At 72.1% G+C, this 455,834-nt stretch carries 445 protein-coding genes, 8 tRNA genes and 1 other RNA gene (2 of these 454 only partly in view); 293 read left to right on the top strand and 161 right to left on the bottom strand.

Going from position 1 to position 455,834, the window contains the following annotated elements:
* On the top strand, positions 1–279 hold the end of the coding sequence (locus tag FB382_RS15030; RefSeq protein WP_182540416.1) for an extracellular solute-binding protein. Its footprint begins 1,071 nt before the window's first position; 279 of the gene's 1,350 nt are visible here — the last part of the coding sequence; its start codon lies off the left edge, out of view; its stop codon occupies positions 277–279.
* Between the two features lie 6 nt (positions 280–285).
* Here FB382_RS15030 and FB382_RS15025 read toward each other — a convergent pair whose 3' ends face one another.
* Both FB382_RS15025 and FB382_RS15020 read right to left on the bottom strand, forming a co-directional pair.
* The gene (locus FB382_RS15025) at positions 286–1,650 is read right to left on the bottom strand and encodes an HRDC domain-containing protein (protein WP_182540414.1); all 1,365 of its coding nucleotides are present in this window, start codon (positions 1,648–1,650) and stop codon (positions 286–288) included.
* Between the two features lie 3 nt (positions 1,651–1,653).
* A complete protein-coding gene (locus FB382_RS15020; RefSeq protein WP_182540412.1) occupies positions 1,654–2,292 on the bottom strand; it encodes a DUF3000 domain-containing protein in 639 nt (212 codons plus the stop codon).
* 70 nt (positions 2,293–2,362) lie between these two features.
* On the opposite strand from FB382_RS15020, the gene hemE reads away from it, so the two are divergent.
* On the top strand, positions 2,363–3,412 hold the full coding sequence (gene hemE / locus FB382_RS15015) for a uroporphyrinogen decarboxylase (protein WP_182540410.1): 1,050 nt from the start codon (positions 2,363–2,365) through the stop codon (positions 3,410–3,412).
* On the opposite strand, the gene FB382_RS15010 is transcribed toward hemE, so the two are convergent.
* Genes FB382_RS15010 through FB382_RS15000 form a run of 3 tightly spaced genes read right to left on the bottom strand, consistent with a single transcriptional unit; the run spans position 3,400 to position 6,224 of the window.
* Positions 3,400–4,209, bottom strand: a complete 810-nt coding sequence (locus tag FB382_RS15010; protein WP_182540408.1) for an NYN domain-containing protein — start codon at positions 4,207–4,209, stop codon at positions 3,400–3,402. The genes hemE and FB382_RS15010 overlap by 13 nt on opposite strands.
* A gap of 41 nt (positions 4,210–4,250) precedes the next feature.
* On the bottom strand, positions 4,251–5,267 hold the full coding sequence (locus tag FB382_RS15005) for a DUF4349 domain-containing protein (protein ID WP_182540406.1): 1,017 nt from the start codon (positions 5,265–5,267) through the stop codon (positions 4,251–4,253).
* 42 nt (positions 5,268–5,309) lie between these two features.
* Positions 5,310–6,224 carry a LysR substrate-binding domain-containing protein gene (locus FB382_RS15000; RefSeq protein ID WP_182540403.1) on the bottom strand — a complete coding sequence of 305 codons (915 nt, stop codon included), beginning with the start codon at positions 6,222–6,224 and terminating at the stop codon, positions 5,310–5,312.
* A 214-nt stretch (positions 6,225–6,438) separates the two neighbouring features.
* Between FB382_RS15000 and FB382_RS14995 the strand changes: the two genes are divergently transcribed.
* The 10 genes from FB382_RS14995 (at position 6,439) to FB382_RS14950 (ending at position 16,483) form a co-directional block, all read left to right on the top strand.
* Complete coding sequence (locus FB382_RS14995) at positions 6,439–7,707, top strand: SfnB family sulfur acquisition oxidoreductase (protein ID WP_182540401.1); 1,269 nt, start codon at positions 6,439–6,441, stop codon at positions 7,705–7,707.
* Between the two features lie 13 nt (positions 7,708–7,720).
* Positions 7,721–8,881 (top strand): LLM class flavin-dependent oxidoreductase, encoded by a 1,161-nt coding sequence (locus FB382_RS14990; RefSeq protein WP_182540399.1) that lies wholly within the window; start codon positions 7,721–7,723, stop codon positions 8,879–8,881.
* Positions 8,878–9,390, top strand: a complete 513-nt coding sequence (locus tag FB382_RS14985) for an NAD(P)H-dependent oxidoreductase (protein WP_182540397.1) — start codon at positions 8,878–8,880, stop codon at positions 9,388–9,390. Before FB382_RS14990 ends, FB382_RS14985 begins: the two co-directional genes overlap by 4 nt.
* On the top strand, positions 9,387–9,911 hold the full coding sequence (locus FB382_RS14980; protein ID WP_182540395.1) for a flavin reductase family protein: 525 nt from the start codon (positions 9,387–9,389) through the stop codon (positions 9,909–9,911). Before FB382_RS14985 ends, FB382_RS14980 begins: the two co-directional genes overlap by 4 nt.
* A gap of 69 nt (positions 9,912–9,980) precedes the next feature.
* On the top strand, positions 9,981–11,423 hold the full coding sequence (gene hemG / locus FB382_RS14975; RefSeq protein WP_182540393.1) for a protoporphyrinogen oxidase: 1,443 nt from the start codon (positions 9,981–9,983) through the stop codon (positions 11,421–11,423).
* A gap of 128 nt (positions 11,424–11,551) precedes the next feature.
* Positions 11,552–12,283 carry a hypothetical protein gene (locus FB382_RS14970; RefSeq protein ID WP_182540391.1) on the top strand — a complete coding sequence of 244 codons (732 nt, stop codon included), beginning with the start codon at positions 11,552–11,554 and terminating at the stop codon, positions 12,281–12,283.
* Between the two features lie 89 nt (positions 12,284–12,372).
* Positions 12,373–14,436, top strand: a complete 2,064-nt coding sequence (locus FB382_RS22940; RefSeq protein WP_182540389.1) for a histidine kinase — start codon at positions 12,373–12,375, stop codon at positions 14,434–14,436.
* Complete coding sequence (locus tag FB382_RS14960; RefSeq protein ID WP_182540387.1) at positions 14,433–15,083, top strand: response regulator transcription factor; 651 nt, start codon at positions 14,433–14,435, stop codon at positions 15,081–15,083. Before FB382_RS22940 ends, FB382_RS14960 begins: the two co-directional genes overlap by 4 nt.
* Before the next feature lie 12 nt (positions 15,084–15,095).
* Positions 15,096–15,812, top strand: coding sequence for a hydrogen peroxide-dependent heme synthase (hemQ, locus tag FB382_RS14955; RefSeq protein ID WP_182540385.1), 717 nt, complete (start codon positions 15,096–15,098; stop codon positions 15,810–15,812).
* Positions 15,813–15,853: 41 nt separating this feature from the next.
* The gene (locus tag FB382_RS14950) at positions 15,854–16,483 is read left to right on the top strand and encodes a hypothetical protein (RefSeq protein ID WP_182540383.1); all 630 of its coding nucleotides are present in this window, start codon (positions 15,854–15,856) and stop codon (positions 16,481–16,483) included.
* Position 16,484: 1 nt separating this feature from the next.
* Here the strand turns inward: FB382_RS14950 and msrB are convergent, their stop codons facing one another.
* Positions 16,485–16,886 (bottom strand): peptide-methionine (R)-S-oxide reductase MsrB, encoded by a 402-nt coding sequence (msrB, locus tag FB382_RS14945; RefSeq protein WP_125038269.1) that lies wholly within the window; start codon positions 16,884–16,886, stop codon positions 16,485–16,487.
* Between the two features lie 47 nt (positions 16,887–16,933).
* Positions 16,934–17,809, bottom strand: a complete 876-nt coding sequence (locus tag FB382_RS22935) for an adenylate/guanylate cyclase domain-containing protein (RefSeq protein WP_220481366.1) — start codon at positions 17,807–17,809, stop codon at positions 16,934–16,936.
* 104 nt (positions 17,810–17,913) lie between these two features.
* Between FB382_RS22935 and FB382_RS14935 the strand changes: the two genes are divergently transcribed.
* Genes FB382_RS14935 through FB382_RS14915 form a run of 5 tightly spaced genes read left to right on the top strand, consistent with a single transcriptional unit; the run spans position 17,914 to position 22,197 of the window.
* Complete coding sequence (locus tag FB382_RS14935) at positions 17,914–18,990, top strand: ferredoxin reductase (protein ID WP_182540381.1); 1,077 nt, start codon at positions 17,914–17,916, stop codon at positions 18,988–18,990.
* A gap of 50 nt (positions 18,991–19,040) precedes the next feature.
* Positions 19,041–20,258 (top strand): fatty acid desaturase family protein, encoded by a 1,218-nt coding sequence (locus FB382_RS14930; protein ID WP_182540379.1) that lies wholly within the window; start codon positions 19,041–19,043, stop codon positions 20,256–20,258.
* Complete coding sequence (locus FB382_RS14925) at positions 20,255–20,584, top strand: hypothetical protein (RefSeq protein ID WP_182540377.1); 330 nt, start codon at positions 20,255–20,257, stop codon at positions 20,582–20,584. The genes FB382_RS14930 and FB382_RS14925 overlap by 4 nt, the downstream gene beginning before the upstream one ends.
* 18 nt (positions 20,585–20,602) lie before the next feature.
* Complete coding sequence (locus tag FB382_RS14920) at positions 20,603–21,685, top strand: DNA polymerase domain-containing protein (protein ID WP_182540375.1); 1,083 nt, start codon at positions 20,603–20,605, stop codon at positions 21,683–21,685.
* On the top strand, positions 21,682–22,197 hold the full coding sequence (locus tag FB382_RS14915; RefSeq protein ID WP_182540374.1) for a mycothiol transferase: 516 nt from the start codon (positions 21,682–21,684) through the stop codon (positions 22,195–22,197). Before FB382_RS14920 ends, FB382_RS14915 begins: the two co-directional genes overlap by 4 nt.
* 7 nt (positions 22,198–22,204) lie before the next feature.
* Here FB382_RS14915 and FB382_RS14910 read toward each other — a convergent pair whose 3' ends face one another.
* Positions 22,205–22,756, bottom strand: coding sequence for a hypothetical protein (locus FB382_RS14910; RefSeq protein WP_125038263.1), 552 nt, complete (start codon positions 22,754–22,756; stop codon positions 22,205–22,207).
* Positions 22,749–23,885, bottom strand: coding sequence for an ATP-dependent DNA ligase (locus FB382_RS14905; RefSeq protein ID WP_182540372.1), 1,137 nt, complete (start codon positions 23,883–23,885; stop codon positions 22,749–22,751). Before FB382_RS14905 ends, FB382_RS14910 begins: the two co-directional genes overlap by 8 nt.
* Before the next feature lie 127 nt (positions 23,886–24,012).
* On the opposite strand from FB382_RS14905, the gene FB382_RS14900 reads away from it, so the two are divergent.
* The 7 genes from FB382_RS14900 (at position 24,013) to FB382_RS14870 (ending at position 29,580) form a co-directional block, all read left to right on the top strand.
* A complete protein-coding gene (locus FB382_RS14900) occupies positions 24,013–24,447 on the top strand; it encodes an adenylyltransferase/cytidyltransferase family protein (protein WP_182540370.1) in 435 nt (144 codons plus the stop codon).
* Positions 24,444–26,021, top strand: coding sequence for a class I SAM-dependent methyltransferase (locus tag FB382_RS14895; RefSeq protein WP_182540368.1), 1,578 nt, complete (start codon positions 24,444–24,446; stop codon positions 26,019–26,021). Before FB382_RS14900 ends, FB382_RS14895 begins: the two co-directional genes overlap by 4 nt.
* Complete coding sequence (locus tag FB382_RS14890) at positions 26,018–26,272, top strand: DUF6752 domain-containing protein (protein WP_125038259.1); 255 nt, start codon at positions 26,018–26,020, stop codon at positions 26,270–26,272. Before FB382_RS14895 ends, FB382_RS14890 begins: the two co-directional genes overlap by 4 nt.
* A gap of 35 nt (positions 26,273–26,307) precedes the next feature.
* Positions 26,308–26,386 (top strand) — tRNA-Gln (locus FB382_RS14885).
* Between the two features lie 46 nt (positions 26,387–26,432).
* Positions 26,433–27,032: a uridine kinase family protein gene (locus FB382_RS14880; RefSeq protein WP_182540366.1), complete on the top strand. Its 600-nt coding sequence runs from the start codon at positions 26,433–26,435 to the stop codon at positions 27,030–27,032.
* 36 nt (positions 27,033–27,068) lie between these two features.
* On the top strand, positions 27,069–28,565 hold the full coding sequence (gene glmU / locus FB382_RS14875; protein ID WP_182540364.1) for a bifunctional UDP-N-acetylglucosamine diphosphorylase/glucosamine-1-phosphate N-acetyltransferase GlmU: 1,497 nt from the start codon (positions 27,069–27,071) through the stop codon (positions 28,563–28,565).
* Between the two features lie 34 nt (positions 28,566–28,599).
* A complete protein-coding gene (locus tag FB382_RS14870; RefSeq protein ID WP_425490092.1) occupies positions 28,600–29,580 on the top strand; it encodes a ribose-phosphate diphosphokinase in 981 nt (326 codons plus the stop codon).
* A 42-nt stretch (positions 29,581–29,622) separates the two neighbouring features.
* On the opposite strand, the gene pepN (FB382_RS14865) is transcribed toward FB382_RS14870, so the two are convergent.
* Positions 29,623–32,037 (bottom strand): aminopeptidase N, encoded by a 2,415-nt coding sequence (gene pepN / locus FB382_RS14865; protein WP_182540360.1) that lies wholly within the window; start codon positions 32,035–32,037, stop codon positions 29,623–29,625.
* 275 nt (positions 32,038–32,312) lie between these two features.
* Here pepN (FB382_RS14865) and FB382_RS14860 point away from each other — a divergent pair, with 275 nt between their 5' ends.
* The 13 genes from FB382_RS14860 to FB382_RS14800 all read left to right on the top strand — a co-directional run bounded on the left by FB382_RS14860 (position 32,313) and on the right by FB382_RS14800 (position 46,605).
* Positions 32,313–32,987, top strand: coding sequence for a 50S ribosomal protein L25/general stress protein Ctc (locus FB382_RS14860; RefSeq protein ID WP_182540358.1), 675 nt, complete (start codon positions 32,313–32,315; stop codon positions 32,985–32,987).
* Positions 32,988–33,037: 50 nt separating this feature from the next.
* Positions 33,038–33,640: an aminoacyl-tRNA hydrolase gene (gene pth, locus FB382_RS14855; protein ID WP_182540356.1), complete on the top strand. Its 603-nt coding sequence runs from the start codon at positions 33,038–33,040 to the stop codon at positions 33,638–33,640.
* 25 nt (positions 33,641–33,665) lie between these two features.
* Positions 33,666–34,448, top strand: coding sequence for an inositol monophosphatase family protein (locus tag FB382_RS14850; RefSeq protein ID WP_182540354.1), 783 nt, complete (start codon positions 33,666–33,668; stop codon positions 34,446–34,448).
* Positions 34,449–34,450: 2 nt separating this feature from the next.
* The gene (locus tag FB382_RS14845) at positions 34,451–35,056 is read left to right on the top strand and encodes an HAD family hydrolase (RefSeq protein WP_220481364.1); all 606 of its coding nucleotides are present in this window, start codon (positions 34,451–34,453) and stop codon (positions 35,054–35,056) included.
* Between the two features lie 216 nt (positions 35,057–35,272).
* Complete coding sequence (locus tag FB382_RS14840) at positions 35,273–35,689, top strand: VOC family protein (RefSeq protein ID WP_182540352.1); 417 nt, start codon at positions 35,273–35,275, stop codon at positions 35,687–35,689.
* A gap of 208 nt (positions 35,690–35,897) precedes the next feature.
* On the top strand, positions 35,898–36,905 hold the full coding sequence (gene pstC, locus FB382_RS14835; protein WP_182540350.1) for a phosphate ABC transporter permease subunit PstC: 1,008 nt from the start codon (positions 35,898–35,900) through the stop codon (positions 36,903–36,905).
* A 1-nt stretch (position 36,906) separates the two neighbouring features.
* A complete protein-coding gene (gene pstA, locus FB382_RS14830) occupies positions 36,907–38,082 on the top strand; it encodes a phosphate ABC transporter permease PstA (protein ID WP_182540348.1) in 1,176 nt (391 codons plus the stop codon).
* Positions 38,082–39,710 (top strand): phosphate ABC transporter substrate-binding protein PstS, encoded by a 1,629-nt coding sequence (locus tag FB382_RS14825; protein WP_182540345.1) that lies wholly within the window; start codon positions 38,082–38,084, stop codon positions 39,708–39,710. Before pstA ends, FB382_RS14825 begins: the two co-directional genes overlap by 1 nt.
* Positions 39,707–42,289, top strand: coding sequence for a hypothetical protein (locus tag FB382_RS14820; RefSeq protein WP_182540343.1), 2,583 nt, complete (start codon positions 39,707–39,709; stop codon positions 42,287–42,289). Before FB382_RS14825 ends, FB382_RS14820 begins: the two co-directional genes overlap by 4 nt.
* The gene (locus FB382_RS14815) at positions 42,286–43,278 is read left to right on the top strand and encodes a class E sortase (RefSeq protein WP_182540341.1); all 993 of its coding nucleotides are present in this window, start codon (positions 42,286–42,288) and stop codon (positions 43,276–43,278) included. The genes FB382_RS14820 and FB382_RS14815 overlap by 4 nt, the downstream gene beginning before the upstream one ends.
* A 145-nt stretch (positions 43,279–43,423) precedes the next feature.
* Entirely contained in the window at positions 43,424–44,962 is a 1,539-nt protein-coding gene (locus FB382_RS14810) for an Ig-like domain repeat protein (RefSeq protein WP_182540339.1), read from the top strand.
* Positions 44,963–45,031: 69 nt separating this feature from the next.
* The gene (locus tag FB382_RS14805; RefSeq protein WP_182540337.1) at positions 45,032–45,862 is read left to right on the top strand and encodes a phosphate ABC transporter ATP-binding protein; all 831 of its coding nucleotides are present in this window, start codon (positions 45,032–45,034) and stop codon (positions 45,860–45,862) included.
* Complete coding sequence (locus FB382_RS14800; RefSeq protein ID WP_343055621.1) at positions 45,859–46,605, top strand: lytic murein transglycosylase; 747 nt, start codon at positions 45,859–45,861, stop codon at positions 46,603–46,605. Before FB382_RS14805 ends, FB382_RS14800 begins: the two co-directional genes overlap by 4 nt.
* 12 nt (positions 46,606–46,617) lie before the next feature.
* Here the strand turns inward: FB382_RS14800 and FB382_RS14795 are convergent, their stop codons facing one another.
* The 7 genes from FB382_RS14795 to FB382_RS14765 form a co-directional block, all read right to left on the bottom strand.
* Positions 46,618–47,376 (bottom strand): AfsR/SARP family transcriptional regulator, encoded by a 759-nt coding sequence (locus tag FB382_RS14795; protein ID WP_182540334.1) that lies wholly within the window; start codon positions 47,374–47,376, stop codon positions 46,618–46,620.
* Between the two features lie 451 nt (positions 47,377–47,827).
* Positions 47,828–49,273, bottom strand: coding sequence for an exopolysaccharide biosynthesis polyprenyl glycosylphosphotransferase (locus FB382_RS14790; RefSeq protein WP_220481363.1), 1,446 nt, complete (start codon positions 49,271–49,273; stop codon positions 47,828–47,830).
* A gap of 188 nt (positions 49,274–49,461) precedes the next feature.
* Positions 49,462–50,139 carry a LuxR C-terminal-related transcriptional regulator gene (locus FB382_RS14785; RefSeq protein WP_246377192.1) on the bottom strand — a complete coding sequence of 226 codons (678 nt, stop codon included), beginning with the start codon at positions 50,137–50,139 and terminating at the stop codon, positions 49,462–49,464.
* A complete protein-coding gene (locus FB382_RS14780; protein WP_182540328.1) occupies positions 50,136–51,086 on the bottom strand; it encodes an ATP-binding protein in 951 nt (316 codons plus the stop codon). The genes FB382_RS14785 and FB382_RS14780 overlap by 4 nt, the downstream gene beginning before the upstream one ends.
* Positions 51,087–51,339: 253 nt before the next feature.
* Positions 51,340–52,041 (bottom strand): ANTAR domain-containing protein, encoded by a 702-nt coding sequence (locus FB382_RS14775; RefSeq protein WP_182540326.1) that lies wholly within the window; start codon positions 52,039–52,041, stop codon positions 51,340–51,342.
* Positions 52,042–52,069: 28 nt separating this feature from the next.
* The gene (locus FB382_RS14770) at positions 52,070–53,128 is read right to left on the bottom strand and encodes an LCP family glycopolymer transferase (RefSeq protein ID WP_220481362.1); all 1,059 of its coding nucleotides are present in this window, start codon (positions 53,126–53,128) and stop codon (positions 52,070–52,072) included.
* Positions 53,125–53,739, bottom strand: a complete 615-nt coding sequence (locus FB382_RS14765; protein WP_182540324.1) for an acyltransferase — start codon at positions 53,737–53,739, stop codon at positions 53,125–53,127. Before FB382_RS14765 ends, FB382_RS14770 begins: the two co-directional genes overlap by 4 nt.
* Before the next feature lie 298 nt (positions 53,740–54,037).
* Here FB382_RS14765 and FB382_RS14760 point away from each other — a divergent pair, with 298 nt between their 5' ends.
* Genes FB382_RS14760 through FB382_RS14720 form a run of 9 tightly spaced genes read left to right on the top strand, consistent with a single transcriptional unit; the run spans position 54,038 to position 67,255 of the window.
* The gene (locus FB382_RS14760; protein WP_220481361.1) at positions 54,038–54,892 is read left to right on the top strand and encodes a glycosyltransferase; all 855 of its coding nucleotides are present in this window, start codon (positions 54,038–54,040) and stop codon (positions 54,890–54,892) included.
* Positions 54,893–54,923: 31 nt separating this feature from the next.
* Positions 54,924–59,660, top strand: a complete 4,737-nt coding sequence (locus tag FB382_RS14755; RefSeq protein WP_182540322.1) for a DUF4082 domain-containing protein — start codon at positions 54,924–54,926, stop codon at positions 59,658–59,660.
* A gap of 20 nt (positions 59,661–59,680) precedes the next feature.
* The gene (locus tag FB382_RS14750) at positions 59,681–60,748 is read left to right on the top strand and encodes a Gfo/Idh/MocA family protein (RefSeq protein ID WP_182540319.1); all 1,068 of its coding nucleotides are present in this window, start codon (positions 59,681–59,683) and stop codon (positions 60,746–60,748) included.
* Entirely contained in the window at positions 60,745–61,746 is a 1,002-nt protein-coding gene (locus tag FB382_RS14745) for an SDR family NAD(P)-dependent oxidoreductase (RefSeq protein WP_182540316.1), read from the top strand. The genes FB382_RS14750 and FB382_RS14745 overlap by 4 nt, the downstream gene beginning before the upstream one ends.
* Entirely contained in the window at positions 61,743–62,885 is a 1,143-nt protein-coding gene (locus FB382_RS14740) for a DegT/DnrJ/EryC1/StrS family aminotransferase (protein WP_182540314.1), read from the top strand. Before FB382_RS14745 ends, FB382_RS14740 begins: the two co-directional genes overlap by 4 nt.
* Positions 62,882–63,544, top strand: a complete 663-nt coding sequence (locus FB382_RS14735) for a NeuD/PglB/VioB family sugar acetyltransferase (RefSeq protein WP_182540312.1) — start codon at positions 62,882–62,884, stop codon at positions 63,542–63,544. Before FB382_RS14740 ends, FB382_RS14735 begins: the two co-directional genes overlap by 4 nt.
* Positions 63,541–64,653, top strand: coding sequence for a DegT/DnrJ/EryC1/StrS family aminotransferase (locus FB382_RS14730; RefSeq protein ID WP_182540310.1), 1,113 nt, complete (start codon positions 63,541–63,543; stop codon positions 64,651–64,653). The genes FB382_RS14735 and FB382_RS14730 overlap by 4 nt, the downstream gene beginning before the upstream one ends.
* On the top strand, positions 64,653–65,765 hold the full coding sequence (locus tag FB382_RS14725) for a glycosyltransferase family 2 protein (RefSeq protein WP_220481804.1): 1,113 nt from the start codon (positions 64,653–64,655) through the stop codon (positions 65,763–65,765). Before FB382_RS14730 ends, FB382_RS14725 begins: the two co-directional genes overlap by 1 nt.
* Positions 65,762–67,255 (top strand): oligosaccharide flippase family protein, encoded by a 1,494-nt coding sequence (locus FB382_RS14720; RefSeq protein WP_182540307.1) that lies wholly within the window; start codon positions 65,762–65,764, stop codon positions 67,253–67,255. The genes FB382_RS14725 and FB382_RS14720 overlap by 4 nt, the downstream gene beginning before the upstream one ends.
* A gap of 17 nt (positions 67,256–67,272) precedes the next feature.
* Here the strand turns inward: FB382_RS14720 and FB382_RS14715 are convergent, their stop codons facing one another.
* The 4 genes from FB382_RS14715 to FB382_RS14700 are packed head-to-tail and all read right to left on the bottom strand — an operon-like array spanning position 67,273 to position 71,521.
* Complete coding sequence (locus FB382_RS14715; RefSeq protein WP_182540304.1) at positions 67,273–68,436, bottom strand: glycosyltransferase; 1,164 nt, start codon at positions 68,434–68,436, stop codon at positions 67,273–67,275.
* Positions 68,433–69,437 (bottom strand): right-handed parallel beta-helix repeat-containing protein, encoded by a 1,005-nt coding sequence (locus tag FB382_RS14710; protein ID WP_182540302.1) that lies wholly within the window; start codon positions 69,435–69,437, stop codon positions 68,433–68,435. The genes FB382_RS14715 and FB382_RS14710 overlap by 4 nt, the downstream gene beginning before the upstream one ends.
* Positions 69,430–70,752 (bottom strand): O-antigen ligase family protein, encoded by a 1,323-nt coding sequence (locus FB382_RS22930; RefSeq protein ID WP_182540300.1) that lies wholly within the window; start codon positions 70,750–70,752, stop codon positions 69,430–69,432. Before FB382_RS22930 ends, FB382_RS14710 begins: the two co-directional genes overlap by 8 nt.
* A complete protein-coding gene (locus FB382_RS14700; RefSeq protein ID WP_182540298.1) occupies positions 70,745–71,521 on the bottom strand; it encodes a YveK family protein in 777 nt (258 codons plus the stop codon). The genes FB382_RS22930 and FB382_RS14700 overlap by 8 nt, the downstream gene beginning before the upstream one ends.
* Positions 71,522–71,709: 188 nt before the next feature.
* Between FB382_RS14700 and FB382_RS14695 the strand changes: the two genes are divergently transcribed.
* Positions 71,710–72,357, top strand: a complete 648-nt coding sequence (locus tag FB382_RS14695; protein WP_182540296.1) for a hypothetical protein — start codon at positions 71,710–71,712, stop codon at positions 72,355–72,357.
* Positions 72,358–72,381: 24 nt separating this feature from the next.
* Here FB382_RS14695 and FB382_RS14690 read toward each other — a convergent pair whose 3' ends face one another.
* Entirely contained in the window at positions 72,382–73,278 is an 897-nt protein-coding gene (locus tag FB382_RS14690; RefSeq protein ID WP_182540293.1) for a glycosyltransferase family 2 protein, read from the bottom strand.
* Between the two features lie 62 nt (positions 73,279–73,340).
* Between FB382_RS14690 and FB382_RS14685 the strand changes: the two genes are divergently transcribed.
* Positions 73,341–74,549, top strand: coding sequence for a glycosyltransferase (locus tag FB382_RS14685; protein WP_182540291.1), 1,209 nt, complete (start codon positions 73,341–73,343; stop codon positions 74,547–74,549).
* On the opposite strand, the gene FB382_RS14680 is transcribed toward FB382_RS14685, so the two are convergent.
* Positions 74,539–75,600: a nucleotide-diphospho-sugar transferase gene (locus tag FB382_RS14680; RefSeq protein ID WP_182540289.1), complete on the bottom strand. Its 1,062-nt coding sequence runs from the start codon at positions 75,598–75,600 to the stop codon at positions 74,539–74,541. The two genes, FB382_RS14685 and FB382_RS14680, sit on opposite strands and share 11 nt — an antisense overlap.
* Positions 75,601–75,670: 70 nt before the next feature.
* Complete coding sequence (locus FB382_RS14675) at positions 75,671–76,912, bottom strand: right-handed parallel beta-helix repeat-containing protein (protein WP_182540287.1); 1,242 nt, start codon at positions 76,910–76,912, stop codon at positions 75,671–75,673.
* A 139-nt stretch (positions 76,913–77,051) separates the two neighbouring features.
* Here FB382_RS14675 and FB382_RS14670 point away from each other — a divergent pair, with 139 nt between their 5' ends.
* On the top strand, positions 77,052–77,969 hold the full coding sequence (locus tag FB382_RS14670) for an FkbM family methyltransferase (RefSeq protein WP_182540285.1): 918 nt from the start codon (positions 77,052–77,054) through the stop codon (positions 77,967–77,969).
* Positions 77,970–77,977: 8 nt separating this feature from the next.
* Here FB382_RS14670 and wecB read toward each other — a convergent pair whose 3' ends face one another.
* From wecB to FB382_RS14635, 7 genes are all read right to left on the bottom strand, one after another.
* Positions 77,978–79,123, bottom strand: coding sequence for a non-hydrolyzing UDP-N-acetylglucosamine 2-epimerase (gene wecB / locus FB382_RS14665; protein WP_182540283.1), 1,146 nt, complete (start codon positions 79,121–79,123; stop codon positions 77,978–77,980).
* Between the two features lie 2 nt (positions 79,124–79,125).
* Positions 79,126–80,382 carry a UDP-N-acetyl-D-mannosamine dehydrogenase gene (gene wecC / locus FB382_RS14660; protein ID WP_182540281.1) on the bottom strand — a complete coding sequence of 419 codons (1,257 nt, stop codon included), beginning with the start codon at positions 80,380–80,382 and terminating at the stop codon, positions 79,126–79,128.
* Complete coding sequence (locus tag FB382_RS14655; RefSeq protein ID WP_182540279.1) at positions 80,379–81,185, bottom strand: WecB/TagA/CpsF family glycosyltransferase; 807 nt, start codon at positions 81,183–81,185, stop codon at positions 80,379–80,381. Before FB382_RS14655 ends, wecC begins: the two co-directional genes overlap by 4 nt.
* Positions 81,178–82,326 carry a hypothetical protein gene (locus tag FB382_RS14650; protein ID WP_182540277.1) on the bottom strand — a complete coding sequence of 383 codons (1,149 nt, stop codon included), beginning with the start codon at positions 82,324–82,326 and terminating at the stop codon, positions 81,178–81,180. The genes FB382_RS14655 and FB382_RS14650 overlap by 8 nt, the downstream gene beginning before the upstream one ends.
* A complete protein-coding gene (locus tag FB382_RS14645) occupies positions 82,323–83,363 on the bottom strand; it encodes a TolB-like translocation protein (protein ID WP_182540274.1) in 1,041 nt (346 codons plus the stop codon). The genes FB382_RS14650 and FB382_RS14645 overlap by 4 nt, the downstream gene beginning before the upstream one ends.
* Complete coding sequence (locus FB382_RS14640) at positions 83,360–84,547, bottom strand: MFS transporter (protein WP_343055620.1); 1,188 nt, start codon at positions 84,545–84,547, stop codon at positions 83,360–83,362. Before FB382_RS14640 ends, FB382_RS14645 begins: the two co-directional genes overlap by 4 nt.
* Positions 84,548–84,621: 74 nt before the next feature.
* Positions 84,622–85,305: a hypothetical protein gene (locus FB382_RS14635; protein WP_182540270.1), complete on the bottom strand. Its 684-nt coding sequence runs from the start codon at positions 85,303–85,305 to the stop codon at positions 84,622–84,624.
* 239 nt (positions 85,306–85,544) lie between these two features.
* On the opposite strand from FB382_RS14635, the gene mfd reads away from it, so the two are divergent.
* The 15 genes from mfd to FB382_RS14560 all read left to right on the top strand — a co-directional run bounded on the left by mfd (position 85,545) and on the right by FB382_RS14560 (position 98,046).
* Entirely contained in the window at positions 85,545–89,165 is a 3,621-nt protein-coding gene (gene mfd, locus FB382_RS14630) for a transcription-repair coupling factor (protein ID WP_182540268.1), read from the top strand.
* 16 nt (positions 89,166–89,181) lie between these two features.
* Complete coding sequence (locus FB382_RS14625) at positions 89,182–89,877, top strand: hypothetical protein (protein ID WP_182540266.1); 696 nt, start codon at positions 89,182–89,184, stop codon at positions 89,875–89,877.
* A 10-nt stretch (positions 89,878–89,887) separates the two neighbouring features.
* Positions 89,888–90,547: a MazG nucleotide pyrophosphohydrolase domain-containing protein gene (locus FB382_RS14620; protein ID WP_343055619.1), complete on the top strand. Its 660-nt coding sequence runs from the start codon at positions 89,888–89,890 to the stop codon at positions 90,545–90,547.
* A gap of 97 nt (positions 90,548–90,644) precedes the next feature.
* Positions 90,645–91,937, top strand: a complete 1,293-nt coding sequence (gene eno / locus FB382_RS14615; protein ID WP_182540264.1) for a phosphopyruvate hydratase — start codon at positions 90,645–90,647, stop codon at positions 91,935–91,937.
* Between the two features lie 18 nt (positions 91,938–91,955).
* On the top strand, positions 91,956–92,516 hold the full coding sequence (locus FB382_RS14610; protein ID WP_343055618.1) for an FtsB family cell division protein: 561 nt from the start codon (positions 91,956–91,958) through the stop codon (positions 92,514–92,516).
* Between the two features lie 7 nt (positions 92,517–92,523).
* The gene (locus tag FB382_RS14605) at positions 92,524–93,036 is read left to right on the top strand and encodes a DUF501 domain-containing protein (protein WP_182540262.1); all 513 of its coding nucleotides are present in this window, start codon (positions 92,524–92,526) and stop codon (positions 93,034–93,036) included.
* Entirely contained in the window at positions 93,029–93,964 is a 936-nt protein-coding gene (locus FB382_RS14600) for a Ppx/GppA phosphatase family protein (protein WP_343055617.1), read from the top strand. Before FB382_RS14605 ends, FB382_RS14600 begins: the two co-directional genes overlap by 8 nt.
* A 46-nt stretch (positions 93,965–94,010) precedes the next feature.
* The gene (locus FB382_RS14595; RefSeq protein WP_182540260.1) at positions 94,011–94,415 is read left to right on the top strand and encodes a phage holin family protein; all 405 of its coding nucleotides are present in this window, start codon (positions 94,011–94,013) and stop codon (positions 94,413–94,415) included.
* Complete coding sequence (locus FB382_RS14590; RefSeq protein WP_182540258.1) at positions 94,412–94,624, top strand: DUF3618 domain-containing protein; 213 nt, start codon at positions 94,412–94,414, stop codon at positions 94,622–94,624. The genes FB382_RS14595 and FB382_RS14590 overlap by 4 nt, the downstream gene beginning before the upstream one ends.
* A 22-nt stretch (positions 94,625–94,646) precedes the next feature.
* Positions 94,647–94,913: a hypothetical protein gene (locus tag FB382_RS14585; RefSeq protein WP_182540256.1), complete on the top strand. Its 267-nt coding sequence runs from the start codon at positions 94,647–94,649 to the stop codon at positions 94,911–94,913.
* 21 nt (positions 94,914–94,934) lie between these two features.
* Positions 94,935–95,831 (top strand): uracil-DNA glycosylase family protein, encoded by an 897-nt coding sequence (locus tag FB382_RS14580; RefSeq protein WP_182540254.1) that lies wholly within the window; start codon positions 94,935–94,937, stop codon positions 95,829–95,831.
* Positions 95,828–96,352 (top strand): ACT domain-containing protein, encoded by a 525-nt coding sequence (locus tag FB382_RS14575; RefSeq protein ID WP_182540252.1) that lies wholly within the window; start codon positions 95,828–95,830, stop codon positions 96,350–96,352. The genes FB382_RS14580 and FB382_RS14575 overlap by 4 nt, the downstream gene beginning before the upstream one ends.
* Complete coding sequence (gene def / locus FB382_RS14570; RefSeq protein WP_182540250.1) at positions 96,349–96,897, top strand: peptide deformylase; 549 nt, start codon at positions 96,349–96,351, stop codon at positions 96,895–96,897. Before FB382_RS14575 ends, def begins: the two co-directional genes overlap by 4 nt.
* Positions 96,898–96,952: 55 nt before the next feature.
* Positions 96,953–97,026 (top strand) — tRNA-Leu (locus FB382_RS14565).
* 144 nt (positions 97,027–97,170) lie between these two features.
* A complete protein-coding gene (locus tag FB382_RS14560; RefSeq protein WP_182540248.1) occupies positions 97,171–98,046 on the top strand; it encodes a Bax inhibitor-1/YccA family protein in 876 nt (291 codons plus the stop codon).
* 42 nt (positions 98,047–98,088) lie between these two features.
* Here FB382_RS14560 and FB382_RS14555 read toward each other — a convergent pair whose 3' ends face one another.
* Positions 98,089–99,135 carry a GDSL-type esterase/lipase family protein gene (locus FB382_RS14555; RefSeq protein ID WP_182540246.1) on the bottom strand — a complete coding sequence of 349 codons (1,047 nt, stop codon included), beginning with the start codon at positions 99,133–99,135 and terminating at the stop codon, positions 98,089–98,091.
* A gap of 73 nt (positions 99,136–99,208) precedes the next feature.
* On the opposite strand from FB382_RS14555, the gene FB382_RS14550 reads away from it, so the two are divergent.
* The 5 genes from FB382_RS14550 to FB382_RS14530 all read left to right on the top strand — a co-directional run bounded on the left by FB382_RS14550 (position 99,209) and on the right by FB382_RS14530 (position 103,887).
* Positions 99,209–100,630, top strand: coding sequence for a cystathionine beta-synthase (locus FB382_RS14550; RefSeq protein WP_182540244.1), 1,422 nt, complete (start codon positions 99,209–99,211; stop codon positions 100,628–100,630).
* A 156-nt stretch (positions 100,631–100,786) separates the two neighbouring features.
* Positions 100,787–101,521 carry a DUF559 domain-containing protein gene (locus tag FB382_RS22925; RefSeq protein ID WP_182540242.1) on the top strand — a complete coding sequence of 245 codons (735 nt, stop codon included), beginning with the start codon at positions 100,787–100,789 and terminating at the stop codon, positions 101,519–101,521.
* Between the two features lie 63 nt (positions 101,522–101,584).
* Complete coding sequence (locus FB382_RS14540) at positions 101,585–102,022, top strand: Zn-ribbon domain-containing OB-fold protein (RefSeq protein ID WP_182540240.1); 438 nt, start codon at positions 101,585–101,587, stop codon at positions 102,020–102,022.
* Positions 102,019–103,203 (top strand): lipid-transfer protein, encoded by a 1,185-nt coding sequence (locus FB382_RS14535; protein WP_182540238.1) that lies wholly within the window; start codon positions 102,019–102,021, stop codon positions 103,201–103,203. The genes FB382_RS14540 and FB382_RS14535 overlap by 4 nt, the downstream gene beginning before the upstream one ends.
* Before the next feature lie 33 nt (positions 103,204–103,236).
* Positions 103,237–103,887 carry a response regulator gene (locus FB382_RS14530; protein ID WP_182540236.1) on the top strand — a complete coding sequence of 217 codons (651 nt, stop codon included), beginning with the start codon at positions 103,237–103,239 and terminating at the stop codon, positions 103,885–103,887.
* A 42-nt stretch (positions 103,888–103,929) separates the two neighbouring features.
* Here FB382_RS14530 and FB382_RS14525 read toward each other — a convergent pair whose 3' ends face one another.
* Together FB382_RS14525 and FB382_RS14520 are read right to left on the bottom strand one after the other, a co-directional pair.
* Positions 103,930–105,501, bottom strand: coding sequence for a GAF domain-containing protein (locus FB382_RS14525; protein WP_182540234.1), 1,572 nt, complete (start codon positions 105,499–105,501; stop codon positions 103,930–103,932).
* Positions 105,502–105,570: 69 nt separating this feature from the next.
* Positions 105,571–106,011 carry a pyridoxamine 5'-phosphate oxidase family protein gene (locus FB382_RS14520; protein ID WP_182540232.1) on the bottom strand — a complete coding sequence of 147 codons (441 nt, stop codon included), beginning with the start codon at positions 106,009–106,011 and terminating at the stop codon, positions 105,571–105,573.
* Positions 106,012–106,185: 174 nt separating this feature from the next.
* Between FB382_RS14520 and FB382_RS14515 the strand changes: the two genes are divergently transcribed.
* On the top strand, positions 106,186–107,085 hold the full coding sequence (locus FB382_RS14515; RefSeq protein WP_182540229.1) for a universal stress protein: 900 nt from the start codon (positions 106,186–106,188) through the stop codon (positions 107,083–107,085).
* Positions 107,086–107,109: 24 nt separating this feature from the next.
* On the opposite strand, the gene FB382_RS14510 is transcribed toward FB382_RS14515, so the two are convergent.
* The gene (locus tag FB382_RS14510; RefSeq protein ID WP_182540227.1) at positions 107,110–107,556 is read right to left on the bottom strand and encodes a CBS domain-containing protein; all 447 of its coding nucleotides are present in this window, start codon (positions 107,554–107,556) and stop codon (positions 107,110–107,112) included.
* A 58-nt stretch (positions 107,557–107,614) separates the two neighbouring features.
* Here FB382_RS14510 and FB382_RS14505 point away from each other — a divergent pair, with 58 nt between their 5' ends.
* Positions 107,615–108,448, top strand: a complete 834-nt coding sequence (locus tag FB382_RS14505; RefSeq protein ID WP_220481360.1) for a hypothetical protein — start codon at positions 107,615–107,617, stop codon at positions 108,446–108,448.
* On the opposite strand, the gene FB382_RS14500 is transcribed toward FB382_RS14505, so the two are convergent.
* Complete coding sequence (locus FB382_RS14500; protein WP_182540225.1) at positions 108,445–108,825, bottom strand: YchJ family protein; 381 nt, start codon at positions 108,823–108,825, stop codon at positions 108,445–108,447. The genes FB382_RS14505 and FB382_RS14500 overlap by 4 nt on opposite strands.
* A 69-nt stretch (positions 108,826–108,894) precedes the next feature.
* Between FB382_RS14500 and FB382_RS14495 the strand changes: the two genes are divergently transcribed.
* The 7 genes from FB382_RS14495 (at position 108,895) to FB382_RS14460 (ending at position 116,947) form a co-directional block, all read left to right on the top strand.
* A complete protein-coding gene (locus FB382_RS14495; RefSeq protein ID WP_182540222.1) occupies positions 108,895–110,319 on the top strand; it encodes a magnesium chelatase ATPase subunit I in 1,425 nt (474 codons plus the stop codon).
* Positions 110,312–112,351, top strand: a complete 2,040-nt coding sequence (locus FB382_RS14490; protein ID WP_182540221.1) for a vWA domain-containing protein — start codon at positions 110,312–110,314, stop codon at positions 112,349–112,351. Before FB382_RS14495 ends, FB382_RS14490 begins: the two co-directional genes overlap by 8 nt.
* A gap of 163 nt (positions 112,352–112,514) precedes the next feature.
* Positions 112,515–113,288, top strand: a complete 774-nt coding sequence (locus FB382_RS14485) for a TSUP family transporter (RefSeq protein ID WP_182540219.1) — start codon at positions 112,515–112,517, stop codon at positions 113,286–113,288.
* Entirely contained in the window at positions 113,285–114,679 is a 1,395-nt protein-coding gene (locus FB382_RS22245) for a YigZ family protein (RefSeq protein WP_343055615.1), read from the top strand. Before FB382_RS14485 ends, FB382_RS22245 begins: the two co-directional genes overlap by 4 nt.
* A 24-nt stretch (positions 114,680–114,703) precedes the next feature.
* Positions 114,704–115,234 (top strand): DinB family protein, encoded by a 531-nt coding sequence (locus tag FB382_RS14470; RefSeq protein WP_343055614.1) that lies wholly within the window; start codon positions 114,704–114,706, stop codon positions 115,232–115,234.
* Positions 115,231–115,725 carry a GNAT family N-acetyltransferase gene (locus tag FB382_RS14465; RefSeq protein WP_182540217.1) on the top strand — a complete coding sequence of 165 codons (495 nt, stop codon included), beginning with the start codon at positions 115,231–115,233 and terminating at the stop codon, positions 115,723–115,725. The genes FB382_RS14470 and FB382_RS14465 overlap by 4 nt, the downstream gene beginning before the upstream one ends.
* Before the next feature lie 7 nt (positions 115,726–115,732).
* Positions 115,733–116,947 carry an MFS transporter gene (locus FB382_RS14460; RefSeq protein ID WP_220481359.1) on the top strand — a complete coding sequence of 405 codons (1,215 nt, stop codon included), beginning with the start codon at positions 115,733–115,735 and terminating at the stop codon, positions 116,945–116,947.
* Here FB382_RS14460 and FB382_RS14455 read toward each other — a convergent pair.
* Both FB382_RS14455 and FB382_RS14450 read right to left on the bottom strand, forming a co-directional pair.
* Positions 116,859–118,208 (bottom strand): ABC1 kinase family protein, encoded by a 1,350-nt coding sequence (locus FB382_RS14455; protein WP_182540215.1) that lies wholly within the window; start codon positions 118,206–118,208, stop codon positions 116,859–116,861. The genes FB382_RS14460 and FB382_RS14455 overlap by 89 nt on opposite strands.
* The gene (locus tag FB382_RS14450; protein WP_182540213.1) at positions 118,205–119,164 is read right to left on the bottom strand and encodes a helix-turn-helix transcriptional regulator; all 960 of its coding nucleotides are present in this window, start codon (positions 119,162–119,164) and stop codon (positions 118,205–118,207) included. The genes FB382_RS14455 and FB382_RS14450 overlap by 4 nt, the downstream gene beginning before the upstream one ends.
* Before the next feature lie 61 nt (positions 119,165–119,225).
* Here FB382_RS14450 and FB382_RS14445 point away from each other — a divergent pair, with 61 nt between their 5' ends.
* Positions 119,226–119,789, top strand: a complete 564-nt coding sequence (locus tag FB382_RS14445) for a mycothiol transferase (protein ID WP_182540211.1) — start codon at positions 119,226–119,228, stop codon at positions 119,787–119,789.
* An 11-nt stretch (positions 119,790–119,800) separates the two neighbouring features.
* Here the strand turns inward: FB382_RS14445 and FB382_RS14440 are convergent, their stop codons facing one another.
* Both FB382_RS14440 and FB382_RS14435 read right to left on the bottom strand, forming a co-directional pair.
* A complete protein-coding gene (locus FB382_RS14440) occupies positions 119,801–120,904 on the bottom strand; it encodes a ScyD/ScyE family protein (RefSeq protein WP_182540209.1) in 1,104 nt (367 codons plus the stop codon).
* Between the two features lie 87 nt (positions 120,905–120,991).
* On the bottom strand, positions 120,992–123,577 hold the full coding sequence (locus FB382_RS14435) for a CHAT domain-containing protein (RefSeq protein ID WP_182540207.1): 2,586 nt from the start codon (positions 123,575–123,577) through the stop codon (positions 120,992–120,994).
* Positions 123,578–123,663: 86 nt separating this feature from the next.
* Between FB382_RS14435 and FB382_RS22920 the strand changes: the two genes are divergently transcribed.
* Positions 123,664–124,968, top strand: coding sequence for a S8 family serine peptidase (locus FB382_RS22920; RefSeq protein ID WP_182540205.1), 1,305 nt, complete (start codon positions 123,664–123,666; stop codon positions 124,966–124,968).
* A 13-nt stretch (positions 124,969–124,981) separates the two neighbouring features.
* On the opposite strand, the gene FB382_RS14425 is transcribed toward FB382_RS22920, so the two are convergent.
* Both FB382_RS14425 and FB382_RS14420 read right to left on the bottom strand, forming a co-directional pair.
* Positions 124,982–125,437: an SH3 domain-containing protein gene (locus tag FB382_RS14425; protein WP_182540203.1), complete on the bottom strand. Its 456-nt coding sequence runs from the start codon at positions 125,435–125,437 to the stop codon at positions 124,982–124,984.
* Positions 125,421–126,053, bottom strand: a complete 633-nt coding sequence (locus FB382_RS14420; RefSeq protein ID WP_182540201.1) for an RNA polymerase sigma factor — start codon at positions 126,051–126,053, stop codon at positions 125,421–125,423. The genes FB382_RS14425 and FB382_RS14420 overlap by 17 nt, the downstream gene beginning before the upstream one ends.
* A gap of 280 nt (positions 126,054–126,333) precedes the next feature.
* Between FB382_RS14420 and FB382_RS14415 the strand changes: the two genes are divergently transcribed.
* On the top strand, positions 126,334–126,597 hold the full coding sequence (locus FB382_RS14415) for a hypothetical protein (protein WP_182540199.1): 264 nt from the start codon (positions 126,334–126,336) through the stop codon (positions 126,595–126,597).
* A 36-nt stretch (positions 126,598–126,633) separates the two neighbouring features.
* Complete coding sequence (locus FB382_RS14410) at positions 126,634–126,894, top strand: hypothetical protein (protein ID WP_182540197.1); 261 nt, start codon at positions 126,634–126,636, stop codon at positions 126,892–126,894.
* Positions 126,895–126,982: 88 nt separating this feature from the next.
* Here FB382_RS14410 and FB382_RS14405 read toward each other — a convergent pair whose 3' ends face one another.
* From FB382_RS14405 to FB382_RS14395, 3 genes are all read right to left on the bottom strand, one after another.
* Positions 126,983–127,342 (bottom strand): YciI family protein, encoded by a 360-nt coding sequence (locus FB382_RS14405; RefSeq protein WP_182540194.1) that lies wholly within the window; start codon positions 127,340–127,342, stop codon positions 126,983–126,985.
* Between the two features lie 104 nt (positions 127,343–127,446).
* Positions 127,447–127,788 carry a hypothetical protein gene (locus tag FB382_RS14400; protein ID WP_220481358.1) on the bottom strand — a complete coding sequence of 114 codons (342 nt, stop codon included), beginning with the start codon at positions 127,786–127,788 and terminating at the stop codon, positions 127,447–127,449.
* Between the two features lie 122 nt (positions 127,789–127,910).
* On the bottom strand, positions 127,911–128,354 hold the full coding sequence (locus FB382_RS14395; RefSeq protein ID WP_182540192.1) for a hypothetical protein: 444 nt from the start codon (positions 128,352–128,354) through the stop codon (positions 127,911–127,913).
* 241 nt (positions 128,355–128,595) lie between these two features.
* On the opposite strand from FB382_RS14395, the gene FB382_RS14390 reads away from it, so the two are divergent.
* Positions 128,596–128,790 carry a hypothetical protein gene (locus FB382_RS14390; RefSeq protein WP_182540190.1) on the top strand — a complete coding sequence of 65 codons (195 nt, stop codon included), beginning with the start codon at positions 128,596–128,598 and terminating at the stop codon, positions 128,788–128,790.
* Between the two features lie 120 nt (positions 128,791–128,910).
* Here FB382_RS14390 and msrA read toward each other — a convergent pair whose 3' ends face one another.
* Entirely contained in the window at positions 128,911–129,555 is a 645-nt protein-coding gene (gene msrA, locus FB382_RS14385; RefSeq protein WP_425490087.1) for a peptide-methionine (S)-S-oxide reductase MsrA, read from the bottom strand.
* A gap of 115 nt (positions 129,556–129,670) precedes the next feature.
* Between msrA and FB382_RS14380 the strand changes: the two genes are divergently transcribed.
* The 4 genes from FB382_RS14380 to ilvA are packed head-to-tail and all read left to right on the top strand — an operon-like array spanning position 129,671 to position 134,790.
* On the top strand, positions 129,671–130,834 hold the full coding sequence (locus FB382_RS14380; RefSeq protein ID WP_182540188.1) for a cystathionine gamma-synthase: 1,164 nt from the start codon (positions 129,671–129,673) through the stop codon (positions 130,832–130,834).
* Entirely contained in the window at positions 130,821–132,200 is a 1,380-nt protein-coding gene (locus tag FB382_RS14375) for a glutamate mutase L (protein WP_182540186.1), read from the top strand. The genes FB382_RS14380 and FB382_RS14375 overlap by 14 nt, the downstream gene beginning before the upstream one ends.
* Positions 132,201–132,209: 9 nt before the next feature.
* The gene (locus tag FB382_RS14370; protein ID WP_343055613.1) at positions 132,210–133,583 is read left to right on the top strand and encodes an AI-2E family transporter; all 1,374 of its coding nucleotides are present in this window, start codon (positions 132,210–132,212) and stop codon (positions 133,581–133,583) included.
* Positions 133,576–134,790 (top strand): threonine ammonia-lyase, encoded by a 1,215-nt coding sequence (gene ilvA / locus FB382_RS14365; RefSeq protein ID WP_182540184.1) that lies wholly within the window; start codon positions 133,576–133,578, stop codon positions 134,788–134,790. The genes FB382_RS14370 and ilvA overlap by 8 nt, the downstream gene beginning before the upstream one ends.
* Positions 134,791–134,793: 3 nt before the next feature.
* On the opposite strand, the gene greA is transcribed toward ilvA, so the two are convergent.
* The gene (greA, locus tag FB382_RS14360) at positions 134,794–135,303 is read right to left on the bottom strand and encodes a transcription elongation factor GreA (RefSeq protein WP_182540182.1); all 510 of its coding nucleotides are present in this window, start codon (positions 135,301–135,303) and stop codon (positions 134,794–134,796) included.
* A gap of 192 nt (positions 135,304–135,495) precedes the next feature.
* On the bottom strand, positions 135,496–135,897 hold the full coding sequence (locus FB382_RS14355) for a DUF4307 domain-containing protein (protein ID WP_182540180.1): 402 nt from the start codon (positions 135,895–135,897) through the stop codon (positions 135,496–135,498).
* A 29-nt stretch (positions 135,898–135,926) separates the two neighbouring features.
* On the opposite strand from FB382_RS14355, the gene mca reads away from it, so the two are divergent.
* From mca to FB382_RS22915, 6 genes are all read left to right on the top strand, one after another.
* Complete coding sequence (gene mca / locus FB382_RS14350) at positions 135,927–136,820, top strand: mycothiol conjugate amidase Mca (RefSeq protein WP_125038161.1); 894 nt, start codon at positions 135,927–135,929, stop codon at positions 136,818–136,820.
* Between the two features lie 86 nt (positions 136,821–136,906).
* The gene (locus FB382_RS14345; RefSeq protein ID WP_182540178.1) at positions 136,907–137,773 is read left to right on the top strand and encodes an endonuclease/exonuclease/phosphatase family protein; all 867 of its coding nucleotides are present in this window, start codon (positions 136,907–136,909) and stop codon (positions 137,771–137,773) included.
* A 41-nt stretch (positions 137,774–137,814) separates the two neighbouring features.
* A complete protein-coding gene (locus FB382_RS14340; RefSeq protein ID WP_125038158.1) occupies positions 137,815–138,045 on the top strand; it encodes a hypothetical protein in 231 nt (76 codons plus the stop codon).
* A gap of 86 nt (positions 138,046–138,131) precedes the next feature.
* Positions 138,132–139,085, top strand: coding sequence for an endonuclease/exonuclease/phosphatase family protein (locus FB382_RS14335; RefSeq protein WP_182540176.1), 954 nt, complete (start codon positions 138,132–138,134; stop codon positions 139,083–139,085).
* Positions 139,086–139,175: 90 nt separating this feature from the next.
* A complete protein-coding gene (locus tag FB382_RS14330; protein ID WP_182540174.1) occupies positions 139,176–140,087 on the top strand; it encodes an endonuclease/exonuclease/phosphatase family protein in 912 nt (303 codons plus the stop codon).
* Between the two features lie 101 nt (positions 140,088–140,188).
* The gene (locus tag FB382_RS22915; protein WP_182540172.1) at positions 140,189–141,256 is read left to right on the top strand and encodes an endonuclease/exonuclease/phosphatase family protein; all 1,068 of its coding nucleotides are present in this window, start codon (positions 140,189–140,191) and stop codon (positions 141,254–141,256) included.
* Positions 141,257–141,259: 3 nt separating this feature from the next.
* Here the strand turns inward: FB382_RS22915 and FB382_RS14320 are convergent, their stop codons facing one another.
* Positions 141,260–141,859 (bottom strand): class I SAM-dependent methyltransferase, encoded by a 600-nt coding sequence (locus FB382_RS14320; protein ID WP_182540170.1) that lies wholly within the window; start codon positions 141,857–141,859, stop codon positions 141,260–141,262.
* Positions 141,860–141,952: 93 nt separating this feature from the next.
* Here FB382_RS14320 and FB382_RS14315 point away from each other — a divergent pair, with 93 nt between their 5' ends.
* The 3 genes from FB382_RS14315 to FB382_RS14305 are packed head-to-tail and all read left to right on the top strand — an operon-like array spanning position 141,953 to position 145,580.
* On the top strand, positions 141,953–142,399 hold the full coding sequence (locus tag FB382_RS14315) for a hypothetical protein (protein WP_182540168.1): 447 nt from the start codon (positions 141,953–141,955) through the stop codon (positions 142,397–142,399).
* Between the two features lie 50 nt (positions 142,400–142,449).
* Positions 142,450–144,030 carry a GMC family oxidoreductase N-terminal domain-containing protein gene (locus FB382_RS22910; RefSeq protein WP_182540165.1) on the top strand — a complete coding sequence of 527 codons (1,581 nt, stop codon included), beginning with the start codon at positions 142,450–142,452 and terminating at the stop codon, positions 144,028–144,030.
* Positions 144,027–145,580: an aldehyde dehydrogenase family protein gene (locus FB382_RS14305; RefSeq protein ID WP_182540163.1), complete on the top strand. Its 1,554-nt coding sequence runs from the start codon at positions 144,027–144,029 to the stop codon at positions 145,578–145,580. Before FB382_RS22910 ends, FB382_RS14305 begins: the two co-directional genes overlap by 4 nt.
* Positions 145,581–145,583: 3 nt before the next feature.
* On the opposite strand, the gene trhA is transcribed toward FB382_RS14305, so the two are convergent.
* Complete coding sequence (trhA, locus tag FB382_RS14300; protein WP_182540161.1) at positions 145,584–146,306, bottom strand: PAQR family membrane homeostasis protein TrhA; 723 nt, start codon at positions 146,304–146,306, stop codon at positions 145,584–145,586.
* Between the two features lie 105 nt (positions 146,307–146,411).
* On the opposite strand from trhA, the gene FB382_RS14295 reads away from it, so the two are divergent.
* The 4 genes from FB382_RS14295 to FB382_RS14280 all read left to right on the top strand — a co-directional run bounded on the left by FB382_RS14295 (position 146,412) and on the right by FB382_RS14280 (position 151,285).
* Entirely contained in the window at positions 146,412–147,188 is a 777-nt protein-coding gene (locus FB382_RS14295; RefSeq protein WP_182540159.1) for an isoprenyl transferase, read from the top strand.
* Between the two features lie 265 nt (positions 147,189–147,453).
* Positions 147,454–148,797 (top strand): RNA 5'-3' helicase PhoH2, encoded by a 1,344-nt coding sequence (gene phoH2, locus FB382_RS14290; protein WP_373994732.1) that lies wholly within the window; start codon positions 147,454–147,456, stop codon positions 148,795–148,797.
* A gap of 270 nt (positions 148,798–149,067) precedes the next feature.
* Positions 149,068–149,739: an aggregation-promoting factor C-terminal-like domain-containing protein gene (locus FB382_RS14285; RefSeq protein ID WP_220481357.1), complete on the top strand. Its 672-nt coding sequence runs from the start codon at positions 149,068–149,070 to the stop codon at positions 149,737–149,739.
* A 220-nt stretch (positions 149,740–149,959) separates the two neighbouring features.
* Complete coding sequence (locus FB382_RS14280) at positions 149,960–151,285, top strand: hypothetical protein (RefSeq protein WP_182540157.1); 1,326 nt, start codon at positions 149,960–149,962, stop codon at positions 151,283–151,285.
* Between the two features lie 28 nt (positions 151,286–151,313).
* Here the strand turns inward: FB382_RS14280 and FB382_RS14275 are convergent, their stop codons facing one another.
* Both FB382_RS14275 and FB382_RS14270 read right to left on the bottom strand, forming a co-directional pair.
* Complete coding sequence (locus tag FB382_RS14275; protein ID WP_246378091.1) at positions 151,314–152,012, bottom strand: class I SAM-dependent methyltransferase; 699 nt, start codon at positions 152,010–152,012, stop codon at positions 151,314–151,316.
* Between the two features lie 5 nt (positions 152,013–152,017).
* On the bottom strand, positions 152,018–153,400 hold the full coding sequence (locus tag FB382_RS14270; protein WP_182540153.1) for a class II fumarate hydratase: 1,383 nt from the start codon (positions 153,398–153,400) through the stop codon (positions 152,018–152,020).
* Positions 153,401–153,426: 26 nt separating this feature from the next.
* On the opposite strand from FB382_RS14270, the gene FB382_RS14265 reads away from it, so the two are divergent.
* A complete protein-coding gene (locus tag FB382_RS14265; protein ID WP_182540150.1) occupies positions 153,427–153,990 on the top strand; it encodes a hypothetical protein in 564 nt (187 codons plus the stop codon).
* 6 nt (positions 153,991–153,996) lie between these two features.
* On the opposite strand, the gene FB382_RS14260 is transcribed toward FB382_RS14265, so the two are convergent.
* On the bottom strand, positions 153,997–154,674 hold the full coding sequence (locus tag FB382_RS14260; protein ID WP_182540148.1) for a spermine/spermidine synthase domain-containing protein: 678 nt from the start codon (positions 154,672–154,674) through the stop codon (positions 153,997–153,999).
* A gap of 138 nt (positions 154,675–154,812) precedes the next feature.
* Positions 154,813–156,501 (bottom strand): FumA C-terminus/TtdB family hydratase beta subunit, encoded by a 1,689-nt coding sequence (locus FB382_RS14255; RefSeq protein WP_182540146.1) that lies wholly within the window; start codon positions 156,499–156,501, stop codon positions 154,813–154,815.
* Between the two features lie 53 nt (positions 156,502–156,554).
* On the opposite strand from FB382_RS14255, the gene FB382_RS14250 reads away from it, so the two are divergent.
* Positions 156,555–157,190 carry a DUF1707 SHOCT-like domain-containing protein gene (locus FB382_RS14250; RefSeq protein WP_182540144.1) on the top strand — a complete coding sequence of 212 codons (636 nt, stop codon included), beginning with the start codon at positions 156,555–156,557 and terminating at the stop codon, positions 157,188–157,190.
* Here FB382_RS14250 and FB382_RS14245 read toward each other — a convergent pair.
* The 4 genes from FB382_RS14245 to FB382_RS14230 form a co-directional block, all read right to left on the bottom strand.
* A complete protein-coding gene (locus FB382_RS14245; RefSeq protein WP_182540142.1) occupies positions 157,184–159,316 on the bottom strand; it encodes an alpha-galactosidase in 2,133 nt (710 codons plus the stop codon). The genes FB382_RS14250 and FB382_RS14245 overlap by 7 nt on opposite strands.
* A 123-nt stretch (positions 159,317–159,439) precedes the next feature.
* Positions 159,440–160,357, bottom strand: coding sequence for a carbohydrate ABC transporter permease (locus FB382_RS14240; RefSeq protein WP_182540140.1), 918 nt, complete (start codon positions 160,355–160,357; stop codon positions 159,440–159,442).
* Positions 160,354–161,337, bottom strand: coding sequence for a carbohydrate ABC transporter permease (locus tag FB382_RS14235; RefSeq protein ID WP_182540137.1), 984 nt, complete (start codon positions 161,335–161,337; stop codon positions 160,354–160,356). Before FB382_RS14235 ends, FB382_RS14240 begins: the two co-directional genes overlap by 4 nt.
* Before the next feature lie 115 nt (positions 161,338–161,452).
* Positions 161,453–162,754: an ABC transporter substrate-binding protein gene (locus FB382_RS14230; protein WP_182540135.1), complete on the bottom strand. Its 1,302-nt coding sequence runs from the start codon at positions 162,752–162,754 to the stop codon at positions 161,453–161,455.
* Between the two features lie 170 nt (positions 162,755–162,924).
* Between FB382_RS14230 and FB382_RS14225 the strand changes: the two genes are divergently transcribed.
* Both FB382_RS14225 and FB382_RS14220 read left to right on the top strand, forming a co-directional pair.
* Entirely contained in the window at positions 162,925–163,956 is a 1,032-nt protein-coding gene (locus tag FB382_RS14225) for a LacI family DNA-binding transcriptional regulator (protein WP_220481356.1), read from the top strand.
* Between the two features lie 130 nt (positions 163,957–164,086).
* Complete coding sequence (locus FB382_RS14220) at positions 164,087–165,169, top strand: ABC transporter ATP-binding protein (protein ID WP_182540133.1); 1,083 nt, start codon at positions 164,087–164,089, stop codon at positions 165,167–165,169.
* Here the strand turns inward: FB382_RS14220 and FB382_RS14215 are convergent.
* On the bottom strand, positions 165,159–166,067 hold the full coding sequence (locus FB382_RS14215) for an alpha/beta fold hydrolase (RefSeq protein ID WP_182540131.1): 909 nt from the start codon (positions 166,065–166,067) through the stop codon (positions 165,159–165,161). The genes FB382_RS14220 and FB382_RS14215 overlap by 11 nt on opposite strands.
* 88 nt (positions 166,068–166,155) lie before the next feature.
* Between FB382_RS14215 and FB382_RS22220 the strand changes: the two genes are divergently transcribed.
* Positions 166,156–166,992: an alpha/beta fold hydrolase gene (locus FB382_RS22220; RefSeq protein WP_182540129.1), complete on the top strand. Its 837-nt coding sequence runs from the start codon at positions 166,156–166,158 to the stop codon at positions 166,990–166,992.
* Here the strand turns inward: FB382_RS22220 and glpX are convergent.
* Genes glpX through FB382_RS14180 form a run of 6 tightly spaced genes read right to left on the bottom strand, consistent with a single transcriptional unit; the run spans position 166,957 to position 172,211 of the window.
* Positions 166,957–167,973: a class II fructose-bisphosphatase gene (glpX, locus tag FB382_RS14205; protein ID WP_125038121.1), complete on the bottom strand. Its 1,017-nt coding sequence runs from the start codon at positions 167,971–167,973 to the stop codon at positions 166,957–166,959. The two genes, FB382_RS22220 and glpX, sit on opposite strands and share 36 nt — an antisense overlap.
* 16 nt (positions 167,974–167,989) lie before the next feature.
* Complete coding sequence (locus FB382_RS14200) at positions 167,990–168,982, bottom strand: ABC transporter ATP-binding protein (protein ID WP_246377189.1); 993 nt, start codon at positions 168,980–168,982, stop codon at positions 167,990–167,992.
* Positions 168,964–169,761: an ABC transporter permease gene (locus FB382_RS14195; RefSeq protein WP_182540128.1), complete on the bottom strand. Its 798-nt coding sequence runs from the start codon at positions 169,759–169,761 to the stop codon at positions 168,964–168,966. The genes FB382_RS14200 and FB382_RS14195 overlap by 19 nt, the downstream gene beginning before the upstream one ends.
* A gap of 7 nt (positions 169,762–169,768) precedes the next feature.
* The gene (modA, locus tag FB382_RS14190; protein ID WP_182540125.1) at positions 169,769–170,515 is read right to left on the bottom strand and encodes a molybdate ABC transporter substrate-binding protein; all 747 of its coding nucleotides are present in this window, start codon (positions 170,513–170,515) and stop codon (positions 169,769–169,771) included.
* Entirely contained in the window at positions 170,512–170,907 is a 396-nt protein-coding gene (locus FB382_RS14185; RefSeq protein ID WP_182540123.1) for a TOBE domain-containing protein, read from the bottom strand. Before FB382_RS14185 ends, modA begins: the two co-directional genes overlap by 4 nt.
* Positions 170,908–170,963: 56 nt before the next feature.
* Positions 170,964–172,211 (bottom strand): SLC13 family permease, encoded by a 1,248-nt coding sequence (locus tag FB382_RS14180; protein WP_182540121.1) that lies wholly within the window; start codon positions 172,209–172,211, stop codon positions 170,964–170,966.
* 34 nt (positions 172,212–172,245) lie between these two features.
* Here FB382_RS14180 and FB382_RS14175 point away from each other — a divergent pair, with 34 nt between their 5' ends.
* On the top strand, positions 172,246–172,812 hold the full coding sequence (locus FB382_RS14175) for a DUF4245 family protein (RefSeq protein ID WP_182540119.1): 567 nt from the start codon (positions 172,246–172,248) through the stop codon (positions 172,810–172,812).
* Position 172,813: 1 nt separating this feature from the next.
* Here FB382_RS14175 and FB382_RS14170 read toward each other — a convergent pair whose 3' ends face one another.
* Positions 172,814–173,035, bottom strand: coding sequence for an exodeoxyribonuclease VII small subunit (locus FB382_RS14170; protein WP_182540117.1), 222 nt, complete (start codon positions 173,033–173,035; stop codon positions 172,814–172,816).
* Positions 173,035–174,261 carry an exodeoxyribonuclease VII large subunit gene (gene xseA / locus FB382_RS14165; RefSeq protein WP_182540115.1) on the bottom strand — a complete coding sequence of 409 codons (1,227 nt, stop codon included), beginning with the start codon at positions 174,259–174,261 and terminating at the stop codon, positions 173,035–173,037. Before xseA ends, FB382_RS14170 begins: the two co-directional genes overlap by 1 nt.
* Positions 174,262–174,307: 46 nt before the next feature.
* Here xseA and FB382_RS14160 point away from each other — a divergent pair, with 46 nt between their 5' ends.
* The gene (locus FB382_RS14160) at positions 174,308–175,306 is read left to right on the top strand and encodes a 4-hydroxy-3-methylbut-2-enyl diphosphate reductase (protein WP_182540113.1); all 999 of its coding nucleotides are present in this window, start codon (positions 174,308–174,310) and stop codon (positions 175,304–175,306) included.
* 3 nt (positions 175,307–175,309) lie between these two features.
* On the opposite strand, the gene FB382_RS14155 is transcribed toward FB382_RS14160, so the two are convergent.
* A complete protein-coding gene (locus FB382_RS14155; RefSeq protein ID WP_182540110.1) occupies positions 175,310–176,266 on the bottom strand; it encodes a glycosyltransferase family 2 protein in 957 nt (318 codons plus the stop codon).
* Between the two features lie 88 nt (positions 176,267–176,354).
* Here FB382_RS14155 and FB382_RS14150 point away from each other — a divergent pair, with 88 nt between their 5' ends.
* Positions 176,355–176,975 carry an L-threonylcarbamoyladenylate synthase gene (locus FB382_RS14150; RefSeq protein WP_125038112.1) on the top strand — a complete coding sequence of 207 codons (621 nt, stop codon included), beginning with the start codon at positions 176,355–176,357 and terminating at the stop codon, positions 176,973–176,975.
* Positions 176,976–176,978: 3 nt separating this feature from the next.
* Here the strand turns inward: FB382_RS14150 and FB382_RS14145 are convergent, their stop codons facing one another.
* The 4 genes from FB382_RS14145 to FB382_RS14130 are packed head-to-tail and all read right to left on the bottom strand — an operon-like array spanning position 176,979 to position 180,552.
* Entirely contained in the window at positions 176,979–177,401 is a 423-nt protein-coding gene (locus tag FB382_RS14145) for a DUF6542 domain-containing protein (protein ID WP_182540108.1), read from the bottom strand.
* Positions 177,398–178,537: a DNA recombination protein RmuC gene (locus FB382_RS14140; protein ID WP_343055612.1), complete on the bottom strand. Its 1,140-nt coding sequence runs from the start codon at positions 178,535–178,537 to the stop codon at positions 177,398–177,400. Before FB382_RS14140 ends, FB382_RS14145 begins: the two co-directional genes overlap by 4 nt.
* A 26-nt stretch (positions 178,538–178,563) precedes the next feature.
* Positions 178,564–179,331, bottom strand: coding sequence for an exodeoxyribonuclease III (locus tag FB382_RS14135; protein WP_182540106.1), 768 nt, complete (start codon positions 179,329–179,331; stop codon positions 178,564–178,566).
* Positions 179,332–179,340: 9 nt separating this feature from the next.
* Positions 179,341–180,552: a cysteine desulfurase-like protein gene (locus FB382_RS14130; protein WP_182540104.1), complete on the bottom strand. Its 1,212-nt coding sequence runs from the start codon at positions 180,550–180,552 to the stop codon at positions 179,341–179,343.
* Between the two features lie 46 nt (positions 180,553–180,598).
* Between FB382_RS14130 and FB382_RS14125 the strand changes: the two genes are divergently transcribed.
* On the top strand, positions 180,599–180,925 hold the full coding sequence (locus FB382_RS14125; RefSeq protein WP_182540102.1) for a TraR/DksA family transcriptional regulator: 327 nt from the start codon (positions 180,599–180,601) through the stop codon (positions 180,923–180,925).
* Between the two features lie 45 nt (positions 180,926–180,970).
* On the top strand, positions 180,971–182,047 hold the full coding sequence (ychF, locus tag FB382_RS14120) for a redox-regulated ATPase YchF (RefSeq protein WP_182540100.1): 1,077 nt from the start codon (positions 180,971–180,973) through the stop codon (positions 182,045–182,047).
* Positions 182,048–182,070: 23 nt separating this feature from the next.
* On the opposite strand, the gene FB382_RS14115 is transcribed toward ychF, so the two are convergent.
* Complete coding sequence (locus FB382_RS14115) at positions 182,071–182,715, bottom strand: dihydrofolate reductase family protein (protein ID WP_182540098.1); 645 nt, start codon at positions 182,713–182,715, stop codon at positions 182,071–182,073.
* A 160-nt stretch (positions 182,716–182,875) separates the two neighbouring features.
* Between FB382_RS14115 and FB382_RS14110 the strand changes: the two genes are divergently transcribed.
* Positions 182,876–183,085: a hypothetical protein gene (locus FB382_RS14110; protein WP_182540096.1), complete on the top strand. Its 210-nt coding sequence runs from the start codon at positions 182,876–182,878 to the stop codon at positions 183,083–183,085.
* Positions 183,086–183,093: 8 nt separating this feature from the next.
* Here FB382_RS14110 and FB382_RS14105 read toward each other — a convergent pair whose 3' ends face one another.
* Positions 183,094–183,480 carry a VOC family protein gene (locus FB382_RS14105; protein ID WP_182540094.1) on the bottom strand — a complete coding sequence of 129 codons (387 nt, stop codon included), beginning with the start codon at positions 183,478–183,480 and terminating at the stop codon, positions 183,094–183,096.
* A 103-nt stretch (positions 183,481–183,583) separates the two neighbouring features.
* On the opposite strand from FB382_RS14105, the gene FB382_RS14100 reads away from it, so the two are divergent.
* Positions 183,584–184,180 carry a DUF4240 domain-containing protein gene (locus FB382_RS14100; RefSeq protein WP_182540092.1) on the top strand — a complete coding sequence of 199 codons (597 nt, stop codon included), beginning with the start codon at positions 183,584–183,586 and terminating at the stop codon, positions 184,178–184,180.
* An 8-nt stretch (positions 184,181–184,188) separates the two neighbouring features.
* On the opposite strand, the gene FB382_RS14095 is transcribed toward FB382_RS14100, so the two are convergent.
* Complete coding sequence (locus FB382_RS14095) at positions 184,189–184,449, bottom strand: GlsB/YeaQ/YmgE family stress response membrane protein (protein WP_182540089.1); 261 nt, start codon at positions 184,447–184,449, stop codon at positions 184,189–184,191.
* Positions 184,450–184,515: 66 nt separating this feature from the next.
* On the opposite strand from FB382_RS14095, the gene FB382_RS14090 reads away from it, so the two are divergent.
* The 3 genes from FB382_RS14090 (at position 184,516) to FB382_RS14080 (ending at position 187,618) form a co-directional block, all read left to right on the top strand.
* Positions 184,516–184,965, top strand: coding sequence for a globin domain-containing protein (locus FB382_RS14090; protein ID WP_182540087.1), 450 nt, complete (start codon positions 184,516–184,518; stop codon positions 184,963–184,965).
* Positions 184,966–185,005: 40 nt separating this feature from the next.
* Entirely contained in the window at positions 185,006–186,052 is a 1,047-nt protein-coding gene (locus tag FB382_RS14085) for an MBL fold metallo-hydrolase (protein WP_182540084.1), read from the top strand.
* Between the two features lie 78 nt (positions 186,053–186,130).
* Entirely contained in the window at positions 186,131–187,618 is a 1,488-nt protein-coding gene (locus tag FB382_RS14080) for a serine/threonine-protein kinase (RefSeq protein ID WP_182540082.1), read from the top strand.
* A gap of 7 nt (positions 187,619–187,625) precedes the next feature.
* Here FB382_RS14080 and FB382_RS14075 read toward each other — a convergent pair whose 3' ends face one another.
* On the bottom strand, positions 187,626–190,157 hold the full coding sequence (locus FB382_RS14075) for a hybrid sensor histidine kinase/response regulator (RefSeq protein ID WP_182540080.1): 2,532 nt from the start codon (positions 190,155–190,157) through the stop codon (positions 187,626–187,628).
* 58 nt (positions 190,158–190,215) lie between these two features.
* Between FB382_RS14075 and FB382_RS14070 the strand changes: the two genes are divergently transcribed.
* From FB382_RS14070 to FB382_RS14055, 4 genes are all read left to right on the top strand, one after another.
* Complete coding sequence (locus tag FB382_RS14070; RefSeq protein WP_182540078.1) at positions 190,216–192,789, top strand: tetratricopeptide repeat protein; 2,574 nt, start codon at positions 190,216–190,218, stop codon at positions 192,787–192,789.
* A gap of 39 nt (positions 192,790–192,828) precedes the next feature.
* The gene (locus FB382_RS14065) at positions 192,829–194,481 is read left to right on the top strand and encodes an FAD-binding dehydrogenase (protein ID WP_182540075.1); all 1,653 of its coding nucleotides are present in this window, start codon (positions 192,829–192,831) and stop codon (positions 194,479–194,481) included.
* A gap of 328 nt (positions 194,482–194,809) precedes the next feature.
* A complete protein-coding gene (locus tag FB382_RS14060) occupies positions 194,810–195,805 on the top strand; it encodes an SGNH/GDSL hydrolase family protein (protein ID WP_182540073.1) in 996 nt (331 codons plus the stop codon).
* Between the two features lie 59 nt (positions 195,806–195,864).
* Entirely contained in the window at positions 195,865–196,248 is a 384-nt protein-coding gene (locus FB382_RS14055) for a hypothetical protein (protein WP_182540071.1), read from the top strand.
* Here FB382_RS14055 and FB382_RS14050 read toward each other — a convergent pair.
* Together FB382_RS14050 and FB382_RS14045 are read right to left on the bottom strand one after the other, a co-directional pair.
* Entirely contained in the window at positions 196,245–196,607 is a 363-nt protein-coding gene (locus FB382_RS14050) for a YidH family protein (RefSeq protein ID WP_343055611.1), read from the bottom strand. The genes FB382_RS14055 and FB382_RS14050 overlap by 4 nt on opposite strands.
* Before the next feature lie 22 nt (positions 196,608–196,629).
* A complete protein-coding gene (locus FB382_RS14045) occupies positions 196,630–197,202 on the bottom strand; it encodes a hypothetical protein (protein ID WP_182540069.1) in 573 nt (190 codons plus the stop codon).
* A 56-nt stretch (positions 197,203–197,258) separates the two neighbouring features.
* On the opposite strand from FB382_RS14045, the gene FB382_RS14040 reads away from it, so the two are divergent.
* The 5 genes from FB382_RS14040 (at position 197,259) to FB382_RS14020 (ending at position 205,925) form a co-directional block, all read left to right on the top strand.
* A complete protein-coding gene (locus tag FB382_RS14040) occupies positions 197,259–198,062 on the top strand; it encodes a thioesterase family protein (protein ID WP_182540067.1) in 804 nt (267 codons plus the stop codon).
* Between the two features lie 372 nt (positions 198,063–198,434).
* Complete coding sequence (locus FB382_RS14035) at positions 198,435–200,066, top strand: hypothetical protein (protein WP_182540065.1); 1,632 nt, start codon at positions 198,435–198,437, stop codon at positions 200,064–200,066.
* A gap of 548 nt (positions 200,067–200,614) precedes the next feature.
* Positions 200,615–203,032 (top strand): Calx-beta domain-containing protein, encoded by a 2,418-nt coding sequence (locus FB382_RS14030; protein WP_182540063.1) that lies wholly within the window; start codon positions 200,615–200,617, stop codon positions 203,030–203,032.
* Positions 203,033–203,196: 164 nt separating this feature from the next.
* Complete coding sequence (locus FB382_RS14025; protein ID WP_182540061.1) at positions 203,197–204,288, top strand: flavin-containing monooxygenase; 1,092 nt, start codon at positions 203,197–203,199, stop codon at positions 204,286–204,288.
* 284 nt (positions 204,289–204,572) lie between these two features.
* Entirely contained in the window at positions 204,573–205,925 is a 1,353-nt protein-coding gene (locus tag FB382_RS14020; RefSeq protein WP_220481355.1) for a LuxR C-terminal-related transcriptional regulator, read from the top strand.
* Between the two features lie 13 nt (positions 205,926–205,938).
* On the opposite strand, the gene FB382_RS14015 is transcribed toward FB382_RS14020, so the two are convergent.
* Positions 205,939–207,267, bottom strand: a complete 1,329-nt coding sequence (locus tag FB382_RS14015; protein WP_220481354.1) for a 13E12 repeat family protein — start codon at positions 207,265–207,267, stop codon at positions 205,939–205,941.
* Positions 207,268–207,277: 10 nt separating this feature from the next.
* A complete protein-coding gene (locus FB382_RS14010) occupies positions 207,278–208,831 on the bottom strand; it encodes a hypothetical protein (RefSeq protein WP_182540058.1) in 1,554 nt (517 codons plus the stop codon).
* On the opposite strand from FB382_RS14010, the gene FB382_RS14005 reads away from it, so the two are divergent.
* Complete coding sequence (locus tag FB382_RS14005; protein ID WP_220481353.1) at positions 208,782–212,516, top strand: Ig-like domain-containing protein; 3,735 nt, start codon at positions 208,782–208,784, stop codon at positions 212,514–212,516. The two genes, FB382_RS14010 and FB382_RS14005, sit on opposite strands and share 50 nt — an antisense overlap.
* Positions 212,517–212,800: 284 nt before the next feature.
* Here the strand turns inward: FB382_RS14005 and FB382_RS14000 are convergent, their stop codons facing one another.
* Positions 212,801–213,856, bottom strand: a complete 1,056-nt coding sequence (locus FB382_RS14000; protein ID WP_182540054.1) for a hypothetical protein — start codon at positions 213,854–213,856, stop codon at positions 212,801–212,803.
* 382 nt (positions 213,857–214,238) lie between these two features.
* Here FB382_RS14000 and FB382_RS13995 point away from each other — a divergent pair, with 382 nt between their 5' ends.
* The 7 genes from FB382_RS13995 to FB382_RS13965 are packed head-to-tail and all read left to right on the top strand — an operon-like array spanning position 214,239 to position 219,880.
* Positions 214,239–215,330, top strand: coding sequence for a hypothetical protein (locus tag FB382_RS13995; RefSeq protein ID WP_182540052.1), 1,092 nt, complete (start codon positions 214,239–214,241; stop codon positions 215,328–215,330).
* 13 nt (positions 215,331–215,343) lie between these two features.
* Positions 215,344–215,727, top strand: a complete 384-nt coding sequence (locus tag FB382_RS13990; RefSeq protein WP_343055610.1) for a (deoxy)nucleoside triphosphate pyrophosphohydrolase — start codon at positions 215,344–215,346, stop codon at positions 215,725–215,727.
* Positions 215,727–216,005, top strand: coding sequence for a hypothetical protein (locus FB382_RS13985; RefSeq protein ID WP_125037995.1), 279 nt, complete (start codon positions 215,727–215,729; stop codon positions 216,003–216,005). The genes FB382_RS13990 and FB382_RS13985 overlap by 1 nt, the downstream gene beginning before the upstream one ends.
* Before the next feature lie 23 nt (positions 216,006–216,028).
* Entirely contained in the window at positions 216,029–216,937 is a 909-nt protein-coding gene (gene mshB / locus FB382_RS13980; protein WP_182540050.1) for an N-acetyl-1-D-myo-inositol-2-amino-2-deoxy-alpha-D-glucopyranoside deacetylase, read from the top strand.
* Positions 216,937–217,287: a hypothetical protein gene (locus FB382_RS13975; RefSeq protein WP_182540048.1), complete on the top strand. Its 351-nt coding sequence runs from the start codon at positions 216,937–216,939 to the stop codon at positions 217,285–217,287. Before mshB ends, FB382_RS13975 begins: the two co-directional genes overlap by 1 nt.
* A gap of 9 nt (positions 217,288–217,296) precedes the next feature.
* Positions 217,297–219,009, top strand: a complete 1,713-nt coding sequence (locus tag FB382_RS13970; RefSeq protein WP_182540046.1) for a VanW family protein — start codon at positions 217,297–217,299, stop codon at positions 219,007–219,009.
* A 37-nt stretch (positions 219,010–219,046) separates the two neighbouring features.
* Positions 219,047–219,880, top strand: coding sequence for an esterase/lipase family protein (locus tag FB382_RS13965; RefSeq protein ID WP_182540044.1), 834 nt, complete (start codon positions 219,047–219,049; stop codon positions 219,878–219,880).
* Here FB382_RS13965 and FB382_RS13960 read toward each other — a convergent pair.
* A complete protein-coding gene (locus FB382_RS13960; protein ID WP_182540043.1) occupies positions 219,858–220,967 on the bottom strand; it encodes a sulfite oxidase in 1,110 nt (369 codons plus the stop codon). The two genes, FB382_RS13965 and FB382_RS13960, sit on opposite strands and share 23 nt — an antisense overlap.
* A 144-nt stretch (positions 220,968–221,111) precedes the next feature.
* Here FB382_RS13960 and FB382_RS13955 point away from each other — a divergent pair, with 144 nt between their 5' ends.
* On the top strand, positions 221,112–222,263 hold the full coding sequence (locus FB382_RS13955; RefSeq protein WP_182540041.1) for a glycoside hydrolase family 6 protein: 1,152 nt from the start codon (positions 221,112–221,114) through the stop codon (positions 222,261–222,263).
* 10 nt (positions 222,264–222,273) lie between these two features.
* Here the strand turns inward: FB382_RS13955 and aspS are convergent, their stop codons facing one another.
* Complete coding sequence (aspS, locus tag FB382_RS13950; RefSeq protein WP_182540039.1) at positions 222,274–223,596, bottom strand: aspartate--tRNA(Asn) ligase; 1,323 nt, start codon at positions 223,594–223,596, stop codon at positions 222,274–222,276.
* 181 nt (positions 223,597–223,777) lie between these two features.
* Here aspS and FB382_RS13945 point away from each other — a divergent pair, with 181 nt between their 5' ends.
* A complete protein-coding gene (locus FB382_RS13945; protein ID WP_182540036.1) occupies positions 223,778–224,746 on the top strand; it encodes a DUF389 domain-containing protein in 969 nt (322 codons plus the stop codon).
* Here FB382_RS13945 and FB382_RS13940 read toward each other — a convergent pair.
* On the bottom strand, positions 224,743–225,651 hold the full coding sequence (locus FB382_RS13940; RefSeq protein WP_182540034.1) for a GNAT family N-acetyltransferase: 909 nt from the start codon (positions 225,649–225,651) through the stop codon (positions 224,743–224,745). The two genes, FB382_RS13945 and FB382_RS13940, sit on opposite strands and share 4 nt — an antisense overlap.
* Positions 225,652–225,727: 76 nt before the next feature.
* On the opposite strand from FB382_RS13940, the gene fdxA reads away from it, so the two are divergent.
* The 5 genes from fdxA (at position 225,728) to FB382_RS22900 (ending at position 230,452) form a co-directional block, all read left to right on the top strand.
* Positions 225,728–226,054: a ferredoxin gene (fdxA, locus tag FB382_RS13935; protein ID WP_125037985.1), complete on the top strand. Its 327-nt coding sequence runs from the start codon at positions 225,728–225,730 to the stop codon at positions 226,052–226,054.
* Entirely contained in the window at positions 226,051–227,151 is a 1,101-nt protein-coding gene (dapC, locus tag FB382_RS13930; RefSeq protein ID WP_182540033.1) for a succinyldiaminopimelate transaminase, read from the top strand. Before fdxA ends, dapC begins: the two co-directional genes overlap by 4 nt.
* Before the next feature lie 161 nt (positions 227,152–227,312).
* A complete protein-coding gene (locus tag FB382_RS13925) occupies positions 227,313–227,765 on the top strand; it encodes a response regulator (RefSeq protein WP_182540031.1) in 453 nt (150 codons plus the stop codon).
* 160 nt (positions 227,766–227,925) lie between these two features.
* The gene (locus tag FB382_RS22905) at positions 227,926–229,077 is read left to right on the top strand and encodes a cytochrome P450 (RefSeq protein ID WP_182540029.1); all 1,152 of its coding nucleotides are present in this window, start codon (positions 227,926–227,928) and stop codon (positions 229,075–229,077) included.
* Positions 229,070–230,452 (top strand): ATP-binding protein, encoded by a 1,383-nt coding sequence (locus tag FB382_RS22900; RefSeq protein WP_182540027.1) that lies wholly within the window; start codon positions 229,070–229,072, stop codon positions 230,450–230,452. The genes FB382_RS22905 and FB382_RS22900 overlap by 8 nt, the downstream gene beginning before the upstream one ends.
* A 214-nt stretch (positions 230,453–230,666) precedes the next feature.
* Here the strand turns inward: FB382_RS22900 and FB382_RS13910 are convergent, their stop codons facing one another.
* From FB382_RS13910 to FB382_RS13895, 4 genes are all read right to left on the bottom strand, one after another.
* Positions 230,667–232,172, bottom strand: coding sequence for a helix-turn-helix transcriptional regulator (locus FB382_RS13910; RefSeq protein ID WP_182540025.1), 1,506 nt, complete (start codon positions 232,170–232,172; stop codon positions 230,667–230,669).
* Between the two features lie 270 nt (positions 232,173–232,442).
* The gene (locus FB382_RS13905) at positions 232,443–233,315 is read right to left on the bottom strand and encodes a VldE C-terminal domain-containing protein (protein ID WP_182540023.1); all 873 of its coding nucleotides are present in this window, start codon (positions 233,313–233,315) and stop codon (positions 232,443–232,445) included.
* Positions 233,316–233,342: 27 nt separating this feature from the next.
* Complete coding sequence (gene dapD / locus FB382_RS13900) at positions 233,343–234,284, bottom strand: 2,3,4,5-tetrahydropyridine-2,6-dicarboxylate N-succinyltransferase (RefSeq protein WP_182540021.1); 942 nt, start codon at positions 234,282–234,284, stop codon at positions 233,343–233,345.
* A gap of 34 nt (positions 234,285–234,318) precedes the next feature.
* A complete protein-coding gene (locus FB382_RS13895) occupies positions 234,319–234,849 on the bottom strand; it encodes a DinB family protein (protein WP_246377187.1) in 531 nt (176 codons plus the stop codon).
* Positions 234,850–234,903: 54 nt separating this feature from the next.
* Between FB382_RS13895 and FB382_RS13890 the strand changes: the two genes are divergently transcribed.
* From FB382_RS13890 to ileS, 3 genes are all read left to right on the top strand, one after another.
* Positions 234,904–235,500 (top strand): AAA family ATPase, encoded by a 597-nt coding sequence (locus FB382_RS13890; RefSeq protein WP_182540018.1) that lies wholly within the window; start codon positions 234,904–234,906, stop codon positions 235,498–235,500.
* 121 nt (positions 235,501–235,621) lie between these two features.
* Entirely contained in the window at positions 235,622–236,668 is a 1,047-nt protein-coding gene (locus FB382_RS13885; RefSeq protein WP_343055609.1) for a hypothetical protein, read from the top strand.
* A gap of 392 nt (positions 236,669–237,060) precedes the next feature.
* Positions 237,061–240,324: an isoleucine--tRNA ligase gene (ileS, locus tag FB382_RS13880; protein WP_182540016.1), complete on the top strand. Its 3,264-nt coding sequence runs from the start codon at positions 237,061–237,063 to the stop codon at positions 240,322–240,324.
* Here ileS and FB382_RS13875 read toward each other — a convergent pair.
* Positions 240,311–241,165: an LLM class F420-dependent oxidoreductase gene (locus FB382_RS13875; protein WP_182540014.1), complete on the bottom strand. Its 855-nt coding sequence runs from the start codon at positions 241,163–241,165 to the stop codon at positions 240,311–240,313. The two genes, ileS and FB382_RS13875, sit on opposite strands and share 14 nt — an antisense overlap.
* Positions 241,166–241,216: 51 nt before the next feature.
* Here FB382_RS13875 and dapE point away from each other — a divergent pair, with 51 nt between their 5' ends.
* Genes dapE through FB382_RS13850 form a run of 5 tightly spaced genes read left to right on the top strand, consistent with a single transcriptional unit; the run spans position 241,217 to position 244,550 of the window.
* Positions 241,217–242,284 (top strand): succinyl-diaminopimelate desuccinylase, encoded by a 1,068-nt coding sequence (gene dapE / locus FB382_RS13870; protein ID WP_182540011.1) that lies wholly within the window; start codon positions 241,217–241,219, stop codon positions 242,282–242,284.
* Entirely contained in the window at positions 242,281–243,015 is a 735-nt protein-coding gene (locus FB382_RS13865; RefSeq protein WP_343055608.1) for an LOG family protein, read from the top strand. Before dapE ends, FB382_RS13865 begins: the two co-directional genes overlap by 4 nt.
* Positions 243,015–243,323 carry a DivIVA domain-containing protein gene (locus FB382_RS13860; RefSeq protein WP_125038433.1) on the top strand — a complete coding sequence of 103 codons (309 nt, stop codon included), beginning with the start codon at positions 243,015–243,017 and terminating at the stop codon, positions 243,321–243,323. The genes FB382_RS13865 and FB382_RS13860 overlap by 1 nt, the downstream gene beginning before the upstream one ends.
* Positions 243,324–243,338: 15 nt before the next feature.
* Positions 243,339–243,764 (top strand): hypothetical protein, encoded by a 426-nt coding sequence (locus tag FB382_RS13855; protein WP_182540007.1) that lies wholly within the window; start codon positions 243,339–243,341, stop codon positions 243,762–243,764.
* A gap of 6 nt (positions 243,765–243,770) precedes the next feature.
* Entirely contained in the window at positions 243,771–244,550 is a 780-nt protein-coding gene (locus FB382_RS13850; RefSeq protein WP_182540005.1) for a M14 family zinc carboxypeptidase, read from the top strand.
* A 6-nt stretch (positions 244,551–244,556) separates the two neighbouring features.
* On the opposite strand, the gene FB382_RS13845 is transcribed toward FB382_RS13850, so the two are convergent.
* Both FB382_RS13845 and FB382_RS13840 read right to left on the bottom strand, forming a co-directional pair.
* Positions 244,557–245,381 carry an enoyl-CoA hydratase/isomerase family protein gene (locus FB382_RS13845; protein WP_182540003.1) on the bottom strand — a complete coding sequence of 275 codons (825 nt, stop codon included), beginning with the start codon at positions 245,379–245,381 and terminating at the stop codon, positions 244,557–244,559.
* 26 nt (positions 245,382–245,407) lie between these two features.
* Positions 245,408–246,184 carry a PaaX family transcriptional regulator gene (locus FB382_RS13840; protein ID WP_182540001.1) on the bottom strand — a complete coding sequence of 259 codons (777 nt, stop codon included), beginning with the start codon at positions 246,182–246,184 and terminating at the stop codon, positions 245,408–245,410.
* 174 nt (positions 246,185–246,358) lie between these two features.
* On the opposite strand from FB382_RS13840, the gene FB382_RS13835 reads away from it, so the two are divergent.
* The 3 genes from FB382_RS13835 to FB382_RS13825 are packed head-to-tail and all read left to right on the top strand — an operon-like array spanning position 246,359 to position 248,450.
* Positions 246,359–246,526 (top strand): DUF3117 domain-containing protein, encoded by a 168-nt coding sequence (locus FB382_RS13835; RefSeq protein WP_182540000.1) that lies wholly within the window; start codon positions 246,359–246,361, stop codon positions 246,524–246,526.
* A gap of 29 nt (positions 246,527–246,555) precedes the next feature.
* Positions 246,556–248,115: a leucyl aminopeptidase family protein gene (locus FB382_RS13830; protein ID WP_343055607.1), complete on the top strand. Its 1,560-nt coding sequence runs from the start codon at positions 246,556–246,558 to the stop codon at positions 248,113–248,115.
* A complete protein-coding gene (locus FB382_RS13825; protein WP_182539995.1) occupies positions 248,112–248,450 on the top strand; it encodes a hypothetical protein in 339 nt (112 codons plus the stop codon). Before FB382_RS13830 ends, FB382_RS13825 begins: the two co-directional genes overlap by 4 nt.
* Positions 248,451–248,466: 16 nt before the next feature.
* On the opposite strand, the gene FB382_RS13820 is transcribed toward FB382_RS13825, so the two are convergent.
* Positions 248,467–249,105 (bottom strand): O-methyltransferase, encoded by a 639-nt coding sequence (locus FB382_RS13820; RefSeq protein ID WP_373994730.1) that lies wholly within the window; start codon positions 249,103–249,105, stop codon positions 248,467–248,469.
* A gap of 265 nt (positions 249,106–249,370) precedes the next feature.
* Between FB382_RS13820 and sigE the strand changes: the two genes are divergently transcribed.
* Genes sigE through FB382_RS13805 form a run of 3 tightly spaced genes read left to right on the top strand, consistent with a single transcriptional unit; the run spans position 249,371 to position 251,786 of the window.
* The gene (gene sigE, locus FB382_RS13815; RefSeq protein ID WP_343055606.1) at positions 249,371–249,973 is read left to right on the top strand and encodes an RNA polymerase sigma factor SigE; all 603 of its coding nucleotides are present in this window, start codon (positions 249,371–249,373) and stop codon (positions 249,971–249,973) included.
* Positions 249,970–250,461, top strand: coding sequence for a zf-HC2 domain-containing protein (locus tag FB382_RS13810; RefSeq protein WP_182539991.1), 492 nt, complete (start codon positions 249,970–249,972; stop codon positions 250,459–250,461). The genes sigE and FB382_RS13810 overlap by 4 nt, the downstream gene beginning before the upstream one ends.
* Before the next feature lie 35 nt (positions 250,462–250,496).
* A complete protein-coding gene (locus FB382_RS13805; RefSeq protein ID WP_182539989.1) occupies positions 250,497–251,786 on the top strand; it encodes a trypsin-like peptidase domain-containing protein in 1,290 nt (429 codons plus the stop codon).
* A gap of 6 nt (positions 251,787–251,792) precedes the next feature.
* Here the strand turns inward: FB382_RS13805 and FB382_RS13800 are convergent, their stop codons facing one another.
* Positions 251,793–252,035, bottom strand: a complete 243-nt coding sequence (locus FB382_RS13800; protein WP_125037964.1) for a helix-turn-helix domain-containing protein — start codon at positions 252,033–252,035, stop codon at positions 251,793–251,795.
* 99 nt (positions 252,036–252,134) lie between these two features.
* Between FB382_RS13800 and FB382_RS13795 the strand changes: the two genes are divergently transcribed.
* Both FB382_RS13795 and FB382_RS13790 read left to right on the top strand, forming a co-directional pair.
* Positions 252,135–252,785 carry a hypothetical protein gene (locus tag FB382_RS13795; RefSeq protein WP_182539987.1) on the top strand — a complete coding sequence of 217 codons (651 nt, stop codon included), beginning with the start codon at positions 252,135–252,137 and terminating at the stop codon, positions 252,783–252,785.
* A 3-nt stretch (positions 252,786–252,788) separates the two neighbouring features.
* On the top strand, positions 252,789–254,045 hold the full coding sequence (locus tag FB382_RS13790; RefSeq protein WP_182539986.1) for a CpaE/TadZ family protein: 1,257 nt from the start codon (positions 252,789–252,791) through the stop codon (positions 254,043–254,045).
* Here FB382_RS13790 and FB382_RS13785 read toward each other — a convergent pair.
* Together FB382_RS13785 and FB382_RS13780 are read right to left on the bottom strand one after the other, a co-directional pair.
* Positions 254,008–255,345 carry a hypothetical protein gene (locus FB382_RS13785; protein ID WP_343055605.1) on the bottom strand — a complete coding sequence of 446 codons (1,338 nt, stop codon included), beginning with the start codon at positions 255,343–255,345 and terminating at the stop codon, positions 254,008–254,010. The genes FB382_RS13790 and FB382_RS13785 overlap by 38 nt on opposite strands.
* 13 nt (positions 255,346–255,358) lie before the next feature.
* Positions 255,359–255,715 carry a hypothetical protein gene (locus tag FB382_RS13780; RefSeq protein WP_182539984.1) on the bottom strand — a complete coding sequence of 119 codons (357 nt, stop codon included), beginning with the start codon at positions 255,713–255,715 and terminating at the stop codon, positions 255,359–255,361.
* Positions 255,716–255,875: 160 nt separating this feature from the next.
* Here FB382_RS13780 and FB382_RS13775 point away from each other — a divergent pair, with 160 nt between their 5' ends.
* From FB382_RS13775 to pruA, 3 genes are read left to right on the top strand one after another with little or no spacing between them, the layout of a single operon-like run.
* Positions 255,876–257,333: a WS/DGAT/MGAT family O-acyltransferase gene (locus FB382_RS13775; RefSeq protein ID WP_182539982.1), complete on the top strand. Its 1,458-nt coding sequence runs from the start codon at positions 255,876–255,878 to the stop codon at positions 257,331–257,333.
* On the top strand, positions 257,330–257,743 hold the full coding sequence (locus tag FB382_RS13770) for a DUF6912 family protein (RefSeq protein WP_182539980.1): 414 nt from the start codon (positions 257,330–257,332) through the stop codon (positions 257,741–257,743). The genes FB382_RS13775 and FB382_RS13770 overlap by 4 nt, the downstream gene beginning before the upstream one ends.
* Positions 257,744–257,794: 51 nt before the next feature.
* The gene (gene pruA, locus FB382_RS13765) at positions 257,795–259,423 is read left to right on the top strand and encodes an L-glutamate gamma-semialdehyde dehydrogenase (protein ID WP_182539979.1); all 1,629 of its coding nucleotides are present in this window, start codon (positions 257,795–257,797) and stop codon (positions 259,421–259,423) included.
* A 319-nt stretch (positions 259,424–259,742) separates the two neighbouring features.
* Here the strand turns inward: pruA and FB382_RS13760 are convergent, their stop codons facing one another.
* Together FB382_RS13760 and FB382_RS13755 are read right to left on the bottom strand one after the other, a co-directional pair.
* Positions 259,743–260,813 carry an alkene reductase gene (locus tag FB382_RS13760; RefSeq protein ID WP_182539977.1) on the bottom strand — a complete coding sequence of 357 codons (1,071 nt, stop codon included), beginning with the start codon at positions 260,811–260,813 and terminating at the stop codon, positions 259,743–259,745.
* A 144-nt stretch (positions 260,814–260,957) separates the two neighbouring features.
* Positions 260,958–261,107, bottom strand: coding sequence for a hypothetical protein (locus FB382_RS13755; RefSeq protein WP_182539975.1), 150 nt, complete (start codon positions 261,105–261,107; stop codon positions 260,958–260,960).
* 134 nt (positions 261,108–261,241) lie between these two features.
* Between FB382_RS13755 and FB382_RS13750 the strand changes: the two genes are divergently transcribed.
* On the top strand, positions 261,242–261,436 hold the full coding sequence (locus FB382_RS13750) for a hypothetical protein (protein WP_182539972.1): 195 nt from the start codon (positions 261,242–261,244) through the stop codon (positions 261,434–261,436).
* Here FB382_RS13750 and FB382_RS13745 read toward each other — a convergent pair.
* The gene (locus FB382_RS13745) at positions 261,421–261,900 is read right to left on the bottom strand and encodes a DUF2505 domain-containing protein (protein ID WP_182539970.1); all 480 of its coding nucleotides are present in this window, start codon (positions 261,898–261,900) and stop codon (positions 261,421–261,423) included. The genes FB382_RS13750 and FB382_RS13745 overlap by 16 nt on opposite strands.
* Positions 261,897–262,379 carry a DUF2505 domain-containing protein gene (locus FB382_RS13740; protein WP_182539968.1) on the bottom strand — a complete coding sequence of 161 codons (483 nt, stop codon included), beginning with the start codon at positions 262,377–262,379 and terminating at the stop codon, positions 261,897–261,899. Before FB382_RS13740 ends, FB382_RS13745 begins: the two co-directional genes overlap by 4 nt.
* Positions 262,380–262,453: 74 nt before the next feature.
* Between FB382_RS13740 and FB382_RS13735 the strand changes: the two genes are divergently transcribed.
* The 6 genes from FB382_RS13735 to FB382_RS13710 all read left to right on the top strand — a co-directional run bounded on the left by FB382_RS13735 (position 262,454) and on the right by FB382_RS13710 (position 274,776).
* Positions 262,454–263,245: a tryptophan 2,3-dioxygenase family protein gene (locus FB382_RS13735; RefSeq protein ID WP_182539966.1), complete on the top strand. Its 792-nt coding sequence runs from the start codon at positions 262,454–262,456 to the stop codon at positions 263,243–263,245.
* Between the two features lie 141 nt (positions 263,246–263,386).
* The gene (locus tag FB382_RS13730) at positions 263,387–268,213 is read left to right on the top strand and encodes an NAD-glutamate dehydrogenase (protein WP_182541524.1); all 4,827 of its coding nucleotides are present in this window, start codon (positions 263,387–263,389) and stop codon (positions 268,211–268,213) included.
* 711 nt (positions 268,214–268,924) lie between these two features.
* Complete coding sequence (locus FB382_RS13725) at positions 268,925–270,688, top strand: ABC transporter ATP-binding protein (RefSeq protein WP_182539964.1); 1,764 nt, start codon at positions 268,925–268,927, stop codon at positions 270,686–270,688.
* The gene (locus FB382_RS13720; protein ID WP_182539962.1) at positions 270,685–272,538 is read left to right on the top strand and encodes an ABC transporter ATP-binding protein; all 1,854 of its coding nucleotides are present in this window, start codon (positions 270,685–270,687) and stop codon (positions 272,536–272,538) included. The genes FB382_RS13725 and FB382_RS13720 overlap by 4 nt, the downstream gene beginning before the upstream one ends.
* A gap of 16 nt (positions 272,539–272,554) precedes the next feature.
* On the top strand, positions 272,555–273,955 hold the full coding sequence (locus FB382_RS13715; protein ID WP_182539960.1) for an amidase: 1,401 nt from the start codon (positions 272,555–272,557) through the stop codon (positions 273,953–273,955).
* The gene (locus tag FB382_RS13710; RefSeq protein WP_260430885.1) at positions 273,952–274,776 is read left to right on the top strand and encodes an SDR family NAD(P)-dependent oxidoreductase; all 825 of its coding nucleotides are present in this window, start codon (positions 273,952–273,954) and stop codon (positions 274,774–274,776) included. Before FB382_RS13715 ends, FB382_RS13710 begins: the two co-directional genes overlap by 4 nt.
* On the opposite strand, the gene FB382_RS13705 is transcribed toward FB382_RS13710, so the two are convergent.
* Positions 274,773–275,540, bottom strand: a complete 768-nt coding sequence (locus FB382_RS13705; protein WP_182539958.1) for a VOC family protein — start codon at positions 275,538–275,540, stop codon at positions 274,773–274,775. The two genes, FB382_RS13710 and FB382_RS13705, sit on opposite strands and share 4 nt — an antisense overlap.
* Positions 275,540–276,436, bottom strand: coding sequence for a non-homologous end joining protein Ku (gene ku, locus FB382_RS13700; protein ID WP_182539956.1), 897 nt, complete (start codon positions 276,434–276,436; stop codon positions 275,540–275,542). Before ku ends, FB382_RS13705 begins: the two co-directional genes overlap by 1 nt.
* Positions 276,437–276,467: 31 nt before the next feature.
* Here ku and ligD (FB382_RS13695) point away from each other — a divergent pair, with 31 nt between their 5' ends.
* The 9 genes from ligD (FB382_RS13695) to FB382_RS13655 all read left to right on the top strand — a co-directional run bounded on the left by ligD (FB382_RS13695) (position 276,468) and on the right by FB382_RS13655 (position 285,159).
* Positions 276,468–277,394, top strand: a complete 927-nt coding sequence (gene ligD / locus FB382_RS13695) for a non-homologous end-joining DNA ligase (protein WP_182539954.1) — start codon at positions 276,468–276,470, stop codon at positions 277,392–277,394.
* Entirely contained in the window at positions 277,391–278,098 is a 708-nt protein-coding gene (locus FB382_RS13690; RefSeq protein WP_182539952.1) for a L,D-transpeptidase family protein, read from the top strand. Before ligD (FB382_RS13695) ends, FB382_RS13690 begins: the two co-directional genes overlap by 4 nt.
* A 125-nt stretch (positions 278,099–278,223) precedes the next feature.
* On the top strand, positions 278,224–279,957 hold the full coding sequence (locus FB382_RS13685; protein ID WP_182539949.1) for a lamin tail domain-containing protein: 1,734 nt from the start codon (positions 278,224–278,226) through the stop codon (positions 279,955–279,957).
* Positions 279,954–280,532, top strand: a complete 579-nt coding sequence (locus tag FB382_RS13680) for an SH3 domain-containing protein (RefSeq protein ID WP_182539948.1) — start codon at positions 279,954–279,956, stop codon at positions 280,530–280,532. Before FB382_RS13685 ends, FB382_RS13680 begins: the two co-directional genes overlap by 4 nt.
* A gap of 19 nt (positions 280,533–280,551) precedes the next feature.
* Entirely contained in the window at positions 280,552–281,466 is a 915-nt protein-coding gene (ligD, locus tag FB382_RS13675) for a non-homologous end-joining DNA ligase (RefSeq protein WP_182539947.1), read from the top strand.
* A 359-nt stretch (positions 281,467–281,825) separates the two neighbouring features.
* Positions 281,826–282,356, top strand: coding sequence for a S24/S26 family peptidase (locus tag FB382_RS13670; protein WP_182539946.1), 531 nt, complete (start codon positions 281,826–281,828; stop codon positions 282,354–282,356).
* A 53-nt stretch (positions 282,357–282,409) separates the two neighbouring features.
* Entirely contained in the window at positions 282,410–283,111 is a 702-nt protein-coding gene (locus FB382_RS13665) for a response regulator transcription factor (RefSeq protein WP_246377186.1), read from the top strand.
* On the top strand, positions 283,104–284,321 hold the full coding sequence (locus tag FB382_RS13660; protein WP_182539945.1) for a histidine kinase dimerization/phospho-acceptor domain-containing protein: 1,218 nt from the start codon (positions 283,104–283,106) through the stop codon (positions 284,319–284,321). Before FB382_RS13665 ends, FB382_RS13660 begins: the two co-directional genes overlap by 8 nt.
* Positions 284,322–284,343: 22 nt before the next feature.
* On the top strand, positions 284,344–285,159 hold the full coding sequence (locus tag FB382_RS13655) for an HAD-IIA family hydrolase (protein ID WP_182539944.1): 816 nt from the start codon (positions 284,344–284,346) through the stop codon (positions 285,157–285,159).
* 4 nt (positions 285,160–285,163) lie between these two features.
* On the opposite strand, the gene FB382_RS13650 is transcribed toward FB382_RS13655, so the two are convergent.
* The gene (locus FB382_RS13650) at positions 285,164–286,258 is read right to left on the bottom strand and encodes an IS110 family RNA-guided transposase (RefSeq protein WP_182536692.1); all 1,095 of its coding nucleotides are present in this window, start codon (positions 286,256–286,258) and stop codon (positions 285,164–285,166) included.
* A 515-nt stretch (positions 286,259–286,773) separates the two neighbouring features.
* Positions 286,774–287,400, bottom strand: a complete 627-nt coding sequence (locus tag FB382_RS13645; protein WP_182539942.1) for a TetR family transcriptional regulator — start codon at positions 287,398–287,400, stop codon at positions 286,774–286,776.
* Positions 287,401–287,480: 80 nt separating this feature from the next.
* Here FB382_RS13645 and FB382_RS13640 point away from each other — a divergent pair, with 80 nt between their 5' ends.
* Positions 287,481–288,893 carry a cytochrome P450 gene (locus FB382_RS13640; RefSeq protein WP_182539941.1) on the top strand — a complete coding sequence of 471 codons (1,413 nt, stop codon included), beginning with the start codon at positions 287,481–287,483 and terminating at the stop codon, positions 288,891–288,893.
* A gap of 3 nt (positions 288,894–288,896) precedes the next feature.
* Here the strand turns inward: FB382_RS13640 and FB382_RS13635 are convergent, their stop codons facing one another.
* Positions 288,897–289,301, bottom strand: a complete 405-nt coding sequence (locus FB382_RS13635; protein WP_182539939.1) for a hypothetical protein — start codon at positions 289,299–289,301, stop codon at positions 288,897–288,899.
* A gap of 169 nt (positions 289,302–289,470) precedes the next feature.
* On the opposite strand from FB382_RS13635, the gene FB382_RS13630 reads away from it, so the two are divergent.
* Entirely contained in the window at positions 289,471–289,923 is a 453-nt protein-coding gene (locus tag FB382_RS13630) for an ester cyclase (protein WP_182539937.1), read from the top strand.
* Here the strand turns inward: FB382_RS13630 and FB382_RS13625 are convergent.
* Positions 289,889–292,564, bottom strand: a complete 2,676-nt coding sequence (locus tag FB382_RS13625; protein WP_182539935.1) for an adenylate/guanylate cyclase domain-containing protein — start codon at positions 292,562–292,564, stop codon at positions 289,889–289,891. The two genes, FB382_RS13630 and FB382_RS13625, sit on opposite strands and share 35 nt — an antisense overlap.
* Positions 292,565–294,346, bottom strand: a complete 1,782-nt coding sequence (locus FB382_RS13620) for a protein kinase domain-containing protein (protein WP_220481348.1) — start codon at positions 294,344–294,346, stop codon at positions 292,565–292,567.
* 265 nt (positions 294,347–294,611) lie between these two features.
* Between FB382_RS13620 and FB382_RS13615 the strand changes: the two genes are divergently transcribed.
* From FB382_RS13615 to FB382_RS13585, 7 genes are read left to right on the top strand one after another with little or no spacing between them, the layout of a single operon-like run.
* The gene (locus tag FB382_RS13615) at positions 294,612–295,877 is read left to right on the top strand and encodes a TadA family conjugal transfer-associated ATPase (protein WP_182539932.1); all 1,266 of its coding nucleotides are present in this window, start codon (positions 294,612–294,614) and stop codon (positions 295,875–295,877) included.
* Positions 295,877–296,731 (top strand): type II secretion system F family protein, encoded by an 855-nt coding sequence (locus tag FB382_RS13610; protein ID WP_182539929.1) that lies wholly within the window; start codon positions 295,877–295,879, stop codon positions 296,729–296,731. Before FB382_RS13615 ends, FB382_RS13610 begins: the two co-directional genes overlap by 1 nt.
* Positions 296,728–297,669 (top strand): type II secretion system F family protein, encoded by a 942-nt coding sequence (locus tag FB382_RS13605; protein WP_182539927.1) that lies wholly within the window; start codon positions 296,728–296,730, stop codon positions 297,667–297,669. Before FB382_RS13610 ends, FB382_RS13605 begins: the two co-directional genes overlap by 4 nt.
* Positions 297,670–297,693: 24 nt before the next feature.
* On the top strand, positions 297,694–297,900 hold the full coding sequence (locus tag FB382_RS13600; RefSeq protein WP_182539926.1) for a hypothetical protein: 207 nt from the start codon (positions 297,694–297,696) through the stop codon (positions 297,898–297,900).
* A 9-nt stretch (positions 297,901–297,909) separates the two neighbouring features.
* The gene (locus FB382_RS13595; protein WP_182539925.1) at positions 297,910–298,296 is read left to right on the top strand and encodes a TadE/TadG family type IV pilus assembly protein; all 387 of its coding nucleotides are present in this window, start codon (positions 297,910–297,912) and stop codon (positions 298,294–298,296) included.
* Positions 298,293–298,724 (top strand): hypothetical protein, encoded by a 432-nt coding sequence (locus tag FB382_RS13590; RefSeq protein WP_343055603.1) that lies wholly within the window; start codon positions 298,293–298,295, stop codon positions 298,722–298,724. Before FB382_RS13595 ends, FB382_RS13590 begins: the two co-directional genes overlap by 4 nt.
* Positions 298,721–299,161 carry a pilus assembly protein TadG-related protein gene (locus FB382_RS13585; protein WP_182539924.1) on the top strand — a complete coding sequence of 147 codons (441 nt, stop codon included), beginning with the start codon at positions 298,721–298,723 and terminating at the stop codon, positions 299,159–299,161. The genes FB382_RS13590 and FB382_RS13585 overlap by 4 nt, the downstream gene beginning before the upstream one ends.
* Here FB382_RS13585 and FB382_RS13580 read toward each other — a convergent pair.
* Complete coding sequence (locus tag FB382_RS13580; RefSeq protein WP_182539923.1) at positions 299,113–299,751, bottom strand: TetR family transcriptional regulator; 639 nt, start codon at positions 299,749–299,751, stop codon at positions 299,113–299,115. The genes FB382_RS13585 and FB382_RS13580 overlap by 49 nt on opposite strands.
* A gap of 47 nt (positions 299,752–299,798) precedes the next feature.
* Between FB382_RS13580 and FB382_RS13575 the strand changes: the two genes are divergently transcribed.
* Entirely contained in the window at positions 299,799–300,722 is a 924-nt protein-coding gene (locus tag FB382_RS13575; RefSeq protein ID WP_182539922.1) for an oxygenase MpaB family protein, read from the top strand.
* Between the two features lie 11 nt (positions 300,723–300,733).
* On the top strand, positions 300,734–301,852 hold the full coding sequence (gene prfB / locus FB382_RS13570; RefSeq protein WP_182539921.1) for a peptide chain release factor 2: 1,119 nt from the start codon (positions 300,734–300,736) through the stop codon (positions 301,850–301,852).
* Between the two features lie 18 nt (positions 301,853–301,870).
* On the opposite strand, the gene FB382_RS13565 is transcribed toward prfB, so the two are convergent.
* Positions 301,871–303,208, bottom strand: coding sequence for a zinc metalloprotease (locus FB382_RS13565; protein WP_182539920.1), 1,338 nt, complete (start codon positions 303,206–303,208; stop codon positions 301,871–301,873).
* A gap of 100 nt (positions 303,209–303,308) precedes the next feature.
* Entirely contained in the window at positions 303,309–303,938 is a 630-nt protein-coding gene (locus FB382_RS13560) for a hypothetical protein (RefSeq protein ID WP_182539919.1), read from the bottom strand.
* A gap of 42 nt (positions 303,939–303,980) precedes the next feature.
* Between FB382_RS13560 and FB382_RS13555 the strand changes: the two genes are divergently transcribed.
* The 9 genes from FB382_RS13555 to FB382_RS13515 all read left to right on the top strand — a co-directional run bounded on the left by FB382_RS13555 (position 303,981) and on the right by FB382_RS13515 (position 312,353).
* Positions 303,981–305,885, top strand: a complete 1,905-nt coding sequence (locus tag FB382_RS13555; protein ID WP_246377184.1) for an alpha-amylase family protein — start codon at positions 303,981–303,983, stop codon at positions 305,883–305,885.
* Between the two features lie 84 nt (positions 305,886–305,969).
* A complete protein-coding gene (ftsE, locus tag FB382_RS13550; RefSeq protein WP_125037917.1) occupies positions 305,970–306,659 on the top strand; it encodes a cell division ATP-binding protein FtsE in 690 nt (229 codons plus the stop codon).
* Positions 306,660–306,689: 30 nt separating this feature from the next.
* Positions 306,690–307,601, top strand: coding sequence for a permease-like cell division protein FtsX (ftsX, locus tag FB382_RS13545; RefSeq protein ID WP_182539914.1), 912 nt, complete (start codon positions 306,690–306,692; stop codon positions 307,599–307,601).
* Between the two features lie 129 nt (positions 307,602–307,730).
* Positions 307,731–308,906, top strand: coding sequence for a peptidoglycan DD-metalloendopeptidase family protein (locus tag FB382_RS22895; protein WP_182539912.1), 1,176 nt, complete (start codon positions 307,731–307,733; stop codon positions 308,904–308,906).
* A gap of 228 nt (positions 308,907–309,134) precedes the next feature.
* On the top strand, positions 309,135–309,626 hold the full coding sequence (gene smpB, locus FB382_RS13535; RefSeq protein ID WP_182539909.1) for an SsrA-binding protein SmpB: 492 nt from the start codon (positions 309,135–309,137) through the stop codon (positions 309,624–309,626).
* On the top strand, positions 309,619–310,488 hold the full coding sequence (locus FB382_RS13530) for an amidohydrolase family protein (RefSeq protein ID WP_182539907.1): 870 nt from the start codon (positions 309,619–309,621) through the stop codon (positions 310,486–310,488). Before smpB ends, FB382_RS13530 begins: the two co-directional genes overlap by 8 nt.
* Before the next feature lie 72 nt (positions 310,489–310,560).
* A complete protein-coding gene (locus FB382_RS13525) occupies positions 310,561–311,250 on the top strand; it encodes a hypothetical protein (RefSeq protein ID WP_182539905.1) in 690 nt (229 codons plus the stop codon).
* 37 nt (positions 311,251–311,287) lie between these two features.
* Positions 311,288–311,658, top strand: a transfer-messenger RNA (tmRNA) gene (gene ssrA / locus FB382_RS13520).
* A gap of 134 nt (positions 311,659–311,792) precedes the next feature.
* A complete protein-coding gene (locus FB382_RS13515; RefSeq protein WP_182539903.1) occupies positions 311,793–312,353 on the top strand; it encodes a hypothetical protein in 561 nt (186 codons plus the stop codon).
* A gap of 3 nt (positions 312,354–312,356) precedes the next feature.
* On the opposite strand, the gene FB382_RS13510 is transcribed toward FB382_RS13515, so the two are convergent.
* Positions 312,357–312,806 carry an SRPBCC family protein gene (locus FB382_RS13510; protein WP_125037911.1) on the bottom strand — a complete coding sequence of 150 codons (450 nt, stop codon included), beginning with the start codon at positions 312,804–312,806 and terminating at the stop codon, positions 312,357–312,359.
* Positions 312,803–313,129, bottom strand: a complete 327-nt coding sequence (locus FB382_RS13505; RefSeq protein WP_246377182.1) for an ArsR/SmtB family transcription factor — start codon at positions 313,127–313,129, stop codon at positions 312,803–312,805. Before FB382_RS13505 ends, FB382_RS13510 begins: the two co-directional genes overlap by 4 nt.
* Positions 313,130–313,212: 83 nt before the next feature.
* On the opposite strand from FB382_RS13505, the gene FB382_RS13500 reads away from it, so the two are divergent.
* On the top strand, positions 313,213–313,554 hold the full coding sequence (locus tag FB382_RS13500; RefSeq protein ID WP_182539901.1) for a hypothetical protein: 342 nt from the start codon (positions 313,213–313,215) through the stop codon (positions 313,552–313,554).
* Positions 313,555–313,562: 8 nt separating this feature from the next.
* Here the strand turns inward: FB382_RS13500 and FB382_RS13495 are convergent, their stop codons facing one another.
* The gene (locus tag FB382_RS13495; protein ID WP_182539899.1) at positions 313,563–314,618 is read right to left on the bottom strand and encodes an SLAC1 family transporter; all 1,056 of its coding nucleotides are present in this window, start codon (positions 314,616–314,618) and stop codon (positions 313,563–313,565) included.
* 93 nt (positions 314,619–314,711) lie between these two features.
* Here FB382_RS13495 and FB382_RS13490 point away from each other — a divergent pair, with 93 nt between their 5' ends.
* The gene (locus FB382_RS13490; protein WP_182539896.1) at positions 314,712–315,641 is read left to right on the top strand and encodes a LysR substrate-binding domain-containing protein; all 930 of its coding nucleotides are present in this window, start codon (positions 314,712–314,714) and stop codon (positions 315,639–315,641) included.
* An 11-nt stretch (positions 315,642–315,652) separates the two neighbouring features.
* Here the strand turns inward: FB382_RS13490 and FB382_RS13485 are convergent, their stop codons facing one another.
* Together FB382_RS13485 and FB382_RS13480 are read right to left on the bottom strand one after the other, a co-directional pair.
* Entirely contained in the window at positions 315,653–316,309 is a 657-nt protein-coding gene (locus tag FB382_RS13485) for a response regulator (protein ID WP_182541518.1), read from the bottom strand.
* Positions 316,306–322,083: a HAMP domain-containing protein gene (locus tag FB382_RS13480; RefSeq protein WP_182539894.1), complete on the bottom strand. Its 5,778-nt coding sequence runs from the start codon at positions 322,081–322,083 to the stop codon at positions 316,306–316,308. Before FB382_RS13480 ends, FB382_RS13485 begins: the two co-directional genes overlap by 4 nt.
* Positions 322,084–322,167: 84 nt before the next feature.
* Between FB382_RS13480 and FB382_RS13475 the strand changes: the two genes are divergently transcribed.
* The 5 genes from FB382_RS13475 (at position 322,168) to FB382_RS13455 (ending at position 327,573) form a co-directional block, all read left to right on the top strand.
* Complete coding sequence (locus tag FB382_RS13475) at positions 322,168–324,591, top strand: SpoIIE family protein phosphatase (RefSeq protein WP_182539892.1); 2,424 nt, start codon at positions 322,168–322,170, stop codon at positions 324,589–324,591.
* 10 nt (positions 324,592–324,601) lie between these two features.
* Positions 324,602–325,015: an HIT family protein gene (locus tag FB382_RS13470; RefSeq protein ID WP_182539890.1), complete on the top strand. Its 414-nt coding sequence runs from the start codon at positions 324,602–324,604 to the stop codon at positions 325,013–325,015.
* 49 nt (positions 325,016–325,064) lie between these two features.
* Complete coding sequence (locus FB382_RS13465; RefSeq protein ID WP_182539888.1) at positions 325,065–325,823, top strand: SDR family NAD(P)-dependent oxidoreductase; 759 nt, start codon at positions 325,065–325,067, stop codon at positions 325,821–325,823.
* A 94-nt stretch (positions 325,824–325,917) separates the two neighbouring features.
* Positions 325,918–326,424, top strand: coding sequence for a C40 family peptidase (locus tag FB382_RS13460; RefSeq protein WP_182539886.1), 507 nt, complete (start codon positions 325,918–325,920; stop codon positions 326,422–326,424).
* Positions 326,425–326,559: 135 nt separating this feature from the next.
* Positions 326,560–327,573: a DUF3048 domain-containing protein gene (locus FB382_RS13455; protein ID WP_182539884.1), complete on the top strand. Its 1,014-nt coding sequence runs from the start codon at positions 326,560–326,562 to the stop codon at positions 327,571–327,573.
* A 54-nt stretch (positions 327,574–327,627) separates the two neighbouring features.
* Here the strand turns inward: FB382_RS13455 and FB382_RS13450 are convergent, their stop codons facing one another.
* The gene (locus tag FB382_RS13450) at positions 327,628–328,320 is read right to left on the bottom strand and encodes a TetR/AcrR family transcriptional regulator (RefSeq protein ID WP_182539882.1); all 693 of its coding nucleotides are present in this window, start codon (positions 328,318–328,320) and stop codon (positions 327,628–327,630) included.
* 130 nt (positions 328,321–328,450) lie between these two features.
* On the opposite strand from FB382_RS13450, the gene FB382_RS13445 reads away from it, so the two are divergent.
* The 5 genes from FB382_RS13445 (at position 328,451) to FB382_RS13425 (ending at position 332,494) form a co-directional block, all read left to right on the top strand.
* Positions 328,451–328,981 carry a hypothetical protein gene (locus FB382_RS13445; protein ID WP_182539880.1) on the top strand — a complete coding sequence of 177 codons (531 nt, stop codon included), beginning with the start codon at positions 328,451–328,453 and terminating at the stop codon, positions 328,979–328,981.
* 149 nt (positions 328,982–329,130) lie between these two features.
* Positions 329,131–329,697 (top strand): YqgE/AlgH family protein, encoded by a 567-nt coding sequence (locus tag FB382_RS13440; protein ID WP_125037898.1) that lies wholly within the window; start codon positions 329,131–329,133, stop codon positions 329,695–329,697.
* A gap of 37 nt (positions 329,698–329,734) precedes the next feature.
* Positions 329,735–329,983 carry a DUF3039 domain-containing protein gene (locus tag FB382_RS13435; protein ID WP_125038424.1) on the top strand — a complete coding sequence of 83 codons (249 nt, stop codon included), beginning with the start codon at positions 329,735–329,737 and terminating at the stop codon, positions 329,981–329,983.
* Positions 329,984–330,129: 146 nt separating this feature from the next.
* Positions 330,130–331,812 (top strand): DEAD/DEAH box helicase, encoded by a 1,683-nt coding sequence (locus FB382_RS13430; RefSeq protein WP_246378052.1) that lies wholly within the window; start codon positions 330,130–330,132, stop codon positions 331,810–331,812.
* Between the two features lie 46 nt (positions 331,813–331,858).
* Entirely contained in the window at positions 331,859–332,494 is a 636-nt protein-coding gene (locus FB382_RS13425; RefSeq protein ID WP_125037896.1) for an IclR family transcriptional regulator, read from the top strand.
* A 12-nt stretch (positions 332,495–332,506) separates the two neighbouring features.
* On the opposite strand, the gene FB382_RS13420 is transcribed toward FB382_RS13425, so the two are convergent.
* On the bottom strand, positions 332,507–332,995 hold the full coding sequence (locus tag FB382_RS13420) for an Lrp/AsnC family transcriptional regulator (RefSeq protein WP_182539876.1): 489 nt from the start codon (positions 332,993–332,995) through the stop codon (positions 332,507–332,509).
* Between the two features lie 81 nt (positions 332,996–333,076).
* On the opposite strand from FB382_RS13420, the gene hppD reads away from it, so the two are divergent.
* Positions 333,077–334,303 carry a 4-hydroxyphenylpyruvate dioxygenase gene (gene hppD / locus FB382_RS13415; protein WP_125037894.1) on the top strand — a complete coding sequence of 409 codons (1,227 nt, stop codon included), beginning with the start codon at positions 333,077–333,079 and terminating at the stop codon, positions 334,301–334,303.
* Positions 334,304–334,327: 24 nt separating this feature from the next.
* Here the strand turns inward: hppD and FB382_RS13410 are convergent, their stop codons facing one another.
* Positions 334,328–335,296 carry a helix-turn-helix domain-containing protein gene (locus tag FB382_RS13410; protein WP_220481345.1) on the bottom strand — a complete coding sequence of 323 codons (969 nt, stop codon included), beginning with the start codon at positions 335,294–335,296 and terminating at the stop codon, positions 334,328–334,330.
* Positions 335,297–335,379: 83 nt separating this feature from the next.
* On the opposite strand from FB382_RS13410, the gene FB382_RS13405 reads away from it, so the two are divergent.
* A complete protein-coding gene (locus tag FB382_RS13405) occupies positions 335,380–335,553 on the top strand; it encodes a hypothetical protein (RefSeq protein WP_182539872.1) in 174 nt (57 codons plus the stop codon).
* Between the two features lie 4 nt (positions 335,554–335,557).
* On the opposite strand, the gene FB382_RS22890 is transcribed toward FB382_RS13405, so the two are convergent.
* Positions 335,558–336,811, bottom strand: a complete 1,254-nt coding sequence (locus tag FB382_RS22890; protein ID WP_343055602.1) for an MFS transporter — start codon at positions 336,809–336,811, stop codon at positions 335,558–335,560.
* Positions 336,808–337,257, bottom strand: a complete 450-nt coding sequence (locus tag FB382_RS13395) for a MarR family transcriptional regulator (RefSeq protein ID WP_182539870.1) — start codon at positions 337,255–337,257, stop codon at positions 336,808–336,810. Before FB382_RS13395 ends, FB382_RS22890 begins: the two co-directional genes overlap by 4 nt.
* A gap of 85 nt (positions 337,258–337,342) precedes the next feature.
* Between FB382_RS13395 and FB382_RS13390 the strand changes: the two genes are divergently transcribed.
* The gene (locus FB382_RS13390; protein ID WP_182539868.1) at positions 337,343–337,867 is read left to right on the top strand and encodes a DUF1697 domain-containing protein; all 525 of its coding nucleotides are present in this window, start codon (positions 337,343–337,345) and stop codon (positions 337,865–337,867) included.
* A 15-nt stretch (positions 337,868–337,882) separates the two neighbouring features.
* Here FB382_RS13390 and FB382_RS13385 read toward each other — a convergent pair whose 3' ends face one another.
* The 4 genes from FB382_RS13385 to FB382_RS13370 are packed head-to-tail and all read right to left on the bottom strand — an operon-like array spanning position 337,883 to position 341,250.
* Positions 337,883–338,653: an enoyl-CoA hydratase gene (locus FB382_RS13385; protein WP_182539866.1), complete on the bottom strand. Its 771-nt coding sequence runs from the start codon at positions 338,651–338,653 to the stop codon at positions 337,883–337,885.
* Positions 338,646–339,221 (bottom strand): isochorismatase family protein, encoded by a 576-nt coding sequence (locus FB382_RS13380; protein ID WP_182539864.1) that lies wholly within the window; start codon positions 339,219–339,221, stop codon positions 338,646–338,648. The genes FB382_RS13385 and FB382_RS13380 overlap by 8 nt, the downstream gene beginning before the upstream one ends.
* A 9-nt stretch (positions 339,222–339,230) precedes the next feature.
* Positions 339,231–340,004 carry an alpha/beta hydrolase gene (locus FB382_RS13375; RefSeq protein WP_182539862.1) on the bottom strand — a complete coding sequence of 258 codons (774 nt, stop codon included), beginning with the start codon at positions 340,002–340,004 and terminating at the stop codon, positions 339,231–339,233.
* 1 nt (position 340,005) lies between these two features.
* Entirely contained in the window at positions 340,006–341,250 is a 1,245-nt protein-coding gene (locus FB382_RS13370; protein ID WP_220481763.1) for a nicotinate phosphoribosyltransferase, read from the bottom strand.
* Between the two features lie 63 nt (positions 341,251–341,313).
* Between FB382_RS13370 and clpS the strand changes: the two genes are divergently transcribed.
* From clpS to FB382_RS13340, 6 genes are all read left to right on the top strand, one after another.
* Positions 341,314–341,619 carry an ATP-dependent Clp protease adapter ClpS gene (gene clpS, locus FB382_RS13365; RefSeq protein ID WP_182539858.1) on the top strand — a complete coding sequence of 102 codons (306 nt, stop codon included), beginning with the start codon at positions 341,314–341,316 and terminating at the stop codon, positions 341,617–341,619.
* Positions 341,616–342,209: a DUF2017 domain-containing protein gene (locus FB382_RS13360; protein ID WP_220481344.1), complete on the top strand. Its 594-nt coding sequence runs from the start codon at positions 341,616–341,618 to the stop codon at positions 342,207–342,209. The genes clpS and FB382_RS13360 overlap by 4 nt, the downstream gene beginning before the upstream one ends.
* A 9-nt stretch (positions 342,210–342,218) precedes the next feature.
* Positions 342,219–342,698 (top strand): NUDIX hydrolase, encoded by a 480-nt coding sequence (locus FB382_RS13355; RefSeq protein ID WP_182539854.1) that lies wholly within the window; start codon positions 342,219–342,221, stop codon positions 342,696–342,698.
* Positions 342,699–342,762: 64 nt separating this feature from the next.
* The gene (locus FB382_RS13350; protein WP_343055601.1) at positions 342,763–343,197 is read left to right on the top strand and encodes a M67 family metallopeptidase; all 435 of its coding nucleotides are present in this window, start codon (positions 342,763–342,765) and stop codon (positions 343,195–343,197) included.
* Positions 343,198–343,243: 46 nt separating this feature from the next.
* Positions 343,244–343,516, top strand: a complete 273-nt coding sequence (locus FB382_RS13345) for a MoaD/ThiS family protein (protein WP_125037881.1) — start codon at positions 343,244–343,246, stop codon at positions 343,514–343,516.
* Positions 343,517–343,521: 5 nt separating this feature from the next.
* Positions 343,522–344,472 carry a PLP-dependent cysteine synthase family protein gene (locus FB382_RS13340; protein WP_182539850.1) on the top strand — a complete coding sequence of 317 codons (951 nt, stop codon included), beginning with the start codon at positions 343,522–343,524 and terminating at the stop codon, positions 344,470–344,472.
* Here FB382_RS13340 and FB382_RS13335 read toward each other — a convergent pair.
* The 4 genes from FB382_RS13335 to FB382_RS13320 form a co-directional block, all read right to left on the bottom strand.
* Positions 344,469–345,308, bottom strand: a complete 840-nt coding sequence (locus FB382_RS13335; protein ID WP_182539848.1) for a hypothetical protein — start codon at positions 345,306–345,308, stop codon at positions 344,469–344,471. The two genes, FB382_RS13340 and FB382_RS13335, sit on opposite strands and share 4 nt — an antisense overlap.
* A 25-nt stretch (positions 345,309–345,333) precedes the next feature.
* Entirely contained in the window at positions 345,334–345,591 is a 258-nt protein-coding gene (locus tag FB382_RS13330; protein WP_182539847.1) for a hypothetical protein, read from the bottom strand.
* A complete protein-coding gene (locus FB382_RS13325; RefSeq protein ID WP_182539845.1) occupies positions 345,588–346,007 on the bottom strand; it encodes a hypothetical protein in 420 nt (139 codons plus the stop codon). The genes FB382_RS13330 and FB382_RS13325 overlap by 4 nt, the downstream gene beginning before the upstream one ends.
* 359 nt (positions 346,008–346,366) lie before the next feature.
* Positions 346,367–347,239: a PAS domain-containing protein gene (locus FB382_RS13320; protein WP_182539844.1), complete on the bottom strand. Its 873-nt coding sequence runs from the start codon at positions 347,237–347,239 to the stop codon at positions 346,367–346,369.
* 80 nt (positions 347,240–347,319) lie between these two features.
* On the opposite strand from FB382_RS13320, the gene murI reads away from it, so the two are divergent.
* The 8 genes from murI to FB382_RS13280 all read left to right on the top strand — a co-directional run bounded on the left by murI (position 347,320) and on the right by FB382_RS13280 (position 353,457).
* Positions 347,320–348,135 carry a glutamate racemase gene (gene murI, locus FB382_RS13315; protein WP_182539841.1) on the top strand — a complete coding sequence of 272 codons (816 nt, stop codon included), beginning with the start codon at positions 347,320–347,322 and terminating at the stop codon, positions 348,133–348,135.
* Between the two features lie 7 nt (positions 348,136–348,142).
* Positions 348,143–348,898 (top strand): MBL fold metallo-hydrolase, encoded by a 756-nt coding sequence (locus tag FB382_RS13310; RefSeq protein WP_182539838.1) that lies wholly within the window; start codon positions 348,143–348,145, stop codon positions 348,896–348,898.
* Between the two features lie 63 nt (positions 348,899–348,961).
* Positions 348,962–349,876, top strand: a complete 915-nt coding sequence (locus tag FB382_RS13305; protein ID WP_182539835.1) for an ABC transporter ATP-binding protein — start codon at positions 348,962–348,964, stop codon at positions 349,874–349,876.
* Complete coding sequence (locus FB382_RS13300) at positions 349,873–350,682, top strand: ABC transporter permease (protein ID WP_182539833.1); 810 nt, start codon at positions 349,873–349,875, stop codon at positions 350,680–350,682. Before FB382_RS13305 ends, FB382_RS13300 begins: the two co-directional genes overlap by 4 nt.
* A 73-nt stretch (positions 350,683–350,755) precedes the next feature.
* Positions 350,756–351,514 carry an SGNH/GDSL hydrolase family protein gene (locus tag FB382_RS13295; RefSeq protein WP_182539831.1) on the top strand — a complete coding sequence of 253 codons (759 nt, stop codon included), beginning with the start codon at positions 350,756–350,758 and terminating at the stop codon, positions 351,512–351,514.
* Between the two features lie 10 nt (positions 351,515–351,524).
* Positions 351,525–352,250 carry a ribonuclease PH gene (rph, locus tag FB382_RS13290; RefSeq protein ID WP_182539829.1) on the top strand — a complete coding sequence of 242 codons (726 nt, stop codon included), beginning with the start codon at positions 351,525–351,527 and terminating at the stop codon, positions 352,248–352,250.
* A complete protein-coding gene (locus FB382_RS13285; RefSeq protein ID WP_246377178.1) occupies positions 352,250–352,879 on the top strand; it encodes a non-canonical purine NTP pyrophosphatase in 630 nt (209 codons plus the stop codon). The genes rph and FB382_RS13285 overlap by 1 nt, the downstream gene beginning before the upstream one ends.
* A complete protein-coding gene (locus tag FB382_RS13280; protein WP_182539827.1) occupies positions 352,876–353,457 on the top strand; it encodes a 1-acyl-sn-glycerol-3-phosphate acyltransferase in 582 nt (193 codons plus the stop codon). The genes FB382_RS13285 and FB382_RS13280 overlap by 4 nt, the downstream gene beginning before the upstream one ends.
* Before the next feature lie 12 nt (positions 353,458–353,469).
* Here FB382_RS13280 and FB382_RS13275 read toward each other — a convergent pair whose 3' ends face one another.
* The 3 genes from FB382_RS13275 to bcp all read right to left on the bottom strand — a co-directional run bounded on the left by FB382_RS13275 (position 353,470) and on the right by bcp (position 354,772).
* Positions 353,470–354,060, bottom strand: coding sequence for a TMEM175 family protein (locus tag FB382_RS13275; RefSeq protein ID WP_125037871.1), 591 nt, complete (start codon positions 354,058–354,060; stop codon positions 353,470–353,472).
* A gap of 19 nt (positions 354,061–354,079) precedes the next feature.
* A tRNA-Leu gene (locus FB382_RS13270) sits at positions 354,080–354,153 on the bottom strand.
* Positions 354,154–354,301: 148 nt separating this feature from the next.
* Positions 354,302–354,772 (bottom strand): thioredoxin-dependent thiol peroxidase, encoded by a 471-nt coding sequence (bcp, locus tag FB382_RS13265; protein WP_182539825.1) that lies wholly within the window; start codon positions 354,770–354,772, stop codon positions 354,302–354,304.
* 44 nt (positions 354,773–354,816) lie between these two features.
* Here bcp and FB382_RS13260 point away from each other — a divergent pair, with 44 nt between their 5' ends.
* The 3 genes from FB382_RS13260 to FB382_RS13250 are packed head-to-tail and all read left to right on the top strand — an operon-like array spanning position 354,817 to position 357,869.
* Positions 354,817–355,065 carry a DUF3618 domain-containing protein gene (locus FB382_RS13260; RefSeq protein WP_343055600.1) on the top strand — a complete coding sequence of 83 codons (249 nt, stop codon included), beginning with the start codon at positions 354,817–354,819 and terminating at the stop codon, positions 355,063–355,065.
* 20 nt (positions 355,066–355,085) lie between these two features.
* Positions 355,086–355,409: a GroES family chaperonin gene (locus tag FB382_RS13255; protein WP_182539823.1), complete on the top strand. Its 324-nt coding sequence runs from the start codon at positions 355,086–355,088 to the stop codon at positions 355,407–355,409.
* 51 nt (positions 355,410–355,460) lie between these two features.
* Positions 355,461–357,869 (top strand): penicillin acylase family protein, encoded by a 2,409-nt coding sequence (locus tag FB382_RS13250; protein ID WP_281379860.1) that lies wholly within the window; start codon positions 355,461–355,463, stop codon positions 357,867–357,869.
* 71 nt (positions 357,870–357,940) lie between these two features.
* Here the strand turns inward: FB382_RS13250 and FB382_RS13245 are convergent, their stop codons facing one another.
* From FB382_RS13245 to FB382_RS13235, 3 genes are all read right to left on the bottom strand, one after another.
* Entirely contained in the window at positions 357,941–359,146 is a 1,206-nt protein-coding gene (locus tag FB382_RS13245) for a hypothetical protein (RefSeq protein WP_182539821.1), read from the bottom strand.
* Positions 359,147–359,263: 117 nt separating this feature from the next.
* Positions 359,264–359,683, bottom strand: a complete 420-nt coding sequence (locus FB382_RS13240; RefSeq protein WP_182539819.1) for a PPOX class F420-dependent oxidoreductase — start codon at positions 359,681–359,683, stop codon at positions 359,264–359,266.
* Between the two features lie 16 nt (positions 359,684–359,699).
* Positions 359,700–361,166, bottom strand: a complete 1,467-nt coding sequence (locus FB382_RS13235; RefSeq protein WP_220481343.1) for an MFS transporter — start codon at positions 361,164–361,166, stop codon at positions 359,700–359,702.
* Positions 361,167–361,256: 90 nt separating this feature from the next.
* Between FB382_RS13235 and FB382_RS13230 the strand changes: the two genes are divergently transcribed.
* A complete protein-coding gene (locus FB382_RS13230; protein WP_182539817.1) occupies positions 361,257–362,084 on the top strand; it encodes a hypothetical protein in 828 nt (275 codons plus the stop codon).
* On the opposite strand, the gene FB382_RS13225 is transcribed toward FB382_RS13230, so the two are convergent.
* A complete protein-coding gene (locus FB382_RS13225; protein ID WP_182539815.1) occupies positions 361,965–362,945 on the bottom strand; it encodes an EamA family transporter in 981 nt (326 codons plus the stop codon). The genes FB382_RS13230 and FB382_RS13225 overlap by 120 nt on opposite strands.
* Positions 362,946–363,028: 83 nt before the next feature.
* Between FB382_RS13225 and FB382_RS13220 the strand changes: the two genes are divergently transcribed.
* The 3 genes from FB382_RS13220 to FB382_RS13210 all read left to right on the top strand — a co-directional run bounded on the left by FB382_RS13220 (position 363,029) and on the right by FB382_RS13210 (position 365,712).
* Positions 363,029–363,916, top strand: coding sequence for a LysR family transcriptional regulator (locus tag FB382_RS13220; protein WP_182539813.1), 888 nt, complete (start codon positions 363,029–363,031; stop codon positions 363,914–363,916).
* Positions 363,917–363,985: 69 nt separating this feature from the next.
* A complete protein-coding gene (locus FB382_RS13215) occupies positions 363,986–364,507 on the top strand; it encodes a hypothetical protein (protein ID WP_182539811.1) in 522 nt (173 codons plus the stop codon).
* A 35-nt stretch (positions 364,508–364,542) separates the two neighbouring features.
* Entirely contained in the window at positions 364,543–365,712 is a 1,170-nt protein-coding gene (locus FB382_RS13210; RefSeq protein WP_182539809.1) for a VOC family protein, read from the top strand.
* On the opposite strand, the gene FB382_RS13205 is transcribed toward FB382_RS13210, so the two are convergent.
* The 3 genes from FB382_RS13205 to FB382_RS13195 all read right to left on the bottom strand — a co-directional run bounded on the left by FB382_RS13205 (position 365,702) and on the right by FB382_RS13195 (position 368,579).
* Positions 365,702–366,700, bottom strand: a complete 999-nt coding sequence (locus tag FB382_RS13205; RefSeq protein WP_182539807.1) for a cupredoxin domain-containing protein — start codon at positions 366,698–366,700, stop codon at positions 365,702–365,704. The two genes, FB382_RS13210 and FB382_RS13205, sit on opposite strands and share 11 nt — an antisense overlap.
* Positions 366,701–366,871: 171 nt before the next feature.
* A tRNA-Lys gene (locus FB382_RS13200) sits at positions 366,872–366,947 on the bottom strand.
* A gap of 60 nt (positions 366,948–367,007) precedes the next feature.
* Positions 367,008–368,579, bottom strand: coding sequence for an FAD-dependent oxidoreductase (locus FB382_RS13195; protein ID WP_182539805.1), 1,572 nt, complete (start codon positions 368,577–368,579; stop codon positions 367,008–367,010).
* Positions 368,580–368,684: 105 nt separating this feature from the next.
* On the opposite strand from FB382_RS13195, the gene FB382_RS22885 reads away from it, so the two are divergent.
* The 5 genes from FB382_RS22885 (at position 368,685) to FB382_RS13170 (ending at position 375,073) form a co-directional block, all read left to right on the top strand.
* Positions 368,685–370,706: an ATP-binding protein gene (locus tag FB382_RS22885; RefSeq protein ID WP_182539803.1), complete on the top strand. Its 2,022-nt coding sequence runs from the start codon at positions 368,685–368,687 to the stop codon at positions 370,704–370,706.
* A gap of 83 nt (positions 370,707–370,789) precedes the next feature.
* Positions 370,790–371,737 (top strand): pirin family protein, encoded by a 948-nt coding sequence (locus FB382_RS13185; protein WP_182539801.1) that lies wholly within the window; start codon positions 370,790–370,792, stop codon positions 371,735–371,737.
* A 30-nt stretch (positions 371,738–371,767) separates the two neighbouring features.
* A complete protein-coding gene (locus FB382_RS13180; protein ID WP_182539799.1) occupies positions 371,768–373,816 on the top strand; it encodes a penicillin acylase family protein in 2,049 nt (682 codons plus the stop codon).
* A 65-nt stretch (positions 373,817–373,881) separates the two neighbouring features.
* A complete protein-coding gene (locus FB382_RS13175) occupies positions 373,882–374,439 on the top strand; it encodes an RNA polymerase sigma factor (protein ID WP_182539797.1) in 558 nt (185 codons plus the stop codon).
* Positions 374,429–375,073: a hypothetical protein gene (locus FB382_RS13170; RefSeq protein WP_182539795.1), complete on the top strand. Its 645-nt coding sequence runs from the start codon at positions 374,429–374,431 to the stop codon at positions 375,071–375,073. The genes FB382_RS13175 and FB382_RS13170 overlap by 11 nt, the downstream gene beginning before the upstream one ends.
* A gap of 56 nt (positions 375,074–375,129) precedes the next feature.
* Here the strand turns inward: FB382_RS13170 and FB382_RS13165 are convergent.
* A tRNA-His gene (locus FB382_RS13165) sits at positions 375,130–375,205 on the bottom strand.
* A gap of 41 nt (positions 375,206–375,246) precedes the next feature.
* Positions 375,247–375,861 (bottom strand): oligoribonuclease, encoded by a 615-nt coding sequence (gene orn / locus FB382_RS13160; protein ID WP_220481760.1) that lies wholly within the window; start codon positions 375,859–375,861, stop codon positions 375,247–375,249.
* Between the two features lie 113 nt (positions 375,862–375,974).
* Between orn and FB382_RS13155 the strand changes: the two genes are divergently transcribed.
* From FB382_RS13155 to FB382_RS13145, 3 genes are read left to right on the top strand one after another with little or no spacing between them, the layout of a single operon-like run.
* Entirely contained in the window at positions 375,975–376,457 is a 483-nt protein-coding gene (locus tag FB382_RS13155) for a MauE/DoxX family redox-associated membrane protein (protein WP_182541512.1), read from the top strand.
* 3 nt (positions 376,458–376,460) lie between these two features.
* Entirely contained in the window at positions 376,461–377,198 is a 738-nt protein-coding gene (locus tag FB382_RS13150; RefSeq protein ID WP_182539793.1) for a DsbA family protein, read from the top strand.
* A gap of 54 nt (positions 377,199–377,252) precedes the next feature.
* On the top strand, positions 377,253–378,290 hold the full coding sequence (locus FB382_RS13145; RefSeq protein ID WP_343055599.1) for an adenosine deaminase: 1,038 nt from the start codon (positions 377,253–377,255) through the stop codon (positions 378,288–378,290).
* Between the two features lie 61 nt (positions 378,291–378,351).
* Here FB382_RS13145 and FB382_RS13140 read toward each other — a convergent pair whose 3' ends face one another.
* Genes FB382_RS13140 through FB382_RS13130 form a run of 3 tightly spaced genes read right to left on the bottom strand, consistent with a single transcriptional unit; the run spans position 378,352 to position 381,505 of the window.
* Positions 378,352–379,113 carry a glycosyltransferase family 2 protein gene (locus FB382_RS13140; RefSeq protein ID WP_182539791.1) on the bottom strand — a complete coding sequence of 254 codons (762 nt, stop codon included), beginning with the start codon at positions 379,111–379,113 and terminating at the stop codon, positions 378,352–378,354.
* On the bottom strand, positions 379,110–380,459 hold the full coding sequence (locus FB382_RS13135; protein WP_182539789.1) for a PIG-L family deacetylase: 1,350 nt from the start codon (positions 380,457–380,459) through the stop codon (positions 379,110–379,112). The genes FB382_RS13140 and FB382_RS13135 overlap by 4 nt, the downstream gene beginning before the upstream one ends.
* Positions 380,456–381,505 carry an acyl-CoA dehydrogenase family protein gene (locus tag FB382_RS13130; protein WP_343055598.1) on the bottom strand — a complete coding sequence of 350 codons (1,050 nt, stop codon included), beginning with the start codon at positions 381,503–381,505 and terminating at the stop codon, positions 380,456–380,458. The genes FB382_RS13135 and FB382_RS13130 overlap by 4 nt, the downstream gene beginning before the upstream one ends.
* Positions 381,506–381,612: 107 nt before the next feature.
* On the opposite strand from FB382_RS13130, the gene FB382_RS13125 reads away from it, so the two are divergent.
* On the top strand, positions 381,613–382,263 hold the full coding sequence (locus FB382_RS13125) for a response regulator transcription factor (protein WP_182539787.1): 651 nt from the start codon (positions 381,613–381,615) through the stop codon (positions 382,261–382,263).
* 17 nt (positions 382,264–382,280) lie between these two features.
* On the opposite strand, the gene FB382_RS13120 is transcribed toward FB382_RS13125, so the two are convergent.
* Positions 382,281–382,357, bottom strand: a tRNA-Arg gene (locus FB382_RS13120).
* 38 nt (positions 382,358–382,395) lie between these two features.
* Positions 382,396–383,829, bottom strand: a complete 1,434-nt coding sequence (locus FB382_RS13115; RefSeq protein WP_343055597.1) for an aminopeptidase P family protein — start codon at positions 383,827–383,829, stop codon at positions 382,396–382,398.
* 58 nt (positions 383,830–383,887) lie between these two features.
* Here FB382_RS13115 and FB382_RS13110 point away from each other — a divergent pair, with 58 nt between their 5' ends.
* The 4 genes from FB382_RS13110 to FB382_RS13095 all read left to right on the top strand — a co-directional run bounded on the left by FB382_RS13110 (position 383,888) and on the right by FB382_RS13095 (position 389,038).
* Positions 383,888–385,009 (top strand): PrsW family intramembrane metalloprotease, encoded by a 1,122-nt coding sequence (locus FB382_RS13110; protein ID WP_182539783.1) that lies wholly within the window; start codon positions 383,888–383,890, stop codon positions 385,007–385,009.
* On the top strand, positions 385,006–386,748 hold the full coding sequence (locus tag FB382_RS13105; RefSeq protein WP_246377175.1) for a dynamin family protein: 1,743 nt from the start codon (positions 385,006–385,008) through the stop codon (positions 386,746–386,748). The genes FB382_RS13110 and FB382_RS13105 overlap by 4 nt, the downstream gene beginning before the upstream one ends.
* A gap of 55 nt (positions 386,749–386,803) precedes the next feature.
* Entirely contained in the window at positions 386,804–388,459 is a 1,656-nt protein-coding gene (locus FB382_RS13100; protein WP_182539781.1) for a GTPase family protein, read from the top strand.
* A gap of 126 nt (positions 388,460–388,585) precedes the next feature.
* On the top strand, positions 388,586–389,038 hold the full coding sequence (locus FB382_RS13095; RefSeq protein ID WP_182539779.1) for a single-stranded DNA-binding protein: 453 nt from the start codon (positions 388,586–388,588) through the stop codon (positions 389,036–389,038).
* Between the two features lie 18 nt (positions 389,039–389,056).
* On the opposite strand, the gene FB382_RS13090 is transcribed toward FB382_RS13095, so the two are convergent.
* A complete protein-coding gene (locus FB382_RS13090) occupies positions 389,057–389,845 on the bottom strand; it encodes a hypothetical protein (RefSeq protein ID WP_182539777.1) in 789 nt (262 codons plus the stop codon).
* Positions 389,842–390,369, bottom strand: a complete 528-nt coding sequence (locus FB382_RS13085) for a SigE family RNA polymerase sigma factor (protein WP_182539775.1) — start codon at positions 390,367–390,369, stop codon at positions 389,842–389,844. The genes FB382_RS13090 and FB382_RS13085 overlap by 4 nt, the downstream gene beginning before the upstream one ends.
* Before the next feature lie 109 nt (positions 390,370–390,478).
* On the opposite strand from FB382_RS13085, the gene ettA reads away from it, so the two are divergent.
* Positions 390,479–392,161 carry an energy-dependent translational throttle protein EttA gene (gene ettA, locus FB382_RS13080; protein WP_182539773.1) on the top strand — a complete coding sequence of 561 codons (1,683 nt, stop codon included), beginning with the start codon at positions 390,479–390,481 and terminating at the stop codon, positions 392,159–392,161.
* 115 nt (positions 392,162–392,276) lie between these two features.
* On the opposite strand, the gene FB382_RS13075 is transcribed toward ettA, so the two are convergent.
* The 3 genes from FB382_RS13075 to FB382_RS13065 all read right to left on the bottom strand — a co-directional run bounded on the left by FB382_RS13075 (position 392,277) and on the right by FB382_RS13065 (position 394,719).
* Positions 392,277–392,768 carry a MarR family winged helix-turn-helix transcriptional regulator gene (locus FB382_RS13075; RefSeq protein ID WP_182539770.1) on the bottom strand — a complete coding sequence of 164 codons (492 nt, stop codon included), beginning with the start codon at positions 392,766–392,768 and terminating at the stop codon, positions 392,277–392,279.
* A 47-nt stretch (positions 392,769–392,815) separates the two neighbouring features.
* Positions 392,816–394,033, bottom strand: coding sequence for an acetyl-CoA C-acetyltransferase (locus FB382_RS13070; protein ID WP_125037840.1), 1,218 nt, complete (start codon positions 394,031–394,033; stop codon positions 392,816–392,818).
* A gap of 80 nt (positions 394,034–394,113) precedes the next feature.
* Positions 394,114–394,719: a TetR/AcrR family transcriptional regulator gene (locus FB382_RS13065; protein WP_125037839.1), complete on the bottom strand. Its 606-nt coding sequence runs from the start codon at positions 394,717–394,719 to the stop codon at positions 394,114–394,116.
* A gap of 114 nt (positions 394,720–394,833) precedes the next feature.
* On the opposite strand from FB382_RS13065, the gene FB382_RS13060 reads away from it, so the two are divergent.
* Together FB382_RS13060 and FB382_RS13055 are read left to right on the top strand one after the other, a co-directional pair.
* The gene (locus FB382_RS13060; RefSeq protein WP_182539768.1) at positions 394,834–395,019 is read left to right on the top strand and encodes a hypothetical protein; all 186 of its coding nucleotides are present in this window, start codon (positions 394,834–394,836) and stop codon (positions 395,017–395,019) included.
* A gap of 37 nt (positions 395,020–395,056) precedes the next feature.
* Positions 395,057–395,932 (top strand): thioesterase family protein, encoded by an 876-nt coding sequence (locus FB382_RS13055; protein ID WP_182539766.1) that lies wholly within the window; start codon positions 395,057–395,059, stop codon positions 395,930–395,932.
* A 312-nt stretch (positions 395,933–396,244) separates the two neighbouring features.
* Here the strand turns inward: FB382_RS13055 and FB382_RS13050 are convergent, their stop codons facing one another.
* Complete coding sequence (locus FB382_RS13050; RefSeq protein ID WP_182539764.1) at positions 396,245–396,628, bottom strand: globin; 384 nt, start codon at positions 396,626–396,628, stop codon at positions 396,245–396,247.
* A gap of 94 nt (positions 396,629–396,722) precedes the next feature.
* On the opposite strand from FB382_RS13050, the gene FB382_RS13045 reads away from it, so the two are divergent.
* Positions 396,723–397,148 (top strand): OsmC family protein, encoded by a 426-nt coding sequence (locus FB382_RS13045; protein WP_182539762.1) that lies wholly within the window; start codon positions 396,723–396,725, stop codon positions 397,146–397,148.
* A 62-nt stretch (positions 397,149–397,210) separates the two neighbouring features.
* On the opposite strand, the gene FB382_RS13040 is transcribed toward FB382_RS13045, so the two are convergent.
* Positions 397,211–398,245, bottom strand: coding sequence for a mechanosensitive ion channel family protein (locus FB382_RS13040; RefSeq protein ID WP_182539760.1), 1,035 nt, complete (start codon positions 398,243–398,245; stop codon positions 397,211–397,213).
* Between the two features lie 124 nt (positions 398,246–398,369).
* On the opposite strand from FB382_RS13040, the gene FB382_RS22195 reads away from it, so the two are divergent.
* Together FB382_RS22195 and FB382_RS13030 are read left to right on the top strand one after the other, a co-directional pair.
* On the top strand, positions 398,370–398,723 hold the full coding sequence (locus tag FB382_RS22195; RefSeq protein WP_182539758.1) for a hypothetical protein: 354 nt from the start codon (positions 398,370–398,372) through the stop codon (positions 398,721–398,723).
* Positions 398,710–399,093, top strand: coding sequence for a DUF5130 family protein (locus FB382_RS13030; RefSeq protein ID WP_182539756.1), 384 nt, complete (start codon positions 398,710–398,712; stop codon positions 399,091–399,093). The genes FB382_RS22195 and FB382_RS13030 overlap by 14 nt, the downstream gene beginning before the upstream one ends.
* A gap of 70 nt (positions 399,094–399,163) precedes the next feature.
* Here FB382_RS13030 and pepN (FB382_RS13025) read toward each other — a convergent pair whose 3' ends face one another.
* The gene (gene pepN / locus FB382_RS13025) at positions 399,164–401,710 is read right to left on the bottom strand and encodes an aminopeptidase N (RefSeq protein WP_182539754.1); all 2,547 of its coding nucleotides are present in this window, start codon (positions 401,708–401,710) and stop codon (positions 399,164–399,166) included.
* A gap of 63 nt (positions 401,711–401,773) precedes the next feature.
* Between pepN (FB382_RS13025) and chrA the strand changes: the two genes are divergently transcribed.
* From chrA to FB382_RS13000, 5 genes are read left to right on the top strand one after another with little or no spacing between them, the layout of a single operon-like run.
* Positions 401,774–403,132, top strand: a complete 1,359-nt coding sequence (gene chrA / locus FB382_RS13020) for a chromate efflux transporter (RefSeq protein WP_343055596.1) — start codon at positions 401,774–401,776, stop codon at positions 403,130–403,132.
* Positions 403,133–403,186: 54 nt separating this feature from the next.
* Positions 403,187–403,786: a mycothiol-dependent nitroreductase Rv2466c family protein gene (locus FB382_RS13015; protein ID WP_182539752.1), complete on the top strand. Its 600-nt coding sequence runs from the start codon at positions 403,187–403,189 to the stop codon at positions 403,784–403,786.
* A 60-nt stretch (positions 403,787–403,846) separates the two neighbouring features.
* A complete protein-coding gene (locus tag FB382_RS13010) occupies positions 403,847–405,019 on the top strand; it encodes a peptidoglycan recognition protein family protein (protein ID WP_182539750.1) in 1,173 nt (390 codons plus the stop codon).
* Between the two features lie 23 nt (positions 405,020–405,042).
* A complete protein-coding gene (gene metG, locus FB382_RS13005; RefSeq protein WP_182539748.1) occupies positions 405,043–406,845 on the top strand; it encodes a methionine--tRNA ligase in 1,803 nt (600 codons plus the stop codon).
* Entirely contained in the window at positions 406,838–407,590 is a 753-nt protein-coding gene (locus tag FB382_RS13000; RefSeq protein ID WP_182539746.1) for a DUF3626 domain-containing protein, read from the top strand. Before metG ends, FB382_RS13000 begins: the two co-directional genes overlap by 8 nt.
* 6 nt (positions 407,591–407,596) lie before the next feature.
* Here the strand turns inward: FB382_RS13000 and FB382_RS12995 are convergent, their stop codons facing one another.
* On the bottom strand, positions 407,597–409,108 hold the full coding sequence (locus tag FB382_RS12995) for an MFS transporter (protein ID WP_182539744.1): 1,512 nt from the start codon (positions 409,106–409,108) through the stop codon (positions 407,597–407,599).
* A 112-nt stretch (positions 409,109–409,220) separates the two neighbouring features.
* On the opposite strand from FB382_RS12995, the gene FB382_RS12990 reads away from it, so the two are divergent.
* Positions 409,221–409,814 (top strand): TetR/AcrR family transcriptional regulator, encoded by a 594-nt coding sequence (locus FB382_RS12990; RefSeq protein ID WP_182539741.1) that lies wholly within the window; start codon positions 409,221–409,223, stop codon positions 409,812–409,814.
* Here FB382_RS12990 and FB382_RS12985 read toward each other — a convergent pair.
* Positions 409,804–410,163: a DUF2568 domain-containing protein gene (locus FB382_RS12985; RefSeq protein ID WP_182539739.1), complete on the bottom strand. Its 360-nt coding sequence runs from the start codon at positions 410,161–410,163 to the stop codon at positions 409,804–409,806. The two genes, FB382_RS12990 and FB382_RS12985, sit on opposite strands and share 11 nt — an antisense overlap.
* 33 nt (positions 410,164–410,196) lie before the next feature.
* Between FB382_RS12985 and FB382_RS12980 the strand changes: the two genes are divergently transcribed.
* From FB382_RS12980 to clpX, 13 genes are all read left to right on the top strand, one after another.
* A complete protein-coding gene (locus tag FB382_RS12980; RefSeq protein ID WP_182539737.1) occupies positions 410,197–410,766 on the top strand; it encodes an LURP-one-related family protein in 570 nt (189 codons plus the stop codon).
* A gap of 16 nt (positions 410,767–410,782) precedes the next feature.
* Positions 410,783–411,715 (top strand): alpha/beta hydrolase, encoded by a 933-nt coding sequence (locus FB382_RS12975; RefSeq protein WP_343055595.1) that lies wholly within the window; start codon positions 410,783–410,785, stop codon positions 411,713–411,715.
* 25 nt (positions 411,716–411,740) lie between these two features.
* Complete coding sequence (locus FB382_RS12970; RefSeq protein ID WP_182539734.1) at positions 411,741–412,256, top strand: ribose-5-phosphate isomerase; 516 nt, start codon at positions 411,741–411,743, stop codon at positions 412,254–412,256.
* Positions 412,249–413,100: an Fpg/Nei family DNA glycosylase gene (locus FB382_RS12965; protein ID WP_182539732.1), complete on the top strand. Its 852-nt coding sequence runs from the start codon at positions 412,249–412,251 to the stop codon at positions 413,098–413,100. The genes FB382_RS12970 and FB382_RS12965 overlap by 8 nt, the downstream gene beginning before the upstream one ends.
* Before the next feature lie 25 nt (positions 413,101–413,125).
* Complete coding sequence (locus tag FB382_RS12960) at positions 413,126–414,229, top strand: PP2C family protein-serine/threonine phosphatase (protein WP_182539730.1); 1,104 nt, start codon at positions 413,126–413,128, stop codon at positions 414,227–414,229.
* A 116-nt stretch (positions 414,230–414,345) separates the two neighbouring features.
* Positions 414,346–414,419 (top strand) — tRNA-Gly (locus FB382_RS12955).
* 45 nt (positions 414,420–414,464) lie between these two features.
* Positions 414,465–414,537: transfer RNA gene (locus FB382_RS12950), tRNA-Pro, on the top strand.
* A gap of 39 nt (positions 414,538–414,576) precedes the next feature.
* Positions 414,577–415,968 carry a trigger factor gene (gene tig, locus FB382_RS12945; RefSeq protein ID WP_125037823.1) on the top strand — a complete coding sequence of 464 codons (1,392 nt, stop codon included), beginning with the start codon at positions 414,577–414,579 and terminating at the stop codon, positions 415,966–415,968.
* Positions 415,969–416,197: 229 nt separating this feature from the next.
* Entirely contained in the window at positions 416,198–417,376 is a 1,179-nt protein-coding gene (locus tag FB382_RS12940) for a lipase family alpha/beta hydrolase (RefSeq protein ID WP_182539728.1), read from the top strand.
* Positions 417,377–417,383: 7 nt separating this feature from the next.
* Positions 417,384–417,854 (top strand): SRPBCC family protein, encoded by a 471-nt coding sequence (locus tag FB382_RS12935; protein WP_125037821.1) that lies wholly within the window; start codon positions 417,384–417,386, stop codon positions 417,852–417,854.
* Between the two features lie 125 nt (positions 417,855–417,979).
* A complete protein-coding gene (locus tag FB382_RS12930) occupies positions 417,980–418,585 on the top strand; it encodes an ATP-dependent Clp protease proteolytic subunit (RefSeq protein ID WP_125038411.1) in 606 nt (201 codons plus the stop codon).
* 2 nt (positions 418,586–418,587) lie between these two features.
* Positions 418,588–419,199, top strand: coding sequence for an ATP-dependent Clp protease proteolytic subunit (locus FB382_RS12925; RefSeq protein ID WP_182539726.1), 612 nt, complete (start codon positions 418,588–418,590; stop codon positions 419,197–419,199).
* 102 nt (positions 419,200–419,301) lie between these two features.
* Positions 419,302–420,585 (top strand): ATP-dependent Clp protease ATP-binding subunit ClpX, encoded by a 1,284-nt coding sequence (clpX, locus tag FB382_RS12920; protein ID WP_125037819.1) that lies wholly within the window; start codon positions 419,302–419,304, stop codon positions 420,583–420,585.
* Positions 420,586–420,655: 70 nt separating this feature from the next.
* Here clpX and FB382_RS12915 read toward each other — a convergent pair whose 3' ends face one another.
* Both FB382_RS12915 and valS read right to left on the bottom strand, forming a co-directional pair.
* A complete protein-coding gene (locus FB382_RS12915) occupies positions 420,656–420,820 on the bottom strand; it encodes a hypothetical protein (protein ID WP_182539724.1) in 165 nt (54 codons plus the stop codon).
* A gap of 188 nt (positions 420,821–421,008) precedes the next feature.
* Positions 421,009–423,639 carry a valine--tRNA ligase gene (gene valS / locus FB382_RS12910; protein WP_182539722.1) on the bottom strand — a complete coding sequence of 877 codons (2,631 nt, stop codon included), beginning with the start codon at positions 423,637–423,639 and terminating at the stop codon, positions 421,009–421,011.
* Between the two features lie 78 nt (positions 423,640–423,717).
* On the opposite strand from valS, the gene FB382_RS12905 reads away from it, so the two are divergent.
* The 5 genes from FB382_RS12905 to FB382_RS12885 all read left to right on the top strand — a co-directional run bounded on the left by FB382_RS12905 (position 423,718) and on the right by FB382_RS12885 (position 429,850).
* Positions 423,718–424,659: a GNAT family N-acetyltransferase gene (locus FB382_RS12905; protein ID WP_182539720.1), complete on the top strand. Its 942-nt coding sequence runs from the start codon at positions 423,718–423,720 to the stop codon at positions 424,657–424,659.
* Positions 424,660–424,690: 31 nt separating this feature from the next.
* The gene (locus FB382_RS12900) at positions 424,691–426,061 is read left to right on the top strand and encodes a bifunctional folylpolyglutamate synthase/dihydrofolate synthase (RefSeq protein WP_182539718.1); all 1,371 of its coding nucleotides are present in this window, start codon (positions 424,691–424,693) and stop codon (positions 426,059–426,061) included.
* Positions 426,058–426,432, top strand: a complete 375-nt coding sequence (locus FB382_RS12895; RefSeq protein WP_260431009.1) for a DUF4233 domain-containing protein — start codon at positions 426,058–426,060, stop codon at positions 426,430–426,432. Before FB382_RS12900 ends, FB382_RS12895 begins: the two co-directional genes overlap by 4 nt.
* Before the next feature lie 127 nt (positions 426,433–426,559).
* Positions 426,560–427,372 carry a peptidoglycan-binding protein gene (locus FB382_RS12890; RefSeq protein WP_182539716.1) on the top strand — a complete coding sequence of 271 codons (813 nt, stop codon included), beginning with the start codon at positions 426,560–426,562 and terminating at the stop codon, positions 427,370–427,372.
* Positions 427,373–427,378: 6 nt separating this feature from the next.
* Complete coding sequence (locus tag FB382_RS12885; protein WP_220481340.1) at positions 427,379–429,850, top strand: hypothetical protein; 2,472 nt, start codon at positions 427,379–427,381, stop codon at positions 429,848–429,850.
* 6 nt (positions 429,851–429,856) lie between these two features.
* Here FB382_RS12885 and FB382_RS12880 read toward each other — a convergent pair whose 3' ends face one another.
* A complete protein-coding gene (locus tag FB382_RS12880) occupies positions 429,857–431,029 on the bottom strand; it encodes an aminotransferase-like domain-containing protein (RefSeq protein ID WP_182539714.1) in 1,173 nt (390 codons plus the stop codon).
* Positions 431,030–431,099: 70 nt separating this feature from the next.
* Between FB382_RS12880 and FB382_RS12875 the strand changes: the two genes are divergently transcribed.
* From FB382_RS12875 to FB382_RS12830, 10 genes are all read left to right on the top strand, one after another.
* Complete coding sequence (locus FB382_RS12875; protein WP_343055594.1) at positions 431,100–431,783, top strand: pyridoxamine 5'-phosphate oxidase family protein; 684 nt, start codon at positions 431,100–431,102, stop codon at positions 431,781–431,783.
* 10 nt (positions 431,784–431,793) lie between these two features.
* Positions 431,794–432,216 carry a nucleoside-diphosphate kinase gene (gene ndk / locus FB382_RS12870; protein ID WP_125039269.1) on the top strand — a complete coding sequence of 141 codons (423 nt, stop codon included), beginning with the start codon at positions 431,794–431,796 and terminating at the stop codon, positions 432,214–432,216.
* A gap of 231 nt (positions 432,217–432,447) precedes the next feature.
* A complete protein-coding gene (locus FB382_RS12865; RefSeq protein ID WP_182539710.1) occupies positions 432,448–433,476 on the top strand; it encodes a rod shape-determining protein in 1,029 nt (342 codons plus the stop codon).
* Positions 433,476–434,417, top strand: coding sequence for a rod shape-determining protein MreC (gene mreC, locus FB382_RS12860; RefSeq protein ID WP_182539708.1), 942 nt, complete (start codon positions 433,476–433,478; stop codon positions 434,415–434,417). Before FB382_RS12865 ends, mreC begins: the two co-directional genes overlap by 1 nt.
* Positions 434,414–434,923, top strand: coding sequence for a rod shape-determining protein MreD (gene mreD / locus FB382_RS12855; RefSeq protein ID WP_182539706.1), 510 nt, complete (start codon positions 434,414–434,416; stop codon positions 434,921–434,923). The genes mreC and mreD overlap by 4 nt, the downstream gene beginning before the upstream one ends.
* Positions 434,923–437,046 carry a penicillin-binding protein 2 gene (gene mrdA, locus FB382_RS12850; protein WP_182539704.1) on the top strand — a complete coding sequence of 708 codons (2,124 nt, stop codon included), beginning with the start codon at positions 434,923–434,925 and terminating at the stop codon, positions 437,044–437,046. The genes mreD and mrdA overlap by 1 nt, the downstream gene beginning before the upstream one ends.
* A 2-nt stretch (positions 437,047–437,048) precedes the next feature.
* Positions 437,049–438,233 (top strand): rod shape-determining protein RodA, encoded by a 1,185-nt coding sequence (gene rodA, locus FB382_RS12845; RefSeq protein ID WP_343055593.1) that lies wholly within the window; start codon positions 437,049–437,051, stop codon positions 438,231–438,233.
* A 75-nt stretch (positions 438,234–438,308) separates the two neighbouring features.
* Positions 438,309–439,286 (top strand): protein kinase family protein, encoded by a 978-nt coding sequence (locus FB382_RS12840; RefSeq protein ID WP_182539702.1) that lies wholly within the window; start codon positions 438,309–438,311, stop codon positions 439,284–439,286.
* The gene (locus FB382_RS12835; protein ID WP_182539700.1) at positions 439,286–440,203 is read left to right on the top strand and encodes a TIGR03086 family metal-binding protein; all 918 of its coding nucleotides are present in this window, start codon (positions 439,286–439,288) and stop codon (positions 440,201–440,203) included. The genes FB382_RS12840 and FB382_RS12835 overlap by 1 nt, the downstream gene beginning before the upstream one ends.
* Positions 440,204–440,223: 20 nt before the next feature.
* Positions 440,224–440,382 carry a hypothetical protein gene (locus FB382_RS12830; protein ID WP_182539698.1) on the top strand — a complete coding sequence of 53 codons (159 nt, stop codon included), beginning with the start codon at positions 440,224–440,226 and terminating at the stop codon, positions 440,380–440,382.
* A gap of 14 nt (positions 440,383–440,396) precedes the next feature.
* On the opposite strand, the gene FB382_RS12825 is transcribed toward FB382_RS12830, so the two are convergent.
* Positions 440,397–440,873 carry a DUF4188 domain-containing protein gene (locus FB382_RS12825; RefSeq protein ID WP_182539696.1) on the bottom strand — a complete coding sequence of 159 codons (477 nt, stop codon included), beginning with the start codon at positions 440,871–440,873 and terminating at the stop codon, positions 440,397–440,399.
* Between the two features lie 140 nt (positions 440,874–441,013).
* Between FB382_RS12825 and FB382_RS12820 the strand changes: the two genes are divergently transcribed.
* Together FB382_RS12820 and FB382_RS12815 are read left to right on the top strand one after the other, a co-directional pair.
* Complete coding sequence (locus FB382_RS12820; RefSeq protein ID WP_343055592.1) at positions 441,014–442,966, top strand: TIGR03960 family B12-binding radical SAM protein; 1,953 nt, start codon at positions 441,014–441,016, stop codon at positions 442,964–442,966.
* Position 442,967: 1 nt separating this feature from the next.
* Entirely contained in the window at positions 442,968–443,429 is a 462-nt protein-coding gene (locus tag FB382_RS12815) for a GNAT family N-acetyltransferase (RefSeq protein ID WP_182539692.1), read from the top strand.
* Here the strand turns inward: FB382_RS12815 and FB382_RS12810 are convergent.
* From FB382_RS12810 to FB382_RS12800, 3 genes are read right to left on the bottom strand one after another with little or no spacing between them, the layout of a single operon-like run.
* Complete coding sequence (locus FB382_RS12810) at positions 443,369–444,595, bottom strand: MFS transporter (protein WP_343055591.1); 1,227 nt, start codon at positions 444,593–444,595, stop codon at positions 443,369–443,371. The genes FB382_RS12815 and FB382_RS12810 overlap by 61 nt on opposite strands.
* A 13-nt stretch (positions 444,596–444,608) precedes the next feature.
* Entirely contained in the window at positions 444,609–445,496 is an 888-nt protein-coding gene (locus FB382_RS12805; RefSeq protein ID WP_182539690.1) for an FkbM family methyltransferase, read from the bottom strand.
* Between the two features lie 29 nt (positions 445,497–445,525).
* Positions 445,526–446,467, bottom strand: coding sequence for an endonuclease/exonuclease/phosphatase family protein (locus tag FB382_RS12800; protein ID WP_182539688.1), 942 nt, complete (start codon positions 446,465–446,467; stop codon positions 445,526–445,528).
* A gap of 59 nt (positions 446,468–446,526) precedes the next feature.
* On the opposite strand from FB382_RS12800, the gene FB382_RS12795 reads away from it, so the two are divergent.
* The 8 genes from FB382_RS12795 to FB382_RS12760 all read left to right on the top strand — a co-directional run.
* Positions 446,527–447,711, top strand: a complete 1,185-nt coding sequence (locus FB382_RS12795) for a winged helix DNA-binding domain-containing protein (RefSeq protein WP_182539686.1) — start codon at positions 446,527–446,529, stop codon at positions 447,709–447,711.
* 9 nt (positions 447,712–447,720) lie between these two features.
* Entirely contained in the window at positions 447,721–448,437 is a 717-nt protein-coding gene (locus tag FB382_RS12790) for a TIGR03936 family radical SAM-associated protein (protein ID WP_182539683.1), read from the top strand.
* 355 nt (positions 448,438–448,792) lie between these two features.
* Positions 448,793–452,095 carry an Rne/Rng family ribonuclease gene (locus tag FB382_RS12785; RefSeq protein ID WP_182539681.1) on the top strand — a complete coding sequence of 1,101 codons (3,303 nt, stop codon included), beginning with the start codon at positions 448,793–448,795 and terminating at the stop codon, positions 452,093–452,095.
* Between the two features lie 283 nt (positions 452,096–452,378).
* A complete protein-coding gene (rplU, locus tag FB382_RS12780; protein WP_125039259.1) occupies positions 452,379–452,687 on the top strand; it encodes a 50S ribosomal protein L21 in 309 nt (102 codons plus the stop codon).
* Positions 452,688–452,733: 46 nt separating this feature from the next.
* Positions 452,734–452,988, top strand: a complete 255-nt coding sequence (gene rpmA, locus FB382_RS12775) for a 50S ribosomal protein L27 (protein WP_125039258.1) — start codon at positions 452,734–452,736, stop codon at positions 452,986–452,988.
* A 116-nt stretch (positions 452,989–453,104) separates the two neighbouring features.
* Positions 453,105–454,640 carry a GTPase ObgE gene (obgE, locus tag FB382_RS12770; protein ID WP_182539679.1) on the top strand — a complete coding sequence of 512 codons (1,536 nt, stop codon included), beginning with the start codon at positions 453,105–453,107 and terminating at the stop codon, positions 454,638–454,640.
* Positions 454,641–454,647: 7 nt separating this feature from the next.
* Positions 454,648–455,763 carry a glutamate 5-kinase gene (gene proB, locus FB382_RS12765; RefSeq protein WP_182539676.1) on the top strand — a complete coding sequence of 372 codons (1,116 nt, stop codon included), beginning with the start codon at positions 454,648–454,650 and terminating at the stop codon, positions 455,761–455,763.
* 21 nt (positions 455,764–455,784) lie between these two features.
* Positions 455,785–455,834 carry the start of a nucleotidyltransferase domain-containing protein gene (locus FB382_RS12760; protein WP_182539674.1) on the top strand. The gene runs 604 nt beyond the window's last position, so the window shows 50 of its 654 coding nt (coding positions 1–50); its start codon is at positions 455,785–455,787; the stop codon falls past the right edge of the window.

Here is a 455,834-nt window from a genome sequence, read left to right as displayed (position 1 = left end):
CCGGCCAACCTCGACGTCGCCCTGTCCGACGTCTTCCTCCAGCCGGGCCGGCTCCCCGCGCACAGCAACGTCTTCAACACCGCCGTGCGCTCCATGCAGGTCCCGCCGCTGCTCGACTCCTACTCCGACCTGGAGCGCGCCGTCAGCGGCACCCTGCAGGAGATGCTCAACATCCCGGTCCTCGACGACCTCCTGGGCCTGAGCGAGGAGGTCGACGCGGAGTCCAGGACGGTGCTCGACCCCGAGAGCGCCTCGCCGAGCGCGACGCCCTCGGGCTGAGGCCGCTCAGGCCTCGGCGGCCTGCTCGTCGTCGTCGTCGTCGTTGTCGGCCGCCGCCGGTGCCGACGTCTCGGCCCTCGCGGCCGCCTCGGCGTCGGCGTCCAGGATCGCCTGGGTCAGCAGCGGCGAGGTCAGCGCGATCTGCCAGCTGCGGGCGCCGTACGCCGCGAGCTGCCCGGCGACCTCGTCGAGGAGCGTCCCGGGCTCACGCGTGTGCGGCGGGGTCCACAGGGTCCGGCGGAGGTAGTCGGGGGTGAGGACGTTCTCGACCGGCATGCCGTGCTGCTCGGCCAGCGCGGCCATCGCCTCGCGGGCGATCGCGAGGCGCCGGGCGGCGACGGGGTCCTTCTCGGCCCAGGCGCGGGGGAGCGGCGGCCCGTCGCCGCGGGGGGCGCGGGTCGGGAGGTCGGACTCGTCCATCGCGGCCACGTCGCGCAGCGCGGCGATCCAGCGGGTGGAGTAGCGCTCGGCGCCGCGGCCGTGGAAGCCCTTGGTGGCCAGCAAGGCGCCGCGCTCACTGGGCATCGCGGTGGCGGCGGCGATGATGGCGGCGTCGGGGATGATCCGGCCGGGCGTCACGTCGCGCTGCTCGGCGATCTCGTCGCGGGTCTCCCACAGCGCCTTGACCGCGCCGAGGTGGCGCCGGCCGCGGACCCGGTGCAGCCCCGAGGTGCGCCGCCAGGCGTCCACGCGCGGGGCCTGCTCGAAGGTGCGCAGGTTGTCGAACTCCTGGCGCGCCCACTCGTCCTTGCCGGCCGCGACCAGCTCGGCCGCGAGCTTGTCGCGCAGCTCGACGAGGACCTCCACGTCGAGGGCGGCGTACTCGAGCCAGGGCTCGGGCAGCGGACGGGTCGACCAGTCGACCGCGGAGTGCTCCTTGGCGAGCCGGAAGCCGAGCAGCGTCTCGACCAGCGTGGCCAGGCCCACCCGGGGGTAGCCCAGCAGGCGGCCCGCCAGCTCGGTGTCGAAGAGCGCGGTCGGAGTGAGGCCGACCTCGTTGAGGCACGGGAGGTCCTGGGTCGCCGCGTGGAGGATCCACTCGGCGTCGCCGATCGCCTCCTGGAGCGGGGCGAGGTCGTCGAAGGCGATCGGGTCGACCAGGTGGCTGCCGGAGCCCTCGCGCCGCAGCTGGATCAGGTAGGCGCGGGAGGAGTAGCGGTAGCCCGAGGCCCGCTCGGCGTCCACGGCGACCGGGCCGGTGCCGGCCTTGATCGCCGCGCAGACCTCGCGCAGCGCGGACTCGGTCTCCACGACGGGACCGAGTCCGTCACGCAGGGTGAGGAGGGGCTTGGGCGGCTCCGGGGCCTCGCGGGCCTCGTCGGCGGTCGCCTCGGTCTCCACGGATTCGTCGGCGTCGGGTGTGGAGGGCATGGATCAGCGTACCGAGCCCCGCTGGCCGCGGCGGCTCGGCATCACCGCAACACCCTCGGGGACCGGCGGGAGCCCGACGGCAGTGCACAGCAGCTCGCCCCACGCCTCGACGTGCGGGGCCAGGTCGAGCGGGGTGCCGGGCTCGGCGGTGAGCGGCACGACGGGGGTCCAGGAGGCGCGGATCTCGATCTGGGCGGTGCCGCCCTCGTCGGCCATGCCGCCGAAGCTCTCGGTGGCCACCCGGGTGACGGTGCCCGACGCGGCGAGGTACGTCGCCGCGTGGGCCTCCAGCGCCTCGGTCAGCCACGACCAGCCGACGCTGGCCAGCATCGGGTCGGTGATCAGGTCCAGCTCGATCTCGGCGCGGGCGTAGGCCACGCAGCGGAAGGTGCCCTCCCACGCGTCGTTGCCCGAGGGGTCGTGCAGCAGGATGATCCGGCCGGTGCCGACGTCGGTCTCGTCGACGGTCACGTCGGCCGACAGCGCGGAGGCGAAGGGCGCGATCCGCTGGGGCGCCGGCATCTCCTCGCAGAAGACCTCGGGGCGCAGCCGGGCAGCATGCATGCTGGCCACGGCCTCCCGGAACTCCGGGGGGCTCGCGCCCGCACCCGTTCCGGGGTGCGTCTCCTGACGGACGACCATGCGCTCACAGTAGGCCCGTGCCACCCGACCGATGTGCGAACACGCCGCTTGACCTGCGAGGATTCGCCTCGTGGCAGCCACCGAAACGACCCGTCCCGACCTCTCCGGAAGCGCCTTCCTCCGGGCCGCCAGGGGCGAGCCGGTGCCGCACACCCCGGTGTGGTTCATGCGCCAGGCCGGCCGGTCGCTGCCGGAGTACCTCAAGGTCCGCGAGGGCACCGGGATGCTGGAGTCCTGCATGGACCCCGGCCTCGTCGTCGAGATCACCCTCCAGCCGGTCCGCCGCTACGGCGTCGACGCGGCCATCTTCTTCTCCGACATCGTGCTGCCGCTCAAGGCCGTCGGCGTCGACCTGGACATCAAGCCCGGGGTCGGCCCGGTCGTGGCCCGGCCGGTGCGGACCCTCGCCGACGTCGAGGCCATCCCCGACCTGACCCCCGAGCACGTCCCGTTCATCAGCCAGGCGGTCCGGGGCCTGGTCGGCGAGCTCGGCAGCACCCCGCTGATCGGCTTCGCCGGTGCGCCGTTCACCGTGGCGTCGTACCTCGTCGAGGGCGGTCCGTCCAAGGAGCACGCGAAGACCAAGGCGATGATGTTCGGCGCCCCCGACGTGTGGGACGCCCTGATGCGCAAGATCGCCGGCATCTCCGCGGCCTACCTCGACGTGCAGGTGGCGGCCGGCGCCAGCGCCGTCCAGCTCTTCGACTCGTGGGCCGGAGCGCTCACCCCCGCCGACTACGCCGCCCACGTGATGCCGCACTCCGCGCGGGTGCTGGCCGCGGCCGGCGAGCTCGGCGTCCCGCGGATCCACTTCGGTGTCGGCACCAGCAACCTGCTCACGCTCATGGGCGAGGCCGGCGCCGACGTCGTCGGCGTCGACTGGCGCACCCCGCTGGCGTCCGCGATCCCGCAGGTCGGCGACCGCGGCGTCCAGGGCAACCTCGACCCGACCCTGGTCTTCGCGCCGACCGACGTGATGACCGCGCGCGCCGCCGAGGTGATCGAGGCCGGCCGTGCGGCGAAGGGCCACATCTTCAACCTCGGCCACGGCGTCATCCCCAGCACCGACCCCGACCAGCTCAAGCGGCTGACGGAGTTCGTGCAGTCCTACCCGGTCTGAGGCTTCCCCGCGGTCTTCTTCGCGGTCTTCTTCGCGGTCGCCCTCCGGTTGGTGGTCTTCCTGGCCGGGCGGGCCGACCGCAGCCGGATCCGCACCGGGTGGCCGGGCTCCTGCTCGACGTCGACGTAGTTCTGCGCGCGGGCGAGCTCGACCAGCTTCGGGAAGCCGTAGTTGCGGGAGTCGAACGACGGGTCGTTCTTGCTGATGTGGCTGCCGACGGCCGAGAGCGACGTCCAGCCGTCGTCCTGCGAGGTCGAGCCGATGGCCGCGCGGATCAGCGGCTCGAGCGGCGGCAGGGGAGCCCCCGGCTCGTCGCCGTTGGTCTCGTCGTCGTGCGCCGCCGGCGGCTGCTGGCCGGTCTGGGTGCCGAGCACCTCGAGGTAGATGAAGCGGTCGACCGCCGCCACGAGCGAGCCGGGGGTGCGCCGCCGGCCCAGGCCGTAGACGGTCTTGCCGGCCTCGCGGAGCCGGGTCGCCAGCCGGGTGAAGTCGCTGTCGGAGGAGACGATCGCGAAGGCGTCGAGGTGGCCGGTGTAGAGCAGGTCCATCGCGTCGATGATCAGCGCGGAGTCCGTGGAGTTCTTGCCGGTCGTGTAGGCGAACTGCTGGACCGGCTGGATCGCGTGGCGGTGGAGCTCGTCCTTCCAGCGCACCAGCCCCTGGGTCGTCCAGTCGCCGTAGGCGCGCTTGACCGTCGGGACGCCGTACCGCGCGAGCTCCTCGAGGATCGCGGAGGCGTGGGTGGCGGAGGTGTTGTCGGCGTCGATGAGGACGGCGAGGCGGCTGCTGTCGGGCACGTCCGACAGCGTGGCAGGTCGGTGGCGGCGAGGGGTAGGGATCAGCCCTCGGTCGGTACGGCGAGGTCGGGGCCGCCGGGGTCGCCCGGGTGCCGGCGCCGGAGCGTGCGCAGCACCGGCCAGGCGAGCAGCGCCAGCAGGAGCAGCACGACGGTGAACGGCAGCGCCGCGCCGGCCGCGGTGGCGACGGCCACGGCGATGGCGGTCAAGCCGCTCCAGCCGGCCTTGAGGCCGGGCACGAACCCGGTGTGGTCCACGTGCTTCTTGTGGGCGGCGGCGACCGACGCCTTCTCGATGTCGACGGTGATCGTGGACTGGCTGGTCTGGTCGGCGAGGTAGGCCGCCCGCCGCTCGAGCGAGTCCAGCGTCGCCTGGCGCCGCGAGAGCTGGCTCTCGATCAGCACGATGTCGCGGAGGTTCTGCGCCCGGGCGAGCAGGGTGGTGATCCGGGCGATCGAGGCGCGCTGGACCTTGAGCCGGCTGCGGGTGTCGATCACCTGGGTCGTGACGTCCTCGCTCTTGGCCGAGGCGTACTCCAGGTCGGCGACCCCCTTGAGGTCGGCCATCGCCTTCTCGAAGTCCGCGGACGGGATCCGGATCACCAGGTGCGACGTGGCGACGTGCCCGTCGTCGTCGGTGTCGGTCTGCTCGTCGCTGATCTCCCCGGCGTACTTGTCCACGACCTTCTGCACGTCGAAGCGGGCGCCGGCCACGTCCTTGGAGGACAGGGACACGGTGCCGGTCGAGATCAGCGCCTGCTCGGTGCCGTCCGGCGCCGGCTGCTCCGCCTTCCCCGCGGGGGTCCTTGCTGCTGCGTAGCTCTCGGAGCTGGCCATGTCGCGGGCCGAGGCGAGGGAGTCGACCATCCCGCCACCGGCCACGGACCCGTCCGCCGCCGGGGCGGGGGCGTCGGCCGCGCTGGTGTCGCCCGAGCCACCGCTCCCGCCGGCCGAGCACGCGGCCAGGGCGGGCGCGAGCCCGAGACCCAGGACGAGGGCGGCGGCCGTGGAGGGGACACGGCGGCGGGTCGTCGGGCGGCGGGGAGCGGTGGTCGTCATGGGTCTGGGACGCAGCACGCGACCGCGCGGTTCCCGGCAGGGTCAGCCGGCCTGCGCCTCCCGGTAGGCCCGCGCCCGGGTGACCAGGGCGGCCGCCATCGAGCGGACCGGCGCCGGGACGTGCTCGAGCCGTCGCTGGCGCAGCACGAGCGTGACCGCGGTCCGGTCGCCGGCGATGGGGCGGTGCGTGATGATCCCGGCGCGCTGGAGCGGGTCGCCGAGCACGCTGTAGTCGGGCAGCACGGTCAGGCCGAGCCCCTCGGCCACCATCACCTTGCCCATCTCCGCACCGTCGGTGGAGTACGTCGTCCCGGGCATCTCCGGCCCGAAGAGCCGGTGCGCGAAGCGGTGCATGACGTAGCCGGCGCGCATCGCCACGAACCGCTCGGCGCGCAGGTCGTCGATCGTGACGGCCTCCTGCTCCGCCAGCGGGTGGTCGGCCGGCATCACCACGACGGGGCGGCCGTGCACCAGGTCGGTGCCGACCAGGCCGACCGGCGGGTCGTCCCCGGCCAGCACGTTGACCAGACCGAGGTCCAGTGCGCCCTCCGCCAGGCCCTGGTGGATCTCGCCCTGCTGCATGTTGAGGACCTCGACGGTGGTCCCGGAGCGCGCCTCCTGGAAGCCGCGCACGGCCGGCACCAGCAGGGTCGAGGTGGCCGCGTCGACGGTGCCGACCCGGACCAGTCGGCTGCCGGCGCTCTGGTCCCCGGCGGCGGTGCGCAGCCGGTCCACGGCCTCGAGCACCTCGACCATGTTCGGCAGCAGGTGCCGGCCCTGGCGGCTGATCCGGGCACCGGAACGGCGGCGGTCGAGCAGGGTGACGCCGAGCTCGCGCTCGAGCTTGCTGACCGCCTCGCTCAGGGCGGGCTGCGAGATGTGCAGGCGCTCGCTGGCGCGGCGCAGCGACCCGTGCTGGGTCACGGCGGCGAAGTACTCGAGCTGTTCGATCCGCACGGGGGCGTCCTTCCGGTGGCTCTTGAGCCGGCGTCATTGTCCAGTAATCTTGTAGAGATTGAGCAGATCCTAGCCGCAGGCACCCCGGTGGGTGCAAGGCGGCGCCTATCGCCGGTTCGCCGGAATCTGACGCCTGATGACCCGTTTCGCTTTGCATCGGCGCTCAAAGTCAAGCAATCTAGTCAACATAAGAGTCCAACGAGGAGTGCACACCATGAGCACAACCCCCGCCCTGACCCTGGTCGAGGACGCCGCCGAGCGACCCGCCGGCGACGCCGTCCCGGTGCTCACCGAGAGCGGCGCCGTCCTCGTGGCGGCGCAGCTCGCGGCCGAGCTGGCCGAGGGAGCTTCCGAGCGCGACGCCCAGCGCCGGCTGCCGGGCGCCGAGCTCGACGCGGTCACGGCGTCCGGACTGCTCGCGATCACCGTCCCGAGCCGGTTCGGCGGCGCCGACCTGCCGGCCGAGACCGTGGCCGAGGTGTTCCGGATCCTGGCCTCGGGCGACCCGTCCCTGGCACAGATCCCGCACAGCCACTTCGTCTACGTCAACGCGCTGCGCCACCAGGGCACGCCGGCCCAGCAGGGCTTCTTCTTCGGCGAGGTGCTGGCGGGCAAGCGCTTCGGCAACGCCCAGTCCGAGGTGGGCAGCAAGCACGTCCGCGACATCCGGACCCGGCTGACCCGAAACGGCCGCGGTTGGCTGCTCAACGGCGTGAAGGGCTACAGCACCGGCGCGCTCTTCGCCGACTGGATCCCGGTCCTCGCGCACCTCGACACGCTCGTCGATCCCGGGCACGGCCCCCTCCATGTCGCGTGGGTCGAGCGCACCGCGCCGGGCGTCACCGTCGTCGACGACTGGGACGGCCTCGGTCAGCGCACGACCGCCTCCGGCACCGTCACGCTCGACGAGGTCGACGTGGCCGAGGCCCGGATCATGCCCTACCACCTCACCTTCGAGGGACCGCAGACCTACGGCGCCTTCGCCCAGCTGCTGCACGCGGCGCTGGACGCGGGCATCGCCCGCGCCGCGATCACCGAGGCGGCGCAGTTCGTCACCACCAAGAGCCGGCCCTACCCCGACGCCGGGGTGGACCGGGCCGCGGAGGACCCCCTGGTCGTGCACGCCTTCGGCCAGATGGAGCTCCAGGTCCGCGCCGCCGAGGCGCTGGTCCGCGAGGCCGGCCGCGCCGTCGACCGGGCCACGGCGCTATTTGAGGCGGGCGACCTCAACGAGGAGACCGCCGCGCAGGCCAGCCTCGCGGTCGCCGCGGCCCGTGCCGCCAGCACGCAGGCATCGGTCGACGTGGCGAGCCGCCTCTTCGAGGTCGCCGGCACCCGCTCGGCGCTGGCCAGCCTCAACCTCGACCGGCACTGGCGCAACGCCCGCACCCACACGCTCCACGACCCGGCGGCGTGGAAGGTCCAGCACCTGGGCCGCTACGCCGTGGACGGCACCCTGCCGCCCAACCACGGGCAGCTCTGAGGAAAGGACTTTCATGACCTCCCCCCTGAAGTTCCACTGGTTCCTGCCGACCAACGGCGGTGACGGTCGCCAGGTCGTCGGCGGCGGGCACGGCGTCGACGCGATCCCGTCCGGCCGTCCGGCCTCCGTGGCCTACCTCGGCCAGGTCGCACGCGGCGCCGAGGACATGGGCTTCGACGCCGCCCTCACCCCGGCCGGCGCCTGGTGCGAGGACGCCTGGCTCTCGACCGCGATGCTCAGCCAGGTCTCCGAGCGGCTGAAGTTCCTGGTGGCGTTCCGCCCGGGCCTGGTCTCGCCGTTCCTGGCCGCCCAGATGGCCGGCACCTTCCAGAACCTCACCGGCGGGCGGCTCCTGCTCAACGTCGTGACCGGCGGCGAGAGCCACGAGCAGCGGATGTTCGGCGACTTCCTCGACAAGGAGGAGCGCTACGAGCGCTGCGACGAGTTCCTCACCATCGTGCGCCGCCTGTGGGCGGGGGAGACCGTCGACTTCCGGGGCAAGCACCTGCAGGTCGAGAACGCCACCCTCGGCCAGATCCCCGACCCGAAGCCGGCGATCTACTTCGGCGGCTCGTCCCCGGCGGCCGGCAACGTGGCCGCCAAGCACGCGGACGTCTACTTGACGTGGGGCGAGCCGCCGGAGGCCGTGGCCGAGAAGGTCAAGTGGATCCGTCGCCTCGCCGAGGAGCAGGGCCGCGAGATCACCTTCGGCATCCGGATGCACACCATCACCCGCGACACCTCCGAGGAGGCGTGGGCCGAGGCCGACCGCCTCATCGCCGGCATCGACGACGAGGCCATCGCCAAGGTCCAGGCCGGGCTGAGGAAGTCGGAGTCCGAGGGCCAGCGCCGGATGCTCGACCTCAACGGCGGCAGCAAGGACGACCTCGAGATCTACCCCAACGTCTGGGCCGGGGTCGGCCTGGTCCGCGGCGGCGCCGGCACCGCCCTGGTGGGCAGCCACTACGAGGTCGCCGACCGGATCGAGGAGTACCACTCGGTCGGCATCGACGAGTTCGTGCTCTCGGCCTACCCGCACCTCGAGGGCGCCTACTGGTTCGGGGAGGGTGTGCTGCCGATCCTCGCCCGGCGCGGCCTCTGGGAGCACCCGCACCCGACCGCCGTCAACGCCCAGGTGCCGTTTGCGGCCGAGGGTCGCAGGGCCGCCTCGTGAGCGGCACCCGACGCGTCGCGGTCGTCGTGGGCAACCCCAAGCCGGAGTCCCGGACGCTGGCCGCGGCCACCTACGTCGCCCGCGAGCTGACCGGGCAGGACCCCGACCTCGTCGTGGACCTGGCCGTCCTCGGGACCGCCCTGCTCGACTGGACCGACCCGACCGTGGCCGGCCTCGTCGAGGAGGTGGGCGATGCCGACCTCGTGGTGGTCGCGTCGCCGACGTACAAGGCGACCTACACCGGGCTGCTCAAGCTCTTCCTGGACCGGTTCGCGACCGACGGGCTGTCCGGCGTCGCCGTGCCGCTGATGCTCGGCGCCGGCTCGGCGCACGCGCTGGCCCCCGAGCTGACGCTCCGGCCGGTCCTCACCGAGATCGGCGCCATCGTGGTGACGCCCGGGCTCTACGTCCTCGACGCCGCCCACGACGACCCCACGGCGTACGTCGCGTGGCTGGACCGCGTCCGGCCGGCCGTCCGCCACCTCCACCCGACAGGAGCGAACGCATGACACTGAGCCCCATTCTCTCGGCCCAGCTGACCACCAACCAGGACATCGACCCGAAGCGGCTCCGTGAGGCGTTCGGGGTGTTCCCCAGCGGCGTCGTCGCCGCGGCGGCCGAGGTCGACGGCCAGCTCGTCGGTCTCGCCGCCAGCTCCTTCACCTCCATCAGCCTCGAGCCGGCCCTCGTGTCGTTCTCCGTGGCCCGGACGTCGCGGACCTGGCCGACCCTGCGGCGGGCCGGCCACCTCGGCCTCACCGTGCTGGCCGACCACCACGGCGGCGTCTGCCGCCAGCTCGCCGGCGACGTCGAGCACCGCTTCGACGGCCTCGAGGTCACCGTCACCGAGGACGGCGCCGTGACGCTCGACGACGGGCTCGCGATGTTCGACTGCTCGATCTACCGCGAGGTCGAGGCCGGGGACCACGTGATCGTGATCCTCCAGCTGCACGCCGTCGAGCACGCCGACACCTCGCTGCCGCTGGTCTTCCACCGCAGCGCCTTCGGCCGGATGGCCGACAGCGCGTGACGCGCTGACCCAGACTCCCGGTCCCAGCCGTGTGCACCCGCGGCTGGGCCCGGGGCTTAACCTGACGTCGTGGATCCCGCCCCCGACCGCGCCCCGGACCGGGCACGCAGGGTCGTCGTGGTGGGCGGCGGCATCGCCGGCCTCACGGCCGCCCACGACCTGGCTGCGCGCGGGTGCGACGTACTCCTCCTGGAGGGCTCGCCCGAGGTCGGCGGCAAGCTCCGTCGGCGCCCCGTCGCCGGCGTGACCGTCGACGTCGGTGCCGAGGCGATGCTCAACCGGCGCCCCGAGGGCGTGGCCCTGGCCGGGTCGCTCGGCCTGGCCGTGACCCACCCGACCACGGCCACCTCGACCATCTGGACCCGCGGCGCGCTGCGGCCGCTGCCGCGCTCGCTGATGGGCGTGCCGCTCGACCTGGCCCAGCTGGCCGCCTCCGGCGTGCTGTCGGACGAGGGCCTGGCCCGGGTCCGGCAGGAGCCCACCCTGCCGCCCACCCGGATCGACGGGGACGTCTCCGTCGGCGACCTCGTGGCCGCCCGGCTCGGCGACGAGGTCGTCGACCGGCTGGTGGAGCCGCTGCTGGGCGGCGTGTACGCCGGCCACGCCCGGGAGCTCTCCGCCCGCGCCACCGTGCCGCAGCTGGTCGCGATGCTCGAGCGCGGCTCGCTGCTCGAGTCCGCCGCGGCCCTCCCGACCTCCGACGTCCCGGTGTTCGCCGGCCTGGCCGGAGGCATGGCCGGGCTCGCGGACGCCCTCGTCGATGGCACCTTCACCGTCCGCACCGGGGCGACGGTGCGGGAGCTGCGCCGGGTCTCGGCAGGCTCGACCACCGCGGCAGGCTCGACCACCGAAAGCCGGTTCGCGCTGACCGTGGGCTCCGCCGCGGATCCGGAGCTGGTCGAGACCGACGCGGTCGTGCTCGCCACCCCGGCGGCGCCGACCGCCCGGCTGCTGGCCGACATGGTGCCCGTGGCGTCCGCCGAGCTGACCGCGATCGACTCCGCCTCGATGGCCGTGGTGACCCTGGCCTTCCGTGCCTCCGACGTGCTCGGCGCCCTTGGCGAGACCACGTCCGGCTTCCTGGTCCCGCCGGTCGAGGGCCGCCGGATCAAGGCGTCGACGTTCTCGTTCGCCAAGTGGGGCTGGGTCCGCGAGGCCGGCCGCGGCGCCCTCGACGGCGAGGACCTGCTGCTCCTGCGCACCTCCCTGGGCCGGCACCGCGAGGAGGTCGCCCTCCAGGCCACCGACGACGAGCTCGTCGCCTCCTCCCTCGCCGACCTCGCCGACGCCACCGGCCTCGCCGCCCGCCCCGTCGACACGCACGTGCAGCGCTGGGGCGGCGGCCTGCCGCAGTACGCCGTCGGCCACCTCGACCGGGTCGCGCGGATCCGCCTCGCCGTCGCCGAGGTCCCCGGCCTGGCCGTCTGCGGCGCGGCGTACGACGGCGTGGGCATCCCCGCCGTCATCGCCTCCGCCCACCGTGCCGTCGAGTCGGCGCTCCTGCAGGCCTGAGACCCCTCGAGCCGGCGCAACTGCCGGGACGGCGACCCGCCGACGTTGCCCCGTTGTCCCTGTCGGCCGGGACATCCGGCCCGGCACCGTCAGGTCATCGAACACCTGACCTGAAGGGAAGCAACGCCATGAGCACCTCCGTCACGACCCACAACCCGGTCCGCTCCGACCTGCTCGAGAGCCACCCGGTCCGCACCCGGCCGGCCAGCCGCACCTCCCGGGCCTGGGCCGTCGCCGGCATCGGCTCGGCGGTCGCCGGGATCGGCACGATCGTGACCTCGTCGATGGTCGACGTGGTCTACCGGCCCGAGTTCAACGGCACGACCGACGGCGTGACCGCGGCCCTGACCGACAAGGCGCCGGTCATGTTCGCCTTCCACTCGATCACGGTGATCGGTGCGCTGCTCATGGTCGTCTTCGCGGCCGGCCTGGTCCGCCGGCTGCGCTCGGTCCTGCCGGACGGCCTCGCCCCGACCGTCGCGTTCAGCGGCCTGCTCGGCACCGCGGTCGTCTCCGTCCTGGGCAGCGGCCTGGACACCGAGTTCATGATGGGCATGAGCCAGTCGGACGTGCAGATCCCGGACAGCAGCGCGTCCTTCTACAACAACTGGATCGGCACGATCCCGTGGGTGTGGGTGCTCGCCGGCCTCGCCGGCCTGGCTCTGTTCACGGCGTACCGCCAGGGCGTCGTCCCGCGCTGGATCGGCCTCGTCGGCCTCGTGCTCGGCGGCCTCACGGTCCTGCTCGGCGTCTCGCCGCTGGAGTACATGGCCGGCGTGACCGGCGCCCTCTGGCTGCTCGCCACCTCGATCGGGTTCCTCGTCGGGGACCGTCAGCACCGTGCGGCGGCGGCTCGCTGACACCCGTGTCCGACGCCATGTCCGACATGACGCGGGACCAATCTGCCGGTCCGGCCCTCTCGGGGCCGGACCGGCATCACAATGTGCCGGTGGACATCAGGGGAGGTCTCCGCCGGCACGGCAGCGTGCTCGTGCTGCCCCTGCTGACCGGGGCCGGCCTGGTCGCCACCGTCGCCCTCGACCTCGGCACGCCGGCGACGGGGCCCGGCGTCGAGCTCGCCCCCGGCTACGGCTGGGGGTACGCCGTGCTCGGCCTCCTGCTCGCGGTCCTGGCCACCGTCATCCTGCTGCGCGACGTGCGGCAGCGCTGGGGGTGGACCCTGGCCTGGCTGGGCGTCTTCTGGGTGCTGGACGCGCTCGCGCAGTCCTACGTCCGGTACGGCGTCGGCCCGGGCTCGGCGCTGGCAGGGGAGAACCTCGCCCTGTGGTTCCTCAACCGGGTCGGGGCGTTCCTGCCGGTGACCGTGGCCGCGCTCCTGATGATCTTCCCCAGCGGACGCTTCGTCGCCGGCTGGTGGGGGCGGGTGTCCCGCGCGGCCCTCGCCCTGATGGTGCTGGCGGCGCTGGTCGTCCTGGTCGCCCCCTCCGGGGTTCGCGCCCCCGACGTTGCGCTGCCGCCCGGCGTGGACCTCGACCTGTGGACCGTGCCGCTCCCGCCGGGCGTCGCCGACCGGTCCACGGCCGTCGGCGTCGCCGTCACCGTCGCGGGCCTGCTGGTCGCGATGGCCTCGGTCGTCGTACGGCACCGCCGCTCCCGCGGCCTCGAGCGCGACCAGATGCGCTGGCTGCTGTGGTCCGTGGTCGCGATGGCGATCGTGGTCGGTCTGGGCCTCCTCTCCGACCTGCGGGCCGTGCAGGACCTCGTCGTCTTCCTCGTCGCCGCCCTGCCCGCAGTCGCGATGACCGTCGCGATCGTCCACCCCGGCGTGGTGCCGGTCGAGGAGCTGGTCGGCCGCACCCTGGTCTACGGCCTGCTCTCGCTCGTGCTCGTCGGCACCGACCTCGCGGTCCTGGCCCTGCTGACCGCGGCCCTCGGCGACACCCTCGGTCAGCGGCAGGTCGTGCTCACCGTGCTGCTCCTGACCGCCGTCCTCTACGGACCACTGCGCCAGCGCCTCTCCCGCGGCGTGCGCCGGCTGATGCTCGGCGACCGCGCCGACCCCTACGACGTCGTCGCCGGCCTGGCCTCCACGCTGGAGACCGCGGACGAGGGCGCCGGCCAGCTCGCCGCCGTCGCCCGCGCCGTCGCGTCGGCGTTCGGCGTCGGCTACGTCTCGGTCGAGGTGGACCGCAGCGGCGGCGAGCGCCTCACCGCGACGTACGGCGAGCCGCCGGCCGAGACCCGCACGCTGCCCATCACCTACCGCGACGCACCGGTGGGCCGCCTCGTCCTGCCGGCTCGCGGGCTGCGCAGCCGACTCTCCCGCCGCGACGAGCAGCTGCTGGGCGACCTCGTCCGGCAGGCGGCCACCGCGGCCCGCTCCAGCCGGATGGCCGACGAGCTGCAGGACAGCCGCGAACGCCTCGTCGTGGCCCGGGAGGAGGAGCGCCGCCGGATCCGCCGCGACCTGCACGACGGGCTCGGTCCGGCGCTGTCCGGGGTGGTGTTCCGGGTCGAGTCCGCGCGACTGCTGGTCGACCGCGACCCCGAGGCCGCGAAGGGCCACCTCGCCGCCACCAGCGACCACGTCAAGGAGGTCGTCGCCGACGTGCGGCGGCTGGTCCACGAGCTCCGCCCGCCGGCCCTGGACGACCGCGGCCTGGTCGGCGCCCTCGGGCAGCTCGCCGAGTCGCTGGGGGTGCCGGTCCAGATCGACTCCGAGGTCGACGGGTCGGTCGGCACCCTGCCCGCGGCCGTCGAGGTCGCGGCCTACCGCATCGCCGCGGAGGCGCTGACCAACGTGGTCCGGCACGCCGACGCCACCCGGGCGCGTGTCGGGCTCGCCCTCGAGGACGGCCACCTGGTCGTCGAGGTCGCCGACGACGGACGCGGCATCCCGGCCGAGGCCCAGGCCGGCGTGGGCCTGGTCGGCCTCCGAGAGCGGGCCGCCGAGCTGGGTGGCCGCAGCGAAGTCACGTGTCCGCCCCGGGGTGGCACGACCGTCCGCGCGTGGCTGCCCACGCGCCTCACCGACGTGGGGGAGCCCGCATGACCCAGCCCATCCGCGTCGTCGTCGCCGACGACCACCAGATCGTCCGCGACGGGCTCGTCGCGCTGCTCGGCGCCCTCGACGACACCGAGGTCGTGGGGACCGCCGCGGACGGCCGCGACGTGCTGCACGTCGTCGCGGAGGTCGCACCCGACGTCGTCGTCATGGACATCCAGATGCCCGAGCTCGACGGCATCGAGGCGACCCGGCGCGTCACCGCGCGGCACCCGGGCGTCCGGGTCGTGATGCTGACGATGACCGAGGACGACGACACCGTCCTCAGCGCGATCCGTGCCGGCGCCAGCGGCTACCTGCTCAAGGGGTCGGGGGCCGAGGAGGTGCACGGCGCGATCCGGGCCGCGCACGCGGGCGGGATGGTCTTCGGGGCCAGCCTCGCCGGGCGGGTGGCCGGGCTGTTCGCGGGGCGCCGGGAGCCGGAGCAGGTGGCCTTCCCGGACCTCACCGATCGCGAGCGCGGCGTGCTCGAGCTGCTCGCCGCCGGCCGCTCCAACGACGCCATCGCCCGCGAGCTCTACGTCTCCTCCAAGACCGTGCGCAACGCCGTCTCCTCGATCTACGCCAAGCTGCACGCCGCCGGGCGGGCCGAGGCGATCATCAAGGCGCGGGAGGCGGGCTTCGGCCGCTCATGAGCGGGCGGCACAATGGGGGGCATGACCAGCAAGGCAGCCAAGGTTCGCGAGATCAACGACTCCATCCGCTACACGATGTGGTCGGTGTTCCGGCTGGAGCAGGTCTTCGGTGACCTCGGCGACGCCGACCGCACCGCCGAGGGCGCCGAGGTCGAGAAGCTCCTCGCCGAGCTCGCCGAGGCCGACGTCGTCACCCGCGGCCTCTACGACGTCGCCGGCCTGCGCGCCGACGCCGACGTCATGGTCTGGTGGCACGCCAGCACGTCCGAGGAGCTGCAGGACGCCTACCACCGCTTCCGCCGTACGGCGTTCGGCCGGCGCCTCGCGCCCGTCTGGTCGCAGATGGCGCTGCACCGCCCGGCGGAGTTCAACAAGAGCCACGTGCCGGCGTTCCTCAGCGACGAGGAGCCCAAGCGGCACGTCAGCGTCTACCCCTTCGTGCGCTCCTACGAGTGGTACCTCCTCGAGGAGTCCGAGCGCCGCACCATGCTCGCCGACCACGGCAAGATGGCCCGCGACTACCCCGACGTCCGCGCCAACACCGTCGCCAGCTTCTCGCTCGGCGACTACGAGTGGATCCTGGCCTTCGAGGCCGACGAGCTCTACCGCATCGTCGACCTGATGCGGCACCTGCGCGGCTCCGAGGCGCGCCGGCACGTTCGCGAGGAGGTGCCGTTCTACACCGGTGCGCGGGTCGAGGTCGGCGAGCTGGTGGGTCGGCTGCCGTAGGGGAGCCGGAACCCTCCTGGTCGGCCGCCCGTCCCACCCGCATGCTGATCCGGATCGCCGCCGTCGCCGTGCTGCTCGCCGCCCTGGCGGGCTGCGGCGGTGGCACCCCCGTCGCGCACGACCCCGGGAGCGACCCGAGCGGGCCGCCCACCGCGATCCCGGCCGCCGACGGCCCGGTCCGGACCCGCAACCTGGTCACGGTCATGGACACCGGCACCGGTTCGCCGGTGGTCTGCCTCGGCGCCGTCGCGGAGTCCTGGCCGCCGCAGTGCTCGGGCCCGGCGCTCGTCGACTGGGACTGGTCGCAGCACCAGGCCTTCGAGCGGTCCGGCGACGTGCGGTGGGGGAGCTTCGCGCTGACCGGCACCTTCGACGGCTCGTCGATGACGGTCACGCAGGCGATCGCGGCCGCGCTCTACGACCCGATGGCACCCGACGACACCGACGAGCCCGGCTTCCCGGGCGACAACGGCACCCTCGACCCCAAGGCCGCCGACGTCCAGCGCCGCCTCGAGGCCGAGCCACTGCCGGGGACGCTGACCGTCACGACCACGCCCGCGGGCGTGACCGTCGAGGTCGTCCACGACGACGGCACCCTCCAGCAGTACGTCGACCGCCGCTACGGCACCGGCACCGTCACGGTGCTCTCCGCGCTGGTCCCGGTCGGGTAGCTCAGGAGTCCGCGGGCTTGAGCGTCAGGCTCACCGAGTTGATGCAGTAGCGGTCGCCGGTGGGCGTGCCGTAGCCGTCGGGGAACACGTGGCCGAGGTGCGAGCCGCAGTTGGCGCAGCGGACCTCGACCCGCTTCATGCCGTGGGAGGTGTCCTCGATGTACTCCACCGTGTCGGTCATCGGCTGGTAGAACGACGGCCACCCGCAGCCGGAGTGGAACTTCGTGTCCGACTCGAACAGCGTGGCCTGGCAGGCCTTGCAGGCGTAGACGCCCTTGGTCTCGGTGTCGGTGTACTCACCGGTGAACGCGCGCTCCGTGCCGGCCTTGCGCAGCACGGCGTACTCCTCCGGCGAGAGCTCGGCGCGCCACTGCTCATCGGTCTTCTCCACGTTGTAGCCCATGGCCGCCACGGTAGTCGCGCCGACAAGGCAGACCGAGGGTCCAGCCCTTACCGATCGGTGACGGCTGCCGGGTCCGGGTCGTCCCACGCCACGACGTGCACCGCGTGCACCCCGGCCAGCCCCTTCAGCTCCGCCTCGCGCGACTCCACGACCGGCAGGTCCGGCGTGGCCGCGGCCACGGCCTCGCTGACCAGGATCTCGCCGCCCTGCGCGAGCCCGGCGACGCGGGCTGCGTAGGCGACGTTCCGGCCGAAGAGGTCGTTCTCGCGCCGCACCGCCTCGCCGCGGTGGATGCCGATCCGGACGCGGACGTCGGGGTCCAACGGCCGCTTCCGCCGCCCGGCCAGCGCACGTTGCACGTCGACCGCGCAGGCGACCGCGTCCGCCGCCGGCCCGAACGCGACCATGAACCCGTCGCCCTGGGTCTTGATGACGTGCCCGTCCCGGGCGGCCACGCAGCGGCGTACGACGGCGTCGTGCCGCTCCAGCACCCGCATCCACGCCTCGTCCCCGAGCTCCTCGTTGAGCGCGGTCGACCCCTCGATGTCGGAGAACAGGACCGTCACCGACCCGTCGCCCGCGGCCAGCCGGACCAGGTCGGGCCGCTCCACCTGTGCCCACCCGGCGAGGTCCTCGACCGAGCTGCGCAGCGCCCCGCCCACGCCCTTCTCGCGCACCAGCGCCGCCGTCTCCCAGACCGCCTTCACCGCCTCGCGGGTGGTCGGGACCCGCGGCGGCGCGAGCCGGGGACGCCGACGGCCACGCTCCAGGTCGCGCTCGATGCGCTCGTCCAGCTCCCGCTCGAGGCGTACGGCGCGCCGCGTCACCCGGCGCCACAGCACCAGGACGGTCACGAGCGCGGCCAGCTCGCCCGCGGCCACGACGGCCAGGGCGACCACCAGCAGGACCACGGGGGTGCTCACGAGAGGCGATGGTGCCAGTCGCGTCTCACCCGTGGGGAGGGTTGACCATCTCAGTAGACAAGTGTTCACTGAGCAGTTCCGGGCAACCACAGCAGGGGGAACGCATGGCGACAGGCACGATCTCGTGGCAGAAGGTCCGCGAGGCCGGCTCCAAGCTGACCACGCCGCTGCACCCCGACGACTACCTGCGCCTGGTCAACCCGCTGTGGAGCGCCCGCGAGCTGCGCGGCCGGGTCGAGGAGGTCATCCCCGAGACCGAGGACGCCGCCACCCTGGTGATCCGCCCCGGGTGGGGCTGGCGCTACGACCACCGCCCCGGCCAGTACGTCGGCATCGGGGTCCAGGTCGAGGGCCGCTTCCAGTGGCGCTCCTACTCCGTGAGCTCGCCACCGCGCCGCCGCGGCCGGACCATCTCGATCACCGTGCGGGCGATGCCGGAGGGCAAGCTCTCCGCCCACCTGGTCAACGGCCTCGCGCCGGGCACCATCGTGCGGCTGGCCCTGCCCGAGGGCGACTTCGTGCTGCCCGACCCGCCCCCCGCCCGGATGCTCTTCCTCGTGGGCGGCAGCGGGATCACGCCCGTGATGGCGATGCTGCGCACCCTCGACCGGCGAGGCTCGATGCCGGACGTCGTCCTGCACTACTCCTCACCGACCCCGGAGCGGATGATCTTCCGCGACGAGCTGGCGGCCCTCGAGGAGCGGCACCCGCGCCTGGCCGTGCACCGGCTGCACACCGACACCGACGGCATGCTCGAGATGGGCAAGCTCGACGCGATCTGCCCCGACTGGCGCGACCGCGACACCTGGGCCTGCGGCCCCGGCCCCATGCTCGACGCGATCCACGAGCACTTCGAGGAGGCCGGGCTGGAGGATCGGCTGCACCTCGAGCGGTTCTCCCTCGAGCTCGGCGGCGACGGCGGCGAGGGCGGCACCGTCACCTTCCGCAACTCCGGCAAGAGCGTCGACGTCGACGGCGCCACCACCGTCCTCGAGGCGGGGGAGCAGGCCGGCGTCGGGATGCCCTACGGCTGCCGGATGGGCATCTGCCACACCTGCACGCTCACCCTCGTCTCCGGCCGGGTCCGCGACCTGCGCAACGGCGACGAGTACGACCAGCCCAACGAACAGGTGCAGACCTGCGTCACCGCCGCCGTCGGCGACTGCACCCTCGACATCTGAGTTTCGAGACGGTTGCCAGCGCAACCTCCTCAACCACCGAAAGGCGACACATGGCCATCGCAGACGTCCAGGAGTACACCCACCTCACCGACGACGAGGTCGAGCAGCTCGGCCGGGAGCTCGATGCGATCCGGGCCGAGGTCGAGGAGTCGCGCGGCGCCGCCGACGCGGCGTACATCAACCGGATCATCAAGCTCCAGCGCGGGCTCGCGGCCGCGGGCCGGGTCACGCTGATGGCCGGCACGCAGTCCCGCCGCACCCGCAAGGCGGCCCTCGCGACCGGCGCCACCCTGCTCGGCGTGGCCAAGATCCTCGAGAACATGGAGATCGGCCACAACGTCATGCACGGCCAGTGGGACTGGATGAACGACCCCGAGATCCACTCCAGCAACTGGGAGTGGGACACCGCCCAGCCGGCCGAGCAGTGGAAGCACTCGCACAACTACGTCCACCACCAGTTCACCAACGTGCTCGGCCACGACAACGACATCGGCTACGGCATCCTGCGGATGGCGCGCGAGCAGAAGTGGCACCCCGCCAACCTCGGCCAGCCGGTCTACAACGCGCTGCTCGCCGGGCTGTTCCAGTGGGGCGTCGCGCTCCACGACCTCGACCTCGAGGCGATCCGCAAGGGCAGGAAGGACCCGAAGGAGATGAAGCGGCAGCTGCGCCAGATCGCGCGCAAGGGCCGCAACCAGATCCTCAAGGACTACGTCGTCTACCCGGCGCTGTCCGGTCCGCAGTGGAAGTCCACGCTCAAGGCCAATGCGACCGCCAACCTCGCGCGCAACCTGTGGTCCTACATGATCATCTTCTGCGGCCACTTCCCCGACGGGGCGCTGCACTTCACCGAGGAGGAGCTCGAGGACGAGACCCGCGCGGAGTGGTACCTCCGCCAGATGCTCGGCTCGGCCAACTTCGAGGGCGGCACGGCGCTGCACATCCTGAGCGGCAGCCTCGGCTTCCAGATCGAGCACCACCTCTTCCCCGACCTGCCGAGCAACCGCTACCCCGAGATCGCGGTCAAGGTCCGGGCGCTCTGCGAGAAGTACGACATCCCCTACACGACCGGCCCGCTGCACCGGCAGTACGGCCAGGCCCTGCGCACGATCATGAAGCTGTCGCTGCCCAACGGCATGACCGGCAGCGACCAGCCCGAGCCGCCCTCGCCGTCCGTGGACCGCTCGCGCAAGACCGACGCCGAGAGGCCCGTACGCCGCAAGGAGCTCGGCGGCTGGTCGCGGGGCTCGTCGCGGGAGGCCTCGTGACCGTGACCCAGCTGCCGTTCGCCTGGGCCGGGTCGCTGGCCACGCTGGACGGCCGGCGGGTCACCCAGTGCGCGCTGTCGCGGATCTGCGGCGGGTGCGGCCAGTCGCTCGGCCGGCCGATCGCCTTCGTCGGCACGCCGGACGAGGTCGGCCGCAACGCCTTCCACGCGCCGCCGCTGCACGTGGCCTGCGCCGAGTCGCTGCTGGCCCTGCGCGGTGCCGACCCGCACTGGCAGATCGTGACCACCGCGGGCTTCGAGTTCGTCCGCCCGGCGAAGGAGGACGAGGACCGGCGACCCACGTTCCGGCCCAACTCCCTGCTCTGACCCGGCTAGCGTGTCCCCATGCCGAAAGCTGCCGCAGCGGAGGTCGACGCGGGGGGACGCGCGGTCCGCGTCTCCAGCCCCGACCGGGTGATCTACGAGGCCACCGACACGACGCCCGGGGTCACCAAGCTGATGGTGGCGGAGTACTTCGCCTCCGTCGGCGACGGCCTGATGCGCGCGCTCCGCGACCGGCCGACGGCGCTCGAGCGCTGGACGTCCGGGGTCCGGCCGGGCATGAAGCTGGCCACCGGCCCGATGGACAAGGGCGCCGACGCGTTCTACCAGAAGCGCGTCCCCCAGGGGGCTCCCGACTACCTCGAGTCCGTCGAGGTGACCTTCCCCTCGGGGCGCACCGCCGACGAGATCTGCCCGACCGAGATCGCGGTGCCCGTCTGGTGCGCGCACATGGGCACGCTCACCTTCCACCCCTGGCCCGTACGTCGCTCCGACGTCGACCGCCCCGACGAGCTCCGCATCGACCTGGACCCCCAGCCCGGGACGTCCTTCACCGACGCCGTCCGCGTGGCCGGCGTGGCGCGGGAGCTGCTCGAGGAGCTCGGCATCACCGGCTACCCCAAGACGTCGGGCAACCGCGGCATCCACGTCTTCGTCCGGATCAAGCCGGAGTGGGACTTCGCCGACGTGCGGCACGCCGCGATCGGCTTCGGCCGGGCGCTCGAGCAACGCGACCCCGGCGTCACCACGGCCTGGTGGAAGGAGGAGCGAGGCGAGCGCATCTTCGTCGACTTCAACCAGAACTGCCGCGACCGCACCATCGCCTCGGCCTACTCGCTGAGGCCGATCCCCGGCGCGCCCGTGTCCACGCCGATGACGTGGGACGAGCTGGCCGGCGTCACGGACCCGCGTGCCTTCAACCTGTTCACCGTGCCCGAGAGACTGGCCGACGGCGACCCGTGGGCCGGTATCGACGACGTCCATCACGACCTGACCCCGCTGCTCGAGCTCTGGGAGGAGCTGCCGGGCGGCGAGCTGAACTACCCGCCGGACTACCCCAAGATGCCGGGCGAGCCGCCGCGCGTGCAGCCGAGCAAGAAGGTCGAGTCGCACTGGGACGCCGACGGCAATCGAGTGGAGCCGTGAGCGGCGAGCCGCCGCCGGGCACCGGCGACGAGGCCGCGCACCACGCGGCGTACCTCTCCTACTACCGCGAGGACCTCATCGCCGGCGTCCTCGCGCTGTCCCGCGACGAGCAGCGACGCGCGCGCGTGCCCTCGGGCTGGACCCCGCTGCAGCTGCTGGTGCACGTGCAGCACATGGAGCAGCGCTGGTTCGTCTGGCGGTTCCTCGGCGAGGACGTGGCCGACCCGTTCGGTGACTGGGAGGGCGGCGACCCGGCCGACGACTCGACCTGGGCGGTCGACGACTCCCGTGACTCGGCCACGCACGCCGCGGCGCTGCGGGCAGTCGGCGAGCGGACGACGGCCATCCTGCGCGAGCACGCGCTCGACGAGAAGGTGGCGGAGTTCCGCGGCGCCGAGCACGACGCCCTGGACCTGCGGTGGATCTGCTTCCACGTGCTGCAGGAGTACGCCCGGCACGCCGGGCACCTCGACATCGTCAGCGAGCTCGGCGGCGGGCCGCCGCGCGACTGAGTGAGGCTCAGAGGCCGGAGACGCCCTCGCCGGCGCCGGACTGCTCGTCGAAGTTCTCGTGCTCGAGCAGGTGCAGCACCGGGACGCCGATCTTGCGCCGGGCCCGCGAGGTCCAGTCGACGTGGAAGAACTCCGCGACGACGTGGGACCGGGTCAGGATGATCGCCTCGCGGCCGTCGACGGCGGTCACCATCGTGGCCAGCGCGTCGATCGGCGGCTCGGACACGACGCAGCCCTCGGCGGTCGCGCCGGCGCCGCGCAGGGCGGCGAGCGTGGCGTCGAGCTCGGCCGAGGAGCGCTCGGCACAGTCCTTGCGCACCGCCTCGAGGTCGACGTCGTTCATGGCCAGGGCGGGGGAGCCCAGCACCTCGCCGGCCGACAGCGAGCCCATGGCCGACTCGATGCGGGCCGCGGCGTCCTCCATCGGCATCAGCACGTGGTAGGTCACCGGCTCGTCCAGTCCCTCGTGCAGGGAGCGCACCTGGGCCGCGTCGGCGGGCGTCAACGCCTGCTCGACCAGCAGCACGACGTGGTAGGTCTCGGCGTTGGTCTCACTCATGGCGGTCGCCTCCTGCGATCGGGGTCACACCCAGAATTTTAGCCAGGTCATAGCTGACCGGCTCCTCGAGCTGCTCGTAGCCGCACGACTCCGGGTCGCGGTCGGGCCGCCACCGCTTGAACTGCGCGGTGTGGCGGAAGCGGCGGCCCTCCATGTGGTCGTACTTCACCTCGAGCACGCGCTCGGGACGCAGCGGCGTGAACGAGAGGTCCTTGCCGGCGCTCCACCGGCTCTGCGTGCCGGGCACCCGGTCGGGGTTGGCGATCGCCCATTCGGCCGCGGCCATCCAGCTGCCCCACGGGTGCTCCTCGATCGGGCACACCAGCGGCGCGAGCTCCTCGACGAGCTCGGCGCGCCGCTTCTCGGTGAAGCTCGCACTGACCCCGATGTGCTGGAGCTTGCCCTCGGAGTAGAGCCCGAGCAGCAGGCTGCCGAGCAGCGGCCGCCCCGGGGTGCTGTTCTTGTGCTCGCGGTAGCCGGCGACGACGACGTCGGCGGTGCGCTCGTGCTTGATCTTCAGCATCGTGCGCGCGTTCTGCTGGTACGGCGCCCCCAGCGGCTTGGCCACGACGCCGTCGAGCCCGGCCCCCTCGAACTCCGTGAACCACTGCGCGGCCTCGGCCGGGTCGGTGGTGGTGCGGCTGAGGTAGCAGGGCCCGTCGAGCCCCGCCAGGGCCTCCTCCATCGCCGCGCGGCGCTCGGACAGCGGGCGGTCGACGTACGAGGTGTCGCCGAGCGCCAGCAGGTCGAAGGCCACGAAGCCCGCCGGCGTCTTCTCCGCGAGCATGTCGACGCGCGACTTCGCGGGGTGGATGCGCTCCTGCAGGGTCTCGAACTCCAGCCGGTCGCCGCCGTCGTCGGTGCGCAGCGCGACGAAGACCTCGCCGTCGAGGACGCAGCGCTCGGGCAGCTGCTCGCGGATCGCGGCCACGAGCTCGGGGAAGTAGCGGGTCAGCGGCTTGGTGTTGCGGCTGGTCAGCTCCACCTCGTCGCCGTCGCGGAAGACGATGCAGCGGAAGCCGTCCCACTTGGGCTCGAAGCTCAGGCCGCCGTGCTTCGCCGGGTCGGGGATGCCGGCCACGGCCTTGGCGAGCATCGGTTGCACGGGCGGCATCACGGGCAGGTCCACGGGACCGACAGTAGTGGTGCGGTCCCTGTCGTGGAGGTCACGCGGTTCGCGTGGCCCGGAGGGTCGTCGATGTATTAAAGTCCAGTAAATCAGTTGAGAAACACATGAGAACGGAAGGTGGCGGCTCGTGACGGGTCCCTCGATCGGCTACGTGCCCGGCGTCTTCGACCTCTTCCACGTCGGCCACCTCAACGTCCTCACCCAGGCGCGCGCCCTGTGCGACGTGCTCGTGGCGGGCGTCGTCTCCGACGAGATGTGCGAGCGGGCCAAGGGGATCCGGCCGTTCGTGCCGCTGGAGGAGCGGCTCGCGATCGTCGACGGGCTACGGATCGTCGACGCGACCTACGCCGAGACCACGCCCGACAAGCTGGACGCCTGGCGGCAGGTGGGCTTCCACCAGCTGTTCAAGGGCGACGACTGGCGCGGCACGGCCAAGGGCCAGGCCCTCGAGGAGCGGCTCGCGACGGTGGGGGCGACGGTCGTCTACTTCCCCTACACCGTCCACACCTCCAGCACGGCGCTGCGCCGCGCGATCGACCGGGCTGAGGGGCGGGCCTCGTGACGGGGACCGTGACCGAGCAGGGGATCACCCTCGCCTCGCCGGGCGTCGAGCCGCTCGTGCTCAGCCTCGACGGCCGCTACGTCTGGTCGTTCTCCCCGGGGCGCGACGGCGTCCCCGCCCGCGGCGGCACGTTCGTGGCGTGGCCGGACCAGCTGCGGCGGTTCCTGCGCGGCACGGCTGTCGTGCGCGTGAGCGACGTGCCGGGGACGCGGGTGCTGCTGGAGGACGAGGTCACCCTGGGCGGTGCGCCCGGGCGGCGGATCGGGGTGGTCGACCCGCAGGGGCTGCCGCTCGCGATCGACAAGGTCGGCCACCTGTGTCGCGCCTTCTCCGCGACCGAGGACGCCGTCCGTGACGAGATCCTCGCCGGCACCCGCCGCGCCCTCGACGACCTGACCGAGGGCTGCGGCGTCCGTGCCTACCTCAACTACGGCGCGCTGCTGGGTGCGGTCCGCGACGGCGCGATGATCGCGCACGACTCCGACACCGACGTCTGCTACCTCTCCGAGGCCGCGTCGCCGGCCGAGCTGATCCTGGAGAGCTACCGGATCGAGCGGACCCTGCGCGAGCGCGGGTGGAACGTCCTGCGGATGTCCGGCGGCGACGTGAAGCTGCTGCTCCCGCTCTCGGACGGGCGGCAGTGCCACATCGACGTGTTCGTGGCGTTTCGCGTGGCCGGCACGTTCTACCAGCTCGGCAACCGCAGCGGCCGGCTGCCGGAGTCGGCGATCCTGCCGCTGTCGACGATCACCCTGCACGGCCACGAGTTCCCGGCGCCGGCGGACCCGGAGGCCATGCTGGCCTTCGTGTACGGCGCGGGCTGGCGGGTGCCGGACCCGTCGTTCCGCTACGCCGACCCGGTGGCCGGCGTGCGCCGCCTCGACGGCTGGCTGCGCGGCTACCGCACCGACATGGGCCGCTGGACCGAGTTCTACCGCAGCCCGGACGCCAAGCGGATCTCGCAGAGCGGCTCGGCCTTCGCACGCTGGGCGCACCAGCAGGTCCGCAGCACCGGCGCGATCGCCGACCTCGGCTGCGGCAACGGCCGGGACGCGGTCTACTTCGCCAAGCGCGGGCGGCCGGTCGTCGCCTACGAGTTCTCCCGCGCCGCCCGCGGCACGGCCCGGCGACGCATCGCGAGCAAGGGCCACGGGATCGACGTACGCCTGCTGGTGCTGGGGGAGCTGCGCTCGGTGCTGCTCGCCGGGGCCGAGCTGGCCCGCACCCGCCACCACCTCTACGCCCGGCAGCTGCTCGGCTGCCTCGACGCTCAGGCCCGCGCCAACCTGTGGCTGCTGTCCCGGATGGCGCTGCGCCACGGCGGCTCGCTGCTGCTGGAGTTCAGCGCCGCGACCGGCGAGCAGGACCCCGGGCAGGACCCCGGGCCGGCCGGCCTGGTCCGGCGCCTCGACGTCGACGCCGTACGCCGTGAGATCGAGGCGGCCGGCGGCGTGATCGCCCGCGAGGAGCTTGCCGAGGGCGTCGACATGCTCGGCGATCCCGACCCGCTCGTCTGTCGTATGCGCGTGCTCTGGCCGCGCCCCACACCCAGCAACCCCAGGAGAACCGGATGACCGCCACCTCGCTCGACCGGGCCCGCGCCCGCGCCGCCTTCCTGCGCGAGCGCTACCAGCGCGCCCGTCGCCACCCCCTGACCGTGCACGCGCGGCTCGTCGCGCTGGAGGAGGAGGTCCAGGAGCAGCGGCAGCTCAACCGCCGGCTCGCCGAGCTGACCGACGTGGTCGCCGAGCTCCTGATCCCGATCCAGGACCGCGACGCCGACCGGGCCGCCGAGGTCCTCGCGGCCTACCGCACCAGCATGTGACCCGACCCTTAGGCTGTGCGGGTCCGCATGGACGTTCCCCGGTTGGTCTGCCGGCAGGGCCCGCCTGACTTTGAATCAGGACTAGCGACGTAGGTTCGACTCCTACCCGGGGAGCAATTCGCTGGCGCGCGTCCGCCGACCTGCACCACGATGGCCCGCGATGCCCACCGAGACGACGTACGACGACCTGCTGGGGCGGATCCGCACCCTGGTCGCCACCTCGGACCGCGTCCCGGTCGTCGGGATCTCCGGGCACGGCGGGGCGGGCAAGTCGACCCTGGCCCGGGCGCTCGGCGCCGACCTCGGCCTCGGGGCGGACGGGGTCGTCCCGACCGACCGCTTCTACGCCGAGACGTGCGGGCCGGACGCCGGGATGTGGGAGCAGCACGACTGGGCGCTCCTCGAGGCGCTGGTGCGGGGTGCGCGCACGACCCCGCCGCCGGACCGGCTGGCCTACGCCTACCGCTGGTGGACCGGCGAGACCGGCGTGCGCGACGACCCGATGCCGCCGGTGCTGATCGTCGAGGGGATCCGCCTGTTCAGCGACCGCACGAGCGACTGGTTCGACCTGTCGGTGTGGATAGACGTGGACCCCGACACCGCCGGTGCCCGCGCGAAGGTCCGCAACCTGCTGCAGGGCGACGACGCGGCCGAGCTCGGGCTGTGGGACACCAAGTGGATCCCCGAGGGGCACGCGTACGCCGCCACGGTGCGCCCCGAGCTGCGTGCGGACCTGGTGGTGCCCGCCCGGACCCAGTGACTTCGGGCTGTCACGCGCCGGTGACAGACTGCGGCCATGACCAAGGACCTGACCGTCATCGTCCTGGCCGCCGGCGGCGGCACCCGCATGAAGTCCAAGACCATGAAGGTGCTGCACCCCCTCGGCGGCCGCACCATGATCGGGCACGTCCTGGCTGCCGTGCGCGACATCGAGCCGCGCCACGTCGTCGCCGTGGTCGGCCACCAGCGCGAGCAGGTCGGTCCGCACATCCAGGAGCTGATGCCCGACGCCGTGCTCGCGGTCCAGGAGACCCAGGACGGCACGGGGCACGCGGTCCGGATCGCGGTCGAGGCGGCCGGGCAGATCGATGGCACCGTGCTCGTGGCCTACGGCGACACCCCGCTGCTCACCGGCGAGAGCCTCAAGGCCTTCGCGGCCGACCACGAGGCCGCCCAGCGCGCGGTCAGCATCCTGTCCGGGATCGTGGCCGACCCCTTCGGCTACGGCCGGATCGTCCGCAACCACGAGGGTGACGTCGAGGCGATCGTCGAGGAGAAGGACGCGACCCGCGAGCAGCGCGAGATCACCGAGATCAACTCCGGGATCCTGGCCTTCGACGCGGAGTTCCTCCTCGAGGCGCTGCCCCGGATCGGCAACGACAACGCCAAGGGCGAGTACTACCTGACCGACACCGTCCAGATCGCGCGCGACGCCGGCCTGACCGTGGGCGCCTGGGCGATCGACGACGTCCGGCAGACGGAGGGCGCCAACGACCGCGCCCAGCTCGCCGACCTCGGCCGGGAGCTCAACCAGCGGATCGTGACCCGCTGGATGCGCGAGGGCGTCACGGTCATGGACCCCCAGACCACCTGGATCGACTCCGACGTCGTGCTCGCCCGCGACGTCACGATCCTGCCCGGCACCCAGCTGCTCGGCGCGACCCTCGTCGGCGAGGACGCCGTGATCGGCCCCGACACGACCCTCAAGGACTGCGAGGTCGGCGCCGGCGCGCGCGTCGTCCGCGCGCACGGCGAGCTCGCCGTGATCGGCGAGGGCGCCTCCGTCGGGCCGTTCGCCTACCTCCGCCCCGGCACCCAGCTCGGCACGAAGGGCAAGATCGGCACGTTCGTGGAGACCAAGAACGCCACGATCGGCGACGGCGCGAAGGTGCCCCACCTGTCCTACGTCGGCGACGCCGAGATCGGCGAGGGCACCAACATCGGCGCCGGCACGATCTTCGCCAACTACGACGGGGTCGCCAAGCACCGCACCACCGTCGGCCGGCACGCCCGGACGGGCTCCAACAACACGTTCGTCGCGCCGATCACGATCGGCGACGGTGCCGGGACCGCGGGCGGCACGGTCGTGCGCCGCGACGTACCTCCTGGCGCCCTGGCGGTCTCGAGCGGCCCGCAGCGCAACCTCGAGGGCTGGGCGCAGAAGAAGCGCGCCGGCACCGCGCAGGGCGACGCCGCTGCGGCGGCTGCCGCCGTAACGGAGGGTGAACGAGACCTGTCTCACCCCGGCGGTGCCGGAGTTGGGCAGACCGACGCCGGTGGTGGAGAATCCTGACCGAACCCCGCCGGCGATCCAGGAGCTGCCCACCGTGACCGGAATGAAGCGGACCACCGAGAAGAACCTCATGGTCTTCAGCGGCCGGGCTCACCCCGAGCTCAGCGCCGAAGTCGCCTCGCTGCTCGGCACGGGCCTCGTCCCGCAGTCGGCCTACGAGTTCGCCAACTCCGAGATCTACATCCGCTACGAGGAGTCGGTCCGCGGCTGTGACGCCTTCGTGATCCAGAGCCACACGGCTCCGATCAACGAGTGGATCATGGAGCACCTGATCATGGTCGACGCGCTCAAGCGCGCCTCCGCCAAGCGGATCACCGTGGTCATGCCGTTCTACGGCTACGCCCGCCAGGACAAGAAGCACCGCGGCCGCGAGCCGATCTCGGCCCGCCTGATGGCCGACCTGTTCAAGACCGCCGGCGCCGACCGCCTCATCACGGTCGACCTGCACGCCGACCAGATCCAGGGCTTCTTCGACGGTCCCGTCGACCACCTGATGGCGCTGCCGATCCTGGCCGACTACGTCAAGGAGAAGTACGGCGACCAGCGGCTCGCCGTCGTCTCCCCGGACGCCGGCCGGATCAAGGTCGCCGAGCGCTGGTCGGCCCGTCTCGGCGGTGCCCCGCTGGCCTTCATCCACAAGACCCGCAACATCGACCGGCCCAACGAGACCATGGCCAACCGCGTCGTCGGCCAGGTCGAGGGCCGGATCTGCGTCCTCGTCGACGACATGATCGACACCGGCGGCACGATCGTGAAGGCCGCCGAGGCCCTGATGGCCGACGGTGCCGCGGGCGTGGTCATCGCCGCGACCCACGCGATCCTGTCCGACCCCGCCGTCGACCGGCTCAAGAACAGCCCGGCGACCGAGGTCATCGTGACCAACACGCTGCCGATCGGGAGCGACCGGAAGTTCGACAAGCTCACCGAGCTGTCGATCGCGCCGCTCCTCGCCCGGGCCATCCGCGAGGTCTTCGAGGACGGGTCCGTGACGTCGATGTTCGACGGTCACGCGTGATCGGCGTCTGACCGAGGGACTACCTCCCCGCCGCCGACCACGTCAGCCCAGGTCGTCGAGTCGGTCCTCCCACTGCCGCCGCAGCACGGTCGGCAGGTCGCCCTCGAGGGCGTTGCGGAGCCGGCCGGTCTGCTCCTCGGTGAGCAGCAGGGCCGGGAACGCACGGCCGACGACCTGCGCGAACGCCTGGCCTCGGGCGGCCCAGGTGGGGGCCTCGGCGAGGTAGCGGTCGACGTACGGCGCGAGCAGGTCCGCCTGCCCGGGCGACCACAGCCCCTCCATGGCGGCGGTGAAGAGCCGGTTGTCGACGTCCGGGTCGGAGACGACGGCCCAGGCGTCGGCCTTGGCCTGCGCGGTCGGCCGGGCGGCCAGGGCGGCGGCCGCGCCCACCCGGCCGTCGCTGCCGGCGTCGCGGGCACCTTCGGCCGCGATGGCCTCCTCGTCGAGCGTCCCGAGGGCGGCCAGCCGGCGCACGGCGCGCCAGCGCAGGGCGGGCGCCAGCGGCAGCTCGCCGACCGCGTCGGAGGCGAGCCAGCCGAGCAACGGCTCGGGGTCGTCGCAGGTGTCGGCGTAGCCGCTGGCGAAGGCGCGCGCCAGGTCGGGGCTGGTGGCGTGCTCGAGCCCCGTCGAGCAGGCCGAGGCCAGCGTCGCGAGGACCGCGGGCGCCTCGGCGGCTGGAACACGCAGCGGCAGCACCCGGCCGAGCGTCCGGTTGAGCACCGACGACACCATCGTCGCGCTGCGCTCGCCGGGGAGGTTGCGGGCGACCAGGTCGACGAACTCGTCCGGCCCGAGCTCACGGGTCTGCACCCGGTCGAACAGCATCGTCCACAGCACCGCCCGCGTCAGGTCGTCGTCGACCCGGCACAGCCCGGTCGCGACCACGGTGGCCGAGACGTCGTCGAGGGTGATGCGCGCGAACGTCTCGCCGTGGCTGTTGGGCACCACCGCGAGGCCGGCATACGACGGCAGCGGCACCGGCTCGTCGGCCACGTCGACCAGCTCGCTGGCGACCTCCCGCGCCCCGTCGTCGTACGCCGTGACGCGGATGCGGTGCGGCCGGGTCCCGTCGCGGTGCAGCACCGGCACGCCGGCCGCGTCGCGCTCGACCCGGATCGTGTCGAAGCCGGTGGTGCGCAGCCACAGCTCGACCCACGAGCGGACATCCCGGTCGGAGGCCTCGTCGAGCGCGGCCACGAAGTCGTCGAGCGTGGCGTTGGCGAAGCGGAAGCGGGTCAGGTAGGTGTTCACGCCGCGCAGGAAGGTCTCGTCACCCAGCCAGGTGACCAGCTGGCGCAGCACGGAGTTGCCCTTGGAGTAGGAGATCGCGTCGAAGATCGTCGCGGCGGAGTCGACGTCGGGCACGTCCTCGGCCTCGGGGGCGACCGGGTGGGTCGAGCGGCGCCGGTCGGCGTCGTACGCGTTGGGCTTGCGGCCCACCTCGTGCCCGAGCAGCGCGCCGTGGAAGCCCGCGCCGTCGGCGGCCACGCGGTAGCCCATGTAGTCGGCGAAGCTCTCCTGCAGCCAGGTGTCCTCCCACCACGTCATGGTGGCGAGGTCGCCGAACCACATGTGCGACATCTCGTGGGCGATCACGGCCGCGCGGAACAGGCGCAGGTCCTCGGGGACGGCGCCGCGGGGGAGGTACTCGTCGCGGTAGGTCACGCAGCCGGGCATCTCCTGCGCGCCCCAGTTGAGCCCGGGGACCAGCACCTGGTCGTAGGAGTCGAAGGGATAGGGCTCCTCGAAGAGCTCGGCGAAGTGGTCGTAGCAGCCCTCGGTGATCGCGCGCAGCTCGGCGGCGTCGCGGTCGAGCTCGGCGGCCAGCGAGGCGCGTGCGTGCCACCCGAACGGCAGGCCCGCGTGCTCCCAGCGGTACGACGCCCAGGGCCCGGCCGCGACGACGAAGAGTGCCGGCGGGATCCGCAGGGTCGTCGCGAAGCGCCAACGGCCGTCGGTCGACTCGAGGGTGGCGCCGTTGGCCAGCACGGTCCAGGCCGGGGGTGCGGTGACGGTCAGGGCGATCGTGGCCTTGAGGTCGTTCTGGTCGAAGCAGGCGAAGATCTTCTGGGCGATGTCCATGCCGCAGTAGGCGCCGACGTAGCGCTCGCCGTCGGCCGGGTCGGTCATCGTGTGCATGCCGTCGCCGTCGGTGACGTAGGGGACCCGGGCGTCGACCACGATCTCGTGCGCCCCGGCCGCGAGACCCGTCAGCGGCACCCGCCGCCCGTCGTACCCTCCGTCGCCGCGGTCCTCGCCGTCGACCGTCACGCGGACCTCGCGGCCGTGGGCCAGCTCGAGGAAGGTGTCGGCGGTCGGGGGGAGCACGGTGAAGCGGACGGTGGTGCGCACCCCGAACGTGGTGGTGTCGGTCAGGTCGAGGTCGAGGTCGACGTCGTAGGAGACGTCGGAGACGACGGCGGCGCGGTCACGGGCTTCGGTCAGCGTCAGGCTCACGGGTCCACCCAACCAGTCCACCTGTCCACGCCGTCAACGGGGATTCGCCTCGCCCCTCGACCGCGGCTAGACTGCTGCGGTTGCCTCGGCGAGGGAACGCCCGGAGTCCGGGTGGTCCGTGATCGACAGGGCTGGCTGACCACAGGTGCGCCGCGCTGCTCGATGTCGACTCCGACCGGGTGCGCGGCGTTTCGTTTGCGGCGCCGGGTCCGAGGCAGCCATCGACCTTTGCAGCACCCCGCTTCCAGAACAGCAGTACGTACGAGGAGATTCGCATGTCCGCCGAGAAGATCACCGCTGAGTCCCGCACCGAGTTCGGCAAGGGCGCGGCTCGCCGCATCCGCCGCGAGCACAAGGTGCCCGCCGTCGTCTACGGCCACGGCAACGACCCGATCCACATCACCCTGCCGGGCCACGACACGATGATGGCCCTCAAGCACGGCGGCGCCAACGCCCTGCTCGAGCTCGACATCGACGGCAAGAGCACCCTCGCCCTGACCAAGCAGGTCCAGGTCGACCCGATCAAGCGCCACCTCGAGCACATCGACTTCGTCGTCGTCCGCAAGGGCGAGAAGGTCACCGTCGAGGTCCCCGTGCACCTCAACGGCGAGGCCGCCAAGGAGACGCTGGTCGTCGTCGGCACCGCGACCATTCAGCTCGAGGCCGAGGCCACGCACATCCCCGAGTACGTCGAGGTCGACATCGAGGGCCTCGAGGCCGGCACCCAGATCCTCGCCTCCGACCTCACCCTCCCGAAGGGCTCCACGCTGCTGCTCGACGGTGAGACCCTCATCGTCAACATCACCGAGGCGCAGACCGCCGAGGCGCTGGAGGCGGAGCTGGAGGAGGCCGAGGCCGAGGCCGGCATCGAGCGCGACGAGTCCGACGCCGAGGCCGCCGAGGCTGCCGAGGGCGACGCCGAGAGCACCGAGGCCGCCGACGAGGAGTGATCCTCCGCAGTCTGCTTCACAGGTTCCGTAGAGAGGGCCGGGATTCAGCCGTGACCGCTGCCACCACCACCGACGTGTGGCTCGTGGTGGGTCTGGGGAATCCCGGCCCTTCCTATGCCGGGCACCGCCACAACGTGGGGTACCTCGTCACCGACGAGCTCGCCTCCCGCATGGGCGGGACCTTCCGCGCGCACAAGTCCGGCCGCGCCGACGTGGTCGAGGGCCGGCTCGGTGCGCCCGGCACGCCCGGGCCACGCGTCGTGCTCGCCCGGCCGCGGTGCTACATGAACGAGACCGGCGGGCCGGTCAAGGCGCTCGCCACCTTCTACAAGGTGCCGCCGGAGCGGATCATCGCGATCCACGACGAGCTCGACATCGCCTTCGGCACGCTGCGCACCAAGCTCGGCGGCGGCGACAACGGCCACAACGGGCTGCGCTCGATGCGCTCCTCCCTGGGCACCGGCGACTTCTACCGGGTGCGCGCCGGCATCGGCCGCCCGCCGGGCCGCCAGGACGTCGCGGACTTCGTGCTGTCCAACTACTCCCGCGTCGAGACCAAGGAGCTGCCGTTCCAGGTCGACCACGCGGCCGACGCGGTGGAGACGCTCATCACCGAGGGTCTCGAGAAGACCCAGCAGCGGTTCAACAGCTGAGCGGCTCGCTCGCTAGGGTGACCGGGTGACTTTCGATCCCGGCACCCCGCCCGCTGCAGCCGCCACCGACGACCACGTCCTCGCCACCTGGCTGGCCGAGGCCGCGGGCCGCCGCCTCCTCGAGGTCCGCACCGAGGGCCTGGAGGGCAAGGAGCTCAAGGACGCCGGCGACGCCGCCGCCCACGACCTCCTCATGGCCCTGCTCGCCGAGCACCGGCCGGGCGACGCCGTGCTGTCGGAGGAGGGCAAGGACGACAAGGCCCGCCTCGAGGCCAGCCGCGTCTGGATCGTCGACCCGCTCGACGGCACCCGCGAGTTCTCCGAGCCGCCGCGCGACGACTGGGCCGTGCACGTCGCCCTGTGGCAGGACGGCGAGCTGACCGTCGGTGCCGTCGCGCAGCCGGCGCTGGGGGAGACCTTCAACACCGGGCAGGTCCCGGTCGTCCCGCCGCGCACCTCGGAGCGGCCGCGTATCGCGGTCTCCCGCAGCCGCCCGCCAGCCTTCGTCAACGCGCTCGCCGAGGAGATCGGTGCCGAGCTGGTCCCGATGGGGTCGGCCGGCGTGAAGATGATGTCGGTCGTCCGCGACGTCACCGACGCCTACGTGCACGCCGGCGGCCAGTACGAATGGGACTCCGCCGCCCCCGTCGCGGTCGCCGCGGCCGCCGGTCTCTTCACCTCCCGTGTCGACGGCACCCCGCTGCGCTACAACCAGGAGGACGTCTACCTCCCGGACCTCATCGTGTGCCGCCCCGAGCTCGCCGAGCGGATCGTCGCCTTCGTCAAGGAGCACGGCACGGAGGCCTGACCGTGGTCGGCCACGTCCTGCTCGACGCCGATGGGGTGCTGCAACGCCATCCCGTCGGCTGGGTCGAGGCCGCCGCGGCGTACGTCGGTGACGACGCCGCGACCTTCTTCGCCGACGTCACCGCACACGAACGTGACCTGCTCGCCGGCGGCGACGGCTTCGCGGCCGTCCTGGCCGCCGTGCTCGAGAAGTACGGCGTCGCCGCCTCCGCCGACGAGGTCTACCGCGCCGTCTGGCTGACCATCGAGCCGGTCGCCGGGACCGTCGCGCTCGTCCACCGGCTGCGCGGGCTCGGCCTGGGCGTCCACCTCGCGACCAACCAGCAGGCCGGCCGCGCCGCCCACATGCGCGCCGAGCTGGGCTACGACGACCTCTTCGACGAGTCGTTCTACTCCTGCGAGATCGGGGCCGCCAAGCCGGACCCTGCCTTCTTCGGCGCCGCCCTGGACCGGCTGGGCGTGCCCGCCCCCGCCGTCCTCTTCGTCGACGACAGCGCCGCCAACGTGACCGCGGCCCGCGAGGTCGGCCTCGCCGCCGAGTGCTGGCACCTCGACGAGGGCATGGACGTCCTGGGGGAGCGGCTCGCCGCCCACGGCGTCCTCGTCTGAGGGCTCGAGAGGGCACTTCGTGCGACTCCGAGGGGGTCGAGGGGGCACTTCGTGCGGCTCGAGCGGGTGGGACGGTGGCTGCTGGACCGTTTCCGCGACTGGTTCGGTCCGGGGCTCACCGCCGACGCTGTGCGGGGCGCGGACATCGGCCCGCTGAGTCGCCCGCCCCACCCAAACCCGTTGCAGGGCGCCGCCGGGCTGGGAAGAGTGCGCGGCATGACTTCGTTCATCTCGCACACGACCATCGACTGCGCCAACGCCTACGAGCTCTCGGAGTGGTGGAAGCCCGTCCTGGGGTACGTCGATCTCGAGGGTGACCCGAACCTCCCGGGCCACGAGGAGTGCCTGATCCGCGACCCCGAGACCGGTCACATGCTGCTGTTCATCGAGGTCCCGGACACCAAGACGGTCAAGAACCGGATCCACTTCGACATCCAGCCGCGGCCCGGGACCACCCGCGACGAGGAGGTCGAGCGGCTGCTGGCGCTCGGCGCGGCCTGGGTCGAGGACCACCGCAACATCCGGGGCCCCGGCATCGGCTGGGCGACCCTCGCGGACCCGGCCGGCAACGAGTTCTGCGTGCTGCGCAGCCAGGCCGAGCGGGACGCCAACCCGCAGCCGCAGCCGAGCTGAGGGAACACCCGAGGGCGGTTCGGACTACCCCGGAAATAGTTCGCATAGCCCGAAGTGGCTACGTCGAGATCGTTGGCATGGCCTGTTGGAGAAAGGCCGTGCTGACGTTCTTTCCTCGTTCACCTGTGAGGGGATCTCTCGTTCCCGCGCCCTCCTGAGACTTCTGCCGACTCAGCGCCCGCTGAGCCTCCTGGCCAGAAATCCCACGGTGACGACCCTCCACGCTCCGGACGCCCCCCTCGAGGTGCGCCCCCGCAAGATCTCCCGCAAGGCCACCGGTGCCGACGCGATCTTCGAACACGCCTCCCGCGCGGTGGGCGCCTCGGTGCTCGTCATCACCGGGGGTGTCGGCCTCTTCCTGGCCTGGCAGGCCTACCCGACGCTCCAGCGCTACGGCTTCGGCTTCTTCACCGAGACGCAGTGGCAGCCGGAGACCGACACGCTCGGCATCGCCGCGGTGCTGCTCGGCACCGTCGAGGTCGCGATGGTCGCGATGACGATCGCCTTCCCGCTGGCCCTGCTCACCGCGCTCTACATCAGCGAGTACGCGCCGGCCGCGATCAGGTCGACCCTCGTCAGCCTCGTCGACCTGATGGCCGCCGTGCCGTCGATCGTCTACGGCCTGTGGGGCTTCTTCCTGATCATGCCGCACGCGGCGGAGTTCGCCCTGTGGCTGCAGAAGCACTTCGGCTGGATCCCGATCTTCCAGGTCCACGCCGACCCCGACGCCGCCGTCTGGGACGCCAGCCGCTACATCGCCAGCGCCTTCTGCGCCGGCATCGCCGTGGCGATGATGGTGCTCCCGATGTCCTGCGCGGTCATGCGCCAGGTCTTCTCCCAGACCCCCGCCGGTGAGAAGGAAGCCGCCCTCGCGCTCGGCTCGACCCGCTGGGGCATGATCCGCGCGGTCGTCCTGCCCTTCGGCCGCGGCGGCATCATCGGCGGCACGATGCTCGGCCTGGGCCGCGCGCTCGGCGAGACCATCGCCGTCGTCCTCATCGTCTCGCCCGCCTTCGAGATCAAGCCCCGCATCCTCGAGGTCGGCACCGTCACGGTGTCCTCGCTGATCGCCGGCCGCTTCGGCGAGGCGAGCACCGCCCAGCTCTCTGCGCTCCTCGCCGCCGGCTTCGTGCTGTTCGTGATCACGCTGATCGTCAACACGGTGGCCGCGATCATCGTCAACCGCAGCCGCTCCGGCGCCGGGACGGACGCCTGAGATGACGATGACCGAGAGCGCGCCCGAGACCACCCCGGTGGCCGGCCAGACCCACCTGCCGACGTACGACGCCACGGCGGCGCCGGCCGTCCCGCGCACCTCGCTGGGCCGGCTGAGCCCCGACGAGAAGTTCACCCTGTTCGGCTCCTGGGCCGCGGGCCTCGGGCTGGCGTGGCTCATCACGCAGCGGCTGGTGCCGATGCCCGGCCCGCCCTGGTTCCTCGTCACGTGGTTCGTCATGGGCCTGCTCGTCACGGCCGTCACCGCGGCGATGACGGGCGGGATGACCGAGGTGCGCGACCGGGTCGCCGGCGCGGTCGTCACGGCGGGCGCCGCGATCGTCGGGGCGGTGCTGGTCAGCGTCGTCGCCTTCGTCGTGCTGCGCGGCTGGCGCCCGCTGGTGCACCCCAACTTCTTCACGCACGACATGTCGGGCGTCGGCCCGAAGGACCCCTTCGATCGCGGCGGTGTCGCGCACGCCATCCTCGGCTCGGGCATCGAGCTCGGCATCGGCCTGCTCATCACGCTGCCGCTGGGCATCGGCACCGCGGTCTTCATGACCGAGGTCGGCGGCCGCTTCGCCAGGGTGGTGCGCACCATCGTCGAGGCGATGACGGCGCTGCCCTCGATCGTGGCCGGCCTGTTCGTCTACACCGTCTTCATCGTCGCGCTGGGCTATCCCCGCTCCGGTCTCGCCGCCTCGCTGGCGATCGCCGTGATGATGCTGCCGATCATCGCCCGCGCCGCCGACGTCGTCCTGCGCGTCGTCCCCGGTGGTCTCCGCGAGGCCAGCCTGGCCCTCGGCGCCAGCCGGTGGCGCACGGTCTGGCACGTCGTGCTGCCCACGGCCCGCCCGGGCCTGGCGACCGCCGTCATCCTCGGCGTCGCGCGCGGCGTCGGCGAGACCAGCCCGGTGCTGCTCACCTCCGGCGCCGCGGCGTTCATGGTCCAGAACCCCACCGGCGGCGTCATGAACTCCCTGCCGCTCTTCATCTACTCCACGGTCCGCAGCGGCGAGCCGGTGGCGATCACCCGCGCGTTCGCGGCCGCCACCGTCCTGCTCGGCCTCGTGCTGCTGCTCTTCGTCACCGCACGCCTGCTGGCGCGACCGCGCTCGGCCAAGCCCTCCGTCGTACGCCGGCTCCTGCGCCGGCCCACCCCGAAGCGAGCCTCCTGATGTCCCGGTTGCGTGTCCTGTCCGCCGTGCTGGCCGCCCTGGCCTGCGTGCTGACCCTGCCCGGTGCGGCCAGCGCCACGGTCTACGCCCAGATCGAGGGCACCGGATCCACGTGGTCCGAGCTCATCGTCCAGCAGTGGATCTCCGACGTGGACGCCAACGGCATGAAGGTCGTCTACACCGGCGGCGGCTCGTCGAAGGGCCGCAAGGACTTCAGCCAGGACAGCACCGACTTCGCCATCTCCGAGATCCCCTACCAGGGCGTCGACGAGCAGGGCAACGCCGACACCAGCAACGGCCGTGAGTTCGCCTACCTGCCGATCGTCGCGGGCGGCACGGCCTTCACCTACCAGCTGAAGATCGGCAACGACCTGGTCCGCAACCTCCGCCTGTCCGGCGAGACGCTCTCCAGGATCTTCACCAACCAGATCACCAACTGGGACGACCCGGCGATCACCAGGGACAACAACGGTCGCAAGTTCCCGTCGCTGCCGATCACGCCGGTCGTGCGCTCCGACGGCTCGGGCACGACCGCGCAGTTCACGACGTGGATGGACAAGATGTACCCGTCGATCTGGCGGCCCTACTTCGGCCGCTCCGGCCTGACGTCGTACTACCCCCGCAAGGGCCGGATGATCGGCCAGGCCGGCTCCGACCAGGTGATGAACACGATCGCGGGCTTCGCGGGCAACGGCACGATCGGGTACGTCGAGTACTCCTACCCGGTCAACAAGGACTATCCGGTCGTCAAGGTCCTCAACAAGGCCGGCTACTTCGTCGAGCCGACGCAGTACAACGTGGCTGTCGCGCTGACCAGGGCACGCATCAACCAGGACAAGAGCTCGCAGCTCTACCTCACGCAGATCCTCGACGGCGTCTACAGCAACCCGGACCCGCGGGCCTACCCGATCTCGTCCTACAGCTACATGATCATCCCGACCGGCGCCGACGACCCGCGGATGACGACGGCCAAGCGTCAGACGCTCGCCGACTTCATGTACTACTCGCTGTGCGCCGGGCAGACGAAGGCCGGGCCCTACGGCTACTCGCCGCTGCCGCTCAACCTGGTGCAGGCCGGCTTCGACCAGATCGCCAAGCTCAAGAAGGCCGACCCGGACGTCGACCTCACCGACCGCGACGTCACGCAGTGCAACAACCCGACCTTCGACGGCAAGCACCTCGACCAGAACAAGCTGGCCGCGATCGCGCCCCAGCCCGCCGCGTGCGACAAGCTGGGCGAGGGTCCCTGCGGCACCGAGACCGGCAACAACCAGCCGTCCACCGACGACAACAGCGGCGGTACGACGGGTGGCACGACCGGCGGCTCGACCGGCTCGACCGGGGGCGGCGGAGGTGGCTCCGTCGGACAGGCGCCCGGCAGCACCGACCCGGGGGCGACGACCATCGACCCGGTCACGGGTGCCGTGGTGGGTGCGCCCGACGGCACGACCACCTCGGCCGGCGCGATCTACGCCAACCCGACCGAGCTCGTCTCCTCCCGCCCGGCCGACACCAACACCTTCGGGCTGCTCGCGGTGCTCGAGCTGATCGCGCTGATCCTCCTGCCCGGTCTCTACGTCGCGGCCCTCGGCCGCCGGCGCAACGCCAACCGGCTCGGTGGCCGATGAGCAGGCGCCTGGTCGCCGGCCTGCTGCTGGCGCTGGTCGGCGGCGGCCTGCTCGCCGACGTACCCGCCGAGGCCGGCCCGACGATCGTGCACGCGGACCGGAAGGGCGACGACTCGTTCACGGCGACCAAGACGCTGACCCGCGTCTTCACCAACGCCGACGGCTCGACCTACGAGTTCCCCAGCCACACGGTCACGGTGAGCGCGAACCACACGAAGGACCTGCGCGGCCGCCAGCGCATCCTGATCAGCTGGAAGGGTGCCCAGCCCAGCGGCGGCCGGGCGTCCAACCCCTACGGCGAGAACGGCCTGCTCCAGGAGTACCCCGTCGTCATCCTCCAGTGCCGCGGCACCGACGACGCGTCCCTCCCGGCGAAGAAGCAGGTGACCCCGCAGACCTGCTGGACCGGCTCGGTCGCGCAGCGCTCGCAGATCACGCGCTCCGACAGCGAGGCGTCCTGGCGCCACGACCTGGTCGCGGCCGAGGCGGACAAGGTTCGCGTCTCGGGCCTGGACCCCTTCCCCAGCGCCGAGGAGTGCCCCGGCGTCGACACCAACCCTTACTCAACGCGCCTGACGCCCTTCGTGTCGGCCAAGGGCGAGGTCTTCTCCGCCTGCAACGCCGCCCACATGCCGCCGGAGGCCGCGGTGGGCGCGGCCTTCCCGTCCGCCGAGCTGGCCGCGTTCACCGACAAGGACGGCACCGGGTCGGTGCAGTTCGAGGTTCGCAGCGACGTCGAGAACGAGTCGCTCGGGTGCAACCACACGACCGCGTGCACGATCGAGGTCATCCCGATCGTCGGCCTGTCCTGCGACCAGCCGTCGTCCCCCTCGACCGGGTCCGACCAGGCCTGCCGCAAGGGCGGTCGCTTCGCACCGGGCTCGAGCAACTTCGCCAACGATGGTGTCGACCAGGCCGTCTCGCCGTCGCTCTGGTGGGCCGCGTCGAACTGGCAGAACCGCTTCTCGATCCCGATCAGCTTCGGCCTCCCGCCGGACGCCTGCGACATCCTCGACCCGCGGGCCCCGACCGGCTTCTACGGCTCCGAGCTCCTCGCGCAGGCGGCCCTGCAGTGGACGCCGGCGTACTGCCTGCGCAAGGACCGCTTCAAGTTCCAGCTCAACCAGATGTCCGACGAGGCAGGCTGGAACCTCATGGAGAGCGGGGGCGGCGCCGCCGCCGAGGTGTCCTCCCAGCACGACCTGCGCGGCACCGACCCCGTGGGCTACGCCCCGACGGCGGTCACCGGCTTCTCGATCGGCTACGTCATGGACAAGCCCGACAACGCGGGGGAGTACGACGACCTGAAGCTGGACCCGCGCCTGATCGCCAAGCTGATGACGGAGTCCTACCTCGGCTCCGACCTCGGTCGCGGCCACCCCGGCATCGGCGGCAACCCGCTCGGGATCATGAACGACCCGGAGTTCCAGAAGCTCAATCCCGGGCTGACCCGGATCTCCCAGGAGGCGGGCGCGGCCCTGCTCTCGCTGTCCAACGACTCGGACGTGATCGAGCAGCTGACCGACTACATCGCCCACGACCCGGACGCGATGGCCTTCATCGGCGGCCAGCCCGACCCGTGGGGGATGAAGGTCAACCCGGCGTACAAGGACATCACCGTCCCGACCGCAGAGTGGCCGCTGCTCGACTCCTACATCCCCGAGACCGAGAACACCTGCCGGCAGAAGAACCCGGCCGTCTACTTCAGCCAGCTCGCGGCGCCGGTGACGACGCTGCGCAAGATCGCCGAGGCGCTCCTCGACGCGTGGCCGAACGTGCAGACCCGCTGTGACTTCGACCAGTCCACCCAGCAGTACAAGCTCGGCCGCATCGACCGGCAGTCGTTCGGGTCGCGCTTCATGCTCGGCGTCGTCAGCCTCGGCGACGTGCACCGCTACGGCCTGCGGTCGGCCGCCCTCGAGACCAGGCCGGGCACGTTCGTCGAGCCCGACGACGCCTCGCTGGCCGCCGCGGTCGACCTGATGACCCAGAAGAAGGACGACCTCCCGTTCGCCCTCGACCAGGCCGACGTGAAGAAGTCGGGCTCGGCCTACCCCGGCACGATGGTCGTCTACACCGCCGCCCGCCTGCAGCACCTCGACCAGGCCGACGCCGCCAAGGTCAGCCAGTTCATCAAGGTCTCGACCACCGAGGGCCAGGAAGTGGGCTCCGGCAACGGCGAGCTGCCCGCCGGTTTCCTGCCCATCCGCGACAGCGGGTCGACCCGCAAGCTGTACGCCTCCGCCCAGGCCGTCGCCGCCAAGGTGGCCTCCCAGAAGGTGCCGCCGACGGCGACGCCGGCCCCGACCCAGGAGCCGACGAGCAGCGGCGGAGGCACCGGCTCCGGCCCGATCGACGCGCCCGGCACGATCCCGTCCGACCCCGTCCCGTCGGCCGCACCGAGCACGTCGGCGTCGCCGTCGAGGCCGCCCGCTGCGGTCGAGATGCCGGCCACCTCTCCGGTCGGGTCGCGCGTCGCGAGCGGCCTGCTGCCCGCGCTCCTGCTGGTCGGCTTCGCCGGCCTGATGATCGCCAGCGGCCTGCGCTTCTTCGTGAGCCCGCCGAGGAGCCGTCCATGACCACGACGATGACCGGCACCGCCCAGCGCAGCCGGCCCGCTCGCCGGATGCCGGCACGCGTGCCGTCCCTCTCGGGGGTGCTCTCCGGCCTCCGCGCGTCCGGCTGGCGGTTGGGGCGTCCGGGTCAGCCGGCGCCGACCCGGCCGCCGACGCCCACCGAGTCGGCCGTCTCGGTCGCGTCGACGGCGTTCACGATGGTCGCCCTCGTCTGCCTGTGGACCGTCGCGCAGCTGCTGTTCCTCGGCAACCTGAGCCACGAGCGCGCGCAGAGCCTGCTGTACGGCGAGTTCCGCACCGAGCTCGCCAGCGCCACCGCCCCGATCGGTCCCATCGTCCCGGTCGGCGACCCGGTCGCGCTGCTGACGATCCCGAGCCTGGGCCTGCAGGAGGTCGTCACGGAGGGCACCGCCTCCGGTGACACCCTCGACGGCCCCGGCCACCGCCGGGACACGCCGCTGCCGGGCCAGGAGGGCATCTCGGTCGTCTACGGCCGCGCGGCGACCTACGGTGGTCCGTTCGGGAGGCTCTCCGAGCTCCAGCCCGGCGACCCGATCAGCGTCGTCGACGCGCAGGGCAGGATCACCTTCCACGTGCTGTCCGTGCGCCGGACCGGGGACCCGCTCCCGCAACCGCTGGCCGCGGGCAAGGCCCGGCTCACCCTGGTCACCGCCGAGGGCACCGGCCGCTACTCCGCGATCGCCCCCAACGCGGTGATCTACGTCGACGCCGACGCCAAGAAGTCCTTCCCGGCGCCGCCCGGCCGCCCGCTGGCCGTCCCGGAGCCGGAGAGGCCGATGGCGACCGACACGGGCGCGATGCCCCTGCTGGCGCTGTTCCTGGCCCTGCTGGTGGCGCTGACCCTCGGCGTCGTCGCCGCGCGCCAGAAGTGGTCGGGCCCGCTCGTCTGGGTGGTCGCGGCACCGCTCGCGATCGCCCTGTCCTGGGCCACCACCGACGCGGTGATGCGCCTCTTGCCCAACGTGATCTGAACGCTTGCCGAACGGCCGACGGTTCCGCCGCGGAACCCCACCGATGTTCCAAGACTCGACCCTGCACCACCTCTCGGGAATGAAGCACCGGCACCACCACCATCACGCAGTTCCGAGCAGCACCCACTCCGAAGGAAACTCCGCAATGTTCGTACGCAAGTCCCTCGCGTGCCTCGTCGCCGCGGCCCTGACCGGTTCCGTCGTCGCCCTGACGGCCGTCCCGGCCCTCGCGGCGACCGACGCCGACGACCCCATGTTCACCCCCGTCGCCGCCGACCTCATCGGCGTCGGATCTGACACCAGCCAGCACGCGCTCACGCTGCTCGCGGACGGGTGGAACGCCCAGACGCCCGCCCCGGCGTTCAAGGTGGCGTCCTTCGCCGCCACCAGCGGCGGCACCATCACCCTCCCGGGCGGCGCGATCAACCGCCCCAACGGCTCGGGTGCCGGCAAGGCCCTGCTCTACGGCTCGGGCAACAACGCCGACGTCGACTTCGCCCGCTCCTCCTCGGCGGTCAGCGCCACCGAGGCGCAGGCCGGTCTCCAGGCCTTCCCCTTCGCCCTCGACACCCTGGTGATGGCGGTCTCCAACTCGGTGCCGTCCAACGCGCCGACCTCGCTGACCCCGGCCCAGATCGTCAGCATCTACAAGGGCGACATCACCAACTGGTCGCAGATCGACTCCTCGAAGTCGGGCGTCATCGCGCCGAAGATCCCGCAGGCCGGCTCCGGCACCCGCTCCTTCTTCGTGGCCCAGCTCAAGGCCATGAACGGCGGCGTCGACGTCACGCTGGCCAGCTCGGTCGCCGAGGTCCAGGAGCACGACGACACGCTGATCAAGAACGACCCCAACGCGATCGCCCCGTTCTCGAAGGGCCGTGCCGGCCTGCTCGGCACCACCCTGCGCCTCGAGGACGGCTGGAAGGCCGACCGCGCGCTGTACAACGTCGTCCGCCAGGCCGACCTGGCCCGCGCCGACATCCAGTCGGTCTTCGGTGAGAACGGCTACGTCTGCTCCACCGCGGCCCGCTCCGCGATCGAGGCCGCCGGCTTCCAGCAGCTCGCCACCTCGGCCCACGGCGGCGTCTGCGGCGCTCCGACCCAGTCCGCGACCAGCAACTTCACCCTGAACCAGCAGGTCACCACGACCACCGCGCTGTCCGGCACCAGCACCAAGGGCGGCGCCGCCACCCTGGTCGCTGCGGTCTCGGGCTCCTCGGCCCCCGACGGCACCGTGACCTTCAGGGAGGGCGACGTCGTCCTGCAGTCCGGCGTCCCGCTGGTCTCGGGCCAGGCGACGTACGACCTGACCGGCGCCACCCCGGGCTCGCACAGCTACAGGGCGGAGTTCGTCCCGGCCTCGGGCTCGCAGTTCGACCCGTCGACCGGTGCCGCCGACGTGCTGGTCAAGGCCGCCTCGTCCCTGTCCGAGTCCTTCCCGGCCAGCGTCCAGGCCGGCAAGCGCGCCCAGGGCACGATCACCGTCGCCTCGGCGGTGGCCCCCACCGGCAAGGTGACCATCTTCAAGGGCACCAAGAAGCTCGTGTCGGGCTCGCTGGTCGGTAGCAAGCTCACCGTCAAGCTCCCGGCGCTGGCGAAGGGCAAGAACACCCTCAGGGCCGTGTACGCCGGCAGCAGCACGGTGGCCGGCTCCACCAAGAAGTTCACCATCACCCAGAAGTGATCCGGTGCCGGCCCGCCCGGGAACGGGTGGGCCGGCTCTCCACGTCCAGCAACGATGCAAGGAACGACGATGAGTGCAGTGACCGACGAGACCACGGTCCTCCCGGCCGTCCCGGAGCCCACGGCCCTGGCCACGATCGAGGCCCGCGACATCACCGCCTGGTTCGGCCAGCACAAGGTGCTCGACCGGGTCTCCCTGACCATGCCGGCCGGCGGCATCACCGCGCTCATCGGCCCGTCCGGCTGTGGCAAGTCGACGTTCCTGCGCATCCTCAACCGGATGCACGAGCTCGTGCCGTCGGCCGCGCTGGCGGGCGAGGTGCTGCTCGACGGCCAGGACATCTACGACCCCGCCAAGCGGCTGATCGACGCCCGGCGCGCGATCGGCATGGTCTTCCAGAAGCCCAACCCGTTCCCCGCGATGTCCATCCGCGAGAACGTCCTGGCCGGGCTCAGGCTCACCGGGACCCGCGCCTCCCAGGGCGTCAAGGACGAGCTCGTCGAGTCCTGCCTGACGAAGGGCGGCCTGTGGAACGAGGTGAAGGACCGGCTCGACGCCCCCGGCGGCGGCCTGTCGGGCGGCCAGCAGCAGCGCCTGTGCATCGCGCGCTCCCTGGCGATCAAGCCCCGCGTGCTCCTCATGGACGAGCCCTGCTCGGCGCTGGACCCGACGTCGACCCGCGTCATCGAGGAGACGATGATTGACCTGGCCAGGGAGGTGACCATCGTGATCGTGACCCACAACATGCAGCAGGCGGCACGCGTGTCGACCCAGTGCGCCTTCTTCCTGGCCTCGCAGGGGACCCCGGGCGTCATCGTCGAGCACGGCGACACCGCCGCGATGTTCCAGCACCCGCGCGACCAGCGCACGTCCGACTACGTCAACGGTCGTTTCGGGTGAGCCCTGCACGCCTCATCGCGGCCCTGGCCGTGACGCTCGTGATCGTCTCCGGGCTCGGCTACCTCGCCGCCCACACGGTCATGGCCCGACCGCCCCTGGACCTCTCCTCCCCGCAGTACGTCTCCGCCCCGGTGCCCGCCGAGGCCGAGCCGACGGCGGCCGCCGGCCAGCCGCTGGGCGCCACGCAGGTGGACCCGGCCTGGCTCTCGGCGACGGCGTCCCGGACGGGGATCCCCGTCCCCGCGCTGCGGGCCTACGCCCGCGCCCAGCTCGACGGGGTGGGCGGCTGTGACGTCGGTTGGACGACCCTGGCCGGCATCGGCTGGGTCGAGTCCCGGCACGGCACCATCGGCGGCCGCGCCCTCGGCGACGACGGGCACTCCTCGACCCGGATCCTGGGGCCGGCGCTCGACGGGAGCGGGAAGTTCGCCGCAATCCGGTCCTCGGCCGACTCCCGGCAGTGGCACGGCGACCCCGTGTGGGAGCACGCCGTCGGGCCGATGCAGTTCATCCCCTCGACCTGGCGGACGTGGGCCACCGACGGGGACGGCGACGGGAGGGTGGACCCCAACGACCTCGACGACGCGGCCGCCGCCACGGCGCGCTACCTCTGCGCCGGCGGCACCGACCTGACGACGGGCACCGGCTGGGCGGCCGCGATCTTCAGCTACAACCACGCCCAGGAGTACGTCGACGCGGTGTACGCCGCGGCGACGACGTACGCCCGACGTTCAGCGGGCTGAGCCGAGCCCCGCTCAGGCCCCCAGGCCGCGCAGCAGGTGGAGGTGCAGCTCGCGGGTCTGCGGGGACGGGTCGGCCCCCAGCTCCTCGGCGAGGTGGGCCCGGTAGGACTCGAAGACGCGCAGCGCACTGCCGATCTCGCCGAGCTCGGCGTGCGCCCGCATCAGTGAACGGTGGGCCGTCTCCGAGCCCCGGTCGAGCCGGACCGCGTCGGCCGCGAGGTCCAGGGCCTCCCGGAAGTGCCCCAGCTCGAGCGCGGCCGCGGCGGCGTCGCAGAGCATCTCGTGGCGGGTGCGCTGCAGGTGCTCGCGCTCGGCGCGGGCCCAGGCGCTGTCCTGGTCGTAGGCGCGGAAGTCGTCGCGGTAGATCTGCTCGGCCGACCGGGTCAGGGCCAGGACCTGCTCGTGCTGGGCCTCGCGGGCGAAGACATGGACCTTGCGGGCGTCCTCGAGGAACTGCACCGCGTCCACCCAGGCGTCGCGCAGCACCAGACCGTCGGCCTGGCGCACGACGCAGTTGGTGCCCATGGTGCGGCGGATCTGGCTGGCGGCGGTGCGCAGGCTGTTGCGCCGTCGCTCCTCGGCGACGTCCGGCCACAGCTTCTCGACCAGCCGCGACGGCAGCACCGGGTGACCGGCGCTGAGCGCGAGAAGTCGGAGCAGGTCACGGGTCTTGCCCGTCCGCCACTCGTCGATGGCGACGGCAGAACCGTCCTGGCGCCACACCTGAAGCTCACCGAGGACACAGATGCGGATCAGTGGTTGCTCGTTCATGAGTCAGGCCCCTCCCCAGCCTCACGTTGTGCAGCACCTGTCTGACCGCAATATCACCGTAGAACAACGTTTTGCAACTCCGCAGTGGAACGGGTGAGTTACGGGGGCCTGTCTGGCGCACTTTTAACCTTGCCGGCCGGGGATCGAGGACTCACCAGCCGCCTCCGGTGTGCTGCCCGTCGCCATGGGGGGACATGCACAGGCAGTGCCGGGCTACCGAGGCGGGACTCCCCGAGGCTTGATCCGCGGACGGACCGTTCCTCCCCAGGTGTGCGGCTGGTGAGCCGTTCGCGTGCCGGGCCCCCTCCCGACCTCCCCACCATCCCGGCAGGCCTCGGGGTCGATCATCACCAATATTCGGGGGTCCGCCGTCCGATGCAGCAGGCGCGGACGCCGGGCTCGGGGCGGGCCGATAACAGGACACGGAGAGGGGGAGCGGCGGGGGAGGCCGTCAGTAGGCGCCGCGGTGGCCCAGCACCGCGCCGACCGTGCGCCAGACGATGCGCAGGTCCGAGCCCAGCGACCAGTTGTCGACGTAGCGCAGGTCGAGACGGACCGACTCCTCCCAGGAGAGGTCCGAGCGCCCGGAGACCTGCCAGAGGCCGGTGAGCCCCGGCTTCACGGCCAGGCGGCGGTGTACGTCGGGCGCGTACCTCTCCACCTCGCTGGGCAGGGGCGGGCGGGGTCCGACGAGGGACATCTGGCCGCGCAGCACGTTGACGAGCTGGGGGAGCTCGTCCAGGGAGTAGCGCCGCAGGACGGCGCCGACGCGTGTCACCCGAGGGTCGCAGCGCATCTTGAACAGCACACCCTCGACCGCCTCGCGTGCGGTCAGCTCCTCGCGGCGGCACTCGGCGTCGAGGCCCATCGTGCGGAACTTGAGCATCGTGAACGGCACGCCGTCGCGGCCGACGCGCGTCTGCCGGAAGAACGCCGGGCCCTTCGACTCGACCCGCACGGCCACGCTGATGGCGAGGAGCAGCGGCGCGAGGACGACCAGTGCGACAGCGGCGGCGACGCGATCCGCCACGGCCTTGGCCCGGCGCCGGACCCCGGTCGCGTCGGGGTGTCGCACCCGGAGGAGGGGGAGCGCGCCGGCGTACTCCAGGCGGGTCCGGTGGGAGGCGACGTCGAGGAGACCGGTCGCGATGAGCACCTGGGTGCCGGCCCGTTCGAGCTGCCAGCCCAGGCGACGCAGTGCGGCGGGGTCGTCGCGCTCGGTCGGCAGCACGATCACGGCCTCGGCGCCCAGGCGCTGTGCGGTCGTCGGCAGTTCCCGACCGGTGGCGGGCTCGTGGATCCCGACCACCTCGAACGCCGGCCGACGGTCGGTCGCGAGCTCGCGGAGCAACAGGTCCACGGCGGGCCGCGGCCCGGACACCACGACGCGCACGGGATCGGGCGGACGCAGGGCCGTGCCGGCCCGGCGCAGGCCGACGGCGAGAGCCGAGACCGACGCCGCGGCGACGAGCACGCGCCACGGCTCGAGCGGCTGTCCGCTCGTGGTCACGATCACGGGCGTGGCCGCGGCCAGGCCCACGCCGGCGCGGGCGATGCGTCGCAGGTCCCCGGTGGCCGACGTCGTGCGCCGGGCCTCGAAGGCGCCCGTGGCGCCGAGAAGGGCCAGCCAGGTGACCGTGACGGCGGCGAGCAGCAGCCAGGCGTCCGTCGTGGCGGTGAGGAGGGTGGGGCCGGTGGACAGCGTCACCGCCGACACGACGAGCGCCGCCAGCGCGTCCCCGGGGACGAGCGCCCACCGCGTCCGCAGCGGACGGGTGGACGCGGCCCCGGCAGCCGGGAGCTGTCGGGTGCCGCGGATCGAGAGGGGACGGACCAACCGGCGGAGGGCGTGGCGCGACGTGGCTGCTTCGGGACCGAGCGGGACGGTTGCCGTCACGACGTGGCGTCCTGGTGCGGCCCGGACACGGTGCCGGGTGCCGACTCGTCCATCGCACCCACCCCCCCCGTTGCCCGCTGCACGGTGCAACGGCTACCTCGACGGTAGGCACTGGCCGCGCCGCGGACATGCCGCAATTTGGGTGATCCCCCGTTCCGGGCCCCGAGGCCCGGCCGGCAGGGGCTGGGTCAGCGGTCCTCGGCGAGGACCGGGGGGCTCCAGCTGGCCTGGTGGGCCGCGCCCACCGCCGCCAGCTGCGAGGTGACGTCGAGCTTGGCGAGGATCGACTTGACCTGGGTGCGCACGGTCGCCTCGGAGACGAACGAGAGCTTCGCGATGTCCCGCACCGGGCGTCCGGCCATCAGGTGCGCGAGCACCTCGCGCTCGCGCAGGGTGAGCTGCTCGAGGCGGTCCCGGAGGTCCTGGATCTTGACCTTCTCGTGGTGGTAGACGGCCAGCAGCCGGTCCCGCTCCTCCCGCGACAGCACCGGCCGTCCCTCCCCGATCAGACGGATCGTCGCGAGGATGGTGTTGAGCGGCGTCGACTTGGGCAGCACCGTGCGGGCGCCGTACCGCAGGCACTCACCCCACCGGGCGCGGTCGATGCTCGCCGTCACCACGACCACGGCGATGCCGGCCTGGGTGAGCGGCTCGACGAGACGGGTGCCGTTGCCGGTGGACCCGAGGTCGAGGTCGAGCAGGACCACACGCGGGCGCATCCGGAGCACCTGGGTGAGCAGGTGCCCGGTGGAGACGGCGTGGTCGGTGATCGGGACGCGGTGCACGTCGTGGCCTTCCAGCGTCATCGCCACGTCCAGGGCCTCGGCGAAGAGCTGGTGGTCCTCGACGATGGCGACCCGCGTCAAGCCGAGTGACCGAGGCATGACGGGGCCGGCGCAGCGGTGGGCAGGGTCAGGGTGAACGTGGCTCCCGGAGTGCCCTCTTCGAGTCGCAGGTCGCCGCCCATCTCACGCGCGAGGGACCGGGCGATGTGCAGCCCGAGCCCCTGGCCCGGCGAGCCGGGTCCGCGGACGCCGCGGTCGAACAGGCGGGGCCGGACGTGCGGGGCGACCCCCGGTCCGCCGTCGATGACCTGCACCCGGACCGAGCCGGGCGTGGCCACGGCCGTCACGCGGATGTCGCAGCCAGGGGCGTGCCTCGCTGCGTTCTCCAGCAGGACGTGCACGATCTCGGCGATGTCGTCTGGGCGGCCCGTCGCGCACAGTGGGGTGCCCGACCAGCGCACACGGTGGCCGCGCAGGCGCAGCGACTCGGCCAGGGGGTTCACGACCTCCTCCAGCTCCACGCGCTGGACGGCCCGGTCGGGCTCCACCGCGAGCAGCCGCTCGAGGCGGCCGAGCTCGGACTCGCGGAGCTGCTCCAGCCGCTCACGGGTGGCCTCCTGGAGCTCCTTGTCGGCGTCGTGCAGCAGCTGGTGGGCGAGGGTGATCCCGACGACGGTGGCGCGCAGCTCGTGGAGCTTCTCCTCGTCCTTGCGCAGCGCTGCCTCGGCGGTCTCGGCGCGGGTGCCGAGCACCTCGAGGTCGGCCGGGGACGGCAGCTCGCGGGTGCGGTGCTCCATGTGGCGGTGCCCGGCCCAGGCCAGCAGCGGGAGCTGCGCCAGGGACCACGGGACGGCCATGGTGAGGCTGGCGGCCTCCGAGGCGCCACTCAGGACCGCGACCAGCAGCAGCGCGGGCGTGGACAGCACCAGCCCGGTCAGGAGCAGCAGTGGGCCGGTCGGACGGAGCGCGGCACGGCGCGGACGTACGTCGTCCCCTCCGTCGTCAGCGTCCGGAACGCCGGATGACACGAGTGGTGCCGGGTCCGGATCGGGCGACGTCGCGACGACCGGCCACGATGACGTGTCCGCTGGTTGCCCTTCTGTCCCCTGACGGCGTTCGGTAACGATGCGGTACATGGTTCCCCCCCTTGTGGCACCCCCTCGTGCCTCGTACACATGAAGCCATCGGGATGCGAAACGCGCGTCAAGACGACGTCAACGCCGTGGCAAATCGCCGTGAATTCAGGCGGGGGCGACGGATGTCGCAGGGGTGTGTCGCGTATCACATCGTGGACGGCTGATCGCCCGGGAGGGCGTCGCGGTCGGCCACGATGGCCTCGGCCAGGTCGCGGACCTTGACGTTGGCGTGCTGGGAGTTGCGTCGCAGGTAGCTCATCGCATGGTCTGCGGAGAGACCGTAGCGCTCCATCAGCATGCCCTGCGCCTGACCGATGAGGGTGCGGCTGGCCAGCCCTTCCTCGAGGTTGGCGATCCGGTCGACGAGGCGCAGGCCGAGTCCCGCGTGCTTGGCCGCCCTCCGCGCGCGCAGGAAGCCGGCAGTGGAGTGGGTGTGCGGTTCGTGGGAGAGGAGGTCGAGCGTGGCCGACCCCTGGTTGAGCTGGGTCAGTCCGACCAGGCGAGCCGAGAGCACGCCCGCCGCGGCGGCCCGGGCGCTCCAGGCCGGCCAGCGCGTGTCGGTGCGGGTGTCCGCGATCGTCAGGACAGACCCGGCCTCCAGGTCGTGGCTGCCGGGGCCGGGCTCACCAGGGGCCCGGGCCGCGTCGAGGTCGTGGACCACCGGGCTGGTCGCCGCCAGCCTGATCACGCCGCCGTCGGCGGGGTGCAACGAGACGCCCGCATGGTCGGCGTCGAGGTTGGCCAGCGCGAAGTCGGCGATCACCGCCGAGGCGTCCGGCAGCGTGCGCGTCCGGTCGAGTGCCTCGGTCAGGTCGGTGAGGGCCTCGAAGAGGCGATCGGCCAGCACGGGTCCCCTCCGTTTCGGCTCGGTGGCCTCACCGTACCGTCGTGGACGTCTCGTACCAGGGATGTTGCCCTGCCCAGTGCTCGATCCGGTCGTCGCGCACCGCGGACCACATGCGCCACCCCCGGACGTGGTCGAGGTGGACGACGCTCTGCGCGCCTTCCATGCCGAGTCCGGCGACCGGCACCGTGAGGTAGCGGATGTCGGCGGAGCGCAGGTTGCGCAGGGACAGCGCGAGTCCGGCCATGTCGCGTGTCGACCAGCCGGAGTCGACCGACAGGTTGCTGGTCACCGTCTTGAGGAAGTCCAGCACCTGCTGGGGGTCGTGCCGCATGGTCGTGTGGAGACTGTTCTCCATCAGCGTGCGCAGGAAGGCCTGTTGACGTCGTACGCGGTCCAGGTCGCCGCCGGGGAGGCCGTAGCGCTGCCCCACGTAGCTGAGCGCCTGCTCCCCGTCGAGGGTGTGGGTGCCGGCCGTCCAGGTGATGCCCCGGGCCGAGTCGTAGACCGTGGTGGGCACGGTGACCGTCACCCCGCCGACGGCGTCGGTGAGCTGACGGAAGCCCTCCCAGTCGATGACGGCCAGGTGGTCGATGCGGACGCCCGTGAGCTGCTCGACGGTCTGGACCGCCAGCGAGGGGCCGGCGTACGAGAACGCCGCATTGATCTTGTCCATCCCGTAGCCGGGGACGGCGACCCACGAGTCGCGCGGGATCGAGATCACCGAGGCACCGCGGCGGTCGCCGTCGATGTGCAGCACCATGAGGGTGTCGGTCCGCTGGGCGCCGGGGACCCACAGGGGGGCGGAAGCCGCGCGCCCCGTGGTCCCGACGGGGGAGCGGCGGTCGGTGCCCATCAGCAGGATGTTCACGGCCTTCGCGGCCGGTCCGGTCGTGGGCTTCGGCGGTCGTTGGGACTCGTCGAGGCCGGCGAAGACCCCGTCGATCCGACCGATGTGGCTGGTCAGGGTGTGCTGGATCCAGAAGATGCCGACAGCCGCCGTCACGGCCAGCATCGCCACGCAGGCCATCAGCCCGATGAAGGCATTGCGGACGGGATGGCGTCGCCGGGGGACGACCTCGGTGGTCACGAGCGGCTCCGCTCCTCCCGGAGCAGACCGTTGGTCTCGACGTAGGCGCGGCCGGAGACGGGGCAGCGGAACACATCGGCCCCGACGTACTGGAGCGGGACGCCGGCGTGGCCGACCCACTTGACCCGGCGGGCGGGAGAGCCGACCACGAGCGCGAAGTCGGGCACGTCCCGGGTGACCACGGCACCGGCCGCGACCATGGCCCAGCGGCCGATCTCGACCGGGGCGACGCACACGGCCCGGGCGCCGATGCTGGCGCCCTCCCGGACCGTGACCCCCACCGCCGTCCAGGCGTGCGCGTCCTTGAGCCGTCCGTCCAGGTCGACCGCGCGGGGGAAGTAGTCGTTGGTGAGCACGACGCCCGGTCCCACGAACACGCCGTCCTCGAGCACTGCCGGCTCGTAGACCAGCGCGTGGTTCTGCAGCTTGCAGCGGTCACCGATCCGGACGCCCGGGCCGACGTAGGCCCCACGCCCGATGATGCACTCGCGACCGACGTCGGCGAGCTCCCTGACCTGGGCCAGGTGCCAGACCTTGGTGCCCTCCCCGATGGTGGCCTCCGGGGCCACGTCCGCCGACTCGGCGATGAAGACAGGCTGCGTGTGGGGCATGGCCGAATGACAGCCCCGCGGGACGGCCCGTGGGGGCTTCGGACCGTGCGTTCCTCAACATTGGGCACCCCTCGTGAGACCTCGTCCAGAGGGGTCCGAAATGGGGCTAACCAATATCGGGGAACGGGTGTCCGCTGACCCCCGACGGCCCTGTTGCCGGGTGAGTCTCGGACCACATCCGAGGCGTCTCGGCGACCGGGTCCACCGACCCGCGCCACGAGCCGTCGCAGAAGCTTCAGCAGGCAGACAGGCACGAGACATGGACGTCCTGGGGGGCCCAGGGGTCGGGAGCCGGACGGTGCAGGACAGGGCCGTGCTGGCGAGCGTGGTCATCCCGGCCCACAACGAGGAGCGCGTCATCCCGCGCACCCTGGCGAGGCTGCAGCACGGCCTGCCGCCCGGTTCGCTCGACGTGGTCGTGGTCTGCAACGGCTGCACCGACGGCACCGCCGCGGCCGCCCGCCGGGCGGCCCCCGGTGCCCGGGTCCTCGAGATCCAGCAGCCCTCGAAGACGGCGGCCGTGCGCGCCGGCAACGGGGCCACCGACGTCTTCCCGCGGGTCCACCTCGACGCCGACGTCGAGCTGAGCGGCCGCGACCTGGTCGCCCTCGTCCGGCCCCTGCAGGACGGCCGCGTGCTGGCGACCGCCCCGCGCCGCGTTCTCCGCCGCGAGCACACCCCCTGGCTGGTCCGTTCCTACTACGACGTGTGGGAGCAGCTCCCGCAGGTCCGGTCGGGGCTGTTCGGGCGGGGCGTGATCGCGCTGTCCGCGGCCGGCCAGGCCCGCGTCTCCGCGCTGCCGCCGTTGATGAGCGACGACCTCGCCACGTCCGACGCGTTCAGCGCCGACGAGCGCCGGGTGGTCGAGGAGGCCGAGGTCGTCGTCGTGGCCCCGGGGACGGTCCGTGACCTGGTGCGGCGACGCACGCGGGTCGCCACCGGCAACTCCCAGGCGGCCGACCACGGTGCCCGCCGGCCCGAGTCCGTCACCACCTGGCGGGCCCTCGGCCGCCTGGCCCTCGCCCGTCCCGCCCTCGCCCTGCGGCTCCCCGTGTTCATCGGCATCGCCCTCGTGGCGCGCGCCGCCAGCCGCGGTGCCGTGCGCCGTGGCGACTACAGCACCTGGCTCAGGGACGAGAGCTCCCGTGCCTGACCCCGCACACCTGCCCCGAAGGAATCGCCCCGTGACGACCAAGACCCCCACCTCGCGCACCGGCATCGCGGCCATCCTCGCCGGCCTCCTCGCCGTGGCCGTCCTGGCCCTGGTTCCGATCGGCTCCGCCTCGGCTGCGGGGGACCCGTGCGGCGCCGGCGGCAACCGGATCGCCTGCGAGAACAGCCTGCCCGGCACGCCGAAGAGCGTGTGGGACGTGGCGGGCTCCGGTGCCACGGACATCCAGGGCTTCTCCACCGACATCAGCGTCGACGTCGGGCAGCGTATCGACTTCAAGATCGACACCACCGCGACGGCGTACAGCATCACGATCTACCGCACCGGCTACTACAACGGTGACGGCGCCCGCCAGGTGGCGACGGTGACGCCGTCGGCGGCCCTGCCGCAGGTCCAGCCGCAGTGCATCACCGATGTCGCCACGGCCCTGTACGACTGTGGCAACTGGGCCGTCTCCGCCTCGTGGGACGTGCCGAGCACCGCGGTCTCGGGGGTGTACATCGCGCGCCTCCAGCGGGCCGACAACAACCACGCGAGCCTGATCACCTTCATCGTCCGCGACGACTCCAGCCACTCCGACGTCGTCTTCCAGACCTCTGACCCCACCTGGCAGGCCTACAACCTCTACGGGGGAGCGGACTTCTACGCCGGCGGCGGCGTCGTCGGCCGTGCCTACAAGGTGAGCTACAACCGGCCGATCACCACCCGGGACGGGTCGGGCGGCCGCGACTTCTACTTCGCCAACGAGTACCCGGCCGTGCGCTTCCTCGAGCGCAACGGCTACGACGTCAGCTACATCGCCGGCGTCGACACCGACCGCGCTGGCGCTCTGCTCCAGAACCACAAGGTCTTCCTCTCGGTGGGCCACGACGAGTACTGGAGCAAGGCGCAGCGCGCCAACGTCGAGGCCGCCCGGGACGCGGGGGTCAACCTGCAGTTCCTGAGCGGCAACGAGGCCTACTGGAAGACGCGCTACGAGGCTTCTGCCGATGCCTCCGGCACGCCGTACCGGACCCTCGTCTGCTACAAGGAGACCTGGGCCAGCGCCAAGATCGACCCCTCCGACGAGTGGACCGGCACGTGGCGGGACCCGCGCCTGGCCCCGACGAGCAAGGGCGGCGGGAGCCCCGAGAACCAGCTGACCGGCACCCAGTTCCAGGCAAACCACGACGACCTCGCGGTCACCGTGAGCTCGGAGGAGGGCAAGCTCAGGCTCTGGCGGGACACCGGCCTGGACGCCCTGCCCGCCGGGACGTCCCAGGCGCTCGCACCGCACACCATCGGCTACGAGTCCGACGAGGACGTCGACAACGGCTTCCGGCCCGCGGGCCTGATCCGGCTGTCCACGACGACCGGCACGACGCCGGAGTACCTCCTGGACTTCGGCAACGCCGTGCAGCCGGGCACGACGACCCATCACCTCACGATGTACCGGGCACCCAGTGGCGCGCTCGTCTTCAGCACCGGCTCCATCCAGTGGAGCTGGGGACTGGACGGCGTCCACGACAGCCCGGTGACGGCCCCGGCGCCCGATCCGCGGATGCAGCAGGCCCAGGTCAACGTGCTGGCGGACATGGGCGCCCAGCCGGCCACGCTCATGGCCGGGCTCGTCGCGGCCACGAAGTCCACCGACACCACCGCCCCGACGGTCACCCTCGACGCGCCCGCGGCCGGCTCGTCGCAGCCCAACGGCTCCCAGGTCACCCTCACGGGAACGGCGACGGACGTCGGCGGCCGCGTGGCCGGTGTCGAGGTGTCCACGGACGGTGGCCAGTCCTGGAGCGCCGCCACCGGCTCCGGCTCGTGGAGCTACACCTACGTGCAGCACGGACTGGGCAGCACTCCCGTGCAGGTCCGCGCCATGGACGACAGCGCCAACATCGGCACGCCCGTCACCCGGTCGTTCAACGTCACCTGCCCGTGCAGCGTCTTCGGCGACGCGGTGCCCCTGGTCCCGGCCGCCAACGACGGTGCGGCGCTCGAGCTCGGCCTGCGGTTCACCCCACGCGTGGACGGCTTCGTGACCGGCGTCCGCTTCTACAAGGGCACCGGGAACAACGGCACGCACGTGGGATCGCTCTGGAGCCCCAGCGGGCAGCGGCTGGCCCAGGTGACGTTCTCCGGCGAGTCCCCCACCGGCTGGCAGACCGCGACGTTCTCCTCGGCCGTCCCGGTGTCGACCGGGCAGACCTACACCGTGTCCTACACCGCGCCCACCGGGCACTACGCCGTGCAGCTCTTCGCCTTCTCCTACCGGCCGGTGTCCGCACAGCCGCTCGCGGTGGAGGGCGGCCTGGGCTCCGGGGCGGCCGGTGTCTTCGGCACGCCCGGGCAGCTGCCGGTCTCGACGTTCCAGAAGGCCAACTACTACGTCGACCCGGTGTTCTCGACGGCCGACAGCTCGCCGCTCGTGGTCACCAACCAGTGGCCGTTGCCGGCCTCGTCGTCGGTCCCGTCGGGGACCACGATCAGCGCGAAGTTCTCGCGTGCCCTCACCGCGGCGGGACCGACGGTCACGGTGAAGGACCAGAACGGTGCCAACGTGCCGGGCGCGACCACCTACGACACCGCGTCCCGGGTCGTCACGTTCACCCCCACCAGCCCGCTCGGCGGCCTCGTCACCTACACGGTGACCCTCGCCGGCACCGACCTCGACGGCGGCGGGGTCACCTCGGGTGGGAGCTGGCAGTTCACGACGGCCCGGCCGCCGGGTGTCCCGGGCGTCTGCCCGTGCACGCTCTTCGACGAGTCGCTCCTCCCGACGGTCCTCGACCCGGCGGAGTCCACGCCCGTCACGCTCGGGGTGCGCTTCTCCTCCAGCCAGGCGGGCACGATCACCGGCCTGCGGTTCTACAAGGGCCCCAACAACACGGGCGTGCACACGGGCTCCCTGTGGGCGATGGACGGGACCGAGCTGGCGCAGGGCACCTTCGTCGGGGAGTCGACGAGCGGGTGGCAGACGCTGGCGTTCGCCCAGCCCTACCCGATCGCGGCGAACACCGAGTACGTCGTGTCCTACCGCTCGCCGACCGGGTCGTTCTCGCTGACCCCGAACGCCTTCGCGGCCGCCGACCTCTCCCGGGCACCGCTCCGGGTCGCCTCGGACTCGGGCGCCTACACCTACGCCGGCGGGTTCCCCGGCTTCACCTCGACCACCAACTACCTGGTCGACCCGATCTTCGCCCCGCCCGCCCCACCCCTCTCGGTCGTCTCCCAGGACCCGGCGCCCGGCGCGGTCAACGTGCCACGGGCGACCCCCCTGACGGTGACGTTCAGCGACCCGGTCAACCCCGGGGCCACGATGGCGGTCACCCAGCAGCCGAGCGGTACGCCGATCACCGGGACGACCGGCCTGGACGCCTCGCGGACCCGCCTGACGTTCACGCCGGGAGCGCTGATGCCACCCGACACCGACATCAGGGTCGTGCTCAGCGGCGTGACCTCGGTCGCCGGGGCGAGCCTGGCCACCCAGACCTGGACCTTCCACACCCGCACCCCGGACCCGAGCGCGAGCCAGTCGCTCTTCGGTGACTACCTGCCGACCGTCCCGTCGGCGGCGGAGAGCTCTCCGGTCGAGCTGGGCACGGCGTTCTCGGCCTCGAAGACCGGGACCGTCACGGCCATCCGGTTCTTCAAGGCCGCGGACAACCTGGGCGTGCACACGGGCTCGCTGTGGAGCGCGACCGGGACCCGGCTGGCGACGGTCACCTTCGCGGGCGAGACGGCCACCGGGTGGCAGACGGCCACGCTGGCCCAACCGGTGACGGTCACCGCGGGGGCGACGTACGTGGTGTCCTACTACGCACCCCAGGGCCACTTCTCCTCGACGCCGGGCTTCCTCAACACGGCGTTCACGTCCGGGGACCTGACGGCCCGGGGGACCAGTAACGGGCTCTACACCTACGGCACCGGGGGCGGCTTCCCGACGACCGCCACCGCCGGGACGAACTTCTTCGTCGACGTCGTGTACGCCGCGCCGACGATCACCACGGTCAGCCGGGCGCCGGCACCGGGAGCCACGGGCGTCGCCCGGGACACCCTGCCGTCGCTGACCGTCTCGGCACCCGTCGGGTCGGGCTGGTCGATGACGGTCAAGCAGGGCACGACGACCATCGCCGGCACCGCGTCCCTCTCCTCGGACCAGAAGACGCTGACGTTCAAGCCGGCGGCCGTGCTGCCGGCCGACGCCGACCTCACGGTGACTGTCGCAGGCGTGGTGTCGACGGCGGGCGCGGTCCTGGGGACCCAGTCGTGGACGTTCCACACGACCGACACCACGTCGCTGTTCACGGGCGTGGCACCGACCACCGTGGACACCAACGACAAGCTCGCGATCGAGCTCGGCGTGGCGTTCAGCTCCGCAGTCAACGGCACCGTCACGCAGATCCGCTTCTACAAGGCGACCGCCAACACCGGGACGCACACGGGATCGCTGTGGTCCTCGTCGGGCACCCGGCTCGCGACCGTCACCTTCACCAACGAGACCGCCAGCGGATGGCAGACGGCGACGTTCTCGACGCCGGTGCCGATCGTGGCCGGCCAGACCTACGTGGCGTCGTACTACGCCCCGAAGGGGCACTACTCGTCCACGCCGAACTTCTTCAAGAACGGCGCGTGGAAGGCGGCACCCCTCACGGCGCCGGCGACGACCAACGGCCGGTACCGCTACGCCACCGGCGGCGGCTTCCCGACCACCACCAACAAGAGCACCAACTACTTCGTCGACGTGGTCTTCAGGCCGACGGCCTGACGGACCCTGGGGGGAGCACCATGACAACAACACGACGGCTCGGAGTGGCCGTGGTCGGGGCGGGCTACTGGGGGCCCAACCTCGTCCGCAACTTCCGTGCGAGCGACGAGTGGGAGCTGGTCGCGGTGTGTGACCGCGACCTGGAACGCGCTCAGCGCGTGGTCGGGGGCAGCCGCGACGTGCTGGTGACGGGGGAGCTGACGGACGTGCTCGTCCGAGGCGACGTCGACGCGGTCGCGATCGCGACCCCCGCCGGCACGCACGGCACGATCGCGCTCTCGGCCCTGCGGGCGGGCAAGCACGTGCTGGTGGAGAAGCCGCTGGCCCACTCGAGCGCGGCGGCACGCCTGATGGTCACCGAAGCCCGGGCCCAGGGGCTGGTCCTGATGACGGACCACACCTACTGCTACACCCCGGCCGTGCTCCGGATGCGCGAGCTGATCGAGGCCGGCGAGCTGGGCGACGTGCTCTTCGTCGACTCCGTGCGGATCAACCTCGGTCTCGTCCAGCCCGACGTCGACGTCTTCTGGGACCTCGCGCCGCACGACCTGTCGATCCTCGACTTCATCCTCCCCGGCGGGCTGCGGCCCACCGGGGTCGCGGCCCAGGGCGCCGACCCGATCGCGGCCGGCAAGGCCTGCGTCGGCTACCTGACCCTGCCCCTGGCGGACGGTGCGATCGCGCACGTGCACGTCAACTGGCTCAGCCCCACCAAGATCCGCCAGATGGTGGTGGCCGGGACCCGGCGGACCCTCGTGTGGGACGACCTCAACCCCCAGCAGCGGCTCAGCGTCTACGACCGCGGCGTGGACCTGGTGCAGCAGTCGGTGGACGCCGCCGACCGCGACCAGAGCCAGATCTCCTACCGCCTCGGCGACACCTGGGCGCCGGCGCTGCCCGAGCGCGAGGCGCTCGGCGCGATGGTCTCCGAGCTCGCGGCCAGCATCCGCGAAGGGCGGCGACCACGCACCGACGGGGCCGCGGGGCTGCGGGTGCTCTCCGTGCTCGAGGCGGTGGCCGCCAGCACCGCCGCCGGGGGCGCGCTCGTCGACGTCTCCACCACCGACTCGTGGCTGGAGCGGGTGTGAGCGGCCGGCTGGCCGGCGCGCACGTGCTCGTGACGGGCGGGGCAGGCACGATCGGCTCGACCCTCGTCGACCAGCTCGTCGAGGCCGGGGTCGACCACGTGACCGTGCTGGACAACTTCGTGCGCGGCCGCCACGTCAACCTCGACGGCGCGCGGGCCTCCGGCCGGGTCGACGTCATCGAGGGCGACATCCGCGACCGCGACCTGGTCCACGACCTCGTGCGCGGCAAGGACGTGGTGTTCCACCAGGCGGCGATCCGGATCACCCAGTGCGCCGAGGAGCCGCGCCTGGCCCTCGACGTCCTCGTCGGCGGCACCTTCAACGTCGTCGAGGCCGCCGTCGCGGGCGGCGTCTCCAAGCTGGTCGCCGCCTCGTCGGCCTCGGTCTACGGGATGGCCGAGGAGTTCCCCACGGGCGAGCGCCACCACCACCACAACGCCGACACGCTCTACGGCGCGGCCAAGTCGTTCAACGAGGGGCTGCTCCGCAGCTTCCGGGCCATGAACGGCCTGGACCACGTCCTGCTGCGCTACTTCAACGTCTACGGCCCGCGGATGGACGTGCACGGCCGCTACACCGAGGTGCTGGTCCGCTGGATGGAGCACATCGACGACGGCCTCGCACCGGTGATCTTCGGTGACGGCAGCCAGTCCATGGACCTCGTCTTCACCACCGACGTGGCCCGCGCCAACGTGCTCGCCGCCGAGTCCGACGTCGTCGAGGGCGCCTACAACGTGGGGAGCGGCACCGAGACGACCCTGGCGGAGCTGGCCGGGGCCCTGCTCCGGGTCATGGGGTCCAAGCTCCAGCCCGAGCACGCCGAGGCCCGGGCGGTCAACGACGTGTCGCGCCGGCTCGCCGACGTGACCGCCGCCCGCGCCGACCTCGGCTTCCAGTCCCAGGTGGGCCTCGAGGACGGGCTGCGGCAACTGGTCGCGTGGTGGCGCCCGCTGCGCGGCGAGATCGCCGCCGGACGAGCCTTCGCGGGGCTGTCATGAGCCGGATCAACGTCATGCAGCCGTGGCTCGGCGAGGAGGAGATCGCCGCGGTCACCGAGGTCATCGCCTCCGGGTGGGTCGCCCAGGGCCCCCGCGTGGCCGAGTTCGAGGCGCGCTTCGGCCTCGCCGTCGGCTCGCCCCACGCCGTCGCCACCTCCAGCTGCACCACCGCCCTCCACCTCGCTCTCGTCGTCGCCGGGATCGGGCCCGGTGACGACGTCCTCGTCCCGTCCTTCTCGTTCATCGCCACCGCCAACGCGCCCACGTACGTCGGCGCGCGGCCCGTCTTCATCGACGTGGACGAGACCACCGGGAACGTGACCGCGGACGCGGTCCGGGCCGCCATCACCCCGCGCACGCGGGCCGTGATCGTCGTCGACCAGGGCGGCGTCCCGGTCGACCTGGACCCGATCCGGGCCGTCTGCGACCCCCGCGGCATCGTGGTGGTCGAGGACGCAGCCTGCGGCGCGGGATCGACGTACCGGGGCCGGCCGGTGGGCGCCGGCGCCGAGATCGCCTGCTGGTCCTTCCACCCGCGCAAGCTGCTGACGACCGGCGAGGGCGGGATGCTGACGACCACCCGCGCCGACTGGGCGGCGCGCGCCCGGCAGCTGCGCGAGCACGCGATGAGCATCTCCGCCGCGGCCCGGCACACCTCCGTGCTGCCGCCCGCCGAGGAGTACGGCGAGGTCGGCTTCAACTACCGGATGACCGACCTGCAGGCGGCCCTCGGGCTGGTCCAGCTGTCCCGGCTGCCCGAGATCGTCCGGCGGCGCCGCGAGCTGGCGGCCTGCTACACCGAGCAGCTGCGGGGGGTCCCCGGGCTGCGCTGCGTCGCCGACCCGCCCTGGGGAACCAGCAACTTCCAGTCGTTCTGGGTCGAGGTCCTGCCCGGTCACCCGGTCGGCCGGGACGGCCTGATGCGGCTGCTCGCGGAGGCCGACATCTCGGCCCGCCGCGGGATCATGGCCGCGCACCGGCAGCCGGCCTACGCCGACCGTGACTGCGGCTGGGGCGAGCTCCCGGTCACCGACCGGCTCTCCTCCCAGACCCTGATCCTGCCCTTGTTCCACCAGCTCTCCCCGGTCGAGCACGCGCGCGTCGTCGAGGTCCTCCGCACCGCAGGGGTGCCGCGGTGAACGCGCCACCGGAGCTGGTGCTCGTCGGCGCGAGCGGGCTGGCCCGCGAGGTGCTGTCGGTCGAGCACGGTCGCAACGAGGCCGGGCGGGTGGTGGTGCTCGACGACGACCCGCTCACCTGGGGCGCCTGGGTGTCCGGCGCCTGCGTGGTCGGTGGCCTGGAGCGGTTGCTGTCCTTCGAGGAGGCCGCCGTCGTGGTGGCCGTCGGGAGCGGGGCGGCGCGCTCCGCGATCGTGCGCCGGCTGACCGCGATGGGCACGGGGACGGTCCGCTACGCGCGGGTCGTGCACCCCGACGTCGACGTGCCGCAGAGCTGCTCGGTGGGCTCGGGCAGCATCGTGCTCGCGGGGGTCGTCCTGACCGACTCGGTCACCGTCGGGCGCCACGTCGTGCTGATGCCGAACGTGACCCTCACCCACGACTGCCGCGTCGCCGACTTCGGCACGATCAGTGCCGGGGTCGCGCTCGGCGGCGGGGTGCGGGTGGGCCACGGCGCCCGGATCGGCATGAACGCCTCCGTGCGCGAGGGGGTCAGCGTGGGTGCCGGTGCGACGCTCGGGATGGGCTCGGTCCTGCTCGAGGACCTCCCCGCCGGCGAGACGTGGGTCGGGGTCCCCGCACGGCCGATGCGGGCCCGGGCCGGCAGGCGGTCCGCATGAGGATCCCCCTGGTGGACCTCGCGTCCCAGCAGGCCGAGATCGCCGACGAGGTGCGGGCCGGCCTGGACGAGGTCTTCGCGAGCGGCGCCTTCGTCGGCGGCCCCCAGGTCGCCTGCTTCGAGCAGGAGTACGCCGGCTTCATCGGTGTGCGGCACTGCGTCGGCGTGGCCAACGGCACCGACGCCCTCGAGCTCGCGCTCCGCGTCGCCGGTGTGGGGCCCGGTGGCGAGGTGATCCTGCCGGCCAACACGTTCGTCGCCACGGCCGAGGCCGTGTCGCGGCTCGGCGCCCGGCCGGTGCTGGTGGACGTCGACGACGAGCACCTGCTGATCGACCCGGCCCAGGTCGAGCGCGCGGTCACCCGGCGGACCCAGGCGATCGTGCCCGTCCACCTCTACGGCCAGGTCGCTCCGATGGAGCGGCTCGCACCGATCGCGGCCGCCGCCGGCGTACCGCTCGTCGAGGACGCGGCCCAGGCGCAGGGCGCCCGGCGGCACGACCAGCCGGCGGGCGGGATCGGGTTGCTGGCCGCGACCAGCTTCTATCCCGGCAAGAACCTCGGCGCGGCCGGCGACGCGGGAGCCGTCACGACCGACGACCCCGAGCTGGCGCACCGGGTGCGGGTGCTGGCGGCCCACGGGTCGCCCACGAAGTACGTCCACGACGAGATCGGGGTCAACTCCCGCCTCGACACGGTGCAGGCGGTCGTCCTGCGCGCGAAGCTCGCGCGCCTGGCGCGGTGGAACGACGCACGCCGTCGGCTTGCTGCCCGCTACGGCGAGCTGCTGGCGGACGTGCCCGGGGTGCGGCTGCCCGTCGAGGCAGAAGGCAACACCCACGTGTGGCACCTCTACGTCGTCCGGGTCGAGGACCGGGACCGGCTGCTCGGCGAGCTCGCAGAGGCCGGGGTCGGCGCCGGCGTGCACTACCCGACCCCCGTGCACCTCACCGGCGCCTACGCCTGCCTCCGCCGGGGACCCGGCAGCTTCCCGGTCACCGAGGAGGCGGCCGGCCGGCTGCTGTCCCTCCCGCTGCACCCGCACCTGACCTGCGAGCAGCAGGACCACGTGGTCGCGAGCCTGGTTCACGCCCTCCACGGGACGGCGTGATGGTCGCCCCGGGGCTGGCGCTCGCGCTCTCCCGGAGCGGGGGACGGGCGGTCCCGGTCGTGGACCACCAGGACGGCCTGGGCCGCGCCTCGGTCGTCATCCCGTGCTACCGCTACGGCCACTACCTGGCCGGTGCGGTCCGGGCGGCGCTCGACCAGCCCGGGCTGGAGGTGGAGGTCATCGTGGTCGACGACGCCTCGCCGGACGACAGCGGCGACCGCGCCGACGACCTGGCTCGGGCCGACCCACGGGTCACCGTGATCCGGCACCGCAGCAACCAGGGGCACATCGCGACGTACAACGACGGTCTCGAGGCCGCCACCGGCGACTGGGTGGCGCTGGTGTCGGCGGACGACCTGCTGACTCCGGGGGCGTTGACGCGGGCCGCGGCCCTGATGACCGAGCACCCGGCCGTCGGGTTCGCCTACGGGCGGGCACGGCACTTCGGCGGCGTGCCGCCGACGCCGCGGCTCGACGCCAGCCACTGGATCGTGTGGCCCGGTGAGGCGTGGCTGCGGGCCCGGTGCCGGACCGCCCACAACGTGATCGCGTCACCGGAGGTGGTCGTACGGGGGTCGGTGCTCCGCTCCGTCGGCGGCTACCGGGCCGACCTGCCCCACTCCGGCGACCTGGAGATGTGGATGCGGGTGGCCGCGGTGTCCGACGTGGGCTACGTGGTCGGCCCCGACCAGGCGCTCTACCGCCAGCACCAGGACAACATGCACACCACGACGTTCCGCGCCGGCCAGCAGGACGGCGCGGCGATCGACCTGCGGCACCGGTGGGCGGCCTTCCGGGCCGTCCTCGACGACGACGCGCGGCCGCTCGCGGTCGGTGCGGCCCTCGACACCGAGGCCCGGAGGGCGCTCGCCGCCGAGGCGCTGGACCGGATCCTCAGCGCCCGTGCCCACGGCCGGGAGGGCCGGGTCGTGGAGGAGCTGGTGGGGCTGTGGCAGGAGATCGTCCCGGAGGCGGAGGCCCACCGGGGGCGCGCGCTCGCGCTCGGCGAGTGCTCCCCGCTGCGGTCGCGGTCGGCATGGCTGCCCCGCGCCGCGCGCAACAGGCTCCGCAACGAGCTGCGGTGGTGGCGGCTCAACCAGGTCGGCGCATGACTGCCGTCGAGGTCCCCGGCGGTCCCTCGATGGGCCGCCGGATGCAGCACGCCGCCCTCTGGACCAGCCTCAACTCGTTCGTGCTCCGTCTGGCGCAGTTCGCCGTCGGCGTGGTCGTCGCCCGGCTGGTCGCACCCGAGCAGTTCGGCGTCTTCGCGGTGGCGCTGATCGTGCACGCGATCGTCAGCAACATCAGCGACCTGGGCGTGAGCGCGGCCATCGTCCGCGCCGACCGGAGCCTGCACTCGATCGCCCCGACCGTGCTCACGATCGCGCTCACGGCGTCCTCGATGCTCACCGCGTCGATGTTCTTCGCGGCGCCGGTCCTCGCGACCAGCCTGGGGGCCCCGGAGGCGGCCTCGGCGATCCGCATCCTGTCCTTCACGGTGCTTCTCGGCGGGCTCACCTCGGTGCCCTACGGGATCCTCGTGCGCGACTTCCGGCAGGACAAGCGGTTCGTCGCCGACGTCCTCAACTTCGTCGTCAGCACCGCGGCGGTGATCGTCCTGGCGAAGCGGGGCTGGGGCGCCGACGGCCTGGCCTGGTCCAGGCTCGGTGGCCAGCTCGTGTCGTGGGCCGTGCTCGTCGCCATGATCACCCCGCGCTTCCGGCCGGGGTGGCGCCGCAGCGAGGCCCGGGCCGTGCTGCGCTACTGCCTCCCGCTCGCCGGTGCCAGCGTGGTCGCCTTCGCCCTCACCAACGTGGACTCGGTCATCGTCGGACGCGAGCTCGGCCCGCTGGCCCTCGGCCTCTACGCCCTCGCCTACAACGTCGCCGGCTGGCCGGTCAGCGTGTTCGGCATGATGATCAACGAGGTGGCGCTCCCGGCGTTCGCCCACGTGCGCCGCGACTGGAACAACCTGCCTGCACGGCTGGCCGCGATCTTCGCCCTCGCCGCCGCCGTGGCGCTTCCGGTGAGCCTGTGCTGCCTGGCCCTCGCGGACTCGCTCGTCGTGTCCGTCTACGGACCGACCTGGGGCAGGGCCGCGCCGGTCCTGGCGGTCCTGGGCGTCTTCGGGTCGATGCGGATCCTGCTGACCGTCCTGACCATCTACCTCACCGCCGTGGGTGCGTCCCGCTCGGTGCTGGCCATCCAGGGGACCTGGATCGCGGCGCTGGTGCCGGCCTTGATGTTCGCCGTGCACTCCGACGGCATCGTCGGTGCGGGCGTGGCCCAGCCGCTGGTGGCGGTGCTGGTGGTCTGCCCCCTGGCCTTCTGGGCGGTGCGCCGCCACGGCGGCGGGTCGGCCTGGCACCTGCTCCGGGCCTGCGCCCGGCCCGCGCTCGGCACCTGCCTCGTCGGCGCCACGTTGCTCGCGGTTCGCGAGCTGACGACCCCGGGCTGGACCCAGCTCCTCGTCGCGGGCACGCTCTCGCTCCTCGTCTACGCCGCGTCCACCGGTCCGTGGGTGCGGCGGCACCTGCGCAGCATCCGCCAGCAGTGGGACGCCCATGACGCGGCGCAGGAGCAGGAGCCGGCGCGCGCCTGACAGACGGCAGCGTGGTCTCAGAGGCCCAGCACGCGGGCGAACTCGGTGGCCCTCTGCTCCCAGCTGTGCGCCCGGGCGAAGCACCGCCGGTGGCCGACGGCCTCCGGGTCGTGGGGCCGGCGCGCCAGCAGCGCCACCGCCCGGCCGAACTCCGCGGCCGTGTCGGCGACCTCCACGTGGGGTGAGGCCAGCCAGCGGATCGCCGGCAGGTCCGTGGCGACCACCGGGAGCCCGGCCGCGAGGTACTCCAGCGTCTTCAGCGGGAAGCTGCCCTCGTTGAAGCGGGAGTGCGTGTAGGGGACGATCCCCACGTCGGCGTGGGCCACCACGGCGGGCAGGTCCTCGAAGGCGCGCGGGCCGGTCCACTGCACGTTCGGCAGGGCGAGCAGCGCGTCGAACGCCGCGCTCGCAAAGCGTGGGCTCCGCGGTCCGACGAGGAGCAGCGAGACACCCTCGTCCGCGACGGCCCGGAGGCAGTCGACGTCGAGCCGGTCGTTCAGGGTGCCCATGAGGAACGCGATCGGCCGCGGCAGGCGGACGGCCGGGTCGCCGTCCGGAAGGGGCCCGCCGAAGAGCCCGGCGTCGCAGCCGAACGGGATCAGGTGGAGGGTGCGGCCGGGGGACTCCAGCGACGCCGCCACCGTCGGGTTCGCGGCGATGATCGCGTCGGCCGCGGCGCTCAGCCGCCGCTCGGCCCGCGCCAGGAGCGCGGGGCTCACGCCGACGAGCGGACCCATGCCGACGAAGTCGTCCTGGGCCCAGTAGACGCGCGTGCGGGCCGGGACCCGGTCCATCGTGGGCGCCAGCACGTTCGCGTCGAGGTACGCCTGCACGGTCCCGCCCGTGTGCCGCAGGGTCCGCCGGACCTGATGGGCCACCACCGCCCGGTTCAGGTCGGCGACGCCGGGCCTGCTGCCCGCCGGGAGTCCCTCGGGGGACAGCCGGAGCACCCGGTCGGCCACCTGGCGGACCCGCTCGTCGAGCCGCGCGCCTCGCAGCCCGTGCACCCGGGCGCGGGCGAGGACCGACGCCGCGGGATCGACGTACAGCACCGGGGCGTGGGCGGAGAGCGCGACGGCGAGCTGGTGGTCGGCCATCCGTGCCTCGTCCCAGCTGTTGGCGGCGGCCAGCACGACGACGTCCTGACCGGCCCAGAGACCGGCGTACGGCGGGGCGGTCATCCGTCGGCCTCCACGGGTGCCGGGATCGCGGCCCCCGTGTCGTCCCAGATGTTGCCCTCCCACACGTTCCCGTCGGCGGCCCAGGCCGCGACGGGGCCGTAGTAGCCGCCGTTGGGGAAGAAGATGCGGGCGATCCGGTTGTCCGTGACCCTGATGTCGCGCGCGGTGGCCCCCAGGCCCGGGTTCGCGCCGCCGTAGATCGTGTAGCCGCCGCCCGCGAGCAGGTTGTCGGCGATCACCCGGTTCTCCTGCGGCCCGAAGTCCTGGAAGAGGCTCACGGCGTCGGTCTGCTCGTACGGGTTGAAGATCGTGTTGTGGCGGATCTCCAGCAGGTGCACGCCCGCGTTGCTCGTGGTCCCGTTGACGTGGTCCCCGTCGACGAGCCCGAGGTCGTGGATGTAGTTGTCCTCGATGAGGCCGGCGTCGATCTGCACGCCGGTCGAGGCGTAGCGGATCTCGTTGCGCAGGACCCGGATCCCGGTGGTGTCGGAGAAGATGTCCTTGATGGCGACCCCGAGCCGCTCCGGTCCGAGGGCCTCGCCGCCGGCGATCTCGTTGTCGCGGATCGTGACCCGGTGCGCCCGTCGCAGCGAGATCGCGATGGTGTCCCCACTGGCCAGGATCAGTGAGTTGCTGATCGTGACGTCGGGCGCGACGACGTCCAGTCCCAGGTGGGTCTGCTTCCGGTCGAAGACCGCGCCGGGGCCGTCGATCTCGATCCAGCCGCGCGGGTCGTAGTGCCAGCCCGGTCCGCTGGTCACGTCCTGGGGCACCCGGAGCAGCGGGCCGGGTGCGATCCCGGTGTTGGTCGCGTCGGGGTAGCCGCACGCGTGGGGCGCCGTCGCACAGTCCAGCGGGACCTGCGGGGCCGACGCCGTGGCGGCGCGGGGCGGCGGCGAGTCCACACCGCACCCGGAGAGGAGCAACGTCACCGCGGCGAGGAGGCCGGTGAGGCTCGTCAGCACGGTCGGGCCGGCCATCGCTCCGGGCCGGTCAGGCACGGGGTTCCCCGGTGCGCACCACCTGCCAGAGGGCGCCGGTGATGCCCAGGACGAGGAACAGCATCCCGCCGGACATGGGGAAGGCGAGGCCGTCGAAGAGAGCGAGGCTGCACAGCGCCGCGCACACGCTCGCGGCCAGTGCCTGCCCCAGCTGGGCCAGCACCGGGTCGGTCGTCCGCCGGCGGGCCAGCACGCCGCAGGCGACGGCCACGCAGAGCAGTGCCAGGAACGCCGCGAGGCCGACGGCGCCCACCTCGATCAGCAGTCCGAGCAGCTGGTTGTCCAGGATCCGGTAGCTGGGCAGGAAGGTCGCGAAGCCGCGGCCGACCAGCGGGCTCATCTGGATGTAGTCCCACGCCATCGCGTAGGAGCTCGTCCGGGACTGGGCGCTGGTGTCGCCGCCGATGTCGGTGAACAGGCTCAGCAGGCTCCGGAAGACGCCGGGCTCCACCACGAGCACGACCGCGTTGAGGGCCGCCACCCAGGCGAAGGCGGACCTGCGCACGGCCGGCGTCCAGGCGACGCCGAGGACGGCGAGGCCCACGAAGGCGGAGATGAGCGCGGACCGCGAGATGGACAGCGGGATGGCCACGCCGAGGGCCACGACGGGGTACCACCGTCGGAGGGGCGAGCGCCCGCGGTCGGACATGGCCAGCGCGACGGCCACCGGCAGGATCATCGTGATGACCGCACCGAACTCGATCGGGTGCAGCGCGGTCGCCTCGGGCCTGCTGAACCCCTCCCGGGTCCCCAGGGCCACCAGCGCGCCGTTCGCCCGCAACCCGGGGATCCTGAGCTTGTCGACGATCTGCTGGTGAGTCGCGAACTGGGCCACACCGAGGGTCGCGAGCGCGCCACCAGCACAGGCCAGTCGCCGGCACAGGACGACCAGCCGGCGAGGGTCCGGGATCCCGTCGTTGGCTACCAGGAGGACACCGCCCCAGCCCACCAGGCCCACCATCGCGATCTGGGCGGTCGAGAACTCCGGCGAGTCGATCGGGCGCACCATCGCCGCGACGTAGCTGACGCCGAAGGCCCCGGCGACGACGAAGTACGCGATCCGCAGTGGCTGCGCCCTCGTGCCGGGCTCGGTCCGGGACAGCTGGTGCCACGCCCACCAGCCGGCCAGCAGCAGCGCGACGATCGTCGCCGGGGCCCCGACGCCCGCCAGCGGACCGACCACGAGCCGGGCGGGGATGCACGTCAGCGCGACGAGGTAGATCGTGAGGGCCGTGACGCCGTCCGCGCGGGACCTGACCGACAGGACACGTCGAATCGTCGTGTCCGGGGCCGTGGTCCGGACGGCCTCAGGCACCTGAGCCGACCTGGATTCTCCGACGGGGGTCCGGCTCGTCGGCGTCGTCGGGCTCGTCGATCCCGTCGGGGATCTCCAAGGGTCCGACTCGCGTCCCGGACAGGTCGTCGTGCGGTCCCGGCTCGGGCTCCTCCGCCTGCTCGGCACGCTCCAGCCGGTCGGCCTTCCTGCGTCGGTAGCGGCGGACCAGGGAGTCCCAGGCCGCGATGAGCAGGCTCTGCAGGAACAGCGACCCCACGAGGACCACGGCGATCAGCTGGAACCGGACCTTCTGGTCGGGCTTGGGCACGGCGTCCTTGGAGACGACGAAGGCGTCGATCCGTGACTTGTCCGGCACGGCGAGGTCGTCCTGGAGCTGCGCGAGGTTGGCGGGGATCTCCGCCTGCACCGCCCGGGTCAGGTCGACGGCTGCCGCGGCGGTCGGGGCCTTGATCGTCACCACGAGCATGGGGGCGCTGGTGGTCCAGTCGTGCGAGACCTCGTAGTCGCCCAGCGGGGCCTGTGCCTTCACCGCCGCCCGGGTGTCGTCGGAGTTGCTGACGCGGATGAGGACGTCGGCGGCCTGGCCGAGGTTGCCGAGGTAGAGGTAGGGGTTGCCGCCCTTGACGACCGAGGAGTCGGGCGGCAGCAGCACGATGTTGGCCTGGGTCGTGTACGACGGCTTCAGGTGCGAGCTCGCGAGCGCGCCCAGTCCTCCCGCCACCAGGAAGGCCAGGATGGTCAAGATCCAGTGGCGACGCAGGCAGGAACTGAAGTCGTGAAGGTACACGCGGGATCCCCCTCGCACGCCCCCAACGGACAGGGGCACTCCCCACCAATGTAGGTCGCACGGCCGGTGTGTCCCGGCCCTTGCGGACATCGGGACGGTACTTCCCCGATATTGGTGAGGGACCTCGTGTTCTCCCTGTCCGCGCGGTCGGACGTGGCCTGATGGGGTCGACAGGGGCAGGAGGACCGGTGACCACCTGGGACGTGATGCGCGCGCTCGGCCGACTGTGGTTCGTGACGTTCTCGCTGCTCGTGCTCGTGGCCATGGCGGTCGTCCACGTGGAGACCCGGCCCGGTATCTACTGGGCCCAGTCGAAGGTGCAGTTCTTCGTCTCCACCGCCTCGGCGCCCAACCGCCTCGAGCGGTCGGACCCCGACCTGGTCGCCACCGCGGGACTGGTCGAGCGCCTGGTGACCGGGGCCGTGCGGGAGTCGCCCAGCGCCGGAAGCGTGACGCTGCCCGGCCAGGGTGTGCGGCACGGCTCCGCGGTCGTCCTCCCGAACACCGGGGGCCAGTGGGCCAGCAACTTCTCCTCCAGCGTGCTGTACATCGAGGCCGTGGGGCCGAGCGTGAGCGACGTGCGCAAGCAGATCGAGGAGCGGGTCCGCGCCATCGTCTCGACGCTGCGGACGCTCCAGGTCGGAGCCGGGGTCGACGAGCGGAACATGATCACGGTCGCGGCCACGCCGAGGCATCCGGACGTGCAGTACCGGGGGATCCGCACCCGCCGGGCCGTCGCGTCCTCGGCGGTGCTGGGGATCGGGATCACGATCTTCCTCACGGTGTCCCTGGACCGCTGGTTGAGCCGCCGCAGGCGCCTGGTCGGGCTGCGCTGACCGGGAGCCCGCCGTCGGGGTCGGTCAGCGGGGGAGCAGGGTGCCCGCGAGGCCGAGCTCGGCCGGGCGCCGGCCCGGCCGCAGGATCATGCCCAGGATCGGCCAGGCCGCTCGTTCGCCACGCAGCCCGCGCAGCGCGATCCGGCCCACGGTGGCGGCGTAGTAGAGCCAGCTCGGCACCGGGCCGTGCCGGCGGCTGAAGAACCGGACCTGGTTGAGCGCCTGCATCGCGTGTGTCCGGTTGCTGCGGCCCGAACCGCCCCCCACGTGCATCGCCCGCGCGGCCGGTTCGAACACCGTCAGGTGACCGCGCTCGCGGGCCCGCACGCAGAAGTCCGTCTCCTCGGAGTAGAGGAAGAACGACTCGTCCCAGGGGCCGACTTCGTCGAGACAGGTGCGGCTGACCAGCATGACCGCGCCCGTCGCCCAGTCCACCGGGTGCCGGCGCTCGTAGTCGGCCGGGCCGGCGACGTGCTCGGACAGCGCGGGGTGACCGGTCGAGGCGAGGCCCAGGTTGCGCAGCAGGGTGGGGTCGCGGCGCAGGGACGGCTGGACCTGTCCGTCGCTCGTCTCGAGGAGGGGCACCACGATGCCCGCGCCGGTGGCCACAGCGGCCTCGACCAGGGCGGTCACGGAGCCCGGGCGCAGGACCACGTCGGGGTTCGCGATGAGCAGGTAGGGCGCGTCGGTGCCGGCGGCGGCGAGGTTGATCCCGGCGGCGAACCCGCGGTTGGCGGCACGGACGAGCGTGCAGTCGCCGCGCCGCTCCACCAGGGCCACCGTGCCGTCGGTCGAGCCGTTGTCCACCACGAGCGTGCACGGGGTGAGCCCTGCGCAGGCAGCCGGGATCGAGTCCAGCAGCGCGCCCACGTGGTCGGCGCTGTTGTAGGTCACCACCCCGATCGCGACGTCCGCCCTCATGACTGGGGACTCTACGAGCAGTTCGGCGTCCAGCACCGGAGGACGCCGATAGCCTCGGGCGCATGGCAAAGCTGCTCCTGCTTGCCCCCGACTGCGACGGGACCGACGTCGGCGAGGCCTGGGTGACCATGCAGTGGGTACGCCGCGTGGCGGCCCGCCACGACGTGACGGTCCTGGTCCAGCGCAAGCGGGACCGGGCCTCGGTGCTGCCGCAGCTGCCCGGGGTGCGTGTCGTCGAGTGGGTCCAGCCACCGTTGCTGGGCCGCTTCGAGCGCCTCAACAGCCTGCTGAAGCCGGGCTACGTCGCCTACTACGTGCGGGCGGCCCGGTGGCTCCGGGCGGCCGGTCGGCGCGGTGAGCGGTTCGACCTCGCGCACCAGCTCTCGCCCGTGGCGATGCGCTATCCCAGCCCGCTCGCGGGCGGCGGGACGCCGTACCTCCTGGGACCCGTGGGTGGCAGTCTGGCCTCGCCGCCGGCCTTCCACGACGAGGAGGGTGGCATGCCGTGGTTCAGCGGCCTGCGCGCCCTCGACGGCCTGCGGCTGCGCCGCGACCCGCTGCTGCGACGGAGCTTCGCGTCGGCCGCCTGCGTGATCGGGATCGCCGACTACGTCCGGGAGATGCTCGACGGTGTCCCGGTCCGCCGGTTCGAGCAGATGAGCGACACCGGCGTCGACGCGCTCCCGCCGGCCGTCGACCGCTCGGGCCGCCCGGGCCCGCTCCGCCTGCTCTTCGTGGGCCGGGTGATCCGGACCAAGGGCGTCCGCGACGCGGTGCGTGCCCTCGCCCTCGCCGACGACCGCGAGCACGTCGACGCCGTCCTCGACGTCGTCGGCGAGGGCTACGACCGCGTCGAGTGCGAGCGGCTCGCGCAGTCCCTGGGGGTGGGCGACCGGGTCACCTTCCACGGCCGGGTGCCGCACGAGGAGGTGGGGGGCTTCTACGAGCGGGCCGACGTGTTCCTGTTCCCGAGCTACCGCGAGCCCGGGGGGATCGTCGTCGCCGAGGCGATGGCGTGGGGGCTCCCGGTCGTGGCCTGCAACGCCGGCGGCCCGGCCAGCACGCTCGACGACAGCACCGGCATCCGCGTCGACGCACGCTCTCCTGACCAGTACGCCGAGGACCTGGCCGGCGCGGTCGCCCGGCTGGCCCGGGACCCCGGGCTGCGCGCGCGGCTCGGCGCCGCGGCGCGCGCGAGGGTCGAGGAGACTGCGCTGTGGGACCGCAAGGTCGACTGGCTCGACGGCCTCTACCGCGAGCTCATCGGCTGACCGGGTCCCCGCCCGCGGCACCGGTGGCACGGGTGCCGAGCTGTCCGATGCGGAGCCGGCGCCGCAGGCCGCGCTGGGTCGAGTCGGCGACGGCGAGCGGCAGCTCGCGCAGCGCGGGTCGGGAACGGGTGAGGGCCGTCAGGACGCGGGCGGAGCGGGTGCGCGGGTGCAGCCACGGCGCCGGCTCGCCGAGTGCCTGCTCGTGCGCCCGCGCGACCTCGAGGTAGGGACCGGCCTCGGCGTGGACGCGCTCCCACCACAGCCGGGCGCGGCCGAGGGCTCCGCCCGACGTCCGGTCGGGGATCGACCACGGCTTGCTCCCCATGGCGTGGACGAGGACCGGCAGGCTGCCGCCGAGGCGGACCCGTTCCCGCACGGTCAGGCCCGAGGGCCCGTAGCACTGCGCGATGTCCACGCCGCGGCGCAGCTGGCGCACCCGGACGTCGCGGAAGCCCTGGGAGCCCAGCAGCCCGGTCAGGGTGTCCTGGTCCCCCCAGAAGTGCAGCGGCCGCTCGTGCGCGGGGAGCAGCTGTGCGGCGGCGTACGCCTCGCTCGCCATCTGCGCGGCCCAGGCCTCCAGCAGCGTGCGGTGCGCCGGGGTGACCGAGACGAGGCCGGTGTTGACGGTCGCCGCGAAGACCCGCCCGACCGGCAGCCCGAGCCCCGATGTGCGCAGCGAGGTGCCCTGCTGGTGGCCCCAGTGGTACTCCTCGGTGGCGACCAGCTCGTCGGGACCGGCGCCGGCGAGCAGCTCGCCCAGGTCTCCGTTGAGGACCACGTCGCTGTCGATCCACGTCGCCCGCTCCGCGCCCCCGTCGAGGGCGGCCAGCAGGACCGCCGGCTTGACGCCCCATCCCGACCCGGTGATGCCGGTCCGGTCGGTGCGCACCTCGAGGAGGGGGACGGTCCGCGACCAGGCGAGGAACGCCTCGGGCGCGTCGGGCACCCAGACCAGCACCGGCAGGTCGGGGCTGTGGTGCCGCACGCTCAGGACGGTCAGCTTGAGGCCGACCAGCGAGTCCGCCCGGTCCTCGTACATGACCGCGATCATGGGGTCCATCCTGCCCGACCCCGGGCGTGCGCGCCGGGGGTCGAGGCAGGTGGTGCTGGTGCGGGCCGCCTCAGCGGACGGGGTCGCCGGAGCCGTCCCAGACGTTGCCGGAGAACTCGTTGCCCGCCCCGTGGTCCTCGAAGTGGGCGACGGGGCCGTAGTAGCCGCCCCGGCGGAACAGCGTCCGGGTGAACCGGTTGTCGGTGATCCGGATGTCGTGCGTGGTGCCGTAGCCGCCCTCCCCGCCGTAGACGGAGTAGCCGCCGCCGCCGAGCAGGTTGTGCGAGATCACCCGGTTGGCCTCGAGGCCGAAGTCCTGGAACAGGCTCACCGCGTCGGTCTGCTCGAACTGGTTGAGGATCGTGTTGTCGCGCACGGTCATCGGCACGGTCGAGCCGTTGCTGGTGAGGCCGTTGACGTGGTCGCCGTCGGCCAGTCCGAAGTCGTGGATGTAGTTGCGGGCGATCAGCCCGGACCCCACCTGGATGCCCGTCGACGACCACTTGATCTCGTTGCCGACCAGCTTCAGGTCGCGGATGTCGCCGTAGATGTCACGGATCGCGCAACCCAGTCGCTGCGCGGGCGAGGTCCCTCCACCGCGGATCAGGTTGCGTCGCACGACGACGCCCTCGGCGTGGCGCAGCTGCACGGCGTACTTGTCGCCGGGCACCGCCAGGACGGAGTCCTCGACCACGGCGTTGTCGCCGCTGATGCTGAGCTGCAGCGAGGTGCGGATCCCGCGGACCACGGCGTCGGCGCCGTCGACCTCGATCCAGCCGCGGCTGTCGACGTGCCAGCCGGGGCCGTGGGTGATGTCGCCCGGCACGTCGCGCAGGGTCACGTCCCGGCGCGGACCGGTGTTGGTCCGGTCGGCGAAGCCGCACAGGTGCGGGCTCCAGGCACAGCCGGCCCTGGACGTCACGGTGACGACGGGGCTGCGCAGGGGGCCGGCGCCGTCGGGGCGGAACACGGCGCGGAGGGCGTGGTCACCGACGTGGCGGAGCCGGGGCATCTCCACGCGGACGCCGGACGCGCCGGCGGCGACCGGTGCGGACGCCACGACGGAGCCGTCGCGGCGGACCACGACCCGGCCGGCCGGTGCGCCGTCGGGGAGGTGGACGCGCGCGACGACCGGCACCACGTTGGACACCTGCCGCCGGACGGCGAGGGTCACCCCGCTGCTCGCGGCAGCGGTGCTCGCGGAGGCGGGCACGGGCCCGGACGGTGCCGCGGCGTGGGCGGCGGGGACGACGAGGGCTGCGAGCGACGCCGAGGTGAGGGCGGCGCCGAGGACGGTCTTGATCTGAGGCACCGGCCGGACGGTATCGGGCCACGATGAACTCCGGGCCCGAGGTGACCGGCCCCTCGGCGCCATTGGCCCAGTGACCCAACATGGGGAAATGCGGGCCGCTCCGCCCCGCCGGCGCGACCCGGGTGCGACGGTCGGGGGCATGATCCGCTCGCGCGAGGCGGCCCGGCGAACGCTGGCGCCCCTGGGACTGTTGCTGCCGCTCTCGTGGGCCCGGAGCAGGCCGCCCGGACGGCTCCGTGCAGCGTGCCTCTTCCTCCTCGACCTGCGCTTCCGCTACTTCGTCCGGCTCTTCGACGAGGCCGAGACCCACTACGGGTTCAGGGTTTTCGGTGGCTCGACCGCCGACTACATCCAGCGCCGTCTCTACGTCTTCGGCTTCTGGGAGCGCGACCTCTCGGAGTGGCTGAAGGACCAGCTCCGCCCCGGGGACGTGTTCCTCGACGTGGGCGCCAACATCGGCTACTTCTCCCTCCTCGCCTCGCGCGTCGTCGGCCCGACCGGCAACGTGCTGGCGTTCGAAGCCATACCGTCAGTGGCCCAACAGCTCGAGGTGAACCTGCACCGCAACAATGTGGGCAACGTCACCGTCGTCCGGTCGGTCGTCTCGGACGTGCCCGGCCTGGTCGAGGTCTTCCGCGGCCCCGAGGACAACTCGGGTGCGTCCTCGACCGTCCCGGGCGCCGGGTTCAGCTCGGAGGGCCGGGTGGAGGGCGTGCGGCTCGACGACCAGCCCATCGACGCGTCCCGGGTCCGGGGCGTCAAGATCGACGTCGAGGGAGACGAGCTCCGGGTGCTGCGCGGGTCCGCGCGGCTGCTCGGCGAGATGCCCCCCGGGTCCTGGGTGGTGGCCGAGGTGAGCCCCCAGCGCCTCCTCGAGCGCGGCTCGAGCAGCGCCGACCTGATGGGCTTCATGGCCGGCCTGGGCTTCTCGGCATGGGCGATGCCCAACGACTACACGACTCTGGGCGCCGCCCGCGGCGGCATCACGCAGCCGTTGCGGCCGATCACCGAGGTGCTTGACCGCCAGCAGGACGTGCTGTTCCGCAAGGTCGGCTGACCGCCCCCTCAGCGGGGGGCGAAGTCCGGAAGCCGGTCGCCGAGCCCCAGGAGGGACTCGATCGCGGCCCGGCAGCGCGGCACCGCCCGACCATCGCCGTACGGGTTCACGGACCGCGCCATGGCGTCGTACGCCGTGTGGTCGGTCAGCAACGTGCTGACCGACTCCACGATCAGCTCCTCGTCGGTGCCGACGAGCCGGACGGTACCGGCGTCGACGGCCTCGGGTCGCTCGGTGGTCTCGCGCAGCACCAGGACGGGCTTGCCCAGGCTGGGGGCCTCCTCCTGCACGCCCCCGCTGTCGGTGAGCACCACCCGGCACGAGTCCATGGCGAAGGCGAAGTCGCTGTAGGACAGCGGCGCCGTGATCGTCACGTTGGCCATGCCGTCGAGGGGTGGGAGCAGCACCTCGCGCACGACCGGGTTGAGGTGCGCGGGCAGCAGGAACTGCACGTCGGAGAACTCCTTGGCCAGCCGGGCCACGGCCTGCGCCGTGCGCGCCATCGGCTCGCCCCACGACTCCCTGCGGTGGCTGGTGACCAGCACCGACGGCCCCTCGGCCAGCACCGACAGGGCCGGGTCCTCGAGTGGCAACCGACGCGCCACGACCCACAGCAGCGCGTCGATGACGGTGTTGCCCGTGACGACCACGTCGGCGGGGTCGGTGCCGTCGTGGAGCAGGTTGGCCCGCGAGACCGGCGTGGGCGCCAGGTGCAGCGTGGTCAGCTGCGTGGTCAGCCGGCGGTTCATCTCCTCGGGGAACGGGTCGTAGGGGTTGCGGGTCCGCAGGCCGGCCTCGACGTGCACGACCGGCACCTGCTCGTAGAACGCCGCCAGCGCCGCGACGAACGACGTGGTCGTGTCGCCCTGGACGACCACGAGGTCGGGCCGCACGGCGCGGAGCACGTCGGTGAGCCCGGCCAGGACACGGTGGGTCACCTCGTGCAGCTGCTGCCGCGGCGCGATCACGTCGAGGTCCACCTCGGGGACGATGCCGAAGAGGTGGTTGACCTGGTCGAGCATGGCCCGGTGCTGGCCGGTCACGACGGTGACCGCCTCCACGTCGCGGGTGGCCCGCAGCTCGGCGACCAGCGGGGCCAGCTTGATCGCCTCGGGGCGGGTCCCGTAGACGACCATCACGGTGCGCGTCCTCATGGCTACCGCCACAGTCCCCGGGTGTCGTAGACGACCTTGCCCGCCAGCCGCGACCGGCTCAGTGAGCGGAAGTGGTCGTGGTCCACCAGCAGCACGACGATGTCCGCGTCCGCGATCGCGTCGCTGGCCGCCTGAAGCCGCACGTTGCCCAGGAGCTCCAGCTCCGGGGGCAGGTGGTCGACCAGCGGCTCGGACACCCGGAGGTCCAGGCCGGGCAACGCTCGGGCGATGTCGGCGACGATGTCGACCGCCGGGCTCTCGCGCAGGTCGTCGACGTTGGCCTTGTAGGCCAGGCCGAGGCAGGCGACCGTCGGGTCGCGGAACCGGCCGCACTTCTTGGCGACCTGCTCGGCCACGTGGTGCGGCCGGGCGTCGTTGACGTCGCGGGCGGCCCGGATCAGGGGCGACTGCAACGGTGCCGCGCCGACGATGAACCACGGGTCCACCGCGATGCAGTGGCCGCCGACACCGGGCCCGGGGGTCAGCACGTTGACCCGAGGGTGGTGGTTGGCCAGCTTGATGACCTCCCACACGTCGAGCTCGAGGGTCTCGCTGATGAGGGAGAGCTCGTTGGCGAAGGCGATGTTGACGTCGCGGTAGGCGTTCTCGACCAGCTTGGCCATCTCCGCGCTGGCCGCGTCGCTCAGCACGATCTCGCCCTGGCAGAACACCCGGTAGATCTCGGCGGCCCGCTGGGCGCACCGCGGGGTGATGCCGCCGACGACCCGGTCGTTGGTGACCATCTCGACCATGATCCGGCCCGGCAGCACGCGTTCGGGGCAGTGGGCGACGTACACGTCCGGGACGCCCTCGGAGCTGTGCGGCAGCACCAGGTCGGGTCGCAGCTCGGCGAGCCACTTGCTCACCCCGAGCGTGGTGCCCGGGGGCGAGGTGGACTCCAGGATCACGACCTCCCCGCCGTGCAGTCGCGGGGCGATCTGCTCCACGGCGGCCCGCACGTAGTGCAGGTCGGCGAGGTGGTCGTCGGCGAAGGGCGTGGGCACCGCGATGATGTAGGCGTCGGCGTCGGGGGTCTCCGTGGTGGCGGTGAGTCGCCCCATCGCGACGGCGCCGCTGACGGCGGTGGACAGCTCCGGTTCCACGAAGGGGACCCGGCCCTGGGAGACGGCCGCGACCGTGGCCTCGTTGACGTCGACGCCGATGACGTCGATCCCGCGGGTGGCGAGGGCCGCGGCGGTCGGGAGCCCGATGTACCCGAGCCCGATGATCGCGACCCTGCCGGTGAAGATCTCGTTCATGAGGCCCTCCGGTGGTGGTGTGGTGTGCCCGGACGCAGGGGGCGCGGATACGCCCGCCGGGGGTGGAGCAGCTCCGCCGCCACGAGGACGAGGAAGGCCGAGTTGGTGACGAGGTAGCGGCGCCAGAGCCGGCGGGGCTCCTGGAGCACGCGATAGGCCCACTCGAGGCCGTGCCGCTGCCAGGCGAGCGGGGCGCGGCGCGTGACTCCGGCGAGGACGTCGAAGGAACCGCCGACGCCGTGCAGGACGGGGACGTCGAGCTGGTCGCCGTAGCGCGCCAGGAAGATCTCCTTGCGCGGGGTGGTCATGCCGAGGAACAGCATGTCGGGGTGCGCACCCGCGATCGCGAGGGCGACCCAGGCAGCCTCCTCCGGGCGGTAGTAGCCGTCGCAGCTGCCGGCCACGACCGCCCCGGGGTAGCGGGTCGCGATCTCCTGCTCGACGCGGGACAGCACGGCCGGCGTGGCGCCGAGCAGGTAGACCCGGAGGCGCTGCCGGTCGGCCAGGGCGAGCAGGGACTCGAACAGGTCGATCCCGGTGACCCGCTCGGGCAGGGGGCGTCGCAGGATCCGGCTGGCCCACACCACCGACTGGCCGTCGGCGAGGAGCACGTCGCACTCGAGCAGGGAGTCGCGCAGCACCTGATCGGCCTTGAGCTTGGCGACCTTCGCTGCGTTGACGACGCCGATCAGGAGCCGACGCCGGGTGGAGATCGCCTCCTCGGCCATCGCCACCACCTCGGGCAGGGTGACCGGGTCGACCTCGAGGCCGAAGAGCAGCCTCGGCGGCAGGGTGTCAGTCATGGCAGGCCTCCTCCTGGGTACGTCGTGGGAGCCAGGCGTGCAGCAGCCAGCCCAGCTCGTAGGGGCGGCACTCGTGGTCGACCCGGGTCGCGGGCAGCCACCGGTCCACCCCACGGAGTTGGAGGCCCGGCCTCAGCGACGTCGTCGCGGCCGCGAGCCCCCGGGCGGCCTTGGGCGGCTCGCGGCGACCGACCTTGCGCCACACGAGCCCGAAGCGCTCCGAGACGAGCTCCTCGACGACCTCGGGGTGCCGGTCCAGCCATCGGAGTCCGTGGGCGACCGCGGGACGGTGGTCGGCACCGCCCGCCTCGAGCAGGTCGAACAGCACCATCGGGGCCATGGCGTGCTGGTGGACGCTGTAGACCGGGTAGCGCTCGACCACCGAGCCGTCGCGCGCGTCGTAGTGCCACCACCACTGGCCTCCCGCGCCCTGGTGGTCGACGAGCCGTTGGGCGGTGTGGTCGGCGGCCTCGAGCATGGTCGCGTCGCCGGTGAGGACCGAGGCCCGGGCCAGCGCCTGCACCGGATAGACCTGGTCGGCGAAGCTGCCGACGTGGGCGCGCCAGCGGGGGCCGCCGCCGAGGACGTGCGGGTGGATCCCGTGATCGCCGTGGTGCCCCAGGAGTCGGGCCGCGGCGCGGTCGACGAGGTGGTCGGTGTCGGCGAGCGGGTTGGCTGCCACGGCGGCGGTGAGCAGCCAGGACAGGTCGACGGCCGCGATCGGGGCGTGCCCCCCGAGCAGGAGCTCCAGCCGCTCGACGAGGGAGTGGGCGTACTCGCCGGCCACCTCGGCCAGCGCCCACGTGCTCAGTGCGACGGCCCCCGGGTCGGTCCCGTGCGCGGCGTGCCCGGCGGCGAGGCGGGCCACGTCGGCCGCGGTGCGCCCGCCGAGGACCGCACGCTGCCGCTCCACGGGAAGGGTGGCCAGTCCGAGCGCCGCGATGGCGGCGTACCGGGTGTTGGTGCCCTCGCGGCGGACCCGCACCCCCTCGGCTCCCGGCAGCCCGCGCACGGTCTGCGCGAACTCGCCAGTCTCCGGGAGGTACGCCGTCGCCAGCCCGGCCGGGGCCAGGCCGACGAGCCGCTCGACCAGCGCGGTCGCGCCGCGGTCGACGGCGTCCAGGGATGCGAGCTGGGTCATCGCCGCACCACCGCCGGTGACCAGGCCTGCTCGATGAGCAGGTGCGGGCGGGCGTTGGCGCGGGCGTCGATGCGCCACACGTCGGTCACGCCGGCCTCGTGCTCGCGCGCCAGCCCGTAGAGGAGGGTGTCGTCGTCGAGCCACTCGACCTGGTCGTCGACGCTGGCCGTCTCCCGGCGCAGCACCTGCTCGTGGTTGGTGACGAGGTCGAGCACGCCGATCGACCAGTGCGGCAGCCCGGACCCCGGCGCCCGCACCTTGTAGGCGATGCGGGTGCCGTCGGGCGAGACCGAGGGGCACTCGGCGTTCGTCCGCAGGGTCCGCAGCGTGCGGCTGGGCAGGTCGCCGCGCACGAGGTAGGTGCGGCCGCCCGTCGCGACCGTGGCGTAGAAGGTCCGGTCGTCGACGAAGGTGACGCCCCAGATGTTGCGGTCCGCCGGCTGGCTGTCGTGGCCGTCGATCAGGAGGTGGAACTTCTCGAGGTCGCCGTAGCTGGTGCCGTCGACGTGCCGGATCTCGGTGCTGGTCGAGAAGCCGGTCTGCATGTAGGAGTGGCCGGCCACGAAGGTCGTGGTCGCCACCAGCGACCCGTCGGGCGAAAGTCGGGTCCGGCTCGGGAGGCCGGGCAGCGCGATCTTGTCGGTCACCTTCCAGTGCCGGTCAAGCTCGAGCAGGTCGTAGCGGGTGACCACACCCCGTTTGGTCTGCAGGCACGAGGCGCCGGTCCTGGTCGCGTCGAGGCGGTCGCACGCCAGGTCGGTGAAGGCCCGGGGGCCGCCCGGGTCGTCGAGCGCGACCATCGCCACGACGCCGTACTTGCTGTCCACCCCCGTGTGCCGGAAGACGATGCGTGGGCCGTCGGCGATGCGGCCCTCGGGCACGCTCGCGACGACCGGCGCCGCCGTGTGCAGCGAGTGGTAGCGCGCGGCGTCACCGAGGACGTAGGCCGCCACCGTGCCGACGACGGCGAGGGCCACGGCGACGAACGCGACGGCGCGGCCGTTGGGGCTCAGGATGCGGCGCAGGACGGGGCTCACGGGGTCGCTCCCGTGAGGACCGGCCGGTCGAGGCCGCGCAGGGCGAGGTGGGCGGCCGGCAGGGCGGCGCCGAGCACGGTGGCGACGACGACGAGGGCCGTGGCCGGGCCCAGCGCGAACCACAGGATCCCGAAGCCGGCCGAGGACGCCATCCGTGCGACCGCGACCGTCGACTGTGCGGCAGCGATCCCGCTGGCCCGGACTGCCGGGTCGACGATCCCGCCGGCCAGGGCCGCGACGACGCCGTCGGTGGCGGCGTAGAACGTCCCGAGCAGCGCCAGCGCCGCCAGCGTGGAGGTGGTGCTGGTCATCGGCCCGGCCACGACGAGGTACGCCGCGGCGAGGGCGACGTGACCGCCCACGACCACCCGGGCCCGGCCGACCCGGTCGGCGAGGCGACCCAGGGGCACGGCCAGGGCGAGGTAGGCGATGTTGGTGCCGACGTACATCAGCGGGAACCAGTGCGTCGCGAAGCCGCCCCGGTCCAGGAGCGCGAGGTAGACGAAGCCGTCACCGACCGTGAGCAGGGCGAGGCCGCCGGCCACCACGAGGAGCCGGGTCAGCCGCGGGTCGGTGAGCGCCCGCCAGTGGAAGGGCTCGTGGGTCGCGTGCGCGCGCACCCGCGTCTCGCGGTCGGAGACGAGCAGGCCGAGCAGGGCGACGCCCAGCACGGCGAAGGCGAAGGAGACCAGCAGGACGGCGTGGAAGCCGTCGGGGATCCACCACAGCAGGGAGAAGGCGACCAGCGGCCCCAGGACGGCGCCGATCGTGTCGAGCGTCCGGTGGACTCCGAAGGCGCGGCCGAGCTGCTCGGGCGGGCTGGCCGCCGCGATCATCGCGTCCCGCGGCGCGGTCCGCAGGCCCTTGCCGATCCGGTCCGCGGCGATCACTGCGGAGATCGCGCCGAGGCCGGTCGCGAGGAGCAGCACGAACCGGGACACGCAGGAGATGAGGTAGCCGGCGAGCGCGACCCACTTGGGGTGGCCGCCGCGATCGGCCGCGAAGCCGCCGACGACCCGGACCAGCGAGCTGACGCCCTGGTAGATGCCGTCGACGAATCCGTAGGCCACGGTCGAGAGGCCGACGGTGGCGGTGAGGTAGAGCGGCAGGATCGCCGCCACCGACTCCGAGGAGACGTCGGTGAGCAGGCTGACCATGCCGAGGGTGACCACGATGGGAGCCACCCGCCTCTTCCCGGGGACAGGGGGGCGGGCGGCTCCCGTGGCCGGACGGTCGCGCACGGACACGTACACGATCGTCAGGTCCTTCGGTCGGACAGGAGGGCGAAGACGGAGTACGTCGTCTCCCGTGCGCCTCCTGGCCGAGTCACGGTCACGGTGGCCGAGGAGCGGCCGAGGTGGAACGCCGCGGCCTCCGAGCCCGCGACCGCGCGGGTGGTGACCTCGTGGAGGCCGAGCCGCGCGAGGTGGATCCGCCACCAGCGCAGCACCGCCGAGGGGCGGCGCGACGTGCTGGCGGTCAGGGCCACCTGCAGCACGCCGTCCGACGGCGACACGCTGCTGCTGGTGATGTGCGAGCCCGGCATCGCGTGCCGGAGCAGCTGCCGGAGCGTCATCGTCGGTCGGCCGGTGCGCGGCAGTCGCGACGTCAGGGTGTCGTCGGTCGGCCCGGTCTCACGCCGCTCCGCGCCGGGGCTCTGGCCGGTCGGGGACGCCGGTGTCCCGGCCGGTGCCGGTGCTGTGCTCGTGCCCGGACTCGTTCCCGCCTCCCGGTGCCGCGCCGGCTGCCCGGCCTTGGCTCCGGACTCGACCGCCGCGCGCTCGGGACGCACGGCGGCCGAGCGCCCGGGGGTCTGGTCGTGGGCGGGCCGGGCGGGGCTCGCCGACAGGATCGTGGGCGCTGTCAGGGCCACCAGCAGGACGGCGAGCGCGGCGGCTCCGGTGCCCGTCCCGGCGACGACGAGGAAGCGCGTCACGGGCATCAGCTCTCGGTGAGTGGGGGACTGATCGCGGTCGTCGCGTGCCTCCGGTCTACAACGCCAAGTTAGGCAGCGGCCGGGGTGCCCCGACCGGCTACCGGAGGCGAATACCCAAGACAGGTGAGCGCCTCGACCGGGCCCGTCGGCGGGGCTTCGTACACTGGTCGGACACCCCCTGTCCGGACGGACCGGGGGCGCTCGTGTTGCCCCCCAAGCCGCACCCGGACCACCCAGGAGCACCCGTGCACCTCTCCGGCCTCGCCGATGCCGTCCTGACCGACCCCACGCTCGCCCAGGCGGTCGAGGACGCCCGCGGTGGCGCCGTACGTGCCCTGGACCTGACGGGCCCCGAGGCCCTCCGGCCGTTCGTCGTCGCGGGCCTGGTCCGGGCGGGTCGCACCGTCCTGGCGGTGACGGCGACCGCCCGGGAGGCGGAGGACCTGGTCAGCTCGCTGGGCGACCTGCTCGACCCGGCCGAGGTCGCCTACTACCCCAGCTGGGAGACGCTGCCGCACGAGCGGCTCAGCCCGCGCTCGGACACGGTCGGCCGACGGCTCGCGGTGCTGCGCCGGCTCTGCCACCCCGGCACCGACGCCAGCAACGGCCCGCTGAAGGTCGTCGTCGCCCCCGTCCGCTCCGTGCTCCAGCCGCAGGTCAAGGGCCTGGGCGACCTGGCGCCCGTCGAGCTGTCGCCGGGCGACACGGCCCCCCTCGACGACGTCGTACGCCGCCTCGCCGATGCGGCCTACACCCGCGTCGACCTGGTGGAGAAGCGCGGCGAGTTCGCCGTGCGCGGCGGCATCGTCGACGTCTTCCCGCCGACCGAGGAGCACCCGCTCCGGGTCGAGATGTGGGGCGACGACGTCGAGGAGATCCGCACCTTCTCGGTGGCCGACCAGCGCACGCTGGAGAAGGTCGAGCGGCTGTGGGCGCCGCCGTGCCGCGAGCTGCTGCTCACCGACGACGTGCGCCGCCGGGCCTGGGAGCTGGGCGAGGCCCACCCGCAGCTGCTGGAGCTCACCGACAAGATCTCGCAGGGCATCGCGGTCGAGGGCATGGAGTCGCTCGCGCCGGTCCTCGTCGACGAGATGGAGCTGCTCGTCGACCTGATGCCCGCCGAGACCCACGTGCTGGTGCTCGACCCCGAGCGGGCGCGCAGCCGGGCCCACGACCTGGTCGCGACGAGCGAGGAGTTCCTCGGCGCGAGCTGGGCCGCGGCCGCCGGTGGCGGGACCGCCCCGATCGACCTCGGCGCCGCGTCCTACCGCTCCATCGGCGACGTGCGCGAGCACTCCCTCGACCAGCACAAGCCGTGGTGGACGATGAGCCCGTTCGGGCTCGACGAGGTCTCGACCACCGAGACCGGGCCGCTGCGCGATTCGCTCGGCGAGGTCGTGAGCGTCGACGTCGACGTGCTGGTGGGCGCGGTGGCCAGCCGCGCGCTCTCCGCGAAGCCTGCCGAGGCCTACCGCGGCGACGTCGAGCGCGCGATCGGGGACATCGCCGGCTGGGTCAGGGACGGCTACCGCGTCGCGGTGGTCCACCCGGGTCACGGGCCGGCCCAGCGGCTGGTCGAGGCGCTGGGCGAGCGCGACGTCGCGGCCCGGCTGGTCGACGACGTCGGGGGCGAGCTGCCGACGGGCCTGGTCACGGTCACCTGCGGCGCGATGGTGCACGGGTTCGTCGACGAGGAGCGGCGGCTCGCCGTCCTGACCGGCGAGGACATCTCGGGCCAGAAGTCCTCCACCCGCGACATGCGGAAGATGCCGGCCCGACGCAAGAAGCAGATCGACCCGCTCGAGCTCAAGGGCGGCGACTTCGTCGTCCACGAGCAGCACGGTGTCGGTCGCTTCGTGGAGATGAAGCAGCGCGAGGTGGGCGGCGCGACCCGCGAGTACCTCGTCCTCGAGTACGGCGCCTCCAAGCGTGGCGGCCCGCCCGACCGGCTCTACGTCCCGGCCGACGCCCTCGACCAGGTCACGCGCTACGTCGGAGGGGAGTCGCCCTCGCTCGACCGGCTCGGCGGCGGTGACTGGACCAAGCGCAAGAACAAGGCCCGCAAGGCGGTCCGCGAGATCGCGGCCGAGCTGATCAAGCTGTACGCCGCCCGCGCCGCGACGAAGGGCCACGCCTTCGGACCGGACACCCCGTGGCAGCGCGAGCTCGAGGACGCGTTCCCCTTCCACGAGACCCCCGACCAGCTCACCACGGTCGACGAGGTCAAGGGCGACATGATGCGCACCATGCCGATGGACCGGCTGGTCTGCGGCGACGTGGGCTACGGCAAGACCGAGATCGCCGTCCGCGCGGCCTTCAAGGCCGTCCAGGACGGCAAGCAGGTGGTCGTCCTCGTGCCCACCACCCTGCTGGTCACCCAGCACCTCTCGACGTTCACCGAGCGGATGAGCGGGTTCCCGGTCAACCTCAGGGGGCTGAGCCGCTTCCAGACCGACAAGGAGGCGAAGGAGGTCATCGCCGGCCTCGCCGACGGCACCGTCGACGTCGTGGTGGGCACGCACCGGCTGCTCAACCCGGACATCCGGATGAAGGACCTCGGCCTGATCATCGTCGACGAGGAGCAGCGCTTCGGCGTCGAGCACAAGGAGCAGATGAAGCGGCTCCGCACCTCCGTCGACGTGCTGTCGATGTCGGCGACGCCGATCCCGCGCACGCTCGAGATGGCGATCACCGGGATCCGCGAGATGTCCACGATCACGACCCCGCCGGAGGAGCGACACCCGGTCCTGACCTACGTCGGCGCCTACGAGGACCGCCAGGTCATCGCGGCGATCCGCCGCGAGCTGCTCCGCGAGGGCCAGGTCTTCTTCATCCACAACCGCGTCCAGTCGATCGAGAAGTCCGCGGCGCGGATCAAGGAGCTCGTCCCCGAGGCCCGCGTCGCCACCGCCCACGGCCAGATGGGGGAGCACCAGCTCGAGCAGGTGATGCTGGACTTCTGGGAGAAGCGCTTCGACGTCCTGGTCTGCACGACCATCGTCGAGTCCGGACTCGACGTCTCCAACGCCAACACGATGATCATCGAGCGCTCCGACACCCTCGGCCTCTCCCAGCTGCACCAGCTGCGAGGCCGGGTCGGCCGGTCCCGGGAACGGGCCTACGCCTACTTCCTCTACCCGGCCGAGAAGCCGCTGACCGAGACCGCCCACGAGCGGCTCGCCACGCTCGCCCAGCACTCCGACCTCGGCGGCGGCATGGCGATCGCCATGAAGGACCTCGAGATCCGCGGCGCCGGCAACCTGCTCGGCGGCGAGCAGTCCGGGCACATCGCCGACGTCGGCTTCGACCTCTACGTCCGGCTGGTCGGCGAGGCCGTCAACGAGTTCAAGGGGACCGACGGCCCGAGCGCGGACGACATGAGGGAGGTCCGCATCGAGCTGCCCGTCGACGCCCACCTGCCCCACGACTACATCCCCAGCGAGCGGCTGCGCCTGGAGATGTACAAGCGGCTCGCCGAGGTCCGGTCCGACGACGACGTCGACCTGATCAACGAGGAGCTGCTCGACCGCTACGGCGAGCCGCCGCAGGAGGTCTCCTCGCTGCTGCTCGTGGCCCGCTTCCGGGCCCGGGCCCGCCAGGCCGGGGTCGGGGAGGTGACGATTGCGGGCAAGAACGTCCGGTTCGCGCCGGTCAGCCTGCCCGACTCACGCGTCGTACGCCTCAACCGGATGTATCCCAGGTCGATCGTCAAGACGCAGCTCGACACGATCCTCGTGCCGCGCCCGCAGACGGCAGTGGTCGGGGGTCATCCGATCACGGGGGTGGCCCTGCTTGAATGGGCCCGCGGTGTGATCGACGCCATCATCGATCCGCCCACGGACCAGCCCCCGAGCAAGGTGCCCTGACCGAGGAGAAGTCGTCGTGAGCAAGACCCGCCAGATCGTCCTGGCTGCTGTGTCGCTGGTGTTCGTGGGCACGACGTCCGGGTGCGGCGTCGCCGGCACCAGCTTCCACCCCGGCATCGCCGCCCAGGTGGGGGACGAGACCGTGACCGTGGCCGACGTGGACACGACGGCGAGCAACTACTGCTCCGCGATCGAGAGCCAGCTGGCGCAGAGCAAGCAGGTGCTCCCGCAGCACTTCCTGCGCGGCGGCGTCGCCGGGCTGCTGGCCACGGTGGCCGCGGCGAAGCAGATCGCCGAGCAGTACGGCGTCGAGGCCGGCGAGCAGTACGACCAGAAGGTCGCCAGCCTCCAGGCCGCCGTCAGCACCCTCCCGGAGGAGCAGCAGGACGCCGTGATCGCGGTGGAGTCGGCCGGCACCTACATCGACGCCATCCAGGAGGCGATCGGCGACCAGCAGGCCGCCCAGGAGGGCAAGCACTACTCCACCGCCAAGGCCGACCAGGTCGGCACCCAGGCGTTCGTGGAGTGGATGGACGCCCACGACGTGCAGATCGACCCGCAGTTCGGCATGGAGATCAAGGACGGCCAGGCCGTCCAGGCCGACACCAGCATCTCCTTCGCCGTGGGCGACTCCGCCAAGAACGGCCAGGCCGAGCAGCCCGACCAGACCTACGCCGCCGGGCTGCCCGACGCCCACCGCTGCGGCGGCTGAGCAGGCTCGCGTGCCCGCGCCGGTGCCCGCCTCGGGGGAACCCCTGCTGGAGTTCCTCGAGGTGATGCGCCGGCTGCGCGCCGAGTGCGCCTGGAAGCGCGAGCAGACCCACCGCTCGCTGGCGCGCTACCTGCTCGAGGAGACCCACGAGACCCTCGACGCGATCGACGCCGGCGCCGCGTCGGGTGACTGGGCGCACCTCGAGGAGGAGCTCGGCGACCTGCTGCTGCAGGTCTACTTCCACGCCGTCATCGGCGAGGAGTCCGGTGCCTTCACGATCGACGACGTGGCGCGCGGGATCACCGAGAAGATGCGGCGCCGCAACCCGCACGTCTTCGGCGACGCTGCCGATCGGGGGGCCGCCGCCGCCATGGACGCCGCCGACGTCAACGACGCGTGGCAGGCCGTCAAGGCGGCCGAGAAGCCCGGCGCCGCCCTCACCGACGGGATCTCGCCCACGCTGCCCGCCCTGCTCTACGCCGACAAGGTGCTCGACCGCCTGGAGCGTCGCGCCCCGCAATCGGTGGCTGAGGAGGTTGCGCAGCAACCGTCTCGAAGCCGCGATCTGGGCGACCGGCTCCTCGCGCTCGTGGCCGAGGCGCGGACGACCGGCACCGACCCGGAGCAGGCGCTGCGCGACGCCGTACGCCGGTTACTGCCCAGTCCGTGAGCCTGCTCCTGGGGCCCGGCGCCGGCGCGAGACCTCGGGGCTAGGCTGAGGCCCGCCCAGAGCACCCCTGGGCGCACCCTCGACCCAGGAGCACACCGTGGCATCCATCGAAGCTGTCGGCGCCCGCGAGATCCTCGACTCGCGCGGCAACCCCACTGTCGAGGTCGAGGTGCTCCTCGACGACGGCGCGTTCGCGCGCGCCATGGTCCCCAGCGGCGCCTCCACCGGCGCCTTCGAGGCGGTCGAGCTGCGTGACGGCGGCGACCGCTACCTCGGCAAGGGCGTCCAGAAGGCCGTCGAGGGCGTCATCACGACGATCGCCCCGGCCGTCGAGGGCCTCGCCGCCGACGACCAGCGCCTCATCGACCAGACGATGCTCGAGCTGGACGGCACGCCCAACAAGGCCAACCTCGGCGCCAACGCGATCCTCGGCGTCTCGCTCGCCGTCGCCCGGGCCGCCGCCGACTCGGCCGGCCTGCCGCTCTACCGCTACGTCGGTGGCCCCAACGCCCACCTGCTGCCGGTGCCGATGATGAACATCCTCAACGGCGGCTCGCACGCCGACTCCAACGTGGACATCCAGGAGTTCATGATCGCGCCGATCGGCGCCCCCACCTTCCGCGAGGCGCTGCGCCAGGGCGCGGAGGTCTACCACGCGCTCAAGTCGGTGCTGAAGAAGAAGGGCCTCTCCACGGGTCTCGGCGACGAGGGCGGCTTCGCGCCCAACCTCGACTCCAACCGGGCCGCGCTCGACCTGATCGCCGAGGCCGTGCAGGCGGCCGGGCTGACCCTGGGCCGCGACATCGCGCTGGCCATGGACGTCGCCGCCTCCGAGTTCTGCACAGCGTCTGATTCTGGGGCGGGCTCCTACGCCTTCGAGGGTGGCTCGAAGTCCGCCGACGAGATGACGGCCTACTACGCCGACCTCGTCGCGTCCTACCCCATCGTCTCCATCGAGGACCCGCTCGACGAGGACGACTGGGACGGCTGGAAGGCCATCACCGACCAGCTCGGCACCAAGACCCAGATCGTCGGCGACGACCTCTTCGTCACCAACGTGGAGCGGTTGCAGCGCGGCATCTCCGGCGGCCAGGCCAACGCGCTGCTGGTGAAGGTCAACCAGATCGGCTCGCTGACCGAGACCCTCGACTCCGTCGAGCTCGCGCACCGCAACGGCTACCGCTGCATGATGAGCCACCGCTCGGGCGAGACCGAGGACACCACGATCGCCGACCTCGCGGTCGCGACGAACTGCGGCCAGATCAAGACCGGCGCGCCGGCCCGGTCCGACCGCGTGGCGAAGTACAACCAGCTCCTGCGCATCGAGGACGAGCTCGGCGACGCGGCGCGCTACGCCGGTGCGAGCGCCTTCCCGCGTTATCAGTCCTGATCGGGGGAGACTTCTCCCGTGGCGGAACAGCGACGGACGAGCCGGGGTGGACCCGGCGGCAGCAGGCGACCGGGCCAGCGGGGCAACCCGCGGGCCCGGGCCGCTGTCGCACCCACCCCGGGCAGCACCGGCCCGGAGGGCCGTCGGCCGCGGCTGACCGGCCGGGCCGCGATCCTCGTGCTGGTGCTCGCGGTCCTGACCGTCTCCTACGCCTCCTCGATGCGGGCCTACGTCCAGCAGCGCTCGCACATCCAGGACCTCAAGGCGCAGATCGCCCAGCGGGAGTCGAGCATCGACGCGCTCGAGCGGGAGAAGCGCCGCTGGCACGACCCGGCCTACGTCCAGGCGCAGGCGCGCGAGCGCTTCGGCTACCTGATGCCCGGCGAGACGTCGTACGTCGTCCTCGGCGCCGACGGCAAGCCGCTGGAGAGCCAGACCTCGCTCACCGACCCCGCGACCGTCGACCGCAAGGCCCCCACCGCCTGGTGGACCCAGGAGTGGAACTCCGTCACGCTCGCCGGTGTCCCGCCCAAGCCGCAAGCACCGCCGGTCTTCGAGATCGACGGCACGAAGGAGTGAACCACCAGTGATCGACCCGGCCGACGAAGCGGCGATCGCCGCCCAGCTGGGCCGGGAGCCGCGAGCCATCCACGAGGTCGGGCACCGCTGTCCCTGCGGCAACCCCGACGTGGTCACCACCGAGCCGCGCCTCCCCAACGGCACGCCGTTCCCCACGACGTACTACCTGACCTGTCCGCGCGCCGCGTCGCGCATCGGCACCCTCGAGGGTGGCGGGGTGATGAAGGAGATGCAGGACCGGCTCGGGACCGACCCGGAGCTCGCGGCGGCCTACCGCGCGGCCCACGAGCGCTACCTCGAGGCGCGCGCTGCGATTGCCTCCGAGGCGGGTCTGGAGGTGCCGGAGATCGAGGGCATCTCCGCCGGCGGCATGCCCGACCGCGTGAAGTGCCTGCACGTCCTCGCCGGCCAGTCGCTGGCCCAGGGCCCGGGGGTCAACCCGCTCGGCGACGAGGTGCTCGAGGCGCTCGGCGACTGGTGGTCCTCGGGCCCTTGCGTGAGCCCGGAGATCGGTGGCTGAGGAGGGCGCCCAGCGCCCGTCTCGAAGCCCCCTGGCCGCGATCGACTGCGGCACCAACACCATCAAGCTGCTGATCGGCACGCTGCCCGACGTCGCCGTGCGCGAGTCGCGGATGGTGCGGCTGGGCCAGGGCGTCGACAAGACGGGCCGGCTCGCCGACGAGGCGCTGGCGCGGACCTTCGCGGCGATCGACGAGTACGCCGTCCTGATCGCCGCGCACGGCGTCCCGGCTTCGCGCGTGCGCTTCTGCGCCACGTCGGCGACCCGCGACTCGGCCAACGCGTCGGTGTTCGCCGAGAGTGTGCACGCCCGGCTGGGGGTGTGGCCCGAGGTGCTGCCCGGGGCGGAGGAGGCCGCGCTGTCGTTCGACGGGGCCGTGCGCAACCTGGCCTCGCCGCCCGCTGCTCCCGTGCTCGTCGTCGACATCGGCGGCGGGTCGACCGAGCTGATCCTCGGGTCGTCCTCGCCCTCCGCAGCCCACTCCATGGACATCGGGTCGGTGCGGCTGCACGAGCGGCACCTCCACTCCGACCCGCCGACGGCGGCCGAGGTCGCGGCCTGCGTCGCCGACATCGACGCCCACCTCGACGCCTGCCCGGTCTCGCCCGCGGATGCCGCGACGGTCGTCGGGGTGGCCGGCACCGTGACCACGGTGGCGGCCGGCGTGCTCGACCTGCCGGCGTACGACCGCGAGGCGATCGACCAGCAGGTGCTCGCCGTCGACGACGTGCATGCGCTGGTGTCGCGGCTGGTCGCGATGACGGTCGAGGAGCGGCTGGCACTGCCGTGGATGCACCCCGGTCGCGCCGACGTGATCGACGCCGGTGCGCTGATCCTGTCCCGCGTGCTGGCGCGGGCGTCCGTGCCTGCGCTGGTCGTCTCCGAGTCCGACATCCTCGACGGGATCGCCTGGTCGCTCGTGTCGTGACGCGGGGCACCCGTTTGTCCCCGAGTCGATCGGGCACGGGCCCGACATGAGCGAACCCACGACTCATCCGTCCGACGAACCGCTCGGCGCCCTCGTGCACCGACTCTCCGAGCAGGTCCCCGAGCTGGTCCGCAGCGAGCTCCGGCTGGCCCAGGCCGAGCTGGCCCAGAAGGGCAGGAAGGCCGGGATCGGCGTCGGCATGTTCACCGGCGCCGGACTGCTGGCCTTCTTCGGCGTGGCCACCCTGGTCGCCACCGCCGTCATCGCGCTCGCGCTGGTGCTGCCGCTGTGGGCGAGCGGTCTGATCGTGGCCGGCGTCCTCCTGGTCGCCGCACTGGGTGCCGCCCTGGCGGGAAGGAACGAGGTCGCGGCGGCGACCCCGCCGGCCCCCGAACGCGCCATCGCCGGGGTCCGTGAGGACGTCTCGGTCATCAAGGGAGGCCGCGCATGAACGGACAGACCCCCGAGCAGATCGAGGCGGAGATCGCGCAGCAGCGCGAGGAGCTCGCCGCCACCGTGAGCGAGCTGCACGCCCGCCTGGACGTGAAGTCCCGGGCCGGAGCAGCCCTGAAGGACCCGAAGAACCGGCCGGTCCTGGCCGCCGGGGCCGCCGCACTCATCGGCGCCGTCGGCCTGGTCATCTGGCGCCGGACCCACTGACCCACTCACGAAGGAGACCACCATGAAGAAGCTGCCCCTCCTGCTGGCCGCCAGCGCCGGCTACGTCCTCGGAACCCGCGCCGGACGTCAGCGCTACGAGCAGATCGCCGCGGGTGCACGCCGCGTCGCCCGCGACCCGCGCGTCCGGTCGGTTGCCCACCAGGCGCAGGACGCGGTGGCCGCCCAGGCCGCCGCCGTCGCCGACGTGGCGAAGGAGAAGGCGTCGGGGGCCGCCTCGGCCGCGGCCGACAAGGTCCGCCGCGAGGCGTCCGTCTCGCCGACCCCCTGACCGGTCCGGCACGATGACCGGGTGACCGAGCTGCCGCACCCGCTGACGGGCTGGCCGTTCGCCTCCCCGGTGCCGCCCGGCACCGGCTGGCCCGGCGACCCGGCGTCGCCCGCCACCCCCGTCGCCCGCACCCCCGCCCAGGTGCGGAGCCGGGCACGCCGTTTGGTCCCCAACGGCATGAATTCGGCCCCGGAACATGCCGTTGGTGACCAAACGGCAGTCCCGTTGGCCGATCTGGAGGCCCAGGTGAGCGTCTGCCGGGCCTGCCCGCGGCTGGTGGCGTGGCGCGAGGAGGTGGCCACCGACAAGCGGGCGTCGTACGCCGACCAGCCCTACTGGGGCCGCCCGATCGCGGGATGGGGATCCGCCACGCCACGGGTGCTCGTCGTCGGCCTGGCGCCGGCGGCGCACGGCGGCAACCGGACGGGCCGGATCTTCACCGGCGACCGGTCGGGGGACTGGCTGTTCGCGAGCCTCCACCGAGTCGGGCTGGCGACGCAGGCGACGAGCGAGCACGCCGGCGACGGGCAGCGGCTCGTCGACGCCCGGATGGTGGCGGCCGTCCGGTGCGCGCCGCCGCTCAACAAGCCGACCACCGAGGAGCGCGACACCTGCGCTCCGTGGCTGGACGCCGAGCTGGCCCTGGTGCAGGAGCACGTCCGTGCCGTCGTGGCGCTGGGCTCGTTCGGGTGGGACGCGGCGCTGCGGGCCGTACGCCGCGCCGGCTGGGACGTCCCGACGCCCAAGCCGCGGTTCGGCCACGGCGCCGAGGCGCACCTGCGCGTGAGGGGGAGGGACGTGCTGCTGCTCGGCAGCTACCACCCCAGCCAGCAGAACACCTTCACGGGCAAGCTCACCGAGCCGATGCTGGACGACGTGCTCGGCCGGGCGGCGGCCGCTGCGAGAATGCCCGGGTGACCACGCACCTGCACGCCATCACCGTCCTCGGCCACGACCGTCCCGGCATCATCGCCGAGGCGACGGGGAGGCTGGCCGAGCTCGGCCTCAACCTCGAGGACTCCTCGATGACGCTGCTGCGCGGCCACTTCGCGATGACCCTGGTGTGCGCCGGCGACGCCGAGGGCGGCGCGATCGAGTCCGCGCTGGCCCCGCTGGTAGCCGACGGCACCCTCACCGTCACCGTCCGCGAGGTCCCTGAGGAGCACGCGGACACCACGCCCGGCAGCTCGTGGGTGCTGACCGTCCACGGCGGCGACCGGCCGGGGATCGTCTCCTCGATCGTCACCGAGGTGGCCCGGGTCGGCGGCAACATCACGGACCTGACCACCCGGCTCGCCGGCGACCTCTACCTCCTGATCGCGGAGATCGACTTCCCACCCGGGATCGACGTACCCGCCGTCGAGGCCGCCATCAAGGCCGTCGCCACCACGCTCGGCGTCGGCGCGACGCTGCGCGAGGCGGAGGCCGACGACCTGTGAACCGCGTCCTCGCGTGGTCCGTCGACGAGCTGGGCGTCGAGGGCCGGGTCCTCGACGTGGTCCGTGCCCCGGCGGCGGTGCTGTCCACCCCGGGTGACGCGGTCGACCCCGCCAGCCCCGAGACCGTCCAGCTCGCCGCCGACCTGGTCGCCACCATGCGCGTCAGCCCCGGCTGCGTCGGCCTCGCGGCACCCCAGGTCGGGGTCGGCGCGCAGCTGTTCTGCGTCGACGTGTCCGAGCACCCCAAGACGCGCACCCACCACGGGACCTTCGTGCTGTGCAACGCTGAGGTCGTGGAGGCCAGCCGCAACGAGAAGGCGCGCGAGGGGTGCATGAGCGTCCCGGACTTCACCGGCGACGTGAAGCGCGCGACCCGGATCGTGGTCCGCGGCCGGCTGCCCGGCACGGGCGAGGAGGTCACCGTGACCACCGACGCCTTCGAGGCCAAGGCGCTGCAGCACGAGATGGACCACTGCCAGGGGCTGCTCTTCCTCGACCGCGCGGCCGGGGCGCACGCGATCCACGCGCGCAAGACCTACTTATGACCGGACGTCGTACGACGCGGTCGCCCCGGCGACCACTCCGTATGGCGTCCCACCCGCCCCCGTATCCCAATCGGCAGAGGAAGTCGCCTTAAAAGCGATCGAGTGTGGGTTCGAGTCCCACCGGGGGCACCGCCGACGGCCACCAGGAGGCCCGCGAACCTGAGAACCTGCCAAAATCCTGCCCCGCCCGGGAACGAGGCGCCCCGACCGGGCGTTGGAACCGGTGAGCCTGCCTAGACTGGGCAGATCATCCCGGCCTCCAAGGAGAGACCAATGCAGAGCAACAACCCGGTGTTCCGCCGCTCGGAGGAGTTCAACCGCCCCGGCGCGAACGCCTACGGCAACCAGACCTACGCCGGCAACGGCCAGGCCTACCCGGGCTACGGGCAGGGCGGCTACTCCGACCCGTCCACGTGGGGCACCGGCACGCCCGGCACCCACACCCCGGTCTCCACCGGCCCGATGACGATCGACACGGTCGTCCAGAAGACCGGCCTCTCGCTCGGCGTCGTCATCGTGGCCGCCCTCGCGACCTGGATCATGACCCCCGCCATCACGACGGCCACCACCGCCGCCGACCTCAGCGGTCTCTACACCGCCGTGACGATCGGTGCCCTCGGCGCCTTCGTCCTGTCGATGGTCAACTCGTTCAAGCGCGTCATCAGCCCCGCCCTGGTGCTGGCGTTCTGCGCCCTCGAGGGTGTCGCCCTCGGCGGCCTCAGCAAGGTCTTCGACGCCCAGTTCGGCGGCAACGTCGTCTCCGGCGCCGTGATCGGCACCTTCGCCGCGTTTGCCGGCACGCTCGCGGCGTACAAGGTCTTCGACATCAAGGTCGGCAACAAGTTCCGCATGTTCGTGATGGCCGCCGTCTTCGGCATGGTCGGCCTCTCGCTCATGGAGATGGTGCTCGGCTTCTTCGGCGCCCAGCTCGGCCTCTTCGGCTTCGGCGGCCTCGGCCTGCTGACCGCGATCGCCGGCCTGGTGCTCGGTGTCTTCATGCTCGTCATGGACTTCGACTTCGTCGAGCAGGGCATCCGCAACGGCATCCCGGAGCGCGAGTCGTGGCGTGCCGCGTTCGCGATGACGGTCAGCCTGGTCTGGATCTACACCAACCTGCTGCGCCTGCTCGCGATCTTCAGCGACAACTGATCGACGCACACAGGGCCCCGGGCAGTCGCCCGGGGCCCTGTGTCATGCCTGGACCGAGGTGTCGTCGGCCTGCACGTCGTCGTGCGGATCCTCGGCGTCCGGCGCGGAGCCCTCGGTGTGCGGGTGCCGGCGGCGGTGCCGCAGCTCCACCCACATGCCGCGTACGCCGCGGCGCGCACCGGCCACCTCGGTGCCGTCCAGCTCGGTGCCGGGGTTGCGGACGGCCTGGATCGCGGCGGCCACGACCGGCATGATCCCCTCGCCGCGGAACGCCTCGGGCCGCACCTCGTCCTCGGCGATCACGCCGAGCGCGGCCAGCGACGAGGGCAGCAGGACGGCGACGAGCGAGCGGTATCCCTCGGCGGACGGGTGGAACTGGTCGGGCCCGAACAGCAGGGCCGGGGCGGCGTCGAACTCCGGGCCGAGGATCGAGCCGACCGACACGGTCCGGCCGCCCTGCTCGACGACCGCGATCGTCTGCGCCGCGGCCAGCCGGCGCGACCAGGCGCGGGCGACCTGCTTGAGCGGGGGAGCGATCGGCTTGATGGTGCCGAGGTCCGGGCAGGTGCCGACCAGCACCGCGACACCCGCCTCGCGCAGGCGGCGTACGCCCTCGGCCAGCTGGCGCACCGACTGGGAGGGCAGGACCTGGTGGGTGACGTCGTTGGCCCCGATGAGGATCACCGCGAGGTCCGGCTCGATGGGCAGGGTGCGGTCGATCTGGGCGGCGAGGTCGGCCGAGCGGGCGCCGACCACCGCGAACTCGCGCAGGTAGACCCGCCGGTCGGCGCGCTCCGCGATCGAGCTCGCCAGCAGCGAGCCCGGCGTGTCCTCGACCCGGTCGACGCCGTAGCCGGCCGCGCTGGAGTCGCCCAGCAGCGCCACCTTGATGGCCGGGCCGGGGCGGCCGCGGCCGTACCATCCGGTCGCGTCCGGGGGCGGGTCCGCGCGCAGCTCCCCGATGGTCTTGCGGGCGAGCCTGGCCTCGGCGGTCAGGACGGCGTACAGGCTTCCGCCCAGCAGTGAGAGTCCGCCGCCGCCATAGGCGGCAGCGGACGCGAGCTTGCGGGCTGCTCCGGCTTTCCCCACACGCTCACTCTACGGATGCGGGGCGCGCCGCGAGGTTTGCGGGGTTGGTGGTCGGGAGTCATAGATTGGCGGGGTGCAGTACGTGAACTCACTCCTCGACCTCATCGGCAACACCCCGCTGCTGAGGCTGTCCCGGTCCCTCTCCACCCCCGACGGACCCTCCTTCGACGACTCGGCCGAGGGCCACGGGCCGCTGCTGCTGGCCAAGGTCGAGTACCTCAACCCCGGCGGCTCCGTGAAGGACCGCATCGCCGAGCGCATGATCGAGGCCGCCGAGGCCTCCGGCGAGCTCCAGCCCGGCGGCACGATCGTCGAGCCGACCTCCGGCAACACCGGTGTCGGGCTCGCGATGGTCGCCCAGGCCAAGGGCTACAAGTGCATCTTCGTGTGCCCCGACAAGGTCTCCGAGGACAAGCGCAACGTCCTCAAGGCCTACGGCGCCGAGGTCGTGGTCTGCCCGACCGCCGTCGCGCCCGAGCACCCGGACTCCTACTACAACGTGTCCGACCGGCTCTCCAAGCAGCCCGGCGCGTGGAAGCCCGACCAGTACTCCAACCCGCACAACCCGCGCTCCCACTACGAGACCACCGGTCCGGAGATCTGGGCGCAGACCGAGGGCAAGATCACCCACTTCGTCTGCGGCGTCGGCACCGGCGGCACCATCAGCGGCATCGGCCGCTACCTCAAGGAGCAGAACCCCGCGATCCAGGTGATCGGCGCCGACCCGGCCGGCTCGGTCTACTCCGGCGGCACCGGCCGCCCCTACCTCGTCGAGGGCGTGGGCGAGGACTTCTGGCCCACCACCTACGACAAGACCGTCGCCGACCGGATCATCGAGGTGTCCGACGCCGACTCCTTCGCCTTCACCCGGCGCCTGGCCCGCGAGGAGGCGCTGCTCGTCGGCGGCTCGTCCGGCATGGCGGCGTACGCCGCGAAGCAGCTGGCCCTGGAGCTCGCCGGCACCCCGGAGGGCAAGGACGCCGTCATCGTCGTCCTGCTGCCCGACTCCGGCCGCGGCTACCTCACCAAGGTCTTCAACGACGAGTGGCTGGCGCAGTACGGCTTCCCGGTCGACGGCGCCGAGCAGGACCCGCGCAGCGTCGGAGACGTGCTGCGTGGCAAGGACGGGCGCCTGCCCGACCTCGTCCACACGCACCCGTCGGAGACCATCGCCGAGGCCGTGCACATCCTCCAGGAGTACGGCGTCTCGCAGATGCCGGTCGTCCGCGCCGAGCCGCCGATCGTGGCGGCCGAGGTGGCCGGCTCGGTCTCCGAGCGCACCCTGCTCGACGCGCTCTTCGCCGGCACCGCCCGCCTGACCGACCCGGTCGAGGAGCACATGTCGCCGGCCCTGCCGACGATCGGCTCCACCGAGCCCGCCTCGGCGGCCGTGAAGATGCTCGAGTCGGCCGACGCCGTGCTCGTCCACGAGGACGGCAAGCCGGTCGGCGTCCTGACCCGTCAGGACCTGCTGGCCTACCTCGCCCGCGGCTAGACCTGTCGACACACCGAACCCCCGGACAGGGGGCCTCACGGCCTCCGGTCCGGGGGTTCGGTGTGTCCGGGTGCCTGTGGACGACCGGATTCGGTCAGTCCCGAGCGGGAACGCTGGCAGGCATGACGGTGGTGGAGTGGCTGCAGGAGCTGGGTGGTGTCGCGACGCGCGGCCCTGGGTGGCGTGCTGTCCGTGACCAGCGCGGCGCTCCACCACGGCTGGGCGGTGAGGTCAGTGCCGCGCCGACCGCACGTCACCGTGGCCCGTGGCCGGCGGATCCCGCCCACCCTCCAGCGCAGCGTCCACCTCCACCGGGCCGACCTCACGCCGCACCAGGTGGCGGCCGGCGTGACGGACGAGCCCACGACCCTGCTCGACTGCCTCAGGCAGCTGCCGCGCGTGGACGCGCTGTGCGTGGCGGACTCGGCCCTGCGTGCCGGTGTTGGTCGCTCGGTGCTCGACCGGATCGCCGAGGAGGCTCGCGGACCGGGATCTCCTCAGGTCCGGTGGGTGGCGGCCCGGGCGAGCCACCTCGCGGCCAACCCGTTCGAGTCGGCACTGCGCGACATCGCATTCGATGTGCCCGGTCTCTGTGTCGAGCCGCAGGTGGTGATCCGGGAGGACGGGCTGACGGTCCGTCCCGATCTGGTGGACGTGCGGTTGCGGATCGTCTGCGAGGCCGACTCGTTCGAGTGGCACGGTAAGCGCAGCGCGCTCCGGGCCGATGCCCGCAGGTACGACCTGCTGGTCGTCCGCGGGTGGGTCGTGCTGCGCTTCGCCTGGGAGGACGTGATGCACGACCCCGATTTCGTGCGCGAGGTGCTGGTCGCGGCGGTCGCCCTTGCCCAGCAACACACCGAAGTCGCCCGACGACGCCGTTCGGCTGCCTGATCGAGGACTTCGTGGTGTCGTTCGGTCGGCTAGGATGAGAACACGTTCTAGTTTGGAGGCGACATGGCCACGACGCCCGTGATCGAGGGCTGGTTCACCACTGGACCCGACCCCGCGCTGGTCGGGTCGCAGTGCACGACCTGCGGCAACGTCGCCTTCCCTCCGACCGCCCCGCAGGGCTTCTGCCGCAACCCCGCCTGCGACGGCGAGGAGTTCGAGGACGTGAAGCTGTCCCGTCACGGCACCGTCTGGTCCTACACCGACGCGCAGTACCAACCCCCGCCGCCCTACGTCGCCGCCGACCCGTTCGAGCCGTTCGCGCTGGCGGCCGTCGAGCTGCCCGAGGGGCTGGTCGTGCTCGGCCAGGTCACCGAGGGCTACGGCGTGCAGCACCTCCATGTCGGCGCCGAGGTCGAGCTGGTCGTCGAGGAGCTCGATCCCGGCCACACCATCTGGCGCTGGAAGCCCGTGGTCGAGCTCGGCGAGGAGGCCGAGCAGTGAGCGTCGCGGTCCTCGGCGTCGGCATGCACCCCTGGGGCAAGTGGGGCCGCAGCTTCGTCTCCTACGGCGTCCACGCCGCCCGCGCCGCCCTCGCCGACGCGGGCGTCCCCTGGACCGACGTCGACCTCGTGGTCGGCGGCGAGACGGTCCGCAACGGCTACGCCGGCTACGTCGCCGGTGCGACCTTCGCCCAGGCCCTGGGCTGGAACGGCGCCCGCGTCGCGACGTCGTACGCCGCGTGCGCCACCGGTGCGCAGGCGCTCGACACCGCGCGGGCCCGGATCCTGGCCGGGCTGTGCGAGGTGGCGCTGGTGGTCGGCGCGGACACCACGCCCAAGGGCTTCCTCGCCCCCAACGCCGGCGAGCGCTGGGACGACCCCGACTGGCTGCGGTTCCGGCTGCTGGGGATGACCAACCCGGCCTACTTCGCGATGTACGCCCGACGCCGGATGGACCTCCACGGCGCCACCCCCGAGGACTTCGCGCGGGTGAAGGTGAAGAACGCCCGGCACGGCCTGGCCAACCCCAACGCCCGCTACCGCAAGCAGGTCAGCGTCGAGGACGTCCTCGTCAGCGCCGTGGTCTCCGACCCGCTGCACCTGCTCGACATCTGCGCCACCTCCGACGGCGCGGCCGCGGTCGTGCTGACCAGCCTCGACTACGCCCGACGCCACGGGAGCGCGAGTCCGGTGCGCGTTGCTGCCGTCTCGACGGTGACGCCGGCCTTCCCCAACACCGTGCTCGACATGCCGATGCTCTCGACCGACTCGGCGGGCGTGGTCGGCGCCCCGGAGCGGACGTTCAAGGAGTCGATCGCGCACGCGGCGTACGAGGAGGCCGGGATCGGGCCCGAGGACGTCGGCCTGGCCGAGGTCTACGACCTGTCCACGGCCCTGGAGCTGGACTGGATGGAGGACCTCGGCCTGTGCAAGCCGGGCGAGGCCGAGGCGCTGCTGCGGGCCGGCGACACCACCATCGGCGGCCGGATCCCGGTCAACCCCTCGGGCGGGCTGGCCTGCTTCGGCGAGGCGGTCCCGGCGCAGGCGCTCGCGCAGGTCTGCGAGGTGACCTGGCAGCTGCGCGGACAGGCCGAGGGCCGTCAGGTGGAGGGCGCCCGCGTCGGCGTCACCGCCAACCAGGGACTGTTCGGCCACGGCTCGTCGGTGGTGCTGAGTGTCTGACCGCGCGTGCCCGGGTGGTGTAGAACAACGGGCATGACGATCCGTGTCTTCCTCCTCGATGACCACGAGGTCGTCCGCCAGGGCCTCCGGACGCTGCTGGAGGCGGCCGGCGACATCGAGGTCGTCGGTGAGTCCGGCTCGGCCGAGGAGGCCGCGTCCCGCATCCCCGCCCTGCACCCCCACGTCGCGGTCCTCGACGGCCGGCTCCCGGACGGGTCCGGCATCGAGGTCTGCCGGCAGGTCCGGGCGGTGGACCCGTCGATCGGTGCGCTGATCCTCACGTCGTACGACGACGACGAGGCGCTCTTCGCCGCGATCATGGCCGGTGCCGCCGGCTACGTGCTCAAGGAGATCAAGGGCTCCGACCTCGTCGGGGCGATCCGCCAGGTCGCCGCGGGCAACTCCCTCATCGACCCGGCGCTCACGGCCCGCGTGCTCGAGCGCGTCCGCAACGGGCCCTCGACCGCCCCGGAGCTCGCCCGCCTGACCGAGCAGGAGATCAAGCTGCTCGCCCTCATCGCCGAGGGCCTGACCAACCGGCAGATCGGGGAGCGGATGTTCCTGGCCGAGAAGACGGTCAAGAACTACGTCTCGAGCATCCTGGCCAAGCTCGGTCTCGAGCGCCGCACGCAGGCCGCGGTGCTCGCCGCCAAGCTCCTCGGCCCGACCGACGGCCAGGGCTGACCCAGGGCTGACCCGAGGCTGACCCCGTCCTGACCCAGGGCGTCAGCCCAGCGGGACCCGCCAGACGAACGACGTGCCGCGCGGCTCGCGGCCGGTCAGCTCCATGCTGCCGCCGAGCCCGACCGCCCGGCGCCGGGCGTTGCGCAGGCCGCTCTCGTTGCTGCCGGCGACCAGGCCGGTGCCGTCGTCGGTCACCTGCAGCCGCAGCTCGCGGTCGCCCACGTGCAGCTCGACGTCGGCGTGGTCGGCCAGCGCGTGCCGGGCCACGTTGGACAGAGCCTCACGCAGGACGGGGATCAGCTGCTCGCGCACTGCGGGCGGCACCCCCGTGTCGACCGGACCGCTCGTGCGCACCGACGGCGTGAACCCCAGCACGGGGACGTACTCCCGCACCAGCGAGCGGAGCTCGTCGCGCAGCGAGTCCGCCCGCCGGTTGGAGAGCTCGAAGATCGTGCCGCGGATGTCGCGGATCGTGAGGTCGAGGTCCTCGACCGCCTTGTCGATCCGGGCGGTCGCGTCGGGGTTGTTCGCGAGCATCGCGACCCCCTGCAGCTGCAGCCCGGTCGCGAAGAGCCGCTGGATCACCACGTCGTGGAGGTCGCGCGCGATCCGCTTGCGGTCGGAGATGACGGCGAGCTCCTGGCGGTCGGCGACGGCCTGGGCCCGGTCGACGGCCAGCCCGGCCTGGTCGGCGAACGACGCCAGCAGCTCGCGCTCGTCCGGGTCCCGCGGCGCCGCACCTGAGGCGTAGAGGGCGACGAGCACGCCGCCGTCGGTGAGGTGGGCGCGCAGCGGCATCACGATGGCGTCGTACGCCGTCAGGCTGACCTCCGCGGGGAGCGACTCGGCCTCGGGCAGGAGCCGCCCCGCGAGCTCGTCGAGCGCGGCGTCCACGCCCTCGGCGTCCTCGCGGTCGCACGCGACGGTTCGGGTCGGGCCGCCCTCGGACAGGCCGACGAGCGCCGTGGCCGGCGCGCCGGAGGCGGACCGGGCGGTCTGGGCGATCAGCTGCAGGGCGTGCCCCACCGCGATCGGGGGCTGCAGGGCGGCGGTCAGCTCGGCCGAGGCCTCCAGCCACTGGCGTCGCCGCTCGCTGAGCCCGTAGGCCCGGGCGTTCTCGATCACGAAGCCGGCGGCGCTGGCCAGCGCCTCGACCAGGAGCTCGTCCTGCTCGGTGAACGACCCGCCGCCCGCCTTCTCGGTCAGGTAGAGGTTGCCGAAGACGGTGCCGCGCACCCGCACCGGCACGCCCAGGAACGTGCCCATGGGCGGGTGGTTGGGCGGGAAGCCGAAGGACGCCGGGTGCTGGGCCAGGTCGTCGAGGCGGATCGCCTCCGGGTGGCGGATGAGCAGGCCCAGGATCCCGCGCCCGCGCGGCAGGTCGCCGATCATGGCCCGTTGCTCCTCGGTCATCCCGGTCGTCACGAACTCGACCAGCTCGTCCTGCCCGCCGATCACGCCGAGGGCGGCGTAGCGGGCGCCGGTCAGCTGCGTGGCCGACTCCACGATCCTCGTCAGGACGCGGTGCAGGTCGAGGTCGGTGGAGATGGCGACGACGGCGTCGAGGAGGGCCCGGGCGGACCCGGCGAGCTCGAGTCGGGGCTGGGTGCTCACGGGGTCAGTGTGGTGCAGGTGGCCCGGCTGCTCCACCGGACGCGCGGTCGGACCCCACTCCGACGACACTCAGACCACGCGATGGACGGGGAGGTCCTCCATCGGCTGCCAGCCCGTGCCGAGGCGGCGTCCCGACAGCTCGCTCCACCGGATCCGCAGGCACAGCGTGCGGATCCCGCTCGCCCAGGGACGGGGCGGCCACGTCTTGCGGATGCGCTCGACCTCCGCCGGGTCGGTGACGACCTCGGCCCGGCCTCGGGCCACGACGCTCCAGCCACGGTGGTACTCGTAGTCGAACTGGTCGATCTCGAAGGCCAGCATGCTGTCCCGTCCGTGCGTCCCGAGCAGGCTGTAGGGCGAGGTCAGCACGACGATCGACTCCTCGACCACCGAGTAGTTGACGGGCACGATGTGCGGGCCGGTCGGGGTGGCGAGGGCGATGCGCCCCACGACCCCCGCGCGCAGCAACGCCTCGCACTCCGACGGACTGAGCTCGAATGGGTCCTGCATCGCGCACCTCCTGGTCTGACGGTCCTTCCGAGCCTCGCCCCTGTGCCCCGTCGCGGATCAGGGTCGATGGTCCCGATCCGGAGGTCCGTTGCGCCCTGCCCGCGCGTGCGGGCGGCCGCGAGAGTCGAGGTGGGACACGACCGGCACACGCCGGACCAGACCAGGGAGGACCCCATGACCACCACCCCCAGCGCCACCCGACCCGGCACGATCGTCGTCGGCGTGGACGGCTCGCCCTCCGCCTCACGGGCGCTCACCTGGGCGATCGAGCAGGCCCGCCGCGAGAACCGCGGCATCACGCTCGTCCACGGTTTCAGCCCCACCAGCCTGTCGTGGATGTCGGCGCCCGGCCTGGACCGTCGCGTGCTCGTCGACGCGTTGCGCGAGGACGCCGACGCGATCGTCCACGACGCGGCCCGCCAGGTCGCCGAGGCGGCTCCCGACATCGCCGTCGACCGGGTGGTCCGGGTCTCCGACCCCCGCGAGGTGCTGCTCGAGCTGTCGCAGGACGCCGCCCTGGTCGTCGTCGGGTCGCGCGGCCGCGGCACGATGGCCAGCCTGATGCTCGGCTCCGTCGGGGTGGCCGTGACCCGGCACGCCAAGTGCCCGGTCGTGGTCATGCGCCCCACCCACGAGGGCACCGTCCGTCACGGCGTGCTCGTCGGGGTCGACGGGACTGAGAGGTCCACGGCGCCCCTGGACTTCGCCTACGCGATGGCCTCGGCCCGCGGGCTCCCGCTGACCGTCGTGCACTGCGTGTGGGACCAGCTGGCGGCGCCGGTGACGGCGTACCTCCTCGACGACGAGCCGCGCGACGACGACCTCGCGCCCCAGCACCTGGCCGTGGCGGAGTCGACGGCCGGCCTGGCCGAGAAGTACCCCGACGTGCACGTCACCATCCGCATCGCCCGCGGCTTCGCGGACGAGATCCTGGCCCGGTGGTCGGACCGGATGGACATCGTCGTCGTCGGCGCCCACCACGGGAGCAACCTCGCCGAGGCCACCGGTGGCTCGGTGGCGGCCGGCGTCGTGGAGCACGCCCACAGCCCGGTCGCGGTGGTCCCGCTGGGCTGATCCTGGGCGGATCGCCCGCAGGGCTCAGGGCCGGTCGGTGCCGAGCAGGTGCCGGCCGGCCACCAGCGCGACGATGTCCGACCAGGTGACCACGCCCACGACCCGACCCGAGTCGTCGACGACGGGGAGCGCGTCGACGAGGGCGTCCAGCATCACCGACGCGGCGTCGCGCACCGACGCGTCCCGGTGCACCCGCGGCCGCTCGGCGACCGGGGTCCGCGTCAGGGTGTCGGCGACCAGCCGTGGTGCCTGACCCGGGCCGCGGGGAGCGGAGCCGAGCGCGAGCAGCGCCTGCTCGGCGGAGAGGAGGCCGTGGCAGGTCCGGTCCGGGTCGACCACCACGAGGTGGCGCAGCGCGGTGCGGACGAACGCGTCCAGGGCGAGACGGAGTTCGCAGTCGGAGCGGATCGCCACGATCTGTCGCGACATGATCTCGCTGACCGAGGTTCCGGCCGCGTCGGTCTCGTCCATGCCTCCACGGTGCGGCCGCGCCGCCCGCCCGGACAGGGGCCAAGGTCCCGTCCCGACCGTGTCGATCAGCAGCCCCATCGGTAGCCTCGCCGCCGTGCTGCCGTCGCTGCCGTCGCCCCGCGTGCTCGACCTCTTCGCCGTGCCCGACGACCCCCGGCCGCTGCCCGGTGGGCAGGGCGCCAGCGTGCGGGCGGGCGACCTCGTGCTCAGCCCGGGCCGCGACCAGGAGACCCAGGCGTGGCTCAGCCCGGTGCTGGCCCGGCTGGCGGTCCGTCTCGACGAGGACCCGCACCGGACCGCGCGCGATCTCCGGGTCGCGATGCCGGTGCCGGCCCGCGACGGGACCTGGGTCGTCGACGGCTGGGCGGCCAGCCGCTACGAGCCGGGGACCGAGTCGTGCCACGACCTCGAGGTCGTACGACGCACCGGCGACCTCCTGCACGCCCAGCTCGCCGTCGAGATGCCCCGACGTCCGGCCGCGCTCGACGGCCGCGTGGACCGGTGGGCGGTCGCGGAGCGGATGGCCTTCGGCGAGGCGCCGGTGGACCGCGACGACCTCGCGGCCGACCTGGCCCGCTCGCTGCTGGCCGGGCTCGCACCGGCCGCCGCCCCCGCCGGGCTCGTGCACGCCGACCTCGCGGGCAACGTCCTGCTCGACCTCGCCGGCGCCCCGGTCGTCATCGACGTCTCGCCGGCCTGGCGCCCGGCCTCCTGGGCGGACGCCGTCTGCGTGCTGGACTCGGTGCTGTGGCGCGGTGCCGACCCGGCCAGGCTCGACGACCCGCCCCGCGAGGACCTGCTGCGGGCCGTGGTGTTCCGGGTGCTCTCCGACGACCCGGCCGACGTGACGGCGTACGCCGCGGTCGCGGAGCGCGCCCAGCGGATCCCCTAGGAGACCTCGCCGTCGACGTAGACCCAGCGCTTGCCGCGCTGCTCGAAGCGGCTCCGCTCGTGCATCGAGCCGGGGGTCCCGGACCGCGACCAGGACGCCACGAACTCCACCCAGTCCTCGCCCGAGTCGAGGATCTCCAACCCGGTCCACTCCAGGTCGGGGTCGGGGGAGAGGTCGGGGGAGAGGTCGTCGGGACGGGTGCGGGGGTGCCAGGTGCGGAACACGTAGTCGGTCTCGCCCACGGCGTACGCCGCATAGCGCGCCCGCATCAGCTCTTCCGGCGACACCGGCAGCGCGGCGCCCCGGTGGAACCGTCCGCAGCACGCGTCGTAGGTCGCACCCGATCCGCACGGGCAGGTCTGCTGGAGGCTGGCCATCCTGGCAGCCTACGGTCCCGCAACGTGGACGAAACCCCACGGGTTGGATCGCTGAGTAGCGTGGAAAACGTGACGTCTGCACCCAGCAACCAGGCCAGCACCCCGACCAGCACCCCGCCCGCGATCTCCACCGTCGGCGCGCTCCGGGCCTCCGGCCACGTCGAGAAGACCCTGCGGCAGGAGATCCGCGACAACCTGCTGGCGGCGCTTCGCGAGGGTCGCGACCCGTGGCCGGGGCTGCACGGCTTCGAGGACACCGTCATCCCGCAGCTCGAGCGGGCGCTGCTCGCCGGCCACGACGTGGTGCTCCTCGGCGAGCGCGGCCAGGGCAAGACCCGGCTGCTGCGCACGCTCGTCGGGCTGCTGGACGAGTGGACGCCGGTCATCGAGGGCTCCGAGCTGGGCGAGCACCCCTACGACCCGATCACGCACGGCTCGCGGCGCCGCGCGGCCGAGCTCGGCGACGACCTGCCGGTGGCGTGGCGGCACCGCGACGAGCGGTACGCCGAGAAGCTGGCCACGCCGGACACGAGCGTGGCCGACCTGATCGGGGACGTCGACCCGATGAAGGTGGCCGAGGGCCGCTCGCTGGGCGACCCGGAGACCATCCACTTCGGCCTGATCCCGCGCTCGCACCGCGGGATCGTCGCGATCAACGAGCTGCCCGACCTCGCCGAGCGCATCCAGGTCGCGATGCTCAACGTGATGGAGGAGCGCGACATCCAGATCCGCGGCTACGTCCTGCGGCTGCCCCTCGACGTCCTCGTCGTCGCCAGCGCCAACCCCGAGGACTACACCAACCGCGGCCGGATCATCACCCCGCTCAAGGACCGCTTCGGCGCCGAGATCCGCACCCACTACCCGACCGAGCTCGAGGACGAGGTCGCCGTCATCCGCCAGGAGGCCAGCCTGGTCGCGGAGGTGCCCGACCACCTCGTCGAGATCCTGGCCCGCTTCACCCGGGCGCTGCGCGAGTCCAGCGCCGTCGACCAGCGCTCGGGCGTCTCGGCCCGCTTCGCGATCGCCGGCGCCGAGACGATCGCGGCCGCGGCCCTGCACCGTGCCACCTCCCAGGGCGAGGACCACGCCGTGGCCCGCGTCGTCGACCTGGAGACGGCGGTCGACGTGCTCGGCGGCAAGATCGAGTTCGAGTCCGGCGAGGAGGGCCGCGAGCTGGAGATCCTGGGCCACCTGCTGCGCACCGCCACCGCCGAGACCGTCCGCCAGCACTTCCGCGGCCTGGACTTCGCGCTGCTCGTCGACGCGATCGAGGCCGGCTCGATGGTGACCACCGGCGAGCAGGTCACCGCCCGCGACTTCCTCACCGGGCTGCCGGTGCTGGGGGAGTCCGAGCTGTACGACGACGTGTGCGACCGCCTCAACGCCACCAACGACGGCGAGCGGGCCGGCGCGATCGAGCTGGCGCTGGAGGGGCTCTACCTCGCCCGCCGGGTCAGCAAGGAGTCCGGAGGCGGCGAGACCGTCTATGGGTAGGCACGTGCGGGACACCCGCTACGGCCGTTACGACGGCGGGCCCGACCCGCTCGCGCCGCCGGTCGACATCGCCGAGGCGCTCGACGCCATCGGCGAGGACGTGATGGCCGGCTACAGCCCCGAGCGGGCGATGCGGGAGTTCCTGCGCCGCGGCGGACGCGACCAGCGCGGCCTCGACGACCTGGCCCGCCGGGTCGCCGAGCGGCGCCGCGACCTGCTCCAGCGACACCACCTCGACGGCACCCTGCAGGAGGTCCGCGAGCTGCTGGACCACGCCCTGCTCGAGGAGCGCAAGCAGCTGGCCCGCGACGTGACGATGGACGACGCCGACCGGGCCTTCCGGGAGATGCAGCTGGAGAACCTCCCAGCCTCCACGGCGGCCGCGGTGAGCGAGCTGTCGTCGTACGACTGGTCCTCGCGGCAGGCCCGCGAGGACTACGAGAAGATCAAGGACCTGCTCGGCCGGGAGATGCTCGACCAGCGCTTCGCCGGCATGAAGAACGCCCTCGAGAACGCCACCGACGAGGACCGGGCCGCGATCAACGAGATGCTCGGCGACCTCAACGAGCTGCTCGACAAGCACCGTCGCGGCGTCGACACCCAGGACGACTTCGAGGCGTTCATGGACAAGCACGGCGACTTCTTCCCCGAGCGGCCCCGCGACGTCGAGGAGCTGCTCGACTCGCTCGCCCAGCGGGCCGCCGCGGCCCAGCGGATGCGCAACTCGATGACCCAGGAGCAGCGCGACGAGCTCGACGCCCTGGCCTCCCAGGCGTTCGGGTCGCCCGAGCTCATGCAGTCGCTCTCGCAGCTCGACGCCAACCTCCAGGCGCTGCGGCCCGGCGAGGACTGGGGCGGCTCGGAGCGCTTCGACGGCGAGGAGGGGCTCGGCCTCGGCGACGGCACCGGCGTGCTCCAGGACCTCGCCGACCTCGACCAGCTCTCCGACCAGCTCTCCCAGTCCTACGGCGGCGCCCGCCTCGACGACGTCGACCTCGACAAGCTGGCGCGCCAGCTCGGCGACGAGGCGGCCGTCGACGCCCGCACGCTCCAGCGGCTCGAGCAGGCGCTGCGCGACAGCGGCACCCTGCGGCGCGACTCGACCGGCCAGCTCAAGCTGACCCCCAAGGCGATGCGCCAGCTCGGCAAGGCGCTGCTCCGGGACGTCGCCAACAAGATGTCGGGCCGGCAGGGTCAGCGCGACCTCCGGCAGGCCGGGGCTGCCGGCGAGCGATCCGGCGCGACCCGCGAGTGGGCCTTCGGCGACACCGAGCCCTGGGACGTCACCCGCACGGTCACCAACGCCGTGGTCCGCACGGTCTCGGAGGGCCGCTCGGCGCGCGACGGCGTACGCCTCGAGATCGGCGACGTCGAGGTCACCGAGACCGAGGCCCGCACCCAGGCGTGCGTCGCGCTGCTCGTCGACACGTCGTTCTCGATGGCGATGGACGGTCGGTGGGTGCCGATGAAGCGCACCGCGCTGGCGCTGCACACGCTGATCCGGTCGCGCTTCCGCGGCGACGCGCTGCAGCTGATCGGCTTCGGGCGGCACGCCGAGGTGATGGACATCGAGCAGCTCACCGGGCTGGACGCCATGTGGGACAAGGGCACCAACCTCCACCACGCGCTGCTGCTGGCCAACCGGCACTTCCGCAAGCATCCCAACGCTCAGCCGGTGCTGCTGATCGTCACCGACGGCGAGCCGACGTCGCACCTCGAGCCCGACGGCGAGGTGTGGTTCAGCTACCCGCCGCACCCCCTGACGGTGGCGTACGCCGTCCGCGAGCTCGACAACGCCGGACGGCTGGGTGCGCAGACGACGTTCTTCCGGCTCGGCGAGGACCCCGGCCTGGCCCGCTTCATCGACTCGATGGCCAAGCGCGTCGACGGCCGGGTCGTGGCCCCCGAGCTCGACGACCTCGGCGCCGCCGTCGTGGGCTCCTACCTCGGCTCCCGCGACCCGCGGGCCGGCGGTGGCTACGGCGGCTACGGCGACTGGTTCGGCAACCGCGGGTTCTGGGTCGGCGACTGACCTCCGGCCGAGCGGTGAGCTGTGAACCGTCTCTGGTGCGCGAAAGGTTCACAGCTCACCGCTGACGCGTTCGAGCGGTGGGCGGTGAACCTTTCGCGCGGCGCGTTCGGTTCACAGCTCACCGCCCGGGCGCCAGCGGGCACACCCGCCTACGATCACCCGCGTGGCCGACCCGACGACTCTCCTCCTGCTCGGGCTGGCCGGGCTCGCGGCCGGGTTCGTCGACGCGGTCGTGGGCGGCGGCGGGCTGATCCAGCTGCCGGCGATCCTGATCGGCCTCCCCAACGCCTCGACCATCCAGGTCCTGGCCAGCAACAAGGTCGCCTCGATCAGCGGGACGACCGTCAGCGCGGCGACGTACTACCGCCGCGTCCGCCCCGACCCGCGCACCTTCCTGCCGCTCATGGCGCTCGCCTTCGCCGGCTCGATGGCCGGCGCGCTCGTCGCGACGCAGGTCCCGCGCGAGGCGTTCGACCCGATCGTGCTGGTCGCGCTGGTGCTCGTCGGCGGCTACGTGCTGTTCAAGCCCGCCCTCGGTGACGCGACCGCGCTCCGCTTCGCCGGCCACCGGCACACGGCCGCCGCGATGGGCACCGGCCTCCTCGTCGGCTTCTACGACGGCGCGCTCGGCCCCGGCACCGGCAGCTTCTTCGTCTTCACCCTCGTCGGGCTGCTCGGCTACAGCTTCCTCGAGGCCTCCGCCAAGGCCCGGCTGGCCAACTGGGCGACCAACCTGGCCGCCATCGTGATCTTCCTGCCGCAGGGCGCGGTGCTCTGGCGGGTCGCGGTCGTGATGGGGCTGTGCAACATCGTCGGCGGCTACGTCGGCGCGCGGACGGCGGTCAACCGCGGCACCCGTTTCGTGCGGATCTTCTTCATCCTCGTCGTGTCCGCGTTCATCGTGCGGCTCGGCGGCGACGTGCTGGGCGCCTGGTGAGCACCTACCTGACCATCGCCCGCGACGGCGGCGCCGAGATCGAGGCCAAGCGGTCCCGCTTCCTGGCCACCCTCGCGCGCGTCGAGGACGAGGCCGCCGCCCGCGCGGTCGTCGAACGCCTGCGCAAGCAGCACTGGGACGCCGGGCACCACTGCTCGGCCTTCGTCCTCGGCCCGCCCGGCCCCGGCCGCGTCGAGCGGTCCAGCGACGACGGCGAACCCGCCGGGACCGCCGGCGCCCCCATGCTCGAGGTGCTCCGCGGCGCCGGGGTCGGGGACGTCGTCGCGGTCGTGACCCGCTGGTTCGGCGGGACGCTGCTCGGCGCGGGCGGCCTCGTCCGCGCGTACGGCGATGCGGTGCGGGCCGCGCTCGAGCAGACCGGCACGCTCCGGCGCGAGCTGGTGCGCGAGCTGGCCCTCGAGGTCGACCACGCCGACGCCGGCCGGATCGAGGGCGAGCTCCGCTCCCGGGACGTGGCCGTCCTCGACACGGCCTGGACCGACCGGGTGACCCTCCGGCTCGGCGTGGCCCCGGACGGCGAGGAGCGGCTGCACGCCCTCGTCGCCGAGCTACAGCCGGCAGCGGCGTCGCCACACCCGTCGGGGAGTCGTGGGTCGACCGGCCCTGACCCGGGCAGGACTAGCCTCGGCTCCATGTTCTGGATGAGCGCCTTCCTCGACCTCGCGTCGAAGGACTTCGAGCACGGAGTGCTGTTCTGGGCGCAGGTCACCGGCTACCGGGTCTCGGCGCCGCGGGGCGAGCGCGAGGAGTTCGCGACGCTGGTCCCGCCCGACGGCGACGACTTCCTGCGCGTCCAGCGCCTGGGCGAGGGGCCGAGCCGGATCCACCTCGACCTGCACGTCGACGACCCGCGCGCCGAGGCCGCCCGCGCGGTGGCGCTGGGGGCCACGCAGGTCGACGACCACGGCTACGTGGTGATGCGCAGCCCCGGCGACCTGACGTTCTGCTTCGTCCGGCACCGCTCGTCGACCCGTCCCCGGCCTGCGACCTGGCCGGGCGGGCACCGCAGCCTGGTCGACCAGGTCTGCCTCGACCTGCCCGCGAGCCTGGCGGACGCCGAGACGGAGTTCTGGCACGCCCTCACCGGCTGGGAGCTGTCGGAATCACCGGTGAGCCGGGGATTTCGACGCCTCGAGCGCCCCACCGGCATGCCCTTCCGGATCCTGCTGCAGCGCCTGGACGAGCCCGACGGGCCGGTCCGGGCCCACCTCGACCTGGCCAGCGACGACCGCGCCGCCGAGACCGCCCGCCACCAGCGGCTCGGCGCGACGGTCGTCCAGCGCAACGACCGCTGGACCGTCCTCACCGACCCGGCCGGATCGGCGTACTGCATCACCGACCGCGACCCCGAAACCGGGGTGCTCGCATGACGCGCGCCGACTAGCGTGACGGCCGTGACCGAGACCTCGAGCATCATCCGCACCGATCCGCCCCTCGCCGCCGACGAGACCACGACGCTGCGGGCCTTCCTCACGTTCCAGCGCGACACCCTCCGGATGAAGACCGAGGGCCTGACCGGCGAGCAGCTCAACCAGACCCTCGCCCCCTCCGAGATGACCCTCGGCGGGATGCTCAAGCACCTCGCGCTCGTCGAGCACTGGTGGTTCGCGTGCATCTTCCTCGGCCAGGAGTACGCCGAGCCGTGGGCCTCCATCGACTGGGAGGACGACGCCGACTGGGACTGGCACTCCGCGTCGGAGGACAGCCCCGAGGAGCTGCGCGCCCTGCTCGACCGCGAGGTCGCCACGAGCGACGCGATCGTCGACCAGGTCTCCGACCTCGGCACCCTCTCGACGCGGAAGAGCCGCACCGGCGAGACGTTCAGCCTGCGCTGGATCCTGGTGCACATGATCGAGGAGTACTCCCGGCACAACGGCCACGCCGACCTCCTGCGGGAGTCGATCGACGGGTCCACGGGCGAGTGACCGACCCGCACATCCGGCCCGCAACGGACGACGACTGGCCGCGGATCTGGCCGTTCTTCGACGCGACGGTGCAGGAGGGCGAGACCTACGCCTTCCCGCTCGACCTGACCGAGGAGACCGGCCGCAGCTGGTGGATGGAGCGGCCCCCCGGCCTCACTGTCGTCCTCGAGGAGGAGGGCAGGGTGCTGGGCAGCGCCAAGATGGGGCCCAACCGCCCCGGCCACGGCGACCACGTCGGCACCGCCTCCTTCATGGTCAGCCCCGACGCGCGCGGCCGCGGCGTGGGCCGCCGGCTAGGGGAGCACGTCGTCCAGTGGCACCGCGACCACGGCTTCGCCGGCATCCAGTTCAACGCCGTCGTCGAGACCAACACCGCCGCCGTCGCGCTGTGGCGCTCGCTTGGCTTCGAGGTCGTCGGCACGGTGCCGGGTGCGTTCCGCTCGCCCACGCACGGTCGCGTCGGCCTGCACGTGATGTACCTGGCCCTGTGAGGGCGTCGTGAACCTCCGCGAGGTCCCGCGCCTCGTCTGGGTGCTGGCGGCCGGGCGCTTCATCGGGTCGATGACGTCGTTCCTGATGCTCTTCCTGACCCTCTACCTCACCGGCCCGCGCGACCTGCCGGTCCCGACCGCCGGCCTGATCGCCGGCACGTTCGGCGTCGGGATGCTGGTCGGCAACTTCACCGGCGGCCGCTGGGGCGACCGCTTCGGCCACCGCCGCACCCTGATGGCCTGCTCGACCGTGTCCGGCCTCGGGATCGCGTCGGTGCCGTGGCTGCCGGTCGAGGCCCTGGCGGTCGCGCTGCCGGTCTTCGCCTACCTCGCCGCGACCGCGTCGGTCTCCACCGGCGCGCTGTCCGCGCTCGCGGTCTCCCGCGGCGATCGACGTACGTCGGTGGCGGTGGGCCGGGCCGCCTCCAACGCCGGCTTCGTGATCGGCCCGCCGCTCGGGGCGCTGATCATCAGCCAGAGCTACGACGCGCTGTTCGTGATCGACGGGCTGATGACGCTGGCGATCCGGTTCGCGGTCGCGCCGTTCCTGCCGCACGACCAGCCGCACGTCATGCGCGACGCGTCTGCGCCCAGCCTGTGGCGGGCGTTGCGGGCCGACCGGGCGCTGATGACCCTGCTGCCCGCGGTCGTCCTGGTCGACATCGTCTACCGCCAGCTCTACACGACCGTGCCGATCCACCTGCGCGACGCCGGCCAGCCGGTCGCGCTCTACACCGCGCTCAACGCGATCGGCTCCGGCCTGATCCTGCTGCTGGAGATCCCGGTGGCCCAGCGCCTCAAGCGGCGGTCGTCGTACCCCATCATCGCGACCGGCTACCTCCTCGTCGGCGCCGGCTTCGCGCTGTTCGGCCTGCCGGTCTCGGCAGCCACCGCGATCCTCGCGATGGTGGTGCTGACGGCCGGGGAGATCCTCTACAAGACCACCGCGACCGCCCACGTCCTCGACGCGGCGCCGGACCACCTCGTCGGCCAGTACCAGGGCCTCTACACCGGCGCCGCCACCAGCGGCACCATGCTCGCCGCGCCCATCGGCACGGCGATCTACGCGACCGCGCCGGCGCTGCTGTGGCCGCTGTGCGGCGTCGCCGGGGCGATCGCCGCGGTGGCGGTGCTCAGCTCGGGTCGGGGCCAGGCTCCGCGAAGCCCGGCAGCGACTCCGTCAGGATCTGCCGGAACGGCGCCTCCGCCTCGAGCTGGCTGAGCACGCCGATCCCGCCGAGCCAGGTGCGGTGGATCAGCAGGTACGACGGCGGCAGGTTGAGCTTCATCGCGATCGTGTACGTCGGGGACCGCGGGTCGTTGATGCGCTGGAACTGCTGCTGCATCCAGGCCCGGGAGAACCGGAACCGCTCGACCTGTGTCGGCTCCACGAAGGGCGACAGGTAGTCGAGCAGCTGGGCCGGGTCGATCCGGACACGGTCCTTGACGAAGCCCTCGCTCCGCAGGCCCTCGAGCAGCGCCTCGTCGTCCTCGATGCCGGCGATCCGGATCAGCGAGCCCATCGCGACGGGCAGCGCGCCCTCGGGCAGCCGCGCGACCGCGCCGAAGTCGAGCACGCCCATCCGGGCGGGTCCGCCGTCGGGGTCGGGCACGACGCGGAAGTTGCCGGGGTGCGGGTCGGCGTGCAGCATCCCGGTGCGCGCCGGCCCGGCGAAGAGGAACCGCACGAAGAGGTCGGCGAAGTGGTCGCGCTCCGCCTGGCTGCCCTCGGTGATCACCGAGGCCAGGGACGCGGGGCTCTCGAGCCACTCGGTGACCAGCACGGTCTCGCCGACGGCGACGACGTCCGGGACCACGATCTCGGGGTCGTCGCGGAACGCCGCGGCGAACGTCCGCTGCGCCTCGGCCTCCAGTGCGTAGTCGAGCTCCTCGGTCGCCCGCGCCTGCAGCTCGGCCACCAGCGGCTTGATGTCGACTCCGGGCACCAGCGGCCCGATCGTCCGCGCCAACCGGGCGAGCTGGCGCAGGTCGGAGCGCAGCGCGTCACCGGCGCCGGGGTACTGCACCTTGACGGCCACCTCGCGCCCGTCGTGCCAGCGGCCCTTGTGCACCTGGCCGATCGAGGCGGCCGCGGTCGGGCCGCCGTCGAGCCAGACCAGCTGGTCCTTCCAGTCCGGGCCGAGCTCGCGGGCCAGCACGTCGCGCACCACCTGCGTGGGCATCGGGGGAGCGGAGTCCTGCAGCTTCACCAGCTGCTCGCGGTAGGGCGCCGCCAACTCCTCGGGGAGCGCGGCCTCCAGCACCGACAGCGCCTGGCCGAACTTCATCGCCCCGCCCTTGAGGTCGCCCAGGGTGCGGAACAGCTGCTCGGCGGTGCGCTGCTGGATCTCGTTCATCACGGCCTCGGCCGGCTTGCCGCCGAGCCGCTTGCCGAGCCCGATCGCATTGCGTCCGGCGTAGCCCAGCGGCAGCGCGGCCAGCCTCGCCGTCCGCGCAGCGGCCTTGCGGGGCAGCTCGGTCATGACGTCATTGTGACAGCCGCCAACAGGCCCTGCCCGATCGACCGCGCAGCCTCCTGCAGCTCGGGGCCGCCGACGATGCGGTACGGCGCCCGCAGGCCGGCCAGCTGCTCGGCGTACCACCACGGGTTGTTGGTGCTGCCCACGAGCCGGGTCGTGCCCTCATCGACGGCCTCGAGGCGGCCGAGCACGCGGGGCAGCCGCCACGCGACGGACTCGAGCGGCGCCGACACGACCACCTCGGTGTCGTACTCCCAGCCCACCGCGAGGTTCTCCTCGAGCAGCGCGACGGGGTCGAGGTCGGCCGGCGGCTCGAAGTCGCCCTCGATCGCCACGACGTCGTGCACCCGGTCGACCCGGTAGGTGCGCACGGCGTCGGCGCGCAGCGACCGGCACACGAGGTACCACCGCCCGTGGCGTACGACGACCGCCCACGGGTCGACCTCGACCTCCCACTCCGAGCCGGACTCGGTGCGGTAGCCGAGCCGCAGTCGGCGACGGTCCGAGCAGGCCTGCACGAGCGTCGCGGTGGTGGCCGGGTCGGGCCGGGCGGCGGCCCGGTCGGGGGCCGCTGCGGTGGCCCGGCGCACGGCCTCGGCCTGGGCGGCGACCTGCTCGGGGAGGGCCCGGATGATCTTGCCGAGCGCCCCGCCGACCAGGCCGGTCGGGTCGCTGGCGTCGTGGTGGCCGTCGAGGACGGCCATCACCAGGCCGAGCGCCTCGGTGGCGTTGAAGACGAGGGGCGGGAGCCGCAGGCCGCGGCCGAGCCGGTAGCCGCCGTAGGGCCCGCGGACCGACTCCACGGGAATGCCGGCCTCGCGCAGCACGCTCACGTAGCGCCGGGCCGCGCGGTCCGAGACGTGCAGCCGTTCGGCCAGCCGCGCGGCGGTGATGCCCGGGTGGTCCTGCAGCACCTGCAGGCACACCAGGGCCCGCGCGGTCGGGTTCGACTCGTCCATCCGGCCAGCGTGCCACGTATTCCGGCAACGATTCGACCGGAATGCGTCCTACGGTGCCGGCATGAGCACCGACACCGTCACCGACTACCCGTGGGAGCCGCCCGTCGCCGGCACCGAGACCGAGCACATCGTGGGCGCCCTCGACCGGCTCCGCACCACGTTCCGCTGGAAGGCGGGCGGCCTGGACGCCGCCGGCCTGGCCACCACGATCGGGGCCTCGACCCTGACCCTCGGCGGGCTGCTGAAGCACCTCGCCCAGTGCGAGGCGGGCATCTTCAACAGCAAGTTCCGCGGGCTGCCGCTGGGCGAGCCCTGGGACAGCGCCCCCGGGGACGACGAGGACTGGGACTTCCACTCGGCCGCCGCCGACAGCCCCGAGCAGCTCTACGCGCTGTACGACGACGCCGTGGCCCGGTCGCACGAGGTCCTCGCCGCCGCGATCGCGGACGGCGGGCTCCAGCAGCCGGCGTACGTCTCCTGGCCGGACGGCCGGCACGCCAACCTGTGCCGGCTCGTGTGCGACCTGGTCGAGGAGTACGGCCGGCACACGGGCCACGCCGACCTGCTCCGCGAGGCCGTCGACGGCCTGGTCGGGGAGGACCCGCCCGCCCGCTGGACGCCCTGAACGCCTGACCGTCAGGGCAGGTAGCGCACCACCTTGCCGTCGGGTGCGCCCTGGTCCGGCGGCAGCGCGTCGATGGTCGCGAAGACGGTGCGGTGGTTGATCTCCACGGCGGCCGGCAGCGGTGCCTTCGTCCACGTGTGCACCGCGGTCTCGCCGTGCCGGACCTTGACGATCTTGTTGGCGAAGAGCTCGGCGATCAGCATGTTGCCCTTCGGCGTGACGGCGATGCCGGTGGGCGTGAACAGGCCGGAGAGGATCTGGCTCATGTGCCCGGTCTTCGGGTTGATCTTGTAGACCGCGCCGAGCGGGAGCTGCTCACCGAGGCCGCCGCCGAGCGTGGTCACGTAGAGCTTGCCGTCCGGCCCCATCTCGACGTCGGTCGGCACCGACTCGCCGTAGTAGGTCAGCCCGACCACGCAGTCGGGGGCACCGAGGGCGGTGGCGAGGTCGGCCGTGATCTCGACCGGCACGGCCGGGGTGACCGCGAGGCTGGTGATCGTGCCGTCGTCGGCGATCGCGAGCACGGCGTTCATGCCGGCGTCCGCCACGTAGACCGTCTTGGCGGTCTGGAGCGTGGCATACGGGTGTGAGTCGAGCTGTCCCTCGTAGACCGGCGGCCCGAACTGGTCGGTCGGCCACTGTGCCGCACACTCGTCGGAGATGTCCGGCATGCCGTAGGTGATCACGCCGTCGGGGTTGTTGGCGTTCTCGAAGGCGCGGATGTGGGCCAGGGTGCGTGCCTTGCCGTCCGGGCGCAACAGCTTGAGCCACGAGTCGGTGTTGGACTCCCCGTTGCCCTCGGTCTCGGCGAACAGCACGCGACCGTCGCGCACCGAGACGCCGCCGACCTCGTTGTGGGCCTTGGAGGCGTAGACCTTCGTGGCCTTGCCGCCCGCGACCTTGTCCAGCTCGCCGGTGAAGTTCTGGGTGACGTAGACGTTCTTTCCCTCCACGGCCAGGGTCAGCGGACCGACCAGCCCCCGCGCCAGCACGACCTTGCCGGATGGCTTCGCGAGCGGGTCGTGGGCCCGGGACGCCCCGGCCGGCGAGGCCGACAGGGCGCCGAGCGCCAGCGCGGACGCGGCGGTGATGGCGAGCAGACGTGGGGTGCGCATGGGGGACCTCCGGGTCGACGGATGGATCCCCGACAGTCTTTGATGCCCCGTGACCGGAGTGAATACCTCAATTCGGGCATGTCGCGGTCAGACCCCGAGGGCGAGGAAGCTCGCGGCGGTCGCCTCGCGCACCGGGTCGCCGCGCGCGGCCCGCCGCGCGCCGAGCAGGGCGGTGGCGAGGTCGGCGCCGTCGCGCAGGCCGGCGTGGAGGTCGACCATCACCTCGACGGTGGCCCGGTCGTCGACGACCGCCACGCTGGCCACCACGCCGGCCGTGCCCACCTGGAGCAGCGTGGCCACCAGCCCGAGGAGCTCGCCGGCCCCCACCGGGGCCATCACCCCCGACTCGCAGGCCGACAGCACGACGCGGTGCGGTGGCCGCGCCATCCGCTCGAGGTCGTGGACCGTGAGTGGCCCGTCGTCGAGGTCGAGCGCGGAGAACAACGGACTGTCGCTCCGGAAGCGCCCGTGCGCCGCGACGTGCGCCAGACCCGCCCCGTCGAGCGCGGCCAGGCTCCGCTCGACCGTGGCGTCCCGGCCGCGCAGCACCATCGCGTCGTGGTGCTGCGGCGCCACGACGTCGATCTCCGCCCCGCCCGTCGTCAGCAGCGGCCCGGACACGAAGACCACCCGCGTGCTCACCGGCCGGCGCTCCCGGGCCCGCAGCCACAGCGCCGCGGACGGTACGACGCTGTGCGGCCGGTCCGCGAGGACGGGGAGCAGCCCCCAGGGCACCCCGTGCAGCCGGCTGGTCGGTGATACGACGACGGCCGGCACGTCGCGGAGCAGGTCGGCCGCGCCGCCGAGCAGGGCCTCCTGCAGGCGCGACCCCGCCTCGGCGAGCGGCGCCGGCCGGCCGGCCGCGGCGCGACGCAGGGCGTGCCGGGCGAAGTCGACGCTGCGGAAGGTCTCGTCAGCGTTGCCGAGCGTGACCTTCCGGACCCGTCCGCCGTGGACGACGACCGCGTGGAGCCGCTCGCCGACCTCCACGTGCTCGACCAGGGCGCACTCGCCGACCGCGGACACCAGCGCGGCCACGTCCAGGTCGGCCGACGTCGTGGGGGAGGTGCCGGCGGCACGCCGCAGGCGGCGCCGTACGTCGTCCTCCGCGCGGGCCCGTTCCGCCTCGAGCCGGGCCACGTCGCCCCCGTCGCGGCGTGCGGTCTGCAGGCGCCGGGCGTTGTCGCGCAGGGCGGCCAGCGGCGCGGCGACGTCGTCGGGCCCGGCCGGTCGGACCGGCGGCTGGGTCAGCGCCGTGGCGCGCCAGCGCTCGCTCCACCACAGCAGGCTGCGCGGCCCGCCGTCGACGGCCTGGGCCAGGGCGAGCCGGGCCAGGTCCTCGCCGTGGCCGGTGGCCAGGGCGCGCAGTTCGGAGCTGCCCAACGTCGCCCGGTGGGTGTCCAGGGCGGCGAGGCCGCGACGGCAGGCGTGCGCGACCCCGCGGCGGTCGCCGGCCAGCTCCCGCTCGAGTCCCAGCGCCAGCCAGCCACCAGCCCGGACGAGCGCGGTGCGGTCGGTGCGGTGCGCCGCGGCGTGTGCCAGCAGCCCGGCCGCGGCCGCTGGGTCGACCCGGGCGGCGAGTCTCCCGGCCACCAGCCACGCGACGGCGGCCTCCTCCGACCGGGCGGACTCCAGCTCCTCCGCCACGCGACGCGCGGTCGGCAGCAGGCGTCGGTCCACCCGTCGGGCCATCTCCCGTGCGCGCACCATGACCAGATGGGCGTGCAGCGCGTCCCACCCCCGGCCGGTCCTGCGGAAGGCCGCCAGCGCCACTCGCGCCTGGTCGAGCGCGGCCGCGGCCTCCCCGGCCGCGAGCAGGGCCGTGGCCCGGCGCAGCTGCAGCTCGGCCCGCTGGACGGGGAGCCCGTGTCGCCGCTCCAGCTCGGCGTCCACGACGGCCACGGCCTCGCGGGGCAGGCCGGCGGCGAGGAGCGCGGTCGACCGGTCCATGGCCAGCGGGGTCGTGTCGAGGTGGAGGTCGGCGTACCTCTCGTCGGCGCGGTCGTAGGCCGCGAGCGCCGCCGGCAGGTCGCCGCGGGTCACGGCGACCACGCCGAGGTTGTGCTGGGCGAGCACGGCCTCCACGTCGTGCCCGAGGTCGACGAACAGGTCGCGGGCGGCCCGCACCTGCTCCTCGGCAGCCACCACGTCCCCGACCGTCAGGAGGAGCAGGCCCAGGACGTTGCGGGTGCTCGCCTCCCACGCCGCGTTTCCCGTGGCGAGGAAGCCGGCCAGGGCGCCCCGGAGGTCGGCGAGACCGTCGTCGTGGCGGCCGAGCACCCACGACAGCGACAGCCCGCGTCGCATCAGCACCTTCGCGGCCAGGTCGGGGTCGTCCGCGCCGGCCACGGCCCGGCCCAGCTGCGCCAGCCCCTCGCGTGTCCGGCCCTGCGTGACCAGGGTGAGGCCGAGGGTGGCCCGCACGTCGGCCGCCCGGTCGGCGTCCCCGGACCGGACCGCGAGCCGCAGTGCCGCCCGCAGCTCCCGCACGGCCGGCTCCCTCTCCCCGGTGTCGCGCAGCACCAGCCCGAGCGTGTGCCGGGCGACCGACTCCCACCAGGGGTCCGGTGCGCCGTCGAGCAGCGCCCGCGCCCGCGTCCGCGCCAGGTCGTGGTCCTCGAACGCCAGGTCGAGGAGCTCGGCGGCGCTGGTCGGGGAGCGATCGGTCGGCATCCGTGGCCTTCCCAAATCAGGCGATTCCCCGATCGTCCCGCAGGTCTAGCGTCCGGGGGAACGTCCCTCTCGGGAAGGAGCCGCCCGTGCCCATCAACGACCTCGCCAGCGGAGACGACCGCCGCCGCGTCGTCGAGCAGGTGGAGCTGGTCCGCGAGGACCACGGCGCCGAGCGCGTCGCCTGGGACTCCGAGCTGCCCGAGGACTTCCACTACCTCTACGACCCGGACGTGCTGCTCGTGCGCTCGACCGACCGCGCGCGGGTCGACGAGGTGCTCGACGTGCTCAACGGGAGCGGCGACTTCGACGGCACGGTCACCGACGCCGACCTGCCGCTCGACGACAGCGGCCGCGACCCGCTCCCGATCGTGCGGGTGCTGCTGCCCGGGCGCGTCGACGGCGACCCGCGCCGGGTCCCGCTCGCCCTCGACGCCCTGGACGCGCGGGGCGTGAACGACACCGAGGTCGTGGCCACCCCCAACCACTGGGTGCACCTCTGCGGTCCCGGCAACACCCGGCTGTGCCCGGCCAGCGAGCCGTCGGAGACCGGGCTCGACAAGCCGTGGCCGGCCGTGGCGTCCGACGCCGGCCTGGGCGGGGGAGTCCGGGTCTCCGTGGTCGACAGCGGCTGGCACGCCGCGGCGGGGCAGCCGCTGGGTCCCACGCCCTGGCTCGAGGACGTCGACGGCGACGACGAGCAGAACGTCGCGCTGCTGCGCCCCTACGCCGGGCACGGCACCTTCATCGCCGGGGTCGTGCGCTGCCTGGCACCCGGCACGACGGTGTACGTCGAACGCTTCCTCACCGGGACCGGGGCGATGCTCGAGACCGACATGGTCGCCCAGCTCCGCCAGGCCCTCGCGCGCGAGCCGCACCTCATCAACCTCTCGGCCGGCGCCGTCACCCGGCGCAACCATCCGCTGCTGAGCTTCGAGGCGTTCTGGGAGCAGGACCTGAGCCAGACCCCCAACTGCCTCCTCGTGGCCGCGGCGGGCAACGACGCCACGGCGGCGCCGCTGTGGCCAGCCGCCTTCGACTGGGCGCTCGGGGTCGGCTCGCTCGACCGGGACGGCCACGTGTCACGGTTCTCCAACCACGGCCCGTCGGCGGACGTCTACGCGCTCGGCCGCAACCTCGTCAACGCCTATCCCGACGGCACGTACGTCTGCCACGAGACCCCCGACACCGGGGACGTCCGGGTCTTCGACCGGGGGATGGCCCGCTGGAGCGGCACGTCGTTTGCCGCGCCCGTCGTGGTCGGCCTGATCGCCGCCGAGCCGGGCGCGGACGCCGACGTGTTCGCCGCGCGGGACGCCGTGCTGGCTCGGGCCGGGACGGCGATCGACCCGCTCGGCAGCCCCGTGCCGGCGCTGTTCCCGCCCTACACCTGAGCGGATCTCGCGATCAGGGGACGACCCACTCGGTCACCAGGCGCGCTCCGCCGCGACGGACGCAGAAGCGCACCGGACCGCCGTCCGCGAGCGGCGTGTCCAGGCTGAAGAAGCCGGACCCGTCGGCGATGGCCGAGGCGGTGCGGCCGTCGGCCCACTCGAGGACCACCTCGCCGGCGCCGGTCACCTGGCCGAGCACCCGTCCGCCGGTCAGCTCGACCTCCAGGGTGAGCCCGTCGCCGGAGAACTCCAGCGTCCGGGCCTCGTCGTCACCCCGGACGGCCGCTGCGGGCTCCCGCTCGGAGTCGAAGGTCAGCGCCAGCAGCTCCTCGTCGACGTTGCGCCAGGCGTAGGCAGCGCGCGCGGCCTCCCGCCACCCGTCGGGCACCTCCCGGTCGGCCGCGAGCGTCTCCCCGACGAGCCCCTCGAGCTCGTCGTCGCCGAACGGGCTCTCACTGAACGGGGACATGGTGACCACCTTCTCCTCCCGAGGCGCCGGCCGGGTCCGGCGAGGCTGTGTAGGCGCGCATCGCGCGCGTGTCGCGGAGCTGGCGCAGTGCCCGGGCCCGGGTGGGCCCGATGCTGCCGACCGGGATCTTCAGGGTGCTGCTGATCTCGTCGTAGGGCACCGGTGGGTCGTCCATGAGCATCTCCAGCAGGCGGCGCCGCTGGGTGGGCAGCTCGGCCAGTCCGGCGCGGACGGCCCGACGCAGCTCGTCTCGCAGCAGGTCCTCGGCGATGTCCGCCTCACCGGGAAGGTCGCCGGGCACTCCGTCCAGGGCCGGGCCCTGGGGGTCGATGCTGGTCGTGCGGCGGCCCGACTCCACGGCCCGCAGCGCCTCGCGCCGGGCGGTGGTCGCGAGCCAGCCGGGCAACGCCCGCGGGTCGCGCAGGTCGCCGAGGTGCTCGACGAGCCGCAGCCAGACGGTCTGGTTCACGTCCGCGGCGTCGGCCGGGCTGAGCCGGAAGCGGCGTACGACGCCGTGCACGAGCGGCAGGAACTCCTCGACGAGGGCGTCCCACGCGCCGGCGTCCCCGTCGCGGGCGGCGGCGACGAGCGAGAGCACGGTCGGCGGCTCGTCCATCGTCGGCCTCCTCGTGGGCCTGCTCGTCTGCCCTGCCAGCGTCACGGTGTCCATCGGCCTGCCTCCTTCGGACCTACAGAGGGGCGCGGGGCCCACCTGATACGTCCGAGGCCGAGACGCAGCCGGCCGATCGTGCCTCCACCGTGGCACGCGCCGGCGGTGAAGGACATGCCTTTTCCGGGCCATCCGCCGGGCCCATGTATCACCGCGCCGATCCGCCGGTCTGTCCCTGCATCCCGCCGGCGACCGCCGCCGCGGGCCCTGGAAAGGAACAACCGTGATGTCTCACCTCACCACCGGTGGCCGACGCGTGATCGCGGCCGCCTCGCTCCTCGGCCTGCTCGCCACGGGTGCCGCCTGCGGCGCCCGGACGGACACCGTCAAGGACCTCGGCAGCAACCTGTCCGGCGCGACCGGCCAGCAGACCCAGCAGGACCGGTCCGAGCGCTCGCTCGACGCCGACGCCCGTCGGGCCGCCCACGGCCGGCTCCCGGCCCCGTCCCCGGCGCCAGCCGGCAAGCGGGTCCCGGACTACCGGCCCTGATCCACCACCCCACACCACGAGAAGGAACCAACCGTCATGTCCCACACCACCAGCACCACCAGCCGTCGCGGCCTTGCCCTGGCCTTCGCGGGCCTCGCCCTCGCCGCCACGACCGCGGCCTGCGGCACCCAGCAGGGCACCGACATCAAGGACACGGGCTCGTCCCTGTCCGTGCCCCGGCACGGCGCGGTCACGCAGTCGCCCCCGCCGGACGCCACCTCGGCCAACCTGGCCGAGCACCTCCTGCAGGGGAAGAAGTTCAGCCCGCCCCCGGCCGGGATGCGGGTCCCCGACTGAACACACCGCCACACCACACCGCCACACCAGGCAGCGCCCGGACACCAGGGGGGTCCGGGCGCTGCTGTGTGCCGGTGGCGGAGTCGGGTCAGACGCTCGGGCCGCGCGGCTTGAACCGGCGTACCTCCTGGGGCCACCCGCACGCCTCGGCGATCCGGCCGGCCCACATCCGGGCGGTCTCCTCGTCGGGGACGTCCACGATGGTGAGCCCGCCGAGCCACTCCTTGCTCTCGGTGAACGGCCCGTCGGTGAAGGACAGGGTGCCGCTGGTCGCGTCGGCGCTGAAGGCCTCCTCGACCTCCTCGACCAGCCCGCCGGCGAAGACGTACTGACCGGCCGCATGCAGGTCGTCGATGACCGCGCGGGCGAGCGGCCCGCGTCCGCGGAACCACTCCTCGGTGTGGTCGCCGACCCACTGCTGGTTGAAGTAGATGAGGTACTCGGTCATCCCCTGCTCCTCGTTTCCCGTCGATGTGTGCAGCGAGCCAGGTGCCCGCGTCAACCTATCCACGAACGGGCAGCAGGGGATACGACATCGTCAGCCGGGGAAATTCATCCGGGTTCGGCGTGGGGCTCCAGGAAGCTCACCGGAAGCCCGCGCGACCGCGCGTGCTCGAGCTCCCGACGGGTGCTCTCCCCGAGGTAGCCGCCCACGTTGACGACGAGGACCTCGTCCGCCATCGCGATCTTCTGGAGGTGGACCCGACCGAGCCGTTCGCGGTCCTCGGAGCTCAGCTCCGTGGACGGATCCAGCGCGGTCGGCGTCAGCACCACGTGGCCGGCCAGCGTCAGTTCGGCGTCGAGACGCGCGAACTCCTCACGGAACCGCATCGATCCGCAGAGCGTGATGACGGTGAACTCATCGGGCGGCATGCGCGGGTCTCCACGTGTCACCGGGGGAGGCTAACAACCCCGGATCAGGCGGTCCCGGGGAACTTCACGCCCGTGTTGGAGTGGCAGCGGCAGCCGTGGGGGTTCTTCACGGGTGCTGCCGGTGGCTGTCGGTGCACCACAGGTCAGCGCGGCAGCTTCGGGTAGGCAAGCACGAGACTCCGTGCCCCGGTCGCCGTGCCGCAGTCCCGCAGCGCGTCTCCAGCCTCGCCCAGTCCGCGCAGGAAGTCATCAGGGTTGTAGAACCCTCCGCCACCCACGAAGTGGGAACCGACGCTCACGGACCCGTCGAAGTCGCCCGAGAACAGCACCGATTGGCTCGTGGAGTCCCACGATGTCCCGGCGGGCCAGAACACCACCGAGTTGCCCAGCATCAGGCATTCACCGCGCAGAATCAGATTGCCCCTGACGGTTGCCAGCGGGTACGGCGCACCCGGTATCGACACTGCCACCACGGGCCCGTTCACGACACCGGTCGCCTCCGTCGGGTCCTGGCGCAGGGCCAATGTCAGCACGGCCGCGACCACCACCACCGCGAGTCCGACCCCGAGCCTCACCAGCCACCGCACAGTGGAATTGTGCGCTCAGACCACGACAGGTGCTGCATCTTCTCCGATCAGCGGATGTGGGGCACCGCCTCTGCCAACATGGCGTCCGATGAACGTGCGAGCCCGTCTACCCACTGCGGCAGGTCTCCTGCTCATCTCCTCGTGGACCGCTGGGTGCGACCCGGATGAGCAGGGCGAGGCCTCTTGCTCCCTGAGCGCGAGCATCGCGTTCGAGAGTCGGGAGTACATCGCGGTTGGGTCCTTGCCCGGGCTCAAGCGCACCGAGATTCACGCAGGGAAGCGTCTCGGCACTGCCGAAGCCGCAACGTGCCCGGGGCAAGCGGTGCAGGAAGTGCACGTCTTCAAGGTCGTTGGCGTCCCCGTTGCCCAGGCCGTCTTCGCCAAGCCGGAGTTCGGTCTGATGGAACGCTGGAACCAGGACGGAGCCATCAAGTAGCACCTCCCCTCACCCGCCATCAGTGCGTCGGGTGGAGACCAGGTCGAGCTGGCGACGCTCATGCCGAGGACGACGAAGGCCCCGCGTCAACAGACGCGGGGCCTTCGGTCTTCTGCTCGTTCAGGCGGGGAACTTCACGCCGGTGTTGGAGTGGCAGCGGTAGCCGTGCGGGTTCTTCGCGAGGTACTGCTGGTGCAAGTCCTCGGCGTAGTAGTAGGTCGGCGCGGTGCGGATCTCGGTGGTGATGCTGCCGAGCCGGCGACGCTCGAGCTCGGCGCCGTAGATCGCCGTCAGCTCGCGGGCGGTCTGCTCCTGCTCCGGGGTCGTGTAGTAGATCGCGGAGCGGTACTGCGTGCCGATGTCGTTGCCCTGGCGCATGCCCTGGGTCGGGTCGTGCACCTCGAAGAACGTCTTGACGAGGTCGGCGTAGGAGACCTTCGCGGGGTCGAAGACGATCCGCACGGCCTCGGTGTGGTTGGTCCGGCCCGAGCAGACCTCCTCGTACGACGGGTGCGGGGTCGTGCCGCCGGCGTACCCGACCGACGTCGACCAGACGCCCGGCTTCTGCCAGTAGATCTCCTCGGCGCCCCAGAAGCAGCCCAGGCCGAAGAACGCGACCTCGTAGCCGTCGGGGACCTCGTCGGTGACCAGGGGAGTGCCGAGGACCTTGTGGGTCGCGGCGAGGGGGAACTGGCGCTCGCTGCGACCGGCGAGGGCCTGGTCGTCGGCGACGAGCTCGGACTTGTGGCGGGAGAACAGCGACACGGTGGTGACTCCTTGCAGGGAAGAGGCTTTCACCAGTGAACAACACCGGACCCGGCCGCGTCGTTCCCGGCCGGGGCGACGTCACCGCTCCGTAAGGACTGGATAGCGTGAGCCCATGAGCGAGCAGCAGCACAGGAGCAAGTCCGGTTTCGAGACGCGTGCGATCCACGCCGGCTACGAGCCCGACCCGATGACCGGCGCGGTGATCCCGCCCATCTACGCGACCTCGACCTACAAGCAGGACGGCGTCGGCGGACTGCGCGGCGGCTACGAGTACAGCCGCTCGGCCAACCCGACGCGCACCGCCCTCGAGGGGGCCCTCGCCGCCGTGGAGGAGGGGGAGCGCGGCTTCGCGTTCGCCTCCGGCCTGGCCGCCGAGGACACCGTCGTCCGCTCCGTGTGCCGCCCCGGCGACCACGTGGTCATCCCCGACGACGCCTACGGCGGCACCTACCGCCTCTTCGACAAGGTCGAGAAGGTCTGGGGCCTGGAGCACTCGCCGGCGGCCGTCTCCGACGTCGACGCCGTGCGCGCCGCCATCCGTCCGGGCCAGACGAAGTTCGTCTGGGTCGAGACCCCCACCAACCCGATGCTCAACATCGGCGACATCGAGGCGCTGGCCGCCGTGGCCCACGAGGCGGGCGCGCTGCTCGTCGTCGACAACACCTTCGCCTCGCCGTACCTCCAGCAGCCCCTGACCCTCGGCGCCGACATCGTCGTGCACTCGACGACCAAGTACGTCGGCGGCCACTCCGACGTCGTCGGCGGCGCCGTGGTCGTGCGCGACCTCGACCTGGCCGAGTCGATCACCTTCCACCAGAACGCCATCGGCGCCGTCGCCGGCCCGTTCGACTCGTTCCTGACCCACCGCGGCCTCAAGACGCTGGGGGTCCGGATGGACCGCCACTGCGACAACGCCGAGAAGGTCGTGGAGTTCCTGACCTCCCACCCGGGCGTCGCCGAGGTCATCTACCCCGGCCTCGAGTCGCACCCCGGCCACGCGGTCGCGGCGAAGCAGATGAAGCGCTTCGGCGGCATCGTGTCGTTCCGCGTCAAGGCCGGCGAGCAGGCCGCGCTCGCCGCGTGCGCCAAGGCCGAGGTCTTCACCCTCGGCGAGTCGCTCGGCGGCGTCGAGTCGCTCATCGAGCACCCGGGCCGGATGACGCACGCCAGCGTCGCCGGCACCGACCTCGAGGTGCCCGCGGACCTGATCCGGCTCAGCGTCGGCATCGAGACCGCCGACGACCTGGTCGCCGACCTCGACCGTGCCCTCGGCTGACCTGGCGGTCTGCGTCGACTTCGGCTCCACCTTCACCAAGGCGGCCCTCGTCGACCTGGGCGAGGGCCGGATCGTTGCCTCGGCGAGCCACCGCACCACCATCGAGACCGACGTCCTCGACGCGTACGACGCGTGCCTCGCCGACCTGACCGCCGCCGACCCGCGGGCGGCGGCCGCCGAGGTGCTGGCCTGCTCGAGCGCCGGCGGGGGACTGCGGATCGCCGTCGTCGGCAACGAGGAGCTGGTGACCGCCGAGGCGGGTCGTCGCGTCGCCCTGAGCAGCGGCGGCAAGGTCGTGGCGGTCACCGCGATGGCGGGTCGTCCGGCTGAGCGGGCGCTGGGTGACGCGCTGGGCCGGACGACCCGGCCGGACGTGGTGCTGCTGACCGGCGGCACCGACGGCGGCAACAGCGAGGTGCTGGTCGACGCGGCCCGCGCCCTGGCCGCCTCCGGCTGGACCGGACCCGTGGTGGTGGCCGGCAACGTCGAGGCGCAGGCCGAGGTGGCCGCCATCCTCGGCGGCGTCCCGCACGTGCTCGCCGACAACGTCGTCCCCAAGATCGGCGTGCTGGCGCCGGAGTCGGCCCGGGCCGCGATCCGGGAGATGTTCCTGGCCCACGTGATCGGCGGCAAGCACCTCAGCAGCCGCGCCGACTTCACCGCCATGGTGCGCGGCGCGACCCCCGACGTGGTGCTGACCGGGGTGGAGCTGCTGGCCCGCGGCCTCGACGCTGCCCATCCGGGGGTCGGCGACGTCGTGGTCGTCGACGTCGGCGGCGCCACCACCGACGTGCACTCCGTCGTCGAGGTCGACCCCGAGGACGCCCAGCTCTCCCGCGAGGTCGTGGCGACCACGCCGGTCACCCGCACCGTCGAGGGTGACCTCGGGATGCGCTGGTCGGCGGTCACGACCGTCGAGGCGGCCGACCTGCCCGACCTGGCCGAGGCCGCGGCGACCCGCCAGCACGACCCGTCGTACCTCCCCGACGACGACGCCGGCCGCGACGACGACGAGGCGATCGCCCGGGCGGCGGTGGGCCTCGCGCTGCGTCGCCACGCCGGCCGCAGCAAGGTCGTGGTCAGTCCCGAGGGCCGCGTCGTCGAGCGCACCGGCAAGGACCTGCGCGAGGTGGACCTGCTCGTCGGCTCCGGCGGGGTGCTGCGCCACGGCCGGGACGGCGTCGCCGCCCGGGTCCTCGCCACCAGCACCGGTCGCGACCTCGACGGCGGCTGGCAGCTGCCGGAGCACGCCCGGGTCGTCGTCGACACCGACTACGTCCTGGCGGCCGCCGGGCTGCTGGCGGGCCCGCATCCCGAGGCGGCCTACCGGCTGGTGCTGCGGCTCGTGGCCCCGGCCGCTCGGTAGCCTGTCGACGTGAGCAACGAGGCTGACGGTCCGGGCGCCAACGGCGTCACCGACCCCACGGACCCGAGCCCTGAGACACCGACCGCCGACGGGTCCCACGAGCCCCGGCGCCGGCTCCCGATCATCGGGATGCGCTCCCGCGACGAGGAGGAGGGCATCGCCCAGCGGATCGCGCACCAGTGGGCGCAGCTGCGCGACGTACGCCGTCCCGAGCCCGAGCCGATCGCCACGGGCCCCTCCAACTTCAGCCGGGCGCAGGTGCCGTGGGGCCTGGACCTCGCCGCCGCCTGGGCCTGGCGGTTCCTGATCATCGCCATCGCGGGCTACGTCATCGCGCGCGTGATCGGCTACTTCGCCGTCATCACCGTGCCGCTGGTCATCGCGCTGCTCCTCTCCGCGCTGGCCGTCCCGGTGGTCGACCTGCTCCAGCGGGTCGGCTTCCCGCGGGGGCTCGCCGCGATCCTCGTCGTGCTGGCCGGCCTGGCGTTCGTCGCCAGCCTGCTCACCTTCGCCGGGCAGCAGGTCGCCAACGGCGCCAACGACCTCGCCGACCAGGTCGTCGCCGGCCTCGGCGAGATCAAGAGCTGGCTCAAGACCGGGCCGCTGCACGCCAGCGACTCCCAGATCAACGACTACATCGACAAGATCCAGAAGGGCATCAGCGACCGCACCAAGGATGGCGTCAAGCTCAGCAGCGTCACCGAGGTCGGCACGGTCCTGACCCACGTGCTGGCCGGCTTCTTCGTGATCCTGTTCTCCACCTACTTCTTCCTCGCCGACGGCGACCGGATCTGGGCGTGGTTCGTGCGGCTGGCCCCGCGCGCCGCCCGCGAGCACGTCGACTCCTCCGGCCGGGTCGCCTGGATCTCGCTCACCCAGTTCGTCCGGGCCACCGTCATCGTGGCGCTCACCGACGCCATCGGGATCATGATCGTGGCCGCGATCCTGGGTGTTCCGTTCGTGCTCGCGATCGGCGTGCTGGTCTTCCTCGGCGCGTTCATCCCGATGGTCGGAGCGACGATCGCCGGCACCGTCGCGATCCTCGTCGCCCTGGTCGACCAGGGGCCGTTGACCGCGCTGCTGATGATGGGCGGCGTCATCCTGATCCAGCAGATCGAGGGCCACGTCCTCCAGCCGTTCCTGATGGGGCGCTGGGTCTCCGTGCACCCCCTCGGTGTCATCGTGGCGATCGGGTGCGGCGTGCTCGTCGCGGGCGTCGCCGGCGCGCTGGTCGCCGTACCCCTCGCGGCGGCCGTCAACTCGGTCGTGCAACATCTGGCCAGCAACACCCGTGTCGGGGACGACGCGGAGGAACAGCTGGCCGAGGACTACCAGGAGCTCGGCGAGAGTCCGCCGACCAACGAAAGCGTGAGGAATGACTGACCCCGGCACCGTCACCCTGGCCGACATCGAAGCCGCCCGCGAGGTGCTGCGCGGTGTCGCCATCACGACGCCGATGGAGGAGTCGCGCTGGCTCTCCGCGCTGGCCGGGGGACCGGTCAGCCTCAAGTGCGAGAACCTCCAGCGCACCGGCTCGTTCAAGGCCCGCGGCGCCTACGTCCGGATCTCGCGGCTCACGCCCGAGGAGCGCGCCCACGGCGTCGTCGCGGCCTCGGCCGGCAACCACGCCCAGGGCGTCGCGCTCGCCGCGCAGCTGCTCGGCATCAAGTCGACGGTCTTCATGCCGGAGGGCGCGCCGATCCCCAAGGAGCGTGCGACCCGCGCGTACGGCGCCGACGTGGTCTTCCACGGCACCTACCTCGAGCACTGCCTCGACGCGGCCCGGACGTTCGCGGCCGAGACCGGTGCGGTGCTGATCCACCCCTTCGACCACGTCGACATCGTGGCCGGGCAGGGCACCGTCGGGCTCGAGATCCTCGAGCAGTCACCCGACGTCAAGACCATCCTGGTCCCGACGGGCGGCGGTGGCCTGCTGGCGGGCGTCGCGATCGCGGTCAAGGCCAAGCGGCCCGACGTGAAGGTGATCGGCGTGCAGGCCGAGGGCGCAGCCGCCTACCCCGGCTCGCTGGCCAAGGGCGCCCCGACCGCCCTGGAGCACATGAAGACGATGGCCGACGGCATCGCCGTCGGGCTGCCCGGCGCCATCACCTTCGCCGCGGTCCGCGACCACGTCGACGAGATCATCACGGTCTCGGAGGACTCGCTCGCGCGTGCCCTGCTGGCGCTGCTCGAGCGGGCCAAGATGGTCGTCGAGCCCGCCGGAGCGGCCGCGGTCGCAGCGATGCTGGACCGCCCGACCGAGTTCACGACGCCGACCGTCGCGCTGCTGTCCGGCGGCAACATCGACCCGCTGCTGCTCGGCAAGGTGATCCGCCACGGCATGGCCGCGGCCGGCCGCTACCTCAACCTCCAGGTCTGCATCCCCGACACCCCCGGCGGCCTCGCCCAGCTGCTCGGCGAGGTCAGCGCCGTCGGTGCCAACGTGCTCGAGGTCGTCCACGAGCGCATCTCGCCCTCGCTGCACCTCGACGAGGTGGAGGTCTCGCTGCAGCTCGAGACCCGGGGCGAGCAGCACGCCGCCCAGGTGATGGGCCGGCTGCGCGAGCGCGGCTACCGCGTCTACGAATAGACCTCAGCCGGTGAAGGGGACCGCCGCCACGACGACGACCTCGAGGGTCTTGCCGTTGGGGGCGTCGTAGGACACGGTGTCGCCGACCTTCGCGCCGATGATCGCCGAGCCGAGCGGGGACTGCGGGGAGTAGACCTTGAGGCCCTCGACCGAGTCCTCGATCTCGCGGGCGCCGAGGAGGAACGTCTCGGCCTCGTCGTCGTCATCGCCGACGAACTTGTAGGTGACCTTCATGCCGGGGGAGACGGTGCCGTCGTCCTCGGGCGTCTCGCCGACCTTGGCGCGCAGCAGCATGTCCTCGAGCTGACGGATCCGGCCCTCGACCTTGCCCTGCTCGTCGCGCGCGGCGTGGTAGCCGCCGTTCTCCTTGAGGTCACCCTCGTCGCGGGCAGCGCTGATGCGGGCGATGACCTCCTGGCGGACCGGGCCCTTGAGGTTGGCGAGCTCCGCCTGGAGCTTGTCGTAGGCCTCCTGGGTCAGCCAGATCGTGCCCTGCTCGGTGGACTGCGTCATGGGTGTCTCCTGCGGTTCTTCGTGCGTGTACGGCGATGCGTTCTCGCCCGTGGTGGTCTGGGTGGTGCGTCCCTCGTCGGCGGCCGATCGGGCGTGCGCCGGTAGGTCGCGGGCCCATCCTGGACGGCCCAGCGGGACGGTCAGAAGGGTCAGTTTAACAACTGGTGACGCCGGTCGCAGGTTCGTCGCGGCTCAGTTGGGCCGCGGAGCGCCCGGTGCGGTGCATCCGACCATCTGCACCGAGGTCGCCACCCGCTCGGTGCGGATGGTCTCCTGCAGCGGCTGGTCGGCCCCCGGGTCGGGGGTGAAGGACAGCTCGCCGACGACCGTGTGGTCCTCGGCGTAGGCCCGGAGCAGGCACTGCGCCTCCACCGAGTCGTCGCGCAGCCGCACCTCGACCTCGGCGGTCACGGCGTGCTCCCCCTCGACGTGGAAGGAGACCAAGGAGGACTCCACCGGCGGGTTGGCGTGCTCCCACGCCGTCCAGCCCAGCCAGCCGAGGAACGCCACCGCCACGACGACGCTGGCCGCGATGACGGCGCGACGGCGCCAGGGCGCGGGGGCGCCGTACCGGTCGGCGAGGGTGGAGCTCACCCCCCAAGGGTCCCATCTAGGATCGCCCCATGCCGCAGCACCCCTCCCGCGCCGGACTCCGCCTCATGCACGTGCACGCCCACCCGGACGACGAGTCCAGCAAGGGCGCCGCGTCGACCGCGAAGTACGTCGCCGAGGGCGTCGACGTCCACGTCGCCACCTGCACGGGTGGTGAGCGGGGCTCGATCCTGAACCCCAAGATGGACCGCCCCGACGTGCTCGCGAACATCACCGAGATCCGCCGCCAGGAGATGGAGCGGGCCCGCGACATCCTCGGCGTCCGCCAGGACTGGCTCGGCTTCGTCGACTCCGGCTGGCCCGAGGGCGACCCCAAGCCGCCGCTGCCCGAGGGCTGCTTCGCGCTCGTGCCGCTCGAGGAGGCGGCCGCGCCGCTCGTCCGGCTGATCCGCGAGTTCCGCCCCCACGTCGTCACGACGTACGACGAACGCGGCGGCTACCCCCACCCCGACCACATCATGTGCCACAAGGTCGCCGTGGAGGCGTTCGCGGCGGCCGGTGACCCCGAGCGCTACCCGGAGCACGGCGAGCCGTGGCAGCCGCTCAAGCTCTACTACCACCACTCCTTCAACCGAGGCCGGATGCAGGCGATCCACGACGCGATGCTCGAGCACGGCCTCGAGTCGCCGTGGGCCGAGCGGCTCAAGGAGTGGAAGCCCGAGCCCGAGTGGGACGCCCGGGTGACGACCAAGGTGCCGTGCGCCGACTTCTTCGGCGTGCGCGACCAGGCCTTGCTGGCCCACGCGACGCAGATCGACCCCGACGGCTTCTGGTTCGCCATCCCGCGCGAGCTGCAGGAGAAGGTGTGGCCGACCGAGGACTTCGAGCTGGTCACCAGCCACGTCGGCGAGATCGGCCCCGAGGACGACCTGTTCGCCGGGATCGACCCGACCACCGCCGGATGACCCGAACGGGTCATCCGGGCCGTCGGACGGCCGTTCCTGGCCGGTAACCACCGACCGCCGGCCCACCCGCACCTAGGTTTCTCCGGGTGACCAGACGCTTCCTCGGGCGCCGATCCGGCGTCGTCCTCACGCTGCTCGCGGCCCTCGCGTTGACCGGCCTGACCTCGCCCGTGCAGGCGCGCACCCCTGCGGCCAAGGTGCCGCAGGACGCCGCCTTCCAGATCGCCACGTTCAACATCCTCGGCAGCCAGCACACGCTCGGTCCCGGCGGCTACGGCCCCGGCGCGCTCCGCGCCGCGATCACCGCCCGGCTCATCGAGCGCAAGGGCCTCGACCTCGTCGGGATGCAGGAGGTGCAGGCCGACCAGCTCGAGGTGCTCCGCCATGACCTCGACGGCTTCGACATCTGGCCCGGCGACCGGCTCGGCCCCTCGGGCCTGCGGCTCCAGATCGCCTGGCGGACCTCGAAGTTCGAGCTGCTCGAGACCGGCACGATCACCACGACGTTCGACCACCAGATGCGCCCGATCCCGTGGGTCCGGCTGCTCAACCGCAAGAGCCAGCGCCAGCTCTACGTCGTCGACGTGCACAACTCCCCGCGCGGCCAGGAGCACGACCGCGACAAGGCGACCCGCCACGAGATCCGGCTCGTCGACGAGCTCCGCGCCACCCACAAGGCGGTCTTCCTCATCGGCGACATGAACGAGCACGAGGAGGTCTTCTGCTCCGTCGTCGGCAGGACCGACCTGGTCGCGGCCAACGGCGGTACGGCGACCTCCGCCGACGACTGCCAGCCGCCGACCGGCTGGCTCCACATCGACTGGATCTTCGGCGGCGGCCCGCTGACGTTCAGCGACTACGGCTGGGAGGACGGCGCGTCCGTGCGCGCCGCCAGCGACCACGACCTGGTCCACGCGACGGTCACGCTGCCCGCCCGGGGCGACGGCGCCTGACCGGCGTACCCCGCTCGGCGGGGGAGTGGGACAATGGCGGCATGCCGCACCTGTTCCTGATCGCCAACCTGGTCGCCAGCCAGATCATCAGCCTCGTCGACGAGTCCCCGAAGCCCGAGGACGTCAAGGCCGGGTGGACCGCGTTCGCGATCTTCCTGATGCTCGCCGCGGCGGTCGCGTTCCTCGGGTTCAGCCTGGTCAAGCAGCTCCGCAAGGCCCAGGCCGCGCAGGACGCCGGCGTCTACGACCGGGCCGACGAGAAGCGCTCCTGACCATCGGACCCGGGAGTTCATCTCGGATTCGTCACGACGCGACCCGAATGCCGGATTCCGTCGACCGCGTTGCTTAACCTCCTGCGGTGCAGCTGACCAGACACGGGCTGGCGGTCCTTCTCGGGGCCCTCGTGACCACCCTTCTCGCTTCCCTGATCACCCTCGTCCCGGCCTCCCCGGGCCAGGCGCTCGCGGCCTCGTCCGGCGCCTCGACGAGGCACCACCGCGTGCACCACCACCGCACGCACCGGCACGTCACGACCCACTTCAAGATCGCGACGTTCAACATCCTCGGCAGCCAGCACACCGTCCGCCGCGGCGGCTGGGGGCCGGGCTACGTCCGCGCCAAGGTGACCGGCCGCGCGATCAAGCGCCGCAGGATCGACGTGATCGGCCTGCAGGAGGTCCAGCTCGACCAGCTCCGGGTGCTGCGTCGCCACATGCACGGCTACCGCTTCTGGCCCGGCACCCGCCTGGGCTACCCCGGCATCCCGCTCCAGATCGGCTGGCGGACCTGGAAGTTCCGGCGGGTGCAGTCCGGCTGGGTGCGCACCCCCTTCGACCACCAGCACCGACCCACCCCGTGGGTGAAGCTGCGCAACCTGCGCACGGGCCGGATGGTCTACGTCGTCGACGTCCACAACTCGCCCGGCCCGCGCCAGCAGCGCTCCCGGTTCGCCGCCACCGGCAAGCAGGTCCGCCTCGTCCGGCACCTGCGCAGCCACCACCGCCCGGTGTTCGTCGTGGGGGACATGAACGAGAAGCGCGGCTTCTTCTGCCGGATGGTCCGCAAGACCGACCTGTGGGCCGCCAACGGCGGCGGCATCCGCCACGGGCGGTGCCACGCGCCGGCCCACCCGCGGATCGACTGGATCATGGGCAGCGGCCCGATCCGGTTCAGCCGCTACCGCCACGACAAGGGGTTCGGGGTGCGCTTCTCCAGCGACCACGACCTGGTCCGGGCCCGGGTCACGATGCGGGTGCTGCGCCGCCCGCACCACCACTCCAGGGCCGTCTCCAGGCACCGCCACCGGCACTGATCGACCCGCGTGACAAGGCCCTGTGGGTCTGGTCACGATGCCCGTCCTGAAGTTGCGACGGGCCCCCCGGGCTTGGCTAACGTGAGTTGAATGCCCCCGTACTACCGCCCTTCCCGCATGCTCGCTGCCGCCGCCACGGCGACCGTCCTGGCCGCCGGCGTCCTCCTCCCCGCGACTGCGGACGCCGCCGACCCGCTGCTCCCGATCCCGGGCGGTACGACGCCCTCGCAGGGCGCCGAGCCGCAGCAGGCGGCCCGGCGGCCGACGGCCTTCAACTTCAAGCTGGCGACCTTCAACATCCTCGGCAGCCAGCACACCGCGGGACCCGGCGGCTACGGCCCGGGCACCCACCGCGCCCGCATCACCGCGCGGATGATCAAGCACAAGAACGTCGACGTGATCGGGATGCAGGAGGTGCAGACCGACCAGTACCGCGTCCTGCACAACCGCCTCGACCACTACCGCATCTGGCCGGGCACCCGCCTGGGCAACCAGGGCATCCGCCTCCAGATCGCCTGGCGCGAGCACCAGTTCAAGCTCCTGCGGACCGGCACCATCACCACCCGGTTCGACCACCAGTCGCGCCCCGTCCCGTGGGTGAAGCTCAAGAACCGGTCCACCGGCCGGAAGATGTACGTCGTCGACATCCACAACAGCCCGCAGGGCGAGGAGGCCGAGCGCGACTCCGCCACCCGCGCCGAGATCCGGCTGATCAACCGGCTGCGCCAGGACCACAAGCCGGTCTTCGTCGTCGGCGACATGAACGAGAAGACCGAGTGGTTCTGCAAGGTCGCCGGCCACACCGATGTCCGCTCCGCCAACGGCGGCCACGCCGGGCCCGACCGTTGCTCGCCGCCGCAGCGCCGGCTGCGCATCGACTGGCTGATGGGTGGTCGCCGCATCGACTTCTCCCACTACCGCGAGGACGACGGCGGGCAGGTGCGCCAGGCCAGCGACCACGAGTTCCTGCACACGCGCGTGCACGTCCGCTCGCCCCGCTGACGGACCTCACGACCCGAGGCCGGCCACACCCGCTGCTCGGGGCGGGTGACGGTCCTCACGGAGATGCCGCAAAGGACGGCCCGGGCGGCTAACCTTCTCCGGTGCGTCGCCGCTCAGCCCCCCGTATCGAGCACCGTCTCGAGCTCCTGGTGACGGCCACCCTCCTGACCGTGGTGGCCGTCGTCGTGGGCACGCTGATGGTGCCGGGACAGATGCGGCTCGAGGCCTCGCCGATGGCCTCGACCATCGTCGGGCCGGTGCCGGTGAAGGCCCGCCCGTCGGGCACGTCGCGCGGCGCCGACCGGCACCTCGTCCTGGCCCGCACCGGCACGAGCCTGGCCACGCTGCCGCCGTACAAGGTGCAGAAGGCCGCCGCGCCGCTGGCCAAGCTGCCGCCTCCGCCGCCCCCGCCGACTCCCGGGACGCCGTTCACCTTCCAGGTCGGCACCCTCAACGTCCTCGGCAGCCAACACACCGCCGGCCCCGGTGGCTACGGCCCCGGCACCTCGCGGGCGGGCATGCTGGCCGGTGCGATCGTCAACCGGGGCGTCGACCTGGTCGGGATGCAGGAGATGCAGGACGACCAGCTCGCGGTCTTCCGCAACCAGCTCCCCGGCTACGGCATCTGGCCCGGCACCGCGCTCGGCAACAACGGCGTGCGCCTGCAGATCGCCTACAGCTACGCGATGTTCGAGCTGGTCGACACCGGCTCCATCACCACGGTCTTCGACCACCAGATGCGCCCCATCCCCTACGTCCTGCTGCGCAACCGCGCGACCGGCGGCGAGTTCTACGTCGTGGACATCCACAACAGCCCGCAGGGTCTCGAGGCCGAGCGCGACTCCGCCACGGGCGCCGAGATCTCGCTGCTCAACACCCTCCGCGCCACCGGCAAGCCGGTCTTCGTCGTGGGCGACACCAACGAGCACACCGAGTTCATGTGCAAGGTCGCGGCGGCCACCGGCTTCGTCGGCTACAACGGCGCCCACTACGACGGCGGCTGCTACGCCGGCACCGGCCAGATCAAGATCGACTGGATCATGGGCGGCAACGGCATCACCTTCTCCAGCCCCGTCGTCGACTACGGCGCCCCGATCCCGGCCGGCACCGACCACGCGTTCGTGCACGGCACGACCACGGTCACCCCGATGGAGACGGCCGGCCAGTAGGGCTCAGGCCCGGCGGACCAGCCGGACCAGGCAGTCCCAGGCGGTGCGGTCCGCCTCCCCGTGGCCGTCGGGCACCTGCCGGGCCACGCGGTCCGCGTGGAGCACGTCGTACGCCGCGTCGCCCAGGTCGCCGAGCACGTCGCTGGCGGTCATCAGCACGGCCGGGTCCTGCGGGCCGCCGGTGCCCTCGGCCAGGTTGGTGGAGTCGTGGGCGACGAGCAGGAACGTGCCGCCGGGGCGCAGCGCCTCGAAAGCCCGCCGCACCGCCTCGCCGCGCTCGGCGGCCGGCAGCTGCAGGTAGGCGACGACCGCCAGGTCGTAGTCCTCGCCCCGCCACGTCGTCGCGTCGGCGCAGACCCACGCGACGTCGGCGTCCCCGGCGAGCCGGCGGCCCTTGTCGAGGCCGACCTGCGCGAAGTCCACCGCCGTCACCGACCAGCCGCGCCGGGCCAGCCAGATCGCGTTGCGGCCCTCGCCCGCGGCCAGGTCGACCGCGCGGCCCGGCGGCAGGTCGGCCAGCTCGGCCGCCACGAACTGGTTGGGCGTCACCGACCACACCAGCTCCGCCGCGGCGTACCGCTCGTCCCAGGCCTCTGCGTCCATGACGGTCACGCTACTGCCGCGGCAGCGACGTTCAGGTGGTCGGCAGGTGGCCCGGATCACACTCGGTGCCATCCGCCACCCCAGGAGGTGCTCATGGCCGAGCCGATCCCCGCCCGCGTCCTGGTCGTCACCGACCACCCCGAGCCCGACGGGACGCTGCTCCACGCCATCGAGGAGCGCGCCGCGCAGGGACCCACGCAGTTCCGCCTCGTCGTGCCCAACCCGGCACCCTCGGAGATCCACCTGCTCCACCCCGAGCGGCATGCCAAGGCCGCTGCTGCCGAGGGCGTGCTCCGCTATGCACTGCCGATGATCGAGCGGGCCGCCGGCGGCGCCGTCATCGGCACCGTGTCCGTGCGGCACGACCCCATGGACGCCGTCGAGGAGATCCTCTACAGCGAGCCGGTCGACGAGATCATCGTGTCGGTGACCGACCACCGGCTCGCGACGCGGCTCCACCAGGACCTCGCCCACCGGCTCCGCCACCACGGCCTGCCGATCCTCCACCTCGAGCACGCCCGGAGGGTCTCGGGCGAGTGAGCCCCCGGAACACCCTGTCGGGGTGACGTACCGGGGAGTAGGTTCGCGGCGTGACCCAGGACACCTTCGACTACGTCATCGTCGGCGCGGGCAGCGCCGGCGCCGTGCTCGCGGCCCGGCTCAGCGAGGACCCGCAGGTCAGCGTGCTGCTGCTCGAGGCCGGCGGGGAGGCCGACGCCGACGAGGTGATGATCCCGGCGGCCTTCCCGACCATGTTCAAGACCCGCTGGGACTGGAACTACTCCACGACCGAGCAGAAGCAGCTCAACAACCGCCGGGCCTACTGGCCGCGGATGAAGGCGCTCGGTGGCTGCTCGTCGATGAACGCGATGATCTACATCCGGGGCAACCGCGCCGACTACGACTCCTGGCGCGACCAGTACGGCGCCGCCGGCTGGGGCTACGACGACTGCCTGCCGTTCTTCACCAAGGCCGAGGACAACGCCCGCCTCGGCGGCCCGTTCCACGGCCAGGGCGGTCCGCTGCACGTCGAGGACCGCCGCTACACCCACGAGCTCAGCCACCTGTGGGTCGACAGCGCCGCCAGCGCGGGCCTCAAGCCGACCGACGACTTCAACGGCTCCTCGCAGGAGGGTGCCGGGCTCTACCAGGTGACGTGCAAGGGTGGCCGCCGCTGGTCCACCAACGAGGGCTACCTCCGCCCCGCCCGCGAGCGGGCCAACCTGACCGTCACCACCGACGCGCTCGCGACCCGCATCGAGCTCGACGGCGACCGGGCCACGGGGGTGCGGTTCCGCCAGGCCGGCGGCGAGCACACCGTGCACGCCACCCGCGAGGTAATGCTCTGCGGCGGCGCGATCAACAGCCCGCAGCTGCTGATGCTCTCCGGGATCGGCCCGGGCAGCCACCTGGCCGAGGTCGGGATCGACACCAAGGTGGACCTGGCCGGCGTCGGGTCCAACCTCCAGGACCACCCGGTCGTGCCGCTGCTCTGGTACACCCGCGGCATCACCGACCTGGCCCAGCTCAACAACGTCCGCAACTTCGTGCGGTGGAAGGCCCGGGGCACCGGCCCGCTCGCGTCCAACGTCGGCGAGGCGGGTGGGTTCTTCACCAGCCGCGACGGGTTGCCCGCACCGGACATCCAGGTGCACACCGCCCCGTCGGGCTTCTACGACAACGGCTTCCACGAGCCGACCAGCCGGATGTTCACCGCCGCTGCGACCCTGGTCTCGGTGGCCAGCCGAGGCTCGATCCGGCTGCGTTCGACCGACCCCGCGTGGCACCCCGCGATCGACGCCGCCTACCTCGAGGACCAGACCGACCTCGACGCGCTGCTGGCCGGCGCCCGTCGTACGTGGGAGATCACCACGCAGGGCGCCATGGCCGCCCACCTCGAGCGCCCCTGGAACCTCCCCGACGACCCGACCGACGAGGACCTCCTCGACCACATCCGCACCTGGACGCAGACGCTCTACCACCCGGTCTCCACCTGCGCGATGGGGTCGGGCGAGGACGCAGTCGTCGACCACCGGCTCCAAGTCCGCGGCGTGGAGGGCCTGCGCGTCGTCGACGCCTCGGTCATGCCCGCCGTGCCCCGCGGCAACACCAACGCACCCACCATCATGGTCGCCGAGAAGGCGGCCGACGAGATCCGGAGCAACCGATGACGACAGTCCAGGCGCGCCCCGAGGGCGCCACCACCTTCGAGTCGCTCGACCCCACCACCGGGGACGTCGTCGCCACCCACCCGGTGCACACCGAGGCCGAGGTGCGCGAGGCCGTCGCCCGGGCCCGCGAGGCGGCTGCCTGGTGGTCCGCGCTCTCCTTCGACGACCGCGAGAAGCACCTGACCGCGTGGAAGGGCGTGGTCACCCGCCGACTCGCCCAGCTCGCCGACCTCATGCACCGCGAGACCGGCAAGCCCCACGGCGACGCGACCCTCGAGGCGGCGCTGGGCATCGACCACCTGGGCTGGGCGGCCACGCACGCCGGGAAGGTCCTCAAGCGCCGCAAGGTCTCCGCCGGTCTCGTGATGGCCAACCAGGCCGCCACCGTCGAGTACAAGCCGCTCGGCGTGATCGGCGTGATCGGGCCGTGGAACTACCCGCTCTTCACCCCGATGGGCTCCATCGCCTACGCCCTGGCCGCCGGCAACGCCGTGGTCTTCAAGCCCAGCGAGTACACCCCGGGCGTCGGCGAGTGGCTGGCCCAGACGTTCCTCGAGTCCGTCGGCCACCCCGTGCTCCAGGTCGTCACCGGCTTCGGGGACACCGGCGCCGCGCTGTGCCGCGCCGGAGTCGACAAGGTCGCCTTCACGGGCTCGACGGCCACCGGCAAGCGGGTGATGGCTGCCTGCGCCGAGACCCTGACCCCCGTCGTCATCGAGGCGGGCGGCAAGGACGCGCTCATCGTGGACGCCGACGCCGATCTCGACGCCGCCGCCGACGCGGCCCTGTGGGGTGCCTGCTCCAACGCGGGCCAGACCTGCACCGGCGTGGAGCGGGTCTACGTCCACGAGCAGGTGTACGACGACTTCCTGGCCCGGCTGCTCGACCAGGCCAGGGGCCTGCGCGCGGACGCCCAGCCCGGGTCGCAGCTGGGCCCGATCACGATGCCCAAGCAGCTCGACGTGATCCGCAGTCACATCCAGGACGCCCTCGACCGGGGCGGGCGCGCCGTGCTCGGTGGCGTCGAGGCGGTCGGGGAGCGGTTCGTCCAGCCCACGATCCTCGTTGACGTGCCCGAGGACTCCCTGGCCGTGCAGGAGGAGACGTTCGGCCCGACCCTCACGGTCGCAAAGGTCCGCGACATGGAGGAGGCGATCGAGCGCACCAACGCCACCCGCTACGGCCTCGGCTCGACGGTCTTCTCCAAGGCCCGCGGCATGGAGCTTGCCTCCCGGATCCGCTCCGGGATGACCGCGATCAACGGCGTGATCACGTTCGCGGCGATCCCGAGCCTGCCCTTCGGCGGCATCGGCGACTCCGGCTTCGGGCGCATCCACGGGGAGGACGGCCTCAAGGAGTTCACCTACCCCAAGGCGATCGCCCGGCAGCGGTTCAAGCCGGTGCTGGCCCTGACGACGTTCACCCGCACCGACAAGGCCGAGCAGCAGCTGGCCCAGCTCGTCACGATGCTGCACGGCCGGGGGACCACGATCCCCAAGGCGCCGCGTGCCACGACCGGCGGCGTCAACCGGCGGCGACGTACCCGGTGAGCCTCAGCGCAGGGAGTACGTCGCCAGCGAGACGCCGACGTAGTGCGTCACGAAGGCGACGATGGTGAAGCTGTGGAAGACCTCGTGGAAGCCGAACCAGCGCGGCCACGGGTTGGGCCGCTTGAAGCCGTAGACGACGCCACCCAGCGTGTAGAGCGCGCCGCCGGCGGCGACCAGGACGAGCACGGCGGTGGCCATCGGCGCGCCGAGCCGCTCGGAGGCGCCGTGGGCGAAGCCGGGCAGGAAGAACACCGCGGCCCAGCCCATCGAGATGTAGATCGGCACGTAGAGCCAGCGCGGGGCGTCGGTCCAGAACACCCGGAACAGCACGCCCAGCACCGCGCAGGTCCACACGGTCGACAGCAGCAGGACCCGCTGGCCGCCCTCGAGCAGCATCAGGCTGAAGGGCGTGTAGGAGCCCGCGATCAGCAGGAAGATGTTGGCGTGGTCGAAGCGCCGGAGGAACGCCCAGACGCGCGGTGACCACGTGCCGCGGTGGTAGACCGCCGACACGGTGAACAGCACCAGTGCGCTGACGCTGAAGATCGTCGAGCCCCACCGGGTCTGGGAGTCGGGGGAGAGGGCGACGAGCACGATGCCGGCCGCCAGAGTCAGCGGCGCGGTCGCGGCGTGGATCCAGCCGCGGAGCTTGGGCTTCACCTCGGCGACGTGCCGTTCGACGCTGTCGGCGAGGTCGTCGAGGCGGTGACGGACGAGGTCATTCATGTGTCGACCGTACCGGGGCCGCGAGAACGCGCGGAATCGAAAGCGGCCCACGTCACCCCTCACGTCGACGATGCGCGACCAACGGCCGCCGGTAGCATCGGGATCGTGGCGGACTGGAAGCGCGGGCTCAGGCGGGTGCTCTACCCGGCGTACGAGGCACGGATGCTGCGACGGATGCCGACCGACCAGCTGCCCAAGCACGTGGGGGTGATGCTCGACGGCAACCGCCGCTGGGCCCGGGCCGTCGGCGCCGACACCGCGCACGGCCACCGCGCCGGCGCCGCCAACATCGAGCCGCTCCTCGGCTGGTGCGAGGAGGTCGGCATCGAGCACGTCACGCTGTGGCTGCTCTCGACCGACAACCTCAACCGGCCGCCCGCCGAGCTGCTCCCGCTCCTCCAGATCATCGAGGAGGCCGTCGACTCGCTGGCCGACGAGAAGCGCTGGCGGCTGCACCCCGTGGGCGCCCTCGACCTGCTGCCGGCCCGGACCGCCGAGCGGCTCAAGGCCGCTGAGGAGGCGACCCGCGACGTCGACGGTATCCTGGTCAACATCGCCGTCGGGTACGGCGGCCGCCGCGAGATCGCCGACGCCGTGCGCTCGCTGCTGCAGGAGCAGGCCGACAAGGGCATGACGCTGGAGGAGCTGGCCGAGGTCATCGACGTCGACCACATCGCCCAGCACCTCTACACCAAGGGCCAGCCCGACCCCGACCTCGTGATCAGGACCTCCGGCGAGCAGCGGCTCGGGGGCTTCCTGCTGTGGCAGTCCACGCACAGCGAGTTCTACTTCTGCGAGGCCTACTGGCCCGACTTCCGGCGCGTCGACTTCCTCCGCGCCATCCGGGCCTACGCCCAGCGCGAGCGCCGCTACGGCGCGTGAGTGGCCCGCCACACGACGTTCACCCCGCGTTCTGGCGTGTCGTGCACGCAACGGCCGTTCGCGGCGTACTTTTTCGGTAACGGCCAGTGGGGAAGCTGTCCGTATCGGGAGGCCCGCTCGTGAGCATTCACGACTGCACAGCTCGGCAGGACGATCCCTGCCGTGCGTTCGGAGGCCGGCGCTCCGGCTTTCGGGTCCCGTCCCGGTCCACCTGCGTGAACTAGGGCCGGGCGAGAGTGCGCGCGCGGCCTGCTGAGGGGTGACCATCGTGCCGACTCCGGCCAAGAAGAACCAGAAGCGTTCCGCTCCCACCTCCGTCCGCACCTACGTCCTCGACACGAGCGTGCTGCTGGCCGATCCCGGCGCACTGCGTCGGTTCGCCGAGCACGAGGTGGTCCTCCCCGTGGTGGTCATCACCGAGCTCGAGGGCAAGCGGCACCACCCGGAGCTGGGGTTCTTCGCCCGCACCGCCCTGCGCAGCCTCGACGAGCTGCGGATCCTCCACGGACGTCTCGACGAGCCCGTGCCGGTGGGGGAGGAGGGTGGCACGCTCCGCGTCGAGCTCAACCACACCGACCCCGAGTCGCTGCCGTCCGGCTTCCGGCTGGGCGACAACGACACGCGGATCCTCGCTGTGGCCCGCAACCTCGCCAACGAGGGCTTCGACGTCACCCTGGTCTCCAAGGACCTCCCCCTGCGGATCAAGGCTTCGGCGGTCGGCCTCGACGCCGAGGAGTACCGCGCCGAGGCGGTCAGCGACTCCGACACCGGCTACTCCGGGATGGCGGAGGTGGAGGTCGGCGCCGCCGAGCTCGACGAGCTGTACGACGACGGCGTGATCGACCTGGAGGAGGCACGCTCGATGCCCTGCCACCAGGGGCTCGTGCTGCTCTCGGACCGCGGCACCGCCCTGGCCCGGGTCGGGGCGGACAAGCAGGTCCACCTCGTGCGCGGCGACCGGGAGGCGTTCGGCATCCACGGCCGGTCGGCCGAGCAGCGGATCGCGCTGGAGATGCTGCTCGACCCGGAGGTCGGCATCGTCTCGCTCGGCGGCCGGGCCGGCACCGGCAAGTCCGCGATGGCCCTCTGCGCCGGGCTCGAGGCCGTGATGGAGCGCCGCCAGCACAAGAAGGTCGTCGTCTTCCGCCCGCTCTTCGCGGTCGGTGGCCAGGAGCTCGGCTACCTGCCCGGCTCGGAGTCCGAGAAGATGTCGCCCTGGGGCCAGGCGGTCTTCGACACGCTCGGCGCGATGACGTCCAAGGAGGTCATCGACGAGATCCTGGACCGCGGGATGCTCGAGGTGCTGCCGCTGACCCACATCCGGGGCCGGTCGCTGCACGACGCGTTCGTGATCGTCGACGAGGCGCAGTCGCTGGAGCGCAACGTGCTGCTCACGGTGCTCTCGCGGATCGGCGCCAACTCCAAGGTCGTGCTCACCCATGACGTCGCCCAGCGGGACAACCTGCGGGTGGGCCGCCACGACGGCGTGGTCGCGGTGATCGAGAAGCTCAAGGGCCACCCGCTCTTCGCCCACGTCACCCTGACCCGCTCCGAGCGTTCCCCGATCGCGGCCCTGGTCACCGAGATGCTGGAGAGCGTCAACATGTAGCCACACCCTGATCGCCCGCGTTCACCCCAGCGCCGGCCCCGCGACACTCCCCGGAGGTCCACCGGACATCCCGGGAGTACGTCAGCGGGGCCGGTGTGCGTTCTGTGACAGATGTGACCAGTGATACTGGTGTGACGTAATACCCGCCACTTTCTGTGCGGTTCGGTTTGCATGGCCCCCTGGGCTCATGCAAGGTGGCCCGTGATCGTTTCGTGACCTCATGGGTGTCCAGCCCGGTTGCAGTGATCAAGCCCGAGTTGTCTACCCCCCGTGAGTTCCTCTGTGTCGAAGCACGCCAAGTACGTCCCCAAGCACCGCAACACGCCCTCGAGCAACGTCGCGAAGAACGCCCAGAAGATGGTCGTCCGCAACACCGTGATGCTCTCCTCGGTGGCCGTTGCGGCGACGGGCGTCACCGTCTCGGGCGGGATGCTCAGCGCCCCGGCGAGCGTGTCGACCGCCGCGGCGTCGTTCGGCTCGAGCGTCACCTCCCCGCTCGGCGACAAGCACGTCGCCGACCGCTCGGCGGTCACCTCCCGGTCCGAGGACCGTCGCGACGCCGCCGACCCGGCCAAGGAGGCCGCCCTCGCGCAGGCCGACGGCTCCGACAGCAACGCGATCACCCGCACCGAGGATGTCTCCGGCGACCCGCGCGAGATCGCCAAGGCGCTGCTCTCGGAGTTCGGCTTCGGCCAGGACCAGTTCCCCTGCCTCGACTCGCTCTACACCGGCGAGAGCGGCTGGCGCGTGGACGCCGACAACCCGACCTCCTCGGCCTACGGCATCCCGCAGGCGCTGCCGGGCTCCAAGATGGCCTCGGCCGGTGCCGACTGGGCGACCAACCCCGAGACGCAGATCCGCTGGGGCCTGGGCTACATCCAGGACCGCTACGGCTCGCCCTGTGGCGCGCTGAGCTTCAAGTCCGGCCACGGCTGGTACTGACCACTGGTCCTGACCAGTGGGGGCACTCCGTCCTCCCCGTAGCCCGAACGGGCCACTCCGCGTAGTCCCTCCGGGTGCTGGTCGCCGAGACGACCACCCCGACCTCATGCGCCGAACGGGCCGCTTGGCCCCCGTTGGGCTACCGCCCGACCCGCCTCCGGATCATCGTCATTGGTGACGCGGGTCGGTCTCGACCCCCGTCTGGTCCAAGGGGGGAACCATGTCCGACTCTCGCATGCGCGCCTGGACGCGCCCGGTCGCCGTGCTGGCGGCCGCTGTGCTGCTGGTGGTGGGCTCGGGCCTGCTGGACCAGCCTGTCGCCGCCAAGCCGCCTAGCCGGCCCGGCAAGGTCTCGGGACTCACGATGTCGGTGACCAAGCCGACCTCGGCCTACCGGCTCACCACGGCCTGGAACGCGGCGAAGAACGCCACGTCCTACCGGGTCTCGGTGACCAACACGTCGGGCGTCGTGCTCGACCGCGACACCGTCTCCTCGCCCGCCTGGGTGGCCACCGTGACGGCGCCGTCCAACGCGACGGTCCGGCTGACCGTCACGGCGTACAACCTCAAGCGCAAGGGCTCCTCGGCGTCGATGACCAAGGTGCTGCCCGACCTGACGGCACCCACGGGCGCCTTCGACGTCAGCAGGTCCGGGGCGGTCGCCACCGTCACCCAGACCGCGCTCGCCGACGACGTGTCGCCGGCCGCGAAGATCTCCCGGGTGGTCAACTGGGCCGACGGCTCCGGGCCGCAGGCCTGGGCGTCGGGCCTGACGACGAACCACACCTACTCCGGCACGGGCCTGTGGCGCCCGACCGTCACCCTGACCGACGAGCACGGCAACGTCGCGGTCGTGCACCTCGCCGCCGTCGTGGTCGGGGACACCACGGCGCCGACGGGGGCCTTCGCGGCCGGACCGTCCGCGGCCTGGGCATCCTGGTCGAAGGTGAGCCTGACCCAGACGGCGCTGCACGACGACTTCAGCGACGCGGCGAACGTCGCCCGCACGGTCTCGTGGGGTGACGGCACCACCGACACGGTGTGGACCGGCAGCTCCGCCCTCCAGCACGTGTACGCCGCCGCCGGCACCTACACGCCGAGCGTCACCCTGGTCGACGAGGCCGGCAACAGCGCCGTCGTCGCAGCGGCCTCGGCCGTCACGGTCACCCGGGACACGACCGCGCCGAAGGTCACCCTCGGCCTGCCGAAGTACAGCCGCAGCTCGGTGACGAGCTGGCGCACGCTGCGGGGCCGCGCCACCGACGCCGGCACCGGCGTGAAGTGGGTGCGGGTCCGGGCGGTCGAGAAGCGCGGCCTCCGCTGGTACGCCTACCGGCCCGTCACGGGCACCTGGACCCGCTGCGCCACCCGGGCGGCGGCCTGGCGCACGGCCGGCGGCATGCGGACCACCACGACCGCGGGCGCCTGGCACGTGACGCTGAAGCACCTGACGCGGGGCGTCCTGCTGCACCGCGTCACCGGACGGGACAACGTCGACAACGTGTCCCGGCCCCTGACCCACCGCGCGCGGCTCACGCGCCGCTGAGGGGGAGAGGCCGCCGGGCACGGCGCGATCAACTGACCGCAAACAGCGTGACGTGCCCGGCGTACTCCTTGCTCCCCTCGAAGTGCGGCAGCCGCCAGTCGAACCCGTCCTGCATCGAGGCGAGGTAGGCCTCCGCGGCCGCGTGGTCGGGGAAGACGGCGCGGGTCGCGAACTCCTCGCGGGTGACCTGGTCGAAGTGGCGGCGGAGCGACTGCTCGCCGTTCTCGCTGCTGAACTGCGTCACCATCGCCTCGCCGCCGGCCTCGCGGCGCAGGCCTGCGGTGTGCTCGTCGCCGTTGGTGACCGCGACGAACAGGCCGCCCGGCCGCAGCACGCGGCGGACCTCGGCGAGGCCGCGGTCGAGGTCGGGCACGTGGTAGAGCATCCACATCGCCGCGACGACGTCGAAGCTGTCGTCGGGGAAGGGCAGGTCCTGCAGGTCGGCCACCCGGGCCTCGACGCCGCGGGCCGCCGTGAGCTCCACGAACCGCTCGGACTGGTCGGTCGCGACGATCTCGGCGTCCGGGTTCTCCGCGACCAGCCGCTCGGCGAAGGCGCCGGTGCCGCAGCCGACCTCGAGCACGCGGCGGGGCCGGGCCTCGGCGATCGTGCGGGCCGCCTCGGTGGCCGGGTCACGGCCGTCCGCGGTGGGCTGCCACACGGAGCGCCGCGTCGTCAGGTTGCCCTCGCGGGCGTACTGCGCACGGACGGATTCCTGGGTGTTCATGTGGGTCACGGGTGGGTCATGTCCTTCACGTCGAGTGCCTGGTCGAGCTCGTCCTCGGTGAGCTCGCCGCGCTCGACGAAGCCCATCGCGATGACGGTCTCGCGGATGGTGGTGCCGTCGGCCATCGCCTGCTTGGCGACCTTGGCGGCGTTCTCGTAGCCGATGTGCCTGTTCAACGGGGTGACCACCGACGGCGAGGACTCGGCATACTGCCGCATCCGCTCGACGTCGGCGGTGATCCCGTCGACGCAGCGTGTCGCCAGCAGGGTGGTGGAGGTCGTGAGCAGCCGGATCGACTCCAGCACGTTGCGCGCCATCACCGGCATCATCACGTTGAGCTCGAAGTTGCCGCTCGCGCCCGCCACGGTGACCGTCGTGTCGTTGCCGATCACCTGGGCGCAGACCATCAGCGTCGCCTCGGGCAGGACCGGGTTGACCTTGCCGGGCATGATGCTCGACCCGGGCTGGAGGTCGGGCAGGTGGATCTCGGCCAGGCCCGTGGTCGGGCCGCTCGACATCCAGCGCAGGTCGTTGCAGATCTTGGTCAGGCCGACCGCGATCGTGCGGAGCACCCCGCTGAGCTCGACCAGCGAGTCGCGGGTGCCCTGGGCCTCGAAGTGGTCGCGGGCCTCGGTGAACGGCTGCCCGGTCCTCTCGGCGAGCACGGCGATCACGCGCTGCGCGAAGCCGGGTGGCGTGTTGATGCCGGTGCCGACCGCGGTGCCGCCCAGCGGCAGCTCGCGGACGCGGGGGAGGACCGACTCGAGCCGCTCCCCGGCGTACCGCATCGTGGCGGCGTAGCCGCCGAGCTCCTGGCCCAGCATCACCGGGGTGGCGTCCATCAGGTGCGTGCGGCCGGACTTCACGACGTCGGCGAACTCCGCCGCCTTGGCCGCGAGACTGCGCTCCAGCGTCGCCAGCGCCGGGAGGAGCTCCTCCACCACGGCGAGCGTCGCCGCCACGTGGACCGACGTCGGGAAGGTGTCGTTGCTCGACTGGCTCGCGTTCACGTGGTCGTTGGGGTGGACGTCGTGGCCGTCCTGTTTCGCGAGGCTCGCGATCACCTCGTTGGCGTTCATGTTCGAGCTGGTGCCGGAGCCGGTCTGGAACACGTCGATGGGGAACTGGTCGTCCTCGAGCCCCCGGGCCACCAGCTCGGCCGCCGCGGCGATCGGGTCCGCGACCTCCGCCGGCAGCACCCCGAGCTCCTTGTTGGCCAGCGCGGCGGCGTGCTTCACCCGCGCGAGCGCGTGGATGAGGGCCGGCTCGATGGGAGTCCCGCTGATCGGGAAGTTCTCCACCGCCCGCTGGGTCTGGGCCCGCCACAGGGCGTCGGCCGGGACCCGGACCTCGCCCATGCTGTCGTGCTCGATGCGGTAGTCGCTCATGGGCACGACGCTACTAGCGTGGCCCCGTGACTCAGTGGTTCGCCGACCTCAGCCCGATCGGTGCCGTCCTGCTCGTCCTCGGCGTGCTGCTGGGCGGCTCGGTGCTCGCCGCACTGGTGGGTGCCCTCCTGCTCCGGATGGGCATGCAGCGTCCGTCGTTCGTCGAGTGGGCCGGCAGCCACTCGCTGCGGCTGCTCACGGTCCTCAAGCGGCCGCTCACGATCGTGGTGCTCGACGAGGTGGCGGCGGTCATCCAGACCGGGCACTACACGAAGAACATCTCCGACGCGATCCGCGAGAACCACGACGAGCTCAAGGACCTCGTCGCCGAGAAGCTCCGCGACGACCCCAACGCCCGGCTCGTGAGCAAGCTCCCGGGCTACGAGGCGCTGGTCTCGGAGGTCACCGACACCGTGATGCGGGTGCTCATCGAGATGCTCGCGGACCCCCGCATGGACGAGCTCGTCTCCGACGCGCTGCGCAACAACCTCGAGCAGATCCGGCGGGCCGTGCGCGAGCGCGCGCACGAGGAGGTCAGGCCTCCGCCGCCGCCCGACCCGATCCCGGCGAGCGCCCCCGGCTCCGACTGAGGCGGCTCAGCCCTCGGCGCGGGCGGTGTGCAGCCAGTACTGCTCGTCGCGCTCCTGCAGCAGGACGTCGTACGACGTGGTGTCGGCGTTCCCGAAGACCTCACGCAGCGCGGCCTCGAGATCCTCGGACCGGTCCGCCGACCAGATGACCAGGACGCCGCCCGGTCGCAGCACCCGCCGCACGTGCTCCAGGAACGGGGCGCGGTAGACCGCCGCGTTGCTGTCGTGGACGAGGTAGCCCGGGCCGTTGTCGACGTCGAGCAGCACCAGGTCGTAGCTGTCGTCGGGAGCCTCGGCGATCGCCGCCGCCACGTCCGCGACCACGAGCACGACCCGCTGGTCGGCCAGCAGCGTGGGGCCGTGGGGGACCGTGCCGTCACGCATCCAGTCGACGAGCGACTGCTCGATCTCGACGACCGCGCACTTCTCCACGCGGGAGTCGGCCAGCACCTCGTGCATCGTGTAGCCGAGCCCCAGCCCGCCCACGACGACCGCCCGCGGGTCCTCGACCAGCGCCAGCGCCGCCGTCGCCAGGGCCCGCTCGCTGCTCGTCTCGACGGTGTCCATCACGAAGACGCCGTTGGCGCGCAGCTCCAGCGAGGTCGGGGCGCCCTCCTCACGGCGCTCGCGGAGCACCAGCTCGCCACGCTCGGACTCGGCACGGGCGATCTCGACGTACTCCATGCCCCCATCCTCGCCGAGAAGGCACTCCTGGGCAGTCAGGGGGCCCCGAGAGGGCGATCGGAGGCACCACTCCCGCGCGGGAGTGGCGCGGAGTGCCCCCTCACGCTTGTGGGAGTGCCGCGGAGTGCCCTCTCGCGCCTACTCCGCGGACCGGACCCGGATGCCCGAGATGGGGATGTTGACGGCGCCGGAGGGATCGGTGAAGAAGTCGTTGCCCTTGTCGTCGACGACGATGAAGGCGGGGAAGTCCTCGACCTCGATCTTCCAGACGGCCTCCATGCCGAGCTCCTCGTACTCGAGGACCGACACGGACTTGATGCAGTCCTGGGCCAGGCGCGCGGCCGGGCCGCCGATCGAGCCGAGGTAGAAGCCGCCGTGCGCGTGGCACGCCTCGGTGACCTGCTTGGAGCGGTTGCCCTTGGCCAGCATCACCATCGAGCCGCCCGCGGCCTGGAACTGCTCGACGTAGGAGTCCATCCGGCCGGCGGTGGTCGGGCCGAACGAGCCGGACGCGTGGCCCTCGGGCGTCTTGGCCGGGCCGGCGTAGTAGACCGGGTGGTCCTTGAGGTACTGCGGCATGTCCTCGCCGGCGTCGAGGCGCTCCTTGATCTTGGCGTGCGCGATGTCGCGGGCCACGACGAGCGGGCCGGTCAGCGAGAGCCGGGTCTTCACGGGGTGCTGCGAGAGCGTCGCGAGGATCTCCGACATCGGCTGGGTGAGGTCGATCTTCACGACCTCGCCGGCCGCGATCTCGTCGGAGACGCCGGCGTCGGGCATGTAGTGCGCCGGGTCGGTCTCGAGCTGCTCGAGGAAGACGCCCTCGGCGGTGATCTTGCCCAGCGCCTGGCGGTCGGCCGAGCACGACACCGCGATCGCGACCGGGCACGAGGCGCCGTGGCGGGGGAGCCGGACGACGCGGACGTCGTGGCAGAAGTACTTCCCGCCGAACTGCGCGCCGATCCCGAAGGACTGCGTGAGCTCGAAGACCTTCTCCTCCAGCTCGAGGTCGCGGAAGCCGTGGGCCGACATCGACCCCTCGGTCGGCAGGTTGTCGAGGTAGTGCGCCGAGGCGTACTTCGCGGTCTTGAGCGCGAACTCCGCCGACGTGCCGCCGATGACGACCGCGAGGTGGTACGGCGGGCAGGCGGCCGTGCCGAGGGAGCGGATCTTCTCGTCGAGGAACGTCAGCATCCGCTCGGGGTTCAGGACGGCCTTGGTCTCCTGGTAGAGGAACGACTTGTTGGCCGAGCCGCCGCCCTTGGCCATGAAGAGGAACTTGTACTCGGGCTTCCCGTCCTTGCTGGGCGTCGAGTAGAGCTCGATCTGCGCCGGCAGGTTGGTGCCGGTGTTCTTCTCCTCGTACGTCGTGAGCGGCGCGAGCTGGGAGTAGCGCAGGTTGAGCTTGGTGTAGGCGTCGTAGACGCCGCGGCTGATCGCCTCGCCGTCGTCGGCGCCGGTGAGCACGCCCTCGGACTTCTTGCCCATCACGATCGCGGTGCCGGTGTCCTGGCACATGGGCAGCACGCCGCCGGCGGAGATGTTGACGTTCTTCAGCAGGTCGAGCGCCACGAACCGGTCGTTGCCCGAGGCCTCGGGGTCGTCGATGATCTTGCGCAGCTGGGCGAGGTGGGCCGGCCGCAGGTAGTGGCTGATGTCGTGCATCGCCTCGGCGGTCAGCCGCTGGATCGCCTCGGGCGAGACCTGGAGGAACGTCTGGCCCCCTGCCTCGAAGGTCGAGACCCCCTCGGTGGTCACGAGCCGGTAGGGCGTGTCGTCCTTGCCGGTCGGGAGGAGGTCGGAGTAGCGGAACTCAGGCTCAGTGCTCACGGACAGCCAGATTAGTCGCAGACGCCGAACCAGCCCGAACTAGGCTGTGTCGCATGGCAGGAGAGCTCGATCCGGCGCGCATGCGGATCTCCGACGCGGAGCGTCACCAGGTCGCGGAGGTGCTGCGCCAGGCGGCCGGTGACGGGCGGATCGACCTCGACGAGCTCGAGCAGCGCCTGGAGGCGACGTACGCCGCGAAGACCTACGCCGACCTCGTGCCGATCACCTTCGACCTGCCCGCCCACCAGGACGGCCCGCAGGTCACGCCGCGGTCGACAGTGTCCTCACCGGTGGTGGTCGGGCCGGTCCAGGAGCGCCACCTCGCGATCATGAGCGGCGTGGACCGCAAGGGCGTCTGGGTGGTCCCTCAGCACCTGACGGTCATCGCCCTGATGGGCGGCGCCAACCTCGACATGCGGCAGGCCAAGTTCGCGGCATCCGAGGTCGTCGTGACCGTCAACGCCTTCATGGGCGGTGCCTCGATCCTGGTCAACCCGCACACCAACGTGGTCGTCGAGGGCACCGGCATCATGGGCGGCTACACCGGTCCGTCCGGACTGGTCGCGCCCGAGCTCGACGAGACCTCGCCGACCGTCCGGATCCGCGGGATCGCCGTCTGGGGTGGCGTCTCGGTCGAGCGCAAGCACCTCCCCGGCGGCTCCCGGAAGGCCCTGCGCCCCGGTCACTGACCGGTGCGCTCCACCGTCACCAGCGTCACCGTCTGCGGCATCCGGCGCGGCATCCAGAACCCGCGCGCCACCAGCACCTGACCGCTGACCTCGACCCCCGCCGTCGGCCCCTCCTGGGGGAGCGCCGCCGACATGCTGACGTGGCGCAGCGTCACCGGGCCCTCCCACGACAGCCGGTACGACGCCTCCGGGTCCAGCCCGGGCACGCGCACGGCGACGCCGCGGTTGTGGGTCGACTCGTCGAGCTGCACGTGGGCGACCAGGGCGGCGGAGCGGTCCGCAGCGACCACACCGTGCAGCAGCACGGCCGGGTCGGAGGACTCGGGACGCACGACGCGGCCCGTGTGCAGCAGGGGCCGCAGGCGCTGGTGCAGGGTGATCCAGTCGGCCAGCCGGTCGAGGTCCTCCTCGGAGGCCTGCGTGAGGTCCCACTCGATGCCGAAGGCGCCGAACAGCCCGGTGGCGCACCGGAAGTCGAGGTCGAGGGTGCGGCCGGTGGTGTGCGAGACGGGGGAGGAGACGTGGGCGCCGAGGTACTCGGGGGCCACCAGCTGGGTCGACCAGCGCTGGATCTGCTGGCGGGCCAGGGCGTCGGTCATGTCGGACGTCCACACCCGTTGGACCCGCTCGAGCACGCTCAGGTCGATCCGGCCGCCGCCGGACGCGCAGGACTCCCAGGCCACCTCGGGGTGGGCCTCGGCGAGCGCATCGAGGAGGCGGTGGAAGGCCAGGGCCTGCTCGTGGGCGGCGGGTGCCCCGCCCCGCTGACCCGTGCCGGCCTCCAGGAGGTCGCGGTTGTGGTCCCACTTCACGTAGTCGATCGGGTGGGCCGAGAGGATCGCGGACACCCGCTCGAACAGGAAGTCGAAGACCTCGGGCCGCGTCAGGTCGAGCACCTGCTGGTAGCGGTGCTCGCGCGGGGCCCGGTGCGGCCCGGCGGACAGGATCCAGTCGGGGTGCTCGCGGAACAGGTCGGAGTCGGGGTTGACCATCTCCGGCTCGAACCACAGGCCGAACTCCATGCCCAGCTCGCGCACGTGGTCGATGAGCGGGTCGAGCCCGTCGGGCCAGACCGCGTCGTCGACCCACCAGTCGCCGAGCCCGGCGGTGTCGTCGCGGCGGTGCCGGAACCAGCCGTCGTCGAGCACGAAGCGCTCGACCCCGACCCGCGCGGCCCGGTCGGCGATGCCGCTGAGCCGGTGCAGGTCGTGGTCGAAGAAGACCGCCTCCCACACGTTGAGCACCACGGGCTGGTGCGCGGGGTGCGCGGCCAGCGAGCGCTGCCAGGTGTGCCAGCTGGCGGCCAGCCCGTCGAGGCCGTCGTCGGCGGCGCCGAAGAACACCCACGGGCTGGTGTAGTGGCCGCCCTCGGCCAGCACGACCTCACCGGGCATCAGCAGCTCGCCGCCGCCGATCGTGGTGCCGGTGGCGGCGTCCCGCTCGACGCGGAGCACGTAGTTGCCGCTCCACGCGACGTGGCAGCCGAGCACCGACCCCTGCGGTCCGGAGAAGCCGGGGGTGCCGAGCACCACCATCGTGGCGGCGTCCAGGCCGGGCCGTCCGCCGCGGCCCTCGCGCAGCCAGAGGCCGTCGGTCACGGTGTGCCGCTGGGGGCTGCGCTCGCGTTCGTGACGGCCGGTGAAGTCGAGCGCCTCCACGAGGTGGTCCTCGACGGGCAGGACGACCTCCAGGCCGTCGACGACGTAGGCGTGGGTGGCCGTGTTGGTCACGGTGCAGCGGCCGCGCAGGGAGCCGCCGGCGACCGACTCGAGCTCCAGCAGGACCTCGAGGCCGGCGTCCTTGTCGGTGGCGTGGACCGCGAGGACGTCCCCCACGGCCTCGACCGAGACCGGCTCGAAGTGGGTGGTCCACGAGCGGCCGGCCGAGGCGACGGCCGGGTCGAGCCGGTGCCCGCGCAGGTGCGGCCGGGTCAGGCGGCCGTGGGACTGCTCCCCGAGCAGGGGCATGCCCGGACCGTTGGCCACGACGGGGAACCCGCCGGGTCGGGCGCTGCCGTCGGCGGCGGGGCCGGTCCACAGCACGCGCGGCATCCCCTCACCCGACGTGTCGATCTCGACGCAGGTGCGGGGGCCGGGGGTGGAGGGGTTCCCGAGGGGGAAGAGCATGCGGACGCACTCCTTGGGCAGGGTGGGGGCAGGGTGGGGGGCAGGGTGGGGGATGGGTGGAAACGCGAACGCCCGGGCAGTGGGCTGCCCGGGCGTTCGAGGTGTGACTCGATGGTCCTGGGCTCAGCCCTTGACCGCGCCCGCGGTCAGGCCGCGGACGAAGAACCGCTGCAGCGCCAGGAACACGATGATCGGCAGCAGCATCGTGAGGAAGCCGCCGGCGGTCGTGAGCTCCCAGCCCTGTCCGAGCTGGGTCTTGAAGTGGGTCAGGTTGACCGTGACCGGCTCCTTGTCGCCGGGGCCGAGGAACACCAGGGCCACGAGCAGGTCGTTCCAGACCCAGAGGAACTGGAAGATCGCGAACGACGCGAGCGCGGGCACCGACATCGGCAGCACCAGCTTGTAGAACGTCTGGAAGTGGCTGGCGCCGTCGATCTTCGCCGACTCGATGACGGTCTTGGGCAGGGTCGCCATGTAGTTGCGCAGGATGTAGATCGCCAGCGACATGCCGAACCCGATGTGGGCCAGCCACACCGCCGCGAACGTGCCGTTGATGCCGACGTCCCGGTAGATCTTGGTGATCGGGATGAACGCGACGTAGTTGGGCACGACGAGCAGGCTCACGATCATCAGGAACAGGAAGTCCCGGCCCTTGAACTCCATGAACGTGAAGGCGTACGCCGCGACCGCGGCCACCAGGATCGGGATGAATGTCGCCGGCAGGGTGATCGCGAGGCTGTTGATGAACGCGTCTCCCATGCCCTTGCCGGACAGGGCGTGGTGGTAGTTGTCGATCGTCGCGTCGGTGAACCCGGTCGGCGTGAAGAAGTGCCACCACCCGGACTTGTTCACGTCGTCGATGGTCCGGAACGACGTGACGAAGGTGCCCAGGATCGGGACCATCCAGAGCACGCACAGGACGGTCAGGACGATCTTGGCGAACCACCCGGCCTTGGCCGGGTTGGCGTCGACGTGCGTGGCGGCCCGGCGCGGCTGCCCCGTGGGCGTCGCCGTGGCGGGAGTTGCGGCTGTGTCGGTCATCCGTTCGCCTCCTCGGCCCGGAAGTTGCGCACCTGGTACCACATGATCGGGACGACCGCGACCATGAGGATCACCACGATCGCCGACGCCTTGCCGTAGTTGATGAAGGTGCTGATCTGGTTGTAGAACTCGTTGCCCAGCACGTTGGTGTTGAAGTTTCCGTTGGTGTTGACGTAGACGATGTCGAAGATCTTCATCACGCCGATGGTCACGGTGATGAACACCGTGATGACCGTGCCCTTGATCTGCGGGAGCACGACCCGCCAGAAGATCTGGCGCTCGTTGGCGCCGTCGATGCGGGCAGCCTCGAGGGTGTCGACGGGGACGCCCTTGACCGCCGCGGAGAGCAGCACCATGGAGAACCCGACCTGGAGCCAGACCAGGATCACCATCAGCAGCAGGCTGTTGAGGTGGAAGTTCTGCTTCTGCAGCCACTGGACGGGGTCGGAGCCCAGGGTGCCGACGAAGGCGTTGAGCAGTCCGGTCTGGGCCGTGCCCTTGGGGTTGGAGACGTAGACGAAGCGCCAGATGGTCGCCGCGCCGATCATGCTGATCGCCATCGGCAGGAAGATGACGGTCTTGGTGACCTTCTCGCCGGTCGGCTTGAGGCGGTCGGCGAGGACCGCGACCAGCAGGCCGAGGATGACGGTGATCGCCGGGACGATCAGGATCCACAGGACGGTGTTGAACAGCGTGTCCCGGAAGTTGTGGTCCTGGAACAGGGCGCTGTAGTTCTTGAAGCCGACGTACTCGCGGCTGAAGTTGTCCTTGAAGCTGTTGATGACCGTCAGCACCGCCGGGTAGACGAGGTAGAGCACGATCGCGCCGAAGGCCGGGAGGATGTAGAGGTAGGGCTTGATCCGGTCCTCCCACCTGCCTGGCAGGATCTCCGCAAGCTTGTTGAGCAACCAGAAGACGATGATCGCGCCGCCGATACCGGCGATGACCGTCAACAGGGCAATGACCGCTTTACCGCCCATGGTGTGCCGACCTCCTTGGGTCGTGACGGGGTTGAGGGACGACGGAGAACCCGAGTGCACCGGGGGCGCGGGCGGTGGTTGCCCGCGCCCCCGGGTGCTGCTCGGGCCCGGACGGCTAGCTGGGCCAGCTGTCCTGGATGTTCTTCAGGGCCGTGTCCAGGTCCTCGTCACCGCTGATCCACGCGGTCATCTCCTTCCAGAAGGAGCCCGTGCCGACCTCGGCGGGCATGGAGTCCGACCCGTCGAAGAGGAACGTCGAGGCGTTGTAGGCGTAGTCGGCCTCGTCCTTGGTGACCTGGTTGGGGTAGAGGCTGGTGTCGAAGTCCTTGTGCGGCGAGAAGAACGAGCTGTTCGGGGCCGCGTCGTTGCCGATGTCGGTCTCCGACAGGTAGCCCACGACCTTCTTCACGTTGGCGCTGTCGTTGAGCATGGTGAGCAGGTCGCCACCACCCTCGACGGGGTTCTCGCCACCGGCGGTGGCGGGCGGGAAGCCGAAGACACCGACGTTGGCGTCGAGGTCGGCGACCACGGGCTTCGGGAAGAAGCCGGTGATGAAGGAGCCCTGGACGAGCATCTCGCACTTGGACGGGCTGTCGAACATGGGCGTGCCCGCCTCACCGAAGTTGGTGCTGGTGGCCGACTTGATGCCGCCGAGCACGCTGCCGTCGCCGAAGAGGAGCTTCTCCATCTCCTGGCCCGCAGACTTGACCGCAGCGTCGTCGAAGGCGATGTCGTGGGAGACCCACTGGTTGTAGACGTCGGCGCCGGACTGCTTCATGACCAGCGTCTCGAGCCAGTCGGTGGCAGGCCAGCCGGTGGCGGTGTCGGACTCGATGCCGAAGCACCACGGGGTGTCGCCCTTGGACTTCATCTTGTCGGCCAGCGCCTCGAGGCTGGCGAAGTCGGTGACCGTGGACGCGTCGTAGCCCTTCTTGTCCCAGTCCTTCTTGTTGTAGAAGACCAGGCCCTTGACGTTGGCGCTGACGAGCAGGCCGTAGAGCTTGCCGTCGATCGTCCCGGACTCGAGCGTGCCGGGCATCATGCTCGACTGCAGCGAGCTCATGTCCACGGCGTCGTCGAGGGCCTTGACGGCGCCGAGCTGGTTCATCTGCGAGACCACGCCCGGCTGCGGTACGAGTGCGATGTCGGGGGTGTCGCCCGACTGGATCTTCGTGATGATCAGCTGGTTGATGTTCTCAACCTTCTCCCACTTGATCGTGATGTCGTCCCCGCCGGCCTTGATCTTGGCCTCCAGAGCCTTGAGCAGGCCGTCCTGGACGGGCTGGTCGACGCTGCTCCAGATGGTGACGGTCTTGCTGTCGGACGAGCTCCCACCGCCACCGCATGCGGTGACGGTGAGGGACATGGACGCGGCGGCAACGGCCGCCATCAGGGCGGTACGACCTCGTACTCGCATCGTTTCTCCTCAGGTTTGACGGCGAGTGGCACTTGGTTGACTCGGAGGGTGCCAGCGGGGCTACTGTGACCCCCGACACATGCTGAATCGAATCAGCAGGATCATGTTCTGTGGCGCACGTCACTGTCAAGCAACGATTTGAAACGCGGACGGGAAGAGGGGGCGGGATGGTGACGACGAAGAAGGTGACGCTGACCGACGTCGCCGAGCGGGCCGGCGTCTCGACCACGACCGCGTCGTACATCCTCAACGGGAGGTCGGCGGAGATGCGGATCTCCGCCGATGCCGAGCGCCGGGTGCGCGAAGCGGTGGCCCACCTCGGCTACCGGCCCAACCGCAACGCCCGCAGTCTTCGCACCCGGACCACCAGCACCTTCGGGGTGATCTCCGACTTCGTCGCGAGCGGTCACTTCGCCAGCCAGATGCTCGCCGGTGCGAGCGCCGCGGCCCGCGCGAGCGAGCACCTGCTCGTCATCGGCGAGACCCAGGGTGACCCCGCGCTGGAGCACCTGCTGATCGAGGAGATGCTCGACCGGCAGGTCGACGGCATCGTCTACGCGACGCTGACGAGCCTCGAGGTGCGGGTGCCGGCCGAGCTCAAGCGGCTGCGCACCGTCCTGCTCAACTGCGTCGATCCGACGACCAACATCCCCGCGGTGCTCCCCGACGAGTACGCCGGCGGCCGGACCGCCGCCGGGGTGCTCCTCGACGCCGGCGTCACGGGCGAGATCCACGTGATCGGCGAGGACCCGACGCCCAACGCCCTGGCCGGTCCGGGCCGGCTGGAGGGCATCCGGGCGCGGCTGGCCGAGGCCGGCCGCAGCGTGACCAGCGTCGTCCCGTGCCACTGGGGTGTGGAGGACGCCTACGACGCCGTCGACGCCTGGCTGCGCCGGGGCGCGCGACCCGCCGGGCTGCTGTGCCTCAACGACCGGATCGCCATGGGCACCTACCAGGCCCTGGCGGGCAACGGCCTCCACGTGCCCCGCGACGTCTCGGTCGTCTCCTTCGACGGCAGCGAGCTGGCCACCTGGCTGCGTCCGCGGGTGGTGTCGGTGGCGCTGCCCTTCAACGAGCTCGGTGCCCGCGCCGTGCAGGCCCTGGTCGACCCCGGCTGGGCCGACGTCGGGACCGTTCGGCTGCCGATGCCGCTCGCGCCGGGCGGCTCGGTGCGCAGCCCCGCCGTCGGGGCGCGCGGATGACCCGTCAGGACGGGAGGTGCCCGCTGTCGAGACGGGCCTAGGCCCATCCCGCGCCAACCCCTAGTGTGAGGCGCGTCACTTCACTACGGATCGTCCGGCACGTACCTGCCGGTGAAGGAGAAGAACCAACATGGCAACAGTGACTTTCGAGAAGGCGCAGCGCTGGTATCCCGGGGCGGACAAGCCCGCGGTGCCCGGCCTGGACCTGGAGATCAACGACGGCGAGTTCATGGTGCTCGTCGGTCCGTCGGGGTGTGGCAAGTCCACCTCGCTGCGGATGCTGGCGGGGCTGGAGGAGGTCAACGCGGGCAAGATCTTCATCGGTGACCGCGATGTCACCAAGACCCCGCCGAAGGACCGGGACATCGCGATGGTGTTCCAGAACTACGCGCTGTACCCGCACATGAGCGTGGCCGACAACATGGCGTTCGCGTTGAAGATGGCCAAGGTCCCGACCGAGGAGCGCAACAAGCGGGTGGCCGAGGCGGCCAAGATCCTGGGCCTGGAGGAGTACCTCGAGCGCAAGCCGAAGGCGCTCTCGGGTGGCCAGCGCCAGCGGGTCGCGATGGGGCGCGCGATCGTGCGCAACCCGCAGGTGTTCTGCATGGACGAGCCGCTGTCCAACCTGGACGCGAAGATGCGGGTCCAGACCCGCACCGACATCGCCAAGCTGCAGGCCGACCTGGGTGTGACCACGGTCTATGTCACCCACGACCAGGTCGAGGCGATGACGATGGGTGACCGGGTGGCGGTGATGAAGCTGGGTGAGCTGATGCAGGTCGACACCCCGCTGGGTCTCTACGACCGGCCGGCCAACCTGTTCGTGGCCGGGTTCATCGGCTCGCCGCAGATGAATCTGCTGGAGGCCCACAACGACGGTGGCAAGGCGCGGATCGGGGAGTTCACGGTCCCGGTCGACCCGGCCGCTGCGCAGCGGCTGACCAAGAACATCACCGTCGGGGTGCGCCCCGAGGCGTGGCGCCAGGTCGGCAGCGACGAGGGTGGCCTGCCGGTGCGGGTGACGGTCGTGGAGGAGCTCGGCGCGGACGCGTTCGTCTATGGCACCAGTGGGGTGGAGGGCACGCCCAACAACATCATCGTCCGGGTCAGCGCCCGCGACACGGTGCACAAGGGCGACACCCTCTACGTGACCACCGACCCGCACCACGTGCACGTCTTCGACACGGACACGGGGGCACGCCTCAGCGAGTGACCCGCGCCCGGTCGGCCGTGCGGGAGATCGCCTGGACGTAGCTCTCGAAGAGCGCCGGCGGCATGTCGTGGCCCATCCCGGGGATGAGCAGCAGCTCGGCCCCCGGGATGGCCGCGGCAGTCGCGCGGCCACCGGAGACGTGCACCATCTTGTCGTCCAGCCCGTGGATCACCAGGGTCGGCACGCGCAGTGCGCGCAGGCGCAGCGACCGGTTGGGCTGGGTCAGGACGGCCAGCATCTGGCGCATCACGCCGCTGGCCGAGACGCCCCGTGCGAACGTCTCCTCGGCCTTGGCCCGGAGCTCGGCGTCGCTCTGCGGGTAGCCCGGCGAGCCGATCAGTCGCCACACCCGGCGGCTGGACCGGACGTAGTTCTCCAGCCCCGGCCCGCGGGACCCGATCAGGGTCGGCAGCAGTGATGGGTGCTGCCACCCGACGCTGCGCTTGCCGGTGGTGGACATGATGCTCGTCAGGCTCAGCACCCGCCGCTGCTGGGTGATCGCCATGGTCTGGGCGATCATCCCGCCCATCGACACGCCCACCACGTGGGCGGCCTCGAGGCCGAGGTGGTCGAGCAGCCCGAAGGCGTCGTCGGCCAGGTCCGGGATGCTGTACGGCGCCCGCACGCGACCTCCCGTGAAGGCCCGGACGATCGTGGACCGCTTGACCCGCACACCGATCCGGCTGGACCGGCCGGTGTCGCGGTTGTCGTAGCGGATGACGTAGAACCCCGCCTCGGCGAGCATCCGGCACAGGTCGGAGTCCCACCAGTTCATCGGCCCGCCGAGCCCCATCACGAGCAGCAGCGGACGACCCGACGGGTCGCCGAAGGTCTGGTAGCAGAGCTCGATCCCGGACGGCAGCGGGGCGAGCAGCTCGTCGGACACACGCGGAGGCATACCTCAAGTCAATCAAATAGTGAGGAAACGGACGTGATCTGTCCGTCATTGACGAGGATTCGGCGGTTCTCGGCCGTACCGTGGGCATGTGAGGTCCTCCACACTGGCCAGCTTCCTCCGCCCCGAGGGGTTCGAGAGGCCACACCCGGCTGCGGTCCTCCGCGAGGGCAGCCTGGTGACCGAGGCCGGCCGCTTCGCCCTCCGGGCCGTGGGGGACGCCCGCACCCGCCGGGCCACGCCCTACGCCGCCCGCGCGAGCTCCCGCGTCAGCGATCCGGTGATCCTGGTGCCGGGCTTCATGGCCGGCGACGGCACGCTCAGCCTGATGCACCGCTCGCTGAGGGCCCAGGGCTTCCGGACCTACCGGTCCCACATCCACGCCAACATCGGCTGCACGCTCAACGCCGCGGCCCAGCTCGAGTCCCGGCTGGAGTCGATCGTGATCCGCCGGGGGACCCGCGTCCAGATCGTCGGGCACAGCCTGGGCGGGATGCTCGCGCGCGGGCTCGCCGTACGCCGTCCCGACCTCGTGTCCGGGATCGTCACCCTCGGCAGCCCGATGCTGGCCCCGGCCGCCCACCACATCTCGCTGACCGCGAGCCTCGACGTCCTCGTCCGGCTCAGCCGGGCCGGGGTGCCCGGGCTCATGTCGGAGGAGTGCGTCGCCGGGTCGTGCGCGCGCCAGAGCTTCGACGAGAGCCGGTCACCGGTCCCGCTGGGGGTCGGCTTCACCGCGATCTACAGCCGCCGCGACGGCATCGTCGACTGGCGGGCCTGCGTCGACCCGCTCGCCGTGCCCGTCGAGGTCACCGCCTCCCACGTCGGGATGGCGGTCGACCCGCGGGTCATCGACCACGTCACCACCGCGCTGCGGCGGCAGGCGCTGGGCTCAGCCCTCGAAGTCGATCGCAGCGAAACTGCGTAGCTTCGAGAGCTGGTGCTCGGAGCTGATCTTGCGGATCGTGCCGCTGCGCGAGCGCATCACCAGGGACTCGGTGGTGCAGCCGCCCGCGCGGTAGCGCACCCCGCGCATCAGGTCGCCGTCGGTGATGCCGGTGGCCACGAAGAAGCAGTCGTCGCCGGTGACGAGGTCGTCGGTCGAGAGCACGAAGTCGGGGTCGAGGTTGTGCCCGGCGTCGAGGGCCTTCTGCCGCTCGGTGTCGTCCTGCGGCCACAGGCGGCCCTGGATCACGCCGCCGAGGCTCTTCATGGCGCAGGCGGCGATGATCCCCTCGGGGGTGCCGCCGATGCCGAGCAGCAGGTCGACGCCGCTGTCGGGACGGGCCGCGGAGATGGCGCCGGCCACGTCGCCGTCGACGATGAACTTGATCCGGGCACCGGTGGCGCGGATCTCCTCGGCCAGGTGCTGGTGGCGGGGCCGGTCGAGCAGCACCACGGTCACGTCGGAGGGGCTCGAGCCCTTGGCCTTCGCGACCTGGTGGATGTTCTCGGCGACCGAGTTGCGGATGTCGACCACGTCGGCCGCCTCCGGGCCGGTCACCAGCTTCTCCATGTAGAACACGGCGGAGGGGTCGTACATCGAGCCGCGCGGCGCGACGGCGAGGACGGCCACGGCGTTGCTCATGCCCTTGGCAGTCAGGGTGGTGCCGTCGATCGGGTCGACCGCGACGTCGCACTCGGGACCGGTGCCGTCGCCGACCCGCTCACCGTTGTAGAGCATCGGGGCGTTGTCCTTCTCGCCCTCGCCGATCACGACCACGCCGTCCATGCCGATGCTGGAGATCATCACGCGCATCGCGTTGACGGCCACGGCGTCGGCGCCGTTCTTGTCGCCCCGTCCGACCCAGCGGCCGGCGGCCATGGCGGCGGCCTCGGTGACGCGGACCAGCTCGAGGGCCAGGTTGCGGTCGGGAGCGGAGGAGGACGGACTGCGGCTCTCGGTCATGGCGTGATGGTAACGGTCACGCCGGATCGCGCGACCACGTCTCCACGGCCGTCTGCTTGACCGACAGCCAGACCTCGCGCCCCGGTGCGAGCCCGAGCTCCGCCGCGGCCGCGGGTGTCACGTCGGCGATCAGCTCGCGGTCGGCCGCGACCAGGACGCGTACGGCGTCGCCGTGCGGGGCCAGGCCGAGCACCGCGCCGTGCCAGCGGTGACGCGCCGAGCCCTCGGGCTGGCCGAGGGAGACCGTCACCGCGCTCGGGCTGAACGAGCGGAACGTCTCGCCCTCGCGGATCACGTTGAGGCCGACCAGCCGTGCCACGTGGTCGGTGACCGGACGGGCGGCCACGTCGCGCGGGGCGCCGGTCTGGGCGACCACACCCTCGTCGAGGACGAGCACGCGGTCGGCGAGCGTGAGGGCGTCGATCGCGTCGTGGGTGACGAGGAGCGCCACTCCGTCGTACGACGCGAGGTGGCGGGCCAGCTCGATGCGCAGCGCGGTCGCGACGCCGACGTCGAGCCCGGCGAACGGCTCGTCGAGCAGCAGCAGGTCGGGTGCGGGGGCCAGCGCGCGGGCGATCGCGACGCGCTGGGCCTGGCCCCCCGACAGCTCCCGCGGCCTGCGGGCCGCGAGGTCGCCCACGCCGAACCGCTCCAGCCACGCGCGGGCTGTCGCGTCCGCCTCGGCCCGCGAGGTGCCGCGCGAGCGGAGGCCGAACGCGACGTTGTCGAGCGCGCTCAGGTGGGGGAAGAGCGACTGGTCCTGGAAGACGAAGCCGAGGTTGCGGTCGCGCACGAGCACCGGGGGCGACGTCCACGACCGGCCGCCGACGGAGACCTGGCCGGCGGCGGGGACGAGGCCGGCAAGGGCGCGCAGGAGCGTGGTCTTGCCGGCGCCGTTGGGCCCGATCACGGCGACCACGTCACCGGCGTCGGCGGTGATGGTCGCGTCGAGGCGGCCGTCGACGCGGACGGTGGCCGAGAGCCCGGCGGTCATGGTGTCGTCAGCCATCGGTTGCGGAGGGCGGCGAGGATCGCCAGCGACACGACGAGCAGCACCATGCTCAGCGTGCGCGCGACCTGCGGGTCGGCCTGGAGGGCGCCGTAGATCAGTGACGGCATGGTCTGGGTGGTGCCGGGGTAGTTGCCGGCGAAGGTGATGGTGGCCCCGAACTCGCCCAGCGACCGCGCCCAGGCCAGCATCGCGCCGGCCATCACGCCCGGCATCGCGAGCGGCAGCGTGACCCGGCGGAAGGTCGTCCACCGGTCGGCGCCCAGGGTCGCCGCGACGACGTCGTACTGCTCGCCGCCCGCGCGGAGCGCGCCCTCGACGCTGAGGACGTAGAACGGCATCGAGACGAACGTGTGCGCGATGACGACCGCCGTCGTCGTGTAGGGGATGGTCAGCCCGGCGTCGCGGAGCAGCGCGCCGACCACGCCGTGGCGGCCCAGGGCGGTCACCAGCGCCACGCCGGCCACGACCGGCGGCAGCACGAGGGGTACGGCGACCGCCGCCCGCAGCACGCTCCGCCCGGGGAAGTCGACGCGGGCGAGCAGCCAGGCCAGCGGCGTGCCGAGGACCAGGCACGCGACGACCGTGACCGCCGAGGCGAGCGCGGTGATCCGCAGGGCGTCGCGGACCGCCTGGGTGCGGACCTCGTCCCAGAAGCTGCCCCACGGGGTGTCCAGGACGAGGGTGATGAGCGGCAGCACCAGCAGGGCGGCCGCCACCGTGCCCGGGACGACCAGGACGAGGGGCGGGCGTCCGAGCGGACGGGCGGACCTGGTCACGGGGTCGTCACGGGGTCCCGAAGCCGGCCGCGGTGAAGACGGCCTGCCCGTCGGCGGACGTCACCAGGTCGACGAACTGCTGGGCGAGGTCGGACTCCTTCGACTGGTCGAGCGTGGCGATCGGGTAGGACGTGGGCTCGTCGGCCGACTGGGGGATCTCGAACGTCTCGACGGCGTCGCGGGCGGCCTGGGCGTCGGTGGTGTAGACGAATCCGGCGTCGGCCTCGTCGCTGGTGACCTTGGCCAGCACCGACTTGACGTCGACCTCCTGGCTCGCGGGCTTCGCCTGCACGCCGTTGTCGTCGAGGAGGGCGGCCGCGACCTTGCCGCAGGGGGCGGTCGGCACGCACACGACGTAGGTGACGCCGCCCTGTTCGATGTCCTGGAAGCCGGTGATGCCGGCCGGGTTGTCGGCGGGGGTGACCAGCACCATCGTGTTGGTGGCGAAGACCTTCGGGTCGCTCGCGAGCGCGTCCCGGGCGGTGTCCATGGTGCCGGTGTCGGCGGTCGCCAGGACGTCGCCGGGCGCGCCGTCGACGGCCTGCTGGGCGAGGGTCGCGCTGGAGTCGAAGCTGAGCTTGACCGTCACGCCCGGGTGGTCCTTCTCGAACTGGTCGGCCAGCTGGGTGAAGGTCTCGGTGAGCGACGACGCGGCGAGCACGGTGATCGTGGTGTCCCCGCTGTCGTTGCCGCCGCACGCCGCGAGCGGCGCGAGCAGGGTGAGGAGGGACAGGGCGGCGATGTGCTTCTTCACGGGCGCTCCACGACGACGTTGGTTGACTTGACGGAGGCGATGGCTCGCACCCCGGGCTCGAGGCCGAGCTCGTCGGCGGCCTCGGTGCTCATCAGCGAGACCATCCGGTAGGGGCCGCAGATCATCTCGACCTGGGCCATGACGGTGTCCTTCACGACGCGGGTGACGATCCCGGACAGCCGGTTGCGGGCGCTGACGGCCGAGGCGCGGGTGCGCTCGCGGTCGGGGTGGTCGGCCAGGGACTCGGCCAGGGCGGCCAGGTCGACCCCCGGGATCACCGTCCTGCCCTCGACGGTGTCGGTCGGCAGCCGGCCGGCGTCGACCCAGCGACGGACGGTGTCGTCGCTGACGCCGAGCAGCTCGGCTGCTTCCGCAACCCGGTAGGTGGTCATGCGCGAATCATGCCGCATCTGCGGCTCGATCGGACCATGTGGTCCGCAACTGCGCGTCAGGTGACCAGGGCCAGCATGCTCACGGCGGCCACGAGGGTCAGCGGCGTGGCGACCAGCGAGAGCCGGTGGAACTCGCCCAGGCTCGGCGGCTCCCCGAGCCGCACCAGGGCCCGGCGCCACAGCAGGTTGGCCAGCGAGCCGGTGTAGGTCAGGCCGGAGCCGATGTTCAGGCCGAGCAGCGCAGCCAGCACGGCCGGCGCGCCCAGCGGCGCCAGGAGCGGCACGACCAGCAGCGTGGCCGACAGGTTGGTGAGCAGGTTGGCGAGCACCGTGGCGACCACGGCGATGACCAGGAGGGCGCCGTACGACGTGGAGTCGGGCAGCAGGTCGGCCACCCGGTCGCCGAGGAACCCGCTCGAGAGCGCCGCGACGACGACCCCGAGGCCGAGCACGAAGAGCGCGAACGACGGGTGGGCGGCGTGCACGGCGTCCCGGACGGTCTGCAGGCCGGACCGGCGGGCCCACAGCGCCAGCACGACGGCAGCGACGCCGGACACCCAGAACGGCTCGACGCCCAGTGGCGACAGGGCCGCGAAGCCGACCAGCATCAGGGCGACCACGACGAGCGGGACCCGCGGCAGCGCCACGTCGTGGCTCGGCGCGGAGCCCTCGTGCGGGGCCGGGCGGGCTGCGAGGTCCCGGCGGAAGGCGATGCGGAGGACGGCGTACTCCACGACCAGGACGGCCGCCAGCACCGGCGCCATGACCAGGGCGAAGCCGCCGAAGGTGAGGCCGAGGTGCGGCATCGCCAGCAGGTTGGTCAGGTTGGAGACCGGCAGCAGCAGGGAGGCCGAGTTGGCCATCCGCAGGCATGCATAGGCACCCGGCCGGGTCGAGGTGCCCAGGCCCGCCGCAGCGCCGACCACGACCGGGGTGAGCAGCACGACGGTCGCATCGAGGCTCAGCACGGCCGTCACCGCGGCGGCCAGCACGAAGACGCCGCCGAGCAGGCGCACGCTGCGCCCGCGGCTGCCGTCGCGGACGACCTGGGCGGCGGCGCGGAAGAGCCCGGCCCGGGCACAGACGTCGGCCACGACGAGGATCGTGGCCAGGAACGCCACCACCGGTCCGAGGTAGCACACGGTTGCCCACGCCTCGTCGAGCGACAGCGTCCCGCTCGCCAGCGTGACCGCGGACATGGCCACCGCGATCAGCGCCTCGACGCGTCCCGAGGGGTGCCGGTAGGCCGTGGCCAGCAGGACCAGGAGCGCCGCGATCGGGACGAGGTCGGCGAGGGGCGGCACGGGCGCAATCTAGGGCACCTGTTGAAATGGGGTCGTGAGCGAAGCGTCAGGCACCGGTCGGCCCGGTCGCTACCAGCGGTCCACCGGCGGCCTGATCGGGGCGATCCTCGTGCTGCTCCTGGTCGTGGGGGGTGTCGTCGTCTTCCGCGGCGCGTTTCGCACGACGCCGAGCTACGAGCCCGAGCACATCGACTACCTCGCGCTGGTCGGCGAGATCCAGCAGTCCGGGGTCAAGCCGGTCTACCCGGCGAGCCTGCCCTCCGGCTGGTACGTCAAGGACCGCACGTTCCTGCCCGGCGACCGGCCGGTCCTGGACCTGGCGATGAGCACGTCCGACGGGCTGTTCGTCGGCCTCCACCAGGAGGACGCCTCGATCCAGGAGCTCGTCCAGCGCTACGTCGACGCCGACCCCACGCAGGGCAAGGACGTGTCGATCACCAGCGACGTCGGGTCGACGTGGGAGTCGTTCACCGACAGCGGTGGTGACCACGCGTACGCCGCGGAGGTCGGCCGGATCTCGGTGCTGGTCTACGGCTCGGCGTCGCCGGAGGAGCTCAGGACCGTCGTCGCCTCCCTGACGACCAAGCCCGTGAAGGGCTGACTCAGTCCTCGTCGCCGGCCGCGGCGTCGAGTCGCTTGCGCGCGCCGTCGAGCCAGTCCTGGCACACCGTGGCGAGCTTCTCGCCGCGCTCCCACAGCGCCAGCGACTCCTCCAGCGTCGTGCCGCCCACCTCGAGGCGGCGTACGACGTCGATGAGCTCCTCGCGGGCCGCCTCGTAGGACAGCTCGGGCTCCGTCTCGGACGGGGTGGTCTTCGGGCTCATCAGGACTCCTCGCGCTCGATGGCGGTGGTGGTGGCATGGATGCGGCCGTCGGCCACCCGGACGGTGACCTTCGCCTTCGCGGCGACCGCGTCGACCGAGGTGACGACGTGGCCGTCGGCGTCCTGGAGGACGGCGTAGCCGCGCTGGAGGGTGGCCAGCGGTGAGAGCGCCCGGGCCCGGGCGCGCTGGTGGTGGATGTCGTCGCCGGCCCGGTCCAGGGCGTGCCGGAGGGTCCGACGCGCGCGGGCGAGCAGCGCGTCGACCTCCTCCTCGCGGGCGGTGAGCAGGTTGCGAGGGTCGGCCAGGGCGGGGCGCGAGCGGAGCGCGTCGAGGCCGGCCTGCTCCCGCGCGAGCCAGCCGGTGACGGAGGCGCGGATCCGGTCGCGGGCGGCCCGGACGTTGCGGAGCTCCTCGGCGACGTCGGGCACGACCATCTTGGCGGCGTCGGTGGGGGTGGCGGCCCGCACGTCGGCGACCAGGTCGAGGAGCGGGGTGTCCGGCTCGTGGCCGATCGCCGACACGACGGGCGTGCGGACGGCGTGGACGGCCCGGATCAGCGCCTCGTCGGAGAAGGGCAGCAGGTCCTCGACCGAGCCGCCGCCGCGGGCGATGACGATCACCTCGACCTCGGGCTTGCGGTCGAGCCGCTGGAGCGCCTCGATCACCTCGGCCGCGGCGCGGGGGCCCTGCATCGCGGCGTACGCCACGTCGAAGCCGACGGCCGGCCAGCGGCGGCGGGCGATCTCCTGGACGTCGCGCTCGGCCGCGGAGTTGGGTGCGGTGACGAGCCCGACGCAGCCGGGCAGGAAGGGGAGGCTCCGCTTGAGCTCCGCGGCGAAGAGGCCCTCGGCGGCCAGCAGCTGGCGGCGCCGCTCGAGGCGGGCGAGCAGCTCGCCGAGGCCGACCATCCGGATCTCGCGGGCCTGCAGGGAGAGCGTGCCGCGGTTGGCGTAGTAGGACGGCTTGGCGTGCACGACCACGCTCGCGCCCTCCACCAGCGGCGGGTTGAGGCCGTCGAAGAGCATCCGCGAGCACGTGACCGGGATCGAGATGTCGGCGACCGCGTCGCGCAGCGTCATGAAGACCGTCTGCATGCCCGGCCGGCGGCTGACCTGTGCGATCTGCCCCTCGACCCAGATCGGCCCGAGGCGGTCGACCCAGCCGGCGATCGCGTTGGCGACCTGCCGCACCGGGGCGGGTGCCTGGGGAGAGGTCTCGAGGGCCATGGCCGCGAGATTAGGGCACAGGGGGGACAGACCTAGACTGGCCCGCATGAGCACCGACCTGGGCACCCCGCCGATCCTGTCCCCGGACGAGGCCAAGGCCGTCCTGCTGGCGGCGCCGCGCGGCTACTGCGCCGGCGTCGACCGCGCCGTCGTGACCGTCGAGAAGGCGCTGGACCTCTACGGCGCCCCCGTCTACGTCCGCAAGCAGATCGTGCACAACAAGCACGTCGTGCAGAACCTCGAGTCCCGCGGCGCGATCTTCGTCGAGGAGCTCGACGAGGTGCCCGAGGGCCAGACCGTGGTGTTCTCCGCCCACGGCGTCTCGCCGCTGGTGCACGCCGAGGCCGCCGAGCGCGAGCTCAAGACGATCGACGCGACCTGCCCGCTGGTGACCAAGGTCCACCACGAGGCCAAGCGGTTCGCGGCCGACGACTACGACATCCTGCTCATCGGTCACGAGGGCCACGAGGAGGTCGAGGGCACCGCCGGTGAGGCGCCCGAGCACATCCAGCTCGTGCAGAGCCCCGACGACGTGGCCGGCATCGTCGTCCGCGACCCGGCCAAGGTCGCCTGGCTCTCCCAGACCACGCTGTCGGTCGACGAGACGATGGCGACCGTCGACGCGATCCGCGAGCGCTTCCCGCTGCTGCTCGACCCGCCGAGCGACGACATCTGCTACGCCACCCAGAACCGCCAGCTCGCGGTCAAGGAGATCTCCCCGGACACCGACCTGGTGATCGTGGTCGGCTCCGGCAACTCCTCCAACTCGGTGCGGCTCGTCGAGGTCGCGCTCGAGGCCGGCGCGAAGGCGTCCTACCGCGTCGACGATGCCTCCGAGATCGACGAGGCCTGGCTCGAGGGCGTCCGGACCGTCAGCGTCACGTCGGGTGCGAGCGTGCCGGAGGACCTCGTCGAGGGCGTGCTCGCGTTCCTCTCCGAGCGCGGCTATCCCGACGCGCAGGCCGTGCACAGCGCCGAGGAGTCGCTGATCTTCGCGCTCCCCAAGGAGCTGCGCCGCGACCTCAAGGCCGCCGGGCGGTCCTGAGGCTCAGGGCGACTCGCCCCGCGCGGTGAGGGCCAGCGAGTAGAGCGGCCGGTTCTGCGTCTCGACGTAGGTCCGGCCGACGTAGCTGCCGATGACGCCCATCATGATCAGCTGCAGCCCGCTCAGCAGGAACAGCGCGACGCCGAGGAACGCCCAGCCCGGCACCGTCGACTCGGGCACGAACAGGCGCACCCACAGCACGTACGCCGCACCCGCCGCGCTCAGCGCGGACAGGGCGTAGCCGAGCCGGGAGATCATCCGCAGCGGCACGGTGGAGAAGCCGAGGATGCCGGCGCTCGCGAAGGCGATCATCCGGCGGAGCGGGTAGCCGCTGGTGCCCGCGTGCCGCTCGTCGCGGTCGAAGAGCAGTGCCTCCTGGCGGAAGCCGACGTGGGCGACGATCCCGCGCAGGAAGCGGTCGTGCTCGCGGTAGCGGACCACCTCGGCCACCACCGCCCGGCCCATGAGCCGGAAGTCGCCGGTGTTGCGGGGGATCCGGGTCGAGGCGAGCCGGTCCAGCAGCCAGTAGAACGCCCAGGCGGTGGCCCGCTTGAAGGTGGTGTCCCGGCGGCTGCGGCGCTGGGCGTAGACGACGTCGACGCCCTTCTCCCAGATCCGCACCATCTCGACGCTGACCTCCGGCGGGTCCTGCAGGTCGGTGTCCATCACGATCACCGCGTCGGCATCGGTGGCGGTGTCCAGGCCCGCTGTGACCGCCACCTGGTGACCGAAGTTGCGCGAGAGGGACAGCACCGTCACCCGCGGGTCCGCGTGCCGCAGCTCGAGGAGGTGCTCCAGGGAGTCGTCGGTGCTGCCGTCGTCGACGTACACGAACTCCCACCGCAGGTCCGGACGCTCCTCGGTGGCCGCCACCAGCCGCTGGTGGAAGAGCGGGAGGTTGCCGTCCTCGTTGTGGACCGGGAGGACGTAGGTGACCTTGCGGTCCGCGTCGTGCGTCATGGTCCATGGATAGGAGCCGGGCCTGCGACCCGCCTGTGAATCCCGTGTCAGTCCCGTCAGAGGCTCCCACCCGCCTAGACTCCGCCGGGTGGCGCGCTTCGTGGACCTCCATCCGGACAACCCCCAGCCCCGGCTCCTGACCCAGGTCGTCGAGGCGCTGCGGGACGACGCGCTGATCGCCTACCCGACGGACTCCGGCTACGCGCTCGGCTGCCAGCTCGGCAACCGCGACGGCCGCGACCGGATCCTGCGGATCCGGGGGCTCGACGACAAGCACCACTTCACGTTGATGTGCCGCGACTTCGCACAGCTCGGGCAGTTCGTGCACGTCGACAACTCGGCCTTCCGGGCGATCAAGGCCGCGACGCCCGGCCCCTACACCTTCATTCTCCCTGCCACGGGCGAGGTGCCGCGCCGGCTCATGCACCCGAAGAAGCGCACGGTGGGCGTCCGGATCCCCGACCACGTCCTGGACCAGGCGCTGCTCGAGGAGCTCGGCGAGCCGATGCTGACCAGCACCCTGATCCTGCCCGGGGAGACCGAGCCGCGGACGCTGGGCTGGGAGATCAAGGAGGAGCTCGACCACGTGGTCGACCTCGTCATCGAGGCGGGGGAGACCCCGGCCGAGCCGACCACCGTCGTGGACTGGTCCGAGGGCGCCCCGGAGGTGCTCCGCGTGGGTGCCGGGGACCCGTCGCGCTTCGAGTGAGGCTCAGCGCCCGCCGGTCGTGCTGTCGACCTGGCGGCTGATCCGCTGACGCACGGCGAGCACGCCGAGGCAGAGGCCGTAGCCGACGAGCAGGGCCGCGCTGTGCCGCGAGAGGCCGGACACGACGGCCTGGACGACGCCGTCGTCGGGGTGGGCGATCGCGTCGGGCCGGGTGAAGGCCAGCAGCGTGAAGATCGCCACCATGAGCATCGGCGGCAGCACGCCGACGGTGAAGAAGTCGGTCGGACGGACGGCGAGGGCCAGCCCGATGCACAGGGCGACGAAGCACAGGTCGAAGAACAGGCTGACCCGTCCGACCATGCCGACGTCGACGACGACCACGGTCAGGGCGACCGCCAGCCCCAGGGCGACGACCGCACGGCCCGGCTCGCGCCCCTCCTCCCAGAGGGTTCGACTCTGGCTCACAGGGCCAAGGTAGGACTGTCCTCGTCCTCGTCCGGGGCGGCGCGCCGGTCCACGGGGTGAAGTTCGACGGGGCCGTCGGCCGGCGTGAGGCGGCCCAGCGAGCGGGTCGTGGACTCGACCTGGCGCGGTGAGGCCAGCCGCTCGTCGGTCACCGACAGGTCGTTGAACCGACGAGCGGAGACCAGCACCCGCGCCTCGAGGGAGCCGACGGCGTGGTTGTAGTGCCCGACGGCGGCGTTGAGCGAGCGGCCGACGTTGTCCAGGTGGCTGCCGAAGCCGGACAGCCGCTCGTGCAGCTCGCGGCCGAGCTGGTGGATCTCGGCTGCCTGCTCGGCCAGCGCCTCGTGGGTCCAGCCGTGGGCGACGGTGCGCAGCAGGGCGATCAGCGTGGTGGGGGTGGCGAGCACGACCTGCCGCTCGGCGGCGTACTCGATCAGGGAGGCGTCGGTCTCGAGCGCGGCGGCGAGGAACGACTCGGCCGGCACGAAGAGGACCACGAACTCGGGGGTCTCGCGCAGGGAGCGCCAGTATTGCTTCGAGGAGAGCCCGTCGACGTGGGTGCGGAGCTGCTGGGCGTGGCGACGGAGGTGGGCGGCCTTCTCGTCCTCGTCGTCGGTCGAGGTGGCGTCGAGGTAGGCGTCGAGCGGCACCTTGGCGTCGACCACGACCTGCCGGTCGCCGACCAGCTGGACCACCAGGTCGGGGCGGCGGGCGCCGTCGTCGAGGCGGACCTGCTCGGAGAAGTCGCAGCGGTCGACGAGCCCGGCCAGCTCCACGGCGCGACGGAGGTGGAGCTCGCCCCAGCGGCCGCGGACCTGCGGCTTGCGGAGCGCCGTCGACAGCGACTGGGTCTCGCGGCGCAGCGTGTCGGTGGAGTGCCGGATGTCGTTGACCTGCTGGCTGAACTGGCCCTGCCAGGCGACCCGGTTGTGCTCGAGGTCGCGCATGGTGTCCTGGAGCCGGTCGAGGCCCTGCATCACCTCGGCCTGGTCGACCATCCCCTGGCCGATGCCCTGGACGTGGGACTCGCGCGAGCGCACCCACAGCACGCCGAGGACGGCGCCGAGCGAGAGCCCGACGAGCAGCACCAGGAACAACATCAGCATCTCCATGCCCACGAGCATGGACGAGACCACCGACAGAACTCGTCAGGCAGTGCTTGTCAGGAGAGGTCGACGACCACCGGGGCGTGGTCCGAGGCGCCGGTGCCGGCCCGCTCCTCGCGGTCGATGAAGGCGCCCGTCACGCGGGCGGCCAGCGACGGCGAGCCCAGCACGAAGTCGATCTTGAGGCCGCGGTCGCGCTCGAAGCGCTGGCGGTAGTAGTCCCAGTAGGTGTAGCCCGGGGCGTGCGCGCGGGTGACCTCGGCGTAGCCGTCGTCGAGGAACGCCTGGAAGGCCGCCCGCTCCGGCGGCGTCACGTGCGTCGACTTCTCGAACTGCTTGATGTCGAAGACGTCGTCGTCCGTGGGGGCGATGTTCCAGTCGCCGACCAGCGCGCAGTCCTCGCCGAGCCACTTCCCGGCCGCCTCGCGCAGCCGCGCCAGCCAGTCGAGCTTGTAGACGTAGTGGGGGTCCTCGACCTTGCGGCCGTTGGGGACGTAGAGGCTCCAGAGGTGTACGCCGCCGCACACCGCCCCGATCGCCCGCGCCTCCGCGGCCACGGGGTCGCCGAAGCCGGGCATCCCGTCGAAGCCGACCTGCACGTCCTCGAGGCCGACCCGGCTGATGATCGCCACGCCGTTCCACTGGTTGGTGCCGGCCGCGGCGACGTCGTAGCCCCGCGCCTGCAGGCCCATCAGCGGCAGCTGGTCCTCGCGGGCCTTGGTCTCCTGCAGGGCCAGGACGTCGACGTCGTGGCGCTCCAGGAACGCCTCGACCCGGTCGATGCGGGAGCGGAGGGAGTTGACGTTCCAGGTCGCGATGCGCACGGCGCCACGCTAACGGGCGCCACCGACCAGCCCGGCCACGCCCTCGAGCAGCCGGTCGACGTCGTCGGGGGAGGTGTAGGGCGCGATCCCGGCGCGGACCGCGCCCTCGTCGCCCAGGCCGGCCCGACGGGAGGCCTCGATCGCGTAGAAGGTGCTCGCGGGGGCGTTGACGCCGATCGCGGCGAGCTTGGCGTGCACCTCCCGGCCGGCGAGCCCGTCGACGGAGAACAGCGCGGTCGGCGTACGCCGTCCGGGGCGGCCGTGGACGGTCACGCCGTCGAGGGCGGTCAGCCCGTCGAGCAGGCGGGTCAGCAGCGCGGCCTCCGCCGCCTCCACGGCGTGCATCGACACGAGGATGCGGTCGCGGCGCGGGCCCTCACCCGGGACCAGCCCGGCGATGAAGTCGACGGCGGCCGTGACACCGGCGAGCAGCTCGTAGGGGAGCGTGCCGAGCTCGAAGCGCTCCGGCACCGCGTCGCTGGAGGGGAGGAGCTTGTCGGGGTGCAGCGTGTCGAGCAGCCGCGGGGAGGCCGTCAGCGTGCCGAGGTGCGGTCCGAAGAACTTGTAGGGGGAGCAGGCCAGGAAGTCCGCGCCCAGGCCGTTCAGGTCGACGGGGGCGTGCGGGGCCAGGTGGACGCCGTCGACGTGGACGAGCGCATCGACCTCGTGGGCGGCGTCCGCGATCGCGCGGACGTCGGGGCGGGTGCCGAACAGGTTGGACGCGGCGGTCACCGCGACGAGGCGGGTGCGGGTGGAGAGCACGGACTCGATGTCGTCGAGCTCGGCGGTCTCGGGGTCGAAGTCGAGCCACCGCACGGTGGCGCCGGCGCGCTCGGCGGCGAGCACCCAGGGCCGGATGTTGGCGTCGTGGTCGAGCCGGGTCACGACGACCTCGTCGCCCGGGCCCCAGGCCCGGGACAGGGTGCGGGCGAGGTCGAAGGTCAGCTGGGTCATCGAGCGGCCGAACACGACCCCACCGGGCTCGCCGCCCAGCAGGTCGGCGATGGCCGACCGGGCCTCGGTGACGACCGCGTCGGTGCGCCGCTCGGTCTCGCTGGCGGAGCCGCGTTGGCACAGGCCCGCCGTCATCGCGGCGGCGACGGCCTCGGCGACCGGAGTGGGCACCTGCGACCCACCCGGACCGTCGAAGTGCGCGACGCCGAGGTCGAGGGAGGGGAAGGCGGAGCGGACGCGGGCGAGGTCCAACGTTGCGGCGGGCACCCGGCCAGCGTGTCAGACCTTTGGTGGCAGGAAGGAGACTGGAGGGATGGACACCGCCCGCACGACCCTGCTCGAGAAGAAGGCCGATCTCGAGCGGGAGATGGCCCAGCTCACGGCCCTGCCGGGAGACCGGGGTGAGATCTCCTTCGGCAAGCGCGTCGGCGAGGGGACCTCGATGGCCGTCGACCGGCTCTCGCAGGTCGCCGTCCACGACCAGCTGCAGTTGACGATGGTCGACGTCGAACGTGCCCTGGTCAAGATCGAGGACGGGAGCCGCGGCACCTGCGACGTCTGTGGTGGGCCGATCGGCGAGGAGCGCCTCGAGGCGCTCCCCTGGGCGACGCTCTGCGTCGAGGACGCCGCCAGACGCTGAGTGTGATTCGTCGGGGCGGCGTACGCACTCGTAGACTCGCCGCCCGTGGCACTCACCATCGGCATCGTCGGACTTCCGAACGCGGGCAAGTCGACCCTCTTCAACGCCCTGACCAAGAACGACGTCCTCGCGGCGAACTACCCGTTCGCCACCATCGAGCCGAACGTCGGTGTCGTGGGTGTGCCGGACGAGCGGCTCCCGCAGCTCGCGGAGGTGTTCGGGTCCGCGAAGGTCCTGCCCGCCACCGTCGAGTTCGTCGACATCGCCGGCATCGTCGCGGGCGCCTCGCAGGGTGAGGGCCTGGGCAACAAGTTCCTCTCCCACATCCGCGAGTCCTCGGCGATCTGCCAGGTGACGCGGGTCTTCCGCGACGAGGACGTCACCCACGTCGACGGCGAGGTCAACCCCGCCAACGACATCTCCACGATCCAGACCGAGCTGATCCTCGCGGACCTCCAGACGGTCGAGAAGGCCATCCCGCGCCTGGAGAAGGAGGCGCGCGGCAACAAGGCCGTCGTCGCCAACCTCGAGGCCGCCAAGGAGGCGCTCGGCCACCTCGAGGCCGGCACCCCGATCATCGCGACGAAGGTCGACCGCGCGCTGATCCGAGAGCTGTCGCTGCTGACCGCCAAGCCGTTCATCTACGTCTTCAACTGCGACGCCGACGAGCTCGCCGACGAGGCCCTCAAGGACCGGATGCGCGAGATCGTCGCGCCGTCCGAGGCGATCTTCCTCGACGCGAAGTTCGAGTCCGAGCTCGTCGAGCTCGGCGACGAGGACGAGGCCCGCGAGATGCTCGCCGAGATGGGCGTCACCGAGCCGGGCCTCGACGTCCTGGCCCGCGTCGGCTTCGACACCCTCGGCCTGCAGACCTACCTGACCGCCGGTCCCAAGGAGACCCGCGCCTGGACGATCCCCCAGGGCGCGACCGCTCCCGAGGCCGCCGGCGTGATCCACACCGACTTCCAGCGCGGCTTCATCAAGGCCGAGATCGTCTCCTTCGACGACCTGATGGCCGCCGGCACCATGCAGAAGGCCAAGGAGGCCGGCAAGGTGCGCATGGAGGGCAAGGACTACGTCATGGCCGACGGCGACGTCGTGGAGTTCCGCTTCAACGTCTGATTCAACGTCTGACCGGCTCCGGCCTACCGCCGGAAGGTCAGGTGGACGGTGCCGCTCTCGGCCGTCTCGGCGGTGACGTCGTACGTCGACTCCAGGCCGCGCAGGTCGTCCCACAGGCGGATGCCGCTGCCGAGGATGATCGGCGCGATCGCGACGTGGAGGTGGTCGACGAGCCCGGCCTTCAGGAAGTCGCGCACGACGGTCGGTCCACCGCCCACCCGCACGTCCTTGCCGTCGGCGACCTCAAGTGCGCGGTCCAGTGCCTCCTGCGGGGTCGCGGACAGGAAGTGGAAGGTCGTGCCTCCCGCCATCTCGATCGGCGGCCGGGGCGCGCCGTGCGTGAGCACGAACACCGGGAACCCGAACGGCGGCTCGTCGCCCCACCAGCCGCGCCAGTCCGGGTCGTCGGGGAAGTTGTGCAGGCCGAACATCCCCGCACCCATGATCTCCGCGCCGAGCTCGGCGAAGTACGCCTGCGCGTAGGCATCGTCCACCCCCGTCGTTCCCTCGCCCGAGGTGTCGTGCAGGACGCGTTCGCGGAAGGTCCTGGTCGCCGTGTAGGCGCTGACCAGCCGCGGCCAGTCGTCGCCGAAGGGGTTCTCCGGCGTCTGGTCCGTCGTGCTGGCGAACCCGTCGAGCGAGATGTTGAGGTCGACACGTACTGCCATCGGGGCCCCCGTCAGCGTGCTTGTGGATGGGATCGCACCCTACTGAACGGGTCCGGGTCGGCGCCGGGCTCCAGGGGCGGACGACCCCCGGATGTGTTGATTCCGGTCACAAACACAGATTTCGGGGAAGCCTGCGGGCGCCTCGCTCGTTGAGCACGGCATGAGCACGATGACTCCCACCCGCCTGATCGACGACCTCAACGTCCTGCACGCCTCCTTCGTGGAGGGCGTCAACCGCGCCGCCGGTGACGGTGACCTCGCCCGCGCCGTCGAGCTGGCGCAGCAGTACGACCTCGAGGCGACCCGCATGGTCGCCGAGCGCGAGGGCAAGGCTCACCTGCTGCCGCTGCGGACGCGCACGGCGGCGTAGCGCCTCGGTCAGGCCCAGCCGGTGACGGTGGAGGAGCTGGCCGCGCAGAACACGTTGCCCTCGGGGTCCTCGAGGACGGCCCAGGTGTCGGGGTTGTCGAGGGTCGCCGGGTCCTGCCGGACCTCCACGAAGTGGGCGCCGAGCGCCATGAGCCGGCTGACCTCGTCGTCGAGGGCACCCTCGGTGACCAGGTCGAGGTGGAGCCGGTTCTTGCCGACCCGGGGCTCGGGCACCTTCATGAAGTAGAGCGGCGTGGCCTGGCGGGCGGGATCGCTGACGAGGTACTCGTCGGTGTTGCGCTCGACCGACGTTCGGCCCAGGACCTTGGCCCAGAAGGCCGCCTGTGCCTGCGGGTTGCGGCAGTCGACGACGACGGCCTGGAGCGATGACGTCATCCCGACTCCTCCCCGTATCGCCGCTGAGTCGGTCCCAGAGTAAGCGCGGGACAGCGCGCTGTCCCGGCTACGAGTACGGCGCCGTGGCAGCCATACTGCGCCCGTGAACACTCGGATTCGCGCCGCGGCCCTGCTGGGCTCCCTCGTTCTCCTCGCGGCCTCGGCCTGCGGGACCGTCCAGCCCGAGGGCGGGACGGAGCGGGGCAAGGCCGCCCTCCCGCCGTACTGCGCCACGACGGGTGGCAAGGACGCCGACTTCTGGCGGCTGGTGGAGCGCTCCTGCTCCGGCGGGGCGACCGACGGCGACCGTCGCCAGGCGCACGCGTTGAAGCGGGCGCTGGCGGGACTGGACGCCGGGGATGTGGCCGACTTCCACCGCACGCTGGTCCGGGTCAGCCGGACCCTCTACACCCGTGACGTGGCACAGCAGGCCGATGCGCTGTGCCTCCCGGGCCTCGGGCTGGGCGACGACCTCTTCACGGACTTCCGGAGCTGGGTCATCGCGCACGGCCAGGCGGCGTACGACGGCGTGCTGGCCGCCCCCTCGCTGCTCGCCGCCTTCCCCGACATCGAGCGCGGGTGCGGCCTGGGGGAGCCGTTCGGCGAGGCGGCGCTCGACGTCTACCTGCACAAGACCGGCCGCAGCGCCGCCCGGTCAGGTCTGCCGGTCCTCGAGCCGAGCCGGCCGCCGAGGGCCTGACGACGGCGTCAGGCGCGGGTGCGGTTCTTGCCCGCGACTCCCTCCGCGACGCCGATGAGCAGCACGGCCGCGATCACGGCGAGGACGAAGCCGAGGACGTTGAGCTCCCAGATGGAGCCGGTGCCGAGTGCCGAGGCGATCAGGCCGCCGATGAGCGAGCCGACGAGGCCGAGCCCGAGGGTGGCGAGGATGCCGAGGTTCTGCTTGCCCGGCTTGATGAGTCGAGCGAGGGCCCCGATGATGAGGCCGGCGATGAGGAAACCGATCATGCGGTCAACCTACGCCCCTCCGCCCAGCCCTTGCCCGGCGCGCAGGACGTCCCCCAGCATCGGTCCATGGAGCCGACGATCTACGAGGCCGCGGGCGGGTACGACGGCCTGCTGCGGCTCGCCCACGCCTGGCACGAGAGGTGCCTGGCCGACCCGGTCGCGAGCCACCCGTTCGGCCACCCGGGACAGCACCCCGACCACCTCGAGCGGCTGGCGACGTACTGGGCCGAGGCGCTCGGCGGGCCGGCGGCCTACACCGGCGCGATGGCCGACCACAGCCACGTGCTGCGGCTCCACGCCGGCAACGGCGAGCACCACGACCTCGACGAGCGGGCGGTGGCGTGCTTCGCGGCGGCGCTCCACGACGCCGGCTTCGGCGACGATGGCCCGCTGCACGACACGCTCCTGGCCTACTTCCGGTGGGGCACCGACCTGATGGCGGCCCACCCGGACACCCCCGACGACGTCCCCGAGGACGTCCCGCTGCCGCACTGGTCGTGGGACGGACCCGCGTGAGTCGGGTGCCGGCTCAGGGTCCACGGGTCAGAATGGACCCGTGCTGCCCACGCTGACGCCTCGCGCCCTGGTCGGACTGCGCCGCTCGTTCGGCGCCGGCGGCCGGGACAGCTACGACTCCCCGCACCACTACGACGGGGTCTTCCACAACCGTGAGCCGGCCCGGGTGGTCGAGTCGGGCGGCCGCGGGTCGATCGCGCGGGAGTTCGCCACGAAGGGCAACGTCGGCAAGCCGGCCGGCGCCGTCCCGCTGGTCGCCCCGCGCTGGGCCGAGCAGGCGGCCGACTGCGCCGCCACCTGGCTGGGCCACTCGACGGTGCTGCTCGAGGTGGGCGGGCGCTGGGTGCTGACCGACCCGGTCTGGAGCGAGCGAGTCTCGCCGTCCGCGACGGTCGGGCCGCGCCGCAGCCACCCCGTCCCGGCGAGCATCGACGACCTGCCCCGCCTCGACGCGGTGCTGATCTCCCACGACCACTACGACCACCTCGACACCGCGACCATCGACCGGCTGACCCGGACCCAGGACGTGCCGTTCGTCGTCCCGCTCGGTGTCGGCGAGCACCTGCGGTCCTGGGGCGTGCCCGACGACCGCATCCTCGAGCTCGACTGGGAGGAGTCGGTCGACCTCGACGGCCTGGTGCTCTCCTGCACGGAGGCCCGGCACTTCTCGGGCCGCTTGTTCCGCTCCAACCTCACGCTCTGGTCGTCCTGGCTGGTCGAGGCAGGCGACCGCCGCGTCTTCTTCGGCGGCGACACCGGCTACACCCCGGCCTTCGCCGAGCTCGGCCGCCAGCGCGGTCCGGTCGACCTGACGGTGCTGCCCATCGGGGCGTACGACGTCCGCTGGCCCGACGTCCACATGGACCCCGCCGAGGCGGTCCGGACCCACGTCGAGCTGCGTGGCGACGTGATGCTGCCGATCCACTGGGCCACCTTCGACCTGGCCTTCCACACCTGGGCAGCCCCGGCCGACTGGGCGCGCCGGGAGGCCGCCGAGGCCGGCGTACGCCTCGCGCAGCCGCGGCCGGGAGAGCGGTTCGACGTCGGCGGGGACCTGCCGACGACGGAGTGGTGGAGCGGCCTCTGAGCTGGCCGGGTCCCGGCCGCATTGCGTACTCTCGCTCGCTTTGGGTAACAAACCCGGAGAACCGACGAGAGGGGCGACATGTCACCCGAGACCATCGCCGGCCGCTATGAGGTCGAGCGTGAGGTGGGCCGTGGCGGGATGGGCAGCGTCTGGCTGTGCCGTGACGTCGTCCTGAGCCGCGTGGTGGCCGCCAAGCAGGTCGGCCTGATGCCGGGGGAGGCCACCCCCGACCTGGCCCGGGCGATGCGTGAGGCGCGCTCCTCCGCGCCGCTCAACCACCCCAACGTGGTGTCGGTGTACGACGTGATCGAGGAGGGGGACCACATCTGGCTGGTGATGGAGTACGTCCCCGGCCGCACTCTCGCGCAGATCATGGCCGACGGCCGCCTCGCGCCGGGGCGGGCCGCCGGCCTGGGCGCCCAGGTGGCCGACGGTCTGGCCGCTGCGCACGCCCGCGGCACGGTGCACCGCGACGTGAAGCCCAGCAACATCCTCGTCACCGATGACGACCACGCGAAGATCTCCGACTTCGGCATCTCCCGCACGACCGGCGACGCGGTCCTGACCCACTCGGGCCTGGTGTCCGGCACCCCGGCGTACTTCTCGCCCCAGCTCGCCCGCGGGCTCGAGCCGACGCCCGCCGACGACGTCTGGGCGCTCGGCGCCACGCTGTACGCCGCGGTCGAGGGGCGTCCACCCTTCCCCGAGCAGGCCAACCACCTCGCCATGCTCACCGAGATCACCTCGGGGGAGGTGCGAGCGGCCGAGGACCCCGGGGCGCTCGCCGGCCCGCTCCAGCGGATGCTGGACCCGGACCCCGACGCGCGCTGGTCCATGAGCGAAGTGGCCCAGGCGCTGCACCGCATCCATCGTGACCACGACGACAGCGGCACCCGTGCCTCGGTCCCCGTGGCCGCCGCGACGTCGGTGCTGCCCGAGTCCGCTCCCGATCCCACCCCCACACCGCAGGAGGCGTACGTCGCGCCGGCTCCCGTGCCGTCCGGCCCGGACAGCCAGGACAGTCAGGGGAGTCGCCGTGCGCTGCTGGTCGGCCTGGCCGTCCTGCTGCTGGTGGCGGCGCTCGGGGGTGGCTACCTCCTGCTCAACGACGGCAACGGCAGCGACACCGCTGGCGGCCCGACGGCGGGATCCTCTGGCACGACGTCCGCGGACAGGTCCCCGGACACGTCCACGCGCACGTCCACGGGCACGTCGTCGAGCCTGTCCCAGAGCGACGAGACCTCCTCCGCCCCTTCCCCGGCCCCGGCTTCGGGGAGCAGGACCGCGTTCGTCGAGGACTACTACGGCGTCCTGCCCGACGACACGGAGGCCGGGTGGTCGATGTTGTCCCGCGACTACCAGAGCCGCACCTCGTACGGCGACTACGCGGGCTTCTGGGACACCATCGACGAGGTCTCCGTCGACGTCGCCCCCGCCCCGGGTGGCGCCGTGGACGCCACGATCACCTACACGACCGATGGCAGCTCCCAGACCGAGACCCGCCGCATCGAGCTGGCGCGGGACGGCGACGGCTACCTGATCTCCGGGGACCAGGTCGTGGGGTGAGCCGGCCTCAGGCCCGGGGGGCGGCCACCCAGCGCTGGAGCGCGTCGCCGAGCTCGCGCGGGCTGACCGGCTTGGACACGTAGTCGTCCATGCCCGCGGCCAGGCATCGCTCGCGGTCGCCGTCGATCACCCCGGCCGTCATCGCCACGATCGGCGTGTGCCGCGTGGTGCCCTCGATCCGCCGGATCTCGCCGGTCGCCTCGTAGCCGTCCATGCCGGGCATCTGGCAGTCCATGAGCACCACGTCGAACGTCTGGTCCGCGAGCAGCCGCAGCGCGGAGTGCCCGTCGTCGGCGAGCGTCACCGAGTAGCCGAGGTGGTGCAGGATCCCCTCCGCCACCATCTGGTTGACCTCGCTGTCCTCGACGACCAGCACCCGCCCGAGCGTGGCCGTAGGCGCCGGCTCGGCCGCCACGGGGGTGTCGGGCACCGCCACGGTGCGCGGGGCGTTGAGCGCCTCGAGCAGCGCGTCGTGGAGCTGCGCGAGGTGCACGGGCTTGGTGAGCCGGGCCGCGATCCCCACCTCGCCCGCCTCCCCCGACGTCACGTCGGGCCCGGACGTCAGCAGCACCATCGCCGGCCCGCCCAGCGCCGGGTCGGCCGAGACGCGCCTCGCCAGCTCGAGCCCGTCCATCCCCGGCATGCAGAGGTCCAGCACCACGAGCTCGTACGTCGATCCCTGCAGCAGCCGGAGTGCCGTCGGCCCGTCGGGGGCGGTGTCGGGCGCCATGCCCCACGCGGTCAGCTGCTCGGTGAGGATCAGCCGGTTGGTCTGGTTGTCGTCGACGACCAGGACCCGCATCCCGGAGAGGACGTCGGCGTGGTGCGGGGGCGCGGGCCTCGGCGCCAGCGCCCGGCGCAGCGGCAGGGTCACCCAGAAGGTGCTGCCCCGGCCCGGCTCGCTGTCGACCCCGATCCGGCCGCCCATCGCCTCGACGAGCTGGCGGGAGATGGCCAGCCCGAGACCGGTGCCGCCGTACTTGCGCGTGGTCGAGGAGTCGGCCTGCAGGAAAGGCTCGAACAGTCGCTCCTGCTGGTCGGGCTCGATGCCGAGCCCGGTGTCGCTGACCTCGAAGCGGACCACGACCTCCTCGTCGGACTCGTCCTCGAGCAGGGCCCGGACCACGACCTCGCCGGACTCGGTGAACTTCACGGCGTTGGAGGTGAGGTTGAGCAGCACCTGTCGCAGCCGGGCCGGGTCGCCGCGCAGCGCCAGCGGCAGCTCGGGGGAGCACCATGCCAGCAGCTCGAGGTCCTTGCGCTGGGCGGTCTCGGCGAGCAGCTCGGCCGCGTCCTCGACGATGCTCACGAGCGGGAAGTCGATCTCCTCGAGGTCGAGGTGGCCGGACTCGACCTTCGAGAAGTCGAGGATGTCGTTGATGATCATCAGCAGCGCCTCGCCGGCGCCGCGCACGCCCTCGGCGTACTGCCGCTGGCGGGCGGTGAGGTCGGAGTTGAGCAGCAGCCCGGTCAGGCCGATCACGCCGTTCATGGGCGTGCGGATCTCGTGGCTCATCGTGGCGAGGAACGCCGACTTGACCCGCGACCCCTCCAGCGCGGCGTCGCGGCCCGCCCGGGCGTCGGCCCGCGCCCGCGCCTCGGAGCGCAGCAGCCGTGCCGTGCGCGCGAAGGCCAGGACGAGCAGGACGGTCAGCCCGACGAATGTCTCGACCGGGCTCGGGTCCAGCCCGCGGGCGAGGTCGAGCAGCTCGAGCCCGGGCGGGACGAGCAGCGGCAGGATCGCGATGCCGAGCCGGCCGAGCGTCGCGCCCAGCGGCTCGTCGTCGTTCAGGACCGGCACCAGCGGAGCGGCACGGTGCCAGGCGCCCAGCGCCATCAGCATCGAGCCGGCCATCCAGCCCGCGTCGAGCAGGGCGTTCTGCCACTGGGTGGCGTCGAGGAGGAGGTAGCCGAGGTCGGAGGCGAGCCAGCAGGAGATGCCGACCCCGAACCACAGGCCCAGCTGCGCGCGCGAGCGCCGGTTGAGCAGCGCCCGTATCACCAGCGCGAGCACGACGGCGTCGGCGACCGGGTAGGTCGCCCACACCACGCGCACGTGGGCGGGCACCGAGCCGTCGGCGACGATCGACTCGATCGAGAAGTTCCAGAAGACCAGCAGGCTGACCGTCACCACGGTCAGGGCGTCGATGGCCGCGTCGGCGTCGAAGCGGCCCCGCCAGTTGCTGCGGGCGAGCACCACGCAGACGGCGCCGCCGAGCCCGAGGTAGCTGGCGAGGTAGGGCAGGTCCGCCGGCGACACGTTGGGCTCGAGCCCGGCCCACTGGTAGCTCAGCCAGATCACGTCACCCAGCGCCGTCGACGCGAGCCCGGCCGCGATGAGCAGGGCCACCTGGCGCTGGGGGCCCGTGGCCTGCCGCCAGCCCGCGAGGGCCAGGACGGCACCGCCGCAGATCAGTGCGAGGTACGTCGTGTCGCCGACCCACCCGACCGGGGAGACGAGGTGGACCAGGAGCACCGCGGCGCTGGCCAGAGCCAGGGCGGCGACCCACGCCCGTGAGCGCCGCTGCACGACCTCCATGCAGGTCATTGTGGCCCAGCGGGACCCCCGGAGGTGGATGTCTCGCGCACAATGCAGCATGGACGTCGAGCTGCCCTCCGGGACGGTGTCGCTGCTGTTCTCCGACATCGAGGGCTCGACCGCGCTGCTCAGCCGCGCCGGCGAGTCGTACGCCGAGGTCCTCGACGCCCAGCGCCGGATCCTCCGCGAGGCGTGGACGACGTACGGCGGCAACGAGCTCGGCACCGAGGGCGACAGCTTCTACGTCGTCTTCGCGACGGCCCGCTCCGCCGTGCTCGCCGCGGCCGCGGGGCAGCGCGCGCTCGCGGCCCACGAGTGGCCGGGCGGGGCCGTGGTCCGGGTCCGGATGGGCATCCACAGCGGCGACCCGGCGCGGCACGCCGACGCCTACGTCGGCCTCGACGTCCACCGGGCCGCCCGTGTGGCCGCGGCCGCCCACGGTGGACAGGTCGTCCTCACCGACGTGACTCGGCAGCTGCTCGGTCCGCTGCCCGACGGACTCGGCACCACCGACCTGGGCTGGCACCGCTTCCGGGACCTCGCCGCACCCGAGCACCTGCACCAGCTCACGGGGCCGGGTCTCGACGAGGCCTTCCCGCCGCTCAAGAGCCTCGGCGCGGTGAGCCGGCTCCCGGCCGAGACCACGCCCCTGGTCGGTCGCGACCGCGAGCTCGCCGACCTCCTCGACCTCGTGTCCTCCGGGCGGGCCCGGCTGGTCACCCTGACGGGCCTCGGCGGTGCCGGGAAGACCCGGCTCGCCACCGCGCTCGCGGCCTCGCTCGGCGACACGTTCCCGGGCGGGGTCTACTTCGTGCCGTGCGCGGCGGTCACCGACCCGGCACGGATCTGGACCGCCATCGCCGAGGCGCTGGGCCTGGGCGGGGACGTGGCCGGACGCGACAGCGTCCTGGACCATCTCGGCGACCAGCGCCTCGTGCTGGTCCTGGACAACCTCGAGCACCTCCCGACGGCCGACGCGGTCGTGGCCGACCTGCTCGACTCCGTCCGCGGCCTGGTCGTCGTGGTGACGTCCCGGCGTCCCCTGCACCTGCGCGGCGAGTCGGTCCGCTCGGTCGAGCCGCTGCCCGGGCCGGAGGCGGTCGAGCTGTTCCTCCAGCAGGCGCGGCTGGTCCGCCCCGACCTGGTCCTGGACCAGCGCTACGTCGACGACGTGGTCGAGCTGTGCCGGCGCCTCGACGGGCTGCCGCTGGCGGTCGAGCTCGCCGCCGCCCGGACCCGGCTGCTCAGCCCCGGTGCGCTGCTGGTCCAGCTCCGCAGCTCGACCGCGCTGGGCGACAACGCGGCAGACCGGCCGGCCCGACACAGGACGATCCGCGACACCATCGCCTGGAGCCACGACCTGCTCGAGCCCCACCTGCAACGGGTGTTCCGCCGCCTGGCGGTCTTCGTGGAGGGCGCCGGATTCGACGGGGTCCAGGCCGTCGCCGCCGACGGGCAGGACCCCTTCGACGCGGTCGCCGAGCTCGCCGACGCCGCGCTCGTCGTGCTCGGCGAGGACAGTGACCGCCAGCCCAGGGTCGTGCTGCTGGCCACCGTCCGCGACGTGGCCCTCGAGCTGCTGGCCGACTCGGGCGAGGAGGACGACGTACGCCGGGCGCACGCGGCGTACTGCGCCGAGCTCGTCGCGCGGCTCACCGCCCGCCTGCACACCGCCGGCGACGTCGATGCCCGCTGCCAGCTGCGCACCGACTACCCGAACATCCGCGAGGCGCTCGCGTGGACGCTCCGGCCGGGCGCGGCGGTGCCCCCGCCGCCGGACCTGGCGGCGCTGGGCGTCCACCTGGCCGCGATGCTGCGCGAGCTCTGGCGGCTCCCCGACCCCGAGCCGGACCCGGACGAGTGGCTGCGCCGGGCCGTCGAGCTGGCCGGCGACGAGGACAGCCCGGACCTGGCCGCGGTGCTCGGTGCGCTGGGCATGGGCGTCGACGAGGGGATGGTGACCCGGGCCCTGGAGATGAGCCGACGCCTGGGCGACGACCGCCGGACGGCCGAGGCGCTGCACCTCCTGGAGCGCTTCCACACCGACGACCACGAGCGCTGCCGGGCCCTGCTGGACGAGAGCATCGCGCTCGCCCGCCGCGCCGACGACCGGCTGCGGCTCTCGTGGGTGCTCGGCCGCCGGGCGGACCTGCACGTGCGGGCCGGCGAGCCCGAGCAGGCCCTCGACCGGCTCGCCGAGGTCGTGACGCTGACCCGACAGCGCGGGGACCAGCGCACCGAGCTCGAGGCCCGGCTCGACATGGTCGAGCCGCTGCTCGAGCTCGGTCGGGTCGGGGAGGCCAGGACCCTCCTCCGCGAGCTGGTCGAGCTCGCCCGCCAGGTGGGAGAGGAGATCCTGACCGCCGACCTGCTGGACGGCTACGCCCGCCTGCTCGCGGCCCTCGCGATCGACGACGTCGCCGCGCTGGTGCTGGGGGCGCACACGGCCGCCGTCGCCCGTCTCTACGACGTGCGGGACGCCGACGATGAGCTCGCCCGATGGCTCGCGCACAGCCCGATGACGGCCGGCCGCGACCGGCTCGGCGGCATGTGGGACCTCTACGTCCGGGCCGGCCGGTCCGAGTCGGTCGACGCGGCGCTGGAGATCGCCATGCGGGCAACCTCGGGGTGAGGACGTGAGCGGCCCCGAACGCTGATAGAACCTGTTCCCATGAAGAGCGCCGATGTCATCGTCGTCGGAGCCGGCCTCGCCGGCCTCACCGCTGCCGCGGAGGCGGCTGACGCGGGTCGCAGCGTGCTGCTGCTCGACCAGGAGCCGGAGCAGTCGCTCGGCGGGCAGGCGTTCTGGAGCCTCGGCGGGCTCTTCCTCGTCGACAGCCCCGAGCAGCGCCGGATGGGCATCAAGGACTCCCACGCGCTCGCCCTCCAGGACTGGATGGGCAGCGCGCAGTTCGACCGCGACGAGGACCACTGGCCGCGCCAGTGGGCCGAGGCGTACGTCGACTTCGCGGCCGGCGAGAAGCGCTCCTGGCTGCACCAGATGGGGCACCGGATCTTCCCCGTCGTGGGCTGGGCCGAGCGGGGCGACGGCCGGGCCGAGGGCCACGGCAACTCCGTCCCGCGGTTCCACCTGACCTGGGGCACCGGCCCCGGGGTGGTCGCGCCGTTCGAGCGGCGGGTCCGTGAGCACGCCGACGCCGGCCGGATCGTCTTCTGCTTCCGGCACCGGGTCGACGAGCTGGTGGTCGAGTCGGGCGCGGTGGTGGGCGTACGCGGTCGGGTGCTGGAGCCCTCCGACATCGAGCGCGGCAAGGCCAGCAGCCGGGTCGAGACCGACGACTTCGAGCTGCGCGGGCAGGCCGTGATCGTGACCAGCGGCGGCATCGGCGGCAACCACGACCTGGTCCGCAAGTCCTGGCCGGCCCGGCTGGGCGCGCCGCCGAAGACCATGGTCGCGGGCGTCCCCGCCCACGTCGACGGCCGGATGATCGCCATCACCGAGGCGGCCGGCGCCCGGGTGATCAACCCCGACCGGATGTGGCACTACGTCGAGGGGCTGCGCAACTGGGACCCGATCTGGGACAACCACGGCATCCGGATCCTGCCCGGGCCGTCGTCGCTGTGGCTGGACGCGACCGGCAAGCGGCTGCCCGCGCCGTACTTCCCGGGCTTCGACACCCTCGGCACCCTCGCCCACCTGCGCACGACCGGGCACGACTACTCGTGGTTCGTGCTGACCCAGAAGATCATCGAGAAGGAGTTCGCGCTGTCGGGCTCCGAGCAGAACCCCGACATCACCGGCAAGGACATCAAGCTGCTGCTGTCCCGCGTCCGCCCCGGCGCCCCCGGGCCGATCGAGGCGTTCAAGCAGCACGGCGAGGACTTCGTCGTCGCCGACACCGTCGCCGAGCTCGTCGCCGGCATGAACCGGGTGGGGGAGCCGGGCCTGATCTCGGAGGAGTCGCTGCGCTCGCTGATCGAGAAGCGCGACCGCGAGATCGACAACCCCTACGGCAAGGACGCCCAGATCACCGCCATGCACGGCGCCCGCAACTACCGCGGCGACAAGCTGATCCGGGTGGCCACGCCGCACAAGATGCTGGACCCCAAGGCCGGCCCGCTCATCGCCGTACGCCTCAACATCCTGACCCGCAAGACCCTCGGCGGCCTCGAGACCGACCTCTCCGGGCGCTGCCTGACCTCCTCCGGCGAGCCCCTCCCCGGCCTGTACGCCGCCGGCGAGGTCAACGGCTTCGGCGGCGGGGGCATGCACGGCTACAACGCCCTCGAGGGCACGTTCCTCGGTGGCTGCCTGTTCTCCGGGCGGACCGCCGGGCGGGCGGCGGCGGCTGCCTGCGGATAGTCCTTCCGGGATCGCCGGGCGGGATCGCCGGTGGACCGGCGATCCCGGACGTTCTGGAGGGTTGCAACCCTCCAGAACGTCCGGGAGTGCCCGGTAAGTACGCCGGAGCAGCCCCCTGTCAGGTCACGACTCGGTCACGACCGCTGACAACGAGCCGCCCGCGGTAGCACGATCTGGCGCACGGGGGTGGTGGGTCTTGGAGCTTCCGGTCTCGGGTGTCGCGCTGCTCGTGCTCGTCGCGCTGCTGGCTGGTTGCAGGGCCCACCATCGTGCTCCCACCGAGGGAGCCGTCGCGTAACCAACGCCCCGGCCGGCGCGTTGTCACGCCATGAAGTCGCTGCTGGCCGTCGTCGCCGTCGCCGCCCTGTCGTTGCCCCTCGTGCCCGCGCACGCCGCGCCGGCGCCGCAGACCCGCGCGACCACCACCACAGCGGCCACCGCGCCGGCGTACAAGCAGTACGTCGCCCTCGGTGACTCCTGGTCCGCCGACGTCGTCTTCGCCAACTCCGACGGCACGCCCGACGACACCTACGCGCCGATCGACTGCGCGCAGTCGCACCACAACTACCCCAAGATCATCGCCGCGACCCTGGGCGTGCCGATCAAGGACGCGACCTGCGGCTCGGCCACGACCGACGACTTCACGGCGCCGCAGGACCTCCCGGCCGGCGGCCAGAACCCGCCCCAGTTCAACCGCCTGACGAAGCAGACCGACCTGGTCACCGTCGGCATCGGCGGCAACGACGCGGGCATCGCCGGCGCCGGCATGGACTGCCTCAACGCGCTCCCCGTCGCCAACCCGCTGCCCGACGGCACGGTGCCGAGCCTGCCGGACAACCCGGTCCCGATCATCGGCTCCGAGCCGCCGCTCGGCGGCTGCAAGGCGAAGTACACCGCCGGCGGCCACGACCGGCTCTCCGAGCGGATCCAGGAGAGCGAGCCCAAGCTGGTCGCGGCATTCCGGGCGATCCACCGGATCTCGCCGAAGGCCCGGATCCTCGCGATCGACTACCTCTCGCTGGTGCCCGACCACGGCTGCTACCCGACCGTCCCGGCCACCGACGAGGACATGGCCTACATCCACGCGAAGTTCATCGAGCTCAACGCGATGGTCAAGCAGGCGGCGGCCGAGGGCGGCGCGGAGTTCGTCAACACGTTCACGCCCACGCTCGGCCACGACTTCTGCCAGCTGCCCACGGTGCGGTACGGCGAGATCTACGGCCCCTCCGTCAACGACCCGGCCGTCGGTGTCCCGGCCCACCCCAACGCCGCCGGCGCCCGCGCCCAGGCCGCGGTCATCCTGAAGTACCTCAAGAACCACTAGCCGTCATCTGACCCGTCCGGGCGGTGGCGCGACGCGCTCCGGGCGAGGACGCTGGTGCGATGACGGTGACGGCGGAGGAGAAGGCGGGTACGGCGTTCGCGCGTGCCCTCGTGGCCAAGGATCGCGACGCCGTGCTGGAGGTGCTGGCGCCCGACCTGGACTTCCGGGGAGTGACGCCGGGCCGGGCCTGGGAGGCGGGGTCGGCCGAGGCGTTCGTCGACGAGATCCTTCTGGGCACGTGGTTCAGCCCGGAGAAGACCTTCGACTCTCTCGAGGACGTCCGGACCGCCGAGGTGGCCCACCGCCACAGCGTGACCTACCGGATGCGCCTCACGCTCCCCGAAGGCCCCCACGTGTGCGAGCAGCACGCGTACTACGAAGTGACCGACGGTCGGATCTCGTGGCTCCGGATCGTCTGCTCGGGGATCCTTCCCCTGACCTAGCTGCTGACCGCCAGCGCCACCGCCAGCAGCACCGAGACCAGGACGATCGCGCCGGTCATCGCCAGCCCGAGCCCGAACGACGGCAGCGGCGTGCGGGTCCGCATCGCCCGCTCCACCCGCGCCCAGCGCCGGTAGGCCAATGCGGTCATCCCGCCCGCGAACAGCACCAGCACCACGACCACGGTCGTGCGCAGCCAGTCGGACTCCGGCACGCCCAGCGAGTGCAGGGCGACCGCGCCGGCGAGGACGGCGAGCGCCGTACGTATCCAGGCGAGGAAGGTCCGCTCGTTCGCGAGGCTGAAGCGCGGGTCGGGCTCCTGTCCGGCGTCGTAGACCCACGTCGGGCGGCGTTGCGTCACGCGCCCCAGACTAGGGCCCGGCTCAGCAGTCGCGCTGGCTGTGCGCGAGCTTGATGACCGTGGGGTCGGTCAGGGTGTCGCCCTGGCCGTCGTCGGTCGACCACGTCACGTCGAAGCCGTTGATGGTCGACTGCGGCGCCTCGACGATGGGGCGCAGGCGCAGCACCAGTCGGTACGTCGTGCCGGCCGTCAGCGAGGCCCCCTTCGCCGGGGTGAGCGGGCCGAGCATGTCGAGGAACTTCCCCGCACGCTTCCAGGCCACGATGATCCCGTCGTCCTTGGCGTCCTCCGCGACCCAGCTGCCCACGACGCTGGCGTTGGTGATCAGGTGCGGACCCGCCGAGTCCAGGGTTGCGTCGCCCTTGGCACGGAACTGCGTGCCGCTCCACAGGTAGTCCCCATCGCCCTCGCTGAGGATCACGCACGACGTGAAGACGCCGGCCCCGGTCGGCATGACCACCGCGGGTCCCGCGGCGGCCGAGGGGGAGGAGGTGGTCGGCTCCGCCGCCGGTGCAGGGTCGGACTCGCAGCCGCTGGCGAGGGCGGTGGTGGACAGGGTCAGTGCGAGCGCGAGGCCCGAGAGGCGCGAGTGCATGTGGCGTATCTCCCCTGTCCTTCCGGCGCCCAAACCACGGCCCGTACTGTCGCCGCATGGGCCACGAGTTCGACAGCCACATCGACGTCACCCGCGAGTCCGACGGGCTGTACTCGGCCGACCTCAACGCCGGCTGGGTGGTCGGGGGCGGCGTCAACGGCGGCTACCTGCTGGCCGTCCTCGGCAACGCCCTGCGCGCCGCGCTGCCCGGCAAGCCCGACCCGCTGTCGATCAGCGCCTACTACCTGTCCGCGTCGCGGCCCGGACCCGCGCAGGTGGCGATCGACGTACGTCGTGACGGCGGCAGCGTCGCCACCGCGGCCGCCGACCTGCGCCAGGGCGACGACGTGCGGATCACCGCGCTCGCGACGTACGGCGACCTCGACCTCGGCGCCGACGACGTCCGCACCACCGCCGTCGAGCCCGACATGCCCGCCCCCGACGACTGCGTCCCCACCACCCTCGCGCCCGAGGACGTACGCCGGATGGCGCCGATCATGGAGCGCTTCGACATCCGCTTCCACCCCGCCAACATCGGCTGGGCCGTCGGTCAGCCCAGCGGCGAGGGCGTGATGAGCGCCTGGTTCCGCCTCGCCGACGGCCGCGACCCCGACCCGATCCTGCTGCTCGCCATCGTCGACGCCCTGCCGCCCGTCACCTTCGACCTCGGCATGCCCGGCTGGGCCCCGACCCTCGAGCTGACCGCGCACGTCCGCGCCAAGCCGGCCCCGGGCTGGCTCAAGGTCCGCCACGCCACCCGCAACATGGCCGGCGGGATGTTCGAGGAGGACTGCGAGGTCTGGGACTCCGCCGGACGCCTCGTCGCGCAGAGCAGGCAGTTGGCGCGCCAGCCCCGCTGACATCCGCTGACATCCGCTGGTCGAGCTTGCCGAGACCCCGGATGCCTCGGACGTCGTTGGCCGAACCTCCACCCCAAGGGGTGATTTTTCGGTTGGGGGAGGTTTTCGCGCGGAAATGGCCTGCATGTGGTCGGGGCCGGCGGTCTGGGCCCTTAACCTTGTCTAGACCGCGGGATGGGGACTCAACGCGGGGGTCATCGGGTGCGGGTGCGACTCCGATGGCACTTTTCTGTGCGCACACTCATCTCAGAGAGAAAATACATGTTCAACATTCATGGGGCCCGCATCAGCATGCTTGCTGTCGGTTCATTGCTCATCGTGGGGATCGGGGCGACCGGCGCTTTCGCGGACGGCACTCCCAGCCCCGATTCCATGGTCGTCCGCCACGGCGCCGACTGGTACACGCAGGCGTACGAGGACACCACCAACGGCGCCTACACCGTCCCGGAGCAGTCCGACGTCACCGGTCCGCAGCGCGCGTCGTTCGGCACCGGCAGCCACCAGATGGCCGTCGGCCAGTTCGAGGTGCAGACCGAGCTCTACCGCACGGACCTCTACGACGGCGTCAACCTGGGCAACCTCACCCGGCTCGAGTACTCCACGTTCGCGCGCACCACGACGGCCGGCGGCGCCGACCGCCAGCCGACGTACCTGCGCCTCACCGTCGACAGCGACGGCACCGGCGGCGCCGACACCAGCCTCTTCTTCTTCCCGGCCAACAACGGGACCGTCGTCAACGGCGTGTGGCAGGACTGGAACGTCACCGACGGTCTGATGAACGTCGACGGTGACTCCGGCGCCGGTCAGATCAGCCTCGCGGCCTACGCCGCGGCCCACCCCAACGCCGTGCTCGCCAACAACCGGTTCGACGCCGGCCACGACGGCGGCGCGGTCTCGCTGATCTCCGGTGACTCCAACACGATGACCCGCGGTGAGTACTTCGTCGACCGCGTCATCGTCGGCAACGACCACCAGGACACCCTGTTCGACTTCGGCCCCAACGCCGAGACCGACGGCGGCACGTCGCAGCTCACCGTCGACCCCGGCCACGCGCAGGGCTGGCACAGTCAGGCCTACGACGACGCGAACTACCTGAGCTCCGACCAGCAGTTCGTCGCCGGGCCGGGCACCCCGCCCGTCGGCGACGGCAGCCTGAAGATGTCGCTGAGCACGGCCGACAACGCGGGCCGCGTCGAGCTGTTCCGCACGGAGCAGTACGACGGCACCCTGGTCCGCGACCTGCGCACCATCGACTACTCGACGTACTCGCGGGCCAACCAGGGCAACGCCACCCCGCAGCAGCCGGCCTACCTGCGCCTCTCCGTCGACAACGACGGCGACGGCACCACGGACGCCTCGCTCTTCTACTACCCGGCCAACAACGGGGCCGTCGAGCAGAGCACCTGGCAGGCCTGGCACGCCGGCACCGGCGTCTGGGGCGTCAACGGTGACGACGCGCAGCAGAGCATCACGCTCAACCAGTACGCCGTGGCCCACCCCGACGCGACCATCGTCAAGAACGAGGACACGTCTGACACCAGCCAGGTCGACGGCGGCGTTGCGTTCATCGTCGGCGGTGCCGGTGCGGCCACCCAGATGAACGGCGAGTACTTCCTCGACGACATCACGATCAGCAAGGTCGACGCGGCCAGCGGCTCCGTCGACTCCGGCAAGGCGTTCGACCTCGAGCCGACTGCGACGACCCCGCCGGTTGTCGTCCACCCGGCCATCAAGGCTGTGCACGTGCCCGCGAGCGACTCGATCGCCGGCTATGACCGGATCACGGTCAACGCTGGTTCCGCCGGTGCGGACGCCGTGGTGTCGCTCTACCGCGTGAAGGACGGCGTGGCGAAGAAGGTCAAGTCGAAGGTGCTCGGCGCCGACGGCAAGGTGATCTTCAAGCGTGCCGACCTGAACGGCAGCGAGAAGAACTACTACTTCGCCAAGGTGTCGGAGACCGCCACCAACCTGAAGGGTCGCACGGCCACCATCGCCGTCAAGTGACCACGTAGTGCTCACGGGCGGGTCCCGGGGCAGTCCCAGTGACTGTCCCGGGACCGGCTCCCCCAGGGGACTGCTCCCGCGATCCCCTGGTCACAGCTGAAGCAAGAAGTCGGGACACCCAGACGCGGTGCGGGCCGTTCTCTGTTCGCCGCAGCGCGGGAACGGCCCGCACCGCCTGTGTCTGGCAGGACCCTCGTGCGGTCCGACGGCATCAGGAGCGCCACCTTGCCGGGTGGCGCTCTGTGGCATTTTCTGGGCTGGCGCGCCAGCCCCGCGGGCCGCCGACTGGCCCCAGACCCATCGGTCTGGTCTCACCCGGAGGGGTGTTTCTTACGCCTGAGGTGGTCCTGCGCCCGGAAATGTCACAAGAAGTCTCGGAATAGTGGACGCGGGCAACTACTGTCGCGAGGGCCGGGGGGTGATTTCTCAAACCGGGGGTCTCGGGTACGTGTGTGCAGCCTGATGCCATTTTCCGTGCACACACATACACAGGGGAAAAGATGTCTCTAGCTCACGGGGGCCGCATCAGCATGCTTGCTGTCGGGTCCATGCTCATTGTCGGGATCGGCACGACCGGTGCCCACGCCAACCCGGGGCCCGCGCCGGCGCCCATCATCGTCCGCGATGGTGCCCACTGGTACACCCAGGCCTACGAGGACACGCCCACCGGCGACTACACCGTCCCGGAGCAGTCGGACGTGACCGGCCCGCAGCACGCGCCGTACGGCACGGGCAGCCACAAGATGACCATCGGTCAGTACGACGTGCAGACCGAGCTCTACCGCACCGACGACTACGACAACACCAACCTGGGCGACATCACGCGCCTGGAGTACTCCACGTTCGCGCGCAGCACGTCCGGCGGCGCCGACCGCCAGCCCACCTACTTGCGCCTCACCGTCGACGACGACGGCAACGCCGCCACGACAGGCGACAGGCACAGCCTGTTCTTCTTCCCCGGAAACAACCCGTCCCAGCAGCCCGTCGTCAACGGCGAGTGGCAGAACTGGAACGTCGTGGACGGGCTGATGAACGTGGACGGCGACTCCGGCACCGGCGAGATCAGCCTGGCTGACTACCACGCGGCCCACACTGCCGCGATCCTGGTCAACAACCGGTTCGACATCAACCACGACGGCGGCGCGGTCTCGCTGATTTCTGGTGCTGCCAACACGATGACCAACGGCGAGTACTTCGTCGACCGCGTCATCGTCGGCAAGAACGGCCAGGACACCCTGTTCGACTTCGGCCCCAACGCCGAGACCGACGGCGGCACCACGCAGCTCACCGTCGACCCGACCCACCCCCAGGGCTGGGCCCACCAGGCCTACGACGACGCCGTCTACCTGACGTCCGACCAGCAGTTCGTCACCGGGCCGGGCACTCCGCCCAAGGGCACCGGCAGCCTCAAGATGTCGCTGAGCACGGCGGACAACCCCGACCGGGTCGAGCTGTTCCGCACCGAGCAGTACGACGGCACCCTGGTCCGCGACCTGCGCACCCTCACCTACTCGACCTACTCGCGGGCCAACACCGGCAACAACACCCCGCAGCAGCCGGCCTACCTGCGCCTCTCCGTCGACAACGACGGCAACGGCACCACGGACGCCTCGCTGTTCTTCTACCCCGCCAACAACGGCGCGCCGGCGCAGAGCACCTGGCAGACGTGGGACGCCGCCAACGGCGTCTGGGGCGTCAACGGCGACCAGGCTCAGCAGAGCATCACGCTCGAGGACTACGTCGTGGCCCACCCCGACGCCACCATCGTGAAGAACGAGGACGCGGCTGACCGCAGCCAGGTCGACGGCGGCCTCGCCTTCATCGTCGGCGGTGCCGGCTCGTCCGCGCAGATGGACGGCGAGTACTTCCTCGACGACATCAAGATCAGCAAGGTCGACGCGGCCACCGGCTCCGTGAACTCCGGCAAGGAGTTCGACCTGGAGCCGACTCCGGCCGGCGGCGGTGGCGGCGGTGGCGGCACCACCGAGCCCTCCGTCTCCATCGGTGACGCCCAGGTCTCGGAGGGCAACGCCGGCGCCACGCTGACGTTCCCGGTGACGGTCGCCAACCCGTCCTCGCAGCCCGTGACGGTGCACTACGCCACCACGGACGGCACCGCCAAGGCCGGCAGCGACTACACGGCCACCTCGGGTGACCTCACGATCCCGGCTGGTCAGACCACCGGTCACATCGACGTCCCGGTCCTCTCCGACACGGTCAACGAGCCCGACGAGACCCTGACCGTGACGCTCACGTCTCCCGGCTACGGGACCCTGGGTGACGACTCCGCGACCGGCACCATCACGAACGACGATGCTGAGCCGGCCGTGTCGGTCGGTGACGCCCAGGTGTCGGAGGGCAACAGCGGAGCCACGCTGTCGTTCCCGGTGACCGTGGCGAACCCGTCCTCGCAGGCAGTGACGGTGCACTACGCCACGTCGGACGGCACTGCCAAGGCCGGCAGCGACTACACGGCCACCTCGGGTGACCTGACCATCCCGGCGGGACAGACCACTGGTCACATCGATGTCCCGGTTCTCTCCGACACGGTCGAGGAGTCCGACGAGACCCTGACCGTGACGGTGACGCCTGCCGGCTACGGCACGGTGACCGACGGCTCCGCCACCGGCACGATCGTCAACGACGACGAGGCGCCCGGCCCGACCAACCCGGCCGTGATTCACCCGGGCATCCAGGCTGAGCACGTGCCTGCGACCGACTCGATCGACGGCTACGACCTGATCACCGTCAACAGCTCCAACGCGGGCGCTGACGCCATGGTCAAGCTCTACCGCGTCAAGGACGGCGTCGCCAAGCGCGTCAAGTCGAAGGTGCTCGGCGAAGACGGCAAGGCGAAGTTCAAGCGTGCCGACCTCAACGGGGACAAGAAGAACTTCTACTACGCAGTGGTGACGGCTACCGACACCAACCTGCGTGGTGTCACGCGCACCGCAGAGGTTCGCTGACCAGTTAGTTCTCATGGGTGGGGCCCGGGACAGTCGAAGTGACTGCCCCGGGCCCTGTTCGTCTGACGGGCGTCATCATGGGTCATTCCACCCACTGAGCAGCCCCGCAGGATGCACAACAAGCCCGATGCGCCGGGCACGCCACCGGCGCAACAGTCGGAGGCATGACCACCCACATCGACACCGTCATCATCGGCGCCGGCCAGGCCGGCCTCAGCACGGCGTACCACCTCACCCGCCACGGCCGCGACTGCGTCGTCCTCGACGCCGGCGCCCGCATCGGGGACGGCTGGCGCCAGCAGTGGGACACGCTCCGGCTCTACAGCCCCGCGAAGTACGACGGGCTGCCCGGCCTGCCCTTCCCGGCCGAGCCGTGGTCCTACCCCGGCAAGGACCAGGTCGCCGACTATCTCGAGGCCTATGCCCGGCACTTCGAGCTGCCGGTCCGTCTCGGGGTCCGCGTCCAGGCCGTCGACCGGGCGGGGGAGGGCTACCTCGTCACCACCTCGCACGGTGACTACACCTGCGACAACGTCGTGGTCGCGACCGGCACCTTCGGGCGCGCGCCGCACGTCCCCGACCTCGCCCGCGACCTCGACCCCGGCATCCTCCAGCTCCACTCGAGCGAGTACCGCCGTCCCGGCCAGCTCCAGGCCGGCCCGGTCCTGGTCGTCGGGGGCTCGCACTCCGGCTGCGACATCGCCTACGAGGTGGCCGAGACGCACGAGACGATCCTGGCCGGCCGGGACCCGGGGCAGATTCCGTTCCGGCTGGAGTCCGGACGGGCGCGGATCGCGTTCCCGCTGATGATCCGGGTCTGGCGGCACGTGCTCACCCGTCGTACGCCCATCGGTCGCAAGCTCACCGGCGAGATCCGCCACCACGGTGGCCCGATGCTGAGGGTCAAGCGCGACGACCTCGTGCAGCGCGGTGTCGACCGCAGGCTCGAGCGCGTCGACGGGGTGGTGGACGGTCAGCCCACGGTCGGCGGGCAGCCGGTCGACGTCCGCAACGTCGTCTGGGCCACGGGCTTCCAGCAGAAGTTCGACTGGATCCGGTTGCCGGTCTTCGGCGAGGACGGCTGGCCGCGGGAGTACCGCGGCGTGGTCGACGACGCCCCGGGGCTCTTCTTCGTCGGCCTGTGCTTCCAGTTCGGCTTCACGTCCATGTTGATGGAGGGGGCCGGCCGAGATGCGGCGTACGTCGTCGCCCGGATCGTGGCCCGGTCGCGGAACCGGACCAGCGCCACCGCCTGAGCCCTACGATCCGGGCATGGGCACTGTCGATGACCTCGTGCGGGCCCGCGAGACCTTCGAGCGCGGCGACTGGATCGCCGCGCTCGAGGCGTGGTCGGCCGCCGACCCGTCGTCGCTCGACGCCGACGACTCCCTGCACCTGGCGACGGTCGCCCAGCTGCTCGGTCGGCACGACGAGGCGGTCGGCGGGTTCCAGCGCGCCTTCCAGGGCTACCTCGACGAGGGGCGGACCACCGCCGCCGCCCGCGCCGCGTCCTGGCTGGCGATGCTGCACGCGACCACCGGTGACCCTGAGCTGTCCGCCGGCTGGGGACCGGGCCGAGCGGCTGCTCGAATCCGTCGAGGAGGACGTCGTCGAGCGCGGCTACGTCTCCCTGCGACAGATGTTCATGGCGCTCCACGCCGGCGACCTCCCGCGTGCCCTCGAGCGTGCCGGCGACATGGTCGAGCGGGCGCGGCGCTTCGCCGACCCGGACCTCCTGGCAATCGGCCTCGCGGCGATGGGCCGGGTGACCGTCTACTCCGGTGACGTGCGCACCGGACTCGCGCTCTTCGACGAGGCGATGGTCGGGGTGGCGGCCGGCGAGGTGTCAGCGATCTTCGCCGGCGAGGCCTACTGCGTGATGATCGAGGGCTGCCAGGAGGTCGGTGACCTGGGCCGCGCGGCCGCCTGGACCGAGGCGCTGCACCGGTGGTGCCAGGCGCAGCCCGGGCTGGTCGCGTTCACCGGGCAGTGCGCGGTCCACCGGGGCCAGATCATGGCGCTGCGCGGCGCGTACCGCGAAGCCATCGAGGAGTACGCCCACGCCATCCCGCGCTACGTCTCCTCCCGCAACGAGGCCGCCTGCGGTCTCGCCCACGCTGAGCGCGGCGACGCCCACCGGGTGCTGGGGGAGCTCGACGCGGCCGAGGCCGCCTACGAGGCAGCCGCCGGCCACGGCTACGAGCCCCAGCCCGGGCTCGCGCTGCTGTGGGTCGCGCGCGGCCGGCAGTCCGCCGCGGTCGGCGCCGTACGTCGTCTGCTCGCCGAGGTCGGCGACCCGGTCTCCCGCTCGCGGCTGCTGGTCGGCGCCGTCGAGGTGCTCCGCTCCTGCGAACAGCCCACGACCGACCTCGTCGAGGAGCTCGAGGCGATCGCCTCGTCCTTCGACTGTGCGTCCCTGGTCGCTGCGGCGGCCTACGCGCGTGGGCGCGTTGCCCTGGACACGGGCGACGCCGCGGGGGCGCTGCCCTACCTGCGCAAGGCGTCCTCGCTCTGGACGTCGCTGGACGCGCCCTACGAGGTGGCCCGGGTGCGCGTCGAGATCGGCCGCGCCCTCGCCGCGCTGGGCGACGGGTCGTCGGCGTCGCTCGAGCTCACCGTGGCGCGGCGTACCTTCGAGGCGCTCGGCACCCGACCGGCGCTCGAACAGGTCGACTCGCTCCTGGTGCCGGCGTCCCTGCCGGGCGGGCTCACGGCACGCGAGGTGGAGGTGCTCCGCCTGGTGGCCACGGGTCGCTCCAACACGCAGATCGCCGCGGAGCTGGTCCTCAGCGATAAGACGGTCGCCCGTCACCTGTCCAACATCTTCGGCAAGCTGGACGTCGGGTCGCGCACCGCCGCTGCTGCCTACGCGTTCGAGCACGGGCTGGCGTAGGCGCAGGGAGCGGTCAGGCGACGAGCACCCAGTGGCCGGGCCACTGCTCGACGTAGGCGCCACGTCGGGCGCGGAGGACTGGGGGCGCGGTGGACAGGTAGCGATGCCCCGTGGGTGTGGTGGTCTCGACGGTGTGGCCGGGTTCGTCGGGGCGTGGTCGGGCCCGCCAGCCGGGGGCCTGCTTGGCGTGGTTGCACTGCTGGCACAGCCCCTGGCCGTCGTCGACCTCGGTCGTGCCGGTCACCGCATGCCCGGTGACGTGGTCGCGGTGGGCGATGGGCGCGTTGCACCAGGGCGTCCGGCAGAACTGGTCGCGATCCTCGAGCAGGCCGCCCATCGACTCGGGGAAGAGGCGGCTGTGAGCGTCCTTGGCGACCAGGTCACCGTCGAACGGCCGGGTGAAGAGCCGCTTGAGCCAGATCCGCTGACCCGCGGCCAGCGCTCGGCGGACCAGGTCGCGGGCGAGGCCGGCCGGGATGGGGCCGACTCCGTCGAGGTGGGCGGTGTCGTGGTGGCCGCCCAGCAGGGCCTCGGCGGACAGGGTCACGCCGAGGGCGACCGGGACGACGGGCTGGCCGTCGGGAGAGTGCTCGCGGATTCCCGTCGTACGGGCGACGAGTGTGTCGGCCATGACCTGCCCCCGGCCGCGGGGGTCGCCGGTCGCGATGGTGCTGTCGGCGGCGGCCTTGAGCGCTGCATAGGCCGCCACGGCCTGGGCCACGGGGAGCAGGACGGTCAGGTAGGCCATGGTGTCGGGCGCGGGACGCAACGTCACGCGGCGCTCGGACTCGGCCCGACGGCGGCGCTCGGCCACGGACGCCGGGTCGAGCCGGCAGACGAGCTTGTGGAGCTCGGCGAGGACGACACGGTCGGAGTAGCCCTCCAGCGCCTCGGGGTCGCCGGCGATGGCCCGGTCGACGGCGAGGCGGTCCTCGAGGCTGAGGCAGGCGGTCTCGCGGGCGATGGTCATCGCGCGGAACTCGGTGATGTGCCCGCCGTCGAAGGCGGCCGCGGTGTGCGGCAGCTCGCCGGCGTCCAGGATCCGTGCGAGCGAGAGGTGCTGGCGTCCGCGGTGGGGCGACTCCCGGCGGGCGAAGGCGACCTGCTCAGCGATCCCTCGCCCCAGCTGGTCGGCCGGGACGCATCGGTCGGCCTGGGCTCGTCGCTGGGAGCGGTCGAGGGCGGCGGCAAGCCTCGCCTGACGGGCCTCGAGGAGGCACTTGGCGCGCTCGGCCGCCCGGATCTCGTCGATGATCGCCTCGTCGGAGGTCGGGAGGTCGGCGTGCTCGAGCAGCGCGAGCGCGCTCCCGAAGGAGCTCACGGATCGCAACTGTTCGAACATGTGTTCGAGTCTACGTCTGGGCGCCGATCTGGTCAAGGGCTGCGTCGCTGTCGTGCAGGGCCGGCCCCTGGTCGAGCCACCACGTCGCGCTGCGTGCCATCCACTCGGTGTCGCTCTTGGCGAGCTTCTTCAGCGTCGTGCCGCCGTTCATCCCGAGCGCGAACATCGTGGCGTGCCGCTCCACCGGCCGCGAGTGCTCGTCGAGGTGCCCCAGCAGCGCGTCCGCCTCGGCGGGCTTGATCGGCTCGGGGTTGAGGCCGAGGTTGACCAGCGCCCGCGCGCGAATCGTCGGCCGGGTCTCGGCGAGCGACTGCAGCAGCACCCGCGAGCGCCCCATCCGGTGCCCGACCCGCATCAGCACGGTCAGCGCCCGCGCGGCCATCAGGTCGTTGCTGTGGGTGGCGAGGTCCTGGCAGTGCTTGGCCACGGCGGGGGCGTACGGCGTGGCCGCGAGCAGCAGTGCCGCGTGGTGCCGGCGCGGCTTGTGGGCGTGGAGCAGCGACTCGCGGAGCAGGCGGCGCAGCATCGCGTCGTTCTCGTGAGGGCTGTGGGTCGGGGTGTCGCGCTGGACCGCGGCGGAGAGCCGCTGCACCACGGCCGCGGTCTGCTGCGTCGGCACCAGCTCGCCGCCCCTGCGGGAGCCGATCACGAGATCGAAGGCGCGCCGGTTGCGCAGGCCGCCCATCGCCCGCTCCCACGACTCGTCGGGGAGCTGCACCGCGAGGTCGAAGGAGTCGAGGCGGCCGTCGAGCGACTCACCGCGGCGCAGGCTGCCGACCACGTGGCTCTCGAGCTGGGGGAGGGCGTGGGCACCGAAGTGCCCGCGCGACACCTTCACGGCCGCCACCGACGAGGCGGCGCTGCGGAGGTTCTTGTCCTCCGACGTCAGCATCCGCAGCACGAGGTCGCCGGCGGCCTCGTCGGCGATCTCGGTGAGCAGGCTGAGCACCGGCGCGACGACCTGGGTGTCGGGGTTCATCACGAACCCGCCGATGGCGCGGGTCAGGTGGCGCTGCGCGTTGGGGTGCCGGATCAGGCCCGCAGCGGCCTCATAGCGCCGTACGAAACCGACGCCCACCGACACCGCCAGCTCCTGCACGAGCCGGGCCGACAGCGCGGCCCACTCCTGCTGGCGCAGGTAGACGCGGTCGTAGGTGCCCAACTGGCCCACCAGCCGCAGCCAGTGCGCGCCCGTCCCCTTGCCCTCGTCGATGAGCTCGAGCAGGCGGTCCATGTCGCCGTCGGTGAGGTCGGCGCCGCGCAGCGCACCCTCGCGGGGCGCGGGCCCGTTGCCGAACGTACGCCGCAGTCCCGCCGCCACCGCCACCAGCGAGCCCTCGGTGAGCCCCAGCGCCTGCTCGTACGTCGCCGCCACCTGCCCCGACACCGGGTGCAGGCCGGACTCCCAGCGGGAGATGCGGGAGTTGTCGATCTTGATGCCCTGGTCGGCCAGCGCCTTGATGAAGCCGTCGCGGCGGGCGAGCTCGGGGTCGGGGTTGAGCAGGCGCGCCGAGGTGAGCAGCCAAGCGATGCGCTGGTCGCAGCCGATCGTGGTCGAGCCCATCGGGCTCGGATCCTCCGGCAGCCGCTGCGGCCGGCCTCGCTTGCGCGCCTGTACAGGCGCAGCCGCGCTCGTGTCACTCACTCGTGGCCCCCGCCTGAGTCATGTTCGTATGCCGGACGTCCGGCCCCCGGCCCTATTTATTGCAGAAACAAATGTGACCTGCAACAACAACGGTCACTTTGGCAGACCCGCCCTAGCGTCTGCCCTGCACTCGGGATCAGCGTCCGGGTGTCACACGTGGGCCTCCTCTCTCGGGAAGGCCTGTCGGGCGGGGGACTCCCTCCCGATATTCACTCCGGAAGGAATCAGCATGATCAGCAGCGGCATGAAGCGGGGACTGGCGGCTACCGCCATTTCCGCTATGGCAGTGACGGGTCTCCCGTTGCTCGCCGGCTCGGCCTCGGCCGACGCGATGACGGACCAGTTCACGGCCCCGACCGACTCGACCCTCTACACGGAGGCCCCGTTCGGCGTCCGCAACGACGGTGCAAACACCTCGGTCCACCTCGTGGCCAGCGGTGGCGCCTCCGTCGCCCAGGTGCGCTTCGAGTACACCTCGCCCCTCAACCCCGTGACTCCCGTCGTGATTGCGACCGTGTCGCGCACCGATGGCGTGTTCTCGACCGAGTGGACCCCGCCGGTCAACCTCTACGGTGTGCTCGTCAACGTGACGGCGCAGCCCCTCAACAACGCCGGCGGCGAGATCCCCACTGCGGGTGGCGACGACACCGCCTCGGGCATCGTGGACGCGAACGCGACCACCATCGACATCTCCAACGCTCCCGGTTCTGCCGTTGGTATCTTCCAGGCGCCCTACACCGGTCACACCGGTGACTTCGGTGTCATCTCGGGTACGACCTCCGAGCTGACGAACGACGTCACGGTCCAGGACCGTCAGGACGGTCTCAACGACCCGCAGACGGTCAACGCTGCAAACGGTGGCGTGTACGGCAAGCCGGCGAACGGCATCCGCACCTTCAGCGGCATCGTCAACTTCGACCGCACGGCCGGCGCGCACTACCCCTACGACACCACCGACCCCAAGGTCGACCAGGCCGTCGTCCAGGCGAACGCTGACACGGACGACAACGAGGGTGTGACGGTCTACAAGCAGACCATCACCACGGTCACCGCCACCGCGGCAAACCCGGCCCCGCCGAACAGCAACCCGAACACTGACGTCACGGTCACCGTGCTCGACCAGAACGGCAAGGCTGTCGCTGGTGCTGAGGTTGTCCAGACTGGCGGCGCAACGGAGTACACCAACGCTCTCGGTCAGGCTGTCTTCACCGTCGCCGGCGACGCCGACGGCAACACCTACACCTACACGGTGAACGTGGATGACGAGGACGGCTACCAGGCCGCCAAGGACTTCCAGCGGTCCGTTACCGTTCAGACCTACTCCGACACTGCGGCCGCCATCACGGCGAACCCCTCGGAGCTCGGCAACGCGCTCGACTTCGGCGAGTACGCGGCCAGCCCGGTCACGATCACGGTCAAGGACAACCAGGGTGCCCCCAAGGCCGGTCAGGTTGTCCAGTACGCCTGGACTGTCGTTCCGTTCGCGGGTGGCGACTCGCAGACCGCAGGTAGCGGCTCCACGGCTGCCACCGGTGCTGACGGCAAGGCGACCGTCCCCGCGCCCACCGGCGGTGTGCCCGGCGTCTACACGCTGAACACCTACGTCGAGAAGGACGGAAACCCGGGCCAGACCGCGGGCGACCTCCAGTCGGCTCCGCTGGCGGTCAAGATGGGTAACGCCACCATCGTCTTCAAGGATGGCTCTGTCGCTCAGGCGCCCGCCGGTTCCACGAAGTCGTTCGACGGGATCCTGCGTCTCGAGGACAAGACTCCTCTTGGCGGCCGCGAGATCACGTTCGACTACGCCCCGGGCACCGAGACCGCTCCCGCGGGCGTTGGTGACTCGATCGTCTCGGCCACGCAGCCGGCCGGTACGACCCGGATCAGCAACAACTCGGCCAAGGACGTCTCCGACGCTGATGGTGTTGTCACCGTGTCGCTGACCGACCCGAGCGAGACCGTTCAGCCGAACGAGCTCAACGCCGACCTGGACGCCGCCACCTCGGGTGACGCTGCCGACGCCGGGGCGAGCAACACGCCCCCCGCCGACAACGCCCCGGGTGACAGCCTGCAGATCGACTGGCTGAAGAACGCCAACCCCACCTCCGCGGCTGACATCACCATCAGCGGTGCCAACCTGATCGACGACGCGTCCACTCCCGGACGCCCCGTCGACCTCGACATCACCGTCAAGAACTCGGACGGCGTCACGCTGACCGACTACCCGGTGACCGTCACGGTTGACCACGGTTTCTTCAGCCCCAACGCTGAGACCGAGGCCGACCTGGTTGCCGACCCGGCGCCCGCTCAGGGTGGCCTGTTCGGCGAGTGGAAGGACCTGGGTGCTTCCCAGACGCTGACCACCGCTGACGACGGCACCACGGGCATCGTGTCCGCTATCGAGAAGGACGCGGCGTTCGACACGTCCAGCACCGTTACCGCGACCGTGACCGTGAAGGCCGGCAACGTCACCAAGACGTTCGACGTCGACTTCACCAACGGCATCGACGGCACCGACGCTGGCAACGCCTACACGCCCGCGACCGAGGGCCCGCTGAACGGTGGCGAGGTCAAGATCGAGCGCGACGACACGCAGACCGTCACGGTTCTGCCGAAGGCGCCCACGAGCGAGTCGGTGAACTACAACCTGTTCGCGACCGACCAGTTCGGCAACCTCGTGGATGGTGTCCCGCTGGCCATCAGCGACGACGCCCCCGCCGCGCACTGGAACAACAACGACCCTGCCTCGGTTTCTTCGCAGCTGAAGAACGAGGACGCGGCCCTGGAGCTGTCTGCTACCGCTGCCGGCGACCAGACCATCACGGGCACGTGGAACAACGCTCCGACGAACACGTGGGATGACGCCGTTCCGGCCACGCCGAAGTTCGACGCGGTTCGCAAGACGGGTACGAAGACCCTCTCCGGCAAGTCGGAGACGGTTCACTGGTACTCGATCGACTACGCGGCCTCGACGTACACGCTGACCCACACGGGTGCGGACACGCAGCCGGTTGGCACCACGGTGACCGAGACCTACAAGGCTGTGGACCAGAACGGCGAGCCGCTCTCCGGCTTCGACGTGACGTTCTACCGCACCGGTCCGGACGACCTGCAGGACGGTGACGGCAACTCGTACGGCACCACCAACCAGCAGGGCGAGACGACCTACGTCTTCCAGGGCGCCAAGGCTGGCACCGCGACGATCACCGCCACGCTTCGTGAGCAGGACGGCCAGAACTCTGCGCCGACCGGTGACCTCATCCCGCAGGGCGAGAAGACCGACACGGTTTCCTTCAAGAACGCCGACCCGGTCGCGATCCACCCGGGTATCTTCACCAAGCACGTCCCGGCCAGCGACTCGATCGCAGGCTACGACAGGATCACGGTCAACGCTGGCAAGGCTGGCGCTGACGCGGTTGTCAAGCTCTACCGGGTCAAGAACGGCGTTGCCAAGCGCGTCAAGTCCAAGGTGCTGGGCGCCGACGGCAAGGCGATCTTCAAGCGTGCTGACCTGAACGGTGACAAGAAGAACTTCTACTACGCCACCGTTTCGGCCACGTCGACCAACAAGGCTGCGAAGACCGCGACTGTTGCGGTCAAGTGACCCAGTAGGTCTCACGGGCGGGTCCCGGGACAGTCGGAGTGACTGTCCCGGGGCTTGCTCCCCAGGGGGCGCTGCTCCCGCAACCCCCTAGCTACAACTGAAGCAACAAAGTCGGGACACACAGACGCGGTCCGGGCCATTCTCTGTTCGCCGCTGCGCGAGAATGGTCCGGACCGCCTGTCTCACCCTAGGGCAACAGAACGGTCCAACTGCGCAAGGGCACCACCTGTGAGGAGGTGGTGCCTTTTTTGGCGTTCTGGGTCTCGACAAGCTCGACTGACGAGCTACCTGTCGAACCAGGAGCGGCGCATGGAGTACACCCAACGGCGTCCGGCGTGCTCCGTCACCGACCAGAGTCGGTCCGTCGACGGCCAGTAGGCGATGTCCTCCGGACCCATCGGGGCGGCCCAGCGGTGACGTCTGAAGGCTCCCGGAAGGCCTGAATAGACCGATCCCCACGTCGAGGCGCCGTGGGAGACCGTCAGGTAGTAGCGACCGCGTGCCACTGTCGCGCCCTGGGTCTGGGCCAAGCCCTCTGGGTTCACCGCCAGCGGCCGTGACGCTCCATCTTCGTCCTCCACCAGCAGGTGCGACTGCGGATTGAGCCCGAACCGAACCAGACGCCTTGTCTGGTCGCCTCTCGCGTACTCACCGACGATCAGTTCGGGCGGCGTCACGCCGCGGTCCAGGGACATGAAGGAGTAGCGCATCCGCTCTTCCTCGGGGGCCGAGTGGGCCTGGTAGGCGAAGCGGACGGGCAGGACGTAGCGGTAGCCGTGTGTCGACAGGTCTCCGACGTGCTCGTCGGGCACCCGGAGGAGGTCGTCCAGCCAGCATGTCATGAACCCCTGTGCGGTAGCCGCCACGTGGAGGTACCCGCCGCACCAGACGATCCCGCCGGCGTGTACCCGGAGTGGGGCCAGTGACACCAACCCGTCGGCCGAGCGAACTGGCTGGACAAGCAGCACGTGGCGATAGCGGCGCGTGGCGAGGTCGATGAAGCTGATCCGCGACCCCTGCTTGTTCTTGGCGTACCAGCTGACAGCGACGACGCGACGCCCACGAATGTCCTCCGTGTCGGAAGCATCAGCCGACGTCGTGACCCCCTGTGGCCACCACTGCGCATCCCGGCGATCGTGCCTGTCCCACGTCATCGCCCATGTGACGGCCCGTCCCGGCGCCAACGTTCGGTGACCCTGGCGGTTGAGGTCGTCGAGCACGGCGTCCACTCCAACCGTGCCACCCAGCAGACCAGCAAGCTCATCGATCTCGGTGGCGTTCTCGTCGCTACGGGTCAGGTGGATGCCCGCTGAGGACAAGGGGTCCTGCGAACCGTGCATGGCCTCAACCTAACTGTGTTGAGGACCCCGACTTGGCCCGACCGACGGTGTTATCTTGACCGCCGACGAAGGATCAATCGGGGAGATCCTTCCTGTCTCGAGGACTCACATGCGCAGATCCATACTCAGTGCTGCCGGCGTCTCGGCGCTGGTCGCCTCCTCCTTCCTGATGCTTCCGGCGCAGTCCGCGACGGCGCCAACGAACGTCGAGGGGAACCACCTCGCTGCTGCTTCTCTCAGGTTGGCCTCGCAGGACTGCCTGGACCCGTCCGCGGCACCCTCGTCTCCGCCCGCGTTCAAGGTTGCGAAGGGGCCAGGACGTGCCCCTTTGGGAAGTCGCTCGGTCGGCTGGGTGACCGCTGACGGCTTCGCTGCCGGGCCCATGCTGCATGTGCAGGATCCGACGAGCCTGAAGTCGCTGCGGGTCTCCGTCTACTCCACGGACGCCGGGGTCCAAGGGCAGGGCGTTGTCACCTACGTGCAGCCCGGACTCGACGGCGTCTGGCGTGGCAAGGTCTTCGTTCCCGCACAGGCGTCACAGGGATGGCGTGTTGTCAACGCGGCAGGACTGACGTACCAGTGGAGGCACTACACGGACGGTGTGGCCGACCAGGACGCCGCGAACCAGGGGATCGCTGGCTTCATCACCGCCCACGGTGGTGACGGAAGTGGTGCGTGGCTCGGCTTCGCCTACGGCTGCGACGGTAACCCGTTCTACCTGGATGGGCTGCAGGTAGAGACCGCCAAGAGCTCGAAGACCTATGACTTCGAGGCATTCGCGACGAGCACCAAGTTCGAGAACGACAAGAAGACGCCCAAGAAGATCACGATCATCGCGGGCAAGCGCCTGCCCCTGACCGCCGAGCTGCGCAAGCGCTTCGAGGGCACGGGGATGGCCGGTCAGCTCAAGATCCAGTCCCGCAAGCTGTCGGAGAAGAAGTGGGGCACGGTCGCCAGGCCCAAGGTGGGCTCGAGCGGCAACTACGACTTCAAGGTGCGTCCCTTCGTCAGCAGTGCGCTGAAGCTGTCCTACGCCGGCACCACGGCGTACGAGGCCTCGAGCCGGCTTCTCACCATCCTGGTCCGGCCCTTCGTGACGGGCGGCTTCGTGAACGCCACGGTCACCAAGGGGCACTCCTTCACGTTGCGCGGGCGCATCCTGCCGGCGCGGCACGCAGGGATCACGCTCCAGCGCTGGGCGGGCACGCACTGGGTGAGCATCAAGAAGGGCTCGACCGGCAACGACGGTCGCTACTCGATCGGTGCGGTCTCGACCAAGGTCGGCCGCAGCTACTGGCGGATCACGGTCGCTCCCGGCGGCGGCAACATCGCCGGCAAGTCGCCGTGGCAGAAGCTCAAGACCGTCGCGCCGCCGACGGGTGGGGGAGGCACTCCGCCCCCGCCCCCGCCGTCCGACGACCCGCCGCCCCCGCCGGCCGACGACCCGCCGCCGCCCCCGCCGCCGACGCACTGAGACAAGGACACGCGTGACGAGACTCGTGGTGGGTGCCGCGATCATCCGGGACGACCGGGTGCTCGCGGCACGCCGCGTCACGCCCCCGTCCGCCGCGGGGCGGTGGGAGTTCCCGGGCGGGAAGGTGGAGCCGTGGGAGTCCACGGAGGAGGCGATCGTCCGCGAGATCCAGGAGGAGCTCGGCTGCGCGATCACCGTCGACCACTGGCTCGAGGGGGAGGCGAAGATCGCCAACACCCACGTGCTGATCGTCGCCCGCGCGACGCTGGCCGACGGTGAGCCGACGCCGGCCGAGCACGACCTGATCCGCTGGCTCAGCCTCGCCGAGCTCGACGACGTGCCGTGGCTCGACTCCGACCTGCCGTTCCTGCCGGAGCTGCGCGCCATACTTGCCTGATGCGCGGCATCTTCTTCGACGAGGACGACGCCCGGGCGGTCGTGGCGCGGCTGGTGCGGGACGGCTTCCAGGCCGACCTCGCCCGCGAACGGCTGGCGGGCGAGGACGACGACGAGGACCACCCGTGGGCGGTCACGACGGACGCTCCGGAGCTGGTCCTCGACGTGCTGATCGACGAGTACGACGGGTGGCTCGACCACCCCGACCACGACCCGGCCACCCCGCCGGCGCCCCCGCTGGTCCTGCCGACCGCCCCCAAGCGGATCAAGCGGCCCTGAACGCGCCCATTAGGCTGGCGACCATGACCGCCGACCACCGCCTCCTGCTCGTGCACGCCCACCCCGACGACGAGTCGATCGGCCAGGGCGCGACGATGGCGAAGTACGTCGCCGAGGGCCGCGACGTGACGCTCGTGACCTGCACGGCGGGCGAGATGGGCGAGATCCTCGTGCCCGAGCTCGAGCACCTCGCCGCCGACAAGGAGGACGGGCTCGGTGAGCACCGTCGCGGCGAGCTCGAGGCGGCGATGAAGGAGCTCGGCGTCACCGACCACCGCTTCCTGGGCGGCTTCGGCACCTACCGCGACTCCGGCATGAAGTGGCACGAGGACGGCCACGCGGTCGCTGCCGACGACGTCCACGACAACGCCTTCTGGCATGCCGACCTCACCGAGGCCGCCGACCACCTCGTCACGGTGATCCGCGAGGTCCGCCCGCAGGTGCTGGTGACCTACGACCAGTTCGGCGGCTACGGCCACCCCGACCACATCCAGGCCCACCGCGTCGCGATGTACGCCGCGCAGCTGGCCGCCATCCCGTCCTACCGCAAGGACCTCGGCGCGCCCTGGGACATCGCCAAGATCTACTGGGGCGCCATGTCGGAGTCCCGGATGCGCGAGGGCCTGCGCGCCATCCGCGCCGCCGGCGACACCACGAGCTTCGAGGGCATGGACCCCGACGGCCCGATGCCGTTCTTCGTGATCCCCGACGAGGACCTCTCGGCCGCCGTCGACGCCCAGGAGTACGTCGACCGCAAGATGGCCGCCCTCGCCGCCCACGCCACCCAGATCGCCGTCGACGGGCCGTTCTTCGCGCTCTCCAACAACGTCGGCACGACCGCCTGGGGCATCGAGTTCTACCGGATCGCCAAGGGCACGCCCGGCCCGGTCGGCGAGGACGGCCTCGAGACGGACCTCTTCGCCGGGGTGTGATGGTCAAGCTCCCGGTCGCGGTCGGCCTCCTGGCCGTCGGCGCGGCCACCGGCCTGTGCGCGGTCGCCCTCCACGAGCTGTGGTGGGGCCTCGGGCTCGCCGTCGCGGCCACGCTGGCGGCCCTCGCGGCACTGCCGCCCGGCTGGTGGCGCCGCCTCGCGTTCGCGGTCGGCTTCGCGCTGATGGTGGCCTACCTGGTCCCGCAGCGGCCCGAGGGTGACTACGCGATCGGCACCGACACCCAGGGGTACGTCGTCATCGGGTTCGCCCTCTTCGTCCTGCTCGTCGGCCTCGCCACGACCCGCGGCCCCCGGCGCGTGCGCCCGGTCGCGGACGACCCCGCTCCCTAGGATTGCGGCATGGACCAGGAGCGCGAGAGCGAGGGCGGCAAGGTCGTCCTGGTCATGCTGCTGGTCCTCGTCCTGTTGGTCGCGGGAGGGTACGCCGCGGCGTACGCCTTCGCCGGCAACAAGCTGCCCCAGGGCGCCGAGATCGCCGGTGTCCGCGTCGGCGGGCTGCGGCCCGTGGTCGCCGAGCAGACGCTCCGCGACGGCCTCGCCGACCGCGTCGACGCGCCGATCACGGTCACCGTCGGGGGCCAGCCCGTCGAGCTCGTGCCGAGCCAGATCGGCCTCGGGGTCGACTACGCCGCCAGCGTCGCAGCGGCCGGCGGCGAGCGGAGCTGGCGCCCCTCCCACCTGTGGGACTACTACACCGCCGGCGGCGACCACGCGCCGGAACTGGCCGTCGACACCGCCGCCCTGACCCAGGCGATGACCAACCTGGCCGCGACGACCGGCCACCACCCCGTCGACGGCACGGTCTCGTTCAAGGACGGCAAGATCGTCACGACCTCCGCCCGCCCCGGCCTCGCGATCGACCCGCAGGAGGCAGCGCAGCAGGTCGAGGACGCCTACCTCACCGAGCTGGCCGACGAGGGTGTCGAGGTGGCGCTCCACCAGGTGCAGCCCGACGTCGACAACGCCGATGTCCAGAAGGCGCTCGACAGCTTCGCCAACCCGGCCCTCTCCAGCGCCGTCACCCTCGACTTCGGCGACGCCAGCATCCGGCTGCAGCCGCGCGACTACGCCGACGCGCTCGCCCTGGAGCCCCACGACGGCAGGCTCGAGCCGACCGTCGACGAGAAGAAGCTGATCAAGCTCGTCGACCGGGCCATCAGCGACCACGGCGCCCCCGTCCCCGCGACCGTCGCGCTGGTCAACGGCAGGCCGCGGGTCATCCCCGACAAGCCCGGCGTCACGTTCCACCCCTCCGACGTCACCGACGCCTTCCTCTCCCTGGTCACCCGGCCCGACGGCAAGCGCGAGATGAAGGTGAAGGCCACCGTCGCCCGGGCCGCCTTCACCACGAAGGACGCCCGCAAGCTCGGGATCAAGCAGCAGATCTCGACGTTCACGACCTACTACCCCTACGCGGAGTACCGCAACGTCAACATCGGCCGCGCCGCCGAGCTCGTCGACGGCACCGTCCTCAAGCCCGGCCAGACGTTCTCCCTCAACAAGACCGTGGGGGAGCGGACCCGCGCCAACGGCTTCACCGAGGGCTTCATCATCAGCAACGGCATCTTCGCCGAGGATCTCGGCGGCGGCGTCTCCCAGATGGCCACCACGACGTTCAACGCGATGTTCTTCGCCGGGCTCAAGGACGTCGAGCACAAGCCGCACTCCTTCTACATCGACCGCTACCCGGTCGGCCGGGAGGCCACCGTCGCCTGGGGCTCGGTCGACCTGCGGTTCACCAACGACACGCCGTACGGCGTCCTCATCAGCGCCCACGTCACGCCGAGCACCCCCACCAGCCAGGGCGTCGTGACCGTCAGCATGTGGTCCACCAAGGTCTGGGACATCACCACGACCACCGGCGACCGCTACCACTTCGTGCCGCCGAAGACCCGCACCCTGCACACGAAGGACTGCTACCCCAACGAGGGCTACGACGGCTTCGACATCGACGTCGTCCGCTACTTCCGGAAGGTCGGCCAGTCCGCGCTCGACCACCAGGAGACCTTCCACACCCACTACATCCCCAGCGACACGGTGATCTGCAAGTAGCCCGTGACCCGGGACCCGCGTGGCTCGTTGGGCCCGCATGAGGACGTGGATCGCAGCTCTCGGACTGGCCATCCTGATCGTGATCGTGCTGCCCCTCATGAGCGTGGCCGACCCGGCCTACCCGACCAACCCCTTCGGCGAGCCGACCGGCGCCAACGACTGGTCCTGCCGACCGACGACGCAGCGGCCGGAGCCGGTGATCATCGTGCACGGGACGTTCGGCGACCGGAAGAGCCTCCTCGACGACCTCTCGGCCGCCATGGTCGACCGGGGCTTCTGCGTCTTCTCCCTCGACTACGGCAACCGCGGCACCGGCCCGATCGCCGACTCCGCACGCCAGCTCAAGCGCTTCACGCAGAAGGTGCTCGACGCGACCGGGGCCAGCAAGGTCTCGATGGTCGGGCACTCCCAGGGCGGCATGATGCCGCGCTACTACATCAAGTTCCTCGGCGGTGACGCCGTCGTGGATGACCTGGTCGGGCTCTCCCCGTCCAACCACGGGTCGACCGTGGTCCCGGGCGGCTCGGGCTCGGGCGGTGGCTCCGGCACGGGCGGTTTCTGCGTCGCCTGCGACCAGCAGTCAGCCGGTTCGCCCTTCCTGCGCCGGCTCAACGCCGGTGACGAGACGCCCGGCCAGGTCAGCTACACCCAGATCACCACCCGCTACGACGAGGTCGTCGTGCCCTACACCTCGGCCTACCTCGCCGCGGGGCCGCGCACCACCAACATCACGCTGCAGGACGCCTGTCCGACCGACCTGGCCGAGCACGTCCGCATCCCGATGAGCACCGCCGCGATCTCCTGGACCCTCGACGCGCTCACCCACGACGGGCCGGCCGACCCGCGGTTCACGCCGGCGTGCGGCGTCTGACCTCTGAAGTGACTGTCACCACGCGGCGTACGACGGCGCCGAAGAGGTAGCCGTCGTCGTTGAGCGGCGCCTCCAGCGGCTGCACGCGGCCGAGGCTGTCGGTCGCCCGGGTCATCAGGGTGGCGGGGCCGACGCCGGTCGGGGTCCACGGGTGCTCCCACTCGACCCAGCTCGACGGCTCGTTGGGGCCGGTCAGGTGCGCCTCGTCCCACGACTCGCCGCCGTCGGTGCTGACCTCGACCATCCGGATCGACGCCTCGCCCGACCACGCGCGGCCGCGCAGCAGGGTCAGGTGCCCCACGCTCGGCTCGCCGGTCACGTCGACCACGCTCTTGGGAGGCATTCGGTCCAGCACGGCGTGGTCGCCGGACCAGTCGTCGCCGTGCATGCGGTACCACCGCGTGTTCCACGGCGAGTCCACCACTGACGTCGTGACCCGCAGCTCGCCGAGCCACTTGATGCTCGCGATGCCGACCCAGCCGGGCACGACCAGCCGGGCGGGGAAGCCGTGGTCGGGCGGCAGCGGCTCGCCGTTCATCTCCCACGCGATGATCGTGTCGTCCAGCGCCTTGCCGATGGGCAGCGGGCGTCGTACGCGTCCGTGGTTGATGCCGTCCTCGACATAGGGAGCGTCCAGCCCGACCGGCATCACCTGCACCGCGTCGCCGCGCAGGCCTGCGTGCCGCAGCACGGTGCGCAGCGGGACGCCGGTCCAGCGGGCCACGCCGATGGCGCCGAGCTCCCACGGGGTGCCGGGGGTGGGCGTGCCCTGTTGGGTGCCGAAGAGGCTGCGTCCGTTGCCCGTGCACTCCACCGCGCGCTCGTAGGTGGTGCTGGTGAAGGCCTTCAGGTCCGCCAGGGAGTACGTCGTGTCGCCGACCACGCCGTCGCCGCTGACCAGCAGCCGCCACGCGCCCTCGTCGATCACCGGGGGACGGGTGTGGTTGCGGACGAAGAACCGGTCGTTGGGGGTCACCCGCGGGACGTCGGCCTCCCAGCGGCTCTCGGCGTCGCCGAACGAGTCCTCGCCGTGGTGGACGAACCAGCTTCCGCCGTCCACCGGACGGTCCCATCGGTCGCGCAACATGCGGTAACCATACTAAGCAAGTGTTGATAAGCGAATTGACGCGCCGTGTCCTTCTCGTGACCTGTTCGTCGGACACGGCGCGAGGGGCGCTGCGAGACTGCCGCCCTCGGAAGGAGCCCGCGACCCCCCGCGCGGGACAGCACCATGAACAAGCTCGCAGCCCTGCTCTTCGCCGTCCTGATGATCGGCGCCCTCGCCGCTGAGCCGGCGGCCGCGGCCCGCTCGACACCCCGCTGGGAGGTCTGGCAGGTGCCGGAGAAGCCGGCCAGGGCCAACCCGCACAACCCGCTGGCGAACCGGCTCTGGGGCGTCTACGACGGGCCCCAGGACCAGGTGTGGGCGCCGTACCTCTCCGCGTCGGGCACCACGAAGCACCTCATCGGCAAGGTCGCACTCCGACCGCGGACGAAGTGGTATGGCTCGTTCGTGCCCGACGCCCTCATCGAGGACACGGTCCGCAGCTACATCGCCGCCTCGCAGGACGGCGACCCGAGCAAGCTCGTGCAGCTCGCGGTCTTCCGGATGGCGCCGTGGGAGCACGAGGCCTGCAACCGACCGCCGAGCCAGGCCGAGCGGACCAGCTACCGCGCGTGGATCAAGGGCCTGGCCCGCGGCATCGCGGAAACCCCGACGCTGGTCGTGATGCAGCCCGACGGGCCGTTCCTGTGGTGCGCGCCCAACAGGACGGTGACGGCCAAGCTGCTGACCTTCGCCACGAAGACCCTCTCGGCCCTCAAACGCACCAGCGTCTACATCGACGCCGGCGCGGCCGACTGGTGCGAGAACGAGAAGGGGCACGACCCCGAGCGCTGCGCCGCGATCCTCAAGCGCACCGGCATCCGCCACGCCCGCGGCTTCGCACTGGACTCCACCCACTACAACAGCGCGAGCAGCAACATCCGCCACGGTGCCGCGATCGTGCGCATCCTCAAGCGCGACGGCTTCGGCTCGAAGCACTTCATCGTCGACACCGCCCAGAACGGCCGGCCCATGACGTGGGGCGAGGTCATCCCGTCCACGCCGGGCGGCCTCAAGAACGACGCCCGCACCTGCTCGACGCAGAAGATGCGCCGGTGCGTCACCCTCGGCATCCCGCCGACCGCCCAGCCGGGCGCCGCCCGCTACGGGATGCCCCGGGACGTGCGGCACCTCGCGGACGCCCTGGTCGACGGCTTCGTCTGGTTCGGCCGGCCGTGGCTGCACAACCAGGCCGACCCGTTCGTGGCCCAGCGCGCGCTCGACATGGGGCGCACCACGCCGTGGCCCGGCCCGCGGACGGGGACGCCCGCGGGCTGAGCCACACCTCCTACGGCGCGAGCCGGTGCAGGTCGCGCGGGAAGAGCGTCACCTCGCGCACGTTGGCGCTGCCGGTCAGCCGCGACGTCCACCGCTCGAGTCCGATCGCGAAGCCGCCGTGCGGCGGGATGCCGCGGCGGAAGGCGTCGACGTACGACGCGTAGGGCTCGAGCGGATAGCCCCGCTCCGCCAGCGTCGCCACGTAGTCGTCGTACCGGTGCAGCCGCTGGGCCCCGCTGACCAGCTCGGTGCCGCGGAAGATCAGGTCGAAGGAGCGCGACCAGTGCGGGTCCTCGGGGTCCGGGTGGCTGTAGAACGCCCGGTTGGCCGTGGGGTAGCCCTCGACGACGACGAAGTCGCTGCCGTGCTCCTCCTTGGCCCACGCCCCGAGCGCCCGCTCGTGCGCCGGCGCCAGGTCGGGCTCGTCGGCGGGTGCGCCGGCGATCTCCAGCGCCTCGCGGAAGTGCAGCACCGGGAACTCGTCCGGCACGACCGGCACGTCGATCGCGAGCCGCTCGACCGCTGACGCGGCCCGCTCGTGGATCGCCGCGACCATCCCCGCGACGACGTCGCGCAGGCAGGCCACGACCTCGCGGTGGTCCTCGATGAAGCCGAGCTCCACGTCGAGGGAGGTGTACTGCGCGAGGTGCCGCACCGTGTCGTGCGGCTCGGCCCGGAAGACGGGGCCGACCTCGTAGACCCGCTCGAAGACGCCGACCAGCACCTGCTTGTAGAACTGCGGCGACTGCGCGAGGTAGGCCTTGCGTCCGAAGTAGTCGACCTCGAAGACGTTGGCGCCCGACTCGGTCGCGGACTCCACGAGCTTGGGGGAGTGCACCTCGGTGAAGCCGGTGGCGTCGAGCGTCGACCGGAAGCCGTGCAGGCTCGCCGCGGCCAGCTCCCACTTGGCCCGCTGGGCGGGGTGCCGCCACGTCGTGGCCGCCTGGTCGAGCAGGGTCGGCAGCCCGGCGGTCAGGGTGGGTCGCCACAGCTCGACCGGCGGGGTGTCGGCCGGGTCGCCGAGCGCCTCGATCACGGGTGACGTGACCTCGATCCCGCCCGGCGCCTGCGGGTTGGCGGTCGCGAGCCCGGTCACGGTCACCGCGGTCTCCTCGGGCGGGACGGCCAGGTCGACGTCCTTGACCACGACCTGCGCGAGGCCCGTGCGGTCCCGCACGACGAGGAAGGTCAGGGCCGCGAGCTCGCGGCGGCGGTGCACCCAGCCCTGCAACCGGACGGTCTGTCCGGGCGTGGCCGAGGAAAGGTCTGCACACAGGGTGCGCTCGGTGGTTGAGGAGCGAGCGCCAGCGAGCGTCTCGAAACCATGGGACATGCGATTCACCTCCAGATAGGCACGAAAGCCCTGGAGGTGTGGGCGGGGGCAAAGTCGCGGTGCCACCACACCTTCGCCGACTCGTCGTCGGCCTCTCGTCGGTGACGCCGGACGCACGGACCCCCGCGTCGCGAGGGTTGTCAGGCCTCACGGAGGACGGGCACAGCCTACTGTGTCGCGCGTGCTCGTTCACTTCCGTTTGACCACGCCCTCCGACCTCTCCGGTGAGGTCCTCGACCTCCTGCGCGAGCGGAGGTGGACCACCAACGTCACCGTCCAGCGCGGGGCCTGCCTCGATCCCGAGGGTGACCTGATCGAGTGCGACGTGGCCCGCGAGAAGGCCGGGGTGCTGCTGCACTGCCTCAACGAGGCGGGCCTCGACCGCCGCGGCGGCATCGTCGTCAGTACACCCACCGGCACGCCGTTCGAGCGCGCCGAGGAGATCGAGGCACTCGCCCCGGGCCACCCCGACGACGCCGTCATCTGGGAGGGCGTCGAGGCCAAGGCGGCGGACGGCGCCCAGCCGACCGTGTCCTTCCACGTCTTCCTGGTGCTCGCGGTGGCGCTCGCCGCGATCGCCGTGGTCACCGACTCCGCGATCCTGGTGGTCGGCGCGATGGTCGTCGGCCCGGAGTTCAGCGCGATCGCCGCGGCCAGTGCCGGCGTGGTGCTGGGCAGCTGGTCGCTGGTCTACCGCAGCCTGCGGCTGCTGCTCTTCAGCTTCGTCTTCGCGATCCTCGTCGTCGCGGTGCTGGCGGTCGGTGCCCACCTCTCGGGGGCGGTCACGCCCGACATGATCACCCGGCCGCGACCCAACACCGGCTTCATCTGGAAACCGGACATCTGGTCCTTCGTGGTGGCGCTGATCGCCGGCGCGGCCGGGGTGCTCGCCCTCGCGATCGACCGCGCCAACGTCATGGTCGGCGTCTTCATCAGCGTCACGACCGTGCCTGCCGCCGGCAACCTCGCCCTCGGCATCGCCCTGTGGCAGCGGCAGGAGATCGTCGGCTCGCTCGAGCAGCTCGGCGCCAACGTGGCCGGCATGCTCGTCTCGGGCGTCCTGGTGCTCGCGGTGATGAAGGTCGCCTGGCCGGCCATCACCGCCGGCTCCGAGCGTCTGCCCGGGTGGAGCGGGCGCCGGCGCACCTAGGCGGTGGGCGGCGCCAGGTAGCGGTAGGCGTGGTGGGTCACGAACCCCAACCCGGCATAGAGCGCCAGCGCGGGCGCGTTGTCGCCCAGCACCTGGAGGTACGCCGTGCGCGCACCCCGCTCCGCGCCCCACTCCAGCAGGGCGGCCATCACCTGCAGGCCCAGCCCCTGCCGGCGTGCGGACTCGGCCACCTCGATGCTGCGGAATCCGACCCAGTCGTCGGCGTACGCCGCCACGCCGGAGGCGAGGTCGCCGATGCGCGCCACCACGAGGTCGCCGTCCTCCTCGAGCACGGCCGGCTTCGTTGATCGAGCCTGTCGAGATCCCAGCCCACGCCGAGCACTCGCCACCGACGCGAGCTGGAAGAGCGTGTCGTCGTCGTTGCTCTCCGCGCCCCACCCGAGGTCGCGGAAGAACGCGTGCTCCGGCGACCCAGTGATGACCGCCGCGATCGGTCGCCCGGTGCGGCCGGCGTACCACTGCACGACGGCGTCGAGGTCGTCGTGGACGCCGGAGGGTCCGAACGCGAGCACCGAGTTGGCGCGCCGCGCCGTCGAGGTGGGCGAGTGCCGCAGCAGCCACGCGCCATGGTGTTCGGTCTCCAGGTCCGGCCAGAGCGCGAGCGCCCGCGTCTGGGCCTCGAGGGGGCTGACCCGCAGCCGCGGCGAGGGCCGCGGAGGCACGGGCTTGCCGGACACGATGTCGGCGAGCCGGATGGTCACGGGGTCGCCGTGCTCGGGAGCCACGACGCAGGAGCCGTCGCCCCAGGCCAGACAGATGCCGAGAAGGTCCGTCATCGCGGGGCCGCCCGAGGGGCCGGTCTCGCCGGGCAGGATGCGACGTACGACGACGCGCTGGCCGACCACGTGCGGGCCCAGACCGTGGGCTTCCGGGGGGACAGGCACGACGGGATACTAGGCTGTGCCCGACCGCTCCAGGGTGGTCTGTCCGTTGTGCAACGTGCTCCCTCAGGAGGAACTGGTGACCTACGTCATCGCCCAGCCGTGCGTCGACCTGAAGGATCGTGCGTGCGTCGACGAGTGCCCTGTCGACTGCATCTACGAGGGCAAGCGGATGCTCTACATCCACCCCGACGAGTGCGTCGACTGCGGTGCGTGCGAGCCGGTCTGCCCGGTCGAGGCGATCTTCTACGAGGACGACACCCCGGAGCAGTGGAAGGACTTCTACACCGCCAACGTCGGGTTCTTCGAGGACCTCGGCTCGCCCGGCGGTGCCGCCAAGATGGGTGAGATCGACAAGGACCACCCGATCGTCGAGGCGCTCCCGCCGCAGCCGCACGACGAGTGAGGCCACTCGTCTCCACGCGGCTCCCGGACTTCCCCTGGGACCACCTGACGTCGTACGCCGCCACGGCGCGCGCGCACCCCGACGGGATCGTCGACCTCTCGGTCGGCACTCCCGTCGACCCGACCCCTGCCGTCGTGCAGGACGCGCTGCGCGCTGCCGCGGACTCGCCGGGCTACCCGACGACGATCGGGCGCGTCGAGACCCGCCAGGCCTGCCTGGACTGGCTCGAGCGCAGCCACGGCGTCACCGGCCTTGGTCTGGACGCCGTGCTGCCGGTGATCGGCTCCAAGGAGCTGATCGGCTCGATGGCCGCCCACCTCGGCATCGGGGCGGGCGACCTGATCGCCTATCCGGCGCTGGCCTACCCGACCTACGAGGTCGGCGCCGCGCTGTGCGGCGCCCGCGCGGTGGCCACCGACTCGCTCACCTCGCTCGGCCCCGAGACCCCGGCGCTGCTCTGGCTCAACAGCCCCTCCAACCCGACCGGTCGGGTGCTGCCCGTCGAGCACCTCAAGAAGGTCGTGGACTGGTGCCGTGAGCGCGGCACGATCCTGGTCTCCGACGAGTGCTACCTCGAGTGCGCCTGGGAGGCCTCGCCCGTCTCGGTGCTGCACCCGTCGGTCAGCGGGGGCTCCGCCGAGGGCATCCTCTCGGTCCACTCGCTCTCCAAACGGTCCAACCTCGCCGGCTACCGCTGTGCCTTCGTGGCGGGCGACCCCGCCCTGGTCGGCGAGCTGCTGGCCGTCCGCAAGAACCTCGGCCTGCAGATGCCGTCACCGCAGCAGGCCGCGATGATCGCGGCCCTCGACGACGACGCCCACGTGGCCGACCAGCACGCCCGGTACGCCGCGCGCCGGGCCCGGCTGCGCGAGGCCCTCGAGCACGCGGGCTTCCGCATCGACCACTCCGAGGCCTCGCTCTACCTCTGGAGCACCCGTGACGAGGACTGCTGGGCCACGGTGGCCTGGCTGGCCGAGCGCGGCATCCTCGCGGCACCGGGGTCGTTCTACGGCGTCGCCGGCAACCGCCACGTTCGGATCGCCTTCACCGCCACCGACGAGCGCATCGACGCCGCCGTCGCCCGGCTCGCAGGCTGATCCGGCCGGGTTTCGCTGTCCGGGTTCGGCGGACATGGCACGCGAGCGGGCCAGGACCGGGCAAGATAGGCACCAGCAGAACCCGGGGGTCAAGCCAGCAAGGAACGTCGGTCGTGGGTGGGGGTCCGCGTCGCGACGTACGTGACCGACGAGGGAACCGCATGACCGACAGTGACAACGCAGTCGACGCGGGGACGCCTGTCCCGCATCCGGACGCGGCTGTCCACACAGCGGACGCGGTCCAGACCGCTCGCGTGTTGCGGGTGCTCGTCGCCGACGACGTCGACATCGTGCGCGAGCTGCTCCGCCGGATGCTCGAGAAGCTCGGCCACGTCGTCGACGAGGTGACCGACGGGCAGGAGGCTGTCGAGGCGGTTTCCGCGGGGAACTACGACCTGTTGCTCCTCGACCTGTCCATGCCGCGGATGTCCGGCATCGACGTCGCCCGCTGGCTCAATGCCCACCCCGAACACGCCCGGGACATGAACGTCGTGATCGTCAGCGCGTCGGCTCGCGATGAACGCCCCATTCTCAACGAGCTGGGCATTAGTCTCTTCCTGCCCAAGCCGATTCGCCGTCAAGAACTGGCCGACCTCCTCGATGGCCTCAGCTGAGCCCATGGGGACACGCCTGAAGCTCTCGACGGAGCGGTCCGCCCTCATCCGGGCACTCGGGGCACGGATCCACCCCCAGGAAAGGAGCCTCGGTGATCTCGAAGATCAAGCAGCGCCGCGCGACCTCGCGCGCCCTGCGCGCTCTGCGCGGCGTTTACCCGTGGGTCCCGACGCACTGATGTCGTTGGCGACACCCGATGACGGCACCGGGGATCCCGACGGGATCCTCGGTGCCGTTGCTTCCGCGGTCGGGTCACCGACCCCGGTCTGGCTCAACCCGCGCGGCCCGGTGCTCGTCCCGACGCTGGCCGACGCCCGCGCCGTCCTCAAGGACGTACGTCGCTTCCCGATCCCCTTCGACGCGAGCCGACGCCCACTCGCGGGCATGGGTGCAGATCAACCGGAAGGGCGTCCGGACAAGCACACTCCAGCCCTCACGTCCGATGCCGTCGCCGTGGGACGGGGCGTCTTCGTCGCCGAGCTCGCCGCCGTCTGGCCCGACGCGCCCCTTGGCCTCGACGAGATCACCGTCCACCCCCTCGACCTGCTCCGGACGCCCGTGAGCCGGTCGACGACCGCAGCGCTGGTGCCGGCTGCGGGTCAGGCAACCCGAGACCACATCGCGATGCTGACGTTGACGTGGGTCGACGCGCTGGCGCCGGTGATCAGCGCGGCACGACCGCCTCGTCGGTGGTCCGTTGACCGTCGGCGCGAGCAGCGGGCGCTCCGCGACCTGCGTGCCGCCCTCGCCGAGGTCGGTGTCTCCGCGTCCAGCGCGATGGCGACTGCCCTGGCGGCCGGAGTCCAGGTGCCGATCGCGGCCGGTGCCTGGGTGCTCCAGCAGCTCGCAGCCCATCCGGACGTAGCTGCGGCGGCCGGCGCCGATCCGCGGCTGCGGACCGCGATCGTCTGGGAGACCCTGCGTCTCTACCCGCCGACCTGGCTGCTCCCGCGGATCTCTGTCGACGAGTCGGTGATCGGCGGCGTGACCCTGCCGGCGTACACGCCCCTCGTCGTGAGCCCCCGCGCGCTCGGCCAGCTCGGCGAGGTGGCGCCCGGCCCGGAGTCCGGCTTCAAGCCGCTGACGGACTTCGACCCGACCCGCTGGTGCGACGACACGGCACGGCCGGGTGCCTGGCTCCCGTTCGGCGCCGGCCCCCACGCGTGCCCCGGCCGCAACCTGGCCCTCGCGCAGCTGGTGCACCTGGTGGAGCGAGGCGTCGAGCAGCGGCTCCGGGCGTCCGGCCCGGTGCGCATCGACGCCAGCCGTGGCCTGCGGCCCTCGCCGGCGAGGGTGGTCCTCGGTGGCTGACGACGTGCTCGGACCCGAGCGGGCCCTCGTGTTCGCGACGCCCGCCCCGATCCCGCCCGAGGTGCAGGCGGCGGTGACCAGGATCCTGACCGGTGGGCTCAGCCTGACCGAGGCCTTCACGGTCACGGTGGACGCCCTCGCATCGGTCAACCCGACCGCGTCACGCCTGTCGGTGGTGTCGACCACGCTGCGCCCCGACCAGGAGCAGGGCTGGATCCGACTCGGGGACCGCGCCTGGCTGATGGAGCGCGTCGCCGAGGGCGTGATCCCCACGGCCCATGTGGGCGCCGACGCCGGTGCGGGCCGCGCCCTGTCGCTTCCGTGGTTCTCCCAGCAGGTCCGCGAGCACGGGGTCGTGGGCATCACCGACACCGGCCTGCTCGACGGGGAGGCGGAGGGCGATCGCACCGAGATCGAGGCCGGCGGTTCCTACGCCGCCGTGGGCAGCAGCATGCTCTGCGACGGCACGAGCTACGGCAGCATCGGCGTGGCCCGTGCCGAGCCCGGCCCGTGGCCGGCGGAGACCCTGGCCGCGGTGCAGGTGCTCACTGCCGCCCTGGCCTCACGCATGGCCGCGGAGCGGGCGCGGGTGTCCCTGGCCGATGCCATCGCCCGAGGTGACCAGGCCAGGGAGAGCCAGCAGCACTTCTTCGCGGCGCTCGGCCACGAGCTGCGCACCCCGATCAGCGCCATCATCGGCACCGCCGAGCTCCTGGCCGACGAGGCAGCGGACCTGGTCGAGCAGTCGGACCAGGAGGGGCCCGACCGGGACACGGTCGCGGGATTCGCCACCGGCGTCGTCAAGGACTCGGGGGTGGTGCTCAGCGCCGCTGAGCAGCTGCTCGCGGTCATCGACTCCCTCCTGGAGACGGGGCAGGAGCTGGGCGGCGGTACGCCCCGCCAGGCGGTCAGCGTCGCGGAGGCCGTGAGTGACGTCGTCCACTGGTTGCGGGCGCCCGCACTCACCGCCGGAGTGACGGTCTCCTTCTCCCCGGACATCACCGAGTGCGTCCTGACCACGCCGTCCGGGCTGCGGCAGGTGCTCGCGAACCTGGTCGGCAACGCGATCGCCTACAACCACCCCGGGGGGCGGGTCAGTGTGGTGACATCCGCGTCGTCCGACGACCAGGGGATCGCGCACGTGCGCATCACCGTCCACGACACGGGCCCCGGCCTGAGCCCGGAGCAGCAGGCCGACGTGTTCAAGCCCTTCGTGCGCTTCGCCGACCCCGAGGTCCGTGGGACGGGCCTGGGCCTCGCCCTGTCGCGCTCCATCGTCGAGCGCGACGGGGGACTCATGGGGGTGGAGTCAACGCCGGGCGAGGGTGCTGCCTTCTGGGTCGATCTTCCCGCTGTGGTCCGTCCCCAGGAGTGACCGTCGTCCGCGGCACGGCGGATACACGTGCCACGGCACCCTCGAGCCTTTGTCCCGGAAAAGCGCCGTTCCGGGACAAAGCGATGCGCTGTCCAACGCTCCCCTAGATTTTCCCCAGGCCGGACAACATGGCCGCCCTGGAGTGGGGCCGGGGCTTGGTGGGGTGGCCGCATGCACGGGGGTCAAGCGGCCATCCCACCTCCTTCACTCAGGCTCAGATCAGGATTCGACCACTGCGGTCGGACCACCAGACGGCCGAGTCGCGGAGTTCTCGCGAGAGTCCGGCCCGCTCCCGCAGCGCACGCAGCCGCGGGTCATTGGCCTGGCCCAGGGCGGTCACCGTGTGGCGTCGAGCCTCCTCGTCCCCGCCCAGCCCTCGCTCGACGGCGGCGTCCGGCAGCACGCCGCCACCCGACCCGATCAGTCGCACCCCGGTGACGAAGTCCGCGTCGTCCTCGGACTCCAGGAGCCCGGCTCCCTCCGGGAGCGGGCGGCCCTGGTGCATGCTCACCAGCGCCCTCCGCATGGCGGTGCGCGAGTCCTCGTCGCGGGTTCGGGGGAGCTCGTTCAGCAGGACCTCCGCGAACGGATCCCGGAACGCCGAGGCGCGCAGGAGCATCAGTGCGTGGGCCATCCGCACGCCCCGGATCTCGAAGAGGCTCTCGAAGACGAGTCGGTCGAGCAGCGGCTCCTCGGGGTGTCCCAGGCGAGCGCACACGGCCCGCCCGAGCTCCCGCGCCCTCTCGTAGTGGCGGTTGCGGCGGCTCCGTGACCAGTCCGGCGGTGGTGCCGGGAGCGCGGCGTCGACGTCGCAGGACCGCCGTACCTCGCGCTGCAGCTCGGGCGGTAGCGCGGTCGCGAGCTGCGCGAGGGCCGAGCGCCGTCCCGGGTCCGGGTCGGACCACGCCTCGACCAGCGCCGGGACGAGGGTCGCCCACTCGCGGGCGTCGAGGTCGCCACTCAGGAGCATGCTCTGGAGGGCGTACGTCGCGCTCCGGCAGAGCTCTACACGCTCGTGGCTCAGGAGGTCGTTGAGCCAGTGCAGCAGCGAGGGAGTGGGGCGGTCCGACAGGGGGCCGAACAGTCGGTCGACGGCGGGGTGGCCGGGGACGAGGATCTCGTGCCGGGTGACGTCCTCGAGCAGGTCGCCGTACGGGCCGATGCGGAGCGAGGACAGGGCCTCGTGCCGCGTGATCATCGCAGTGCCGACGGCAAGTCCCAGCTCGGCGTTGATGCGGACGAGGTGCGGCTCCATGAGGCGGACCGGCAACCCGAAGCCGCTGGTGTGGGAGTGCGCGCGCGCGAAGCGCATCCACGCGCCGCCCGAGGGGGCCTCCACGTCGATCCCGTCGCATGCCGCGCTGAACCGTTCGAGGCTCGGCCTCCCGGGTTCTCCCACTTCCCGGGACTCTGGTGGTGCGTAGCGGAAGGTGCGGCAGAGCAGACCGATGGTGCCCCTCAACACCCCGTCGGGCAGCCCCAGGACGCTGGCATAACCGTCCAGGGCCGCGGGCGAGCGATGACCCTCGGTCTCGATCCTGCTCAGCGTGGACGCCGACAGGCCCACGCCGCGCTCGGTCAGCTCGAGCGACATCTCGCGCAGGGACAGCCCGGCCACCATCCGGTGGGTCCGCAGCAGCCAGCCGATGCGCACCGGGATGTCGATGCGGGAGCCGGCCAGTGGCGTCCTGTCGTCGGCGGCGGGGGAGACCTTGGGCACGCGCCCATCCTCGGTCATCCGGGCCCGCGGGAGCCGGTGATTCCCACCCTTTGTCCCACATTGATGTGATCGTGCAACAAACGCTTTTCGGCCCCGGTCGGCAGTCACCATGAAGGTGCCCGATGGAAGCGCAGTCCGGTCGTCCGCACCCACGGGGGTGTGTGGACGACGTATCGGGGGCCGCGGTCCGGACGGCAAGGGGTCCGACCCGTCAGGGGACAGGTCGGACCCGCAGGGAAGGCCCGGCACTGCGCCGGGCCTTCCGCATGTTCAGCGGTGGACGCTGACGCGCAGTCGCGCCGACCCGGCGCCCGACGCCGTCGTCCAGCCGTCCTTCGACGACGAGCCCGACGACCAGATATGGCCGTCGTAGGTGACGTCGGAGATCGAGAGCCGGTCGGCCATCGCGACGAGGTACTGCGCCATCGCCCAGCCGTGGCCGACCTGGTCGATCGTGACCTCGAAGGCCCGGCCCCCGTCGCCGACGGGAGTGGCGGTCTGGTCGCCGAACGCCGCCTCGATGTCGCGGCGCACGGTCTCGGCGCGGTGGGTCAGGCCGTTGCTGCCGACCTTCTTCGAGGCGCTGCCCTGCTCGTCGACGCTGCAGCTGAACACGTGTGCGGACTCGCCGGTGAGCGCCGAGGCGAGGACCCGGGCGTCGGCCTCGTGGTCGGCGTACGCCTCGGGGTAGCCGGAGCGCTGCACCTCCTGGGCGGCCTCGGTGATGCGCATCGTCTCGTAGCCGTCGACCTTCTCGAGGGCGTCGTAGAAGGCGTTGATCGAGTAGTAGGGGTTGAGGATCTGCTCCCGCGTCCCCCAGCCCTGGCTCGGCCGCTGTTGGAAGAGGCCGACCGAGTCGCGGTCCCCGGACTCCAGGTTGTAGAGCTTGGACTCCTGGAATCCGGTCGCCAGTGCGATCGAGGCCGCCCGTGCGGGCATGCCGCGCTGGACCGAGATCGCCGAGATCAGGGCAGCGTTCTCGGCCTGCTCGGTCGCCAGGGTGACCTCGTGGCCGGCGACACTGGCGCGGCACTCGTCGGGGCTCAGCAGGTCGGGGACGTGGTGCAGCACGCCGTACCCCGTGGCCACGGCGATGCCCGCGACGCCGACGACGGCCAGGGCGACGAAGGTCCGGATCCTCATGAGCGGTCTCTCACGGCCGCTCGCCGCCTAGTTGGCGTGGAGGGCGGCGTTGAGCTCGATGCCGTCGCCCTTCCACGGCACGGCCTCGATGGTCCCCGTGACGGAGTTGCGGCGGAACAGCACGTTGTTGGCTCCCGAGAGCTCCGCGGCCTTGATGACCTTGGGCTTGGAGTCCATGTCGGTGATGGTGACCTTGGTGCCGGCGGTGACGTAGCAACCGGCCTCGACGACGCAGTCGTTGCCGAGCGAGATGCCGATGCCGGCGTTGGCGCCCAGCAGGCAGCGCTCGCCCACGGAGATGACCTCCTTGCCGCCACCCGAGAGGGTGCCCATGATCGACGACCCGCCGCCGACGTCGGAGCCGTCGCCGACCACGACGCCCGCCGAGATGCGGCCCTCGACCATGGAGGCGCCGAGCGTGCCGGCGTTGAAGTTCACGAAGCCCTCGTGCATGACGGTCGTGCCGGACGCGAGGTGGGCGCCGAGGCGGACGCGGTCGGCGTCGGCGATCCGGACGCCGCTGGGCACGACGTAGTCGACCATCCGCGGGAACTTGTCGACGCCGTACACCGTGACGTGCTGGCCGGTGGCGCGGAGCCGGGCGCGGGTGAGCTCGAAGCCCTCGACCGCGCACGGGCCGGCGGAGGTCCACACGACGTTGGCGAGGAAGCCGAAGATCCCCTCGAGCGACTGGCCGTGGGGGGCGACGAGGCGGGTGGAGAGCAGGTGCAGGCGGAGCCAGACGTCCTCGGTGGAGGTCGGCGCCTCGGCGAGGTCGGCGATCTCGACGAGCCGGACCTCCCGGGTGGTGCCGCGGGCCTCGTCGCTGCCCTCCAGCGCGGTGAGCTCGGCGGGTGCGGCCGCGTCGGCCGGCGCCGAGCCCAGGGCAGGGGAGGGGAACCAGACGTCGAGGACGGATCCGGTGCTGTCGAGGGTGGCGAGGCCGTGGCCCCAGGCTGCGTTCGTCACGCCCCCAGCCTAGGGAATGGGCCGAGTCACAGCCTCACTGGCCGGTGCGGCCGTCGATGCACTCGCGGAGCAGGTCGGCGTGGCCGAGGTGGCGGGCGTACTCCTCGATCATGTGCACGATGATGTCGCGCACCTCGCTGGGCTCGCCGTGCACGTCGACGACCGCGTTGAGGTCGGTGCGCGCGAGCACCTCGCGAGCGTGGGCCACCTCGTCGCGCCAGAGCCGCCACGTGTCGGCCACGAACGCCTCGTCGACGGCCGCCGCGTCGAAGTCGAACCCGCCGTCGTCCTCCTGGAACAGTCGGGTGATCTCCAGGTGTCCGTCGATCACCCGCCGGAACCAGCTCTGCTCGACCCGGGCCATGTGTCGCACCATGCCCAGCAGCGACATCGACGACGGCGGCACCGATCGGGTCGCGAGCTGCGCGGGGGTGAGGCCGTCGCACTTGAGCTCGAGAGTGGTGCGGTAGTGCTCGAGGTAGCCCACGAGGCAGTCGCGCTCGCCCCGGGTCGGCCCGGCCTGCATCCGGGGGTCCTGGTCGGCCGGCAGCCACATGTCGCTCATGGGGCAAGCCAATCGGGTCGCGCCGTTGCGCGGCAACCGCATATCGTCCGGCGCATGTCATCGGGGGAGCTGCTGCTCATCACTGGACCGCCGGCCGTCGGCAAGATGACGGTCGGGCGGGCCGTGTGTGCCGCCTCGGACTTCCGGCTCTTCCACAACCACCACACGATCGAGCCGCTGCTGGAGATCTTCGGCTTCGACTCGCCCGCCTTCCGCGTCCTCAACGCCGAGTTCCGCCGGCGGGTGGTCGAGGAGGCCGTCGCCAACGACACCCGGCTGATCTTCTCGTTCGTCTGGAACGTCGAGCTGCCCGAGGACGCCGACTACGTGCGCCGGCTCATCGCGCCCTACGCCGACGCAGGGCTGCGGGTCTCGTGCCTCGAGCTGTACGCCGACCTCCCGGTCCGGCTCGACCGCAACCGGCACGCCGACCGGATCGACCACAAGCGCTCCAAGCGCGACCTCGCCTGGTCCGACGCGCACGTGCGTGAGCTCGAGGAATCCTACCGGATGAACACCGACCCCGAGCGCCCGGCGGCGGCCGACGCGGTGCTCGCGGGGATGCCCCACCTGCGCCTCGACAACACCCACCTCACCCCGGACGAGGTCGCGACCCGGGTGCTGGCCTGGCTGGACGGCTTGTCGGGATAGTCCCCACCACAGTTGCTGTCCCAGGGGCGAAATCACGACAACAGCGGTGGGGACTATCCCGACAATCGGCGCCTGTGGATAACCACACGCCCACGTCGGCGGTCCCGCCGAGCATGAAGGCGTGCACGAACTGCCTCCCTTCCACCCCTCGCGACCTGAGCTGGTCGCGCCGGTGCGTCTCGACCGGACGGGCGAGAACGGCCCCACGGTCGGGCAGGCGCGGGGCAAGGCGTGGCGCAAGATCTCCCGGGGCTTCTACGTGCCTGCCGGAGTCGCCGCGGACGACCCGAACCAACGGATCCTCGAGGCTTCGGTGCTCGCACCGCACGACGGTGCTGTCACCGGGTGGGCAGCGCTCCACTGGTTGGGTGGGGCGTGGTTCGACGGGAGCCGCGGGGTCAATGGCCGGCGCCCTGTCGTGGTTGCGACCGCCGGCCGTACCGTGCGCGAGCGGCCCGGGATCGCAATCTCCGAGGAGCGCCTGGATCCGCGCGACGTCGTGTGCGTCGACGGTCTCAGGGTGACGACCGCGGTGCGATCCGCCTGCTTCGAGATGCGCTACGCGCCCAGCGACCGGGCTGCAGCCGTGGTGCTCTCCATGGCGGCGTACTCCGATCTGGTCAGCATCGCGGAGATGGCCGCGTATGCCGCTGCGCACAGCGGCTGGACGGGAATCCCGCGGTGCCGCTGGGCGCTCGGCCACGCCGTGGAGAACGCCTGGTCTCCACCCGAGGTCCTCATGGGGTTGGCGTGGCAGTTGGACGCGGGCCACCCACGCCCGCTCTTCAACGTCCCGGTGTTCGATCGCGAGGGTCGACACATCGGGACCCCGGACCTGATCGATCCGGAGGCCGGAGTCACCGGTGAGTACGCCGGCGAGCTGCACCTCGAAGGGCAGCAGCGTGCCGTCGACCTGCGTCGCGAGGCGGACTTCCGTCGGGTCGGGCTGGAGCCCGTCACGATGGTGGGCAGCGACCTGGGTGACTCGTCGTTCTTCGTACATCGACTCGACGACGCCTACCGGCGGGCGCGCCATGTGCCCGCGGCAAAGAGGGAGTGGACGCTCGAGCTCCCGCACTGGTGGGTCCCCACCCACACCGTCGAGCAACGTCGAGCCCTCGACGTCGAACAGCGCCGTCTTTGGCTGCGTCACCGGCGCGTCGTCTAGGGCCCACGGGTCGCGTCTCCGAGGGCAGAATCGCGATAGTCCCCACCACAGTTGCTGTCACAGACCGATTTCGGGACAACTGTGGTGGGGACTATCCCGCGAACCTCTGCAACTGATTCGCACCGGCCGAGGGGGCGCCGTACGCTGTGCCCCACAGGCGTTCGAGCCGTCATCAGCGGCGAGCCTCCGGAAGAACGGTCCCGACAAGCACCGAGACCCAGTAGAACCGGACGGGTAGGCCCGTCACAGCCGTGAACGAAGCGGTCATGTCCCCAGGCAGCACGGGGGCGCGGCAAGCGAGGTGGTACCGCGGCATCCCGAACTGGGAGCGTCGTCCTCGTGATCTCGACAAGCTCGATCACCGAGACCGACGACGAACCGCAGGAGAGCCGATGACCTACCCCAAGGTCTCCACCAACGCCGAGGGTGGCGTCCCGTCGAGCCCCCGCTTCCCCGAGATCGAGGAGCGCGTCCTCGCCTACTGGGAGGCCGACGACACCTTCCAGGCCAGCGTCGACCAGCGCGACGCGGGGGAGAACGGCGCCAACGAGTTCGTCTTCTACGACGGCCCCCCGTTCGCCAACGGCCTGCCGCACTACGGCCACCTGCTCACCGGCTACGTCAAGGACCTGATCCCGCGCTACCAGACGATGCGCGGCAAGCGCGTCGAGCGCCGCTTCGGCTGGGACACCCACGGGCTGCCCGCCGAGCTCGAGGCCATGCGCCAGCTCGGCATCAAGACCACCGACGAGATCGTCGAGATGGGCATCGAGAAGTTCAACGCGGCCTGCCGCGAGTCCGTCATGAAGTACACCGGTGACTGGCGCGAGTACGTCACCCGCCAGGCGCGCTGGGTCGACTTCGACAACGACTACCGGACCATGAACCCCGAGTACATGGAGTCGGTCATCTGGGCCTTCCAGCAGCTCTACGACAAGGGCCTGGTCTACGAGGGCTTCCGCGTCCTGCCCTACTGCTGGAACGACGAGACGCCGCTGTCCAACCACGAGCTGCGGATGGACGACGACGTCTACCAGAACCGCAACGACCCGGCGGTCACGGTCGGCTACCCGCTCGACGCGACCGGCGAGGACGAGGTCCTCGACGGCGCCCACATCCTCATCTGGACGACGACCCCGTGGACCCTGCCGTCCAACCTGGCGGTCATGGTCGGCTCCGACATCGAGTACGTCGTCGTCGAGGCGGCCGTCCCCGGCACCGACCGCACCGCGCGCTACCTGCTGGCCGAGGCGCGGCTGGCGTCGTACGCCCGCGAGCTCGCGGGCCCCGACGGCGAGCCCGTCGTGCTCGGTCGCTACCGCGGCGCCGACTTGGTCGGCCGCACCTACACGCCGCCGTTCACCTACTACGCCGGGCACGACCGGGCCTTCCGCGTGGTCGCCGCCGACGACGCGGTCACCACCACGGACGGCACCGGCGTGGTCCACACCGCCGGCGCGTTCGGTGAGGTCGACAAGGAGGTGACCGACCGCGAGGGCATCGAGGCGGTCATGCCGGTCGGCAAGGACGGCCGCTTCACCCACCCCGTCGACGACTACGCCGGCATGCTGGTCTTCGACGCCAACCCCCACGTCATCGACCACCTCAAGGCCGCGACCCGCAACTACTCGTCGGTCGAGCCTGCCGAGACCCAGGGCGCCGTCAGCCCGGGCACGATCCTGCTGCGCCGCGAGTCCTACGAGCACTCCTACCCGCACTGCTGGCGCTGCCGCGAGCCCTTGATCTACAAGGGCGTCTCGTCGTGGTTCGTCGAGGTCACCGCGATCAAGGAGCGGATGCTCGAGCTCAACGAGCAGATCCGCTGGGTGCCCGACCACATCAAGCAGGGCCAGTTCGGCAAGTGGCTGGAGAACGCCCGCGACTGGTCGATCACCCGCAACCGCTTCTGGGGCTCCCCGGTGCCGGTGTGGAAGAGCGACGACGAGGCCTACCCGCGCATCGACGTCTACGGCTCCTTCGAGCAGCTGGAGCGGGACTTCGGCGTCGAGGTGAAGGACCTGCACCGCCCGTACGTCGACGACCTGGTGCGCCCGAACCCGGACGACCCGACGGGCAAGTCGATGATGCGTCGCGTCCCGGACGTGCTCGACGTGTGGTTCGACAGCGGCTCGATGAGCTTCGCGCAGGTGCACGTGCCGTTCGAGAACTCCGACTGGTTCGAGCACCACTTCCCGGCGGACTTCATCGTGGAGTACATCGGCCAGACCCGCGGCTGGTTCTACACGCTGCACATCCTGGCGACGGCGATCTTCGACCGGCCGGCGTTCGAGACCTGCGTCAGCCACGGGATCGTGCTCGGCTCCGACGGCAACAAGATGTCGAAGTCGCTGCGCAACTACCCCGACGTGCGCGAGGTCTTCGACCGCGACGGCGCCGACGCGATGCGCTGGTTCCTGATGTCCTCACCGATTCTGCGCGGCGGCAACTTGGTCGTCACCGAGCAGGGCATCCGCGACTCGGTGCGGCAGGTGCTGATCCCGCTGTGGAACAGCTGGTACTTCTTCCAGCTCTACGCCAACGCCGCCGGTGAGGGGTACGACGCCCAGGCGTCGACCGCGTCGCAGGACCCGCTCGACCGCTACCTCCTCGCGAAGTGCCGCCAGTACGTCGCGCAGATGACCGACCAGCTCGACAACTACGACGTGGCCAACGCGTGCGACTCGACGCGGTCGTTCCTCGACGTGCTCACCAACTGGTACATCCGCCGCTCGCGCGACCGGTTCTGGGGCGACAACGCCGAGGCGTTCGACACCCTCTACACCGTGCTCGAGGTCGTGTGCCGGGTGACGGCACCCCTGCTGCCGCTGACGACCGAGGAGATCTGGCGCGGCCTGACCGGCGGGCGCTCGGTCCACCTGACCGACTGGCCGACCGTCGACGAGCTGCCCGGTGACGACGCGCTCGTGGCCGCGATGGACCAGGTCCGTGACATCTGCTCGGCGACCTCCGCGCTGCGCAAGGCCGGCAACCTGCGCAACCGGCTGCCGCTCTCGCTGCTCTCCGTCGTCGTGGCCGACCCGGCCGCGCTCGCCGGCTTCGAGGGGATCATCTCCGACGAGCTCAACGTCAAGGCCGTGCGGCTGCTGGCCGACGACGCGCCCGAGGCCGCGGCGTACGGCGTCTCGCAGAAGCTGACCGTCAACGCCCGCGCGGCCGGCCCCCGCCTGGGCAAGGACGTGCAGACCGCCATCAAGGGCTCTAAGTCCGGCGACTGGTCGGTGGCCGACGACGGCACCGTGACCGCGGGCGGGCTCGCACTGGTCGAGGGGGAGTACACCCTCGAGACCGTCGCCGGGTCCGCCGACGACGCGTCGGTGACGGGCATGTTGCCGCGCGGCGGCTTCGTCGTGCTCGACACGGCCGTCACGCCCGAGCTGGCCGCCGAGGGCCTGGCCCGCGACCTGGTCCGCGCCGTCCAGCAGGCCCGTCGCGACGCCGGCCTCGAGGTCTCCGACCGGATCGCGCTGACGATCGGCGGCTCGCCCGCCGTGCAGGCGGCCGCCCGCACCCATGAGTCGCTGATCTCGAGCGAGACCCTCGCGTCGTCGTTCGCCGTCGGCGAGGCCAACGGCGACGGCACGGCCGTGACCGTCGGCGACAACGAGAAGGCGACGGTCGCCGTCAGCCGGGCGTGACCCCGAGCCGGCCCGCGAGCTTGTCGAGGTAGGCCTCGACGACCTCCGGGCCGGCGTCCGGCACGCCCCAGATCAGCTCGGTCGCGCCCGCGGCCGCCCAGGACGCGAGGTCGTCGGGGGAGGGGCGGCTGGCGACGAGGACGTGGAGGTCCGGTGAGCCGGACCGCCCCGCTTCGGCCCAGGCAGCCCGGAGGGCGTCGGCCTTGCCGGTGATGTCCTGCTCGACCGGTGTGGTCATCCAGCCGTCGGCGTGCTCGGCGATCCAGCGGAAGGTCTTCGGTCCGCCGCCGGCGCCGATCAGCAGCGGCACGTGCGCCTGCACGGGCTTGGGCCAGGCCCACGAGGCGCCGAACGACACGAACTCGCCCTCGTACGACGCCTCCTCCTGCGTCCACAGGGCGCGCATCGCCTCGACGTACTCCTTCAGGACCGCACGGCGCCTCCCGGCCGGGACGTGGTGGTCGGCGAGCTCGTCGGTGTTCCACCCGAAGCCGGCGCCGAGCGTGACCCGCCCGCCGGACAGGTGGTCGAGCGTGGCGATCTGCTTCGCGAGCGTGATCGGGTCCGACTCGACGGGCAGCGCGACGGCGGTCGAGAGCCGGATCCGGGAGGTGACCGCGGCCGCCGTGGCCAGCGACACCCACGGGTCCAGCGTCCGGGTGTAGCGGTCGTCGGGGAGCGTCTCGTCGCCGGTGCGGGGGTGGGCCGCCTCGCGCTTGACCGGGATGTGGGTGTGCTCGGGGACGTAGAACGTGTCGAACCCGCGCTCCTCGGCCGCCCGCGCGGCTGCCGCGGGGGTGATCCCGCGGTCGGAGGTGAACAGGACGATGCCGTGGCGCATGAGGGGATACTAGAACCTGTTCCAGTTTCTGGGAACTGGTTGGATGACCCCATGCCTCATCTGGACCTCGACCTCGACGCCGTCACCCTCACCGAGCAGCTGGTCAACATCGAGTCGGTCAGCCAGGACGAGCGGGCGATCGCCGACGCCGTCGAGGCGGCGCTGCGCCCGCTGGACCACCTCACGGTCACCCGCCACGGCCACACCGTCGTGGCCCGCACGGACCTCGGCCGCGGCGAGCGCGTCGTCATCGCCGGCCACCTCGACACCGTGCCGGTCAACGACAACCTGCCCGCGCGCCGCGAGGGCGACCTCCTGCACGGACTCGGCACCTGCGACATGAAGGGCGGCGACGCGGTCATCCTGCGGCTCGCCAAGCACGTCACCGAGCCCAACCGCGACGTCACGTTCATTCTCTACGAGGCCGAGGAGATCGACGCGGAGTTCAACGGCCTCACCAAGCTCTCCGCCAGCAACCCCGAGCTGATGACCGGCGACTTCGCGATCCTCATGGAGCCCTCCAACGCCGTCGTCGAGGCGGGCTGCCAGGGCACCCTGCGCGTCGACGTCCGCACCACCGGCGAGCGCGCCCACAGCGCCCGCAGCTGGAAGGGCGTCAACGCCATCCACAAGGCCTCCGGCATCCTCGCCCGGCTCGAGCAGTACGACGCCCGCCGGCCGGTCATCGACGGGCTGGAGTACCACGAGGGCCTCAACGCCGTGTTCATCCGCGGCGGCGTCGCCGGCAACGTGCTCCCCGACGAGTGCGTGGTCGAGGTCAACTTCCGCTTCGCGCCGGACCGCAGCGAGGCCGAGGCCGAGCAGTTCGTCCGCGACTTCTTCGACGGCTACGACGTCACCCTCACCGACAGCGCGCCCGGAGCCCTGCCGGGTCTCGACGTGCCCGCGGCCAAGGCGTTCGTCGAGGCGGTCGGCGGCGAGGTCAACCCGAAGTTCGGCTGGACCGACGTTGCCCGCTTCACCGGCCTCGGCGTCCCGGCGGTCAACTTCGGCCCCGGCGACCCGATGCTGGCGCACAAGCAGGAGGAGCACGTGCCGGTCGAGCACATCGAGCGTTGCGAGCGGCTGCTGCGCACCTGGCTGGGAGCCGGGTCGTGAAGGACCGCTACACCGGCCCGGTCCTCAAGCGTCGCCACCAGGCCGAGGAGACCGAGACCACCGACCAGCGCCTCCTCGACAGCCGCGGCCCGACCGACTGGGTGCACACCGATCCCTGGCGGGTGCTACGCATCCAGGCCGAGTTCATCGAGGGGTTCGGGGCCCTCGCCGAGCTCGGGCCGGCGATCTCCGTCTTCGGCTCGGCGCGCACGGCGGCCGACCACCCGACGTACGCCCTGGCCGAGGAGGTCGGCCGCAAGCTCGCCGAGGCGAACTTCGCGGTCATCACGGGCGGCGGCCCCGGCTCGATGGAGGCCGCCAACAAGGGCGCCAGCCAGGCCGGCGGCGTGAGCGTCGGCCTCGGCATCGAGCTGCCCTTCGAGTCCGGCCTCAACCAGTGGGTCGACAAGGGCATCAACTTCCGTTACTTCTTCGCCCGCAAGACCATGTTCATCAAGTACTCCCAGGGCTACGTCGTGCTCCCCGGCGGCGTCGGCACCCTCGACGAGCTGTTCGAGGCGCTGACCCTGGTGCAGACGGTCAAGGTGACCCGGTTCCCGATCGTCCTGCTCGGCACGACGTACTGGCAGGGCCTGCTCGACTGGATGCGCGACACCCAGCTGGCCGAGGGCACGATCAGCCAGCGGGACCTCGACTTCCTCACGCTGACCGATGACGTCGACGAGGCGGTGGCCCTGATGGTGGCCGCCAGGAACGGCGACCTGTCGTGATGTGGCTCTTCGCGATCCTGATCGTGCTCGCCATGGGCGGGATCGCCGCGCTCGCCGCGGGCCGCGGCACCCCCCTCGCCGAGGAGTACGGCGACCGCCCGGACCTCGGCCTGCCCGCCTCGGGGCCGCTCGCGTCCGACGACCTGCGGCGCGTGCGGTTCTCGCTGGCCTTCCGCGGCTACCGGATGTCCGAGGTGGACGCGCTGCTCGACCGGCTGGCCACCCAGATCGAGTCGCGCCCCGATCCCGGGGCCGCCGATGAACGGTCCACGAACCCGGAGGGTCGTGGCGACCAACCCCCGGCGTAGGGCAGGATGCTCGGCGTGTCGACCCAGGTGATCGTCTACGTGCTGACCGCCCTCGCGGCCGTCGTCATCGTCCTGACCAGGCTCCGCCTGGGCAACGACGACGGTGGCGCCGGGAGGTTCCAGGTCGGCAACGGGCTCCTCAACCTCCACACCGGTGCGGGCGCGCTCGCGCTCGTGACGTGGCTCGTCTACCTCGTCGCCGACGAGAGCTCCGCGCTCGGCGGTGCCGCGACGGGCATCGTCGCGCTGGCCTTCTGGTGGGTCGTGGTCGTCGCCGGCCTGCTGATCCTGGTGCGCTGGATGCCCAGCCACGGCCGGCACGCGTCGACCGGCTCCGAGGACACCTGGTCCGAGGGCCCCGGCCTCTCCGTCCTGGCCCATGTCGGCATGCTCGTCGGCGTCTGCGTCTTCACCTGGGCCTACCTCACGGCGGCGGTGTAGCGACTCGTGCGTCGACGCCTCGGGACCGTCCTCACCGCACTCACCCTGCTGGCCGGCAGCGCCGTCTCCGGCCAGACCGTCGCGCCCGCACAGGCCGCCACGACTGCCCATCGCGCGGTCGTGGAGAAGCGGGTCATCGGCAAGTCCGTGCAGGGCCGGCCCATCGTGGCCTGGCACCTCGGCGAGCAGGGCCGCCCGCACACCGCCAAGGTCGTGCTGATCGCCACCATGCACGGCAACGAGAGCGCCCCCGCCCAGATCCTGCGCGCGCTGCGCGACGGCGACCCCATCCTCGGCGTCGACCTGTGGGTCGTGCCGACGTACAACCCCGACGGCCTCGCCGCCGGCACCCGTCGCAACGCCCACGGCGTCGACCTCAACCGCAACTACCCCTTCCACTGGGCCGACCTCGACGGCAACTACGAGTCCGGCAGCAAGCCGGCCTCGGAGCCCGAGACCCGGGCGATGATGAAGTTCCTCGGCAAGGTCCGGCCGCAGTGGATCCTGAGCTTCCACCAGCCGCTCCACGGCGTCGACACCGACACCAAGCGGCCGAAGTTCGCCACGCGCGTCGCCAAGGCGCTGGACCTTCCAGCCAAGTCCTTCACGTGCGGCGGCGTCTGCCACGGCACGATGACCGGCTGGTTCAACCACAACTTCCGGGGCAACGCCCTCACGGTCGAGTACGGCGCCCACCCGCCGCGCACGCGCATGCGGCAGGTCGCACCCCGCCAGGTCCTGTCGATCTTCGGCGCCTGGCGGGGCGAGTACGACTTCGAGCAGTAGCCCTGCTCAGCGTCCCTCGAAGGTCGGCTTCTGCTTGTTCACGAACGCCGCGACCGCCTCGCGGTGGTCGGAGGTCGCGCCGGTGAGCGTCATCATCGAGCTCTCGAACGCCAGGGACTCCTCGAAGGAGTGCCCCGCGGAGTAGGCGACCGAGCGCCGCATCGCGCCCAGGGCCACGGTCGGGCCGGCGGCCAGCCGCGCTGCCAGGGCGCCCACCTCGGCGGCCAGCCCGTCGGCGGGCACGACGCTCGTCGCGAGCCCGAGCTCGAGTGCCTCATCGGCCTTGATCGTGCGCGGGAAGTAGAGCAGCTCGATGGCGCGGGCCCGGCCGACGAGCTGCTGGAGGTGGTAGCTCGCGCCGGTGTCGCAGGACAGGGCCACGTTGGCGAAGGCGAGGTTGAAGCCCGCCGTGTCGGCCACGACCCGCAGGTCGCACGCGAAGGCCAGGCTGGCGCCGGCGCCCGCGGCCACGCCGTTGACGGCGGCGATGACCGGCTTGGCCATCCCGGCGAGGGCCGTGACGATCGGGTTGTAGTGCTCGTCGACAGTGCTGAACAGCTGGTCGCTGCCGCCGCTCTCGAGCAGCTGGACGTGCTCCTTGAGGTCCTGGCCCGTGCAGAAGGCGCGACCGGTGCCGGTCAGCACCACGCACCGCACGGCGGGGTCGTCGGCCACGGTGCGCACCGTCTCGAGCAGCAGCACCTTCGTGGCGATGTCGAGGCTGTTCATCGCGTCGGGGCGGTTGAGCGTGATGGTCGCGACGCCGTCGGTGACGTCGAGCAGCACAGCACTGTCGGGGGACCCGGGGGGTGTGGAGGAGGAGTCGGTCATGGGCTGCAGTCTGCCCAGCCCGTGTCTCAGACGTCGAGGCACCTCGCCACGAACCGGTCGGCGCCCGGCTTGAGCCGCGTGGCCTCGCTGGCGAACAGCTCGCCCGCGGCCCGCCCCGGCCAGTCGTCGGGCAGCAGCGAGGAGGGCAGGCCGGGGTCGGCGAAGAGGAACTTGCGCCACTCGTGGACGAGGTGGAAGCGCGCCGCGAAGGCCGCCTCGTCCTCGTCGCGGTGGGCGTCGAGCTGCTGGGCGATGAGGTCGTCGGCGGTGGCCAGCCACTCGACGTAGGCCCGCTCGAGGGACTCCAGGTCCCAGGCGCCGGTGGGCGGCGGGTCGATGTCGGTCGCCCGGGCGGTGCGCACCAGGGCGCCGGCCCGCTCGAGCACCTCGTCGAGCTCGCTGCGGTGGAAGGGACTCACCCAGACGTTGTCGGCGAGCTCGGCGTAGCCGACGAACCCGAGGTCGGCGCGCAGGCGGGTGCGGGCGCTGCGGCCCGGCGGCGGCGCCACGAACGCGAGGTGCCAGCTGCCGTCCCACACGGGCTCGGTGCGGCGGTAGATGCGGTCGGCGGCCTCGTCGAGCCGCCGGTTGGCTCGGTCGGTCGTGCGGTAGCCGCGGCCGGCCGGCAGGGCGACGGGCTCCAGCCAGCCCTCGCCGACCATCCGCGAGATGGCGGTGCGCACGGCGGGCGCCGCGATGCCGACCGGATCGAGCAGGCGCACGACGGCCGCCACTGGGGCCTGGCTGCCGCGGGCCCTCAGGTGGTCGCCGTAGACGTCGAACAACGCCGACCGTGCATGCATGCAGCGATGATGCCAGCAGCCTCCGACGTCCGCTCGCGAGTTGTTCGGAACAGGCCCTCGGGAGTGCCGTGGTCGGGGGCGCCGGGTTCATGGGGGATAATGGACGCTGCGTACGGCGTGCCTGCTCGCTCGGAGCGGCTCGCCTCTGGAACTGCACAAGGAAGAGGTGCGCGGATGGCGGCCATGAAGCCGCGGACTGGGGACGGTCCGCTGGAGGTCACCAAGGAGGGGCGCGGCATCGTGATGCGCGTCCCGCTCGAAGGCGGGGGACGCCTCGTGGTGGAGCTCAACGCCGAGGAGGCCGGCTCTCTCGGCGACGCCCTCAAGGCCGTCGTCGGCTGACGCCGACCCGCTTCGCAGTGACACACACGGTGACGTCGCCCCAGACTCTGTCCCTTCCCACCCAGGCATCACCCCCGGAGTTCGCGCTCAGTGACCTGCGCGCGCACGCCATCGTGGGGGCCGAGGTGGTGGCCCTGCCGGTGCTGCCGGCGCCCGACGGACCGGACAACTCGGTGCTGCTTGGCCCCGGGGCCGACGAGCTCGGGGCCGACCTCGTGGTCGACCTGCTCGCCGTGCTGGAGATGCACGAGGCCACCGGCAAGGTCGGGGAGGTCACGTCCTACCCCGTCCCGCAGGGGGCCCCGCACAACGAGGCCCTGCGCTGGGTGCTCCTCGTCGGGGTCGGTGAGCAGCGTCCGGAGGACCTCCGTCGTGCGGGTGCGGCACTCGGTCGCGCGGTCGCCGGCCGGGCCAGCGTCGCCACCTCGATCGCGAGCCTGACCGACGAGGCCGGGCTCGAGGCGTTCGTCGTCGGCCTGATGCTGGGGTCGTTCCAGTTCCACTGGCGCTCCGAGGCTCCCGAGAAGCCGCCCGTCGGCCGCGTGGTCCTCACGGGGCTCCCCGACGCCGACGAGCTCGCCCCGGCCCTGGACCGCGCCCTCGCGGTCGGCGGCGCCGGCTGGCGCGCACGCCTGCTCGCGACGGTGCCGTCCAACCTCAAGAGCCCGGAGTGGCTGGCCGAGCAGGCCCGCCTCGCCGGCGCCGAGTCGGGTCTCGAGGTCACCGTCTGGGACGAGCAGCGACTCGTCGCCGAGGGCTTCGGCGGCATCGTGGGGGTCGGTCAGGCCTCCGCCACGCCGCCGCGGCTGATCCGGATGGACTACGCGCCGGTCAAGGCCGGCCGCAAGACCCCGACCGTGGTCCTCGTGGGCAAGGGCATCACCTTCGACACCGGCGGTCTCTCGATCAAGCCCGGTGAGGCCATGGTCAACATGAAGCGCGACATGAGCGGTGGCGCCGTGGTCATCGCGGTCATGGCCGCGCTCGCCGCGGTCGGCTGCCCGGTGCGCGTCGTCGGCCTCGTGGCCGCCGCGGAGAACGCCGTCAGCGGCAACTCGCTGCGTCCCAGCGACGTGGTCCGCCACTACGGCGGGCGCACCAGCGAGGTCACCAACACCGACGCCGAGGGCCGCCTGGTCATGGCCGACGCGCTCGCCTACGCGGTGGACACGATCGAGCCCGACGTGATCGTCGACGTCGCCACGCTCACCGGCGCGATGAAGGTCGCGCTGGGCCAGCGCACCGGCGGCTTCTTCGCCAACAACGAGGCCCTCGCGCGGATCGTCGACGAGGCGGGCGCCGCCGCCGGGGAGCCCGTGTGGCGCTTCCCGCTGGCCGAGGCCTACGAGGAGAAGCTCGCCTCCAAGGTCGCCGACGCCGACAACGCTCCCGGCGGACCCGGCGCGATCATCGCCGCCCTGTTCCTCCAGCACTTCGTCGGGTCCACCCCGTGGGCCCACCTCGACCTGGCCTCGGTCGGCGACTCGCCGTCGGAGTGGCACGAGTGGACCACCGGCCCCACCGGCTTCGGTGCCCGCCTGCTGCTCCAGTGGCTGCGCAGCGAAGACCCCACCGGGGCCATCTCGTGAAGGGCCTGACCGTCCGCTGGTCCCTCGTCGACGCCCCCGCGGGCATCGAGGAGGAGCTGGCGTCGTACGTCGAGGGCACCTCCCACGCGAAGTTCACCGGCCTGGCCGGGCTGCACTTCAAGACGTGGCGGATGCGCGCGGGCGAGTGGTTCGAGGGCTGCTACGTCTTCTCCACCGACGAGGCCCGCGCGGCCTTCCAGGAGACGTTCACGGCCGGCGCCGCCGAGGCGCCGGGCTCGCAGCTGATCGGCAGCGCGCCGATCCTCATCGAGGCGTGCGACGTCGTCGCCGTCGCCGAGGGCTGGGACGGCTTCACCGCCGCCCCGCGCTTCTGAGCGACTCCCCGGGGCGTCAGCCCTCGGGGGACCACTCCTTCTTGGCGACGAGCAGCCCGTCACCGACCGGCAGGAGCGCGGCGACCAGCGAGGGGTGCTCGGCGATCTCGTTGCCGAGCTCGCGGATGGAGACGGTGTCCTCGTCGCGCTGGGCCGGGTCGGCCACCTTGTCGTGCCACAGCGCGTTGTCGAAGGCCACGACGCCGCCGGGGCGCAGCAGGCGCAGGGCCTCCTTGAGGTAGGCGGAGTACTCCGCCTTGTCGCCGTCGCAGAAGACCAGGTCGTAGTGGCCGTCGGTCAGGCGGGGGAGCACATCGAGCGCCGCGCCCGAGATCGTGCGCGCGCGGTTGGCCGGGATGCCGGCCTCGCTGAAGGACTGACGGGCCAGCCGCTGGTGCTCGGCCTCGATGTCGACGGTCGTGAGGACGCCGTCGGAGCGCATGCCGCGCAGCAGCCAGAGGCCGGAGACACCGGTGCCGGTGCCGATCTCGACGACGGCGCGCGCGTCCAGGACGGCGGCCAGGAACCGGAGGGCCGCGCCGCCCCCGGAGCCGATCGCGACGACGCCGACCTCCTCGGCGCGCGCACGCGCCGCGGCGAGGACCTCGTCCTCGGCGACGAACCCTTCGGCGTAGGACCAACTCGCGGGCTTGATCGGGGTGGTGATGGTGGCCTCCTGGTTCGGGCGCCGACCGCCGGAGCCGGGCGCGGCCCCACCGTATCGTGAAGCGTGTCCCGGCCCGGGGAAGAAGCGGCACAACCCGGGAACACCGGGAGGCCCCGGGTCGTTGGGGCTGATGAGTTCTCAGGTCGGCGGAGGGAACCCTCACAGGGTCCTCTCAGTCTCAGTTCCTAGCGTGAGAGAGGTCAGGACGCTGTTCGGATCACAGGCGCGGTCCTCGCGCGGCAAGGAGACACCGGTGGACGCCATCCAGGCCGACCAGTCGGGCGAGACGGGCGTCCCCACCTGGGACGAGATCGTCGAACGCCACTCCGACCGCGTCTACCGCCTGGCCTACCGCCTCACCGGCAACCGCCACGACGCCGAGGACCTGACCCAGGAGGTCTTCGTCCGCGTCTTCCGGAGCCTGTCGACCTACACGCCCGGCACCTTCGAGGGCTGGCTGCACCGGATCACCACCAACCTCTTCCTCGACCAGGCCCGCCGCAAGCAGCGGATCCGCTTCGACGCCCTCTCCGACGAGCGCGCGGACCGCCTGACCAGCACCACGCCGACCCCCGACGCGGCGTACGCCGACCAGACCTTCGACGACGACATCGAGCGCGCCCTCGCGACCCTGCCGCCGGACTTCCGCGCCGCGGTCGTCCTCTGCGACGTCGAGGGGCTCTCCTACGAGGAGATCTCCGAGATCCTCGATGCCAAGCTCGGCACCGTCCGCTCCCGCATCCACCGCGGCCGCGCGATGCTGCGCTCCGCGCTCGCGCACCGCGCTCCCACCGACGGCCGGGTCCGATACTCCGGCCCCACCGTGACCGCACGAGGCCCGGTGATGCGCCCGTGATCGGACACCTCGGCTCCCGCGTCAGCGCGCTCCTCGACGGCCAGCTCCCGCCCGACGAGGCCGAGCGTGCCTGGGCGCACGTCCACACCTGTCACGCCTGCCGCGACCAGGTCGAGCGCGAGGGCTGGGTCAAGACCCGCCTCGCCGGCCTCTCCTTCGGCAGCACCGGCGCCTCCGACCACCTCAAGGGGTCGCTCCTGGGCAGCCCCGGCATGCCCCCCGGCGACGTCTACCTCGCGCACGCCCGCCAGGGCGACCAGCGCTCCCGGATCAACACCGGGCTGGTCGCCATCGGCGGCGGCGCGGTGGGGGCCGCCGTGATGGGCGTGCTGGCCCTCGGCCTGGCCCCGGCCGACGCCCCGGCCGGTGACCGGCGGGCGCCGGTGACCAACCTGGTCCGACCGACCGACTCCTTCGGCGCGTCCACGCCCAGCCCCACCGCGGACCTCGCCGGCCACCGCGCGGCGCGGTTGCACCGCACCCGTTGACACCCTGATTTCGCCCCCGGGGTGAAGATAGGGGGGTGAACGAGGACGAACCGGGTCGCGCACCCGGTCCCCAGCCCGCGGACGGCACCGACGGCGAGCCCACCCGGCCGCTCTCCTGGATGCCGCCGACCTCCCAGCCGCCGCCGGGCCAGTGGGCGTCGTTCCCGCCGCCGGGCACGCAGGCGCTGCCCGTCGCGCCTGCCCGGCCCGCGCCGCCCCGCGGCCGGGTGCCCGGGTGGATCTGGCCGGTCGTGGCCGTCCTCGCCCTCGTGGTCGGCGTCGTCGGCGGTGCCGTCGGCGGGGTGGCCTACGAGCACTTCCGCACCGACAACGTCGGCACCGTCTCCAGCGGCCTGGCCGGCGTCGACACCGTCAACGCCCCGCCCCTGGCGGCCGACAACGGCTCGGTCGCCGCGGTCGCCCAGGAGCTGCTGCCCAGCACCGTCCAGATCTCCGCCGAGTACGACGGCGAGAAGGGCGGCGCCACCGGATCCGGCTTCGTGCTGGACCGCCAGGGGCACGTCATCACCAACAACCACGTCGTGGCCTCGGCGGCCTCCGACGACGGCCCGATCGAGATCGTCGACCAGGACGGCAACCGCTACGAGGCCACCCTGGTGGGCCGCAGCCCGGTCTACGACCTCGCCGTCCTGTACGCCGCGGGCGCCAAGGGCCTCAAGCCGGCCTCGCTGGGCTCCTCCCAGCAGCTGCGCGTCGGCGAGGGGGTCGTCGCCTTCGGCTCGCCGCTCGGCCTGAGCTCCACGGTCACGGCCGGCATCGTGTCGGCACTCCACCGGCCGGTGACGACCGGCGACTCGGCCAACGACTCGTCGTACATCAACGCGGTGCAGACCGACGCGGCCATCAACCCCGGCAACTCCGGCGGGCCGCTGGTCAACCTGCGGGGACAGGTCGTGGGCGTCAACTCCGCGATCGCCACCACCGGGAGCAGCACCAGTGGCGAGTCGGGCAACATCGGCGTCGGCTTCGCGATCCCGATCGAGCAGGTCAAGGTGACCGCCGACCAGATCCTGCGCACCGGCGAGGCCCGCTACCCCGTCATCGGGGCGAAGGTCCAGACCGGAGGCCAGGACGAGGGCAAGGGCGCCGTCATCGACGAGGTCCTCTCCGGCACGCCTGCCGACAAGAGCGGGCTGGAGAAGGGCGACCTCATCACCGCGGTCAACGGGGAGCGGGTCAGCGACGGCATCGCGCTGATCGTCTCCATCCGGTCCCACCAGCCCGGCGAGCGGCTGCGCTTCACCGTCGTCCGGGACGGCAAGGAGCGCACGATCGAGGTGAAGCTCGGCTCCGAGGTGGGCTGAGGACCCTCAGGCCTCGGGGCGCTCGCCCGCCTCGACGTAGGGGTGCTCGTCGACGAACGTCCGGGTCTCGGCGTACATCCGCTGGATGAAGTCCTCGAGCTGGGCCGCCTCGACCCGCCACTGGCCCCGGCCGCCGATCTTGATCGCCGGCAGGTCACCGCGTCGCACCAGCGCGTAGACCTGGGCGCTGGAGGTGTTGAGCACCTCGGCGACGTCGGCGAGGGTGAGGAAGCGGGGCGTGCCGGACATGCGCCCATGGTCGCATCCCGGACCCCGGCGCGGCGGCCCCCACCCCAGCCTGTGGAGGACGGGGTTTCCGATCGGCCGTCGCTGAGCATGATGTCTCCCGTGTCCAGGGATCTCGGGGAACCGCCCGCCGCCACCCGCGCGGCCACGCCCGGCTGGCGTGACCCGCGCATGTGGGTCGGCATCGTCATCGTGGCCGCCTCGGTCGTCGCCGGGTCGAGGTTGATGGCCGCCGCCGACGACAGCGTGCAGGTCTGGTCGGCCGCCTCCGACATGGGTGCGGGCGACCGCCTGCGGGCCGACGACCTCGTCGCCACGCGGGTCCGGTTCGTCGACGACGCCGACCTCGCGGGCTACTTCACCGTCGACGAGGAGCTGCCCGCCGACCTCGAGCTGACCCGGGGCGTGGGCGCCGGCGAGCTCCTGCCGCGCGCGGCCGTCGGCACGGCCGGGGAGAGCGACTCCGTGGAGCTGCCGGTCGCGGTCGACGCCGAGCAGGTGCCCGGGTCGGTCGACGCGGGCTCCGTGGTCGACGTGTGGTTGGTCCCCGCCGCGTCCCGGGCCAGGCACGCCAACGATGGACCCGCGCTGTCCGGCGTCACCGTCGTCGACGCCCCGCCCGTCGACGAGGGCTTCAGCACGACCGGCAAGCGCCAGCTGGTGCTGGCCGTCGCGCAGGAGGACGCCGCGGCGTTCTTCGCGCTGCTCGGCTCGCTGGAGGACCCCGTCGTCACCGTCGTACGACGGAGCTGACCCGTGCCCGTCGTCGTGCTCGTCGTCGCGGCCGGTGCCGCCTGGGAGTCCCCGGCCCTGCGGCTGCTGGGGGAGAGCCCCGGCATCGTGGTGCTCAAGCGCTGCGTCGACGTCGCCGACCTGCTCGCGGCCGCGACCGCGGGCCAGGCCGACGTCGCCGTGCTGGGCCTGGACGCTCCCGGCCTCGACCTGGCCGCCACCGACCACCTCCGCAAGCACGGCGTCCGGCCCGTCGCGATCGTGCCGGCCGGGGTGGACGACGCCGGCCGCCTGCGCGCCTCCCGGATCGGCATCCCCTGGCTGGTCGCCGAGGACCGGCTCGACGCGCTGCCCGAGGCCGTGACCGCGGTGCCCGAGGACCCCGACGGGACCCGGGCCCGCCCCGACGGGCCGGCCGTCCCGCTGCCCGACCCCGGCGATGCCGTGCCGTCCGAGGGCCGTGTGCTGGCCGTCTGGGGTCCCGCCGGTGCGCCGGGACGGACGACCCTCGCCACGGCGATCGCGTCCGAGCTCGGCCGGCGGCGGCTGCGCACCGTGCTGGTCGACGCCGATCCCTGGGGCGGCTCCGTCGCGCAGGCGCTCGGCATCCTCGACGAGGTCTCCGGTCTGCTCTCGGCCGCCCGGCTCGCCACGGCGGGTCAGCTGGCGGAGCGGTTCGCCTCCGTCCAGCGCGGGCTCGACGCCCACCTGAGCGTGGTCACCGGCCTGCCCCGTCCCGACCGCTGGGTCGAGGTCCGGGCCGGCGCGGTCGAGCACCTCCTCGAGGTGGCCCGCGACCACGGCCAGGTCGTCGTGGACACCGGCTTCAGCCTCGAGGACGACCCGGCCTCGGAGTTCGGCTCCCGCCCGGGCCGCAACCAGATGACGCTGGGTGCGCTGGCCGTCGCGGACGAGGTGCTGGTCGTCGGCAACGCCGACCCGGTCGGGCTCTCTCGTCTGGCCCGCGGCCTCGTCGAGCTCCGCGAGCTGACCGACGCGACACCCCACGTCGTGGTCAACCGGATGCGGGCCAGCCTCGGCTGGTCGCAGAAGGACATCGCCGGGATGGTCTCCGGCTTCACCCGCTCGGCCGCCCTGCACTTCCTCCCGGAGGACCGCGCCACCGCCGACCGCGCGCTCGTCGCGGGCCGGACCCTCGCCGAGGTCGGTGACTCCCCACTGGCCCGCGCGGTCGCGGGCGTCGTCGACGCCGTGCTCGGGGTCCCGGCCGGAGCCGGGGCCGTCAGGCCGCGAACAGCAGGTAGAGCCCTCCGACGGTGAAGGCCACCATCGCCACCAGCAGCGGCAGCTGACCGGTCAGCTGGTGCCGCTTGGGCAGCACCCGCACGGCGCGGTCGTGGGCCGCGACGACGCCCAGCACGTGGCCCAGCACGACGGCCAGCACCTTCGTGGTGGCCAGGAACGTCGGGTGGTAGGACAGCCCGTAGTTGACGGTGAGGTCGGCGGTGCCGAGGTAGTTGCTGCCGTCGCTGAACGGGTCGCTCGCCTGGATCAGCGTCTGCTGGCCGACCTCGACGAGGTAGGTCAGGTAGTGCGCCACGACGTAGCCGACCACGATCGGCACCACCGAGTGGGCGAACCGGTTGGGCAGCTCGCGGTGCCGCAGGTCGTCGCCGATCCCGGTGAGCACGCAGCCGAGCGAGAAGACGAGCCCGACCCCCACGCAGAACACCAGCAGGGCCAGGTTGTTCAACAGGTACGTCGACTGGTCGGTCGACTGAACGAAGCGGACCCACGGCGAGGAGTCCTTGAACGAGTCGAAGGCCGTGCTGCCGAAGAGCACCGCCACGACCGCGACGAGGCCCGGCCGGACGACCACGGTGTCGAGGTTGGCCAGCGGGCTGCGCAGCACCAGCTGCTGCCCGCGCCGCCCGAAGACCGACATCTTCCCGACCAGCGAGGAGTAGACCTCGAAGGGGTCCGCCCGCTCGTAGAAGGTCGAGCCGAACAGTGCACCGCCGATGAGCATGACCGCCACGTAGACGGCGCTCCACAGCCGCACCGGGCCGAGCTCGGTGCTGAAGGGGTAGACCAGCTCCATCCACACGAAGGCGAAGAGGCCGACCGCGGCGGGCCAGTGGCCGAGCCGTTCGGGGTAGGTGAAGACGCCCTCGTCGGGGTCGCTGCCCGAGAGCCGGGCGAAGGCCAGGTTGATCGTGCGAACCGGGCTGATCGCCTTCCAGACCGGGCCGAGGAGGAAGGACGCCGGGACCAGCCCGACCCACCACCAGACGTAGTACATGCCGAAGAACGGGTTGGTGAGGAGGTCCTTGCCGAGGACGGCCGCCATCGCGGCGTAGAGGAAGACCACGAAGCCCAGCACCCGCAGGCCGACGCGCCAGGCGGCGGAGTCCACGACGGCCGACAGCCACGACGGCGCCGGACGGCCGCTCGTCGCCTCGTCGTAGCGCGGGTTGCGCCAGGCGACCGCGAGGACGGTGAACGAGACGGTGAGCGCGGCGACCGCGCCGGCGATGGCCAGCTCGGGCGAGACCGGCAGGTCCTTGGCCCCGCCGATGCCGTGGGCGAAGGTCAGCTTGTCCGCGTGGGAGGCGAACACCCCGGACGGCACGTCAGCGGATCTCGAGCTGGACGATCGTCTTCTCCAGCGAGTGCGACTCGATGTCGACGATGCCGGGCTTGTCGAGGTTCTTCACGGTCAGGGTGGTGGTGCCGGCGCCGTACTCGAACTCCTGCTCCGGCGTCGAGTGCACGTGGATCTCGCCCGGCTTGTCGGCCTTGACGACCAGCTCGACCGTCTGGCCGTGGTCGATCACGATGCGGTCGCCGTTGGGCGTCACCGAGTCGCCGTTGATGGTGACCTCGATCGTCTTCGTCGGGGCGTCGCCCGACGAGGAGTCGCCCCCGCCGCAGGAGACGAGGACGGGCAGGGCGAGGAGGACCGCCACGGTGGCGAGGATCCGGCGCATCGGGTTCCTAACAGGGTCGGGACGTGCTCGACGGCACGCGGCTGCACGTGGGACTGGAGCCCGCTCGGGGCGTCACCTCTGCCAGAATCCCACGTTGAGCAAGCCGTCACGCCGGGGACCCCGGCGAGACGCCGACGCGCACCGAGGAAAGGGCTTCCAGATGACCGAGCGGCTCCGGCCGCGCGACCTGGCGTTGCTGGCGGCAGAGTCCGCCGCGACGCCGATGCACAACGCCACGGTCGAGATCTTCGACCCGGGCGACTCGGGCTTCGACCACGACCGGCTCGTGGAGCTGATCCGGGACCGCATCTCCTTCGTGCCGCGCTACCGCCAGCGGATCCAGTCGATCCCCGGACGACTGGCCAACCCGGTCTGGGTCGACGACGAGAACTTCGACCTCGGCTACCACGTACGCCGCTCCGCGCTGCCGCGCCCGGGCACCCTCGAGCAGCTGCTCGAGCTGGTCGGCCGGATCGTGTCGCGGCCCCTTGACCGGTCCCGGCCGCTGTGGGAGATGTACTTCGTCGAGGGCCTCGAGGGCGGCCAGGTCGCGCTGCTGTCGAAGTCCCACGAGGTCCTGGTCGACGGCGTCGACACCGTCGACCTCGGCCAGGTCCTGCTCGACGTCGGGGAGACCCCCAAGGAGCTCGGGGGCGACGAGTGGCGGCCCGGCCCGCGCGTCACCCAGGGCGGACTGCTCGCCGATGCCGTGCGCGACTCGCTGACCCAGCCGCGCACCGTCGCGGCCACGATCCGCAGCCGGACCGGTGCCGTGCTGCGCGGCACCGACGCCGCGGCGCAGCGGGCGAGCGGCGTGGTCAACGCCCTGACCGGCCGGCGCCCGTCGCGCCCCTACCCGGTGACCGGGCCGCTGTCGCTGCAGCGCCGCGTGGTCGCCGTCCGCACCGAGCTGGCCGACTACCGCACCGTCCGCAACGCCCACGGCGGCACGGTGAACGACGTCATCCTGGCCACCATCACCGGGGCGCTCCGCAGCTGGCTGATGACCCGCAGCGAGTCGATGCACGGCATGCGCCAGGTGCACGCCGTGGTGCCGATCTCGGTGATCGACCAGGAGCTCGAGGCAACGTCTCTCGGCAGCCAGATCGCCGCGCACTTCGTGGACCTGCCCATCGGGGAGTCCAGCCCGGTGGTCCGCCTCCACCAGGTGTCCTACTCCTTCCAGGCCCACAAGGACACCGGCCGCGCCGTCGCCGCCAACCGGCTCGCGGGCATCGCCGGCTTCGCGCCGACGACGTTCCACGCGATCGGGGCCAGGGTGGCGGCGGCCGAGCTGCGCCGCGGCTACCAGCTCAGCGTCACCAACGTGCCCGGCCCGCAGTCGCCGCTCTACGCCGCAGGCGCACGCATGGTCGCGACCTACCCCGTCCACCCGCTGCTGCCCGGGCACCCGCTGGCGATCGGGGTGACGTCGTACGACGGCGGCGTCTACTACGGACTCACCGCCGACCGGGACCTGCTGCCCGACGCGGAGCTCCTGGCGACCTGCCTGCGTGAGGCGCTGGACGAGCTGCTCGACACGGCGACCGGCGCACGCCCGCGGGTCCCGCGCGGCCGGAAGAAGAAGGCCCCCAGGAAGGCGACCCCGGCCCCATGAGCGTCCGCGTCTACGTGCCCCTGACCTCGACCTCGCTCGCGGCGCTGGTCGCCGACGGCCGTCTCGACGGGCCGCTGCGCGCGCACGCCGTCACCGACGCGCTGCGCGCCGAGTGGCCCGAGGGCGACGACGAGGGCTGGGAGTACGCCGCGCTGATGGCCGCCGGCGGCACCTCGGCCGGGCTGCGGGGGAGCGGTGACCTGCCGCGGCGTTTCGTGCTCGCCGCCGACGTGCCGTCGGTGGTGCCCGTGCCCGGCGACGACCCGACGCTGGTCGACGTCGCGGCGGACGTGCCGTGGAAGAACGTCGCCTCCGCCCACGTCGACACGAGCGACTGGGGACCGGAGGGTCCCGACGAGGACGCCGAGCTCGCGTGGTTCGCCACCCAGGAGATCCGCGACCTGCTGTAGCCCCTTTCCTCGACTCGGCGTTGCCCCCGTGAGGTCGCTATGGTCGCTGCCATGGACGCAATTTCTTTCCCCCCGGCTCCCACCAACGAGCCGAACCTGACCTACGCGCCGGGCAGCCCCGAACGGGACGCCCTCCTCGCGGAGATCGGCCGCCTCGAGGCCACCCAGCACGACCTGCACGCCTACATCGGTGGTGAGTTCCGCCCCGCCGGTGGCGAGGAGATCAAGGTCGTCCAGCCGCACGACCACCAGCACGTGCTCGGCGTGACCCGCAACAGCACCAAGGCCGACGCGCAGGCCGCCGTCGACGCCGCCCTCGACGCGGCGCCCGAGTGGCGCGCGATGCCCTTCGACGAGCGCTGCGCGATCCTGCTCAAGGCCGCCGACCTGCTGGCCGGCCCGTGGCGCCAGCGGATCAACGCCGCGACCGTGCTCGGCCAGTCCAAGACCGCCTTCCAGGCGGAGATCGACTCGGCGTGCGAGCTCATCGACTTCTGGCGCTTCAACGTCCACTACGCGAAGCAGATCCTCACCGACCAGCCGATCGCCAACAGCCCGGGCATCTGGAACCGCACCGACCACCGCCCGCTCGAGGGCTTCGTCTACGCGATCACGCCGTTCAACTTCACCGCGATCGCGGGCAACCTGCCGACCGCGCCGGCGCTGATGGGCAACACGGTCGTGTGGAAGCCGTCCCCGACCCAGCAGCTCGCCGCGTCGCTGACGATGGAGCTCCTCGTCGAGGCCGGCATGCCGCCGGGCGTCATCAACATGCTGCCCGGTGACGGCCTCGAGGTCTCGGACGTGGCGCTGACGCACCGCGACCTGTCCGGCATCCACTTCACGGGCTCGACCCCGACCTTCCAGCACCTGTGGCGCACGGTCGGGGAGAACATCACCGGCTACCGCTCCTACCCGCGGATCGTCGGCGAGACCGGCGGCAAGGACTTCATCGTCGCCCACCCCTCGGCCGACGTGCAGGTCCTCAAGACCGCGATGATCCGCGGCGCCTTCGAGTTCCAGGGCCAGAAGTGCTCGGCCGCGTCCCGCGCCTACGTCCCGCGCTCGCTGTGGACCCAGCTCAAGGACGAGCTCGTCGCCGAGGTCGAGGGCATCTCGATGGGCTCGCCCAAGGACCTGTCGAACTTCATGTCGGCCGTCATCGACGAGCGCGCCTTCGCCAAGCACCAGCGGGCCATCGCGCGCGCCCAGGCCACCGACGGCCTCGACGTCATCGCCGGCGGCCAGACCGACGACTCGGTGGGCTATTTCGTGCGCCCGACCGTCGTCGAGATCGCCGACCCGACCGACGAGATGTTCTCCACCGAGTACTTCGGCCCGATCCTGGCCGTCCACGTCTACGAGGACGGCGACTTCGAGAAGGTCGTGGCGCAGATGGAGTCCTTCGCGCCCTACGCGCTCACCGGCGCGATCATCGCCCAGGACCGCCGCGCCATCGCGTGGGCCCGCAAGGAGCTGCGCTTCGCCGCGGGCAACTTCTACATCAACGACAAGCCGACCGGTGCCGTCGTGGGGCAGCAGCCCTTCGGCGGTGGCCGCGCCTCGGGCACCAACGACAAGGCCGGCGCCGCGGTCAACCTGCTGCGCTGGACCAGCCCGCGGTCCATCAAGGAGACGTTCGTCCCGCCGACGGACTACCGCTACCCCTACATGGGCTGAGCGTTCCTGACGTACGACGAAGCCCCCGCCGGCTGTGCCGGTGGGGGCTTCGTTCTGCTCGTCGAGTCGGGGCAACTTCCTGAGGCTGACTGTGGCGCCCGCGCGCGTGGCGCCCCTGGACGGGGAACTGGGCTGCTGTGTGCGCAGCATCATCATTTCGGGGCGCCCGGTGATGATCCTGCGCACTCTCGCTGGCGGAATCGCCGGTTAACCGGTGGTTCCGACGTTCGCGGCTACGCGGCGCCCGCCAGCCGACCCCGTCTGGACGACGAAGCCCCCGCCGGCTGTGCCGGTGGGGGCTTCGTCGTGTCGTGCGAGCTCAGTCGAGGGTCGGGTAGTCCGTGTAGCCCTCGGCGCCGCCGCCGTAGAACGTGGCCGGGTTGGGCTCGTTCAGCTCGGCGCCGGTCTCCCAGCGACGCGGCAGGTCGGGGTTGGCCAGGAACAGCCGGCCCACGGCCACGGCGTCGCCGAGGTCGTCATCGAGGATCGCCTGGGCGTCCTCGCGCGTGGTGATGCTGCCGAAGCCGTCGTTGACGACGAAGACGCCGCCGAAGTCCTTGCGCAGCCGCTGCACCAGGTCCTGGCGCGGGTCGGCGAGCACGCTGAGGTAGGCCAGGCCGAGCGGCGCGATGGCCTCGACGAGGGCGCCGTACGTCGCCTCGACGTCGGCGGGGTCCTCCTCGGTGGCGCCCTGGATGTTGTGCGCGGGGGAGATCCGGATACCGACGCGGTCCGGGCCGATCGCCTCGGCGACCGCGCGGGTCACCTCGATGGCGAAGCGGGCACGGCCCTCGGGCGAGCCGCCGTACTGGTCGGTCCGCTCGTTGGAGCCGGGCGCGAGGAACTGGTGGATCAGGTAGCCGTTGGCGGCGTGCACCTCGACACCGTCGAGACCGGCCTCGACCGCGTTGCGCGCGGCCTGCACGAACTCCTCGACGACGCCGGCGATCTCGTCGGTCTCCAAGGCGCGGGGGACCGGGTGCGGCTTCGGTCCGGTGGGGGTGAACATCTCACCGGGTGCGGCGAGCGCGCTCGGGGCGATGCTGCCCAGGCCGCCGGTGTTGTCGGGGTGCGAGACGCGGCCGGCGTGCATCAGCTGGGCCACGATGCGCCCACCGCGGTCGTGCACGGCCTCGGCGACGCGGCTCCAGCCGGCGACCTGCTCGGCGGAGTGCAGGCCGGGAGTGTTGGGGTAGCCCTGGCCGACGGCGGAGGGCTGCGTGCCCTCGGTGACGATCAGGCCGGCGGTGGCGCGCTGGCCGTAGTACTCGACCGCGAGGTCGCCGGGCACGCCGCCCGCGTCGGCCCGGTTGCGGGTCAGGGGAGCCATGACGAGGCGGTTGCGCAGGCGCCAGGCGGGGGTCTGGAGGTCTTCGAACAGGTCAGCCATGCGGGTTCTCCTCGTGGGACGGGGGCAGTTCGTTGAACCTTGTAAGAACCTCCTGCGTCCCCCCGGCTGTTCCTGCTCGGGCGGTGAGGAAGCGCACAGGGCCCGGACCGAGTCGGTCCGGGCCCTGTGACGTGGGTGGTCAGGTCAGGCGGGGAGGCACTGGGTGCCGGCCTGGCCCTGTCCGTTGACGCTGATGTTGTAGGTGAAGCAGACGCTCGGGTCGGCCTGGGCCGGCGCGAGGCTGACCAGGGAGGCGGCAGCGGTGAGGACGACGAGGGCGGCGATGCGCTTCATGGTGGTGGACCTTCCGAGTCGTGACCCGGTCCGAATTGCCGGGTCCGATCGCCTGAACGAGCGACCGTGAGCGGCGTCACGCGGGCACCCGCGGCGGTCTGGACCGGGAGCCCGTCGGGCAGACTGGGGGCGCGATGAACGACCTCCTGATCACCCTCGTGACGGCCCTCCACATGGGCGCGCTGCACCCGCACGAGAAGGCGTTGACCCTCGCCCTCGCGTTCGGTCCCTTCGTGGTGCTCGGGGCTGTGGTCGCCGTACGTCGCAGGCAGGATGCGCGCGAGGCGGGCGAGCAGGAGGCCCGGGCGGAGGGTCAGCGCGACAGGTAGTCGTTCCCGACCTTGTTCTCGGCCCTGAGCGCCTTGAGCAGCAGGTCGGAGATCAGGCCCTCGATCTTGCCGCCCACGAGCGGGATGTTGACCTTGATGTCCAGGCTCACCGTCTCGGTCGTGCGCCCGCCCGACTCGCGCAGCGTGGCGGTGCCGCTCATCTCGCCGGGCTTGCCCGGGATCGTCACGTGGATCCGCGCCTCGTCGCCGGCCCAGCTCTCGCTCTGGACGATGTTGATCTCGTCGCCGACGAACTTCTTCGCGAACGACGGGATGCCCTGGGCGGCCTGGACCTGGTCGATGACGACCTCGGTGCCGGCGCCGTTGGGGTGCACGGTGACGTTCGACCGGACCACGCCCTGGTAGGCGCAGACCTCCTCGCGGAAGGCGGGGTCGACCAGCATCGCGGCCACGTCGGCCAGCGGGGCGTCGTAGGTCAGGTCGTGGGTCAGTCGCTTGGTCATCGGTTCCCCTTCAGCCACTCGATGCCGACGCCGTGCTCGGCGTCCATGCCCGCCCGCACCTTGTCGGCGAGCAGCTTCTCGAGCTTGCCGCCGATCAGGGGGACCTTGATCTTGACGTCGAGCTCCACGATCTCGACGGTGCCGCTGCCCTCGGGGCGCAGCGTGATGGTGCCGGCGATCTCCGACGGCTTGCCCGGCGCGTCGATCCGCAGCGTCCCGCCGGTGGAGTCTGCCCAGACCTCGTGCTGGATCGCCCGGGTCGACGAGCCGGCGAACTTCTGTGCGAACGACGGCAGGTCGTCGGTGTTCTGGAGCTGGTCGACGGTCATCGTGAAGCCGGCGCCGGAGCGCTCGACGGTGGCCTCGGCGGAGATGACGTCCTGGGCGGCGCAGGCGGCCTCGCGGAACGCCGGGTCGGCCAGCATCGCGAAGACCTGGTCCGGACTGGCGTCGTAGGACAGCTCGTGTCGGAACTTCATGGCGCTCATCATGGCGGAGGGGTGGGCGGCGGGGGAGCCCCGGGCACAGATCGGTGCAGCGATACGGTCCAGTCATGAGCGAGACCTTCGTGTCCTTCGGTGAGCAGGGTGCCCAGCTGACCTACGGCAGCTACCTGCGGCTGCCCCAGCTGCTCGACTCCCAGCACCTCGAGTCCGACCCGCCGGCCCACGACGAGCTGCTGTTCATCACCATCCACCAGGTCTACGAGCTCTGGTTCAAGCAGCTCCTCCACGAGGTCCAGGCCGCGCGCGACGCGATGACCGAGGGCCGCCTGTGGTGGGCCCAGCACCTGCTCGCCCGCGTGCACGTGATCGAGCGCGTCCTGGTCCAGCAGGTCGACGTCCTGGAGACGATGACCCCGCAGGACTTCCTGGAGTTCCGCCAGCGGCTCGCGCCGGCCAGCGGCTTCCAGTCGGTGCAGTTCCGCGAGCTGGAGTTCCTCAGCGGCGCCAAGGACCCGTCGTACGTCGAGCGCTTCCGGGGCCTGACCGCCGAGGAGCAGGACCGCCTCGGTGCCCGCCTCGACGAGCCGACCCTCTGGGACGCCTTCGTCGACGTGCTCCGCTCCGCCGGCCTCGACGCCGACAGCGACGAGGGCATCTCGGCGTCCCTGCGGACCGTCGCCCACGACCGCTCCCAGTACGCCGCCGTGTGGGCGCTCGGCGAGGCCCTCCTGCAGCACGACGAGCTCGCCGCGAGCTGGCGCGCGCGCCACGTGGTGATGGTCGAGCGGATGATCGGCGCCAAGTCCGGCACCGGCGGGTCCAGCGGCGCGGGCTACCTGCGCTCGCGGCTCCCGATGCAGTACTACCCCCTGCTGTGGGAGCTCCGCTCGGAGCTCTGATCCGGCTTCTGGGCGATGGCCCACCAGTCACAGGGGCCCCATGTTGTGGAGGTCACCCCGGAGTCCTAGGGTCGTGGTGTGTCAACGACGACGCTGGATTCCGAGAAGTCCGATCTCCTCGCCAAGGCCACCGACCTGGCCATGGCTCGCAAGGGCGCGGGAGGCCCTCCGCACGATGCGGTCGGGGCCCTGATCAAGGCCTACTACCGGCACGTGGCGCCCGAGGACCTCGTGGACCGCGCCGACGTCGACATCTACGGCGCCCTGGCCTCGCACTACAAGCTCGCGGCCAACCGGCCGCAGGGCACGGCCTCGGTCCGCGCGTTCACGCCGAGCCTGGCCGAGCACGGCTGGTCCGCGGGCGGGCACTCCGTCGTGGAGGTCGTCACCGACGACATGCCCTTCCTCGTGGACTCCCTGACCATGGAGCTCTCGCGCCAGCTGCGTGACGTGCACGTGGTCATCCACCCGCACTTCGACGTCGTCCGCGACATCACCGGCACCCTGCAGAGCGTCCACCCCGTCGCCGACGGCTCGCTGGAGCCCGAGGGGGGCGCGGTCCGCGAGTCGTGGATGCACGTCGAGATCCACCGGATCCGCGAGGGCGACCGCGCCGACGACCCGGCCGAGATCGAGGAGGCCGTGCAGCGGGTGCTGCGCGACGTCCGCGAGTCGGTCGAGGACTGGGACAAGATGCACGCCCAGGTCCTCGCGATCGTCGACGAGCTCGAGACGTCCCCGCCGCCGCTCGACGCCGACGAGATCCGCCAGGGCCGCGAGCTGCTGACCTGGCTGGCCGAGAACCACTTCACCTTCCTCGGCTACCGCGAGTACAAGCTCGAGCGCGACGGCGACGACGAGCTGCTCCGGGCCGTGCCCGGCACCGGCTTCGGCATCCTGCGCTCCGACCAGGACATGTCGGCCTCCTTCGGCAAGCTGCCCGCGATGGTCAAGGCCAAGGCCCGCGAGAAGACCCTGCTCGTGCTCGCCAAGGCCAACTCGCGGGCGACAGTCCACCGGCCGGCGTACCTCGACTACGTCGGGGTCAAGAAGTTCGAGAACGGCGAGGTCGTCGGCGAGCGCCGCTTCCTCGGGCTCTTCTCCAGCGCCGCCTACACCGAGTCGCTGATGCGCATCCCGCTGCTGCGCGAGAAGGCCACGGCCGTGCTCAAGCGCAGCGGCTACGACCCGCGCAGCCACGCCGGCAAGGCCCTCATGGACACCCTCGAGACCTACCCGCGCGACGAGCTGTTCCACACGCCCGTCGACGAGCTGGCGCCGATGGCCGAGGCCGCCATGCACGCCCGCGAGCGCCGCCAGGTCCGGATGTTCATCCGCCGCGACACCTACGGCCGCTACGTCTCGGTCCTCGTCTACCTCCCGCGGGACCGCTACAACACCAGCGTCCGCGAGCGCTTCTCCGAGATCCTCAAGGAGCGGTTGTCCGGCGAGTCGGTCGAGTTCAACGTCAGCGTCAACGAGTCGACGACCGCGCGCGTCCACTTCGTCGTGCACCCGCCCAAGGGCGTGCTGCTGCCCGAGGTCGACACCGCCGACCTCGAGCGCAGGCTGACCGATGCGTCCCGCTCGTGGCGCGACGACTTCATGACCGCCGTCATCGCCGAGTACGGCGAGGAGGTCGGCGCCCGGCTGGGGCGTCGCTACCTCGACTCGTTCCCGGAGGCCTACAAGGAGGACTACGCGCCGCGGACCGGCTCGGTCGACCTGGGCCGCCTCGAGGCGATCCGGGCCGAGGACGCCGACGGCGGCGGGATCGACCTGTCCCTCTACGAGCAGGTGGACGCGGGCCGCGGCGAGGCCCGGCTCAAGGTGTTCCGCCGGGGCCCGGCTCTGTCCCTCTCGCAGATCCTGCCGATGCTCTCCTCGATGGGCGTCGAGGTGGTCGACGAGCGTCCCTACGAGCTCGACGGCCTCGACCAGCCGACCTACATCTACGAGTTCGGGCTGCGCTACGGCCACGCGATGCCGGCCCACGCGCGCGAGCTGTTCCAGGACGCGCTGCGCGCCGTGTGGGACGGCTACAACGAGATCGACGGCTTCAACGCGCTCGTCCTCGGGGCCGGGCTGACCTGGCGCCAGGCGACGGTGCTGCGCGCCTACGCGAAGTACATGAAGCAGGGCAACTCGCCCTTCGCCCTCGACTACATCGAGGACGCGCTGCGCAACAACGTCGACATCACGCGGATGCTGGTGCAGCTCTTCGAGGCCCGGTTCACCCCGGGCGTCAACGGGCTGGCCGCCGACGCCGAGGCGCGGGTGGCCAAGGTGGCCGAGATCGAGGAGCGGATCGGCCGCGCCCTCGATGACGTCGCGAGCCTGGACCACGACCGGATCCTGCGGTCCTACCTGACCCACATCAAGGCGACGCTGCGCACCAACTTCTTCCAGCCGCCGGCCGACGGGGTCGGCGTCCGTCCCTACATGTCCTTCAAGCTCGAGCCGTCCGCGATCCCGGACCTGCCCGAGCCGCGCCCGCGCTACGAGATCTTCGTCTACAGCCCGCGCGTCGAGGGCGTGCACCTGCGCTTCGGCGCGGTCGCCCGCGGTGGCCTGCGCTGGTCCGACCGCCGCGACGACTTCCGCACCGAGGTGCTGGGCCTGGTCAAGGCGCAGATGGTCAAGAACACCGTGATCGTGCCGGTCGGCGCCAAGGGCGGGTTCTTCTGCAAGCAGCTGCCCGACCCGAGCGACCGGGACGCGTGGCTCGCCGAGGGCATCGCCTGCTACCAGACCTTCATCTCCGGCCTGCTCGACATCACCGACAACCTCGTCGACGGCGTCACGGTGCCGCCACGGTCCGTCGTACGCCACGACGGGGACGACTCCTACCTCGTCGTCGCCGCCGACAAGGGCACCGCGACGTTCTCCGACATCGCCAACGGCGTCTCGAACGACTACGGCTTCTGGCTGGGCGACGCCTTCGCCTCCGGCGGCTCCGTCGGCTACGACCACAAGGCCATGGGCATCACCGCCCGCGGCGCGTGGGTCTCGGTCCAGCGGCACTTCCGCGAGCGCGGGATCGACTGCCAGACCGAGGACTTCACCGCCGTCGGCATCGGCGACATGTCCGGTGACGTCTTCGGCAACGGGCTGCTGTGCTCGGAGCACACCCGCCTCGTCGCGGCCTTCGACCACCGCGACATCTTCCTGGACCCGACGCCCGACGCCGCGGCGTCGTACGCCGAGCGTCGCCGGCTCTTCGACCTCCCGCGCTCCTCGTGGCAGGACTACGACAAGGCGCTGATCTCCGAGGGCGGCGGCGTCTTCCCGCGGTCGCTGAAGTCGATCCCGATCGCCGCCTCGGTCCGCAAGGCGCTCGGCCTCGACGACGGCGTGACCGCGATGACGCCCGCCGAGCTGATGAAGGCGATCCTGCAGGCGCCGGTCGACCTGCTCTGGAACGGCGGCATCGGCACCTACGTCAAGGCCGCCGACGAGACCCACGGCGACGCCGGCGACAAGGCCAACGACGCCATCCGGATCAACGGCCGCGACCTGCGGGCCAAGTGCGTCGGCGAGGGTGGCAACCTCGGGTTCACCCAGCTGGGCCGGATCGAGTACGCCCAGCGCGGTGGCCGGATGAACACCGACTTCATCGACAACTCCGCCGGGGTGGACACCTCCGACCACGAGGTCAACATCAAGATCCTGCTCGACCGCGTGGTCAAGGACGGCGACCTCACCGAGAAGCAGCGCAACAAGCTGCTCGCCCAGATGACCGACGAGGTCGGCCACCTGGTGCTGCGCGACAACTACGAGCAGAACCTCGCGCTCGCCAACGCCGACGCGCACGCGCCGTCGCTGCTGCACGTGCACGAGGACTGGATGAAGCGGCTCGAGGGCGACGGCGTCCTCAACCGCGACCTCGAGGGGCTGCCCAGCTCGCGGCAGGTCAAGCGGCGCCTCGAGCGCGGTGACGGCCTCACCCTGCCCGAGCTCTCGGTGCTGCTCGCGTGGACCAAGATCGTGCTCGCCGAGGAGCTGCTGGCCTCCGACCTGCCCGACGACCCCTACCTCGACATCGACCTGCGGAACTACTTCCCGCAGGCCATGCGCGAGGGCTTCGAGAGCCAGATCGCCGACCACCCGCTGCGTCGCGAGATCATCGTGACCCAGGTCGTCAACGACCTGGTCAACGGCGCCGGCATGACCTACTGGCCGCGGCTGGCGGGGGAGACCGGCTCGACCGCGGCCGAGCTCACCCGGGCCAACTTCGTGGCGCGCGAGATCTTCGCGTCGCTGCCGCTGCGCGACGAGCTGAAGAGCTACGACAACGTGCTCTCGGCCGGCGTGCAGACCCACATGCGGGTCGAGATGCGCACCCTCGTCGAGCGGGCCTCGCGCTGGCTGGTCTCCAACCGGCGGCCGCCGCTGGACAGCCAGGGCCTCGTGGACTTCTTCGCCGCGGACGTCCAGCGGGTCATGGCCGAGCTGCCCGACCTGATGACCGGCCGCGAGCTGACGGCCTTCCACGAGCGCCGCGACGACCTGGTCGCCAAGGCGGTCCCCGAGGAGCTCGCCACGCGCGTCGCGGTCCTGCCGCCGGCGTACACGCTGATGGGCATCATCGACATCGCCCGGCGCGAGGGCTTCGACCCGATCGAGGTCACCCGCCTGCACTTCGCCCTCGGCGAGCGGCTCGGCCTGCCCGCGCTGGTCAACCGGATCCTGGCGCTCCCGCGCGAGGACCGCTGGCAGACGATGGCACGTGCGGCGCTGCGCGACGACCTGCACGGCGTGCACACGCAGCTGACCGCGCAGGTGCTGTCGGCGACCTCGCCGGACGACTCCGCCACCGCGCGGATCGCTGCGTGGGAGGACGCCGACACAGTCGTCGTCACCCGGGCCGCCTCCACGCTCGAGGAGATCTGCAAGGACGACTCCGCCGACCTGGCCCGGATGTCGGTGGGGCTGCGCGTCGTGCGCGGGTTGCTGGCGACCGGCTGAGCGAGAGGGCACTTCGTGCGGCTCTCCGGGGGGCGAGAGGGCACTTCGTGCGGCTCTCCGGGGGCCGAGAGGGCACTTCGTGCGGCTCTCCGCGGGCCGAGAGGGCACTTCGTGCGACTCGGGCGGTGGTGACTGTGGCGCCCGCGCGCGTGGCCGACCGTCTCCCGGCGTCAAGGACCCTCGCTTCGCTCGGTCCGCTGCGCGGCGGCTTCGCCGTCCTTGACTCCGGGACCCTGACGGTCGGCTGAGCGGCGCGCTTGTCGGCACGGCTTCGCCGCGCCGCCCGCATGCGCGGGCGCCCTGGAGTCGTGGGTGGAGCGGTGAGCTGTGAACCGTTTCCCTGTCCGGTTCGGTTCATGGCTCACCGCCGGGTCGACCGGGCGGTGGCTGGTGAACCGTTTCCAGGTCGGGTTTGGTTCATGGCTCACCGCTGGGGCCGTTCGGGGGTGCGCCTGGGGCGGGGCGGCGGACCGAGCGCAGCGAGGGCTGTCCGCCCCGACCGCCGCCTGCAGCCGATCGCGCGAGGCTCGGCGTCAAGGACGCCGAAGGCGCCGCGAAGCGGGCGAAGCTCCTTGACGGCGAGACGCGATCGGCTACGCGGCGCACCCGTCCTGCCCGCGACACCGCCGCCGTGCCCTCCATGACACGTAAGCACCGCAACGTCGAAAACCTGTTACGGATTGTCGGCGGCCCGTCATAGGGTTGATGACAATGTCAACCAATCCTCTCTCGGACCCGCCCGCCGGCGTGCACTCGCTCTGGCGGCTCCGGGGCTACCTGCGTCCCCATGCCGTCGCGCTCTCGATCATGGCCGCGGCCTCGGTCGCGGGGGTCGGGCTCACCATCGCCATCCCGCTGGTGACCAAGGCACTCATCGACGGTCCCATCACCGACCGCGAGATCGGGCCGGTGCTGCCGCTGGGCCTGCTCGCGCTGGCGCTCGGCATCGTCGAGGCGCTGCTGATCTGGATCCGGCGCTGGGTCCAGTCCAGCGCGGTGCTGGGGCTCGAGACCGCGATGCGGCACGACCTCTACGCGCGGCTCCAGGAGCTGCCGATGGAGTTCCACTCCCGGTGGCAGTCCGGGCAGCTGCTCTCGCGCGCGACCACCGACCTGTCGGCGATCCGGCGGTTCAGCGGCTTCGGGCTGCTGTTCCTGGTGATCAACATCCTCCAGGTCACGGTGGTGACCGGGGTGCTGCTCAACATGTACTGGCCGCTCGGGCTGGTGGTGGCCGCGACGTCCGCGCCGATCGTGTGGCTGAGCATGCGCTTCGAGAAGGCCTACGTCGTCATCTCGCGCCGCGTGCAGGACGAGCAGGGCGACCTCGCCACCCGCGCCGAGGAGGGCGCGGTCGGCATCCGCGTCATCAAGTCCTTCGGCCGCAGCGACCACGTCTCCCAGCAGTACGAGTCGGCCGCCCGCACGCTGCACGGCACGAGCATGGACAAGGTCCGGCTGGCTGCGAAGTTCTGGACCTTCCTCGAGGTGATCCCCAACTTCGCCGTCGTGGTGGTGCTGCTGCTCGGCGCGATCGGGGTCGGCAAGGGCTACCTCACGCCGGGTGAGCTGGTCGCCTTCATCACCCTGATGCTCAGCCTGGTCTGGCCGGTCTCCTCCCTCGGCGTCATCCTCGCGATGGCCCAGGAGGCGATGACCGCCGCCGCACGCATCCTCGAGATCTTCGACACCGAGCCGACGATCGTGTCCGGCACCGCCGTGGTGGTCCGGCCGCGGGGACACCTGCGGTTCGAACACGTCGACTTCGCCTTCCCCGACGCGCCCGACGAGCTGGTGCTGCGCGACGTCAACCTCGACCTGGCTCCCGGCGAGACCGTCGCGCTGGTGGGGGCGACCGGCTCCGGCAAGACCGTCCTGACGGCGTTGGTGCCGCGGCTGTACGACGTCACCGGCGGCCGGGTCACGATCGACGGGATCGACGTGCGCGACCTCCAGCTGCCGCACCTGCGCCAGCTGGTCGCGACCGCGTTCGAGGAGCCCACGCTGTTCTCGATGAGCGCCCGGGAGAACCTCACCCTCGGCCGTGCCGACGCCACCGAGGAGGAGATCGAGTCCGCCCTGGCCGTCAGCCAGGCCGGCTTCGTCCACGACCTGCCGTGGGGCCTGGACACCCGCATCGGCGAGCAGGGCATGGCCCTGTCCGGCGGCCAGCGCCAGCGGCTCGCCCTGGCCCGCGCCGTGCTCGCCCAGCCCCAGGTGCTCGTCCTCGACGACACCCTGTCGGCGCTCGACGTGCACACCGAGCGGCTCGTCGAGGAGGCTCTCGGCCGCGTCCTGGCCGACACGACCGGCCTGATCGTCGCCCACCGGGCGTCGACGGTGCTGCTCGCCGACCGCGTCGCGCTGCTCCAGGACGGCACGATCACCCACGTCGGGGACCACCGCGAGCTGCTGGACACCGTGCCGGCCTACCGCGAGCTGCTCTCCGCCGAGTCCGAGGCGGTGTCGGCATGACGCAGGTGCAGGACCAGCAGCAGGACCAGAAGCCCCAGGAGTGGCGCGGGGTGGCGGCCGACGACATCACCGAGGAGCTGACCCAGGAGACGACGGTCCGGCTCGCCGGCCGGTCGCGGCGGCTGCTGCGCGACATGCTCGCGCCCTACAAGCGCGCGATCCAGCTGCTCGTGGTCATCGTCGTGGTCGAGAACGCCGCGCGCCTCTCGATCCCCTACCTCGTCAAGGAGGGCATCGACACCGGCATCGGGCCGATCCGGGCGACCGGGGACACCGGGCCGCTGCTCGTCATCGTCGGCATCATGCTGGTGGCGACGCTGACCCAGGCGGTCGCCCGCAACCTCTTCCTCGTGCGGTCGGGCCAGATCGGCCAGGACATCCTCTTCGAGATCCGGCGGCGGGTGTTCCGCCAGTTCCAGGCGCTGAGCCCCGCCTTCCACGACAGCTACACCTCGGGCCGGGTGATCTCGCGGCAGACCTCCGACGTCGACGCGATCTACGAGATGCTCGAGACCGGGTTCGACGGCCTCGTCACGGCCGCGCTGACCCTGGTCGGCACCGCCGGGCTGCTCCTCTTCCTCGACGTCCGGCTCGGCCTGGTCGCGCTGGTGTGCGGCCCGTTCCTGGCCTGGCTGACCAACTGGTTCCGCAAGGAGTCCGCGCGCAGCTACCGCGTCACCCGCGAGAAGGTCGCGCTGGTGATCGTGCACTTCGTGGAGTCGATGGGCGGCATCCGCGCGGTGCAGGCCTTCCGTCGCGAGGGTCGCAACCAGGAGATCTTCGACGACGTCAACGACCAGTACCGCCTCGCCAACCTCGACGCCTTCCGGCTCGTCGCGTGGTTCATGCCGGGCATCAAGCTGATCGGCAACGTCACGATCGGCGTCGTGCTCCTCTACGGCGCCTTCCGGGCCTACCACGGCGAGGTCACCGTCGGCGTGCTCGCGGCGTTCCTGCTCTACCTGCGCCAGTTCTTCGAGCCGATGATGGAGATCTCGCAGTTCTACAACACCTTCCAGTCCGCCTCGGCCGCCCTGGAGAAGCTCTCCGGCGTGCTCGAGGAGGAGCCCGGGGTGCCCGAGCCCACGGACCCGGTCCCGCTCGAGGGGGCGCGCGGCGAGGTGCGCTTCGACCACGTGTCGTTCTCCTACGTCGACGACATCCCCGTCCTGCCCGACCTCGACCTGACGGTGCCCGCGGGACAGACGCTGGCCCTGGTCGGCACGACCGGCGCGGGCAAGACCACGCTGGCCAAGCTGGCGACCCGGTTCTACGACCCGGTCCGTGGCCGCGTGCTGCTGGACGGGATCGACGTACGCCACCTGGCCTCGGACACCCTGCGCGACGCGGTCGTGATGGTCACCCAGGAGAACTACCTCTTCTCCGGCACCGTGGCCGACAACATCCGCTTCGGCCGCCCCGACGCCACGATGGAGCAGGTGGAGGAGGCCGCGCGCGCGATCGGTGCCCACGACTTCATCGCCGCGCTCCCGCACGGCTACGACACCGACGTCGCCAACCGCGGCGGCCGGCTGTCCGCCGGCCAGCGCCAGCTCGTCGCCTTCGCGCGGGCGTTCCTCGCCGACCCGGCCGTCCTCATCCTCGACGAGGCCACCTCCTCGCTCGACGTGCCCTCCGAGCGGCTGGTTCAGCACGCGCTACGCACCGTCCTGGCCGGCCGGACCGCCGTGATCATCGCCCACCGGCTCTCCACCGTCGAGATCGCGGATCGGGTGCTCGTCATGGAGCACGGCCGGATCGTCGAGGACGGCACGCCGGCCGATCTCATCGCCGGCGGCGAGGGCCGCTTCTCGGACTTGCACCAGGCCTGGCTCGACTCGCTCGCGTGATCGCTACGCTGCCCGAGTGACCGACCTGTCCCGCACCAGCGCCGCCGAGACCGCCCGCCTCACCGCCTCCGGTGACCTGACCGCCCGGGTGGTGGTCGAGGAGGCGTTGGCCCGGATCACCGAACGCGACCCGGCGCTCAACGCGTTCTCGGTCGTGCTGGGTGAGCAGGCGCGCGCCGAGGCGACCGAGCGCGACGCGGCCGTGGCGGGCGGCGCGACGCCCGGCCCGCTGCACGGCGTACCGATCGCCATCAAGGAGGAGATCGACGTCGCCGGCACGGTGACGACGTTCGGAGGCGAGGCCAACACGACGCCGGCGTCCGCCGACGCCGAGCTCGTACGACGCCTCCGCGCCGCCGGTGCCGTGATCGTCGGCAAGACCACGATGCCGGAGTTCGGGGCGTTCCCCTACACCGAGTCCGCGTCGCGCGGCATCACCCGCAACCCGTGGGACCGCACCCGCACGCCCGGCGGCTCCAGCGGCGGCACGGCGGCTGCGGTCTCGGCCGGTCTGGTCCCGGTCGCGATCGGCGGCGACGGGGGCGGCTCGATCCGGATCCCCAGCGCCTGCTGCGGCCTGTTCGGCCTCAAGCCCCAGCGCGGCCGCGTCACCACCGCACCCCAGCCGCACCTGTGGTGGGCGCTCGGCACCGCCGGCCCGCTGACCCGCACGGTCCTCGACAGCGCGATCGTCTACGACGCCATCCGGGGCAACGTCCCGACCGACCTCTACCGGGCCGGGGGAGACGAGCCGTTCGTGGCGGCCGCGCAGCGCGGGCCCGGCCGGCTGCGGATCGGCTGGACGACCAAGCCCGTCACGCTCGGCGTGAAGCCCGACCCGCTCCACGTCCAGGCGGTCGCGGACATGGCGCGACTGCTGGCCGACGCGGGCCACGACGTCCGCGAGGTCGACCCGCGTTATCCCGACCCGACAGCCGCGTTCGTGCCGCAGTTCTTCGCCGGCATCCGCACCGAGGCCGACGCGGTGGAGCACTACGAGCGGCTCGAGCGCCGCACCCGCGAGACCTACCGGCTCGGCACGTGGGTCCGCCAGGGCGTCATCGACTGGGCGCTGAAGGAGACCGAGAAGGTCTCGGCCAAGGCCAACCGGGTCTTCGAGGACATCGACGTCCTGCTCACCCCGACGATCGCGCACCGCCCGCCGGTGGTCGGCCGCCTGGACGGCGTCGGCACGGTCCTGGCCTCGCTCCGTGCGATGCCCGCGATCGCCTACGCCGCGCTCTGGAACGTCGCCGGCAACCCGGCCGCGGCCGTCCCGTGCGGCACCGGCCCCGACGGCCTCCCGCTGAGCGTCCAGCTCGTCGGCCGCACGGACGACGAGGCCACCCTGTTCAGCCTGGCCGCCCAGATCGAGCAGGCCCGACCCTGGCCGCTCGTGGCCGGCGACGAGGCGTGACCCGCTACCGCCTCGCCGGCCGCCGACGGCCGGTGGAGCTGGCCGGCCGGACGGTCCTCGTGACCGGCGCGTCGTCGGGCATCGGTGCGGCGACGGCCCGCCGGGTCTCGGCCGCTGGCGCGACCACGATCCTGGTCGCCCGTCGTGCCGACCAGCTCGAGGCCGCGGCCGCCGGGCTCGAGCACGCGCACGTCCACCCGGCCGACCTCACCGACGCCGACGCGGTCGCCGACCTGGTCGCGCGGGTGACCGCCGACCACGGGGGCGTCGACTTCCTGGTCAACAACGCCGGCCGCTCGATCCGGCGCTCGCTCGCCCTCTCGACCGACCGCTTCCACGACGTGGAACGGACGATGGCGATCAACTTCTTCGCACCCGTGCGGCTCACCCTGGCGCTGCTCCCGGGGATGCGGGAGCGGGGCTTCGGCCACGTCGTCAACGTGCTCTCGTGGGGCGTCCAGCTGCGCGCGCCGAAGTTCTCGGCCTACCTCGCCTCCAAGTCCGCGCTCGACACGTGGTCCCGGGTCGCGGCCCGGGAGACGCTGGCCGACGGGGTCACCTTCACCAACATGCGTCTCGGCGCGGTCCGCACCCCGATGCTGGTGCCGACCGGCGGCGCCGAGGACCGCCGTCAGCTCGACGTCGACGAGGCAGCCGCCCTGGTCGAGCGGGCCCTCCGGGAGCGGCCGGTCACGGTCAACCACCCGCTCGGCACGCCCGGCGAGCTCCTCACGGTGCTCGCGCCGCGGCTGAGCGACGCCGGGATGAACCGGCTGCACCGGCGTACGCCGGACACCGCCGCGGCCCGCGGCACGCGTTAGTCCTTCGTCGGCCCCATCAGCAGGAACAGCACGCCGGCCGGGTCCTGCAGCATGCCCAGACGGCCGTACGGCGTGTCGTCGACCGGCTGGAGCAGCGTCGCGCCGAGCTCCACGGCCTGGGCGGTGGTCGCGTCGGTGTCCTCGACCTGGATGTAGAACTGCCAGCGCGAGGGCTGGTCGCCCAGGAACGTCGTCCCGTCCATGATCCCGGCCCGGGCGTTCTCGTCCTGGCCCAGCGTGGTGTAGCGGAACTCCGGCACGTCGCTCATCGTGTGGGTGTCCCACCCGAACACGTCGCGGTAGAACGGCACGACCGCGTCGTACTGCTTGCTCAGCGTCTCGAACCACGCCGGTGCGCCGACCTCGTTGCGGGTGATGAAGCCGGGGAACGTGCCGGGCTGCCAGCCGCCGATCAGGGCGCCGGCCGGGTCCAGGAGCACCACCATGTGGCCGAGGTCGCCCACCGGCATCGGCTCGGCCACGACGGTGCCGCCGGCCGCGCGCGCCTTGTCGGCGGTCGAAGAGACGTCGTCGCTGGCGAGGTAGACCGACCAGGCGCTCGGGCTGCCGGCGCTGCCGTCGTTGGCCATCAGGCCCGCGATCGGCTGGTCGCCGCGCAGGAACATGCGGTAGCCGCCGAACTCCTCCTGGGCCGGAGTCGCGGTCCAGCCGAAGAGGGCGCCGTAGAAGTCTGCTGCGGCGTCGGAGTCGGGCGTGAACAGCTCGATCCAGCAGGGCTCTCCGGGGACGACGGTGTGCTCCATCAGCTGGCCTTCTTCTTGGCGGCGGTCTTCTTGGCGGCGGTCTTCTTGGCGGCGGTCTTCTTGGTCGTGGACTTCTTCGCGGCCGGCTTCGAGTCGTCGTCGGATGTTTCGTCGGTCGCCTCGCCCCGCGCGGTCTTGGCGGCCTCGACGGAGCGCTGCAGCGCGGCGAGCAGGTCGACCACCTCGCCGGAGGACTTCGTCGACGTCGGGGTCTTCTTGACCTCGCCGCCCTCGATCTTGGCCTTCACCAGCGATTCGACGGCCTCGGCGTAGTCGTCCTCGAACTCGCTGGGGTCGAAGTCGCCGGCCAGCGTCTCGACCAGCATGTTGGCCATCGCGACCTCGGCGTCCTTGACCTCTCCGATGTCGATGCTGAAGTCGGGCTGCCGGATCTCGTCGGGCCACATCATGGTCTGGAGCACGATCACGTCCTCGCGGACGCGGAGCACCGCCACGGTCGTGCGCTGGCGCAGCGCCACGGTCACCACGGCCATCCGATCGGCGTCGAGGAGCGCCTGGCGGAGCAGGGCGTAGGGCTTGGCGCCGGTCTTCTCGGGCTCGAGGTAGTAGGACTTCTCGAAGAGCATCGGGTCGATCTGGTCGCTCGGCACGAACTTCTCGACGGCGATCTCGCGCGACGACGTCGACGGCAGCTCGGCCATGTCGTCGTCGGTGAGGATGACCATCTCGCCGTCCTCGGTCTCGTAGCCCTTGGCGATGTCGGCGTAGGCCACCTCCTCGCCGTCGATGGAGCAGATGCGCTGGTACTTGATGCGGCCGCCGTCCTTGGCGTGGACCTGCCGGAACGACACGTCGTGCGACTCGGTCGCGGAGTACAGCTTCACGGGAACACTCACCAGCCCGAAGCTGACGGCGCCCTTCCAGATCGCTCGCATGCCGAACAGTTTGTCACGGCAGGATGGCCCCATGCGCCCCATGCTCGCCACTCGCGGTGTCCACGTCCCCACGGGGGAGAGCTGGACGCACGAGGTGAAGTGGGACGGCATGCGCATCCTCGCCGACGCGTCCCCGCGCGGGGTCCGCCTCACCTCGCGCAACGAGAACGACGTGACCGTCACCTTCCCCGAGCTGCACGGCCTGGCCGGCCGCGACCTCCTGCTCGACGGCGAGGTCGTCGCCTTCGACGAGGGCCGGCCGAGCTTCGGCGCGCTCGCCGACCGGATGCACGTGAAGAGCCCGACGCGGGCGGCCAAGCTGGTCCAACGCCGTCCGGTGACCTATCTCGTCTTCGACCTGGTCCGTCTCGACGGCCGCGACCTGTCCCGCGAGCCGTTGTCGGTCCGTCGCGAGGCCCTGCTGGGCCTGGGCCTCGCCGACGTGCACTGGCAGGTGCCCGGCACGTACGACGACGGCGACATGCTCTTCGAGGCCACTCGCGAGCAGGGTCTCGAGGGCATCGTCAGCAAGCGGCTCGCCTCCCGCTACGAGTTCGGTCAGCGCAGCCCGCACTGGCTGAAGTTCCCGCACCGGCGGCGCGCGTCGTACGTCGTGGGCGGCTGGCGGCCGGAGACCGACTCGGCCCACCGTCTCGGCGCGCTGCTGGTGGGGGAGCCGACGAGCCAGGGGCTGGTCTACCGTGGCCGGGTCGGCAGCGGCATCGCCGGCGCGAAGGGTCCGGTCCTGCGGGAGCTGCTCGAGCCGCTCGCCCGCGCCGACTCGCCCTTCGTCGACGAGGTGCCGCGGCTGGACGCCCTCGGGACCCGGTGGGTCGAGCCGGTGCTGGTCGTCGACGTGGAGGCCCTCGGCCTCTCGTCGCAGCAGCGGCTGCGGCAGCCCTCCTTCCGCGGGCTCCGGGCCGATCTGACGCCCGAGGACCTCGCGGAGGACGCATGACCCGGATCGGCCTGCTGGCCACCACGCTGCTGCTCACCCTGCTCCCGATCCTGACGGCGGCACCGCCGGCGGACGCGGCCACCCGGACCCGACGCCTCGACGGCGTCGAGGTGTCCCTGAGGCCCGGCACCCGCCAGGTCGTCACGGTCAACCGGACGAGGGGCTACCACGCCCGGGTCACCTACTGGGTCAAGAACAGGGACGGCTGGCAGGTGCGGATGCGCGCCACCGACGGCCGGATCGGGTACGGCGGGCTGGTGCCCGGCCGCGAGCGCCGGCAGGGCACCGGCACCACGCCGCTCGGCACCTACCGGCTCCCGTGGGCGTTCGGACGACACGCGGCCAAGGACGTCTGGAAGATCGACTACCGGCGGATCCACCGGGGCGACTTCTGGGTGCAGGACAACGCCTCGGACTTCTACAACCGCTACCGCAACCAGGAGCAGGGCGGCTTCCGCTGGCGGCTCCCGGCCAGCGACGCGAACTCCTCCGAGCGGCTCACGGACTACCCCCGGCAGTACGAGTGGTCGATCGTCACCAGCTTCAACCACCGCCAGGTCCGGCACCGTGGCGCCGGGATCTTCCTGCACGTCAACGGCTCCGGCGCGACCGGCGGCTGCGTGAGCGCGCCCCGCCCCTTCATCCGGAGGCTGATGGCCCGGCTCGACCCGGCCCGGGTCCCGGTCATCGCGATCGGCCGCTGACCCACGCGCGTCACACGAAGTTCACGAATTCGCACCGCCCAACCCCTGTACGACGACCCCCTGCATGCGCCACGATCTGGCTCGCCGGTGTACCCCCGCGCCGCGCCATCTCTCGGGAGATCCCCATGCCTCGTGCACAGCGCGTGTCGATCACGCTTGCCCTGAGCCTCGCTCTGGGCTTCCTCGCCCTCCTCGTGCCCACCTCCACCGCGGACGCGGCCGTGCCCAACGCGGCCGCCTGCTCGACCTCGGGCACGTGGACGCCGGGCCAGCTCAACATCTACTGGTTCGACGTCGACCAGGGCGACAGCCAGCTCCTCGTCGGCCCGACCGGGAAGACGATGCTCATCGACCTGGGCGAGAACGCCTACAACACCAAGGGCGTCAACACGAACGCCACCGCGGTGGCCACCCAGATCCGCGGGATCTGCGGCACCGGCGCCAACCCGGTGCACCTCGACTACGTGATGGCCAGCCACCACCACCTCGACCACATCGGCTACGCCGGCAACCCCGGTGACACGCAGGCCTACAGCAACGGGCTCTACCAGCTGCTGACGCCGACGAGCATCGGCGGCCTCGGCTTCACCGTCGGCAGCCTGATCGACCACGACGGCGGCACCTGGACCGATGCGAACTCCAACGGGAAGTGCGACACCGGCACCTCGACGGCCCCCGAGCCGGAGGTGGCCTGGCACAACGTCGGCACCACGAGCATGACCGGCCAGCGCTTCATCTGCTGGCTCTACGGACCCGCCGGCCAGGCCGACCGGGCCAACATCGAGGGCAAGGTCGTCACCCTGACCAACACCGGCACCTGGCCGGGCATCGACCTCGGCGGCGCCACCGGCACCATCGAGGAGGCCAACGCCAAGGGCGTGATGCAGGCCGACGGCACCACGCCGGTCAGCGGCAACCACTCCACCGACGCCAACCCGCCGAGCGAGAACGACTACTCGATCGGCGTGAAGTTCACCTACGGCGCCTACAACTACGCGACCGCCGGCGACAGCGACGGCGAGTACTCCTCGTCGGTCAACGGCTACACCTACAACGACGTCGAGTCGCAGCTCTTGACCAAGATGGGCAAGGTCGAGACCCTCCGCGCCAACCACCACGGCTCGGCGCACTCCTCGTCGGCCAACTACGTCAACGCGCTGGACCCGCAGATGACCGTGATCTCGTGCGGCACCAACTCGTTCGGCCACCCGGGCAACCGCACCCTCAACACCTACCGGGCGATCGCGGCCGACATCTACATGATGAACAACCCCTGCGACACCACGGACACGACCGGCGCGGCCATCGACTACTCGGGCACGTTCAACCACGGCGGCACCATCCACCTGGTCACGACGGGCACCAACGGCTCGGGCTACACCGTCACCTACGACACCGGTACCCGCAGCTACGTCACCGGCGCGGGCACCGGCACCAACGGCGACCCGACCCAGGTCAAGGTCAACGAGTTCCTCATGGCCCCCTCGGGCACGGGCACCGAGTGGGTCGAGCTCTACAACCCGCTCACCGCGCCCGTGGACGTCAGCGGCTTCTACATCGACGACGTCGCCGGTGGCGGCGGGGCGCCCAAGCAGATCCCGGCCGGCACCGTCATCCCCGCGGGTGGCCGCTACGTCATGGACATCGCGTCCGGCTTCCTCAACAACACCGGGGCGGAGACCGTGCGATTCCTCTCCGGGACGGGGGCCAGCGAGGTCACCTACGACTCCTGGTCCTACAACCTCGGCAGCACCCAGTCCGACAAGGTGTTCCACCGCCAGGGAGACGGGGGAGCGTGGTGCGGCACGATCTCCACCAACCTGAGCAAGGGGACCGCCAACCCCACGACGTGCCCGTGAGGCTCGTCCGCATCGGTGCGCCGCTCGGCGCGGCCGCGCTGCTCGTCGCCGTGGGCCTGCACGGCCTCGGCGGCAGCAGCGCGGCCCCCGCGTCGATGGGCACCCCGTCGGTGGTGGAGAAGCCCCGGCTGGTGATGGTCTCCGGGCGCGACGACCACGGCATGGTGGCCGAGGAGAAGGTGCCGTTGTACGACGGCCCGGACGCCGCCCACCAGGTCGACGCGGTCTACGACGGCACGCTGGCCGAGGTGCTCTCGATCGACGGCCAGATGCTCCAGGTCCGCACCGTCGAGGGCCGTCCGGCCATCGGCTGGGTCGACGACTTCTTCCTGCGGGGCGAGGTCCGGCTGGTCGGGAAGGCTCCGTCGTGCGCGTCCAGCATCGACGGCCGGTCCCGTGAGGGCGGCACCATCGTCGTGGTGCGCCAGTTGCGTCAGGGGCGGGTCTTCGTCGAGTCGGTGACCCCGCCGGTGACGAGCGGCTGGGCGTCGCGCGACGACGTCCAGGAGCTGCCGCCGCAGGGCCCGCAGTGCGGCGACATCCCGCTGGACGACAAGCACGCCCACCACCACTGATCCGATTAGGTTGTGGCCCATGGCCGGCCAGGAGCTCCTCGTCGACGTCGAGGGCCGCACGCTCAGGATCAGCAACCTCGACAAGGTGCTCTACCCGCGCACCGGCACGACCAAGGGCGAGGTGCTCAACTACTACGCCCAGGTCGCACCCACCCTGCTGCCGCACCTCAAGGACCGCGCGGTGACCCGGATCCGGTGGCCGCACGGCGTGCAGGGCGACAGCTTCTTCGAGAAGAACGCACCCGCCGGCACGCCGAGCTGGGTGCGCACGGCGCGGGTCCCCACGACGGGGTCCCGCGCCGCGCGCTCGGTCGAGGCCGGAGGCGGCGACACGCTCGTCTTCCCGATCGTCGACGACCTCGCGACGCTCACGTGGCTGGTCAACCTCGCCGCCCTCGAGCTGCACGTGCACCAGTGGACGGTGGGCCGCAACGGCCGGCCGCGCAACGCCGACCGGCTGGTCATCGACCTCGACCCGGGCGAGCCGGCCGGGCTGCACGAGTGCTGCGGCGTGGCCCTGCTGGTCCGCGACAAGCTGGCCGAGCGCGACCTCGTCGCCAAGCCGGTCACCAGCGGCAGCAAGGGCTTGCACCTGTACGCCGACCTCCCGGGCCGGATGCCGTCGGACGACTCGACCGCCCTGGCGAAGGAGGTCGCCGAGGAGCTCCAGGCCGCGCACCCGAAGCTGGTCACGGCGACCATGACCAAGGCCAAGCGCGGCGGCAAGGTGTTCCTCGACTGGTCGCAGAACGCCGGCTCGAAGACCACGATCTCGCCGTACTCCCTGCGCGGCCGGGAGCGCCCCTACGTCGCCACGCCGGTCACCTGGGACGAGGTCGCGGAGGGGGCCGAGGACCCGCTCGGGCTGGAGCAGTTCCGCTTCGACGAGGTGCTCGAGCGGATCGCCGACCACGGCGACCTGTTCGCCTCGTGAGGCACCACCGTGGGCACCGCCGGTTGTTACCGAACGGTGGATCGCCTGTGGATCGGCCGTTGCCCGGCCGGTTCTACCTTGGGGGTGGAACGACGGTCTTTTCCTAAGGCTCGAGCCCCGGTCGCCGATGTCGACGACCACGGCTCGACGGGGGACACGGCGGTCGCGGACCTGGGGGGAACGCGGTCACCGGAAGTGATACATGGGGGGACACGGTCGGTACGGAGGCACCCGGGGAGGGAGTGCCTCCGCACCGGTCCGGACGGGAGAGGCCCGCTCGGCGACCGGGGGGACGCTGGGCGGGCAGCCCGTTGCGAGGCCCGTCCACACTCATCTCTCGGGAATGACAAGAGGCTCGAATGGAGATCGTCACCGCCCCCTACCAGCCGGCCCCCTCGCTCCGCAGCCGCCTGCTGGTGGGCTTCGCCGTGTTCGCTCCCGTCACCGTGCTCGCGCTGCTGCCCATCGGCCTGGGGCTGGAGCGCTACGTCGTGCGCACCGACGACATGGCCCCGGGGATCCCGCGCGGTGCCGTCGTGCTCGAGCGCGCCGTGCCGGTCGGCGACCTGCGGGTGGGCGACGTGGTCACCTACGTCCCGCCCGCCTCGTCCGGGGTCGAGGGCAACGTGACCCACCGGATCGTCTCCGCGCACGGCAGACACCTGCTCACCCAGGGCGACGCCAACCCGCAGATCGACCCGTGGCCGGTGCCCACGAGCGGCACGACCGTGTCGCGGGTCGTGTGGTCGGTGCCGGAGGTCGGCTTCCTCTACCTTGCGCTCGTGCGACCCGGAGCCTGGGGCGGCGTGGCCCTGGTGCTGCTCGCCGCGCTGGCCTTCGGCCTGGCGTGGTCGAGCGGGCGTCACCGGTCACGGCGCGATCCACCGTGACCGGCGTCGGGATTGCCGATGTTCGGGGGCACATGCCCTCTATGCTCCTCACCATGGCGCAGCGAGTTCTGGTGGTCGAGGACGAGGAGGACATCGCGTTCCCCCTTGTCCGCACGCTGGAGCGTGAGGGGTACGACGTGACCTGGGTCGACAACGGGCAGAAGGCCCTCGACTCGCTCACCTCGAATCCTGTCGAGGTCGTGATCCTCGACCTCGGACTCCCGGACTTCGACGGGCTCGAGGTCTGTCGGCGGGCCCGGGACGCCGGCTACGGCGGGGCGATCATGATCGTCACCGCGCGTGCCGGCGAGCTCGACCGCGTGGTCGGTCTCGACTACGGGGCCGACGACTACCTGGCCAAGCCGTTCGGGCTGGCCGAGCTGCAGGCGCGCGTGCGCGCCCTGCTGCGCCGCACCACCTCGGCCAACGGATCCGCCGCCGCCGACCAGGCGCACGGCGAGGGCCTGCGCATCGACGTGGCGGCCCGGCGCGTCTACGCCGGCGAGGACGAGGTCCCCTTGACGGGCAAGGAGTTCGAGGTCCTGAACATCCTCGCCGCCAACCGGGACAAGGTCGTGTCGCGCGGTCGGCTGATGGCCGACGTGTGGGACGAGAACTGGTACGGCTCGACCAAGACGCTCGACGTCACCATCGGTCGGTTGCGCCAGAAGCTCGAGAGCGTCGGTGTGACGGAGCGCGTGGTGGCTGTTCGAGGCGTGGGGTTCCGCCTCGAAGGCGGCCCCTCCGATGCGTAACCGCCTCACCCTTGCCTTCATCGTCCTCTCCGTCTGCCTCCTGCTCGGTGCGGGCATCCTGCGCTCGTTCATCCTGCGCGACCTGATCCGGGAGCAGGAGAGCGCGCACGTGCACGAGGAGTCGGTGCTGATCGCCGACATCGTCGACCGCCGGCAGGCCGAGGGCGGGAAGGTCGACGAGACGTTCCTCCGCGGTCTGGTCGGCGCCGACGACCGCCTCGTCTACTCCCCGCACGGCGCGCCGGCCGTCGAGGTGCACGGCTCGACGTACGACGACAGCAACGACCCGGCCAAGGACATCGCCTCGTCCTCCGAGGTCGCCGGCGGCGACGTCACGGTGAGCCAGTCGCCCGAGGTCATCAAGGACATCCTCTACCGCGACATCAGCTCGGTCCTGGCGCTGTTCCTGCTGATCGGTGCCGTCGCGGGGCTGTGCGGGTTCTTCTTCTCCCGCTGGCTGTCGGCGCCGTTCCGCCAGCTCGCCACGGCCGCGGCGGCGCTCGGCCGGGGCCGCTTCGACCTCGACCTGCCCGAGACGAAGATCCCCGAGGCGCGTGCGATCGCGCTCGCCCTCGGCACCAGCGCGACCCAGCTCGAGGACCGGCTCCGGCGCGAGCGCGACTTCGCCGAGCACACCTCCCACGTGCTGCGCACGCCGCTCACCGGGCTGCGGCTGGAGATGGAGGAGCTCGCCCTGCGCGAGGACGTCCCGGCCGACGTGCGGCAGACCGCCGTCCGCTCCATGAAGACCGTGGACGGGATGAACCAGGTGGCCGGTGACCTTGTCGAGCTGGCCCGGTCCGGCAGCCTCGTCGCCGGCGCCGAGCTGCCGCTCGTCGACCTCGCCACGCAGCTCGCCCAGCGCTGGGCCGACCGGCTCGCCGCGCGCGACCGTGCGTTGACGGCCTCCGCCGAGGGCGACCTCGAGCTCACCTACACGCCCGGGCCGGTCGAGCACGTCCTCGACCTCGTCCTCGCCGAGGTGGTCCGGCGCGGCACCGGCGCGGTCCGGATCATCTTCTCCGGCCAGGAGGGCGGTCACCTGCGAGTGCGCGTCGCCAGCGAGGGCGTCGTGCCCCGGCCGAGGAACGGTGAGTCGGAGCAGTTGAGCCGGCTCGACGAGGCCCGCACCGTCGTCGCGGCGCTCGGCGGCCGGATCTCCGGCGACGACCCCGCCCAGGGCCTCGAGGTCCTGCTGCCCCGCAGGTGAGCTCGTCCAGCATGATGGCCCCATGAACCCCTCGCGTTCCGTGGAGACCTGGCTGACCGACATGGACGGCGTGCTCGTGCACGAGGAGGTGCCGATCCCGGGCGCGCAGGAGTTCATCGAGCGGCTCAAGGAGTCCGGGCTCGGCTTCCTGGTCCTCACCAACAACTCGATCTTCACCCCGCGCGACCTCCGCGCCCGGCTCCTCGGCAGCGGCATCGACGTCCCCGAGTCGGCGATCTGGACCTCGGCGCTGGCCACCGCGCAGTTCCTCGCCGACCAGCGTCCGCACGGCACGGCGTACGTCGTGGGCGAGGCCGGGCTGACCACGGCCCTGCACGACATCGGCTACGTGATGACCGACCGGGACCCCGACTACGTCGTGCTGGGGGAGACCCGCACCTACTCCTTCGAGGCGATCACCCGCGCGATCCGCCTGATCGAGGCGGGCGCCCGCTTCATCGCGACCAACCCCGACGTCAGCGGGCCGAGCGTGCACGGCACCCTGCCCGCGACCGGCTCGGTCGCCGCGCTGATCAGCACCGCCACGGGCCGCAAGCCCTACTACATCGGCAAGCCCAACCCGCTGATGATGCGCAGCGCGCTGAACCGCCTCGACGCGCACTCCGAGACGACCGTGATGATCGGCGACCGGATGGACACCGACATCATCAGCGGCCTCGAGGCGGGCCTGCGCACCATCCTGGTCACGACCGGCTCCACCAAGGCCGAGCACGTCGAGCACTTCCCCTACCGCCCGACCCGCGTGGTCGAGTCGATCGCCGACGTCGTGGACTGGGTGGGTCAGCCCGTCACCCCCGTCGAGTCGATGCTCCTATGACGCGTCAAGCCGCGATGTCGGGGGTGTTGAGGGCTCGTAGGTCTTGTCGCAGCAGGGTGAAGAGTTCGCGGGCGAGGTAGCGCTTGAGCTTGCGGCGCAGGTGGGGGTCCGACTTGGCATCGGTGGTGCGGGCGGCGATGTAGGCCCTGGTCGGTGGGTGGTGGCAGAGCCGGTTGAGGGTGGCCATGTGCAGGGCACTGTTGGCTTGTCGGTTCCCGCCGCGGTTGAGGCGGTGACGTTGGGTCTTCCCCGAGGAGGCCGGGATTGGACTGGTGCCGCAGAGGGCGGCGAAGCCGGCCTCGCTGTGGAACCGTTCGGGTTGCTCGCCGATGGCGATCAGCAGTTGTGCCACGGTCTGGGCCCCGACACCGGCCGCGGCACTGGTGGCCGGGGCGATGGCCCTGGTCAGGGCCGCGATGTCGGCGTCGAGTTCGGTGATCTCCGCGGTGAGCGCCAGGACTCGGCGGGCCAGTCCATGCAGGGCCTTCTTGGCGGCCTGGACGGGGTCGGTGAGTCTGTTGGTGTCGCGGGTGACGCGGAACCGCACGCAGTGGGTGGCCAGGGTGTGTTTGGTCAGGCCGGTCAGTTGTTCGCGGAGTTCTTGGGGCGCGGTGACCCTGAGCTGGTGCATCTGGTTGAGCGTGGCGGTGCGCTGCTTGACCGCGGAGTCGCGTTGCAGCTTCAGCATCCGCAGCGACTCCACGGCCCCGGTGTTGATCTTGGCGGCTCGGGCGTGACCGGCCAACGCGGTCCGGGCGGCTGCCTCGGCGTCGTAGGCGTCGGTCTTCCCGCGGCGTCGGCGGCTGGCCCGGTCGGGCCGGTTGATCTCGAGAACCTCGACATCGTGGCGGTGCAGGTGACGGGCCAGGCCGGCGCCGTAGGAGCCGGTTCCCTCGACCCCGACCTGGGCCAGTGGTCCCCAGGCGCGGAGCCAGGCCAGTAGTTCGGCATAGCCCTGGACCGTGGTCGCGAAGACCGCGGTGCCCAGCAGCGCGCCGAGTGCGTTGACCGCGGCCGCGACGTGGAAGTCCAGGTGGGTGTCCACGCCGCCGTAGATCCCGACCTGGGCGGACTCGATCTGTGTGTGGTTGTGAGTCATGCTGGTGCCGTCCTTTCAACAGGGACAGCGCGCCGAGCCGGGTCACGGACAAACCAGTGATGAGACCTCAGCCAGGCTCCTATCAAGTCACGAGCCCGGCCGGCGCGCCCTGAATGCGCATCGAGCTGGGTCGTGGAGAACGCGCGATCGAATCGACTCAAAGTCAGTCAGCGACGACAGGGCGCAACTCGGGTCAGCACGTCCTCCACGACACCGAGACAAGTCTCACTGGCGCAACTGCCGGGCTGAGAGGGGTTGAGTCGGCGCAACTGCCGGCCGACTGTGGCGCCCGCGCCGCCCGCATGCGCGGGCGCCCTGGCGGCGGGAGCGGTGAGCTGTGAACCCTTTCCCTGCTCGGTTCGGTTGATGGCTCACCGTCGGGTCGGACGGGCGGTGGGTGGTGAACCTTTTCCAGGTGGGATTTGGTTGATGGCTCACCGCTAAGGCCGTTCGGGGGTGCGCCTGGGGCGGGGCGGCAGCGGAGCCCCGCCCTCCCGCGGCCTGACTCAGCCGCCTCAGCCGACGAGCTCCCTGACCAGCCGGTCGAGGTGCTCGCCCCGCTGGTCGACCGGGACCCCCTGCACCATGCCGACGAACGCGCCGACGCAGACGTCGCGGACGGCGTCGCGCCCCAGCTCCGGCCGGTCGATCCACTCCTGGCCGATGCTGCGCAGCATCACCAGCCAGCTGCGCACGGCGACGCGGAGCAGCTCGGGGGAGGGTGCGTCGGGCGCGAGCACGTCGAGGATCCGCTGCTCGTGCAGCCGCATCGACTCCTCGATGATCGCGCGGACCTCCGGGTCGGCGGAGGCGCCACCGTGGTGCGCGGCCCGCGAGCCGTGCTGGTGCCGGGCGACGTGGTCCAGGAACGCCTCGACCCCGTGCCCGAGCTGCTCGACCGGCGACAGGGTCAGGTCGGGCGCGGTCTCGCGGGCCATCACCTCGGCCTGCCGGCGTACGAGGGCGGCGAAGAACGCGCGCTTGCTCGGGAAGTAGTGGTAGAGCAGCCCGCGCGAGACTCCTGCGAGCTCGGCGACCCGCTCGATGTGGACGTCCTCGTACGGCGTCGCCGCGAACAGCTCGGCCCCCAGGTCGAGCAGCTGCTGGGAGCGCTCCTCGGGGGAGAGGCGGGTGCGGGTCACGCGGACAGACTACTTGACAGCGGTTCAGTAGGCGGAGAACTATTGAACCCACATCCAATTGCCTGCCCGCAGGAGCACCCATGCGCAACGACTGGTCCGGCCAGGTCCTCCCGCACCCGCCGGGGCGCCGCCGGATCGTCGGCGACGTCGGCGACCTGCGGCCCGACACCGCGGTGCAGACGATCATGCAGCGGGCCGCGTCCTACCGGCCGCTGCTCGAGCAGCACGTGTTCCGCACGAAGTTCGTCTTCGTGACCGGGGCCGGGCTGTGCGCGGAGCTGTGCGACGAGCAGCGCTTCGAGAAGGCGCTGCCGCCGGCACTGGAGGCGCTGCGGGAGTTCGCGGGTGACGGGCTGTTCACCGCTCACAACGACGAGCCGACCTGGCAGCTCGCCCACGACCTGCTGATGCCCGCGTTCACCCGGCCGGCGATGCAGCGCTACCACGGCGTGATGCTCGAGGCCGTCCGCGAGCTGTTCGAGGTGCTGCCCGACGACCGGCCGGTCGACGTGGCGACGTACATGACCAAGCTGACGATGGAGACCATCGCGCGGGCGGCCTTCAGCCACGATTTCGGGTCGTTCACGCAGGTCGAGCCGCACCCGTTCGTGCCCGCCATGGTGACCGCGCTGGAGACCGGCCGCCGGATGGGCGCCTTGTCCAGCCTGCCCGGCTCGGGGATCGTCCGGCGTCGACTCAGGCGCCGCAACGCCGGCCAGCAGGCCTACATCGACACCATGCTCGACGACCTCATCGCCGAGCGCCGGGCGGGAGCGCGTACGCCGGGAGCGCCCGACGACCTGCTCGGCATCATGCTCGAGCAGGCGCACCCCGAGACCGGCGAGCGGCTCTCGGACCGGGCGATCCGCTACCAGATCCTGACCTTCCTCGTCGCCGGCCACGAGACGACGTCGGGTGCCCTGACCTTCGCGCTGCACTACCTCGCGAAGCACCCGCAGGTGCTGGCCGCGGCCCGTGCCGAGACCGACGCCATCCTCGGCAGCGACCCCGACGCCGAGCCGACCTTCGAGCAGGTCGCGAAGTTCCGCTACCTGCGCCGCGTGCTCGACGAGTCGCTGCGGCTGTGGCCGACCGCGCCCGGCTTCGCCCGCAGCCCGCGCGAGACGACGACCGTCGGCGGCTACCGCATGCGCCCGCAGGACTGGGCCATCGTGCTGCTGCCGATGGTGCACCGCGACCCCGCGGTGTGGGGCGAGGACGCCGAGGAGTTCGACCCCGACCGCTTCCTGCCCGAGCGGTCCAAGGGCCGGCTGCCGCACAGCTACAAGCCCTTCGGCACGGGCGAGCGGGCCTGCATCGGCCGGCAGTTCGCGCTGCACGAGGCCGTGCTGGTGCTCGCGCGGCTGGTGCACCGCTTCGACCTGGCCGGCGACCCGGCGTACGAGCTGAAGGTGACCGAGCGGCTCACGATGATGCCGAGGGGCCTCGAGCTGACGCTGCGCCCGCGGGTGGTGCAGCAGGTCGGCGCCTGAGGTTCACCGCGGCCCGAGGTCGCCGTTGAGGCAGAGCTGGAAGGCGATGTCGATGATGCGCCATCCGTCGCAGCGCGCGGTCTCGTCGACCAGCGCCGATGTCGCCGGGTGGGTCAGCTCGGGGTAGGTGATGAACTGCTCGGTCGTGCCGTTCGGGCCCTGTACGTCGACCGTCGCGGCGCCGTCGTCCACGAGGTGTCGCACCGCCGCCCGGCACTCGGCGTCGTCCATCCGCGGGCCGACGAGCCGGATCACCTCCTCGCTGGTGTCGCCCTTGGTCAGCGCGGCCGACAGCGCCACCAGGCCGGCCCCGGTCAGGGCGCAGCCGGTGTCGGCGCCCTCGCCGTCCTGGCTGCGGACGCCGTACCAGATCGCCACGAAGGTCACCGCCACGACGGCGGCGACCATCCGTGTCCGGGTCCTTCCCGCGCTCCGTTGCATCGTGTCCACCGTCGGACGGGCGGTGGGACGTGTCGTCCCCAAAGTCGGGGCATTGCCGGGCCCGCCCGTTCGGGTCATGCGCGCCCGGGGGAGCCGGGACACGATGGAGGTCGAATTCCGAGTGGTGGGAGGCACCATGGACAGGCAGGAGATCGAGAGGCTGGACGACCTGGGGTTGAAGGCGTGGGACGAGCACGACCCCGACGCGCTCCTGGCGCTCTTCGCCGACAGCTTCGTGTGGGAGGACCTCACGTTGCCCCAGCCGATGACCACGGCCGACGAGGTCCGGCAGTACATGACCAGCTGGTTCACGGCGTTCCCGGACATGCGGGCGCGCGCCACCCACCGGGTCGTCGGCGAGGACGGCGCCGGGGTGGAGCTGGAGTTCACCGGCACCAACACCGGCCCGCTGGACATGGGTGGGGCGACGATCCCCCCGACCGGCAAGAGCGTCGTCGGGCGCGGGTCCTACTTCGTGCAGCTCAACAGTGACGGCAAGGTCAGCCGGTTCAGCTCCCACCCGGACGTGGCCGGGCTGATGGTGCAGCTCGGGCTCATGCCGATGGGGAGCGAGGCGCCGACGGCGTGATGTCGGGCAACGAGGACAACGCGTCCTCGATGCCCATCGCCCGTCCGGACGCATAGCTGCGGTCCCAGGCGTCGGCCAGGGCCACCCGCGCGACGGCGTACGGCGCCTCGATCTGGGCCTGCTGGGGTGGCTCGCGCGGGGCGCCCTCGCGGGCGCGCGCCGTGTCGGCAGCGCCCAGCAGCAGCGCGGCCTCGTGGTGGTGGCCGACCTCGGCGAGCACCGCTCCGTAGTCCTCGGCCAGGACGAGCAGGGCGCCGGCGTCGCCGAGCCGCAACACGTCGGGGACCAGGTCCTGCATCCGGCGCTGGGCCTCGTCCGCGCGCCCGATCAGCCGGAGGTAGCAGGCGTGGCTGTGCCGCAGCCGCATGGCGCCGTGCTCGTCGCCGAGGTCGTCGTAGAGCGTGATCGCGTCCTCGGCCAGCTCCACCGCGCGCTCGAGGTCCTGCTCCGAGGCCTCGACGAAGGCCAGCACCCGCAGCGCGTCCGCGACGGCGCCGCGGTCTCCGACCACAGCAGCCACGGAGACCGCCTCCTGCAGGGCCGCGCGGGCGGCGTCGGCGTGGCCGAGGTTGAGCTCGCACGACCCCAGCGCACGCAGCGCCGAGGAGAGCCGCTCGTTGTCGCCCCGTCCGTCCTCGGCCAGCTGCCGCCAGACCGCGACGCTGCGCGTGGCGGTCCCGTGGGCGCGCGCGAAGTCGCACTGGATGCCGAAGACCGTGGTCAGCGCGGTGAGGCACCCCGCCAGCTCCGGGCTCTCGTCGTGGCCGGCCAGCGCGATGGCGCGCTCGAGCCACCCGCGGGCCTCGGAGTAGCAGCCGCAGTCCTGCCACCACCCGGACGCCCCGAGGCACAGGCGCATGGCCAGGGCGGCACGCGTCGGGTCGGTCCCCGGCGCCTCCAGGGCCCAGGCCAGCGCCTCGCGCACGTTGTCGTGCTCGGTCTCGAAGCGCTGTCGGCCCTCCAGCAACCGGTCCACGGCGCCGCGCTGCAGTGCCTCCAGCGCCTCCAGCACGGCCACGACGTACGCCGCGTGGCGGCGGCGTACGTCGTCGAGCTCGCCCGTCGCCCGCAGCTCGTCCAGGGCGTAGACCCGGACGGTCTCCAGCATCGAGACCCGTGGCTCCCCGCCGGGGCCCTGGCCGACGCTCACGAGGCTGGCGTCGACCAGGTCGGCGACGACGTCGAGGGGATCGGTGTCTCCGAGACGGTCGGCGCACACGGCCTCGACGCCCTCGAGGTCGGCACCGCCCGCGAACACACCCAGCCGGCAGAAGACCGCCTGCTGCGTCGCGGGCAGGAGGTCGTGTGACCAGCCGATCGTCGCCCGCAGCGTCTGCTGCCGGGTCGGCCGGTCCACCCCCGGGTCGCGGAGCTCGAGGGCGGTGCCGAGCCGGGCCAGGAGGGCGGCGGGGGTGAGCAGCTTCGAGCGGGCCGCGGCCAGCTCGATCGCGAGCGGCAACCCGTCGAGCCGGCGGCAGACCTCGACCACGTCGCCGACGTTGTCGTCGGAGAGCGCGAAGCTGGGGCGGACCATCGACGCCTGCTGGACGAACAGCTGCACGGCGCCGGACTGCGCAGCCTCCGCCAGGGCCGGCCGGTCCGGCAGCTCGAGCGTGGGCACCGGGTGCTCGTGCTCGCCCGCCACGTGCAGGGGCCGCCGGGACGTGGCGATCACGACCGTGCGGGGCGAGGAGCCGAGCAGCTGCGAGACGACCGCGTCGGCGCCGGGGAGCTGCTCGAGGTTGTCCAGCACGAGGAGCGCCGACAGGTGCGCGACGTGCTCGAGGAACGCCGGAGGGAGGCGGGTCTCCGCGGGTGCGCCGAGCACCTCGGCGATCGTCATCCACATCACCTCGGGCGTCGTCGCCGCGGCCAGCGGGACGAAGAAGACGCCGTCGGGGAAGGTCTCCATGAGCCTCGCCGCCGCCCCGATGGCCAGCCGGGTCTTGCCCGCCCCGCCCGGGCCGGTCAGGGTGACGAGCCGCAGCCCGGGCGAGCGCACGAGCGCGACGAGGTCGGCGAGCTCGGCGTCGCGACCCACCAGCGACGTCGTCGGCGTCGGCAGGCTCGACACGGCGCCCAGGGTCTTGAGCGGAGGGAAGTCGACCTGCAGGCCGGCCACCGACACCTGGAAGAGGTGGGCTGCCCGGGGGATGTCCTTGAGCTGGTGCGACCCGAGGTCGCGCAGCGCCACGTCCGCGGGGAGGCTGCCGGCCACGAGCGAGGCGGTCGACTCCGAGACGACCACCTGACCGCCGTGCGCGGCCGCAGCGATCCGCGCGGCGCGGTGCACGTCCATGCCCACGTAGGCTCCCTCGTGCAGCTCGGGCGACCCGGTGTGGATGCCGATCCGGACCCGGACCTGCTCCCCGCCCGGCCACGCGAAGGCGGCGAGATCGCGCTGCGCCCGCGTCGCGGCGGCGACCGCCGCGCCGGCCGTGGAGAAGACGACGTAGAAGCTGTCGCCCTCCGTGCCGAGCTCGGTGCCGTCGTACGCCGCCCACGCCGCGCGCAGGACCCGACGCTGACCCGTCAGCGCGTCGGCGTAGCTCGCGCCGAGCCGGGACAGCAGCGCCGTCGATCCCTCGATGTCGGAGAAAAGCAGCGACACCGTGCCGGTGGGCAGCGGGGACGTCTCCACTTACATGTGGGGGCTGGCCGAGTCGGTCGGGCTGGCCATGTCCGTCGTCCCGCTGCTCTCGTCGCCCATGTGCATCTCGTCGGGGATGAGGTCGTGGTGGAAGGGCTTCCAGAAGTCGATGAAGAGCGCATGGGGCTTGCCGGTCACCACGCCGAGCAGCATCGCGGAGTTCTCGGTCCAGACGATGTGCATGACGGAGTGCCGGTCGACCATGCACCAGACGCGGCCACCGGCCTGGGTGTCCGGGTTCAGGTGCCCCGACTCGTGGTCCTTGATCGAGAAGGTCTTCGGGTGCTCGAACTCGTGGTTCCAGCTGACCTCGCCGTTGGACTGGGTCCGCCGACAGTCACCGTCGGGGGTGTTCTCCATGAACATCCGCCCGGACTCGCGCTCGGCCTCCGCCTTGTACGCGTGGTAGAGGGCCGGGAGGCTCTTGTAGGTCCGCAGCACGACGTCGTTGGCGCTGTCGCCGGGGATGGTGCAGTGCACCTCGGTGGCGCTCATCGCCTCGCAGTCCGACGGCGACAGGATCCCCTTGGCGAACGCACCGCTCGTGTAGGCCGCGGCCACCTCGTCGAGGATGTGGTTGTCGGGTGCCGCGCTCGTGGACGCTGCGCCCGCGGGGCCCGCGACCGGCGACCCGTCGTCGCGGAGCAGCGCCCAGGCGACGCCGAGGCCGACCACCAGGAGGACGGCGAGCGCCGAGCCCAGGACCGCCAGGACAGTACGACGGCCGCCCCGCGTCTCGTCGGCGTCGTCCGGCCCGCCCCGACCGCCGGGCCGACCCGAGCCGCCGGCTCCCGGAGGGAGTCCGCCCCCACGGGGGCCGGCGGTTGCCTTGGAACCGGTCGGCTTGGGGCCGGAGCCCGAGCGAGCTCGCTGCCGGTGGTCGCCCGGTACGACACGCTGGTTCTCCCCGGGTGGCACCATGACGGTGCGCGGTGCCTGCCCGAGCTCGCCCAGGGCGCGTGCGGCGTCGTCGATGAGGGCGTGGCAGGTGCCGTAGCGCTCGTCGGGGTTCTTCGACAGGCCGACCGCGAGGACGTCGTCGATGTCCGAGGGGAGGTCCGGGTTGAGGTCCGACGGCCGCGGGGGCGTCTCCTCGACGTGGGCAAAGATGACCGCGGCGTCGGCCTCCTTCTTGAAGGGGACCCGACCGGTCAGCGTCTCGAACAGCACGCAGGCGAGGCCGTAGACGTCGGCCCGGCCGTCGACGTCGTGGCCCTGCACCTGCTCGGGCGCGATGTAGTCGACGGTGCCGAGGAACTCCCCGGTCGCGGTGAGCCCGCTGTGCGACAGCGCGTGCTTGCTGATGCCGAAGTCGACGAGGTAGACGTGGTCGGGGTCCTCGTCGGTGCCGCGCTGCACGAGGATGTTGGCGGGCTTGACGTCGCGGTGCACCAGGCCGTGCCGGTGCGCGTTGTCCAGGGCCCGGGCGACCTGCTGGAGCAGCATGATCGACTGTGCGGCGTCGAGCCGGTCGCGGGCCTTGAGGATCGCGCGCAGGTCGCTGCCGGCGACGTACCGCATGGCGATGTAGAGCAGGTCGTCCTCGGGCCCCATGTCATAGATCGGGATGACGTTGGGGTGGTTCAGCGACGCGGCGATGCGCGACTCCTGGAGGAAGCGGGCGCGGAAGTCGTCGTTGGTCGCGAGCTCGGGCGCGAGGATCTTCAGCGCGACCAGGCTGCCGATCCGGGGGTTCTCCGCCTGGTAGACCACGCTCATGCCGCCCCGGCCGATCACGGCACGCAGACGGAACCCGGCAAACTCCTGACCCACCAGCGGCATCGTCGGCACAGCGAACCCCACCCCTTGCAACGCACATGCGCCCAATCCGTCGAGTCGCCCCGACGGACCCCCTGCCCCAGAGACAGTGTGCGCCCGTGCGGGGGCGTTGCGCGAGTCGAATCCGGGGGAGATCGGGGAGGGTCGCCGGTCTGGTCCGCCCGGGGTCTTTGCCTTGTCCACAGATTGCTCTCGCCCCCTCGTGGGTAGGACGACCAGCACCTAGGTTCGGACTGACGCCTCACTCGGGGGAGGTTCCATGGTCGTCAAGCACGCCGACGGGCACGCCGAGGCGCACGCCCGGCTGGTGGAGCAGCTCGACCAGCACGTGCGCGAGCTGGTGCGTCGCGAGGGCGTCGACCCCCAGCGCGACGCCGGGCTCGTACGCCGGCTCGCGGAGGGCGTCGTACGCGCCCACGACGAGCGGAGCCTCACCGGCGCCGTCGCTCCGGTCACCGACATCGACGCGGTGGTGGGCGAGCTGGTCGCGCGGGTGTCGGGCTTCGGGGCGCTGCAGCCGTTCCTCGACGACCCGTCGGTCGAGGAGATCTGGATCAACGACCCGAGCCGGGTCTTCATCGCCCGCAACGGCCGCCACGAGCTGACCAACCTGATGCTCAGCACCGCGCAGGTGCAGGAGCTGGTCGAGCGGATGCTCAAGTCCAGCGGCCGGCGCATCGACATCAGCCAGCCGTTCGTCGACGCGATGCTGCCCGAGGGGCACCGGCTGCACGTCGTGCTCGAGGGGATCAGCCGGGGCTTCAGCGCGGTCAACATCCGCAAGTTCGTGCTGCGCGCGGCCAGGCTCCACGACCTGGTCGAGCTGGGCAGCCTGTCGCCGCGCGCGGCGGCGTTCCTGGAGGCCAGCGTGCGGGCGGGTCTCAACATCCTGGTCGCGGGCGGCACGCAGGCCGGCAAGACCACGATGCTCAACTGTCTTGCGGCAGCGATCCCCGGCGGCGAGCGGGTGATCTCGGCGGAGGAGGTCTTCGAGCTGCGCTTCCCGCACCCCGACTGGGTGCCGCTCCAGACGCGTCAGTCCGGCCTCGAGGGCACCGGCGAGATCCGGCTGCGCGACCTGGTCAAGGAGAGCCTGCGAATGCGACCCAGCCGGATCATCGTGGGCGAGGTCCGCTCCGAGGAGGCGCTCGACCTCTTGCTGGCCCTCAACGCGGGGTTGCCCGGCATGTGCACGATCCACGCCAACAGCGCCCGGGAGGCGCTGGTCAAGGTCTGCACGCTGCCGCTCCTCGCCGGCGAGAACATCAGCGCCCGCTTCGTCGTGCCGACCGTCGCGGCCAGCGTCGACCTCGTGGTCCACCTCGGGCTCGATCCCCACGGTGTGCGCCGCGTCAACGAGATCGTCGGCGTCCCCGGCCGGGTCGAGAACGACATCATCGAGACCGAGCCGATCTTCACCCGCCGCGGCGGGGAGCTCGCCCGCACCGGCGGCGCGGCGCCGCGCCCCGAGCTGTTCGAGCGCGCGGGGATCGACGTACACCGTCTGTTGAGCGAGGCCCGCTGATGGGGGCGCTGGTGGGACTGGGCGTCGGGACCGGGCTGCTGCTCGTCTGGTCGGCGTTCTTCCTGCCCCGGCAGCCGTCCAGGCCGCGTCGGACTGACGGCCGCGCCACCCAGCTGCTCGCCCGCGCCGGCCTCGGGTCGGTCTCGCCGACGGGCTTCGCGATCGTCTGCGTCGTCACCGGTGTGGTGGCCACGCTCGTGGTCGAGGTGGTGTCGGGGACGCCGCCGGTCGCTTTCACGTTCGGGGTGATGGGTGCGTGGCTGCCGGTCGCGATCGTGTCGGGGCGTGCACGTCGGCGGCAGCGGGAGTTCGCCGAGGTCTGGCCCGAGGCGGTCGACAACCTCGCGAGCGCGGTCCGCGCCGGTCTCTCGCTCCCGGACGCGCTGGCGGCCCTGGGCACGCGCGGGCCAGAGCCGCTGCGTGAGGCGTTCGACGAGTTCGCGCTGGACTACCAGGTGACCGGACGGTTCGGGGAGTGCCTCGACCGGCTCAAGGTCCGGCTCGCCGACCCGGTCGGCGACCGCGTGGTGGAGGGGCTGCGCATCGCCCGGGAGGTCGGTGGCGGCGAGCTCGGCCGGCTGCTGCGCAACCTGTCCGGGTACCTCCGCGACGAGGCCCGCACCCGCTCGGAGATGGAGTCGCGCCAGGCCTGGACCATCAACGGCGCCCGGCTCGCCGTGGCCGCGCCGTGGATCGTGCTCCTCTTCATGTCCTTCCAGTCCGAGGTGATCCACCGCTATGCGTCGACCGGCGGCGTGATCGTGCTGGCCATCGGCGCGGCTGCGTGCGTGGTGGCCTACCGGCTGATGATGCGGATTGGCCGGCTCCCCGTCGAGCGACGGATCCTGTCGTGACCCCGGCCTGGTGGGGCGCCCTCCTCGGCGCGGTGTGCGCGGGCGGCCTGCTCGTCGCCGCGTCCCGCGTCCGGGTGATCCGGCGGACCCAGATCGCCGTACGCGTCCTTCCCTACGTCCGCGACCTCCCGCACGTCGGCCGCACCCCCGCCCTCCGGGTCGCCTCGTCCTCCCCGACGTCGGCAGCGGCCGGCATCTTCGGCCCGGTGCTGCGCTCGGCCGCCGACACGGTCGAGCGGGTGCTCGGCGGCGCGGCGTCGGTGCGCCGCCGCCTCGAGCGCGCCGACATCGACAAGACCGTCCACGAGTTCCGCGTGGAGCAGGTGATGTGGGGGCTCGGCGCGTTCGCCATCGCCGCGGCGTACGCCGTCCTCCGCACCCTCGCCGACCCCGGCGCGGGGCTGTCCAGCCTGCTGCTGTGCCTCGTCGCCTTTGTGGCCGGCGTGCTCGCCCGCGACAACCACCTGTCGGGGCAGGTGAAGGCGCGGGAGCGCCGGATCCTTGCGGAGTTCCCGACCGTCGCCGAGCTCCTCGCGCTGGCCGTGGCCGCGGGGGAGAGTCCGGTCGGTGCGCTCGACCGGGTCGTGAAGCGATCGGGCGGGGAGCTCTCCTCCGACCTCGGCCGGGTCCTCGCCGCCGTCCGCACGGGTGAGCCGGTGGGCGCGGCGTTCGACCGGATGGCCGCCACGACCGGCTTGCCGCTGGTCGCGCGCTTCGCCCAGGGCATCGCCGTCGCCGTCGAGCGCGGCACCCCGCTCGCCGAGGTGCTGCACGCCCAGGCCACCGACGTCCGCGAGGCCGGACGTCGCGAGCTGATCGAGGTCGCCGCCCGCAAGGAGGTCTTCATGATGGTGCCGGTCGTCTTCCTCGTCCTCCCGATCACCATCCTCTTCGCCTTCTGGCCCGGCGTCGTCGGGCTCCACCTGACCGCGCCCTGAGTCACTCGAGAGAACGGAACGACCATGCACCAGCTGCCCCTCACCCTCCTGCGGCTCCACGCCGCGCTCGTGCAGCCCCGTCACCGCGCCGACCGCGACGACCGCGGCGACGTGCCCGGCTGGGTCTTGATCACGGTCATGACCGCAGGCCTGGTCATGGTCATCTGGGGCGTCGCACGCGACCAGCTGTCCCAAATGCTCCGCGACGCCCTGAACTCCGTGCACAACTAGGCCCCAGCCGTGCGCCGTCGAGCATCGCAACGCGGGTCCGCCGTCGTGGACTTCGTGCTGGTGCTCGCCGTCCTCGTGCCGCTCTTCCTCGGCATCCTGCAGGTGGGGCTGGTGCTGCTCGTGCGCAACACCCTCGCGGCGGCTGCCTCCGAGGGCGCGCGGTACGCCGCGGTGCAGGGGCGCGGTCCGGCCGACGGTGTCGCCCGGACCCGGTCGCAGATCGCCGGTGTGGTCGCGGGTCGCTTCGCCCAGGACATCGACGTACGCCGCGTGATGGTCGACGGCGCGCCCGGCATCGAGATCGTGGTGCATGCGCGGGTGCCCGCGCTCGGCATCGGCGGCCCGGCCGTCTCGCTCGACGTCGCCGGCCACGCCGTCTCGGAGGAGGCGCCGTGAAGTCCGAGAGGGGGAGCGCCCTCGTCGAGATGAGCTGGCTCGGCATCCTGCTGCTGGTGCCGATGCTCTGGATCCTGATGAGCGCCTTCGAGGTGCAGCGCGGCGCGTTCGCGGTGAGCGCCGCCGCTCGCGCCGCCGGCCGCGCCTACGCCCTGGCGCCGTCGGACGGCATCGGTCGTGCGCGGGCGGAGGCGGCGGCTCGCCAGGCGCTCGACGACCAGGGCCTGCACGCCGGACCGTTGTCGATCGCGGTCAGCTGCACGCCCTACCCCCACGACTGCCACGCCGGCACCTCGGTGATCACGGTCGTGGTCCGCTCGCGGGTGGACCTGCCGCTGCTGCCCAGCGCGCTCGGCGGGAGCGCCCCCGGCTTCGCCCTCGACGCGAGCCACACCGTCCCGATCGGCCAGTTCCAGGAGGTCCCGTGAGCCGCCGCGACGAGCGCGGGACGGTGACGCTGATGATCATCGGCTTCGCCTTCGTGCTGGCGATGGCGGTGGTCCTCGTCGTCGATGCCTCGGCCGCCTACCTCCAGCGGCAGGGCCTCGACACCATCGCCGACGGGGCCGCCCTGCAGGGCGCCGACCTCGGCGCGACCGGCCGGGAGACCTACCTCGATGGCGTCCCTGACGACCGGCTCGCGCTCACCGAGGCGCGTGTGCGGGCCTCCGTCCACGACTACCTGCTGGCGATCGGCGCCTACCGGACCTACCCCGGGCTGACGTACGACGTCGGCGTCGACGCGACCACCCAGTCCGTCACCGTCGCCGTGCACGCCCCGCTCGACCTGCCGCTGACCGTGCCCGGCTCGCCGGCTCACCCCGTCGTCGGCTCCGAGGCGTCCGCGATCGTCTCGACGGGCTGACCGACCACGGCCGCGACCGCTCGGGTCAGCGCGGAGGCGAGCTCGTCGGGGGAGACCCGCCCCGGGGAGACGTCCTCGTCGGCGAAGAGCGCCTGGGCCGCCCCGATCGCGAAGAGGACCCGCCAGGCGGCCTCGGCGTCGGCGGGCGACGTACCGAGCCGGCGCTGGAGCCAGCCCGTGACGGTGGTGGCGAGCAGGTGGGAGGCGGCCCGGGTGCGCGGCTCGAACTCCGGCTGGCCCTGCGCCTCGACCAGGAAGGCCCGCATCGCGCCGTGGTGCCGCTCGAAGATCTCCAGCGCCGCCCGGCAGAGCAGGGCCAGCGCCTCGCCGTCCGACGGCTCCGCGTCGGCGCGCGCGAACGCCGCGGCCGTCGCCGCCTCGATCGCCCCGAGCGCCCGGTCCTGGGCGGCGAGGAGCAGTCCGGTCCGGTCGCGGAAGCGGTGGTAGAGCGACCCGTTGGACGTCCCGGCCTCCGCCGCCACCGCCGCGACGGTCACCGCCGACAGCCCGCCGGAGGCGAGCAGCGCCAGCGTGGCGTCGAGCATCCGGTCGGCGGAGGTCGAGCTGCGGGACTGCAGGGGAGTGCGCACACCGCCACCCTAGCCAGATTAGAGCGCTCGCTCTACTATCGGTGGGCATGAGGCGCGACCACTGGAAGCTCGTCAACGACTCCATGGATCCCGAGACCCAGTTCACCGAGATCTACCGCAACGTCGTGATGTACGAGTTCCCCTGGGACATGAACCAGGCGCTCAGCTTCGCGCTCTTCCGCACCTACGCCGTGCCCGGAATCGGCCGCCTCCTCGACCAGACCGGCGAGTTCACCGGCGCGGTCCAGAAGCGGTACGACGACACCGCGATCCTGCTCGAGCAGCCCTTCCGGCTCGGCTTCGACCACCCGCAGGGCCGGGCCGCGGTCCGGCGCATCAACCAGATGCACAAGGCCTACGACATCCCCGACCACGAGTTCCGCTACGTGCTCTCGACGTTCGTGGTGGTCCCCAAGCGCTGGCTCGACGACTACGGCAAGCGCCCGCTCACGCCCACGGAGCTGCGGGCGTCGGTCAACTACTACCGGACCCTCGGCAGGCACATGAACATCCCCGACATCCCGGAGACCTACGACGACTTCGCCCGGCTGATGGACGACTACGAGGCCGAGCACTTCGCCTACGACGAGGGCGCGCGCCGGGTCGCGGACGCCACCCTCGCGCTGATGCTCACCTTCCACCCGCGCCCGGCCGCCCGGGGTGTGGAGGTGTTCTCCCGTGCGCTGATGGACCCGCCGCTCCGCGAGGCGTTCCGGTACGCCGCCCCGCACCCCCTCGTCGAGCGGGCCTCGCGCGGCGCGCTGAAGGCCCGCGGTTTGGCCCTGCGCGCCTTCCCCGCCCGCACCCGCGCCCAGACCGTGCAGGACCTCAAGTGGATCCGCAGCTACCCCGACGGCTACGACGTGGAGCGCATGGGCACGTTCCCGGCCGGCTGCCCCGTGCCCCACCCGGTGGACGCCGTGGCCGACGTGGGGGAGAGCGGTTCGTCCATTCCTCCCGCGGCCACGTAACCTTGGCTCTTGTGGCAGGCATCGACTTCGACGTAGAGATCAAGACCCTTCTGGCGACGATGCGCACCATCGAGCAGGTGCTCGACGTTGACGAGATGCGCCGGGAGATCGCCGACCTCGGCGAGCAGGTCGCCGCCCCCGACCTCTGGGACGACCAGGACAACGCCACGCGCGTGACCGGCCGCCTCTCCGCGCTCCAGGGCGAGGTCGACCGCTTCGACTCCCTCATCTCGCGCATCGAGGACCTCGAGATCATGGTCGAGCTCGGCCAGGAGGAGGGCGACGCCGACGCGATGGCCGACGCCGACCGCGAGCTCACCCGCATCAAGAAGTCCGTCGAGACCCTCGAGATCCGCACCCTCCTCAACGGCGAGTACGACGCCCGCGAGGCGCTCGTGTCGATCCGCGCCGGCGCCGGCGGCGTCGACGCGGCGGACTTCGCCGAGACCCTGATGCGGATGTACGTCCGCTGGGCCGAGCAGCACAAGTACCCCGTCGAGGTCTTCGAGACCTCCTACGCCGAGGAGGCCGGGCTCAAGTCCGCCACCTTCGCGATCCACGCGCCCTACGCCTACGGCACCCTGTCCGTCGAGGCCGGCACCCACCGCCTCGTGCGGATCAGCCCCTTCGACAACCAGGGCCGCCGCCAGACCAGCTTCGCCGCGGTCGAGGTCGTCCCGGTGCTGGAGCAGACCGACGAGATCGACGTGCCCGACGAGGAGATCCGCGTCGACGTCTACCGCTCCGGCGGTCCCGGCGGCCAGTCGGTCAACACCACCGACTCGGCGGTCCGCCTCACGCACATCCCCACCGGCACGGTGGTCTCCTGCCAGAACGAGAAGAGCCAGCTCCAGAACAAGGCCAGCGCGATGGTCGTGCTCAAGGCCAAGCTGCTCGCGCTGAAGAAGGCCGAGGAGAAGGCCCACCTCGACGGCCTGCGCGGCGACGTCCAGGCCAGCTGGGGCGACCAGATGCGCAACTACGTCCTCAACCCCTACCAGGTGGTCAAGGACCTGCGCACCGGCTACGAGGTGGGCAACCCCTCGGCGGTCTTCGACGGCGATCTCGACGGCTTCCTCGAGGCCGGTATCCGCTGGCGTCGGGGCGCCGACAAGGCCGACGCCAACTAGAGGCCAACTGATCCGGCGCTACCGCCGCAGTGACGCAGCGCAGCCGGACGCCCGCACGGTGTAGGCGCCGACACTGCCGTAGCCGTCGTACGCGTGCAGCGCGCCCCCGTGGCCGACCCCCTCGACGGACACGTCGTACCTCCCCGGTGGCAGCCGCAGTGTGAGCCACGCGCCCATGCCGGTCGCCCGGTCGCGCGTGACCTCGCGTGAGGGCGGGTTGGCCGACGCGACGATGGTCCCGTCCGGCTCGAGGAGCCGGAGCAGGATGTCGAGGTTCGGCGACCGCGGCGCCGGCCGGGCCGCGACGTGCACCCAGCCGCTGCAGGCGCCGAGCGACCACACGTCCGTGTCGGCATCGCTCGTGATGTACGCCGGTCCCGCCGGCATCGGTCCGGCCCCGGCCGTGGTGTCCCCGGCCTCGTCGGCGCGCAGCGGCGCCCCGTTGGCGGCGATGAGTGCCAGGTCGTCCTGCGGGTTGTTGGCTCCGGCGTAGGCGCCGCGGCTCCACTGCACGATCGGGCGCGAGAAGCCGCCGCCCATGATCGGCGCCCAGCTGCCCTGTCCGAAGGAGTACTCCTGCGTCGTGGTGCCGTCGTGCAGCAGCCCGACGTTGTGGCCCACCTCGTGGCTGACCACCTCGGCGATGTCCTTGAGGTCGTTGCCGACCATGTCGGAGAAGACCCAGCTCGGCTGGTAGGCCGCGTGGTCGACGGCGAGGTCCATCACGTCGAAGAACGCCATCCCCGAGCAGCCGTCCGGGCAGATCGCCCGCGCCGCCGCCTGGCTCGACGTGATCACGGCCCGGGTGCCGTAGGTCGGGTCGTCGGGGCTGCTGCGGTCCAGGACGTCCGGGCCGGGGTCCTGGGTCGTGACGTCGACGTCGAAGGGCGCGAAGTCCTCGGCGACCCGCTGCCAGATGTCCTGCACGGCGGCGCGTTCGACGTCGCTGAAGGCGGGGTCGCCGTCCAGGCTCCAGCCGCGGTAGCGCCCGTCCGGCAGGCCGAGGTCGGGGGCGTTCCAGGCCGTTCCGGAGACGTCGTCGCCGTTGAAGTCGAGCAGGATCGTGTGCGCCGAGCCGGGCAGGCTGTGCAGCGCGAACGTGTCCGCCAACGGATACGGCGCCCGCCGTACCAGCGCCCGGTCCGCGGCGGCCGTCCGGGCGTGGACGTCGACCCGCGGGACGGGGTCGCGGACGAGCTGGTGCCCCAGCTGGGCAGGGGACGGAGCAGGGGCCGGTCCCGCCGCGGTGGCGGGGCCGGCCCCGAGGGATGCGAGCAGGGTCGCGCCGGTGAACGCCGCCCCGACGAGTGCACTGGCACCCGTCCGCAGCCGTCGATCAGAGGCTCCTGCTCCCATCGTGTTCCCCCCTAGAACCCGACTCCAGCGTCGAGGTGGGGGGAAGGGTGCGGTGCGGGGTTCAGGGACCCCTCACCACTTCTGGGGAGCGCCTGACTAGTCAGCCGGCGGTCTGGCCGGACGCGGCCAGCGCCACCGCGGCGCACCAGTCGCTGGCCCGCTCGGTGAGGTCGGCCGGCTCCTGCTTGCCGGGGACCGCCAGCGTGCAGCTGAGCCACGCGTCGCCGAACAGCCCGTAGTAGCCCTGGAAGTGCCCGCGGGGCGTGCCGCAGCGGGTGGCGACCGAGGGCTTGCCGAAACCGGCGTCGTTCGTGCCCTGACAGCCCCGGCCGACGGCCGCGTCGCGCAGCTGGGTCGCTCGGTCGACGGTGACGGGCGGCGCGAAGACCCAGGCCCGGGCGACGGAGCCGTCCTGGGCGCGCCACGTGCAGTCGTACTCGTGGGCGACGTCGCGGACACCCTTGACGAGCCGGGCGTGCTCGCCGTTGTTGTAGGCCAGGCCGTCGTACTTCGTGGTGCCGAGCGCGGCCTGCAGCGTGTCGGGGCCGATGCCCGAGCAGAACGCGTCGCGCGCCACCACCATCGCGGTGGTGTCGAGGTCGGACAGCTTCGTCACGGACGCGGTCGGCGCGGCGTCGGGGGACGAGGAGCCGTCGTCGCACGAGCTGATGCCCACCAGGGCGAGCACGGCCACGACGGCGGCAGGCGCGAGGAGCCGCAGGTCGGACATGGGCCTCAACATATCGGCGTCCGGTGCGCTTGAATGCATCCGATGGGTACTCCCGAGGACGTCCACGCCGCCGCCGCTGCCGAGCTGGCCGGCCTCTCCGAGGAGCGCCGCGAGGCGTTCGCGCTGCGGCTCGACCGGTGGTGGGACGACCTGCTCGCCGGCCTCGCCGCGGTCTACCCGCACCCGGAGGCCGTCGCCGGCCGGCTCGTGCAGATCGCCGCCCGCGCGTACGCCGCCCGCCCGGCCGACCTGCACCGCCTCGACCAGCGCCGGCTGCTCCAGCCGGACTGGCTCCAGCAGCCCCGGATGTTCGGCTACGCCTGCTACACCGAGCGCTTCGCCGACGACCTGGCCGGCCTCGCCCGGCGGCTCGACCACCTCGAGGACCTCGGCGTCACCTACCTGCACCTGATGCCGCTGCTGATGCCGCGCGAGGGCGACAACGACGGCGGCTACGCCGTCCAGGACTACCGCGCCGTCCGCCCCGACCTCGGCACGATGGACGACCTCCGCGACCTGGCCACCACGCTGCGCGGCCGCGGGATCAGCCTGGTGATGGACCTCGTGCTCAACCACGTCGCGCGCGAGCACGCCTGGGCCGAGAAGGCCCGCGCCGGGGACGCGACCTACCGCGACTACTTCCACGTGCACGCCGACCGGACCCTGCCCGACGCCTTCGAGGAGACCCTGCCGGAGGTCTTCCCCGACTTCGCGCCCGGCAACTTCACGTGGGACGAGCAGCTCCAGGGTTGGGTCTGGACGACCTTCAACGAGTGGCAGTGGGACCTCAACTGGGGCAACCCGGCCGTGCTGCTGGAGTTCGCCGACATCATCCTGGCGCTGGCCAACACCGGCGTGGAGGTGCTACGCCTCGACGCCATCGCGTTCCTGTGGAAGCGGCTCGGCACCGCCTGCCAGAACCAGCCCGAGGTGCACGCGATCACCCAGGTGCTGCGCACCGTCGCGCGGCTGGGCGCGCCGGCGCTGGTCTTCAAGGCCGAGGCGATCGTGGGACCGCGGGACCTGGTGCAGTACCTCGGCCTGGGCTCCCACGCCGGCCGGGTCAGCGACCTCGCCTACCACAACAGCCTGATGGTGCAGGTCTGGTCGATGCTCGCCACCGGCGACACCGTGCTGGCCCGCCATGCGCTCGCCGCGCTGCCGCCGGCGCCCACCACCGGCACCTGGATCGCCTACATCCGCTGCCACGACGACATCGGCTGGGCCATCGACGACGGCGACGCCGCCGCGGTCGGGCTCAACGGCCACGACCACCGGCGCTTCCTGGCCGACTGGTACGCCGGCGACTTCCCCGGCTCGTGGTCCGAGGGGCTGGTCTTCCAGCACAACCCCGAGACCGGCGACAAGCGGATCAGCGGCACGTCGGCCGCGCTCGCCGGGCTGGCCCGCGACCCCGAGGGCGGGCTGTCGCGGATCTTCCTCGCCCACGCGATCGTTGCCGGCTGGGGCGGCATCCCGGTCGTGTGGAGCGGCGACGAGCTCGGCCAGCCCAACGATCCGCACTGGGCCGAGGAGCCCGGGCACGCCGACGACAACCGCTGGGCGCACCGGCCGCGCCTCGACGCCGATCGGGCCGCGCAGCGCCACGACCTGCGCACCGAGCCCGGCAAGATCTTCGGCGGCCTCGCCCACCTCGCGCGCGTCCGGGCCTCGCTGCCGCAGCTGCACGCCTCCGCCGAGAGCCGGGTCGTCGTCGACACCGACCCCGGCGTGCTCGCCACCGTGCGCACCCATGCCAGCGGTCCGATGGTCGGGCTCTACAACGTCACCCGCGAGTCCCGCCCGTTCCCGATCGGCTGGCTGCACGACGCCGGCCTCGGCTCGCCGTACGACGCGCTGGGTGGGCACCCCGTGACCGCCGGCGCCGACGGCCTCGTCTGGCTCCCGCCGTACGCCGCGTGGTGGGTCGTCGAGGCGCCTGCCTGACCCGGACGTGAGCCGCAACACCCCGATGTGACGCTCGCGACGGGGTGCGGGGCCGCTCAGGGGCTCTCGACTACCCTCGATCCAGTGATCCGCTTCGAAAAGGTCTCCAAGGCCTACCCAGGACAGGGGAGCCCTGCACTCGACCAGGTGACGGTCGACGTGGAGAAGGGCGAGTTCGTCTTCCTCGTCGGGGCCTCGGGGTCCGGCAAGAGCACGTTCCTGCGGCTCGTGCTGCGGGAGCACCGCCCCTCGTCCGGCCGTGTCTACGTCGCCGGCAAGGAGATCAACCGCCTCGCCGCCTGGAAGGTGCCGCGGCTGCGCCGCTCGATCGGCACCGTCTTCCAGGACTTCCGCCTGCTGCCCAACAAGACCGTCAGCGAGAACGTCGCGTTCGCGCTCCAGGTCATCGGCAAGGGCCACAAGGAGATCGCCAGCGTGGTCCCCGAGACCCTCGAGCTGGTCGGGCTGGAGGGCAAGGGCGACCGGATGCCCGACGAGCTCTCCGGTGGTGAGCAGCAGCGCGTCGCCATCGCCCGCGCCTTCGTCAACCGCCCGATGATCCTCATCGCCGACGAGCCCACCGGCAACCTCGACCCCACGACCTCGGTCGGCATCATGAAGCTGCTCGACCGCATCAACCGCACGGGCACCACCGTGCTGATGGCCACCCACGACGCCGGCATCGTCGACCAGATGCGCAAGCGCGTCATCGAGCTCGAGGACGGCCGAGTCGTCCGCGACCAGGCGCAAGGCGTCTACGGCTTCCAGCACTGATCCTCGACCCCGAAGAGAGCCTCTTCCCTCATGCAGCTTCGTTACGTCTTCTCCGAGCTCGGCCAGGGCCTTCGTCGCAACCTGTCGATGCACATCGCGGTGATCCTGACCCTGTTCGTCTCGCTGACCCTCGTGGGCCTCGGCGTCCTCCTCAACCAGCAGGCCGACAAGGCCGCCCAGCACTGGGGCAGCCAGCTCCAGATCACGGTGTGGCTGTGCAAGGACAAGGACGACAACCCCGCCTGCACCGGTGAGGTCACCGACACCCAGAAGCAGGCGATCGAGAAGGTCGTCAGCAGCAGCCCCGAGGTCGCGGACTACCACACCGAGTCCAAGGAGCAGGCCTTCGAGAAGGTCAAGGAGCTCCTCGGCCCGGACAAGTTCGAGGGCCCCAACCCGGCCGCCACCGCCGCGGACATGCCGCAGTCGGTGTGGATCGAGCTCAAGGACCCCGACCAGTACAAGGGCATCGAGAGCGCCGTGGTCGGCCTCGACGGCGTCTCGGGCATCCGCGACATGCGTGAGGTGCTCAAGCCGATCTACGGCTCGATCAACGCGCTCCAGTGGGGAGCGCTCGGCACGGCCGGCTTCCTGGTGTTCGCGGCGCTGCTCCTGGTCGGCAACACCATCCGGCTCGCGGCGTTCGCGCGCCGCAAGGAGATCGGCATCATGCGGCTCGTGGGTGCCTCCACGATGTACATCGCGCTGCCCTTCCTCCTCGAGGCGCTGGTGACCGCCCTGCTCGGCGTCGCGCTCGCCTCGGGGGCCCTGGGCGCCTTCATGTACTTCGGCATCGACCAGCGCGCCGCGACCGGTCTGAAGTTCATGCCGTGGATCGGAATGCCCGAGTACGTCGTCGCCGTCATCTGCATGGCGATCCTCGGTCCGGTGCTCACGCTGATCCCGACACTCGTGTTGACGCGCAAATACCTCAAAGTCTGATCGCCGCGGGTTACGGTCGAGCCGTTCACTTCCCCGAACATCGAAGGCAGACCGGTGCGCTTCTTCCCCCGTGCCGCACGCCATCGCCTCGTGGCGGCCTCCGCGGCCTGCGCGATCGCGATGGGCGCTGTGACAGTCCCTCACGCGTTCGCCGACGACCTCAAGCACAAGCAGAAGCACGTGCAGAGCCAGATCAAGGCCGCCGGCCACGACCTGGACGAGTCCAGTGCCCGCCTGCGCAAGACCTCCGCCGCCCTGGCCAGCGCCCGGACCCAGCTCGCCGGCGCCAAGGGTGAGCTGACCGCCGTACGCGCGAAGCTCGAGGCGGCCCGCATCTACGACAACCAGATGCAGGCCAGGCTCAACGCCGCCGTCGCCCGGCTCGCCTCGGCCCAGGCCGACCTCGTCGAGGGGCAGCAGGCGCTGGACGACCAGCGCCAGAACGTCACCGACACCATCACCTCGATCTACGAGGAGGGTGACCCGCAGCTGCTCGCGTTCTCCGCGCTGCTCGACGCCCAGTCGCCGGCCGACCTGACCCGCCAGGCCGAGATCAAGAACGTCATCGTCGGGCGCCAGACCCGGGCCTACGACGACCTGCACGCCGCCGAGGTGCTGCTCCAGGTCCGCGAGGACGAGGTGCAGTCCGCCCGCGACGAGGTCGCCCTGCAGCGCCAGCAGGCCGCCGAGCACCTGGTCACGATGAAGGACCTGCACCAGCAGTCCGTGGACGCCAAGATCAAGGTCCGCGACCTGGTCAACCGCAGCCGCGACGCCCAGCACGCCGCCACCGAGGCGCGCCGGCACGACCAGGTCCAGCTCGCGCGGCTGAAGAAGCGCGAGGACCAGATCCGCCAGCAGATCCTCGCGGCGGCCCGCCGTGCCCACGGCGGCTACCGCGGCCCGACCGGCGGCCTCCTGCTGCACCCGGTCAACGGGCCGATCACCTCGCCCTTCGGCTACCGGATGCACCCGATCTACCACTACTGGGGCCTGCACGACGGCGACGACTTCGGCGCTCCGTGCGGTGCGCCGCTGTACGCCGTCAACGGCGGCTCGGTGATGTCGGAGTACTACTCCTCGGTCTGGGGCAACCGCCTCTACCTCAACCTCGGCACCTTCAACGGCCGCAACGTCACCGTCATCTACAACCACCTCTCCCGCTACCGCGTCGGCAGCGGTGCCCACGTCGGCCGCGGCGACGTCGTCGGCTATGTCGGCACGACCGGCTGGTCGACCGGCTGCCACCTGCACTTCACCGTCATGGTCAACGGCACCCCGGTGAACCCCGTCAGCTGGTTCTGAGCGGAGACGCATCGCTGCCCCAGCGGTGAGCCAGCAACCGAACCCGACCGGGAAATGGTTCACCACCCACCGCCGGGTCGACCCGGCGGTGAGCCATGAACCGACCCGGGCAGGGAAAGGGTTCACAGCTCACCGCTCCCGTTGACCAGGGCGCCCACGCGCGCGGGCGCCATAGCCAGCGCCGACTCGATGGGGAATCGGCTTGCCGGGGTTTGAGAGGATGGCGGGATGCCGAAGGACTCGAAGAAGGACGCGCCGCGCAAGATGGTTGCGCAGAACAAGAAGGCGCGCCACGACTACCTCATCGAGGACACCTTCGAGGCGGGGCTGGTCCTCATGGGGACCGAGGTGAAGTCGCTGCGGATGGGCCGCGCCTCCCTCGTCGACGGCTTCGTCGACATCGACGGCGGCGAGGCCTGGCTGCACGGCGTGCACATCCCGGAGTACGCCCAGGGCACCTGGACCAACCACGCCGCCCGCCGCAAGCGCAAGCTCCTGCTCAACCGTGTCGAGATCGACAAGATCGAGCGGCGGGTCAACGAGAAGGGCCTGACGATCGTGCCGCTGTCGCTCTACTTCGTCGACGGCCGGGCCAAGATCGAGATCGCCCTCGCCAAGGGCAAGAAGTCGTGGGACAAGCGGCACGCCCTCGCCGAGCGGCAGGCCAACCGCGAGACCGAGCAGGCCGTGGGCCGCCGCCTCAAGGGCATGGGTGACTGACTCGGGTCCGGTCCGCGCCTTCTGGCAGGACCTCGGGCTGCCCGGGCTGTTCGACGTCCACGTCCACTTCCTGCCGCCGAACATCCAGGCCAAGGTCTGGGCGCAGTTCGACCAGGCCGGCCCGAAGATCGGGCGCGACTGGCCGATCCGCTACCGCGGCAGCCACGAGGAGCGGGTCGAGCAGCTCCGCTCCTTCGGCGTACGCCGCTTCTCGGCTCTGCCCTACGCCCACCGACCTGGGGTTGCGACCTACCTCAACGACTGGGCGGCCGGCTTCGCCGCCGACGTCCCCGAGTCGCTGTGGTCGGCGACGTTCTACCCCGAGCCGGAGGCGCCGTCCTACGTCGCTGCCGGCATCGAGGCGGGCGTCGAGGTGTTCAAGGTGCACGTGCAGGTGGGGGAGTTCCACCTCGACGACCCCGAGCTGGACAAGGTCTGGGGGATCCTCGAGGACGCCGGCACCCCGATCGTCACGCACGCCGGCTCCGGCCCGGTCGGCAACGAGTTCACCGGCCCGGGCGCCCTGGCCCGGGTGCTCGAGCGGTTCCCGCGGCTCGCGGTCGTGGTCGCGCACATGGGGGCGCCGGAGTACGCCGAGTTCCTCGACCTCGCCGAGCGCCACGAGCGTGTGCGGCTCGACACGACGATGATCTTCACCGACTTCTTCGACCAGGAGGCGCCGTACCCGTCCGAGCTGGTGCCGCGGCTGGTCGACCTCCAGCCCAAGGTGCTGCTCGGCTCGGACTTCCCGACCATCCCCTATCCCTACGCCCACCAGTTGGAGGGTCTGGAGCGGCTCGGTCTGGGGGAGGACTGGCTGCGCGCGGTCTGCTGGCACAACGGCGTCGAGCTCTTCGGCTGACCCCGGACGCGGGGCCGACCTCGGGACCTTCGGCCCTGCCCGACGCCGGGTCGGGCGGGTGAAGTGGGGGCCATGCACACCGTGCACCCCGCCGACCTGCGCCGGGCCGAGGCCCCGACGTCGGCGCCCACGCTCCCGGTGTGGGTGGCGCTCTGCGCGTCCGCCGAGGCCGTCGGGATGACGGCGGCGGCCGGCGCGTCGCGAGCCGGTGGGCTCGGCAGCGACTGGCTGGCGCTGGGTGTCGTGGTGCTCGGTGGGCTGGTCGAAGGAGTGGCCCTGGGGTCGGCGCAGGCATGGGGCCTGGGGCGCTGGCTGTCCTCGCTGCAGAGGGGACGCTACGTGCTCGCGACCGTGCTGGTCGCCGGCCTGGGATGGGCGGGTGCCTCGGCGCCCGCCGTCCTGTCGGGGGACACGGGGGATGGTGGCGGGAGCTCCCCGCCGCTGCCGCTGGTGCTGCTCGGCGCCGCGGGTCTGGGACTGGTGATGGGCCCCGTGCTGGGGTCCGCGCAGGCGGTCGCCCTACGCGGCGCGGCCTCCCACCCGTGGCGCTGGGTCGGCGCCAACACGGTGGCCTGGCCACCGGCCATGTGCCTGATCTTCCTGGGCGCCTCGGTGCCCGGGGCGGGCTGGCCGATGGCCGGGCTGCTGGTGGACGGTCTGGTGACGGGCGCCGTGGCAGGGGCAGTGCTCGGCCTCGTCACGGTCTGGTTCCTGCCCACGCTGTCGCCGGCGCGGGAATCCCTGGTGCCTCGCGCTGGTTGAGTCGGATAGCCTGTGCATGCAGGTACACAACTCAAGAGGGGCTGATCGGTTTCGACTTGGGACGTTAGTTCCAGGGGAAGCGGGTCGAGGAGCCAGCGTCATCTCGTAAACGACCGCTGGAAACCAATAACTGCCAACGCTAAGCGCAGTTCCTTCGCTCTCGCTGCCTGAGCAGTGATCGAAGCGTCAGACCGGGCATCCGTCTCCGTCCCGGACCCTGGCGTCATCTAGGAGACTTGCTGGTCAACTTCTGTCAGGAGGGTTGATCGGGACTTTTTCCTGACTGAGCCTGTCGGCGACGTGTCTGTGCGAGCGCCGGGGCCGAGAAAAGCGACATCACCGACTGCACCCGGAGAAGACCTGGTTCGACGCTCGAGGACGCGGGTTCGATTCCCGCCAGCTCCACCACACGATCACCTCTTGACGACAACGTGGAGGATCCAGCGCACCCCGTGCGCCGGGTCCTCCACGTTGTTGCGTCCGTCCGGAAAGTTTCCGGTGACTGCTCGCAACCAACCCCGGCGCCCGGGCGTCTCTGGGGTATGACTCTCGGACACCGACCCGCGACCCTGCCCCTTCGACTCGTCCTCGGCGCCACGGCGCTGCTCGCGCTCGCCGCCTGCGGCAACGAGACCTCGGCCACCGCCGCGGACGCCCCGACCTCACCCGCGCCGACCAGCGCTTCGCCCACGCAGCAGGAGGAGGCCCCCCGGCTGATCTCGTACGCCGGCGGCGAGTCGCCCGGCGTCGAGGTCAAGCAGCGCAGCGACGCGGCCCACCTCACCGGCGCGCCTGCCGACTTCAAGCAGTTCATCGGCGACCTCGCCCAGCAGAACGCCGACGCCTCCAGCTGCGCCGACGGGTACGTCGGCGTGACCGTGCAGACGCTGCGCACCGACGGCTTCGCGATCGGCGGCGTCAACGACTGTGGCGGCTACCTGGCCCTGTGGGCCGTCGTCGACGGCCACTGGAAGGAGGTCGCCGGCACCCAGGAGCTGTGGGACTGCAAGATCCTCGCGCGCTACCAGGCGCCCAGTGACGTGGTCGGCGACGCGTGCTACGACTACGACGCGCAGCACGAGCGCGCCTACCAGCAGGCGTGAGCGTCACCCCGCAGCGAGCTCCGCGAGGTAGGCGTCGAAGCGGTCCAGGCTGGTCTGCATCCCGGCCTGCGCCTCGGGGGAGAGGTACATCTCCGGCACGTTGGTCTGGTGCGTGACCACCTCGGTGGTCCCATCGCCGAGGTCGGCGAACGTGACCGTCGTGCGCATCCCGCCCTCCACGTCGGGCTCCTCCCACGAGAGCAGGTCGGGGCGACGTACGTCGACGAAGACCGCCCGCATCGTGTAGGTCGCGCCGTCGGAGTCGTTGACCATGACCGTCTCGAAGACGCCACCGGGGCGCAGGTCCACGGTGATGTTGGCGAGGGGGGTGGTCGTGCCGGTCGGCCCCCAGAAGTGGGTGAGGTGTTCCGGCGTGGTCATGCAGTCGAAGACGAGCTCGGCGGGGGCACGGTGCACCCGCGTGATCGTGAGCTCTCCGGTCTGGACGGTCATTGCTGCTCCTTGAGGTAGTGGGCGAGGCGGTCGTGGCGTTCGGTCCAGGTCGCGCGGTGTCGCTCGATCCAGCCGACGGCGTCGTCGAGGCGGGCTGCCTCGAGGGCGCAGGGGCGGGACTGGGCCGATCGCGACCGCGAGACCAGGCCGGCGTGCTCGAGCACCTTCACGTGCCGGGACACCGCCTGCTGGGTGATCGCGAACGGCTCGGCCAGCTCGTTGACCGTGGCGTCGCCCCGTGCCAGCCGCGCCAGGATCGCGCGGCGGGTGGGGTCGGCCAGGGCCGCGAAGACCCGGCTCAGCTCGTCCTCCATGACCGTCATGGCAGGAGCCTAGACACAACCAACTGCTTTTACAACAGATAAGTTGTGAAGGTCGGAGGTGGTGTGGACCGGAGAATGGCTCCATGGCCACGATCACCCTGCACGACGGCACCCTCGCCGTCCGGTTCACGACCCTCGAGAAGCTCGGCGGCCTCGTCCGCGACCTCGACGTCCCCGTCTCCTCGATCGCGGCGGCGCGCGTCGAGCCTGACGGCCTGCGCGCCGTGCGCGGGCTCCGGGCGCCCGGGCTCGGCCTCCCGTTCGTCCGCAAGATCGGCACCTGGCGCTCGCGGGCCGGCTCGTCCCTCGTGTCCGTGCGCCGCGGCCAGCCCGCGCTCGTGCTCGACCTCACCGGTGCGAAGTACCGCCAGGTCGTGATCGGCCTCGACGACGCCGCGTCGTACGTCGATCGCCTCGACGTCTGAGACGCGCCTCAGGTCCGGAGGGAGCCCAGCGTCCGGGTCGCGACGGTGGCCCAGGCGGCGAGCAGTGCCAGGTAGAGCACGCCGGAGGCGACGGCCAGCGCCTGCGCGCCGGTCGCGGCCGCCAGCGCCGACGTGCCGGTCACGACCGTGCCGACCGGGAACGTGAACGACCACCACGCCATCGTGAACGGCAGGCCGTCCCGCGCGGCCCGGACCGTGGCGGCGGCGGCGAAGGTCGCCCACGCCCCGGCCAGGAGCAGGGTCGGCAGCCCGTAGCGCAGCCCGAACGACGGGGGCATCGCCCCGCTGGCGGACAGGGCGTGGGCCGCGGTGACCGACTGGCCCAGCGGGCCCAGCACGATCCACAGCGTCGGGACCGTGGCCGCCGGGCCGCGCCCGTGGCGGGCGAGGCGCTTCAGCAGCGCGGCCACGACCGGCATGGAGGCCAGCAGGGCCAGGGCGAACATCGCGACACAGGCCGCCCCGAGCGCACGCCGGGCCGGGCCGTCGGGCAGGTGGGAGAGGAGCAGGGGACCGGTGGCCGCGCTGACCATCGGCGGCACGACGGGCATCAGCCAGGTGGCCGAGGCGGCCTCGAGCCGGTAGTCGCCGCGTGCGCGAGCGGCCCGCGGCACCAGCACCGTGGTGGCGAGGCCGAGCACGCTGCCCGCCGTCCAGAGCAACGCGTCGAGCGCCACCGCGGCGTGCGTGCCGACGAGCGGCTCCCCGGCCAGGACGGCGCCGGCGCCCACCGTCATCAGGGCCATCGCCGGGGCGCCGTAGAAGTGCGCCATCGCGGGGTCGTACGCGTGGGCGCGGGCGACGTCAGGCCGGCGGAGCCAGTGCCGGACGGTCGCGCCGCCCACGACCAGGAGCACCAGGGCGTCGAGCGCCCAGACCGCCGCGGTGAGGTCCGCGAGCCCGGGCGCGACGAACGGCAGCGTCGCACCGGCAGTCGCGACGATGCCCGTGCCCATCACGGTGGCGAACCAGTTGGGCCCGAAGGAGTCGAGCACGCTCGATCGCCCGGGAGCGAGCGGCCGGACGGCCAGGAGGGTGGTCATGGCTCCAGCGTGGGCGGCGTACGTCGTCCCGAGTAGCGGTCACGTTCCTGTGCATGCACAGGGGATCCTTGTGACCGGCGTAAGGTCTGCCCTGTGACCCAGCCCGCCAGCCACGTCCCGGACCTGCCGGCCCTGCGGCTGCTGGTCGGCGTGGCCCGGCACGGCAGCATCGGGGGAGCGGCCCGCGAGGCCGGCGTCTCCCAGCAAGCCGCGTCCGAGCGACTCCGGGCGGTCGAGGCGCAGGTCGGCCTCACCCTGCTGCAGCGGGGTGCGCGCGGCTCCCAGCTCACCTCCGCGGGAGTCGTGCTGGTCGAGTGGGCGGGCCGGCTGCTCGACGTGGCCGACGAGCTCGACACCGCCATCGACGGCCTGCGCAGCGCCCGCGGCCGCGACCTGGCCGTGCACGCCAGCATGACCGTCGCCGAGAGCCTGGTGCCGCGGTGGCTCGTGCTGCTCCGGCAGCGCCAGGTCGCCGACGGGCACCGCCCGACGGCGGTCAGCCTGACGGCGGGGAACTCCCGGCAGGTCGTCGACGCCGTACGCCGCGGAGCCGCGCACGTCGGGTTCGTGGAAGGCCTCGACGTGCCGGCGGGGCTGCGCTCCCGGACCGTGGTCCGCGACCGGCTCGTGCTGGTCGCACCGCCCGGCACGCCGCTGACCCGGCGCCGCTCGCCGCTGGAGCCCGACGAGGTCGCCGAGCTCGCGCTCACCGGCCGCGAGGCCGGGTCGGGCACCCGCGAGGTGGTCGAGGCCGCGCTGGCCCGGCACCGGCTGACCGGCGCCGCGCCCGCCCTCGAGCTGACCACGGCCACGGCCGTACGCGAGGCCGTCCGGGCAGGGAGCGCACCGGCCTTCCTGAGCCGGCGGGTCGTCGAGCGCGACCTCGCGGCCGGTCAGCTCGTCGAGGTGCCGGTCACCGGTCTCGACCTCGAGCGGGCGTTCCGTGCGGTGTGGGTCGGCTCGGCCACGCCACCGGCCGGCCCGGTCCGCGACCTGGTCGCCATCGCGCGCTCGACGGGCTGATCAGGGGCGCGTCAGCCGAACTCGCGCCGGGTCAGCCCCGCCGTGGTCGCCGTGGACTGGAGCGCCGCGATGCTGTCGTGGAGGTCGTCGACCTGCTGGCGGACCCGCTCGGTCGCCTCGCGGACCCCGGCGAGGTCGTTCTCGGTCAAGGCCTGCTCGAGCCCCTCGGTCGCGGAGGACACCTCGGCGACCTGGTCGCGCAGCACGCCCAGGACGTCGGCGCTGTCCTCCTGGTCGTCGATCTGGCGGCGCAGGAACGAGGCCTGGCTGGCCAGTCTGCGGCCCGCGGCCCAGAGGTCGACGAAGACCTGCACCTTCGCCCGCAGGATCCACGGGTCGAAGGGCTTGGCGATGTAGTCGGCCCCGCCCGCGGCGTAGCCGCGGTAGGAGTTGCGTTGCTCGTTGTCGGCCGCGGTCAGGAAGATGATCGGCACGTCCTTGGTGCGCGAGCGCCGCTTGATCCGGGCCGCCGTCTCGAAGCCGTCCATGCCCGGCATCTGGGCATCGAGCAGGATCAACGCGTAGTCGTCCTTGAGCAGGGCCCGCAGCGCCTCCTCGCCCGACCCGGCGCGCACGAGCGTCTGGTCGAGCGAGCTCAGGATCGCCTCGAGGGCGAGGAGGTTCTCCGGCCGGTCGTCGACGAGGAGGATCTTGGCGCGTTCGATCATGAAAGCCACGACCGAAAGACGGAGAGGAGCTGGTCGACGTCGACCGGCTTGGTGACGTAGTCCGACGCGCCGGCGGTGAGGCTGTTGTCGCGGTCGCCGGGCATCGCCTTGGCGGTCAGTGCGATCACCGGGAGGTCGCGGAACGACGGCATCTTCCGGATCTCGCGCATCGCGGTGTATCCGTCCATGCCCGGCATCATGACGTCCATCAGCACCAGGTCGATCTCCGGCTCGCGGCGCAGCGTCTCCAGACCCGCCTCGCCGTTCTCGGCATAGAGCACGTCGATGCCGTGCTGCTCGAGCGCGCTGGTGAGCGCGAAGACGTTGCGGACGTCGTCGTCGACGATCAGGATCCGCCGTCCCACGAAGACCTGCTCGCCCTCCCGCGGCTCGGCGGTCGGCACGAGGGCCGGCACCGGCGGGCGTACGTCGGCCCGGTGCAGGAACAGCGAGACCGCGTCCAGGACCTGGTCGACCGAGCCGGGCCGCGCCAGGGTGAGCGTCTCGGCGTAGGGCTGGAGGCGGTTGGTCTCACGGGCCGACAGGTCGTCCACGCCGGTGGCCACCACGGGGGTGGCGCGCAGGGCCTTGCGGGAGCGGATCCGCTTGAGCACGTCGAAGCCGCCACCGCCGCTCAGGCCGAGGTCGACCACGACGCAGTCGTAGGCGTCGCCGTCCAGGGCCGTGGTCGCGTCGCTGGCATTGCCGGCGACCTCGACGTCGATCCCCTCGAGGGTCGAGACCCGCTCGGCCACCGCCGACGCGTCGCCGGCGGCCTGCTCGGTCACGACGAGCACTCGGCGGTGCGCGGTGTTGAGGAAGACGTCGACGCGTTCGAGTGCGGCGTCGAGCCGGGCCCGGGTGATCGGCTCCTCGAGCACCCCGAGCGCCCCGGCCACGAGGCCGTCACGGGCGTCCTCGACGGCGCCCGGCGCGTGGGTCACCACGGTCGGGATCAGCCGGGTCGTGGGGTGCCGCTTGAGTCCGTGCAGGAGCGAGCTGCCGTCGTGGGTCACCATGTCCCCCCCGACGACCATCGCCGCCGGCACGCGCTGGTGGGCCACGACCAGGGCGTCGTCGGCCTGCAGCGTCGCGACCACCTTGTAGCCGTGGCCCCGGCCGATGTCGACCGCGGCGCGAGCCACGTCCGCCTGGGAGAGCGCGACCAGCAGGACCCGGTCACCGTCGTGGATCGCCGGCTCGTCGTCGACGATCACCTCGTGCATGAGCTCGGCGGCCGAGGGCTTCTCCGCCTCGGGCGTCGCCTCTTGCCGCGGGCCGGCTGCCTCCGGCTGCGGCGCCCGGCTGCCGTCGTACCGGACGGGCAGGTAGAGGGTGAACGTGCTGCCGCGTCCGGGGTCGCTCTCGACGTGGATCTCGCCGCCGATCAGGCGGGCGATCTCCCGGCTGATCGAGAGGCCCAGGCCAGTGCCGCCGAACTTGCGGCTGATGGTGCCGTCGGCCTGCTGGAACGCCTCGAAGATCGTGCGCAGCTGCTCGGGCGCGATGCCGATGCCGGTGTCGGAGACCTCGAAGGCCAGCACGTGCTCGGCGGCGGTGAGCGGCGCCATCTGGAAGCGCTCCTCACCGGCGTGCCGGATGGCCAGGGTGACGTTGCCCGCGGAGGTGAACTTCACCGCGTTGGAGAGCAGGTTGCGCAGCACCTGCTGGAGCCGGTGCTGGTCGGAGTAGAGCGTGCGGGGCACGTCGGGCGCGATCTCGACGGTGAAGTCGAGGTCCTTCTCCGCGGTGAGCGGGCGGAACGTCGCCTCGACGTACTCCACGATCCCGGCGACGGCGATGTCGGCGAGGTGGACGTCCATCTTGCCGGCCTCGACCTTGGACAGGTCGAGGATGTCGTTGATCAGCTGCAGCAGGTCGGTGCCGGCGCTGTGGATGGTCTGCGCGAACTCCACCTGGCGGCTGTTGAGGTTGCCGTCGGGGTTGTCGGTGAGCAGCTTGGCCAGGATCAGCAGCGAGTTGAGCGGGGTGCGCAGCTCGTGGGACATGTTGGCCAGGAACTCCGACTTGTAGCGCGAGGAGAGGGCCAGCTGCTCGGCGCGGTCCTCCAGCGCCCGTCGGGCGTCCTCGATCTCGAGGTTCTTGATCTCGATGGCGCGGTTCTGGCGCGCGAGCAGCCGTGCCTTCTCCTCCAGCTCCGCGTTGCTCTGCTGGAGCTCGCGCTGCTGGGTCTGCAGCTCGCCCGACTTGTTCTGCAGCTCGCCCGCGAGCCGCTGCGACTCCACCAGCAGCAGCTGCGTCTGCGAGCTCGCGATGATTGCGTTGAGCGAGACGCCGATGATCTCCATCAGCTGCTCGAGGAACTGCATGTGCACGGTCGTGAACGGCGAGAACGACGCCAGCTCGACCACGCCGAGCACCTGCTCCTCGAAGACCACCGGCAGGATCGCGATCTCCAGCGGCGGCGCCTCGCCCAGCCCGGAGGAGATGCGGAGGTAGTCGCGGGGCACGTCGGTGATCCGCACGGTGTGCCGGGCGACGGCGGTCTGCCCGACGAGGCCCTCGCCGAAGCCGAAGACGTCGGGCACGCTCTCCCGGCGCCGGAAGCCGTACGACGCGATCCGGCGCAGCGAGTCGCCCTCGGGACCGGACTCGGTGAGGAAGAAGGACCCCTGCGTGGCGCCGACCAGCGGCGTCAGCTCGCTGACGATCAGCCGCGTCACGTCGAGCAGGTCGCGGCCACCCTGCATGTGGCCGGTGAAGCGCGCCAGGTTGGTCTTGAGCCAGTCCTGCTCCTGGTTGGCCCGCGTCGTCTCGCGCAGGTTGTCGATCATCTGGTTGAGGTTGTCCTTGAGCTCGGCCACCTCGCCCTCGGCCTCGACGGTGATCTGCTGGCTCAGGTCGCCCTGGGTCACCGCGGTGGAGACCTCGGCGATCGCCCGCAGCTGGGTGGTGAGCGTGCCGGCGAGCTGGTTGACGTTCTCGGTCAGCTTGCGCCAGGTGCCGGAGACGTCGGCCACCTCGGCCTGGCCGCCGAGCTTGCCCTCGGTGCCGACCTCGCGGGCCACACGCGTGACCTCGTCGGCGAACGACGACAGCTGGTCGACCATCCGGTTGACGGTGGTCTTGAGCTCGAGGATCTCGCCGCGGGCGTCGACGTACGTCTTCTGGGTCAGGTCGCCGTGCGCGACGGCGGTGGTGACCAGCGCGATGCTGCGCACCTGGCTGGTCAGGTTGCCGGCCATGGAGTTCACCGAGTCGGTGAGGTCCTTCCACGTGCCGGCGACGCCGCGGACGTGGGCCTGGCCGCCGAGGATGCCCTCGGTGCCGACCTCGCGGGCCACACGGGTGACCTCGTCGGCGAACGCGCGCAGGGTGTCCACCATCGCGTTGATGGTCGAGGCCAGTGCGGCCACCTCACCACGGGCCTCGATGGCGATCTTCTGGCTCAGGTCGCCGCGCGCGACCGCGGTGGAGACGGCGGCGATGCTGCGCACCTGGCTGGTCAGGTTGGAGGCCATGGAGTTCACCGAGTCGGTCAGGTCGCGCCAGGTGCCGGCGACGCCGGGCACGCGCGCCTGGCCGCCGAGGATGCCCTCGGTGCCGACCTCGCGGGCCACACGCGTGACCTCGTCGGCGAAGGACGACAGCTGGTCGACCATGGTGTTGACGGTGCTCTTGAGCTCGAGGATCTCGCCGCGCGCGTCGACGGTGATCTTGCGGGTCAGGTCGCCGCTCGCGACCGCGGTGGTCACCTCGGCGATGTTGCGGACCTGGCTGGTCAGGTTGGCCGCCATCATGTTGACGTTCTCGGTCAGGTCCTTCCACGTGCCCGACACGTCGTGCACGTCGGCCTGGCCGCCGAGCTGGCCCTCGGTGCCCACCTCGCGGGCCACACGCGTGACCTCGTCGGCGAACGACGACAGCTGCTGGACCATGGTGTTGACGGTGCTCTTGAGCTCGAGGATCTCGCCGCGCGCCTCGACCGTGATGGAGCGCGTCAGGTCGCCGCGCGCCACGGCGGTGGTCACCTCGGCGATGTTGCGGACCTGGGCCGTCAACGTGCCGGCCATGAAGTTCACCGAGTCGGTCAGGTCGCGCCACGTGCCGGAGACGCCGGGCACGGCCGCCTGGCCGCCGAGGCGTCCCTCGCCACCCACCTCGCGGGCCACGCGCGTGACCTCATCGGCGAACGACGACAGCTGGTCGACCATGGTGTTGACCGTGGTCTTGAGCTCGGCGAGCTCGCCGCGCACGTCGACGGTGATCTTCTGGCTCAGGTCGCCGCGCGCCACCGCGGTGGTCACCTGCGCGATGTTGCGCACCTGGTTGGTCAGGTTGGAGGCCATGGAGTTCACCGAGTCGGTGAGGTCCTTCCACGTGCCCGCAACGCCGGGCACGTCGGCCTGGCCGCCGAGGATGCCGTCGCTGCCGACCTCGCGGGCCACGCGGGTGACCTGGTCGGCGAAGGAGGACAGCTGGTCGACCATGGTGTTGACGGTGCTCTTGAGCTCGGCGAGCTCGCCCTTCACGTCGACGGTGATCTTCTGGCTCAGGTCGCCGCGCGCCACGGCCGTGGTCACCTGCGCGATGTCGCGCACCTGCGCGGTGAGGTTGTCGGCCATGTAGTTCACCGACTCGGTGAGGTCCTTCCACCGACCCGCCACGCCGGGCACGTCGGCCTGGCCGCCGAGCATGCCCTCGGTGCCCACCTCGCGGGCCACGCGGGTGACCTCGTCGGCGAACGTCTGCAGGGTCGCGGTCATGGAGTTCAGCGTCTGCGCGAGCTCGGCCACCTCGCCGCGCGCGGTCACGGTGATCTGCTGGCTCAGGTCGCCCCGCGCCACCGCCTGGGCGACCGAGGAGATCCCGCGGACCTGGCTGGTCAGGTTGGAGGCCATGATGTTCACCGAGTCGGTGAGGTCCTTCCAGGTGCCCGACACGCCGCGTACGTCGGCCTGGCCACCCAGCCGCCCCTCGGTGCCCACCTCGCGGGCCACGCGCGTCACCTCCGACGCGAAGGACGACAGCTGGTCGACCATCCGGTCGACGGTCTGCTTGAGGTCGGCCATCTCGCCGGACACCTCGACGGTGACGGTCTTGGACAGGTCGCCGTTGGCCACCGCGGTCGTGACGAGGGCGATGTCGCGGACCTGCGCGGTCAGCCGCGACGACATCGCGTTGACCGCGTCGATCAGGTCGCGCCAGCTGCCGTCGGCGTTGCGCACGCGGGCCTGGCCGCCGAGCTTGCCCTCGGTGCCGACCTCGCGGGTCACGCGGGTGATCTCGGTCGAGATCCCCGACAGCTGGTCCACCAGCCCGTTGACGCTGCGCGCCAGCCGGAGCGGCTCGCCGCGCAGGGGCTGGCCGTCGAGGTCGACGTCCATGCGCTGGGTCAGGTCGCCCTCGGAGACCGCCGCGACGACGCGGGCCAGCTCGCCGGTCGGGCGCACCAGGTCGGAGACCAGCGCGTTGGCCGACTCGATGGCCTTGCCCCACGCGCCCTCGCCGACGCCGGACTGGAGCCGCTCGGAGTGCCGCCCCTCGCGCCCCGCGACCCGCTGCACGCGGTTGAGCTCGCTGGTCAGGTGCTGCTGCCGCTCGGCGATCTCGTTGTAGACGATGGCCAGGTCGGCGGCCAGGCCGCCCCCGGAGATCGGCAGCCGCTTGCGGAAGTTGCCGTCCCGCATGGCGTTGAGCGCCTCGAGGAGACGACGCAGCTGGACCGGGTCGACGCCGTTGTCCTCGGTGGGCGTGGCTCGACGGGTTGCCCGACCCCCCGAGACCCTCGTGGCGGACGTGGTGCTGGGCATGAGGGTCCTCCTCGGTCTCGGCCGTGCGCCTGAGACGGCAAGTCTGTCACCATGTGCGGAGCACGCCTACCTCTTCGAGGCCACATGTCCGCTCTTCCCCAACGCGCCCGGCGCAGCTTCGTCGCCGACCCACGCTCGGTCGGCCAGGCACGACGTTTCGCGCGCGAGCTGCTGGAGGAGTGGGGCGCGCCCGAGCTGATCGACAACGCCGCGCTCGTGGTCAGCGAGCTGGTGACCAACGCCGTGGTGCACACCGGCACGACCGCCGTCGTCGACCTCCGCCTCGACGCCGCGTCGCTGCGCGTCGAGGTCGCCGACCAGCACCCCACCCGCACCCTGCCCACCGGGACGAGCACGCCACCCGCGGACGCCGAGGGTGGCCGCGGCCTGATGATCACCTCGTCCCTGGCCTCGTCGTGGGGCGTCGAGTACACCCCGGTCTCCAAGCGCGTCTGGCTGGTCTGCGACCGCGAGCGTTCGCCGGGCCGACAGGGGCCGCCCGCGCGGGCCCGGCAGTCCGTGGCGGTGCACGGGACCACCGTCGGCGTGGTCGAGCTGGCGGGCGACGGCACCGTCGTCGCGTGGAACGCCGACGCCACCGGACTCTTCGGCTGGCAGCCCGAGCAGGTCGTCGGCCGGGCCTTCCACCAGCTCGTCGATCCGGTGGCCGGCGAGCGCCCGCCCGAGGGTCCGGTGACCACCGACACCTGGCAGGGGGCCTACGCCCTGCTCTCACCGGAGGGCGTCCCGATTCCCGTCTTCGCCTCGCACGCGGCCAGCAGCCACGGTGACGGCTCGTCGGTGCTCCTCGTGCCGGAGGAGCGCCGGGCCCTGATCGAGCACCCGGCCCGCGCGCAGTCGACGACGCCGAGGCGCGATGCCGACCCGCTGCGGCTGCGCAACGACGCGCTGCTCCGGCTCGCGGTCGACGACTACCTCCCGCTCGCGACCGAGCGGGTGCGCGACGCGCTCGACGCGGACGCGGCGTACCTCCTCATCGGGCACGAGGTCGACGACGCGTTCGAGGTGGTCGCGGTGAGCGGGCTGCCCGACACGCTGCGCGGCACCCGGCTGGTGGCGGGGGAGCCCGGCATCCCCGACCCCCGCAGCCCGCACCTGCCGGTGCTCGTGGACGACGCGGCCAACGACAAGGTGCGCCTCCTGGAAGGCACCTCGGCGCGGTCGCTCGTCGCGGTGCCCGTGGTGGCGGCGGGTCGGGTGATCGGGTCGCTGGGTGTCGCTTCGGAGTCCCGCCACGGCTTCAGCGACGACCAGTGCGTGCTGCTCCAGCAACTCGCGGACTCGCTCGCCCTGGCCGCCGACCGGGCCCGCCTCCAAGCCTCCGAGCGCGAGAGGCGGGGCTGGTTGACGTTCGTGGCCGAGGCGGGCGACCTGCTGGCCGCCTCGCTCGACCAGGAGATGACGATGGCGATGACCGGCCACATCGTCGTGCCCCGCCTGGCCACCTGGTGTGCGGTCTACCTCGACGACGACCGGGGTGAGCCGGTGCTGCAGCAGGTGTGGCACGCCGACGAGCGACTCGTCGAGGACCTGCGCAACTCGCTGGCCAAGGCGCGGCCCGACGAGCTCGACGGGACCGAGGACGCCGTCCTCGCCGGGGAGCTGACCACGCTGCGCCTGGTCGCCCGCGGCCGTGGCTTCGGGCACCTCACGCTGGGCCGGCCCGCCGGCAACCCGCTGCGCGACGACGTCAAGCTCGTGACCGACTCGATCGCGCGACGGGCGGCGCTGGCCATCGACAACGCCCGAGCCCACGGCGCGCTGATGAGCACCGGGCAGGCCCTCCAGAACAGCCTGCTCCCGCCCTCGCTCCCCGACGTGACCGGCCTCGACGTCGGCGTCGTCTACGCCGCGGCGGGTGAGGGCACGGCCGCCGGCGGCGACTTCTACGACCTGTTCCCCCTCGACGCGGGCACGTGGTGCTTCGTGGTCGGCGACGTCTGCGGCACCGGCGCGGAGGCCGCGGCCGTGACCGGGCTGGCACGGCACACGATCCGCGCGCTGACCCGTGCCGGCTTCCCGGTCGCCCCGATGCTCGAGCGGCTCAACGCGGCGATCCTCGACGAGGGGGAGCGGTCCCGCTTCCTCACCCTGGTCTGCGGGATCTTCCGCATCTCGGGGGGCCGGTTGCACCTCAGCCTGGTCAACGCCGGTCACCCCGCGCCGTTCGTCACCGCCGCCGACGGCAACGTACGGCGGATCGGTGCCCCCCAGCCGCTGCTCGGCGTGCTCGACCGGGTCGACTACCTCGCCGAGGAGCACGTGCTCGAGCGGGGCGAGCTGCTGGTCGCCCTGACCGACGGGGTGCTGGAGCGCCGCGACGGTGGGCGCATGATCGACGACGAGGGCGTCGTGGCCGAGCTCCGGCGGGCCGGTGACCTGCCCGCGCAGACGGTGGCCGAGCGCGTACGCCGCCTCGTGGTCGAGTTCGCCGACGTCCCGCCCAGCGACGACATGGCGATCCTGGCGCTGCGGGTCTCCGGCTGATGGGTGCCTGATGGAGGACTGCGTCTTCTGCGGCATCGTGGCCGGCGAGCACGAGGCCGAGGTGGTGCTGGCGACCGACGACTTCGTGGCGTTCCTCGACCAGCGGCCCGTGTTCAAAGGTCACGTCCTCCTCGTGCCGCGCCAGCACGTCGTCACGCTGCCGGACCTGCCCGCCGAGCTGCGCGACGGGTTCCTGGCGGCCGCCCAGCGGATAGCCGCGGCCGTCGTCGCGGGCCTGGGCGCCCAGGGGTCGTTCGTCGCGGTCAACAACACCGTCAGCCAGTCCGTGCCCCACCTCCACCTGCACGTCGTGCCGCGGACCAAGGGCGACGGCCTCCGCGGCTTCTTCTGGCCGCGGACGAAGTACGCCGATCCCTCGGACCGAGACCACTACGCCGGCCTGCTGCGGGCCGCCCTAGAGTGACGACCGGTCCACCGCACTTCACCACCGAGCAGCACAGAGGAGTCTCACCATGGGTCGTTTCGACGGGCGCGTCGCAGTCGTCACCGGAGCCGCACGCGGCATCGGGTTCGGCACCGCCAAGCGGTTTGCCGAGGAGGGCGCGGCGGTCGCGATCATCGACCTGGACGAGACCGCTGCCGCGGAGGCGGCGGCCAAGCTCGGCGCCACGAAGGCCATCGGCATCGGCTGCGACGTGGCCAACGCGGAGTCCGTGGACGCCGCGATCGCCCGCGTCGTCGAGGAGCTCGGCGGCATCCACATCCTCGTCAACAACGCCGGCATCACCCGCGACAACCTGCTGTTCAAGCTGACCGAGGACGACTGGGACATGGTCATGAACGTCCACCTCAAGGGTGCGTTCCTGATGACCAAGGCCGCCCAGAAGCACTTCGTGGAGCAGAAGTACGGCAAGATCCTCAACCTCTCCAGCGTCTCTGCGCTGGGCAACCGCGGCCAGGCCAACTACTCCGCCGCCAAGATGGGCATCCAGGGCTTCACCCGCACGCTCGGCATCGAGCTCGGCCCCTTCGGCATCAACGCCAACGCGATCGCGCCCGGCTTCATCGCCACCGAGATGACCGACGCCACCGCCGCCCGCCTCAAGATGGACGTCGAGGAGTTCCGCCGGCTCAACGCCGAGGCCAACCCGGTCCGCCGCGTCGGCTTCCCCGAGGACATCGCGGCCGCCGCCGCCTTCCTGTGCAGCGACGAGGCGTCGTACATCACCGGCCAGACGCTGTACGTCGACGGCGGCGCCAAGCTCGGCTGACGCCCGGGTTCCACGTGGGGCTGGTCACGCCGCCCCGCGTGGAGACCGCCTCCGGGTTTGATTTCCGGCCCGCGGGGCTGTCTAACGTGCCCGGATGCCTACCTCGAAACGCTTGCGCTCCCTCGTCGCGGTCCCGGTCGTCACGGCCGGCCTCCTGGCCGGCACCATGTCGATCGCCCCGGCCGCCGACGCGGGTGGCGCGCACCACCGTCATCACACCTGGCGCTACTGGCACATCCAGAAGGGCCGTCACATCGCGCTGAACCAGATCGGCGACCCCTACGCCTACGGCGCTGCCGGGCCGGGTCGCTTCGACTGCTCGGGGCTCATCTACTACAGCTTCCGCAAGGCGGGCTTCCGCCACGTGCCGCGCACCTCGGACGCGCAGGCCGCCCACATGCGCCACATCAGGAAGAAGGACATGCGTCGCGGTGACTTCATGTTCTTCACCGACGGCGGCGGGGTCTACCACGTCGGCGTCTTCCTCCGCTGGGTGAACGGTCGCGCGCTGATGCTGCACTCGCCCCAGGAGGGCGAGCGCGTCCGGCGCGAGCACCCGTGGACCACGCAGTGGTTCGCGGGCACCCTGCGTGGCCTCTGACACAAGCGCGAGGAGGACCCGTCGGTGCTCTGGTACGTTCGCCGACCGGGTCCTCCCGGGCGCGCCTCCCCACGGTCGACGGGGCGCGTTGCACACTTGAAGTCGACCAGATCACTAGACGAACGGAGCTCCCCCGTGCGCCGTGCCCACCTGTCCGCCTCGGTCCTGCTCGCCGCGAGCCTCCTGCTCGCCGGGTGCGGCGGGGGAGACGACTCCTCCTCGGGCGATGACACCCCGGCCTCCCAGCAGATCGCCGGCGGCTCCACGCTCGACTCCACCTGGCCGCTGACCGGCCTGGAGGTCAGCGGCGACGAGAGCGCCTCGACGAGCCACCCGGTGCTCGTCGCGAAGATGGACAACACCTACTCCAGCGCCCCGCAGCTCGGCCTGAGCCACGCGGACATGGTCGTCGAGGAGCTCGTCGAGGGCGGCCTGACCCGCCTGGCGGCGTTCTACTACTCCGACATCCCCGGCACCGTCGGCCCGGTCCGCTCGATGCGCGCCAGCGACATCGGCATCGTGTCCCCGGTCAAGGCCGACGTGGTGACCAGCGGTGCCGCGGCCCGCACGATCGCCCGCATCAAGGGCGCCGGCATCACGTTCTTCGGCGAGGGCTCGCACGGCTTCGCCCGCGACAACTCGCGGAGCGCGCCGTACAACCTCTTCGCCAACCTGACCGACGTCGCCTCGACGATCAAGCAGGACGACGCCCGCCCCGACGACTACCTCCCGTGGGGCGACGAGAAGGACTTCCCGAAGGGGCAGCCCGCCACGTCGATCGCGGCCACGTTCTCCGGCGGCCACACGACCAACTGGGTCTACCAGGGCGGCGGCTACGTCAACCAGAACACCTACGCCGCCAAGGGTGACGAGTTCCCGGCCGACACGGTGCTGGTGCTCCGCGTGGAGGTCGGCGACGCCGGCTACCTCGACCCGGCCGGCAACCCGGTCCCCGAGACGAAGTTCACCGGCAAGGGCGAGGCGATGATCTTCCACGGCGGCCACCTCGTGCGCGGCACGTGGACCAAGAAGGACCTCGGCTCGCCGCTCGAGCTGTCCACCCGGGCCGGCAAGCTGACCGTGCCCGCGGGCCACACCTGGATCGAGCTGGTGCCGGCCAAGACCGGCGACGTCACGTTCAAGAAGTAGCCCGACCACGCGGCCGTACGCCGCGAGACCACACCGGACGGCGGGGCCGTCGAGTCACTTGGACTCGATGACCTCGCCGTTCGGCAGTTCCACGCCGGACGCGGCCAGCGCCTGGAAGCCGGCCAGGATGAAGCCGATGGCCGTCTCGACCCGGGCGGCGGCCGCGATCGGGTCCTCGGCGCCCGAGACGGACTCGCCGGCCGAGGACATCGCGCCGAAGAAGATCCGCGCGAACGTCTGCTGCATGTCCTCGTCGAGCTTCCACTCGCCGGCGCTCAGCACGGCCTGGACGATGTCGAGGACGTTGGCGAAGGTCGAGCGCTCCTCCTGCTCGCGGTAGCGCTCGTAGCCCAGCACGGCCGGGCCCTCCTGGATCACGATCCGCCGATAGCGGGGCTCCTGGACGACCTCGAGGAAGGCGCGCAGGCCGGCGATGGCCTTCTCCCACGGGTCCTTGTGCCCCTTGAGGGACTTCTGGATCGCCCGGGCGGCGTCGGTCTCGACGCGCTCGAAGACGGCCTCGAAGAGCGCCTGCTTGCCGCTGAAGTGGTGGTAGAGCGCGCCCTTGGTGACGCGCGCGCCGGCGACGATCGCGTCGAGCGAGGCGTTGGCGTAGCCCAGCTCGGTGAACAGCTCCTCGGCGACGTCCACCAGCGCCCGCTTGGTCGAGGCGGAGTACTGCTGCCGGCGGCTGGTCCCGACGTGGGGGACCTTGGGGACCAGCTTGGACACCGAGGACTTGGTCATCCCCGGAGTCTAGGACCGACCGCGGGTACGGGTGGTCGGGATCACGCGCGTCGGAATTGCATACTCTTGGTATGGGTCCGTACTCTGAGTACGTACCAACGGTATGTAGGTGAAGCCCAAGGAGCCGACCATGACCTGGAAGTCCTTCCACCGACGCGGAGAAGTCCTCCGCACCGTGATCGCCGCCGCGGACACCCGACGCGACGGCACCCTCCCTCTCGACGTCGACGGCGTGGCCGAGACGTTCCCCGACGCGCTGAGCCTGCTCGGCGCCCTGCAGCTGCGCTGGCACACCCGCCTGTCGGGTCGCATCGAGCGCGAGCTGATGAACCAGCCGATGGACCTCGAGCAGGCCGTGGTCACCGCATGGCAGCAGACCGCCGAGGAGCTGCCCGGCGTCCGTTCGATCGTCGACCACTACCGCGACCAGCCCCTCGACGAGGGGATGGCCGTGGCGATGGCCAAGGCCGCGGCCAAGGAGCACGTCCTCCTCGCCGTGATGGCCGGCCGCGCCGGCGCCCACGACGAGGCTTCCGCCGCCCGTGAGGGCGCCCGGATCGAGGCCTCGGCGCGCGCGAAGTACCGCCCGTTCCGCCAGTTCACCCAGCCCGCCCCCGAGCCCGGCATCCTCGACCGGATCCGGGCGGCGCTCGCCGCCTGACACCACCCAGACCAGGCAGCCCCGGTTGCCGACGCACTCGCGGTCCTCCCGCCGCGAACCTCCCTCCCCCTGCGTCGGCCCCGGGGCTGTCGTCCGTCATTTGGGGGATCCGGGCGTCTGGCGCGGGACCATTGCGGGATGATGGAGCCATGAGCGAGGCACGCGCGGGAATGCTCCTGGTGGCCACGCCTGCGCTCCTCGACCCCAACTTCGCCGACACCGTCGTGCTCCTGCTCGACGTCGACGAGAACGGCGCCCTCGGCGTCGTCCTCAACCGGCCCTCGGGGGTCCCGGTGGCCGAGGTGCTCGCCGACTGGGGTGACGTGGTCGCCGAGCCCGAGGTGCTCTTCCACGGCGGTCCCGTCAGCACCGAGGGCGCCCTGGCGGTGGCGCTCCTGCGCGCCGACGACGACGTGCCCGTCGGCTTCCGGGCCGTCGACGGGGCCGAGGGGCGGTTGGGCCTGGTCGACCTCGACACCCCGGTCGAGCTGGTCGACGGCAGCCTCGACGGGCTGCGGATCTTCGCCGGGTACGCCGGCTGGGGAGCCGAGCAGCTGGAGGGCGAGATCGAGGAGGGCAGCTGGTACGTCGTGCCCGCGCTGGCCCCCGACGTCTTCCGCTGCGACCCCACCGACCTGTGGCGCGACGTGCTGCGCCGCCAGCCCGGCGAGCTGGCGTGGAACTCCACCCGACCCGTCGATCCGGATCTGAACTGACGGGCAATCTGGCCTACAGTTGCTCCTCGTGACCACCATCGGATTCTCGACAGACACGGACGTCCGCGAGGACCGCCGTACGGTCCCGACAGACGAGGGTGACCACGAGCGCTTCTCCCACTACGTGGAGAAGGACAAGCTCACCGAGGCGATGGTCATGGGCACCCCCGTCATCGCCCTCTGCGGCAAGGTCTGGGTGCCCAGCCGGGCCCCGGAGAAGTTCCCGGTGTGCCCCGAGTGCAAGGAAGCGTGGGAGAACATGCGGGACGACGAGGGCGACGAGTGACGGGACGGCCCGACCCGGACCAGCCACACCACGACCCCCAGCACGACCCCCAGCTCGACCAGCTCAGCCCCGCCCTCCCGCCCGCCTACCCGGCCCGCGCGGCCTGGGGCACGGCCCCGTCGCTGCGCGCCTGGCAGTCCGCGGCGATGCAGCAGTACTTCACCGACCTCCCGCGCGACTTCCTGGCCGTCGCGACCCCGGGCGCCGGCAAGACGACGTTCGCGCTGAGCGTCGCGGCCGAGCTGCTCGGCCGCCGCCTGGTCGACCGGATCACCATCGTCGCGCCCACCGAGCACCTCAAGCTCCAGTGGGCCGAGGCCGCGGCGCGCGCCGGCATCCCCATCGACCCGACGTACTCCGCGGGCAAGGGCAAGACCTCGCAGGACTTCGTCGGCATCGCGGTCACCTACGCCGGCGTCGCGGTCAACCCGCTCGCCATGCGGATCCGCACCGAGCGCTTCAAGACCCTCGTCATCCTCGACGAGGTGCACCACGCCGGCGACGCCCTGTCGTGGGGCGAGGGCGTGCGCGAGGCGTTCGAGCCCGCGCAGCGCCGGCTCGCCCTGACCGGCACGCCGTTCCGCTCCGACATCAACCCGATCCCCTTCGTCCAGTACGCGCCGGGCAACGACGGCATCCCGCGGTCGCTGGCCGACTACACCTACGGCTACGCCCACGCGCTGGCCGACCACGTGGTCCGCCCGGTGCTCTTCATGGCCTACTCCGGCGAGATGACCTGGCGCACCCGTGCCGGCGACGAGATCGCCGCGCGCCTGGGCGAGCCGCTGACCAAGGACCTGACCAACCAGGCGCTGCGCACGGCCCTGGACCCCAAGGGCTCCTGGATACCCTCGGTGCTGGCCGCGGCCGACAGTCGCCTCACGGAGGTACGCCGGCACGTGCCCGACGCCGGTGGCCTGGTCATCGCCACCGACCAGGACTCGGCCCGCGCCTACGCCAAGATCCTGCGCCAGATCACCGGCGAGGCCGCCACGGTCGTGCTCTCCGACGAGAAGGCGGCGTCGAAGAAGATCACCGAGTTCACCGAGAGCGACCGCCGCTGGATGGTCGCGGTGCGGATGGTCTCCGAAGGCGTGGACGTCCCGCGCCTCGCCGTCGGCGTCTATGCCACCACCACCTCGACCCCGCTGTTCTTCGCCCAGGCCGTCGGCCGCTTCGTGCGCGCCCGGACCCGGGGCGAGACCGCGTCGGTGTTCCTCCCGTCGGTGCCCACGCTGCTCGGCTTCGCCTCGGAGATGGAGGTCCAGCGCGACCACGTGCTGGGTCGCAAGATCAACGACGACGGCGACATCTTCGCCGCCGAGGACGACCTGCTCGCCCAGGCCAACGCCAGCGAGGCGGCCTCGGCGGAGCTCGAGATGTCCTTCGAGGCGCTCGGCTCCGAGGCCCGCTTCGACCGGGTGCTCTTCGACGGCGGCGAGTTCGGCCACGCGGGGGAGGTGCACGTCGGCTCGGAGGAGGAGATGGACTTCCTCGGCATCCCCGGGCTGCTCGAGCCCGCCCAGATGCGTGAGCTCCTGCACCAGCGGCAGAGCGACCGGGCCAAGAAGCAGAAGGCGCGGTCGGCCGCCTCCAGTGAGCCGGACACGGTCGCCGAGGTGTCCACCCACGAGCAGCTCGCCGTCCTCCGCCGCGAGCTCAACGGTCTCGTCGCGGCGTGGTACCACCGCACCGGCCAGGGCCACGGGATCACCCACGCGGCGCTCCGCAAGGAGTGCGGCGGACCCGCGGCCGCGGTCGCCACGGCCGACCAGCTGCACGCCCGGATCAACCAGATCCGCGACTGGGCCTCGCGCAAGTCGTCCTAGATTCTGGCTACGACCCGGCACGGTCCCGGCCCCTACACTCGAGAGCATGCCGGCTGAGACGTCACAGACGCTGGACCGGGGCCTTCGGGTGCTCGACGTCCTCGCGGCGTCCCCCGGCGGCCTGACCGTCACCGAGCTCGCCGGCCGGCTCCAGGTCAACCGGACTGTCGTCTACCGGCTCGTCAGCACGCTCGAGCAGCACGCGCTGGTGCGCAAGGACAGTCGCGGCCGCCTGCACGTCGGGCTCGGGGTGCTGCACCTCGCCTCGGCCGTCCAGCCGGTGCTGCGCGACCTCGCTGTGCCGGTGCTGCGGGCCCTGGCCGAGCAGGTCGGCTGCACCGCGCACCTCACCGTCGCCGACGGCGAGGAGGGACTGGCCCTGGCCGTCGTCGAGCCCTCCTGGACCGACTTCCACGTCAGCTACCGGGTCGGCTCGCGGCACCCCCTGACCCACGGTGCGGCCGGCAAGGCGATCCTGATGGGCCGCCGCCCCGACGCCCCGCCGTACGCCGTCACCTCGGGCGAGCTGCAGGCGGGCGCCCGCGGGCTGGCCTCGCCCGTGCGCAACGTCGAGGGACTGGAGTCCAGCATCGGCATCGTGACGCTCGGCGACCTCGACGCGGCCACCATCGGCCCGATCGTGGCCGCCGCGGCCGCGGAGTTCTCCTCGCGCCTGTCCTGAGTCCGGCCCGACTCAGTCGCGCACGGCCTCGCGGGCCAGCGGGGTGACCCGGTAGGGGACCTGGGTGGCCAGCGCGATCACCGTGGAGGACCGGACAATCGCGGGCTCCTTGAGGACGAGGTCGATGACCCGCTGGAGGTCGGTGTTGGAGCGGGCGACGACCCGCGCCCACATGTCGCCGGCGCCGGTGATCGTGTGGGCCTCGAGCACCTCCGGGATCGCCGCGAGGTGCCGCCCGACCGTGTCGTGGCCGCCGCGCTGGCCCCGGAACTCCTCGGTGTCCTGCCGGATCTCCAGCGTGAGGAACGCCGTGACGGGATAGCCCAGGGCCTCGGCGGACAGCTCCGGGCCCCACCCGGTGATCACCCCGGAGGCGACCAGCTTGTCCAGCCGTGCCTGCACGGTGCCGCGGGCCACGCCCAGCCGGCGCGACGCCTCGAGCACCCCCATCCGGGGGTCCTGTGCGAAGAGGTCGATCAATCTGCCGTCGAGAGCATCCATCGGGCCTCCATTGCTGGACAATCTGCACAGGGTTTCGACGTACTCTTGCACAGGGTGTGCGCCCCACGACAGGCTTCGCCCATGACGACGACCCACGAGACCCCCACGACCGGCGGTGCCCTCACCGCGGACGAGCTCAAGGCCGACCTGACCCTCGAGCAGCTCAAGCAGCTGGTCGGCCTGGTCGAGTACGACGCCTCCAGCGACCCGTTCCCGGTGACCTCGATGGACGCGATCGGCTTCGTGGTCGGCAACGCCACCCAGACCGCGAACTTCTACCAGCTCGCCCTCGGCATGGAGCTCGAGGCCTACCGCGGCCCCGAGACCGGCACCCGCGACTCCAAGTCCTACGTGCTCCGCTCGGGCAGCGCCCGCTTCGTCTTCACCGGCGGCGTCACCCCCGACAGCCCGGTGCTGGACCACCACCGCAAGCACGGCGACGGCGTGGTCGACCTCGCCCTCGAGGTCCCCGACGTCGACAAGTGCATCGACCACGCCCGCTCGGTCGGCGCGACCGTCCTCGTGGAGCCGCACGACGTCTCCGACGAGCACGGGACCGTCCGGATGGCCGCCATCGCGACCTACGGCGAGACCCGCCACACGCTGGTCGACCGCTCGCGGTACGACGGCCCCTACCTCCCCGGCTACGTCGCCCGCAGCACCACGGTGGCCCGCCGCGAGGGGCACCCCAAGCGCCTGTTCCAGGCCGTCGACCACTGCGTCGGCAACGTCGAGCTGGGCCACATGGACGAGTGGGTCGAGTTCTACAACAAGGTCATGGGCTTCACCAACATGGCCGAGTTCATCGGCGACGACATCGCCACCGACTACTCCGCGCTGATGTCCAAGGTCGTCGCGAGCGGCAACCACCGGGTGAAGTTCCCGCTCAACGAGCCCGCCATCGCCAAGAAGAAGTCGCAGATCGACGAGTACCTCGAGTTCTACGACGGCGCCGGCTGCCAGCACATCGCGCTCGCGACCAACGACATCCTGCGCTCGGTCGACCTGCTCCGCGACAACGGCATCGAGTTCCTCGACACCCCCGACTCCTACTACGACGACCCCGAGCTGCGCGCCCGGATCGGCGAGGTGCGGGTGCCGATCGAGGAGCTGAAGAAGCGCAAGATCCTCGTCGACCGCGACGAGGACGGCTACCTGCTCCAGATCTTCACCAAGCCGATGGGCGACCGACCGACGGTCTTCTACGAGTTCATCGAGCGGCACGGCTCGCTGGGCTTCGGCAAGGGCAACTTCAAGGCGCTCTTCGAGGCGATCGAGCGCGAGCAGGACGCCCGCGGCAACCTCTGAGCAGTCCGACCCGTCGTACGCCGGTCAGGCGGAGCGGGCGTCGGGCCGCCGGAACGTCCGGCGGTACTCCGCGGGGGAGACCCCCACGTGGTTGCCGAAGTGGTGGCGCAGCAGCGCGGCCGAGCCGAAGCCGGCGCGCCCGGCGACGTTCTCGACCGCCAGGTCGCTGGACTCGAGCAGCTCGCGCGCGTGGTGCAGGCGCTGGGCCAGGAGCCACTGGCCCGGCGTCGTGCCGGTCTCGGCGGCGAAGCGCCGCGCGAACGTGCGCTCCGACATCGCGGCCCGCCGCGCGAGGGTGCGGACCGACAGCTGGTCGGCGAGGTTGGCCTTCATCCACTCCAGGAGGGGGCCGAGGCTGTCCGCCTCGCACACCGGCACCGGGAGGTCGATGAACTGGCGCTGGCCGCCGTCGCGCTGCGGCGGCACCACCATGCGCCGGGCGATCCGGTTGGCCGCGGCCGCGCCGAGCTCGCAGCGCACGTGGTGCAGGCAGGCGTCGATGCCGGCCGCCGTGCCGGCGCTGGTGATCACCCGGTCGTCCTCGACGAAGAGCACGTCCGGGTCGACCTTGGCCCGGGGGTGCCGCCGGCGCAGCTCGTCGGTGTGGCGCCAGTGGGTGGTGCAGCGGCGGTCGTCGAGGAGGCCGGCCTCGCCGAGGAGGAACGCGCCGGAGCAGACCGACAGCACCCACGCCCCCCGGGCGTGCGCGCGGCGTAGGACGTCGACGAGGGCGGCCGACGGGGGCCGGTCGTAGTCGTAGGCCGGTGCGACGACGAGGTCGGCGGCGTCGGCCGCGTCGAGCCCGTGGGGGAACGACATGCTCATCCCGTTGGCGAGCTCCACCGGTGTGCCCGGGTGCTCGGTGCAGGCCAGGAAGTCGATCGGCGGGACGCCGTCGTCGGTCCGGTCGATGCCGAAGACCTCCTGCACGACGCCGAGCTCGAAGAGCCCGGGACGGTGGGGGACCACCATGGCCACGGTGCGGAGGGTCATGGCACCCATGATGGCAGGAAGTATGCGAACCCTGTCAATACCGCCACTGGTGGCGTGATCCTTGCGGTTGGAGACTTACTGCCATGACCACCATCCTTGTCGCCAACCTGACCCTCGGCCTCGTCGTGCTCGTGGTCGGCCTCCTCCAGAAGGCCCACCACCACTACCTCGAGCGTCCCCACGCGTCCTTCGGCGCCGACCTGTCCCGCGACACCGATCTGGCGCGGGTGCTGCACGACCTCGACGCCCGCGCCTGACCCGTCAGGTCAGGTCGCCGATCAGCTCGGCCTCCGCCTCGCGCTCGCTGTGGGCCGGCGGAGGCTCCTGCTCCCGGAGGAACCGCGAGCCGAGGGCCAGGACCACGATCGCGACCGCCACCGCCGCGGCGCCCATCCAGAAGGGCGCGTGCACGCTGACGTTCTCGCCGAGCTTGCCGGCGGCGTACGGCGCGACGGCACCGCCGGAGAACCGCACGAAGCTGTAGGCGGCGGACGCGACCGGCCGCTCGACCGGGGCGGCGCCCATGACGGCCTCGGTGATCACCGTGTTGTTGATGCCGAGGAACGCGCCGGCGACGATCACGCCGACGACCAGGACGGTCTTGTCCTCGGTCCAGATCGCCATGGCGGCGAGGTCGAGCGCGAACAGCGAGAGCGCGACCAGCACCGTCGGCACCGAGCCGATGGCGCGCTGGAGGATCGGGGCCACCCAGACCGAGGTGATGGCCAGCAGCAGTCCCCAGCCGAAGAAGATCAGTCCGACCTGGTGGGCGTTCATGTCCAGCGGGAACGGCGTGAAGGCCAGCAGGGTGAAGAACCCCATGTTGTAGAACAGCGCCGTCAGAGCGATGGTCAGCAGGCCGGGGTGCTTCAGCGCGCGGAACGGGTCGGCCAGCGACGTACGCCGTCCCGCGGGCGGGGTGGCCGGCAGCAGGAACGTCGTGGCCACCAGGGCGATCGTCATCAGCGTCGCGACGCCGAGGAACGGCGCGCGCCAGGAGATCGAGCCCAGCGCCCCGCCGAGGAGCGGGCCGGTGGCGATGCCGAGGCCCAGGGCCGCCTCGAACAGGATGATCGCCTGCGCCGTCGAGCCGCGCGCTGCCGTCACGATCGTGGAGAGCGCCGTGGCGATGAAGAGCGCGTTGCCGAGCCCCCAGCCTGCGCGGAAGGCGACGATGGCGCTGATCGAGTCGGACAGCCCGGCCAGGGCGGAGAACACGATGATCAGGGCGAGGCCGGACAGCAGCGTCTTCTTGGCGCCGATCCGGCTGGAGACGACGCCGGTGACGAGCATGGCGACGCCCATGACGGCCATGTAGCTGGTGAACAGCAGCGAGACCTGGCTCGGCGTGGCGTCGAGCTGGTCGGCGATCGACTTGAGGATCGGGTCCACGAGGCCGATGCCCATGAACGAGATCACGCACGCGAACGCCACCGCCCAGACGGCACGGGGCTGGTCGAAGAAGCCGCCGGAGCCGGTGCTGGTGGGTGTCTCGGTCGTCCTGGTCGTGGTCACAGGGTCCCTCTCTCGGGGTCGTAGGTCGGGTCGAGGAGGTCGCGGAGCACGGCGACGGCCGTGGCGAGGTCCTCGGGGGTGTGGGTGGGGTGCGCCTCGAAGCGCGCGGCCACCGTCGTGCCGTTGACGCGCCGGAAGTGGGCCAGCGCGGAGCGGCCGACGTCGGTCAGCGTGATGACGCTGCTCCGGGCGTCGTCCGGGTGGGGGAGCTTGTCGACCCAGCCCTTCTCGACCAGGCCGGCGACGGCCGCGGACATCGTGGGCTGCGAGCAGCGGTCGGCCGTGGCCAGCGCCGAGACGCCCAGCGGGCCGTGCTCGTCGAGCAGCGACACGATCCGGGCCCCGGCGGGGAGGTCGTTGTTGCGGCGGAGCGCGCGCACCAGGCGGGCGGCGTACGTCGCGAGGTCGCTGCTCAGCTCGAGGGTGGTGGGCGCGGTGGTGGGCACCCCTCGAGATTACATAGGAAACCTATGTATGTGAACGGCCTGTGGCGCGGGTCTCAGGACGGCCGGCGGCTGGCATGATCCCGCCATGGCGACCCACATCGCGTTCCTGCGGGCGATCAACCTCGGTGCGAACCGGAAGTTCCCGAAGGACGCCATCGTCGCGGCCGTCGAGAAGGCCGGCTTCACCGACGTGGCGACGCACATCAACACCGGCAACGTCCGCTTCGACACGACGCTGAGGTCGCGGGCGAAGATCGAGGCCGCGCTCGAGGAGGCCTTCGAGGCCGACCGGGGCTTCGAGGTGCCGACCATCGTCTTCACGCAGCGCGAGCTGGTCGCGATCGCCGAGGAGGCGGAGTCGTTCGGCCACTCCGGACGGCATTACGTCTCGCTGCTCAAGGAGACCCCGACCGCGGCCGCGATCAAGGCCCTCCAGGCGGCCGCGAGCGACGGCGAGGTCGCCAAGGTCGGCGGCCGTGCCGTCCACCTGCTGCTGGGCGAGAACTACCACGAGGCGAAGCTGACGAACGCCACCGTCGAGAAGCACCTCGGCGTGGCCACCAACCGCAACCTGAACGTCATCAGAACTCTCGCGGACAAGTGGGGCTGATTCCCTGAGCCGCCCCTACTCGCCGCGGAACACCGGCCGCCGCCGGTCCGAGAACGCCCGCATCCCCTCGGCGACGTCGGAGGTGCGGAGCAGGACGGTCTGGCCGGAGCGCTCGCGCTCGAGGGCGCCCTCGAGCTCGGTGAGGGTGGCGGCGTTGATCGCCTTCTTGGTGGCGGCGAAGGCGAGGGGCGGGCCGGCGGCGAGCCGGCGTGCGAGCTTGGCGACGAGCGCGTCGAAGTCGGCGTCGGGCACGACGTGGGTGACCAGGCCGGCGTCGTAGGCCTCCTGCCCGGTGAGCGGCTCGGCGAGCAGCGCCATCCGCATCGCGCGGGCCCGGCCGAGGGAGGCGGCGACGGTGGCGGTGGTGCCGCCGTCGGGCATCAGGCCGATGCGGGCGAAGGCGAGCAGGAACGAGGCCGACTCGCGGGCCACGATGATGTCCGCGGCCAGGGCGGCGGAGGCGCCGACCCCGGCGGCGATCCCGTTGACCGCGGCCACGACGGGCTTGTCGCAGCCCACGATGGCCCGGATGATCCGGTTGGCCACGTCGAGGGCGCGTACGTCGAACCGCTCGTGGGCGTCCTCGCCCCCGATGTCCGCGCCGGTGCTGAACGCCGGGCCGGTGCCGGTCAGCACCACCACCCGGACGTCGTCGCGCGACGTGGCCGACTCGATGCTGGCGGCGATCTCCACGGCCATCTCGCCGCTGAGCGCGTTGAAGACCTCCGGGCGGTTCATGGTCAGCCAGAGCGCGCCGTCCTCGACGCGGGTCTCGAGGTCAGGCAACGGTCACACCCGCGGCCCGCATCTCGGCCCACGCGGCCTCGACGGTGTCGGGGGCGATCCCGGCGCACAGTCGTGACAGCGCCCGGGTCACGAAGCCCTCGCGGGCGGCGTCCAGGGCGGTGAGGCGCACGCAGTAGTCGGTGGCCAGCCCGCACACGTCGACGTCGGTGACGCCGCGGGCCCGCAGCCACTCGGCCAGGCTGATGCCGTCGGTGGTGCGGCCCTCGAAGCCGGAGTAGGCCGCCTCGCGCTCGCCCTTGAGGAAGATCGCGTCGAAGGGCTGCGGGTCGAGGTTGGGGTGGAACGCCTCGCCGTCGGTGCCGACCTTGCAGTGCACCGGCCACGACTCGGCGTAGTCGGGGTCGCGCGACCAGTGGGCGCCGGGGTCGACGTGGTGGTCCTTGGTCGCCACGACGTGGGCGTAGTCGGGGGCCTTCGGGTCCTGGATCACCCAGTGGTGCAGGACCTCGGCGATGTCGTGCGCCACCTGGGCGCCACCCGGCACGGGCAGCGAGCCGCCCTCGCAGAAGTCGTTCTGCACGTCCACGACGATCAGCGCGCGCTTCATGGTCACACGCTAGCGGGCGGCAGCGCCGCGGGGCAGCCACGCGATGACGTCGCGGATGACGGTGTCCCACAGCCCCCACTCGTGCTCGCCGGGCCGGAAGTCGGCGGTCACCTCGATGCCGCGGGCGCGGGCCTCGTCGACGAAGCGGTGGCTGAACGGCAGCAGCTCGTCCTCGGTGCCGCACGACACGAAGAGGGGAGGTACGTCGCTCGCCGGTGCCGCGGCGAGCAGCGCGAACAGGTCGTCGGCCGGGCCGACCGTGCCGCCGAAGACCCGCTCGAAGAGCTCGCGCCGGTGCGGGAAGTCGGCGATCGCGGCCGCGTCGAGACCCCCGGACAGGGACGCGGCCGCGCCGAAGCGACCGGGGTGGGTGAGGGCCAGCTTGAGGGCGCCGTAGCCGCCCATCGAGAGGCCGGCCACGAAGGTCTCGGCCGGCTGCGAGGAGATCCGGAAGAACGAGCCCATCACCTGCGGGAGCTCCTCGGAGACGAACTCCCAGTAGCGGTGGCCGTGCCGCTCGTCGGCGTAGAAGCTGCGCCCGACGGCCGGCATCACCACGGCCAGCCCGGCGGCCGCGGCGTACCGCTCGATGGAGGTGTAGCGCGTCCACGCGGTGTGGTCGTCGGAGAGCCCGTGCAGCAGGTAGAGGACGGGCAGGTCACCGCCGGTGCGATCGACCGCGGAGACGCCGATCTGCGCCTGGGTGGCCTGCGGCAGGACCACCGAGACCGAGGTGCCGACCTCGAGCACCTCGGAGAAGAAGTCGCAGGTGACCGCGGCCATCTCAGCCGCCCACGTGCAGCGTCGGGATGACGGCCTCGCCGCGCGACATCTGCTGCACGGCGACCGGCAGCTCGGCCAGGGCAGCGGAGTGGCGCGCCCGGGCGGCATCCAGCGGCTCGCGGCCCACGACCCGGCCGCCCTCGACCAACGGGACCAGCAGCGAGCGGTCGTCCCCGTCGTCGACCGGCGCCTCCCCGATGCCGATCACCTCGGCCTCGGCGGTGCCGGCGGCGTCGCGCCGACGGAGGGCGTACTTGCGGCCGCCGATCGAGATCTTGTCCTTGCTGCGCTTGGCCACCGCGACCATGGTCCCGGCATCGTCCTCGCGGGCGACGAGCTTGTAGACGAACCCGCAGGTGGGGTGACCGCTGCCGGTCACGAGCTGGGTGCCGACGCCGTACCCGTCGACCGGCGCGGCCGCGAGCCCGGCGATGGCGAACTCGTCGAGGTCGCTGGTCACCAGGATCCGGGTGCCCGTGGCCCCGAGGGCGTCGAGCTCGGCCCGCACCTCGTGGGCGAGCACGCCGAGGTCGCCGGAGTCGAGGCGGACCGCGCCCAGTCCGGTCCCGGCGACCTCGACGCCCACGCGCACGGCCTCCGCGACGTCGTAGGTGTCGACCAGCAGCGTCGTGCCGGTCCCGAGCGAAGCGACCTGGGCGCGGAACGCCTCCTCCTCCGAGTCGTGGAGCAGGGTGAAGCTGTGGGCGCTCGTGCCCGCGGTCGGTACGCCGTAGCGGCTCCGGGCCGCCAGGTTGGAGCTGGTCGCGAAGCCCGCGATGTACGCCGCCCGGGCGCACGCGACCGCGGCCTCCTCGTGCGTGCGCCGCGAGCCCATCTCGATGCACGGCCGGTCGCCGGCGACCAGCGTCATGCGCGAGGCCGCGGACGCGATCGCCGAGTCGTGGTTGTAGATCGAGAGGAACAGCGTCTCCAGCAGCACCGCCTCGGCGAAGCTCGCCTCGACGACCAGCAGGGGGGAGTAGGGGAAGTAGGCCTCGCCCTCGGCATAGCCCCAGACGTCGCCGGTGAAGCGGAAGTCGGCCAGCCAGGCCAGGGTCGGCTCGTCCACCACGTCGGCCAGCACGGCGAGGTCGGCCGCGTCGAAGCGGAACCGCTCGAGCGCGTCCAGCGCCCGCCCGACGCCGGCGACCACGCCGTACCGACGCCCCTCCGGGAGTCGCCGCGGGAACAGCTCGAAGACCGAACGCCGGTGGGCGGTCCCGGACTTCAGGGCGGCCTGCAGCATCGTCAGCTCGTAGTGGTCGGTCAGCAAGGCTGTCGTCGGGCTCACGGGTGCCAGTGTGCCAACATGGGCGCTGTGTCCGCCGCCAGTCCGGTCGAGGTCGAGCCGACCCTCACTCCCGACGAGATCACCGTCCCGGCGCAGCCCTGGGTGACCATCGTCTGGAACGACCCGGTCAACCTGATGTCCTACGTCACCTTCGTCTTCCAGAAGTACTTCGGCTACTCCAAGAGACAGGCCGAGAAGCTGATGCTGGAGGTCCACGAGGACGGCAAGTCCGTGGTGAGCACCGGCTCGCGCGAGGAGATGGAGCGCGACGTCCAGGCGATGCACGAGTACGGCCTGTGGGCCACGATGGAGAAGTCGGAATGATCGTGAGCGGCTTCGCGTGGCACCGCCGCAGCAAGCGGATCATCGCCAACTTCACCGGCTTCGAGGCCGACCTGCTGCGCTCCCTGGCCTCCCAGCTGGTCGAGCTGCTGCGCAACGAGGCGGCCGTGCCCCGCGAGGACATGGACCCGTTCGAGGCGATGATGGACTTCTCCGGGCCGACCTCCGAGCCCGACGACCCTGTGCTGGCGCGGTTGTTCCCGACCGCCTACCCCCAGGACGAGGAGGCGGCCGGCGAGTTCCGCCGCTTCACCGAGGGCACCCTGCGCGACGGCAAGGCCCGCGCCGCCTGCACGATCATCGACGGCCTCGAGGAGGCCGGGCTGCCGCCCGAGCTGACCGAGGACGGCCTGATGATCGACGTCGAGCTCGACGCCCCCACCGCCGAGGTCTGGATGCGCTCGTTCACCGACCTGCGGCTCGCGCTGGCCACGCGGCTCGGCGTCGAGGAGGACGACGAGCACTACTGGCACTCGCTGCCCGACGACGACCCGCGCGCGCAGGCGCACGACATCTACGAGTGGGTGGGCTACCTCCAGGAGACCCTGATCGAGGCGCTCACCGACGCGTGAAGGAGACCCATGCCCATCCCTCCGTTCATCGCCGAGCTCCGTGCCCTCGTCGGCACCCGTGAGCTGTGGCTGCCGGCCGTCACCGCCGTCGTCCGCCGCCGGGGGACCGCCGGCGAGGAGCTGCTGCTCGCCCGTCGAGCCGACAACGGAGAGTGGGCGCCGGTGACCGGCATCGTCGACCCGGGGGAGCAGCCGGCGGTGGCCGCGGCGCGCGAGGCGCTCGAGGAGACGGGGGTCGTGGTCACGGTCGACCGGCTCGCCTCGGTCGGCGTGAGCCCGCAGGTCACCCACGGCAACGGCGACCTCGGTGTCTACCTCGACCTCACGTTCGCCTGCACGTGGGTCGGCGGCGAGGCCCGCGTGGCCGACGACGAGTCGACCGAGGTCGGTTGGTTCCCCGTCGACGACCTGCCCGACATGGCGCCCTTCCTGCTCGAGCGGATCGAGGCGGCGCTCGCCGACGAGGTCGCGGCACGCTTCGTGGGCTGACCCGCCGGCGTCTTGCATGGTGGGCCGTGCGAGGCCCCGGGGAGCGCCCAAATACGCTGGACCGGTGCTGACCATCGACCAGGCGACGTACGACGCCATCGTCGCCCACGCCAAGCGTGACCACCCCGACGAGGCGTGCGGCATCGTCGCCGGCCCCGAGGGCAGCGACCGCCCCGAGCGACTCGTGGAGATGGTCAACGCGGCGGGGAGCCCGACGTTCTACGAGTTCGACTCCACCGAGCTGCTCGAGCTCTACAAGGAGATGTGGGCCAAGGACGAGGAGCCCGTCGTCGTCTACCACTCCCACACCGCCACCGAGGCCTACCCCAGCCGCACCGACATCGGCCTGGCGAGCGAGCCGGGGGCACACTATGTGCTGGTGAGCACACGTGAGCACGGGAATAACGACGGCCCCGTGGAGTTCAGGTCCTACAGGATCATCGACGGCGTCGTGACCGAGGAAGAGGTCACCGTCGTCCCCCAGCTCGGCAGCAACTGACGCCGCCCGTACCGACAGCACCGACAGCCAAGACAGAGGAGCTCCCATGGCCATCGAGGTCCGGATCCCGACCATCCTGCGCACCTACACCGACGGCGAGAAGGCCGTCAGCGGCGAGGGTGCCAGCCTGAGCGCGCTGATCGACGACCTCGAGGCCCGCCACCCCGGCATCAAGGACCGCCTGCTCGACGCGGGCGACCTGCGCCGCTTCGTCAACGTCTACATCAACGACGAGGACGTCCGCTTCATCGGCGGCCTCGAGGCCGAGCTCTCCGACGGCGACCAGGTCGTCGTGCTCCCGGCCGTCGCGGGCGGCTGAGCGGCATGACCCGCTACGACACCCTCCTGGCCTCGGTCGGCAACACGCCGCTCGTGGGGCTGCCGAGGCTGTCGCCCACGCCTGAGGTCCGCCTCTGGGCCAAGCTGGAGGACCGCAACCCGACCGGCTCGATCAAGGACCGCCCGGCCCTGAAGATGATCGAGGAGGCGGAGAAGGACGGCACCCTCCGCCCCGGCTGCACGATCCTCGAGCCGACGTCGGGCAACACCGGCATCTCTCTGGCGATGGCGGCCAAGCTCAAGGGCTACCGGATCGTCTGCGTGATGCCGGAGAACACCTCCGAGGAGCGCCGCCAGCTGCTGCGCATGTGGGGTGCCGAGATCGTCTCCTCGCCGGCCGCCGGCGGGTCCAACGAGGCCGTCCGGGTCGCCAAGAAGGTCGCCGCCGAGCACCCCGACTGGGTGATGCTCTACCAGTACGGCAACGCCGCCAACGCGCTCTCCCACGAGGAGGGCACGGGTCCCGAGCTGCTGGCCGACCTGCCCTCGATCACCCACTTCGTCGCCGGGCTCGGCACCACCGGCACCCTCATGGGCGTCAGCCGCTTCTTCCGCCGGGCGAAGCCCGACGTCAGGATCGTCGCCGCCGAGCCGCGCTACGGCGAGCTCGTCTACGGCCTGCGCAACCTCGACGAGGGCTTCGTCCCCGAGCTGTACGACGCGGACCTGATCGACTCCCGCTTCTCGGTCGGCCCCCGCGACGCCGTACGCCGGGTGCGGGAGCTGCTCGAGCTCGAGGGCATCTTCGCGGGCGTCTCCACCGGCGCGATCCTGCACGCCGCGCTCGGCCAGGCCGCCAAGGCCGTCAAGGCCGGCGAGCCCGCCGACATCGCGTTCGTGGTGTGCGACGGCGGCTGGAAGTACCTCTCCACCGGCGCCTACGAGGGCACCATCGACCAGGCCGAGGACAGGTTGGAAGGCCAGCTCTGGGCCTAGTTGGCCGCCTCTAGGTCCAACGGCGCCGGGGTGAAGTGCCTGGCGCCAAATCGAGCGTCCTGCCCGGGAGCGAACCACAGCGCGTCGAGACCGGTTCTGTACGACGACCCGGCGACCAGTCTGGATTCGCCGCTGGGAGACATGAGCTCGATGAGGATTCCTTCGTACTCGTGCGTCGGCCCCCACAGGGCCGCTCTCAAGTCATCCAGAGTCCAATCGATCGTGCTGTCGTCCGCTAGCGAGGCCTTCACGACAAGGGCAGCGCCGAGCGGTCTCCTGATCTCGATCACCTGAGGCTTGAGACCGAACTTCTCAAGGGTGCGGGCGGCCTGCTCGGAGAGTTCGGTGTCGGTGGCGCCGTCCCGCGAGGAGGCGAAGACCTGGGCAGGGGCCACCGCTCCTATGGACAGTGGGTCGAGGCTGAGACCATCTCCTGATGGAACGTGGACGCTCACCGATCCGGGCAACAACACCTCACTCATGCGCGCCTGATCTGTGTGCATCAACTCGCCAATCGCTCCCTGGGCAATTGCGGCCTCCCACGTGAGCGCGGTTTGCTGACCGTCAGTCGCTGATGGCGCGGTCTCGTCGATGGCCAGCGCGATGCCAGAAGTGCCCGAGTCGGCAACAGCGATGCGAGTGATGTACGGCGAATTGATTGACTTCTCGACCTGGGTGATCGCATCGTCGGCGGACATGCCTGGGCCGGCGCCCTGAGAAGTGTCAACATATGCGGCGGGTTGTCCGGGTTTCCCCACAACGACGGGATCCGGGTCAGAGTCTGCGGACCACGCCGCCAGACCGATACCCGACAGGAGGGCAACAGCGGCGGTCATTCCCGTGATCCGAAGCAGTCCAGAACTAGTGGACATCGAAGCCTCCCGTGGAGTTGTTGTACGTGCCGACCGTCCAACATGTCAGCGCCGGGTTGTGCTCGACGTTCGGGTTGGTCACCAAAGACCAGGAGCCGCTGATCTTGCGTTGCCACTGGTAGAAGTTGCCCAAGTGAGCGCCAGTGGGGCAACTATCAGTGGTTTCTCCCCACGCGCGTGTCTTGGTGATGTCGCTTGTCTTGAAGCCGCCCTGCGATATTGAGGCGCCATTGATCGAGCCGTTCATCTGCGTGGTGGTTGTTCCATCTCGCTGGATCGTTCCTGTGTAGACTGGCCATTGTTGAACGTATTTCCTTCGACGCACACGAAACCGACCCCGTTGTACCGTTCGGCCACGGCGTGGCCACCAGTGCAAGCGCCGGAGTCGACGGTGGCGTTGTTGCACCTCATGAGCCCCGTTTCTACTTGCCGTCTTGGCAGCCCCCTCGAATCGAAGGAGGCGACGATGACGGAGTACACGACACATGACGGATTCGAAGGGTTGTAGCTCTCGCCGTCGATCTGCGCTGAAGCACCATCGATGTTGTTGCTGTCGGAGATGCGCCCGTCCTGTGCCAGGCCCCAGGCAGCGGCCCCGCTGAACACCGAAATGAACGTGGTGCTCAGGAGTAATCCGCGCCCCAACAACTTTGCAGTCTTCATGCTGGCTCCATCCGAGAAGGGCGGACCTTGTAGTTGCAGCGGCCCGGGAGGAGGACTCGCACTATTGGGATCTCCACTTGTGCGGGCTCCGGATGCATTCTGTGTGTGTAACCCGCGTCAATGGCGGCACAGACAAGTTTCGGCAGGGCTGAATCACGGAACGAGGTCAGTCTTGTCGTCGCACATGTCTGATGCCGAGATCTCGGGGCCGCATCGCGCGAGGGTGAACCTTTATCCGCGTTGAGGTCACGACAATTCGCCCGAGCCAGCACGGCCTGCGTGGTGGGACGCCTCGTCGCTTGCCAACTCACCCAGGGGCAGGCCTTGGCTTTCGCCACAGGTCAGGAACGACGCCCGGCTCAGGCCTCGTCCAGGGACGACGGCCGGGTCCGGACCAGGTCGCCCGGGTTGAGCTCGTCGCCGTCCAGCGGCGCGACCAGGTCGGTGATCATCTGCCGGGCGGAGTTCAGCGTGCGTCGCAGGAACGTCCCCGACGACTCGGCATCGTCCATCTCCAGGGCGTAGATCGCGGCGGTCAGCCCCTGCACGACGTTGTCGTTGATCTCCAGCGCCGCCCTGCGGCGTACCTGCTCCTCCTGGGCGCGAGACGCCTGCGCCTCGCGCTCCTGCTCGGCCAGCACCCGGTCGGTGATGTCGATGCAGGTGCCGCGCATCCGGACCGGCTTGCCGTTGTCGTCGGTGATGACCTGGCCGTTGGAGGAGAGGTAGCGCACCTCGCCGTCGGGCCGCACGATCCGCTCGATCATCTCGTAGGGCTCGCCGGTGCTGTAGGCGTGCTGGTGGATCGCGGTGATCCGGTCGCGGTCGTGGGGGTGGATGAACGACAGGAACTTCTCGTAGTTGGGCTCGAAGGCCTGCGGCTCGTGGCCGTAGATCCGGAACAGCTGGTCCGACCAGCGGTTGGTGTCGGTGGCGATGTGCCAGTCGTAGTCGCCCATGTTGGCCAGCTGCTGGGCGTTGTCGATGCGCGCGTTGAGGTCGCGCAGCGCCGACTCGGCGTCGAGCCGGGCGAGCGCCTGGTCGACGAGGCTGAGGGCGATCTCGACGGTCTCGTCCTCGATCTCGGCGGTGCCGGCCAGCAGCTCGTTGGCGGGGACGCCGGCGAGCTGGGTCAACGGGTCGGCGGCCTCCGCGAGCAGCCGCGTCCCGGACGTGGCGGACGCACAGATGCGGGCAAGCGACAGCAGCAGGGACTCAGGGGATGTGCCCATGCCCCCAGACTGCCCCCGACCGGTGTGCCCTGTCTGCCCAACGGGCGAAACTCGTGCCGGAACATCTAGCCTGTCCTCTTGTGCGCGCAGGCAACTCCGTCGAGGCCCCCATCGGCATCTTCGACTCCGGCTTCGGCGGCCTGACGGTCGCCCGGTCGGTGATCGACCAGCTGCCCCATGAGTCGGTGCTCTACGTGGGCGACACCGCGCGGCAGCCCTACGGCCCCAAGCCGATCGGCGAGGTCCGCGAGTACGCCCTCGAGTGCCTCGACCACCTCGTCGAGCAGGGCGTCAAGGCCCTGGTCATCGCCTGCAACTCCGCGAGCGCGGCCATGCTCCGCGACGCCCGTGAGCGGTACGACGTGCCCGTCGTCGAGGTGATCTACCCCGCGACCCGGCGCGCGGTCGCGGCCAGCCGCACCGGCCGGATCGGCGTCATCTGCACCCGCGCCACGGCCGAGTCGATGGCCTACGACGACGCGTTCGCCGCCGCCCCGCACGTGCGGCTCGTGACGCAGCCCTGCCCCCGCTTCGTCGACTTCGTCGAGGCCGGCGTCACCGGCGGTGACGAGCTGATCGCCGTCGCCCACGAGTACCTCGACCCGCTCGTCTCCGAGGGGATCGACACGCTCATCCTCGGCTGCACGCACTACCCGCTGCTGACCGGCGTCATCTCCTACGTCATGGGCGACAACGTCACCCTGGTCAGCTCCGCGGAGGAGTGCGCGAAGGACGTCTACAAGATGCTCGTGCGCAGTGGCCTGATGCGGGAGAGCGGCGAGCCGTCGTACACCTTCTGGACCACGGGGCTGCCCGAGGAGTTCGAGACCATCGGGCGCCGGTTCCTGGGCCCCGAGATGGTTGCGGCCTCCCAGTTCGCCGGCGGCCTGGGATGAATGCCCGATGAGGCTCACCGTCGTCGGCTGCTCCGGGTCCTACCCCGGACCCGACTCGCCCGCGAGCTGCTACCTGCTCGAGGCCGACCACCACGGCCGCACCTGGCGGGTGCTCGTCGAGCTCGGCAACGGCGCGCTCGGCGCGCTGCAGCGCCACGCCGACCCGCTCGCCATCGACGCGGTGCTGCTCAGCCACCTGCACGCCGACCACTGCCTCGACCTGTGCGGCTACTACGTGCTGCGCAAGTACCACCCCTCCGGCCCGCAGCCGCGGATCCCGGTGTGGGGCCCCGACGGCACCGCCGAGCGGCTGGCGCGGGCCTACGACCTCCCGGTGGACCCCGGCATGACCGAGGAGTTCGACTTCCGCGCCTACGACGGCGCCTTCCAGCTCGGGCCGTTCGCGGTCGAGCCGGTGCCGGTGGAGCATCCCGTGCCGGCGTACGGCCTCCGGATCACCGCCGACGGGCGCACGCTCGCCTACAGCGGGGACACCGCGCCCTGCCTCGGGCTGGACCGGGTCGCCCACGAGGCCGACCTGCTCCTGGCCGAGGCGTCCTTCGTGGTCGGCGGCGACAACCCCGACGGCCTGCACCTCACCGGCGCCGACTGCGGCGCCGTGGCGACCCGCGCCGGAGCGCGGTCGCTGGTCGTCACCCACGTGCCGCCGTGGCACGATCGGGAGGTCGCGCTCCGCGAGGCCACCGAGCAGTACGACGGCCCGACCACGCTGGCCCACCCGGGCATGGTCCGCGAGGTCTGAGGGGACCGGACGTTCCCGCAAGTCGTGTGCGGAGGCTTGCCCGGATGGGGCAGGCTGGGGCGCATGATCACGGTCGAGGGCCTCACCCGGAAGTACGGCGACTTCGTCGCCGTCGACGACATCAGCTTCGAGTGCCAGCCCGGACGCGTCACCGGCTTCCTCGGGCCCAACGGCGCCGGCAAGACCACGACCATGCGGGTCATGGTCGGCCTGACCCCGGCCACCCGCGGCCGGGTCACCATCGGCGGCCACGACTACCACGACATCCCCAACCCCGGCCGCCACGTCGGCGTGCTGCTCGACGCCTCGGCCCAGCACGCCGGTCGCACCGGCCGCGAGGTGCTCACCCTCGGCGCCCGCACCATGGGACTCGACGACGCCCGCGTCGACGAGATGCTCGCGCTGGTCTCCCTCGACGAGAAGGAGGCCAAGCGGCGGGTCCGCAACTACTCCCTCGGCATGCGGCAGCGGCTCGGCATCGCGCACGCGCTGCTCGGCGACCCCCAGGTGCTGATCCTCGACGAGCCGGCCAACGGGCTGGACCCGGCCGGCATCCGCTGGATGCGCGGCCTGCTCAAGGGGTACGCCGAGCGCGGCGGCACCGTGCTGCTCTCCAGCCACCTGCTGCACGAGGTCGAGATCATCGCCGACGAGATGATCCTGATCGGCCACGGCCGGATCGTGGCGCAGGGCGACAAGAAGTCACTGCTCGCCGGCGCCGGCAACGTCTCGACGCTGGTCACCTCGCTCGACAACGACAAGCTGGCCCAGGCCCTGCGCGCCGCCGGCCACGCGGTCGCCCCCGCCGGCGACGGCCTCAAGGTCGAGACCCAGCCGGCCGAGGTGGGCCGGGCCGCGCTCGACCACGGCATCGTGCTCACCGACCTGCGCTCGGGGGAGGGCGGCCTGGAGGACCTCTTCCTCGAGCTCACCTCCGACACCCAGCGCGACCAGCTCCCGGAAGGACAGCCGGCATGACCACCCCCACGGCCCAGGCGGCCCCGGCCACCTTCGACATCAGCGGCACCGCACCGGTGCCCTTCACCCGCCTCGTCGGGGTCGAGCTGCGCAAGACCTACGACACCCGCGCCGGCTGGTGGCTGATCGGGATCACGATGATCCTCGCGCTCGTGGCCGACACGATCGCGCTGATCGTCGTGACGGTGCAGGACATCGAGTCCACCTATGGCGACTTCGTGGGCGGAGCGGCATTCGTCTCCTCGATCCTGCTGCCGGTGCTGGGCATCATGCTGGTGACCAGCGAGTGGTCCCAGCGCACCGCCATGGTCACCTTCACCCTCGAGCCGCGACGCGCCCACGTGGTCGCCGCCAAGCTGATCGCAGGGCTGATGCTGACCGGCTTCGTCGTGCTGTTCGCGCTCGTGGTCGGGTTGGTGTGCAACTTGCTCTACGGCGTGATCCAGGGCAACGGGTCGGACTGGACGTTCGGCTGGTCGGGCTTCTTCGGGTTCGTCATCACCCAGACCCTCGCGATGCTCGGCGGCTTCGCCCTGGCCACGCTGCTGCTCAACACCCCCGGCGCGATCGTGCTGTTCTTCGTCTACAAGTGGGTGCTGCCCGGGCTGTTCGCCCTCGGCACGGCGCTGATGGCGTGGTTCTCCGACGTCGCGCCGTGGATCGACTTCCAGGCCGCCCAGCAGCCGCTGTTCGACATGTCCCTCCAGGGCGACGACTATGCGCACCTGTTCGTCAGCGGCTTCATCTGGCTGGCGCTGCCCCTCGCGATCGGGATCTGGCGGATCCTGCGCGCCGAGGTGAAGTAGCTCTTCACCGACCGTTGCGGGACACGTCACCCGCACGGCGGGGTGGCGTAGCCGCGCCGGACACGCTGGAGGCATGCAGACGCACGGCTCGCGCTACCTGCGACTGGCCGCCCTCGGTGACAGCACGACGTTCGGCATCGGGGACCCGGTCCCCGGCGGGTGGCGGGGCTGGGCCCGGCTGCTGGCCGAGGCCCTCGGGACGTCGTACGACGTGTCCTTCTGCAACCTGGCCGTCTCCGGGGCGACGGTCCTCGACGTGCGTCGCGAGCAGCTCGCCGACGCCGTCGACCACGCCCCCGACATCGCCTCGCTGATCGTCGGCGTCAACGACACGATGCGCTCGACGTGGGACCCCGCGCGCCTGCGGGCCGAGCTGATGGAGTGTGCGGAGGCGCTGCACGACGCGGGGGCGCTGCTGGTCACGGCGCGCTTCCACGACCACGGGGCGGTCTTCGGGCTGCCCGGCGTGCTGCGCCGGCCCCTGTGGGCGCGGATCGAGGTGGTCAACGCGGTCTACGACGAGGTGCACGCGACCTACGGCGGCATCCGGATCGACCTGGCCAGCCGTCCGGAGGTCACCACCCGTGCGTTCTGGTCGGTGGACCGGCTGCACCCCTCCGAGCTCGGGCACCGGGCCATGGCTCACCTCTACGGCGGCCTGCTGCAGCGGGAGGGCCTGGACTTCGAGCCGCCCAGCCTGCTCGCCGGGGGCGGGATCGCCCCGAGCTGGCGGCGCGACCTGGCGTGGCTGGTCACCGAGGGCGCACCGTGGATGCAGCGCCGGGCCCGGGACCTCGGCCCCTGGGCCGTGCGGCTCGCGCTGCAGCACTAGTCTCGGGCCCATGACTGCCTCCCGCGCCGACGGCCGCGCCGACGACGAGCTCCGCCCGATCACCATCACCCGCAACTGGCTGGACCACGCGGCGGGCTCGGTGCTGGTCGAGTTCGGCAAGACCCGCGTGCTGTGCGCCGCGTCGGCCTCCGAGGGCGTCCCGCGCTGGCGCAAGGGCTCGGGCCTGGGCTGGGTGACGGCGGAGTACGCCATGCTCCCGGCCTCCACCAACACCCGCTCGGACCGCGAGTCGGTCAAGGGCCGGATCGGCGGCCGCACCCACGAGATCAGTCGCCTGATCGGCCGCTCGCTGCGCGCGGTCATCGACTACCAGGCGCTCGGTGAGAACACCATCGTGCTCGACTGCGACGTGCTCCAGGCCGACGGCGGCACCCGCACGGCCGCGATCACCGGCGCGTACGTCGCCCTCGCGGACGCCGTGACCCACCTGCGCTCCACGGGCGCGCTCAAGGGCGAGCCGCTGACCGGCTCGGTCGCCGCCGTCAGCGTCGGCATCATCGACGGCGTCCCGCGCCTCGACCTGCCCTACGAGGAGGACGTGCGCGCCGAGACCGACATGAACGTCGTGATGACCGGCGACGGCAAGTTCATCGAGGTGCAGGGCACCGCCGAGGGCGCGGTCTTCGACCGGGCCGAGCTCGACGCGCTGCTCGCGCTGGCGGAGAAGGGCTGCGCCGACCTCACCAGCATCCAGTCCGACGCGCTGTCGCACTGATGGCCCCACCGATGTCCCAGGTCTTCCTCGCCTCGAGGAACCGCAAGAAGATCGACGAGATGGAGCGGCTGCTGCGGCAGTTCGTCCCGGGCGTCGTCGTCCTCGGCCTCGAGGACGTCGCGGCCTACGCCGAGCCGATCGAGGACCAGCCGACCTTCGAGGGCAACGCGCTGCTCAAGGCGCGACGCGGCTTCGAGGTCACCGGGCTGCCGTCGCTCGCCGACGACTCGGGCCTCTGCGTGGACGCGCTCAACGGCATGCCGGGGGTGCTGTCGGCACGCTGGGCCGGCCCCCCGAAGTCCGACGCCCGCAACAACGAGCTGCTGCTGGCCCAGCTCCACGACGTACCCGACGAGCGCCGGGGTGCGCACTTCGCCTGCTCCGTGGTGCTCTGCCACGCGGGCGGCCTGGAGGCGGTGCACGGCCGGATGGACGGCCACGTGATCCGCGAGCTGCGCGGCGACGGTGGCTTCGGCTACGACGTGCTGTTCGTGGCCACCGAGCACGCCGACTCGGGACTGACCTCCGCGCAGCTCTCGCCGGAGGAGAAGGACCGGATCTCGCACCGCGGCCGGGCCCTCCGCGAGATCGCCCCCCGCGTCGCCGCGGTCCTGGGCGGTGCCTCGTGAGGCGCCACTTCTTCGTCCGCCGCAATCTCGCCCGGCTGCTGCTGCGGCTGGCCCGCTGGCAGGCCGTCGGACGGCCGCCGGTCAAGGGCGTGCTGGTGGGGGCGCCGCACACCTCCAACTGGGACTGGGTCCTGACCATGCTGCTGGCGTGGGTCAACGACGTGCAGATCCGGCTGCTGGTCAAGAAGGAGTTCTTCCGCGGGCCGCTCGGACCGCTGCTGCGCGCGACCGGTGGCGTGCCGCTGGACCGGCAGAGCCCGGGCGCCACGATCCGGGAGCTGCTGGCCGAGGCCGACGAGCACGAGGCCTTCCTGCTGGGCATCGCCGCCGAGGGCACGCGCAGCAAGGGCGACTACTGGAAGGGCGGCTTCCTGCGGATCTCCCAGCAGACCGGCCTGCCGGTGACCATGGCCTTCCTCGACGCCCCCTCGCGGACCGTCGGCTTCGGCCCCACGTTCACCCCCTCCGGCGACGTGGTCGCCGACATGGACCGGGTGCGGACGTTCTACGCCGACAAGCGCGGCATCCGGCCCGAGCTGTTCACCCCGCCGCGGCTGCGCGAGGAGGGCCCGGCCTGACCGTCGGCCGACTCAGTCGGCCAGCCCGTGCTCGGCGACGTAGGCCTCCATCCGCCGATCCGGCACCAGCCACATCGCGGCGACCGCCGCGTAGAAGACCAGCGCCAGCCAGCCGGCCAGGAACGCCGACCCGATGCCGGCGAGGTAGAGCAACGGGGAGACCTTGCCCTTCACGTCGCGCCCGATCGCCTCGGCGAACGGCCCGTCCGGCCCCTCGGCCCGCTTGATGGCCAGCACGAGGACGTAGTAGGCCAGCGCGGCCGCCAGCAGGTTGACCCCGTAGACGACCAGCGGTGTCCGGGCCAGGTCGGTCTCGTCCATCCAGGCGGTGGTGAACGGGTAGAGCGACAGCCAGAACAGCAGGTGGAGGTTGGCCCACAGCACGGCGCCGTCCACCCGGCGTACGAGCTGGAACATGTGGTGGTGGTTGCTCCAGTAGATGCCGATGTAGACGAAGCTCAGCAGGTAGGTCAGGAAGCTGGTCGCCGAGCCGCCGAGGTCCTCCAGCGTCGCCCCCTCGGGGCGGTGCAGCTCGAGGACCATGATCGTGATGATGATGGCGAGGACGCCGTCGCTGAACGCCTCGAGCCGGCTGGTGCGCATGCGGAGGATTCTGTCAGGGTGCGCTCGGAGAGACTCGAACTCTCACTGGCCAGGACCTAAACCTGGTGCCTCTGCCAATTGGGCTACGAGCGCGAAGGGTCAGTCTAGGAGGGCGTGCCGGGCGGCCACGACGCTTCACCATGAGAAGTGGGTGGAGCGACAGTTCACACGGTGAACTCACCATGAGAAGTGACGCTTCGACACCTTCACATGGTGAAGCGGCGTCGCCATGGGTCAGCAATCAGGGGTCGAGCCCCAGGTCACGACGCAGCTTGGCGACGTGGCCGGTGGCCTTGACGTTGTACTGCGCGAGCTCGACCTTGCCCTCCTCGTCGACGACGAAGGTGGACCGGATGACGCCCTCGACGACCTTGCCGTAGAGCTTCTTCTCACCGAAGGCGGCGTACGACGTCATCACCGACTTGTCCGTGTCGGCGAGCAGGGTGATGGACAGGCCGTCGCGGTCGCGGAACTTCGCGAGCCTCGTAGGCGAGTCGGGGGAGATGCCGAGCACCTCGTAGCCGGCGCCGCGGAGCGACTCCAGCGACTCGGTGAAGTCGCAGGCCTGCTTGGTGCAGCCCGGGGTCATGGCGGCGGGGTAGAAGTAGACGATCACCTTGCGGCCGCGCAGACCGGACAGCGAGACCTCGTTGCCCTGGTCGTCGGGGAGGGTGAAGTCGGGGGCGGTGTCACCGGCGGAGAGACGATCCATGACCGGAACCCTAGGTCACGACCGCGCATTGATAGCCTGCGCGGGTGACCAAGGAGATGTCGGACCTCGAGCGCGAGATCGAAGAGACCCGCGAGCGACTGGCGACCACGATCGACCAGCTGCTCTACCGCTCGCACCCGAAGACGATCGTGAGCCGCGAGGTGGGTGCCATCAAGGCCCACTACGTCGACCAGCAGACCGGTCAGCCGCGCACCGACAACATCCTCAAGACCGTCGGCGGGGTCGTCGGCGCCGTCGTGCTGTTCGCGGTCATCCGCAAGATCGCCCGCTGAACCCCCGCGCGCGCCGCCTCATGACCGACAAGACCCCCATCAAGATGCTGCACGACCGTGTGTTGGTCGAGCACGACTTGGATGCGGGGGAGCGCCGGTCGTCGGGCGGCATCGTCATCCCGGCCACCGCGGCCATGGGCGCCCGCCGCCTGTCGTGGTCGAAGGTCATCGCCGTCGGCCCGCACGCGCGGGCCGTCGAGGTCGGTGACCGGGTGCTGTTCGACGCCGAGGACAAGGCCGAGGTCGAGGTCAACGGTGAGCTGTACGTCGTCATGCGCGAGCGCGACGTGCACGCCGTGGCCGCCGACCGGCTCGCCGACGAGTCGACGGGCCTCTACCTCTGACGCTCGGTTAACGAGCCATAACCTCACCCGGCGGTGTCCGTTGGGTAGAACATGTTCCTCTCCCGCCTGACCGCCCTGCCCGTCCTGGCAGTGGTCGCGTCCCTGGCCCCGCTCGGGGCCACCGCCAGCCCGATGGCCTCCGCCGAGCCCGCCGCCGCCCCCGGAGCCCGCGCCGCCCACGCGCCGTACGAGGCGACCATCCGGACCACCAGGCACGGCATCCCGCACATCACCGCCGACAACTTCGGCTCGCTCGGCTTCGGGAGCGGGTACGCCGCGGCCAGCGCCTCGGTGTGCACCCTCGCCGACACCCTGATCACCGCACGGGGCCAGCGGTCGAAGTGGTTCGGCCCCGACGGCACCTACAACGACCAGGTCACCCTCGACGCCTCCAACCTCCAGGTCGACGCGTTCGTCGCGGACCTGCACCAGCGCCACGTCGTCGAGAAGCTCCTCGCGGACAAGGTCCGGGGTCCGGGGCAGCAGGCCCGGGCGATGGTCCGCGGCTACACCGCGGGCGTCAACAAGTACCTCGCGAAGGTCGGCCCGGACGGCGTGACCGACCCGGCCTGCCGCGGCAAGAAGTACCTCGAGCAGCGGGCCCGCCCGATCGACCTCTGGTACGGCGTCTACCTCGCCAACCTGCTCGCCTCGAGCGGCGTGTTCGTCAAGGAGATCGTGGACGCCGACCCGCCGGCCCCGGACGACCCGGGGATCCCCAACCCGACCGCGGCCGCCGTCGACCAGGACAAGCTCCTGGCCGGGCTCGGCAAGGACCCGCAGAGCCCGTTCGGCTCCAACGCGACCGCCATCGGCGGCGACGCGACCACGACCGGCAAGGGCATGCTGCTGGGCAACCCGCACTTCCCGTGGCGCGGCCGCTACCACTTCACCGAGCAGCAGCTGACGATCCCCGGCCACTACGACGTGGCCGGTGCCTCGCTGATCGGCTCGCCGGTCGTCAACATCGGGTGGAACAAGAACGTCGCGTGGAGCCACACGGTCTCCACGGCCTACCGGTTCACGCCCTACGAGTACCGCTCGGCCGGCCCCACGTCGTACGTCACGGACGCCGGGCCGCAGGACCTCATGCACGACGACGTCACCGTCACCGTCCGCAAGTCCGACGGCACGCTCGGCAAGGTCAAGGAGGACGTCTACCGGACGCCGGAGGGCTTCGTCATCGACGCCCCGGCCCTGCTGATGCCGTGGTCGGCGACGAGCGTGTGGGCGATCCGCGACGCCAACGGCGAGCAGCTGCGCACGATCGACACGTTCCTGGACATGGGCAAGGCCCGCAACGTCCGTGACCTGATCAGGCGCCAGGACGCCGGCGGCGGCATGCCGTGGGTCAACACGACCGCCGCCGACCGCTTCGGCAATGCCCTGTACGCCGACCACTCGGTCGTGCCGAACGTGCCGGACGCCGTCGCCGAGGCCTGCATGACGCCGACCGGACGGATCCTCGACCAGCTCGCGGGCCTGCCCGGGCTCGACGGCACCCGTGCCGACTCCGACTGCGCGTGGGGCACCGACGCCGACGCCGAGCGCCCGGGGATCTTCGGGCCGAAGAACCTCCCGATGGAGGTCCGGCGCGACTGGGTCATGAACGCCAACGACTCCTACTGGCTGCCCAACCCGGCCCAGCCGATCGAGGGGTACGCCGGGATCATCGGCTGTGAGCGCTGCGAGCGGACGATGCGCACCCGGATGGTCTCCCACTACGTCATGGACCGCCTCGCGGCGGGCAAGAAGGAGTCCCCGCGCAGCCTGCGCGGTCACGAGCACGAGAACCGGGTGATGGCCGGTGAGGTGATGCGGGCCAACGGCGACCTCGACACGCTCTGCTCGGCGACGGGGGAGACCGAGGCCTGCCAGGCCCTGCACGACTGGGACGGCCACTCGAACGTCGACTCCCGGGGCTACGCGATCTTCGAGGAGTTCATCGCGCGGCTCCCCGCCCAGGGGGTCTGGCTGACGCCCTTCGACGCGAGCGACCCGCTGAACACCCCGCGGGACCTCAACGTCGCCAACCCGCAGCTCGTCCAGGCGATGAGCGACGCGATCGCGGCGCTGCGCGACAAGGGCATCGCCTTCGACGCCACGTGGGGCTCGCTCCAGGTGGCGGGGGACCGGGGCGCCCCGGCCATCCCGCTCGGCGGCGGCACCGGCGACGCGGCGGGCAACGCCAACGCGCTGGCCTCCCGCTGGGCGCTGCAGAACAAGGACCACTACCGGCCGATCACCTACGGCTCCTCGCACATCCAGGCCGTGGCGTTCCTGTCCGGCGGCCGGGTCGACGCCCGGACGATCCTGACCTACGGCCAGTCCGAGGACCCGACCAACCCGTGGTCGAGCGACCAGACACGGATGTTCTCGCGCAAGCAGTGGGTGCACTTCGCGTTCACGCCGGCCGAGATCCGTCGCGACCTGCTGAGCCGGGTCACCATCCGCGGCTGAGCGACCCACGCTGACGGCGAAATGAACGAAGGCCGGCTCCCCCCGGGCCGGCCTTCGTTCGTTCGTGGAGGTCAGAACACCTTGACGGTGAACGCCTTCGTCGTGGTGCCGGTGATCCCGGAGTTGGACGGGACCGAGAGGCGGTACTGGAAGGTGCCCTTCCGGGTCTGCTTCGGGAAGGTCACCCGGGCGTCGACCGCGTCGGTGACGACGGTCTTGACGTCGACCCAGCGACCGGCGACGAGCGTCTGGAGGATCACCGGGGCGTCGTCGGCCTGCTCGAGGACCACGTTGTCGGTCGGGGCCGAGGAGCCGCGGGGGACCGAGACCGTCGCGGTGCGGAAGTCCGAGATCACCGTGCGGCCGACCGGCTTGCCGTCGACGATCGTGCACTCGACCGAGCCCTGCCAGTGGTAGTTCGTGCCGCCGACCTGGGTCCACACCACGCGGTACGACGTGACGCCGGCGGGCCAGCTCGGGTGGGTCAGGTAGCCGAAGTCGGTGTTGCCGCTCCAGAAGCCGGTGTTGTTGTGGAAGTTCAGGTTGACCTGGCCCACGTTGGTCTCCAGGCGGACGTTGACGTCGTTGGCCTGGCCGTCCGGGATGTCGGCCGGGTAGTCCACGCCCAGCGCCGCGCAGCCGGGGTCGGCGTAGGTCCAGTCCCAGTCGAAGGGCTTGGTGGTGCCAGGGTCGGTCGGGGTGCCCGGGTCGGTCGGGTCGGTGGTGTCGCCCGGGTCCGTCGGGTCGGTGGTGTCGCCCGGGTCGGTGGTGTCGCCGGGATCGGTCGGGTCGGTCGTGGTGTCGTCGCAGCCCTGGACCCAGAAGACCTTCGACTTCTTGTCCGCGCCGTTGGAGCCGGGGGTGTTCACGGTCATCTTCACGTGGAAGCCCTGCTGCGCCTGCGGGGTGCCGACGAAGTGCAGCGTGTAGGTCTCGCGGCCGTCCAGGCCGGCGGGGCTGCCGCCGCCGGAGGCGTCGTCGGCCCCGACGAAGACCTTGGTCTGGCCGTCGACGCTCAGCGTGGCGTCGGCGGTCGGCGCCCAGCTCTCGAACGTGACGTTGGAGATGATGTCCGAGCCCTTGTCGAAGCCGTACCACTCGACGATGAAGGTGCAGCCGACGTGCGGGTTGTTCTCGTTGGCGTCCGCGTCGGTGCCGTCGATCTTGACGGTGCCGTTGTTGCCGGCGGGGTTGCCCGCGAAGGCGGCGGTCGGGGCCAGCAGGCCGGCGGTGGCCAGGCCGGCCAGGGCGGCGAGGGAGGCGAGTCGAGTGCGCATGAGAGGACTCTGGCACCGGAAATCCGCCTCAAGACGGTTCCAGATTCAACCTTCGGGAGGTCTTGAGGAAATCCTGAGCCGGGGGCCCGGAACCCACGAATCGGCGCCCCGGAGGCCTCAGCGCAGGGCGCCGTACGCCCGGGTCGGGCGGACCCGGATCACCACGCGCCGGTCGCGCACCATGGCCGCGCGGTAGTCGTCCCAGTCCGCGTGCTCGCCCTGGAGCGAGCGGTAGAGCTCCACGAGCTCCTCGACGGCGTCGTCGTCGGGCGTCGCGGCCACCTGGGAGGTCTCGGCCTCGCCCTCGATGACGGCGTAGGACCAGAAGTTGTCGCCGTTGACGTGCACGGCGACCCACGGCGTACGACGCACGTTGGCGTACTTGGCGCGGTCGGCGGTGGTCGAGATGCGGATCAGGCCGTCCTCTCCGACCGCCTGCAGGACGTTGGAGAGTTGTGGCTTCCCGTCGCCCTTCAAGGTGGTCAGGACGGCCTGGTGGTTGGCACGGGCGGCTGCGACGGCCTTCTCGATCTCCATGCTCCGAGCCTAGGCGTCAGTCCGCGACGGAGGACTCCGTGCGGCCGGTGGCCACGAAACCCAGCTCGGCGTTCTCCGCGTCCTCGAGCGGTCCGCTCGTCGGCTGCTCGTGGGTGTCGGGGATCATCGCCGCCGCGATGGCCGCGAAGACCATGGCGACGCCGAGCATCGCGAACCCGACGGTGTAGCCGCGCTCGACGGGGATGCCGCTCGGCTCGAGGTGGGCGGTCACGATGCCGGCCATCACCGCGGACCCGATGGAGCCGCCGATGGTGCGGATGTTGGCGTTCATGCCCGAGGCCACGCCGGTCTGCTCGCGCGGGACCGAGGCGATCACGACACCGGCGAGGCTGGAGAACACCAGGCCGGAGCCGATGCCCTGCAGGGTCGTGGCGGCGTACAGCTGCCAGGTGGCGTCGTGGAAGAGGCCCATGGACAGGAAGGCCAGGCCGCTGAGGAAGGCGCCGGTGACGATGACCAGGCGGGCCCCGAAGACGTGGATGAGGCGGGCGGTGAAGAAGCCGACCGCGAAGCTGGCCACGGCCGAGGGCAGCAGCAGCCGGCCGGACTCGGAGATGGTCGCGTCGAAGCCGTAGCCCGCGGCCGAAGGCGTCTGCAGGAACTGCGGCAGGAAGCCGAACGCCGCGAACATGCCGAAGCCGACGAAGGCGGCCACGACGTTGGTCGTCCACACGCCGCGGCGGCGCATCATCTGCATGTCGATCATCGGCACCGGCACGCGCATCTCGACGCGCACCCACGCGACCATCACGACCACGGCGACGGCGAACAGGCCGAGGATCCGTCCGGAGGACCAGCCCCAGGAGTTGCCCTCACTCAGGCCGAGCAGCAGGGCGACCAGCCAGACGGCCAGCAGCACCGCCGGCACGACGGGCAGGCGGCTCGCCGTACGGACGGGGGACTCGGGGATGAAGACCAGGGCGGCCGCGGCGGCAACCGCGGTGGCGATCATGGGCAGCCAGAAGAGCCAGTGGTAGCCGAGCCCGTCGACGATCGGGCCGGCGATGACGATGCCCGCGCCGAACCCGACGGCCGTGAGCGAGGCGATCACGCTGAGCGCGGTGGTGACCCGCTTCGGGTCGAACTCGTCGCGGATGATGCCGAAGGCCAGCGGGAGGACGCCGCCGCCGGCGCCCTGGATGACGCGGGCCGCGATCAGCCAGCCGATCGTCGGCGCCAGCGCCGCGGCCAGCGACCCGACCGCCAGGGCGGTGAGGGTGACCACGAGCATCCGCTTCTTGCCGACCACGTCGCCGACCCGGCCGAGCAGCGGGGTGCAGATCGACGCCGACAACAGGTAGGCGGTCAGCACCCACGTCACCGTGGTCTGGTCGGTGTGGAACTCGATCTGGATGCGCGCCAGCACGGGGACGATCAGCGACTGCAGCAGCGAGAACGACGAGACGGACACCGCGAGCACCGCGAAGGTGATGCTCTGGCGCCCGCGAAGCGAGGAAGTCACGGGGGAGGGCTCCTAGGTGATTTGGTTGCGGTCGACAACCAACGGGGAGAACTCTATTCGTCGCGGCCGGATCGGAGGAATCTGGAGACCATGGAGTCTCGGGACGACGTCGTGAAGACCTACCGCTACCTGCGGCTGGGCATGGTGCTGATGATCCTGTTCCTCGCCGCGGCGGTGGTGATCGCGTGGGCGAAGGTCGACTTCGCCTGTCTCCAGACCTCGGTGAGTGCCTACTACTACACGCCGGCACAGGGCGTCCTCGTCGGTTCGCTCGTCGCGATCGGGGTCGGCATGGTCGTGCTCAAGGGCGACAGCGACCTCGAGGACGTGCTCCTCAACATCGCCGGCATGATGGCGCCGGTCGTGGCGCTGGTGCCCACCCCGCACCCTGGCCGCTGCGCCTCGGTCGTGGTCGACGACGCCCAACGCCGGGCCTCGGTGGAGAACAACGGCTGGTCACTGATCCTGGTCGGGGCCGTCGGCCTCGCCGTGACGGCGCTGGTGCTCCGGCGGGACCGTGCGCGGGGCGACGACAACCGTCAGCACGTCCTGGGCCTCGCGGTCGCGACGGCGCTGTACGCCGGCGGCGCCGTCGCCTTCTGGGCCTGGCGGTCCGGCATCCTCCGCTTCGGCCACTACGCGGCGGCGATCGTGATGTTCGCCTGCCTCATCGGGGTGGTGTGGGGCAACGCGCGCCGCAGCGCCGGGTCGTCGTCGATGCGCGACGCCGCCCGGACCTGGTACGGCGCCATCGCCGGGCTGATGCTCGTGAGCCTGCTGGTCTGGGCGGTGCTGGCCCTAGCCGGCGTGGACCATGCGCTGCTGGTGCTGGAGATCCTGCTCATCGGCCTCTTCGCGTGGTTCTGGGCGATCCAGACCCGCGAGCGCTGGCACGGCACCGGTCTCGACGGGCCGTGACGCGCGCGCGCCGATCCGCTCGGCGCCGACCCCGGCGGTGACGACGAAGGCCATCCCGACGAGCGCCAGCACGTCCGGCCGCTGGCCGAGCAGCACGAACCCGACCACCAGGGCGATCGCGGGCTCGAGGCTCATCAGGGTCCCGAACGCCGCCGTGTCGAGCCGGCGCAGCGCCAGCATCTCCAGGCTGAAGGGCACCACCGGCAGCAGCAGCGCGAGGCCGAGCCCCACGAGCAGGATGCCGGGCTCGATCGACTCCACGACCCGTGGCCCGGCGACCACGGTCGAGACCAGTCCGGCGACCGGCAGCGAGATCGCGAGCCCCTGCAGACCCTCGAGCTCGTCGCCCACCGCCTGGGTCAGCAGGATGTACGCCGCCCAGCAGGCTGCCGCGGCCAGCGCGAAGGCGATGCCGACCGGGTCGGTCCCGCCGTGCCACGGCTGGGTCAGGAGCAGTACGCCGATCGCCGCCAGCGCCGGCCATGCCAGGGCCCGGCCACCGCGGCCGCGGGCGACCGCGACGCCCAACGGTCCGAGGAACTCGAGCGCGCTGGCCGTGCCGAGCGGGATCCGGGCGACCGCGGCCATGAAGAGGATCGTGAGCCCGCCGGTCACGACGCCGAGCAGCACGGCGCCGCGGAGGGCGCGCCGCGACATGGTCCACGGGCGGGGCCGCAGCACGAGCAGCACGATCGCGCCGGCCCAGGACAGGCGCAGCCAGGCCGCGCCCTCGGCGCCGACCCGGTCGAGCAGGCCGACCGAGGCCGCGAGCCCGAGCTGCACGCAGGTCATCGACGCCAGCGCCAGCAGGGCGCCGGTGGGGGCGGGACGTCCGGAGGTGTGGGTGATGGCGGTGGTCATGGGTCCAGTAGAGCCGTCCCTGATCGTTCGCGTCCACGTGAGATCGATGGACAGATCGTTCATCCATCGTGAACGATGTAGTCATGGACCCGCGCCGCCTCGAGCTCCTCCTGCACCTGTCCAGACTCGGGTCGATGCGTGAGGTGGCCGACACCCTCGGCGTGACCACCTCGACGGTCTCCCAGCAGATCGCCGCCCTCGCCCGGGAGGCCGGCACCCCGTTGCTGGAGCACGAGGGCCGCCGGGTGCGGCTCACGCCCGCCGGCCGTCGGCTCGCCGACCACGCCGTCACCGTGCTGGCCGCCCTGGAGGCGGCCCGGGCCGACCTCGACCCCGAGGCCCACCCGGCCGGGACCCTGCGGGTCGCGGCCTTCGCGACCAGCGTCCGCCAGTGCCTGCTGCCGGTGGTGCGGGCGCTCGCCGCGGAGCACCCCGATGTGTCCCTGCGGATCCACGAGCACGAGCCGGCCGAGGCGTTCGAGCTGCTCACCGCCGACGACGTCGACCTGGCCCTGACCTACGACTACAACCTCGCCCCGGCGTCCTTCGATCGCTCGCTCGTGGCGCAGCCGCTGGGGTCTGCGGGCTGGGACCTCGGGGTCCCGGCCGCCCACACGGCGTCGGGGACCTCCCTCGACGTCCTGGCCTCGGTCCGCGAGCGGGACTGGATCGTCAACTCCCGCAACACCGCCGACGAGGAGGTGGTGCGCACGCTCGCCTCCCTGGCCGGCTTCTCGCCCCGCGTCGTCCATCGCGCCGACAGCCTCGAGCTCGTGCAGGACATGATCGTGGCCGGCCTCGGGGTCGGCCTGCTGCCGGCGGGCCAGCCGGTGCTCCCCGGCGTACGCCTGCTCTCACTGCGCGACCCCGACGTCACGCTGCGCGCGTACGCCGTGACCCGGGCCGGCCGCGGTGGCTGGCCGCCCCTCGCCCTGGTGCTCCGCCTGCTCGAGGAGCACCCGCTCGCCTGACGGCCCCCAGATCGGGGAAATCGTCCGCTCACCGGTCGAAGGGGGACGGATCCTGCCTACGTTTCGGCCATGACCGTTCTCCTTCGCGCCGCCGCCGCGGTCGCCGTCCTCGCCCTTGTCGCGCCCGCCGCCCCGGCCAGTGCGGGGAGCTCACCGCGGCTCGACGGGCACTGGGTCGTGAAGACCAAGATCACCTACGACAAGAACAGTCCGAGCAGCGTCGGGTCCGTGGCCAAGAAGCGTTGGTCGTTCACGGCGCAGTGCGACGCGCCCGCTGCGTGCGCCACGACCCTGGTCCGGCCCCGCAACACCGGCCACCCCAAGACCGTCACGACCGTGCTGCACCCGGACGGCTCGCAGTACTCCGGCACGGAGGTCTACAAGTCGGCCTGCTTCCTCTACAGCGGTGGGATCGTGGAGAAGGCCTACACGATCACCGAGAAGACCACCATCAACGTGACCAAGACCGACGCCAACAACGCCGCCACCGCGTTCGGCGGCAAGCTGGTCCTGCTCTTCGCCCCGACGACGGCCGGCAAGAACCACAACTGCCACGCCGACAAGATCGTGCTCAAGCTGCACAGCACCTGACGCGCCCAGCTGCGGCTCGGGCCTACAGTGCCGGCATGACGGGGATCGGAACGGACTGGCGGACGGTCGACGGCGTGGCGACGGCATGGTTCGCCGTCCCCTCATTGACCGCGGGGGCTGGCCTGGCGGCACGCATCCTGGAGCTGGCGCCCGACGCCGCGATCGACCTCCGCGCGACGGGCCTACGGGTGCGGCTCGACCCTGACGAGCGCGCGGAGGCGGTGTCGGCGGCGGCCCGCGACCTCGGACTCGCTGCGGACCCGGCCGTCCTGCAGCACCTGGTCGTCGTGGTCGAGTCTGCGAACCCCTCGGGCGTGAGGTCGTTCTGGCAGGACGTCCTCGGTTACGCGCCCACGGACGCCGGCGGACTGACGGACCCGTTGCGGCGCGACCCCGCGCTCCGCATCCGCGAGTCGGCCGAGCAACGCCCGCTGCGCAACCGCATCCACCTCGACGTGGTCCGGCCGGCCGCGGCCGTCGAGCGGGCGAGGCCCGGTGAACCCTCGGGCCCGTACGGCGTCTGCCACGCCGACCCCGACGGCAACGAGGTCGACCTGGTGCCGGGCGACCCGCTCGGCGAGTCGCCGGGGACCTCCGACTGGCAGGTCGTGTTCGGCGCGATGGCGTGCTACCGCGTCACCTCGTCGGCGCAGCAGCGCGACCTCGCGGCGGCAGCCGCCGCGCTGGCCGACGACGCCGGCTTCCCCCTGCTCGTCGACCTGCGCCCCGGGCTGGTGGTCATCGACAGCGGCAAGGACCAGGCCGACGCGGACGCCCACGGGCTCGACCTCGACTTCACCGACCTCGCCGCGCGCATCCAGGCGACCGCCCGCGACCTCGGGGCCACGGCGGACCCGGCGCTGCCGCGCTTCGTCCAGCTCTTCCTCGACGCCACGGACGTCGCCGCGCTCCGCGCGTTCTGGACCGCGGCGCTCGGCTACACCGCCGACCGGCGGGTCGGGGTGAGCGACATCCACGACCCGCGCCGGCTCGACCCGGTGCTCGTGTTCCAGCAGATCGACGCCTCGGAGGCCGAACGTCGCCGTCAGCGCAACCGCGTCCACGTCGAGCTCGCCGTGCCGGCGGACGTCGCCCGGAAGCGCCTCGCCACGGTCCTCGGGGCCGGCGGCCGCCTCGTGGACGAGGCGGAGGGACGCTGGCGCGTCACCGACCCCGAGGGCAACGAGCTGGTGCTCAGGGCCTGACGACGACGAGTCCCTTCATCCCCATGTCGTCGTGGAGCGCACAGATGTAGTGGAACCGGCCGACCTTGTTGAAGGTGACGGTGAACTTCGAGCCCGGGACCATGAAGCCCGAGTGGAGGTCGCCGCCCTCGTAGTCGGTCGGGTCGCCCGAGGGCTGGAAGATGGCCGGCCCCTGGGGCTCCTCGCCGAACGTCACCGTGTGCGGGGCGCCCACCGACATCGTGTTGAGGAAGTGCACCTTCTGGCCGAGGTGGATGACCACCTTGCGGTGCACGAAGCGCATCAGCATCGCGACGCCGTCGTCGGCGCCCATGAAGACGCGGTGCCGGCTGCTGGCCGCCCGGACCTGGTCCCACAGCGCATAGCCGTCGTTGTTGATGGCGTTGGTCTGCCACTGGGCCTCGGCGTCGATGTCGGCCTGGGTGGCGGGGTAGGGGGCGCCGGCGGGCTGCACGTGCACCACGCCGCGCATCATCACGCCGTGCACCAGGCAGTAGTAGGTGAAGGTGCCCTGGCCGGGGAAGGTCAGCGAGTAGCTCGCGTAGGCGGGCACGGGCAGCGGGCCGGCGTCGGGCCCGGTGGTCAGCACTCCCGAGTTGAAGTACGACGTGCCGTCCATCGTGTCGCCACCCTGCCGCGTCACCTGCTGCGGGTCGGTCGGGTCGAGCGGGGGCAGGCTCGCCTGCGGCGTACCTCCGTCGAGGAACGTCACGGTGTGGATCTCCATCCCGTTCGCCTGCCAGGTGACCGTGTCGCCGGCGTCGATGGTGATGTCGCCGGGCAGGAAGCGTTGTCCCTGGATGGCCATGTCATCGGTCTGCGACCCGACGAGCACGGTCCAGGTCACGGGCGCGGGTGGTGCGCCCGCCTGTGCCGCGGTGGTCACGGCTCCGAGTCCCGCGCCCAGGGCCGCGGTCATCAGCAGGACGGTGGCGGCGGCGACGGTGCGCCCGGTGCGACCGGGGCGCGACAGCAGTCTGATGACCATGGCTTTACTCCTGAGGGGGGGATGAGACGGAGCGGCTCGGTGCTCTCGCCAGATCTACTCCCGCCGCCCGGAGCCGCCATCGCCTCATCCGGGGAAATGGCGACCGGCGCGGCGCAGGATGTCCCCGAAATGCATCGAAGGCCGGTCCTGGTCGGACCGGCCTTCGGTGAGTGGTACGGCATCAGGGACTCGAACCCCGAACCCGCTGATTAAGAGTCAGCTGCTCTGCCAATTGAGCTAATGCCGCGTGGTGAAGCGACGTGAACATTACCAGCGCCTGCCCGACAGGAAAAATCGGGGCGGCAGGTCACAGGGACTCGAGCACGGCCTGCGCCGCGTTGTGCCCGCCGAGGCCCGACACGGCGCCGCCGCGACGCGATCCGGAGCCGCACAGGAGCACCGACGAGACGTCGGTCTGCACGCCCCACTGGTGGGCCGGGGTGTCCAGCCGGGAGCGGTTGGGCGCCCACGGCCAGTCCAGGTCGCCGTGGAAGATGTGGCCGCCCGGCATCGCCAGGTCGGCCTCGATGTCCTGCGGGATCTTCGCCTCGATGCAGGGCCTGCCGTCGGCGTCGGTGGCCAGGCAGGACTCGATCGGCTCGACGAGGTGCTCGTTGAGCGACGCGAGCGCGCGGGCGACCGCGAGCTCCCTCTGGCCGGCCGGGTCCTGCTCGAACAGGGCCGCGGGGGTGTGCAGGCCGAAGTAGGTCAGCGTGTGCGTGCCCTCCGGGGCGTCGCCGAGGATCGAGGGGTCCGAGAGCGAGTGGCAGTAGACCTCGCCCGGCAGCACCGACGGGACCTGGCCGGCGGCCGCCTCGGCGTACGCCTTCTCCAGCTGGGTGTAGTCCTCGGCGAGGTGGAGGGTGCCGGCGAACGCGACCGCCGGGTCGACGCCGGACTTCAGCTGCGGCAGGCGGTCGAGCAGGAAGTTGATCTTGAGCTGGGAGCCCTGGGGCTTGCTGCCCGGCTCCTCCGTCTCGCCCATGAGGATGCGCAGCACCCACGGGGCGACGTTGGAGAGCACGTAGCGCGCCGACACGGTGGTGCTCGCGTCGCCGTCGTGCCAGGTGATCTCGGCGCCGTCGTCGGTGGCGTCGATCCGGCTGACGCCGGCCGAGGTGATGACCTCGGCGCCGGCCTCGGTGGCCGCCTTGGCGAGGGCGTCGGTGACCGCGCCCATCCCGCCGATCGGCACCCGCCACTCACCGGTGCCGTTGCCGATCAGGTGGTAGAGGAAGCAGCGGTTCTGGATCAGCGACGGGTCGTGCATCGAGGCGAACGTCCCGATCAGCGCGTCGGTCGCGACCACGCCGCGCACCGTGTCGTCGCTGAAGCGGCTCTCCACGACCGCGCCGAGCGGCGTGGTCACGAAGTCGCGCCAGATGCCGGGGTCGACCTGGTCGCGGATGGTCCGCTCGGACGGCAGCCGGTCGAGCAGGGTCGGCGCCACGACGTGGGCGAGGTCGGCGACGTCGGCGTAGAACTCGCGCCACGCGTCGTACGCCTCGGGGCTGCCGGTCAGGTCCTCGAAGGAGCGGCGCGTGGCGTCGCCCTCGGGCCGCTCGACCAGGAGGCCGCCGGGCGTCCCGCCGCGCAGCGTCGGGGTGTACGACGCCGTCGTGCGCGAGGCGAGCCGGATGTCGAGGCCGAGGTCGCTGACCAGCCGCTCGGGCATCAGCGAGACGAGGTAGGAGTAGCGCGAGAGCCGCGCCGGGTGACCGCGGAAGGCGGTGGCCGAGACGGCCGCGCCTCCCGTGTGGTCGAGCCGCTCGAGGACCAGGACGGAGAGTCCTGCGCGGGAGAGGTACGCCGCCGAGACGAGCCCGTTGTGCCCACCTCCGACGACGACCACGTCGTACTGCTGCTTCGTCGAGGTCACGGCGCCAACCTACGGCACCCGGGGAATGTCGCGTTGTTGCCCGTCAGTCGGTCTCCGGGATGGAAGGATCGACTGGTCGGAGGGCGACTCGGGGGAGGGGCAGGGGTGTCGAAGCAACGCGGTCTCGTGCTCACCGCGCTGTTGCTGGTCATGACCGTGACCGTCTTCTTCGCGGTGTTCGGCGCGCCCGACGACGGCAAGGTCACCGGCATCTGGCCGGTCGGACTGGCGACCGGCAGCCTGATCGTGGCCGGCCGGCGCTGGGTGCCGTACCTCCTCGTGCTGATCCCCCTCGTCGCGGTCGTCACGATCGCCGCGGGTGGCCGTCCGGTCGAGGTGGCCGCGGGCTACGCCCTCGGCACGGCCCTCGAGGTCTGGCTGATCTGGCGCCTGCTCACCCGCAACGGCCGGGTCCAGCCGGTGCTGCACACCGACGAGGACATGCGCCTGTTCTTCGGCGCGACCGCGCTGGGGGCGTCGGTGACGTTCGTGGTGGCCTTCGCGACGTCCTGGATCTTCGACTGGGGCACGCCGTGGCTGGTCGGGCTCGCCCTCGCCACCGCCCACCTCGCCTCGCAGCTGACGCTGCTGCCGTTCTTCGCCCGGCTCCAGGACCACCCGGCGGTCGCGCCAGTGGGCGAGCGGCTGGTCCAGTGGGCGCTGATCCTGACCCTCACCCCGCTGGTGTTCTACCCCCACCACTTCCCGTCGGTCGTCTTCGCCGTGATCCCGCTGCTGGGCTGGGGCGCGCTGCGCAACACCCAGTGGGAGGCGCTCGTCCAGCTGCTCGTCGTGCTCGGCATCGCGATCGTGCTGACGACCTACGGCTACGGCCCGATCGCGCGCGTCCCCGAGACGTTCGGGATGCCGGTCGACTCACGCGGGGTGGTGCTGTCCACCTTCGCCATCGACTGCGCGATGGTCGTGATCCCGCTGATGCTCACCGTCGGGCAGCAGCTCGCCAACGCCCGCTCGGCGGCGGCGGAGCGCGACAAGGTGAGCAACATCGTCAACAGCGCCACCGGGGTCGCCATCATCGGCACCGACAGCGAGGGCCGGATCACGCTGTTCAACCCCGGCGCCGAGCGGCTGCTCGGCTACGACCTCGAGGACGTGCTGGGCCGCACGACGGCGATGTTCCACAGCCCGGCCGCGATCGCCGACAAGGCCCGCGAGCTCGGCGTCCCCAACGACTACGTCCACGTCGCGCGGGCGCTTGCGATGCCGGAGGCTGCCGGCGGCGACGTGCGGTTCAGGACCAAGTCGGGCGAGGAGCGCACCCACTCGATCACGCTGACGCGGATGACCGACGAGCGCGGTCGCGTGACCGGCTACGTGTCGACGTCGGAGGACGTCACCGAGCGGGTGCGCGCGCAGCGGGCGGCCGAGGAGGCGCTCGAGGCCGAGCGTGAGGCGGTCGAGCGGCTCCGCCAGGTCGACCAGGTCAAGGACGCGTTCGTGTCCTCGGTCAGCCACGAGCTCCGCACGCCGATCACGAGCATCACCGGCTACCTCGAGATGCTGCGCGAGGGCGAGTTCGGCGACCTCAACAGCGCGCAGACCGACGCCGTACGACGGGTGTCGGACAACAGCACCCGGCTGCTCTCGCTCATCGACGACCTGCTGACCCTCTCCCGGGTCCAGGACGACGGGATCGCCCGGTCCGACCGGGTCTTCGACCTGCGCGAGGTGGTCCGCGGGGGCCACGACGTCGTGGCGCCGGCCTGGTCGGCGCGCCCGCTCGACGTGGTGCTCGACCTGCCCCCCGACCCGGTGCCGTTCTTCGGCGACCGCGACCGGATCGAGCGGGTCTTCGTCAACCTGATCGGCAACGCGGTGAAGTTCACCCCCGACGGCGGGGAGGTCGGCATCCGCCTCGACGTCGGCGAGGAGACCGCGGTGGTCGAGGTCCGCGACACCGGCATCGGGATCCCGTCCAGCGAGGTCGGCCGGTTGTTCAGCCGGTTCTTCCGCTCCTCCAACGCCCAGAAGCAGGCGATCCCGGGCAGCGGCCTCGGCCTGTCCATCGCGAAGGCCGTCGTGGAGAAGCACGGTGGCACCATCGAGGTGGACTCGGTCGTCGACGAGGGGACCGCGTTCCGGGTCACGGTGCCGATCGTCGTGTGACCCGCGGTCGCCCTCGTGGAATATCCAAGATTCAACTATCGTTGGAGCCGGTGTCCGTACGACACCTCGAGGAGGTGGGCCCCATGCCCGCAGTGACCGTCAACGACCTCACCACCCTGGAGCGGCTCCGCAGCCCCGGCCTGGGTGACCAGCCGCGCCCCGTCTGGCAGGTGACGACGGCCCCGCAGGGCTACGAGGGCGAGGGCTTCCCCGTCCGCCGCGCCTTCGCCGGCATCGACCTGGCCCAGCTCGACCCGTTCGTGATGATGGACCAGATGGGCGAGGTGGAGTACGCACCCGGCGAGCCCAAGGGCACCCCGTGGCACCCCCACCGCGGCTTCGAGACCGTCACCTACATCATCGACGGCACCTTCGACCACCAGGACAGCCACGGGGGTGGCGGCACCATCACCAACGGAGACACCCAGTGGATGACGGCCGGGTCCGGCCTGCTCCACATCGAGGCGCCGCCGGAGTGGCTCGTGCAGTCCGGTGGGCTCTTCCACGGCATCCAGCTGTGGGTCAACCTGCCCCGCGACGCCAAGATGAACGACCCGCGCTACCAGGACCTCCGCTCCGGCGAGGTCGCCCTCGTCACCTCGCCCGACGCCGGCTCGCTCGTCCGCGTCATCGCCGGCTCCGTGGACGGCCACGCCGGCCCGGGATCGACCCACACGCCCATGACGCTGGTGCACGCCACGATCGAGCCCGGCGCCCGCCTCGACCTCCCGTGGGACGTCGACTTCAACGCGCTCGTCTATGTCCTGGGCGGCAAGGGCACGGTCGGGACCGAGGGTCGCCCCGTCCGGATGGGCCAGTCCGCCGTGCTCGGCGCCGGCGACTACCTCACGATCACCGCCGACGGCAGCCAGGAGAGCCGTTCGCCCAAGCTCGACGTGATCGTCGTGGGCGGCCGCCCGATCCGGGAGCCGCTGGCCTGGGCCGGTCCGTTCGTGATGAACACCAAGGCCGAGGTCCTCAAGGCCTACGAGGACTTCCAGCGCGGCCACTTCGGGCACATCCCTGCCTGACGTCTCTCGCGAGTCAGTAGGTTCCGGGGCATGAGTGCCCGGACCCTGCGTGACGACCACGGCGTGCCGCACGTGCGCGCGGGCTCGCTCCTCGAGCTGGCCCACGAGCAGGGCCGGGTGGCCGCCCACGACCGCGCCTGGCAGCTGGAGTGGCTGCGCCGCCGGGCGACCGGCACGTCCGCGGAGCTCCTCGGCGCCGGGTGCGTGCCGGGGGACCGGCTGGTCCGCAGGACCCGGGTCGCCGACACGGCCCTCCGGGCCCACGCGGCGCTCGACCCGGCGACGCGCGCCTTCGTGGCGTCGTACGTCGCGGGCGTCAACGCCGGCCTGCGCGGCGACGTGCCCGAGCTGCTCACCCTCGGCGCCGAGCCCGGCGCGTGGGAGGAGTGGATGCCCCTGGCCGTCTTCCACGCCCAGCACCTGCTCTTCGCCAGCCTCCCCGGCAAGCTGTGGGACGCCCGCGCCCGGGAGGTCCTGGGCGAGGAGGCGGCCCTGCTGTCGCACGAGGGACCGCTGGCGAGCGGCAGCAACGCGTGGGCGGTCGGCGGTGGCCGGACCGCGAGCGGCATGCCGCTCGTGGCCGGCGACCCGCACCGCACGATCGAGTCGCCCGGCGTCTACCAGCAGGTCCGGCTGGCGTGCGAGGACCCCGACGACGCCTTCGACGTCGTCGGCTTCGCGTTCCCCGGGGTGCCGGGGGTGCAGCACTTCGCACACGCCGGCGACGTGGCGTGGGCGATCACGAACGCGATGGCCGACTACCAGGACGTGTTCGCCGAGCGGCTGCGCCGGGTCGACGGGCGCGTCGAGGCGAAGGGTCCCGACGGCTGGGAGCCGACGGAGTCGCACGCCGAGGAGATCCCGGTCCGGGACGGCGACCCGGTCCCTGTCGAGGTGGTGGTCACGGCCCGCGGGCCGGTCTTCGCTGACGGCGACGACGGACGCGCCTGGAGCCTGCGCGATGCGGCGACGGTGGTGGGGGAGCTGGGCTTCGGCGCCCTGCTGCCGCTGCTGCGGGCCCGCAGCGTCGCCGACGTCGACGCCGCCCTCGACGCCTGGGTCGAGCCGGTCAACAACGTCGTCGTGGCCGACCGCGCGGGCCGGCTGCTCTACCGGATCGCCGGGCGGGTGCCCGTGCGGCCCGAGACGACCCGACGCGGCATCGCCGACGCGGCCGACCCGCACGCCGGCTGGACCGGCTGGCTGGCGCCGCTGCCGCGCACCGTGCTGTCGCCCGACGACCAGGTCGTCACCGCCAACGAGCGCCGTGGGCGCGAGAGCGCCGCGGTCGGCACCACCTTCGCGCCGCCGCACCGCGCCGCCCGGCTGCGCGCCCTGCTCACCGACCGCAGCGACCTCACGCCCGAGGACTTCGCGTCCTTCCACGGCGACGCCCTGCTGCCGACGCTGGCCGAGGTCCGGGACCTGCTGCACGACGCTGGCCCCGGTCCCGTGCACGACGCCATCCTCGGCTGGGACGGCCGGATGGAGACAGGCTCGGCCGGCGCCGCGGCCTTTGCGGCCTGGCGCTCCGCCTTCGTACGACGCCTCGCGGACGAGCCGGTCTTCGCGCCGCTGCGCGTGCCGCTGGTCGACGACCCGGTCTTCGCGCCCTGGCTCGACCTGACCGGCCGGCTGGGGCTGGCGCTGGACTCGCTGCTGCCGGCCGCGCTGGCGGGCGGGACGCCGTACGGGCTGGACCTGCGGGCGCTCGCCGCGGCGGCGCTGGACGACGCCGCGGACCACCCGGAGACCTGGGGGGAGACGCACGTCGTGCGTCCGGTGCACGCCTTCGACGGCTCGGGGCTCGAGCCCCCGACCGTGCCTGCGCTGCCGGTGGCCGGCGACATCGACTGTGTGCGCTGCACGGGCTCGGTGCCCGGCGTCACCGACGCGTGCGCCCGGGGCTCGGTGGCCCGCTACGTGTGGGACCTCGCCGACCGCGAGCGGAGCGGCTGGGTGGTCCCGATGGGGGCGAGCGCGGACCCGCGCGACCCGCACCACCTCGACCAGCTGCCGCTGTGGGCGGCGGGTCGGCTGGCGCCGGTCGTGACCGACTGGGAGCGGCTGCACCCCTGAATTTGCCTGCGGGGAGTGGAACTCCCGCCCCTCCCGGGACTGTCATGGGGTGGGAGGGAAGGGTCATGGGAGATGCAGCGACCACTAGCCTGAGGGCCGACACCGTCAGCGTGGGACGGGTGGAGTCCGTGGGTGCGGACGAGGAGTTCCGGGCGCTGTTCACCGTCTCGTTCGCCGCGGTGGCGCGCACCGTCCACCTCATCGTCGGGGACGGGGCCGTGGCCGAGGAGATCACCCAGGACGCCTTCGTGAAGCTGCTCGGCCACTGGCGGACCGTGAGCCGCTACGAGCGACCCGACCTGTGGGTCCGGCGGGTCGCGATCCGGGCGGCCCAGCGTGAGCGCCACCGGACCTGGCGGCGCGATCAGCTGGAGCGGTCGGTGGCGCCGCGCTCCTGGATCGAGGACCCCGACGGCCCGGACGACCAGGTCCGGGCAGCCGTCGAGACGCTGGCGCCCAAGCAACGTGCGGTCGTCGTGCTCTTCTACTTCGAGGACCGACCCATGGCCGAGATCGCCGACCTGGTCGGGTGCTCGGTCTCCGCCGGGTGGTCCCAGCTGCACACCGCCCGGAAGCGGCTGGCCCGCCTCCTCGCCGAGGAGGTGCACGACGATGTCCGTTGACGACCGACTGCGGGACGCGTTCCGCGTCGACGACGCGACGTGGGAGGCACGCACCTCCTCGGCGTACGACGCCGTGGTGACCGGGGCCGCTCGCGCGCGCCGGCGTCGCGTGGCACTCGCCGGCGGCGGGACCGCGGCCGCGCTGGCCCTGGTCGGCGCGCTGGTGCTGTCCGGCTGGCGGCCGCCCGACGTCTCGCCCGCGCCCGCGCCGGCACCACCCGCGAGCAGCGCGCCGGCGCACGAAGCGCTCCCCGGGGGACCGCTGGACGGCGACTGGCGGACCGCGCCCCTCACGCGCGAGGCCGTGTCGCGCACCCTGCGCGAGGCGGGGCTGGGGTCGGCCGAAGGCTACGTCGCGAGCCTGCCGCAGGGTGTCTTCCGCATCCACCTCCGCATCTACGGCGGCCTGGCCAACACCTACGTCGGCTCGCGGCAGTCGGATCACTACTTCCTCCTGACGACGGCTCGCAAGACGGTGATCCGTCCCTTCACGGCCGACGACGGCAGCACGGAGTACCGGCTGGACGTCGTGGACGGCCGCCTCGTGCTGTCCGTCGCGGAGACGTTCCGTCGGATCCCGGGCGAAGGCCTCAGGCAGGCCCTGTTCACGTCCGTGCGGTTCACCCGGGAGTGATCCTCACGGAAATGCAGGACGGCCCCGGCACGAAGCCGGGGCCGTCCTGTTCTGACTGGGGTGAGTAACGGGACTCGAACCCGCGACATCTGCGACCACAACGCAGCGCTCTACCAGCTGAGCTATACCCACCAAGGCGAATCCCGGCAGTGCCGGGATCGGTGAGGAGTGTACTAGTCGGTCCCGGGATTGCCGGAATCGGGCACGTCCTCGGTGATGCCGGTCAGCGCGCCGCCGTGCTTGGCCGCGATCGTGCGGGCCCGCTCGCTGTCCGGACCGGGCGAGGCGACGAAGACCGCCTCTCGGTAGTAGCGCAGCTCCTCGATGCTCTCCTGGATGTCGGCGAGCGCCCGGTGGTTGCCGCGCTTGGCCGGCGCCTGGAAGTAGGCGCGCGGGAACCAGCGCCGCGACAGCTCCTTGATCGAGGAGACGTCGACGATCCGGTAGTGCAGGAACGCCTCGAGGGTCGGCATGTCCCGGGCGAGGAACGAGCGGTCGGTCGCGACCGTGTTGCCGGCCAGCGGCGGGCGGCTTCCGTCGGGGCAGTGCTGGCGGATGTAGGCGAGCACCTGCTCCTCGGCCTCAGCCATCGTGATGCCGTGGTCGAGCTCCTCGAGGAGCCCGGACTTCTCGTGCATGGTGCGGACGAAGTCGTTCATCTGCGCGAGCGCCTCGGCCGGCGGCTTGATGATGAGGTCGATGCCCTCACCGATGACGTTGAGGTCGAAGTCGGTCACGAGCGCCGCCACCTCGATGAGGGCGTCCGCCCCCAGGTCGAGGCCGGTCATCTCGCAGTCGATCCACACCAGTCGCTCGTTCACGAGGAGCCACCTTACTGCGCGAGTTCCCACACCGGATTCTCAGTCGGACCTCAGTGACGCGACCTAGCCTCGGGGGTGTGATGCGGTGGCTCGGCCTGGCGGCACGTCTGGTGACGGGTGGCGTGTGGATCGTCGCCGGGGCCCTCAAGCTGCCCGACCCCTACGCGAGCGTGGCCGCGGTCCGCGCCTACGACCTGCTGCCCGAGGCGGTGGTGCCGACCGTGGGCCACTCCCTGCCGGTCGTCGAGGTCGTCATCGGTACGGCGCTGGTCCTCGGCGTGCTCACCCGCGGCGCGGCCCTGATCTCGTCGGTGCTGTTCGTCGCGTTCATCATCGGGATCTCCTCGGTGTGGGCGCGGGGCATCTCGATCGAGTGCGGCTGCTTCGGCGGGGGAGGCGCGCAGCCCGGCGCGTCCTCGTCGTACCCCTGGGAGATCGCCCGCGACGTCGGGCTGCTCCTGCTCTCGCTGCTCCTGGTGCGATGGCCGCGGACGCGGCTCGCGCTGGACGGCCTGCTCTTCCGGCCGCTCACCGCGGCGCCCGAACCCACCCCGCGAGGCTGACCGATGTCGAAGAAGAACCGTGAGGAGTCCCGCGCCGAGCGCGCGGCTGCCGCCCTGATCGCCCAGCAGCGGCGCGAGCGTCGGCGCAACCTGATGGTCGTGGCCGCCGTCGCGGCCGTGCTGGTCGTGGTGGTGGTCGTCGGCGTCGTCGTGCAGAGCCGTCGCGACACCGCCGGCGCGGCCGCGACGACCCCGCAGGGCGTGACCGGCGGTTACTCGGTGGTGGTCGGCAAGGCCTCGGCACCCAGGACCCTGACGGTCTACGAGGACTTCCAGTGCCCGATCTGCCGGGAGTTCGAGAGCCAGACGGGCACCAAGCTCCGTGCGGCGGTCGCGGCGGGCAAGGTCCGCATCGACTACCGGATGGTCGCCTTCCTTGACCGCGCGTCGAGCACCGACTACTCCTCCCGCGCGCTCAACGCCGCCGCGGTCGTCCTCGACACCTCCGGCGTCGCGACCTTCGAGAAGTTCCACGACCTGCTCTACGCCCACCAGCCCGAGGAGGGCTCCGCCGGACTCACCGACGACCAGCTGGTGCAGTACGCCGTGCAGGCCGGCGCCACCGAGAGCGCCGTACGGCCGGGGATCGAGGGTGACGACTTCCACCAGTGGGTCGTCAACGCCACCGACCAGATGTCCAAGAACGGCGTCAACGGCACGCCCACCGTGCTGGTCGACGGCAAGCCGACCGGCACGACCCTCGCCGCTGCGATCCAGGGGGCGCTCGGCGCCATCTCGTGAGCGCGGTGTTCGAGGTTTTCCGGTTCGCCGCCCGGCGCTGCCAGACTTCACGCGGTGAGCACCCTGCCTGACATCACTGACTTCGTCGCCGGCCTGCCCAAGGCCGAGCTCCACGTCCACCACGTCGGCTCCGCCTCGGCCCGGATCGTCGGCGGCCTCGCCGAGCGCCACCCCGGGACGGTGCCCAGCGATCCCGAGGAGCTGCGGAAGTTCTACGAGTTCCGCGACTTCGCCCACTTCATCGAGGTCTACCTCGCGGTCGTCGACCTCGTGAAGACCCCCGACGACATCCGCTACCTCACCTACGAGGTGGCCCGCGAGATGGCCGAGGGTCAGCAGCTCCGGTACGCCGAGCTCACCTGCACGCCGTACACGTCCGTGCGGCCGCACGAGGACGGCGTCGGCATGCCGATCGAGGCCTACACCGAGGCGATCGAGGACGCCCGGGTCGCCGCGCAGCGCGACTTCGGCCTGGTGCTCCAGTGGATCTACGACATCCCCGGCGAGAGCGGGCTGCCCGCGGCCGACGCCACCCTCGACTACGCGCTCAACCACCGCCCCGAGGGCCTGGTCGGCTTCGGGCTCGGTGGACCGGAGATCGGCGTGCCCCGTCCGCAGTTCGCCCCCCACTTCCAGCAGGCGCTGAGCGCCGGGCTGCACAGCGTGCCGCACGCCGGCGAGACGACCGGTCCGGACACGGTGTGGGACTCGCTGCGCCTCCTCGGCGCCGAGCGGATCGGCCACGGCACGTCCTCGGCACAGGACCCGGCGCTGCTGGCCCACCTCGCCGAGACCGGCGTCCCGCTCGAGGTCTGCCCGTCCTCCAACATCGCCACCCGCGCGGTCGCCAGCCTCGCCGAGCACCCCATCGTGGCGTTCCGCGACGCGGGCGTGACGATCACGGTCAACTCCGACGACCCGCCGATGTTCGGCACCGACCTCAACCGCGAGTACGTCATCGCCGCCGACCTGCTCGGCCTCGACGAGTCCGGGGTCGCGGACCTGTCGCGCGCCGCGGTCAACGCCTCGTGGGCACCGGACGACGTCAAGGTCCGGATCCTCGGCGAGATCGACGCGTACGTCGCTCGCTGAGCGCCCGACTCCGGGAACGCACAGGCCCCGCGGACTCATACTCCGCGGGGCCGATTCCTTTCTATCTCGACAGGGCCCGCACGCCGGGGACCTCGACGCGTGTCGTCGGGGACGACAAGCGGGCGAGGTAGCGGGCGAATCCGCTGGCCACGCGCCCCTGCTGGCGGCCCGACGTCGTGACCTGGGTGGCCGCGGTGGCGCACCACGGCAGACCCGCGGACCTGACGGCCGCCACGAGGCGCACGTCCTCGTGGGCCGGGGCGGGCTGGAAGCCCCCCGCCACCTGGGAGGCGTGCAGGGTCAGGCCGAGGTTGGCGCCGTGCACGTGCGGGTGTCCCTCGCCCAGCTGGTGGCGGGCCCGCCACTGGTCCCAGATGTGGGGCGGCAGGTCGGTCCGCGCGGGGACCACGGTCCCGACCACCATGGCGAATCCGGCGTCGGCGAGCATCAGCTGGGCCGCGAGCCAGTGTTCGGGCACCACGCTGTCGGCATCGGTGTGCGCCAGCCACACCAGCTCCGGAGGCGTGGAGAGGGTGTGGCGGACGACGTGGTCAACACCCGCACGCCGGGCGGCCCCGACATTGCCGGCCCGGCTGACGACCACCTGGGTGGCGGGCCACCCCGTCGCGATCTCGACGGTGCGATCGGTGCAGCAGTCGGCCACGACGGTGATGCCCACCCGCACACCCGGCCGCACCTCGGCGAGGTGGTCGGCCGCGCGGCGTACCGAGGCGAGGCACCGTGGGAGGAGTCCCTCCTCGTCGTGGGCGGGGATGACCACCTGGACCTGGTCGATGGCGGTACGCACGCGCGGCGGGCTCATCGGGCGGGATCCGGCCAGTGCCCGGACCGGGCCAGCACGCAGATCTCGACGTCGGGGTCCCGGTAGCGGGCGACCTCCGGGGGCAGCAGCGGGCTGGTGCGGAGCCGCTCGTGCACCTCGGGGCCGTCGAGGACCCAGCCCTCGACCGGATGACGCCAGTGGCAGAGCAGCACGACCCCGTCCTCGGTGAGTGACCCCTCGATGCGAGCGGCGAGAAGGTCGAGATCGATCGGGCTCAGGAAGTAGCCGACCTCGGAGACCACGACGAGGTCGAAGGCTCCCTCGGGCCAGTCGGTGGGGACGGTTGCGTGGGTGACGTGCACGGCGCTCAGGTGACCGAGCCGCCGCCGCGCGGCGGCCACGGCGGAGGGGCTGCTGTCGACCGCGACGAGCTCGTCGCAGCGACCGGCCAGGTCGTGCGCCAGGGCGCCGCGGGAGCAGCCGACCTCGAGGGCGCGGCGGAAGCGTGGCCGGGGGAGAACCGCCAGGGTGAGCCGGCGTTTGCGCAGCTCGTACCAGCGGTCGTCGACACCCCAGGGGTCGGCGTCGGCCCGGTGCAGGACCTCGAGGGCGTCGTCGGCGCCCCCCTCCCCGGTCACGAAGTGCTCGACCCGGGAATCGAAGTGGGCGAGGACGTGGCCGGGGAGCAGCACCTCGTCGTGCGGGAGGTCCGACAGGGGTTCGACCTGGCTCGTGTGGCTCTGGACGGCCAGCCACTTGCGGCGGGCCGCTTCGTCGTCGAGGTCGACCCGGCTCATGGCTCCCCACGGCGCCTCGTCGACGCTCCGGGCGTGCCACATCCAGATGGGGTACTCGGCGAGCCGGGCACCGGTGCGCACTGCCGCCGCGGCGGCCGCCCTGCCGGCCGCCTCGTGGTCGGGGTGCCCGTCGTGGCGCCAGGGCGCGACGAGCAACGTCGAGCGACCGTCGCCGATCAGGTCGACGAGGCTGGCCGTGACCTCGGCCTCGGTCTGCTCCACCCGGCCGTCGGGAAGCCCCAGGAAGACCAGCGGAGCGCCGGGGGCCAGGATCTCCAACGCTTTCCGGGCCTCGGCGAGGCGACGGGTCGCCAACGTCTGCGGTGTGGTGGTCGGTGAGCCGGGGTGCGAGGCCTCGCCGGCCGTGAGCAGCACGACGTACGGCGTGGTGCCGGCGTCGTGGGCGGCGGCGATGAGCCCGCCCGCTCCCAGGCTCTCGTCATCGGGGTGGGCGGCCACGACCACCAGCCGGCTGCAGGGGACGTCTCCGTCCGTCACAAGGAGCGGCACCGTGCCCCAGCCGGGGTGGCGCCGCCATTCCTCCGCGGGGGTGCCGGGGCTGTCGTGCGTGAACGGAGCGGTGGTCACCAGGGGCACCCGGTGCCCTCGAGCAGCTGGCGTCCGAGCGCGGCGGCGTCGCGCGCGGCGTGGTGCTGGCGGAGGTAGAGGGTGAGGTCGGCGACCCGGCGTGCGTGCGCCTCCTCGAGGGCGAGTGGAGCCGGCCCGAGCGCATGTCCCGTCTGGGTGAGGACGGTCTCGGCCGCCTCGACCACGACCCCGCGTGCGCGGCTGGCGAGGAGGGCGCCCACACCACCGGACGCCTTGCCGTCGTCGACCAGCCGCGCCGCCTCGGCCAGGACCGTGCGCGCGGCGTGGAGTCGGAGGTCGACGACGCCGAGGTGGGCCTGTGCCACCTGGTCGGGGGGTCGCTCCCCGGCGGCCGCCCAGAGCCGACGAGCGACGCCGACCGCGCCGCCGTACCAGACCGCGGCCACGCCGATGCCGCCCCAGGCGAAGCCGTCGCGGCGCAGGTACCACCCGGGGTCGCCCACGGGCGTGGCGGGAACCCGGTCGAGCTCCACCGGTCCGCTGGCCACCTCGTGCAGGCCGAGCGCGTGCCAGGCGCCGTCGGTCACGCGCACGCCCGGGTGTCGCAGGTCGACACTGAAGAGTCCGCGCTCGTCGCCGACCCAGGCCGTGACCAGCGCATGGGTGAGGTTCTCCGCCAGCGAGCACCACGGCTTCGTGCCGTCAAGGACGTGACCCCCGTCGACGGGCGTGGCGGTGAGGCGCACGCCGGGCCCCTCGGCCGCGAAGACACCCCAGGTCGTTCCCGAGGGCATCGCCTGGCCCGCCTCGGCCAGGATCGCGGCCGCGTCGAGGTGCGGCTCGAGGGCGCGGGCGACGGAGAGGTCGACGGCGGCGACCGTGGCCAGTGCCTCCCAGAGCAGGACGGTGGCGGACCGCCCGGGGAGCGGAAGCCGCTGACCCCAGCGCTCGGCGAGCTCCAGCGCGCTCGTGGGGACCCCGCGTGAGGCCAGGTGGGCGGCGTCGGCAAGCTGAGCCAGGAGCCGTCCGTCGTCCGGGGGCCGATCGTCCCGCAGGTGGACCGGCCAGGTCGGATCGTCCGGCACTCGACTCCTCGGGGGTGGGTAGCTCCCGCGGCGCGGGTGGTCGTCCCCCCAACCTACGGTCGGCCATTCCGCCCGGGCTCCCCCCGCTGGGTGAATATCATGCAGCCATGACCCCCATCCGCATCGCGATCGTCAACGACTACGAGCTCGTGGTCGCTGGGGTTGCGGCGATGTTGTCGCCCTTCCACGACCGGGTGGCCGTCGTCGAGCTCGACTCCGGCCTGCCGGTGGTCAGCGACGTCGACGTGATCCTCTACGACACGTTCGGCCAGGTGCAGGGGGACGGCATCGACCTCGAGGACCTGGTCCGCGGGTCCGACGCCCGGGTGGTCATCTTCAGCTGGAACCTCCAGCCCGAGCTCGTCGCCCGCGCCATCGACAAGGGCGCCAGCGGCTATCTCTCCAAGGGGATGTCCGGCGACGAGGTGGTCGAGGCCGTCGAGGCCGTCCACGACGGCACGATCGTCACGCCCTCCGAGGCCGCCGCCGTCGACCGCGGTGCCGCGGGGGACTGGCCCGGCCGCGAGGCGGGCCTGACCGCGCGCGAGGCCGAGGTGCTCGCGCTGATCACCCAGGGCCTGTCCAACCAGGAGATCGCCGAGCGCTCCTACCTGTCCATCAACTCGGTCAAGACCTACATCCGCACCGCCTACCGCAAGATCGGCGTCGAGCGCCGCGCGCAGGCCGTGGTGTGGGGGATGAAGCATGGCTTCGAGCCGGACCGGCTGCGCGTCGTGGAGACCGCGCACCGCGAGTAGGCACGCGTCACGCGGCCTGGCGCCCCCGGCAGGACTCGAACCTGCGACCTAGAGATTAGAAGGCTCTTGCTCTATCCAGCTGAGCTACAAGGGCTGGGCGGGGACCATTGTGGCCCATGTGGTCCCCGGGGTTCAGCGCTGGTGTCTGGCCATCCACGCCTCGACGTCGGACGACGTGCGGGGCAGGGCGGCGGAGAGGTTCTGGTAGCCGTCGGCGGTGACGAGGATGTCGTCCTCGATCCGGATGCCGATGCCGCGCAGCTCCTCGGGGACGAGCAGGTCGTCCTCCTGGAAGTACAGGCCGGGCTCGACCGTGAGCACCATGCCCTCGGCGAGCGTGCCGCGGGCGTAGGCCTCCGGGGCGGCCGCACCGCAGTCGTGCACGTCCATGCCGAGCATGTGGCTGGTGCCGTGCAGCGTCCAGCGGGAGTAGACCTTGCTCTCCGGCGAGAGCGCCTCGTCGACCGAGACGGGCAGCAGCCCGCGGTCGTCGAGGCCCTGCGCGAGGACGGCCATCGCGGCCTGGTGGGCGGCGGTGAAGGGGACGCCCGGCTTCACGGCCTGGTTGCCGGCCTCCTGCGCGGCGTACACGAGGTCGTAGAGCTCGCGCTGCAGCGGCGTGAAGGTGCCGTCGACCGGCAGGGTGCGGGTGACGTCGGCGGTGTAGAGGTTGCGGCCCTCGACGCCCATGTCGAGGAGCACGAGCTCGCCGGGGGTGATCGGGCCGGAGTTCTCGATCCAGTGCAGCGTCGTGGCGTGCTTGCCGCCGCCGACGATCGAGTCGTAGCCGATGTCGTTGCCCATCGCGCGGGCGCGGCGGAAGAAGGTGCCCTCGATCCAGCGCTCGCCGTACTTCAGCACGTCGGCCCAGTCGCGGACCGAGTCCTCGAAGCCGAGCGTGGTGATGTCGCAGGCCTCCTGAAGCTCCGCGACCTCCCAGTCGTCCTTGATGAGGCGCATCTCGGACGCCACGCGGGCGAGGTCGGCGTCGCGGGTCTCGTCGGCGGCGACCAGGCCGTCGACGTACGACGAGACGCCGCGGTGGACGCGCGTCTTGCCGGAGCCGGACAGGGCCGCGGGCAGGTCGTCGATGTGGCGCACGGGCAGGCCGAGCGAGGTCGACATCTCGTTGATGGAGGGACGACGACCGGCCCACAGCTCGCCGTACTGGCGGTCGCGGAAGAACTCGTCGGTCTCGCGGCTCGAGCGCGGGCGGGCGTAGAGCACGGCCTCGCCGTCCTCGACGACGAGCACGGCGTCGGAGGTCTGGTTGCCCGAGAAGTAGGCGTGCGCGGTGTCGGCACGGAAGCGGTAGTCGGTGTCGTTGGAGCGGACCTTGTAGGTGCCGGCCGGCAGCACCAGGCGCTCGCCCGGGAAGGCCTCGGAGAGGGCCTGGCGGCGGCGCGCGGCGGGGTCGGCGACCGGGAGGCGGGGCAGGTCGAGGTCGCGGTCGCCCCAGCCGGTGCGCATGAAGGCGGCCCAGGCCTCGGGCACGCTCGGGTCGTGCGACTCGGTCTTGGGCTGCGTCGACTCGGAGGGGGTCTCGGAAGTGTTCTGCTCGCTCACGGCGGCAACTGTACGCCGGAAGCAGGGAAGATCCGCGACTCCCGATAGGCTTCGCGGCATGCCCGCAGCTCGCCGTGACAGCGTCGCCTTCACGGTGGTGGTGACCATCCTCGTGGGCCTCGGCGCCCTCGGCATGCTGCTCGTCATCGCCCTGTCCGGCGGTGCCGGCACGCTCCTGCTCGCGACCGCGCTCGCCGCGCTGCCGGTGGGCCCGCTGGTCGGCCTCTACCTCTGGCTGGACCGCTACGAGCCGGAGCCGCGCAAGCTGCTCGCCGCCGGCCTGCTGTGGGGCTGTTTCGTGGCGACGGCCGCCGCGCTCGTCATCCAGGGCGTCGGCGGCTTCGTGGTCGGCTTCACCGACAACGAGACCCTCGAGGTCGTGGCGCCGGTGAGCGAGGAGTTCAGCAAGGGCCTGTTCCTGCTGCTCCTGCTGTGGTGGCGCCGCGCCGAGCTCGACGGGGTCCTCGACGGCATCGTCTACGCCGGCATGGTCGGCGTCGGGTTCGCCTTCACCGAGAACATCCTCTACCTCGCCGCCGCCTACAACGGCACGGACGGGATGGGCCCCGGCGGGACCTCGGCGATCACCGGCACGTTCGTGGTGCGCTGCCTGTTCAGCCCCTTCGCGCACCCGCTCTTCACCGCCTTCACGGGCATCGGGGTCGGGGTGGCGGTCGGCGCCCGCACGCGCTCGCTGCGCTTCATCGCGCCCCTGCTCGGCTACGCCTGCGCCGTCGCGGCCCACGCGACGTGGAACACCTCCACCGTCTACGGCTTCGGCAACTTCGTCACGGTCTACCTCGTCCTGATGGCGCCCGCCCTCGTCGCGATCGCCTGCTTCGCGGTGTGGTCGCGCCGCTCGGAGCGCCGGATGCTCACCGCGGCCCTCTCCGACGCCGCCCAGCGCGGGCTCATCCCGGCCACCGACATCGGCTGGGTCGTCGACCTCAGGGCCCGCCGCCGCAGCCGCGCCTTCGCGCGGCAGCAGGGCGGCAAGGCGGCCGAGCGCGCCATGCGCGACTACCAGCAGGCCGCCATCGAGCTCGGCTTCCTGCACCACCGCTTCCTCCGCGGCACCCCGCCGCCCGACTTCGCGGCGCGCGGTCAGTCGTACGTCGCCCGCATCGGCGAGGTGCGTCCGCACATCGCCTTCCCCGGACAGGTGGTTCCCACGCGATGACCGACCAGCCCACGGCCGACGCCACGCGGATGATCACCGCGCTCGTCCGGCTGCGCCAGTCGCTCCAGGACGCCGAGCTGCCGCTCGAGGTCCCCGGTGTCGACGCCCAGCGCACCGCCCGCCAGGAGATGGTCGACCAGCTCGAGGACTACGTCATCCCGCGCCTGATGACGATCGACGCCCCGCTGCTGACCGTGGTCGGCGGGTCGACCGGCGCCGGCAAGTCGACCCTGGTCAACTCCCTCGTCGGCCACCGGGTGACCGAGCCGGGTGTGCTGCGCCCGACCACGCGCTCGCCGGTGCTGGTGCACCACCCCGACGACGCGGAGTGGTTCGGCCAGGACCGGCTCCTGCCCGACCTCGAGCGGGTCACCCACGCGACCACCGACCCGGCCGCGCTGCAGCTGGTCCCGTCGCTGTCGATGCCGGCCGGCCTGGCCATCCTCGACGCCCCCGACATCGACTCGGTCGAGGAGCGCAACCGCACGCTCGCCGCGCAGCTCCTCGCCGCCGCCGACCTGTGGCTGTTCGTCACCTCCGCCGCCCGCTACGCCGACCAGGTGCCGTGGGACTTCCTGCGCCAGGCCGCCGAGCGCTCGGCCGCGGTCGCGATCGTGCTCGACCGCACGCCGGCCGAGGCCGTCCAGACCGTGGCCACCCACCTGGCCCGGATGCTCGCCAGCCGCGGCCTGAAGGACTCGCCCCTCTTCACCGTCCATGAGGGTCCCGTCTCCGACGACGGCCTGCTGCCGGCCGAGTCGGTCTCGGACATCCGCGGCTGGCTGGAGTCCCTCGCCGACGACTCCGAGGCCCGCACGGCCGTGGTCAAGCAGACGCTCGACGGTGCCATTCGCACGCTCGCCCGCCGCACCCACGGCGTGGCCGACGCGGCCGCGGAGCAGGCGAGCGCCGTACGCCGCCTGCGTGAGGACAGCGACAAGGCGTACGACGCGGCCATCATCGCCATCACCACCGCCTCGGCCGACGGCACCCTGCTGCGCGGCGAGGTGCTCGCGCGCTGGCAGGAGTTCGTCGGCACCGGGGAGCTGCTCAAGTCGCTGGAGAACCGCGTCGGGTGGCTGCGCGACCGGGTCGTCAACGCGGTCAAGGGCAAGCCCCAGCAGGCCGAGCGGGTCACGGTCGCTGTCGAGTCCGGCCTCGAGACGCTGATCATGGAGCACGCCGAGGCCGCCGCCGAGCGGGCCGAGGCGTCCTGGCAGTCGCTGGCCTCGGGTCAGGCGCTGCTCGCCACCGCCGGCCAGGACCTCGGCCGTGCGTCCCGCGGTCTGCGGCGCCAGGCCGAGCGGGCCGTGCGCGACTGGCAGAACGACGTGCTCGAGATGGTCCGCAGCGAGGGCGCCGACAAGCGCACCACCGCGCGCTTCCTGGCCTACGGCGTCAACGGGCTCTCGGTCGCGCTCATGGTGGTCGTGTTCTCCGCGACGGCCGGGATCACCGGTGCCGAGGTCGGCATCGCCGGCGGGTCCGCGGTGCTCGGGCAGAAGCTGCTCGAGGCGGTCTTCGGCGACCAGGCCGTGCGCAGCCTCGCCGAGCGGTCGCGCCGTGCTCTGGAGGTCCGCGTCACGGCGCTGCTCGAGGCCGAGCGGCGCCGCTACACCGACCTGCTCGACGGCCTCGGGATCACCGCCGACACCCCCGAGCAGCTGCGAGCCGCGTCTCGGCGGGTGGACGACCTGCGGTTCGCCGCGGTGCAGCCTCGTGCCGAAGGCCACTCCTGACCGACCGACGGCATAGGGTTGGCCCAGCAGTGTTGTTCCGCGGTCTGGGGAGAAGATGACGTCCTTGCTCGAGGGTGCCAAGAAGCTGGTCACCCGAGGCACCGACATCGGTGTCCGCATCGACGGGCTCGACCGGGCCACCGAAGCCGCGCGCGGTCGCCTCGACGACGAGCCGGTCGCCGATGCGCGCGCCGTGGTCGACCGGGCCTCGGGCCGCCTCCGCCTCTCCGCCGACCACACGGTCGTCGCGATCGCCGGCGCCACCGGGTCGGGCAAGTCCTCGACGTTCAACGCGCTCACCGGACTCGAGCTCTCGGCGGTCGGCGTACGCCGTCCCACCACCTCGTGGGCCACAGCCTGCGTGTGGGGCCGTGAGGGCGCCGACGAGCTCCTCGAGTGGCTGGGGATCCCGCCGCGCCACCAGACCACCCGCGACTCGATGCTGGACACCAAGCGCGAGGACAACGCGATGCAGGGCGTGGTCCTGCTCGACCTGCCCGACCACGACTCCACCGAGGTCGCCCACCACCTCGAGGTCGACCGGCTGGTCCAGCTCGCCGACCTGCTCGTGTGGGTGCTCGACCCGCAGAAGTACGCCGACGCCGCCATCCACGACCGCTACCTCGCCCCGCTCGCGACCCACCAGGGCGTGATGGTCGTCGTGCTCAACCACATCGACACCGTGCCGGCCGACCGTCGCCAGTCCATGGTCGACGACGTACGCCGCCTCCTCGACGCCGACGGCCTGCCGAAGGTCCCGGTGATCCCGATCAGCGCCCGTGAGGGCATCGGCCTGGATGACCTGCGGGGCGAGATCCAGCAGCGGGTCTCGGCCAAGAAGATGACCCGTGCGCGCCTGGAGGCCGACCTCAAGGCGGCCGCCTCGAGGATGCAGGAGGCCAGCGGCACCGGCCGGACCCGCGCCCTGCCGCGCGAGCGGGTGGCCGCCCTCGAGGACGCCTTCGCCGAGGCCGCCGGCGTGCCGACGGTCGTCGACGCCGTGGAGCGCTCGACCCGGCTGCGGGCCGGCCGGGCCACCGGGTGGCCGGTCACGTCCTGGCTGTCCCGGCTCCGCCCCGACCCCCTCAGGCGCCTGCACCTCGACCTCGGCGCCGACGGCAAGCAGCTGACCGGGCGGTCGCGCACGTCGATGCCGCAGACCACGCAGGTCCAGCGTGCCCGGGTCGACACCGAGGTCCGCATGCTCGCCGACGAGGTCTCCGAGGGGCTCGCCCGCCCGTGGGCCGAGTCCGTGCGCCGCGCGTCCGTCGCGCGGCTCCCCGACCTCGGTGACCGCCTCGACGGCGCCCTCTCCGACACCGAGCTGGGGGTGGCGCGGATGCCCGTCTGGGCCGGCGCCGTGCGCCTGCTCCAGTGGCTCCTCATCATCGCGGCGCTGGCCGGCGCCGTCTGGCTCGGGACGCTCGCGGTCCTCGACTACCTCCAGATGTCCGCGCCGGGCACTCCCGACGTCGGCCCCCTCCCCGTGCCGACCGTGCTCCTGCTCGGCGGGATCGGTCTGGGCATCGTGCTCGCCCTCGTCTGCCGCCTGCTCGTGCGGGCGACCGCCCGGCGGCGTGCCCGGCGGGCGGACGCCCGACTGCGGGAGGCGGTGCGCACCGTCGCCCAGGAGCTGGTCGTCGACCCGGTCGAGGCCGAGCTGACCGCCTACACCACGGTCCGCGAGGGCCTGGGCCAGGCGCTCCGCTAGCCACCTGTCGTCCACAGGACGACCCGCGGTCGCGCCCTTCCCCAGGTCCTGGGGGAGCCGTCCGGGGTCGTCGGCGCTGCCACCGAGTCTCGAACCGATCACCCGGATCGAGACAAGGAGACACCGATGAACGAATCCCAGATCACCGTCCAGGGCTGGCTCGGCGCCGACGTGCGCACCCGCCAGGCGGGCGACGCGGTCGTGGCGAGCTTTCGCCTGGCCTGCACGCCGCGCCGGCTCAACCGCGCCACCGGGGAGTGGGGCGACGCCACCACCCAGTGGTTCACCGTCAACGCGTGGCGCGCCCTCGGCGAGCACTGCGCGGCCTCGCTGCGCCGTGGTGACCCGGTCGTCGTCCACGGCCGGCTCAACGCCTCCACGTGGGTCAGCTCGGCCGGCGTCGAGATGACGTCCTTCGAGATCGACGCCATCGCGGTCGGCCACGACCTCAACCGCGGGACGACCCACTTCACCAAGGTGCACGCACCTCGTCCGCAGGCCACCGAGGAGACCACGACCGCCGTGGCGGAGCCGCCGCCCTTCGCGACTCCGGAGCGGGACGAGGAGGTGGCCGCCTGACCCCGCCGGTCGGCGGGGTCAGCCGCGTTCCCAGCCGCCCATCGCGACTGCCTGCAGGTCGGCCATCGTGAGCGGCGGCAGGTCGGCCGAGACCGGCGTGCCGGCCCCCCACTTCTCCGCTGTGGAGTTGGCCTCGGCGACGTAGACGAGTCCGCCGTCGACGGTGATCGCCGCCTCGCGGTAGACCAGCTCGCCGGTGCGGTTCTCCACGATCCGGCCGTAGAGCCGGCCACCCGCGTCGCGCAGCTCCTGGCAGGTGTCGGGGGAGCGGAGGTCGCCGGGGCAGGTGATCCGGTCCCGCAGCGAGGGCTCGAGGGCCGGTTCGCCCGGGCCGGGAGTCGGGAAGGCCGTGGGCGGGTAGAGCATGACCTCCAGCCCGCCACGGGCGTCGGGCGACGACTTGAGGACCACCCGTACCCACCCGGTGGACACGTCGGGCTCCCCGGGTGCGCGGTCCGGTGGGGCGAGCTGGACGTCGGCGACCCCGACCGAGTCCGGCAGCAGGCTGCGCAGCCGGATCAGCATCGCGTCGGCCGGGGAGTCCCACCACCCGGTGCTCGACGGGCTCGGCGGGTCGGTCGCGATCCCCGGGCTGTCGTCGCCGCTGGTGGCCGGCAGCCAGACGGCCGTGATCGCGACCGCGGCAGCCAGGCCCAGCGCGCCGCCGGCAGCGCGGCGCCGACGGCGGAGGCGGCGCCCCCGGGTGCGCACGGGCTCGAGGAGGTCGGGCGCGGCGTGCACGTCGTCGAGTGAGCGCTCCATCAGGGTGCGGAGCGCGTCGGCCTCGTGGGGCAGTACATCGGTCATCGGGTCCTCCGATCGGTGTCGGCCGGTGCGGCCAGGACGTCGTCGTCGAGCTGCTGCCGTAGGGAGCGGAGCGCGCGGAGGCTGCGGTTCTTGACCGCCGCCTCGGTGAGGCCGAGGTCGGCGGCGGTCCGGCCGACCGAGCGGTCCTCCCAGAAGCGGAGCACGACCACGGCCCGGTCCAGCGGCGCCAGGGTCGCGAGAGCGGCGAGCAGCGCGAGCCGGTCGACCGGGTCGGGCTGGTGGTCCGGGCGCTCGGGGGTCTCGGCGACCGGCAGCTCGCCACTGCTGCGCCGTCGGCGGTCCGAGAGGAACGACTTGGTCAGCATCCCGTGCACGTAGGCGACGGGGTCGCCGGCGGCCCGCACCCGCCACCACGACGCGTAGGCCTTGGCCAGCGTCGTCTGGACGAGGTCCTCGGCCCCGTGGGACGAGGTGGTCAGCAGGTAGGCGGTGCGGTGCAGCTGCGTGGACCTCGCGGCCACGAACTCCGCGAACTCCGCGTCGTACCTCTCCGAGCGCCGCACGCTGCCTCCCCGTCCCGATCGGTCGTCCGTGTGTGGGGGGTCCCACGCATCAAGGACGCCGTGACCCCGGAATCGGTCTCACGCCGCTTCCCCCGTAGGCTCCTGACCCATGGCGGAGTATGTGTTCACCCTGCGCAATGTGCGCAAGGCCCATGGCGACAAGGTCGTTCTCGACAACGTGACGCTGTCGTTCCTGCACGGCGCGAAGATCGGCGTCGTCGGCCCCAACGGCACCGGCAAGTCCTCGCTGCTGAAGATCATGGCGGGGCTCGACCACGCCAACAACGGCGACGCGATCCTCGACCCCGACGCAACGGTCGGCATGCTCCAGCAGGAGCCGCCGCTGAGCGAGGGCAAGACCGTCCTCGAGAACGTCGAGGAGGCCGTCGGCGAGATCAAGGGCAAGCTCGACCGCTACAACAAGATCTCCGAGGAGCTGGCGGACCCGGACGCCGACTACGACAAGCTCCTCGCCGAGATGGGCGACCTGCAGACCGACCTCGACCACGCCAACGCGTGGGACCTCGACAGCCGGCTCGACCAGGCGATGGACGCGCTGCGCTGCCCGCCGCCGGACGCGATCGTCGACAACCTCTCGGGTGGTGAGCGCCGCCGCGTCGCGCTGTGCAAGCTCCTGCTCCAGCAGCCCAGCCTGCTGCTTCTCGACGAGCCCACCAACCACCTCGACGCCGAGTCGGTCCAGTGGCTCGAGGGCCACCTCGCCTCCTACCCCGGCGCCGTCCTGGCCGTGACCCACGACCGGTACTTCCTCGACAACGTCGCCTCGTGGATCCTCGAGCTCGACCGCGGCCAGGCGCACCCCTACGAGGGCAACTACTCGACCTACCTCGAGACCAAGAAGGACCGCCTCAAGATCGAGGGCCAGAAGGACGCCAAGCGCGCCAAGATGCTCGAGCGCGAGCTCGAGTGGGTGCGCTCCAACGCCAAGGCCCGCCAGACCAAGAGCAAGTCGCGTCTCGCGCGCTACGAGGAGATGGCGGCCGAGGCCGACCGGATGCGCAAGATCGACACGTCCGAGATCAACATCCCGGCCGGTCCGCGCCTCGGCGACATCGTGCTGGAGGCCAACGACCTCGGCAAGGGCTTCGAGGACCGCACGCTCATCCACGACCTGAGCTTCTCGCTGCCCCGTGCCGGCATCGTCGGCGTGATCGGCCCCAACGGCGTCGGCAAGACGACGCTGTTCCGGATGATCACCGACCAGGAGAAGCCCGACGAGGGCGAGCTCAAGGTCGGCACCACCGTGAAGATCTCCTACGTCGACCAGAGCCGTGGCGGCATCGACCCCAACAAGAACGTCTGGGAGGTCGTCTCCGACGGCCTGGACTTCATCAAGGTCGCCAACTTCGAGATGAACTCGCGCGCCTACGTCGCCTCGTTCGGCTTCAAGGGGCCCGACCAGCAGAAGAAGGCCGGTGTGCTCTCCGGTGGTGAGCGCAACCGCCTGAACCTCGCGCTGACGCTGAAGATGGGCGGCAACATGCTGCTCCTCGACGAGCCCACCAACGACCTGGACGTCGAGACCCTGTCCTCGCTCGAGGACGCGCTGCTGGAGTTCCCCGGCTGTGCCGTGGTCACCTCCCACGACCGGTGGTTCCTCGACCGCGTCGCGACCCACATCCTGGCGTGGGAGGGCGATGACGAGGACCCCGCCAAGTGGTTCTGGTTCGAGGGCAACTTCGCGTCCTACGAGGAGAACAAGATCGAGCGCCTCGGCGTCGAGGCGGCGCGTCCGCACCGCGTGACGCACCGCCGCCTCACCCGCGACTGATCGCGAGAGGGCACTCCCCGGCACTCTCAGACGTGCGAGAGGGCACTTTCCGGAACTCGAAGTTCCGGAAAGTGCCCTCTCGGCCGTTCGGGAGTGCCGGGGAGTGCCCTCTCGGTCAGCGGATCTCCATCTCGGGATGGTCGGCGACCAGGTGGTCGGCGACGGCGTTCATCACCCGGCCGAGCGCTTCGAGGTCCGCGGGGTCGACGATGTCGACGAGGTGGTCACGCACGCCGTTGACGTGCACCGGCGCCATCCGGCGCAGGAGCGAGTACCCCTTGTCGGTCATCGAGCACAGGATGCCGCGACCGTCCTCGGGCGAGACCGAGCGGGTGACCAGCCCGGCGCGCTCCATCCGGGTGACCGTGTGGGTCACCCGGGACCGGCTGTGGGCCAGGGCGTCGGCGAGCTGCGCCATCCGCAGCTTGCGGCCGTCGCACTCGGAGAGCCGGACGAGGATCTCGTACTCCACGAGGGAGATGTCGAACTCCCGGCGGAGGTCGTCGTCGAGCCGGTCGAAGAGCAGGGTGGTGCCCATGACCAGCCCTCGCCACGACCGCTGCTGCTCGGTGTCGAGCCAGCGCGCCAGGCGGGGAACGTCAGTCATGGGCCCAGCGTATTGCGTGGGCCCGCCCCGCCGCGCGTATCCGGGGTTCAGCCGATGCGCTCGAGGATCAGCGCCATGCCCTGGCCGCCGCCGACGCACATCGTGATCAGGCCGGTGCTCTTGTCGTGCCACTCCAGCGAATTGAGCATCGTGTTCTGCAGGCGGGCGCCGGTCATGCCGAAGGGGTGGCCCACGGCGATGGCGCCGCCGTTGACGTTGAGGCGGTCGATGTCGATGCCGAGGTCCTGGTAGGACGGGACGACCTGGGCGGCGAAGGCCTCGTTGATCTCGACCAGATCGATGTCGCCGATGCTCATGCCGGCGTGCTTGAGCGCGCGCTTGGTGGCCTCGACCGGGCCGAGGCCCATGATCTCGGGGGACAGGCCGCTGACGCCGGTGGAGACGATCCGGGCGAGCGGGGTCAGGCCGAGCTCGGCCGCCTTGGTGTCGGACATGATGACCACGGCCGCGGCGCCGTCGTTGAGGGCGCAGCAGTTGCCGGCGGTGACGACGCCGTCGGGACGGAAGACCGGCTTGAGGTCCTTGATTGCGTCGTAGGTGACGCCCGCGCGCGGACCGTCGTCGGTGCTGACGACCGTGCCGTCGGGGGTGGTGACCGGGGTGATCTCGCGGGCCCAGAAGCCGTCGTTGATCGCCTTCTCGGCGAGGTTCTGGGAGCGGACGCCGAACTCGTCGAGCTCCTGGCGCGAGAGGCCGCGCAGCTTGGCGACGTTCTCGGCGGTCTGGCCCATGGCGATGTAGGCGTCGGGGAGCAGGCCGTCCTCGCGCGGGTCGTGCCAGTCGACGCCGCCCTCGGCGGTCTTGTCGGTGCGCGCCTTGGCGTCGGCGAAGAGGGGGTTCTGGGTGTCGGGCCAGTGGTCGGAGGTGCCCTTGGCGAAGCGGGACACGGTCTCCACGCCCGCGGAGATGAAGACGTCGCCCTCGCCGGCCTTGATGGCGTGGAAGGCCATCCGCGTCGTCTGCACCGAGGAGGCGCAGTAGCGGGTGATGGTGGCGCCGGGCACCTCGTCCATGCCGTTGAGGACGTTCACGATCCGGCCCATGTTGTTGCCGGACTCACCACCCGGCAGGCCGCACCCGAGGTAGAGGTCGTCGACGGTGTTGGGGTCCAGGCCCGGGATCTTCTCGAGCGCCGTCTTGATGATGAAGGCGCTGAGGTCGTCGGGACGCAGGTCCTTGAGCGACCCCTTGTTCGCGCGGCCGATGGGGGTGCGGGCGGCGGAGACGATGACGGCCTCGGGCATGGAACTCTCCGATCAGGGGGTGCGGGACGCGGGCGCCAGCAACCCTAGACCGTCGCGCGGGCCCGTGGGCGAGGCGTCCGTCACCCCTGGCCGGGGGCGGCCATCGAGGTCATCAGCAGCTGCAACGAGCGGGCGAGGAAGTCCTTGCGCGCCGTGCGTGGCTTGAGCAGGGCGGCGAAGAGGATGCCGTCGAAGGAGGACACGAGGGTCTCGGCCCGCTCCGCGCTGTGCTCCTTGCCCTGCGCGGCCATGATGCCGTCGACGACGTCGACCAGCCGGCTGCGCCACGTCGCCATCAGCTCGGCGAGCTCGGGGTCGCGCGAGGCCTCCAGGGAGAGCTCCAGCTTGGCCAGCAGCAGCTCACGCTCCTCCACCCACCGCTGGAAGAGCCGCCTCGTCAGCTGGACCGCGCGGTCGGACTCGCCCGGGCAGCCCTGCAGGTCCCGGGCGAGCGCGTCGACGTCGCCGGCGAGCGACGAGGCGACGTACTCCGTGAGGGCCACCAGGAGCGCCTTGCGGGTCCGGAGGTACGCCGAGCAGCTGCCCTCGGGGAGCCCCGCCTGCCGGTCGACCGCACGGTGGGTGAGTCCGCGCAGGCCCTCGTCGGCGACCACCTGGAGCCCGGCGTCCAGCAGCTGGCGCCGCCGGGGGCTCAGGTCGGTGGTGACCGGGGGAGACGGGGACATGCGGACCCTTCCGAGGATGGTGACCCGCGACACTACCCGCCGGCTTGCGCCGCTGCCGCGAGGGGCGTACTTTCTACAGATGTAGAGATTCTACATGTGTAGAAAGGAATCGTCATGGCCGCCAGCTTCGACCCCACCACCCTCGCCGCGTGGATGATCGGCTTCTACGTCGTCGCCGTCCTCGGCGCCGCCCTCGCGATCGGCTCCGTCGCCGAGTTCGTCCTCAGCAACCGCAGCGTCCGGGTCGCCCGGCAGCAGACGGTCCGCAGCTACTACGGCGGTCTCGCCCACACGCACTGATCCCGACCCGACCGCCCCGGTCTGACAGCATCGGGGCGTGCGCCACGTCTACGAGTGCCCCATGCGCTGGGCCGACATGGACCTCCTCGGTCACGTCAACAACGTCGTCTACGTCGACTACCTCCAGGAGGCCCGGGTCGACATGCTGCGCACCCACGGCCCTGCCGCGACGAGTGCGGAGCTCACCGACGGGGTCGTGGTGGTCCGGCACGAGGTCACCTACCGCGCGCCCCTGACCTTCCGGTTCGCGCCGGTGCGGATCGAGTGCTGGGTCACCGAGATCCGGGCCGCGTCCTTCACGATGGCCTACGAGATCTTCCACGAGGACCCCGAGGTCGAGGGTGGGCGCCGGGTCTACCTGCGGGCCACGACCCTGCTCACGCCGTACGTCTTCGCCACGGAGCGGCCCCGCCGGCTCACCGACGTCGAGCGCGACACGCTCGCGCACTTCCTGGAGCCCGAGGAGCGCCGCCCGCGCTACTCCATCGACCCCGCCCGGCACGAGAAGGTCGGGCACTACCCCGTCCACGTCCGGTTCTCCGACGTGGACGTCTACGGTCACGTCAACAACGTGAAGTACTTCGAGTACTTCCAGGAGGCCCGTATCCTCCTCAACGCCCGCCTCTGGCGGGACCTCGACGGTCCGACGCCCGAGGTCGTGGTGGCGCAGACCGATGTCGACTACAAGGTCCCGATCCTCTTCCGGCCGGAGCCGTACGACGCGTGGACCTGGATCTCGCGGGTGGGCGAGCGCTCCCTGACGATCGACTCCGAGATCTGCGACGGCGACCTCGTCCTGTCCCGCTGCCGGGTGGTCCTGGTCTTCTTCGACCGCGAGACCCAGGGCTCGACGGAGCCGAGCCCGGAGCACCGGGCGGCGCTCGAAGCCGCCCTCCAGCCGGCACCTGCCTGAGACAGGGGGCACCCCGACGACCGACAGGTGCTGCGGGTGGTCGCCGGGGTGCGTGTGGGGGCGTCGGGGGTTCATTCCTGGGCTGCCGCTGCGCGGTCTCGCCCCTCACAGGTTCCTGTCGCGAGGACCGTGCCGCGTTACAGGGCCCGGAACTGCCGACGCCCCGCAGGCACCGACGGGGGGACTCGGCCTGCGGGGCGTGGCGGGGTTGGGGGAGACCCCCTGACACCGCTGAACCGGTGCTCCCACGGTCCTCTTGTCGCCGGGAGCGGTGATCGTTACACCGACGTTGTGATGGTCTGGTCCACCGTCCTACTCGAAGCTGTTGACCATGAACTGCGCGGCGTGCGTGACGTAGTCCCAGAACTGCGCGTCCTGCTCCGGGGTGAGGGCCACCTCGTCGAGGCCCGCCCGGAAGTGGTGCAGCCAGCGGTCCTTCGCCAGGGGTGTGACCGCGAACGGCGCGTGCCGCATCCGCAGGCGCGGGTGGCCGCGCTGCTCGGAGTAGGTGGTGGGTCCGCCCCAGTACTGCACGAGGAACAGCAGGAAGCGTTCCTCGGCGGGAGCGAGGTCCTCCTCGGGGTAGAGCGGCCGCAGCACCTCGTCCTCGGCCACACCCTCGTAGAACTTCGCGACGATCCTCCGGAAGGTCTCGAAGCCGCCGATCTCCTCGTAGAACGTCGTCACGCGTCCCATTGTGCCGAGGGCCGCCGGGGCGCCCGACACCGGCGTGCAAGACTCGCAGCGACCCACCGACGTACCACCTGAATCCGTTGAGGAGTGATTGCGCATGGCCACCACCCGCAAGGCGACGACGCACTGGGAAGGCACCCTGTTCGAGGGCGCCGGCCAGGTCACGCTCGAGTCGTCCGGCCTCGGCACGTACGACGTGTCGTGGCCCAGCCGTGCCGAGGAGGCCAACGGCAAGACCAGCCCCGAGGAGCTCATCGCGGCGGCCCACTCGGCCTGCTTCTCGATGGCGCTGTCCAACGGCCTGGCCAAGGCCGGCTCGCCCGCGACCTCGCTGGACACCAGCGCGGACGTCGAGTTCACGCCCGGCACCGGCATCACCGGCATCAAGCTGACGGTCCGCGGCGTCGTGGACGGCATGAGCAACGAGGACTTCGTCGCGGCCGCCGAGGGCGCCAAGACCGGCTGCCCGGTCAGCCAGGCGCTGACCGGCACGACGATCACGCTGGACGCCGCTCTCGCCTGAGGGCCCCACACGTGACAGCAGGGCGGTGACCATCACGGTCACCGCCCTGCTTCGCGTCGGGGTCAGTCGGCGGGGGTCGCGGCTTCCTCCGCCGCCTGCGCGGCCTTCTCCTCGCGGTGCCACACGACCCGCTGGGGGAGCGGGATCTCGATGCCCTCGTGGTCGAACCGCGCCTTGATCCGCTGCCGCATCTCGCGGGCCACGCCCCACTGCTCCATCGGCGCGGTCTTGATCAGCACCCGCAGCGAGACCGACTCGGGGCCGAAGGCCTCCACACCGGTGACCTCGGGCTCCTCGATGATCAGGCCCTTGAAGTCGTCGTCCTCCCATAGGTCGTGGGCCACGTCGGTCATGATCCGCTGGACCTTGGCCAGGTCCTCACCGAAGCCGACGGAGATGTCGACGACCGCTCGGGACCAGTTCTGGCTCATGTTGCCCACGCGCATGATCGCGCCGTTGGGGACGTACCAGACGGTGCCGTTGAGGTCGCGGAGCCGGGTGACGCGCAGGCTGACCGCCTCGATCACGCCGGAGGCCTCGCCGACGTCGACGACGTCGCCGACGCCGTACTGGTCCTCGAAGATCATGAAGATGCCGGACAGGAAGTCCTTGACGAGCGACTGGGCGCCGAAGCCCACGGCCAGGCCGATGATGCCGGCGCTGGCGATGATGGGCGCGATGTTGAGGCCCAGCTCGCTCAGCATCATCGTGCCGATGATCGCCACCACGACGCCGGTGATGATGCTCTTGAGCAGGTCGCCCATCGTCTTGGCGCGCTGGACCCGGCGGGTCGCGGTGACCAGGTCGCGCGCGGTCGGCGTCGCGCCGCGCGCGGCGGTGGCCTTCGCACCGCGCGGGAGCTTCGGCATCCGGCTGGGCAGGACCCCGTCCTCCGCGCGGCGCACGAGGCGGTCGACGAGCTTGTGCAGGACCCATCGGATCGCCAGGGCCAGGACCAGCAGGCCGGCGAGTGCCAGGGGCTTGCCGATCAGCAGGTCGGACGCGTTGGCCAGACGCTGGTTGCCCGTGATCTCCATGGTGGCCTTGCAGATCTGTTCGCCTGCAGCACACGGGGTGGTCGTCTCGAGCGGAAACATGGGCCCCAGTATGGACAGGTCGCGACGACGATTCCGAACTCGCTCGCGGGGGTGTGACCCAGTCGACTCCGCAGGCGGGCGGTCACGGTCGAGGGCAGGGTCGCCGAGCCGATATCCTGCACCGGTGACCACCATGCTCGAGACCATCGTCCGCCGGAGCACCGCCGTCTCGCTGGCCAGCGCCGCCACGCTCGTGGCCGTGGCCGGGCCCGCGTCGGCCGACGTCCCGGAGGGGTGGGCCCCGCACACCGAGGTCAACGGCCTGCACGCCGTGCTGGTCCTCGGTGGGGTCCCGCTGCTGCTCTTCGTCGTGATCTTCGCGCTGGGCTACCTGCCCGGCATGCTGCGCGGTGAGCGCACCCCGGGCTCCTCGCCCGTCGAGGACCAGTGGTTCGGCGGTCCCCAGAAGGGCACCGCCGAGCTCGCCGGCCCCGACACCGAGGAGTCCAAGGCCGGGGGCGCAAGTGCCCGCTGGTGAGTTCACCTCGTCGGAGCGCTACACGCTCGACGAGGCCATCCGCAAGGCCGAGACCCTGTCTCGCGTCGAGTTCTCGCTGTTCGTCGGCACGTCCGAGGGCGACCCGCGCGCCTTCGCGACCCAACTGCACAACACGCTGGTCTCGCCCACGCGCAGCATCCTGATCATGGTCGACCCCACGGCGCGCGCCCTGGAGATCGTCACCGGCGGCTACGTGCGCCGCACGCTGTCGGACAAGGAGGTCGAGCTGACCGCCGCGCAGATGCAGTCGACGTTCGCCGAGGGCGACCTCGTCGGCGGCCTCACCCGCGGCATCGCGATGCTCGCCGAGCACGCCCGCCCGCAGAACACCCTGCACGCCGGCGCCTGACCCGACACGCACCCAGACACACGAGAAGGGCCCCACCGGATCACCGGTGGGGCCCTTCTGCGTCAGGCGGTCAGCCCTGAGCGTCCTTCGCCTGGGCGGCCAGCGCCCGGGCGACGTCGGCGCGGCCCTCGCGCACGTAGCGCTTGGCGGCCGGGTTGGCCGGCGAGCTCTCGAGCCACGCGTCCACGCGGTCGAGCAGCTGCTGGCTGGCCAGCGGGCGCGGGAAGAGGTACTCCAGGGCGGTCGAGGCGCGCTGGGTGCCCTTCTCCTCCCACATCGTGTCGGCGACGGCGAGGTACTTCTCGACGTACGGCGCGAGGATCTCCTCCTGGCCGAACACCTGGAAGGCCAGCACGATGCTGCGCTGGGTCTCGTTGGGGATGTCGTCGCGCTCCACGGCGCTGGCCCACGCGTCGGCCTTGGCCTCGGCGGTCGGGCGCAGCGCGAGGGCGGCGCCGTGGTGCTCCTGGCCCGAGATGGTGTTGTCGCGGGCGAGCTCGGCGTCGATCGCCTCGACCCCGGCCCGGCCGGCCTTGACCAGGCTGTTCAGCAGCAGCCAGCGCAGGTCGGTGTCGACCGCGAGGCCCGCGAAGGAGACCGTGCCGTCGAGCAGGCCCTCGAGCTCGGCCAGCGCCTCGTCGCTGTGCGCGGCCGAGGCGTAGGCACGGGCGAAGGACAGCTGGTGGTCGCTGCCGGCCTCGGCGGCGACGAACAGCTCCCGGATGCCCTGCTCCCAGGTCGCCTTGAGGGCGGCCCGGTTGGCGGGAGCGCTGTAGGCGTTGATCGCCTGCGCGGCGTAGCCCGGGATCCGGCTGACGCCGAAGGCGTCGGTCTCGGAGCCGACAGCGCTGAGCACGAGCGTCACGAACGCGGTCGCCGACATCTCGGCGTCGCGCGTCATGTCCCACGCAGCGCCCCAGCACAGGGCCCGGGCGAGCGGGTCGTCCAGCGTGGCCAGGCCGTCGACGACGGTGGCCAGCGAGCGGTCGTCCAGGCGGATCTTGGCGTAGGCGAGGTCGCCCTCGTTGAGCAGCAGCAGCGCGGGCTGCTGCTGGCCGATGAGGTCGTGGACCTGGGTCTTCGCGCCCTCGACGTCGATCTCGATCGACGTACGACGGACCAGGCGGCCCTCCACCTCGTCGTAGAGGCCGATGCCGAGGCGGTGGCGGCGCAGCGTCGGGTAGTCGGCGGCAGCGGTCTGGCGGACGGCGAAGGAGGTGAAGCGGCCGTCCTCGTCCAGCTCGAACTCGGGGGCGAGCGTGTTCACGCCCGAGGTCTGCAGCCACTCCTGGGCCCACGACTCCAGCTCCCGGCCCGAGGCCTTCTCGAGCGCGGCCAGCAGGTCGGTGAACTCGGAGTTGGAGAACTCGAAGTCCTTGAAGTAGCCGCGGATGCCCTCGAGGAAGTTCTCCAGGCCCACCCAGGCGACGAGCTGCTTGAGCACCGAGGCGCCCTTGGCGTAGGTGATGCCGTCGAAGTTCACCTCGACGGCCTGGAGGTCGTAGTTGTCCGCCGCGATCGGGTGCGTGCTGGGCAGCTGGTCCTGGCGGTAGGCCCAGTTCTTGCGGGCGTTGGTGAAGCCGACCCACGACTCGGTGAACTCGGTGGCCTCGACGGCCGCGTGGTAGCAGGCCCACTCGGCGAAGGACTCGTTGAGCCAGAGGTCGTCCCACCAGCGCATGGTCACCAGGTCGCCGAACCACATGTGCGCCATCTCGTGGAGGATCACCTCGGCGCGGAACTCGTAGAACGAGCGGTCCTGGCGGGAGCGGGGGAGGTACTCGTCGCGGAGGGTCACGCAGCCGGCGTTCTCCATGGCGCCCATGTTGTACTCCGGCACGTAGAGCTGGTCGTACTTGCCGAACGGGTAGGGGTAGTCGAAGAGGTCCTCGAAGAACGCGAAGCCCTGCTCGGTGAGCTTGACCAGCTCCTCCACGTCGAGGTGCTCGACGAGGGACTGGCGGCAGTAGTGGCCCAGCGGGATGTCGCCGTGCTTGCCGCGGTAGACGTGCTGGACCTCGTGGTACTCACCGGCGACGAGCGCGGTGATGTAGGTCGACATCGGCTTGGTCGGCGCGAAGTTCCACAGCGAGACGCCCTCGGCGATCTCCTTCGGCTCGGGGGTCGCGGAGTTGGAGACGACCTTCCAGCCGGTCGGCGCGGTCACGTTGAAGGTGAAGGGCGCCTTGAGGTCGGGCTGCTCGAAGGTCGTGTAGACGCGGCGGGCGTCCGGGACCTCGAACTGCGAGTAGAGGTAGACCCGGTCGTCGGCGGGGTCGACGAAGCGGTGCAGGCCCTCACCCGTGCGCGAGTAGGTGCAGTCGGCACGGACCACGAGCACGTTGTCGGCGGCGAGGCCGGACAGCGCGATGCGGTGGTCGGCGTACGCCGTCGCGGGGTCGATCGACTCGCCGTTCAGCGTGATCTCGTGGACGGTCGCGCCGACGAGGTCGGCGAACGTCGAGGAGCCGGGCTGGCTGCAGGTGAACTCGATGGTGGTGGTCGAGCCGAAGGTCGTGTCGCCGGTCGTGAGATCCAGGTCGATGGAGTACGACGTGACGTCCAGGAGAGCGGCGCGGGTGGCGGCTTCGTCCCGGGTGAGGTTGGTTCCAGGCATGGGGCGCATCATGTCATCCACGTCACGCCCGGAGGAAAACGGTTATCGCCCATGATGGGCCGCGTGACCACCTCCGAGCGGCATGTCATCCCGTTGCGCGAGGCGACTCGGGCCTGGTTCCTGATCTCCCTCCAGACCTTCGGCGGGCCGGCCGGCCAGATCGCCGTCATGCAACGCACGCTCGTCGACGAGCGGCGCTGGATCGGTGAGCGGCGCTTCCTCCACGCGCTGAGCTACTGCATGCTGCTGCCCGGCCCCGAGGCGCAGCAGCTCGCCATCTACACCGGCTGGCTGCTCAACGGGTGGCTCGGCGGGCTCGTCGCCGGGGTCCTGTTCGTGCTGCCCGGCGTGGTCGCGCTGCTCGGGCTCTCCTGGCTGTACGTCGCCCACGGCGACACGACGCTCGTCTCCGGACTGTTCCTGGGGCTGGCGCCGGCCGTGGTCGCGATCGTGCTCCAGGCCGTGGTGCGGGTCGGTGGCCGGGCGCTGACCAACCGCACGCTGGTCCTGCTCGCGGCCGCGGCCTTCCTCGGCCTCGCGCTGCTCGGCCTGCCGTTCCCGCTGGTCGTGCTGGGCGCCGGCGCGATCGGGTGGGCGCTCGGCCGCTGGCGGCCCGGGCTGATGGCCCCGCCGGAGAAGGCGGCCGGCGCCGACGAGGGACCCGCCCCGCTGATCCCCGACGACGCCCTGCACCACGCCCGCCCCTCGGCCCGCCGCAACCTGACGATCCTCGGCATCGGCCTGGTGCTCTGGGTGACCCCCGTCGCCGTCGCGTGGACGCTGGTCTCCGGCGAGCAGTCCGTCTTCACCGACCAGGGCGTCTTCTTCGGCGGGATGGCGCTGGTGACGTTCGGCGGCGCCTACGCGGTGCTGTCCTACGTCGCCCAGGCGGCGGTGGGCACCTACGGCTGGCTCACGGCCGGCGAGATGGTGCGCGGCCTCGCGCTCGCCGAGACCACGCCCGGGCCGCTGATCATGGTGGTGCAGTTCGTGGCGTTCCTCGGCGCCTACCGCAACCCCGGCGGACTCGACCCGTGGGTCGCGGCCGTGCTGGGCTCGCTGCTGACGGTCTGGGTGACCTTCGTGCCCTGCTTCGTGCTGGTCTTCCTCGGGGCGCCGTACGTCGAGCGGCTCCGGGGGAGCGCCTCCCTCTCGGCCGCGCTGACCGGGGTGACCGCCGCGATCGTCGGCGTGATCGCCAACCTGGCACTGTTCTTCACCGTGCACACGCTCTTCGCCCGGACCCGGACGGTCGGGCCCGGACCCGTGGACCTGCTGGTGCCCGTCTGGTCGTCGTGGGTCTGGGAGGCCGTCGTCGTCGCGGCGCTCGCCCTGGCGCTGGTGTTCGGGGCCCGGTGGTCGGTGCTGCGGACGCTCGGCGTGTGCGCCTTGGCCGGGCTCGGCCTGGCGCTGGTGACGTGAGCGACAGGTGACGGCGCGGCGGAATACCGCGCCGCCGAGGTCGTTGCACCTTGTATGACCAACGCTGACTTCTGGCTCGACCCTGCCTGCCCGTTCGCCTGGATCACCTCGCGGTGGATCCTCGAGGTGGAGAAGGTCCGGGACATCCAGGTGACCTGGAACATCATGAGCCTGGCCTTCCTCAACGAGGACAAGGACGTCTCGGAGGAGTACCGCTCCTTCCTCGAGACCGCCTGGCAGCCGGTGCGCGTGCTGATGGCCGCCGAGCAGAAGTACGGCAAGGACGTCGTGCTGCCGCTCTACACCGCGATGGGGACCCGGATCCACCTCGAGAAGCAGGACAAGGACCGCGCCATGATCGAGGCGTCGCTCGAGGAGGCCGGCCTGGACGTGGGGCTCGCCGACGCCATGGACGACATCTCCTACGACGAGGCCATCCGTACGTCGCACCGTGCGGGCATGGACCAGGTCGGCAACGAGGTCGGCACGCCGACCATCGCGTTCAACGGCGCGGCCTTCTTCGGCCCGGTGATCTCCAAGGCGCCGCGCGGCGAGGAGGCCGGCCGGCTCTGGGACGCCTGCGTGACGCTCTCGGCCTACCCGCACTTCTACGAGCTCAAGCGGGCCCGCGACAAGGCGCTCGACTTCAGCTGAACCCCGGCGTACGGCGGGCCCCGTTGCCAGTGTGACGAGAGTGGCGCATGATGTTGTGCCATGTCTGGTCGAGCCTCGGGTGCACGAGCGGCCGCCGCCCTGCTGACGGCGGGGCTGATGGCAGCAGGGCTCGCCCTGCCGGTCCCGGTCGGCGCCCACGCGGCGGGCAAGCCGCACCGGCCACCGGAGGTCCTGCTCCGGTCGGTCGGTGACTCGGGCGTCCGCGAGGCCGACGTCCGGCTCCGGCGCGCGGACTTCCACGACACGACGGACGGTGCGGACGGCGAGCGGCGCACCCAGCGGTTGCGCACGTCGTCGTACCGGCTCGCCGGGCTGACCTGGCGCGGCGACGGCTCGAGCCTCATGATGCGCAACCGCGCCGGCTCCGGCTGGTCGGCGTGGCACCCGATGCCGGCGCTGAGCGACCTGCCGAGCGCGGACAGCCCCGACGCCAGCGCGACGAGCGGCACCGAGCCGTTGTGGGTCGGCGGGTCCGACGCAGTGCAGATCGGCCTGCGCGGCCCGATCCCGCAGCGCCTCACCCTCGTCCTCATCGATCCGGGCCGCCGCAAGTCCGACAGCGCCGAGCCCGAGCCGACCAACCGGACCGGCCACCACCACTGGAAGCACGCGCCGCGGCCACCGATCCGGCTGCGGAAGGCGTGGGGCGCGGTGGACAGCTGGCGCAACGGCGGGCCGTGGTACGTCCGCACGATCCAGCAGGTGCACATCCACCACACCGTGACGGCCAACCGCTACTCGCGCGCCGACGTCCCCGCCCTGATCCGGGGGATGTACCGCTACCACACGCACAACCTGGGCTGGTCCGACATCGGCTACAACTTCCTCGTCGACCGCTTCGGCCGGATCTGGGAGGGCCGCAAGGGCGGCGCCGGGCTGCCGGTGCAGGGCGCCCACACGCTCGGCTTCAACGAGACCTCGACCGGCATCGCGGCGATCGGCAACTTCGAGCTGGTCAAGCCGAGCCAGAGGATGCTGACCGCGATCGTGCGGCTGGCGTCGTGGAAGCTCGACAAGTACCACCGCGACGTCCCGCACTGGGCGCACGTGTTCTCCCACGGCAGCGACCGTTTCCGGTGGGGTCGCACGGTCGTCCTGCCGAGGATCGACGGGCACCGGGACACCAACCAGACGGCCTGTCCGGGGCGCAGGCTCTACGCCAAGCTCCCGGGCATCCGGCGCCGGGCGACGATCCGGGTCCGGCACTACTGACGTCGTACTCCTAGGATTCACGCATGAGTCGAGTCCTGTCAGCCGTCGCCTGGCCGTATGCCAACGGCCCGCGCCACATCGGCCACGTCGCCGGTTTCGGTGTGCCCTCCGACGTCTTCAGCCGCTACATGCGGATGGCCGGGCACGACGTCCTCATGGTGTCGGGCACCGATGAGCACGGCACGCCGATCCTCGTCGCCGCCGACAAGGACGGCGTCAGCGCCCGGGAGCTCGCCGACAAGAACAACACCGTGATCGTGCAGGACCTGCTCGACCTCGGGCTGTCCTACGACCTCTTCACCCGGACCACCACCGGCAATCACTACAACGTGGTGCAGGAGATGTTCCGGACCGTCCACCGCAACGGCTACATGGTCGAGCAGACGACGTTCGGCGCGATCAGCCCGTCGACCGGCCGCACGCTCCCGGACCGCTACATCGAGGGCACCTGCCCGATCTGCGGCTTCAAGGAGGCGCGCGGCGACCAGTGCGACAACTGCGGCAACCAGCTCGACGCGACCGACCTGCTCGAGCCGCGCTCGAAGATCAACGGCGAGACGCCGGAGTTCATCGAGACCCAGCACTACTTCCTCGACCTGCCTGCTCTCGCCGACGCGCTCAAGGTGTGGCTCGACGAGCGGGCCGAGTCCGGCACCTGGCGGCCCAACGTCATCAAGTTCTCCCAGAACATCCTCGAGGAGATCCGCCCGCGGGCGATGACGCGCGACATCGACTGGGGGATCCCGGTCCCGGGCTGGGAGGACCAGCCGACCAAGCGCCTCTACGTCTGGTTCGACGCCGTCATCGGCTACCTGTCCGCGTCCATCGAGTGGGCCCGCCGCCTGGGTGAGCCGGAGCGTTGGCGCGACTGGTGGAACGATCCCGAGGCCCTCGCCTACTACTTCATGGGCAAGGACAACATCGTCTTCCACAGCCAGATCTGGCCCGCCGAGCTCCTGGCGTACGACGGCCGCGGCTCGCGCGGCGGCGAGCCGGGTGTCTACGGCGACCTGAACCTGCCGACCGAGGTCGTGTCCTCGGAGTTCCTCACGATGGGGGACCAGCAGTTCTCCTCCAGCCGCGGCCACGTCATCTACGTCGGTGACTTCCTGGCGCGCTACGGCCCGGACGCGCTGCGCTACTTCATCTGTGCGGCCGGCCCGGAGACCTCCGACGCCGCCTTCACGTGGGCCGACTTCGTGACCCGCAACAACTCCGAGCTGGTCGCGGGCTGGGGCAACCTGGTCAACCGCACGGCGACGATGGTGGCCAAGAGCTTCGGCGAGGTCCCGGCGGCCGGGACCCTCGAGCCGGTCGACGAGGCCGTGCTGGCGTCGGTCCGCGGCGCCTTCGACACCGTCGGCGACCTCATCGGCCGCCACCGGCTGCGCAGCGCCATCGCCGAGGCGATGCGCGTCGTCGGCGAGGTGAACAAGTACCTCACCGTCACCGAGCCCTACAAGATGAAGGACGAGTCGCAGCGCGAGCGCCTCGGCACCGTCCTGCACGTCGCCGCCCAGTGCGTCGTCGACTGCAACACCCTGCTCTCGCCGTTCCTCCCGCACTCGGCCAACAAGGTCTGGGCGACGTTCGGGGGCGAGGGAGAGTTCATGCCGATGCCGCGGGTCGACCAGGTCGAGGAGCTCGACCCCGACCAGGGTGCCGGCCTGTCGTTCTACCCGGTCATCACCGGCGACTACAGCGACACCCCGGCGTGGGCCCCCCGGTCGCTCGTGGTGGGCACCAAGATCGCCAAGCCGGCGCCGATCTTCACCAAGCTCGACCCGTCGGTGGTCGACGAGGAGCTCGCCCGGTTCGGTGGCTGAGCACCTCCCGGTCACCCTCCAGTTCCACCCCGACTGGCCGAGCCGGGACGGGTGGGTCATCGAGTCGATGGCGGCCGACGGGGTCTACCGCTCGCAGTGGACCACGGGCACGTCCAACGGTGGCCTCACCGCGCACGAGGGTGGCGACCGGTGGCGGTGGGAGAGCCGTCTCTTCGACGGTCGGTACGACGCGGCGCCGGCCGAGGACCGTCCCGTGTACGGCGCGCTCAACCACCGCCGGCGGTCACAGGGCGGGTCGGTCCGGTTCGGGTCCTGCCACGTGCGGCTGCGGGCCTCGCTGGGTGTGCGGACCACCTACTGCTTCCCCGACTCGGTCTTCGAGCCGACCCTCGTGGGCGGCGCGGAGCGGCTGCCCGAGCTCGTCGCGGCAGCGGACGACTCCGACCACGACGAGCTCGACGACTACGTCGAGGCGCACGTGCACGGCGGCGTGCGCTTCGACGAGGACGTGGAGGCGGTCGTGCTCGACCCGTGCTTCCGGGGTGGCCGCGTCGAGCAGGCCGCCGCCTCACTGGGCTGTCCGGTCGAGTGGCACGCCGGCTTCCGGGTCGCCACGGCCGGGCTCGATCCCGACTACCGCGGCCCCGAGTTCGTCGCGCTGGCGCAGTCGCTGGGCCCCGAGCTGACCCCGGACGTGGTCGGGGCGGCCGCCCGCACGGGTGCGCACGACCCGCAGGCGATCAAGCGGGTGTGGCACCTGCTGGCCCGGTTCGGCCGGGGCTGACGCCCCTCAGGCAGACACGGGCGCCAGGGCGCCCCGGGGGACGAAGTTGCGGCCCGGCAGGGCGAAGACCGCGACGACCGCGCCCGCGAAGCAGATGCCGGCCACGAGCAGGCAGCCCGCGTGCAGCCCGGCCATGAACGAGTCCTGCGCGGCGGCGACCAGGCGCGGGTCGCGGCCCGCCATGCCGATCGCCACCGCGACCGAGTCGCGGGCCTGGTCGAGCCGACCGCCGGCCAGCGCCCCGAAGGCACCGTCGGCCAGGCGGGCGCCGTACACGGAGGAGAACAGCGAGCCCACGATGGCCACGCCGAGGGTCGCGCCGAGCTCGCGGGTCGCGTCGTTGACGGCCGAGCCGACGCCGGCACGGGCGGGCGGCAGGACGAGCATGATCGACTCGGTCGCGGGCGTCGCGATCAGGCCCATGCCGAGGCCCATCAGCACCATCTGCGGGACGATCACGGTCGCGTAGTCCGTGGTGACCGTGGCCGTCGCGACCCACGCCATCGCGGAGCCGAACATCAGCAGGCCGGTCGTCACGACTGATCGCGTGCCGATCCGGGGCGCCAGGATGCCGCCGGCCACCGAGGCGATCGCGATGCTGATCGCGACCGGCAGGATCCGGGCGCCGGTGGCGAGCGGGCCGAAACCGCGGACGAGCTGGAAGTACTGCGTGATCAGGAAGATGAAGCCGGCCAGCGAGAAGAAGGTGATCATCACGGCGCCGCTCGCGGCGCTGAAGCGGCGGTCGGTGAAGAGGCGTACGTCGAGCATCGGGTGCGCGGCGCGCCGCTCGACGACCACGAACACCGCGACGAGCACGGCGGTCACGGCGAAGCTGGCCAATGTGGTGGTCGAGGACCAGCCGCGGCCCGGCGCCTCGATGATCGTGTAGGTCAGCAGGCTGAGCATCGCGACCGAGACGCCGAGGCCGGGCAGGTCGAGGCGGGGGACCGAGGGGTCCTTGGACTCGGGGACCAGCCACACGGTCAGCACCGTCGCGAAGAGCGCGACCGGGGCGAGGGCGAGGAAGACGCTGCCCCAGTAGAAGTGGTCGAGCAGGAGCCCACCCGTGACCGGCCCGAGCGCGACGCCGGCGCCGACCACGGCGCCCCAGCCGCCGAGGGCGGCAGCGCGCTGGCGGCGGTCGGTGAAGGTGTTGGAGATGACCGAGAGCGTGGTGGGGAAGATCAGCGCGGCGAAGACGCCCATGCCGATCCGGGCGCCGATGAGCGCGCCGGTGGTGTCCACGAAGGCGCCGACGACGCTCGTCGCGGCGAAGCCGAGGAGCCCCACGATGAGGGCGGGACGGCGGCCGTAGCGGTCGGACAGGCTGCCGGCGGCGAGGACGAGGGCGGCGAAGGCGAGGTTGTAGCCGTCGACGACCCACTGGAGGCCGCGGGTGCCGGCGTCGAGCTCGCGGGCGATGCTCGGCAGGGCGACGTTGACGATGGTGACGTCGAGGTTGATCGCGAGGGCGGCGGTGTAGACCGCCAGGAGGATGCCGAGCTTGCGGTTCATGGGGCGCTCCGGATGGGAATGGTGGCGGAGGTGAGTCCTATGTGGACACTGTCAACATGACGAGTGAAGCACCGGATGTGGACACTGTCAACATGGGCGTACCATCCTCCCCATGAGCACCTACCACCACGGCAACCTCCGCGAGGAGCTGGTCCGGACGGCCGTCGGACTCGCCCGCGAGAAGGGTGAGGCGGGCGTGGTGCTGCGCGCGGTGGCGCGCCAGGCCGGGGTGTCCCACAACGCGGCGTACCGGCACTTCGCGGACCGCGACGAGCTGCTCGCCGAGGTGGCGGGGGAGGCGTTCGCCGGGCTCTCGGCCGCCATGGCTCGCCGGGTGAGCTCGGTCGAGGGGGCCACGCCCCAGGACCGGGCGCGCGCCGGGCTGCGGGAGATCGGCCGCGCCTACGTCGACTACGCCCTGGCCGAGCCCGGGCTCTTCGCCTGCGCCTTCGCCAGCCACGAGCTCAAGGGCGAGATGGCCGACGCCGACCCCTACACCCAGCTCGGCCAGGCCCTCGACCGGCTCGTCGAGGTCGGGGCGATGGACCCCGCGCGCCGGCCCGGGGCCGAGACGGTCTGCTGGTCGGCCGTGCACGGCTTCGCGGTGCTCAACCTCGACGGCCCCCTGCGCGACCTGCCCGCCGACGAGCGGGCGGCCGAGCTGGACCGGATGCTGCTCGCCGTCGAGCGCGGCCTCACCGGCTGAGCGGCGGCTCCGCGTCGGGCAGGAGGGCCTGGATCGAGGGTGCCAGCGCCACCGCGTTGACCACGACGGAGAACGCGAGGAAGGCGACCGCCAGGGAGTGGTGTCCCGCCACCCACAGGCCGAGCGCGGCCAGGGTGAAGACGAGCACCTTGGTCACCGGCCGGACCACCGGACCGCTGTGCTCCGCCTTCGGCGAGGCGAACAGGAACCACACCAGCATCGTCACGACCGGCGCGAGGACGGCGAGCCACCAGCCCGCGGCGTGCTGCCCCCACACGCCGGCCGCGACCACGGCGAGCACCTCGTCGACGAACAGAAGCGCCAGCACCGACCAGCCCAGAATCACCACGGCGGCATCCTGTCAGCCAGTAGCGTTCCCCGCATGAGTGCTGCGATGTACCTGCCCCAGTTCTTCGTCAAGCAGAAGCTGACGCTGATGGTCAACCGCTACGAGATCTTCGCGGCCAACCCCGACGGCAGCTTCGGGCAGCTGATGGGGCTCGCCGAGCAGAAGCGGATGGCGTTCAAGGAGCAGGTCACGTTCTTCAGCGACGAGACCAAGTCGCGGCCGGTGTTCGCGTTCAAGGCGCGCAAGGTGATGGACCTCAACTCCGGCTACGACATCACCGACGAGGCCGGCCAGCAGATCGGCTTCTTCAAGAAGGACTTCGGCGCCAGCCTGCTGCGCTCGACCTTCCACCTCGAGGGGCCGGGGTACGCCGGTGTCGGCCAGGAGCGCAGCCAGGTCGTCGGGTTGCTGCGCCGCTTCACCGACATCAGCTTCCTGCCCTTCCACTTCGACTTCGTCGACAGCGCCGGCGCCCCGCTGATGTCCAGCGAGCGCCAGGCGACGCTGCGCGACAAGTACACCGTGACGGTGCCCGACCAGCGGGTCGACTTCCGCGTGGCCGCGGCCGTGGCCGTCGGGCTCGACGCCCTCATGGCGCGCTGACCCGAGCCCCACCACCGTGGTGCTCTTCCCCGAGGCCCGGCGAGCCGTCGACGCCGCCGCAGGCGACCTGCCCGTCTGGGACCCGCAGTTCTCGATCGCGGCCTCGCGGGCCGAGGCGCGGGCGGCCGCGGCCGCCGAGCCCCGTGAGGACGTCGCCGACGTCGTCGACCTCGACTGCCACGGGGTGCGGTGCCGGCTGTTCCGCCCGGTCGCGACGGTCTCGACGGTCTCGACAAGCTCGACCACCGAGGGGGCCGAGGGCTCCGACGCGGTCGTCCTGCACCTGCACGGCGGCGGCTTCGTCTTCCACGACATCGACGTCCACGACGCGGGCGCGCGCCGGCTGGCCAACCGCACCGGCACGGCGGTGCTGTCCGTCGACTACCGGCGGCCGCCGGAGCACCGCTTCCCGGCCGCCCCCGACGACGTCTCCACGGTCGTCCGCTGGCTGGCCGGCCACGGGCGCGAGCACGGCATCGGCGGGCCGGCGTACGTCCACGGCGACAGTGCGGGCGGCAACCTCGCCCTCGTCGCGGCGCTGCGGCACCCGGGGTTCTTCCGTGCCGCCGCCCTCGTCTACCCCTTCCTGGACCCGACGGCCGGCTTCCCGTCGTACCGCACCGCCGCCGACGGCTTCGACCCGCGCGAGGCCGCCTGGTACTGGCAGCAGTACGCCGGCACGCCGGCCGACCTGCTCGACCCCGACCTCGCGCCGCTGCTCTCGCCGGACCTCGCGACGCTGCCGCCGACCCTGGTCGTGACCGCCGAGCACGACCCGCTCCGCGACGAGGGGGAGCACCTCGCCCGGCTGCTCGCCGAGCAGGGCGTGGAGGTCACCGCGACCCGCTACCTCGGCCAGATCCACGGCTTCTGGCGGCACCCGGGTGTGTTTCCGGCGACAGAACCGCTGCTGGGGCAGGTCGCGGGCTTCTTCCGTTTGCACTCCTGAGCGGGGGTTCGGGAGGATCGAGCCCATGCGCGTGCACCTCGGCTCCGACCATGCCGGCCTCGACCTCAAGGACCACCTGCTCAACTGGCTGACCGACCACGGCTACGAGCCCGTCGACCACGGCCCCTTCGTCTACGACGCCCTCGACGACTACCCCGTCTTCTGCCTGCGGGCCGCGGAGGGCGTCGCCGCCGACCGCGCGGAGGGCCTCGACAGCCTCGGCGTCGTCATCGGCGGGTCCGGCAACGGCGAGCAGATGGCCGCCAACAAGGTCCACGGCGTCCGCTCGGCGCTCGTGTGGTCCGAGGAGACCGCGGTCCTGGCCCGCGAGCACAACGACGCCAACGTCGTCTCGGTCGGCGGCCGGATGCACTCCCTGGACGACATGACCCGCTTCGTCGAGGTCTTCCTGGCCACGCCGTTCCCCGGCGACGAGCGCCACGTGCGCCGCATCGGCCAGCTCTGCTCCTACGAGACGACGCGCGAGCTCCCGCCGCTGCCCGAGTCGGCCCTCGGGCGCGTCGACGGAACTGATGCCTGAGGGGCACACCCTCCACCGGCTCGCCGGTGACATCGAGTCGGTCTTCGGCGGCCGGCTCGTGCGCGTCGGCAGCCCCCAGGGGCGCTTCGCGGACTCCGCGGCACTCGTCGACGGCCACCTGCTCGAGGGTGCCGAGGCGTGGGGCAAGCACCTGTTCGTCTCCTTCGGCGACCGCTTCGTGCACGTCCACCTCGGCCTCTACGGCAAGTTCGACCTGCACCCCGACGTCGACGAGGTGCCGCCGCCGGTGGGCCAGGTGCGGTTGCGGCTGGTCGGGCCGGGCGGCGAGCCCGGCACCACGTCGTACGCCGACCTCCGGGGCGCCACCACCTGTGAGCTGGTCACGGCCGGGCAGCGCGACGCCGTCGTGGCCCGGTCGGGCCCGGACCCGATCCGGGCCGGTGCCGACCCGATGCTGGCCTGGGAGCGGATCCGGCGCAGCCGCGCCCCGATCGGCGGCCTGCTCATGGACCAGTCGGTGCTGGCGGGCGTCGGCAACGTCTACCGGGCCGAGGTCCTCTTCCGCCACCGGATGCACCCGCTCCGTCCCGGGCACACGCTTCGCGTCGGCCAGTGGCTGGCCATGTGGGACGACCTCGTCGCGCTGATGGCCGAGGGCGTGCGGACCGGGCGGATCGACACGGTCCGGCCCGAGCACACCCCCGAGGCGATGGGCCGCCCGCCCCGCGTGGACGACCACGGCGGCGAGGTCTACGTCTACCGTCGGACGGCGCAGGGCTGCCACGTCTGCGGGTCGTCCATCCGCACCGAGGTGCTGCAGGGACGCAACCTGTTCTGGTGTCCCCAATGTCAACGCACGTTCCGATCGCGCGCCGTACAGTGAACCCACCCTGCGAAGAGGACCGACGATGACCGCTCTCCGTGAGCCGGCCCGGGCTGCGCGCCCCACCCCCGTGCGTCGTCCGCGACGATTCCCCAGCCTTGCGGGCGCCGCCCGCGAGAGCCGGATCGTGTTCTGGCTGACCGTGGCGGCGATCGCGATCACCGCGTCGATCATGGTCTTCCCGAACGTCATCCCGATCAACGCGCTCGTCGTGCCGCTGCTCCTGGGCAGCCTGCTCCTCGGGCCCCGCCAGCTGCCGTGGTTCGTGGTGTTCGTGATGGTCGGGCTGATGCTCGCGCTCACCCGGCAGTCGGTGATCCAGGTCCGGACCGTCATCGCCGTCGCGATCGTCTTCCTGCTCAGCTTCATCATCCTGCTGACGTCCTTCCGCCGCTCGCGCCTCGGCGTGGCCGGCGTCCTCGGCGAGTCGATGCTGGTCGACCTCCGCGACCGGATCCTCGGTCAGGGCGGCATCCCCGAGCTCCCGCACGGCTGGTACGCCGAGTCCGCGCTCCGTTCGGCGGGCGGCACGCCCTTCGCGGGCGACTTCATCGTCGCCACGACCTCCCCGGGCGGTGAGCGCCTCGAGGTCGTGGTCGTCGACGTGTCCGGCAAGGGCGAGCAGGCCGGCACCCGCGCACTGCTGCTCTCCGGGGCCTTCGGTGGCCTGCTCACCGCGCTCGACCCCGCTCACTTCCTCCCGTCGGCCAACAACTACCTCCTGCGCCAGCAGTGGGAGGAGGGGTTCGCCACGGCGGTCCACCTCTCCCTCCAGCTCGACACCGGTGCCTTCGAGGTGCGCACGGCCGGCCACCCGCCGGCGATCCAGCTCGCCGCCGGATCCGGCCGCTGGGCGGTCCTGGAGACCGAGGGGCCGATCCTCGGCCTCATCGAGGGCGCGGACTTCCCCTGCGTGCGGGGCGTGCTGCGCCGCGGCGACGCGCTGCTGCTCTACACCGACGGGATGGTCGAGACCCGGCGGCGTGACATCGGTCTCGGCATCGACCGGATGGTCGGCCAGGCCGAGCGCCTGCTGCGCGGCGAGTTCGACGGGGGAGCGGCCCGCCTCGTGGAGGCGCTGGGCTCGCAGAACGACGACCGCGCGCTGCTCCTGGTGCACCGCCGCTGACCCGGCACTGACCCGGCGGCCGGCGTACGGGCCTGCCTCGGTTGGGGCGCAGCCCTCGCCGTGTGGCACCATGACACCCGCAGATTTCCGGCCACTCGCGGGGCCGGGGCACGCGTGCGGATGTAGCTCAATGGTAGAGCCTCAGTCTTCCAAACTGATTACGCGGGTTCGATTCCCGTCATCCGCTCCAAGCAGGGTCCGGTCCGTGCCGATCACGGGGCGGGTGCCCACTTGGCGGGGCGTAGCGTAGTGGCTAGCGCGCCTGCTTTGGGAGCAGGAGATCGCAGGTTCGAGTCCTGTCGCCCCGACGCATGACCGGACCAGGAACAACTGATGAGGAGAACCTTGTGAAGAGCGCCGTCGAGACCTTGAGCCCGACCAGGGCCAAGCTGACCGTCGAGGTGCCCTTCGAGGAGCTCAAGCCGAGCCTCGACGCGGCGTACAAGAAGATCGCCCAGCAGATCAACATCCCCGGCTTCCGCCGCGGCAAGGTGCCCCCGACGGTCATCGACCGCCAGGTCGGGCGCGGCGCCGTCCTCGACGAGGCCATCAACGACGTGCTCCCCAAGAAGTACATCGAGGCCCTCCAGGAGAACTCGCTCCAGCCGCTCGCGCAGCCGGACATCGAGGTCACCAAGTTCGAGGACAACGAGACCCTCGAGTTCACCGCCGAGGTCGACATCCGTCCCGAGATCACCCTCCCGGCCTACGACGGCCTCGAGGCCGAGGTCGAGGACGTCGAGATCACCGACGCCGACGTCGAGGAGCAGGTCCAGGCGCTGCGTGAGCGCTTCGCGACGCTCAGCGACGTCGAGCGTCCCGCCGCCGACGGCGACTTCGTCGTGCTGGACCTCCGCGCCACCCAGGACGGCGAGCTCGTCGAGGGTGCCGAGGTCAGCGGCATGTCCTACCAGGTCGGTCGCGGCGGCATGCTCGACGGCCTCGACGAGGCCCTGACCGGCATGTCCGCGGGCGACGACAAGACCTTCACCTCCCAGCTGGTCGGCGGCGACCTCGTCGGCGCCGACGTCGAGGTCGCGGTCACCGTGACCCAGGTGCAGGAGCAGGAGCTCCCCGAGTTCGACGACGACTTCGCGCAGCTCGCCTCGGAGTTCGACACCGCCGAGGAGCTCACCGCCGACGTGCGCGAGCGCCTGGGCCGCGGCAAGCGCCTCGAGCAGGCCGCCGCCGCGCGCGACGCCGTCCTGGAGAAGCTCCTCGACAAGGTCGAGGTGCCGCTGCCGGAGACCATGGTCACCGACGAGCTCAACGCCCGCCGCCAGAACGTCGAGCAGCAGCTCGCCTACGCCGGCATCACGATGGAGAAGTACCTCGAGGACGAGGGCCAGACCATCGAGGAGTTCGAGGCCGAGCTGGACCGCCGCGTCCGCGACGCCGTCGCCGCGCAGTTCATCCTCGACGAGGTCGCGAAGAAGGAGGAGCTCGGCGTCGACCAGAACGAGCTCTCCTCCCACCTGGTCCGTCGCGCCCAGCAGTCCGGCCAGGACCCGCAGGAGTTCGCGAACCACATGTTCGAGCACAACCACATCCCCGACCTCGTGCAGGAGATCCTGCGCGGCAAGGCGCTGGCCACGATCGTGGAGTCCGCGGTCGTCAAGGACGCCTCGGGCAACGCGGTCGAGCTGAAGAACCTCCGCCCCGACGGCACCATCGGCGAGCCCGAGGACGAGGCTGCCGCCTCCTCCGAGGACGCTGCCGAGGAGCCCACCGAGGCCTGAGCACCACCCGCACGTCGTACCTCGGCCCGCCCGGACACCGTCCGGGCGGGCCGTCGTCGTCGAATCGGGACTTTCCACCACTCGAATCCGGATTTCTGGTCAGTCGATTCGGGACTTCTTGTCAGTCGCCTGACTCGCGTGGTCCGAACTCCCGATTCATGTGGCTGGAAGTCCCGATTCAACGCCCAGATGAGTGCACAACCGTCCACTCAAATCGTAGGCTGGGGCCATGACCGCACCGCACCGCTCCCCGGGACCCACGGTCCTCGACGCGCTGAGCCTGCTCTCCGAGGTCGCCGACGAGCTCGTCGTCAAGACCGTGCGCGACACCCACTACGCCTGGGCCGACCGCGTCCACGGCCTGGCCCGGCGGGCCAGCGGCGGCACCTCCACGGTCCCGGAGCTGGCGCACCGGGGGATCGCCGCGGCGGTCTACGGCGGGCTGTCGGTGGGCTTCCGGGCCGCGTCCAAGGGGCTCGACGCCGTGGCCGCGACCGGGGTCGGTCCGCGGCTCGAGGACGACGCGCGCGGCCGGTTCGTGTCCGCGGCCGTCAACGGGCTGATCGGGGACCGGCTCCTGCGGGAGCGCCCCCAGCTGGCCATCCCGATGGCCGTCCGGCGCGAGGGGAGCGACGTACGCCTGGAGCGGCAGGAGCTGGCCGCGGCCTTCCCCGCGGCCACCGGTCGCGTCGTGGTGTTCCTGCACGGCCTCTGCGAGAACGAGTCCTACTGGGACCGCGGCCGCGCGGAGGGACGCCCGACGTACGGCGAGGCGCTGGCCGAGCGGGGCTGGACGCCGGTCTTCCTGCGCACCAACACCGGCCTGCCGCTGCGGGAGAACGGCGTCGCCCTGTCCGCCCTGATGCAGCGGCTCGTGGAGGAGTGGCCGACCCCGGTCACGCGGATCGCCCTGGTGGGCCACTCGATGGGCGGGCTGGTGGTCCGGGCTGCCGGGGCGGTCGCCGCCGACGTCGAGGAGCCGTGGAGCGGTCGGGTCTCCGACGTCGTCACCCTCGGCACGCCCCACCTCGGCGCGCCCATTGCCCGGGGCGTCGGCCAGGGCAGTCGCGGCATGGCCCGGCTGCCCGAGACCGCGGCGTTCGGCAGGATCCTGGACTGGCGCTCCACCGGGGTGCACGACCTCGTCGCGGGGCTCGCCGAGGACGTCCCGCCGCTGCCGCACGCGCGCTACCGGCTCGTCGCGGCGACCCTGACGACGTCGCCGCGCCACCCCGTGGGGCGCTACGTCGGGGACCTGCTGGTGCGGCCGCCGTCGGCGTACGGGCGGGACCGGTTCGGCACCGAGCTGTTCCCGGGCGCCGACGTCCTGCACGTGGGCCGCACCGACCACTTCGGGCTGCTCAACCACCCCGACATCCACCGCGCACTGGCAGAGTGGCTCGCGTGATGAGCCGATGACCGGTGCCGACCGCGAGCTGCGGGCCGAGACGACGATCGCCGCACCGCCCGAGGCGGTCTGGGCGCTCCTGAGTGACTTCGCCCGGATGCCGGAGTGGAGTCCCGAGCTGGTGACCATGCTGCCGCTGAAGCCGGGCGGCCTGCGGGTGGGGCAGTGGTACCTCGGGCTCAACCGCCGCAAGGCCGTGGTCTGGCCGACCCGGAGCGTGCTGGCCGTCCTCGAGCCGGGCCGCCGGGTCGCCTGGGACACCCGCTCCAGCGGGGCCCGCTGGATCTGGGAGCTCGAGCCCGACGGCGCCGGCGGCACCCGCGTCGTGCACCGCCGCCCGGTGCCCGAGCGGATCACGCTGCTCTCGAAGGTCTTCGCGCCGCTCGCGCTGGGCGGCAGTGTCGGCCACGCCGACGAGCTCGAGGCCGGCATGCAGCAGACCTGCGCCCGGCTGAAGGCGGCCGCCGAGGCGGGCTGATCCGGCCCCACCGGCCGCGGGCTTCCGCTGTCGGCGAACAGGGGTGGATATGCCGTGGAACTGTCGATCCTTCGGGCTAGGGTCCTAGCGTGACCCAGAATCCCAGCCCTGACTTCGCCCCCCAGATGAATGGCGGGGCCGGCCTCAGCGTCCTCGACGACCACATCTACCAGCGGCTGCTCCGCGAGCGCATCGTGTTCCTCGGCTCCGAGGTCCGCGACCAGAACGCCAACGCGATCTGTGCCCAGCTGCTGCTGCTCTCGGCGGAGGACCCGGAGGCGGACATCTTCCTCCACATCAACAGCCCCGGTGGCTCGGTCGACGCCGGCATGGCGATCTACGACACGATGAACTACATCCCCAACGACGTCGCGACCGTGGGCATGGGCCTGGCCGCCTCGATGGGCCAGTTCCTCCTCTGCGCCGGCACCAAGGGCAAGCGCTACGCCCTGCCGCACGCGCGCATCATGATGCACCAGCCTTCCTCGGGCATGGGTGGCTCCGCCTCCGACATCAAGATCCAGGCGCAGCAGTCGCTGCACATCAAGAAGGTCCTGCTCGACCTGATCGCCGAGCACACCGGCCAGGCGATCGAGCAGGTCGTGGCCGACGCGGACCGCGACCGGTGGTTCACCGCCGAGCAGGCCCGTGACTACGGCCTCGTGGACCAGGTCATCAAGTCCGCCCGCGAAGCCGCCGACGATGGCCGCCCGGCCCGAGTGAAGGACTGAACATGAACTACTACATCCCGCAGTGGGAAGAGCGCACGTCCTACGGCTTCCGGCGGATCGACCCCTACGCCAAGCTGTTCGAGGACCGCATCATCTACCTCGGCACCCCGATCTCCGACGACGTCGCCAACGCGGTCATCGCGCAGCTCATGTGCCTGGAGTCGATGAACCCCGACCAGGACGTCCAGATCTACATCAACAGCCCCGGTGGCTCCTTCACCGCGCTGACGGCGATCTACGACACGATGAACTTCATCAAGCCCGACGTGCAGACCGTCTGCATCGGCCAGGCGGCGTCCGCGGCGGCGATCCTGCTCGCCGCCGGCACCAGCGGCAAGCGCATGGCGCTGCCCAACAGCCGGATCCTGATCCACCAGCCCTACACCGAGGGCACCTTCGGCCAGACCTCGGACATCGAGATCCAGGCCAACGAGATCCTGCGCATGCGCGAGCTGCTCGAGAAGATGATCAGCGACCACTCCGGCCGCTCCATCGAGCAGGTCAGCACCGACATCGAGCGCGACAAGATCCTGACCGCGCACCAGGCCGTCGAGTACGGCCTGATCGACTCGGTCATCGAGTCGCGCAAGGGCACGCCCGCGAGCGTCGGCTGACGCATCGACTGTTCCTCGTGTCCCGCCCCCGATCGGGGGCGGCACGGGGTACCGTCAAGGAGTTTCACAGCTTGTTGGATTCGACCTGGAGGATGACCGCACGTGGCACGCATCGGTGACGGAGGGGACCTGCTCAAGTGTTCCTTCTGCGGGAAGAGCCAGAAGCAGGTCAAGAAGCTGATCGCCGGTCCCGGCGTCTACATCTGTGACGAGTGCATCGACCTCTGCAACGAGATCATCGAGGAAGAGCTGAGCGAGGGCGCCGAGGTCAGCCTCGACGAGCTGCCCAAGCCCAAGGAGATCTTCGAGTTCCTCAACTCCTACGTCATCGGTCAGGAGCACGCGAAGAAGTCCCTCGCCGTGGCGGTCTACAACCACTACAAGCGGGTGCAGGCCGGCCTCCAGCCCGTGGCGGGCAAGCACAGCAAGGAGGAGGTCGTCGAGGTCGCCAAGTCCAACATCCTCGTGATCGGACCGACCGGCTGCGGCAAGACCTACCTCGCCCAGACCCTGGCGCGGATGCTCAACGTGCCGTTCGCGATCGCCGACGCCACCGCCCTCACCGAGGCGGGCTACGTCGGCGAGGACGTCGAGAACATCCTCCTCAAGCTGATCCAGGCCGCCGACTACGACGTCAAGAAGGCCGAGACCGGCATCATCTACATCGACGAGATCGACAAGGTGGCCCGCAAGGCGGAGAACCCCTCGATCACGCGCGACGTCTCCGGTGAGGGCGTGCAGCAGGCGCTGCTGAAGATCATCGAGGGCACCACCGCCTCGGTGCCGCCGCAGGGTGGTCGCAAGCACCCCCACCAGGAGTTCATCCAGATCGACACCACCAACATCCTGTTCGTGGTGGGCGGCGCCTTCGCCGGGCTCGAGCACATCGTCGAGCAGCGCGTTGGCAAGAAGACCCTCGGCTTCACCGCCGAGGTGCGCGGCCAGGCCGAGCGCGAGGCTGAGGACCTGCTCCTGCAGGTGCGCCCCGAGGACCTGACGAAGTTCGGCCTGATCCCCGAGTTCATCGGCCGGCTCCCGCTGATCGCCAGCGTCAGCAAGCTCGACCAGGAGGCCCTGGTCCAGATCCTCACCGAGCCCCGCAACGCGCTAGTCAAGCAGTACCAGAAGCTCTTCGAGCTCGACGGCGTCGAGCTCGAGTTCACCTCCGAGGCCATCGCCGCGATCGCCGACAAGGCGATGGAGCGCGGCACCGGCGCCCGCGGCCTGCGCGCCATCATCGAGGAGGTCCTCCTCCACGTGATGTACGACGTGCCCTCCCGCGGCGACGTCGGCAAGGTCATCGTGACCGGTGAGGTCGTCACCGACGACCTGGCCCCGACGCTCGTCCCCCGCGAGACCGAGGCCAAGAAGAAGAAGTCGGCCTGACGGGTCGAGTCGGCGCAACTGCCGGCTTCAAGACGGTCGAGTCGGCGCAACTGCCGGGAACCGACCGGGTTCAGCCCGGGTGGTGACCCTGTGCGTGATGGTGCGCGCCGTGCTGGGTCGTGACGTGGACGAACCCGCGCAGCGCCGGGCTGCGTAGGCCGTTGGCGACGATCAGGCTGCACGCGATCGCCAGGATGACGAACGCGTACAGGGGCAGCTTGTGCTGGTCGCTCACGGCGGTCCTCGGGTCGGGCGTGTGGTGCGGAGGGCAAAGCATCCACTGTGGCCCGCTCGCCCGGACAACGACGAATCCCCGGGCCCGATGTGACCCGGCATGGGCCCTCAATGGCCCACCAAGACCGGTTCGCCTGGCCCCCAGGGGCCAGGCGAACCGGTTGAATCCGGCAGTTGCGCCGTCTGGACCTACTCGGTGGGGGCCAGGACCGCGTCGACGGTGATCGCGTCGGCACCCTCGACGACCGTGAAGACCAGGTCGCCGGTGATCTTGCCGGAGCGCCGCAGGTCGTCGGCGGCCTGCTCGGCACCCCGCACGAGGGTCTCGGGGCCCTTGATCTCCACGCGGGACAGCTCGGCGCGCATCGAGACCTTGGCCTGCGACTTGGCGCCCCGGATGCCCACGAGGGCGGCGGCGACGGCGTCGACCGTCGACGGGTCGGCCGCCGCCGCGGATCCGAGCTCGGCGTGGGTCGGCCACGGGGCGCGGTGGATCGAGCCCTCCTGCCACCACGACCACACCTCTTCGGTGACGTAGGGCAGGAACGGCGCGAGCAGCCGGAGCTGGACCTGGAGCGCGATCGCCAGGGTGGCGCGGGCCGAGGCGGTGGCATCGCCACCCTCCTCGTCGTACGCGCGCTCCTTGACCAGCTCGAGGTAGTCGTCGCAGAACTCCCAGAAGAACTTCTCGACCGTCTCGAGGGCGGTGGTGTAGTCGTAGGCCTCGAACGCGTCGGTGGCCTTTGTGACGACCGCGAGCAGCCGGCCGAGCAGGGCGCAGTCGATCGGCTCGGAGACCTCGTAGTGGTTGAGCGTGGTCGCACCGACGCCGCCGAGGACGAACTTCGAGGCGTTGAGGACCTTCATGGCCAGCCGACGGCCGACCTTCATCTGGCTCTCGTCGAACGGCGAGTCCAGGCCGGGGCGGGCCATGGCGGCACGCCAGCGGACGGCGTCGGCGCCGTACTTGTCGAGGACATCGGACGGGACGACGGCGTTGCCCTTGGACTTCGACATCTTCTTGCGGTCCGGGTCGACGATGAAGCCGGAGATCAGGGCGTGCGACCACGGCGCGACGTGGTTCTCGAAGTGCGCGCGAACCACGCGGGAGAACAGCCAGGTGCGGATGATGTCGTGCGCGTGAGTGCACAGGTCCATCGGGAAGACCCGCTGCCACAGGTCGTCATCGGACTCCCAGCCGCCGGCGATCTGCGGGGTCAGCGAGGACGTCGCCCAGGTGTCCATCACGTCGGGGTCGCCGACGAAGCCGCCGGGCTTGCCGCGCTGGTCCTCGGTGTAGCCCTGGGGTGCCTGCGTCGACGGGTCGATCGGCAGCTCGGCCTCGCGGGGGAGCAGCGGGTGCTCGTAGTCGGGCTCGCCGTCGGCGTCGAGGGGGTACCAGACGGGGAAGGGGATGCCGAAGAAGCGCTGGCGCGAGATCAGCCAGTCGCCGTTGAGGCCGCCGACCCAGTTGTCGTAGCGGTGCTTCATGTGGGCCGGGACCCACTCGATCTCGGCGCCGCGCGCGATCATCTCGTCGCGGATCCCGCCGTCACGGCCGCCGTTGCGGATGTACCACTGGCGGGTGGCGACGATCTCGAGGGGCTTGTCGCCCTTCTCGTAGAAGTTCGTCATCCGCTGCGTGGGCTTCGGGTCGCCGTCGAGGTCGCCGGTCTCGCGCAGCTTGGCCACGACGGCCTCGCGGGCGGAGAAGGCCGTCTTGCCCTTGAGCTCCTCGTACGCCGCGGCGGCGGCCTCTGCCCCCGTGGATTCAGGGGAGAGCCACTCCGGCGTCTCGCGCGACATCCGGCCGTCGCGGCCGATCAGCGTGCGGACCGGCAGGTTGAGCTCGCGCCACCACGTGACGTCGGTGAGGTCACCGAACGTGCAGCACATGGCGATGCCCGCGCCCTTGTCCATCTCCGCGAGCGGGTGGGCGAGGACCGGGATCTCGACGCCGAAGACGGGCGACGTCACGGTCGTGCCGAAGAGCGCGGCGTACCGCTCGTCGTCGGGGTGCGCGATGAGCGCGACGACCGAGGGGATCAGCTCGGGCCGGGTCGTCTCGATGTGGACCGGGCTGCCGTCCGGCTTGTGGAAGGCGACCCGGTGGTAGGCGCCGGCATACTCGCGCGACTCCAGCTCGGCCTGGGCGACCGCGGTCTGGAACGTGACGTCCCAGAGGGTCGGCGCCTCCTGGAGGTAGGCCTCCCCGCGGGCGAAGTTGCGCAGGAACGCGCGCTGGCTGACGGTCTGGGCCTTCGGGCCGATCGTCGTGTAGTGCTGCTTCCAGTCGACGGAGAGGCCCAGCGTGCGCCAGAGCTCCTCGAAGATCTCCTCGTCCTGCTCGACGAGCCGCTCGCAGAGCTCGATGAAGTTGGGCCGGCTGATCGGCACCTGCTTCTTCGGGTCGGGCTTCTCCGGCGGGGTGAAGTCGGCGTCGTAGGGCAGCGACGGGTCGCACCGGACTCCGAAGTAGTTCTGCACGCGGCGCTCGGTCGGCAGGCCGTTGTCGTCCCAGCCCATGGGGTAGAACACGGACTTGCCGCGCATCCGCTGGAAGCGCGCGACGAGGTCGGTATGGGTGTAGGAGAAGACGTGCCCGACGTGCAGGCTGCCGCTCACGGTCGGCGGCGGGGTGTCGATCGAGTAGACGTTCTCGCGCGGCTGCGTGCGGTCGAAGGCGTAGGTGTCCTGGGCCTTCCAGTGGGCGCTCCAGGTGGCCTCGAGCCCCTCGAGGGCAGGCTTGTCCGGTACGACGACGGCACGCGTGTCGGTGCTCGTCGTAGTCGGTGCCTGGTCGTGCGGGGTCTCGGTCATGGCGAAATCCTAGATTGCGGGCGTCCCTCGTCGGAAACCGGTTGTGTGCCGACCGCCACTCCTCCCTAGCCTGCAGCCATGTCCTACCCCGACGCCACGGCAGATCGCGCCGGCGAGGCCTCGCCGTACGTGGTCGAGATCACCGACGACCCGACCGAGTTCCTGGCCGCCGCGGAGCCGCACCTCGCCCTCGACCCGGTCCTCACGACGGTGGTCTCCACGGTCACCCACCGCGCGGCGCGCCGCCTCGCCGAGGGCGCGCCCCGTCCGTCGCACCCGCAGTGGTGGGCGGTGGTCCGCGACGAGGCGGGGGAGCCGGGTGACATCGTCGGCGTCGCGATGCGTACGGCGCCCTTCGCGCCCCACCCGCTCTTCCTGCTGCCGATGCCCGACGGCGCCGCCCGGGCGCTGGCGCTGGCCCTGGTCGACCGCGGCGAGGAGGTGGCCGGTGCCAACGGCTGCCTGCCCGCGACCCGGGTCTTCGCCGACGAGGTCTCCCGGCTGACCGGCGGTGAGGCCGCCATCTGGGAGCACACCCGCCTCTTCGAGCTCGGCGAGCTCGTCGAGCCGGCACCGGTGCCGGGTGCGCTGAGACCGGCGACGACCGCCGACCTCGACCTGTGCCTCGCGTGGTTCACCGCGTTCGCCGCCGACGCGGCCGAGCAGGCCGGCCGCACGGTGGAGGACGGCGTCGGGGAGCACGTGACCCAGGAGGACGTCCTCGACCGGATCGAGCACCACCGCGTGTGGCTCTGGGAGGTCGACGGCACGGTCGTCCACCTCACCGGCGCCAACCCGCCCAGCTTCGGTGTCGCCCGGGTCGGGCCCGTCTACACGCCCGGCGAGCACCGCGGGCGCGGCTACGCGAGCGCGGCGGTGGCCGCGGTCTCCCGGTTGCTGCTCGACGGCGGCTCCCGGGTCTGCCTCTTCACCGACCAGGCAAACCCGACCTCGAACAAGATCTACCAGGCGCTGGGCTACCGCGCCGTGGTCGACATGGCCAACCTCGCGATCCGCTGAGGGAGGCCCGGTCCCTAGACTCGGGGGTGCGATGAGTGAATCCCCAGAGTCCCCCGAAGCCCCCCGTCTCGCCCAGACGTTCGCCGAGGTCGAGGGCGCCCTGCTGTCCCGCTGGCCGGAGACCCGGCTCGAGCCCTCGCTGGACCGGATCCAGGCGTTCACCGAGCTGCTGGGCGACCCGCAGACGTCGTACCCCGTCGTCCACCTGACCGGCACCAACGGCAAGACGTCGACGTCGCGGATGATCGACACCCTCCTGCGGGCCCTGGACCTGCGCACCGGCCGCTTCACCAGCCCGCACGTGGAGCGGATGAACGAGCGGATCTCGATCGACGGCGAGCCGCTGGACGACGAGGCATTCGTGCGGGCCTTCAACGACGTCGCGCCCTACACCCATCTCGTCGACGCCGGCCAGGCCCACCCGCTGTCGTTCTTCGAGACGGTCGTCGGCATGGCGTACGCCGCGTTCGCGGACGCACCCGTCGATGCGGCGATCGTCGAGGTCGGGATGGGCGGCTCGTGGGACGCCACCAACGTCGCCGATGGCAGGGTCGCCGTGATCCTGCCGATCGCCGTCGACCACGCCAAGTACCTCGGCGAGACGCCACTCGCCATCGCGGTCGAGAAGGCCGGGATCATCAAGCCCGGCGCGACCGTGGTCCTCGCCCAGCAGCAGCCCGACGTCGCTGAGCTCGTGGTCCGGCAGGCCCAGGAGGTCGGCGCCACCGTGGTCGCGGAGGGCGTCGACTTCGGCGTCGTCTCGCGTGTGCCGGCGGTCGGCGGCCAGGTGATCTCGCTGCAGGGCCTGCGCGGCCGCTACGACGAGCTCTTCCTGCCGCTGTACGGCGCCCACCAGGCGCAGAACGCCGCCGTCGCCCTCGCCGCGGTCGAGGCGTTCGCCGGCGACATGACCCTCGACGACGAGATCGTCCGGGCCGCGTTCGCCGAGGTCACCTCGCCGGGTCGGCTCGAGGTCATCCGTCGCAGCCCCACGATCGTGCTCGACGCCGCCCACAACCCCCACGGTGCGGCGGCGACGGCGGACGCGCTGGAGGACTCCTTCAGCTTCAGCCCGCTCATCGGGGTGCTCGGCGTGATGGCGGACAAGGACGCCGACGGCCTGCTCGCGGCCTTCGAGCCGCACCTGGCCCACGTCATCTGCACCCAGAACTCCACGTCGCGCGCCATGTCGGCGCAGGACCTCGGCGTCGCGGCCCGCGAGATCTACGGCGAGGACCGCGTCACCGTCGTGCCCCGCCTCTCCGACGCGATCGACGCGGCGGCCGCACTGGCCGAGGCCGGCGAGGCGTTCGGCGACCCGCTCGGCTCCGGCGCCGTGCTCGTGACCGGCTCGGTGGTCACCGTGGGCGAGGCTCGCACGTTGCTGGGGCGGCGCTCGTGAGCGACGACCGCACCCGCTCCCCGCGTCGCGGCATGTGCGCCGCGGTGCTCTGCCTCGAGGCGATCACGCTCGGTCTCTCCACCCCCGTGATGATCTCGATCGACAAGGTCTCCACCGGCACGGCGCTGTCCGTCGGCCTCGGCCTGACGGTGGCGTGCCTGCTGCTGGCCGGGATGCTCCGCAAGGAGTGGGGCTACCTCCTCGGCTGGGCTGTCCAGGTCGCCGCCGTCGCGCTGGGCTTCCTGGTGCCGCTGATGTTCTTCCTGGGCGCGCTGTTCGGGCTGCTGTGGGGCACGGCCTACTTCCTGGGCCGCAAGATCGAGCGCGAGAAGGCCGCGGCGTACGCCGCCTTCGACGCCGAGTCGGCCTGAGCCGACCCGAGCCCCCGCGTGGTGTGCGGGTGCGTTTGCGGTTGGCGGCGACGGGTACCTCCCCGGCGTACCCGCCAACTGACCCATGCCCGCCGCCCGATCGGTGACGGGCGGGAGAGGACGCACCATGACCGACCACATCGAGGGCGCTCCGCTGTCCGACGCCGAGCTCGAGGCCCAGGCCGGAACGGCCCTGCCCGACAAGGAGGTCGTGTCCATCCTGGACCTCAACGCCGACCTCAACCTCGCCCTGGACCTCGCGGCCCCCGTCGACCTGGCGGTGGCCGCCAACGCCAACGTGGCCGCCCCCATCGACGCCGCCGTCTCCGCCAACATCCTGTCGGTCGGCTCGACGTCGCAGGCGCTCGCCGACCAGGGCACGATGATCGACCAGGGCATCACCGGCGACGTCTCGGCCGACTCGACACAGGACAGCGGCATCGTCGGGGGAGCCGACGCAGCACCGGCGGACGCTCCCGCCGCGGCGACTGCCGCGCCCGCCGACGGCACCGCGGGACTCGCCGCCCCCATCCCGGACGGCCCCGTTCCCGGGCTGCCGGCCGACGGCACCGTCCCGGACCCCGGCCTGCCGACCGACGGCACCGTCCCGGACCCCGGCCTGCCGACCGACGGCACCCTGCCCGGCGGCACGCTGCCCGACCCGAGCCTGCCGACGGACCTCGGTGGAGCGATGGACGGACCGCTGCTCAACGTGGACGTCAACCTGGCCGCGGACGCCAACCTCGACGCTCCGATCAACGGTGCGGTCGCGGCCAACGCGAACGTCGCGGCCCCGATCGACGCGGCCGTCTCGGCCAACATCGGCTCCATCGACAGCCAGTCGGTGGCCGTGGCCCAGCAGGACGCGATCATCAACCAGACGATCGACGGCGACGCGACGGCCACCGCCGACCAGTCCTCGACGATCCAGAACCCGTAACCAGCCGTGTCCCTGACCTCACCTCCGTCGGACCGCGCGGACGCCTCGTCGTCCGTGCGGTCCGACGTCCCCGTCCGGGCGACCGGCATCCAGCTGATCGGCGAGATGCCCGGTTCGGGCTACCGGACGCCACCGGCGCTCGTGCGTCGCGCCGACGGCCAGATGATCCAGCTGACGCCGCTGCTCTACCTCGTGCTGGATGCGGTCGACGGTCGCCGCACCCACGCCGAGATCGCGGACGTGGTCAGCCGTGCCTTCGGGCGGCAGGTGAGCGAGGACAACGTCGAGACCCTCGTCGACTGCAAGCTGCGCCCGCTCGGGGTGCTGCTCAAGGGCGACGGCAGCGAGCCGGAGCTGAGGAAGTCCCAGCCGTTGCTGGGACTGCGGATGCGCTACTCCGTCACCGACCCGACGAAGACCAACCGGATCACCGCACCCTTCGCGCGCCTCTTCAACCCGATCCTGGTGACCGGCGTGGTCGCGGCGTTCTGCTGGATCACCTGGTGGCTGCTCCTCGACAAGGGGCTGGCCTCGGCGACCCACGAGGCGTTCACCCGGCCCGGGCTGCTGCTGCTGGTCTTCGCGGTGACGGTCCTGTCGGCGGGGTTCCACGAGTTCGGGCACGCCGCCGCTGCCCGCCGCGGCGGTGCGACGCCGGGTGTCATGGGCATGGGCCTCTACCTCTTCTGGCCGGCGTTCTACACCGACGTGACCGACTCCTACCGGCTCGGCCGCGCCGGACGGATCCGCACCGACCTCGGCGGCCTCTACTTCAACGCCATCGTCGCCGTCGGGATCGTCGGGGTGTGGCTCGCGAGCGGGTACGACGCCCTCCTGCTCGTCGTCGCGACGCAGGTGCTTCAGATGCTCCACCAGCTGACGCCGATGGTCCGCTTCGACGGCTACCACGTGCTCGCCGACCTGACCGGCGTGCCCGACCTCTACCACCGGATCAAGCCCACGCTGGTGGGGGCGCTGCCGTGGCGGTGGCGGGATCCCGAGGCGACCGTGCTCAAGCCGTGGGCGCGGGTCGTGGTGACGGCCTGGGTGCTGCTCGTGGTGCCGATGCTCGCCTTCTCGCTGTTCATGATGGTCGTGACGTTCCCGCGCGTGGTGGCCACCGCCTGGGTCGGTCTCCAGGCGCAGTGGGCGGTGGCCTCGGCCAGCCTCACCGGCGGGGACCCGGTCACGTTCGGGGCCCGGTGCGTGGCGATCCTGGCGCTCGTCGTACCGATCCTCGGCATGGGCTACATCCTGACCCGCCTCGTGCGCCAGGTGACGACCTCGACCTGGCGGGCTACCGCCGGTCGCCCCGCCCGCCGCGCGCTGGCCGTGGTGACCGCCGCGGCGGTGGTCGCCGGGCTCGGGTGGGCGTGGTGGCCGCACCCGGACACCTATCGCCCGATCGCGGCGTGGGAGCGGGGCACGCTCGCCGACGCGTTGCCGCTGGCCCGGCCCGCGCCCGCAGCCGGCGCCGCCCTGGCCGTGGGCCAGCAGGGGCGCATGCAGACCGTGTGGCCCTCCGGGTCCCCGGTCCCCACCCGGGACCACCCCGGGCTGGCGATGGTCATGGTGCCGCACCAGTCCGGTGCCTCCGGCAGTGCGAGCGGGACCGCGGCCGGCGCACCCGCAGCGGGGTTCGAGCAGGGAACGGATCCGGGCGCCGGTGCTTCCGGTGGCGGGGCTCCGTCGTGGGTGTTCCCCTTCGACCAGCCGTTGCCGCCGGGTGAGGGCGACACGCAGGCCCTGGCGGTCAACACGACCGACGACATGGTGACCTACGACGTGGCCTTCGCCATCGTGTGGGCCGACGGCGACACCGTCAACAACACCAACGAGGCGTACGCCATCGCCAGCTGCACCAACTGCGCGGCGGTCGCGGTGGCCTTCCAGGTCGTGATGATCGTGGGGGACGCCGACGTGGTCGTGCCCGAGAACGTCTCGGCCGCGGTCAACTACAACTGCGTCCAGTGCCTGACCTACGCGCTCGCCACCCAGCTGGTGGTCACGCTCGACGGGCCGCTGAGCGACGCCGGGATGGCGCAGCTCGCCGACCTGTGGGCGGAGATCGCCGAGTTCGGCAGCCACCTCGCCGACATCCCGCTCGCCGACCTGCAGGACGCCCTCGCCGGCTACGAGCAGCAGATCCTCGACATCGTCGCCGCCGATCCCGCCGCGGTGCCGGCGCCCGGGGGCACCGATCCGTCCGACCCGGGGGCCACCGGCTCCGCGTCGGCCTCACCCACGTCCGACCCCGAGGCCTCGGGCTCGCCGACGAGCACGCCGACCCCGGTCGTGCCCGACTCCGGGTCCACCGCTCCCTCGGCCTCACCCTCGGAGTCCGCGTCGGGTTCTCCCACCACGACCGCCAGCCCGAGCGCGTCGCCGACCGAACCGGCGCAGCCCTCGGCGTCCACGGCGAGTCCTTCGTCCAGCGGCTCGACCACGCCGGCGCCGGGAGTGTCGTCCTCGCCCTGAGCCCCGTCAGGAACGGTCGAGGCCGCGGACGAGCGCGGTGAGGGCTGCGTCCAGCTCGGCGTACGGCGAGAGCGCGGCCGCGACCCGGGGCGCCCGGTCGGCGTAGACGCGCCGGGCCGTGCGCACCACCTTGTCGACGTAGCCGTCGCGCAGCAGGGTGAGGAACGCCCGCTGCACCGGCCACGCGGCGGCCTCGTGGGTGACCGCCCGACGGGCGTTGACCGGTTCGAGGAGCGCGGGCGTCGGCACCAGCCAGCCGAGGCGGAGGCTGGGGGCGACCGACTTGGACGCCGTGCCGAGGTAGGCCACGCGCTCCCGGTCGAGGGTCGCCAGCGCCGGCACCGGGGCGACGTCGTAGCGGAACTCCGAGTCGTAGTCGTCCTCCAGCACCAGCGCGTCGGCCGCCCGCGCCGAGGCGAGGAGGGTCAGCCGGTCGGCCGCGGGCATCACCCGGCCGAGCGGGTGCTGGTGGGCCGGGGTGACGTAGGCCGCGACCCGCCCGCCGAGGTCGGTGACCGTGGCGGTCGCGGGCAGGTCGTGCACCACGCGTCCCGAGGCACGCACCGTCTCCACGGCGGCGCGGTAGCCGGGGTCCTCCATAGCCACCGGCCCGGGCGGCAGGACGGAGAGCACCTGGCGCAGGCCGTCGGTGGTGCCCGCGGTGACCACGACCTCGTCGGGGTCGACCGCGAGCCCGCGGGTGCGTGCGAGGTGGTCGGCCAGGGCGGCGCGGAGCTCAGGGATCCTGCGCGGGTCGTCGTAGCCGCGGGGCGGCCGGGCCGTCGACACCTCGCGCCAGGCCCGCCGCCACCCGGCCTCGTGCCGCGGGTCGATCCACGGGGTGCCGGCGTCGAGGCTGACCAGCCGGGGAGGTGCGGAGGGCGTCGTACGGCGCTCCGGGGCCGACCGCGCTGCGCCGCTGACGCTCGCGTGCGGAGCCACGAACGTGCCGGCGCCGTGGCGCGTCTCGAGCCACCCCTCGGCCAGCAGCTGCTCGTAGGCCTGCTCCGCGACGGCCCGGGAGACGCCGAGGTCGGCGGCCAGGGCCCGGCTGCTCGGCAGCCGGTCGCCCCGCGCCAGCGTGCCGGCGACGACCAGGTCGCGGACCTGGCCGGAGAGCTGGACGCCGAGCGGCGTGGGCAGGGCCCGGTCGAGGCGGACGGGCAGGGGAGTGGGCATGTGAGTGTCCTGTCCAGATGGTCGCGAAATGGCCCGTGACGACAGGCCACTCCGCGTCGAGGATAGTCCCGTGACCACCACCCAGCTCTCGCCCACGCCCCGCACCACCGTCACCCGCGGCCGCAGCCGCGCGGTCCTGGACCGCGACGCCCTGCTCGCCGTGCTGGCTGAGGGACTCGTTGCGCACCTCGGCCTGGCGACGCCCGGCGGCCACCCGCTCGTGCTGCCGTCGGCCTACGCCGTCGACCCGTCGGGGCCCGACGCCGGCGGGACGCTCTACGTCCACGGCTCGGTCGCGGCCGGCTGGGTGCGCGGCGCCGCCGACGCCACCGTCTGCGTCACCGTGACCCTGCTCGACGGGCTCGTCGCCGGCCGGTCGGCCTTCCACCACTCGATGAACTACCGCTCCGCGGTCGTGATCGGCACCGCCCGGGTCGTCGACGAGGCTGCGGAGAAGGAGCGCGCGCTCGGCCTGATCGTGGACCACATGATCCCCGGCCGCTCGGCCACGCTCCGTGCCCACACGCGCAAGGAGCTGGCCGCCACGGCGGTCATCGCCGTGCCGCTGGAGGAGGCCTCGCTCAAGATCCGCGGCGGCGGTCCGGTCGACGAGCCCGACGACGTCGAGGCCGGCGTCTGGGGCGGGCACGTGCCGCTGCGCCTGGTCGCCGGGGACCCGGTGCCCGACGCGGACGCCGTGACGTCGGGAGGGCCGGTCCCGCCCGACGTCGTCGCCCGGGCGCGCGCTTTGTAGGCTGCCGGGCATGACCCAGCGCTCCCTCGTCCTCGTCAAGCCCGACGGCGTACGCCGCGGCCTCACCGGCGAGATCGTCCGCCGCATCGAGGCCAAGGGCTACACCCTGGCCCGCCTCGAGCTGCGCGAGGCCACCCCCGAGCTGCTCGCCGAGCACTACGCCGAGCACGAGGGCAAGCCGTTCTACGGCCCGCTCGTGGAGTTCATGCTCTCCGGCCCCGTCGTCGCCATGGTGGTCGAGGGCGAGCGCTGCATCGAGGGCTTCCGCTCCCTCGCCGGCGCGACCGACCCGACCGTCGCCGCGCCCGGCACGATCCGCGGCGACCTCGGCCGCGACTGGGGCCTGGCCGTCCAGCAGAACCTCGTCCACGGCTCCGACGCCCCCGAGTCGGCCGAGCGCGAGATCAAGATCTGGTTCCCCGAGCTCGGCTGACGCTGCCGGGCGGGATCGCCGGTTGACCGGTGATCCCGGACGTTCTGGAGGGTTGCAACCCTCCAGAACGTCCAACAGTGCCCGGGGAGTGGTGCGCGAGGGACTGATGTGACGCGACCGGTCCGGGCAAACCCGCACGCCTCGCCGCGTGTCCTGCCGGGGAGCGCCGTCCCCGCTCCTTAGCCTTGTGTCACACCCTCCCCATCAGCACCACTTCTCCAGGGACGACACATGGCGAACAGCTTCATCGGCCGCGACATGGCCGTGGACCTCGGCACCGCCAACACGCTCGTCTACGTGCGCGGCAAGGGCGTCCTCCTCGACGAGCCGAGCGTCGTCGCGCTGAACGCCACGACCGGCGAGATCCTCGCCGTCGGCCACGAGGCCAAGCGGATGATCGGGCGGACGCCCGACAACATCACCGCGATCCGTCCCCTCAAGGACGGCGTGATCGCCGACTTCGAGGCGACCGAGCAGATGCTGCGGTTCTTCATCCAGCAGGTGCACCGGCGCCGCTACTTCGCCAAGCCCCGCATGGTCATCTGCGTGCCGAGCGGCATCACGGCCGTCGAGCAGCGCGCGGTCAAGGAGGCCGGCTACCAGGCCGGCGCCCGCCGGGTCTACATCATCGAGGAGCCCATGGCGGCCGCCATCGGCGCCGGGCTGCCCGTGCACCAGGCCACCGGCAACATGGTCGTCGACGTCGGCGGCGGTACGACGGAGGTCGCCGTCATCTCCCTCGGCGGCATCGTCACGTCCCTCTCCATCCGCACCGCCGGCGACGACCTCGACGCCGCGATCGTCGCGTGGATGAAGAAGGAGTACTCCCTCATGCTCGGCGAGCGCACCGCCGAGGAGGTCAAGATGACCCTCGGCTCGGCGTTCCCGCTGCCCGACGAGCCCGAGGCCGAGATCCGCGGCCGCGACATGGTCTCCGGCCTGCCCCGCACTGTGGTCGTCTCCAGCTCCGAGGTCCGCCAGGCCCTCGAGGAGCCGCTGCACGCCATCGTCGACGCGGTCCGCGCGACCCTCGACCAGACCCCGCCCGAGCTGGCCGGCGACATCATGGACCGCGGCATCGTGCTGACCGGCGGCGGCGCCCTGCTCCGCGGCCTCGACGAGCGGCTGCGCCACGAGACCGGCATGCCGGTCCACGTCGCCGAGGACCCGCTCACCTCGGTCGCGCACGGTGCCGGCAAGTGCGTCGAGGAGTTCGAGGCGCTCCAGCAGGTGCTCGTCACCGACCCGCGGCGGTACTGATGGGTCTCGGCAAGCCCGGGAGCCCGCGCGAGCAGCGCTGGACCTCGATGGACCGCCAGGAGGAGCGCAACCGCCCCTCCCGCTCGCTCATGGTCGCGCTGCTGCTCGGCTGCCTGACCCTGATCACCCTCGACTACCACGGCGGCGCGGACTCCCCGATGGAGCCGGCCCGCCGTGCCGTGGGCGAGGTGTTCGGTCCGATCGAGACGGGCACCGCCACGGTGATCCGCCCGTTCACGGCCGTCCCGGCGTGGTTCCGCACCAAGGGCGCGCTCCGCGACGACATCGCCGAGCTCACGGCCGAGAACTCCCGGCTGAAGTCCGAGGTCGCCACCCAGGACTACGACCGCAACCGGCTCGAGGAGTTCGAGGGCCTCACCTCGGCCGCCGAGAACCTCGGCTACGCGCTCGTCCCGGCCCGCGTCGTCGGGCTCGGCGCCGCCCAGTCCTTCTCCCACACCGTCACCATCGACGCCGGCTCCTCCTCCGGGATCCACCCCGACATGACGGTGGTCAACAACGACGGCCTCGTCGGCCGGGTCCTCCGGGTCACCAGCACCACCGCCACCGTGCTGCTCATCATCGACACCGAGTCGGTCGTCGGCGGGCGGGTCGGTGAGTCGATGGAGGTCGGCTTCCTGCACGGGCGGGGCGTCCTGGGCGACGCCGGCCGCCTCGACCTCGACCTCGTCGACGAGTCCGAGGTCCCCGCCGACCACGACTCGGTCGTGACGTGGGGGTCCGACGGGGGAGCGCCGTACGTCTCCGGCGTGCCGGTCGGCCGCGTCGTCTCGGTCTACAGCAGCCTGCGTGACACCTCTCAGCGTGCGGTCATCGAGCCGTACGTCGACTTCGGCGCCCTCGACGTGGTCGGCGTGGTCGTGCCCTCCGGCACCGCCAGCGACCGGGCCGTCATCGAGGCAGACGGGAGCCTCCAGTGAGCCCGATCCGTGGCCTCGCCGCCGTGGCCGCCGTCGCGGTCGCCCTGGTCCTGCAGGTGTCGGTCTTCCCGCACCTCGCCTGGGACGGCATCGTCCCCAACCTCTGCCTGCTGGTCGTCGTCGGCGCCGCGCTCACCCGCGGCCCGCAGTTCGCCGCCGTCCTCGGCTTCGTGGCCGGGCTCGTGCTCGACCTCGCCCCGCCCGCCGACCACGTCGCGGGCCGTTGGGCGCTCGCGCTGGTCGTCGTCGGGTACGTCGCCGGCCGGATGCGCCAGGACGTCAAGCCCACCGCCGCCGCTGTCGTGGCCACCGTCGCCGCCTCCAGCTTCGTCGGTACGTCGATCTTCGCGCTGAGCGGCATCGTGCTCTCCGACGGCATCGTCGGCATCCCCGACCTGCTGCGGGTCATCCTGGTGGCCGTGCTCTGGGACGTGCTGCTGACGCCGTTCGTGCTGCCCCTGGTGATGGCGATGTTCCACCGGCTCGAGCCGGCCCGGACCACCTGATGACGCCACACTCGGCCTCCGCGGGGAGCAGGAAGTCCCGCCTGCGCCTGATCGTCATCCAGGCGCTCGTCTTCTCGCTGTTCGCGACCCTCTTCGCCCGGCTCTACTACCTCCAGGTCGTCACGGGCGACGACTACCAGGCCCAGGCCGCCTCGCAGTCGGTCCGCGAGATCGTCCAGCAGCCCCAGCGCGGCCTGATCGTCGACGACATGGGTCGCCCGCTGGTCGCCAACCGCACCTCCTGGGTCGTCTCCATCGACCGGACGATGCTCGGCAAGATGACCGACAGCCAGCGCACCCGCCTCGTGGCCCGGGTCGCCGACGCGGTCGACATGGCCCCCGGCCGGGTGACCAAGCGGCTCGTCACCTGCGGCGACCCGGACGCCGTGATCGGCCTGTGCTGGAACGGCTCGCCCTACCAGCCGGTGCCGGTCGCCACCGACGTGCGCCAGGCCGTCGCGCTGCGGATCCTCGAGCAGCCCGAGGACTACCCCTCGGTGCTCGCCGAGCAGCAGAGCGTCCGCGCCTACCCGCGCCCCTACGGCGTCAACCTCGCCCACGTGCTTGGCTACCTCAGCCCGATCACCGAGGAGGAGTACGACAAGGCGCGCGCCGACGGCGACAAGTCGGTCAACGGCGCCTCGTCCGTGGGCCGCGCCGGCGTGGAGAAGGAGTACGACCGCTGGCTGCGCGGGATGCCCGGCTACAAGCAGGTCGCCGTCGACTCGATGGGCCGCGTGCTCGGCGACGACAGCGAGGTCATGGGCCAGCCCGGCGACACGCTCGTCACCTCGATCGACGCCAAGGTCCAGGGCGTCGTGGAGAAGCAGCTCGCCGACACGATCGCGCTGGCGCGCCAGACCTACGACCCGGTCACGCACATGAACTACAAGGCCGACTCCGGCGCCGTCGTGGTGATGGAGGCCAGGACCGGTCGGATCGTCGCGATGGCCAGCCAGCCGACGTACGACCCGTCGGTGTGGGTCGGCGGCATCACCAAGAAGCAGCTCGCCCGCCTCTACTCCGAGAAGGCCGGCACCCCGCTGCTGGCGCGGGCGACGCAGGGCCAGTTCGCGCCCGGCTCGACGTGGAAGCCGCTGATGACCGTCGGCGCGCTCGACCACGGGTTCAGCCCGGACACCAAGCTCAACTGCTCGTCGAACTTCCAGGTCGGCAACCGGCTCTTCAAGAACTACGAGTCGGAGTCCTACGGCTACATCACCTTCGCCCAGGCGCTCCAGCTCTCCTGCGACACGTTCTTCTACCGCGTCGGCTTCCACTTCTGGCAGAAGTACGGCTCGGACCCGACCGACGTCGACGCCTACGACCCCCTGGTCGAGCAGGCGAAGAAGTTCGGGTTCGGCAAGCCGACCGGTGTCGACCTCCCGGGCGAGGCCAGTGGCCGGATCGCCGACCGGCACTGGAAGCTGGCCTACTGGAAGGCCATGAAGGGCTACTACTGCGGGATGGATGAGAAGGGCAACGCGCCCTCGGCCTTCCTCAAGCTCTTCGCTCACGAGTTCTGCCTCGAGGGCAGCTACTACCGCGCCGGCGACTCGGTCAACTACGCGATCGGCCAGGGCGACACCATCGTCACGCCGCTCCAGCTGGCCCGCGCCTACGCCTCGCTCTCCAACGGCGGCACGCTCTTCGAGCCGCGCGTCGCGAAGGCGATCGTCAGCTCCGACGGCACCGTCCTCAAGCGTTTCCCGCCCGCGGTGATGGGCCACGTGAAGTCCAGCAAGGCTGCGCTGTCGTACGTCGACACCGCGCTGCAGGGCACGCCGAAGGTCGGCACGCTCGCCTGGAAGTTCATCGACTTCCCGCTCGACCGGGTCCCGATCCGGGGCAAGACCGGCTCCGCCGAGGTCTATGGCAAGCAGTCGACCTCTTGGGTGGCGACCTACGACAAGGACTACGTGGTCGTGATGATGGTCAGCCAGGCCGGCACCGGCTCGGGCACCTCCGGCCCGGCGGTGCGCAAGATCTGGGAGACGCTCTACGGCATCGACGGCATGGACGTGAACCCGAGGAACGCCGCGATCCCCGGCACCACCCCGCCCGCCGGGCTGCCCACGTTCATGAAGGACGGCTCGATCCTGCCGCCGGCGAGGAAGGAATAGCCGTGCCCCCCACCACCCCGCGCCCGCTCCTGCGGGCCCCAGGCCTCGACTGGATCCTGATGACGGCCGTGCTCGCGCTCGTCACGCTGGGCTCGCTGCTCGTCTGGTCGGCCACCTCGCACCGCGAGGACCTCACGATGGGTGACCCCACGGCGTACCTCCGCAAGCAGCTGGTCAACGTCGCCATCGGCCTGGTGCTGCTCGTGCTGGTGATGGCCACCGACCACCGCTGGGTGCGGATCCTGGCGCCGCTGGTCTACCTCTGCTCGATCGCCGGGCTCGCGCTGGTGCTGACGATGGGCGTGACCATCAACGGCTCGCGCTCGTGGCTCCAGCTGGGCGGGATGTCGATCCAGCCCTCGGAGTTCGCCAAGCTCGCCGTGGTGATCGGCATGGGCCTGCTCGTCGCCGAGCGTGCCGAGGGTCGTCGCCGCACCCAGATCGGGACGGTCGAGGTGCTCGGGATGCTCGCGATCGCCGGGGTCCCTGCGTCGCTGATCATGCTGCAGCCCGACCTCGGCACGATGCTGGTGCTGTCCGCGACCGTCTTCGGCGTCCTCGCCACCTCCGGCGCCCCGCGCCGCTGGCTGCTGCTCCTCGCCGGCGGCGGCGTCACCGCCGCGGTCGCGGCCGTGGCCGCGGGCTTCCTCAAGCAGTACCAGGTCGACCGCTTCATGGCCTTCACCAACCCCGACCTCGACCCGCGCGGAGCCGGCTACAACGTCGAGCAGGCCCGGATCGCGGTCGGCAACGGCGGGCTCTTCGGGCAGGGGCTCTTCCACGGCTCGCAGACCCGCTCCGGCTTCGTGCCCGAGCAGCACACCGACTTCATCTTCACCGTCGCCGGCGAGGAGCTCGGCCTGATCGGGGCGGGCGTCCTGATCGCGCTCCTCGCGGTCGTGATCTGGCGTGCGCTCGCGATCGCCGCCCACACCGACGACCCGTTCGGCCGGATCGCGGCCGCCGGCATCGCCTGCTGGTTCGGCTTCCAGGCCTTCCAGAACATCGGGATGTGCCTGGGCATCATGCCCGTCACCGGCGTACCCCTGCCCTTCGTGTCCTACGGCGGCAGCTCGATGTTCGCGGGCATGCTCGCGATCGGCCTGCTCCAGAACATCCACCTGCGCTCGACCGCCTCCGTCCCGACCCGCTACGTCATGCCGGTCCGGGTGCTCACCTCCCGCTGACCCGCCCTGAGCCGCTCGGGGGACGGCCCGTCCGGGCCATGGTGCGGGAGTGGCCACCGGTGCGACCGTGGACCCGTGGCGCCATCGGAGCTGCTGCGCGACGCGGTCGAACGCAGCGTGGTCTCGGGCCACGAGGGCAAGTCGGGGGCGGGCCTGGAGAGGGTCCGGCTCGCGGACGGCCGCGCCCTCGTGGTCAAGCGGGTGGTGCCGGACGAAGACCTCACCCTCGACCTCGCCGGGGGCGGCCCCGCTCTCGAGTACGTCGTGTGGTCCACCGGCCTGCTCGACCGGCTGCCGCCCGGGGTCGGCCACGCCGTGGTCGACGCGTGGCTCGAGGGCGAGACGACCTACATCGTGATGCGCGACCTGGGCGACGCCGTCCTGACCTGGCAGGACCGGCTCGACCGGCCCCGGGCCTTCTGGGTGATGGAGCGGCTGGCCGAGCTGCATCGCGCCTACCTCGACGACCCGCCCACCGGCCTGGCGCCGCTCGACCACCTCCTCGACATCTTCGCCCCTCACCGGGTGGCCGCCGGAGCCGACGCCGGGATCGAGCTGATGGTGCTGGCCCGCCGCGGCTGGGAGATGTTCGCCGACCGGGTGCCCGCCGACGTCGCGGGCCCGGTGTTCGCGCTCCTCGAGGACATCACCCCGGTGGCCGACGCGCTGAGCCTCGGTCCGGTCACGCTGTGTCACGGCGACGCCGCCACCGTGAACATGGCCCGCGAGGGCGAGCGGCTGGTGCTGCTCGACTGGGCGATGCCCGCCCGGGGACCCGGCGCGATCGACGTCGCCCGGTTCCTGGCCGGCTGCGCCTCGGTCGTGGAGCCGAGCCGCGAGGAGATGATCGAGGCCTACCGCCGCGCCGCCGGAACGGCGTACGACGAGCGGTCGATGCGGCTCGCGCTGCTCTCCGGCCTGCTGTGGCTGGGCTGGAACAAGGCGCTGGACGCCACCGAGCACCCGGATCCGGCGATCCGCCGGCAGGAGGAGGCGGACCTCGACTGGTGGGTCCGCCAGGCACGCACGACGCTGGAGAGGGAGGCACCCTGATGGACCTCAACACGCTGTACCACCGCACCGTCGAGGCGTGGGCGGACCGGGTCAACGCGGTCCGACCGGACCAGTGGGACGACCCCACGCCCTGCCGGGAGTGGACGGTCCGCGACCTGGTCAACCACGTCTGCGGCGAGGACCTGTGGACCGTGCCGCTGATGAGCGGCCAGACCATCGAGGAGGTCGGGGACCGCCTCGACGGGGACCTGCTCGGGGCCGACCCGATCCGCAGCTCGCTGGAGGCGGCGTCCGAGGCGACCCGTTCCGTCGCCGAGTGGCTGCCCAAGGGCGGCACCGTCCACCTCTCCTACGGCGAGGAGCAGGCCGAGGAGTACGTCCACCAGCTCGCCGCCGACCACCTCGTCCACGGCTGGGACCTAGCGGCGGCGACCGGGGGAGACGTCCGGCTCGACCCGGCGCTCGTCCACGAGGTCGCGGTCTGGTTCGAGGGGCGCGAGGAGCTCTACCGGGCCGCCGGCGCGGTCGGCCCCCGGGCCGCCGAGCACGGCACCGCCCAGAGCGCCCTGCTCGCCGGGTGCGGCCGGGACGCCGAGTGGGGTCCCAACCACGCCGCCCTGGCGCGCTTCTCGGCGGCGTTCGGCCGCGGTGACGTGGACGCGATCATGGCGCTGATGACCGACGACGTCGTCTTCGAGGCCACGGGTCCCGCCCCCGACGGCACCCGCCACGAGGGTGCCGACGCGGTGCGCGCGGTGTGGGTCGAGCTGTTCGGCCAGACGCCCAACGCCGCCTTCACCGAGGAGGAGTCGTTCGTCGCCGGCGACCGCGCCGTGCTGCGCTGGCGCTTCGACTGGACCGACGAGTCGGGCGCCCCGGGCCACGTCCGCGGCACCGACCTGATGCGGCTGCGGGACGGTCTCGTCGCCGAGAAGCTGTCCTACGTCAAGGGCTGAGCTTCTGATTGGATGGAGCCATGACCGAGCACACCATTGACCCGGCCATCCTCGAAGCCGTCCAGAGCATCGCCTACCGCTTCGGTGTCGAGGGCCTGGAGGAGATGATCGTCCACGCCAACGCCGAGCTCGAGATCGCCAAGAAGGCGTACGCCGAGCTCGCGTCCGACCCGGACTGACCGGCTCACAGGGGTCAGCGCGTCAGCCGCTTGAGCCGGCCGCGCGCGCTGGAGTCGGCCTTCAACGACACCAGCGCCCCGGCCTTGGCGAGCCCGTGTCGCGGCATGTTGCCGTAGACCGCCTCGTACTCGCCGGCCCGGACCAGGAATGTCTCGTGCCAGATCCCCGAGCGGGGGTCGGTGCCGACGCGCCGCCAGTAGTTGCGCCAAGCCGGCCGGTGCGGGTCCTCCTCGCTGCGGGCGAACCGCTCGAGGTCCTCGAAGGACCGCCAGTACTGCACGTTCATGGTCAGCCCGTAGGTCTCGTAGCCGAGGAGCCCCTTCTCGGGGTGCTCGGTGAGGAACTTGAGCATGTACGGCATGCCGCGCATCCCGCCCAGGTCGCGCAGGCTACGGATCGGGTGTCGCAGGTCCAGCCTCGCCCCGATGAGGAACACCACGAAGTCGCCCTCGATGCCGGCCGCCCAGCGGCCCTGGTTCACCTGTGCCATGCCGGGATTCTGGGACCGCCGGGGGCGGGACGGCAATGGCCCGAACGGACCCCGACGCCCGGCGGTGCCTCGGAGTTCGCCCGCCGCACGAGCGGCGTCGTACCCTTGGTCGTTCCCCCATCTGTTGTGAGGTCTTTGCTGTGTCCGTGAGCGTGTTCGCCCGTCTCGAGCCCCGACTCCCGTCGGTCTCGAAGCCGATCCAGTACGTCGGTGGCGAGCTGAACTCCACCGTCAAGGACTGGGACTGCGCGCCGGAGGGCGAGACCGTCCGGTGGGCGCTGATGTACCCCGACGCCTACGAGGTCGGCCTGCCCAACCAGGGCGTCCAGATCCTCTACGAGGTCCTCAACGAGCGCGACTGGATCGTGGCCGAGCGCACCTACTCGGTGTGGCCCGACATGGAGAAGGTCATGCGCGAGGGCGACGAGCAGGGCCCGATCCCGCAGTTCACCGTCGACGCCCACCGCCCGGTGCGCGACTTCGACGTGTTCGGCCTGAGCTTCTCCACCGAGCTCGGCTACACCAACATGCTCAATGCTCTCGACCTGGCCGGCATCCCGATGCACGCGGTCGACCGTGGCGACGAGGACCCGATCGTGCTGGCCGGCGGCCACGCGGCGTTCAACCCCGAGCCGATCGCCGACTTCCTCGACGCCGCCGTGCTCGGTGACGGCGAGGAGGTCGTGCTCGCGATCTCCGAGGTCGTCCGCGAGTGGAAGGCCGAGGGTCGCCACGGTGGCCGCGACGAGCTGCTGCGCCGCCTCGCGGTCACCGGCAACATCTACGTCCCGAAGTTCTACGACGTCGCGTACGCCGAGGACGGCTCGATCGAGGCCGTCGTGCCCAACCGGCCCGGTATCCCCTTCCGGGTCCGCAAGCACACGCTGATGGACCTCGACGCCTGGCCCTACCCGGCCAAGCCCCTCGTGCCGCTCGCCGAGACCGTGCACGAGCGCTTCTCGGTGGAGATCTTCCGCGGCTGCACCCGCGGCTGCCGCTTCTGCCAGGCCGGCATGATCACCCGCCCGGTCCGCGAGCGCTCGATCGAGACCATCGGCAACATGGTCGAGAACGGCATCCGCAAGTCCGGCTTCGAGGAGGTCGGACTGCTCTCGCTCTCCAGCGCCGACCACACCGAGATCGCCGAGGTCGCCAAGGGCCTGGCCGACCGCTACGAGGGCAGCAACGTCTCGCTCTCGCTGCCGTCGACCCGCGTCGACGCGTTCAACATCTCGCTGGCCAACGAGTTCTCCCGCAACGGCCGCCGGTCCGGCCTGACGTTCGCCCCCGAGGGTGGCTCGGAGCGGATGCGCAAGGTGATCAACAAGATGGTCACCGAGGAGGACCTGATCCGCACCGTGGCGACGGCCTACTCCCACGGCTGGCGGCAGGTGAAGCTCTACTTCATGGTCGGCCTCCCCACCGAGACCGACGAGGACGTCCTCCAGATCGCCGATCTGGCCCGCAAGGTGATCCAGAAGGGCCGCGAGGTCGCCGGCCGCAACGACATCCGCTGCACCGTCTCCATCGGCGGCTTCGTGCCCAAGCCGCACACGCCCTTCCAGTGGGCCGCGCAGCTCGACCACGAGACCACCGACGACCGGCTCAAGAAGCTGCGCGACACGGTCCGCGACGACAAGAAGTACGGCCGCGCCATCGGCTTCCGCTACCACGACGGCAAGCCCGGCACCATCGAGGGACTGCTCTCCCGCGGCGACCGCCGGGTCGGTGCCGTCATCGAGCAGGTGTGGCGCGACGGCGGCCGCTTCGACGGCTGGAGCGAGCACTTCTCCTACGACCGCTGGGCCGACTCGGCCGCCACCGCGCTCGAGGGCACCGGCGTCGACCTGGCCTGGTACACCACCCGCGAGCGCGAGTACGACGAGGTCCTCCCGTGGGACCACCTCGACTCCGGCCTCGACAAGGACTGGCTGTGGGCCGACTGGGAGGACGCCATCGACCCGTCCTCCGACGTCGAGGTCGAGGACTGCCGCTGGACGCCCTGCTACGACTGCGGCGTCTGCCCGACCATGGACACCGACATCCAGATCGGGCCCACGGGTCGGCAGCTGCTGCCGCTCAGCGTCGTCTGACGTGGCCGAGGCGATCCGGGTCGCCGGCTGGGAGCAGCGGCACGACGTCGCCGCCCTGCGCCGGGCCTGGACCGAGGAGAACGCCGGCCACCCGGTCGAGGACGACGGCTTCACCGACCGCTTCGAGGAGTGGCTGGAGCGGGAGCAGGACCAGCGCGTCACGTGGCTGGGGTACGCCGACGGCGAGGCCGTCGCGATGGTCAACCTGCTGGTCTTCACCCGCATGCCGCGTCCCGGCGAGTCCGCACCCAACCAGTGGGGCTACCTCGCCAACTGCTACGTCCTGCCCGAGCACCGCAACGGTGGCCTGGGCGGTCGCATGCTCGACGCGCTCACGGCGTACGCCGACGAGCAGGGTTTCGTGCGCGTCGTGCTCAGCCCGAGCCCGCGGTCGGTGCCGTTCTACCTGCGCGGCGGCTTCGAGCCGGCCACGTCGCTGATGGTGCGGCTGCCCGGCAGCTGATCCTCGATCGCGGCCGGCCGCGCCACGTAGAGGCCCGCGGCGATCTGCGGCACCATCAGCGCGGTCAGCATCAGCAGGGGCGCGGTCCAGCCACCGGTGGCGTCGTACAGCGTGCCGACGCCGAACGGCCCCAGCGCGGCCAGCAGGTAGCCCGTGGACTGGGTGAAGCTCGACAGGGCCGCAGTGCCCTCCGGGGTGCGCGCGCGGAGCCCGATCAGCACCAGGACGATCGGGAACGTCACGGCCCCGATGCCGACCAGCAGGGCGCCGGGGATCGCGAACGCGTGCGGGGCGATCATCAGGCCCACGTAGCCGACGGGGTAGCAGAGCATGATCGCGAGCAGGATCCGCGCCTGGTCGGTGCGCCGCGCCACCGCCGCGGGCGCCCACAGCGACAGCGGGATCGACACGGCGGCGAGCAGCCCGACCAGCGCGCCGGCCTGCCCGGCGGTGTAGCCGTGGTCGCGCCACAGCTGGGCGAACCAGCCGAACACGGCGTACGCCTGCATCGACTGGAGCCCGAAGAACAGCGCCATCGCCCAGCCCAGCCGGGTGCGGGCCACGTCGGCCCAGCCGATGCTGCGCGGTGCCTGGTCCAGCGCCCGGTCGTGCGCCACCAGGCCGACCCAGGGGAGTGCGGCGAGCAGGGCGAGGCCGGCCCAGATGCCGAGTCCCCAGCGCCAGCTGCCGCCCGCGTGCGAGACGGGGACGGTGAGCAGCAGGGACGTGGTCAGGCCGACGGCGAGGGCGGTCGTGTAGATCGCCGTCACCCGCCCGACGGCGTCGGGGAAGTGCAGCTTCACCAGCGACGGGAGCAGCACGTTGGCCATCGCCATGCCGCCGAGCGCGAGCATCGACAGCGCGAGGAAGAGCGCCTCGCTGCTGGTCACCGCCCGGCCGGCCAGCCCGACGACGGCCGCGACCAGCGCCAGCAGCGTCACCCGGTGCACGCCCACCCGTCGGGCCGCGGTCGGCGCGAGCGCGCCGAAGAACGCGAAGGCCAGCACTGGCAGCGAGGTCAGCAGGCCTGCGGCGACGGGCGACATCCCGAGCGCGGACCTGACCTCCGCGAGCACCGGCCCGACGCTGACGGCGGCGGGCCGCAGGTTGAGCGACAGCAGGACGAGTCCGCCGAGGATGACCAGGGACGTACGACGGGTGCTCACCCGCCCGATCCTCTCAGCCGTGGTCCCGGGTCACCGCGTCCGGGCGGACCATGACGACGTCGAACTCGATGACCCGCAGGGTCGGCCGGTGCCGGCTGACCGGGAACATCGCCGAGATCGCGAATCCGGCCGCCTCGTAGGTGTCGAGCTGCTCGGTCATCCGCGGCATGCCGTCGTAGATCGGGACGCAGCTCACCTCCGACTGGAGCCCCAGCACCTCGCCGAGCCGGTCGCCGGCGCCGCGGACGGTGGCCAGGTCGTAGCCCTGGGTGTCCATCTTGAGGAAGACCCGGGGTGCCGCGACCCCCGCGACCGCGTCGTCGAGGACCTGGTCGAGCCGGCGGATCCGGATGGTCTCGGTGTGGGACTCGCGGAGCTTGTCCGACCAGGCCTTGCCGAAGTCGCTGGCCGGCAGGAGCGAGCTGAGCTTGCCGGGTGTCACGTTGATCTCCGCGGTGCCGTCGACGTCGCCGAGCGCGCAGTCCTCGACCAGCCACTCGGGGTCGGCCGCCGCGTGCTCGCGCAGCAGGCCGACGAGGTGCCTGACGGGCTCGTAGGAGACGATCCGCCCGCGGTAGCCCGCGCGCCGCAGCCGGGTGGCGAACTGGCCCTCGTTGGCGCCGACGTCGAGGACGACGTTGATGCCGAGCTCCCGGAAGACCCACGAGAGGTGCTCCTCGCCGAGGTGGGCGCCGAGCTGGTTCTGGTAGCCGTTCATCTGCTTGCGGACCGTCCGGCGGTCCGCGACGACGTGCGTCCGCAGCCGCGGTGGGCCGATGCGCTGGACCGCGAGTGGGCGGTGGCGCCGCTGGACGACGTAGGCGCCGTCCTCCAGACGGGTCACGTCGACGCCGGCTCGCGCCAGCAGGGGACCGAGGATCCTGCGTCGTGCACTGGTCACGGCTGCGACCCTAACGTTCGGGGGAAGCCTCAGCAGGGAGGAGCGGCCGGCACCTCGAAGGCGCCCCAGACCTCGCGGTGGTCGGAGATGCCCGAGCGCAGCACGGCCGCGGCGAGCGGCCGGACGGCCTCGTCGTGGAGGAGGAAGTCGATCCGGCGGTGCGGGACGGACGCCGGGACCGTCAGGCCGGGGCCCTCGCCCACCTCCGCCCAGGTGTCGGCCAGCCCGCCCCGCTCGAGGATCGCCACGGCGTGCGAGTCGGGCTCGGCGTTGAGGTCGCCGCCCAGGATGAAGGGCCCAGCGTCCCGGTCGATCACCGCGCGGATCGCGTGCGCCTGCTCGCGGCGCATCGACCCCGACGTGTGCTGCAGGTGGGTGTTGTAGACCGACACGCTGCGCCCGCGTACGTCGATCCGGGCGTGCAGCAGGCCGCGCAGCTCCATGCCCATCCGGTTGGGCAGGTGGGTGTTGGTGACGTCGCTGATCGGGTAGCGGGACAGGATCGCGTTGCCGATCGCCGCGGGAGGGAGCCCGGGCAGTGCCGGCCGGCGGAGCTTGTTGGCGCCGTACGCCGTGTGGAAGCCGAGCGTGCGGCCCAGCGACTCGGCCTGCTGGACCACGCCGGTGCGGACCCGGTCGCGGTCGACCTCCTGGAGCAGCACGACGTCGGCCCGCGAGGCCGAGATCGCCCGGGCGATCTGGCCGAGGTCGAGGCGGCCGTGGCCGAGGCCTCCGTGGATGTTGAAGGTCAGCACCGAGAGCCGGACCGCGGGCCCGGGGGTCGGGCAGGTGCTCGGCTCCGGAGTCGTGGGTGGCGTCGGGTGGGCGGCCGGCGGCGACGTGGGAAGCACCGGGCTGGAGGGGACCGGAGCCGGATCGGGCGGCCGCGCGGGGGCGGGCCAGAAGGCCACCAGCCCACCCAGGGTCATGAGGGCGAGGAGGGCGAACAGCCCGTGGATCCAGCGGTTCATCGGTCTCCTGTCTCGCTCGGTTCCCGGGGTTGTCGGCTCGCCCGTGCAGGATAGGCGGCATGCGGTTGGTCCCCGACGCCGAGCGGCGTGCCCGTCTCGCCCAGCGACACGGCATCGCGCCGGGCCACCGGCTGCCCGACCCGGTCGAGGCGACCCGGGCGATGACGGTGCTGCACGCGACCGAGCCCGCCACGGTTTACCTCTCGCTGCTCGCGCGGGTCGACGGCCTCGAGGTGGCCGACGTCGACGCCGCCCTCTACGCCGACCGGTCGCTGGTCAAGCAGCTCGCGATGCGCCGCACGCTCTTCGTCTTCCCGCGCGACCTGCTGCCCGCCGCCTGGGGGAGCGCCTCGGCCCGGGTCGCCACCCAGCTGCGGGCCCGGCTCGCCAAGGAGGTCGAGCAGGGCGGGCTGTCCGCCGACGGGGCCGCCTGGCTCGACGCGGCGTGCGCGGCCACGCTGGCGCGGCTGGCCGACGGCGCCGAGCTGTCCGCCCAGACCCTGCGTGAGGAGGTGCCCGAGCTCGACGGCCGCGTGGTGATGTCTCCCGGCAAGTCCTACGGCGGCAGCTTCCCGATCGCGCCCCGGGTGCTCACCCAGCTGGCGGTCGAGGCGCGCATCGTGCGCGGGCGCAACGGCGGTCACTGGCGGACCTCGCGGCCGCAGTGGACGCTGATGGACCGGTGGCTGGGGGAGTCGCCCGCGCCGCTCAAGAGCGACGAGGGCTTCGCGGAGCTGGTCGGCCGCTGGCTGGCGACGTTCGGCCCCGGCACGGCCGCCGACGTCCAGTGGTGGCTGGGCGGCACCGCCGGGGCCGTCCGGCATGCGTTCGCCTCGGTCGGTGCGGTCGAGGTCGGGCTGGAGAGCGGCGAGACGGGCTGGGTGCTGCCCGACGACGTGGACGTGGTGCCGGAGGTCGCGCCCTGGGCCGCGCTGCTGCCGGTGCTGGACCCCACGGTGATGGGCTGGAAGGCCCGCGACTTCTTCCTCGGACCCCACGGGGCGGCCCTGTTCGACTCCAACGGCAACGCCGGCACCACCGTCTGGTGGGACGGCCGCGTCGTGGGCTGCTGGGTGCAGGACGCCGAGGGGGTGGTCGTGCTCCACCTGCTGGAGGACGTGCCCGCCGAGGGGCGCGCCGCGCTCGACGCCGAGGCCTCCCGGCTCACGACCTGGCTGGGCGGCACCCGCGTCAGCACCGTCTACCCGTCCCCGGCGATGAAGGCCGCCGTGGCGGCGCTCTAACCTTGGCCCGTGCGTGAGCAGCCCGAACAGCAAGCCCCCCCGGTCCAGCGACTCCGGATCCGCTACGCCAAGCGCGGTCGGCTCCGCTTCACGAGCCACCGCGACTTCAGCCGGGCCTTCGAGCGGGCGATCTTCCGGGCCCGGGTCCCGATGGCCTACTCGTCGGGCTTCAACCCGCACCCGCGCATCTCCTACGCCGGCGCCGCCCCGACCGGGTCGGCCAGCGAGGCGGAGTACCTCGAGATCGGCCTCGCCGAGGTCGTCGACCCCGCCACGATCCACGCCGCCCTCGAGGAGGCGCTCCCCGACGGCCTCGACGTGGTCGAGGTCGTCGTGTCCCCGGGTGGTCCGTTCGCCGAGCTGCTCGAGGCCAGCCGGTGGGTCATCGACGTCGCCGGCTCGCTCGAGGCGGCACAGGAGGCCGTCGCCGGCTTCCTCGCCACCGACGCGGTCCCGGTGACCCGGATGACCAAGAAGGGCCTGCGCGAGTTCGACTGCCGCGCCGCGGTGGTGTCGCTCGCGGCCGTCGAGTCGCCCGCCGGAGCCCGCCTCGACCTGGTGCTGCGCCACGCCACGCCCGCCGTACGTCCCGACGACGTCCTGTCCGGCCTCGCCTCGACCACGGGCTTCGAGGCCGGCCCGGCCCCGCTGCTCACCCGGCTCGCCCAGGGGCCCCTCGACGTGGAGACCGGCACGGTCGGCGACCCGCTGCACATCTCGACATAGGGGCCTTCCCCGGTCCGTGTGCGATACTCGCCGTGGTCGACGACCGGCGGTACCCCGTCACGAGTCGGCCCGACGACGTTCTCGCCGCTCCTCCCCGGAGGACGGCACAGTGGAGGTACGTCGTCGCCAGACCGCGACGCGGCCGGGCGAGTCGGTGACAGCGACCCGCACAGTCACGTGACTGCAGCCCAGCGACCGCGGCAGGCGACGAAGAGTCTTCCAGTGACGCACACCGCGGAGGGTGTCGCCGCCACCGAAGGCTTTGCGTCGTGACCCCGCGTGCACCCCGTGTGCACGGGTTCCGCGGCGTCTGACACACCCGGACACCTGAGGTGCACGGGTCGAGGAGCACCACATGCCCGACGAAAATCCTGTCGGAAACCAGACCCCCGCTCCCGAGATCCCCGCCGCTGACGCGGTCGAGGCCTCCAGCGAGGGCAGCGAGGGCACCGCGCCGGCCAAGAAGGCGGCCGCGAAGAAGACGGCGGCCAAGAAGACCGCCGCGAAGAAGACCACCACCCCGCGCAAGACGGCCGCGAAGAAGGTCGCCGCCTCCGCCGAGGAGCTGCCGCTCGAGGTGCCGGCCCCCGAGGGCGAGCCCGCCGCGGCCGCCCCGGCGAAGAAGACGGCCAAGAAGGCCGCCGCGAAGAAGACCACCGCCAAGAAGGCGAGCACGAAGAAGGCCGCCGAGGTGCCCGCCGAGACGCCCGTCGAGGCGCCCGCGCCGGTCGCCGAGTCGGAGGCCACGGCCGCCGCCCCGGTCGCCGCCGTGCTCTTCCAGGCACCCGACGCGGCCAAGGCCCCGGCCCGCCGTACCCGCAAGGCGGCGCAGCCCAAGCCCGAGGCCACAGCACCCGCCGAGGAGCCGACCGCGGCGCCCGCGCCCGAGCCGGCCCAGGAGTCGGCCGAGGAGTCGGCCAAGCCCACGGTCAAGACCACCACCCGCACCCGCACCCGCACGCCCAAGAAGGTCGCCGAGCCCGCCCCGGTCGAGGACGAGGACGAGACCACCGACGAGCCGCAGCCCGAGCCGGACGAGGCCGAGGGCCAGACCGACAGCCAGGCCGACGACTCGGACGACTCGGACGAGTCCGACGGCGAGGGCGGTGGCGGTCGCCGCCGGCGTCGCCGCGGAGGCCGGCGCCGCCGCAAGTCCGGGGACGGCGAGTCGGGCGGCAACGACGACCACGGCCAGTCCGACAGCCAGGGCGGCCAGTCCAACCAGGGCGGCCAGGGCGGTCAGTCCCGCCAGGCCAAGCAGGACGGCAACGCCAACAGCAACGGCCCCGAGTCCGACGCCGAGCAGGACGCGGACGAGGGCGGCGAGGGCACCTCGCGCCGTCGTCGCCGCCGCCGTCGCTCCGGTGACGACGGGGGCGAGCCTGGGGACGACCCGGAGAACACCGTCACCCGCGTCCGCCGGCCGCGCTCGGCCGAGGACGAGATCACCGCGATCTCCGGTTCCACGCGCCTCGAGGCCAAGAAGCAGCGTCGCCGCGACGGCCGCGAGGCCGGTCGCCGCCGCGCCCCGATCGTGAGCGAGGCCGAGTTCCTGGCCCGCCGCGAGTCGGTCGACCGGGTCATGGTCATCCGCCAGCGCGACGAGCTCACCCAGATCGGGGTCCTCGAGGACAAGGTCCTCGTGGAGCACTACGTCGCCCGCGAGTCGCAGACCTCGCTGATCGGCAACGTCTACCTCGGCCGGGTCCAGAACGTCCTGCCCTCGATGGAGGCCGCCTTCATCGACATCGGCAAGGGCCGCAACGCGGTCCTGTACGCCGGCGAGGTCAACTGGTCCGCGCTCGGCCACCGCGAGGGCCAGCCGCGCAAGATCGAGTCGGTGCTCACCTCGGGCCAGACGGTGCTCGTGCAGGTCACCAAGGACCCGATCGGCCACAAGGGCGCCCGCCTGACCAGCCAGATCAGCCTGGCCGGCCGCTTCCTGGTCTACGTGCCCGACGGCACGACCAGCGGCATCTCCCGCAAGCTGCCCGACACCGAGCGCAACCGCCTCAAGGCGCTGCTCAAGGAGATCGTGCCGGACACCGCCGGCGTGATCGTCCGGACCGCGGCCGAGGGCGCCAGCGAGGACGAGCTGACCCGCGACGTCGAGCGGCTCAAGGCCCGCTGGGAGGACATCGAGGGCAAGGTCAAGGGCAGCGCCCCGCAGCTGCTGTACGGCGAGCCGGACCTCACCCTGAAGGTCGTGCGCGACCTGTTCACCGAGGACTTCACCAAGCTCGTGATCGAGGGCGACGACGCCTGGGACACGGTCCAGAACTACGTCCACCACGTCGCGCCGGACCTCGAGGAGCGGCTCGAGCGCTTCGAGTCGCCCAACGGCAAGGACATCTTCGCGACCTACCGCGTCGACGAGCAGATCGCCAAGGGCCTGGACCGCAAGGTCTGGCTGCCCTCGGGTGGCTCGCTGATCATCGACCGCACCGAGGCGATGACGGTCGTCGACGTCAACACCGGCAAGTTCACCGGATCGGGCGGCAACCTCGAGGAGACCGTCACCAAGAACAACCTCGAGGCGGCCGAGGAGATGGTCCGCCAGCTCCGGTTGCGCGACATCGGCGGCATCATCGTCATCGACTTCATCGACATGGTCCTGGAGTCCAACCGCGACCTCGTGCTGCGCCGCCTGGTCGAGTGCCTGGGTCGTGACCGGACCCGCCACCAGGTCGCCGAGGTGACCTCGCTGGGCCTGGTCCAGATGACGCGCAAGCGGATCGGCACCGGCCTGGTCGAGTCGTTCTCCGAGAACTGCGAGCACTGCCAGGGCCGCGGCGTGGTCATCCACGACGCCCCGGTCGAGCCCCGCAAGCCCGAGGACGAGTCGCGTCGCGGCGGTCGCCGCACGCGCGGCGGTCGTGGTCGGGGCGAGGGCGAGAACGAGCAGGGCGGCCAGAACGGCAACCAGGGCAACCAGGGCAACCAGGGTGGCCAGGGTGGTCGTGGCGGCCAGCAGGGCGGTCAGCAGGCCAAGGGCGGCACCCCGTCGCCCAAGGACATCGCCGCGCACGCCAAGCACGAGCACGACCACACCGAGCACGAGCACGCCGAGGCGCCGGCCGAGCAGATGCCCGAGGTCGAGGCCGCTCCGGTGGCCGAGACCCCCAGCGAGACCCCCAGCGAGACCCCCGTCGAGACGCCGGCCCAGCCCGCGGCTGAGAAGCCCGTGGAGAAGCCCGTCGAGAAGCCGGCCGAGGAGGCTCCGGCCGAGCCGGCCGCCCCGCAGGTGGTCACCCGGACGCGCCGTCGGGCGGCCAGCCGCCCCGCCGGCCAGCCGGAGACGCAGAGCGCCCCGCAGCCCGTCGTGGTCGAGGCGGCCCCGGCCGCCGCGGTCGAGACGCCCGCGGCCCCGCCCGTTGCTCCGGTGGCGGCTCCCAAGGTCGTGACCCGCACCCGTGGCCGCAGCGCGACCCGCCCCGCCGGCCCCCCGGTCGGCGCACCGGCCAGCGCCGGGGGCACCGTGCCGGCGATGCCGGACGTGAGCGCCACGACCCCGCCGGGCAGCGTCGGCAGCGTGGGACACCCCAGCCCGGACGGACTGGTCGAGCCGGGTGCCGCGTCGACCGAGCCCGGTCACGACGCCGAGGCCCATCACGTCGAGCACGTCCCGATCAAGAAGAAGGGCCAGCGCAAGCGCTGACCCCCGCAGCACCCCCACAGCACCAAGGGACGCCCCGGACCGCTGGTCCGGGGCGTTCGTGCGCCTCCAGGCCCGGCTCGCCGGTGATTCCGACCTCCCCGGGGACCGCGCTTTTGCGGTCTGCCACCCGGATCCGTACTATTGACCCTCGGTGCGCAATGCGTGCCCCTCTCTGTGTGGCAGTCCACGCGACGCACGATCCAATCCCCGTTCCCAGGGTCGTTGGCGCGTGTGGGACAGCTCCAGACCATGACGTAAGCGAAGTTCGACGAAGGAGACCGCGGTGTACGCGATCGTGCGCGCAGGCGCCACCCAGCAGAAGGTTGCCGTGGGCGACGTCATCGAGATCGACAAGATCACGGACAAGGTCGGCGACTCGGTGAAGCTCCCGGTCGTCCTCGTCGTCGACGGCGAGAAGATCACCTCCGACACGAAGGCGCTCGACAAGGCCTCCGTGACCGTTGAGGTCCTCGGCGCCACCAAGGGCCCCAAGATCATCATCCAGAAGTACAAGAACAAGACCGGCTACAAGAAGCGCCAGGGTCACCGCCAGAAGTACACCCAGGTCAAGGTCACCGACATCTCCCTCTGAGCCCTGCCTCCCCGGCACCGCTCACAGCGCACAAAGGACTGAACTCATGGCACACAAGAAGGGCGCCGCGTCCACCAAGAACGGTCGCGACTCGAACTCCCAGCGCCTCGGCGTGAAGCGCTACGGCGGCCAGGCCGTCAACGCCGGCGAGATCATCGTGCGCCAGCGCGGCACGCACTTCCACCCGGGCTCCGGCGTGGGTCGTGGCGGCGACGACACGCTGTTCGCCCTCATCGCCGGTGCGGTCCAGTTCGGCACCCGCCGCGGCCGCCGCGTGGTCAACATCGTTCCGGGCGAGTGATCTGACGCACCCGGCTTGATCCCGGCTCGGTCACGAGCTACTTCGAAGGGCGTCCCTAGACTCGGGGCGCCCTTCGCCATTTCTGCAGGTCCCGCCTGCGAGTCACAGGAGCACCCATGGCTGTCCCCACGTTCGTCGACCAGGTCACGCTGCACATCAGCGCCGGCCGCGGCGGGAACGGCGTCGCCTCGGTGCACCGTGAGAAGTTCAAGCCGCTCGGCGGCCCCGACGGCGGCAACGGCGGCCCGGGCGGCTCGGTCATCCTGCGCGTGGACCCCGACGTCACGACGCTGATCGACTACCACCACAGCCCCAAGCGCCGCGCCGAGAACGGCGGCCAGGGCGCGGGCGACCACAAGAACGGCGCCCACGGCTCCGACCTGGTGCTGACCGTCCCGGACGGCACGGTCGTCAGTACGCCGAAGGGCACCGTGCTCGCCGACATGACCGGCGCCGGCACCGAGATGGTGATCGCGGCCGGCGGCCGCGGCGGCCTCGGCAACGCCGCGCTGGCCTCGTCCAAGCGCAAGGCCCCCGGCTTCGCCCTGCTCGGCGAGCCGGGCGAGGAGCTCGAGATCGTCCTCGAGCTCAAGGTCGTCGCCGACATCGGCCTGGTCGGCTTCCCGAGCGCCGGCAAGTCCAGCCTGATCGCCGCGATCAGCCGGGCCCGGCCCAAGATCGCGGACTACCCGTTCACCACCCTCGTGCCCAACCTCGGCGTGGTCACGGCCGGCGACACGACGTTCACCGTCGCCGACGTCCCCGGCCTGATCGAGGGCGCGAGCGAGGGTCGCGGCCTGGGCCACGACTTCCTGCGCCACATCGAGCGCTGCGCGGCGCTGGTCCACGTGATCGACACCGCGACCATGGAGCCCGGCCGCAACCCGGTCGAGGACCTCGACATCATCGAGAACGAGCTCAGCCGCTACGGCGGCCTCGAGGACCGTCCGCGCCTCGTCGCGCTCAACAAGGTCGACGTGCCCGACGGTCGCGACATCTCCGACTTCGTCGTCGACGAGCTGCGCGAGCGCGGCCTGCGTGTCTTCCAGATCTCCGCGATGTCGACCGAAGGCCTGCGCGAGCTGACCTTCGCGATGGCCGAGATCGTCCAGCGCGCCCGGGCGGAGAAGGAGGTCGTGGAGGCCAAGCGGATCATCCTGCGGCCCGCCTCCGCCGACGGCAACGACACCTTCACCATCACCGACACCCAGGACGGCTGGCGGGTACGCGGCGAGAAGCCCGAGCGCTGGATCCGCCAGACCGACTTCAGCAACGACGAGGCCGTCGGCTTCCTCTCCGACCGGCTCAACCGGCTGGGTGTCGAGACCCGGCTTCTCGAGCTCGGCGCGCAGGAGGGCGACACGGTCATCATCGGCCACGAGGACAACTCGGTCGTCTTCGACTTCAAGCCGGGCATCGACGCCGGCGCCGAGATGCTCGGTCGCCGTGGCGAGGACCAGCGCTTCGACCACTCGCGGCCCGCGGCCCGCCGCCGCCGCGCGATCGACGAGGCGATGGACGAGCGCACCGAGACCGAGACCCGGGCCGACGTCGCGCGCCGGCTCGACAAGCCCGAGAGCTACGGCCCGAAGAGCTACACCATCGGCACCGCCGAGGATCCCGACTGGGCGGAAGACGACCCGGGGAAGTGACCGGCCGGTGAGCGTGCGCGCGCAGGTGACCGACGCCCGTCGCGTCGTGGTCAAGGTGGGGTCCTCCTCGCTGACCACGGCGTCCGGCGGCATCGATCCCGCGCGCGTCCAGAGGCTCGTCGACGTCCTCGCCGAGCTGCGACAGCGCGGCGTCGAGGTCGTGCTGGTCTCCTCCGGCGCGATCGCCGCCGGGCTCGCCCCGCTCGGCCTGAAGCGTCGCCCCAAGGGCCTGCCGGCCCAGCAGGCCGCGGCATCCGTCGGCCAGGGGCTGCTGGTCCACCGCTACACCGAGGAGCTCGCCCGCCACGGCGTCATCGCGGGCCAGGTCCTGCTCACCGTCGACGACGTGACCCGGCGCGCGCACTACCGCAACGCCTACCAGACCTTCGCCAAGCTCCTCGAGCTCGGCGTGCTGCCGATCGTCAACGAGAACGACACCGTCGCCACCAGCGAGATCCGGTTCGGCGACAACGACCGCCTGGCGGCCCTCGTCGCCCACCTCGTGCACGCCGACCTGCTCGTCCTGCTCAGCGACGTCGACGGCCTGTACGACGCGGACCCGGCCGACCCCGCCAGCACCCTGCTCGGCGACGTGCTCGCCGACACCGACCTCGCCGCCGTGCGCATCGGCAGCACCGGCGCCGCGGGCGTCGGCACGGGTGGCATGCAGACCAAGGTCGAGGCGGCCCGGATCGCGACCGGTGCCGGCATCCCGGTCGTGCTGACCGCCGCCGACCAGGCCGCCGCGGCCCTCGCGGGCGAGCGGGTCGGGACCCTGTTCCACCCCACCGGCCGCCGGCGCCCCACCCGCCTGCTGTGGCTGGCCCACGCCACCGAGCCCAAGGGTCGGCTGCTGCTCGACCCCGGCGCCGTCCGGGCGGTCGCGGAGCGGCGCGCGTCGCTGCTCGCAGCGGGCATCACCGGCGCGACCGGCCAGTTCGTCGCCGGCGACCCCGTCGACCTGTGCGGCCCCGACGGCGTCGCCTTCGCGCGCGGTCTGGTGAACTTCGACGCCGAGGAGGTGCCCAGCCTGCTCGGCCGGTCCTCCCACGACCTCAAGCGCGAGCTCGGCGCGGCGTACGAACGCGAGGTCGTCCACCGCGACGACCTCGTGCTGCTCTAGGGCCTCCTCTAGCCTCGCCCCATGCGCGAGCCGATGCCCCAGACGCCCGAGGAACGAGCCGAGGACGACTA

This window comes from Nocardioides ginsengisegetis (assembly GCF_014138045.1).
GTDB lineage: Bacteria > Actinomycetota > Actinomycetes > Propionibacteriales > Nocardioidaceae > Nocardioides > Nocardioides ginsengisegetis.
The sequence above is the reverse complement of the archived record's forward strand: the minus strand, read 5'-3'. Positions and strand labels throughout refer to the sequence as shown.

Coding starts and splice junctions, on each gene's coding strand:
- FB382_RS13895 (WP_246377187.1), bottom strand. CDS start 234,849: ATGAGCGACATGTGGCTGCCGGCCGACCAGGACCCCCGGATGCAGGCC.
- FB382_RS14030 (WP_182540063.1), top strand. CDS start 200,615: ATGCTCATTGTCGGGATCGGCACGACCGGTGCCCACGCCAACCCGGGG.
- FB382_RS14000 (WP_182540054.1), bottom strand. CDS start 213,856: ATGCACGGTTCGCAGGACCCCTTGTCCTCAGCGGGCATCCACCTGACC.
- FB382_RS13635 (WP_182539939.1), bottom strand. CDS start 289,301: ATGGTCGCCGCCGTCGTGGCGGTGACCTTCGTGGCGATCTGGTACGGC.
- FB382_RS14240 (WP_182540140.1), bottom strand. CDS start 160,357: ATGACCGACACAGCCGCAACTCCCGCCACGGCGACGCCCACGGGGCAG.
- FB382_RS14220 (WP_182540133.1), top strand. CDS start 164,087: ATGGCAACAGTGACTTTCGAGAAGGCGCAGCGCTGGTATCCCGGGGCG.
- FB382_RS13010 (WP_182539750.1), top strand. CDS start 403,847: ATGTCTGGTCGAGCCTCGGGTGCACGAGCGGCCGCCGCCCTGCTGACG.
- FB382_RS14055 (WP_182540071.1), top strand. CDS start 195,865: ATGACGGTGACGGCGGAGGAGAAGGCGGGTACGGCGTTCGCGCGTGCC.
- FB382_RS13050 (WP_182539764.1), bottom strand. CDS start 396,628: ATGGGACGCGTGACGACGTTCTACGAGGAGATCGGCGGCTTCGAGACC.
- FB382_RS13140 (WP_182539791.1), bottom strand. CDS start 379,113: ATGAGCCCGCCGCGCGTGCGTACCGCCATCGACCAGGTCCAGGTGGTC.
- FB382_RS14170 (WP_182540117.1), bottom strand. CDS start 173,035: ATGAGCCCGAAGACCACCCCGTCCGAGACGGAGCCCGAGCTGTCCTAC.
- FB382_RS14690 (WP_182540293.1), bottom strand. CDS start 73,278: ATGAGGGCGGACGTCGCGATCGGGGTGGTGACCTACAACAGCGCCGAC.
- FB382_RS14720 (WP_182540307.1), top strand. CDS start 65,762: ATGACTGCCGTCGAGGTCCCCGGCGGTCCCTCGATGGGCCGCCGGATG.
- FB382_RS13875 (WP_182540014.1), bottom strand. CDS start 241,165: ATGCGCCACGGCATCGTCCTGTTCACCTCCGACCGCGGGATCACCCCC.
- FB382_RS13525 (WP_182539905.1), top strand. CDS start 310,561: ATGCACACCGTGCACCCCGCCGACCTGCGCCGGGCCGAGGCCCCGACG.
- FB382_RS12960 (WP_182539730.1), top strand. CDS start 413,126: ATGACCGCTCTCCGTGAGCCGGCCCGGGCTGCGCGCCCCACCCCCGTG.
- FB382_RS13325 (WP_182539845.1), bottom strand. CDS start 346,007: ATGAAGACTGCAAAGTTGTTGGGGCGCGGATTACTCCTGAGCACCACG.
- FB382_RS13155 (WP_182541512.1), top strand. CDS start 375,975: ATGCGGTGGCTCGGCCTGGCGGCACGTCTGGTGACGGGTGGCGTGTGG.
- FB382_RS14095 (WP_182540089.1), bottom strand. CDS start 184,449: ATGATCGGTTTCCTCATCGCCGGCCTCATCATCGGGGCCCTCGCTCGA.
- FB382_RS14280 (WP_182540157.1), top strand. CDS start 149,960: ATGTCCGACTCTCGCATGCGCGCCTGGACGCGCCCGGTCGCCGTGCTG.
- FB382_RS13420 (WP_182539876.1), bottom strand. CDS start 332,995: ATGGATGCTCTCGACGGCAGATTGATCGACCTCTTCGCACAGGACCCC.
- FB382_RS13460 (WP_182539886.1), top strand. CDS start 325,918: ATGCCTACCTCGAAACGCTTGCGCTCCCTCGTCGCGGTCCCGGTCGTC.
- ileS (WP_182540016.1), top strand. CDS start 237,061: ATGACCTACCCCAAGGTCTCCACCAACGCCGAGGGTGGCGTCCCGTCG.
- FB382_RS13175 (WP_182539797.1), top strand. CDS start 373,882: ATGGGAGATGCAGCGACCACTAGCCTGAGGGCCGACACCGTCAGCGTG.
- FB382_RS13045 (WP_182539762.1), top strand. CDS start 396,723: ATGGCCACCACCCGCAAGGCGACGACGCACTGGGAAGGCACCCTGTTC.
- hemQ (WP_182540385.1), top strand. CDS start 15,096: ATGGGGGGCATGACCAGCAAGGCAGCCAAGGTTCGCGAGATCAACGAC.
- FB382_RS13250 (WP_281379860.1), top strand. CDS start 355,461: ATGTTCCTCTCCCGCCTGACCGCCCTGCCCGTCCTGGCAGTGGTCGCG.
- FB382_RS13345 (WP_125037881.1), top strand. CDS start 343,244: ATGGCCATCGAGGTCCGGATCCCGACCATCCTGCGCACCTACACCGAC.
- FB382_RS14560 (WP_182540248.1), top strand. CDS start 97,171: ATGCAGAGCAACAACCCGGTGTTCCGCCGCTCGGAGGAGTTCAACCGC.
- FB382_RS13440 (WP_125037898.1), top strand. CDS start 329,131: ATGAGCGAGGCACGCGCGGGAATGCTCCTGGTGGCCACGCCTGCGCTC.
- FB382_RS14405 (WP_182540194.1), bottom strand. CDS start 127,342: ATGACCGAGTACCTCATCTACTTCAACCAGCAGTGGGTCGGCGACCAC.
- FB382_RS13735 (WP_182539966.1), top strand. CDS start 262,454: ATGAGCGAGACCTTCGTGTCCTTCGGTGAGCAGGGTGCCCAGCTGACC.
- FB382_RS12880 (WP_182539714.1), bottom strand. CDS start 431,029: ATGCCCACTCCCCTGCCCGTCCGCCTCGACCGGGCCCTGCCCACGCCG.
- ligD (WP_182539947.1), top strand. CDS start 280,552: ATGGCCGGCCAGGAGCTCCTCGTCGACGTCGAGGGCCGCACGCTCAGG.
- FB382_RS14680 (WP_182540289.1), bottom strand. CDS start 75,600: ATGATCGCGGTCATGTACGAGGACCGGGCGGACTCGCTGGTCGGCCTC.
- FB382_RS13075 (WP_182539770.1), bottom strand. CDS start 392,768: ATGACTGACGTTCCCCGCCTGGCGCGCTGGCTCGACACCGAGCAGCAG.
- FB382_RS14200 (WP_246377189.1), bottom strand. CDS start 168,982: ATGGCTGACGACACCATGACCGCCGGGCTCTCGGCCACCGTCCGCGTC.
- FB382_RS14635 (WP_182540270.1), bottom strand. CDS start 85,305: ATGCCCGTGACGCGCTTCCTCGTCGTCGCCGGGACGGGCACCGGAGCC.
- FB382_RS13390 (WP_182539868.1), top strand. CDS start 337,343: ATGGCGACCCACATCGCGTTCCTGCGGGCGATCAACCTCGGTGCGAAC.
- ligD (WP_182539954.1), top strand. CDS start 276,468: ATGCGCCCCATGCTCGCCACTCGCGGTGTCCACGTCCCCACGGGGGAG.
- FB382_RS13370 (WP_220481763.1), bottom strand. CDS start 341,250: ATGCTGCAGGCCGCCCTGAAGTCCGGGACCGCCCACCGGCGTTCGGTC.
- FB382_RS13740 (WP_182539968.1), bottom strand. CDS start 262,379: ATGAAGTTCCGACACGAGCTGTCCTACGACGCCAGTCCGGACCAGGTC.
- valS (WP_182539722.1), bottom strand. CDS start 423,639: ATGACCGAGACCCCGCACGACCAGGCACCGACTACGACGAGCACCGAC.
- FB382_RS14910 (WP_125038263.1), bottom strand. CDS start 22,756: ATGAGTGAGACCAACGCCGAGACCTACCACGTCGTGCTGCTGGTCGAG.
- FB382_RS12835 (WP_182539700.1), top strand. CDS start 439,286: ATGGACCTCAACACGCTGTACCACCGCACCGTCGAGGCGTGGGCGGAC.
- FB382_RS13750 (WP_182539972.1), top strand. CDS start 261,242: ATGAACGACCTCCTGATCACCCTCGTGACGGCCCTCCACATGGGCGCG.
- FB382_RS13840 (WP_182540001.1), bottom strand. CDS start 246,184: ATGCATGCACGGTCGGCGTTGTTCGACGTCTACGGCGACCACCTGAGG.
- FB382_RS13660 (WP_182539945.1), top strand. CDS start 283,104: ATGCGTAACCGCCTCACCCTTGCCTTCATCGTCCTCTCCGTCTGCCTC.
- FB382_RS13375 (WP_182539862.1), bottom strand. CDS start 340,004: ATGGCCGCGGTCACCTGCGACTTCTTCTCCGAGGTGCTCGAGGTCGGC.
- FB382_RS13755 (WP_182539975.1), bottom strand. CDS start 261,107: ATGAAGCGCATCGCCGCCCTCGTCGTCCTCACCGCTGCCGCCTCCCTG.
- FB382_RS14450 (WP_182540213.1), bottom strand. CDS start 119,164: ATGGACGAGTCGAACCCGACCGCGCGGGCCCTGGTGTGCCTGCAGGTG.
- FB382_RS12905 (WP_182539720.1), top strand. CDS start 423,718: ATGTCCTACCCCGACGCCACGGCAGATCGCGCCGGCGAGGCCTCGCCG.
- FB382_RS13975 (WP_182540048.1), top strand. CDS start 216,937: ATGGTCAAGCTCCCGGTCGCGGTCGGCCTCCTGGCCGTCGGCGCGGCC.
- FB382_RS14880 (WP_182540366.1), top strand. CDS start 26,433: ATGCCCACCGAGACGACGTACGACGACCTGCTGGGGCGGATCCGCACC.
- FB382_RS14715 (WP_182540304.1), bottom strand. CDS start 68,436: ATGACCGCCCCGCCGTACGCCGGTCTCTGGGCCGGTCAGGACGTCGTC.
- FB382_RS13305 (WP_182539835.1), top strand. CDS start 348,962: ATGATCACGGTCGAGGGCCTCACCCGGAAGTACGGCGACTTCGTCGCC.
- FB382_RS13500 (WP_182539901.1), top strand. CDS start 313,213: ATGGCCACGATCACCCTGCACGACGGCACCCTCGCCGTCCGGTTCACG.
- FB382_RS13630 (WP_182539937.1), top strand. CDS start 289,471: ATGGACAGGCAGGAGATCGAGAGGCTGGACGACCTGGGGTTGAAGGCG.
- FB382_RS14520 (WP_182540232.1), bottom strand. CDS start 106,011: ATGCAGGACCCATTCGAGCTCAGTCCGTCGGAGTGCGAGGCGTTGCTG.
- FB382_RS13110 (WP_182539783.1), top strand. CDS start 383,888: ATGCCCGCAGCTCGCCGTGACAGCGTCGCCTTCACGGTGGTGGTGACC.
- FB382_RS14970 (WP_182540391.1), top strand. CDS start 11,552: ATGAGCACCTCCGTCACGACCCACAACCCGGTCCGCTCCGACCTGCTC.
- FB382_RS13775 (WP_182539982.1), top strand. CDS start 255,876: ATGACCGAGCGGCTCCGGCCGCGCGACCTGGCGTTGCTGGCGGCAGAG.
- FB382_RS13180 (WP_182539799.1), top strand. CDS start 371,768: ATGAGTGCCCGGACCCTGCGTGACGACCACGGCGTGCCGCACGTGCGC.
- clpS (WP_182539858.1), top strand. CDS start 341,314: ATGGGCGCTGTGTCCGCCGCCAGTCCGGTCGAGGTCGAGCCGACCCTC.
- FB382_RS13480 (WP_182539894.1), bottom strand. CDS start 322,083: ATGCCCAGCACCACGTCCGCCACGAGGGTCTCGGGGGGTCGGGCAACC.
- FB382_RS14810 (WP_182540339.1), top strand. CDS start 43,424: ATGTTCGTACGCAAGTCCCTCGCGTGCCTCGTCGCCGCGGCCCTGACC.
- FB382_RS12990 (WP_182539741.1), top strand. CDS start 409,221: ATGAGCACCTACCACCACGGCAACCTCCGCGAGGAGCTGGTCCGGACG.
- FB382_RS13095 (WP_182539779.1), top strand. CDS start 388,586: ATGAACGAATCCCAGATCACCGTCCAGGGCTGGCTCGGCGCCGACGTG.
- FB382_RS14490 (WP_182540221.1), top strand. CDS start 110,312: ATGGGTAGGCACGTGCGGGACACCCGCTACGGCCGTTACGACGGCGGG.
- msrB (WP_125038269.1), bottom strand. CDS start 16,886: ATGGGCTACAACGTGGAGAAGACCGATGAGCAGTGGCGCGCCGAGCTC.
- FB382_RS14070 (WP_182540078.1), top strand. CDS start 190,216: ATGGACGTCGAGCTGCCCTCCGGGACGGTGTCGCTGCTGTTCTCCGAC.
- FB382_RS13555 (WP_246377184.1), top strand. CDS start 303,981: ATGGGTACTCCCGAGGACGTCCACGCCGCCGCCGCTGCCGAGCTGGCC.
- FB382_RS14500 (WP_182540225.1), bottom strand. CDS start 108,825: ATGGCCAGCCTCCAGCAGACCTGCCCGTGCGGATCGGGTGCGACCTAC.
- mshB (WP_182540050.1), top strand. CDS start 216,029: ATGACCGCCGACCACCGCCTCCTGCTCGTGCACGCCCACCCCGACGAC.
- FB382_RS13690 (WP_182539952.1), top strand. CDS start 277,391: ATGACCCGGATCGGCCTGCTGGCCACCACGCTGCTGCTCACCCTGCTC.
- FB382_RS14685 (WP_182540291.1), top strand. CDS start 73,341: ATGGCAAAGCTGCTCCTGCTTGCCCCCGACTGCGACGGGACCGACGTC.
- FB382_RS13220 (WP_182539813.1), top strand. CDS start 363,029: ATGGACCCGCGCCGCCTCGAGCTCCTCCTGCACCTGTCCAGACTCGGG.
- FB382_RS14235 (WP_182540137.1), bottom strand. CDS start 161,337: ATGGGCGGTAAAGCGGTCATTGCCCTGTTGACGGTCATCGCCGGTATC.
- FB382_RS14435 (WP_182540207.1), bottom strand. CDS start 123,577: ATGCCGACCGATCGCTCCCCGACCAGCGCCGCCGAGCTCCTCGACCTG.
- ettA (WP_182539773.1), top strand. CDS start 390,479: ATGGCGGAGTATGTGTTCACCCTGCGCAATGTGCGCAAGGCCCATGGC.
- FB382_RS13985 (WP_125037995.1), top strand. CDS start 215,727: ATGCGCGGCATCTTCTTCGACGAGGACGACGCCCGGGCGGTCGTGGCG.
- FB382_RS14920 (WP_182540375.1), top strand. CDS start 20,603: ATGCCGAAAGCTGCCGCAGCGGAGGTCGACGCGGGGGGACGCGCGGTC.
- FB382_RS13015 (WP_182539752.1), top strand. CDS start 403,187: ATGACCAACGCTGACTTCTGGCTCGACCCTGCCTGCCCGTTCGCCTGG.
- FB382_RS14410 (WP_182540197.1), top strand. CDS start 126,634: ATGTCCCACACCACCAGCACCACCAGCCGTCGCGGCCTTGCCCTGGCC.
- FB382_RS14930 (WP_182540379.1), top strand. CDS start 19,041: ATGGCCATCGCAGACGTCCAGGAGTACACCCACCTCACCGACGACGAG.
- FB382_RS14065 (WP_182540075.1), top strand. CDS start 192,829: ATGAAGAGCGCCGATGTCATCGTCGTCGGAGCCGGCCTCGCCGGCCTC.
- orn (WP_220481760.1), bottom strand. CDS start 375,861: ATGACCGGCCTCGACCTGGGGGCGGACGCCCTCATCGAGGTGGCGGCG.
- bcp (WP_182539825.1), bottom strand. CDS start 354,772: ATGGATCGTCTCTCCGCCGGTGACACCGCCCCCGACTTCACCCTCCCC.
- FB382_RS13295 (WP_182539831.1), top strand. CDS start 350,756: ATGCAGACGCACGGCTCGCGCTACCTGCGACTGGCCGCCCTCGGTGAC.
- FB382_RS13905 (WP_182540023.1), bottom strand. CDS start 233,315: ATGAGGATCCGGACCTTCGTCGCCCTGGCCGTCGTCGGCGTCGCGGGC.
- FB382_RS13495 (WP_182539899.1), bottom strand. CDS start 314,618: ATGACCACCCTCCTGGCCGTCCGGCCGCTCGCTCCCGGGCGATCGAGC.
- FB382_RS14155 (WP_182540110.1), bottom strand. CDS start 176,266: ATGACGCACGACGCGGACCGCAAGGTCACCTACGTCCTCCCGGTCCAC.
- FB382_RS14425 (WP_182540203.1), bottom strand. CDS start 125,437: ATGTCCCCGTTCAGTGAGAGCCCGTTCGGCGACGACGAGCTCGAGGGG.
- FB382_RS12935 (WP_125037821.1), top strand. CDS start 417,384: ATGACCGGTGCCGACCGCGAGCTGCGGGCCGAGACGACGATCGCCGCA.
- hppD (WP_125037894.1), top strand. CDS start 333,077: ATGACGACGACCCACGAGACCCCCACGACCGGCGGTGCCCTCACCGCG.
- mca (WP_125038161.1), top strand. CDS start 135,927: ATGCCGCAGCACCCCTCCCGCGCCGGACTCCGCCTCATGCACGTGCAC.
- FB382_RS13650 (WP_182536692.1), bottom strand. CDS start 286,258: ATGACTCACAACCACACACAGATCGAGTCCGCCCAGGTCGGGATCTAC.
- FB382_RS14740 (WP_182540314.1), top strand. CDS start 61,743: ATGAGCCGGATCAACGTCATGCAGCCGTGGCTCGGCGAGGAGGAGATC.
- FB382_RS13285 (WP_246377178.1), top strand. CDS start 352,250: ATGGCCCCACCGATGTCCCAGGTCTTCCTCGCCTCGAGGAACCGCAAG.
- FB382_RS13515 (WP_182539903.1), top strand. CDS start 311,793: ATGACTCTCGGACACCGACCCGCGACCCTGCCCCTTCGACTCGTCCTC.
- FB382_RS14160 (WP_182540113.1), top strand. CDS start 174,308: ATGAGCACCGACCTGGGCACCCCGCCGATCCTGTCCCCGGACGAGGCC.
- mrdA (WP_182539704.1), top strand. CDS start 434,923: ATGACGCCACACTCGGCCTCCGCGGGGAGCAGGAAGTCCCGCCTGCGC.
- FB382_RS13995 (WP_182540052.1), top strand. CDS start 214,239: ATGCTGCATGTGCAGGATCCGACGAGCCTGAAGTCGCTGCGGGTCTCC.
- FB382_RS13610 (WP_182539929.1), top strand. CDS start 295,877: ATGGGGGCGCTGGTGGGACTGGGCGTCGGGACCGGGCTGCTGCTCGTC.
- FB382_RS13465 (WP_182539888.1), top strand. CDS start 325,065: ATGGGTCGTTTCGACGGGCGCGTCGCAGTCGTCACCGGAGCCGCACGC.
- dapE (WP_182540011.1), top strand. CDS start 241,217: ATGCCTCATCTGGACCTCGACCTCGACGCCGTCACCCTCACCGAGCAG.
- FB382_RS14590 (WP_182540258.1), top strand. CDS start 94,412: ATGAACGGACAGACCCCCGAGCAGATCGAGGCGGAGATCGCGCAGCAG.
- FB382_RS14655 (WP_182540279.1), bottom strand. CDS start 81,185: ATGACTGACACCCTGCCGCCGAGGCTGCTCTTCGGCCTCGAGGTCGAC.
- FB382_RS14750 (WP_182540319.1), top strand. CDS start 59,681: ATGACAACAACACGACGGCTCGGAGTGGCCGTGGTCGGGGCGGGCTAC.
- ilvA (WP_182540184.1), top strand. CDS start 133,576: ATGACTGACCCCGGCACCGTCACCCTGGCCGACATCGAAGCCGCCCGC.
- FB382_RS13040 (WP_182539760.1), bottom strand. CDS start 398,245: ATGTTTCCGCTCGAGACGACCACCCCGTGTGCTGCAGGCGAACAGATC.
- FB382_RS14805 (WP_182540337.1), top strand. CDS start 45,032: ATGAGTGCAGTGACCGACGAGACCACGGTCCTCCCGGCCGTCCCGGAG.
- FB382_RS12865 (WP_182539710.1), top strand. CDS start 432,448: ATGGCGAACAGCTTCATCGGCCGCGACATGGCCGTGGACCTCGGCACC.
- FB382_RS13430 (WP_246378052.1), top strand. CDS start 330,130: ATGCAGCAGTACTTCACCGACCTCCCGCGCGACTTCCTGGCCGTCGCG.
- FB382_RS13060 (WP_182539768.1), top strand. CDS start 394,834: ATGGCCGCCAGCTTCGACCCCACCACCCTCGCCGCGTGGATGATCGGC.
- FB382_RS14320 (WP_182540170.1), bottom strand. CDS start 141,859: ATGGACGCAGAGGCCTGGGACGAGCGGTACGCCGCGGCGGAGCTGGTG.
- FB382_RS13730 (WP_182541524.1), top strand. CDS start 263,387: ATGGCTCGCAAGGGCGCGGGAGGCCCTCCGCACGATGCGGTCGGGGCC.
- FB382_RS12830 (WP_182539698.1), top strand. CDS start 440,224: ATGACCGAGCACACCATTGACCCGGCCATCCTCGAAGCCGTCCAGAGC.
- FB382_RS14860 (WP_182540358.1), top strand. CDS start 32,313: ATGTCCGCCGAGAAGATCACCGCTGAGTCCCGCACCGAGTTCGGCAAG.
- FB382_RS14305 (WP_182540163.1), top strand. CDS start 144,027: ATGACGACAGTCCAGGCGCGCCCCGAGGGCGCCACCACCTTCGAGTCG.
- FB382_RS13310 (WP_182539838.1), top strand. CDS start 348,143: ATGAGGCTCACCGTCGTCGGCTGCTCCGGGTCCTACCCCGGACCCGAC.
- FB382_RS13275 (WP_125037871.1), bottom strand. CDS start 354,060: ATGCGCACCAGCCGGCTCGAGGCGTTCAGCGACGGCGTCCTCGCCATC.
- ndk (WP_125039269.1), top strand. CDS start 431,794: ATGACCCAGCGCTCCCTCGTCCTCGTCAAGCCCGACGGCGTACGCCGC.
- FB382_RS14215 (WP_182540131.1), bottom strand. CDS start 166,067: ATGCCTCCGCGTGTGTCCGACGAGCTGCTCGCCCCGCTGCCGTCCGGG.
- FB382_RS12800 (WP_182539688.1), bottom strand. CDS start 446,467: ATGAACCGCTGGATCCACGGGCTGTTCGCCCTCCTCGCCCTCATGACC.
- trhA (WP_182540161.1), bottom strand. CDS start 146,306: ATGAATGACCTCGTCCGTCACCGCCTCGACGACCTCGCCGACAGCGTC.
- FB382_RS13355 (WP_182539854.1), top strand. CDS start 342,219: ATGCCCATCCCTCCGTTCATCGCCGAGCTCCGTGCCCTCGTCGGCACC.
- FB382_RS13100 (WP_182539781.1), top strand. CDS start 386,804: ATGACGTCCTTGCTCGAGGGTGCCAAGAAGCTGGTCACCCGAGGCACC.
- FB382_RS13960 (WP_182540043.1), bottom strand. CDS start 220,967: ATGTTGCGCGACCGATGGGACCGTCCGGTGGACGGCGGAAGCTGGTTC.
- FB382_RS14595 (WP_182540260.1), top strand. CDS start 94,011: ATGAGCGAACCCACGACTCATCCGTCCGACGAACCGCTCGGCGCCCTC.
- FB382_RS13300 (WP_182539833.1), top strand. CDS start 349,873: ATGACCACCCCCACGGCCCAGGCGGCCCCGGCCACCTTCGACATCAGC.
- pepN (WP_182539754.1), bottom strand. CDS start 401,710: ATGCCTGGAACCAACCTCACCCGGGACGAAGCCGCCACCCGCGCCGCT.
- FB382_RS14015 (WP_220481354.1), bottom strand. CDS start 207,267: ATGTTCGAACAGTTGCGATCCGTGAGCTCCTTCGGGAGCGCGCTCGCG.
- FB382_RS14510 (WP_182540227.1), bottom strand. CDS start 107,556: ATGGACGAGACCGACGCGGCCGGAACCTCGGTCAGCGAGATCATGTCG.
- FB382_RS13360 (WP_220481344.1), top strand. CDS start 341,616: ATGATCGTGAGCGGCTTCGCGTGGCACCGCCGCAGCAAGCGGATCATC.
- FB382_RS13845 (WP_182540003.1), bottom strand. CDS start 245,381: ATGACCGACTCCTCCTCCACACCCCCCGGGTCCCCCGACAGTGCTGTG.
- FB382_RS14110 (WP_182540096.1), top strand. CDS start 182,876: ATGAGCACGATGACTCCCACCCGCCTGATCGACGACCTCAACGTCCTG.
- FB382_RS14445 (WP_182540211.1), top strand. CDS start 119,226: ATGAGCACCGACACCGTCACCGACTACCCGTGGGAGCCGCCCGTCGCC.
- rpmA (WP_125039258.1), top strand. CDS start 452,734: ATGGCACACAAGAAGGGCGCCGCGTCCACCAAGAACGGTCGCGACTCG.
- FB382_RS13330 (WP_182539847.1), bottom strand. CDS start 345,591: ATGAACGGCTCGATCAATGGCGCCTCAATATCGCAGGGCGGCTTCAAG.
- FB382_RS12930 (WP_125038411.1), top strand. CDS start 417,980: ATGAATGGCGGGGCCGGCCTCAGCGTCCTCGACGACCACATCTACCAG.
- FB382_RS12900 (WP_182539718.1), top strand. CDS start 424,691: ATGAGTGAATCCCCAGAGTCCCCCGAAGCCCCCCGTCTCGCCCAGACG.
- FB382_RS14250 (WP_182540144.1), top strand. CDS start 156,555: ATGGCAGGAGAGCTCGATCCGGCGCGCATGCGGATCTCCGACGCGGAG.
- FB382_RS13255 (WP_182539823.1), top strand. CDS start 355,086: ATGACCGACAAGACCCCCATCAAGATGCTGCACGACCGTGTGTTGGTC.
- FB382_RS14670 (WP_182540285.1), top strand. CDS start 77,052: ATGATCCGCTCGCGCGAGGCGGCCCGGCGAACGCTGGCGCCCCTGGGA.
- FB382_RS13225 (WP_182539815.1), bottom strand. CDS start 362,945: ATGACCACCGCCATCACCCACACCTCCGGACGTCCCGCCCCCACCGGC.
- FB382_RS13640 (WP_182539941.1), top strand. CDS start 287,481: ATGCGCAACGACTGGTCCGGCCAGGTCCTCCCGCACCCGCCGGGGCGC.
- FB382_RS14125 (WP_182540102.1), top strand. CDS start 180,599: ATGGACACCGCCCGCACGACCCTGCTCGAGAAGAAGGCCGATCTCGAG.
- FB382_RS14025 (WP_182540061.1), top strand. CDS start 203,197: ATGACCACCCACATCGACACCGTCATCATCGGCGCCGGCCAGGCCGGC.
- FB382_RS14315 (WP_182540168.1), top strand. CDS start 141,953: ATGGCCGAGCCGATCCCCGCCCGCGTCCTGGTCGTCACCGACCACCCC.
- FB382_RS14540 (WP_182540240.1), top strand. CDS start 101,585: ATGGCCACGACGCCCGTGATCGAGGGCTGGTTCACCACTGGACCCGAC.
- FB382_RS13575 (WP_182539922.1), top strand. CDS start 299,799: ATGAGGCGCGACCACTGGAAGCTCGTCAACGACTCCATGGATCCCGAG.
- FB382_RS13065 (WP_125037839.1), bottom strand. CDS start 394,719: ATGTCCCCGTCTCCCCCGGTCACCACCGACCTGAGCCCCCGGCGGCGC.
- FB382_RS13245 (WP_182539821.1), bottom strand. CDS start 359,146: ATGCGCACTCGACTCGCCTCCCTCGCCGCCCTGGCCGGCCTGGCCACC.
- metG (WP_182539748.1), top strand. CDS start 405,043: ATGAGTCGAGTCCTGTCAGCCGTCGCCTGGCCGTATGCCAACGGCCCG.
- wecC (WP_182540281.1), bottom strand. CDS start 80,382: ATGAACGAGATCTTCACCGGCAGGGTCGCGATCATCGGGCTCGGGTAC.
- FB382_RS14995 (WP_182540401.1), top strand. CDS start 6,439: ATGAGCACAACCCCCGCCCTGACCCTGGTCGAGGACGCCGCCGAGCGA.
- FB382_RS13320 (WP_182539844.1), bottom strand. CDS start 347,239: ATGGGCACATCCCCTGAGTCCCTGCTGCTGTCGCTTGCCCGCATCTGT.
- FB382_RS13720 (WP_182539962.1), top strand. CDS start 270,685: ATGACGCAGGTGCAGGACCAGCAGCAGGACCAGAAGCCCCAGGAGTGG.
- rph (WP_182539829.1), top strand. CDS start 351,525: ATGACTGCCTCCCGCGCCGACGGCCGCGCCGACGACGAGCTCCGCCCG.
- FB382_RS14330 (WP_182540174.1), top strand. CDS start 139,176: ATGCCCCCGTACTACCGCCCTTCCCGCATGCTCGCTGCCGCCGCCACG.
- pstA (WP_182540348.1), top strand. CDS start 36,907: ATGACGATGACCGAGAGCGCGCCCGAGACCACCCCGGTGGCCGGCCAG.
- FB382_RS14045 (WP_182540069.1), bottom strand. CDS start 197,202: ATGCACTCGCGCCTCTCGGGCCTCGCGCTCGCACTGACCCTGTCCACC.
- FB382_RS13890 (WP_182540018.1), top strand. CDS start 234,904: ATGTCATCGGGGGAGCTGCTGCTCATCACTGGACCGCCGGCCGTCGGC.
- FB382_RS13335 (WP_182539848.1), bottom strand. CDS start 345,308: ATGACCGCCGCTGTTGCCCTCCTGTCGGGTATCGGTCTGGCGGCGTGG.
- FB382_RS14340 (WP_125038158.1), top strand. CDS start 137,815: ATGCCGCACCTGTTCCTGATCGCCAACCTGGTCGCCAGCCAGATCATC.
- FB382_RS14950 (WP_182540383.1), top strand. CDS start 15,854: ATGCTGATCCGGATCGCCGCCGTCGCCGTGCTGCTCGCCGCCCTGGCG.
- FB382_RS14825 (WP_182540345.1), top strand. CDS start 38,082: ATGTCCCGGTTGCGTGTCCTGTCCGCCGTGCTGGCCGCCCTGGCCTGC.
- glpX (WP_125038121.1), bottom strand. CDS start 167,973: ATGACCGAGAGCCGCAGTCCGTCCTCCTCCGCTCCCGACCGCAACCTG.
- FB382_RS15025 (WP_182540414.1), bottom strand. CDS start 1,650: ATGCCCTCCACACCCGACGCCGACGAATCCGTGGAGACCGAGGCGACC.
- FB382_RS13070 (WP_125037840.1), bottom strand. CDS start 394,033: ATGCCCGAGGCCGTCATCGTCTCCGCCGCCCGCACCCCCATCGGCCGC.
- FB382_RS13205 (WP_182539807.1), bottom strand. CDS start 366,700: ATGGTCATCAGACTGCTGTCGCGCCCCGGTCGCACCGGGCGCACCGTC.
- FB382_RS13410 (WP_220481345.1), bottom strand. CDS start 335,296: ATGACCCTCCGCACCGTGGCCATGGTGGTCCCCCACCGTCCCGGGCTC.
- FB382_RS14040 (WP_182540067.1), top strand. CDS start 197,259: ATGGGCCACGAGTTCGACAGCCACATCGACGTCACCCGCGAGTCCGAC.
- FB382_RS13770 (WP_182539980.1), top strand. CDS start 257,330: ATGAGCGTCCGCGTCTACGTGCCCCTGACCTCGACCTCGCTCGCGGCG.
- FB382_RS14080 (WP_182540082.1), top strand. CDS start 186,131: ATGTCACCCGAGACCATCGCCGGCCGCTATGAGGTCGAGCGTGAGGTG.
- FB382_RS14275 (WP_246378091.1), bottom strand. CDS start 152,012: ATGAACACCCAGGAATCCGTCCGTGCGCAGTACGCCCGCGAGGGCAAC.
- FB382_RS14075 (WP_182540080.1), bottom strand. CDS start 190,157: ATGGAGGTCGTGCAGCGGCGCTCACGGGCGTGGGTCGCCGCCCTGGCT.
- FB382_RS13685 (WP_182539949.1), top strand. CDS start 278,224: ATGCCTCGTGCACAGCGCGTGTCGATCACGCTTGCCCTGAGCCTCGCT.
- FB382_RS13445 (WP_182539880.1), top strand. CDS start 328,451: ATGACCTGGAAGTCCTTCCACCGACGCGGAGAAGTCCTCCGCACCGTG.
- FB382_RS13835 (WP_182540000.1), top strand. CDS start 246,359: ATGGCGGCCATGAAGCCGCGGACTGGGGACGGTCCGCTGGAGGTCACC.
- FB382_RS13745 (WP_182539970.1), bottom strand. CDS start 261,900: ATGACCAAGCGACTGACCCACGACCTGACCTACGACGCCCCGCTGGCC.
- FB382_RS14060 (WP_182540073.1), top strand. CDS start 194,810: ATGAAGTCGCTGCTGGCCGTCGTCGCCGTCGCCGCCCTGTCGTTGCCC.
- FB382_RS14815 (WP_182540341.1), top strand. CDS start 42,286: ATGACCACGACGATGACCGGCACCGCCCAGCGCAGCCGGCCCGCTCGC.
- FB382_RS13505 (WP_246377182.1), bottom strand. CDS start 313,129: ATGACGGTCATGGAGGACGAGCTGAGCCGGGTCTTCGCGGCCCTGGCC.
- FB382_RS13210 (WP_182539809.1), top strand. CDS start 364,543: ATGACGGGGATCGGAACGGACTGGCGGACGGTCGACGGCGTGGCGACG.
- FB382_RS14935 (WP_182540381.1), top strand. CDS start 17,914: ATGGCGACAGGCACGATCTCGTGGCAGAAGGTCCGCGAGGCCGGCTCC.
- smpB (WP_182539909.1), top strand. CDS start 309,135: ATGCCGAAGGACTCGAAGAAGGACGCGCCGCGCAAGATGGTTGCGCAG.
- FB382_RS12785 (WP_182539681.1), top strand. CDS start 448,793: ATGCCCGACGAAAATCCTGTCGGAAACCAGACCCCCGCTCCCGAGATC.
- FB382_RS13705 (WP_182539958.1), bottom strand. CDS start 275,540: ATGGAGCACACCGTCGTCCCCGGAGAGCCCTGCTGGATCGAGCTGTTC.
- greA (WP_182540182.1), bottom strand. CDS start 135,303: ATGACGCAGTCCACCGAGCAGGGCACGATCTGGCTGACCCAGGAGGCC.
- FB382_RS13970 (WP_182540046.1), top strand. CDS start 217,297: ATGGACCAGGAGCGCGAGAGCGAGGGCGGCAAGGTCGTCCTGGTCATG.
- FB382_RS13665 (WP_246377186.1), top strand. CDS start 282,410: ATGGCGCAGCGAGTTCTGGTGGTCGAGGACGAGGAGGACATCGCGTTC.
- FB382_RS13965 (WP_182540044.1), top strand. CDS start 219,047: ATGAGGACGTGGATCGCAGCTCTCGGACTGGCCATCCTGATCGTGATC.
- FB382_RS14530 (WP_182540236.1), top strand. CDS start 103,237: ATGACGATCCGTGTCTTCCTCCTCGATGACCACGAGGTCGTCCGCCAG.
- FB382_RS13470 (WP_182539890.1), top strand. CDS start 324,602: ATGGAGGACTGCGTCTTCTGCGGCATCGTGGCCGGCGAGCACGAGGCC.
- FB382_RS15020 (WP_182540412.1), bottom strand. CDS start 2,292: ATGGTCGTCCGTCAGGAGACGCACCCCGGAACGGGTGCGGGCGCGAGC.
- FB382_RS13340 (WP_182539850.1), top strand. CDS start 343,522: ATGACCCGCTACGACACCCTCCTGGCCTCGGTCGGCAACACGCCGCTC.
- FB382_RS14515 (WP_182540229.1), top strand. CDS start 106,186: ATGACCACCACCCCCAGCGCCACCCGACCCGGCACGATCGTCGTCGGC.
- FB382_RS13090 (WP_182539777.1), bottom strand. CDS start 389,845: ATGACCGATGTACTGCCCCACGAGGCCGACGCGCTCCGCACCCTGATG.
- FB382_RS14035 (WP_182540065.1), top strand. CDS start 198,435: ATGGTCGTCCGCCACGGCGCCGACTGGTACACGCAGGCGTACGAGGAC.
- xseA (WP_182540115.1), bottom strand. CDS start 174,261: ATGGCCCTCGAGACCTCTCCCCAGGCACCCGCCCCGGTGCGGCAGGTC.
- FB382_RS13170 (WP_182539795.1), top strand. CDS start 374,429: ATGTCCGTTGACGACCGACTGCGGGACGCGTTCCGCGTCGACGACGCG.
- FB382_RS13860 (WP_125038433.1), top strand. CDS start 243,015: ATGTGGCTCTTCGCGATCCTGATCGTGCTCGCCATGGGCGGGATCGCC.
- wecB (WP_182540283.1), bottom strand. CDS start 79,123: ATGAGGACGCGCACCGTGATGGTCGTCTACGGGACCCGCCCCGAGGCG.
- FB382_RS14725 (WP_220481804.1), top strand. CDS start 64,653: ATGGTCGCCCCGGGGCTGGCGCTCGCGCTCTCCCGGAGCGGGGGACGG.
- FB382_RS13425 (WP_125037896.1), top strand. CDS start 331,859: ATGCCGGCTGAGACGTCACAGACGCTGGACCGGGGCCTTCGGGTGCTC.
- ftsX (WP_182539914.1), top strand. CDS start 306,690: ATGCAGCTTCGTTACGTCTTCTCCGAGCTCGGCCAGGGCCTTCGTCGC.
- FB382_RS13780 (WP_182539984.1), bottom strand. CDS start 255,715: ATGCGCCGGATCCTCGCCACCGTGGCGGTCCTCCTCGCCCTGCCCGTC.
- FB382_RS14420 (WP_182540201.1), bottom strand. CDS start 126,053: ATGGACGAGCCGCCGACCGTGCTCTCGCTCGTCGCCGCCGCCCGCGAC.
- FB382_RS13405 (WP_182539872.1), top strand. CDS start 335,380: ATGACCACCATCCTTGTCGCCAACCTGACCCTCGGCCTCGTCGTGCTC.
- FB382_RS14650 (WP_182540277.1), bottom strand. CDS start 82,326: ATGACCCAGCTCGCATCCCTGGACGCCGTCGACCGCGGCGCGACCGCG.
- FB382_RS13380 (WP_182539864.1), bottom strand. CDS start 339,221: ATGAAGCGCGCGCTGATCGTCGTGGACGTGCAGAACGACTTCTGCGAG.
- FB382_RS13925 (WP_182540031.1), top strand. CDS start 227,313: ATGACCGACAGTGACAACGCAGTCGACGCGGGGACGCCTGTCCCGCAT.
- glmU (WP_182540364.1), top strand. CDS start 27,069: ATGACCAAGGACCTGACCGTCATCGTCCTGGCCGCCGGCGGCGGCACC.
- FB382_RS12940 (WP_182539728.1), top strand. CDS start 416,198: ATGACCGCACCGCACCGCTCCCCGGGACCCACGGTCCTCGACGCGCTG.
- FB382_RS13560 (WP_182539919.1), bottom strand. CDS start 303,938: ATGTCCGACCTGCGGCTCCTCGCGCCTGCCGCCGTCGTGGCCGTGCTC.
- FB382_RS13510 (WP_125037911.1), bottom strand. CDS start 312,806: ATGACCGTCCAGACCGGAGAGCTCACGATCACGCGGGTGCACCGTGCC.
- FB382_RS14010 (WP_182540058.1), bottom strand. CDS start 208,831: ATGGGCTCGACCACGATCGGCTGCGACCAGCGCATCGCTTGGCTGCTC.
- FB382_RS13485 (WP_182541518.1), bottom strand. CDS start 316,309: ATGATCGAACGCGCCAAGATCCTCCTCGTCGACGACCGGCCGGAGAAC.
- FB382_RS14185 (WP_182540123.1), bottom strand. CDS start 170,907: ATGACCACCTACCGGGTTGCGGAAGCAGCCGAGCTGCTCGGCGTCAGC.
- FB382_RS14820 (WP_182540343.1), top strand. CDS start 39,707: ATGAGCAGGCGCCTGGTCGCCGGCCTGCTGCTGGCGCTGGTCGGCGGC.
- FB382_RS13185 (WP_182539801.1), top strand. CDS start 370,790: ATGCCCGCAGTGACCGTCAACGACCTCACCACCCTGGAGCGGCTCCGC.
- pruA (WP_182539979.1), top strand. CDS start 257,795: ATGGACGCAATTTCTTTCCCCCCGGCTCCCACCAACGAGCCGAACCTG.
- FB382_RS13475 (WP_182539892.1), top strand. CDS start 322,168: ATGTCCGCTCTTCCCCAACGCGCCCGGCGCAGCTTCGTCGCCGACCCA.
- FB382_RS14980 (WP_182540395.1), top strand. CDS start 9,387: ATGACACTGAGCCCCATTCTCTCGGCCCAGCTGACCACCAACCAGGAC.
- FB382_RS13670 (WP_182539946.1), top strand. CDS start 281,826: ATGGAGATCGTCACCGCCCCCTACCAGCCGGCCCCCTCGCTCCGCAGC.
- FB382_RS12925 (WP_182539726.1), top strand. CDS start 418,588: ATGAACTACTACATCCCGCAGTGGGAAGAGCGCACGTCCTACGGCTTC.
- FB382_RS12970 (WP_182539734.1), top strand. CDS start 411,741: ATGCGCGTGCACCTCGGCTCCGACCATGCCGGCCTCGACCTCAAGGAC.
- FB382_RS13955 (WP_182540041.1), top strand. CDS start 221,112: ATGAACAAGCTCGCAGCCCTGCTCTTCGCCGTCCTGATGATCGGCGCC.
- FB382_RS13615 (WP_182539932.1), top strand. CDS start 294,612: ATGGTCGTCAAGCACGCCGACGGGCACGCCGAGGCGCACGCCCGGCTG.
- FB382_RS12980 (WP_182539737.1), top strand. CDS start 410,197: ATGAGTGCTGCGATGTACCTGCCCCAGTTCTTCGTCAAGCAGAAGCTG.
- FB382_RS13105 (WP_246377175.1), top strand. CDS start 385,006: ATGACCGACCAGCCCACGGCCGACGCCACGCGGATGATCACCGCGCTC.
- FB382_RS14765 (WP_182540324.1), bottom strand. CDS start 53,739: ATGCCCCACACGCAGCCTGTCTTCATCGCCGAGTCGGCGGACGTGGCC.
- FB382_RS13125 (WP_182539787.1), top strand. CDS start 381,613: ATGACCCCCATCCGCATCGCGATCGTCAACGACTACGAGCTCGTGGTC.
- FB382_RS14585 (WP_182540256.1), top strand. CDS start 94,647: ATGAAGAAGCTGCCCCTCCTGCTGGCCGCCAGCGCCGGCTACGTCCTC.
- FB382_RS14380 (WP_182540188.1), top strand. CDS start 129,671: ATGAGCGAGCAGCAGCACAGGAGCAAGTCCGGTTTCGAGACGCGTGCG.
- FB382_RS14245 (WP_182540142.1), bottom strand. CDS start 159,316: ATGCTCTTCCCCCTCGGGAACCCCTCCACCCCCGGCCCCCGCACCTGC.
- FB382_RS13725 (WP_182539964.1), top strand. CDS start 268,925: ATGTCAACCAATCCTCTCTCGGACCCGCCCGCCGGCGTGCACTCGCTC.
- FB382_RS12995 (WP_182539744.1), bottom strand. CDS start 409,108: ATGAACCGCAAGCTCGGCATCCTCCTGGCGGTCTACACCGCCGCCCTC.
- ku (WP_182539956.1), bottom strand. CDS start 276,436: ATGCGAGCGATCTGGAAGGGCGCCGTCAGCTTCGGGCTGGTGAGTGTT.
- FB382_RS13760 (WP_182539977.1), bottom strand. CDS start 260,813: ATGGCTGACCTGTTCGAAGACCTCCAGACCCCCGCCTGGCGCCTGCGC.
- FB382_RS13230 (WP_182539817.1), top strand. CDS start 361,257: ATGGAGTCTCGGGACGACGTCGTGAAGACCTACCGCTACCTGCGGCTG.
- FB382_RS14260 (WP_182540148.1), bottom strand. CDS start 154,674: ATGGAGTACGTCGAGATCGCCCGTGCCGAGTCCGAGCGTGGCGAGCTG.
- FB382_RS15005 (WP_182540406.1), bottom strand. CDS start 5,267: ATGACGACCACCGCTCCCCGCCGCCCGACGACCCGCCGCCGTGTCCCC.
- FB382_RS13600 (WP_182539926.1), top strand. CDS start 297,694: ATGCACCAGCTGCCCCTCACCCTCCTGCGGCTCCACGCCGCGCTCGTG.
- FB382_RS13215 (WP_182539811.1), top strand. CDS start 363,986: ATGACCGTTCTCCTTCGCGCCGCCGCCGCGGTCGCCGTCCTCGCCCTT.
- FB382_RS14440 (WP_182540209.1), bottom strand. CDS start 120,904: ATGCGCACCCCACGTCTGCTCGCCATCACCGCCGCGTCCGCGCTGGCG.
- FB382_RS13150 (WP_182539793.1), top strand. CDS start 376,461: ATGTCGAAGAAGAACCGTGAGGAGTCCCGCGCCGAGCGCGCGGCTGCC.
- FB382_RS14230 (WP_182540135.1), bottom strand. CDS start 162,754: ATGCGAGTACGAGGTCGTACCGCCCTGATGGCGGCCGTTGCCGCCGCG.
- FB382_RS13655 (WP_182539944.1), top strand. CDS start 284,344: ATGAACCCCTCGCGTTCCGTGGAGACCTGGCTGACCGACATGGACGGC.
- FB382_RS13240 (WP_182539819.1), bottom strand. CDS start 359,683: ATGGAGATCGAGAAGGCCGTCGCAGCCGCCCGTGCCAACCACCAGGCC.
- FB382_RS14730 (WP_182540310.1), top strand. CDS start 63,541: ATGAGGATCCCCCTGGTGGACCTCGCGTCCCAGCAGGCCGAGATCGCC.
- FB382_RS14890 (WP_125038259.1), top strand. CDS start 26,018: ATGACCGCCACCTCGCTCGACCGGGCCCGCGCCCGCGCCGCCTTCCTG.
- FB382_RS14090 (WP_182540087.1), top strand. CDS start 184,516: ATGGAGCCGACGATCTACGAGGCCGCGGGCGGGTACGACGGCCTGCTG.
- FB382_RS13450 (WP_182539882.1), bottom strand. CDS start 328,320: ATGACCAAGTCCTCGGTGTCCAAGCTGGTCCCCAAGGTCCCCCACGTC.
- FB382_RS14795 (WP_182540334.1), bottom strand. CDS start 47,376: ATGAACGAGCAACCACTGATCCGCATCTGTGTCCTCGGTGAGCTTCAG.
- FB382_RS12795 (WP_182539686.1), top strand. CDS start 446,527: ATGCGGTTGGTCCCCGACGCCGAGCGGCGTGCCCGTCTCGCCCAGCGA.
- FB382_RS12825 (WP_182539696.1), bottom strand. CDS start 440,873: ATGGCACAGGTGAACCAGGGCCGCTGGGCGGCCGGCATCGAGGGCGAC.
- FB382_RS14115 (WP_182540098.1), bottom strand. CDS start 182,715: ATGGCAGTACGTGTCGACCTCAACATCTCGCTCGACGGGTTCGCCAGC.
- FB382_RS14960 (WP_182540387.1), top strand. CDS start 14,433: ATGACCCAGCCCATCCGCGTCGTCGTCGCCGACGACCACCAGATCGTC.
- FB382_RS13800 (WP_125037964.1), bottom strand. CDS start 252,035: ATGTCCGGCACGCCCCGCTTCCTCACCCTCGCCGACGTCGCCGAGGTG.
- FB382_RS12965 (WP_182539732.1), top strand. CDS start 412,249: ATGCCTGAGGGGCACACCCTCCACCGGCTCGCCGGTGACATCGAGTCG.
- FB382_RS14455 (WP_182540215.1), bottom strand. CDS start 118,208: ATGACCGAGCTGCCCCGCAAGGCCGCTGCGCGGACGGCGAGGCTGGCC.
- FB382_RS14840 (WP_182540352.1), top strand. CDS start 35,273: ATGACTTCGTTCATCTCGCACACGACCATCGACTGCGCCAACGCCTAC.
- FB382_RS13565 (WP_182539920.1), bottom strand. CDS start 303,208: ATGGGAGCAGGAGCCTCTGATCGACGGCTGCGGACGGGTGCCAGTGCA.
- FB382_RS12890 (WP_182539716.1), top strand. CDS start 426,560: ATGACCGACCACATCGAGGGCGCTCCGCTGTCCGACGCCGAGCTCGAG.
- FB382_RS14415 (WP_182540199.1), top strand. CDS start 126,334: ATGTCTCACCTCACCACCGGTGGCCGACGCGTGATCGCGGCCGCCTCG.
- FB382_RS14105 (WP_182540094.1), bottom strand. CDS start 183,480: ATGACGTCATCGCTCCAGGCCGTCGTCGTCGACTGCCGCAACCCGCAG.
- aspS (WP_182540039.1), bottom strand. CDS start 223,596: ATGTCCCATGGTTTCGAGACGCTCGCTGGCGCTCGCTCCTCAACCACC.
- FB382_RS14990 (WP_182540399.1), top strand. CDS start 7,721: ATGACCTCCCCCCTGAAGTTCCACTGGTTCCTGCCGACCAACGGCGGT.
- mreC (WP_182539708.1), top strand. CDS start 433,476: ATGGGTCTCGGCAAGCCCGGGAGCCCGCGCGAGCAGCGCTGGACCTCG.
- FB382_RS14270 (WP_182540153.1), bottom strand. CDS start 153,400: ATGAGCGACTACCGCATCGAGCACGACAGCATGGGCGAGGTCCGGGTC.
- obgE (WP_182539679.1), top strand. CDS start 453,105: ATGGCTGTCCCCACGTTCGTCGACCAGGTCACGCTGCACATCAGCGCC.